The 447,277-nt window shown below is 70.3% G+C and carries 422 protein-coding genes, 3 tRNA genes, 1 rRNA gene, 4 pseudogenes and 1 riboswitch (1 of these 431 cut by a window edge); of the genes and pseudogenes, 235 read left to right on the forward strand and 195 right to left on the reverse strand.

Going from position 1 to position 447,277, the window contains the following annotated elements; translation table 11 throughout:
* Window positions 1-88, forward strand: a 5S ribosomal RNA gene (rrf, locus tag ACFY1L_RS22465); the annotation flags it as partial.
* A gap of 70 nt (window positions 89-158) precedes the next feature.
* A complete protein-coding gene (locus ACFY1L_RS22470; RefSeq protein ID WP_388826953.1) occupies window positions 159-710 on the forward strand; it encodes a GNAT family N-acetyltransferase in 552 nt (183 codons plus the stop codon).
* Between the two features lie 4 nt (window positions 711-714).
* Here the strand turns inward: ACFY1L_RS22470 and ACFY1L_RS22475 are convergent, their stop codons facing one another.
* The 8 genes from ACFY1L_RS22475 to ACFY1L_RS22510 form a co-directional block, all read right to left on the reverse strand.
* Window positions 715-2,196: a type VI secretion protein gene (locus ACFY1L_RS22475; RefSeq protein ID WP_388828364.1), complete on the reverse strand. Its 1,482-nt coding sequence runs from the start codon at window positions 2,194-2,196 to the stop codon at window positions 715-717.
* Between the two features lie 15 nt (window positions 2,197-2,211).
* Window positions 2,212-3,639: an ATP-binding protein gene (locus tag ACFY1L_RS22480; protein ID WP_388826956.1), complete on the reverse strand. Its 1,428-nt coding sequence runs from the start codon at window positions 3,637-3,639 to the stop codon at window positions 2,212-2,214.
* 13 nt (window positions 3,640-3,652) lie between these two features.
* Complete coding sequence (locus ACFY1L_RS22485; protein ID WP_388826959.1) at window positions 3,653-5,212, reverse strand: SCO6880 family protein; 1,560 nt, start codon at window positions 5,210-5,212, stop codon at window positions 3,653-3,655.
* Window positions 5,209-6,558 (reverse strand): hypothetical protein, encoded by a 1,350-nt coding sequence (locus ACFY1L_RS22490; protein ID WP_388826962.1) that lies wholly within the window; start codon window positions 6,556-6,558, stop codon window positions 5,209-5,211. The genes ACFY1L_RS22485 and ACFY1L_RS22490 overlap by 4 nt, the downstream gene beginning before the upstream one ends.
* On the reverse strand, window positions 6,548-7,378 hold the full coding sequence (locus ACFY1L_RS22495) for a hypothetical protein (RefSeq protein WP_388826965.1): 831 nt from the start codon (window positions 7,376-7,378) through the stop codon (window positions 6,548-6,550). The genes ACFY1L_RS22490 and ACFY1L_RS22495 overlap by 11 nt, the downstream gene beginning before the upstream one ends.
* A gap of 141 nt (window positions 7,379-7,519) precedes the next feature.
* On the reverse strand, window positions 7,520-7,828 hold the full coding sequence (locus ACFY1L_RS22500) for a hypothetical protein (protein ID WP_014673544.1): 309 nt from the start codon (window positions 7,826-7,828) through the stop codon (window positions 7,520-7,522).
* Window positions 7,829-8,190: 362 nt separating this feature from the next.
* Complete coding sequence (locus ACFY1L_RS22505) at window positions 8,191-9,504, reverse strand: peptidase S8 (RefSeq protein WP_388826968.1); 1,314 nt, start codon at window positions 9,502-9,504, stop codon at window positions 8,191-8,193.
* A gap of 302 nt (window positions 9,505-9,806) precedes the next feature.
* Window positions 9,807-11,171: a peptidase S8 gene (locus ACFY1L_RS22510; RefSeq protein ID WP_388826972.1), complete on the reverse strand. Its 1,365-nt coding sequence runs from the start codon at window positions 11,169-11,171 to the stop codon at window positions 9,807-9,809.
* A 431-nt stretch (window positions 11,172-11,602) separates the two neighbouring features.
* On the opposite strand from ACFY1L_RS22510, the gene ACFY1L_RS22515 reads away from it, so the two are divergent.
* The 3 genes from ACFY1L_RS22515 (at window position 11,603) to ACFY1L_RS22525 (ending at window position 14,438) form a co-directional block, all read left to right on the forward strand.
* Entirely contained in the window at window positions 11,603-12,379 is a 777-nt protein-coding gene (locus ACFY1L_RS22515; protein ID WP_388826975.1) for a trypsin-like peptidase domain-containing protein, read from the forward strand.
* Window positions 12,380-12,504: 125 nt separating this feature from the next.
* The gene (locus tag ACFY1L_RS22520; RefSeq protein ID WP_388826978.1) at window positions 12,505-13,512 is read left to right on the forward strand and encodes an NlpC/P60 family protein; all 1,008 of its coding nucleotides are present in this window, start codon (window positions 12,505-12,507) and stop codon (window positions 13,510-13,512) included.
* 221 nt (window positions 13,513-13,733) lie between these two features.
* Window positions 13,734-14,438 (forward strand): phosphatase PAP2 family protein, encoded by a 705-nt coding sequence (locus ACFY1L_RS22525; RefSeq protein WP_388826981.1) that lies wholly within the window; start codon window positions 13,734-13,736, stop codon window positions 14,436-14,438.
* A 5-nt stretch (window positions 14,439-14,443) separates the two neighbouring features.
* On the opposite strand, the gene ACFY1L_RS22530 is transcribed toward ACFY1L_RS22525, so the two are convergent.
* Complete coding sequence (locus ACFY1L_RS22530) at window positions 14,444-15,988, reverse strand: FAD-binding oxidoreductase (RefSeq protein WP_388826984.1); 1,545 nt, start codon at window positions 15,986-15,988, stop codon at window positions 14,444-14,446.
* Window positions 15,989-16,354: 366 nt separating this feature from the next.
* Between ACFY1L_RS22530 and pstS the strand changes: the two genes are divergently transcribed.
* The 4 genes from pstS to pstB all read left to right on the forward strand — a co-directional run bounded on the left by pstS (window position 16,355) and on the right by pstB (window position 20,512).
* Window positions 16,355-17,482: a phosphate ABC transporter substrate-binding protein PstS gene (gene pstS, locus ACFY1L_RS22535; protein ID WP_388826987.1), complete on the forward strand. Its 1,128-nt coding sequence runs from the start codon at window positions 16,355-16,357 to the stop codon at window positions 17,480-17,482.
* A gap of 138 nt (window positions 17,483-17,620) precedes the next feature.
* The gene (gene pstC / locus ACFY1L_RS22540) at window positions 17,621-18,628 is read left to right on the forward strand and encodes a phosphate ABC transporter permease subunit PstC (protein ID WP_388826990.1); all 1,008 of its coding nucleotides are present in this window, start codon (window positions 17,621-17,623) and stop codon (window positions 18,626-18,628) included.
* A complete protein-coding gene (pstA, locus tag ACFY1L_RS22545) occupies window positions 18,625-19,686 on the forward strand; it encodes a phosphate ABC transporter permease PstA (RefSeq protein ID WP_388826993.1) in 1,062 nt (353 codons plus the stop codon). Before pstC ends, pstA begins: the two co-directional genes overlap by 4 nt.
* A gap of 49 nt (window positions 19,687-19,735) precedes the next feature.
* Window positions 19,736-20,512 (forward strand): phosphate ABC transporter ATP-binding protein PstB, encoded by a 777-nt coding sequence (gene pstB / locus ACFY1L_RS22550; protein ID WP_388826996.1) that lies wholly within the window; start codon window positions 19,736-19,738, stop codon window positions 20,510-20,512.
* Between the two features lie 107 nt (window positions 20,513-20,619).
* Here the strand turns inward: pstB and ACFY1L_RS22555 are convergent, their stop codons facing one another.
* Window positions 20,620-21,618 (reverse strand): anion permease, encoded by a 999-nt coding sequence (locus ACFY1L_RS22555; RefSeq protein WP_388826999.1) that lies wholly within the window; start codon window positions 21,616-21,618, stop codon window positions 20,620-20,622.
* 7 nt (window positions 21,619-21,625) lie between these two features.
* Window positions 21,626-22,246 (reverse strand): DUF47 domain-containing protein, encoded by a 621-nt coding sequence (locus ACFY1L_RS22560; protein WP_388827002.1) that lies wholly within the window; start codon window positions 22,244-22,246, stop codon window positions 21,626-21,628.
* A gap of 218 nt (window positions 22,247-22,464) precedes the next feature.
* Between ACFY1L_RS22560 and ACFY1L_RS22565 the strand changes: the two genes are divergently transcribed.
* Window positions 22,465-22,791 (forward strand): metal-sensitive transcriptional regulator, encoded by a 327-nt coding sequence (locus ACFY1L_RS22565; RefSeq protein ID WP_388827005.1) that lies wholly within the window; start codon window positions 22,465-22,467, stop codon window positions 22,789-22,791.
* A gap of 42 nt (window positions 22,792-22,833) precedes the next feature.
* Here the strand turns inward: ACFY1L_RS22565 and ACFY1L_RS22570 are convergent, their stop codons facing one another.
* The 10 genes from ACFY1L_RS22570 to ACFY1L_RS22615 all read right to left on the reverse strand — a co-directional run bounded on the left by ACFY1L_RS22570 (window position 22,834) and on the right by ACFY1L_RS22615 (window position 32,103).
* A complete protein-coding gene (locus ACFY1L_RS22570) occupies window positions 22,834-23,010 on the reverse strand; it encodes a hypothetical protein (RefSeq protein ID WP_388827008.1) in 177 nt (58 codons plus the stop codon).
* A 112-nt stretch (window positions 23,011-23,122) separates the two neighbouring features.
* The gene (locus tag ACFY1L_RS22575) at window positions 23,123-23,947 is read right to left on the reverse strand and encodes a hypothetical protein (RefSeq protein WP_388827011.1); all 825 of its coding nucleotides are present in this window, start codon (window positions 23,945-23,947) and stop codon (window positions 23,123-23,125) included.
* A gap of 258 nt (window positions 23,948-24,205) precedes the next feature.
* Entirely contained in the window at window positions 24,206-24,637 is a 432-nt protein-coding gene (locus ACFY1L_RS22580) for an NUDIX hydrolase (protein ID WP_388827014.1), read from the reverse strand.
* Window positions 24,634-25,704: a CHAD domain-containing protein gene (locus ACFY1L_RS22585; protein WP_388827017.1), complete on the reverse strand. Its 1,071-nt coding sequence runs from the start codon at window positions 25,702-25,704 to the stop codon at window positions 24,634-24,636. The genes ACFY1L_RS22580 and ACFY1L_RS22585 overlap by 4 nt, the downstream gene beginning before the upstream one ends.
* The gene (locus tag ACFY1L_RS22590; RefSeq protein WP_388827020.1) at window positions 25,685-27,919 is read right to left on the reverse strand and encodes an RNA degradosome polyphosphate kinase; all 2,235 of its coding nucleotides are present in this window, start codon (window positions 27,917-27,919) and stop codon (window positions 25,685-25,687) included. Before ACFY1L_RS22590 ends, ACFY1L_RS22585 begins: the two co-directional genes overlap by 20 nt.
* Window positions 27,920-28,234: 315 nt before the next feature.
* Window positions 28,235-29,032: an ABC transporter permease gene (locus ACFY1L_RS22595; protein WP_388827023.1), complete on the reverse strand. Its 798-nt coding sequence runs from the start codon at window positions 29,030-29,032 to the stop codon at window positions 28,235-28,237.
* Complete coding sequence (locus ACFY1L_RS22600) at window positions 29,029-29,847, reverse strand: hypothetical protein (RefSeq protein ID WP_388827026.1); 819 nt, start codon at window positions 29,845-29,847, stop codon at window positions 29,029-29,031. The genes ACFY1L_RS22595 and ACFY1L_RS22600 overlap by 4 nt, the downstream gene beginning before the upstream one ends.
* The gene (locus ACFY1L_RS22605; RefSeq protein ID WP_388827029.1) at window positions 29,844-30,809 is read right to left on the reverse strand and encodes a hypothetical protein; all 966 of its coding nucleotides are present in this window, start codon (window positions 30,807-30,809) and stop codon (window positions 29,844-29,846) included. Before ACFY1L_RS22605 ends, ACFY1L_RS22600 begins: the two co-directional genes overlap by 4 nt.
* Window positions 30,806-31,708, reverse strand: a complete 903-nt coding sequence (locus tag ACFY1L_RS22610; RefSeq protein WP_388827032.1) for an ABC transporter ATP-binding protein — start codon at window positions 31,706-31,708, stop codon at window positions 30,806-30,808. Before ACFY1L_RS22610 ends, ACFY1L_RS22605 begins: the two co-directional genes overlap by 4 nt.
* A complete protein-coding gene (locus ACFY1L_RS22615; protein ID WP_361274404.1) occupies window positions 31,705-32,103 on the reverse strand; it encodes a GntR family transcriptional regulator in 399 nt (132 codons plus the stop codon). Before ACFY1L_RS22615 ends, ACFY1L_RS22610 begins: the two co-directional genes overlap by 4 nt.
* A 124-nt stretch (window positions 32,104-32,227) precedes the next feature.
* On the opposite strand from ACFY1L_RS22615, the gene ACFY1L_RS22620 reads away from it, so the two are divergent.
* The 5 genes from ACFY1L_RS22620 to ACFY1L_RS22640 are packed head-to-tail and all read left to right on the forward strand — an operon-like array spanning window position 32,228 to window position 36,606.
* Window positions 32,228-32,767, forward strand: coding sequence for an RNA polymerase sigma factor (locus tag ACFY1L_RS22620; protein ID WP_388827036.1), 540 nt, complete (start codon window positions 32,228-32,230; stop codon window positions 32,765-32,767).
* A complete protein-coding gene (locus ACFY1L_RS22625) occupies window positions 32,764-33,585 on the forward strand; it encodes a zf-HC2 domain-containing protein (RefSeq protein WP_388827039.1) in 822 nt (273 codons plus the stop codon). The genes ACFY1L_RS22620 and ACFY1L_RS22625 overlap by 4 nt, the downstream gene beginning before the upstream one ends.
* Window positions 33,582-34,445 (forward strand): ABC transporter ATP-binding protein, encoded by an 864-nt coding sequence (locus ACFY1L_RS22630; RefSeq protein WP_388827042.1) that lies wholly within the window; start codon window positions 33,582-33,584, stop codon window positions 34,443-34,445. Before ACFY1L_RS22625 ends, ACFY1L_RS22630 begins: the two co-directional genes overlap by 4 nt.
* Window positions 34,442-35,977 carry an ABC transporter permease gene (locus ACFY1L_RS22635; protein ID WP_388827045.1) on the forward strand — a complete coding sequence of 512 codons (1,536 nt, stop codon included), beginning with the start codon at window positions 34,442-34,444 and terminating at the stop codon, window positions 35,975-35,977. Before ACFY1L_RS22630 ends, ACFY1L_RS22635 begins: the two co-directional genes overlap by 4 nt.
* Complete coding sequence (locus ACFY1L_RS22640) at window positions 35,965-36,606, forward strand: ABC transporter (protein WP_388827048.1); 642 nt, start codon at window positions 35,965-35,967, stop codon at window positions 36,604-36,606. The genes ACFY1L_RS22635 and ACFY1L_RS22640 overlap by 13 nt, the downstream gene beginning before the upstream one ends.
* Before the next feature lie 96 nt (window positions 36,607-36,702).
* Here ACFY1L_RS22640 and mshD read toward each other — a convergent pair whose 3' ends face one another.
* Complete coding sequence (mshD, locus tag ACFY1L_RS22645) at window positions 36,703-37,629, reverse strand: mycothiol synthase (protein WP_388827051.1); 927 nt, start codon at window positions 37,627-37,629, stop codon at window positions 36,703-36,705.
* A 181-nt stretch (window positions 37,630-37,810) separates the two neighbouring features.
* Here mshD and ACFY1L_RS22650 point away from each other — a divergent pair, with 181 nt between their 5' ends.
* From ACFY1L_RS22650 to ACFY1L_RS22665, 4 genes are all read left to right on the forward strand, one after another.
* On the forward strand, window positions 37,811-39,610 hold the full coding sequence (locus ACFY1L_RS22650) for a bifunctional metallophosphatase/5'-nucleotidase (protein WP_388827054.1): 1,800 nt from the start codon (window positions 37,811-37,813) through the stop codon (window positions 39,608-39,610).
* Window positions 39,611-39,668: 58 nt separating this feature from the next.
* Window positions 39,669-40,844, forward strand: a complete 1,176-nt coding sequence (locus tag ACFY1L_RS22655; protein WP_388827057.1) for a DUF2993 domain-containing protein — start codon at window positions 39,669-39,671, stop codon at window positions 40,842-40,844.
* Window positions 40,845-41,276: 432 nt separating this feature from the next.
* Window positions 41,277-41,402, forward strand: a complete 126-nt coding sequence (locus ACFY1L_RS22660; protein ID WP_388827060.1) for a hypothetical protein — start codon at window positions 41,277-41,279, stop codon at window positions 41,400-41,402.
* A gap of 99 nt (window positions 41,403-41,501) precedes the next feature.
* Window positions 41,502-43,286 (forward strand): ABC transporter ATP-binding protein, encoded by a 1,785-nt coding sequence (locus ACFY1L_RS22665; protein WP_388827063.1) that lies wholly within the window; start codon window positions 41,502-41,504, stop codon window positions 43,284-43,286.
* Here ACFY1L_RS22665 and ACFY1L_RS22670 read toward each other — a convergent pair.
* The 9 genes from ACFY1L_RS22670 to ACFY1L_RS22710 all read right to left on the reverse strand — a co-directional run bounded on the left by ACFY1L_RS22670 (window position 43,276) and on the right by ACFY1L_RS22710 (window position 52,800).
* On the reverse strand, window positions 43,276-43,986 hold the full coding sequence (locus ACFY1L_RS22670) for a response regulator transcription factor (RefSeq protein ID WP_388827066.1): 711 nt from the start codon (window positions 43,984-43,986) through the stop codon (window positions 43,276-43,278). The two genes, ACFY1L_RS22665 and ACFY1L_RS22670, sit on opposite strands and share 11 nt — an antisense overlap.
* 55 nt (window positions 43,987-44,041) lie before the next feature.
* Window positions 44,042-44,782 carry a PH domain-containing protein gene (locus ACFY1L_RS22675; RefSeq protein WP_388827069.1) on the reverse strand — a complete coding sequence of 247 codons (741 nt, stop codon included), beginning with the start codon at window positions 44,780-44,782 and terminating at the stop codon, window positions 44,042-44,044.
* 84 nt (window positions 44,783-44,866) lie between these two features.
* On the reverse strand, window positions 44,867-46,921 hold the full coding sequence (locus tag ACFY1L_RS22680; RefSeq protein WP_388827072.1) for a pectinesterase family protein: 2,055 nt from the start codon (window positions 46,919-46,921) through the stop codon (window positions 44,867-44,869).
* Between the two features lie 158 nt (window positions 46,922-47,079).
* Window positions 47,080-48,528, reverse strand: a complete 1,449-nt coding sequence (locus tag ACFY1L_RS22685) for an ATP-binding protein (protein WP_388827075.1) — start codon at window positions 48,526-48,528, stop codon at window positions 47,080-47,082.
* Complete coding sequence (locus tag ACFY1L_RS22690; protein WP_361274443.1) at window positions 48,525-49,262, reverse strand: response regulator transcription factor; 738 nt, start codon at window positions 49,260-49,262, stop codon at window positions 48,525-48,527. The genes ACFY1L_RS22685 and ACFY1L_RS22690 overlap by 4 nt, the downstream gene beginning before the upstream one ends.
* Before the next feature lie 139 nt (window positions 49,263-49,401).
* A complete protein-coding gene (locus ACFY1L_RS22695; RefSeq protein WP_388827078.1) occupies window positions 49,402-49,602 on the reverse strand; it encodes a hypothetical protein in 201 nt (66 codons plus the stop codon).
* Between the two features lie 29 nt (window positions 49,603-49,631).
* A complete protein-coding gene (locus ACFY1L_RS22700) occupies window positions 49,632-50,753 on the reverse strand; it encodes a S1C family serine protease (protein WP_388827081.1) in 1,122 nt (373 codons plus the stop codon).
* A 147-nt stretch (window positions 50,754-50,900) separates the two neighbouring features.
* Window positions 50,901-51,923 carry a LacI family DNA-binding transcriptional regulator gene (locus ACFY1L_RS22705; RefSeq protein WP_388827084.1) on the reverse strand — a complete coding sequence of 341 codons (1,023 nt, stop codon included), beginning with the start codon at window positions 51,921-51,923 and terminating at the stop codon, window positions 50,901-50,903.
* Between the two features lie 97 nt (window positions 51,924-52,020).
* Window positions 52,021-52,800 carry a winged-helix domain-containing protein gene (locus tag ACFY1L_RS22710; protein WP_388827087.1) on the reverse strand — a complete coding sequence of 260 codons (780 nt, stop codon included), beginning with the start codon at window positions 52,798-52,800 and terminating at the stop codon, window positions 52,021-52,023.
* Between the two features lie 171 nt (window positions 52,801-52,971).
* Here ACFY1L_RS22710 and ACFY1L_RS22715 point away from each other — a divergent pair, with 171 nt between their 5' ends.
* The 3 genes from ACFY1L_RS22715 (at window position 52,972) to ACFY1L_RS22725 (ending at window position 55,278) form a co-directional block, all read left to right on the forward strand.
* The gene (locus tag ACFY1L_RS22715; protein ID WP_388827090.1) at window positions 52,972-53,856 is read left to right on the forward strand and encodes an alpha/beta hydrolase; all 885 of its coding nucleotides are present in this window, start codon (window positions 52,972-52,974) and stop codon (window positions 53,854-53,856) included.
* Between the two features lie 67 nt (window positions 53,857-53,923).
* Complete coding sequence (locus tag ACFY1L_RS22720) at window positions 53,924-54,178, forward strand: MoaD/ThiS family protein (RefSeq protein ID WP_058924521.1); 255 nt, start codon at window positions 53,924-53,926, stop codon at window positions 54,176-54,178.
* Between the two features lie 2 nt (window positions 54,179-54,180).
* The gene (locus tag ACFY1L_RS22725) at window positions 54,181-55,278 is read left to right on the forward strand and encodes a hypothetical protein (RefSeq protein ID WP_388827094.1); all 1,098 of its coding nucleotides are present in this window, start codon (window positions 54,181-54,183) and stop codon (window positions 55,276-55,278) included.
* A gap of 17 nt (window positions 55,279-55,295) precedes the next feature.
* Here ACFY1L_RS22725 and ACFY1L_RS22730 read toward each other — a convergent pair whose 3' ends face one another.
* The 6 genes from ACFY1L_RS22730 to ACFY1L_RS22755 form a co-directional block, all read right to left on the reverse strand.
* The gene (locus ACFY1L_RS22730; RefSeq protein WP_388827097.1) at window positions 55,296-55,556 is read right to left on the reverse strand and encodes a DUF3099 domain-containing protein; all 261 of its coding nucleotides are present in this window, start codon (window positions 55,554-55,556) and stop codon (window positions 55,296-55,298) included.
* Between the two features lie 74 nt (window positions 55,557-55,630).
* On the reverse strand, window positions 55,631-55,918 hold the full coding sequence (locus ACFY1L_RS22735; RefSeq protein WP_003991226.1) for a DUF1416 domain-containing protein: 288 nt from the start codon (window positions 55,916-55,918) through the stop codon (window positions 55,631-55,633).
* A gap of 73 nt (window positions 55,919-55,991) precedes the next feature.
* On the reverse strand, window positions 55,992-56,831 hold the full coding sequence (locus ACFY1L_RS22740; RefSeq protein ID WP_388827100.1) for a sulfurtransferase: 840 nt from the start codon (window positions 56,829-56,831) through the stop codon (window positions 55,992-55,994).
* A gap of 124 nt (window positions 56,832-56,955) precedes the next feature.
* Window positions 56,956-57,036 (reverse strand): Ms5788A family Cys-rich leader peptide, encoded by an 81-nt coding sequence (locus ACFY1L_RS22745; RefSeq protein ID WP_350751515.1) that lies wholly within the window; start codon window positions 57,034-57,036, stop codon window positions 56,956-56,958.
* Between the two features lie 198 nt (window positions 57,037-57,234).
* Window positions 57,235-57,981 (reverse strand): DUF2993 domain-containing protein, encoded by a 747-nt coding sequence (locus ACFY1L_RS22750; protein WP_388827103.1) that lies wholly within the window; start codon window positions 57,979-57,981, stop codon window positions 57,235-57,237.
* 166 nt (window positions 57,982-58,147) lie between these two features.
* Window positions 58,148-58,510, reverse strand: coding sequence for a DsrE family protein (locus ACFY1L_RS22755; protein WP_388827106.1), 363 nt, complete (start codon window positions 58,508-58,510; stop codon window positions 58,148-58,150).
* A 102-nt stretch (window positions 58,511-58,612) separates the two neighbouring features.
* Between ACFY1L_RS22755 and ACFY1L_RS22760 the strand changes: the two genes are divergently transcribed.
* From ACFY1L_RS22760 to ACFY1L_RS22785, 6 genes are all read left to right on the forward strand, one after another.
* Complete coding sequence (locus tag ACFY1L_RS22760) at window positions 58,613-59,407, forward strand: hypothetical protein (RefSeq protein WP_388827109.1); 795 nt, start codon at window positions 58,613-58,615, stop codon at window positions 59,405-59,407.
* 98 nt (window positions 59,408-59,505) lie between these two features.
* On the forward strand, window positions 59,506-60,300 hold the full coding sequence (locus ACFY1L_RS22765) for a hypothetical protein (protein WP_388828366.1): 795 nt from the start codon (window positions 59,506-59,508) through the stop codon (window positions 60,298-60,300).
* On the forward strand, window positions 60,297-61,136 hold the full coding sequence (locus tag ACFY1L_RS22770) for a hypothetical protein (RefSeq protein WP_388827112.1): 840 nt from the start codon (window positions 60,297-60,299) through the stop codon (window positions 61,134-61,136). The genes ACFY1L_RS22765 and ACFY1L_RS22770 overlap by 4 nt, the downstream gene beginning before the upstream one ends.
* 227 nt (window positions 61,137-61,363) lie before the next feature.
* Window positions 61,364-61,939, forward strand: a complete 576-nt coding sequence (locus tag ACFY1L_RS22775) for an FABP family protein (protein WP_388827115.1) — start codon at window positions 61,364-61,366, stop codon at window positions 61,937-61,939.
* Between the two features lie 53 nt (window positions 61,940-61,992).
* Window positions 61,993-62,442, forward strand: a complete 450-nt coding sequence (locus tag ACFY1L_RS22780) for a Fur family transcriptional regulator (RefSeq protein ID WP_388827117.1) — start codon at window positions 61,993-61,995, stop codon at window positions 62,440-62,442.
* A 9-nt stretch (window positions 62,443-62,451) separates the two neighbouring features.
* A complete protein-coding gene (locus ACFY1L_RS22785) occupies window positions 62,452-63,417 on the forward strand; it encodes a YgfZ/GcvT domain-containing protein (RefSeq protein WP_388827120.1) in 966 nt (321 codons plus the stop codon).
* Between the two features lie 20 nt (window positions 63,418-63,437).
* Here ACFY1L_RS22785 and dtd read toward each other — a convergent pair whose 3' ends face one another.
* Window positions 63,438-63,863 (reverse strand): D-aminoacyl-tRNA deacylase, encoded by a 426-nt coding sequence (gene dtd, locus ACFY1L_RS22790; protein ID WP_388827123.1) that lies wholly within the window; start codon window positions 63,861-63,863, stop codon window positions 63,438-63,440.
* Between the two features lie 178 nt (window positions 63,864-64,041).
* Here dtd and ACFY1L_RS22795 point away from each other — a divergent pair, with 178 nt between their 5' ends.
* The 3 genes from ACFY1L_RS22795 to ACFY1L_RS22805 all read left to right on the forward strand — a co-directional run bounded on the left by ACFY1L_RS22795 (window position 64,042) and on the right by ACFY1L_RS22805 (window position 67,043).
* Window positions 64,042-64,653 (forward strand): aerial mycelium formation protein, encoded by a 612-nt coding sequence (locus ACFY1L_RS22795; protein WP_388827126.1) that lies wholly within the window; start codon window positions 64,042-64,044, stop codon window positions 64,651-64,653.
* Window positions 64,654-64,689: 36 nt separating this feature from the next.
* Window positions 64,690-65,643 carry an asparaginase gene (locus ACFY1L_RS22800; protein ID WP_388827128.1) on the forward strand — a complete coding sequence of 318 codons (954 nt, stop codon included), beginning with the start codon at window positions 64,690-64,692 and terminating at the stop codon, window positions 65,641-65,643.
* 143 nt (window positions 65,644-65,786) lie between these two features.
* The gene (locus ACFY1L_RS22805) at window positions 65,787-67,043 is read left to right on the forward strand and encodes a GNAT family N-acetyltransferase (RefSeq protein WP_388827131.1); all 1,257 of its coding nucleotides are present in this window, start codon (window positions 65,787-65,789) and stop codon (window positions 67,041-67,043) included.
* 147 nt (window positions 67,044-67,190) lie between these two features.
* On the opposite strand, the gene ACFY1L_RS22810 is transcribed toward ACFY1L_RS22805, so the two are convergent.
* Window positions 67,191-67,376, reverse strand: a complete 186-nt coding sequence (locus ACFY1L_RS22810; protein ID WP_388827134.1) for a hypothetical protein — start codon at window positions 67,374-67,376, stop codon at window positions 67,191-67,193.
* Window positions 67,377-67,548: 172 nt separating this feature from the next.
* Here ACFY1L_RS22810 and ACFY1L_RS22815 point away from each other — a divergent pair, with 172 nt between their 5' ends.
* Window positions 67,549-68,463, forward strand: coding sequence for a winged helix-turn-helix domain-containing protein (locus ACFY1L_RS22815; protein WP_388827137.1), 915 nt, complete (start codon window positions 67,549-67,551; stop codon window positions 68,461-68,463).
* A 35-nt stretch (window positions 68,464-68,498) separates the two neighbouring features.
* Here ACFY1L_RS22815 and ACFY1L_RS22820 read toward each other — a convergent pair whose 3' ends face one another.
* Window positions 68,499-68,687: a hypothetical protein gene (locus ACFY1L_RS22820; RefSeq protein WP_388827140.1), complete on the reverse strand. Its 189-nt coding sequence runs from the start codon at window positions 68,685-68,687 to the stop codon at window positions 68,499-68,501.
* A 169-nt stretch (window positions 68,688-68,856) separates the two neighbouring features.
* On the opposite strand from ACFY1L_RS22820, the gene ACFY1L_RS22825 reads away from it, so the two are divergent.
* Together ACFY1L_RS22825 and ACFY1L_RS22830 are read left to right on the forward strand one after the other, a co-directional pair.
* Window positions 68,857-69,759 carry a winged helix-turn-helix domain-containing protein gene (locus ACFY1L_RS22825; RefSeq protein WP_388827143.1) on the forward strand — a complete coding sequence of 301 codons (903 nt, stop codon included), beginning with the start codon at window positions 68,857-68,859 and terminating at the stop codon, window positions 69,757-69,759.
* Window positions 69,759-70,496 (forward strand): HAD family hydrolase, encoded by a 738-nt coding sequence (locus ACFY1L_RS22830; RefSeq protein ID WP_388827146.1) that lies wholly within the window; start codon window positions 69,759-69,761, stop codon window positions 70,494-70,496. The genes ACFY1L_RS22825 and ACFY1L_RS22830 overlap by 1 nt, the downstream gene beginning before the upstream one ends.
* Here the strand turns inward: ACFY1L_RS22830 and ACFY1L_RS22835 are convergent.
* Window positions 70,487-70,711: a hypothetical protein gene (locus ACFY1L_RS22835; protein WP_388827149.1), complete on the reverse strand. Its 225-nt coding sequence runs from the start codon at window positions 70,709-70,711 to the stop codon at window positions 70,487-70,489. The two genes, ACFY1L_RS22830 and ACFY1L_RS22835, sit on opposite strands and share 10 nt — an antisense overlap.
* A gap of 192 nt (window positions 70,712-70,903) precedes the next feature.
* On the opposite strand from ACFY1L_RS22835, the gene ACFY1L_RS22840 reads away from it, so the two are divergent.
* The 3 genes from ACFY1L_RS22840 (at window position 70,904) to ACFY1L_RS22850 (ending at window position 75,127) form a co-directional block, all read left to right on the forward strand.
* On the forward strand, window positions 70,904-71,803 hold the full coding sequence (locus tag ACFY1L_RS22840; RefSeq protein WP_388827152.1) for a GntR family transcriptional regulator: 900 nt from the start codon (window positions 70,904-70,906) through the stop codon (window positions 71,801-71,803).
* A 291-nt stretch (window positions 71,804-72,094) separates the two neighbouring features.
* Window positions 72,095-74,200, forward strand: a complete 2,106-nt coding sequence (locus ACFY1L_RS22845; protein ID WP_388828369.1) for an aminoglycoside phosphotransferase family protein — start codon at window positions 72,095-72,097, stop codon at window positions 74,198-74,200.
* 39 nt (window positions 74,201-74,239) lie between these two features.
* Window positions 74,240-75,127, forward strand: a complete 888-nt coding sequence (locus ACFY1L_RS22850; protein WP_388827155.1) for a hypothetical protein — start codon at window positions 74,240-74,242, stop codon at window positions 75,125-75,127.
* Window positions 75,128-75,133: 6 nt separating this feature from the next.
* Here ACFY1L_RS22850 and ACFY1L_RS22855 read toward each other — a convergent pair whose 3' ends face one another.
* Window positions 75,134-76,096, reverse strand: coding sequence for a zinc-binding dehydrogenase (locus tag ACFY1L_RS22855; RefSeq protein WP_388827158.1), 963 nt, complete (start codon window positions 76,094-76,096; stop codon window positions 75,134-75,136).
* Between the two features lie 92 nt (window positions 76,097-76,188).
* Between ACFY1L_RS22855 and ACFY1L_RS22860 the strand changes: the two genes are divergently transcribed.
* The gene (locus ACFY1L_RS22860) at window positions 76,189-76,794 is read left to right on the forward strand and encodes a TetR family transcriptional regulator (protein ID WP_388827160.1); all 606 of its coding nucleotides are present in this window, start codon (window positions 76,189-76,191) and stop codon (window positions 76,792-76,794) included.
* Window positions 76,795-76,899: 105 nt separating this feature from the next.
* On the forward strand, window positions 76,900-78,945 hold the full coding sequence (locus ACFY1L_RS22865; protein ID WP_388827163.1) for a HelD family protein: 2,046 nt from the start codon (window positions 76,900-76,902) through the stop codon (window positions 78,943-78,945).
* A 44-nt stretch (window positions 78,946-78,989) separates the two neighbouring features.
* Here the strand turns inward: ACFY1L_RS22865 and ACFY1L_RS22870 are convergent, their stop codons facing one another.
* Window positions 78,990-79,853, reverse strand: a complete 864-nt coding sequence (locus ACFY1L_RS22870) for a nitroreductase/quinone reductase family protein (protein WP_388827166.1) — start codon at window positions 79,851-79,853, stop codon at window positions 78,990-78,992.
* Between the two features lie 171 nt (window positions 79,854-80,024).
* Between ACFY1L_RS22870 and ACFY1L_RS22875 the strand changes: the two genes are divergently transcribed.
* Window positions 80,025-80,648 (forward strand): RraA family protein, encoded by a 624-nt coding sequence (locus ACFY1L_RS22875; RefSeq protein WP_388827169.1) that lies wholly within the window; start codon window positions 80,025-80,027, stop codon window positions 80,646-80,648.
* Between the two features lie 11 nt (window positions 80,649-80,659).
* Window positions 80,660-81,154 carry an HAD domain-containing protein gene (locus tag ACFY1L_RS22880; protein ID WP_388827172.1) on the forward strand — a complete coding sequence of 165 codons (495 nt, stop codon included), beginning with the start codon at window positions 80,660-80,662 and terminating at the stop codon, window positions 81,152-81,154.
* Here ACFY1L_RS22880 and ACFY1L_RS22885 read toward each other — a convergent pair.
* Window positions 81,129-81,716, reverse strand: a complete 588-nt coding sequence (locus tag ACFY1L_RS22885; protein ID WP_388827175.1) for a TetR/AcrR family transcriptional regulator — start codon at window positions 81,714-81,716, stop codon at window positions 81,129-81,131. The genes ACFY1L_RS22880 and ACFY1L_RS22885 overlap by 26 nt on opposite strands.
* Window positions 81,717-81,803: 87 nt before the next feature.
* Between ACFY1L_RS22885 and ACFY1L_RS22890 the strand changes: the two genes are divergently transcribed.
* From ACFY1L_RS22890 to ACFY1L_RS22900, 3 genes are all read left to right on the forward strand, one after another.
* Entirely contained in the window at window positions 81,804-82,625 is an 822-nt protein-coding gene (locus ACFY1L_RS22890) for an SDR family oxidoreductase (protein WP_388827178.1), read from the forward strand.
* Between the two features lie 91 nt (window positions 82,626-82,716).
* Window positions 82,717-83,298, forward strand: coding sequence for a carboxymuconolactone decarboxylase family protein (locus tag ACFY1L_RS22895; protein ID WP_388827181.1), 582 nt, complete (start codon window positions 82,717-82,719; stop codon window positions 83,296-83,298).
* Window positions 83,295-84,161, forward strand: a complete 867-nt coding sequence (locus ACFY1L_RS22900) for an RNA polymerase sigma-70 factor (RefSeq protein ID WP_388827184.1) — start codon at window positions 83,295-83,297, stop codon at window positions 84,159-84,161. Before ACFY1L_RS22895 ends, ACFY1L_RS22900 begins: the two co-directional genes overlap by 4 nt.
* Here ACFY1L_RS22900 and ACFY1L_RS22905 read toward each other — a convergent pair.
* Both ACFY1L_RS22905 and ACFY1L_RS22910 read right to left on the reverse strand, forming a co-directional pair.
* Window positions 84,151-84,678 (reverse strand): ATP-binding protein, encoded by a 528-nt coding sequence (locus ACFY1L_RS22905; protein ID WP_388827186.1) that lies wholly within the window; start codon window positions 84,676-84,678, stop codon window positions 84,151-84,153. The two genes, ACFY1L_RS22900 and ACFY1L_RS22905, sit on opposite strands and share 11 nt — an antisense overlap.
* A 26-nt stretch (window positions 84,679-84,704) precedes the next feature.
* The gene (locus ACFY1L_RS22910; protein WP_388827189.1) at window positions 84,705-85,397 is read right to left on the reverse strand and encodes a TetR/AcrR family transcriptional regulator; all 693 of its coding nucleotides are present in this window, start codon (window positions 85,395-85,397) and stop codon (window positions 84,705-84,707) included.
* A gap of 53 nt (window positions 85,398-85,450) precedes the next feature.
* Between ACFY1L_RS22910 and ACFY1L_RS22915 the strand changes: the two genes are divergently transcribed.
* The 4 genes from ACFY1L_RS22915 (at window position 85,451) to ACFY1L_RS22930 (ending at window position 88,466) form a co-directional block, all read left to right on the forward strand.
* Window positions 85,451-86,569: an FAD-dependent oxidoreductase gene (locus ACFY1L_RS22915; RefSeq protein WP_388827192.1), complete on the forward strand. Its 1,119-nt coding sequence runs from the start codon at window positions 85,451-85,453 to the stop codon at window positions 86,567-86,569.
* Between the two features lie 91 nt (window positions 86,570-86,660).
* Window positions 86,661-87,284: a helix-turn-helix domain-containing protein gene (locus ACFY1L_RS22920; protein ID WP_388827195.1), complete on the forward strand. Its 624-nt coding sequence runs from the start codon at window positions 86,661-86,663 to the stop codon at window positions 87,282-87,284.
* A gap of 59 nt (window positions 87,285-87,343) precedes the next feature.
* A complete protein-coding gene (locus tag ACFY1L_RS22925; protein ID WP_388827198.1) occupies window positions 87,344-87,991 on the forward strand; it encodes a hypothetical protein in 648 nt (215 codons plus the stop codon).
* Window positions 87,992-88,133: 142 nt separating this feature from the next.
* Window positions 88,134-88,466 carry a DUF2516 family protein gene (locus ACFY1L_RS22930; protein WP_388827201.1) on the forward strand — a complete coding sequence of 111 codons (333 nt, stop codon included), beginning with the start codon at window positions 88,134-88,136 and terminating at the stop codon, window positions 88,464-88,466.
* Window positions 88,467-88,493: 27 nt separating this feature from the next.
* Here the strand turns inward: ACFY1L_RS22930 and ACFY1L_RS22935 are convergent, their stop codons facing one another.
* The 3 genes from ACFY1L_RS22935 to ACFY1L_RS22945 form a co-directional block, all read right to left on the reverse strand.
* A complete protein-coding gene (locus ACFY1L_RS22935; RefSeq protein ID WP_388827204.1) occupies window positions 88,494-89,795 on the reverse strand; it encodes a PP2C family protein-serine/threonine phosphatase in 1,302 nt (433 codons plus the stop codon).
* Between the two features lie 251 nt (window positions 89,796-90,046).
* Window positions 90,047-91,120, reverse strand: a complete 1,074-nt coding sequence (locus ACFY1L_RS22940; protein WP_388827207.1) for an NlpC/P60 family protein — start codon at window positions 91,118-91,120, stop codon at window positions 90,047-90,049.
* A gap of 189 nt (window positions 91,121-91,309) precedes the next feature.
* On the reverse strand, window positions 91,310-92,128 hold the full coding sequence (locus ACFY1L_RS22945; protein ID WP_388827210.1) for a class I SAM-dependent methyltransferase: 819 nt from the start codon (window positions 92,126-92,128) through the stop codon (window positions 91,310-91,312).
* A 383-nt stretch (window positions 92,129-92,511) separates the two neighbouring features.
* Between ACFY1L_RS22945 and mshA the strand changes: the two genes are divergently transcribed.
* The 3 genes from mshA to ACFY1L_RS22960 all read left to right on the forward strand — a co-directional run bounded on the left by mshA (window position 92,512) and on the right by ACFY1L_RS22960 (window position 96,140).
* On the forward strand, window positions 92,512-93,849 hold the full coding sequence (gene mshA / locus ACFY1L_RS22950) for a D-inositol-3-phosphate glycosyltransferase (protein ID WP_388827212.1): 1,338 nt from the start codon (window positions 92,512-92,514) through the stop codon (window positions 93,847-93,849).
* On the forward strand, window positions 93,842-94,342 hold the full coding sequence (locus tag ACFY1L_RS22955) for a YbjN domain-containing protein (RefSeq protein WP_388827215.1): 501 nt from the start codon (window positions 93,842-93,844) through the stop codon (window positions 94,340-94,342). The genes mshA and ACFY1L_RS22955 overlap by 8 nt, the downstream gene beginning before the upstream one ends.
* Window positions 94,343-94,484: 142 nt before the next feature.
* On the forward strand, window positions 94,485-96,140 hold the full coding sequence (locus ACFY1L_RS22960) for a glycosyl hydrolase family 28-related protein (protein ID WP_388827218.1): 1,656 nt from the start codon (window positions 94,485-94,487) through the stop codon (window positions 96,138-96,140).
* A 1-nt stretch (window position 96,141) separates the two neighbouring features.
* Here ACFY1L_RS22960 and ACFY1L_RS22965 read toward each other — a convergent pair whose 3' ends face one another.
* Both ACFY1L_RS22965 and ACFY1L_RS22970 read right to left on the reverse strand, forming a co-directional pair.
* The gene (locus tag ACFY1L_RS22965) at window positions 96,142-96,786 is read right to left on the reverse strand and encodes a methyltransferase domain-containing protein (protein WP_388827221.1); all 645 of its coding nucleotides are present in this window, start codon (window positions 96,784-96,786) and stop codon (window positions 96,142-96,144) included.
* Between the two features lie 42 nt (window positions 96,787-96,828).
* The gene (locus ACFY1L_RS22970) at window positions 96,829-97,632 is read right to left on the reverse strand and encodes an AraC family transcriptional regulator (RefSeq protein WP_388827224.1); all 804 of its coding nucleotides are present in this window, start codon (window positions 97,630-97,632) and stop codon (window positions 96,829-96,831) included.
* Window positions 97,633-97,681: 49 nt separating this feature from the next.
* Here ACFY1L_RS22970 and ACFY1L_RS22975 point away from each other — a divergent pair, with 49 nt between their 5' ends.
* Window positions 97,682-98,116, forward strand: coding sequence for a DUF2000 family protein (locus ACFY1L_RS22975; protein WP_388827227.1), 435 nt, complete (start codon window positions 97,682-97,684; stop codon window positions 98,114-98,116).
* A gap of 309 nt (window positions 98,117-98,425) precedes the next feature.
* The gene (locus ACFY1L_RS22980; RefSeq protein ID WP_388828372.1) at window positions 98,426-98,650 is read left to right on the forward strand and encodes a hypothetical protein; all 225 of its coding nucleotides are present in this window, start codon (window positions 98,426-98,428) and stop codon (window positions 98,648-98,650) included.
* 69 nt (window positions 98,651-98,719) lie between these two features.
* Here ACFY1L_RS22980 and ACFY1L_RS22985 read toward each other — a convergent pair whose 3' ends face one another.
* Window positions 98,720-99,976: an MDR family MFS transporter gene (locus ACFY1L_RS22985; protein WP_388827230.1), complete on the reverse strand. Its 1,257-nt coding sequence runs from the start codon at window positions 99,974-99,976 to the stop codon at window positions 98,720-98,722.
* 187 nt (window positions 99,977-100,163) lie between these two features.
* On the opposite strand from ACFY1L_RS22985, the gene ACFY1L_RS22990 reads away from it, so the two are divergent.
* Window positions 100,164-100,925: a phosphoglyceromutase gene (locus ACFY1L_RS22990; protein WP_388827233.1), complete on the forward strand. Its 762-nt coding sequence runs from the start codon at window positions 100,164-100,166 to the stop codon at window positions 100,923-100,925.
* Between the two features lie 89 nt (window positions 100,926-101,014).
* Here ACFY1L_RS22990 and ACFY1L_RS22995 read toward each other — a convergent pair whose 3' ends face one another.
* On the reverse strand, window positions 101,015-101,467 hold the full coding sequence (locus ACFY1L_RS22995) for a VOC family protein (protein WP_388827236.1): 453 nt from the start codon (window positions 101,465-101,467) through the stop codon (window positions 101,015-101,017).
* Window positions 101,468-101,649: 182 nt separating this feature from the next.
* On the opposite strand from ACFY1L_RS22995, the gene ACFY1L_RS23000 reads away from it, so the two are divergent.
* Window positions 101,650-102,075 carry a hypothetical protein gene (locus ACFY1L_RS23000; RefSeq protein ID WP_388827239.1) on the forward strand — a complete coding sequence of 142 codons (426 nt, stop codon included), beginning with the start codon at window positions 101,650-101,652 and terminating at the stop codon, window positions 102,073-102,075.
* Window positions 102,076-102,080: 5 nt separating this feature from the next.
* Here the strand turns inward: ACFY1L_RS23000 and ACFY1L_RS23005 are convergent, their stop codons facing one another.
* The 3 genes from ACFY1L_RS23005 to phoU form a co-directional block, all read right to left on the reverse strand.
* Window positions 102,081-102,329 (reverse strand): SCO4226 family nickel-binding protein, encoded by a 249-nt coding sequence (locus tag ACFY1L_RS23005; RefSeq protein ID WP_388827242.1) that lies wholly within the window; start codon window positions 102,327-102,329, stop codon window positions 102,081-102,083.
* 178 nt (window positions 102,330-102,507) lie between these two features.
* A complete protein-coding gene (locus ACFY1L_RS23010) occupies window positions 102,508-102,660 on the reverse strand; it encodes a hypothetical protein (RefSeq protein ID WP_266682052.1) in 153 nt (50 codons plus the stop codon).
* A 106-nt stretch (window positions 102,661-102,766) separates the two neighbouring features.
* The gene (gene phoU, locus ACFY1L_RS23015; RefSeq protein WP_388827245.1) at window positions 102,767-103,468 is read right to left on the reverse strand and encodes a phosphate signaling complex protein PhoU; all 702 of its coding nucleotides are present in this window, start codon (window positions 103,466-103,468) and stop codon (window positions 102,767-102,769) included.
* A gap of 224 nt (window positions 103,469-103,692) precedes the next feature.
* Here phoU and ACFY1L_RS23020 point away from each other — a divergent pair, with 224 nt between their 5' ends.
* A complete protein-coding gene (locus ACFY1L_RS23020) occupies window positions 103,693-104,958 on the forward strand; it encodes an ATP-binding protein (protein WP_361274589.1) in 1,266 nt (421 codons plus the stop codon).
* Entirely contained in the window at window positions 104,955-105,635 is a 681-nt protein-coding gene (locus tag ACFY1L_RS23025) for a response regulator transcription factor (protein WP_015659563.1), read from the forward strand. Before ACFY1L_RS23020 ends, ACFY1L_RS23025 begins: the two co-directional genes overlap by 4 nt.
* A gap of 86 nt (window positions 105,636-105,721) precedes the next feature.
* Here the strand turns inward: ACFY1L_RS23025 and ACFY1L_RS23030 are convergent, their stop codons facing one another.
* Window positions 105,722-106,372, reverse strand: a complete 651-nt coding sequence (locus ACFY1L_RS23030; protein ID WP_388827248.1) for a DUF461 domain-containing protein — start codon at window positions 106,370-106,372, stop codon at window positions 105,722-105,724.
* Window positions 106,373-106,972: 600 nt separating this feature from the next.
* Between ACFY1L_RS23030 and ACFY1L_RS23035 the strand changes: the two genes are divergently transcribed.
* From ACFY1L_RS23035 to ACFY1L_RS23060, 6 genes are all read left to right on the forward strand, one after another.
* A complete protein-coding gene (locus ACFY1L_RS23035) occupies window positions 106,973-107,455 on the forward strand; it encodes a CarD family transcriptional regulator (RefSeq protein WP_003953493.1) in 483 nt (160 codons plus the stop codon).
* 281 nt (window positions 107,456-107,736) lie between these two features.
* The gene (gene ispD / locus ACFY1L_RS23040) at window positions 107,737-108,501 is read left to right on the forward strand and encodes a 2-C-methyl-D-erythritol 4-phosphate cytidylyltransferase (protein ID WP_388827251.1); all 765 of its coding nucleotides are present in this window, start codon (window positions 107,737-107,739) and stop codon (window positions 108,499-108,501) included.
* Window positions 108,491-108,994, forward strand: coding sequence for a 2-C-methyl-D-erythritol 2,4-cyclodiphosphate synthase (gene ispF, locus ACFY1L_RS23045; RefSeq protein WP_388827254.1), 504 nt, complete (start codon window positions 108,491-108,493; stop codon window positions 108,992-108,994). Before ispD ends, ispF begins: the two co-directional genes overlap by 11 nt.
* Before the next feature lie 70 nt (window positions 108,995-109,064).
* Window positions 109,065-110,462: a cysteine--tRNA ligase gene (gene cysS, locus ACFY1L_RS23050; RefSeq protein WP_388827257.1), complete on the forward strand. Its 1,398-nt coding sequence runs from the start codon at window positions 109,065-109,067 to the stop codon at window positions 110,460-110,462.
* A gap of 110 nt (window positions 110,463-110,572) precedes the next feature.
* A complete protein-coding gene (rlmB, locus tag ACFY1L_RS23055) occupies window positions 110,573-111,514 on the forward strand; it encodes a 23S rRNA (guanosine(2251)-2'-O)-methyltransferase RlmB (RefSeq protein ID WP_388827259.1) in 942 nt (313 codons plus the stop codon).
* A gap of 117 nt (window positions 111,515-111,631) precedes the next feature.
* The gene (locus ACFY1L_RS23060) at window positions 111,632-113,248 is read left to right on the forward strand and encodes a DoxX family membrane protein (RefSeq protein ID WP_388827262.1); all 1,617 of its coding nucleotides are present in this window, start codon (window positions 111,632-111,634) and stop codon (window positions 113,246-113,248) included.
* 163 nt (window positions 113,249-113,411) lie between these two features.
* Here the strand turns inward: ACFY1L_RS23060 and ACFY1L_RS23065 are convergent, their stop codons facing one another.
* The 3 genes from ACFY1L_RS23065 to ACFY1L_RS23075 all read right to left on the reverse strand — a co-directional run bounded on the left by ACFY1L_RS23065 (window position 113,412) and on the right by ACFY1L_RS23075 (window position 116,075).
* Entirely contained in the window at window positions 113,412-114,143 is a 732-nt protein-coding gene (locus ACFY1L_RS23065; RefSeq protein ID WP_388827265.1) for an NDP-sugar synthase, read from the reverse strand.
* Between the two features lie 106 nt (window positions 114,144-114,249).
* Entirely contained in the window at window positions 114,250-114,705 is a 456-nt protein-coding gene (locus tag ACFY1L_RS23070) for a hypothetical protein (RefSeq protein ID WP_388827268.1), read from the reverse strand.
* Window positions 114,706-114,938: 233 nt separating this feature from the next.
* Window positions 114,939-116,075 carry an ABC transporter ATP-binding protein gene (locus ACFY1L_RS23075; RefSeq protein WP_388827270.1) on the reverse strand — a complete coding sequence of 379 codons (1,137 nt, stop codon included), beginning with the start codon at window positions 116,073-116,075 and terminating at the stop codon, window positions 114,939-114,941.
* A 217-nt stretch (window positions 116,076-116,292) separates the two neighbouring features.
* On the opposite strand from ACFY1L_RS23075, the gene ACFY1L_RS23080 reads away from it, so the two are divergent.
* Window positions 116,293-116,369, forward strand: a tRNA-Thr gene (locus tag ACFY1L_RS23080).
* A 52-nt stretch (window positions 116,370-116,421) separates the two neighbouring features.
* On the opposite strand, the gene ACFY1L_RS23085 is transcribed toward ACFY1L_RS23080, so the two are convergent.
* On the reverse strand, window positions 116,422-117,849 hold the full coding sequence (locus ACFY1L_RS23085; protein WP_388827273.1) for a condensation domain-containing protein: 1,428 nt from the start codon (window positions 117,847-117,849) through the stop codon (window positions 116,422-116,424).
* A gap of 421 nt (window positions 117,850-118,270) precedes the next feature.
* Between ACFY1L_RS23085 and ACFY1L_RS23090 the strand changes: the two genes are divergently transcribed.
* From ACFY1L_RS23090 to ACFY1L_RS23105, 4 genes are all read left to right on the forward strand, one after another.
* Window positions 118,271-118,528, forward strand: a complete 258-nt coding sequence (locus tag ACFY1L_RS23090; protein WP_361274614.1) for a hypothetical protein — start codon at window positions 118,271-118,273, stop codon at window positions 118,526-118,528.
* 194 nt (window positions 118,529-118,722) lie between these two features.
* Entirely contained in the window at window positions 118,723-119,091 is a 369-nt protein-coding gene (locus tag ACFY1L_RS23095; protein ID WP_388827276.1) for a hypothetical protein, read from the forward strand.
* A 372-nt stretch (window positions 119,092-119,463) separates the two neighbouring features.
* Window positions 119,464-119,823 (forward strand): hypothetical protein, encoded by a 360-nt coding sequence (locus ACFY1L_RS23100; RefSeq protein WP_388827279.1) that lies wholly within the window; start codon window positions 119,464-119,466, stop codon window positions 119,821-119,823.
* 169 nt (window positions 119,824-119,992) lie between these two features.
* Complete coding sequence (locus ACFY1L_RS23105) at window positions 119,993-120,373, forward strand: hypothetical protein (RefSeq protein ID WP_388827282.1); 381 nt, start codon at window positions 119,993-119,995, stop codon at window positions 120,371-120,373.
* Between the two features lie 125 nt (window positions 120,374-120,498).
* Here ACFY1L_RS23105 and ACFY1L_RS23110 read toward each other — a convergent pair whose 3' ends face one another.
* From ACFY1L_RS23110 to ACFY1L_RS23120, 3 genes are all read right to left on the reverse strand, one after another.
* A complete protein-coding gene (locus tag ACFY1L_RS23110; RefSeq protein WP_388827285.1) occupies window positions 120,499-120,789 on the reverse strand; it encodes a hypothetical protein in 291 nt (96 codons plus the stop codon).
* Window positions 120,790-121,021: 232 nt separating this feature from the next.
* Window positions 121,022-121,300, reverse strand: coding sequence for a hypothetical protein (locus ACFY1L_RS23115; RefSeq protein ID WP_361274626.1), 279 nt, complete (start codon window positions 121,298-121,300; stop codon window positions 121,022-121,024).
* Between the two features lie 224 nt (window positions 121,301-121,524).
* Window positions 121,525-121,980: a hypothetical protein gene (locus ACFY1L_RS23120; protein ID WP_388827288.1), complete on the reverse strand. Its 456-nt coding sequence runs from the start codon at window positions 121,978-121,980 to the stop codon at window positions 121,525-121,527.
* 447 nt (window positions 121,981-122,427) lie between these two features.
* Between ACFY1L_RS23120 and ACFY1L_RS23125 the strand changes: the two genes are divergently transcribed.
* Together ACFY1L_RS23125 and ACFY1L_RS23130 are read left to right on the forward strand one after the other, a co-directional pair.
* A complete protein-coding gene (locus ACFY1L_RS23125) occupies window positions 122,428-123,204 on the forward strand; it encodes a hypothetical protein (RefSeq protein ID WP_388827291.1) in 777 nt (258 codons plus the stop codon).
* A gap of 73 nt (window positions 123,205-123,277) precedes the next feature.
* Window positions 123,278-123,556 (forward strand): hypothetical protein, encoded by a 279-nt coding sequence (locus ACFY1L_RS23130; protein ID WP_361274634.1) that lies wholly within the window; start codon window positions 123,278-123,280, stop codon window positions 123,554-123,556.
* Window positions 123,557-123,602: 46 nt separating this feature from the next.
* Here ACFY1L_RS23130 and ACFY1L_RS23135 read toward each other — a convergent pair whose 3' ends face one another.
* The 3 genes from ACFY1L_RS23135 to ACFY1L_RS23145 all read right to left on the reverse strand — a co-directional run bounded on the left by ACFY1L_RS23135 (window position 123,603) and on the right by ACFY1L_RS23145 (window position 126,139).
* Window positions 123,603-124,619 (reverse strand): DUF4037 domain-containing protein, encoded by a 1,017-nt coding sequence (locus ACFY1L_RS23135; protein ID WP_388828375.1) that lies wholly within the window; start codon window positions 124,617-124,619, stop codon window positions 123,603-123,605.
* A 104-nt stretch (window positions 124,620-124,723) separates the two neighbouring features.
* Window positions 124,724-125,206 carry a GNAT family N-acetyltransferase gene (locus ACFY1L_RS23140; RefSeq protein WP_388827294.1) on the reverse strand — a complete coding sequence of 161 codons (483 nt, stop codon included), beginning with the start codon at window positions 125,204-125,206 and terminating at the stop codon, window positions 124,724-124,726.
* A 9-nt stretch (window positions 125,207-125,215) separates the two neighbouring features.
* Window positions 125,216-126,139 (reverse strand): aminoglycoside phosphotransferase family protein, encoded by a 924-nt coding sequence (locus tag ACFY1L_RS23145; protein WP_388827296.1) that lies wholly within the window; start codon window positions 126,137-126,139, stop codon window positions 125,216-125,218.
* Between ACFY1L_RS23145 and ACFY1L_RS23150 the strand changes: the two genes are divergently transcribed.
* The 3 genes from ACFY1L_RS23150 (at window position 126,138) to ACFY1L_RS23160 (ending at window position 130,995) form a co-directional block, all read left to right on the forward strand.
* The gene (locus ACFY1L_RS23150; RefSeq protein ID WP_388827298.1) at window positions 126,138-126,794 is read left to right on the forward strand and encodes a rhomboid-like protein; all 657 of its coding nucleotides are present in this window, start codon (window positions 126,138-126,140) and stop codon (window positions 126,792-126,794) included. The genes ACFY1L_RS23145 and ACFY1L_RS23150 overlap by 2 nt on opposite strands.
* Window positions 126,795-126,804: 10 nt before the next feature.
* Window positions 126,805-128,211, forward strand: a complete 1,407-nt coding sequence (locus ACFY1L_RS23155) for an NAD(P)/FAD-dependent oxidoreductase (protein ID WP_388827301.1) — start codon at window positions 126,805-126,807, stop codon at window positions 128,209-128,211.
* 144 nt (window positions 128,212-128,355) lie between these two features.
* Complete coding sequence (locus tag ACFY1L_RS23160) at window positions 128,356-130,995, forward strand: glycosyl hydrolase (protein WP_388827303.1); 2,640 nt, start codon at window positions 128,356-128,358, stop codon at window positions 130,993-130,995.
* Window positions 130,996-131,065: 70 nt separating this feature from the next.
* Here ACFY1L_RS23160 and ACFY1L_RS23165 read toward each other — a convergent pair whose 3' ends face one another.
* The 3 genes from ACFY1L_RS23165 to ACFY1L_RS23175 all read right to left on the reverse strand — a co-directional run bounded on the left by ACFY1L_RS23165 (window position 131,066) and on the right by ACFY1L_RS23175 (window position 134,867).
* Entirely contained in the window at window positions 131,066-132,532 is a 1,467-nt protein-coding gene (locus ACFY1L_RS23165; protein WP_388827306.1) for an MFS transporter, read from the reverse strand.
* Window positions 132,533-132,618: 86 nt separating this feature from the next.
* Window positions 132,619-133,599: a zinc-binding dehydrogenase gene (locus ACFY1L_RS23170; RefSeq protein WP_388827309.1), complete on the reverse strand. Its 981-nt coding sequence runs from the start codon at window positions 133,597-133,599 to the stop codon at window positions 132,619-132,621.
* An 86-nt stretch (window positions 133,600-133,685) separates the two neighbouring features.
* On the reverse strand, window positions 133,686-134,867 hold the full coding sequence (locus ACFY1L_RS23175; RefSeq protein ID WP_388827312.1) for an NAD(P)-binding protein: 1,182 nt from the start codon (window positions 134,865-134,867) through the stop codon (window positions 133,686-133,688).
* A gap of 158 nt (window positions 134,868-135,025) precedes the next feature.
* Between ACFY1L_RS23175 and ACFY1L_RS23180 the strand changes: the two genes are divergently transcribed.
* Window positions 135,026-135,721: a pentapeptide repeat-containing protein gene (locus tag ACFY1L_RS23180; RefSeq protein ID WP_388827315.1), complete on the forward strand. Its 696-nt coding sequence runs from the start codon at window positions 135,026-135,028 to the stop codon at window positions 135,719-135,721.
* A gap of 18 nt (window positions 135,722-135,739) precedes the next feature.
* Here the strand turns inward: ACFY1L_RS23180 and ACFY1L_RS23185 are convergent, their stop codons facing one another.
* Window positions 135,740-136,258: a GNAT family N-acetyltransferase gene (locus tag ACFY1L_RS23185; RefSeq protein ID WP_388827318.1), complete on the reverse strand. Its 519-nt coding sequence runs from the start codon at window positions 136,256-136,258 to the stop codon at window positions 135,740-135,742.
* Window positions 136,259-136,281: 23 nt separating this feature from the next.
* Window positions 136,282-136,782 carry a hypothetical protein gene (locus ACFY1L_RS23190; RefSeq protein WP_388827321.1) on the reverse strand — a complete coding sequence of 167 codons (501 nt, stop codon included), beginning with the start codon at window positions 136,780-136,782 and terminating at the stop codon, window positions 136,282-136,284.
* A 64-nt stretch (window positions 136,783-136,846) separates the two neighbouring features.
* Between ACFY1L_RS23190 and ACFY1L_RS23195 the strand changes: the two genes are divergently transcribed.
* A complete protein-coding gene (locus ACFY1L_RS23195) occupies window positions 136,847-138,247 on the forward strand; it encodes a M1 family metallopeptidase (RefSeq protein WP_388827324.1) in 1,401 nt (466 codons plus the stop codon).
* Window positions 138,248-138,284: 37 nt separating this feature from the next.
* Here the strand turns inward: ACFY1L_RS23195 and ACFY1L_RS23200 are convergent, their stop codons facing one another.
* From ACFY1L_RS23200 to ACFY1L_RS23210, 3 genes are all read right to left on the reverse strand, one after another.
* Window positions 138,285-139,844 (reverse strand): M4 family metallopeptidase, encoded by a 1,560-nt coding sequence (locus ACFY1L_RS23200; protein ID WP_388828378.1) that lies wholly within the window; start codon window positions 139,842-139,844, stop codon window positions 138,285-138,287.
* A 304-nt stretch (window positions 139,845-140,148) separates the two neighbouring features.
* Complete coding sequence (locus ACFY1L_RS23205; protein ID WP_388827327.1) at window positions 140,149-140,616, reverse strand: hypothetical protein; 468 nt, start codon at window positions 140,614-140,616, stop codon at window positions 140,149-140,151.
* 29 nt (window positions 140,617-140,645) lie between these two features.
* A complete protein-coding gene (locus tag ACFY1L_RS23210; protein ID WP_388827330.1) occupies window positions 140,646-141,170 on the reverse strand; it encodes a GNAT family N-acetyltransferase in 525 nt (174 codons plus the stop codon).
* A 95-nt stretch (window positions 141,171-141,265) separates the two neighbouring features.
* On the opposite strand from ACFY1L_RS23210, the gene ACFY1L_RS23215 reads away from it, so the two are divergent.
* Window positions 141,266-141,676: a hypothetical protein gene (locus ACFY1L_RS23215; RefSeq protein ID WP_388827333.1), complete on the forward strand. Its 411-nt coding sequence runs from the start codon at window positions 141,266-141,268 to the stop codon at window positions 141,674-141,676.
* A gap of 128 nt (window positions 141,677-141,804) precedes the next feature.
* Entirely contained in the window at window positions 141,805-142,089 is a 285-nt protein-coding gene (locus ACFY1L_RS23220) for a hypothetical protein (RefSeq protein WP_388827336.1), read from the forward strand.
* Between the two features lie 59 nt (window positions 142,090-142,148).
* On the opposite strand, the gene ACFY1L_RS23225 is transcribed toward ACFY1L_RS23220, so the two are convergent.
* Window positions 142,149-142,724 carry a TerD family protein gene (locus ACFY1L_RS23225; RefSeq protein ID WP_133929079.1) on the reverse strand — a complete coding sequence of 192 codons (576 nt, stop codon included), beginning with the start codon at window positions 142,722-142,724 and terminating at the stop codon, window positions 142,149-142,151.
* A gap of 186 nt (window positions 142,725-142,910) precedes the next feature.
* On the opposite strand from ACFY1L_RS23225, the gene arfB reads away from it, so the two are divergent.
* Window positions 142,911-143,348: an alternative ribosome rescue aminoacyl-tRNA hydrolase ArfB gene (arfB, locus tag ACFY1L_RS23230; protein WP_388827339.1), complete on the forward strand. Its 438-nt coding sequence runs from the start codon at window positions 142,911-142,913 to the stop codon at window positions 143,346-143,348.
* A 111-nt stretch (window positions 143,349-143,459) separates the two neighbouring features.
* Window positions 143,460-144,317, forward strand: coding sequence for a sigma-70 family RNA polymerase sigma factor (locus ACFY1L_RS23235; RefSeq protein ID WP_388827342.1), 858 nt, complete (start codon window positions 143,460-143,462; stop codon window positions 144,315-144,317).
* Here ACFY1L_RS23235 and ACFY1L_RS23240 read toward each other — a convergent pair.
* Both ACFY1L_RS23240 and ACFY1L_RS23245 read right to left on the reverse strand, forming a co-directional pair.
* Window positions 144,314-144,781, reverse strand: coding sequence for a GNAT family N-acetyltransferase (locus tag ACFY1L_RS23240; protein ID WP_388827345.1), 468 nt, complete (start codon window positions 144,779-144,781; stop codon window positions 144,314-144,316). The genes ACFY1L_RS23235 and ACFY1L_RS23240 overlap by 4 nt on opposite strands.
* Window positions 144,782-144,857: 76 nt before the next feature.
* The gene (locus tag ACFY1L_RS23245; RefSeq protein ID WP_388827348.1) at window positions 144,858-145,442 is read right to left on the reverse strand and encodes a flavin reductase family protein; all 585 of its coding nucleotides are present in this window, start codon (window positions 145,440-145,442) and stop codon (window positions 144,858-144,860) included.
* Between the two features lie 350 nt (window positions 145,443-145,792).
* Here ACFY1L_RS23245 and cdgB point away from each other — a divergent pair, with 350 nt between their 5' ends.
* A complete protein-coding gene (gene cdgB, locus ACFY1L_RS23250) occupies window positions 145,793-147,451 on the forward strand; it encodes a diguanylate cyclase CdgB (RefSeq protein WP_388827351.1) in 1,659 nt (552 codons plus the stop codon).
* 132 nt (window positions 147,452-147,583) lie between these two features.
* Complete coding sequence (locus ACFY1L_RS23255) at window positions 147,584-148,507, forward strand: CBM35 domain-containing protein (RefSeq protein ID WP_388827354.1); 924 nt, start codon at window positions 147,584-147,586, stop codon at window positions 148,505-148,507.
* A gap of 150 nt (window positions 148,508-148,657) precedes the next feature.
* Here the strand turns inward: ACFY1L_RS23255 and ACFY1L_RS23260 are convergent, their stop codons facing one another.
* The 3 genes from ACFY1L_RS23260 to ACFY1L_RS23270 all read right to left on the reverse strand — a co-directional run bounded on the left by ACFY1L_RS23260 (window position 148,658) and on the right by ACFY1L_RS23270 (window position 151,833).
* Window positions 148,658-149,578 (reverse strand): 1-phosphofructokinase family hexose kinase, encoded by a 921-nt coding sequence (locus tag ACFY1L_RS23260; protein ID WP_388827357.1) that lies wholly within the window; start codon window positions 149,576-149,578, stop codon window positions 148,658-148,660.
* Window positions 149,579-149,680: 102 nt separating this feature from the next.
* Entirely contained in the window at window positions 149,681-150,892 is a 1,212-nt protein-coding gene (gene nagA / locus ACFY1L_RS23265; RefSeq protein ID WP_388827360.1) for an N-acetylglucosamine-6-phosphate deacetylase, read from the reverse strand.
* Window positions 150,892-151,833 (reverse strand): ROK family protein, encoded by a 942-nt coding sequence (locus tag ACFY1L_RS23270; RefSeq protein WP_388827363.1) that lies wholly within the window; start codon window positions 151,831-151,833, stop codon window positions 150,892-150,894. The genes nagA and ACFY1L_RS23270 overlap by 1 nt, the downstream gene beginning before the upstream one ends.
* A gap of 167 nt (window positions 151,834-152,000) precedes the next feature.
* Between ACFY1L_RS23270 and ACFY1L_RS23275 the strand changes: the two genes are divergently transcribed.
* From ACFY1L_RS23275 to otsB, 3 genes are read left to right on the forward strand one after another with little or no spacing between them, the layout of a single operon-like run.
* Window positions 152,001-153,218, forward strand: coding sequence for an extracellular solute-binding protein (locus tag ACFY1L_RS23275; protein WP_388828381.1), 1,218 nt, complete (start codon window positions 152,001-152,003; stop codon window positions 153,216-153,218).
* 51 nt (window positions 153,219-153,269) lie between these two features.
* The gene (locus ACFY1L_RS23280; protein WP_388827366.1) at window positions 153,270-153,503 is read left to right on the forward strand and encodes a DUF3263 domain-containing protein; all 234 of its coding nucleotides are present in this window, start codon (window positions 153,270-153,272) and stop codon (window positions 153,501-153,503) included.
* Window positions 153,504-153,562: 59 nt separating this feature from the next.
* A complete protein-coding gene (gene otsB, locus ACFY1L_RS23285; protein ID WP_388827369.1) occupies window positions 153,563-154,432 on the forward strand; it encodes a trehalose-phosphatase in 870 nt (289 codons plus the stop codon).
* Here otsB and ACFY1L_RS23290 read toward each other — a convergent pair.
* Together ACFY1L_RS23290 and ACFY1L_RS23295 are read right to left on the reverse strand one after the other, a co-directional pair.
* Window positions 154,420-155,895: a trehalose-6-phosphate synthase gene (locus tag ACFY1L_RS23290; RefSeq protein ID WP_388827372.1), complete on the reverse strand. Its 1,476-nt coding sequence runs from the start codon at window positions 155,893-155,895 to the stop codon at window positions 154,420-154,422. The two genes, otsB and ACFY1L_RS23290, sit on opposite strands and share 13 nt — an antisense overlap.
* Before the next feature lie 86 nt (window positions 155,896-155,981).
* Window positions 155,982-156,926 (reverse strand): glucosyl-3-phosphoglycerate synthase, encoded by a 945-nt coding sequence (locus ACFY1L_RS23295; protein WP_388827375.1) that lies wholly within the window; start codon window positions 156,924-156,926, stop codon window positions 155,982-155,984.
* A gap of 160 nt (window positions 156,927-157,086) precedes the next feature.
* Window positions 157,087-157,242: riboswitch (SAM riboswitch) on the forward strand.
* Window positions 157,243-157,260: 18 nt separating this feature from the next.
* Here ACFY1L_RS23295 and thrC point away from each other — a divergent pair.
* From thrC to ACFY1L_RS23335, 8 genes are all read left to right on the forward strand, one after another.
* Window positions 157,261-158,550 carry a threonine synthase gene (gene thrC / locus ACFY1L_RS23300; protein WP_388827378.1) on the forward strand — a complete coding sequence of 430 codons (1,290 nt, stop codon included), beginning with the start codon at window positions 157,261-157,263 and terminating at the stop codon, window positions 158,548-158,550.
* A gap of 90 nt (window positions 158,551-158,640) precedes the next feature.
* Complete coding sequence (locus ACFY1L_RS23305) at window positions 158,641-158,916, forward strand: ubiquitin-like small modifier protein 1 (protein ID WP_128432056.1); 276 nt, start codon at window positions 158,641-158,643, stop codon at window positions 158,914-158,916.
* 451 nt (window positions 158,917-159,367) lie between these two features.
* On the forward strand, window positions 159,368-159,574 hold the full coding sequence (locus ACFY1L_RS23310; RefSeq protein ID WP_019057200.1) for a cold-shock protein: 207 nt from the start codon (window positions 159,368-159,370) through the stop codon (window positions 159,572-159,574).
* 321 nt (window positions 159,575-159,895) lie between these two features.
* On the forward strand, window positions 159,896-161,518 hold the full coding sequence (gene groL / locus ACFY1L_RS23315) for a chaperonin GroEL (RefSeq protein ID WP_388827382.1): 1,623 nt from the start codon (window positions 159,896-159,898) through the stop codon (window positions 161,516-161,518).
* A 224-nt stretch (window positions 161,519-161,742) separates the two neighbouring features.
* Window positions 161,743-162,867, forward strand: coding sequence for an NADH:flavin oxidoreductase (locus ACFY1L_RS23320; RefSeq protein ID WP_388827385.1), 1,125 nt, complete (start codon window positions 161,743-161,745; stop codon window positions 162,865-162,867).
* Between the two features lie 232 nt (window positions 162,868-163,099).
* A complete protein-coding gene (locus ACFY1L_RS23325) occupies window positions 163,100-163,702 on the forward strand; it encodes a GNAT family N-acetyltransferase (RefSeq protein WP_388827388.1) in 603 nt (200 codons plus the stop codon).
* Between the two features lies 1 nt (window position 163,703).
* A complete protein-coding gene (locus ACFY1L_RS23330; RefSeq protein ID WP_388827391.1) occupies window positions 163,704-164,576 on the forward strand; it encodes a metallophosphoesterase family protein in 873 nt (290 codons plus the stop codon).
* Window positions 164,573-166,099 carry a carboxylesterase/lipase family protein gene (locus tag ACFY1L_RS23335; protein WP_388827394.1) on the forward strand — a complete coding sequence of 509 codons (1,527 nt, stop codon included), beginning with the start codon at window positions 164,573-164,575 and terminating at the stop codon, window positions 166,097-166,099. The genes ACFY1L_RS23330 and ACFY1L_RS23335 overlap by 4 nt, the downstream gene beginning before the upstream one ends.
* A 3-nt stretch (window positions 166,100-166,102) precedes the next feature.
* On the opposite strand, the gene ACFY1L_RS23340 is transcribed toward ACFY1L_RS23335, so the two are convergent.
* From ACFY1L_RS23340 to ACFY1L_RS23350, 3 genes are all read right to left on the reverse strand, one after another.
* Entirely contained in the window at window positions 166,103-166,672 is a 570-nt protein-coding gene (locus ACFY1L_RS23340; RefSeq protein WP_388827397.1) for a hypothetical protein, read from the reverse strand.
* 155 nt (window positions 166,673-166,827) lie between these two features.
* Window positions 166,828-167,043 (reverse strand): DUF397 domain-containing protein, encoded by a 216-nt coding sequence (locus ACFY1L_RS23345; RefSeq protein WP_388827400.1) that lies wholly within the window; start codon window positions 167,041-167,043, stop codon window positions 166,828-166,830.
* The gene (locus tag ACFY1L_RS23350) at window positions 167,027-167,866 is read right to left on the reverse strand and encodes a Scr1 family TA system antitoxin-like transcriptional regulator (protein ID WP_388827403.1); all 840 of its coding nucleotides are present in this window, start codon (window positions 167,864-167,866) and stop codon (window positions 167,027-167,029) included. The genes ACFY1L_RS23345 and ACFY1L_RS23350 overlap by 17 nt, the downstream gene beginning before the upstream one ends.
* 115 nt (window positions 167,867-167,981) lie before the next feature.
* Here ACFY1L_RS23350 and ACFY1L_RS23355 point away from each other — a divergent pair, with 115 nt between their 5' ends.
* A complete protein-coding gene (locus tag ACFY1L_RS23355; protein WP_388827406.1) occupies window positions 167,982-168,401 on the forward strand; it encodes a hypothetical protein in 420 nt (139 codons plus the stop codon).
* A 39-nt stretch (window positions 168,402-168,440) separates the two neighbouring features.
* Here the strand turns inward: ACFY1L_RS23355 and murQ are convergent, their stop codons facing one another.
* Together murQ and ACFY1L_RS23365 are read right to left on the reverse strand one after the other, a co-directional pair.
* Window positions 168,441-169,373, reverse strand: coding sequence for an N-acetylmuramic acid 6-phosphate etherase (gene murQ, locus ACFY1L_RS23360; RefSeq protein WP_388827409.1), 933 nt, complete (start codon window positions 169,371-169,373; stop codon window positions 168,441-168,443).
* 41 nt (window positions 169,374-169,414) lie between these two features.
* Window positions 169,415-170,338, reverse strand: a complete 924-nt coding sequence (locus ACFY1L_RS23365; protein ID WP_388827412.1) for a MurR/RpiR family transcriptional regulator — start codon at window positions 170,336-170,338, stop codon at window positions 169,415-169,417.
* A gap of 55 nt (window positions 170,339-170,393) precedes the next feature.
* On the opposite strand from ACFY1L_RS23365, the gene ACFY1L_RS23370 reads away from it, so the two are divergent.
* Both ACFY1L_RS23370 and ACFY1L_RS23375 read left to right on the forward strand, forming a co-directional pair.
* Window positions 170,394-170,777: a hypothetical protein gene (locus tag ACFY1L_RS23370; protein ID WP_388827415.1), complete on the forward strand. Its 384-nt coding sequence runs from the start codon at window positions 170,394-170,396 to the stop codon at window positions 170,775-170,777.
* Window positions 170,774-171,046 (forward strand): DUF4031 domain-containing protein, encoded by a 273-nt coding sequence (locus ACFY1L_RS23375; RefSeq protein ID WP_388827418.1) that lies wholly within the window; start codon window positions 170,774-170,776, stop codon window positions 171,044-171,046. Before ACFY1L_RS23370 ends, ACFY1L_RS23375 begins: the two co-directional genes overlap by 4 nt.
* Before the next feature lie 23 nt (window positions 171,047-171,069).
* Here ACFY1L_RS23375 and ACFY1L_RS23380 read toward each other — a convergent pair whose 3' ends face one another.
* Together ACFY1L_RS23380 and ACFY1L_RS23385 are read right to left on the reverse strand one after the other, a co-directional pair.
* Window positions 171,070-172,164 carry a GNAT family N-acetyltransferase gene (locus ACFY1L_RS23380; protein ID WP_388827421.1) on the reverse strand — a complete coding sequence of 365 codons (1,095 nt, stop codon included), beginning with the start codon at window positions 172,162-172,164 and terminating at the stop codon, window positions 171,070-171,072.
* Window positions 172,165-172,174: 10 nt separating this feature from the next.
* Window positions 172,175-172,837 (reverse strand): hypothetical protein, encoded by a 663-nt coding sequence (locus ACFY1L_RS23385; RefSeq protein WP_388827424.1) that lies wholly within the window; start codon window positions 172,835-172,837, stop codon window positions 172,175-172,177.
* Window positions 172,838-172,883: 46 nt separating this feature from the next.
* Between ACFY1L_RS23385 and ACFY1L_RS23390 the strand changes: the two genes are divergently transcribed.
* Both ACFY1L_RS23390 and ACFY1L_RS23395 read left to right on the forward strand, forming a co-directional pair.
* Window positions 172,884-173,561: a maleylpyruvate isomerase family mycothiol-dependent enzyme gene (locus tag ACFY1L_RS23390; protein ID WP_388827427.1), complete on the forward strand. Its 678-nt coding sequence runs from the start codon at window positions 172,884-172,886 to the stop codon at window positions 173,559-173,561.
* 87 nt (window positions 173,562-173,648) lie between these two features.
* Window positions 173,649-174,341, forward strand: coding sequence for a copper homeostasis protein CutC (locus ACFY1L_RS23395; RefSeq protein WP_388827430.1), 693 nt, complete (start codon window positions 173,649-173,651; stop codon window positions 174,339-174,341).
* 28 nt (window positions 174,342-174,369) lie between these two features.
* Here ACFY1L_RS23395 and ACFY1L_RS23400 read toward each other — a convergent pair whose 3' ends face one another.
* A complete protein-coding gene (locus ACFY1L_RS23400; RefSeq protein ID WP_388827434.1) occupies window positions 174,370-176,427 on the reverse strand; it encodes a HelD family protein in 2,058 nt (685 codons plus the stop codon).
* Window positions 176,428-176,741: 314 nt separating this feature from the next.
* On the opposite strand from ACFY1L_RS23400, the gene ACFY1L_RS23405 reads away from it, so the two are divergent.
* Window positions 176,742-176,927 carry a hypothetical protein gene (locus ACFY1L_RS23405; protein WP_388827437.1) on the forward strand — a complete coding sequence of 62 codons (186 nt, stop codon included), beginning with the start codon at window positions 176,742-176,744 and terminating at the stop codon, window positions 176,925-176,927.
* A gap of 33 nt (window positions 176,928-176,960) precedes the next feature.
* Here the strand turns inward: ACFY1L_RS23405 and ACFY1L_RS23410 are convergent, their stop codons facing one another.
* From ACFY1L_RS23410 to ACFY1L_RS23420, 3 genes are all read right to left on the reverse strand, one after another.
* Window positions 176,961-178,604: a DNA repair helicase XPB gene (locus ACFY1L_RS23410; protein WP_388828384.1), complete on the reverse strand. Its 1,644-nt coding sequence runs from the start codon at window positions 178,602-178,604 to the stop codon at window positions 176,961-176,963.
* Window positions 178,605-178,714: 110 nt separating this feature from the next.
* Window positions 178,715-179,614, reverse strand: a complete 900-nt coding sequence (locus ACFY1L_RS23415; protein ID WP_388827440.1) for a UTP--glucose-1-phosphate uridylyltransferase — start codon at window positions 179,612-179,614, stop codon at window positions 178,715-178,717.
* Between the two features lie 131 nt (window positions 179,615-179,745).
* Complete coding sequence (locus ACFY1L_RS23420) at window positions 179,746-182,271, reverse strand: helicase-associated domain-containing protein (protein ID WP_388827443.1); 2,526 nt, start codon at window positions 182,269-182,271, stop codon at window positions 179,746-179,748.
* A gap of 203 nt (window positions 182,272-182,474) precedes the next feature.
* Here ACFY1L_RS23420 and ACFY1L_RS23425 point away from each other — a divergent pair, with 203 nt between their 5' ends.
* Together ACFY1L_RS23425 and ACFY1L_RS23430 are read left to right on the forward strand one after the other, a co-directional pair.
* On the forward strand, window positions 182,475-183,455 hold the full coding sequence (locus tag ACFY1L_RS23425) for a hypothetical protein (protein ID WP_388827446.1): 981 nt from the start codon (window positions 182,475-182,477) through the stop codon (window positions 183,453-183,455).
* A 65-nt stretch (window positions 183,456-183,520) separates the two neighbouring features.
* On the forward strand, window positions 183,521-184,162 hold the full coding sequence (locus ACFY1L_RS23430) for an HAD family hydrolase (protein ID WP_388827449.1): 642 nt from the start codon (window positions 183,521-183,523) through the stop codon (window positions 184,160-184,162).
* Here ACFY1L_RS23430 and ACFY1L_RS23435 read toward each other — a convergent pair.
* Window positions 184,141-184,389 carry a hypothetical protein gene (locus ACFY1L_RS23435; protein ID WP_388827452.1) on the reverse strand — a complete coding sequence of 83 codons (249 nt, stop codon included), beginning with the start codon at window positions 184,387-184,389 and terminating at the stop codon, window positions 184,141-184,143. The two genes, ACFY1L_RS23430 and ACFY1L_RS23435, sit on opposite strands and share 22 nt — an antisense overlap.
* A gap of 164 nt (window positions 184,390-184,553) precedes the next feature.
* On the opposite strand from ACFY1L_RS23435, the gene ACFY1L_RS23440 reads away from it, so the two are divergent.
* Entirely contained in the window at window positions 184,554-184,937 is a 384-nt protein-coding gene (locus ACFY1L_RS23440; RefSeq protein WP_126393065.1) for a cold-shock protein, read from the forward strand.
* 18 nt (window positions 184,938-184,955) lie between these two features.
* Complete coding sequence (locus ACFY1L_RS23445; protein WP_388827455.1) at window positions 184,956-185,450, forward strand: hypothetical protein; 495 nt, start codon at window positions 184,956-184,958, stop codon at window positions 185,448-185,450.
* Between the two features lie 19 nt (window positions 185,451-185,469).
* On the opposite strand, the gene ACFY1L_RS23450 is transcribed toward ACFY1L_RS23445, so the two are convergent.
* From ACFY1L_RS23450 to ACFY1L_RS23465, 4 genes are all read right to left on the reverse strand, one after another.
* The gene (locus ACFY1L_RS23450; protein WP_388827458.1) at window positions 185,470-186,318 is read right to left on the reverse strand and encodes a 1,4-dihydroxy-6-naphthoate synthase; all 849 of its coding nucleotides are present in this window, start codon (window positions 186,316-186,318) and stop codon (window positions 185,470-185,472) included.
* A complete protein-coding gene (locus ACFY1L_RS23455; RefSeq protein ID WP_388827464.1) occupies window positions 186,308-187,009 on the reverse strand; it encodes a futalosine hydrolase in 702 nt (233 codons plus the stop codon). Before ACFY1L_RS23455 ends, ACFY1L_RS23450 begins: the two co-directional genes overlap by 11 nt.
* Window positions 186,979-187,467 (reverse strand): DUF2771 domain-containing protein, encoded by a 489-nt coding sequence (locus tag ACFY1L_RS23460; protein WP_388827467.1) that lies wholly within the window; start codon window positions 187,465-187,467, stop codon window positions 186,979-186,981. The genes ACFY1L_RS23455 and ACFY1L_RS23460 overlap by 31 nt, the downstream gene beginning before the upstream one ends.
* Before the next feature lie 61 nt (window positions 187,468-187,528).
* A complete protein-coding gene (locus ACFY1L_RS23465; protein ID WP_388827470.1) occupies window positions 187,529-188,953 on the reverse strand; it encodes an MFS transporter in 1,425 nt (474 codons plus the stop codon).
* Between the two features lie 323 nt (window positions 188,954-189,276).
* Between ACFY1L_RS23465 and ACFY1L_RS23470 the strand changes: the two genes are divergently transcribed.
* From ACFY1L_RS23470 to ACFY1L_RS23485, 4 genes are all read left to right on the forward strand, one after another.
* Window positions 189,277-190,203 carry a DUF3027 domain-containing protein gene (locus ACFY1L_RS23470; RefSeq protein ID WP_388827473.1) on the forward strand — a complete coding sequence of 309 codons (927 nt, stop codon included), beginning with the start codon at window positions 189,277-189,279 and terminating at the stop codon, window positions 190,201-190,203.
* A 263-nt stretch (window positions 190,204-190,466) separates the two neighbouring features.
* Window positions 190,467-193,589: a sacsin N-terminal ATP-binding-like domain-containing protein gene (locus ACFY1L_RS23475; protein WP_388827476.1), complete on the forward strand. Its 3,123-nt coding sequence runs from the start codon at window positions 190,467-190,469 to the stop codon at window positions 193,587-193,589.
* A gap of 192 nt (window positions 193,590-193,781) precedes the next feature.
* Window positions 193,782-194,693: a hypothetical protein gene (locus ACFY1L_RS23480; RefSeq protein ID WP_388827479.1), complete on the forward strand. Its 912-nt coding sequence runs from the start codon at window positions 193,782-193,784 to the stop codon at window positions 194,691-194,693.
* Between the two features lie 184 nt (window positions 194,694-194,877).
* A complete protein-coding gene (locus ACFY1L_RS23485; RefSeq protein WP_388827482.1) occupies window positions 194,878-195,747 on the forward strand; it encodes a hypothetical protein in 870 nt (289 codons plus the stop codon).
* Between the two features lie 24 nt (window positions 195,748-195,771).
* Here the strand turns inward: ACFY1L_RS23485 and ACFY1L_RS23490 are convergent, their stop codons facing one another.
* The gene (locus tag ACFY1L_RS23490) at window positions 195,772-198,165 is read right to left on the reverse strand and encodes a cation-translocating P-type ATPase (protein WP_388827485.1); all 2,394 of its coding nucleotides are present in this window, start codon (window positions 198,163-198,165) and stop codon (window positions 195,772-195,774) included.
* Window positions 198,166-198,260: 95 nt separating this feature from the next.
* A complete protein-coding gene (locus tag ACFY1L_RS23495) occupies window positions 198,261-198,527 on the reverse strand; it encodes a DUF2530 domain-containing protein (RefSeq protein WP_388827488.1) in 267 nt (88 codons plus the stop codon).
* A gap of 113 nt (window positions 198,528-198,640) precedes the next feature.
* Here ACFY1L_RS23495 and ACFY1L_RS23500 point away from each other — a divergent pair, with 113 nt between their 5' ends.
* On the forward strand, window positions 198,641-200,092 hold the full coding sequence (locus ACFY1L_RS23500; protein WP_388827491.1) for an NCS2 family permease: 1,452 nt from the start codon (window positions 198,641-198,643) through the stop codon (window positions 200,090-200,092).
* Here the strand turns inward: ACFY1L_RS23500 and ACFY1L_RS23505 are convergent.
* Entirely contained in the window at window positions 200,085-200,267 is a 183-nt protein-coding gene (locus tag ACFY1L_RS23505; RefSeq protein WP_355905866.1) for a ribbon-helix-helix protein, CopG family, read from the reverse strand. The genes ACFY1L_RS23500 and ACFY1L_RS23505 overlap by 8 nt on opposite strands.
* A 152-nt stretch (window positions 200,268-200,419) precedes the next feature.
* On the opposite strand from ACFY1L_RS23505, the gene ACFY1L_RS23510 reads away from it, so the two are divergent.
* Both ACFY1L_RS23510 and ACFY1L_RS23515 read left to right on the forward strand, forming a co-directional pair.
* The gene (locus ACFY1L_RS23510; protein WP_388827495.1) at window positions 200,420-200,857 is read left to right on the forward strand and encodes a MarR family winged helix-turn-helix transcriptional regulator; all 438 of its coding nucleotides are present in this window, start codon (window positions 200,420-200,422) and stop codon (window positions 200,855-200,857) included.
* Between the two features lie 33 nt (window positions 200,858-200,890).
* Complete coding sequence (locus ACFY1L_RS23515; protein WP_388827499.1) at window positions 200,891-202,255, forward strand: MFS transporter; 1,365 nt, start codon at window positions 200,891-200,893, stop codon at window positions 202,253-202,255.
* A gap of 20 nt (window positions 202,256-202,275) precedes the next feature.
* Here ACFY1L_RS23515 and ACFY1L_RS23520 read toward each other — a convergent pair whose 3' ends face one another.
* Complete coding sequence (locus ACFY1L_RS23520) at window positions 202,276-202,794, reverse strand: GNAT family N-acetyltransferase (RefSeq protein ID WP_388827502.1); 519 nt, start codon at window positions 202,792-202,794, stop codon at window positions 202,276-202,278.
* 26 nt (window positions 202,795-202,820) lie between these two features.
* Between ACFY1L_RS23520 and thpR the strand changes: the two genes are divergently transcribed.
* Window positions 202,821-203,393: an RNA 2',3'-cyclic phosphodiesterase gene (gene thpR / locus ACFY1L_RS23525; RefSeq protein ID WP_388827505.1), complete on the forward strand. Its 573-nt coding sequence runs from the start codon at window positions 202,821-202,823 to the stop codon at window positions 203,391-203,393.
* Window positions 203,394-203,534: 141 nt separating this feature from the next.
* On the opposite strand, the gene ACFY1L_RS23530 is transcribed toward thpR, so the two are convergent.
* Window positions 203,535-204,527 (reverse strand): aldo/keto reductase, encoded by a 993-nt coding sequence (locus ACFY1L_RS23530; RefSeq protein WP_388827508.1) that lies wholly within the window; start codon window positions 204,525-204,527, stop codon window positions 203,535-203,537.
* A gap of 124 nt (window positions 204,528-204,651) precedes the next feature.
* On the opposite strand from ACFY1L_RS23530, the gene ACFY1L_RS23535 reads away from it, so the two are divergent.
* Window positions 204,652-205,596, forward strand: coding sequence for a nuclear transport factor 2 family protein (locus tag ACFY1L_RS23535; protein ID WP_388827511.1), 945 nt, complete (start codon window positions 204,652-204,654; stop codon window positions 205,594-205,596).
* Between the two features lie 22 nt (window positions 205,597-205,618).
* Here ACFY1L_RS23535 and ACFY1L_RS23540 read toward each other — a convergent pair whose 3' ends face one another.
* Window positions 205,619-206,260 (reverse strand): 1,4-alpha-glucan branching protein, encoded by a 642-nt coding sequence (locus tag ACFY1L_RS23540; protein WP_388827514.1) that lies wholly within the window; start codon window positions 206,258-206,260, stop codon window positions 205,619-205,621.
* Window positions 206,261-206,415: 155 nt separating this feature from the next.
* Here ACFY1L_RS23540 and ACFY1L_RS23545 point away from each other — a divergent pair, with 155 nt between their 5' ends.
* Window positions 206,416-208,026: an amidase gene (locus ACFY1L_RS23545; RefSeq protein WP_388827517.1), complete on the forward strand. Its 1,611-nt coding sequence runs from the start codon at window positions 206,416-206,418 to the stop codon at window positions 208,024-208,026.
* Window positions 208,027-208,110: 84 nt separating this feature from the next.
* Here the strand turns inward: ACFY1L_RS23545 and ACFY1L_RS23550 are convergent, their stop codons facing one another.
* A complete protein-coding gene (locus ACFY1L_RS23550) occupies window positions 208,111-208,785 on the reverse strand; it encodes an SGNH/GDSL hydrolase family protein (protein ID WP_388827520.1) in 675 nt (224 codons plus the stop codon).
* A 195-nt stretch (window positions 208,786-208,980) separates the two neighbouring features.
* Between ACFY1L_RS23550 and ACFY1L_RS23555 the strand changes: the two genes are divergently transcribed.
* Both ACFY1L_RS23555 and ACFY1L_RS23560 read left to right on the forward strand, forming a co-directional pair.
* Window positions 208,981-209,952, forward strand: coding sequence for a WD40 repeat domain-containing protein (locus ACFY1L_RS23555; RefSeq protein WP_388827523.1), 972 nt, complete (start codon window positions 208,981-208,983; stop codon window positions 209,950-209,952).
* A 143-nt stretch (window positions 209,953-210,095) separates the two neighbouring features.
* Window positions 210,096-211,601 carry a cellulase family glycosylhydrolase gene (locus ACFY1L_RS23560; protein ID WP_388827526.1) on the forward strand — a complete coding sequence of 502 codons (1,506 nt, stop codon included), beginning with the start codon at window positions 210,096-210,098 and terminating at the stop codon, window positions 211,599-211,601.
* A gap of 52 nt (window positions 211,602-211,653) precedes the next feature.
* On the opposite strand, the gene serC is transcribed toward ACFY1L_RS23560, so the two are convergent.
* Window positions 211,654-212,772, reverse strand: coding sequence for a phosphoserine transaminase (gene serC, locus ACFY1L_RS23565; protein ID WP_388827529.1), 1,119 nt, complete (start codon window positions 212,770-212,772; stop codon window positions 211,654-211,656).
* A gap of 201 nt (window positions 212,773-212,973) precedes the next feature.
* Between serC and ACFY1L_RS23570 the strand changes: the two genes are divergently transcribed.
* The 5 genes from ACFY1L_RS23570 to ACFY1L_RS23590 all read left to right on the forward strand — a co-directional run bounded on the left by ACFY1L_RS23570 (window position 212,974) and on the right by ACFY1L_RS23590 (window position 220,809).
* Window positions 212,974-216,018, forward strand: a complete 3,045-nt coding sequence (locus tag ACFY1L_RS23570) for an FAD-binding and (Fe-S)-binding domain-containing protein (protein ID WP_388827532.1) — start codon at window positions 212,974-212,976, stop codon at window positions 216,016-216,018.
* 88 nt (window positions 216,019-216,106) lie between these two features.
* The gene (locus ACFY1L_RS23575; protein ID WP_388827535.1) at window positions 216,107-217,231 is read left to right on the forward strand and encodes a lipid II:glycine glycyltransferase FemX; all 1,125 of its coding nucleotides are present in this window, start codon (window positions 216,107-216,109) and stop codon (window positions 217,229-217,231) included.
* A 225-nt stretch (window positions 217,232-217,456) separates the two neighbouring features.
* On the forward strand, window positions 217,457-217,594 hold the full coding sequence (locus ACFY1L_RS23580; protein WP_361276889.1) for a hypothetical protein: 138 nt from the start codon (window positions 217,457-217,459) through the stop codon (window positions 217,592-217,594).
* A gap of 100 nt (window positions 217,595-217,694) precedes the next feature.
* Window positions 217,695-219,743: an ABC transporter ATP-binding protein gene (locus ACFY1L_RS23585; RefSeq protein WP_388827538.1), complete on the forward strand. Its 2,049-nt coding sequence runs from the start codon at window positions 217,695-217,697 to the stop codon at window positions 219,741-219,743.
* Between the two features lie 118 nt (window positions 219,744-219,861).
* A complete protein-coding gene (locus ACFY1L_RS23590; RefSeq protein ID WP_388827541.1) occupies window positions 219,862-220,809 on the forward strand; it encodes a DMT family transporter in 948 nt (315 codons plus the stop codon).
* 16 nt (window positions 220,810-220,825) lie between these two features.
* Here ACFY1L_RS23590 and ACFY1L_RS23595 read toward each other — a convergent pair whose 3' ends face one another.
* Entirely contained in the window at window positions 220,826-221,566 is a 741-nt protein-coding gene (locus tag ACFY1L_RS23595; protein WP_388827544.1) for a class I SAM-dependent DNA methyltransferase, read from the reverse strand.
* Between the two features lie 129 nt (window positions 221,567-221,695).
* On the opposite strand from ACFY1L_RS23595, the gene ACFY1L_RS23600 reads away from it, so the two are divergent.
* The 9 genes from ACFY1L_RS23600 (at window position 221,696) to ACFY1L_RS23640 (ending at window position 233,005) form a co-directional block, all read left to right on the forward strand.
* A complete protein-coding gene (locus ACFY1L_RS23600; protein ID WP_388827547.1) occupies window positions 221,696-222,490 on the forward strand; it encodes a TIGR03084 family metal-binding protein in 795 nt (264 codons plus the stop codon).
* Window positions 222,487-224,184 (forward strand): acyclic terpene utilization AtuA family protein, encoded by a 1,698-nt coding sequence (locus tag ACFY1L_RS23605; RefSeq protein WP_388827550.1) that lies wholly within the window; start codon window positions 222,487-222,489, stop codon window positions 224,182-224,184. Before ACFY1L_RS23600 ends, ACFY1L_RS23605 begins: the two co-directional genes overlap by 4 nt.
* Window positions 224,139-225,779 (forward strand): acyl-CoA carboxylase subunit beta, encoded by a 1,641-nt coding sequence (locus tag ACFY1L_RS23610; protein ID WP_388827553.1) that lies wholly within the window; start codon window positions 224,139-224,141, stop codon window positions 225,777-225,779. The genes ACFY1L_RS23605 and ACFY1L_RS23610 overlap by 46 nt, the downstream gene beginning before the upstream one ends.
* 8 nt (window positions 225,780-225,787) lie before the next feature.
* Window positions 225,788-227,635, forward strand: a complete 1,848-nt coding sequence (locus ACFY1L_RS23615) for a biotin carboxylase N-terminal domain-containing protein (RefSeq protein WP_388827556.1) — start codon at window positions 225,788-225,790, stop codon at window positions 227,633-227,635.
* 57 nt (window positions 227,636-227,692) lie between these two features.
* On the forward strand, window positions 227,693-228,829 hold the full coding sequence (locus ACFY1L_RS23620; protein ID WP_388827559.1) for an acyl-CoA dehydrogenase family protein: 1,137 nt from the start codon (window positions 227,693-227,695) through the stop codon (window positions 228,827-228,829).
* A gap of 26 nt (window positions 228,830-228,855) precedes the next feature.
* Window positions 228,856-230,424, forward strand: a complete 1,569-nt coding sequence (locus ACFY1L_RS23625) for a 4-coumarate--CoA ligase family protein (RefSeq protein ID WP_388827562.1) — start codon at window positions 228,856-228,858, stop codon at window positions 230,422-230,424.
* Window positions 230,421-231,155 (forward strand): enoyl-CoA hydratase family protein, encoded by a 735-nt coding sequence (locus ACFY1L_RS23630; protein ID WP_388827565.1) that lies wholly within the window; start codon window positions 230,421-230,423, stop codon window positions 231,153-231,155. Before ACFY1L_RS23625 ends, ACFY1L_RS23630 begins: the two co-directional genes overlap by 4 nt.
* Complete coding sequence (locus tag ACFY1L_RS23635) at window positions 231,143-231,754, forward strand: TetR/AcrR family transcriptional regulator (RefSeq protein WP_388827568.1); 612 nt, start codon at window positions 231,143-231,145, stop codon at window positions 231,752-231,754. Before ACFY1L_RS23630 ends, ACFY1L_RS23635 begins: the two co-directional genes overlap by 13 nt.
* Before the next feature lie 222 nt (window positions 231,755-231,976).
* Window positions 231,977-233,005, forward strand: coding sequence for an isopenicillin N synthase family dioxygenase (locus ACFY1L_RS23640; RefSeq protein WP_388827571.1), 1,029 nt, complete (start codon window positions 231,977-231,979; stop codon window positions 233,003-233,005).
* 105 nt (window positions 233,006-233,110) lie between these two features.
* On the opposite strand, the gene ACFY1L_RS23645 is transcribed toward ACFY1L_RS23640, so the two are convergent.
* Entirely contained in the window at window positions 233,111-234,211 is a 1,101-nt protein-coding gene (locus ACFY1L_RS23645; protein WP_388827574.1) for a citrate synthase 2, read from the reverse strand.
* A gap of 300 nt (window positions 234,212-234,511) precedes the next feature.
* Here ACFY1L_RS23645 and pdxH point away from each other — a divergent pair, with 300 nt between their 5' ends.
* The gene (gene pdxH, locus ACFY1L_RS23650; RefSeq protein WP_388828387.1) at window positions 234,512-235,141 is read left to right on the forward strand and encodes a pyridoxamine 5'-phosphate oxidase; all 630 of its coding nucleotides are present in this window, start codon (window positions 234,512-234,514) and stop codon (window positions 235,139-235,141) included.
* Window positions 235,142-235,419: 278 nt separating this feature from the next.
* On the opposite strand, the gene iscB is transcribed toward pdxH, so the two are convergent.
* Window positions 235,420-237,078: an RNA-guided endonuclease IscB gene (gene iscB, locus ACFY1L_RS23655; protein ID WP_388828390.1), complete on the reverse strand. Its 1,659-nt coding sequence runs from the start codon at window positions 237,076-237,078 to the stop codon at window positions 235,420-235,422.
* 268 nt (window positions 237,079-237,346) lie between these two features.
* On the opposite strand from iscB, the gene ACFY1L_RS23660 reads away from it, so the two are divergent.
* Window positions 237,347-238,174, forward strand: a complete 828-nt coding sequence (locus ACFY1L_RS23660; RefSeq protein ID WP_388827577.1) for a GNAT family N-acetyltransferase — start codon at window positions 237,347-237,349, stop codon at window positions 238,172-238,174.
* 149 nt (window positions 238,175-238,323) lie between these two features.
* Complete coding sequence (locus ACFY1L_RS23665) at window positions 238,324-239,730, forward strand: PAS domain-containing protein (protein ID WP_388827580.1); 1,407 nt, start codon at window positions 238,324-238,326, stop codon at window positions 239,728-239,730.
* A 57-nt stretch (window positions 239,731-239,787) separates the two neighbouring features.
* On the opposite strand, the gene ACFY1L_RS23670 is transcribed toward ACFY1L_RS23665, so the two are convergent.
* Entirely contained in the window at window positions 239,788-240,543 is a 756-nt protein-coding gene (locus ACFY1L_RS23670) for an SIS domain-containing protein (RefSeq protein ID WP_388827582.1), read from the reverse strand.
* Between the two features lie 272 nt (window positions 240,544-240,815).
* Between ACFY1L_RS23670 and ACFY1L_RS23675 the strand changes: the two genes are divergently transcribed.
* Both ACFY1L_RS23675 and ACFY1L_RS23680 read left to right on the forward strand, forming a co-directional pair.
* Window positions 240,816-241,508 (forward strand): metal-dependent transcriptional regulator, encoded by a 693-nt coding sequence (locus ACFY1L_RS23675; protein WP_004000347.1) that lies wholly within the window; start codon window positions 240,816-240,818, stop codon window positions 241,506-241,508.
* 585 nt (window positions 241,509-242,093) lie between these two features.
* Complete coding sequence (locus ACFY1L_RS23680) at window positions 242,094-243,020, forward strand: alpha/beta fold hydrolase (protein WP_388827586.1); 927 nt, start codon at window positions 242,094-242,096, stop codon at window positions 243,018-243,020.
* Window positions 243,021-243,144: 124 nt separating this feature from the next.
* Here the strand turns inward: ACFY1L_RS23680 and ACFY1L_RS23685 are convergent, their stop codons facing one another.
* Genes ACFY1L_RS23685 through ACFY1L_RS23695 form a run of 3 tightly spaced genes read right to left on the reverse strand, consistent with a single transcriptional unit; the run spans window position 243,145 to window position 246,219 of the window.
* Window positions 243,145-244,758, reverse strand: a complete 1,614-nt coding sequence (locus ACFY1L_RS23685) for a transporter (protein WP_388827589.1) — start codon at window positions 244,756-244,758, stop codon at window positions 243,145-243,147.
* Window positions 244,755-245,528, reverse strand: a complete 774-nt coding sequence (locus ACFY1L_RS23690) for an ABC transporter ATP-binding protein (RefSeq protein WP_388827592.1) — start codon at window positions 245,526-245,528, stop codon at window positions 244,755-244,757. Before ACFY1L_RS23690 ends, ACFY1L_RS23685 begins: the two co-directional genes overlap by 4 nt.
* Window positions 245,529-245,565: 37 nt before the next feature.
* A complete protein-coding gene (locus tag ACFY1L_RS23695; protein ID WP_388827595.1) occupies window positions 245,566-246,219 on the reverse strand; it encodes a bifunctional DNA primase/polymerase in 654 nt (217 codons plus the stop codon).
* 316 nt (window positions 246,220-246,535) lie between these two features.
* On the opposite strand from ACFY1L_RS23695, the gene ACFY1L_RS23700 reads away from it, so the two are divergent.
* A complete protein-coding gene (locus ACFY1L_RS23700) occupies window positions 246,536-247,921 on the forward strand; it encodes a transcriptional regulator (protein WP_388827598.1) in 1,386 nt (461 codons plus the stop codon).
* Between the two features lie 214 nt (window positions 247,922-248,135).
* The gene (locus ACFY1L_RS23705; protein ID WP_388827601.1) at window positions 248,136-249,773 is read left to right on the forward strand and encodes a hypothetical protein; all 1,638 of its coding nucleotides are present in this window, start codon (window positions 248,136-248,138) and stop codon (window positions 249,771-249,773) included.
* 60 nt (window positions 249,774-249,833) lie between these two features.
* On the opposite strand, the gene ACFY1L_RS23710 is transcribed toward ACFY1L_RS23705, so the two are convergent.
* Window positions 249,834-251,141, reverse strand: coding sequence for an ABC transporter substrate-binding protein (locus tag ACFY1L_RS23710; RefSeq protein ID WP_388827604.1), 1,308 nt, complete (start codon window positions 251,139-251,141; stop codon window positions 249,834-249,836).
* A 117-nt stretch (window positions 251,142-251,258) separates the two neighbouring features.
* On the opposite strand from ACFY1L_RS23710, the gene ACFY1L_RS23715 reads away from it, so the two are divergent.
* Both ACFY1L_RS23715 and purU read left to right on the forward strand, forming a co-directional pair.
* A complete protein-coding gene (locus ACFY1L_RS23715; protein ID WP_351330847.1) occupies window positions 251,259-251,759 on the forward strand; it encodes a hypothetical protein in 501 nt (166 codons plus the stop codon).
* 46 nt (window positions 251,760-251,805) lie between these two features.
* Entirely contained in the window at window positions 251,806-252,690 is an 885-nt protein-coding gene (gene purU, locus ACFY1L_RS23720) for a formyltetrahydrofolate deformylase (RefSeq protein ID WP_351330845.1), read from the forward strand.
* Between the two features lie 167 nt (window positions 252,691-252,857).
* Here purU and ACFY1L_RS23725 read toward each other — a convergent pair whose 3' ends face one another.
* Both ACFY1L_RS23725 and ACFY1L_RS23730 read right to left on the reverse strand, forming a co-directional pair.
* Window positions 252,858-254,261, reverse strand: coding sequence for a zf-HC2 domain-containing protein (locus ACFY1L_RS23725; protein ID WP_388827609.1), 1,404 nt, complete (start codon window positions 254,259-254,261; stop codon window positions 252,858-252,860).
* A complete protein-coding gene (locus ACFY1L_RS23730) occupies window positions 254,258-254,839 on the reverse strand; it encodes a sigma-70 family RNA polymerase sigma factor (RefSeq protein ID WP_388827612.1) in 582 nt (193 codons plus the stop codon). The genes ACFY1L_RS23725 and ACFY1L_RS23730 overlap by 4 nt, the downstream gene beginning before the upstream one ends.
* 314 nt (window positions 254,840-255,153) lie before the next feature.
* Between ACFY1L_RS23730 and ACFY1L_RS23735 the strand changes: the two genes are divergently transcribed.
* A complete protein-coding gene (locus ACFY1L_RS23735) occupies window positions 255,154-255,534 on the forward strand; it encodes an STAS domain-containing protein (protein ID WP_388827615.1) in 381 nt (126 codons plus the stop codon).
* Between the two features lie 168 nt (window positions 255,535-255,702).
* On the forward strand, window positions 255,703-256,215 hold the full coding sequence (locus ACFY1L_RS23740) for an EF-hand domain-containing protein (protein ID WP_388827618.1): 513 nt from the start codon (window positions 255,703-255,705) through the stop codon (window positions 256,213-256,215).
* On the opposite strand, the gene ACFY1L_RS23745 is transcribed toward ACFY1L_RS23740, so the two are convergent.
* On the reverse strand, window positions 256,199-257,722 hold the full coding sequence (locus ACFY1L_RS23745) for a class I adenylate-forming enzyme family protein (RefSeq protein ID WP_388827621.1): 1,524 nt from the start codon (window positions 257,720-257,722) through the stop codon (window positions 256,199-256,201). The two genes, ACFY1L_RS23740 and ACFY1L_RS23745, sit on opposite strands and share 17 nt — an antisense overlap.
* Window positions 257,723-257,873: 151 nt before the next feature.
* Between ACFY1L_RS23745 and ACFY1L_RS23750 the strand changes: the two genes are divergently transcribed.
* The 4 genes from ACFY1L_RS23750 to ACFY1L_RS23765 all read left to right on the forward strand — a co-directional run bounded on the left by ACFY1L_RS23750 (window position 257,874) and on the right by ACFY1L_RS23765 (window position 262,057).
* The gene (locus ACFY1L_RS23750) at window positions 257,874-259,067 is read left to right on the forward strand and encodes an amidohydrolase family protein (protein WP_388827624.1); all 1,194 of its coding nucleotides are present in this window, start codon (window positions 257,874-257,876) and stop codon (window positions 259,065-259,067) included.
* Window positions 259,067-260,200 (forward strand): acyl-CoA dehydrogenase, encoded by a 1,134-nt coding sequence (locus ACFY1L_RS23755; RefSeq protein WP_388827627.1) that lies wholly within the window; start codon window positions 259,067-259,069, stop codon window positions 260,198-260,200. The genes ACFY1L_RS23750 and ACFY1L_RS23755 overlap by 1 nt, the downstream gene beginning before the upstream one ends.
* 3 nt (window positions 260,201-260,203) lie before the next feature.
* Entirely contained in the window at window positions 260,204-261,109 is a 906-nt protein-coding gene (locus tag ACFY1L_RS23760; RefSeq protein WP_388827630.1) for an acyl-CoA dehydrogenase family protein, read from the forward strand.
* 486 nt (window positions 261,110-261,595) lie between these two features.
* Window positions 261,596-262,057, forward strand: coding sequence for an ATP-binding protein (locus tag ACFY1L_RS23765; protein WP_388828393.1), 462 nt, complete (start codon window positions 261,596-261,598; stop codon window positions 262,055-262,057).
* Between the two features lie 394 nt (window positions 262,058-262,451).
* On the opposite strand, the gene ACFY1L_RS23770 is transcribed toward ACFY1L_RS23765, so the two are convergent.
* Entirely contained in the window at window positions 262,452-263,387 is a 936-nt protein-coding gene (locus ACFY1L_RS23770) for a cyclase family protein (protein WP_388827633.1), read from the reverse strand.
* A gap of 84 nt (window positions 263,388-263,471) precedes the next feature.
* On the opposite strand from ACFY1L_RS23770, the gene ACFY1L_RS23775 reads away from it, so the two are divergent.
* From ACFY1L_RS23775 to ACFY1L_RS23785, 3 genes are all read left to right on the forward strand, one after another.
* On the forward strand, window positions 263,472-264,386 hold the full coding sequence (locus ACFY1L_RS23775; RefSeq protein WP_388827636.1) for an SDR family oxidoreductase: 915 nt from the start codon (window positions 263,472-263,474) through the stop codon (window positions 264,384-264,386).
* A gap of 131 nt (window positions 264,387-264,517) precedes the next feature.
* On the forward strand, window positions 264,518-265,666 hold the full coding sequence (locus ACFY1L_RS23780; RefSeq protein ID WP_388827639.1) for an acyl-CoA dehydrogenase family protein: 1,149 nt from the start codon (window positions 264,518-264,520) through the stop codon (window positions 265,664-265,666).
* Window positions 265,666-266,715, forward strand: coding sequence for a Zn-dependent alcohol dehydrogenase (locus ACFY1L_RS23785; protein WP_388827643.1), 1,050 nt, complete (start codon window positions 265,666-265,668; stop codon window positions 266,713-266,715). The genes ACFY1L_RS23780 and ACFY1L_RS23785 overlap by 1 nt, the downstream gene beginning before the upstream one ends.
* A 31-nt stretch (window positions 266,716-266,746) precedes the next feature.
* Here the strand turns inward: ACFY1L_RS23785 and ACFY1L_RS23790 are convergent, their stop codons facing one another.
* The gene (locus ACFY1L_RS23790; protein WP_388827647.1) at window positions 266,747-267,751 is read right to left on the reverse strand and encodes a GlxA family transcriptional regulator; all 1,005 of its coding nucleotides are present in this window, start codon (window positions 267,749-267,751) and stop codon (window positions 266,747-266,749) included.
* A 59-nt stretch (window positions 267,752-267,810) separates the two neighbouring features.
* Here ACFY1L_RS23790 and ACFY1L_RS23795 point away from each other — a divergent pair, with 59 nt between their 5' ends.
* The gene (locus tag ACFY1L_RS23795; RefSeq protein WP_388827650.1) at window positions 267,811-269,130 is read left to right on the forward strand and encodes an MFS transporter; all 1,320 of its coding nucleotides are present in this window, start codon (window positions 267,811-267,813) and stop codon (window positions 269,128-269,130) included.
* 13 nt (window positions 269,131-269,143) lie between these two features.
* Here the strand turns inward: ACFY1L_RS23795 and ACFY1L_RS23800 are convergent, their stop codons facing one another.
* Genes ACFY1L_RS23800 through ACFY1L_RS23810 form a run of 3 tightly spaced genes read right to left on the reverse strand, consistent with a single transcriptional unit; the run spans window position 269,144 to window position 272,804 of the window.
* A complete protein-coding gene (locus tag ACFY1L_RS23800) occupies window positions 269,144-269,755 on the reverse strand; it encodes a flavin reductase family protein (protein WP_388827652.1) in 612 nt (203 codons plus the stop codon).
* Window positions 269,756-269,796: 41 nt separating this feature from the next.
* The gene (locus ACFY1L_RS23805) at window positions 269,797-270,582 is read right to left on the reverse strand and encodes an enoyl-CoA hydratase/isomerase family protein (protein WP_388827654.1); all 786 of its coding nucleotides are present in this window, start codon (window positions 270,580-270,582) and stop codon (window positions 269,797-269,799) included.
* On the reverse strand, window positions 270,579-272,804 hold the full coding sequence (locus ACFY1L_RS23810) for an acetate--CoA ligase family protein (RefSeq protein WP_388827657.1): 2,226 nt from the start codon (window positions 272,802-272,804) through the stop codon (window positions 270,579-270,581). The genes ACFY1L_RS23805 and ACFY1L_RS23810 overlap by 4 nt, the downstream gene beginning before the upstream one ends.
* 188 nt (window positions 272,805-272,992) lie before the next feature.
* Here ACFY1L_RS23810 and ACFY1L_RS23815 point away from each other — a divergent pair, with 188 nt between their 5' ends.
* Window positions 272,993-274,819, forward strand: coding sequence for a hypothetical protein (locus ACFY1L_RS23815; protein ID WP_388827660.1), 1,827 nt, complete (start codon window positions 272,993-272,995; stop codon window positions 274,817-274,819).
* Window positions 274,820-274,896: 77 nt separating this feature from the next.
* Here ACFY1L_RS23815 and ACFY1L_RS23820 read toward each other — a convergent pair whose 3' ends face one another.
* The 3 genes from ACFY1L_RS23820 to ACFY1L_RS23830 form a co-directional block, all read right to left on the reverse strand.
* Window positions 274,897-276,402 carry a flavin monoamine oxidase family protein gene (locus tag ACFY1L_RS23820; RefSeq protein WP_388827663.1) on the reverse strand — a complete coding sequence of 502 codons (1,506 nt, stop codon included), beginning with the start codon at window positions 276,400-276,402 and terminating at the stop codon, window positions 274,897-274,899.
* 153 nt (window positions 276,403-276,555) lie between these two features.
* Window positions 276,556-277,743, reverse strand: a complete 1,188-nt coding sequence (locus ACFY1L_RS23825) for a flavin-containing monooxygenase (RefSeq protein ID WP_388827666.1) — start codon at window positions 277,741-277,743, stop codon at window positions 276,556-276,558.
* A 157-nt stretch (window positions 277,744-277,900) separates the two neighbouring features.
* Window positions 277,901-279,484: a subtype B tannase gene (locus ACFY1L_RS23830; protein WP_388828396.1), complete on the reverse strand. Its 1,584-nt coding sequence runs from the start codon at window positions 279,482-279,484 to the stop codon at window positions 277,901-277,903.
* Window positions 279,485-279,679: 195 nt separating this feature from the next.
* On the opposite strand from ACFY1L_RS23830, the gene ACFY1L_RS23835 reads away from it, so the two are divergent.
* Genes ACFY1L_RS23835 through ACFY1L_RS23855 form a run of 5 tightly spaced genes read left to right on the forward strand, consistent with a single transcriptional unit; the run spans window position 279,680 to window position 282,566 of the window.
* Window positions 279,680-280,132: a DoxX family protein gene (locus tag ACFY1L_RS23835; RefSeq protein ID WP_388827669.1), complete on the forward strand. Its 453-nt coding sequence runs from the start codon at window positions 279,680-279,682 to the stop codon at window positions 280,130-280,132.
* Complete coding sequence (locus tag ACFY1L_RS23840) at window positions 280,129-280,521, forward strand: Zn-ribbon domain-containing OB-fold protein (RefSeq protein ID WP_388827672.1); 393 nt, start codon at window positions 280,129-280,131, stop codon at window positions 280,519-280,521. The genes ACFY1L_RS23835 and ACFY1L_RS23840 overlap by 4 nt, the downstream gene beginning before the upstream one ends.
* Before the next feature lie 23 nt (window positions 280,522-280,544).
* Window positions 280,545-281,147 carry a GNAT family N-acetyltransferase gene (locus ACFY1L_RS23845; RefSeq protein WP_388827674.1) on the forward strand — a complete coding sequence of 201 codons (603 nt, stop codon included), beginning with the start codon at window positions 280,545-280,547 and terminating at the stop codon, window positions 281,145-281,147.
* A gap of 40 nt (window positions 281,148-281,187) precedes the next feature.
* Complete coding sequence (locus ACFY1L_RS23850) at window positions 281,188-282,060, forward strand: GNAT family N-acetyltransferase (RefSeq protein WP_388827677.1); 873 nt, start codon at window positions 281,188-281,190, stop codon at window positions 282,058-282,060.
* A gap of 56 nt (window positions 282,061-282,116) precedes the next feature.
* Window positions 282,117-282,566, forward strand: coding sequence for a hypothetical protein (locus tag ACFY1L_RS23855; protein WP_388827681.1), 450 nt, complete (start codon window positions 282,117-282,119; stop codon window positions 282,564-282,566).
* An 18-nt stretch (window positions 282,567-282,584) separates the two neighbouring features.
* Here ACFY1L_RS23855 and ACFY1L_RS23860 read toward each other — a convergent pair whose 3' ends face one another.
* Window positions 282,585-283,250 carry a pyridoxal 5'-phosphate synthase gene (locus ACFY1L_RS23860; protein ID WP_388827684.1) on the reverse strand — a complete coding sequence of 222 codons (666 nt, stop codon included), beginning with the start codon at window positions 283,248-283,250 and terminating at the stop codon, window positions 282,585-282,587.
* 91 nt (window positions 283,251-283,341) lie between these two features.
* Here ACFY1L_RS23860 and ACFY1L_RS23865 point away from each other — a divergent pair, with 91 nt between their 5' ends.
* Window positions 283,342-284,655, forward strand: coding sequence for a hypothetical protein (locus ACFY1L_RS23865; RefSeq protein WP_388827687.1), 1,314 nt, complete (start codon window positions 283,342-283,344; stop codon window positions 284,653-284,655).
* A gap of 7 nt (window positions 284,656-284,662) precedes the next feature.
* On the opposite strand, the gene ACFY1L_RS23870 is transcribed toward ACFY1L_RS23865, so the two are convergent.
* Window positions 284,663-285,835, reverse strand: coding sequence for an acetyl-CoA acetyltransferase (locus tag ACFY1L_RS23870; RefSeq protein ID WP_388828399.1), 1,173 nt, complete (start codon window positions 285,833-285,835; stop codon window positions 284,663-284,665).
* 93 nt (window positions 285,836-285,928) lie between these two features.
* On the opposite strand from ACFY1L_RS23870, the gene ACFY1L_RS23875 reads away from it, so the two are divergent.
* Entirely contained in the window at window positions 285,929-287,116 is a 1,188-nt protein-coding gene (locus tag ACFY1L_RS23875; RefSeq protein ID WP_388827690.1) for an acyl-CoA dehydrogenase family protein, read from the forward strand.
* Entirely contained in the window at window positions 287,113-287,583 is a 471-nt protein-coding gene (locus tag ACFY1L_RS23880; protein ID WP_388827693.1) for a nitroreductase/quinone reductase family protein, read from the forward strand. The genes ACFY1L_RS23875 and ACFY1L_RS23880 overlap by 4 nt, the downstream gene beginning before the upstream one ends.
* A gap of 9 nt (window positions 287,584-287,592) precedes the next feature.
* Here the strand turns inward: ACFY1L_RS23880 and ACFY1L_RS23885 are convergent, their stop codons facing one another.
* Together ACFY1L_RS23885 and ACFY1L_RS23890 are read right to left on the reverse strand one after the other, a co-directional pair.
* A complete protein-coding gene (locus ACFY1L_RS23885; RefSeq protein ID WP_388827696.1) occupies window positions 287,593-287,871 on the reverse strand; it encodes a hypothetical protein in 279 nt (92 codons plus the stop codon).
* Window positions 287,872-287,939: 68 nt separating this feature from the next.
* Complete coding sequence (locus tag ACFY1L_RS23890; protein ID WP_388827699.1) at window positions 287,940-288,563, reverse strand: LysE family translocator; 624 nt, start codon at window positions 288,561-288,563, stop codon at window positions 287,940-287,942.
* An 82-nt stretch (window positions 288,564-288,645) separates the two neighbouring features.
* Between ACFY1L_RS23890 and ACFY1L_RS23895 the strand changes: the two genes are divergently transcribed.
* Window positions 288,646-289,098 carry an Lrp/AsnC family transcriptional regulator gene (locus ACFY1L_RS23895; protein WP_388827702.1) on the forward strand — a complete coding sequence of 151 codons (453 nt, stop codon included), beginning with the start codon at window positions 288,646-288,648 and terminating at the stop codon, window positions 289,096-289,098.
* Window positions 289,099-289,159: 61 nt separating this feature from the next.
* Here the strand turns inward: ACFY1L_RS23895 and ACFY1L_RS23900 are convergent, their stop codons facing one another.
* Complete coding sequence (locus ACFY1L_RS23900; RefSeq protein ID WP_388827705.1) at window positions 289,160-289,807, reverse strand: TetR family transcriptional regulator; 648 nt, start codon at window positions 289,805-289,807, stop codon at window positions 289,160-289,162.
* 123 nt (window positions 289,808-289,930) lie between these two features.
* Between ACFY1L_RS23900 and ACFY1L_RS23905 the strand changes: the two genes are divergently transcribed.
* The 3 genes from ACFY1L_RS23905 (at window position 289,931) to ACFY1L_RS23915 (ending at window position 294,142) form a co-directional block, all read left to right on the forward strand.
* Entirely contained in the window at window positions 289,931-290,674 is a 744-nt protein-coding gene (locus ACFY1L_RS23905) for a VOC family protein (RefSeq protein WP_388827708.1), read from the forward strand.
* Window positions 290,675-290,844: 170 nt separating this feature from the next.
* Window positions 290,845-293,190 (forward strand): PQQ-binding-like beta-propeller repeat protein, encoded by a 2,346-nt coding sequence (locus ACFY1L_RS23910; protein ID WP_388827711.1) that lies wholly within the window; start codon window positions 290,845-290,847, stop codon window positions 293,188-293,190.
* 358 nt (window positions 293,191-293,548) lie between these two features.
* A complete protein-coding gene (locus ACFY1L_RS23915) occupies window positions 293,549-294,142 on the forward strand; it encodes a hypothetical protein (RefSeq protein ID WP_388827714.1) in 594 nt (197 codons plus the stop codon).
* Here the strand turns inward: ACFY1L_RS23915 and ACFY1L_RS23920 are convergent, their stop codons facing one another.
* Genes ACFY1L_RS23920 through ACFY1L_RS23930 form a run of 3 tightly spaced genes read right to left on the reverse strand, consistent with a single transcriptional unit; the run spans window position 294,143 to window position 296,490 of the window.
* Window positions 294,143-294,922, reverse strand: a complete 780-nt coding sequence (locus ACFY1L_RS23920) for an enoyl-CoA hydratase/isomerase family protein (protein WP_388827717.1) — start codon at window positions 294,920-294,922, stop codon at window positions 294,143-294,145.
* A complete protein-coding gene (locus ACFY1L_RS23925) occupies window positions 294,919-295,335 on the reverse strand; it encodes a Zn-ribbon domain-containing OB-fold protein (protein WP_388827720.1) in 417 nt (138 codons plus the stop codon). Before ACFY1L_RS23925 ends, ACFY1L_RS23920 begins: the two co-directional genes overlap by 4 nt.
* 6 nt (window positions 295,336-295,341) lie before the next feature.
* A complete protein-coding gene (locus ACFY1L_RS23930) occupies window positions 295,342-296,490 on the reverse strand; it encodes a lipid-transfer protein (RefSeq protein WP_388827723.1) in 1,149 nt (382 codons plus the stop codon).
* Window positions 296,491-296,583: 93 nt separating this feature from the next.
* Between ACFY1L_RS23930 and ACFY1L_RS23935 the strand changes: the two genes are divergently transcribed.
* Window positions 296,584-298,146, forward strand: coding sequence for a FadD3 family acyl-CoA ligase (locus tag ACFY1L_RS23935; RefSeq protein WP_388827726.1), 1,563 nt, complete (start codon window positions 296,584-296,586; stop codon window positions 298,144-298,146).
* Window positions 298,147-298,213: 67 nt separating this feature from the next.
* Here the strand turns inward: ACFY1L_RS23935 and ACFY1L_RS23940 are convergent, their stop codons facing one another.
* Window positions 298,214-298,402 carry a hypothetical protein gene (locus tag ACFY1L_RS23940; RefSeq protein ID WP_388827728.1) on the reverse strand — a complete coding sequence of 63 codons (189 nt, stop codon included), beginning with the start codon at window positions 298,400-298,402 and terminating at the stop codon, window positions 298,214-298,216.
* Window positions 298,403-298,604: 202 nt separating this feature from the next.
* On the reverse strand, window positions 298,605-301,556 hold the full coding sequence (locus ACFY1L_RS23945; protein ID WP_388827731.1) for a BTAD domain-containing putative transcriptional regulator: 2,952 nt from the start codon (window positions 301,554-301,556) through the stop codon (window positions 298,605-298,607).
* A 234-nt stretch (window positions 301,557-301,790) separates the two neighbouring features.
* Here ACFY1L_RS23945 and ACFY1L_RS23950 point away from each other — a divergent pair, with 234 nt between their 5' ends.
* The 6 genes from ACFY1L_RS23950 (at window position 301,791) to ACFY1L_RS23975 (ending at window position 309,204) form a co-directional block, all read left to right on the forward strand.
* Window positions 301,791-303,029, forward strand: coding sequence for an amidohydrolase family protein (locus tag ACFY1L_RS23950; RefSeq protein WP_388827734.1), 1,239 nt, complete (start codon window positions 301,791-301,793; stop codon window positions 303,027-303,029).
* Window positions 303,026-303,949 (forward strand): LLM class F420-dependent oxidoreductase, encoded by a 924-nt coding sequence (locus tag ACFY1L_RS23955; protein ID WP_388827737.1) that lies wholly within the window; start codon window positions 303,026-303,028, stop codon window positions 303,947-303,949. Before ACFY1L_RS23950 ends, ACFY1L_RS23955 begins: the two co-directional genes overlap by 4 nt.
* A gap of 11 nt (window positions 303,950-303,960) precedes the next feature.
* The gene (locus tag ACFY1L_RS23960) at window positions 303,961-304,731 is read left to right on the forward strand and encodes an SDR family NAD(P)-dependent oxidoreductase (protein ID WP_388827740.1); all 771 of its coding nucleotides are present in this window, start codon (window positions 303,961-303,963) and stop codon (window positions 304,729-304,731) included.
* Between the two features lie 124 nt (window positions 304,732-304,855).
* Entirely contained in the window at window positions 304,856-305,974 is a 1,119-nt protein-coding gene (locus tag ACFY1L_RS23965) for an LLM class flavin-dependent oxidoreductase (RefSeq protein ID WP_388827743.1), read from the forward strand.
* A 42-nt stretch (window positions 305,975-306,016) separates the two neighbouring features.
* Window positions 306,017-307,747, forward strand: a complete 1,731-nt coding sequence (locus ACFY1L_RS23970; protein ID WP_388827746.1) for an amidohydrolase family protein — start codon at window positions 306,017-306,019, stop codon at window positions 307,745-307,747.
* Window positions 307,744-309,204, forward strand: a complete 1,461-nt coding sequence (locus ACFY1L_RS23975) for an aldehyde dehydrogenase family protein (protein WP_388827749.1) — start codon at window positions 307,744-307,746, stop codon at window positions 309,202-309,204. Before ACFY1L_RS23970 ends, ACFY1L_RS23975 begins: the two co-directional genes overlap by 4 nt.
* A 7-nt stretch (window positions 309,205-309,211) precedes the next feature.
* Here ACFY1L_RS23975 and ACFY1L_RS23980 read toward each other — a convergent pair whose 3' ends face one another.
* Together ACFY1L_RS23980 and ACFY1L_RS23985 are read right to left on the reverse strand one after the other, a co-directional pair.
* Window positions 309,212-309,856: an SDR family NAD(P)-dependent oxidoreductase gene (locus tag ACFY1L_RS23980; protein WP_388827752.1), complete on the reverse strand. Its 645-nt coding sequence runs from the start codon at window positions 309,854-309,856 to the stop codon at window positions 309,212-309,214.
* 111 nt (window positions 309,857-309,967) lie between these two features.
* A complete protein-coding gene (locus ACFY1L_RS23985) occupies window positions 309,968-310,360 on the reverse strand; it encodes a nitroreductase/quinone reductase family protein (protein ID WP_388827755.1) in 393 nt (130 codons plus the stop codon).
* Window positions 310,361-310,440: 80 nt separating this feature from the next.
* Here ACFY1L_RS23985 and ACFY1L_RS23990 point away from each other — a divergent pair, with 80 nt between their 5' ends.
* Window positions 310,441-311,271: an endonuclease/exonuclease/phosphatase family protein gene (locus ACFY1L_RS23990; protein WP_388827758.1), complete on the forward strand. Its 831-nt coding sequence runs from the start codon at window positions 310,441-310,443 to the stop codon at window positions 311,269-311,271.
* A 49-nt stretch (window positions 311,272-311,320) separates the two neighbouring features.
* On the opposite strand, the gene ACFY1L_RS23995 is transcribed toward ACFY1L_RS23990, so the two are convergent.
* Window positions 311,321-312,715, reverse strand: a complete 1,395-nt coding sequence (locus tag ACFY1L_RS23995) for a CehA/McbA family metallohydrolase (protein ID WP_388827761.1) — start codon at window positions 312,713-312,715, stop codon at window positions 311,321-311,323.
* A 99-nt stretch (window positions 312,716-312,814) separates the two neighbouring features.
* Here ACFY1L_RS23995 and ACFY1L_RS24000 point away from each other — a divergent pair, with 99 nt between their 5' ends.
* The 3 genes from ACFY1L_RS24000 (at window position 312,815) to ACFY1L_RS24010 (ending at window position 316,980) form a co-directional block, all read left to right on the forward strand.
* Window positions 312,815-313,681 (forward strand): LLM class F420-dependent oxidoreductase, encoded by an 867-nt coding sequence (locus ACFY1L_RS24000; protein ID WP_388827765.1) that lies wholly within the window; start codon window positions 312,815-312,817, stop codon window positions 313,679-313,681.
* Between the two features lie 68 nt (window positions 313,682-313,749).
* On the forward strand, window positions 313,750-316,332 hold the full coding sequence (locus ACFY1L_RS24005) for a bifunctional FO biosynthesis protein CofGH (protein ID WP_388827768.1): 2,583 nt from the start codon (window positions 313,750-313,752) through the stop codon (window positions 316,330-316,332).
* Between the two features lie 84 nt (window positions 316,333-316,416).
* Complete coding sequence (locus ACFY1L_RS24010) at window positions 316,417-316,980, forward strand: hypothetical protein (RefSeq protein WP_388827770.1); 564 nt, start codon at window positions 316,417-316,419, stop codon at window positions 316,978-316,980.
* 13 nt (window positions 316,981-316,993) lie between these two features.
* Here ACFY1L_RS24010 and ACFY1L_RS24015 read toward each other — a convergent pair whose 3' ends face one another.
* Window positions 316,994-317,503 carry a DUF2165 domain-containing protein gene (locus ACFY1L_RS24015; protein WP_388827773.1) on the reverse strand — a complete coding sequence of 170 codons (510 nt, stop codon included), beginning with the start codon at window positions 317,501-317,503 and terminating at the stop codon, window positions 316,994-316,996.
* A gap of 92 nt (window positions 317,504-317,595) precedes the next feature.
* Between ACFY1L_RS24015 and ACFY1L_RS24020 the strand changes: the two genes are divergently transcribed.
* Entirely contained in the window at window positions 317,596-320,895 is a 3,300-nt protein-coding gene (locus tag ACFY1L_RS24020; RefSeq protein WP_388827776.1) for a tetratricopeptide repeat protein, read from the forward strand.
* A 9-nt stretch (window positions 320,896-320,904) separates the two neighbouring features.
* Here the strand turns inward: ACFY1L_RS24020 and ACFY1L_RS24025 are convergent, their stop codons facing one another.
* Entirely contained in the window at window positions 320,905-321,336 is a 432-nt protein-coding gene (locus ACFY1L_RS24025; RefSeq protein ID WP_388827779.1) for an SAM-dependent methyltransferase, read from the reverse strand.
* Between the two features lie 156 nt (window positions 321,337-321,492).
* On the opposite strand from ACFY1L_RS24025, the gene ACFY1L_RS24030 reads away from it, so the two are divergent.
* A complete protein-coding gene (locus tag ACFY1L_RS24030) occupies window positions 321,493-322,614 on the forward strand; it encodes an ADP-ribosylglycohydrolase family protein (protein ID WP_388827782.1) in 1,122 nt (373 codons plus the stop codon).
* 22 nt (window positions 322,615-322,636) lie between these two features.
* On the opposite strand, the gene ACFY1L_RS24035 is transcribed toward ACFY1L_RS24030, so the two are convergent.
* Entirely contained in the window at window positions 322,637-324,214 is a 1,578-nt protein-coding gene (locus ACFY1L_RS24035; protein WP_388827785.1) for a sodium:solute symporter family protein, read from the reverse strand.
* A 125-nt stretch (window positions 324,215-324,339) separates the two neighbouring features.
* Window positions 324,340-325,125 (reverse strand): SDR family oxidoreductase, encoded by a 786-nt coding sequence (locus ACFY1L_RS24040; RefSeq protein ID WP_388827788.1) that lies wholly within the window; start codon window positions 325,123-325,125, stop codon window positions 324,340-324,342.
* Window positions 325,126-325,205: 80 nt separating this feature from the next.
* Here ACFY1L_RS24040 and ACFY1L_RS24045 point away from each other — a divergent pair, with 80 nt between their 5' ends.
* A complete protein-coding gene (locus tag ACFY1L_RS24045; RefSeq protein WP_388827791.1) occupies window positions 325,206-326,045 on the forward strand; it encodes a hypothetical protein in 840 nt (279 codons plus the stop codon).
* A gap of 176 nt (window positions 326,046-326,221) precedes the next feature.
* Here the strand turns inward: ACFY1L_RS24045 and ACFY1L_RS24050 are convergent, their stop codons facing one another.
* From ACFY1L_RS24050 to ACFY1L_RS24060, 3 genes are all read right to left on the reverse strand, one after another.
* Window positions 326,222-326,413 (reverse strand): DUF397 domain-containing protein, encoded by a 192-nt coding sequence (locus tag ACFY1L_RS24050; RefSeq protein WP_388827794.1) that lies wholly within the window; start codon window positions 326,411-326,413, stop codon window positions 326,222-326,224.
* Between the two features lie 214 nt (window positions 326,414-326,627).
* Window positions 326,628-327,485 (reverse strand): helix-turn-helix transcriptional regulator, encoded by an 858-nt coding sequence (locus ACFY1L_RS24055; protein ID WP_361260094.1) that lies wholly within the window; start codon window positions 327,483-327,485, stop codon window positions 326,628-326,630.
* 289 nt (window positions 327,486-327,774) lie between these two features.
* Window positions 327,775-328,533 carry a GPP34 family phosphoprotein gene (locus ACFY1L_RS24060; RefSeq protein ID WP_361260096.1) on the reverse strand — a complete coding sequence of 253 codons (759 nt, stop codon included), beginning with the start codon at window positions 328,531-328,533 and terminating at the stop codon, window positions 327,775-327,777.
* 220 nt (window positions 328,534-328,753) lie between these two features.
* Here ACFY1L_RS24060 and ACFY1L_RS24065 point away from each other — a divergent pair, with 220 nt between their 5' ends.
* Both ACFY1L_RS24065 and ACFY1L_RS24070 read left to right on the forward strand, forming a co-directional pair.
* Entirely contained in the window at window positions 328,754-331,279 is a 2,526-nt protein-coding gene (locus ACFY1L_RS24065) for a D-alanyl-D-alanine carboxypeptidase (protein WP_388827797.1), read from the forward strand.
* Between the two features lie 214 nt (window positions 331,280-331,493).
* Window positions 331,494-333,353: an MFS transporter gene (locus ACFY1L_RS24070; RefSeq protein WP_388827799.1), complete on the forward strand. Its 1,860-nt coding sequence runs from the start codon at window positions 331,494-331,496 to the stop codon at window positions 333,351-333,353.
* Between the two features lie 4 nt (window positions 333,354-333,357).
* Here the strand turns inward: ACFY1L_RS24070 and ACFY1L_RS24075 are convergent, their stop codons facing one another.
* The 3 genes from ACFY1L_RS24075 to ACFY1L_RS24085 are packed head-to-tail and all read right to left on the reverse strand — an operon-like array spanning window position 333,358 to window position 335,782.
* Window positions 333,358-334,224, reverse strand: coding sequence for a MerR family transcriptional regulator (locus ACFY1L_RS24075; RefSeq protein ID WP_388827801.1), 867 nt, complete (start codon window positions 334,222-334,224; stop codon window positions 333,358-333,360).
* 57 nt (window positions 334,225-334,281) lie between these two features.
* Window positions 334,282-334,788, reverse strand: a complete 507-nt coding sequence (locus ACFY1L_RS24080; protein ID WP_388827804.1) for a glutathione peroxidase — start codon at window positions 334,786-334,788, stop codon at window positions 334,282-334,284.
* Between the two features lie 10 nt (window positions 334,789-334,798).
* A complete protein-coding gene (locus ACFY1L_RS24085) occupies window positions 334,799-335,782 on the reverse strand; it encodes an ArsR/SmtB family transcription factor (protein WP_388827807.1) in 984 nt (327 codons plus the stop codon).
* Between the two features lie 72 nt (window positions 335,783-335,854).
* Here ACFY1L_RS24085 and ACFY1L_RS24090 point away from each other — a divergent pair, with 72 nt between their 5' ends.
* On the forward strand, window positions 335,855-337,087 hold the full coding sequence (locus ACFY1L_RS24090; protein WP_388827810.1) for an MFS transporter: 1,233 nt from the start codon (window positions 335,855-335,857) through the stop codon (window positions 337,085-337,087).
* Here ACFY1L_RS24090 and ACFY1L_RS24095 read toward each other — a convergent pair.
* A complete protein-coding gene (locus ACFY1L_RS24095; protein ID WP_388827813.1) occupies window positions 336,990-337,916 on the reverse strand; it encodes a slipin family protein in 927 nt (308 codons plus the stop codon). The genes ACFY1L_RS24090 and ACFY1L_RS24095 overlap by 98 nt on opposite strands.
* A 123-nt stretch (window positions 337,917-338,039) precedes the next feature.
* On the opposite strand from ACFY1L_RS24095, the gene ACFY1L_RS24100 reads away from it, so the two are divergent.
* The 4 genes and pseudogenes from ACFY1L_RS24100 to ACFY1L_RS24115 all read left to right on the forward strand — a co-directional run bounded on the left by ACFY1L_RS24100 (window position 338,040) and on the right by ACFY1L_RS24115 (window position 341,735).
* The gene (locus ACFY1L_RS24100) at window positions 338,040-338,201 is read left to right on the forward strand and encodes a toxin-antitoxin system HicB family antitoxin (RefSeq protein ID WP_388827816.1); all 162 of its coding nucleotides are present in this window, start codon (window positions 338,040-338,042) and stop codon (window positions 338,199-338,201) included.
* Window positions 338,198-339,403 (forward strand): annotated as a pseudogene (locus ACFY1L_RS24105) (RNA-guided endonuclease InsQ/TnpB family protein); the annotation flags it as partial. The gene ACFY1L_RS24100 and the pseudogene ACFY1L_RS24105, both read left to right, overlap by 4 nt.
* Before the next feature lie 194 nt (window positions 339,404-339,597).
* On the forward strand, window positions 339,598-341,025 hold the full coding sequence (locus ACFY1L_RS24110) for a flavin-containing monooxygenase (RefSeq protein WP_388827819.1): 1,428 nt from the start codon (window positions 339,598-339,600) through the stop codon (window positions 341,023-341,025).
* Window positions 341,026-341,144: 119 nt separating this feature from the next.
* Entirely contained in the window at window positions 341,145-341,735 is a 591-nt protein-coding gene (locus tag ACFY1L_RS24115; protein WP_388827822.1) for a hypothetical protein, read from the forward strand.
* Window positions 341,736-341,770: 35 nt separating this feature from the next.
* On the opposite strand, the gene ACFY1L_RS24120 is transcribed toward ACFY1L_RS24115, so the two are convergent.
* From ACFY1L_RS24120 to ACFY1L_RS24135, 4 genes are all read right to left on the reverse strand, one after another.
* Window positions 341,771-342,943 (reverse strand): DUF2235 domain-containing protein, encoded by a 1,173-nt coding sequence (locus ACFY1L_RS24120; RefSeq protein WP_388827825.1) that lies wholly within the window; start codon window positions 342,941-342,943, stop codon window positions 341,771-341,773.
* A gap of 153 nt (window positions 342,944-343,096) precedes the next feature.
* Window positions 343,097-344,074, reverse strand: a complete 978-nt coding sequence (locus tag ACFY1L_RS24125; RefSeq protein WP_388827828.1) for an N-acetylmuramoyl-L-alanine amidase — start codon at window positions 344,072-344,074, stop codon at window positions 343,097-343,099.
* A 182-nt stretch (window positions 344,075-344,256) separates the two neighbouring features.
* Window positions 344,257-344,439, reverse strand: a complete 183-nt coding sequence (locus ACFY1L_RS24130) for an ester cyclase (protein WP_388827831.1) — start codon at window positions 344,437-344,439, stop codon at window positions 344,257-344,259.
* A complete protein-coding gene (locus tag ACFY1L_RS24135; RefSeq protein WP_388827834.1) occupies window positions 344,396-344,677 on the reverse strand; it encodes a hypothetical protein in 282 nt (93 codons plus the stop codon). The genes ACFY1L_RS24130 and ACFY1L_RS24135 overlap by 44 nt, the downstream gene beginning before the upstream one ends.
* Window positions 344,678-344,802: 125 nt before the next feature.
* Here ACFY1L_RS24135 and ACFY1L_RS24140 point away from each other — a divergent pair, with 125 nt between their 5' ends.
* Window positions 344,803-345,588 carry a calcium-binding protein gene (locus tag ACFY1L_RS24140; RefSeq protein WP_388827837.1) on the forward strand — a complete coding sequence of 262 codons (786 nt, stop codon included), beginning with the start codon at window positions 344,803-344,805 and terminating at the stop codon, window positions 345,586-345,588.
* A 24-nt stretch (window positions 345,589-345,612) separates the two neighbouring features.
* Here the strand turns inward: ACFY1L_RS24140 and ACFY1L_RS24145 are convergent.
* From ACFY1L_RS24145 to ACFY1L_RS24155, 3 genes and pseudogenes are all read right to left on the reverse strand, one after another.
* Window positions 345,613-346,155: pseudogene (locus tag ACFY1L_RS24145) on the reverse strand (LysR substrate-binding domain-containing protein); the annotation flags it as partial.
* A 199-nt stretch (window positions 346,156-346,354) separates the two neighbouring features.
* Entirely contained in the window at window positions 346,355-346,699 is a 345-nt protein-coding gene (locus ACFY1L_RS24150; protein WP_388827840.1) for a hypothetical protein, read from the reverse strand.
* Between the two features lie 370 nt (window positions 346,700-347,069).
* On the reverse strand, window positions 347,070-348,929 hold the full coding sequence (locus ACFY1L_RS24155) for an endo alpha-1,4 polygalactosaminidase (RefSeq protein WP_388827843.1): 1,860 nt from the start codon (window positions 348,927-348,929) through the stop codon (window positions 347,070-347,072).
* Between the two features lie 871 nt (window positions 348,930-349,800).
* Between ACFY1L_RS24155 and ACFY1L_RS24160 the strand changes: the two genes are divergently transcribed.
* Both ACFY1L_RS24160 and ACFY1L_RS24165 read left to right on the forward strand, forming a co-directional pair.
* The gene (locus tag ACFY1L_RS24160) at window positions 349,801-351,309 is read left to right on the forward strand and encodes a hypothetical protein (protein ID WP_388827847.1); all 1,509 of its coding nucleotides are present in this window, start codon (window positions 349,801-349,803) and stop codon (window positions 351,307-351,309) included.
* Window positions 351,290-351,859 (forward strand): hypothetical protein, encoded by a 570-nt coding sequence (locus ACFY1L_RS24165; protein WP_388827850.1) that lies wholly within the window; start codon window positions 351,290-351,292, stop codon window positions 351,857-351,859. Before ACFY1L_RS24160 ends, ACFY1L_RS24165 begins: the two co-directional genes overlap by 20 nt.
* Window positions 351,860-352,434: 575 nt before the next feature.
* On the opposite strand, the gene ACFY1L_RS24170 is transcribed toward ACFY1L_RS24165, so the two are convergent.
* Complete coding sequence (locus ACFY1L_RS24170) at window positions 352,435-354,795, reverse strand: arylsulfatase (protein ID WP_388827853.1); 2,361 nt, start codon at window positions 354,793-354,795, stop codon at window positions 352,435-352,437.
* Window positions 354,796-355,296: 501 nt separating this feature from the next.
* Here ACFY1L_RS24170 and ACFY1L_RS24175 point away from each other — a divergent pair.
* A complete protein-coding gene (locus tag ACFY1L_RS24175) occupies window positions 355,297-355,770 on the forward strand; it encodes a hypothetical protein (protein ID WP_388827856.1) in 474 nt (157 codons plus the stop codon).
* 54 nt (window positions 355,771-355,824) lie between these two features.
* Here ACFY1L_RS24175 and ACFY1L_RS24180 read toward each other — a convergent pair whose 3' ends face one another.
* Both ACFY1L_RS24180 and ACFY1L_RS24185 read right to left on the reverse strand, forming a co-directional pair.
* On the reverse strand, window positions 355,825-356,154 hold the full coding sequence (locus ACFY1L_RS24180; RefSeq protein ID WP_388827859.1) for a hypothetical protein: 330 nt from the start codon (window positions 356,152-356,154) through the stop codon (window positions 355,825-355,827).
* Window positions 356,155-356,386: 232 nt separating this feature from the next.
* Complete coding sequence (locus tag ACFY1L_RS24185) at window positions 356,387-357,241, reverse strand: tetratricopeptide repeat protein (RefSeq protein ID WP_388827862.1); 855 nt, start codon at window positions 357,239-357,241, stop codon at window positions 356,387-356,389.
* Window positions 357,242-357,669: 428 nt separating this feature from the next.
* On the opposite strand from ACFY1L_RS24185, the gene ACFY1L_RS24190 reads away from it, so the two are divergent.
* From ACFY1L_RS24190 to ACFY1L_RS24205, 4 genes and pseudogenes are all read left to right on the forward strand, one after another.
* Window positions 357,670-358,389, forward strand: a complete 720-nt coding sequence (locus tag ACFY1L_RS24190) for a DUF2637 domain-containing protein (protein ID WP_388827865.1) — start codon at window positions 357,670-357,672, stop codon at window positions 358,387-358,389.
* A 170-nt stretch (window positions 358,390-358,559) separates the two neighbouring features.
* A complete protein-coding gene (locus tag ACFY1L_RS24195) occupies window positions 358,560-358,751 on the forward strand; it encodes a mobile element transfer protein (protein ID WP_388827868.1) in 192 nt (63 codons plus the stop codon).
* 279 nt (window positions 358,752-359,030) lie between these two features.
* Window positions 359,031-359,471: pseudogene (locus ACFY1L_RS24200) on the forward strand (replication initiator); the annotation flags it as partial.
* A pseudogene (locus ACFY1L_RS24205) lies at window positions 359,456-359,650 on the forward strand (tyrosine-type recombinase/integrase); the annotation flags it as partial. The pseudogenes ACFY1L_RS24200 and ACFY1L_RS24205, both read left to right, overlap by 16 nt.
* Before the next feature lie 68 nt (window positions 359,651-359,718).
* Here ACFY1L_RS24205 and ACFY1L_RS24210 read toward each other — a convergent pair.
* The 4 genes from ACFY1L_RS24210 to ACFY1L_RS24225 all read right to left on the reverse strand — a co-directional run bounded on the left by ACFY1L_RS24210 (window position 359,719) and on the right by ACFY1L_RS24225 (window position 365,221).
* A tRNA-Arg gene (locus ACFY1L_RS24210) sits at window positions 359,719-359,794 on the reverse strand.
* Window positions 359,795-359,888: 94 nt separating this feature from the next.
* Entirely contained in the window at window positions 359,889-361,292 is a 1,404-nt protein-coding gene (gene lpdA, locus ACFY1L_RS24215) for a dihydrolipoyl dehydrogenase (protein WP_388827871.1), read from the reverse strand.
* 106 nt (window positions 361,293-361,398) lie between these two features.
* Window positions 361,399-363,063 (reverse strand): IclR family transcriptional regulator C-terminal domain-containing protein, encoded by a 1,665-nt coding sequence (locus ACFY1L_RS24220; protein ID WP_388827874.1) that lies wholly within the window; start codon window positions 363,061-363,063, stop codon window positions 361,399-361,401.
* An 880-nt stretch (window positions 363,064-363,943) separates the two neighbouring features.
* A complete protein-coding gene (locus ACFY1L_RS24225) occupies window positions 363,944-365,221 on the reverse strand; it encodes a M6 family metalloprotease domain-containing protein (protein ID WP_388827877.1) in 1,278 nt (425 codons plus the stop codon).
* Between the two features lie 265 nt (window positions 365,222-365,486).
* On the opposite strand from ACFY1L_RS24225, the gene ACFY1L_RS24230 reads away from it, so the two are divergent.
* Window positions 365,487-366,137, forward strand: coding sequence for a TetR/AcrR family transcriptional regulator (locus ACFY1L_RS24230; protein WP_388827880.1), 651 nt, complete (start codon window positions 365,487-365,489; stop codon window positions 366,135-366,137).
* A gap of 117 nt (window positions 366,138-366,254) precedes the next feature.
* On the forward strand, window positions 366,255-367,796 hold the full coding sequence (locus tag ACFY1L_RS24235) for an MFS transporter (protein WP_388827883.1): 1,542 nt from the start codon (window positions 366,255-366,257) through the stop codon (window positions 367,794-367,796).
* A gap of 106 nt (window positions 367,797-367,902) precedes the next feature.
* Here the strand turns inward: ACFY1L_RS24235 and ACFY1L_RS24240 are convergent, their stop codons facing one another.
* The gene (locus ACFY1L_RS24240; protein WP_388827887.1) at window positions 367,903-368,442 is read right to left on the reverse strand and encodes a MarR family winged helix-turn-helix transcriptional regulator; all 540 of its coding nucleotides are present in this window, start codon (window positions 368,440-368,442) and stop codon (window positions 367,903-367,905) included.
* A gap of 110 nt (window positions 368,443-368,552) precedes the next feature.
* Between ACFY1L_RS24240 and ACFY1L_RS24245 the strand changes: the two genes are divergently transcribed.
* Window positions 368,553-369,344 (forward strand): dioxygenase, encoded by a 792-nt coding sequence (locus ACFY1L_RS24245; protein ID WP_388827890.1) that lies wholly within the window; start codon window positions 368,553-368,555, stop codon window positions 369,342-369,344.
* Window positions 369,345-369,357: 13 nt separating this feature from the next.
* Here ACFY1L_RS24245 and ACFY1L_RS24250 read toward each other — a convergent pair whose 3' ends face one another.
* Window positions 369,358-369,876, reverse strand: a complete 519-nt coding sequence (locus ACFY1L_RS24250; RefSeq protein ID WP_388827893.1) for a GNAT family N-acetyltransferase — start codon at window positions 369,874-369,876, stop codon at window positions 369,358-369,360.
* Window positions 369,877-370,071: 195 nt separating this feature from the next.
* Between ACFY1L_RS24250 and ACFY1L_RS24255 the strand changes: the two genes are divergently transcribed.
* Window positions 370,072-371,070, forward strand: a complete 999-nt coding sequence (locus tag ACFY1L_RS24255) for an RNA polymerase sigma factor RpoD/SigA (RefSeq protein ID WP_388827896.1) — start codon at window positions 370,072-370,074, stop codon at window positions 371,068-371,070.
* Between the two features lie 436 nt (window positions 371,071-371,506).
* Here the strand turns inward: ACFY1L_RS24255 and ACFY1L_RS24260 are convergent, their stop codons facing one another.
* Window positions 371,507-372,472 carry a helix-turn-helix transcriptional regulator gene (locus ACFY1L_RS24260; RefSeq protein WP_388827898.1) on the reverse strand — a complete coding sequence of 322 codons (966 nt, stop codon included), beginning with the start codon at window positions 372,470-372,472 and terminating at the stop codon, window positions 371,507-371,509.
* A gap of 62 nt (window positions 372,473-372,534) precedes the next feature.
* Between ACFY1L_RS24260 and ACFY1L_RS24265 the strand changes: the two genes are divergently transcribed.
* The 5 genes from ACFY1L_RS24265 to ACFY1L_RS24285 all read left to right on the forward strand — a co-directional run bounded on the left by ACFY1L_RS24265 (window position 372,535) and on the right by ACFY1L_RS24285 (window position 378,791).
* Window positions 372,535-374,058, forward strand: a complete 1,524-nt coding sequence (locus ACFY1L_RS24265) for an MFS transporter (protein ID WP_388827901.1) — start codon at window positions 372,535-372,537, stop codon at window positions 374,056-374,058.
* Window positions 374,059-374,312: 254 nt separating this feature from the next.
* Window positions 374,313-375,074, forward strand: a complete 762-nt coding sequence (locus ACFY1L_RS24270; RefSeq protein ID WP_388827904.1) for a DeoR/GlpR family DNA-binding transcription regulator — start codon at window positions 374,313-374,315, stop codon at window positions 375,072-375,074.
* Entirely contained in the window at window positions 375,071-376,018 is a 948-nt protein-coding gene (gene pfkB, locus ACFY1L_RS24275) for a 1-phosphofructokinase (RefSeq protein WP_388827907.1), read from the forward strand. The genes ACFY1L_RS24270 and pfkB overlap by 4 nt, the downstream gene beginning before the upstream one ends.
* Before the next feature lie 238 nt (window positions 376,019-376,256).
* Window positions 376,257-378,332 carry a fructose-specific PTS transporter subunit EIIC gene (locus tag ACFY1L_RS24280; RefSeq protein ID WP_388827910.1) on the forward strand — a complete coding sequence of 692 codons (2,076 nt, stop codon included), beginning with the start codon at window positions 376,257-376,259 and terminating at the stop codon, window positions 378,330-378,332.
* Between the two features lie 201 nt (window positions 378,333-378,533).
* Window positions 378,534-378,791, forward strand: coding sequence for a hypothetical protein (locus ACFY1L_RS24285; protein ID WP_388827913.1), 258 nt, complete (start codon window positions 378,534-378,536; stop codon window positions 378,789-378,791).
* Window positions 378,792-378,821: 30 nt separating this feature from the next.
* On the opposite strand, the gene ACFY1L_RS24290 is transcribed toward ACFY1L_RS24285, so the two are convergent.
* The 4 genes from ACFY1L_RS24290 to ACFY1L_RS24305 all read right to left on the reverse strand — a co-directional run bounded on the left by ACFY1L_RS24290 (window position 378,822) and on the right by ACFY1L_RS24305 (window position 383,467).
* Complete coding sequence (locus ACFY1L_RS24290; protein ID WP_388827916.1) at window positions 378,822-379,568, reverse strand: DUF6227 family protein; 747 nt, start codon at window positions 379,566-379,568, stop codon at window positions 378,822-378,824.
* Window positions 379,569-379,745: 177 nt separating this feature from the next.
* Complete coding sequence (locus ACFY1L_RS24295; protein ID WP_388827919.1) at window positions 379,746-380,969, reverse strand: Ig-like domain-containing protein; 1,224 nt, start codon at window positions 380,967-380,969, stop codon at window positions 379,746-379,748.
* A 173-nt stretch (window positions 380,970-381,142) separates the two neighbouring features.
* On the reverse strand, window positions 381,143-382,171 hold the full coding sequence (locus tag ACFY1L_RS24300; protein ID WP_388827922.1) for a P1 family peptidase: 1,029 nt from the start codon (window positions 382,169-382,171) through the stop codon (window positions 381,143-381,145).
* Between the two features lie 39 nt (window positions 382,172-382,210).
* Window positions 382,211-383,467, reverse strand: coding sequence for a low temperature requirement protein A (locus ACFY1L_RS24305; protein ID WP_388827925.1), 1,257 nt, complete (start codon window positions 383,465-383,467; stop codon window positions 382,211-382,213).
* 161 nt (window positions 383,468-383,628) lie between these two features.
* Between ACFY1L_RS24305 and ACFY1L_RS24310 the strand changes: the two genes are divergently transcribed.
* Window positions 383,629-383,811 (forward strand): hypothetical protein, encoded by a 183-nt coding sequence (locus ACFY1L_RS24310; protein ID WP_361260175.1) that lies wholly within the window; start codon window positions 383,629-383,631, stop codon window positions 383,809-383,811.
* Between the two features lie 31 nt (window positions 383,812-383,842).
* Here ACFY1L_RS24310 and mscL read toward each other — a convergent pair whose 3' ends face one another.
* The 6 genes from mscL to ACFY1L_RS24340 form a co-directional block, all read right to left on the reverse strand.
* Entirely contained in the window at window positions 383,843-384,301 is a 459-nt protein-coding gene (gene mscL, locus ACFY1L_RS24315) for a large conductance mechanosensitive channel protein MscL (protein ID WP_388827928.1), read from the reverse strand.
* Between the two features lie 117 nt (window positions 384,302-384,418).
* A complete protein-coding gene (locus ACFY1L_RS24320) occupies window positions 384,419-384,964 on the reverse strand; it encodes a hypothetical protein (protein WP_388827931.1) in 546 nt (181 codons plus the stop codon).
* A 182-nt stretch (window positions 384,965-385,146) separates the two neighbouring features.
* Complete coding sequence (locus tag ACFY1L_RS24325) at window positions 385,147-385,980, reverse strand: S-methyl-5'-thioadenosine phosphorylase (RefSeq protein ID WP_388827934.1); 834 nt, start codon at window positions 385,978-385,980, stop codon at window positions 385,147-385,149.
* 97 nt (window positions 385,981-386,077) lie between these two features.
* A complete protein-coding gene (locus tag ACFY1L_RS24330; RefSeq protein ID WP_388827937.1) occupies window positions 386,078-386,392 on the reverse strand; it encodes an FmdB family zinc ribbon protein in 315 nt (104 codons plus the stop codon).
* A gap of 67 nt (window positions 386,393-386,459) precedes the next feature.
* Entirely contained in the window at window positions 386,460-387,728 is a 1,269-nt protein-coding gene (locus ACFY1L_RS24335) for an MFS transporter (protein WP_388827940.1), read from the reverse strand.
* Window positions 387,729-388,027: 299 nt separating this feature from the next.
* Entirely contained in the window at window positions 388,028-389,563 is a 1,536-nt protein-coding gene (locus ACFY1L_RS24340; protein ID WP_388828402.1) for a potassium/proton antiporter, read from the reverse strand.
* A gap of 229 nt (window positions 389,564-389,792) precedes the next feature.
* Between ACFY1L_RS24340 and ACFY1L_RS24345 the strand changes: the two genes are divergently transcribed.
* Window positions 389,793-392,549 carry a penicillin acylase family protein gene (locus ACFY1L_RS24345; protein ID WP_388827943.1) on the forward strand — a complete coding sequence of 919 codons (2,757 nt, stop codon included), beginning with the start codon at window positions 389,793-389,795 and terminating at the stop codon, window positions 392,547-392,549.
* Window positions 392,550-392,633: 84 nt separating this feature from the next.
* On the opposite strand, the gene ACFY1L_RS24350 is transcribed toward ACFY1L_RS24345, so the two are convergent.
* Complete coding sequence (locus ACFY1L_RS24350) at window positions 392,634-393,215, reverse strand: 5-formyltetrahydrofolate cyclo-ligase (RefSeq protein WP_388827946.1); 582 nt, start codon at window positions 393,213-393,215, stop codon at window positions 392,634-392,636.
* Window positions 393,216-393,348: 133 nt separating this feature from the next.
* On the opposite strand from ACFY1L_RS24350, the gene galU reads away from it, so the two are divergent.
* From galU to ACFY1L_RS24385, 7 genes are all read left to right on the forward strand, one after another.
* Window positions 393,349-394,251, forward strand: a complete 903-nt coding sequence (galU, locus tag ACFY1L_RS24355) for a UTP--glucose-1-phosphate uridylyltransferase GalU (protein WP_388827948.1) — start codon at window positions 393,349-393,351, stop codon at window positions 394,249-394,251.
* 5 nt (window positions 394,252-394,256) lie between these two features.
* A complete protein-coding gene (glp, locus tag ACFY1L_RS24360; RefSeq protein WP_388827951.1) occupies window positions 394,257-395,579 on the forward strand; it encodes a gephyrin-like molybdotransferase Glp in 1,323 nt (440 codons plus the stop codon).
* Between the two features lie 129 nt (window positions 395,580-395,708).
* The gene (moaC, locus tag ACFY1L_RS24365; RefSeq protein WP_388827954.1) at window positions 395,709-396,221 is read left to right on the forward strand and encodes a cyclic pyranopterin monophosphate synthase MoaC; all 513 of its coding nucleotides are present in this window, start codon (window positions 395,709-395,711) and stop codon (window positions 396,219-396,221) included.
* Window positions 396,218-396,760, forward strand: coding sequence for a molybdenum cofactor biosynthesis protein B (locus ACFY1L_RS24370; protein WP_388827957.1), 543 nt, complete (start codon window positions 396,218-396,220; stop codon window positions 396,758-396,760). The genes moaC and ACFY1L_RS24370 overlap by 4 nt, the downstream gene beginning before the upstream one ends.
* Before the next feature lie 20 nt (window positions 396,761-396,780).
* On the forward strand, window positions 396,781-397,413 hold the full coding sequence (locus ACFY1L_RS24375; RefSeq protein ID WP_361260199.1) for a GNAT family protein: 633 nt from the start codon (window positions 396,781-396,783) through the stop codon (window positions 397,411-397,413).
* A 172-nt stretch (window positions 397,414-397,585) separates the two neighbouring features.
* A complete protein-coding gene (gene glpR, locus ACFY1L_RS24380) occupies window positions 397,586-398,812 on the forward strand; it encodes a gephyrin-like molybdotransferase receptor GlpR (protein WP_388827961.1) in 1,227 nt (408 codons plus the stop codon).
* Between the two features lie 111 nt (window positions 398,813-398,923).
* Window positions 398,924-398,997 (forward strand) — tRNA-Ala (locus ACFY1L_RS24385).
* Window positions 398,998-399,102: 105 nt separating this feature from the next.
* On the opposite strand, the gene ACFY1L_RS24390 is transcribed toward ACFY1L_RS24385, so the two are convergent.
* Window positions 399,103-399,579 carry a GNAT family N-acetyltransferase gene (locus ACFY1L_RS24390; RefSeq protein ID WP_388827964.1) on the reverse strand — a complete coding sequence of 159 codons (477 nt, stop codon included), beginning with the start codon at window positions 399,577-399,579 and terminating at the stop codon, window positions 399,103-399,105.
* A 47-nt stretch (window positions 399,580-399,626) separates the two neighbouring features.
* Here ACFY1L_RS24390 and ACFY1L_RS24395 point away from each other — a divergent pair, with 47 nt between their 5' ends.
* Window positions 399,627-400,451 carry an exodeoxyribonuclease III gene (locus tag ACFY1L_RS24395; protein WP_388827967.1) on the forward strand — a complete coding sequence of 275 codons (825 nt, stop codon included), beginning with the start codon at window positions 399,627-399,629 and terminating at the stop codon, window positions 400,449-400,451.
* Window positions 400,452-400,464: 13 nt separating this feature from the next.
* Here the strand turns inward: ACFY1L_RS24395 and ACFY1L_RS24400 are convergent, their stop codons facing one another.
* Both ACFY1L_RS24400 and ACFY1L_RS24405 read right to left on the reverse strand, forming a co-directional pair.
* Complete coding sequence (locus ACFY1L_RS24400; RefSeq protein WP_388827970.1) at window positions 400,465-401,100, reverse strand: DUF6518 family protein; 636 nt, start codon at window positions 401,098-401,100, stop codon at window positions 400,465-400,467.
* Between the two features lie 102 nt (window positions 401,101-401,202).
* Window positions 401,203-401,844 (reverse strand): MerR family transcriptional regulator, encoded by a 642-nt coding sequence (locus ACFY1L_RS24405; protein ID WP_388827973.1) that lies wholly within the window; start codon window positions 401,842-401,844, stop codon window positions 401,203-401,205.
* 126 nt (window positions 401,845-401,970) lie between these two features.
* Here ACFY1L_RS24405 and ACFY1L_RS24410 point away from each other — a divergent pair, with 126 nt between their 5' ends.
* The 4 genes from ACFY1L_RS24410 (at window position 401,971) to ACFY1L_RS24425 (ending at window position 405,598) form a co-directional block, all read left to right on the forward strand.
* Window positions 401,971-403,470, forward strand: coding sequence for a flavin-containing monooxygenase (locus tag ACFY1L_RS24410; RefSeq protein ID WP_388827976.1), 1,500 nt, complete (start codon window positions 401,971-401,973; stop codon window positions 403,468-403,470).
* Window positions 403,467-404,384, forward strand: coding sequence for an alpha/beta fold hydrolase (locus ACFY1L_RS24415; protein WP_388827979.1), 918 nt, complete (start codon window positions 403,467-403,469; stop codon window positions 404,382-404,384). The genes ACFY1L_RS24410 and ACFY1L_RS24415 overlap by 4 nt, the downstream gene beginning before the upstream one ends.
* Window positions 404,381-405,265: an SDR family oxidoreductase gene (locus ACFY1L_RS24420; protein ID WP_388827982.1), complete on the forward strand. Its 885-nt coding sequence runs from the start codon at window positions 404,381-404,383 to the stop codon at window positions 405,263-405,265. The genes ACFY1L_RS24415 and ACFY1L_RS24420 overlap by 4 nt, the downstream gene beginning before the upstream one ends.
* Window positions 405,266-405,352: 87 nt before the next feature.
* On the forward strand, window positions 405,353-405,598 hold the full coding sequence (locus ACFY1L_RS24425; protein ID WP_388827985.1) for a hypothetical protein: 246 nt from the start codon (window positions 405,353-405,355) through the stop codon (window positions 405,596-405,598).
* 54 nt (window positions 405,599-405,652) lie between these two features.
* Here the strand turns inward: ACFY1L_RS24425 and ACFY1L_RS24430 are convergent, their stop codons facing one another.
* Window positions 405,653-408,880, reverse strand: a complete 3,228-nt coding sequence (locus ACFY1L_RS24430; RefSeq protein ID WP_388827988.1) for a S41 family peptidase — start codon at window positions 408,878-408,880, stop codon at window positions 405,653-405,655.
* A 166-nt stretch (window positions 408,881-409,046) separates the two neighbouring features.
* Here ACFY1L_RS24430 and ACFY1L_RS24435 point away from each other — a divergent pair, with 166 nt between their 5' ends.
* The 3 genes from ACFY1L_RS24435 to ACFY1L_RS24445 all read left to right on the forward strand — a co-directional run bounded on the left by ACFY1L_RS24435 (window position 409,047) and on the right by ACFY1L_RS24445 (window position 412,546).
* Window positions 409,047-409,640, forward strand: coding sequence for a TetR/AcrR family transcriptional regulator (locus ACFY1L_RS24435; protein WP_388827991.1), 594 nt, complete (start codon window positions 409,047-409,049; stop codon window positions 409,638-409,640).
* 128 nt (window positions 409,641-409,768) lie between these two features.
* A complete protein-coding gene (locus ACFY1L_RS24440) occupies window positions 409,769-411,982 on the forward strand; it encodes an MMPL family transporter (protein WP_388827994.1) in 2,214 nt (737 codons plus the stop codon).
* Window positions 411,983-412,150: 168 nt separating this feature from the next.
* Complete coding sequence (locus ACFY1L_RS24445) at window positions 412,151-412,546, forward strand: hypothetical protein (protein ID WP_388827997.1); 396 nt, start codon at window positions 412,151-412,153, stop codon at window positions 412,544-412,546.
* A gap of 7 nt (window positions 412,547-412,553) precedes the next feature.
* Here the strand turns inward: ACFY1L_RS24445 and ACFY1L_RS24450 are convergent, their stop codons facing one another.
* The gene (locus ACFY1L_RS24450; RefSeq protein ID WP_388828000.1) at window positions 412,554-412,985 is read right to left on the reverse strand and encodes an ATP-binding protein; all 432 of its coding nucleotides are present in this window, start codon (window positions 412,983-412,985) and stop codon (window positions 412,554-412,556) included.
* A 136-nt stretch (window positions 412,986-413,121) separates the two neighbouring features.
* Between ACFY1L_RS24450 and ACFY1L_RS24455 the strand changes: the two genes are divergently transcribed.
* The 4 genes from ACFY1L_RS24455 to ACFY1L_RS24470 are packed head-to-tail and all read left to right on the forward strand — an operon-like array spanning window position 413,122 to window position 415,505.
* A complete protein-coding gene (locus tag ACFY1L_RS24455) occupies window positions 413,122-413,967 on the forward strand; it encodes a helix-turn-helix transcriptional regulator (protein ID WP_388828003.1) in 846 nt (281 codons plus the stop codon).
* A complete protein-coding gene (locus ACFY1L_RS24460; RefSeq protein ID WP_388828005.1) occupies window positions 413,964-414,155 on the forward strand; it encodes a DUF397 domain-containing protein in 192 nt (63 codons plus the stop codon). The genes ACFY1L_RS24455 and ACFY1L_RS24460 overlap by 4 nt, the downstream gene beginning before the upstream one ends.
* Before the next feature lie 10 nt (window positions 414,156-414,165).
* Window positions 414,166-414,663: a YbaK/EbsC family protein gene (locus tag ACFY1L_RS24465; protein ID WP_388828008.1), complete on the forward strand. Its 498-nt coding sequence runs from the start codon at window positions 414,166-414,168 to the stop codon at window positions 414,661-414,663.
* The gene (locus ACFY1L_RS24470) at window positions 414,660-415,505 is read left to right on the forward strand and encodes an EamA family transporter (protein ID WP_388828011.1); all 846 of its coding nucleotides are present in this window, start codon (window positions 414,660-414,662) and stop codon (window positions 415,503-415,505) included. The genes ACFY1L_RS24465 and ACFY1L_RS24470 overlap by 4 nt, the downstream gene beginning before the upstream one ends.
* Before the next feature lie 3 nt (window positions 415,506-415,508).
* Here the strand turns inward: ACFY1L_RS24470 and ACFY1L_RS24475 are convergent, their stop codons facing one another.
* Window positions 415,509-415,913: a RidA family protein gene (locus ACFY1L_RS24475; RefSeq protein WP_388828014.1), complete on the reverse strand. Its 405-nt coding sequence runs from the start codon at window positions 415,911-415,913 to the stop codon at window positions 415,509-415,511.
* Between the two features lie 152 nt (window positions 415,914-416,065).
* Here ACFY1L_RS24475 and ACFY1L_RS24480 point away from each other — a divergent pair, with 152 nt between their 5' ends.
* Window positions 416,066-416,341, forward strand: a complete 276-nt coding sequence (locus ACFY1L_RS24480) for a DUF1876 domain-containing protein (RefSeq protein WP_388828017.1) — start codon at window positions 416,066-416,068, stop codon at window positions 416,339-416,341.
* A gap of 3 nt (window positions 416,342-416,344) precedes the next feature.
* On the opposite strand, the gene ACFY1L_RS24485 is transcribed toward ACFY1L_RS24480, so the two are convergent.
* The 6 genes from ACFY1L_RS24485 to ACFY1L_RS24510 all read right to left on the reverse strand — a co-directional run bounded on the left by ACFY1L_RS24485 (window position 416,345) and on the right by ACFY1L_RS24510 (window position 421,171).
* Window positions 416,345-417,508, reverse strand: a complete 1,164-nt coding sequence (locus ACFY1L_RS24485; protein WP_388828020.1) for a serine hydrolase domain-containing protein — start codon at window positions 417,506-417,508, stop codon at window positions 416,345-416,347.
* 74 nt (window positions 417,509-417,582) lie between these two features.
* A complete protein-coding gene (locus tag ACFY1L_RS24490; RefSeq protein ID WP_388828405.1) occupies window positions 417,583-418,029 on the reverse strand; it encodes an organic hydroperoxide resistance protein in 447 nt (148 codons plus the stop codon).
* A 116-nt stretch (window positions 418,030-418,145) separates the two neighbouring features.
* Window positions 418,146-418,616: a MarR family winged helix-turn-helix transcriptional regulator gene (locus tag ACFY1L_RS24495; RefSeq protein WP_388828023.1), complete on the reverse strand. Its 471-nt coding sequence runs from the start codon at window positions 418,614-418,616 to the stop codon at window positions 418,146-418,148.
* Complete coding sequence (locus tag ACFY1L_RS24500) at window positions 418,613-419,374, reverse strand: energy-coupling factor ABC transporter ATP-binding protein (protein ID WP_388828026.1); 762 nt, start codon at window positions 419,372-419,374, stop codon at window positions 418,613-418,615. Before ACFY1L_RS24500 ends, ACFY1L_RS24495 begins: the two co-directional genes overlap by 4 nt.
* A complete protein-coding gene (gene cbiQ / locus ACFY1L_RS24505; protein WP_388828029.1) occupies window positions 419,362-420,123 on the reverse strand; it encodes a cobalt ECF transporter T component CbiQ in 762 nt (253 codons plus the stop codon). Before cbiQ ends, ACFY1L_RS24500 begins: the two co-directional genes overlap by 13 nt.
* 1 nt (window position 420,124) lies before the next feature.
* Complete coding sequence (locus tag ACFY1L_RS24510; RefSeq protein ID WP_388828031.1) at window positions 420,125-421,171, reverse strand: energy-coupling factor ABC transporter permease; 1,047 nt, start codon at window positions 421,169-421,171, stop codon at window positions 420,125-420,127.
* Between the two features lie 183 nt (window positions 421,172-421,354).
* Between ACFY1L_RS24510 and ACFY1L_RS24515 the strand changes: the two genes are divergently transcribed.
* On the forward strand, window positions 421,355-421,720 hold the full coding sequence (locus tag ACFY1L_RS24515; RefSeq protein ID WP_388828034.1) for an SsgA family sporulation/cell division regulator: 366 nt from the start codon (window positions 421,355-421,357) through the stop codon (window positions 421,718-421,720).
* Here the strand turns inward: ACFY1L_RS24515 and ACFY1L_RS24520 are convergent, their stop codons facing one another.
* The 3 genes from ACFY1L_RS24520 to ACFY1L_RS24530 all read right to left on the reverse strand — a co-directional run bounded on the left by ACFY1L_RS24520 (window position 421,721) and on the right by ACFY1L_RS24530 (window position 427,022).
* On the reverse strand, window positions 421,721-423,394 hold the full coding sequence (locus tag ACFY1L_RS24520) for a penicillin-binding transpeptidase domain-containing protein (protein ID WP_388828037.1): 1,674 nt from the start codon (window positions 423,392-423,394) through the stop codon (window positions 421,721-421,723).
* A gap of 99 nt (window positions 423,395-423,493) precedes the next feature.
* Window positions 423,494-425,125, reverse strand: a complete 1,632-nt coding sequence (locus ACFY1L_RS24525) for a penicillin-binding transpeptidase domain-containing protein (RefSeq protein WP_388828040.1) — start codon at window positions 425,123-425,125, stop codon at window positions 423,494-423,496.
* Window positions 425,126-425,279: 154 nt separating this feature from the next.
* A complete protein-coding gene (locus tag ACFY1L_RS24530; RefSeq protein WP_388828042.1) occupies window positions 425,280-427,022 on the reverse strand; it encodes a dolichyl-phosphate-mannose--protein mannosyltransferase in 1,743 nt (580 codons plus the stop codon).
* A 97-nt stretch (window positions 427,023-427,119) separates the two neighbouring features.
* Between ACFY1L_RS24530 and rsmI the strand changes: the two genes are divergently transcribed.
* The 13 genes from rsmI to ACFY1L_RS24595 all read left to right on the forward strand — a co-directional run bounded on the left by rsmI (window position 427,120) and on the right by ACFY1L_RS24595 (window position 444,192).
* On the forward strand, window positions 427,120-427,980 hold the full coding sequence (gene rsmI, locus ACFY1L_RS24535; RefSeq protein WP_388828045.1) for a 16S rRNA (cytidine(1402)-2'-O)-methyltransferase: 861 nt from the start codon (window positions 427,120-427,122) through the stop codon (window positions 427,978-427,980).
* 246 nt (window positions 427,981-428,226) lie between these two features.
* Window positions 428,227-428,646, forward strand: a complete 420-nt coding sequence (locus tag ACFY1L_RS24540) for a hypothetical protein (RefSeq protein ID WP_388828047.1) — start codon at window positions 428,227-428,229, stop codon at window positions 428,644-428,646.
* Between the two features lie 45 nt (window positions 428,647-428,691).
* Window positions 428,692-429,573: a TatD family hydrolase gene (locus tag ACFY1L_RS24545; RefSeq protein WP_388828049.1), complete on the forward strand. Its 882-nt coding sequence runs from the start codon at window positions 428,692-428,694 to the stop codon at window positions 429,571-429,573.
* 165 nt (window positions 429,574-429,738) lie between these two features.
* On the forward strand, window positions 429,739-431,193 hold the full coding sequence (locus ACFY1L_RS24550; RefSeq protein ID WP_388828052.1) for a ubiquitin-like domain-containing protein: 1,455 nt from the start codon (window positions 429,739-429,741) through the stop codon (window positions 431,191-431,193).
* An 81-nt stretch (window positions 431,194-431,274) separates the two neighbouring features.
* The gene (rsmA, locus tag ACFY1L_RS24555) at window positions 431,275-432,150 is read left to right on the forward strand and encodes a 16S rRNA (adenine(1518)-N(6)/adenine(1519)-N(6))-dimethyltransferase RsmA (RefSeq protein WP_388828055.1); all 876 of its coding nucleotides are present in this window, start codon (window positions 431,275-431,277) and stop codon (window positions 432,148-432,150) included.
* On the forward strand, window positions 432,147-433,046 hold the full coding sequence (locus tag ACFY1L_RS24560) for a 4-(cytidine 5'-diphospho)-2-C-methyl-D-erythritol kinase (protein ID WP_388828058.1): 900 nt from the start codon (window positions 432,147-432,149) through the stop codon (window positions 433,044-433,046). The genes rsmA and ACFY1L_RS24560 overlap by 4 nt, the downstream gene beginning before the upstream one ends.
* 243 nt (window positions 433,047-433,289) lie before the next feature.
* Window positions 433,290-434,069, forward strand: a complete 780-nt coding sequence (locus ACFY1L_RS24565) for an MHYT domain-containing protein (protein ID WP_388828060.1) — start codon at window positions 433,290-433,292, stop codon at window positions 434,067-434,069.
* A 134-nt stretch (window positions 434,070-434,203) separates the two neighbouring features.
* Window positions 434,204-436,195 carry a nitrate- and nitrite sensing domain-containing protein gene (locus ACFY1L_RS24570; RefSeq protein WP_388828063.1) on the forward strand — a complete coding sequence of 664 codons (1,992 nt, stop codon included), beginning with the start codon at window positions 434,204-434,206 and terminating at the stop codon, window positions 436,193-436,195.
* Between the two features lie 145 nt (window positions 436,196-436,340).
* The gene (locus ACFY1L_RS24575) at window positions 436,341-437,447 is read left to right on the forward strand and encodes an N-acetylmuramoyl-L-alanine amidase (RefSeq protein WP_388828066.1); all 1,107 of its coding nucleotides are present in this window, start codon (window positions 436,341-436,343) and stop codon (window positions 437,445-437,447) included.
* Between the two features lie 95 nt (window positions 437,448-437,542).
* Window positions 437,543-439,345, forward strand: a complete 1,803-nt coding sequence (locus tag ACFY1L_RS24580) for an ABC-F family ATP-binding cassette domain-containing protein (RefSeq protein WP_388828068.1) — start codon at window positions 437,543-437,545, stop codon at window positions 439,343-439,345.
* Window positions 439,346-439,538: 193 nt separating this feature from the next.
* The gene (locus tag ACFY1L_RS24585) at window positions 439,539-441,329 is read left to right on the forward strand and encodes a PQQ-binding-like beta-propeller repeat protein (protein WP_388828071.1); all 1,791 of its coding nucleotides are present in this window, start codon (window positions 439,539-439,541) and stop codon (window positions 441,327-441,329) included.
* Window positions 441,330-441,381: 52 nt separating this feature from the next.
* Window positions 441,382-443,205, forward strand: a complete 1,824-nt coding sequence (locus ACFY1L_RS24590; RefSeq protein WP_388828073.1) for a PQQ-binding-like beta-propeller repeat protein — start codon at window positions 441,382-441,384, stop codon at window positions 443,203-443,205.
* Between the two features lie 288 nt (window positions 443,206-443,493).
* Window positions 443,494-444,192, forward strand: coding sequence for a LuxR C-terminal-related transcriptional regulator (locus ACFY1L_RS24595; protein ID WP_388828076.1), 699 nt, complete (start codon window positions 443,494-443,496; stop codon window positions 444,190-444,192).
* Here ACFY1L_RS24595 and ACFY1L_RS24600 read toward each other — a convergent pair.
* Together ACFY1L_RS24600 and ACFY1L_RS24605 are read right to left on the reverse strand one after the other, a co-directional pair.
* The gene (locus tag ACFY1L_RS24600; protein WP_388828077.1) at window positions 444,189-444,521 is read right to left on the reverse strand and encodes a hypothetical protein; all 333 of its coding nucleotides are present in this window, start codon (window positions 444,519-444,521) and stop codon (window positions 444,189-444,191) included. The genes ACFY1L_RS24595 and ACFY1L_RS24600 overlap by 4 nt on opposite strands.
* A gap of 27 nt (window positions 444,522-444,548) precedes the next feature.
* A complete protein-coding gene (locus ACFY1L_RS24605) occupies window positions 444,549-446,228 on the reverse strand; it encodes a sodium:solute symporter family protein (RefSeq protein ID WP_388828080.1) in 1,680 nt (559 codons plus the stop codon).
* A 149-nt stretch (window positions 446,229-446,377) separates the two neighbouring features.
* On the opposite strand from ACFY1L_RS24605, the gene galT reads away from it, so the two are divergent.
* Window positions 446,378-447,277 carry the 5' portion of a galactose-1-phosphate uridylyltransferase gene (gene galT / locus ACFY1L_RS24610; RefSeq protein ID WP_388828083.1) on the forward strand. 159 nt of this gene lie beyond the right edge of the window, so 900 of the gene's 1,059 nt are visible here — the first part of the coding sequence; it begins with the start codon at window positions 446,378-446,380; its stop codon lies off the right edge, out of view.

Raw genomic sequence — 447,277 nt, forward strand, 5'->3', positions numbered from 1 at the left:
CGGTTACATTCCGAACCCGGAAGCTAAGCCTTACAGCGCCGATGGTACTGCAGGGGGGACCCTGTGGGAGAGTAGGACGCCGCCGAACAAATTGTAAGAAAACCCCCGTACCAATAATCGGTACGGGGGTTTTCTGCGTTTCGGGTACGGTGACGGACATGAGCTACAAGATCCGTTCCATACGCGCCGACGAGTGGGCCGAGGCGAAGGCCTTGCGCCTGGTGTCCCTGCAGGACCCCGTGGCGCATCTGGCCTTCCTGGAGACCTACGAGGAGGCCTCGGCCCATCCGGACTCGTTCTGGCAGGAGCGCACTGCCGGCGGTGCCGAGGGAGCGCTCGGTGCGCAGCAGTTCGTGGCCGAGGGGCCGGACGGGGAGTGGGTCGGGACGCTGACCGTGCTCATCGAGGAGCCGGGAGGGACCGACTGGGCCGGCTTCCCGATCGAGCGGAAGCAGGGGCATGTCGTCGGGGTGTTCGTAAGGCCCGAGTACCGCGGGATCGGTCTCACGGAAGTGCTCTTCGACGCTGGCCTGGAGTGGGCGTGGGGCCGTGATGTCGAGCGGGTGCGGCTCATCGTGCACGAGGACAACGGGCGGGCGCAGGCCTTCTACCGCAGGGCGGGGTTCACGCCCACGGGAAGGGTCGTACCGCTCGCGAACAACCCGGAGGACACCGAGCTGGAGTACGTCCTGGAGCGGGACGGAAACTGAGCCGCTACACCGGCAGTTCGTCGTGCGGCCAGCGGGCGCGGCCCTGTTCGCGGGAGCGGAGCAGGGCCAGCGTGGGCAGGCCCCGGTCCGTCCCGGTGGCCAGCAGCTCCGGGAGGTGGGGAAGCGGAGCCACTGCTGCGACATCGTCCAGGACGAGTGTCAGTGGTGGGTCGAGGCGACCGGAGGATGACCGTTCGGCCATGCGCCGGCCACGCTCGACCACGCTCGAGACGAGGGCCGTCAGGAGGGGCATCGCGCCTGGATTGGTCCTGGGGTCCTCGATGGATTCCCCCACCACATAAAGCGTGCCCCCTTCGTCGACGAAGGAATCCAAGGCGAGCGCATCAGTTCGGTTTGGAGTGCAGGCCTCGCGGATGTTGACCGTGAAGAGGGCGGCGAGGGCTCGGCTCGTCAACTCCTGGGCGATGTCGCGGCGTTCGGGGTGGGCGGTGAGCGCGGCCTCGAGTTCGCCGCCGGAGCCGTGGGCCGCCTTCGGGTTCGTACGGAGAATGCGGACCGCGTCCTGGATCTGGGCGCCCTGGGACCAGCGGTGGACGTGACGGATGGTGCGGCCGTCGATGGCGGCGGCGTGCAGGTAGCTGCGCAGTAGCGTTTCCGCGGTGTCGCTGACCGCCTGGTCGAGCCGTGAGGTCGGCCGGACCGGGGTCAGTAGGGCGGCTGCCGTCGACGCTGCCGTCTGCTTGTTCTCGCAGCCCGTGGTGGGGGACCAGTGGACGCGGGCCGGGGTGTCGCAGGCGTGGGTGGGGTCATAGAGGTGGACCGGGCCCAGTTTGGCTCGGGCGTCCTTCGTCTCCTGCCAGAGGGAGGGGTTCGAGGTGACGACCAGGGCCGGGCCTTCCGCGTCGCGTACGGCCTGGGCCGCCGTGGTCTGGCGGCTTTCCCTCGGGGCTACGAGTATTTTCTCCCAGCCGCCGCCGACCGGTTTGGCGCCGAAGAGAGGGGCGGGCGTCTCGGCCGTGTCCACTGCTTGCTCGTGGAGTTCCGTCGGTTCGGGTTGGGGCGGTGCCGTCCTCGGTGTCGGAACCTCGTAGTGCTGGGGTGCCGGCTCACTAGTGGCGGTGGGCTCTTCGAACGGGGCTGCCCGCTCTGCCCGTCGCCGCAAGCGTCCCGCTCGCCAGCGTGCGACCGTGCCCATCACGAAAACGGTCAGTACGAACAGGATCATGAGCTGGCCGATGAACAGGCCCCAGAACAGGCCGTACCCGGAGAGCTGCGTTGCCGGTGTCTCCGGCCAGGCGCCGGCGATGTCGTGCGGTTCGCCGATGAGGTGGCGCATGGCGATGGGTGTGCGGGTGAAGGTGATGCCGTCCGGCCAGGAGTCCTTGGCGAACCAGCCGGCGAGGCCCGTGGCGGACCACACCAGCAGGGTCATGCCGAGGAGGAAGGCGAGTATGCCGATCAGTAGCCCGTCGGGGATGCCGCTCTGGCCCTCCCGAGCGTCCCGTCTCCGGTCGTCCGGTCTCACCACTTCCGCCTCCCGCTACGCCACCGTCGACTCGGACGAGCCGTCGAAGTCGCTGAGGTGCTGTTCCACGAAGGCCGCGGCCCGCTCCTCCGCCTCCAGCTCGGCGGCGTGCAGGGCGTCGTCGCTCAGTTCACGGTCGGCGGACGACTCCGTCATCGCGCGGTCGGTGAAGACCAGCGGGCGTTCCGTCTCCGTGATCAGGTGTTTGACGACCTGGACGTTGCCGTTGACGTCCCAGACCGCGATGCCCGGGGTGAGGGTCGGGATGATCTCCACCGCCCAGCGGGGCAGGCCCAGGACCCGGCCCGTCGCCCTTGCCTCGTCGGCCTTCTGGGCGTAGATCGTCCGCGTCGACGCCATCTTCAGGATCGCCGCCGCCTCCTTCGCCGCCGCTCCGTCCACCACGTCGGACAGGTGGTGGACGACCGCCACGAAGGACAGGCCCAGGCGTCGGCCGAACTTCAGCAGGCGCTGGAACAGCTGGGCCACGAACGGGCTGTTGATGATGTGCCAGGCCTCCTCGACCAGGAAGATGCGCTTCTTCCGGTCGGGGCGGATCCAGGTGTGCTCCAGCCAGACGCCGACGATCGCCATCAGGATCGGCATGGCGATGGAGTTGCGGTCGATGTGCGACAGGTCGAAGACGATTAGCGGGGCGTCGAGGTCGATGCCGACCGTCGTCGGGCCGTCGAACATGCCGCGCAGGTCACCGTCGACCAGACGGTCCAGTACCAGCGCCACGTCCAGACCCCATGCCCGTACGTCCTCTATGGCGACGTTCATCGCCTCGGCCGACTCCGGCTCGGGGTGCCGTAGCTGCTCGACGATGTCGGTGAGGACCGGCTGGCGTTCGACGATCGTCTCGTTGACGTAGGCGTGCGCGACCTTCAGGGCGAAGCCCGAGCGCTCGTCCAGCCCATGCCCCATTGCGACCTCGATGATCGTCCGGAGCAGGGCCAGCTGACCCGTGGTCGTGATCGCCGGGTCCAGCGGGTTGAGGCGGATGCCGTGGTCCAGGGCCGCCATCGGGTCCAGGCGGATGGGAGTTATCCCCAGCTCCTGCGCGATGAGGTTCCACTCGCCGACCCCGTCCTCGCCCTGGGCGTCGAGGACGACGACCTGGCGGTCGCGGAAGCGCAGTTGGCGCAGGACGTAGGTCTTCTCCAGGGCCGACTTGCCGTTGCCGGACTCGCCGAGGACCAGCCAGTGCGGGGCCGGGAGCTGCTGGCCGTAGAGCTGGAAGGGGTCGTAGATGTAGCCCTTTCCGGAATAGACCTCGCGGCCGATGATCACGCCCGAGTCGCCGAGGCCGGGGGCGGCCGTCGGCAGGTAGACGGCTTGGGCCTGGCCCGTGGACGTGCGGACCGGCAGCCGGGTCGTCTCGACCTTTCCGAAGAGGAAGGAGGTGAAGGCGTCGGTGAGGACGGACAGCGGGTCCCGCATCAGAACTCAGCCCCTACCTTCGGATGCCGGTGGCGAACGGAAGCGTGTTCACGAAGGCGCGATGGTGTTCCCGGTCGCACCACTCCAGCTTCAGGTACGACTTTCCGGCCGAGGCCCGGATGGTCCGCTTGTCGCGGGCGAGGGCCTCGGGGGAGCGGGAGGAGACGGTGATGTAGCCGACCAGGTTGACGCCTGCCGCTCCGCTCGCCAGGTCCTCGCCACGCTGGTCCAGGCGGTTGTGGGCGGCGACGTCACGGGGGTCGACAGTGCGGTTCATCTTGGCGGCGCGGGAGGCCTCGGCCTCGTCGTTGGTCTTCTCGGTCAGCATGCGTTCGATGGCTACCTCGGTGGGCTCGAGATCCATCGTCACTGCGACCGTTCGGATGACGTCCGGGGTGTGGACCAGCAGCGGCGCCAGGAAGTTGACGCCGACCGGGGTCATCGGCCACTCCTTCACCCAGGCGGTGGCGTGGCACCAGGGCGCGCGGGTGGAGGACTCCCGGGTCTTGGCCTGGAGGTACGTCGGCTCCATGGCGTCGAGCTCGGCCGGCCAGGCGTTGCGCTTGGTCATCGCCTGGATGTGGTCGATCGGGTGGTCGGGGTCGTACATGGAGTGGATGAGGGAGGCGAGCCGACCCTGGCCGAGCGGCTGCCGGACGCGGATGTCGGCCTCCTGCAGACGCGAGCAGATGTCCGTCAGCTCACGGGCCATGACGACCGCGAGTCCGGCGTCCCGGTCGACCTTGCGGCCGCTCTGGGGGCGGGCCGCGCGTGCCATCGTGTGTGCCTCGGCCGCGAGTTCGCGGGTGAAGTGCATGCAGGCGACGAGGTACGCACGGTGCTGCTCACTGCTGGTCGACACCATGGACTGCAGTTGGTCGTACGACGACTGCAGCCACGGCAGCGACTTCTCGTCCCCGCGCACGGCGACGTCCTTGGCGTGGGCGTCCGGGTCGGCGGGGAGGGTGCGGGCGAGCATCTGCAGGCGGGTGACGAAGCCGTCGCCGTTGGCCACGTGCTTGAGCAGCGTGCCGAAGCGGTCGACGAGGGCTTCCTGGTCCTCGGAGTCGCGCAGGCCCACGCCGGGACCCTCGATCTCGATGGCCGCGGTGACCGTCCTGCGGTCGGCGTGCAGGAGCACGGCGATCTCGTCGGGGCCGAAGGGGGCGGCCAGCCAGGTGATACGGCCGATGCCGGGCGGCGGGCCGATCTCGACCTCCCGCCCGTCGAGGTGGGTGCCGGCCTCGACGACGCCGCTGCGGTAGACGGTGCCCTGCTTCAGGGTGCGCTTGTAGCTGCGGTTGATCTCGAACCACTTGTAGAACGTGCGGTGCTTGTACGGCACGTAGACCGCCGCCAGGGCGACCAGCGGAAAGCCCATCAGCAGCACGATGCGCAGGGACAGCACCGGGACGAGGAGCCCGCACATCATGCCCAGGAAGGCGCCCCCGATGATGAGCGCGATCTCGCCGGACTCGCGGTTCCGGCCGACGATCGCGTTCGGCCGGGCGCGGCCGATGAGATATGTACGGCGGGGCGTGACCGGATGGGACAGGTGGGACTCGGTCGTCAACGCCCTTCACCTCCCGTGCGGTTGCTACTGCTGTTGCGGGTGTTGCTGGCGTGCGGGGTGTTCACCGGGCTCGACGAACGGGGTGCGGGTGCGGCGGAGGGGACACTTCCGCCGCCACCACCGTTCGAGGCGCGGGTGCTGTGGGCTGCGACGCCGCCGGAGACCGGGTTGGCCGGGCGGGCGCCGCCGTTGGAGGAGGACTGGCCGCCGCCTCCGTTGTCGTTCGCGCGGGCGCTGTGCGTCTTGATGCCCTGCGCGACCATGGTCGCCGGGGAGCTGATGACCGCGGCGGCCTTGCTCTCGGCGCCCTGCATGATGCGGTTGTTGCGGGAGCTGGCGATCTCGTCGCCGAAGCCGGGGACGAAGCGGTAGATCATCGCGCTGGCGAAGATGGCGAGCAGGATGATCGCGAGGCCGGAGACGACGGCGGAGAAGGCGTTGGGGCCGTTGTCGGAGGACAGTGCGCCCGCGAGGCCCAGCACGATCACGATCACCGGCTTCACCAGGATCACGGCGATCATGATGCCCGCCCAGCGGCGGACGTGGCCCCACAGGTTCTTGTCGACGAGGCCGGCGTAGACGACGGTGCCGAGGAGGGCGCCGACGTAGAGGAGGGCGGCGCGGATGACCAGCTCCAGCCACAGGACGCCTGCGGCCAGGATGCTGACCAGGGACACGACGATCAGCATGATCGGGCCGCCGCCGATGTTCTCGCCCTTGTCGAGTGCGCCGGAGAAGGTGCCGAAGAAGGTGTCCGTCTGGTCGCCGGTTGCCTTGGCGAGGACTTCTGTCACGCCGTCGGTCGCCGATACGACGGTGTAGAGGATGAGCGGTGTGAAGGCGGAGGCCAGGACGGTCAGCCAGAGGAAGCCGATCGCTTCGCTGATGGCCGTCGTGAGGGGGACACCTCGGACGGCCCGCTTGGCCACGGCCAGCAGCCACAGCAGGAGGGTGAGGATCGTGGACGCGGCGAAGACCACCGCGTACTGCTGAAGGAACTTGGTGTTGGTGAAGTCGACGTTGGCGGTCTCCTTCACGGCCTCACTGAGCTTGTCGATGGTCCAGGAGGCGGCGTCGGCACAGCCCTTGGCGAGGGAGGAGAGGGGGTCGAGGGTGGAGGTGGGGTCGAGGCCGCCTCCGGTGCCGGTCGTGCCCTTGTCGCCGTTGCCGCGTTCGCAGTACTGCTTCGCGGGGCCGACGATGAGGTCGCACTTGTCGTCCGAGGTCGTCGGCGACGGAGAGGGGGAGGGAGCTGCCGCGGCGCGGGTGGCCAGCAGTACGGCCGTGGCCTGTACGGCTGTGAGGACGGCGGCGACCTTGAGTGCGCGGCGCGGGCTACCGGGCATAGGTGAAGCCTCCGTACTCCTCGACGGCCTTGGACATGTCGTCGGCGCTGGATGCCTTGTCGTCCCCGGGGACGGGTGCGGGGCCGTCCTTCTGGGAGAAACTCTCGACCTTCCAGTCGCCGTCCACCCAGCGGAGCTCGAGCGCCATGGTGAACCAGTCGCTGGTGACCGGGTTGGTCGACTTTTCACCCGCCGTGCCGTACAGCCCGGTGCACCAGACCTCGATGGCGGCCGTGGTGTCCGAGTACGCCGTGGTCTTGGTGCCGATCGGCACGGTGCGCGAGACGTAGGTGCTGCCCGTAGCCGCGTTGCCGTTCTCGTCCAGGCCGATCTTGCTCAGGAAGTCCTTCGAGTAGGCCTTGTTCAGCTTGTCCAGTAGCTCGGCCTGCTTGTCGGCCACGAAGACCTGCTGCACGATCCCGGTTCGCTGGGCGGGCTTGAGAATGTCGGCCGAAACGAGCACCGTCGCATAGTTCGCCGCCGCGCTTTGTGCTCCCTGCATGTCATGCGCGAACCCCGTCGCGATCCCCCCAGCCTTCGACTGCACCGGCTTCGTCCCGCTGGCCGCCGTAGTCGACGACTCCGGCTTGTTTCCCGAGGTGTCCGTGGAGGAGGAATCGTCGCCTCCACGGTTCGCGAAGGCGATCGCGGCGATCAGGAGGACCACCACGCCCACCACCGTGACCAGGCTTCGGGACGACGAGCGGCCGCCCCGCCGTGCGCCCCCGTACACGTCGCCGCCGCCCTCGGGCAGCCGTGTGCGAGTCTGGCCCGTACCCCCGTAACCGCCGGAGGCATCCCGATCGTCTCCGAGACTCATGCCGCGTACGCCCTCTCCACCTCGTAGACATACGACGGTAGCCGTGCTGGTTCCCGCATGGGCGCGGTGTGGTGACTCGACATCAGGGAAACGCAACCTCAGCCGGTGGGCACGACGGGCGGGTGGGGTGAAGGGGGAGGGCTAGACGGCCATGCCGTACACGATGGTGAAGAGCGTGCCCAGGGAGCCGATGATGAATACCCCGGTCAGACCGGCGATGATGAGGCCCTTGCCTTGTTCCGCGCTGAAGGTGTCGCGGAGCGCGGTGGCGCCGATGCGCTGCTTCGCGGCGCCCCAGACGGCGATGCCGAGGCAGAGCAGGATGGCGACCGCCATCACGACCTCGATCATGACCTTGGCCTCGTTGCCCAGGCTGCCGAAGGGGCCCCAGTCCGGAGCGATCCCGCCGATGATGGTGTTGATGTCTCCCTTGTCGGCCGCAAAGAGCATGTAAGTCACCGCCCCTGGTGGGTAGTTCCGGTTCCGCAGCCCCCTGCGGGGTGCAGAGGTCAGGCTCATTCTCGCCGACAATGCTGCTGTCGTATGTCGACTTGGCGTCATTGCTTGGCGGGTTTCGTACGAAAAGCACGTACGGTCACTCTGTGTATCACGGCAGGTCACGCCGGGCAATGAGGCCTGGGCGGAACCTTCGTGTGGTTCCGTCGTTGACCCCTCTTGTGCCCCGGCCCGTTTCTGACGGTTTGTCGGGGTGAGCCGTCGTGCCGGTGTTCTCCGGGTGAAGGGTATCCCGCGCACGGCGAGCGGGCCGCGGCTGGTCGCCGTGGCCCGCTCGGTGACGGAGAGTCAGCCGGTCAGCCGGTGAACGCGGAGACTCCCTCCGGGGTGCCCCAACCCGTCGGGCCGTCGTATCCCGACTGGGCGGTGCACAGGTAGGTGGTGGAGCAGCTGCCGTTGTTGCCGCTGGTCACGTCGTTCAGCGCCGAGGTGCCCGCCGCCGCGTAGGGGAAGGATGCGGGGTACGAAGAGCTGGACGGGGTGCCTGCCAGGGCGTAGACGCCCGCGATGATCGGGGACGAGGCGCTCGTTCCGCCGAAGGTGTACCAGCCGGCGGTGATGCCGTAGGAGTCGTAGACCGAGACTCCGGTGGCGGGGTCGGCCACCGCGGAGACGTCCGAAATCGTGCGCTTGGTGCAGCCGGTGTCGGTCTGCCAGGAGGGTTTGGCGTCGTACGACGAGCAGCCGGAGCCTGTCGCCTCGGAGCTCGATGTCTTCCAGACGGTCTCCGTCCAGCCTCGGGTGGTGGAGGTCGCCTTGGAGAGGGCGGTGCCGCCCACCGACGTCACGTACCTGGACGCCGCCGGGTACTCGGCGCCGTAGCCGCTGTCGCCCGCGCTGACGGTGATGGCGACGCCCGCGTGGTTGAAGTAGGAGGAGTCGTACGTGGTGTCGGAGGAGGACTCCGAGCCGCCGTAGCTGTTCGACACGTACTTCGCGCCCAGGGTGACCGCCCTGTTCACCGCCGTGCCCAGGTTGGCCATCGTCGCGGAGGTCGCCTCGACCAGCAGGATGTTGCAGTTCGGGCAGATGGCGGAGGCCATGTCGAGGTCGAGGGAGATCTCCTCGGCCCAGCCCGTGTTCGCGGACGGGAGGGAGGTCGTGGAGCCGGTCTGGCTGACCTTCTTGAAGCAGCCGTTGGCGGTGGTGCAGGCGCTCAGGCCGTAGTACGAGCGGTAGGTGGCGAGGTCGGCCTCGGCGTTGGGGTCGTCGTAGGCGTCGACGATGGCGATGGTCTCGCCGGAGCCGTTGGAGGCGGCCGCGGAGGTCAGGCCGTAGGCGGACTGGAGGTCGGTGGGGCCGTAGCCGGAGGGGGTGGTGGCGTCGGCGGCCTTGGGGGTGACGCCGGTCTTCGCCGCCTGCTGCTTCTGGAAGGCGGTGAGGCCGCCGGTGACGCGGTAGGAGTTGCAGGCCAGTTCGCCCTTGTGCTGCGGGGTGGCGCAGGGGGTCGCGGTCCAGGTGACCTTGGTGGACGCGCTCTGCTGTGCCGCGTCGGCCTGGACGGCGGTGCCGAAGCCGGTGAGGAGGAGGGCGGTCGTGGCGGCCGCCGCCGTGCCGATACGGCGCCAACGGCGGTGGCCGGAAGGTCTGTTGGGGGGAGTGGAACGCATCGTGCAGCCTCCTGATGTTCCTGAGTGGGGTGGAACAGGGGCGGTGCGGGTGCGATGCCGACCATCTCTTGTTGAGTACGCGACAACAAGGGAGTACTGGAATCCTGACTTCCGGCTTACTGAACCAGATCCGGCGCTTTACTCAACTCACAGGTGCCTCAAGGGTGTTGTACGGGAAAACGGGCCGCGGCCGGCTGCCGTGACCCGTTTCCCTTTCCATGCCGCCGAGGAGTCCCCACGTACTCCTCACTCGGGCGGCGCCCCGTGACCCGACGGGGAGGTCTTGCTGAGTACTGCTGCGGTCAGCTCGCCGTGAAGGCGTCCAGGCCCTCCGGGGTGCCCCAGCCGGTCGGACCGTCGTAGCCCGACTTCGCGGTGCAGAAGTAGCTGGTGGAGCAGGTGCCGTTGCTGCCGCTGGTCACGTCGTTGAGGGCGGACGTGCCGGCCGCGTTGTACGGGTACTCGGCCGGGTAGTCGCTGCTGCCCGGGGTGCCGGCGAGGGCGTAGACCGACGCGATGATCGGGGACGAGGCGCTGGTGCCGCCGTAGGTGTTCCAGCCGGTGCCGTCGGAGCCGTAGGTGTCGTAGACGGAGACGCCGGTGGCGGGGTCGGCGACGGCGGAGACGTCACCGATCATGCGCTTGGTGCAGCCGGTGTCGGTCTGCCAGGACGGCTTGGCGTCGTAGGAGGAGCAGCCGGAGCCGGTGCCCTCGGTGCTGCTGGTGTTCCAGACGCTCTCGGTCCAGCCGCGGCTGTTGGAGGAGGTGGACAGCTTGGTGCCGCCGACCGCGGTCACGTACTTGGAGGCGGCCGGGTACTCGGCGCCGTAGCCGCTGTCGCCCGCGCTCGCGGTGATGGCGACGCCCGGGTGCTTGTAGTACGAGGAGTCGTACGTGGTGTCGGAGGAGGACTCCGAGCCGCCGTAGCTGTTGGAGACGAACTTCGCGCCGAGCTTGACGGCCTCGTTCACCGCCGTGCCCAGGTTGGCGTCGGACGCCGACTTGGCCTCGACGAGGAGGATGTTGCAGTTCGGGCAGGTCGCGCTGACCATGTCGAGGTCGAGCGAGATCTCACCGGCCCAGCCGCTGTCGGCGGAGGGGAGGGAGGTCGTGGAGCCGGTCTGGCTGACCTTGGAGAAGCAGCCGTTGTCGGTGGTGCAGTCGGACAGGCCGTAGTACGAGCGGTAGGTGGCCAGGTCCGCCTCGGCGTTGGGGTCGTCGTAGGCGTCGACGATGGCGACGGTCTCGCCGGAGCCGTTGGAGGAGGCGGCGTCTGCCAGGCCGTAGGCCGACTGGATGTCGCTCGGGCCGTAGCCGGTCGGGTCGTCCTGGGCGGCGTTCGGCCTGATGGTCTTGGGGGTGATGCCCTTGAGCGCAGCCTGCTTCTCCATGAAGGCGGTGGTGCCGCCGGTGACACGGAGGGCGTTACACGCGGCGTAACCCTTCTTCGGGGTCGCGGCGCAGGCATTCTCGTACCGGACGTGGGCCTTCGCCACCTGGGTGGCGATGGTCTTGGCGCTCACCTTGTGGGCGGAGGTGGTGGCCGCGTTCGCGTGGACCGCGGTGCCGAGGCCGGCGAACACGAGGGCCGCGGTGGCGGCGGCTGCCGAGCCGATGCGGCGCCATCTGCCGGATATGTGGGGGGAGTTGGGGGTGGACGTACTCAACGTACAGCCTCCTGGGAGTGGGTTGCAGAGGCCTGCGGGTGGGGGTCCACCGGTGAGGTTGCCGGTGGGGGCGGCGGCCCGCGACGACCATCGCTTGTTGAGTACGCGACAAACAAGACAGTTTCGGAATACTGACTTCCGCATTACTGAAGAGTGTTGGGGGGTTACCGGCCAATGGGCGGGTGATGGAGGGGGGTTGGCGGTGGCTTGACTTCGCGCACAGGTGGAGCACAGGAGAAGCACAGGTTTACGCGCGTGGACCGGGCGTGCGCCGCTCTGTCGGCCGGGGAGGCGGAGACGGCGCGCGCGTCGTACGGTGGTGGCATGTGCCTGTCGCCTGAGGTGCCCCAGTCGCAGAAGGGGCCGTTCACGGAGAGTTTTCAGTGAACGGCAGACCGTTTTCTCACCTTCGTCGGTCACAGTGGTTCCCGATGAAGCGCACCTCACGCATCAACAGCCGCGTCGCCATGCCCCTCTACGCCGCCGTCGTCCTGCTGGTGCCGGCCGTCACCTCGGCCTCCCTGGCATCGGCCGACGACGGTCCCGGGCCCTTCGGCGTGACCGCCGTCGCCGCCGTGACCGCGCAGAGCGCTCGGGTCGGGGCCCTCTTCGGGGCCGACCGGAGGTCCAGGCTCGCCGGCGGGCACTTCTGTACCGCCTCCGTCGTCCACAGCGCGCACCGGGACCTCATCGTCACCGCCGCGCACTGTCTGGACGGCGACAGCGGGGACCTCGTGTTCGTGCCCGGGTACCGGGACGGGCGGGCGCCCCATGGGGTGTGGGACGTGAAGAAGCGGTTCCTGCCCGACGGGTGGGCCAAGGGACAGGACGAGGACAGCGACGTCGCGTTCGCCGTCCTCGGCGACCGGGACGGCAAGGGAGTCGAGGACGTCGTCGGCGGGAACAGGTTCGCCACCGGGACCGCGACCGGGGCCACCGCGGTCACCGTCACCGGGTATCCCAACACCCGTGAAGTACCCGTCAGTTGCACCAACAAGCCGAGCGCTCACAGCCGTACCCAGCAGCGGATCGACTGTCCTGAGCTGAGCGGCGGGACCAGTGGCAGCCCCTGGGTCAACGGGGACCAGGAAGTCGTCGGGGTGCTCGGCGGGCACGAGGAGGGCGGGGCCACGGACGACATCTCCTACAGCGTGGTCCTCGGGGCGGAAGCCGCCGCGTTGTACCGGGACGCCGCCACGGATCCCTGATCCCCTGACCGCCCGATCCGCTCGCTCGCCCGGTTCGAGATGTACGGCCGGATTGATCACCCCGGAACCCAGCACGCGCCCCTACACTGACGTGGGCGAACGGACTCGTGGGCGGCGAGGGGCGGTTGACGGTGCGTAAGGCGTGGATCGTGGCGACCATTGCCGTCGGCTCGGCGCTGTCCTTCGTGATGCTGCTCGTCGTCGGGGTGTACGTCGTCGCCGGGAACCTCATCAACGGGGTGGGCGGAGGGACCAAGGCGCTGGCCAAGGGGTCCGTGCCCGCCGCGTACTCGGCCATCGTGCAGAAGTGGGGCAACCTCTGCTCGGCCATCAACCCGGCGCTGCTCGCCGCCCAGCTCTACCAGGAGAGCGGGTTCAACCCGAATGCGAAGAGCGCTGCCGCGGCCGAGGGGATAGCTCAGTTCATTCCGGGGACCTGGGCCACGCACGGGATCGACGGCAACGGGGACGGCGTCAAGAACGTCTGGGACCCGCAGGACGCGATTCCGTCCGCCGCGTCGTACGACTGCAAGCTCGCCTCGTACGTGAAGGACGTACCCGGGAATCTGACCGAAAACATGCTGGCCTCGTACAACGCCGGGGCCTACGCGGTGATCAAGTACGGGGGCGTGCCGCCGTACAAGGAGACCCGGAACTACGTCAAGACGATCACGACGCTCGAGGAGAGCTTCGCCGCGCCCACGACGCGGGTGGATCCGTCCAAGCAGGCCGCGGGGGCCATCTACTACGCGCAGAAGAAGCTCGGGACGCCCTATCTGTGGGGCGGCAACGGAACAGCCGCCGACGGCGGGCGTTTTGACTGCTCGGGGCTGACCAAGGCCGCGTACGAGAGTGTCGGGATCACCCTGCCGCGGGTGGCCAACGACCAGTACAACGCGGGGCCGCACCCGAAGCGGGACGAGCTGCTGCCCGGTGACCTCGTGTTCTTCTCGAAGGACCCGACCGACTCCCGGGCCATTCACCACGTGGGGATCTACGTCGGCGGTGGATACATGATCGACGCGCCGCGGACGGGTGCCGTGATCCGCTTCGACCCCATCGACATCTCCGAGTACTTCGGAGCGACGAGGGTCACCGAAGATGGCGCGAAAGCATTGCCCACCACGGTGTGAACCGAGCGTGAACCCACCCCCTGAGCTGCAGCGATGAGTCTCTCTTCGATAACGTCTGCGTGATCATTCGGTGGAGTGTGGAACGTAGTAACTGGGACCGTGCGTTCCTGTTCTCGTAGTCATCTGCGTAGTTGTCTACAACGTGATCTACAACCACGGGGGTGGGTAAGCGCGGCGCACGCGAGTGCGCCCGAGGCAGACGACGAAGGGGCCGCAGCACCATGGCTGGACTCGCCGAATCCGGGTCGAACCCCGACGTCGACCTGCTCTACGACATCAATGGCCTGGCCAAGGACGCGCCGCGCTGGTTCGACCGGGTCATGGAGTTCGTCGGGGAGTACGGGCTGCTGCTCGCCATGGTGCTGCTGGTGGTCTGGTGCTGGTGGTCCGTGCGCCGGCGCGGGGCCGAGGACGCCGCGACGTCCGTGGCCGCGCTGGTGTGGACGCCGCTGGCCGCCGCGCTCGCGGTGCTGGTGAACGTGCCGATAAGGGGCTTCGTCGAGCGGCCCCGGCCCTTTCGCGACCACCAGGGGCTCGACGTCCTGGTGTCCGGCAAGACCGACTACTCCTTCGTGAGCGACCACGCGACGATCACCATGGCCATGGCGGTCGGACTGTTCGTCGCCAACCGGAAGTTCGGGCTCTTGGGCATCGGGATCGCCCTGCTCGAAGGCTTCTGCCGGGTGTACATGGGCGTGCACTACCCGACAGACGTGGTCGGCGGGTTCGCGCTCGGCACGGCGGTCGCACTGCTGCTGTCACCGCTCGCCATGGCCCTGCTCACACCGCTGACGAAGGCGGTCGAGCGGTCGGCCTGGGGCGGATGGATCGTCCGGGCCCGGGGGCGGTCGGCCGTAGGGCAGGACGCCGTGATCCCCGGGGCCCGCAAGGACGTCGAGTCGGAGGAGCGGGACCTCGCGGCGTAACGCCCCTACAGAGCCTGGGGGTAGGTGAAGAAGCGGTTCGGGTCGTACTGCTTCTTCACGGTCGCCAGCTTTGCGGCCGCGTCGCCGTAGTACGCCTTCCGCCAGTCCGTCAGGGTCGGGTCCGTGTAGTTCTGGTACGCCGCTCCGGAGGCGTACGGCCGCATCGCGTCGTGGGTCTTCGTCAGCCAGGACTGGGGCGCCGTGCCCGTCGTGCCGGCGCGCCAGGATGCGATGTATTGGGCCAGCATCCGGGAGCGGCGGTGGACGAAGGCCGTCGCGGTGGGGGAGACGCGGTTGACCGCGCCGCCGAGGGCCGTCAGCGCGATGCTGCCCGCGCCGCCCGGAACCGAGCTGATGCGGGTGAGCAGGGTCTGGATGCCGGCCGCGGAGATCGAGCGGTCGAAGAAGTCCGAGCGGGCCGTGTAGGTCTCCCGGCCCAGGGCGCCCTGCGGGTTGCGGCCCGGGGTGGAGCCGGGCAGATGGCACTGGGCGTCGGTGGCGAAGGACGAGCAGCCCGCGTACGCCTCCATCGCGCCCTCGTAGGTGTGCCGCTTGAGCGTGGCGCTGCGGGCCGGCGAGCCGACCTTGGAGACCAGGCGGTCGATCGCGTTCTGCAGGTCGCCGTAGGTGCCGATGGAGAACGCCGCGACCGACACGGTGGGCGAGCCGCCGTTCTCCAGGTGGCAGGAGGACCAGATCTCGTCGGGCTGGTCGGGGCCCCACTCCTGCCAGGCCTTCACCACGGCGGCGGCCTTCGACCAGGGCCAGGTCACGTAGGCGGACACCGCCTGCGGTGCCGGGTGGGTCTTGAAGTGCAGTTCGGTGACGACGCCGAAGTTGCCGTTGCCCGCGCCGCGCAGAGCCCAGAACAGGTCCTTGTTCTCGCTCGCGTTGGCGGTCAGCCGCTTGCCGTCGGCGGTGATCAGCGTCGCCTGGGTGAGGCTGTCGCAGGTGAGGCCGTACGCCCGGGAGACGACGCCGTGGCCGCCGCCGAGGACCAGGCCGGAGACGCCGACCGTGGGGCAGGAGCCCGCGGGTATCGTCACGCCCTTCGCGGTGAGCGCACGGTAGACGTCGATCAGCTTGGAGCCGGCGCCGACGACCGCCTGGCCGCCGCTCACCCGGATCTGCTTCAGCTTCGAGACGTCGAGGATCAGCTTGCCGTTGCCGGAGGACCAACCCGCGTAGGAGTGGCCGCCGTTGCGGATCGCGACCTTGATGCCGTGCGCGTGGGCGTAGGCCAGCGTCGTACGGATGTCGTCGGCGTGGGCGACGTAGGCGACGGCCGCCGGCTTCAGGCCGTCGAAGCGCGTGTTGTACAGCTGGTGGGCCGCGGCCCAGTTCGCCTCGCCCGGGCGGATCAGGCTGCCGTCGAGGTCGCGGGCGAGGGCGGTCCAGTTCGCGGGAGCCGCGGCGGCGGACCTGATCGACGTACCGGAGGAGGACGACGAGCCGGTGGTGTCCGCGTCGGCGGACCCGCCCTTGCATGCGGCTGTGGCGACTGCTGCGATCGCGGCCGCGCCGCCGCCTATGAACGTACGCCGTTCCATGCTGTGCCTCCCGATTGCTCTCGGGGGATGAGATGGCTCGCCGATCTCGCGGGTTCCAGCGGAAGTGTCACTCCTGTGTCACCGTGGAGTCTGTGACCTGTGTCACCGCCTGCTCGTCCACCGGATCGGCCCGGCGTCGTGACCCGGGACCTTCACGTGCCCTCCCCGTGAGCATTCCGTGACCTAACCACAAAGTCTGCAGGGGTTCACCTCTCGTTCATTTGCGCCCATCGGCGCCTTCACCTGATCTGCCTAATTTCAGCCTCAACGCGATGTGGGCCGCAGCCGAGCAGTACGTGTCCCCATCACTCGGAACCTCGCACGCCGCCGGATTCAGGCCGACGGCTCCTGGAAGGAACTCCCTCAGTGAAGCTTCAGCGCATGAACCGGCGGGCCATCGCCCTCGGTGCCCTCGCCGCGTCCGGCGCCCTGGTCCTCACGGCGTGCGGCTCGGACGACACCAGCAGCAGCAGCGGCGGCAGCAGCGCTTCGGCGACGACGGGCGGCAGCTCGATCAAGTGTGACGACGCCAAGGGCCAGCTGCTGTCCGACGGCTCGTCTGCGCAGAAGAACGCGATCGACGCCTGGGTCGCGCAGTTCTCCAAGGCTTGTGGTGTGCAGATCAACTACAAGGCCGGCGGTTCCGGTGCGGGTGTCACCTCCTTCACCCAGGGCCAGCTCGCCTTCGCCGGTTCCGACTCCGCGCTGAAGCCCGAAGAGGTCACCGCCTCCAAGAAGGTCTGCTCCGGCGGCCAGGGCATCGACCTCCCGATGGTCGGTGGCCCGATCGCGGTGGGTTACAACGTGAGCGGCGTCGACAACCTGGTCCTGGACGCCCCGACCCTTGCGAAGATCTTCGACAGCAAGATCACCAAGTGGAACGACCCGGCGATCAAGAAGCTGAACCCGTCCGCCAAGCTGCCCGACCTCAAGATCCAGGCGTTCCACCGCTCGGACGAGTCCGGCACCACGGACAACTTCACCAAGTACCTGATCGCCTCCACCCCGGACAACTGGAAGTACTCCGGCGGCAAGGCCTGGCAGGCCAAGGGCGGCCAGTCCGCCGCGCAGTCCTCCGGTGTGGCCGCGCAGGTCAAGCAGACCAACGGTGCCATCGGTTACTTCGAGCTGTCCTACGTCGCCGACGGCGTGAAGGCCGTCAGCATCGACACGGGTGCCAGCGCCCCGGTCGCGCCCAGCAGCGACAGCGCCACCAAGGCGATCGCCGACGCCAAGGTCGTGGGCACGGGCACGGACCTGTCGCTCCAGCTGAACTACGCGACCAAGGCCGACGGTGCCTACCCGATCACCCTGGTCACCTACGAGATCGTGTGCGACAAGGGCAACAAGTCGGACACCCTCCCCGGCACCAAGGCGTTCCTGCGCTACATCGCCTCCGAGGACGGCCAGAAGGTTCTGCCCGACCTCAAGTACGCCCCCATCCCCGCCGACATCATCGCCAAGGTCCGCACCACCATCGAGGGCCTGAGCTGATCTGAGTGCGGCCCGGTCCCGGGCATCGAAACCCGGGACCGGGCCGCATCGTCCGGTGCACCGCCGCCACGAGCCGTACGTCGCGTACGGCTTCGCAGAGCCGCACAGCGCGTGCGGTTCCGCAGACCGGAGAACCCGATGGACACACCCACACAGATAACCGACGCACCGCCTCCCACCCCCCAGCCCTCCGCGGCCGATCAGAAGCGCACGGCCCGCGGAGCCACCCGACCCGGCGACCGGATCTTCCTCGGTCTGTCCCGTGGGTCGGGCATCCTGCTGCTGGTGATCATGGCCGCGATCGCGGTCTTCCTCACCTACCGCGCCACACTCGCGATCAGCAAGGACCACGGAAACTTCCTCACCACCTTCGAGTGGAACACCAGCCTCCAGCCGCCGTCCTTCGGTATCGCGGTCCTGGCCTACGGCACGGTGATCTCCTCGATCATCGCCATGGTCATCGCGGTCCCGATCGCGGTGGCCATCGCGCTGTTCCTCACGCACTACGCCCCGCGCCGGCTGAGCGGTCCCATCGCCTACGTGATCGACCTGCTCGCCGCCGTGCCGTCCATCGTGTACGGCCTCTGGGGCGCGCTGATCCTCGTGCCGCACATGAACGGCCTCTTCGGCTGGCTGAACGATTACTTCGGCTGGACCGGCCTGTTCTCCTGGGACGAGGGCGCCCCGCGCTCGATGCTCACCGTCGGCATCCTGCTCGCGATCATGATCCTGCCGGTCATCACCAACGTGAGCCGCGAGGTCTTCCGCCAGGCTCCGCAGATGATCGAAGAGGCTGCCCTCGCCCTCGGCGCCACGCGCTGGGAGGTCATCCGCATGGCCGTCCTGCCCTTCGGCCGCTCCGGCGTGATCTCCGCCTCGATGCTGGGCCTCGGCCGTGCGCTCGGCGAGACGATGGCCGTCGCGACCGTGCTCTCCCCGGACTTCCTGATCCACGCCAGCCTGCTCAACCCGGGCGGCGGCACCTTCGCCCAGAACATCGCCAGCAAGTTCGGCGAGGCGGACGAGTTCGGCCGTGACGCGCTGATCGCCTCCGGTCTGGTCCTGTTCGTCATCACCCTGTTGGTCAACGGCGCGGCTCGCATGATCATCGCCCGCCGTGCGGAGTACTCGGGGGCCAACGCATGAGCAACGCCGCCATCGCCGAAAAGCGCCCCAGCACCCTGCGCGGCGCCTCCCTGCCGAAGTGGTCGCCCTGGGCGATCGCCGCCGGCTCCGTGGCCTTGGCCGTCGGCATCGGCCTGGTAGCCGGCCTCGACAGCAAGGTGCAGTGGGGCCTGATCGCCGGTCTGCTCTTCCTCGTCGCCACGTACGGGATCGCCGCGGGCGTCGAGGGCCGTCGGCAGGCCAAGGACCGCATCGCGACCGCCCTGGTCTGGGTCGCCTTCCTGCTCGCCGTCGTGCCGCTGGTCTCCCTGGTGTGGACGACCGTCGCGCGCGGCGTGAAGGTCCTCGACATCTACTTCCTGACCCACTCGATGGGCATCGTCGCCGACTCCCAGCCGGGCGGCGGCATCTACCACGCCATCATCGGCAGCCTGGAGCAGGTCGGCCTCGCGACGCTCATCGCCGCGCCGATCGGTGTGCTCACGGCGATCTACCTGGTCGAGTACGGCCGCGGCAAGCTTTCCCGGGCCGTCACCTTCTTCGTCGACGTGATGACGGGTATCCCGTCGATCGTCGCGGGTCTGTTCATCCTGTCGCTGATGCTGATCTTCGACATGGAGCCGTTCGGCTTCGCCGGTTCGCTGGCCCTGGCCATCCTGATGATGCCGGTGGTCGTCCGCTCCACGGAGGAGATGCTCAAGCTCGTTCCGAACGAGCTGCGCGAGGCCTCGCTGGCGCTCGGTGTCCCGAAGTGGCGCACCATCCTGAAGGTGGTCCTGCCGACCTCCATCGGCGGCATCATGACCGGCGTCATGCTGGCGGTCGCCCGTATCGCCGGTGAGACCGCGCCGGTGCTGCTGCTGGTGTTCGGCAACCGCTTCATCAACAACAACCCCTTCGAGGGTGCGCAGCAGTCGCTTCCGCTGTACATCTATCAGCAGTACGCGAACAGCGCAGGCGCGAACGCGGCGTACGACCGAGCCTGGGCGGCGTCGCTCACGCTGATCGCCTTCGTGATGATCCTGAACCTGGTGGCCCGCGGCATCGCCCGCTGGAAGGCCCCGAAGTCCGGTCGCTGACGCGGCCATACAGCGACCAGTCTCCCCTCGAAAGAAGCAGTGATTTCCAATGGCCAAGCGAATTGACGTCAGCGGCCTCAGCGCCTATTACGGCTCGTTCCGTGCCATCGAGGACATCTCGATGAGCATCGAGCCCCGTACCGTCACGGCCTTCATCGGTCCCTCCGGCTGTGGCAAGTCCACGTTCCTGCGCACCCTCAACCGGATGCACGAGGTGACGTCGGGCGGCCGGGTCGAGGGCAAGGTCATGCTCGACGACGAGAACCTGTACGGCGCCGGGGTCGACCCGGTGGCGGTGCGGCGCGAGGTCGGCATGGTCTTCCAGCGTCCGAACCCCTTCCCGACGATGTCCGTGTTCGACAACGTCGCGGCGGGTCTGCGGCTCAACGGCTCGTACAAGAAGAGCGAGCTGAGCGACATCGTGGAGAGGTCGCTCAAGGGCGCGAACCTGTGGAACGAGGTCAAGGACCGTCTGAACAAGCCGGGTTCGGGTCTGTCCGGTGGTCAGCAGCAGCGCCTCTGCATTGCGCGCGCGATCGCGGTCGAGCCGAAGGTGCTGCTCATGGACGAGCCCTGCTCGGCGCTCGACCCGATCTCGACCCTCGCCATCGAGGACCTGATCGGTGAGCTGAAGGAGCGCTTCACGATCGTCATCGTGACGCACAACATGCAGCAGGCGGCGCGTGTCTCGGACCGCACGGCGTTCTTCAACCTGGCGGCGGTCGGGCAGCCCGGCAAGCTGATCGAGATCGACGACACGGAGCGGATCTTCTCCAACCCGTCGGTCCAGGCCACGGAGGACTACATCTCCGGCCGCTTCGGCTGAGCCGTCACGAACCCCTCGCGGTGCTGCATGGCGGTGCCACCGCGAGGACGATGAAGGGCCCGCCCCCGGCTCCCGGGGGCGGGCCCGTCGTCGTTGTGGGAAGAGCCCTACAGGAACGCCAGGTTCACGATCCCGAACGCGCCCGCCGCCACCAGTGCTGCTGCCGGCATCGTGATGAACCAGCCCAGGATGATGTTCTTGGCCACGCCCCAGCGGACCGCGTTCAGGCGCTTGGTGGCGCCGACGCCCATGATGGCCGACGTGATGACGTGGGTCGTCGAGATGGGGGCCTTGAAGATGTAGGCCGTGGTGAACATGATCGACGCGCCCGTCGTCTCGGCGGCGAAGCCCTGCGGCGGGTCCAGTTCGATGATCTTGCGGCCCAGGGTGCGCATGATGCGCCAGCCGCCGGCGTAGGTGCCCAGGGAGAGCATGACCGCGCAGACGATCTTCACCCAGACCGGGATCGGGTCGCTGAAGGTCTGGTGGCCGGAAATCACCAGGGCCATGACGACCACGCCCATCGTCTTCTGCGCGTCCTGGAGGCCATGGCCCAGCGCCATCCCCGCAGCGGAAACCGTCTGCGCGATGCGGAAGCCCCGCTTGGCCTTGTGCGGGTTGGCCTTGCGGAAGAGCCAGAGGATCGCGGTCATGACGAGGTAGCCGACGATCAGACCGACCACCGGCGACAGGAACATCGGGATGACGACCTTGTCCAGGACACCGTCCCAGTGCACCGTCGTGCTGCCGGCCAGTGCCGCGCCCACCAGGCCGCCGAACAGGGCGTGGGAGGACGACGACGGGAGGCCGTAGTACCAGGTGATCAGGTTCCAGACGATCGCGCCCGTCAGCGCCGCGAAGAGGATGCCCATCCCCTTCGCGCCCTCCGGCGTCGAGATCAGGCCCTCGCTTACGGTTTTCGCGACTCCGGAACCGAGGAACGCACCCGCGAGGTTCATCACCGCGGCCATCGCCAGGGCCGCTCGCGGGGTCAGTGCCCGCGTCGACACCGACGTCGCGATCGCGTTCGCCGAGTCGTGAAAGCCGTTGGTGTAGGTGAAGAAGAGCGCGACCGCGATGGTCACGATCAGAGCGAAGGTGTCCATGAAGGGGTCAGGACTCCTTGACGGCGATGGTCTCCACCGTGTTCGCCACGTGCTCGAAAGCGTCGGCGGCCTCTTCGAGCACGTCCACGATCTGCTTCAGCTTCAGCACCTCGATGGCTTCGTACTTGCCGTTGAAGAGATGAGCGAGCAGCTTGCGGTGGATCTGGTCGGCCTGGTTCTCGAGGCGGTTGACCTCGATCCAGTACTCGGTCAGGTTGTCCATCGTGCGGAGGTTCGGCATGGCCTCGGCCGTGAGCTCGGCGGCCCGTGCCAGGACCTCGATCTGCTGCTCGACGCCCTTGGGGAGCTCCTCGACGCTGTAGAGGACGACCAGGTCGACGGCCTCCTCCATGAAGTCCATGATGTCGTCGAGGGACGAGGCGAGGTTGTAGATGTCCTCGCGGTCGAAGGGCGTGATGAAGGAGGAGTTCAGCTGGTGGAAGATCGCGTGCGTGGCGTCGTCACCTGCGTGTTCAGCGGCCCGCATACGCTCTGCGATCTCGGCCCGGGCGGAAGCGTCCGCCCCGAGCAGTTCCATCAGGAGCTTCGAGCCCGTGACGATGTTGTCCGCGGATGCGGCGAACATGTCGTAGAAGCTCGTCTCCCTGGGGGTCAGACGAAAGCGCACAAGGGGTCCTCGGGGTGCATCGGTTTCGGTCAGGCTGATGCTAGGTGCATCATCCGGCCACGGCTAATGGGCCGTCCCCCAGTGTCGCCCATCGAGCAGAGTGATCAGCACGGGGGCGGTACGGGGCTCAGTTCCGGGCCTTGGCCAAGGGCCCTATACCCCGCAAAGTTCGTTACGATATACCCACTAGGGGTATATGTCTGGAGCTGGAGGACGCGATGACGACCACTGAGGCCGGCGCGGCCGCGCCCTCCGGGCACGAGACGCACGGCTACCACAAGCAGAAGGACGAGCACCTCAAGCGACTGCGCCGGATCGAGGGCCAGATCCGTGGCCTGCAGCGCATGGTCGAGGAGGACGTCTACTGCATCGACATACTCACGCAGGTGTCCGCCTCCACCAAGGCCCTGCAGTCCTTCGCCCTGCAGCTCCTGGAGGAGCACCTGCGTCACTGCGTCGCCGATGCCGCCGTCAAGGGCGGTGACGAGATCGACGCCAAGGTCGAGGAGGCGACGAAGGCGATCGCCCGCCTGCTGCGGACCTGAGCGGCCGCCGCGCCGCCGTGGCTTGATCGGGGTGCCTCCGGCTCAGTCGCCGGAGGCGTCCTCGCGTTCTTGGGCCACTTTCAGCACCTCGTCGATGCTCTCCAGGCTGAGCCGGTCCTCCGCGGCCGAGGCCGCGATGATGAGCTCTCCGCACAGCTCGATCTCGGCGAGGGCCACGTGGTCCTGAACTGCCGTACCGCCGACCGGAGCCACGTGCATCACCTCTTCTCTGCCGTTACCGACTTCCTAGAGTAGGGAGCGGCCTACACACCGCGCATGGCACGGAAGGGCTAGTTCTTGACGCCCGTCGGTCATCCGCGCGCAGGAGCCGTCACTCGGCGATCTTCCCGGCGTAGATGTCCTTCGAGGCCGGCAGGCGTACGTCGACGGGGGTCCCGAAGTCGTACAGCAGCGTCGTCGAGGCGACCGCGACGGTGGCCTTCTCGCGGCCGTTGACGAAGCTGAAGCGGTGGCGGATCTTACGGATGCGGCCCTGGTCGTCGAGGTACACGTCGAACGGGACCTTGGTCGTGGCGAACCCTTTCGCCGCCGCTGCCAGTGCCTCCCGGGTGCCCTTCGAGGCGCCCCTCGCGGCCAGGGCGAGGTCGGCGGTGCCGCGGTAGTGCCGCACCTTCGTGCCCGCGACCTCGGTCCGGCCGAGGTAGGTCGCCGTGCGGGTCCCGCGCAGCAGCTCGGCGGCGGTGAGCGGGTCGGTGGCGCCGCCGGTGACCAGGTTGCCGTCGGAGAGTGTGGCCGTGTCGACGCGCACCCACTTGTCGGCGGGAACGCCCGCGCCCCGGTTCTTCATGAACAGGGCGCCGGGCGCGAGGAGTTCGGTGATCGGGCGGTGCTCGGCGGCGCCCGCCGGGTCCATCGGGGGCTGGACCTGCAGCCGGCCGAGCTGCTCGGAGTAGTCGTAGACGCCCTCGCCGCGGATGGTGACGCGGGTGCCGCCGGTGGCCATCTCCATCGACGTACGGGCCTTGGAGCTGCCCGCGTCGAGGAGGGTGTCGGCGGCGCGCTGCAGGGTGTGGACGGGGTCGGCGGCGCGGGCGTCCTCCGCGGCGGCGCCGCTGCCGGAGCACCCACTGGCCCCGAGACAGACGACGAACCCCGCGACAACCGCTCCGCCGACCCTGCGCTGCCGCTCTGCCATCGCCTGCCAACCCCCAGCCGGTACGTCCGTCACGGGCCCCCTGTCGTTCCGCTTAACGACGGGTGGGTGGGGCCGTCACGCGCATACCCGCCCTTTACTCGACGTGGGTAACGTTGTCGGCGTGGCTCAACAGGAACATCGCACGACGACGGTCGAACAGGGCCGTTTCTGTTTTGCCCGGTGCAGTTGCGGATGGCGGGGGCCTGCCCGCAGAGCGCGCAGCCAGGCCCGGACGGACGCCGCGGGGCACGTCAGCCTTCAGGCGTGACGCAGGGTGGTGAGCAGTTCGTCGACCAGCGTGCGGTCCCGGAGCTGGGTCAGGCGGCTGCGGGCGGCGGCGGGGGAGAGCCACAGGATGCGGTCCACCTCCGTGGTGGGGGCGAAGCCGCCCGAGGTCGCCTCGGCCGCCCAGTAGCGGACCTGTTTGGGCCGGTTCTGGGCGAAGTAGCGGAGGGACGACAGCTCGGCTCCCGGTTCCGCCGTGTAGCCCGTCTCCTCGGCCACCTCGCGCAGGGCGGCCGCGAGGTGTTCCTCGCCGCGCTTGAGCTTGCCCTTGGGGTGGGACCAGTCGTCGTACTTCGGCCGGTGGACGAGGCAGACCTCCAGGTCGCCGTCGACCGGGGAGCGGCGCCACAGGACGCAGCCGGCCGCCTGGATGAGGGTGTCGTTGCTGTCGGGGCTGTGCGTCACGTACTCACCACCTGCTTCTGCCAGGACTGTTGGAACGCGAAGCGGGCTGCCTCCACTTCGTGGCGCTGGTCGGCGTGGAGCACGCCGAGGGCGTACGCCGTGGCGGGGGCGATGCGCGGAGTGCGAGCCGCGGAGGCCGCGGCGGCCGCCGCCTCCGAGGCGTCGCGATGGCGGTCGAGGGCCTGACCCGCGGTCAGCAGGCGGACGTCGATCGGGCCGCCCGTGCCGTAGAGGGCCTCGCGGGCGTAGCGGTGCAGGCGCAGGAGCAGGCGGACCTGGTGCCAGGGGGCGTCCTGCGGGTGCGGGGCCGGGTCCGGGGAGAGGCCGTGGATCAGGGCCTCCGCGTTGTAGGGGCTGCCGGCGGTGACGAGCGGCAGCGCGGTCACCGCGTCCGTGAGGCGTTCCTCGGCGGCGGCGGCGAGGGGGCGGAGGTCCGTGGTGGGGGCGGTGGCGGTGGCGGTGAGGGGGACCTCGCTGGCCAGGACGGCGACCTTGTCCGCGACGGCGTGGAAGCGGGAGGAACCGAGGGCCTGGAGGGCGGTGCTGTGGGCCCGGGTGCGGGCGAGGGTGAGCTGGCGTTCCAGCAGGGCGCCCGCCTTGGCCGCGCCAACTGTGAGGTTTCCGCGGTCTGTTGGGGGCGGGACGGGCGGGCCGGCAGCCCCGGCCGGGGAGACGGCCGCGGCCACGCCCGTCTGCGTCGGGAAGACCGCCCCCGACAGCCTGTGCAGCGCCAGCAACAGGCGCTCCAGGCGGCACGCGTACGCGTTCTCCATCGACAACGTCCCCGAAAGCCAAGCCAGTTCGGGGCGCAGGCCCTCCGACCAGTCGGCCTCCAGGAGCGGGCGGAACGTGTGCATGCTGCCGCTGATGCGGCGGACCGAGCGGCGCAGGGCGCGCGCCGCGTCGACAGACTCCTCCGTGCCGTTGGACGCGGCCGGGCCGGTTTCCCGGTGCAGCCGCAGGGCACGGAGGAACTCCGTGGCCTGGGCCCGCAGGTAGCCCGCGAGGGCTTCGCCTGCCACGGGCCCGGCCGTGGGGTCCGTCGGGTCAAGGTGTTGCTGTGCCACGCCGGCGCCTCCGGGCGTCTATGAGCATCTCCTGAACGTTGCGCAGGGGCTGGCCGTCCGCGTCGGTGGCGTGCCGGGTCCACTCGCCGTCCGGGCCGAGGTGCCAGGAGGAGGTGGTGTCGGACATGCCGGTCTCCAACAGCCGGTTCAGGGCTGCGCGGTGGGCCGGGTCGGTAACCCTGACCAGGGCCTCGATACGGCGGTCGAGGTTGCGGTGCATCATGTCGGCGCTGCCGAGCCACACCTCCGGTTCGCCGCCGTTGCCGAAGGCGAAGACACGGGAGTGCTCGAGGAAGCGGCCGAGGATCGAGCGGACGCGGATGTTCTCCGACAGGCCCGTGACGCCGGGGCGGATCGCGCAGATGCCGCGCACCCAGACGTCGACCGGCACGCCGGCCTGGGACGCGCGGTAGAGGGCGTCGATGAGTGCCTCGTCCACCATCGAGTTGACCTTGATGCGGATGAACGCCGGGCGGCCCGCACGGTGGTGCTGGGCCTCCTTGTTGATCCGTGCGATCAGGCCGTCGCGAAGGGACTTGGGGGCGACGAGCAGACGGCGGTACGTCTCGCGGCGCGAGTAGCCGGAGAGGCGGTTGAAGAGGTCCGAGAGGTCGGCGCCCACCTGCGGGTCGGCGGTGAGCAGGCCGAGGTCCTCGTACAGCCGGGCCGTCTTGGGGTGGTAGTTGCCCGTGCCGACGTGGCTGTAGCGCCGTAGCGTGTCGCCTTCCTGACGGACCACCAGGGACAGCTTGCAGTGGGTCTTCAGGCCGACCAGGCCGTAGACCACGTGGCAGCCGGCCTCCTCCAGCTTGCGCGCCCACTTGATGTTGGCGTGCTCGTCGAAGCGGGCCTTGATCTCGACCAGGACGAGGACCTGCTTGCCGGCCTCGGCGGCGTCGATGAGCGCGTTGACTATGGGGGAGTCGCCGGAGGTCCGGTACAGGGTCTGCTTGATCGCGAGGACGTCGTCGTCCTCGGCCGCCTGCTCCAGGAACGCCTGCACCGACGTCGAGAAGGAGTCGTACGGGTGGTGCAGCAGCACGTCCCGGCTGCGCAGGGCGGCGAAGATGTCGGGCGCGGACGCCGACTCGACCTCGGCCAGGTCGCGGTGGACGCCGGCGATGAACTTCTTGTACTTGAGCTCGGGGCGGTCGAGGCCCGCGATGCGGAAGAGGCCCGTGAGGTCCAGCGGGCCGGGCAGGGGGTACACCTCGGCCTCGGAGATCTTCAGCTCGCGCACCAGCAGGTCCAGGACCTCGCGGTCGATGGACTCCTCGACCTCCAGGCGCACCGGCGGCCCGAAGCGGCGCCGCATGAGCTCCTTCTCCAGGGCCTGGAGGAGGTTCTCGGCGTCGTCCTCCTCGACCTCGAGGTCCTCGTTGCGGGTGAGCCGGAAGGCGTGGTGCTCCAGGACCTCCATGCCCGGGAACAGCTCCTCCAGGTGGGCGGCGATGACGTCCTCGATGGGGACGTAGCGGCCCGGGGAGCTCTCCAGGAAGCGGGACAGCAGCGGCGGCACCTTGACGCGCGCGAAGTGGCGGTGGCCGCTGACCGGGTTGCGCACGATGACGGCCAGGTTCAGGGACAGGCCGGAGATGTAAGGGAACGGGTGCGCCGGGTCGACCGCCAGCGGGGTCAGGACCGGGAAGATCTGGTGCCGGAAGAGCGTGAAGAGGCGGGCCTGCTCCTTCTCCGTCAGCTCGGCCCAGCGGACCAGGTGGATGCCCTCCTCCGCGAGCGCGGGGGCGACGTCCTCGTGGTAGCAGGCGGCGTGCCGGGCCATGAGCTCGCGGGAGCGGGCCCAGATCATCTCCAGCACCTCGCGCGGCTGCAGGCCGGACGCGGAACGGGTGGCGACACCGGTGGCGATACGGCGCTTCAGACCGGCCACCCGGACCATGAAGAACTCGTCCAGGTTGCTGGCGAAGATCGCGAGGAAGTTGGCGCGCTCCAGCAGCGGGGTGTTCGGGTCCTCGGCGAGTTCGAGGACCCGCTCGTTGAACGCCAGCCAGCTTCGCTCCCGGTCGAGGAAGCGGCCCTGCGGCAGCTGGGGCCCGTCGTACGGTGCCTCCTCGTACGCATCGAGGTCGGCGTCGATGTCGGGTTCCAGGTCGGAGACCGCGGCCGACACGGTGTGCGGACGGTGCGCGGCTATGGAGCCCACGGAGGGCTGCGCGTGCTGGACCTGTGCCTGGGCGGTGTCTGGCTGACTCATGAACCCATTCTTCCGCGTTCCGAGCGATACGGGCGCGTCGGAAGCAGCGGGCGGGAGCGTGAATACGGAGCGGCGGGCGTCCCCGTTCTCCGCGGTCCCCTCGGGGGGCGGCGAAGGTTCCGGCACGGCGGGCGTCATTGGCCGAGCGTCGCAAGCTCGTCTGAACCGTTGGTTACGGGGACATGGCGTGCGGGATATCTGGGGGCGGCTCCCGGGCGTCCACGTCGGCGGGACCGACGTAACAGCCTGCTGGGAGCCGCCCCGAGAATACGTACGTCCATCCCCCCGTGGAAGGACGTACGCGCATCGGATGCCTCACACGGCGCTGCGGCGCAGCAGCCGGAAGGCGATCACCACGGCCGCGGCCGCGACGACGGCGGCGAGGGCGAGGCGGGTCTCAACGAGCCCGAGCGGCCAGAAGTGGGACTCGGGGTACTCGTAGCGGAGGTAGCCGGGCGTGACGAGGACGGCTTCCGTACCCGCGACGGCGGCGAACAGCGCGGGCAGGGACCGGCCGAGGAGCAGCCCCGCGAGGGCGCCGACGGTGAGGCCGAGGAGGGGGTGTGCCAGAGCGAGGGCGCCGTCGAGCGGGAAGTCCGTGGCGTCGCGCCATTGCCAGTCGTACGGGAACGGCGTCGCCGTGGCCATCAGATGGTGCAGCAGGACGAGGACCGCGCTGCCGACGGTGATCAGCGCGGCGGGCAGCGCGAGCTTGGCGGTGAGCCAGCGGGCGGGCGAGACGCTCTGGGTCCAGGCGAGGCGTGCGGTGCCGGACTCCAGTTCGCGGCCGGTCAGTGCGGCGCCCGCCCAGGCGGCGATCGGCAGCGGGAGCACCGCGATGACGGCCTCGGCGAGGGTGCGGGCCCGGTAGTAGTCCACGATCGGGCTGCTCCACGTGCAGGGCACCCCCGGGCCGCAGGTCCGCAGCCACTCGGCGTGCGCCGCGTCGTCGCCCGGGCCGTGGGCCCACAGCAGGAGGGCCGAGGTCAGGGCGACCAGGACGGCCCAGGTGATCAGGGCCGGGCGGTGCAGCCGGAGGAGGACGGCCGGGAGGCCACGGCTTCCCCCGGCGACCGGTGCCATGGCCGGCGCCTTGATGCCTAGCGCGGTCATGCGAGCGACTCCTTGCGGGGCGTGCGGGCGGTGCGGTGCCCGAGGACGAGGAAGGCGGCGGTGGTCGCGAGGGCGGCGATGGTGAGGAGGATGCCGGTCTCCACGAGGTTCATGGGCCAGAAGTGGGACTGCGGGTGGTGGTTGGCGTACTGGCCGTTGCCGTCCGTCGGCCAGAGGTCCTCGCGGTGCGGCTCCATGTACTGGTTCAGCGCGATCATCAGGGCGACGGCGACAGCGAGCGCGGGCAGTGAGCGGCTCAGTACGACGGCGGCGAGCGCGCCGACCGCGAGGGCGCACAGGGACCACGCCACCACGGCCGGGCCGCGGGCGGCGAAGACGTCGTTGAAGGTCCAGTCGTCGCCCATCAGGTCCCGGTTCGCCGACCAGGCCCAGCGGAAGACTGGGACGAACAGCGCGCCGCCGAGGACGAGCACCAGCGCGGGCACGGCGAGCTTCGTGGCCAGCCAGCGGGCCGGGCTCACGCCCTGGGTCCAGGCCAGGCGCGCGGTGCCGTTCTCCAGTTCGCGGCCGATCAGCGCGGAGCCCGCCCAGGCGGCGACGGCCCAGAAGCTGTAGTAGACGACCGTGCTGATCCAGCCCATGGGCTCGGTGTAGTCGCGGGTCGCCAGGAAAGCCGAGCAGAAGCCCGTGTCGGGCTTGCAGGTGGCCGCCTGCGCACGCGCGTCGGGTGCGGTGACCTTGTTCAGCCACACCAGATACGCGACGGCGCCCACGATGAACGCGGCCCACACGATCAGCGCCGTGCGGTGCACCCGCACGACGGCGCGCGCGGTGCCGGTGGCGAGGGCGGTCATGCGGCGGACTCCGTGCGGGCTGCCCGGGTGCGGCGGGGCAGGAGGCGGAAGGCGAGGACCGTCGCGAGGGCGGCCACGGCCAGGACGATGCCGGTCTCCACGAGGTGCAGGGGCCAGTAGTGGGACTGGGGGTGGTAGACGGAGTAGTAGCCGGTGATGTCCAGGTCGGCGGCGCACCGCTTGACCTGGGCGGGCTGGCCCTCGCACGGCGAGCTGCCGTTGTAGGCGACGCGGTGGCCGTTCTGGATGGTGCCGTTCTCCACCTGCCATGCGTGCCTGGGCCACAGGAGTTCGTTCGCCGAGACTCGGGTCACCGACGGCCAGAGGCGTGCGCGGTAGTTCTGCAGGACGACGCTCAGCACCCCCATCGCGGCGAGGGAGACGCCCAGGGCGGGCAGTGCGCGGCGCAGCAGGAGCGCGGTGAGGGTGCCGACGGCGAGGGCGCACAGGGCGTAGGCGACCGTTGCCGGGCCGCGGGCCACGAAGGTGGCGGCGGAGGTCCAGTCGCCGTCGCGCATGGCGGGGTGTGCGCTCCAGCCCCGGCGGTAGGCCAGGACCAGCGCGGTGGAGCCGAGCGTGACCAGCAGCGCGGGCACCGCGAGCTTGGCGGTCAGCCAGCGGGCGGGTGAGACGCTCTGCGTCCACGCCAACTGCGCCGTACCGGACTCCAGTTCGCGGCCGACCAGCGAGGCGCCCGCCCAGGCGGCCACGCCGAGGAAGCTGTAGCTGACGAGCACGGCGACCCATGCCGTGCGCTGGCTGTAGTGCAGCATGCTCAGGAGGTTGCAGGTCTCGTGATGGTCGCAGTAGGCCCGCTCCTTCTCGCCCGCGCTCGACGTCACCGTGTTCAGCCAGACCAGCCAGCCGATCACGGCGGCGACGAACACACCCCACACGATCAGCGCCGGGCGGTGCAGCCGCAGGACCGTCCGGGGCAGCCCCGGCAGCGGGAGCGCGCTCACAGCGCGGCCTTCTCGTGCTCGGCCGGGGTCGTGCCCGGGGCCTCGGGGTTGCGCAGGTAGGACAGGACGAGCTCCTCCAGGGAGGGGCTGCTCGTGCGCAGGCCGTCCGGGAGCGGGCCGGAGGGGCGGATCAGGGCGGACAGCTGGCGACCGGTCGTACGGGACTCGACGACGGTGTGCGGTTCGAGGGAGGTCTGCGCGAGGCCGGACACGCGTACGTGGGCCGCGAGCAGGTCGTCGATCTCGCCGGCGAGGCGGACGCGGCCGCCGCCTATCAGCAGCAAGTGGTCGCAGGAGCCCTCGAGTTCGGCGACCACGTGCGAGGACATCACGATCGTCGTGCCGTACTGCGCGGCCTGCGCCATCAGCACGCCCATCAGCTCGTGCCGGGCCAGCGGGTCGAGGTCGGCCATCGGCTCGTCCAGGAGCAGCAGTTCGGGCCGCTTGGCGAGGGCGAGGGCGAGCGCGACGCGGGTGCGCTGGCCACCGGAGAGGGCGCGGATCCTCGACTTGGGGTCGAGGCCGCCGTCGGCCACGATCCGCTCGGCGACGGCCGCGTCCCAGCGGCCGGGGTTGAGGTCGGCGCCCATGTGCAAGGTCGCGGCGACCGTGAGCTGTGGGTACAGCGGCTTGTCCTGTGCGACGAAGCCGACGCGGGGGCGGGCCGAGGCCGGGTCCGTGCCGAGGACGGTGACCTTGCCCTCGGTCGGCACCAGCAGTCCGGCGGCGAGGGCGAGCAGCGTGGACTTGCCCGCGCCGTTCGGGCCGACGACGGCGCACACGCGGCCCGCGGGCAGCCGGAAGGCGCAGTCGCGCAGCGCCCAGCGGGACCTCCGCAGCCCGCCGAAGCGCTTGCCCACAGCGGCCGCCTCCAGGGCGAGGCCGGCGGTGTCCGTCATGAGGGGTCCCCCTGGCTGTGCTTGTCAAAGTGCTTCTCGAGTACGGCGGTGAAGAGTGCGGCCACGTCGTCCCGGTCCAGGCCGGCCTCGCGGGCCCGCGCGGCCCAGGCGTCCAGCTCGCCGTGGAGCGGGGACTCGGCCGGGGCGGTGCCCAGGGAGCGCCGGACGAAGGTGCCCAGGCCCCGGCGGGCCTCGACCAGGCCCTCGCGTTCCAGCTCCCGGTAGGCCTTCAGGACGGTGTTCGGGTTGATGGCGGTCGCCTCGACCACCTCGCGGGCTGTGGGCAGCTTGTCTCCCGGCTCCAGGAGGCCCAGACGGAGGGCCTGCTTGGTCTGCTGCACGATCTGGACGTAGGTGGCGACGCCGGAGCGCCGGTCGATGCGGTACTCGACCACGCCTGCAACCACCCTTTCACTAATTGAGTAGTGAAAGGGTGGTTGAAGAGGCCTGAGAAAGTCAAGAGCGAAAGTCGCGAGAGATCGTGTGAACCGATCCGTGGGGCCGGTCCGATGAGGAGACGTGAGCGAAACGAGAAGCGACGGTGAGCTGCTGCGGGCCGCCGCGGACGGGGACCGGCGCGCCTTCGAGGAGCTGTACCGGCGGTACGCGCCGTGGCTGACCGCCCGGCTGCGCGGCCGGTGCGCCGACGCCGGTGTGGTCGACGACGTCGTACAGGAGACGTTCCTCGCGATCTGGCGGGGCAAGGCCCGCTATCACGAGGACGGGGATGTGGCCGGGTGGCTGTGGCGCATCGGCTCGCGGCGGCTGATCGACGCGCTGCGCGGCGACGGGGCACGGGGGCGGCTGCGGCAGACGCTGGCGCGGCTGCGGCACCGGGACGAGGTGTCCGCGGAGGAGCGTGTGCTCGCGGGGGTGGAGCACGGGGACCTCGCGGGCGCCCTCGTCCGGCTGTCACCGGAGCTGCGCGCGGTGCTGCAGGCCACGGTCATCGACGGGCTGACCACCCGGGAGGCGGCCGTCCTGCTCGGGATACCGCCGGGGACGGTCAAGACGCGGGCGATGCGGGCCCGCAAGCAACTGCGGGAGGCGCTGGCATGACTTGGCATGTCGACACGGAAGATCTACGGGCCTACGCCCAGGGCGAGTTGGCGCCACCCATGCTGTGGTCGGCCGACACGCACCTCACCGCGTGTGCACGGTGCCGGGGTGTGCTCGCCGAGGTCGGCGACCCCGTCTCCCTCGACGCCGGCTGGGAACGGCTGGACGCCGAACTCGACGCCCCCCGGCCGGGGTTGTTCGAGCGGCTGCTGCTGCGGATCGGCGTCGCCGACCACATCGCGCGGCTGCTGTCGGCCACGCCCGTGCTGCGCCGCTCCTGGCTGGGCGCGGTCGTCGCGGTGCTGGTCATGTCCGTCCTGGCCGCCCAGATCGCGGACTCGCCCGCGCTCTTCCTCGCCCTCGCGCCGCTGCTGCCCCTCGCCGGGGTCGCGCTCTCGTACGGGCCCGCGCTGGACCCGACGTACGAGATGGCGGTCGTCGCCCCCGTGCACGGGTTCAAGCTGCTGATGATCCGCACGGTCGCCGTCCTCGCCGCCGGGCTGGGCCTCGACGGCCTCGCGACCCTCGCCCTGCCCGGCTTCGGCCTGCGCGCCCTGGCCTGGCTGCTGCCCGCGCTCGCGCTCACCTCGACCGGCCTCGCTCTCACCGCGCGGCTCGGCCCGGTGCTCGCGCCGTCGCTGGTCGGCGGGGCGTGGGTGGCGCTGCTGCTGGCGGCCCACGCCCACGACGCCACGGCGACGCTCGTGCCGTTCACCGCGGCCGGCCAGGGGGTGGCGGCGGGGGTCGCCGCGCTCGCGGGCGGGCTGCTCTTCCTCGTACGTGACCGATTCGACCGCTTCCAGGGGACCGCCGTATGACTCCCACCGTTTCCGCCTCCGGGCTCAGCCTCCGCTACGGCGGGACCCGTGCCCTCGACGACGTGTCGCTGCGGCTGACCCAGGGCGTCACCGGGCTGCTCGGGCCCAACGGGGCCGGAAAGACCACCCTGTTGAGGGTGCTGGCCACCGCCGTGCCCGCGGACCGGGGTGCCTTCACCGTGCTCGGACACGACCCCGGCACGACGGCCGGCCGGCAGGAGGTGCGGCGCCGGCTCGGCTATCTGCCGCAGACGCCCGGCTTCCACCCGGACTTCACGGCCTTCGAGTTCGTCGACTACGTGGCGATCCTGAAGGAGCTGACCGATCGGGGCGCACGTCATCGCGAGGTGCGGCGCGTGCTGGACGAGGTCGCCCTCGCCGACGTACGCGCAAAGCGCATCAAGAAGCTGTCCGGCGGGATGCGGCAGCGGGTCGCGCTCGCGGCCGCGCTGGTCGGCGACCCGGGGTTCCTGGTCCTCGACGAGCCGACGGTCGGCCTCGACCCCGAACAGCGCATGCGCTTCCGGGAGTTGATCGCGCAGGCGGGAGAGGGCCGGACGGTTCTGCTCTCCACCCACCAGACCGAGGACGTGGCGATGCTCTGCCACCGCGTGCTGGTGATGGCCGGCGGCAGCATCCGCTTCGACGGCACACCCGCCGAGCTGACCGAGCGGGCAGCCGGCCGGGTGTGGAGCAGCACGGAACGCGACCCCGACGCGAAGGCGGGCTGGCGCACCGGCACCGGCTCCTTCCGCAACGTCGGCAATCCGCCGGACGGCGCCGACCTGCTCGAACCCACCCTGGAGGACGGCTACTTGCTCACCCTCGACGACGCCGGGGCGGAGGTGGCGGCGGTATGAGCGCGGTACTGGAGACGACGGCCCCGCCCGTCGCACGGGACGAGCAGCGCAGGCCGTGGGCGGCCGTGATCGCGCTCGCCCGCTTCGAGGCACGCCAACAGCTGTGGTTCTTCCCGGTGTTCGCGACCCTGCTGCTCTACATCGGCTACACCGTCTGGCAGTTGGGCTTCCCGAACGACGGCATGGACGCCTTCCCGGCCCTCCAGGACGCCGACCGGGCGACCCAGTCCGGGCCGATGCTGCTGGGCGTCGCGCTGTTCGTCTGCGTCAACCGGGCCGCGCTGCGCGACCGCCGGCGGGGCACCGACCGGCAGTTCGACGTGCTTCCGATGGAGCTGTGGCGGCGCACCCTCGCGCACGTCCTGTCCGTCGTCCCGTATGCGGCGCTCACCGCGCTGATCGTGCTCGGCGAGTTCACCTGGCAGGCGCTCAGGCCGGGCGCGGTGGGCCACGGCTCGCCGGCCGAACTGGCCGTCGGCCCCCTGTACGTGCTGCTGTCCGGCACCCTCGGCGTCCTGGCCGCCCGGCTGGTCCCGTCCTCCTTCGCGGCCCCGCTGCTCGTCCTCGCCCTCTTCACCGGCAGCGTCCTCGTCTCGGCGGGCACGGGGGGCGCGGAGTGGTCCCGCTGGCTGTCGCCGATCGTGAGCGAGATCAGCCACGACACCCTCCCCTCGGACCTGATCGGACGGCCCGCCGCCTGGCACGCGCTCTACCTGACCGGGCTGGTCCTCCTGGTGGCCGTCGGCGCCGTGCTGGCGGGCGGCGGACGGACCCGGGTCCTGACGGCGGGCCTCGCGGGCGCGCTGGCGCTCACACTGGCCGGTGCGGTGGGCCAGTCGGGCGGTGTCTCGCCGGAGTTGACGGCCGCCCGGGAGCGGGCCTCGTTCAGCCCGGAGAAGGAGCAGACCTGTGTGCGCGAGGGCGGGTCGACGTACTGCGCCTTCCCCGAGTGGACGGTGCGCACGGGCACATGGGCGGGGGTCGTGCACGAGGTGCAGTCGCTGTCCGGCGGCACCGCGCACACCCAGCCCCTCCTCGTACGGCAGCGCATCGAGGCCCGCTACGGCCTGGACGGCGACGCCGCGATCGCCCCGTCGACCACCCCGCACCAGGTGACCGTCGGCCCCGCATGGGGCGGCAACCGCGTCCCCGAGTTCTCGGCCGCCGTCGCCTCCGTGCTGGTCGCGGGCAACGAGAAGGCGGCGGGCGAACTGTGCGACGGCCGCATGGTGACCGTCATGTGGCTCGCCCTGTCCTGGCAGGACCACCCGATGCAGTCCCTGCGCAACGTCCGCCTCGACGACAGCGTCACCGGCTCGGCGATCGTCCTGGCACCGACGGACCCGCTGAGCATGACGGCGGCCCAGACGGATGTCGTACGGCAGTTGCTGGGCAAGGGACGTGACGAGGTCGGGGCACGGGTGAAGGCGCACTGGGCCGAGCTCACGGCGCCGAAGCTGACGACGGCACGGGCGGCGGAGCTGCTGGGGGTCCCGGTGCCGAAGGGAGCGATGGACAAGTGCGAGGCGTGATACGGGAGTTGACGCCCCCGGTCTGCCGCACCCTGCCCTGGCGGGCGTTGGCCGTCGGCAGCGGCCTGGGTCTGCTGCTCGCCGCGATGCCCCGTCTGTCGGACAGTGCCCTCGCAGGCTGGCCGCCCCTCACCCTCCTCCGCACCGCCGCCCTCGCCCACGCCCTGTCCCTCACGTTCCTCCTGGACGACCCGGCCCGGCACACCACCGCGGCGGTGCCGACCCGGCGGGCGCTGCGCACCGGCATCCGGCTCGCGCTCGTCGTCCCGCTCACCGCGCTGTGGTGGACGGCCGCACTCCTCCTCGTCCCGTCGGACACACGGCCCCCGACGTTGGGCATCACCCTGGAGGCGGCGGCGACGTGCGCGCTGGCGCTGGCTGCGGGGGCGGCCGCGATCCGCCTGACGGACGAGCCCCGGCCGGGCCCCTCGGTGGCGGCGGCCCTGCTCTTCACGGCCATCATGGCCCCGCTGCTCCTGCCGGAGCGGTGGCAGCTGTTCGTCTGGCCGCAGGACAAGCGATGGGAGGCGGCGCACGAGAGGTGGGCGTGGCTGCTGGCGGGGGCGGTGGTGGCGCTGGGGGTGTGCTTGCCGGAGCCGGTGCGGCGCTTTCAGCCCGTCCGGCGTTAGAGGACGAGGCCGCAGGCCGATGGGGGTCTGGGGGTGTAGCCCCAGGGACGCGCACCCCCACGCACCCGCACAGAATCCCGCCCGACCGCCGGAGGCTCACGTCTCCGTGCGGTACATCAGATCCGTCTCGTACGTCGTGAACCCGAGCCGCTCGTAGACCGACACCGCCGCCTTGTTGTCGGCGTCGACGTACAGCATCGCCGTGGGCAGGCCCTGGGCCTCCAGGTGGCGCAGCCCGATCGTGGTGAGGGCCTTGCCCAGCCCCCCGCCCTGCGCGCCCGGCCGCACGCCGAGGACGTACACCTCGCCCAGCCGCTCGGCCGCGTGGACCTTCGTCCAGTGGAAGCCGACGAGTTCGGCGCCGCGGAAGGCGAGGAAGAAGCCCGCCGGGTCGAACCACGGTTCGGCCTTGCGGTCGTCGAGGTCGCGTTGGGTGAGGGAGCCCTGCTCGGGGTGGTGGGCGAAGGCCGCGGCGTTCACGGCGAGCCAGGCGGTGTCGTCCTGACCGGGGACGAAGGTGCGGACGGTGACGTCCAGGGGGAGCACCGGCTCCGGCAGGTTCAGGTCCGCCAACGGGCGCCGCATCTGCCGCAGTTCGCGGAACAGGGTCAGGCCCAGAACCTGCGCGAGGTGCCGCGCCGCCGAGTGGCCCCCGTGCGCCCACACCCGCAGCCGCTTGCCGGACGCCGCGAGCAGGGCCGAGCCCAGCGCCCGCCCGTGACCGTGGCCCCGGTGCGCCGGGTGGACGACCAGCTCGGCGGCCGGCGCCTCCACCGGGTCGGTGTCCTCCAGCTGCGCGTAGCCGACGAGTTCGTCGCCGACGCTGAGGAGGAGATGCGAGACGCCCTCGCGTTCTCCGCCGCGCAGCTGCAGCCGGCCTTGCTCGGACACCGCCTGCTGCCCGTCGCTGAGGGCGGCGTCCCCCAGCAGTGCGAGCACGGCCTCGGTCTGCTCGGGGGCGAGCGCGGAGTAGGTCTCGATGGAGCGGGTCCGTCCCGCGTGTGCGGTGTCGTCGCTGGTCATGCGTACGAGGGTAAGGGGCGCGCCCGGCAAAGTGGGGGCACGGGGCGAACGGAACAGAAAGGCAAAGCGGAGGGCAAAGGGAAACCGGGATGTAACCAAGAAACCCCTGTTGTGCTACGCGCGTTGACCCTAGGCTGCGCCGGACGGGGCCATGACATTCAGCAGACCCACAGGGGGGCGCATGCCAGCCACTTCCCAGCCGTATCCGCGCCGCAGACGGACCTACCGTCTCATCGCCGCAGCCGCCGGTCTCGCCACCGCCGGCGCCCTCGCCGCCGCGCTTCCCGCGGACGCGCACGAGAGCAAGCCGGGGGGCCACCTCCCGAGCCGCTACCAGGACGTACAGCTGCTGTCCTTCAACGACCTGCACGGCAACCTCGAACCGCCGTCGGGCTCGTCCGGCCGCGTCACCGAACTGCAGGCCGACGGCACGACGAAGACGATCGACGCCGGTGGTGTCGAGTACCTCGCGACCCATCTGCGCGAGGCCCGCAAGGGCAAGGCGTACTCCATCACCGCGGCCGGCGGCGACATGGTCGGCGCCTCCCCGCTGATCTCGGGCCTCTTCCACGACGAGCCCACCATCGAGGCGCTGAACAAGCTCGACCTGGACGTCACGTCCGTCGGCAACCACGAGTTCGACGAGGGCGCCAAGGAGCTGGCCCGCCTGCAGAACGGCGGCTGCCACCCGACGGACGGCTGCTACACGGACGAGGAGTTCGAGGGCGCCGACTTCCCGTACCTGGCCGCCAACGTCCTCGACGAGAAGACGAACAAGCCGATCCTCAAGCCGTACTGGGTCTGGAAGAAGAAGGACGTCAGGATCGGCTTCATCGGCGTGACGCTCGAGGACACCCCGGGTGTCGTCTCCGCCGACGGCGTCAAGGGCCTGAAGTTCAAGGACGAGGTCGAGACGATCAACAAGTACGCCAAGGTGCTGCGCGCGCAGGGCGTGAACTCGATCGTGGCGCTGATCCACGAGGGCGGGCTGCCGGCCTCGGGCTCGTACAACTACAACTGCGACTCCCCGGGCGCCGGTGACGGCATATCCGGCCCGATCGTCGACATCGCGAAGAACATCACGCCGTCGGTGGACGCGCTGGTGACGGGCCACACACACGCGGCCTACGTCTGTACCATCCCCGACCCGTCGGGCAAGCCCCGCATGGTCACCTCGGCCGCGTCCTTCGGCCGCCTCTACACGGACACCACGCTGACGTACGACCGCTTCACCGGCGACATCGCCCGTACGTCAGTGAAGTCGGCGAACCACGTGGTCACCCGGACCGTCGCCAAGGCGCCGGACATGACCGAGCTGATCGGCAAGTGGAACACCCTCGCGGCGCCCGTCGGCAACCGCGCGATCGGCTACATCTCGGCGGACATCGCCAACACCGGCACCGAGTCCCCGATGGGCGACCTGATCGCCGACGCGCAGCTGGCGTACGGCAAGGAGCTGGACCCCGAGACCGACCTGGCGCTGATGAACCCAGGCGGTGTGCGGGCCGGACTGACGTACGCGGCCAAGGGCAGTGAGGGCGACGGGGTCGTCACCTACGCCGAGGGCTTCACCGTCCAGCCGTTCTCCAACACGGTGAACCTGCAGGACTTCACGGGCGCTCAGCTGATCCAGGTGCTGAAGGAGCAGGTGAGCGGCACGAACGCCGCCTCGCCGAAGGTCCTGCAGCCGTCCTCGGGTCTGACGTACACCCTGGACCTGACGAAGACCGGGGCGGACCGCGTGGTCACGGACTCCGTCAAGCTCAACGGCACGGCCATCGACCCGGCGGCCACCTACCGCGTCGCGACCAACAGCTTCCTCGCGGGCGGCGGCGACGGTTTCGCCACGCTGGGCCAGGGCACGAACGACCTGGTCGGGTCCGACGACCTGGCGGCGCTGGCGAAGTACCTGACGGCCAACTCCTCGGCCACCAGCCCGATTTCACCGCCGGTGGCGAACCGGATCACGATCGTGAGCTAGATCGCATACCGGAGGTAGAGGTTGCGGGTGGGGGGCGTTCGCATGGTCGGATGGATCGATGCGTGCCCCCCACCACATAACGACGCATCCTGGTACAAACATCAACGACTTCGTTGCGAGTGTCTTTGTCGCAAGTGAGGTCGAGGAAGAAGACGAGCCCTGGGCCCCGCCCAACCACCGCCGCGGCGGCCGCCGCCGCAGGCGAAGCCGCTTCGCGGGCCTCCCGCTCGCGCTGAAGGCGGTGGTGGGCGTCGTCGTCCTCGCCGCCTTCCTCACCCTCGCCGACCGCTGGGCGCTGCTGTACGCCGAGCGCCGGGCCGCCGATGCGCTCAAGGACCGGATGCACCTGAGCGCGGCGCCCGAAGTGGAGATCGACGGCTTCCCCTTCCTCACCCAACTCGCCGACGGCCGACTGAAGTCGGTGAAGGTGACCGTCCCGGACGTCGCGGCCGACCGGGTCTCGCTGGCCCGGGTGACGGCGACCGCGCACGACGTACGGCTGAACGCCCCCGACGGACCGACCTCCGTACGCGGCGCCGGAATTCCCCGCCTCGACGGCGACGTCCTGCTCTCCTTCGACGACCTGAACCGCGAACTCGGCGCGTCCCAGGTGTCGTTCACCGGACACGGCCATGACCGCGTCCTGGCCCGCGGCACGCTCCCCGTGGCCGGACACGACCTGCGGCTGCGCGCCGACGCCCGGATCCGCCGCGACGGCGACCGCGCCATCGCCACGCAGATCGGCGGGATGCGGCTGGACATAGGGGACCTGGCGACCTACCGGCCCGGCGTGCGCGCCTCCGAGGGCCTCCATCTCACCCGCGCCTCCGCCGCGCGGCTCGCGCACGAGACCGGCAAGGCCAAGGCGCTGTTCGCCGTTCCGTCGGTCGTACGGCGGCTCGGTGTGCCCGACTCCGCCGTGCGCGAGGCACTGCGCTCCGATGCGAAGCTGGCGCGGGTGACCGGCTCGCCGCGCTTCGTCCACCGGGCCATGCGGCTCAACCTGATCGACCTGGCCCTGGAACACCCGGCACTGCTGAAGCGGCTCGGCTTCGACCCGGCCCTCCTGGACGCCCTGCCCCGGCTCACCCGCCCCGTCCTCGCCGACCAGCTGTCCCTGGGCTTCCGGCTGCCCAAGCCGCAGCGCGGGGAACTGCGTCTGCGGGACGTGCGGGTGCAGAAGGACGGGATCAGGGTGCGGATCGAGGGCTCGGGGCTGGCCGTCGGTCGCTAAAACCTGTGTAAGCGCGGGTTCGGTTCCGGGATTCGCATGAGAGTTTATTTTCAGAGGCAACTCACATCGATCCTTATTGAGGTCTAAGGCGAAAAGGCTTTTTTGCCTGCGGGAATGCCGTAGTGTTTTCCATGTCGAAAGCGAATGACGCGAACGGCAACCAACGACGCGAAAGCGAAGGAGAACACGATGAGCTTCCACAAGATCGCCCCGGTGAAGAAGGCCCACAAGCCCGCCCCGGCCCCGAGGAAGAAGGCCCCGAAGAAGCCCCTTCCGGCCCCGAAGCGCCGCCCGGTCGGCCACAAGTAAGCCCGACGTAAAACCAGCCTGAGTCAAGAACAAGAATTCAGAGTTCACCGAAGTAAATCACAGGCAATTGCAGCAGATCGGTAGAAGGACTGTTGCAGAACCGCAGCAAAGAGGGACACAGACATGAGCTTCCACAAGATCGCCCCGGTCAAGAAGAGCAACTGCAAGAAGGCCGCCCCGGCCCCCAAGAAGAAGGCGCCGAAGAAGCCCGCCGCTCCGAAGCGCCGCCCCGTCGGCCACCAGGGCTGAGGCACGCCACGAGGCGGGGTCACCGGTTGGCCGAGCGAGCGCTCGCGCCGGTGGCCCCGCCTCGGCCATGTCCGGCGCCACCAAAGGGAGTTGTTGACCATGAGAGAGGTCCGCGAGGCCTTCCGCCGTTTCTGGCCGCTGACCCGCGGCGACCGCAAGTGGCTCGCGGCGATCGTCGCGTGCGTGGTGGTGTCCGCGCTCGCGGAGACCGCCTCGATCCTGCTGTTCGCCGAGCTCACCGACAACGCCCTGGCGGCCGGTTCGCTCTCCGCCTTCTGGGGCCCGGCCGGCGCCTGGCTGGGCGTCGCCGCGCTCGGCGCACTCGTCGGCTACCTCGGCAACTCGCTCGCCACCTGGACCGCGGAGAGATTCGTCCTGCGCCTGCGGGCAGGCGTCTTCCGGCACGTCCAGGGCCTGCCGCCGCACTTCTTCCAGAGGCACCGCCAGGGCGACCTGGTCGAACGCCTCACGGGTGACGTCGAGGCCATCGAGCAGATGGTGGTGTCCGGAGTCGTCGGCACGGTCGCCGCCGCCTTCTCCGCCGTCTTCTACTCCGCGGCCGCCCTCTACCTGCGCTGGGACCTGGCCCTGGCCACCTTCGTCCTCGCGCCCCTGTTCCTGCTCGCCGCCCGCCGCTTCTCCGGCCGTATCAGGACGGCTTCCCAGGACGAGCGGGTCGCCGACGGCGCGATCACCTCGGTGGTCGAGGAGTCGCTCGGCAACGTGGTGCTGACCCAGGCCTACAACCGCCGCGCGGACGAGGAGAAGCGGCTCGACGTCGAAGCCCGTGCCTGGATGAAGGCGAGCGTGCGCGGTGCCCGGCTCAGCGAGATGTACGAGCAGTTCGTCGAGGTCGTCGAGACACTGTGCGTGCTGGCCGTGATCGGCCTGGGCGTCTGGGAGATCTCCGCGGGCCGTATGACCCTCGGCCAGCTCCTCGCCTTCGCCGCCTTCATCGGCTACCTCTACCCGCCGGTCCGCAACCTCGGCCAGCTCGGGCTCACCCTCACCGCCGCCACGGCGGGAGCCCAGCGCCTGAACGAGATCCTGGACACCCGGCCCTCGGTCACCGATCCCGCCGAACCGGTCGCCGAATGGCCCGTGCGCGGCTGGCTCGGCCTGCACAACGTGTCCTTCCGCTACCCGGAGTCCCGCCGCGCATCCCTGCGCGACGTGTCCTTCACCGCGGGCCCCGGCGAACTCGTGATCGTCACCGGCCCGAGCGGCGCCGGCAAGTCGACCCTGTCGAAACTGCTCACCCGCTTCTACGACCCCGCCCAGGGCACGATCACCCTGGACGGCGTCCCGCTCACCGACGTACGGCTGGAGTTCCTGCGCGAGAACGTGGCGCTGCTGCCCCAGGAGACGCTGATCCTCAACGGCACCATCCGCGAGAACATCGAGTGCGGGCGCCCCGGCGCGAGCGACGAGGAGATCGAGCGGGCGGCGCAGGAAGCGGCCGCGCACAACTTCATCACCGCACTCCCCGAGGGCTACGACACCCACATCGCACCCGGCACGGCCGCCCTCTCCGGCGGCCAGCTGCAGCGCATCGCCATCGCCCGCGCGATGCGGCGCTCCGCACCGGTCCTCGTCCTGGACGAACCGACCGCGGGCCTGGACGCGGTGGCCGCCCGTCAGGTGGTGACCCCGTTGCGCAAGCTGATGGCGGGCCGTACGACGATCATGATCACGCACGACCTGAGCCTCGCGCCGGACGCGGACAAGATCCTCGTAGTGGACCGCGGACGCCTCGTGGAGGCGGGCACCCACAAGGAACTGGTCGCGCAGGGCGGCGCCTACGCGGCACTCGCCGAGCCGCTGCCGGACGCGGTGGCCGACGTACCGCAGGCGACGGACGAGACGATGATCCTCAGGTGGTAGCCCTGAGGGTGTAACCGAGCCCCCGCACGGTCTGGATGAGCCGCGGTTCGCCGCGGCTCTCCAGCTTTCGCCGCAGGTACATGACGTACACGTCGAGGGTGTTGGAGGCGGGCTCGAAGTCGAACCCCCAGACGTCATGCAGGATCTGCGTCCTGCTGAGCACCTTGGCCGGGTGCCGCATCAGGTACTCCAGCAGGCAGTACTCGGTCTTGGTGAGGTCGAGCGGCCGGCCGCGCCGGGTGACGACGCGGGTGCGCGGGTCCATCACGACGTCCTGGTAGGCGAGCCGGTCGTCGGCCCTGGGGGCCTCGGCGGTCGTCCGGGGCGCGCGCCGCAGCAGGGCCCGCACCCGGGCAAGCAGCTCCTCGATCGCGAAGGGCTTCATCAGGTAGTCGTCGGCGCCGTTGTCGAGGGCGACGATCCGGTCGCCGACCGCGTCCCGCCCGGTGATCATCAGGATCGGAACGGTGCACCCGGAGGCCCTGATCCGCCGCGTCGCCGCCAGCCCGTCGAGTCCGGGCATGGTGACGTCCATCAGCACGAGATCGGGGGCGTCCTCGGCCATTCCGACCAGGTCGATGACGGTACGTCCGTCCCCGGCGAGGAGGGTGTCGTACCCCTCGAACCGGAGCAGCCGCCCGACGCCTTCCCTCAGGTCCTCGTCGTCGTCGGCCAGCAGAACCGTTGTCTTCCGCGCCATGTGAACACGGTGTGGTGACGGGCTGTGCCGGAGCTGGCAGACGGATATGAGTGGACTACGGCTGCTGTGCGAGGGAGCGCGGGGGACGAGCGGTCCAGTACCGCTGGAGGCCGGTGCCGAAAACGCCGAAAAAGGCCAGCGGCACGCACACGAGCAGCAGGAACGGGTGCTCCGGCCGTCCGACCGCGACCTGCCAGAGATCGACCGCGTACATGGCGAACAGCACCGCGAGCGTGCTGTACGCGGCCCAGGTCCACGCCTTGCGCCCCGCGGCCCGCCGCACGATCCGCTCCTCGACCTGAGGACGCCGTTCCCAGGCGAGGCTGCGGTACGGGGCGGCGGCCAGGCACAGCGCCGAGACCTCCGCGAACGGGTCGTCCAGCTGCCAGTCGTCGAGGTGCGGGAGCCGGAAGCGGCGGCCCTCCATGTCGTAGAGATGAGTGAGCCACTGGGGGGCCAACCGGCCCGAGCCGCGCGGGGACGGCTGCACCCGGATGTCGTACACCTCGTGCCAGGCCCAGGTGTGTGACCGCAGGGGCCACTGTGCGGTGATGCCGACGGCCGTGACGCGGGTGTGCGCCCGGTACTGCTCCAGCGTGGCCCGGACCGCGGCCGCCACCACGAGCAGCGCGGTCGCCCCCGACGCCCAGATCTGCAGGCCGCCGTGGTCGCGACCGCTCTGGAGACGGCCGGTCTGGAGGAGGGCGTTCAGCATCACCGCGCCCAGCAGGAGCAGGTACGCCCGCGGCAGCTTGCGCCGCTTGCGGTACTCGCGCTCCACACCACCTACGTCCATCGACGGTTCCCCTCCCCAGGCGCACCGAACGGGCGCGCGGCTGGGGAGAGCGTAGAACCGCTCTCTGTGGGTCCTTCCGGCGGGTCAGGAAGCCGTCGGCGTCCAACCCCCCAGCCAGTCCGCGACCTCCTGGCCCGCGGCCTGCGCGTCGGTCAGCTGGGGCCGGTCGCTGCTCGCCGCGCCCGAACCCGCGCCGGTGTTCTTGTACTCGGCGAAACGGTCGTCCTTCCAGGAGAAGCCGCCCATGTCCGACCAGGGGGTGGACTTGATCGCGGCGCTCAGGCTGGTGCCCCGGACCGTGGTCTGCGGGTCGACCGTGGTGCTGCCGCCCGGGTGCCAGTTGCGGCCGAGGTAGAAGCTCCTCGCGTCCACGTCGCCGTTGACCGTCGAGCTGTTGATCAGGATGCCCTTGCGGTCGGCGGCGGTCGACGGAGCGGTGACATAACCGGCCGACGTACCGTTCCAGCGCTTCTTCAGCGTGATGACGGACTTGTCCACGACGGCCGTCGCCCGCCCGAAGACGAAGTCGACGTTGCCCGTGATGTAGGAGTTGGCGATGTACACCCGGCCGAGCTTGTCCGCGGCCGCGGTCTCCATCTCCAGCGTGTCCTGGTCGCCGTTGACGATGATCCCGTCGAGGAAGATCCGGTCCGCCTGCGTCAGCAGCGCCACCGCCTGGTTGGCGATGTCCTGGTGCGCGGCCTCGTCGAAGTCGTTGGTGACGGTCAGGTTGCGCAGCTGGGAGTCGTCGGACTGCACGGAGACCGTGGCGCTGCCGGGAGTGCCGTAGGTCGACCCGTCGGGCTTCTTCGTCCCCGCCGCGTTGTTGTAGGCGATCACCGTGTCCTTACGGCTGCTGCCCGCACCCTGGACGGTGACGTGCGGCTTGTTCGCCGGGACCTTGACGGTCTCGCGGTACGTGCCCGGCTTGACGGAGATGACGACACGCGAGGAGTTGTTCGCGGGTACGGCGTCCACGGCGGCCTGCACGGTCTTGTACTGCCCGCTGCCGTCCTTGGCGACGGTGAGCGTGGCCGCGGCCGCGGTGGTCGTGGCGGCCGTCGTACCGATCGAACTGCGCGGCCCCGCACCGGACTTGAGCAGACTCGGCACATCGGCGGCCTTGTCGAGCGTGTAGCTGTAGTAGCTCTTCGGATCCCAGGAGGCGCCGGAGCCCCCGCTCTCGTTCTTGCCCGTCGTACTGGAGAAGACGTTGCCGCGCTGGACGAGGGTGGCGGTGGAGTCCCGTACGACCGGGTTGTTGACGCCCTGGAAGTAGGAGTTCTCCAGCAGCATGTTGGTCTTGCCGCGGGAGTAGTTGCCGTAGGAGGACGTGATGTCCGTCCCCGCCACGTCCTCCAGGTAGTTGTTGTAGAGGTGCGCGTGGGCGACGTTGTCGGTCGACGGGTTGCGCTGCTCGGTCTCGCGGATCCAGTTGTGGTGGATCGTGATGTTCGCGGTGACGTTGTCGGTCCAGCCGATGCCGAAGGCCTTGTTGTCCTGGCTGAGCTTGTTCCAGGAGACGGTCAGGTAGCTGGTGTCCTTGCGGCTGTCGATGAGGCCGTCGGCCATGTGCCGGATGTCGTTGTGGTCGATCCAGACGTGATGGGCGCCGTCCATCTGGATGCCGTCGTAGTCGTGGTCCTTGTCGTTCCAAGTGCCCTGGTACGTATCCCGGATGGTGAGGTTCCGGATGATCACGTTGTGGACACCGGAGCCCAGGAAGAAACCACCGCCGACGATCTGCCCGGCCGTCCCCGACCCGACGATGGTCTTGTTGCTCTGGACCTTGATCTCTTTCCCGACCGGATCGATGTTGATCGCCGCGGCCACGACGATGACGTACGGATCGGCGGACGTCGCGTACTTCTCCAGGTCCGCGGCCGTCTTCACGGTGACGGTGTTGCCGTCCCGGCCTCCGTAAGTGCCGTTCTGCCCAAGGGCGTTGACGGAGGCGAAGCCGTCGGCGATGGCGGGGGCGGCGGTCGCGGCGGACGCCGTGTGCTGCGCGTCCGCGCCGAAGAAGCCGAGGTCCGTGCCGTAGGCGAAGGCACCGGCGGCGGTCAGTGCGAGGGGAGCACCGAGGACCAGGGCGGTTCCGCGCCGGCGGTGGCGAGCCTTGCGGGTGCTGTCACTCATGCGGGTTCCGTTCCGTGCGGGGGATGGGCCGCTGAGCAGTCGTCACCCTGCAGGGAAAGGTTGCCGCCCGGAATGAACCGGTGCCGCTCCTCAACTCTCGCGGGTCCCGGCACTCCCGCACCTCGGCCGAACGGCCGACCCCGGCGGCTACGCCTAGGTCACGGCACCTCGGGCGGAGCCGTCGGGGCCCCCGGCAGTCGTACGGTCGCCACCGTGCCGCCGCCGTCCGCGCGGGCCAGGGTGACCTCGCCGCCGGCCTGTTCCACCGTGCGGGCGACGATCGACAGACCCAGGCCCGAGCCGGGGAGGGCGCGGGCGCTCGGGGAGCGCCAGAAGCGGTCGAAGACGTAGGGGAGTTCTTCCTCGGGGATGCCGGGGCCGTGGTCCCGGACGGTCAGGATGCCGCTGCCGAGCTCCACCTCGATCGTGCCGCCCTCCGGGCTGAACTTCACCGCGTTGTCGAGGATGTTGACGATCGCGCGCTCCAGGGCGGAGGGCTCCGCGCGGACGTACCAGGGCTGGAGGTCGGCGTTGATGGTGAGCTCCGGCCCGCGGAGCCGCGCCCGACGCAGGGCCGCCTCGACCGCGTCCTGGAAGGACACCACCTGCACGCGTTCGCCCCGCTGCCCCTCCGACCGCGACAGCTCCTGCAAGTCGCCGATCAGGGAAGCCAGTTCGGTCATCTGCGCCTTGACGGAGGCGAGCAGGGCCTTGCGGTCCTCCGGGGGGATCGGGCGGCCGGTCTCCTCGCTGCGGGTGAGGAGTTCGATGTTGGTGCGGAGGGAGGTCAGGGGGGTGCGCAGTTCGTGACCGGCGTCCGCGATGAGCTGCTGCTGCAAGTCGCGGGAGCTGGCCAGGGACGACGTCATCGAGTTGAAGGAGCGGGAGAGGCGGGCGACCTCGTCCTCGGCGTCGTCCTCGACCGGGATACGGATGCTCAAGTCCTCGGTGCGGGCCACGTGTTCGACGGCCTCGGTGAGCTCGTCGACCGGGCGCAGACCGGCACGGGCGACCGCGAGACCGGCGGCTCCTGCGCCGATTACTCCGATGCCGGAGACGAGGAGGAGGATCAGCGCGAGGTCGTTCAGGGTCTTCTGGGTGCTCTTCAGGGGGACGGCGACGACGATTCCGATGTCGGGGCCGGCCTCCCCTGCGGAGTTGGTGGTGGGGGCCAGGTAACGCGTCATCACGCGCACTTCGGTGCCGTCGTCGGCGGTGCCGTTGCGGAAGTAGAGCTCGCGGACGTTCGCCTTCTTGATCACATCCTTGTCGGCCTGGGTGATTTTGACCGTGCCGACGGAGTCATCGGTGATGCAGACCTTCCCGTTCTCCGTGACCACCTGGGAGTAGGTGTTCCGGAAGAAGCCGGCGGTGTTCTGCGGGTTCTTGGTGCAGTTGATGATGGCGATCTGGGCCTGTTGGATCTGCCCCCCGGGTCCCTTCCCCTTCTGCAGGTCACTGTCGAGCTGCTGGTACAACTTCCCCTGCACGATGAACCAGCAGGTCACCGAAACCGCCGCCACCCCGAACGCCACAGCCGCCGCGACCAGCATCGCGAGCCGCGAGCGGATCGGCAGGGTGCGGAACCGGCGCAGAAGCCTCTTCACTCCGCCCCACCCTGCCGCAACACATACCCCACACCCCGAACCGTGTGCACGAGCCGCGGCTCACCGCCCGCCTCGGTCTTCCGGCGCAGGTACATGACGTACACATCAAGGGAGTTGGACGACGGCTCGAAGTCGAAGCCCCACACCGCCTTCAGGATCTGCTCACGCGTGAGCACCTGGCGCGGATGGGCCATGAACATCTCGAGCAACGTGAACTCGGTACGGGTGAGCTCCACCGGCCGCCCACCCCGCGTCACTTCCCGCGTCGCCAGATCCATCCGCAGGTCGGCGAAGGTCAGCGCCTCGTCCTCCTGAGCCGTACCGGCGACCGCAGCCGCCGCATACGAGCTGCGCCGCAGCAAGGCACGCACGCGCGCGAACAGCTCGTCCAGCTCGAACGGCTTGACCAGGTAGTCGTCCGCGCCGGCGTCCAGCCCCGTCACCCGGTCACCGACCGTGTCCCGCGCCGTCAGCATCAGGATCGGCGTCGTCGTGCCCGCCCCGCGCATACGGCGGGCGGCGGTCAGGCCGTCCATGCGCGGCATCTGGATGTCGAGGACGACCAGGTCGGGCTGGTACGCCGTGGTCTTCTCCAGGGCGTCCGCGCCGTCCACGGCGACTTCGGTGTCGTACCCCTCGAAGGCGAGGCTGCGCTGGAGTGCTTCGCGCACGGCCGGCTCGTCGTCGACGATCAGGATGCGCTGGGGGTCACGGTCGCCATCGGCGGGGCTCATGGGCTTCGGATTCCTCGGGTGCGGTGGGACGACAGGGGGGCCGGCAGTGCGGAACGACCCGGACGTGCCGGACGTACCGACGGCTTTCAGCCTCGCATGTTTCCCTGCGGGCGCGTAAAGAGCGGAGCGCTGAGTGCGATCAGGCGCGCATCGCCGCGACCCGGTTCAACGGCACCTTGCGGCGGTGCGGGCGGGCGGCCGTGGTGCGCAGGCCCATCATCTGCGGGGCCAGCTCCGGCGCCCGGGCCGCCGGGGCGTGCAGTTCGTACGCCACCTCGAGGGCCAGGGCGAGGCCCGCCGGATCGATGCCGGCGACGGTGTGGGAAACCTGCTTGATCATGACGTACTCCCTGCTGGTGAGGTGCGGGGTCAGTTGGTGGAACCGGACCGGAGCGTGGCCAGGTCGGACTTGACGGTGTTGATCGGGATGGCGAAGCCGAGGCCGACGCTGCCGGCGTCCGAGGAGCCCGAGGACGAGGACGAACTGGCCGAGTACATCGCGGAGTTGATGCCGATGATGTTGCCCGCGGCGTCGATCAGCGCGCCGCCGGAGTTGCCCGGGTTGAGGGAGGCGTCCGTCTGGATCGCCTTGTACGTCGTCGTGGACGAACCGGTGTCGCCGTTGAACTGCTGGCCGCCGAAGGAGAACGGCCACTGGCCGTTTCCGCCGCCCTGACCCTGGTCCTGGCTCTGGCCCTCGTCGGTCGCGACGGTCACGTCGCGGTTGAGGGCCGAGACGATGCCGCTGGTGACAGTGCCGCTCAGGCCCTCGGGGGAGCCGATCGCCACGACCGTGTCGCCGACCTGGACGCCGTCGGAGTTGCCGAGGGTCGCCGCCTTCAGGCCGGAGGCGTTCTCCAGCTTGATCAGGGCGAGGTCCTTCTTGCTGTCGGTGCCGACGACCTTCGCGGTGTAGCTCTTGCCGCTGCTGGTCGTCACCTTGATCGACGAGGCGCCGGAGATCACGTGGTTGTTGGTGACGATCTCGCCGTCGCTGGTGATGATCACGCCGGAGCCGGTCGACGAGCCGTTGCTCAGCGTGGCGCTGATCTCCACGACGCTCGGGCTGACGGCCGCGGCGATGGTGGCGACGTCGCCCTTCTTGCTGGACGGCACCACGTTGGTGCTGGTGCTGCTGGAGGCGACGGTGTCGTTGCCGGTCAGCTCCTGTATGCCGTACGCGGTACCGCCACCGATGGCCGCGGCGACGATCGCCACGGCGGCGAGGAGGGCGAGGGGCCCGCGGGTCCGCTTCTTCGGAGCGGGCGCCGGGGCCGCGGGCTCCGCGGGGAGGGCGGGGAGGAGAGCCGTACCGCCGCCGCTGCCGTCACCGCCGTATCCGGAACCCTCGACGGTGACCGGCTGCACGGGCGGCTGCGCCGGCGGGGGCGGCCACGCGGGGTTCACGGGGGCGGAGGCGTGCTGCTGGGCGCCCTGGTACGGGTTCTCGTAGCTCTCGTACTCGCCGCTGCGGCGGAAGCTCTCGGTCATGACAACGAGCTTGTCGCGCAACCATGAGAGCTTCCTGAGCGCCCGCTGAGAAGCCCGGCAGAACCTCGTATGCCCGATATAAAGGCAGTACTCGCAGCTGGGCGGGGCCTCTCAGACAAGGTTCATGGAAGCGTCCCGTCAGGGGCGCTACTCGCAGCCGCAGGACCGACGCACCACCAGCCGGGAAGGAAACGTCTTCAACCGCTCCCGCCGAGCCCCGGCGACCCGCAGCCCGTCGTCCAGCACAAGGTCCACCGCAGCCCGAGCCATCGCCGAGCGGTCCGACGCAACCGTCGTCATCGGAGGATCCGCAAGCGCCGCCTCCTTGATGTCGTCGAACCCGACGACCGCCAGCTCCCCCGGCACATCGATGCGCAGCTCGCGCGCGGCCCGCAGCACACCGATCGCCTGGTCGTCGGTGGAGCAGAAGATCGCGGGCGGCCGCCGCGGCCCGGAGAGAATCTCCAGCCCCACCTGGTACGCGTCATACCGGTTGTACGGCGCCTCGAAGAGCCGCCCCTCCGTGGAGATCCCGGCCTCGTCCATCGCCTGCCGCCAGCCCTCGACGTGGTCGGAGACGGGGTCGCCGACGGCGGGGGTCTCGGCCGTACCGCCCATACAGGCGACGTACTCGTAGCCGTGCTCGATCAGGTGCTGTACGGCGAGCCGGGCGCCGCCCAGGTCGTCCGTGACGACGGCGACGTCGTCTATGGCCTCGGGCCGCTCGTGCAGCAGCACCACCCGGGCGTCCCACGCCTCGATCTCCGCGGCGGCGAGGTCGTTGAGCGCATGGCTGACGAGGATCAGGCCGGAGACCCGCATGCCGAGGAAGGCGCGCAGGTAGTGGACCTCGCGCTCGCCCACGTAGTCGGAGTTGCCGACCAACACCATCTTTCCGCGCTCGGAGGCGGCCTGCTCGACCGCGTGCGCCATCTCCCCGAAGAAGGGCTGGCGCGCGTCCGGCACGATCAGGCCTATGAGGTCGGTGCGCCTTGACGCCATCGCCTGGGCGACCCGGTCCGGCCGGTACCCCAGTTCCTTGATGGCGGCGAGGACACGCTCGCGCGTGGCCGGGGCGACCGGCCGGGGTCCGTTGTTGATGACATAGCTGACGACGGCGGTGGAAGTTCCCGCCAGCCGCGCCACATCATCCCGAGTCACCTTGGCCACGCGCGGAGTCTACGCGGATATACCCGCTCTGGGCAGGGCGAGAAGGAGCTTCACTCGACGCTCCCTGTGCGGAAGCAATGCCCTGCCCGGGCGGCCGCTATGCCTCCGCCGGTACCTCGGCGGCGTCCAGGGCGGCCGTCTCGTCCGCATCCTCCGGCTTTGCGGCGACAGCCTTGGCCTTCGCCTCGTCCGAAGTGCGGTCGGCCTTCTCGGGAGTAACGAATCGATAACCGACGTTCCGGACGGTCCCGATCAGCGACTCGTGCTCGGGTCCGAGCTTGGCGCGCAGGCGCCGTACGTGGACGTCGACGGTGCGGGTGCCGCCGAAGTAGTCGTATCCCCAGACCTCCTGCAGCAGCTGTGCGCGCGTGAACACACGGCCCGGGTGCTGCGCGAGGTACTTCAGGAGCTCGAACTCCTTGAAGGTGAGGTCGAGGACGCGCCCCTTGAGCTTGGCGCTGTAGGTGGCCTCGTCGACGGACAGGTCGCCGTTGCGGATCTCCATCGGGGAGTCGTCGTTGACGATCTGCTGCCGGCCCATGGCCAGGCGCAGACGGGCCTCGACCTCCGCCGGGCCGGCGGTGTCGAGGAGGACGTCGTCGATGCCCCAGTCGGCGGTGACGGCGGCGAGGCCGCCCTCGGTGACGACGAGGATGAGCGGACAGCCAGGGCCGGTGGAGCGCAGCAGCTGGCAGAGGCTGCGGACCTGCGGCAGGTCACGGCGCCCGTCGATGAGGATGACGTCGGCGCCCGGGGTGTCGACGAGGGCGGGGCCTTCGGCGGGAGCCACGCGCACGTTGTGCAGCAGCAGGCCAAGGGCCGGGAGCACCTCCGTCGACGGCTGGAGGGCATTGGTCAGGAGCAGCAGAGAACTCATACGTCTGGTTCCTCCTCGGTCCCTGCGAGGACGTTGTGCGGTGCGGCACTGCTCTGCGATCCCGAAGGCCCGTACACCTGCGGTTTCCCGCGTCGTATACAACGCTTCCGAAAGCACAAAAGGACCCGGGGGCTACGCTGCCCGAGTCCTCTGCCCAGCAGAATAGCCCACATGAGCACTACTCCGGCAGGTCATGTGGCGCGATCCACCGTTCGTCCGAACTCCGAGACGAGCAGACGCACACCTTTACGGACGTTTCTACACACGGACGACGGCGTGACGATCGATTCCGTATACGACCCGGGTCGGGCCGTATACGACGCCTCCGCGCCACCTGCCGTTGATCTCGTGTTCGTCGTCGCCCACGGCTTCACCGGCGACGTGGACAGACCGCACGTACGGCGGGTGGTCGAGGCGTTCACGCAGTACGGGGCCGTGGTCACGTTCTCCTTCCGCGGCCACGGGGCCTCGGGCGGGCGCTCGACGGTCGGCGACAAGGAGGTGCTGGACCTGGCGGCCGCGGTGCGGTGGGCGCGCTCGCTCGGGCACACGCGCGTGGCGACCGTCGGCTTCTCCATGGGCGGCTCGGTGGTGCTCAGGCACGCGGCGCTGTACGGCACCGACGGGGGGCGGCACGAAGGGAAGCGCGAGGGGCGCACGGAAGCGGCGACGGACGCCGTGGTTTCGGTGAGCGCTCCCGCCCGCTGGTATTACCGGGGAACGGCCCCTATGCGGAAGCTCCACTGGCTGGTAACGCGTCCGGAGGGCCGCCTTGTGGGCCGACACGTCTTCCGTACGAGGATCCACCACCGGGAGTGGGACCCGGTGCCGCTGTCTCCCGTGGAGGCGGTGCCGGGCATCGCGCCGACCCCGCTGCTGATCGTGCACGGCGACCGGGACGGATACTTCCCCGTCGACCACCCCCGCATGCTGGCCGCCGCGGCGGGCGACCACGGCGAACTGTGGCTGGAAGGCGGCATGGGCCATGCCGAACATGCGGCCACGGACGACCTGCTGGCCCGCATCGGGGACTGGGCTGTCGCTCGCGCGGGCTAGCCTGACGGAGTACACAGCCGGATACACAGCAGACCGACTGCCTACTGATCATCGATTGAGGAACCGGATGCCAAAGGTCACGGTGCGCTACTGGGCCGCCGCGAAGGCCGCGGCCGGGGTCGCCGAGGAGCCGTACGACGCGGCCACCCTCGCCGAGGCGCTCGACGCCGTGCGCGAGCGACACCCCGGGGAACTCGCGCGCGTGCTGCAGCGATGCTCGTTCCTCATCGACGGTGACCCCGTGGGCACCCGCGGACATGAGACGGTACGGCTGGCCGACGGCGGCACGGTCGAGGTGCTCCCGCCGTTCGCAGGAGGGTGAGGATGACCGACCAGCCGTACGACCCCCGGTACCAGGGGTACGACCCGTATCAGCAGCAGCCGCAGCAGGTGTGGCCGGGCCGGCAGGGGCACGAGGACCCGCAGGCGGCCCAGCAGTACACACAGCAGTGGCAGGGGCAGACCTGGGAGACGCAGCTGCACCAGCCGGTGTCGGGCACGGAGACGGCGTACCTGCCGCCGCAGGCACCGACCGATCCGTCGGCCTACGGGACCCAGGCCCAGGCCTGGAACCAGCAGCAGCCCCCGCAGGCACCGGCGCCCGAGCAACCCGGGGAGGTGCCCGGGACCGCCTACGGTCCGGCCACCCTGGGCGGCAACTCCCGCATCACCGACGCCCAGCGGGCCCGCCTGGAGGGCCGCTCCCCGATCATCGAACCGGGCATGCAGCCGGCCGCGCTCACGGCGCTGCTGGGCCTGCTCCTGTCCGGTACGGCGGCACTCGGCTCGTACGCCCTGCTGGCGCCGCTCGTCGTCCTCCAGGCGGTCACCGCGGCGGGCTGGTTCCGGCTGAACGGCATGTGGCCGGCCCGGCAGGGCATCGCGCTGGCGTTCCTGGGCGCGCTGGTGGCGGACGCGGCACTGCTGACGGCGGGCCGCGAACAGGGCCCGGAGGCGATCCTGGGCACCCTGGGCGTCTGGGTCCTGCTGTCCCTGGTCCTCCAACTGCGCTCCCACGCTGACCCGGACGAGCGGATGTACGGCCTGATGGCGTCGGTGGCCTCGGCGGCGCTGTCGATCGTGGCGGCGGGTTATCTCGCGGCGGCCGGGGAGGCGGTGTCGGTGGGCGCGGCGGCGGTCGCGGTGGCCCTCCTGGCCCGCGCCCTCCCGCTGCCCACCCCGGCCTCGATCGTGGTCTCCCTGCTCGCGGCGGCGGGCGCAGGCATCGCGGTCGGCGCCACGACGGACTTCGGCCCGAGCGGCGCCCTCCTGGGCGCGGCCGCAGCGGCCTGCGCCCTGATCGGCCACCGTGTGGCGAGCTACGACTACCCGTCCCGCTTCGTCCACTTCACAGCGGGCGTGGCCCTACCACTGACCGCTGCGGCGCCGGTGGTCTACGTATTGGGCCGGGCGCTGGGCTGACGCCCCTGGTCGGCAGGTCACCGTGGTCGTTTCTTGCCGTCCAGTTCGTCCCACCACTCGTCGGACTTGGGGTCGCCGGACGGGTCGTCCCACCAGCGGTCGTCGGGGCCCCGTCGGTTGGCGACCATCGCGGCGACCGGGGGGATGACCATCGCCACGACGCACATGGCGACGGCCGCCGGGATCGACCAGAGGCGTACGACTCCCCAGGCCAGGACGAACAGCGTGATGCAGGTGCCCATCATGGCGAAATACGCGTGACGCCGACGTGCCAGCATGCCTCCAGGGTAGAACCGGGGACGCCGAAGGGCCGTACCACAAAAGGTACGGCCCTTCGTTCGTGCTGGTGCCGTCAGACGGCGATCGCGACCTCCGCGAGGCCGCCCTGCTGGGCGACGACCGTGCGGTCGGCGGTGGCGCCGGGGACCAGGGCCCGGACGGTCCACGTGCCCTCGGCCGCGTAGAAGCGGAACTGCCCGGTGGCGGAGGTCGGGACCTCCGCGGTGAACTCGCCGGTCGAGTCCAGCAGGCGGACGTAGCCGACCACGGGCTCGCCGTCCTTCGTCACCTGGCCCTGGATCGTGGTCTCACCGGGCTTGATCGTCGAGGCGTCCGGGCCGCCGGCCTTCGCTCCACACATGTCTTTCTCCAAGAGGGGTCTGACCGGAGGAAGGCCGGTCGGGATTTGCGGGTTTGTTCGCTTGCTGCCGGTCTTACTTGTTGGCGCCGAGCTCGATCGGCACGCCGACGAGGCTGCCGTACTCGGTCCAGGAGCCGTCGTAGTTCTTGACGTTCTCGACACCGAGCAGCTCGTGCAGGACGAACCAGGTCAGGGCCGAGCGCTCACCGATGCGGCAGTAGGCGATCGTGTCCTTGGCCAGGTCGACGTTCTCCTCGGCGTAGAGCTCCTTGAGCTCCTCGTCCGACTTGAACGTGCCGTCGTCGTTGGCGTTCTTCGACCACGGGATGTTGCGGGCGCTCGGGACGTGACCCGGACGCTGCGACTGCTCCTGCGGCAGGTGCGCGGGGGCGAGCAGCTTGCCCGAGAACTCGTCGGGCGAGCGGACGTCGACCAGGTTCTGCGAACCGATGGCCGCCACCACGTCGTCGCGGAAGGCGCGGATCGACTTGTCCTGCGGCTTGGCGGTGTAGGAGGTCTCGGCGCGCTCGGGGACCTCCTCGACCAGCTCGCGGGCGTCCAGCTCCCACTTCTTGCGGCCGCCGTCGAGAAGCTTGACGCTGTCGTGGCCGTAGAGCTTGAAGTACCAGTAGGCGTACGACGCGAACCAGTTGTTGTTGCCGCCGTAGAGGATCACCAGCGTGTCGTTGGCGATGCCCTTCGACGAGAGGAGCTTCTCGAAGCCCTCCTGGTCGATGAAGTCGCGGCGGACCGGGTCCTGCAGGTCCTTGGTCCAGTCGATGCGGATCGCGTTCTTGATGTGGTTCTTCTCGTAGGCGGACGTGTCCTCGTCCACCTCTACGATCGCGATGTTCGGGTTGTCCAGGTTGTCCTGGACCCAGTCGGCGTCAACGAGGACGTCGCTGCGGCTCATGCTCTTTCTCCTCCGGGGCAGTTGCGGCGGGGCGTGCGAGTGCGAGGGGTGCGCGCGCTCGTGCGAGGGCAGCACACGGGTGCCCTGGTCAGGGCGAGGGGGATGCGGAGCTCTGCGCTTCCGCTCAGAAGGGGCGACAGAGCATGGCGGCGACGCGGCACAGGTCGACTGCCCGCCGCTTCGTGAGATCCGCCTGTCGCTTCATGGGCTCGATCGTAGGGACGGACAGCCTGGCGTGTCACCGGTGTGTCGTATTTTGAGACGCGATCGTCCGGGATATGAGAAACGATCAGTGCCCGTGCCGTCTCGGTACGGCTTCCGGGCGCATGTATCCGTCGTCACAGCTGTGGTGCGGACGATGCCGTCTCACCTTTCGGACTCTGTCGTTCCACCGAACGTCGTCCTACCCGGCCAGCTTGACGTTCGAACCCTTCACCGTGATCTCCACACCGTTCTGCGCAGCCTGCACACTGTCCAGCTGTACACCGCCCGGCAGCTCGTCGATCTTCTGCTGGAAGTCGGTGATCGACCGGATCCGGGACTCTGCGAGGTCGACGACCAGCTTGGGCAGGTTGTCGGCGTGCACCTTCACGGTGTCGCCGTCGACGGTGACCGTGCTGAGCACCGGGTACGTCTGCGAGGCGCCGGCGACCGAGACCTTCACGTCGACCTTGATCTTGCCGTTGCCGCCGTCGGAGAGGCCGACGACCTGGGCGGTGACCCCGGAGATGATGTCCGTCGGCTGGGACTTGGCCGCCTTGAGCAGCTCGTCGTAGGCGATGGTCGCGGTGCCCGTCGCGGTGGACGCGGTGGCGGAGCTGTAGTCGCCGGAGAACTTGACGCCCTTCATGTCGGCCTTGAGGTCGTCGATCCGGATGCTCTTCGGACCGCCGTTGCCCGACGTGGCGGTGCCCGTGTCGGCCTCGTAGTCCTTGATGTCGACCTCGACGTCGTCCAGCTCGCCGGAGGCGACCTGGGTGAGGAAGGGGAAGCCCTTGATGGACACGTCCGGGGTGGAGGCCAGGTTCTCGGTGGTCTTCAGCTTGTCCGCCGCCTCGTTCTCGGCGAAGTGGACCGCCACGCGGTCGGCGATCACGAAGAGGCCGCCCAGGATCACGACGACGATCAGAAGTATTCGCAGGGCGCGCATTCGGTGTTTCCCCCACCTGGCCGGACGACAACGACGACGGTCACGACGACCGGGTGGCCGTCTGGCGCGAGACTAACCCCACGGCGAGCTGCGGCCCGGGGATTGTCGATCACCTGTGACAGGAGATGCGGCCGACAGGAGATACGGCCGGGGAAGGCATCCCGGCTCAGTACACCAGCGCCTGCGTCTCGTCCCCCAGCGCCTCCTGGACGAAGACCTGCGCCCCGGCGATCCGTACCCCCTCGATGACGTCCTTCTCCGTGATGTCCCGGCGGGCCGCGCACTGGGTGCACAGCGTGACGTGGCCGGCCGCGAGGATCGAGTCGAGCAGGTCGGGCAGCGGGGCCGCGTGCGGCAGCTCGAACTCGGCGGCCCGGCCCGGCAGCGCGAACCACGCGGACTCGCCGGTCAGCCACAGGGAGACGTCGACACCGCTGGCCACGGCCACCGCCGCCACCGTGAACGCCTGTGAGCACCGCTCGGGCGCATCGGCCCCCGCCGTCACCTTGATCACGAGCTTTTTCGCCATGGCCGAATCGTAATCAACTCGCTTACAACTCCGGCCCCCGGCAGTGAGTCTTCTGTGAGCGCGCATATGGAATGCACGCTTCACGTTCTGTGGGGGGACGTCTTGGAAGTACCCGAAGAGGTGGCCGACGCACCGGTTGTGCCGGTTGTTCCGGCCGACGTACCGGTTGTTCCGGCCACTGAGCCGCACCGGCCCCGGCGCCGTGGCCGCACCACCCTGCTCATCGCCGGCGCCGCGGTCCTCGGCGTCGTCGCCGGCACCTGTGTCGGCTACGTCGTCCAGGCCGACCGCGAGCCGACCAAGTTGCCGTCGCTGTCCCAGCCGAAGCTGGCCCAGAGCAAGGGCAACGGCCCCGAACCGCTGTCGGCCGCGCAGGACCGCCGCGTGAAGACCGACGGCGACCTGCGCAGGCTGCTGCTCAAGAAGCCGGGCGGCACGAAGAACGCCGACTGGCTGACCAGCTCCGACGGCTGGATGGACCTGGCCGGTTACGCGGAGACGTACACCAAGCCGGCCGGCATGTTCGGCGACCTCGTCGGCAGCGAGTTCCGCCGGGCCGCCGTCACCGGCTGGGAGACCGGCAACTACGACGTGGAGATCCGCCTGATCCAGTACCGGCAGGAGGAGGGCCGCGAGGCTGCCGACGCCAACGACAACAACCTGTACTGGGCGGACGCCAAGGCCGGCACCGACAACTGGTCGATCCCCGGCACCGGGGACGGCGAGGCCTATGTGCACTCCCGGCCCCGCACCGAGGCCGGCTATCTGCCGCAGTACAGCGCGGAGGCCTTCGCCTGGCGCGGCGACATCTCCGTGGAGATCTTCGTCTGGGACACCAAGCCCGTCCCCAAGGCCAAGATCATGGACCTGGCAAAGCGGCAGATGGAGCGGCTGTGAGCGAGAACCAGAACGAGCAGCCGGTGAATGACGAGCAGTCTGTCGGCGACCAGCAGCTGGTGGGTGCGGTCGGCCCGGTCGAGTTCGTGACGCCCGACATGGCCGCCGGCTTCGCCGCGGCGCCCGTCGCCGTGCCCGCCAAGCCGCCCGTCCGCCTCGGCCGCGTCGCCGCCGTCGCCGGGTCCGTCCTGCTCGCCGTGGCCGTCGTCGTCGGCGTCGTCACCACCGTCGTCACCGTGAACGGCGCCGACCGCGACGCGGGCGCTCCGGTGTGGAAATTCCCCGTGGACAAGGCCAAGGACGCGAAGGCGGCCGCCCCGAAGGGGCTCGCCGCGATGCTCGTGCCGTACGGCGCCGACGGCTGGACCCGCGGGCCCGACATCGCGGAGTTCGGCTCGGACGCGCAGCTCAGCGGCGCCGAGGCCACGGCGCTGCGCAAGCAGTCGCTGAGCGACCTGCCCCGTTCGCAGCGCAAGCGGCTGGAGAAGCAGATCGACAAGGAGCGCATCAAGGGCATGGCGATGCGCAGCTACGTCAGCACGGACGAGACCTCCTCCGTCTACACGAACAAGGCCTCCACCGTCTCCGTCCAGCTGGCCCAGATGGACAACAAGGCGGCCGTGCGGAACCTCTCGGAGTTCCAGAACGAGTTCCTCGACGCCCTCGGCGTCTTCCGTGACGGCCCGCGGATCGAGGGCCACAAGAACGCCCGGTGCTTCCTGCCGCCCGCGGACGACAAAGAGAAGCTCGACGCGATGTACTGCTCCGCCTACCAGGGCGACGTCCTGGTCACCCTCACGGCCAGCAGCGCCAAGCCGCTGCAGAAGACAGGAATCGCGATGCTGCTGAAGGAACAGCTCGACCGCATCGCCGAGCCGGGGGAGGCGGTATGACCGAGCAGCAGCACACCGAGGTGCCCCCGATGCCGGACGCCGCACCCCTCGTACCGCAGCCCGCGCCGAAGAAGGACCGCCGGGTCCTGCGTGCCGTGCTGCGCTGGACCGCCGCCGTCGTGGTGTTCGCGGCGGCCGGGGCGGGAACGGCGTACGGGATCACGGGCATGGAGCGGACGGACGTACCGGGTCTGAAGACCGAGTCGGACGGGCGCTGGGACTACCCGACGCTCGTCAAGCCGCCGCTGCCCTCCGGCAGTCCCGGGCCCTTCGCCGAGGACAACAAGGCCGGCGCCCACTACGCCGACCTGCGCGCCCTCGTCCTGCCCGCACCCAAGGGGGCGACCGAGGACAAGGCCCTGAGCGGCAAGGACGGCTGGCTGGCGACGAAGGACTTCCTGGCGGAGTACGCGCAGAAGGACGACCGCGAGACGCTGCGGCAGAAGTTCGTCGACAACGGTCTGCGGCACATCGCGGCCCGCGGCTGGACCACCCCCGACGGCACGCACACCCGCATCTACCTGCTGCACTTCGACACCGCGGCGGTCGTGGACGACATGTTCTCCTCCGACATCGCGCCCTACAGCAGCCCCGGCTACCAGCTGCGCGGCGTCGGTTCCTCCGTCAACGACGAGGGCTTCGCGCCGCAGGCCCGGGTCGAGGAGGTCCCGTACTCCGCATACGTCGAGACCAAGCCGTACGGCGCCGAGATGGTCCGGCAGGCGTACCTGTCCGCCGGTGACGTTCTCGGGGTGATCGTGCAGTCCCGGAAGGGCACCGCGCAGCCCGTCCCCTTCCGGCAGACGGTGATCCTGCAGAGCCAGCTGTTGGGGTGACCCCCGTAGGGCCTACCTCACGCGGAGAGCCGGGCCCCACCCGACTAGAGTGGGGCCCGGCTCTTGTGTACAGCCAACCCTCGCTCAACCAAGGAGCACCCCGTGCTTGAGGCATTCTTCGAAGCCCTGCTGGTCCTGGTCTGCGTCGGCGTCCTCGCCTTCGCCGGGCTGACCGTGAAGAAGCTGTACCAGGGCCAGCGCTGACCCCCGTCTAGGAACCGCCACTCATGATCGAGATCCCGTCCGACCTCCACAAGGACCTCGTCCCGCTCGCCTTCCTGCTCGGCAACTGGGCCGGCGCGGGCGTCCACGACTTCCCCGGCTCCGAGAAGTGCAACTTCGGGCAGGAGGTCACCTTCACCCACGACGGCCGGGACTTCCTGGAGTACCACTCCCACACCTGGGTCCTGGACAACGACGGGAACAAGGTCCGTCCCCTGGAGTCCGAGTCCGGTTTCTGGCGCATCGACGCCGACCGCAAGGTCGAGGTCACCATGGTGCGCAACGACGGGGTCGTCGAGGTCTGGTACGGCGAGCTCGCCGACAAGAAGCCGCAGATCGACCTGGTCACGGACGCGGTGGCGCGCACGGCCGCCTCCGGCCCGTACACCGGCGGCAAGCGCCTGTACGGCTACGTCAAGAGCGATCTGATGTGGGTCGGCGAGAAGCAGACCCCCGAGGTCGAGCTGCGCCCCTACATGTCGGCCCACCTGAAGAAGGTCGTCACCCCGGAGGACGTCGAGCGCTGGGCCAAGGCCCTGCCGGACGACATGCCGGACGACGGGATCGCCTTCTTCAAGTAGGCGTTCGTCTTCTTCAAGCAGGCCTTCGTCCGAGTGGGCCTAGACTCGTCGGTGTGGTGAGCACCGACTGGAAGAGCGACCTCAGGCAGCGCGGCTACCGGCTGACGCCGCAGCGCCAGCTTGTCCTCGAAGCCGTGGACACCCTCGAGCACGCGACCCCCGACGACATCCTCACGGAAGTGAAGAAGACGGCGTCGGGGGTCAACATTTCCACCGTGTACCGCACGCTGGAGCTCCTGGAGGAGCTCGGGCTGGTCAGCCACGCCCACCTGGGGCACGGCGCGCCGACCTACCACCTCGCGGACCGGCACCACCACATCCACCTCGTCTGCCGCGACTGCACGAACGTGATCGAGGCGGACGTGAGCGTGGCCGCCGAGTTCACCGCGAAGCTGCGGAAGGAGTTCGGCTTCGACACGGACATGAAGCACTTCGCGATCTTCGGCCGGTGCAAGGATTGTGCTGAGAAGACTTCGCTGAAGAGTTCAACTACCGAGTCGTAGGCTGTGTGTATGAAAAGCCCTCTGCTGTCCCTGCCCGGCGCCGTCCCCGCCGAGGGCGTGGACGAAGGCGTCGCCGCCCACTACGGAGAACTGTTCCGCGAGCAGCGCGCCCTCGCCGACGGCACCGGCTTCGTCGACCTCTCGCACCGCGGTGTCGTCACCGTCTCCGGCGAGGACCGTCTGAGCTGGCTGCACCTGCTGCTCACCCAGCACGTCAGCGATCTCCCGACCGGTCAGGCCACCGAGGCGCTGATCCTCTCCGCGCACGGCCACATCGAGCACGCGCTCTACCTGGTCGACGACGGCGAGACGGTCTGGGCGCACGTGGAGCCGGGGACCCAGGAGGCGCTGATCGCGTACCTGGAGTCGATGAAGTTCTTCTACAAGGTCGAAGTCGCCGACCGGACGGCCGAGTTCGCGGTCGTGCACCTGCCGGCCGGTTCGATCGCCGAGGTCCCGGAGGGCGTCGCCGTTCGCGAGACCGCGTACGGCCGCGATCTGTTCCTGCCGCGGGCGGACCTGGAGTCGTACGCCGAGAAGGCCGGACCGCCGGCCGGGATCCTGGCGTACGAGGCGCTGCGGGTGGAGAACCACCGCCCGCGCCTGGGCTTCGAGACCGATCACCGCACCATCCCGCACGAGTTGGGCTGGATCGGCTCGGCGGTGCATCTGCAGAAGGGGTGCTATCGGGGGCAGGAGACGGTGGCCCGCGTCCAGAACCTGGGCAAGCCGCCCCGCCGCCTCGTCTTCCTCCACCTGGACGGCAGCGAGGTCCATCTCCCCACCCCCGGCACGGAGATCCGCCTCGCCGACGAGGACCCCGACGGCCGCAAGATCGGCTTCATCACCACGTCCGTACGCCACCACGAGCTGGGCCCGGTCGCCCTCGCCCTGGTGAAGCGGAACGTGCCGCTGGACGCGCGGCTGGTGGCGGGCGACACCGCGGCCGCCCAGGAAGTCGTCGTGGAACCCTAGGGGTTCGGATCTCCCGCGGTTCAGATCTCCACGAGCACGGTGAACGGACCGTCGTTCGTCAGTGACACCCGCATCTGCGCGCCGAAGCGGCCCGTCGCCACCGTCGCGCCGAGCCCCCGCAGCTGGGCGACGACCTCGTCGACGAGGGGCTCGGCGACATCGCCGGGGGCGGCGGCGTTCCAGGTGGGGCGGCGGCCCTTGCGTGCATCCCCGTAGAGCGTGAACTGACTGATCACGAGCAGCGGGGCGTCGATGTCGCTGCACGACTTCTCGTCGTGCAGCATGCGGATCGACCAGAGTTTGCGGGCCAGTTGGGCCGCCTTCTCCTTGGTGTCCTCGTGGGTCACGCCGACGAGGACGCACAGGCCCTCGCCGATGATCTCCCCGACCGTCTCGCCGTCCACGACGACGCTCGCGCCGTCCACCCTCTGCACCACTGCTCGCATACGACCATCATGCCGGGCTGTCCGCGGGAGACCGCACGGGGCTTCGTGGAGACCGCACGAGGCTTCTTATTGATCCTTAACCCCCCATCTGGGGCCGATCGGGGGCACTCGGTCACATAGCGGCCACTTGGGGTGGCACGATGCTTCCACACGCCGGTCGAGGGGACGGTAGAGGCACATGAGCACACCGAGTACCGGGCGGCTGGAGACATGCCGGCCGCCCGTTCAGCGCACGGACAGCGAGGCCGGCCCGCAGCCGCCCGCCGATCCGCCCGAGCACGACCTGACGGTGCTCAGCCTGACCGAGCTGCGCACCCTGCGCCGGGACGCCCAGCGCGACGAGGCCGATCTCAGTTATGTACGGCGGCTGCTGCAGGGCCGCATCGACATCCTGCGCGCGGAGCTGGCGCGACGCCGACCGGCGTCCGTGGTGGACGCGGGGGCCCCTGACCAGGGCCTCGGCGAGGTGTCGGTGGTCGACCGGCTCCCGGAGATCCTGACGGACGCCCCGGCCCGGCACCGTTCCTCGGCCCGCCATGTGACGCTGGGCACCCCGCACAGCGAGGAGTACCGGCGGCTGGCCGCTGAGATGCTCGCCGAGGTCGAGCTCTCCGACCTGGACGCCCGCACCGACCTGGAGCTGAACACGGCGATGGGCCGGCTCGTGCGGTACGAGCAGCAGGTCTCCCGGTGCCGGCAGCGGCTGCAGCGCACGACGGACGACTGCAGCGGGGAGATCGCCCGGCGCTACCGTGAGGGGGAGGCACAGGTCGACGACCTGCTGACCTGACCCAGCCGTCGCGACGCCTCCGGAGGACCGCCGCCGATGTCCCAGCCCGCCATACCGCCGGTCCTCTGCGAAGTCGTACGTTCCGGGTTCGTCGAGGGCCGGCATCGGGGCAGTCTGGTGGTGCTGGGCGCCGACGGGGCGGTGGAGCTGGCCCTCGGGGACGTGACCTCGCCCGTCTTCCCGCGCTCCTCCAACAAGCCGATGCAGGCGGCGGGCGCGCTGCGGGCGGGGCTGGAACTGGCGGGGGAGCGGCTGGCGCTGGCCGCGGCGAGCCACTCGGGGGAGCTCTTCCACCGTGACCTGGTACGGAAGATGCTCGCCGAGCACGGTCTGGACGAGGGGTATCTGCAGTGCCCGCCCGCCCTGCCGCTGGACGCGCAGGAGCAGGAGGCGTACCTGGCCTCGGGCGAGACGCGTTCCCGTGTCGCCATGAACTGCTCCGGCAAGCACACGGCGATGCTTGCGGCCTCGGCGCACCGGGGCTGGCCGCTGGAGACCTACCTGGACCCCGGCCACCCGCTCCAGCAGCTCATCCACAGGGCTGTGGAGGAAGCGGCGGGCGAGCGGGTCGCCGCCGTCGGTACGGACGGGTGCGGTGCCCCGCTGTTGGCGATCAGCCTCACCGGCCTCGCCCGCGCCTACCGCTCCTTCGTGCTCGCGGCCCCCGGTTCGCCGGAGCGCCGCGTCGCCGACGCCATGCGCGCGCATCCCGAGTACGTGGCCGGCACCCGGCGGCCCGACACCTGGGTCATGCGCGGGCTGCCGGGTGCCCTGTCGAAGATGGGCGCGGAGGCGGTCCAGGCGGTGGCCCTGCCGGACGGCAGGGCGATCGCGTTCAAGGTGGAGGACGGGGCGGGGCGGGCGCTGGGACCGGTGCTGGGGCGGGTGCTGGAGCTGCTGGGCGTCGATGCGCCGGTGGTGGAGCGGATCGGGAGGGTGCCGGTGCTCGGGGGCGGGCGGGAGGTGGGGGAGATCCGGGCGGTGTTCTGATCTTCGGGTACGTCCGACGCGGTGATCGGCGGCTTCGGGTGATCGGCCGGTTCGGGTGAACGGCGGCTTCGGGTGAACGGTGGCTTCGGAGGGCGGGAAAAATCCCCGCGACACCCCATACGCCGTACACCTACCGTGATCCCATGACCCGCGCGCACTCCGACATAGACGTCCGCCCGATCACCGAGGCAGAGCTCCCCGAGTGGCTCCGCGCAGTGCACACCGGATTCCTGCGTGAGCCCAGCGTCTCCGACGAGGAAGTCGAGGCCCGCAGCACCCAGTTCGAACCCGGCCGTTATCTCGGCGCCTTCGACGGAGCCCGCTGCGTGGCGACGTTCCGGTCCTTCGCCCAGGAGGTCACCGCGGTCGGCGGCGAGCTCGTCTCCGCCGACGCGATCTCCGGCGTCACCGTCACCGCCACGCACCGCCGCCGCGGCCTGCTCACCCGCATGATGAACCGGGACCTCGAGGCGGCCCGCGACCGCGGGGACGCCGTGGCCACGCTGATCGCCGCCGAGTACCCGATCTACGGCCGCTACGGCTTCGGCGCCGCCACCTCGGCCACCGAGTGGACCGTCGAAGTCCCGCGCGCCGGCCTCGACCCCCGCTGGTCCGGCCCGGACGACGGCGGCCGTATCGACATCGTGGACGCAGAGGACGTACGCAAACTCGGCCCCGAACTCCACGACCGCGTCCGCCGCACCACCCCCGGCGTCGTCAGCCGCGACGACTGGTGGTGGCAGCTCAACACCGGTGCCGTGCGCGTCTTCCCGAAGTGGACCGAGCCGTACTTCGCCCTGTACCGCGCGGCGGACGGCACGGTCGAGGGCCTCGTGGCGTACGAGGTGGACGACAAGTGGGTCAACGACAAGCAGCCATTGGGCACGGCGAGTGTGCAGGGGCTGATCGCGGCGACCCCGGCCGCCGAGCGCGCTCTGTGGCTCTACCTCTGCTCGATCGACTGGGTCACGCAGGTCAAGAGCGGCCCTCGCGCCCCGGACGACCTGCTCCCGCTGTTCCTGCCGGACCCGAGGGCCGCCCGCATCACCACGCAGTCGGACTGGCTGTGGGTGCGGATCCTGGATGTCATACGGGCGCTGGAATCGCGGACCTACGAGGGCGCGGGTTCGCTGGTGCTGGAGGTCGCCGACCGTGCCGGGTTCGCGGACGGCCGCTACCGGCTGGAGGCTTCGGCGCAGGGTGCGTCCTGCACGCCGACGACCGAGAGCGCCGAACTCGCGCTGGATGTCGTCGAGTTGGCGCGGCTGTGGCTGGGTGACGAGTCGGCGGTGCGGCTGGCGGCGCTGGGACTGGTGCGGGAAGAACGAGCGGGCGCCGCCCGAGTGGCCGACGCCCTGCTGCGTACGTCCAGGCGGCCTTGGTGCCCGGACATGTTCTGAAGCCCCTTCCTGTAGACGGCGGTTGATGACTCATCCGTAGCTGTGCTCTTCAGTTGTCGGTGTTGAGTTGTGGCTGTGCGTTTGGTGCAGACTGGCCAGGCTCCCGGCTCCCCTCCGGAAGGGAGCCCGGCCAGCCGGATCCTGGGTTCAGTTCGACTGGGCGAGCAGCATCACGAGGATGACCGCTCCGAGCCCGCTGATCATGGTGTTCTTGGCCTTGAGCCCGATGGTGAGCGCGATGAAGGCGATGATGCCCATCGGCCCGTACTTCCACTGGATGAGCTGCTCGAATCCGATGGCGAGGGCGGCTACTACGAGGGCGACGAGCGGCATGACGGTCCCTCCTTCGGGACGGGGAGGCGGACCCCTGGTTGCGGCCAACCCTCCGGAAGTTTGACCATGTTGCTCAAGTTGGCGACCAACTTCACTCTGCTTATCTCCGCTTGGAAGCGGCTTATAACCACCTTCCCGAGAACTGCCCAAAGATGGCGGGAAGTTGTAGTGTTTGGTCGTGGACCCGAAACACGCCTCCGTCAATGGACGGAAGAGGTCACAGCGGCCACAGACGTCACATCGAGAGGTGGCCGACGAGCTGCGCGCCCGCATTCGCTCGGGTGCGCTGCGCCCGGGTCAGCGCATGCCCACGCAGGCCAAACTGGCCGACGAGTTCGGCGTCGAGCGCGGCGCCGTACGCCAGGCCCTGCGCATCCTGCAGTCGGAGCACCTGCTGACCAACGTGTCGAAGGGCGCCCCCGCGACCGTCGCCTCCGACCTGGGTCTGGCCAAGGCCCTGACCGGCCCCGCGGCCCCGCCGCTGCCCACCATGGTGGCCCTGGCCCCGCGCATAGCGGACGCCTTCGCGGCCCCGCACGTCGAGATCGACGCCCTCTGCCTGACCTCGGTCTCGCTGACCCTCGCCATCGGCGAACCACTGCGCCAGATCCACGCCGGACAGCTGAAACCGGCCAAGGTCGACGTCCGGGTGATGCTGCCGAGCCGTGACATCGACCTCGCCTTCCCGACCCCGGTGGAGAGTTCGACGGACGGGCGGCTGCAGCGCCGCTGGCTGGCCCACCGCAACGCGCAGGGGCAGGTGCTCCAGCACAACCTGCTGGCCCTGCGCGCCACGCACGGCATCGACGTCAACGTCACCTTCCGCGCGCTGCCCTTCACACCGCCGGTGAAGCTGTACCTGCTCAACGGCATGGAGGCGCTCTTCGCGTACTACACGCTCACGCGGCGCAAGGAGGAGATCGACCACGAGCACCTGGAGATGTACGACGCCACGGGCACCCAGTCGATGCTGTTCGCCTTCGAGCAGGGCGCCGGCCTGCGCGACACGACGTTCGTGGAGCAGTCCCACCTGTGGTTCAACGCACTGTGGGAGACGATCAGTTCGGAGCTGACGCTCACGGGCTGATCGTCTCCCACAGTCACCGACCAGGGGGTTTGCGCTCATAGAGCGGGCCCCGCGACCAGCAGGGCGAGCACCACGGCCCCTATGGAGCTGACGGCCGGGTTCTTGGCCTTGATGCCTATGGTGAGGAGCAGCAGGCCGATGATGCCGGTGGCGCCGTACTTCCACTGAAGGGTCTGCTCGATGCCGACGACGAAGACGGCGGAGAGGAGGGCGAGGGCAGGCATGGTGTTCCCCCTTCGTGCTTCGTGCTCGTGGGCGGGACGGGGCGGTGGGGGTGAGGTGGTTCCAAGGAAGCAAACCTTCCGCCAACTCGGTCGAGTTGGCAACCAACTCCAACTAAGTTGTCCCCACTTGGCCCCCACCTATAAACAAGTAACAAACAACTCCCCGTAGATGGATCTGAGTTGTAGCGTTTTGGTCGTGACCCAGGAGAACGTGGCAGTGAACGGCAGCAGAAGGCTCTCCCCCCAGGAGATCGCCGACATCCTGCGGGACCGTATCCGCAGCGGCGACCTCAAGGCGGGGGACCGCCTGCCCACACAGGCCGAGCTGGCAGACGAGTTCGGCGTCGAACGCGGCACCGTCCGCCAGGCCTTGCGCGCGCTCCAGGAAGACGGATTGCTCAGCAACGTCAGCAAGGGAAGCCCCCCACGCATCGCGGCACCGCCGGCTCCCGCCGCGGGGGAACCACAGCCGACCATGGTGGGGCTGGCACCACGGTTGACGGAGGCGTTCGCGGAGCCGCACGCGCGCGTGGACGTCGTATGCCACACGGCGGAGACCCTGATGCTGGCCCTCAGCGAACCGGTCCGGCAGATCCACGAGGGGAGCATTCGGCCCGAGTCGATCGACGTGCGCATCCTGGTGCCTTCTCGGGAGATCAACCTCGCCTTCCCGCGCCTGGTCGAGATCGGTGGCGAGGACGACCCGGTCCATCAGCGGTGGCTGGCGATGCGCAACGCACAGATCCACGTCTTGAGGCACAACCTGCTTGCCCTGCGCTCCACTCACGGTATCGACGTCCACGTCACCTTTCGCGCACTACCCTTCACCCCGCCGATCAAGCTGTACGTCCTGAACAGGGAGGAAGTCCTGCTCGGCTACTACGTCCTGGCCGAACGGGAGGAGGAGTACGAGAGCCAGACCTTGGAGATGTACGACGCCCTGGGCTCCCAGTCCCTGCTCTTCTCTTTCGAGAAGAGGGCCAGCCAGCGCGACGCCGCGTTCGTGGAGGAATCCCAGAAGTGGTTCGACGCCCTCTGGGAAACCATCACGACGGACCTGACACTCTCCTAGTGACTAGTGATACGACGCAGACTGAACCGGTGACAGTAGAGACAGGGAACCTGCGAGAACTGATCACCAACGCCCGCTTCGTGCTCTTCGACTTCGACGGCCCGATCTGCCGGCTGTTCGCGGGGCACAAGGCGGAGCAGGTGGCGAGCGAGCTCGTCGCCTGGCTGGAGCAGCAGGGACTGCGTGGCTTGCTGACCGATGAGGAACGGTCCCACCCGGACCCGATGGTCGTGCTCTATGCCATCAACAGAGAGCATCCGCGCAGCGACCTCGTGGCAGAGCTGGAGGAGCGACTCACCCAGCAGGAGCGCAGGGCGGTCCCCAGCGCCATGCCGACGGCCTACGCGGACCCGCTGATACGCACCTGGAGTGCCGTGGGCAGCCGGCTGGCGGTCGCCACCAACAACTCGCCCCGCACAGTCTCCGACTACCTATCCAGGCGCGGCCTGGCCGACTGTTTCGCCCCGCATGTCTACGGCCGCACCAGCGAACTCGATCTGCTGAAGCCGAACCCGCACTGCCTCAAGCAGGCGCTGAACGCCATGGGTTCCGCTCCCTCCGCAGCCCTGATGATCGGCGACGCTCCCACGGACCTGTGGGCCGCGGAGAGTGCCGGTGTGCCATTCCTGGGCTACGCGCGTAACGAGTACAAGTACAAGCAGCTGAGGGATGCGGGTGCGCAGACAATCGTCGGTTCGCTCCTGCCGGTGCTGCAGCTGCTACGGGATCAGCCCTGAACGCACAGTGCGAGAAGGGCGACCAGGAGGCCGAAGGCCCACCACTGCGGGTGGCTGTGGATGGTTCGCAGCAGCCACACCGCCAAGCTTCGTATGAGCACCGGGGCTAGGGCGAGCAGGAGCGCTCCTCCCAGGCCGACGAGCCCGAGTCGTGTCTGCGCCAGTCGGCCGATCCCGAACTGGAGGATCGCCCCCATCACTTGGAAGAAGATCACGTTCCCCACCCCGTCCACTTCAGCGAATCGATCAACTACCGGTCCAATTGGACTGGTTGCCTTGAATAGGTTGTGCCCTGCCTGCTTGATCCCTTAACTGGCCGAGTATTGCCGGATGTGTGGACCGGCAAATCGGCCACCAATATGGCTGGAAGCGGTTTGTCGGTGTTTGATGCGCGGTACGGTCGCGTTGTGAGCGAAGAGCGCAGCGACGGAGGCGGCCCGGAGTTCGAGCGTGTCCTGGAAGCGCTGCGTACCCGCATAGCCGACGGCACGTACGCGGTCGGCTTCCTACTGCCCCCACAGCGTGAACTTGCCGACGAGTTCGGAGTGTCGCGCGACACCGTGCAGCGCGTCATGCGCGAACTGAAGGACGACGGTTGGATCGAGTCCCGCCAGGGCAGCGGGTCCCGGGTCCTGAGGGCGTTGATACATTCGACGACTCAACCGCTGGAGGCCCCGCGTCTGCGGGCGACGCTGGGGCCCTTCATCGCCAGGGCCTTCGCTCAACGGACAGTCCAATTGGATGTCTTCACCCTCACTTCGGAGAGCCTGGACGCCCACATCCGGCTGCAGGCCGAGCGGATCCGCCTGGGGGAGATCCACCCGGAGACCATCAGACTGAGACTGCTCCTGCCCGACGAGTCGGTGAAGTCGCCATACCCACAGGCGAATCGGTCGACCGAAGGAGGGCAGGACTTGGCGGACCTCGACCGACGACTCCAGGAAAGGCTGCATGGAATCACCCGGCGGCACACCTCCTCACTTCGCGCCGCCCTGCGGGACCTGAAGACGGAGGGTCTGGTGCCGGTGGTGGAGGTGGAGGTCCGGACGATAGCGCTGGCCCCGCCGTTCAAGCTCTACCTTCTTCGTGACACCGAAGCTTTGCTCGGGCCGTACGAAGTGGTCGAGCGCTCGATCCTGCTCGACGACAAGACGGAGATCGACGCCGTGGACGTCCTGGGCCTGGGCTCGACGCTGACCCGGCACGTCAACGACGTAGGCGACCCCAATGCAACTGGATCCGTATTCATGGAGAGCTGGCAGACCGCGTTCGATTCCTGGTGGGACCATCTCGCCAAGGCGTCCTGAAGCACGGCGTCCACGTGCGGGAATTCGATCAGCGCGAAACTGACGTCCGATCGCGTCATCGCCAAGTGCGCCACTCTTTGGCGACGTTGGCCATGCGTGCGTGTGCAGGGCACTAGAGTGTGCCCACTCTTCATGGCGCATGAAGATCGGCGGTCCCTCATAGTTACTCAGGAGTGCCCCTTGGGTGGTCCAACCGTGTCCGTGGCCCGGCGGCGGACTGCGTACGACGACTTCGTCCGTTACGCCAGGACAGTGGGGGAGTTCGGCCGAGGACATCACAACCTCAACTACATGGCGCGGCCGCTGACGGACGTCGACCGTTGGCTCGTCGGCTGCGAGGACGGGGAACTGGTCACGGTGCGGGAGCGGATCCGCTCCGCCCTGCCCGTGGTCATCAGGACCTGGCAGAGCGAGGCCGAGATCCTCCACGCCATCAGCAAGGTCCTGCCCCATGTGCCGCGCTGTCTGGTCCAGCTCCGCGACGTGAACATCCTGAGCTACGTCGAGGGCGTGCCCCTGTCCAGCATCTGCCCCAACGGAAAGCCGGTCGACTCCGGCCTGATCTCCGCCCTGGCCGGCCTGCTGGCCGACATGATCCAGGTGGGCAGAAAGGATCTGCCTCAGCTGCCTCCGTCCTGGCCCCGCTCCAGCCGGGACAGCCGCGCCTTCCTGCGGACCCTCGCCCAGGCGGCGGAGGAGCAGATCAGGCAGCGCAACTGGGCGAGGTTCGGCGGGCTGTTCGCGATGCTGGGCATTCCCGAGGACGCGATGGTGCGGTTCGCCGAGAGCGTGCCCGCGATGAGCACCCGTCCCTTCAGCCTGCTCCACACGGATCTGCACCGAGACAACGTGATCGTGTCGTACCACGGCGATCCGCCGCTGATCTGCGTCGACTGGGAGCTGGCGAGTTACGGCGATCCGTTGCACGACCTCGCAACGCATCTGGTGCGCATGCAGTACCCGGACCACCAGTGGCTGGAGGTGGTGCATGCGTGGAGCGAGAGCATGGGGAAGCGGCGCAGCAAGGCGGTCTTCGGTGTCGAGCGGGACCTGAAGCACTACGTCGCCTTCGAACGCGCCCAGTCCGTCTACCCGGACGTGATGCGTGCCGCGACCTCCCTCGGTGACAACTACGACCAGCGCGAGCTGGAAGAGGCCTCTCGCACGGTCCACCGGGCTCTGCAGGCGGCCGAGAAGCCGCTGAAGCTCCAGAGCGTGCCGGACGAGAAGGCGATCGAGCACATCCTGTATCGCTGGAACCAGTCGCATGGCAAACGGCACAGCCGCGACCGGACGGCCTCCTCGATCGCATGGGTGCCCGACGACAAGGTGCAGCACCCGCTGTTTCCTCCGTCGAGGGTGCAGGAGGCGCTGTTCCAGGAGGGCGCGGCCTCGGCGGACCGGGTGTTCAAGGGGACGGCGCACCTGAGCACGGCGGTGCGGGTGAAGGGTTACCCGGAACTGGTCATGGTGCGACGGAAGGTGGGTGCCGCCAGCCCCAGGGAGCGGCGGTATCTCTTTGAGCATGCCGTCCTCGGAGCCATCGAGGCGTCAGGAGTGGTGGTGCGGGCACCGAAGGTGCTGGCACTGGGCAGCAGCGGGCTGGGGGACCAGTTCACCATCCACTCCTACGAGGGCCCGAAGGGAGGGATGCGCCACCCCGAGCATCCGGCCGACGGTCTGCTGCCGCACGAGGCGGACGACCTCGTCACCCAACTCAACGCGTTGACCTTCGTCGACTGCGAGAAGGTGACCGAGCAAGTCCCGTACGCGGAGGACTTCTACAGCCGTCTCTGCGATGACCTGATCCGCATGGTCTCGGACCTCCCCAAGATGACCACCGGTCTGGTTCGCGAGCTTGGACTGCCCTCCAGCAACCGGCTCGGGGAGCTCCTCGGGCGGCACATAGTGACGGCACGCCGGCCCGTGCTCCTGCACGGTGACTTGAACCCGTGGAACCTCGTGCGGCGCGAGGACGGCAGCGGGCTGACCCTCATCGACTGGGAAATGGCGATGGTGGGCGACCCTCTCTACGACCTCGTCCGGCACATGCACCTGACGCCGACTCGGCCGGAGATCCGCGATCGTCTGTTTGCGCGCTGGTCCAGCCTGCTGCCGGAGGACTGCACGACGGGCTGGGAGAAGGACTGGCGTGTGTACCGCTGGATCGAGACCGTCCGCTCGGCCTATGTGGACCTCGACCGGCTCGTGATGGGTGACAGCCTGGAAGCACCCAACGTCCGCCGAGCGGTGGAGCGGTATGCCATGACCTTGAACGAGGCCACCGCGAACCTGGGCCTCCAGGTCAGATCCACCGCCAACCCCTATCTTGCCCGCGCCCTGCCGCACGGAGACCATGGGAATCCGTCGGCAGAGGGGGACCCCGAAGTCATGTGACGCGAGTCCGGGGGGTCTCGTACGGGGGAAGGGGCGCGCATGTCCGGTGGTTGGCGCAGGCTGCCCGAGGAGACGGTGGGTGAGCGTCTGAAGCGCTTCCAGGCGCGCTATGAGCCTGTCGCCACTCGCCTGTTGCTTCTGGGCATCTTCGTGACGGGTCTGATCGCGCAATTCGTGAAGCCTGTGGGCGACGCCCTGGAGGGCAAGGCGTTCCTCGGGAGCTCACTGCTCAGCCTGGTGGCCTACATGCTGTACGACACGGTGAAGGACTTGGCCGCCTCGCTGCGTGCTCCGACGCGCGCGCAAGTGCAATCGCGGGATCTGGGCAGCTTCGTGACCGAGGCGTTCCGGGTGCGGAACGTGGAGATCAGCTTCCTCGGCTACACGGGCGAGACGCTCTACAACGCCCTGTACCACCGTCTGGAGGGCTTCCTCGACGACCCGGGCCCGACGAGGCGGGTATCCATCCGGTTTTTGGTCCCTGACTTCCGGCAGCCCATGAGCGTCCCCTCCCGGGTGGGCCCGGACGGCGCGCCCGAGGACGACGAGGAGTTCCGTAAGCGAGTGGAGCTGAAGTGCCAGGAGTACGACCTGACGCTGTCGGCGATCGCGCATCGGCTGACCCTGGCGGGTCGGGTGACGGCCGAGTGCGAGTACCGCTTCTACCCGGGCATACCGCGGGACAAGGTCTGCATCTTCAACCGCGAGCTGGTTCTTCACGGTCTCTACGACCTCGTCGCCCGAACCATGGGACTGGGCGCGCAACCCGAGTACTACGACCCCAAGGGCTACCGGACCGACCTCAACGTCTGGTCGCGTGAGGACAGCGACGACGCCAAGGCTGCCGTCGCGACCTGGAACAAGCACTTCGACGACCTGTGGGGTCTCGCCGACAAGCCACCCTGGCACCGCAGCGCGGCGGCCTGAGCACGTTCAGCACTCCAACAGCACCTTCCCCACCAACCGCCGACTCTCCACGGCCGCATGCGCCCGTCCCGCCCGCTCCAGCGCGAACACCTCACCGACGACCGCCCGCAGATTCCCCGCCGCCGCTTCTTCGAGGGCGTACGACGCCAGCCGCCGCCGTTCCGCCGCGTCGAACTGCACGTCCCCGATGCCGAAAACCCTGATCCCCCGCCGCTCGGCCTCCCGACCGTCGAGCGCGGCGAAGCCCCCCGTGGGCGCCCCGTGCGCCGAAAACCGCCCCCCGTCCGCCGTCAACGCAAAGGCGGCAGCCCCGAGTTCACCCCCGACCCCGTCCAGCACCACGTCCGCAGCCCCGCCCAGCGCTTCCCGTGCCCGCGCCACCCAGTCGGCATCGGAGGCGTCCACCACGGCCGACGCGCCCAACTCCCGTACCAGCGTGAGCTTTTCCGCTCCCCGGGCCACCCCCACCACCCGGGCTCCCCGTCCCCGTGCCAATTGGACCAGCAGCGTCCCCATACCTCCCGACGCCCCCAGAACCAGCACCCGCTCCCCGGCCGCCACCCCCGTCAGCTCCATCAACCCCGCAGCCGTCACCCCGTCGTGCACCAAAGCCGCCGCCGTCAACAGATCCAGGTCCTCCGGTACGGCTGTCAGGCCCGAGACCCCCGCCACCGCCCGCGACGCATAGCTGCCCTGCACGAAGGACGTGACCCGGCGGCCCAGCCAGTGCTCCGGGACCTCGGGGCCGACGGCGGTGACCGTTCCGGACACTCCGCCCCCAGGAACGTACGGAGGCGTCACCGGGAAGTAGTCGCGGCCCCAGCCCGACCGCACCTGGGTCTCCACGAAGATCGTGTCGGCGTAGGCGACGTCGATCAGTACCTCGCCCGGGCCCGGTACCGGGTCCGGGAGCTCTGCCGGGACCAGGACCTCCGGGCCGCCGAACTCCTTCACCTGCGCTGCTCGCATCACATGCCCCCAGTCGTCGTACGGACTCGTCGGCAGTCTTCGGCCTCAACCGCGCTTGAGGTCAAGCGGCGGCCGGCGCGTAGGCTCACGCCATGGCTGAGATCGGTCTGCGTGAGCGCAAGAGGCAGCGGATGTACCAGGACGTCTCGGACATCGCCGTCCGGCTGTTCATGGAGCGGGGGTTCGACGCCGTGTCGGTCGCGGAGGTCGCCGCCGCGGCCGCGATCTCCAAACCGACCCTCTTCCGGTACTTCCCCGCCAAGGAGGACCTCGTCCTGCACCGCTTCGCCGATCACGAGGACGAGGCCGCCCGGGTGGTGGCGGACGAGGCGAAGCCCCTCGCCGCGCTGCGGCGGCACTTCCTCGACGGGCTGGAGCGGTGCGATCCCATCACCGGGCTGAACGACCACCCCCAGGTGCTCGCCTTCCACACGCTCCTCTACGGGACTCCCGCCCTGGTCGCCCGGCTGTACGGCTACCTCGAGCGGTCCGAGGCCGCGCTCGCCGAGGCTCTCGGCGGCGGGCTGGACGCACGACTCGCCGCCGGGCAGATCGTCGCCGTGCAGCGCATCCTCGCGCAGGACAACTTCCGGCGGATCGTGGAGGGGGAGCCGGTGGAGGAGGTGCGGCCGGACGCGGTGGCCGCGGCAGAGCGGGCCTTCGAGCTGCTGGCGGCCGGGATGCCCCACTTCGCCTAGACGTCGGTTAGACGTCGGTCATCGCCGGCCGTACTCGACAAGCCACAGCTCTGAGACTCGGTAAAAGATTTAACCTGGTTACGTTATGTCGGTATGCTCGTCGGCATGACGTCAGCCGACCCCGCCCTGACCGAGTCCCTCCGCACCTCCCTCCATCACGAGCGCACCCACCACGACCGCTGCCGCACCGCCCTCGCCGCCATGGTCGACGGCGCCCAGGAGCAGGTCGTCGTAGGCGAGGACGTCTCCGCCTCCGGGGCCGATGCCGAAGTGCTCGGGTACCAGCTGCGCAGCCAGGCCAAGCACATGCGCGAACTGCCCGAAGGGCCCCTGTTCTTCGGGCGGTTGGACTTCGGGCCGGGCGCCGGCGACCACTCCGGGCAGAGCTACCACATCGGGCGGCTGCGGATCAGCGAGCACCCCGCCGCCCCGCCCCTCGTCGTCGACTGGCGCGCCCCCGTCTCCCGCGCCTTCTACCAGGCGAGCGCCCGCGACCCGCAGGGCGTCAGCGTCCGCCGAAGGTTCGGCTGGGCGGCGGGCAGCCGCGGCCACTCAGCCGATCTCACCGGACTTGAGGACGAGCACCTGGAGAGCGGAGAGTCGCAGGTCAGCGATATCGTCGCGCGCGAGATCGAGCGACCCCGGGTCGGGCCGATGCGGGACATCGCGGCGACCATCCAGCCAGAGCAGGACGATCTCGTACGAGGGGATCTCGGTGTTTCCGTGTGCGTTCAAGGTGCTCCTGGCACCGGCAAGACCGCCGTGGGCCTGCACCGCGCCGCCTTCATCCTCTACACCCACCCGCAGCGCATCAGGCGCGGCGGTCTGCTGATCCTCGGGCCCAACCGGACCTTCCTCTCCTACATCTCCCAGGTGCTCCCGGCCCTCGGCGAGACCGGCGTACGGCAGTCGACCCTGCAGGAGGAGATCGCCGCGCACCCGGTCAGGGGGGTCGACGGGGAGCGGGCCGCCGCGGTCAAGCACGACGCGCGGATGGCGGAGGTGCTGCGCCGTGCGCTGTACGCGCGGGTGTCCGGCAGCGGGGTCGAGGCCGTCGTGGTGCCGGACGATTCGTACCGGTGGCGGGTGGGGGCCGGGGAGCTCCTGCGGATCGTCGAGGGCGTACGGCGTGAGGAGCCGCCGTACGGGATCGGGCGGGAGCGGGTGCGGATGCGGGTCGTGCGGCGCATCCAGGAGCAGGCCGAGCGGCGGGCCGGGACGCAGACGAACGCCTGGGTGCAGAGGATCTCGCGGGCGCGGCCGGTCAGCGCGTACGTCGACGCGGTGTGGCCCCGGGTGCGGCCCGAGGAGGTCGTGTCCCAACTCCTCACCGATTCCGCTGTGTTGGCGGCGGCCGCGGACGGACTGCTGGACGAGGACGAGCAGCGGGCGCTGCTGTGGGCGAAGCCGCCGCGGTCGTGGAAGTCGGCGCGCTGGTCGGCCGCCGATCTGGTGCTCCTCGACGAGGTCGGCGGGTTGATCGAGCACCCCGAGGGGTACGGCCATGTCGTCGTCGACGAGGCGCAGGACCTCTCCCCGATGGAGTGCCGGGCCATCGCCCGCCGGGCGTCCTTCGGCTCGCTCACCGTCCTCGGCGACCTGGCCCAGGGGACCACGCCCTGGGCGGCGCGCTCGTGGGACACGGTCCTGCGGCACCTGGGGAAACCGGACGCGGCCGTCGTGCCGCTGACGACCGGGTTCCGGGTGCCGGAGGCCGTCGTCACGCTCGCCAACCGGCTGCTGGACCGCCTCGACGTCGACGTCCCGGCGGGCCATTCCCTGCGCAGGGACGGGGAGTTGAGGGTGCGCGAGGCGGGAGCCGATCTGCCGGGCGCGGTCGTGGACGCCGTACGCGATGCGCTCGGACGTGAGGGGTCGGTCGGGGTCGTCGCCGCCGATGCCGACGTCGCCGGGGTGGCGGAGGCGCTCGGCGCGGCCGGCATCGCTACCGCCGGACCGGACGACCTGGGCGCCCGCGTGACCTTGGTGCCGGCGACCCTCGTCAAGGGCCTCGAGTACGACCATGTCGTCGCCGTCGAGCCGGCGGCGATCGCGGAGGCGGAGGAGCGCGGGCTGCACCGGCTGTACGTCGTGCTGACCCGGGCGGTGTCGCGGCTGGACGTGGTGCACGGGCGGCCGTTGCCGTTCTAGACCGGCGAACCAGGTCCGGCGACGGCCGCCCGCGGATCAGACGGTCAGGCGGTGGCGTCGAGGAGGGGGATCAACTTCTCCTCCTCGTACGTCAGATGGGCTTCGAGGTCGAGCGTGAGGCGCTCCACCTCGGCGCGTGCCGCGGCCGGGTCCGCGTGCTCGCCGGCCAGCGTGCGGCGCAGTTCCGCCACGAGCCCGGCGATCTCCTCGTGCTCCTCGCTCAGCCGCTTCAGCACCGGAGCCGCCTCGGGGTGACGGTCGGTGAGGAACGGGAACATCATCGTGTCCTCGCCGGTGTGGTGGTTGTGCAACCCCTGGCAGAAGGTGAGGCAGTTGACGCGCAGCTGCGCGCCCAGCGTGCCGTTCCCGGCCGCCATCTCCTTGCGGATCAGGGCGAGTTCGCGGCGGAAGGCGTCGTGGACGACCTTGATCGCCTCGCCCGGCGAGGAGGCGTTGATGTGCCCCGGGCCGCCCTGCGTGCTGTTGTACAGCGCGACCACCGGGATGACCCGCTCGGTCTTCTTCTGGTAGGCCGCCCAGCCCGGCTCGGCCTCCACCGCTCGCGCCCAGGCCTGCTCCCGCTCCTCGCCCTCCAGTACCTCGGCCCGCGCCTGGTATGTGAACACACCGTCCTCGACGGTGACTTGGGGGTGGGCGAGGAGGTTGCCGTACCAGTGGGGGTGCTTGGGTGCGCCGCCCGCCGAGGCGATGACGAGGACGCGGTCGGCGCCGTCGGGGAGGTAGCCGACCGGGGTGGTGTGCGGGGTGCCGGTGCGGGCGCCGGTGGTGGTCAGCAGGAGCAGCCGGCCACCCTCGAAGGGGCCGCCCACGCGGCCGTGGTTGGCGCGGAACTCGTCGATGACCTGTTGGTTGAAGTCGATGAACTTCTGCTTGTCGTCGTTGGGCATTCTCTGCTTTCTCTGTCGCTGGTTTCCGTCGATCCGGAAGTGGATGTGGAAGGCGCAGAGAAAGTGGCGGACCTCTTGCCCACCGCGACCTCACTCAGAGGCCGGGCACCCAACTCGCTCACGGCACAAGGCCGACCCGGCAGTCATGGAAGGGACGGTAGCGTCCGGCGCATGACTGACACCATCGAATTCCAGGCCGTCCCGACCACCACCCTCGCCGACCTCCTCGGCCGCGGGCAGGTCATGGACATCGGAATCCGCCCGCTGTGGGGGCCGTCCGAACGGGTCGCCGGTCCCGCCTTCACCGTGCGGTGCCCTCCCGGCGACAACCTCATGCTCCACGCCGCCATCCACCGCGCCGAGCCCGGCTCGGTCGTCGTCGTGGAGTCGGGAGACCTGGACTGGGCGCTGGCGGGCGGCAACGTCTGCGCGGTCGCCCAGCGCCGCGGCGTCGCCGCCTTCGTCCTGGACGGGCTGATCCGCGACCTCGCCGAGGTGCGGGAGCTGCGCTTCCCGGTGTTCGCCCGCGGGGTCATCCCGATCCCGGGCGCCAAGTCGGCCGCAGCACCGCTGGGTGAGCCCGTGACCTGCGGTGGCGTACGGGTCGAGGCCGGTGACATCGTCGTGGCCGACGAGGAGGGCGTCGTCGCCGTGCCCGCCGCCCGCCGCGCCGAGGTGCTCACGGCGGCCCGGGCCAGGCTCGCGAAGGAGGCCGCCGATTCGCTGGACGCGTGGGAGGAGGCGCACCGGGCGCGCATCGACAGGATCCTGGCGGAGCAGGGGTATAAGGGCTGATCCTGTCCCTGATGCTTCTCTTCCTCGACGTCGACGGAACGCTGCTCCCCTTCGGGGCGGCGCGTCCGTACGCGTCGTACGAGGCACGTTTCGCGTTGCCGGAGGCGGCCGCCGACCATCCGCTGCTGAGCCGGGTCGATCCCGAGCTCGGCGGGCGGCTCACGGAGCTGGGCTGCGAGCTGGTGTGGGCGACGACCTGGATGGACGACGCGAACGCGTGCCTCGCGCCCTGGCTCGGGCTGCCCTCGCTGCCGCTGGTGGACTGGCCGGACGAGGACGAACTGCCGGCGCCGCTGCACTGGAAGACCCGGCCGCTCGTGGCGTGGGCGGACAGGCGCCCGTTCGTCTGGGTCGACGACGAGATCACCGGCGCCGACCGCACCTGGGTCGCCGCGCACCATCCGGCGCCCGCGCTGCTGCACCGCGTCGACCACCGGTACGGGCTCACCGAGCGGGACTTCTCGGTCGTGGCGCAGTGGCTCAGAGAGAGTCGAGCCACGCGGTGAGGCGGGCGCCCTCGCGGACCGTCACATCCGGGTCGCGCAGGGCGTTGGTGAGCAGCGACATGCCCTGGTACGCGCCCACCAGCGTCAGCGCGAGGCCGTCCGGCTCGGGCAGGCCCAGCTCGCGGAACTGGCCTTCCACCCACTCCAGCAGCAGGCGGATCACCTTGCCGGCCTCCGCGTCGAGGCCGCCGTCTGCCGAGCGCTTGCCGAGTTCGGCGGCGAGGGTGCCGGTCGGACAGCCGTAGCGCGCGGCGAGATCGCGCTGCTCGACCCAGCCGCGCACCAGGGCCTTCAGGCGCTCGCGCGGGTCCGGGAGCCGGTCCAACTCGGCGGTGATCCGCTCCAGTTGGCCCGTGTGCTCGGCGAGCGCGGCCGCGACCAGGTCGTCCTTGGTCTTGAAGTAGTAGTAGACGTTCCCGGTGGGGACGCTGGCCGCCCGCGCTATGTCGGCGATGGTGGTGCGCTCGACGCCCTGCCGGTGCACGACGTCGGCGGCCGCGCTCATCAGGCGCCGCCGCTTGTCCCCGGCGCTCCTGGCTCTCGCACTCTGTGAGTCAGTCACCCGACTCACTATACGGCTGACCAAGCGACGCGGCCCGTGCTAGCGTACTATTTAGTTAGTCAACTGACTCACAACTGGGAGTACGTCATGTTCGTCGTCACGGGTGCCACGGGAAACGTCGGCCGGACCGTCGTACGACTGCTGACCGGGGCCGGTGTAGGGGTCACCGCGGTGGCCCGGCGGATCACCGAGGCGGATGTCCCGGCCGGTGTGCGGGCGGTCGCGGCCGATCTGGGGGACGCCGAGAGCCTGCGGCCCGCCTTCGAGGGGGCGCGGGCGGTGTTCCTGCTGGTCGCCGGGGAAGATCCGCACGGGATCGTCGGGGCGGCCAAGGCGGCCGGAGTCCGCAGGCTCGTGCTGCTGTCCAGCCAGGGCGCCGGGACCCGGCCGGAGGCCTATCGGCACGCGGGGGAGTTCGAGGCGGCCGTACGGGGATCGGGCCTGGAGTGGACCGTCCTGCGCTCCGGCGGCCTCGCCTCCAACGCCTTCGCCTGGGCCGAGCCGATCCGCCTCCACCGCACCGCCGCCGCGCCCTTCGCGGACGTACCCCTGCCCTTCGTCGACCCGGACGACGTGGCCGCGGTGGGCGCCGCCGTCCTGCGCGAACCGGGGCACACCGGCGTGACGTACACGCTGACGGGTCCGGCCCCGACCACCCCGCGCGAGCGGGCGGACGCCATCGGCGATGCCCTGGGCGAACGGATCCGCTTCGTCGAACAGACCCGCGCGGAGGCCCACGCCCAGATGTCCGGCTTCATGCCCCTCCCGGTCGTCGAGGGCACCCTCTCGGTCCTGGGCGAGCCGACGGCCGAGGAGCGGCGCGTCAGTCCCGACGTGGCACACGTCCTGGGCCGCGCACCCCATGCCTTCGCCGAGTGGGCCGCACGGAATGCCGAGACGTTCCGGTGAGCCGACGGCGAGTGGCGGGGCCGGGTGTCACATCCGCGGGGCGGCCGGTGTCTTCATGGCACACACTCGGACAGCCAAGGAGAAGGACATCATGGCGCTACGTGTTCCGAAGGCCGAGCTCCCCGCCGAGCTCCGCGACCTCATGACCAAGCAGCTCGGTGCCGTGCCCGAGCCCGTCGAAGTGCTGTGGAACAACCCCCGACTGGCGGTGGCCAACCAGGAGTTCTCGGCCAGGGCGGCCGAGTGGGACGCGGCCGACGCGAGCCTGAAGACGTTCGCGCACATGGCCGTCGCGGCCCGGATCGGCTGCAGCTGGTGCCTCGACATCAACTACTTCCTCGCCCTGAACCAGAACCTGGACCCGGCCAGGGCGAGCCAGGTGCCGCGCTGGCGGCAGTCGGAGGTGTTCACGCCGCTGGAGCGGGACGTCCTCGAGTACGCCGAGGCCATGACCGACACCCCGACGACCGTCACCGACGAACTGTCCGCGCGTCTGCTCGACGAGCTCGGCCCCGCGGCACTCGTCGAACTCACCGTGTACATAGGCCTCGCCAACCTGGCGGCCAGGTGCAACACGGCCCACGGCATCACCTCGCAGGGCTACTCCGACGCCTGCGAGATCCCGCTGGCGGCGCGCCCCGAGGCCCCCGGCGTCGGGTCGTCGGCGGCATGACCGAGGACCCGTTCGTCGCCCATCGCAGCCTGCTGTTCACGGTCGCCTACGAGATGCTCGGCTCGGCGGCCGACGCGGAGGACGTACTGCAGGAGTCCTGGCTGCGATGGGCCGACGTCGACCGCGCCCAGGTGCGCGACCCGCGGGCGTATCTCGTACGGCTCGTCACCCGGCAGGCGCTCAACCGCCTGCGCACGCTGTCGCGCCGCCGTGAGGAGTACGTCGGCGAGTGGCTCCCGGAACCCCTGCTGACCAGCCCTGATGTCGCCGAGGACGTCGAACTGGCGGAGAGCGTCTCGATCGCGATGCTGACCGTGCTGGAAACGCTCGGGCCGACGGAGCGGGCGGTGTTCGTACTCCGCGAGGTCTTCGAGATGCCGTACGGCGACATCGCCGAGGCGACGGGGAAGCCCGCGGCCACGGTGCGGCAGATCGCCCGCCGGGCCCGCGAGCACGTGGCGGCCCGGCGGCCGCGGGTGCGGGTGAGCCGGTCGGAGCAGCAGGCCGTGGTGGAGCGCTTCCTGCTGGCGCTGCGCACCGGGCGGTTGCAGGAGCTGATGGAGGTCATGGCACCGGACGTGGTCCTGATCACCGACGGCGGCGGCATCGTGACCGCGGCTCTGGCGCCGATCCACGGGGCCGACGTGGTGGCGGAGATCCTCGCCCGCGCGAACCGCGTGGTGACCGACCTCGAGACGACCGCCGTATGGCTCAACGGCGAGCCCGCGGGCCGTATCGACATGGACGGCGAGCCGGCCGCGGTGAGCCTCGTCGTGGACGGCGGGCGGGTCACCCGCATCTACGTGGTGAGGAACCCCCGGAAACTGACGCGACTGGAGGAACCGGCGGAACTCAGGCGGTAGTTCCGACGGCCTCCGCGATCTGCAGGGCGGCCTGGGCGGGCGTGAGGTGCGTGGTGTCGACGACCTCGGCCTCGCCGTGCAGCCAGGTGCGGGCCGCCTCGGCGTAGGGCTCGAGGTATTTGAGGCGGAACGGGGAGGGGCCAAGAACCGTGTCCCCCTCGATGCGCCCGCGGAGGGTGTCCTGGTCGGCGTGGAGGACGAAGTGCCGTACCGGAATGGCATGTTGGGCAAGGCCCGTGCTGATCTCGCGCCAGTACTGCTCGACCAGGACAGTCATGGGGATCACCAGCGTGCCGCCGGTGTAGTCGAGCACATGGCGGGCGGTCTCGACGACCAGCGGCCGCCACGGCGGCCAGTGCTGGAAGTTGTCCGTCCCGGGCAGCCCCGGCGTGATGTCCTTGAGCGTCTCGCCGACCTTCTCGGCGTCGAACACCCGTGAGTCCGGGATCAGTTGCTGCACGAGTGGACTGGTCGTCGTCTTGCCTGCGCCGTGGGTGCCGTTGATCCATACGATCATGGGACCCAACGCTAGCGGCGTGAGCGTCACGCCGGCGGTCGGGTGAGTTTGGCGGCCACGGCGTCGAGGACCCAGTCAAGGCCGGTTGCGAAGGATGTCTCGGCGTCCACGTCCGTGCCGTCGTACACGGCCTTGGCCAGCGCCGGGAAGCGGCCCGTGGCCAACATGCTCGTCACATGCGGGCCGTGGGCGCGCTGCCAGTCGTGCTTGGACAGGCCCGTGGCGCGCTCGGCCCGCACGTTCGCGATCTCACGCCTGATCGCGCCGATGAAGTAGGCGCTGACGGTCTCCACGGCACGCATGACGGTGTCGACATCGGCGAGGTCGTCGAGGGCGGACAGCGTGGCCTCGGTCAACGCGAGGCCGTTCGGGCCCAGGGCCGGGCGGCCGCCGAGCAGGTCGGCGAGCCATTCGTGACGGAGAGCGGCCTGTCTGGTGCGATGGGCGAGGGCGCGCAGCGCCTCCCGCCAGTCACCGGGCTGCTCCTCGGGGAGGATCTCGGCCTGGACCTCGTCCACCATGAGGTCGAACAGCTCCTCCTTGGTGGAGATGTATCTGTACAGCCGCATCGGGCCGGCATCCAGGCGGGCGGCGACCTTGCGCACGGACACCGCCTCCAGCCCGCCCTCGTCGGCCAGCGCGATGGCGGCGGCGACGATCCGCTCCCGGTCGAGCGGCACGGGTTGAGTCGGCGGCTCCGGCCGGTCCCACACAGTCATGGTCACACCGTACCGTTGCGATGCATCGCACTGAGTCAATACAGTGTATCGACATGAGACATCGCATCGCAGTGGTCGGGAGCGGCCCTGCGGGCCTTACCTTCGCCCGCGTCCTGCACCGCCATGATCACCCCGTCACCGTCCTCGAACGCGATCCCGCCCCCGACGCCCGCCCCCCGGGCGGCACGCTGGACCTGCACGAGGGGCTGGGCCAGCTCGCACTGGACAAGGCGGGGCTGCTGGCGGAGTTCCAGGCGTTGTCCCGTCCCGAGGGGCAGGCCATGCGCATCCTGGACACGGACGGCACCGTCCTGCGCGACTGGCGACCCCGTCCAGATGACCGGGCCAATCCCGAGATCGACCGCAGGCAACTCCGTGACCTGCTGCTCGGCCCTCTCGACGTCCGGTGGGGCCGGGGCGTGACGCAGGTGGAGCCGGGGACCCGGGATGGCGTACGGGTCCATTTCGCGGACGGGCGACAGGAGACGTTCGACCTCGTGGTCGGCGCGGACGGCGCCTGGTCCCGGGTCCGCCCGGCAGTCTCGTCGGTGACGCCGCACTACACCGGCGTCACCTCGATCGAGACCTCCCTCGACGACGTCGACACCCGCCACCCCGACCTCGCCCGGTTGATCGGCGACGGTTCCATGGCTGTGTACGGCGTGAACCGAAGCCTCGTCGCCCAGCGCAACAGCGGCGGCCACGTGAAGGTGTACACCAAATTCCGCGCGCCGCTGGACTGGCACACGAACCTGGACCTGGCCGACGTAGCGGCCGTGCGATCGAGTCTGTCGGCGCTGTTCGACGGCTGGGCCGCTCCCGTCCTCGACCTTCTGCGGCACGGCACCGCTTTCGTCCACCGCCCCTTCTACGTCCTGCCCGTGTCCCACACCTGGACCCATGTCTTCGGGGTGACGCTGCTGGGCGACGCCGCCCATCTGATGCCCCCGTTGGGGGCGGGCGCGAACCTCGCGATGCTGGATGGCGCCGAACTCGCCGAGTCCATCGCCACCGGCCATGGAGATCCGGACGAGGCCGTCCGCGCCTTCGAGGAACGGATGTGGGCGCGGGCGGGCAGGTGGGCGAAGATCACGACGGCCGGTCTGGAACGCCTCGTGAGCCCGGACCCCGCCGAAGCCCTCGCCCTCTTCGACCAGGTCCAGCCAAGCTGACTGCCAAGTGTCCGCACCCGTCCGAGTGGCGTGGCGCACTTTTGCAAGCGGGTGCTTGCAATAGTTAGCGGGGGTGGTGCAAGGTGGAGGCATGGCATCGCTCAACGTCGGCAATCTCGGCGAGTACCTGCGTGAACAGCGGCGCACCGCGCAGCTGTCGCTCAGGCAGCTCGCCGACGCCGCCGGGGTGTCCAATCCGTATCTGAGCCAGATCGAGCGCGGGCTGCGCAAGCCGAGCGCGGAGGTGCTGCAGCAGGTCGCCAAGGCGCTGCGGATCTCCGCCGAGACGCTGTACGTGCGCGCCGGCATCCTCGACGCCGAGCGGGACCGGGACGAGGTGGAGACGCGCGCCGTCATCCTCGCCGATCCCACGCTGAACGAGCGGCAGAAGCAGGTGCTGCTCCAGATCTACGAGTCCTTCCGCAAGGAGAACGGATTCGGGATCGCCACGGCGGACGAGGCGACCGACCTGGCCCCGGAGGACGGCGAGGTGGTCCTGACCGCCGAGCCCAGCCCGGGCGCGACGGATGCGCAGGACGAGCCGGACACCGACACCGCGATACGCCGCACCCGCAAGGGCGACGGCGAGCAGACCGGCGAGCGCCGAACCCGCAAGACCCGCACGGCCGGCGGACGCAAGTCCGCCACGCGCCGCACCCGCACGTCCGACGGCAGTGACGCCGAACCGCACGACCCGCAGCAGCCCGCCAGTTGACCGGGCCGTCCGCGGTAACCAAAACCCTCAGCTGCAAGCGATCCGGGAGGACCATCACCATGGCCATCACCGACGACCTCCGCAAGACCCTCAGCGACCCGACGCCGCTCTACTTCGCCGCCGGCACCGCCGACCTGGCCTTCCAGCAGGCCAAGAAGGTGCCCGGCATCGTGGAGCAGCTGCGCGCCGAGGCCCCGGCCCGTATCGAGGCCGTCCGCAACACCGACCCGAAGTCCGTCCAGGAGAAGGCTCAGGCCCGCGCCAAGGAGGCTCAGGCCCGCGTCAAGGAGACGCAGGAGTCCCTCCAGGCCAAGGTCACCGAGTTCCTGGCGACCGTCGACGGTGACATCAAGAAGCTCGGCGCCACCATCGACGCCGACCTGAAGAAGTTCGGCGAGTCCGCCCAGGACTTCGCGCTGCGCGGTGTCGGCGTCGCCGCCGAGTACGCCGTCAAGGCCCGTGAGACCTACGAGAAGGTCGCCGAGCACGGCGAGCAGGCCGTGAAGACCTGGCGCGGCGAGGCCGCCGAGGAGATCGAGGAGCTCGCCGTCGCCGTCGAGCCCAAGGCCGAGCCGGTCGAGGTCAAGGAGGAGGCCAAGCCCGCCGAGGCCAAGGCCGAGCCCGCCCCGGCGAAGAAGACCGCCGCCAAGAAGGCGCCGGCCCGCAAGACCACCACCGCCAAGAAGACGACGCCGCCCGCCAAGTGACACGGAAGTGACACGAACGGGTGATCGGTAACGGGTCGGGCACTCCTTGGGTGCCCGGCCCGTTCTCCGTGTAGCGGTCCGGCCGGAACGGGTACGGTGACCGCGTAAGGACAAGCCGAGTCTGGTGGTGGACGTTGTGCTGATGCAGGGGTTCGCAGGGTTCATGTGGCTGCTGAGTGTGGCCCTGATCCTTTTCAGCGGCTTCGCGTTGATCGACGCCGCCACACGTCACGAGGACGCCTACCGCGCGGCCAGCAAGCAGACCAAGCCCTTCTGGCTGATCATCCTCGGCATCGCCTTCGTGGTGAACCTGATCTTCAACATCCTGTCGTTCCTGCCGGTCATCGGCCTGGTCGCAACCATCGTGTACATGGTCGACGTACGACCCGCATTGCGAGGCCTGCCCGGCGGCGGCCGCAGCCGCAGAGGTTCGAGCAGCGACGGTCCTTACGGCCCGTACAACGGAGGGCGCTGACGAGCGCCCCTTTCCCGGCCGCGGGCGTTACGTCACCCGATCCAGCAACAGCACCGCAACGTCATCCGTCAGCTCGCCCCCATTGAGCTGACGGACCTCGTTCACCGCAGCCCGCAGCAGAGCCTCCCCCTGCAACCCCTCGGACAGCTGCCGCCGCACCAGCTCCACCATGCCGTCCTGCCCGAGCCGCTCCAGCCCCGCACCGATGCGCCCCTCGATCAGCCCGTCGGTGTAGAGCATCAGACTCCACTCCCGCCCCAGCTCCACCTGCATCCGAGGCCATCGGGCCCCCGGCAGCAGCCCGAGGGCGGGCCCGTTGTTGTCGTACGGCAGCAACTCCGCCGTCCGACCGGGCCGGGCGACCAGCGGCGACGGATGCCCGGCAAGACAAAGGCCCGCTCGGCGGCCGTCCGGCGAGATGTCCACCGTGCACAAGGTCGCGAAGATCTCGTCGTCGGCCCGCTCATGCTCCAGCACCTGCTGCAGCGTCCCGAGCAGCTCGTCCCCGCACAGCCCCGCGAGCGTCAGCGCCCGCCAGGCGATCCGCAGTTCCACACCCAGCGCGGCCTCATCCGGGCCGTGCCCGCAGACGTCACCGATCATGGCGTGCACGGTCCCGTCCGGGGTCCGTACGACGTCGTAGAAGTCACCGCCGAGCAGCGCACGCGACCGCCCCGGCCGGTACCGCGCGGCGAACCGCAGCGACGACCCCTCCAGCAGTGGCGTCGGCAGGAGCCCCCGCTCCAGTCGGCGGTTCTCCTGCGCCAGCACCCGCCCCTCGGCAAGCCGCCGTTCCGCCGTGTCGGAACGTTTCCTCTCCACGGCGTAGCGGATCGCACGGCTCAGCAACCGCCCGTCCAGCTCGTCCCGGAAGAGATAGTCCTGGGCGCCCACACGCACCGCTTCGGCACCGCGCTCGGCGTCCCCGGACGGGGCGAGCGCGAGCACGGCGTGCCGCGGCGCGAGCTCCAGTACGTGCTTCAGTACGGCGAGCTCGTCCTCGTCGTCCGACCGGCCGGGCGCGGGCAGCGCCAGGTCCAGCAGGATGCAGTGGACGTCGTCGGTCAGCAGCCGCGCGGCCTCGGTGAGGTTGCGGGCGGTGCGGACGCGGATCGGCTTGCCGGCCGAGTCCTGCAGTTCGGGCACGACCGTCGAGCCACCCGGATCGTCCTCGATCAGGAGCAGCGTCAGGTTGGTGGCGGCGTTGTTGTCGACCTTGGCTTCCTTGCTCGGGGTCGCTTCCTTGGAGGTGCCGCCTCGGTGCGCGGCCGGCGCCTGACCACTCTCCGCGGCCGGGATCGCTCGTTGCCGCGGTATGGGTACGGGCATCGTGTTGAGTTCCTTCCCTCCCCCCGAGGGCGCGGTGGAGCAAGGGCCTCGATCCACCGACGGGGACCATAGCGGGTGCCGGTGCCGTAAAGGAATGGTGTGAGACACGCTGCTTGGTGACGCGCCAGAGTCATATGCCGCGATCTGTACCGCAGTTGGACACCTGGGGCCCCTGGTGGGAATGACGAACATCACGTCAGCCGGACGTTTGCCGAACTCCCCGGCGTGCAGTGGGTCACGTGACCGGAGTCTCAGGCATCCGGCCGTACGACCCCGAGGATCGGCATGGACCCCGCACCCGTGATGGTCACCGTCCGCCCAGGTCGCGGGGCATGAACGATCGCACCGTCGCCGATGTACATCCCGACATGGCTGGCGTCGTCGAAGTAAATGATCAGGTCGCCGGGCCGCATGTCCTTGATGTCGACGTGCTTCAGCTGCTTCCACTGCTCCTGCGAGGTACGCGGAATGCCGTGCCCGGCGTTCAGCCAGGCCTGTGAGGTCAGCCCCGAGCAGTCGAACGTGTCAGGCCCCTCGGCCCCCCACTCATAAGCCTTGCCGATCTGCTTCGTGGCGAACTCGACGGCCTTCTTGCCCTGTTCAGAAGCCTTTGCGCTGATTTCGTCCAGTATCCCGGAGTCGAGCCAGGCGGTCTGCGCCTTGAGCGCGGCCTCCTGCTCCAGCTTGGCGAGGCGCTCCTTCTCCTCTTTCTCCAGCTGGGACTCGAGCTTCTCGGCCGCCGCGATCTGCTTCTTGATCTTCTTGCGAGCCGCTTCCTTGGCCTTGCGATTGGCCTCCAGCTTCTGCCACTGGTCGGAGGCATCGGCGGCGTATTGCTTCAAGTCCTCCTGGGTGCGGGTCATTTCCGCGATCAGACCCTTGGTGGCCCGCTGCCCCTGCAGCACCCGCCCCGCCCCGTTGAGAAACTCCTGCGGATCGTCGCTCAGCAGCAACTGAGCCTCGTCCGGCAGCCCGCCACTCCGATACTGGGCAGCAGCAGCCGCACCGGCCCGATCCTTCAACTCATCGAGCTTCTTCTGCCCCTTGACGATCTTCTTGGCCAGATCGACGATCGCGGCGGACTGCTTCTCGGCCTTCTCCTCGGCGGCGTTGTAAGAATCAGTGGCCACCGCGGCATCGTGATAGAGCTCGTCGAGCTTCTCGCGAACGGCCTCAAGGTCCTTGCCGGATCCGCCGGTCGGGGAAGCGCTCGCGGACGGAGTGGGATCCGGACTCGCAAAGGCCGTGCCAGGGGCCGCCAGTACGGTAACCGCGCAGACCACGGTCACGGCCGTAGCGATCAGGCCGCGCTTGCCCGCACCCATGCCACTTCCCCCAAACCTGATTTACCGTCAGTAACTTACGACGCCTGGGGGATCGTGCCACGTCGACGCGCAAAGCAACAGAGGCAGTGCCAGAGGCACCGCAACCCCGTCCTTCCCCCTTTTCCCTCCCCGCCATGACGATCTCCCCGCCTTTGTGACGAACGACTCGCGGCGTTCGTTCCCCGCAGGTCAGAAGAGGGGACGCGGCGCCAACGCCTCCCACGCCACGGTCACTTCACCCTGCCGCCACCGCTCCACCCCGTCCACCACGGGCCAGTCGACAGCCAGATCCCGCACCGCACGAATCCAACGCTGCCGGGCGCCATAAGAGGCATAGGGCGCGGCGGCGGCCCAGGCCCGATCGAAGTCACGCAAAAAGGCATGCACAGGTTCACCCGGAACATTCCGATGAATGAGCGCCTTCGGCAGCCGCTCGGCAAGATCCGAAGGCCGCTCCAACGACCCGAGCCGCGCAGCAAAAGTGACGGTCCGCGCCCCCTCCGGCCCCAGCGCAACCCACACATGCCGCCGCCCGACCTCATCACAGGTCCCCTCGACCAGCAGCCCACCCCGGGAGCACTCACTCGCAGGCGCCAACCGCGCACACAGCCGCTCCCACACAGCGGCAACCTCGGACTCGTCGTACTGACGCAGAACATTGGCCGCACGAACGAGGTACGGCCGCTCAGGAATCGGAATCTCGAACCCACCGTGCCGAAAGACAAGCCCATCGCACTCGTACGGCTTCGCGGCGGAAACCCTGGCCGGTTCGATCTCGACCCCGACCACACGCACAAGCGGCGCTGCCGTACGAAGCCGCCCAAGCAGTTCAACGGCAGTCCAGGGCGCGGCCCCGTACCCGAGATCGACGGCGACAGGATCAACAGCACGGCGCAACTCGGCGCCATGCACGGCAGCGATCCACCGATCCATGCGGCGCAGGCGGTTGGGATTAGTGGTGCCCCGCGTAACCGTGCCCACAGGACGGGAGGCAGCGCGGGAGGTCATGCCTACGAGGGTATGCGCCGCACGACCCGCACCCGCCCACGGCGGAAAGGGGACGTGCCGGGGGGTGTCCGCCCGCAGCGGCGGGCGTCCACCGCCGAGCACAGCCCCACCACACAGCAACCGCCCGACCGAGGACGGACACCCCCCGGCGCGGCCCCGACCCCAGACGCACGGGCAGGCGCTACACGCACCCCCACCGAACCCGCAGATGCGCCGCAGGCATCCACAACGCACCCACGGCCCGAACAGTTGACCGAGAATCGGTAATGCCTGGGCAAAATCCCCCACCCCCGGAATGGGAACCCCATCCTCCGGCGTTGCACCCCCTTGGAGGCCGCCCCACACCCTCCGCCCAGGCATGCCCGCACAAGGAGGAACGCCACGTGAGCCAGTACGTCAGCAGGCTCGGGCGTCGCTCCCAGGCGGCACCCACGAGGCTCAGGCTCCACCGCCGCCCCCGCCGCGTAGCCATGCTCTCCGTACACACCTCCCCGCTCCACCAGCCCGGCACCGGCGACGCAGGCGGCATGAACGTCTACATCGTTGAGCTGGCGCAGCGCCTCGCCGCGATCAACATCGAGGTCGAGATCTTCACGCGCGCGACCACGGCGGCACTCCCACCCACCGTAGAACTGGCCCCCGGCGTCCTCGTCCGCCACGTGGACGCAGGCCCCTACGAGGGCCTGGCCAAGGAGGACCTCCCCGCCCAGCTCTGCGCCTTCACCCACGGCGTGATGCAGGCCTGGGCAGGCCACCGCCCCGGCTACTACGACCTGGTCCACTCCCACTACTGGCTCTCCGGCCACGTCGGCTGGCTGGCAGCCCAACGCTGGGGCGCCCCCCTGGTGCACGCCATGCACACCATGGCGAAGGTCAAGAACGCCAACCTCGCCGACGGCGACACCCCGGAACCCGCAGCCCGAGTCATCGGCGAGACCCAGATCGTCGCAGCAGCGGACCGCCTCATCGCCAACACCTCCGAAGAGGCCGACGAACTCGTACGGCACTACAGCGCCGACCCCGACAAGGTCGCAGTAGTCCACCCCGGCGTAAACCTCGACCGCTTCCGCCCGGCAGACGGCCGCGCAGCAGCCCGCGCCCGCCTGGACCTCCCGCAGGACGCCCTGGTCCCGCTCTTCGCCGGCCGCATCCAGCCCCTCAAGGCCCCGGACATCCTCCTGCGCGCGGTGGCCGTCCTCCTGGACACCCGCCCCGAACTCCGCTCCCGCATCGTCGTCCCGATCGTCGGCGGCCCCAGCGGCAGCGGCCTGGCAAAACCGGAAGGCCTCCAGAAACTGGCCGCCCGCCTGGGCATCGCAGACGTGGTCCGCTTCCACCCACCGGTGGACCAGAACCAACTGGCGGACTGGTTCCGAGCAGCCTCCCTCCTCGTCATGCCCTCGTACAGCGAGTCCTTCGGCCTGGTCGCCATAGAGGCACAAGCAGCCGGCACCCCCGTCCTCGCGGCAGCGGTAGGCGGCCTCCCCGTGGCCGTACGCGAAGGCCGGACAGGTTTCCTCGTACGTGGCCACAACCCGGCCGACTACGCGCGCGTACTCAGCGATTTCGCCGACGACAACACGCTCCCGTCCAGCATGGGCGCGGCAGCCGCCCGCCACGCGCAGTCCTTCGGCTGGGACACCGCGGCCGCCGCGACGGCGGACGTCTACACGGCAGCGATGCAGTCGTATCGCCGTCGCGTACGCTCCCACCATGGGTGACGCAGACAAGACAGCGCAGGTGATCGAGGCCGCCCTCAAGGACGCGGAGCTCGAGTGGGAGAGCCCCGCACCTGGCAACTACGTGGTGAAACTCCCCGGCACGCGCAAACTCTCGACGACGGTGTCACTCCTCGTCGGCCGCCACTCCCTCTCGCTCAACGCCTTCGTCATCCGCCACCCCGACGAGAACGAGCCCGGTGTCCACCGCTGGCTCCTGGAACGCAACCTCAAGCTGTACGGCGTGAGTTACGCGGTCGACCAGCTCGGCGACATCTACGTCACCGGCAAGCTCCCGTTGTCCGCCGTGACCCCCGACGAGATCGACCGCATCCTCGGCCAGGTCCTGGAGGCGGCGGACGGCAGCTTCAACACGCTCCTGGAGCTGGGCTTCGCGTCCGCGATCCGCAAGGAGTACGAGTGGCGCACGGCCCGCGGCGAATCCACTCGAAACCTCGATGCGTTCATGCATCTGATCCAGCGCCCCGCAAACTGAACCGAGCCACAACCCAAACCCACCCCTGACCAACCCCTGCGCGAACCCTTCCCGCATCGGGATTCCCGTGGCATGCTCACGCCCGACGCAGATCTGAACGTCGTTCACATCCATGAAAGTCGCCATGGAAGGACGCACGTACATGAGCAACGCGCACCACGACCTCACCAGACGCACCCTGCTCGCCGGAGCCACGGCCGTCGCACTCGGCGCGGCGACGGGTACGGCACGCGCGACCACCTCCGAAGTCCCGTCCCTCTGGCGGGAGTTCACCCGCACCCCCTTCACCCACCCCCAGATCCCGTACGTCGGCCGAGCCGGCTGCCGCCGCGGGGCGGCGCGCTTCCCCCGCCGCCCCGTAGTGGCCGACGTACGGGACTACGGCGCCGTGGCGGACGGCACGACCGACTGCGCCCCCGCGATCAACCGTGCCGTCGCTGCCGCCGGAAGGGCCGGCGGCGGCACGGTCACCATCCCGCCCGGCACCTTCCGCATCGAGGGCCTGATCCACATTGGCCACGACGGCGTAGTGCTGCGCGGCGCCGGCAGCGGCCGTACGACGCTGTATGCGACGAAGAGCCTCACCGAACTGATCGGCGTGTACGGCTCCCGCTACGGCGGCACGAAATCGGCCTGGTCCTGGGCCGGCGGCCTCATCTGGCTGGCACCGAAGGCCCGTTGGGACTCACTCGTCGCAGCCATCAAGGCGCAGACGTGGCCCTTCGAGGGCTGGACGGGCAACAAGCGGGACGAGTGGGAGCTCCTGACGGCCGTCGAACCGGCCCGACAGGGCTCATGGACGGTGACGGTCGCCGACACGACCCACCTGACCCCCGGCCGCCTTGTCCTCCTCCGCATCGCGGACGACCCGTCCCACACCCTCCTCCAGCACATGTCCGGCGGCGGCCCGGGCCCGGCGTCGTACCACTGGGAGGACAAGACCAAGCTGCTGAGCTACGTCCCCTACGAATGGCCCGTCCGCATCGCCCACGTCCGCGGCCGCAGAGTCACCCTGGAACGCCCGCTCCCACTGGACCTGCGCCCCGAATGGAACGCTCAATTCACCACGCACGTAAGGGAGTTGACAGGGGCAGGCGTAGAAGGCCTCACCCTGGAAGTGATGGAGACCCCCCAGTCCCCGCACCTCCTCGACAAGGGCTACAACGGCGTCGTACTCCAATGCACCTACGACTGCTGGGCGGACGACGTGACGGTCCGCAACGTCGACAACGGCTTCGGTCTGGTCGCCGCGTCGTCCTGCACCCTGCGCCGCACCCGGGTCGGCGGCCGCGGCGAGCACCATCCCTACTTCTGCCGCGAGGGATCGCACGACAACCTGATCGAGGACTTCACGATCGAACAGCGCACGGTCCCGGCCCCCGCCGACACCCAACTCCACGGCATCAACGTCGAAGGGCTCTCCTCCCACAACGTCTGGTCACGCGGCGAGATGCAGATGGGCACCTTCGACAGCCACCGCGGCCTGCCCTTCGCCAACGTACGCACCGACATCACGGTCAACAACAACGGCCGCCACGGCGGCGACGCGAACGCCGGCCCGCTCTTCGGCGCCCGTTTCACGCACTGGAACGTCCGCGTGACCAACGGCAGGGCGGGCCTGATGAAGCTCGACGGCCTCGCCCCGTACTCCGCGACGGTCGGCCTCAACACCGTCACGGAGTTCGACCAGACCGACGTCCCCGACTTCACCGGCGACCTGCACACACGCCTCGAGCTGTATCCCACGACGGATGCGGTACGGCCGCGGAACCTGTACGAGGCGCAACGGGAGCTGTGACTCAGGAGCGGCGCAGGGTGTCGTAGCCGATGAAGTCGAACATGCGCTCACCGAGCGGGAGTTGGCGGGGTTCCCCGGTGTACCGGTGGGCGCCGACCGCCTGGACGAGTCCGGGATCGGACACCCACAGCCGCTCGAACCCGCGCTCCTCCAGCCAGGCGCAGACCTGTGGGACGAGGTCGGGGGCCTTGCGGTTGCGGGTCCACACCACTGTGCCGCCCGTCCGGCACAGCTGCGTGCAGTGGTCGAGGACGCGTTCGACGTCGGTATCGGTGATGTTGCCGAGGACACCGCAGAGCAGCACGAGGTCGGCGGGCGTCAGGTCCAGGTAGTGGTCGGTCGATGCGGCGTCTCCGGCGACGACCTCGACGCCCGGGAGCCCGGCGGCCTCGGCCGCGCGCCGGGCCGCCGCGACGTTCCGCTCGTCCAGTTCCACCAACCGTGCCCGCACGTCGTGCCGCCGCGGGTGCCCGGTGAGTGCGCCGATCAGGTCGTGTCCCTGCCCGGCACAGACACTCACCGCGGTGAGCGGGCCCGCGGGCGCGTGGTCGAGGGCGTCACGAATCCGGCCCTGGACGGTCGCCAGCCGCCGAACGAGCGGGGAGTCCGCTCTGTCGTACGTGTCGTGCCACTCGTACCAGTCCATGATCCGGACGATACGGCCACCGCCGCCCCGAGGCCGTCCTTGTCACACGCTCTTCGCATACCGCCCCGGCGTGACCCCCACCAACTTCCGGAACTGCCGGGTCAGATGGGACTGGTCGAAGAACCCGGTGGCGGAGGCGACCTCGCCCGGCGGCCGGCCGTCGAGGAGGAGCCGGCGGGCGCGGTCGACGCGGCGGGAGTTGAGGTACTGGTGCGGTGCGATGCCGTACGCGGTGCTGAACGCCCGTACGAGATGCGCGGGATGGGCGTGCACCAGCGCCGCGGCCCGGTCGAGGGTGAGACCGTCGACGACGTGCTCGTCCAGGAGTTCGCGCAGCCGGCGGGCGAGGGCGGGATCGGGCCGGGCGACCTCGGCGGTGAGGCTCGGCCGCAGATGGGCGCGCAGCCGCTCGCCGATGAACGTCAGCCTGCTCTCGGCCTCCAGCTCGTCCCCGGCACGCTCGAGCGCGGTGTGCAACTGCCCGACCCGCAACCGCAGTACGGGATCCCGGAGGTCCGGCTGATCGACGGCGGCCCCGATGAGACCGTCGGGCAGATGCGTGCCGTCGAGATAGAGGACGCGCTTGCGGAAGCCGTGCGGGGTGGCGGGGGAGCCGTTGTGCGGGACGTGCGGGGGGAGCAGGGACACCGTGTCGTGCGGGGTGCCGTGCTCGTGCCGGTCGAGGTCGTACCGTACGGCGCCGTCGTCCACGATGAGCAGCGTCCACGCCTCGTGGACGTGCATCGGGTAGGCGTACTCGGTGAAGTGCGCGTGGAAGACCTCCACGACACCGGGGATGCGGGGCCGCCAGGCCGAGACTTCCGGCCGAGAACGCTGCGGGGCCATGCAAAGAACGTACAAGACGATGTCGTACGACGCCCGGCAGTCTCGATGCATGAGCAGCACGAGTACTGAACCCGTCCGTTTCGACACCAAGATCGCCGTCCTGCTGCGGGAGGACCTGGAGCCCTGGCAGCGGCTGAATGTCACCGCGTTCCTGGTCAGCGGCCTCGGCGCGGAGATCCCCGAGGTGATCGGGGAGCCGTACGAGGACGCCGACGGCGTGGGCTACCTCCCGATGTTCCGCCAGCCGGTGCTGGTCTTCGAGGGCACCAAGGAGACGCTGAAGGCGGCGCACGCACGCGTGCTGTCCCGGGCGCTCCCGCGGGCGGTCTTCACCTCCGACCTCTTCGCGACCGGCAACGACCGGGACAACCGGGCGGCGGTGCGGGCCGTGCGGACGGAGGAGCTGGACGTCGTGGGGCTGGCGGTGTACGGGCCCAGGAACGCGGTGGACAAGGTGCTGAAGGGCGCCCGGATGCATCCGTGACGGAATCTGCACAGTGATTGCGCAACCGTGGTGCGGGCGGGTTCCGTTGGTGCGGAGTTGTCCTGTTCGCGGCAGCCGGGGCAATAGCTGTCGGCCCGCTGTGACCCGCCTGCTGTAGAGAAGCTGCCCCCAATTGGTGTGGGTGCGCACACGGTTCGGTCGCGTGGTCGTTCAACTGCCCTGTCACGAGCGGCTTTGCACTGGATGCCGGGCACGCTCCGTGGTTTGATCCTGCGCACCGCGCCCCGCTTTCTGTCCCCCGCGGGCCGCTCCCCCCATGTGCACCCCCATGTGAAGGGCAGTTTCCTCATGAACTCCGCTCCCCAGGTTCAGACCGCCGAGATCTCCGACGCCGAGCTCGACACCGTCTCCGGCGGCCTGAGCCCGCAGATCTCCGTCACCGCGGGCGACACGACGCTCAGCAGCTCGGACCTCCTGGCCCAGTTCGGCTCGCTCCAGGGGCAGGTCCTGGGCACCGCCGTCGGCACCCTCGGCGCGCTTCCCCACCAGGTCGGCGTGAACGCCAGCCTCTGATCGACGAGCACGGCAGCGCGACAAGCCCCCTACCGCCGGAGAAGTGCGGGCAGGGGGCTTGTCGCCGTTTCAGGCCGTGCTGACCTCGGGCCTCGCCGTGGCGGGCGGCTCGGTGGCGGCCGGCTCCTCCGCCGGCAGCCGCCGCATCAGGACCGCGTATCCGAGCCCGGCCGCCGTACCGACGACCGCGCACAGCCCCCACAGCCACTGAGCGCCGAACCGGTCGATGACGAGGCCGGACATCAGCGGGGCGACGAGCGCGGCGAGGGACCAGGACAGGGTGTACATGCCCTGGTAGCGGCCGCGGCCGTGGACGGGGGAGAGGCGTACGACGAGGCCCGTCTGCGTCGGCGCGTTGACGATCTCGGCGAGGGTCCAGACGCACACGGTGAGCGCGAAGACGCCGACCGACCCGGCGAAGGCGGTGAGCCCGAAGCCGTACCCGGCCAGCAGCGACGAGGCCACGAGCAGCCGCCTCGGGTCCCGGGTCTCGATGAACCGCGTGACCGGGATCTGCAGCGCGACGATCAGGACACCGTTGACGGCGATCGCCATGCCGTACTCGGCGGGTGTGAACCCTGCCTCGCCCATCGCGACCGGCAGCCCGACCGATCCCTGCTGGAAGACGAGGGCGACGAGGAAGGACAGCCCGACCACGCCCATGTAGCGCCGGTCGCGCAGGACGGTCCGGAGACCGATCTGGTCCGCCGCCTTCTCGACGGAGGTGCGTTCCGGCCGGGACTCGGGCAGCTTCAGGAACACGACCACCGCGCAGACGGCCGTCATGCCCGCCTCGATCAGGAAGCCGGCGAGATAGCTGAACTCGGCGATGAAACCGGCCGCCATCGAGGAGACGGCGAAACCGAGGTTGATCGCCCAGTAGTTGAGCGAGAAGGCCCGCACCCGGTCCTCGGGCCGCACGATGTCGGCCATCATCGCCTGGACGGCGGGCCGCGAGGCGTTGGACGCCATACCGACGAGGAAGGCGACCGCGGCGATGGAGACGGGGTCGTGCACGAAGCCGAGCAGCGCGACGGAGGCGGCGGTGGAGGCCTGCGCGACGAGCAGGGTGGGTCGCCGCCCGAGCCGGTCGGTCATCACACCGGCGCCGACGGAGGAGACGACTCCGCCCAGCCCGTGCAGAGACGCGACGAGACCCGCGTACGAAGCGGAGTAGCCGCGATCCAGCGTCAGATACAGCGCCATGAACGTGGCGACGAAGGCCCCGAGCCGATTGACGAGGGTGCTGGTCCACAGCCACCAGAACTCGCGGGGCAGTCCAGAGACGGTTTCCCGGGCGGCACGTCTGAGACTGGCGACTGACACAGGAATCCCCCACGGATGGCTGGCCATGGAACTGGCGCGGCTGTAAGCGGCTCAAGCGGTGATCACAACTTACAAACGCGCGGCTGTCCGTGGCCACTCAATTAACGGATCCCGTCAACTGTCCGGCGACTGTCCGCCTGCTGGGCGGGCCTCCTGGGGGCCGAACACGTGGATTACGCTCTGAGGCATGGCCGACGCACCGTACAAGCTGATCCTCCTCCGCCACGGCGAGAGCGAGTGGAACGCGAAGAACCTGTTCACCGGCTGGGTGGACGTCAACCTGAACGAGAAGGGCGAGAAGGAGGCAGTCCGCGGTGGCGAGCTCCTGAAGGACGCCGACCTTCTTCCCGACGTGGTCCACACCTCGCTCCAGAAGCGCGCGATCCGCACGGCGCAGCTGGCGCTGGAGTCGGCGGACCGTCACTGGATCCCGGTCCACCGCAGCTGGCGCCTGAACGAGCGCCACTACGGCGCCCTCCAGGGCAAGGACAAGGCGCAGACCCTCGCGGAGTTCGGCGAGGAGCAGTTCATGCTGTGGCGCCGCTCCTACGACACCCCGCCCCCGGCGCTCGAGGACGGCACGGAGTTCTCCCAGTCGGACGACCCGCGCTACGCGTCGATCCCCCCGGAGCTGCGCCCGAGGACGGAGTGCCTCAAGGACGTCGTGGTCCGCATGCTCCCGTACTGGTACGACGGCATCGTCCCCGACCTCCTGGCGGGCCGCACGGTCCTGGTGGCAGCCCACGGCAACAGCCTCCGCGCCCTGGTCAAGCACCTGGACGGCATCTCGGACGCGGACATCGCCGGCCTGAACATCCCGACGGGCATCCCGCTCTACTACGAACTCGACGCCGACTTCAAGCCGGTGACGAAGGGCGGCAAGTACCTCGACCCCGAGGCGGCAGCGGCAGCGATCGAGGCGGTCAAGAACCAGGGCAAGAAGAAGTAGGTTTGGTGATCATGCCCCTGACCTGCGCGGGAAGCGCGGATCGGGGGCAATTTCACGTCCTGGTCCCGCTGTGGGTCCTCAGCCCCCGATCACGCTCTCGCGGGCGTGGAGGAAGTCGAGCTGTCCGAGGTGCTCGACGGATCCATCCACATGACCTGCCACCCGTGGCCGTCGAGGTCGAAGAAGCTGCGTGAGTACATGAAGCCGTGGTCCTCGGGGCCGTCCGCCTCGGAGCCGCCCGCGGCGAGCGCGGCCTCAGCGACCCTGTCAACCTCGTCGCGGGCCGACACGCTGAAGCAGTAGAGCGCCAGCGTGTGCGTGGTGGGATCGGCCATCGGCAGCTTCGCGAACTGCGCGAACGTCTCGTGGCTGAGCAGCATGACGGAGGCCTGCTCGCCGACCAGCATGCAGGCGGCGGTCTCTCCGGTGAACATCGGGTTGTAGCTGAATCCGAGCTGCGCGAAGAACGCCTTGCTGCGCCCGACGTCCGCCACGGGGATGTTCACGAACAGCATGCGACCGGCGTGTGCGGGAGTGGTCATGGTGGGTCTCCAGTCCGACGTTCGATGGTGTACGACGGAGTGGACCGGCCCAGCCTGCAAAACTCATCGGTGGATGGGCGCCCGGCCGACGAGGACCTTGTTCGAGTTGTGCCGGATGCCGTTCCACTCCACCCCCGGCCATGCCATGGTGGCGCGATCAGTTCCGAGGGGGGCGGGTATTCATGGAGCGGCAGCTCGTGTCGGTGTGGTGGGTGGGGTTCGCGCTCGCCGTTGTCGTGCTCGGCGTCGTGTGGGCGGTGGCCGGGTACGGGGGCGGGGTCGTGGCCGTCGTGTTCCTGGCGGGTCTGGTGAGCGGCGTCGGGGTCGTGCCCGCGCGGGTGCTTGCGCTTCGGTGGGTCGGGAGGCTCGGGCGGAGGTCTCGCGCACCGGAGTGGGTTGTTCATCTGGGGGCTGCTGTTGTCTGGTCCTGTCTGCTGTCCCTGCTGTCCTCCGCCGTACTCATCGGGCTGCCGCACGGCTGGGACACAGCCACCTCACCGGACGACGTCCTCCTCCGCACCGTCCGGATCGTCGACGTCCTCGTCCCCGTCGCCCTCGGCACGCACCTCGTGATCCGCCTCCGGGGACGCCGTCGCGCCGCGCACTGATGTCGTCAGACCGTCAGCGGTACCGGGACGATCTCGTCGGCCTTGTGGCCCGCCCGCTCGTGGATCCGCTGGACCGCTTCGGCCGAGGGCGCCTCGGAGAGGCAGTAGACCGTGCCGGACTCGGGGTCCGCCCAGGCCTTCTCGAAGTGGACGGACTCGTCCTTCTCTATGGCGAGGTCGGCATTGTGGGCCTGCCGCAGCTGCTCCGCCGTGATGCCCTTCATCCCGTGGTGTACGTCCATGTACTTGGCCATGACACCGCGCCTCCTTCCGATCTTCGGCTTCGCCCCCCATTCCTCTCCTCTTCCATGCTGCGCCCGCACGGCCGTCGGTGCGAGCGCATGACGAAGGGCCCCGGTGCACGTGGTCACCGAGGCCCTTCACCGTCGTACGAGAAGAGTCACCGTCGTACAGGAAGAGCGGTCTGCGCACTCAGCCGCACTGGCAGGGATTGCCCGACTGGCACCCGCAGCCGCAGCCCGAGCCGCAGCCGCACGCGCCGAAGAGCGGGAGGCTTCTGATCTCGGCGGGCTGGTCCGTCTCGCGCTCCTGCGTCGGGTCGGGCGTGGTGGGGGCTTCGGCCATGGGTCCTCCTGGAGGCCTAGAGGCTGGTGCCTGTGCCCATTGGATGCCCGTTCCGCTGGGCGCATCAACGGCGCACTGTGGCGCCCGCACACCCTGCCCCTCCGGTTTACGCCCCCTCGACCCCCGCCACCGGCTGGATCTCCGGCTGGATGTCGGCCTGCAGCTCGTCCGCGTGCTCACCCGTCACCAGGAACACCACGCGCTTGGCCACCGACACCGCGTGGTCGGCGAACCGCTCGTAGTAGCGGCCGAGGAGGGTGACGTCCACCGCCGTCTCGATGCCGTGCTGCCAGCGGTCGTCCAGCAGGTGCTGGAACAGCGTGCGGTGCAGCAGGTCCATCTCGTCGTCGTCCTGCTCCAGCTGGAGCGCCAGGTCGACGTCCTTCGTGATGATCACCTCGGCCGCCTTCGCCATGAGGCGCTGCGCGAGCTGGCCCATCTCCAGGATCGTCGCGTGCAGGTCGTGAGGGATCGCGCGCTCCGGGAAGCGGAGGCGGGCGAGCTTCGCCACGTGCTGGGCCAGGTCGCCCGAACGCTCCAGGTCGGCCGACATACGGAGCGAGGTGACGACGATACGGAGATCCGTGGCCACCGGCTGCTGCCGGGCCAGCAGCGCTATGGCCCGGGCCTCCAGGTCGTGCTGGAGGTCGTCGACCTTCTTGTCGGCCTCGATGACGTTTTCGGCCAGCTTCAGGTCGGAGTCGAGGATGGCGGTCGTGGCGCGTCCGATCGCCGACCCGACCAGCCGGGCCATCTCCACCAGACCGTCGCCGATCGAATCCAGTTCCTCGTGGTACGCGTCCCGCATCAGGGGTCCCTCTCTTACGTATGCCTCAAGGCTTCCGGGGGTCGGAAACCAGCCGCGAAAACCGGCCCTGTGACCCCACGCTCCCACGATCCGGCTCGTACGCGTCGGTTTCCGTCACCCCAAATGAACCATCCCTAGCTCCTAGGTGAACTCTGGGCGACGAGTGTTCGAGGTCGCACCTCGACGGCTGTGGGGATGTCGTACCCCATGCCTAACCTGTTTGCATGGACGTGAACGCGGCGGTCGCCGCAGCGGCAGCGATCGCCGGGGTGCTCACCGGCGTGATCGCCATGCTGGCGTTCCGCTGGAGCGAGCGGGAGCAGAAGCGCCCGACCCGCACCTCCCTGCACACGGACCCGGTGCTTCCGCCGGGCGTGGACACCGTCCTCTCCGTGCTCCGCTCCTCGGCCGTCGTCCTGGACGAGGCCGACGCGGTCGTCAAGGCCAGCTCGGCGGCGTACGCCCTGGGCCTGGTCCGCGGCGGCCGGCTCTCCGTCGAGCCGATGCTGAAGATGGCCAGGGACACCCGGCGGGACGGGGAGATACGCCAGGTGGAGCTGGACCTGCCGCGGCGGGGGACAGGGCGGGGCGAGGCTCTCGCCGTCTCCGCGCGCGTGGCCCCGCTCGGCTCCCGGCTGGTGCTCCTGCTGGTCGAGGACCTCACCGAGGCCCGCCGTATCGAAGCGGTGCGCCGCGACTTCGTCGCGAACGTGAGCCATGAGCTGAAGACGCCCGTCGGCGCGCTCTCCCTCCTGTCCGAGGCCGTCATGGACGCCTCCGACGACCCGGAGGCGGTGGAGCGCTTCGCCGGCCGTATGCAGATCGAGGCCACCCGGCTCACCAACCTGGTGCAGGAGCTCATCGACCTCTCGAGGGTGCAGAACGACGACCCCCTCGAGGACGCCGAGCCCGTCCGCGTGGACGAACTCGTCGCCGAGGCCATCGACCGCTGCCGGCACCAGGCCGGCACCAAGCAGATCACCATGGCCGCGGGCGGCACCGCCGACCTGCACGTCTGGGGCAACCGCGGTCAGCTCGCCGCCGCCCTGGGCAACCTTGTGGAGAACGCCGTCAACTACTCGCCGGCCCGCACCCGAGTGGGCATAGCCGCCCGCCGGGTGACCGTGCCCGGCGGAGACCTGATCGAGGTCGCCGTGACCGACCAGGGCATCGGCATCTCCGACAAGGACAAGGAGCGTATCTTCGAGCGCTTCTACCGCGTCGACCCCGCCCGCTCCCGTGCCACCGGCGGTACGGGCCTGGGGCTGGCGATCGTCAAGCACGTGGCCGCCTCGCACGGCGGGGAGGTCACGGTGTGGAGCTCAGAGGGTCAGGGCTCCACGTTCACCCTGAGGCTGCCGGAGGCGGGGGCTGCCCGCGACCGCGCGCACCAACACCCCGACCCGGACGATCTCGACGACGAGGCCGGCCGAACCACCCCCCAGTCATCCCCGTACGAACCGCTTCCCGCCCCGGAGGTCCTTCCGTGACCCGTGTGCTCGTCGTCGAGGACGAGGAGTCCTTCTCCGACGCCCTGTCATACATGCTCCGCAAAGAGGGCTTCGAGGTCGCCGTCGCGACCACCGGGCCCGACGGACTCGACGAGTTCGAGCGCAACGGCGCCGACCTCGTCCTCCTCGACCTGATGCTGCCCGGCCTGCCGGGCACCGAGGTGTGCCGCCAGCTGCGCGGCCGCTCCAATGTCCCCGTCATCATGGTGACCGCCAAGGACAGCGAGATCGACAAGGTCGTCGGCCTGGAAATAGGAGCCGATGACTATGTCACCAAGCCGTTCTCCTCGCGCGAGCTGGTCGCCCGCATCCGCGCCGTCCTGCGCCGCCGCGGCGAGCCCGAGGAGGTCACCCCGGCCGCGCTGGAGGCCGGTCCGGTCCGCATGGACGTGGACCGCCATGTGGTCACGGTCTCCGGCTCCAAGGTCGACCTGCCCCTCAAGGAGTTCGACCTGCTCGAGATGCTGCTGCGCAACGCCGGCCGCGTGCTGACCCGTATGCAGCTCATCGACCGCGTCTGGGGCGCCGACTACGTGGGCGACACCAAGACCCTCGACGTCCACGTCAAGCGCCTGCGCGCCAAGATCGAGCCGGACCCGGGTGCGCCCAGGTACCTGGTCACGGTCCGCGGCCTCGGCTACAAGTTCGAGCCGTAAACCGCGCGCACCTACGCAGAAGGGCGGGACCTCCCGAAGAGGTCCCGCCCTTTTCGTCTACGACGACACCGACGCCGTACGACCGCTCACTGAGCGGTCGCGCTCGCGGAGGCCGCGTCGGTCGGGGTGGGCGACGTCGACGTGGCCGCGGAGTTCGTCGGGGTCGGGGACCCCGTCGCGGTGTTGGTCGGCTTGGGGCTGGTGGAGGGGGCGACCGTCGGGATGTTGGTCGGACCCCACTTCTTGAAGTAGCTGTCGGCCGGGACCACGAACGCGCGCAGGCTCACGTCGCCGGTCTTGCTGAACGTGAAGGTGATCTTGCGGACGCTGCCGTCCTGGACCGCCTCACGGCCGTTGGGCAGCACGGCGCTGGCATTGCCCTTGCCGCCGATGACCACGGAGCCGTGCGCCGGGACGACGAGCTTGCCGCTGCCCTTGGCCGGCTTGACCTGGGCGGTCGCGTTGACGTTCGGGAGGGTGATCGAGTCCACGGTCTGCGCGGTGTCACCGTTGTTGAAGAGGGTCGCCGAGACCACGGCCGGACCGACCGCCTCGATCTTCGGCTGGGTGATGATCAGCGCGTTCTGCACCTTGATGTCGCCGACCTTGGTCTCCGCGTTGTCCGGCTTGACCTCCAGCGTCTGGGCGTCGCCGCCCGCACCGCACGCGGCGAGCGAGGCGATCGAGAACGCGATGGCGGCGGCGGCGAGGGAGCCGCGTCGAAGGCTGCTGCTCACGGCGGCGGCAACTCCTTGACTCGAGCGTGGCGACCGATAAAGCCGCCCTAAGTGTCTGTCAGCGGCCTTAGGTTACCGAGCCGTTCCCGAGGGGCCGCACCCGACCCTCCCCAAGCGCTCCGCTTCCCTCGGCAGGAGGTAGCGGAGGGGGGCTCGTCCGGCATTCACATAAGTCCCTTCGGCATACCGGAGCGGCGTCGCGCAAAATTTCCGTGAAGGAATGCGCGGCCGCCCCGGAATTGATCATCCGATGGAACAACCGAGGAACAAGCGACCACGCGGGCGGGTGTCTGTGATCAATTCCGGAATCGACGGGGAAGCACTCCCGGCACCGAACGGAGTAGCGGAAGTCGCACATCTGGAACCAGACATATGCGGACGTTCGTCCTCTCGTGGAGGGCTCCGGATGTGTGTAACGTACGCGTTTCACCTCCCCCGAAGAGCTGCTCCGACCTGCGAATACCTTCTTCCGCTCGGCCCGCGAAGCACGTTCCTGTTGCTGTTGTCAAGCCCCGAGATATGCCCTGACCTGCGAAAACGCCATTCAGAACCCGCGGTTTCCGTGTTACCCTGGATAGCCACGGAAGGGGTACCTGTCACATGACGTTCAAGGTTGGCGACACCGTGGTCTATCCCCATCACGGGGCCGCGCTGATCGAGGCCATCGAAACTCGCCAGATCAAAGGCGTGGACAAGACCTACTTGGTGCTGAAGGTCGCCCAGGGTGACCTGACGGTGCGTGTGCCAGCGGACAATGCGGAGTTCGTCGGCGTGCGTGATGTGGTCGGTCAGGACGGGCTGGACCGGGTCTTCGAGGTGCTGCGCGCTCCGTACGCCGAGGAGCCCACGAACTGGTCGCGTCGTTACAAGGCAAATCTGGAGAAGCTCGCCTCCGGCGATGTCATCAAGGTCGCGGAAGTGGTGCGTGACCTGTGGCGTCGTGAGCGTGAGCGCGGACTGTCCGCCGGTGAGAAGCGGATGCTCGCCAAGGCCCGCCAGATCCTGGTGAGCGAGCTCGCCCTCGCGGAGAACACGAACGAGGACAAGGCCGAGGCCCTGCTCGACGAGGTTCTCGCGTCCTGAACCTGACGCAGGCGAAAGGCCCGCTTCAGCACTCAGTACATCGAAATGCCGCGGTGCCCGATGACAGCTCCACTGTCGCCGGGCGCTGCGGCATGTTCGCACTCGGACGTCGTACGCACGTCTTGAGTACGTCTTCTTCGGGGCAGGCACCCGATACTTGGCGTGCCGGGCCCGGGCAGCTGGCTCGACCGATGTCACGGAAGGGTCCGGTCAAGGCGTCGCGCCCGGCACTCCCCAGGCCATACCCACCAAGGCCGAGCACACAAACCTGACAGGAACCGATGTCTGACGATTCGCGCCCTTCGCCCGTCGGGGACCGTACAAGTGTCCGTACGGCCGCCGTGATCCCGGCCGCAGGCCGGGGCGTACGCCTCGGTCCAGGCGCCCCCAAGGCGCTCCGTGCGCTGGGCGGCACTCCCATGCTGATCCACGCGGTGCGCGCGATGGCCGCGTCCCGCTCCGTCTCCCTGGTCGTCGTCGTGGCGCCGCCCGACGGCGCGCCCGAGGTGAAGTCCCTTCTCGACGCACACGCCCTGCCCGAGCGGACCGACTTCCTCGTCGTCCCCGGCGGCGACTCGCGTCAGGAGTCAGTGAAGCTCGGCCTCGACGCACTGCCGCCCGACTACGACATCGTGTTGGTCCACGACGCGGCCCGGCCGCTGGTCCCGGTGGACACGGTGGACGCGGTGATCGAGGCGGTACGGGAGGGAGCGCCGGCCGTGGTGCCCGCGCTGCCCCTCGCCGACACGGTGAAGGAGGTCGAGCCGACGGGCGGGACGGGCGAGCCGGAGCCGGTGGTGGCCACCCCGGACCGGGCCCGCCTCCGAGCGGTACAGACTCCGCAGGGCTTCGACCGGGCCACGCTGATCCACGCCCACGAGACGGTGACCGACGACGTCACCGACGACGCGAGCATGATCGAGCAGCTGGGCCTGCGGGTCGTGGTCGTACCCGGCCACGAGGAGGCCTTCAAGGTCACGCGCCCGCTGGACCTGGTCCTGGCGGAGGCGGTCCTGGCCCGCAGGAGGCTGAACGATGGCTTCTGAGACGTATCCGCCGCTTCCCCAGGTCGGCATCGGCACCGACATCCACGCCTTCGAGGAGGGCCGCGAGCTGTGGTGCGCCGGCCTGAAGTGGGAGGGCGAGGGCCCGGGACTGGCCGGCCACTCGGACGCGGACGTCGTCGCACACGCTGCCTGCAACGCGCTCTTCTCGGCCGCGGGCCTCGGTGACCTGGGTCAACACTTCGGCACCGGCCGCCCCGAATGGTCGGGCGCATCCGGCGTCACGCTCCTCACGGAGGCAGCCCGCATCGTCCGCGAGGCGGGCTTCCGCATCGGCAACATCGCCGTCCAGGTCGTGGGCCCTCGCCCGAAGATCGGCAAGCGTCGCGACGAGGCCCAGAAGCTGCTGTCCGAGGCGGCCGGAGCGCCGGTGTCGGTGTCGGGCGCGACGACGGACGGGCTCGGGTTCCCGGGCCGCGACGAGGGCCTGATGGCGGTCGCGACGGCGCTGGTGGTGCGGGCCGACCGAGGGTGAACGTCACGAAACCGTCCCCCTTGAGTGGAAGGGGCGCAAGGCACTGCCTTACGCCCACTACCCTGGAGTGGTGACTATTCGGCTGTACGACACCAGCGCCCGGCAGATCCGTGATTTCACCCCGCTCAAGCCGGGTTGTGTCTCGATCTACCTGTGTGGCGCCACCGTGCAGTCCGCACCGCACATCGGGCACATCCGCTCGGGCCTCAACTTCGACATCATGCGCCGCTGGTTCGAGTACCGCGGCTATGACGTGACCTTCATCAGGAACGTCACGGACATCGACGACAAGATCATCGCCAAGGCGGCCGAGCAGAACCGCCCGTGGTGGTCGATCGGCTACGAGAACGAGCGCGCGTTCAACGACGGTTACACCGCGCTCGGCTGCCTCCCGCCCACCTACGAGCCGCGCGCCACCGGGCACGTGACCGAGATGGTCGAGATGATGCAGGGCCTGATCGAGCGCGGTCACGCGTACGAGGCCGACGGCAACGTCTACTTCGACGTGCGCTCCTTCCCGGGCTACCTGGAGCTTTCGCGCCAGGAGCTCGACAACCTGCAGCAGCCCTCGGGCGTCGGCGAGACGGGCAAGCGGGACCCGCGCGACTTCGCCATGTGGAAGTCCGCCAAGCCCGGCGAGCCGACCTGGGCCACCCCGTGGGGCCGCGGGCGCCCCGGCTGGCACCTGGAGTGCTCGGCCATGGCGCACAAGTACCTCGGTACCGCCTTCGACATCCACGGCGGCGGCCTCGACCTGATCTTCCCGCACCACGAGAACGAGATCGCCCAGGCCAAGGCCTACGGCGACGACTTCGCCCAGTACTGGGTGCACAACGCCTGGGTGACCATGGCGGGCGACAAGATGTCGAAGTCGCTCGGCAACAGCGTGCTCGTGAGCGAGATGGTCAAGACGTGGCGGCCCATCGTGCTGCGCTACTACCTCGGCACCCCGCACTACCGCTCGATGATCGAGTACAGCGAGGAGTCGCTGCGCGAGGCCGAGTCGGCGTTCGCGCGCATCGAGGGCTTCGTGCAGCGCGTCGTGGAGAAGGCGGGCGTCGTCGAGCCGTCCGCCGAGGTGCCGCCCGCCTTCGCCGAGGCGATGGACGACGACCTGGGCGTGCCCCAGGCCCTCGCGATCGTGCACACGACGGTCCGGCAGGGGAACTCCGCCCTCGCCGCCGACGACAAGGAAGCCGCCGTCGCCCGCCTCGCCGAGGTGCGCGCCATGCTCGGCGTCCTCGGACTCGACCCCCTCGATCCGCACTGGGCCGGCGAGGCCGACCGCGGCGAGGATCTGCACGGCGTCGTCGACAGCCTCGTACGTCTGGTCCTCGACCAGCGCGAGGCCGCCCGCGCCCGCAAGGACTGGGCCACCGCGGACGCCATCCGCGACCAGCTCAACCAGTCGGGCCTGGCCATCGAGGACGGCCCCCAGGGCCCGCGCTGGAGCCTCGGCCCGCGCTGAGCTCCGGCCGCTGAACAGAAGATCGATTGTGCCGCTCGGTCCTCCGGGCGGCACACTTCATAGACGTACGAACACACGCTTCACTTCTTCAGAGAGCAGACGGGTAGGTCATGGCAGCCAACAACCGCCGCATGTCCGGCAAGAAGGGCGCGCAGGTCGGCAGCGGCGGCCAGCGGCGCAAGGGCCTGGAGGGCAAGGGCCCGACCCCGCCCGCCGAGATGCGCAAGGGCCACAAGAAGAACCGCATCGCCAATTCCAAGGCGAAGCAGGTCGTACGCCGTCCCGCGCCACGTGGCCGCGGCGGCAAGTCGTCCTCCGAACTGGTCGTCGGCCGTAACCCGGTGGTCGAGGCGCTGCGCGAGGGCGTGCCCGCGTCCACCCTCTACGTGCAGCAGTTCATCGACAACGACGAGCGCGTCCGCGAGGCCCTCCAGCTCGCCTCCGAGCGCGGCGGCATCAACCTCATGGAGGCCCCCCGCCCCGAGCTCGACCGCATGACGAACGGCCTCAACCACCAGGGGCTCGTCCTCCAGGTCCCGCCGTACGAGTACGCGCACCCCGAGGACCTGGCGAGCGCCGCCTACGACGACGGCGAGGACCCGCTGATCGTCGCCCTCGACGGCGTGACCGACCCGCGCAACCTCGGTGCCGTCGTCCGCTCCGTCGCGGCCTTCGGCGGCCACGGTGTCGTCGTACCCGAGCGCCGCGCGGCCGGCATGACCGCCGGCGCCTGGAAGACGTCGGCCGGTACGGCGGCCCGCACCCCCGTCGCCCGCGCGACGAACCTCACCCGCGCCCTGGAGGCGTACAAGAAGGCGGGCATCGTGGTCGTCGGCCTGGCAGCCGACGGTGAGCACGAGATCGGCGAGCTGGAGGCCCTGGAGGGCCCGGTGGTCATCGTCGTCGGCAGCGAGGGCAAGGGCCTGTCCCGCCTGGTCGGCGAGACGTGCGACTTCCGCGTGCGGATCCCGATGCCCGGTGGCGCTGAGTCGCTCAACGCCGGTGTGGCCGCGGGGATCGTGCTGTACGAGGCCGTACGTCGGCGCGTGTGAACACGCGTCCATAGCCTCACCCGTGCGGGTCGTTCTGGGCGTTCAGGACAAGCTTGACGGGGTCCGGACACTTCCGGCGGGTCAAAGCAGTGTCCTAACGACACGTCACTCGGTTAGATGAGTGTGGACACCAGAACACCCCGCACACCCACGGGGGTCGGCCCGTCGGGATACGACGACGCTCCCGCGCTGACCATGGTGAAGGTGCCGAGCGATCCGGCGCAGGTCGTCGTCAATCACGCCAGTTTCCGCGTGCAGCTGAGCGCCTCGCCACGCACCCAATCGCCGCGGATCGCACGGCTGTTGAGCGCCGCCGAAGCCGCCCGCATGCCCGTCGTCGGCACCGCGGCGGGCCGGGCGGGAGGCGCCCGGCGCCGCCCCGTCGTCTGGAGCGGCAGGTCCGCCCCCGACGACACCGGCGCGCACCGTCTGCTCCAGGCCGTACGGGGAGGCAGCGTCCGGCACGGCGAGGACTCGTCGGCCGACGCCGGAGCCACCCAGGTCATCCCGCGCGTCGACGTCGGCGGCTACGACGAGGTCTACGACGAGCTGGAACAGACCGTCGAAACACCGATCGTCGGCGCCCAGCGCACCCACAGCGACGACCTCGGCGGCACCCGCCTCCTCCCCGACATGCGCACCTTCGGCAGCGCATACGACGAGGAACAGGCCTATGGCGCCGAGGAGTTCGAGGACTTCGAAGACTCCGACGAGGCGGACGGCACCGGCCGCTCGGCGGGGCGCCACGGCGACGATCCGGCCCGGCACGCCTACTACCCCGGCCGCCGGATGAACCTCGGCGTCGTCCTGCTCCCCCTCCGCATCTTCCTCGGCTTCATCTCCATCTACGCCGGCATGGGCAAGCTGTGCGACCCCGTCTACTTCGACGGCGGCAAGCGTGGCTCCATGGTCAAGTGGCTCAACACCCTGCACCCCTGGGAAGTCGCCGAGCCACTGCGCCAGTTCGCCCTCCAGCACCCCGTCGGCTCCGGCCTCGTCATCGCCTTCGCACAGGTCGTCGTAGGCGTCCTCACGGTCCTCGGCTGCTGGCAGCGCGTCGCCGCCGTCTTCGGCGCCCTGCTCTCCGCCGCGCTCATCGTCACCGTCAGCTGGAAGACGGTCCCTGCCTACGACGCCCCCGACATCATCTACCTGGCCGCCTGGTCCCCGCTGATCATCGCCGGCGCCCCCGTCTACTCCGTCGACGGCCGCCTCGCAGGAAGCGCCTGGCGGCGCCTCGGACCCGCCTCCGACATCTGGGAGCTGCGCAGCTACGTCCTGCGCCGCGGCGCCCTCGTCACGGCGATCGCGACCGGCATCACGCTGCTCGTCGGCTCGCTGCTCGGCGGCGCGGTCCGCGACGCCGACCGCGTGGTCGTCCCCGGCCCCGGCGAGGCCCCGCGCAACGAGCTGCCGGGTTCCCCGCTCCCGCAGGAGCCCGGCAAGCGGCACAGCCACTCGCCGTCGGCCTCGAACACGCCCACCCAGGGCGCCACCGCCGGCTCCACCCCGTCCGGCACGGCGACCACCCCGGGCGCCACCGCAACCGGCGGCGCCCCCAGCCAGACCCAGGGCACGGGCCAGTCCCCGTCCCAGCAGTCCCCGTCCGGCGGCGCCCCCAGCACCAGCTCGGGCCCGACCTCCGGCGGTACCACAGGCACCCCGAGCGGCGGCACCGGCTCCGGAGGCTCCTCGTCCGGGGAATCGGGTCTGGTGGGCGGCCTCTTGGGCTAGCGCACTCGGCTCTGAGCCACCGAGCCCGTACGAAAGAGTCCCGCACATGCAACGTGCGGGACTCTTTCAACGTACGGTCACGGCACCATGCTCAGGGGCGCGGGGAACTGCGCGACCAGCCCCCACCAACCCGCAGTCGAAATCCAACGGGCCCCCCGAGCTCTCACCGCCCCAGAGCGGCCAGCTCCTTCGCAGCCTCGGTCAGATCCTTCGCCGTATCGATCGCACGCCAATACGCCCCCTGAGGAATCGGAAACCCGGCCAGCCGCCGCTCCCGCGCGAGATGGGGAAACGTCGTACGTTCGTGATCCCCCCGCTCGGGAAGCAACCCGGCGAATTCGGGAGAGAAGACGTACACACCCGCGTTGATCTCGAACGTCGACGGCGGCGCCTCGATGAAGTCGGTGATGTGCCCGAACCCGTCGGTCTTCACCGCACCCCAGGGAATACGGGGCCGAGCCAGCGCCAGAGTCGCGACGGCGTCCCGCTCGGTGTGGAAGTCCGCCATGTCCCGTAGCGAGAACCGGGTCCAGATGTCGCCGTTGGTGGCGTACCAGGCCCGGTCCGGGTGGGGGAGGTGCGCGGCGGCGTACTTGAGGCCGCCGCCGCGGCCCAGCGGCTCGGTCTCCACGACCGTCTTCACCCGCACCGGCAGATCGGCCGTCTCGAGCCACTTCTCCAGGACGTCGGCGAGATGGCCGCAGCTGATCACCACGTCCGTCACACCCTCCTCGGCCAGCCAGACAAGCTGATGGCCGATGATCGGAGTCCCCGTACCGGGGATCTCGACCATCGGCTTGGGCCGGTCGTCGGTGTAGGGGCGCAGCCGGGAGCCCTGGCCCCCGGCCAGGACGACGGCTTGAACGGGGCGGGACGCGGCGTTCGGATCGGTCATGACCGAACTGTACGGCGCGTCCCACCCCCGGCCGGAGTCGGCAACCCATCCTTAATCAGCCGTTACCCTCCTCCGAACTGTCCGCGGTGATGGCAGGGGGACGGGCTCAGACGTGCGAGGCCGCGACCCCCGAGGCGAAGGACGTGTCGCAGACGGGTCGGGCGTACGACTGCGCACGCGTCGGCCCGTACACGCGCACCGCGGCGCGACCCAGGGCCCGGGCGATGGCCACGCAGTGCTTGGCGAGCGACGGGCGCTCGTTCACGGCCTGCTGGAGGTGCGTGAGCGCCACGCCGGGGTTCTTCTCCTGGAGCTCGGCCAGGAGCTGGTCGCGCAGCACGTCCTGCGGGGCGCGGTGGACCGCCACGGCGCTCTTGCCGTCTTCGATCGCGTCGGCCGCGGCGAGGACCGAGTTCGAGGGGTTCCCCGTCCAGTTGACTCGCGTGACCGCGAGGGTCCCGGAAAGCACCAGGACGACGGGCAGGACGAGGGCGAGCGTGCGGCCGATACGGCGGGCGGGGCCCCGACCGCGTCGCGTCTGTTGGTTAGTGGAGTGCTTCACGCGAGTGAGGGTAGCGCGGGGTGATGATTTGGCGACATTTAGTCACCGGTTCGGGGGATGAAGAACTGCCTCGGATTGGGTACGGGGTTGACGCACACTGATCGAAATGACCGGTCTGCTGGGGTATTTGTCGACAACGAGAGGGGCCCCGCAGCAGGCTGCGGGGCCCCATTCGTCAACCTGGGTGAATTCACCCCGGTTGGTGGTTTTGCGAGTCGGGCGACTCGGACGGTTCAGTCGGTGAGGCGCTCGCCCGTGGAGGTCGAGAACACGTGGGTCTCGCCCGGCCGCGGCACGACGTGCAGCGTGGAGCCCTTCTCCGGCACCCGGCGGCCCTCGACACGCACGACCAGGTCCTTGGTCTCGCCGCCGACCTCGGCGGTGCCGTAGACGTAGCCATCGGCGCCGAGCTCCTCGACGACGTTGACGGAGACCGCGAGACCGGCCGGGGCGTCCTCGGTGTCCTTCGTCAGGGAGCTCGCGGCGCCGCCGTTCTCCTCGACGATGTCGAAGTGCTCGGGACGGACACCGACGGTGACGGTGCGGTCACCCTTGTCGGCGGCGGCCTTGAGCGCGTCACGGTTGACCGGGACGACGCTGTTGCCGAACTTCACACCGCCGTCGGTGATCGGGACCTCGACCAGGTTCATGGCCGGGGAGCCGATGAAGCCGGCGACGAAGAGGTTGGCCGGGCGGTCGTACATGTTGCGCGGGGAGTCGACCTGCTGGAGCAGACCGTCCTTGAGCACGGCCACGCGGTCGCCCATCGTCATGGCCTCGACCTGGTCGTGGGTGACGTAGACGGTGGTGATGCCGAGACGGCGCTGCAGCGACGCGATCTGCGTACGGGTGGACACACGGAGCTTGGCGTCCAGGTTGGACAGCGGCTCGTCCATGAGGAACACCTGCGGCTCACGCACGATGGCGCGACCCATGGCGACACGCTGGCGCTGACCACCGGACAGGGCCTTCGGCTTGCGGTCCAGGTAGTCGGAGAGGTCGAGGATCTTCGCCGCCTCCTCGACCTTCTTGCGGATCTCCGCCTTGTTGACGCCGGCGATCTTGAGCGCGAAGCCCATGTTGTCGGCGACGGTCATGTGCGGGTACAGCGCGTAGTTCTGGAACACCATGGCGATGTCCCGGTCCTTCGGCGGCAGGTGCGTGACGTCGCGCTCACCGATGCGGATGGCGCCGGCGTTGACGTCCTCGAGCCCCGCGAGCATCCGGAGCGAGGTGGACTTGCCGCAGCCGGACGGACCGACGAGGACGAGGAACTCGCCGTCCCCGACCTCGATCTCCAGACCATCGACGGCGGGCTTCTCGGTGCCCGGGTAGATCCGGGTCGCCTTGTCGAACGTAACAGTGGCCATGGTGAATGGGCCCCCTTCTACCGGCAGGAACGTGCCGGACGATCCGTTGTAGGAAGGTGGTTGGTGTAGTCCACATGAGCGAACTGGGTCAGGACGCTACCTGGCGTTTCCCGCTCTGTCAGTACCTGGAGGCATGTGAACTTCGCGGAAATTTTCGACAGGGCCCGGCCTGGACCTGGGTACACTGCACGGGCGCGTACGGCACGTACGCGTGCAGGCCTCCTTAGCTCAGATGGCCAGAGCAACGCACTTGTAATGCGTAGGTCGTCGGTTCGAATCCGACAGGGGGCTCCATGACAGTGCCCCCGACGACACCGTCGGGGGCACTGTCCGTACAGATCCTGGTTCACCCGACAAGATCGCGCTGTGCGAGTTCGCCGGCCAGTTGGCGCTCGCGGGCCACGGTGAGGATCACGTCCCGCAGCCGCTCGATGTACAGCCGCATGTTCTTGTACGCGACGTCGGTGTCGGGGTAGCGGCAGGTGAACCACAGACCCTCGTGGAGCCGGTTGAGCCAGATGCACACCTGGTCGCCGTACGACACCCGGACGAGCCCGTAGGCCGCCAGTTCGTCCCAGCGCTCCGAGCCGGGGATGCCCCGCCCGTCGACGAACGAGACGATCGAGTACAGGTCGGGCGAGGTCGGGCGGAAGTCCGAGCCGAGCAGGCGCAGCACCCGGGCCAGCGGCATGCGTGCCAGCGACCTGTTGGCCTGCAGCTCGGCGCGTACGGCTTTCAGGGCGCTCGGGAGGTCGGGTGCCTGGTCCATCGGGACCTCGATCGGCGCACCGCCGACGTACCAGCCCACGGAGTTGGACCACTTGGACTTCACCCGGGTGTGGAACGGCACGACCGAGCGGTAGACGGGCTGTCCGCCGATCTCGTGGACGATGAGGCTGGTCGCGGCCAGCACGCCGACGAGGCTGCCGCCGAAGGGCCGGCAGTACGACTCGAACGCCGCGGCGGCATCAGCGTCGACGAGCATCTCGCGCATGAGCTTCTGCCTGGGCAGGTCGCCGCCGGGCTCAAGTCCCAGGTCGACGGGGAAGTTGGGCAGCTTCCCCTGGCACCGCCGGATGAACTCCCGCCAGCGGCCGACGATCTCGTGGGTGCCGTCGATCCGGTCCGCGTCCGCCCGCTCGATCTCGCAGAAGTCGACGTAGCTGCCGACCGGCGACTCCTCCACGGGACGGCCCTCGACGGCTGCCGCGTAGAGCTCGTGGATCTCGGCGGGCATGCGCTGGATGGAGTAGGAGTCGACATTGCTGTGGTCGAACGCAATGTACACGCCGGTGGCGTCGTCCCTGATGACCGCCGCGTAGAGGAAGTTGGGCCAGCGCAGCGCGTTCGCGACGGCGTCGAAGCGGTCCTGGAGGTGCTGGACGAGCTGCCCCGCGTCGGGGAAGTCGCCGACGTCCTCGCGTTGCAGAGACACGTCCTCGGCGTCGAGCGTGAACCGGCGCATCTCGTCGCCCTCCCAGCGGAATCCGCTGCGCAGCGTCTCGTGCCGGAGTGTCCAGCCCCGCAACGCCTCCTGCAGCGCGTCGAGATCGACCTTGCCCGGGATGTCGAACGCCGTACCGATCCAGGTCGGCACGAACAGACCGTCCTCGTGGACCGTTCGGGCGGTCCTGATGTGCGACTCCTGGAGGTACGCGGGCGGCCGGGGGTCCTCCGGAAGGCCCGCCGCTGCGGTGACGGTCGCCGGACTGAGCGCCCACTCGACGAGCCGTCCGGGCCGGACCTCGCAGCGCTGGATGTCGGTGATTCGCACGGGCGTCTCCGTTCGCAGTTGGAGCCCGGATCGGGCGGACCCGATCAAGGGAATGCCGCGACCGTGAAAGGAGACACTCGGAACATGACGTGTTCCCACTTTTGAGTGGATTGAGTGATCGGCGGATGTGAGCCAATCGGTCTGCCGAGCGCCGGCGAAGTCGACACCGGTCTTTTCAACATACGAGCATTTCCCGCTGGAGAGCGCCGAGTTCTACGAACCTGGACCGCGCTCTCCCGCCGTTCCGGGTATGGCTCGCCGAATGGCACTGTGGCGCGGGCGAGTTGGGATTCCCGAGAAGGAATCCCGATCGGACACGGGATATCCGACGGTGCGGAATAACCCTTGATTACTGCTAGTGTTCGTCCAGTCACAGTAGGCAATCTGCCTCGACAACAGGCAGTGAAGGACCGAGGGTTCCATGCGTAAGCTTCAGCAGGCCATGATCGCAGCGGCAGTGGCGGCCGGCGGTCTGTCCGCCATCGGTGCCGGCGCCGGTACCGCCTACGCCCACGGCCACGGCCACGACAGTGCGCCGAAGGTGGCCGAGCACTACCGCCCGTACCAGGAGTGCAGTCCGCAGACGGTCGCCGAGAACGACATCCCGATCGGCGTGCTCGGTCTCTCCGAGACCTTCGACACCACCTGCGGCCAGTTCAACAACGCCTTCTCTGGCTGAACGCCGCCGGCCAACCGTGCAGGACGCTTTCCGCGAGCCCCTCGGGGTCACCCCCCGAAGGGGCCCGTTCATGTGCGGCCACCGGAGCGCGAGGCAACTGTGCCTTCAGTAGGTCAGCCCGTCACTTCGTAAGCCCGGCGCGGCCGGTCCGCGGCGTACAGCGCTCGGGCGCCCTCACCAAGGAGACGCATCACATGTTCAGCAGAAAGAAGATCGCGGCCGTCTCGGGGATTCTTTGCGGCCTCGCCGTGGCCTGTACGGGGGCAGCCCAGGCGCATGCCGCAGCCGGCCCGGGCACCTGCACCGTCAACAACCAGGGTGACATCGTCTGCATCCAGCGCATCGTCGCCGACATGCCCGGCGACGGGATCGACCGTCAGACGACCAGCTGCGTGCCGGTGGAGCCCCTGACCCTGCCCGTCGTCGGAGTTCTGAACAGCGGGACCACGAAGATCGGCCCCGAGGTGACCTGCGCCCCCGACAATCCGGTGTTCAAGAAGGCACCAGGGTCGGCCGACAGGGCCGACAACGGTCTGGAGCTGCCCGGCCTGTTGGGCGGCTGAGCCCCGAGCGGAACCTTCCGACCCCTTCGTCGCCTTTCCTTCAGCGGATGGCCGGACCAGGACAACTGGACCGGCCATCCGCTGTTTTGCGTGTCCGCAAGCGCAGGCGGGCAAACGGGTGACCGCTGCGCGCCGCCCGTGACTCGGCCCCGGGGGAGCGTCGTTTCAAAGGAAAACGGTGCGTGTACGACCGCCGTAATGCCAACTCTCTTATCCCTTTCAGGTCCACGACTCGGGCGGAAGGGCGCCTCGCCATAAGCCGACACGGTGCATAGAAGGGCCCAAGATCCCAAATGACTACGTTTCGTGTGTATATGCTCACATTAAGTAGTCAAGCCAGGGCTTCGTGCCCAGCTAGGAAAGGGTCAAATCATGCGCAAGTTTCAGCGCGCCGCTGTCGTAGTTGCCGCTGTCGCGGGGCTGTCCGCCTTCGGTGTCGGCGTCAGCTCCGCCCACGACAACGGTGGCTTCGACGGGGTCACCGCGGTGGCCTCCTCGCAGGCCAACGCTGTGGCGTACGGCGGCGGCGGGTGGGGTCACCCGCAGTCGGCTCCGTACTTCGCGCCGGAGAACGGTCTCAACTACGCGCCCACGTACGGTTACGCCCCCCAGGCTGCCCCGCAGGCCGCTCCCCAGGCTGCCCCCCAGGCCGCTCCGCAGGCCGCCCCGCAGGCTCAGTACATCCCGCAGACCCAGTACGCCACGCCGCAGGTCGCCGGCTACGGCCAGTAGTTCGCTCCGTACGCCCGGAGATCCGTCGCCTCGCGAGACATCGCGTCGCACATCACCTCGGAGCACCACTGAGTAACACCCTTACGGCAAAGGCAGCCCGGACGCGCAGCAGACCCATCAGGGTGCGCGTTCGGGCTGCAGCCTTCTCCAAGCAAAGGAAACACAGCGCATGTTCAGTCGGCAGAAGATCGCAACCGTCTCGGGGCTCATCGGAAGTCTTGCCGTGATCTACGTCGGTGCCGCCGTGCAGGCGCACGCCGACGGAAACCCGGGCAACTGCAAGACGAACGCCCAGGGCGAGACCACCTGCATCAAGAAGAGCGAGACCGTCCGCAAGGACAAGGGCGGCACGTATGTCGTCAAGCAGACGCAGGACTGCTCGACGACCTACCGGCCGCACCTGGTGCTGCCCGAGGACGGCTGGCTGAACAACGGGTCCTCGAAGGTCGGGCCGACCGTGGACTGCTCCAACACCTCGCCGCTGCCCAAGGGATTCAAGCGGCCCACCTTCAAGCGGCCTCACTTCGAGCGGCCCAAGATCGATTTCTGAGACGCAGTCCCTGAAGCGAAATCGGCGAATGCCGGACCGGGAATCACCCCGGTCCGGCATTCGCCGATTTCGCTGAAAAGGCTCGGTGCCCCTGCCTGTGGCAGGGGCACCGAGAAACGTTCGACTTACTTGCCGCCGACGCTGTTGCTGCAGCCCATGCTCGAGCCGATGGAGGTCTCCTGCGCGCCCGGGTTGCCCTCGCCGTTCAGGAGGTTGCCGCCGAGGCCGTTGAGGATGCCGACCTGGCCGAGGACGTCGACGTTGGTGTCGTGCGACCTGCAGTTGGAGCTCTGCAGAACGCTGAAACGGCCGCCGTCATCGCCCTTGCCCCCTCCAGCGTGGGCGGCGCCGGCGCTCAGGAGTCCGACGCTGCTGAGAGCAGCCACCAGGACCGCAGCGTTGCGAAGCTTGTGCATGTCATCTCCGTGCAGTGAGTGGATCGCGATCTGTGACAGATCGACTTCGTTCGGTTACTGAGGCTAATACGAAATATCGGTAGAACATCCGACGGCACGCCGAATTCAGGGGACGCTCACCACGTTGGTCCATTGCGGGAAATGCATAAAAAAAGGGGCCCCGGCGTCGAGCCTGGAGCTCGGCGCCGGGACCTGCTTCCCGTCATCGGTCGTCTAGGCGACCGTCACGCGCTCAGAAAGCGCTGTTGTTGCAGCCCATGGTCGAGCCGATGTGCGTGTCCTGCGCACCCGGGTTGCCCTCGCCGTTGAGCGCGTTGCCCAGCAGGCCGTTGAGCAGGCCGACCTGGCCGAGGACGTCGAGGTTCAGGTCGTGCGACTTGCAGTTGGAGCTCTGCAGGACGCTCGTTCCGCCCTTGCCGCCCCCGTCGTGCGCCTGGGCGGTGCCCGCGCTCAGAAGTCCGACGCTGCTGAGAGCGGCAACCAGGACGGCAGCCGTGCGAAGCTTTTGCATGTCATCTCCGGTGGAGTGAGTGGATACGATCCGTAACGGATCGACTTCTTACGGTTACGGAGATTAATACGAAATATGCCCAAAATGTCCCGCGACGCGCCGTGTTGCGTGATCTTGTTGCGGAAGCATCCGGAAGCCGCAACGGCTACGAGCGGGCCCTTCGGAGCGATCCCCGAGGGGCCCGTACTGGTGTTGGTGTCCGGCAGTCGGGCCGGTCGTCGGCCCTAGTGGGCCTTGGCGAGGGCGTTCGCCTGGCTGTTGGCCTGGGTGCAGCTGACGCCTCGGGTCTCGGCGCCGGCGAGAACGGCGACCGGGAGGTTCGCGGCAAGCAGGTTCTGCGGGCTGCACTCCTGGTACGGGCGGAAGAGGTTGGTCTGGTCCGTCGGACCGCTGCTCATCGGGGCTGCCTGGGGGGAGACCTGCGGGGAGATCTTCGGGCTCAGCGTCGGGTTGACCTGCGGGGTGACTTCAGCGCCCCGGTACGGGGCCGCCTGCTGACGCGGGGCCGAGCCGTAAGTCTGAGCCGTGGCCTGGGAGTTGGTCCACGAGGTGGCCTGGGCATCCTGCCGCGGAGCGGGGGGTGGGGCGACGGTGGCGTCGGCGGAGCTGGGGCCGACACCGATGGCTGACAGACCGCCGGCCGCTGCTACGACGAGCGCGACCTGCTGAAACTTGCGCATGGAACCCTCGGCCCTTCATTGACCTGTGCAAGGAACGTATGGAAATGCAGATGAGCCAGTCCGGCTGATGCTGTTTGGGAACGAGGCAAGTGCGGGGCCAGTCACGGCAGTCGGGGCGTGGTCACCCGTTTGCCAGAGGGCGGGAATCGAGCACTCGATCGCTCTCGGGGGCTGCGGGCCGGTAATCCGACCGACGGCAAATGGGTGACGGAATATCGCATGCCGTGACCGGGCCGGAGGAAAAGTCGTTGCCAACTGGGAGAGGACAGCGACCATGGACCAGCGAGAGGGGCAACGGGATCTGCTGTCGGCTCCGGCGTGAAGTCCACATGACAGCCCAGGATTTACCCCTGTTAAGGCGCAGTACGAACATCAGACTGAGCGCCCGCAAGACTGCACTGAATACAACGGATTTCCCTGTACAGGTATTGAAGGGCCGAGGGTTCCATGCGAAAGCTTCACAAGGCCGCGCTCGTCGTAGCAGCGGCCGGCGGTCTGTCCGCCATCGGCGCCGGCGTCAGTCACGCCGACGCTCAAGTCGGGTACACCGGTGGTGCTCCCGCGCCGTACTACCCAGCGCCCCAGGCCGCAGCCCCCGCGCCTGCCCCCCAGTACTACGCGGCGCCCCAGCCTGCTCCGCAGTACTACGCGGCGCCCCAGCCCGCCCCGCAGTACTACCCGGCGCCCGCGCCCCAGTACTCGGCGCCCCAGCAGAGTGCCCCGCAGGCCACGGCGATGACCAGCTCGGCGGGCACCGCGCAGACCGGCGGCCCGCAGTCGTACTCCCAGCCGGTGCAGGCCCCCGCTCCCGCTGCCGCCCCGGCCCCGGTTCAGCAGCAGAGCGGTTACGCCTCCGCCTCGGCCTCGTCCGGTGGCGCCGCGCAGGCCTCCAACAACGCCCCGTCGTACGGCCCGTCGTACGCTCCGCAGGCCGCCCCGGCGCCCGCCCCTGCGCCCGCTCCGCAGGTCGTGCCGCAGGTCACCCCGCAGACGGCTCCGCAGGTCATGCCGCAGGTCGCCCCGCAGGTCGCCGTACCGCAGGCGTTCAACCCGGAGCCCCCGCCGCATGTCGCCCCCCAGGTGAACCCGACGGTGAACCCCGAGGTGAACCCGCTCGTCAACCCGCTGGTTGCGCCCGTCGGCGCGCCGAACGTGCCCGGGCTCGGTCTCGGGAACGTCGCGGCGCCGCCCGTGGGCCAGTTGGGACTGCCGCACCTCAGCTGAGGTCTCCCCGTAGTTGTCATTCGTCCCGACTCGATCTGCTGCAGATCACATCCGCTCGATCAATGGAGAAGAAATGCGCAAGCTTCAGAAGGTTGCCATCGTGGGTGCCGCCGTTCTCGGCAGCATTGGCTCCTTCGGTGCCGGCCCCGCCTTCGCTCACGGTGAGCCGGGGCACGACCTCGACATCACGCAGGGCATCGAGTGTCGCTCGCACGACATGAACATCGACGTGCTCGGCAACGTCGGTGCCATCAACGGCCTCCTGGGCAACGCGCTCAACGGCGAGGGCAACCCGGGTTCGCAGCCCAGCGACCTCGGTTCGGACATGGGCTGCAACAGCAAGGCGCTCTGAGTCTCCGCGTTTCTCCCGCCCGGCACGCCGGGTTCGAACGCCCAGGTCAGGAGTGATCCGGCCTGGGCTTTCGCACGTCCTGGTAGAGGGCGCGCGCCAGTTGGGGGCGGGTCAGGACGTCCGGAGCGTCGACGAACTGGTCGACGGCGCCGACGATCGGCAGCTCCTTGATCGTCGGGTCGGAGATGCGGGCGGTCAGCGCGTCGGTGAATCGTTCCGGCCGTGCGGTCGGGTTCACCCGGTCCGTCAGGCCGAGTTGGTTGTGCTCGTCCGCGACGGACTCGTAGGCCTGGTTGAGGTGTTTGTCGCGGGTGCGCCAGTCCGTGGCCGTGAGGGTGGCGGTGAGGACCGGGGTGAGGTGGTGGCCCGCGGAGGTGCGGGCGAAGGCGCTGCCGAGCCATTTGTCGTACGGCGGGTAGCGGCGGTCCATGAGGAGGCACAGGCGCATCAGGTCGCGTACGAGACGGGCGGCGGCGATGGTGGAGCCGAGCTCGTCGCCCACCTCTCCGCAGCGGGTGACGTAGGGCGCTGCCCAGGAGATGCGCTTCCACTGGCAGGCCAGGACGTGAAGCCAGATGTCGTGGGGGTACCAACGGAGGGTGTGGCGCAGGGGGGTGAGTTCGCGCAGGCCGTCGTGGAAGACGGCGCCCGCGGTGACTTCGGCGAGGAGTTGGGCGGGGGCGGCGAGCCAGTCCGTCGGGGTGATCTCCGGGGAGGGGGTGAAGCCGAGCGTTGCGGTGAACCACGCGGAGATGTGGGTGACTTCGACCTGGTGGCGGACGGGGTGGCCGTGGAAGGTCTTCGGGAGGTGCTCGGCGAGGATGTGTCTGATGCGTCCCGCGTGGCGGGAGACGTCCCGGCGGTGCAGGAAGAGCTGGAGGCGCGGGCCCCGGGTGCGGTCGGCCGGGCGCGGGGTGTCGAAGCCGAGGACTTCGGAGCCGCTGCCCAGGTGGGCGGCCGAGTGCGGGATGTCGGGGGCGGCCTCCTCGAGTAAGGAGCGGACGGCTTCGGTGTAGAAGCGGCGGGAGAGTTCCAGGCCGGGGACGAAGATCGGCATATTCATGGTGCTCATGCCAGTGAGCCGTGCCCATTCGGTGAGGGGTCATGCGGGGTGTCTTCACACCTTCACGACGTCATCCGCTTTGCGCCGTTTTCCGCTTCACAACTTCATGTGGTCTGTCCAGCAAGGGAGTTGAGCGGGCCGTCCGTCAGCCGGTACACCGTCCACTCGTCCTGCGGGCGGGCGCCGAGGGACTCGTAGAAGGCGATGGTCGGGGCGTTCCAGTTCAGGACGGCCCATTCGAGGCGCTCGTAGCCCCGGTCCACGCAGATGCGGGCGAGTTCGGTGAGGAGGGCCTTGCCGTGGCCCGCGCCTCGGGCGGTGGGGCGGACGTAGAGGTCCTCGAGGTAGATGCCGTGGACGCCGCGCCAGGTGGAGAAGTTCAGGAACCAGAGGGCGAAGCCGACCGGGGTGCCGGTGGCGTCGTCGGCCGCGATGTGGGCGTAGGCGGCGGGGCGGTCGCCGAAGAGGGCCTCGTGGAGTTGGGCCTCGGTGGCCTTTGCCTCGTGCGGGACCTTTTCGTAGTCGGCGAGTTCGCGGATCAGGGTGTGGATGACGGGGATGTCGGCCGGGGTCGCGGTGCGGATCATAAGGGGAGGCTAGCTGGCGGGGTTGCGCAGGCGGCGGGCGATTTCGAGTTGGCGGGGCTCCGGCGGGCGGCCGTCCGCCACGTCCCAGAGGGTGTTCTGCAGGAGGCGGCCAAGGGTCCAGGCACGCGCGCGTGCGCGGTCCAGGGCGAGTACGTCCGTCATGGCGTCGAAGCGCCAGCGGATCTCGTCGGCGTCGAAGCGGTTGTCGATCGCCGGCCAGAGCTCGAAGCCCGGGTCGCCGGCCAGGGGTTTGGGGTCGATGGCGAGCCAGGGGGCGCGGCCTGCGGCGAGGACGTTCTCGTCGTGCAGGTCCCAGTGCAGGAGGCGGTCGCCGGGTTCGTCCACGACCTCTCGTACGGCGGCCGCGCAGTCCGCGACCAGGCGACGGGTCTCGGGGTCCGGGATGCGCTGCAGGGCCTGGGGCGTCCGGTCCAGCATGGCCTGTGCGATGTCGCCCAGGCGGCGCATGCCCTCGGGGGCCGGGGTGGAGGTCAGGTGGGCGAGGAGGCCGGCGATGACCAGGACGGACTCGCGGGTGTCCGCCAGGTGGGAGAGCATGCGGGTCTCGTCGAGGCGTTCCAGGAGCATGGTGTGGGTCGGCTCGTCGTGGGCGAGGAGGCGGACCGCGCCGTCGCCGTTCCAGGTGCGAAGGGCGACCGGTTCGCCCTCGCTCTCCTCGTCCAGCAGCTGCAGCTTCAGTGCGGCCGGGGTGCCGTCGGGGCGGACGACGGGCAGGACGAGGGCGGTGACTCCGTGCATGGGGCGCCCGTCCGGCCGTAGCTCCCAGCGGTTGAGGAACTCCTCCGCCAGGTGCGGCAGGCCTGCGATGAACGCGCGGCCCGCCTCGCCGTTGAACTTCTCCTGTGCCGCCGCCAGCTCGCCCGGAATGTCGATCACACGGGCGACGATACTTGCGTGCGTGAATCGCTTCATGCGAATTCACCGGGGGCTCGGCGAGAGGGTGTCGGCGTACGTCCGCAGTGCGCCAGGCACGTACGTATGGCTGGCCATTCTGTTCGTCACGACCGTCGCCCTGCACCACATGTCGCCGGAGTTCGAGCAGGAGTTCCTGAGGCAGCGGTCCACGAACATCCATGAGCTGACGAACGATCCCGTACGGGTGCTGGTGCAGAGCGCGATGTGGATCGACGGGGGGCACTGGGTGCCGTACGTCCTGCTCTACAGCGTGTTCCATGCGCAGGCCGAGCGGTGGCTGGGGACGGTGCGGTGGCTGATGGTGTGTGTGGCCGCGCATGTGCTCGCCACGCTGATCAGCGAAGGGGCGCTGCTCAAGGCCGTGCGGGACGGGATCGTGCCGCACTCGGCGGTCGACTCCCTTGACATCGGGGTGAGTTATGCGCTGGCGGGGGTGATGGCGGTGCTGGCGTACCGGATCGCGGTGCCCTGGCGGTTTGTGTATCTGGGGGGCGTGTTCGTCGTGTACGCGGCTCCGCTCGCGTCCTCGCCGACCTTCACCGATCTCGGGCACTTCGTCTCCGTACTGATCGGGCTCGCCTGTTATCCGCTGGTCAGAGGACGTGGAGAAGCATGGAATCCGAAGGAGACAGTGACTGCCCCGAGGGGTTAGCTTTCCGGCCATGAGCAGCTCGGCAAGCAGTGTCGTGAACGGCGGAATCTCCTTCTGGTACGCGGACGACGGCCTCCCGGCGGTGCGGGAGCCGCTCGGCGGTGACGCGTCCGCGGACGTCGTCATCGTCGGGGGCGGGTACACGGGACTGTGGACCGCGTACTACCTGAAGAAGGCGGCGCCCTTCCTCCGGATCACCGTCCTGGAGCAGAAGTTCTGCGGGTACGGAGGCTCGGGGCGCAACGGCGGGTGGCTGTACAACGGGATCGCGGGGCGCGACCGGTACGCGAGGCTGCACGGGCACGAGGCCGCCGTACGGCTGCAGAAGGCCATGAACGAGACCGTCGACGAGGTCGTCCGGGCGGCGCGGGAAGAGGGCATCGAGGCCGATCTGCACAAGGGCGGGGTGCTTGAAGTCGCCACCACACCGGCGCAGTTGGCGCGGTTGAAGGCCTTCCACGAGCACGAGTTGTCCTACGACGAGACGGACCGTGAGCTGTACGGCGCCGGTGAGACCGCCGAGCGGATCCGGGTCGCCGATGCCGTCGGGTCGACCTGGACTCCACACGGGGCGCGGCTGCATCCGGTGAAGCTGGTGAAGGGGCTGGCGGCCGTCGTCGAGGGCCTCGGGGTGACGATCTACGAGTCGACGCCGGTGACCGAGATCCGGCCGAACCATGCGGTGACGCCTTACGGGACGGTGCGGGCGCCCTATGTGCTGCGCTGTACGGAGGGGTTCACCGCGAACCTGAAGGGGCAGCGGCGGACCTGGCTGCCCATGAACTCCTCGATGATCGCGACCGAGCCGCTCACCGACGAGCAGTGGGAGTCGGTGGGGTGGGACGGGCTGGAGGCGCTGGGGGACATGGCGCACGCGTACATGTACGCGCAGCGGACCGCGGACGGGCGGATCGCGCTCGGGGGGCGCGGGGCGCCGTATCGCTTCGGGTCGAGGACCGACAACGACGGGCGGACGCAGGAGGCGACGATCGGGGCCCTGCGGGAGATTCTTGTGCGGTTCTTTCCCTCGCTGGCGGGTGTTGGGATCGAGCATGCCTGGTCCGGGGTGCTCGGGGTGCCTCGGGACTGGTGCGCGACGGTGACCCTGGATCGGTCGACCGGGCTCGGGTGGGCGGGTGGTTATGTCGGGTCCGGGGTGGCCACGACGAATCTCGCGGCGCGGACGCTCAGGGATCTCGTGCAGCTCGACTCGGGGCAGGGCGGACGGACCGAGCTGACCGATCTGCCGTGGGTCGGGCACAAGGTGCGCAAGTGGGAGCCGGAGCCGTTGCGGTGGCTGGGGGTGCAGGGGATGTACGCCACGTATCGGGCTGCGGACCGGCGGGAGCGGAGCACCCACAGCGCTCAGTCGTCGCGGCTGGCGCAGGTTGCGGATCGGGTGGCCGGGCGGCACTGAACGCTCCGCGGGCGCGCCGCTGAACCGGTGGCCGGAAATTTGCTGTCTCATTGCCGTCCCGGATACCTCTCCTGACTGCCTTCTCCTCAAAGCTGGTCCACAGTTCCGTGTCATGTACGCCACGGCCTCAGGGGAGGGCATTTCATGGCAGCCAACGGCTGGCGAAGACAACGGATTTGGGCGGTGCTCGCGACCACCGCCGCGCTGGGGCTGACGGTCACTCAGGCTCAGGCGGCGGGCGGGGCAAGTGACCCCTTCGGTGTACGCGAACTTCGTGAACAGGCCCTTCTGCATCAGCAGCAGAAGGGCCTGTCGGCTTTCGCGGAGGCGGGGGACGACGACGATGACGGGGGTGAGGCGCAGGAGGAGGCCGAGCAGGCCGACCAGTACGCCGAGGCGCGGACCTCGCCGGGGATCGTGGCGCCGGGGGCGTACGGTGCGGCGTACGACGAGTTGACCGATCTGCCGCACACCAAGGGGAGTTGGAGCGATCTGACCCGGCTGCCCTACGACTCCGACGATCCGCGGTACCGGGACATCAACTCCAACTCCAGTGGTGGGGCCGGGAAGGTGACGGGCCGGGTGACCGGGCTCGCGGCCGACAGCCACGGGTATGTGTACGCCGGTTCGGCCAACGGCGGTGTCTTCCGGTCGCGTTCCGGTGGCGGTCACTGGACGAACATCTCCGACGAGCTGCCCGCGCTGTCCACGGGGGATCTGCAGCTCGACGGTCGGGGGCGGCTCTGGTACGCCACCGGGGAGGCCAACACCAGTGCCACCTCCTTCCTCGGTACGGGTGTCTATGTGCTCGACGATCCGCGGCACGGCAGCTTCGGCCGGCGGGACCGGGTCGGCGGTGACGAGCTGGAGTCGACCTCGATCAACGCGCTGCGGTTCGCCGGGGACAAGGTGTGGGCGGCGACCACCGAGGGTGTGTGGAGCCACAGCACGAAGACGCTGAAGGGCCACTGGAAGCTGGAGTTCGCGCCCAACCCGGACTATCTGCCGGGTGGTTCGAAGGCGAGCGATCCCAACGCCCCGTACAAGAACATCACCAGTGACATCGCCGTCGATCCGAAGGATCCGAAGAAGGTCGTGCTGGCGGTCGGCTGGCGTGGTGGGGACACCTACAACGGCTTCTACGCGAAGTCCGGTGGCAGTTGGCAGCGGCTGACCGGGCTCGGTGATCTGCCGAGCAACGCCGAGGACGTCGGGAACGTGACCTTCGCGCGGAGTGCGGACGGGTCGCGGTACTACGCCATCGACCAGTCGCCGGAGCAGACCGCGGAGAACCCGGACAGTGGGCTCGAGGGCATCTTCGTGTCCAAGTCCGGTTCGCCGACCGGGCCTTGGACGCGGATTGCCACGTATCAGCAGCTGCGGGACTCGGGATCCGCGCTCACCGGTGCCGGGTACCAGCCGGGCATCCAGGCCTGGTACAACCAGTTCCTCACCGTCGATCCGAAGAACCCGGACCATGTGTACGCCGGTCTGGAAGAGGTCTTCGAGACCAAGGACGGCGGCAAGTCCTGGTCCGTGCCCGGGCCTTACTGGAACTTCGGCTTCCCGTGCTGGTCCATCGACCCGAGCAAGCAGACCGGCGACTGCCACCAGACCGTCCACGCCGACCAGCACTCCGTGGCGATCGGCAGCAACGGGGGAGCGCCGTACGTCGTCGTCGGCGACGACGGCGGGATGTTCCGGCGGCCGCTGAACGGCAGCGCGGACGCCTCCGGTCACGCCACCGACTGGACGTCCCTGAACGACGGCACGATGGACGCCCTGCAGTACTACTCGGTGGGTGTGGGTGCCGATCCGGCCGGGAGGGGGCTCGCCGTCACCGGTGGCCTCCAGGACAACGGGCAGTCGGAGCTTCGGTCCGGCGACCGGGTGATGGGGTCCAACTTCGGCGGTGACGGCGGCGACACGATCACCGATCCCGCGAACGGCTGCAACATCGCCCAGGAGTACGTCTACCTGGCGGTGTCCGTGACCAACAACTGCGCGGTGAACGACGGCAGTTGGGTCACCGACCCGTCCAAGGCGACGTCGTACTCCGTCGCCCCGCCCGACAACGCGACCGGCGAGGCGCGCTTCATCGCCCCGCTGAACGCCGACATCAAGGACCCGAAGGTCTGGGTCGCGGGCGGCCGGCATGTGTGGATCAACACCAAGGGGTACGCGATCCGCAGCGGCAGCGAGTGGTTCGGCGCCTTCGATCTCGGCGAGGGGCACACGGCCACGGCTGTGGCCTCCTCCGGCGGCAAGGTGTACGCCGCCTGGTGCGGGCCCTGCAACAACCAGGGCTTCACCCGCGGCATCGCGGTCGGCAACGCCGACGGCACGGGCTGGCACCAGCTCACGCTGCCGGTGGACGGGACGGTGCCCAACCGCTACCTCTCGGGCCTCGCGATCGACCCGGCCAACTCCGACCACGTCCTGCTCGCCGTCAACGGCTTCTCGCGGAAGTGGACGGAGGGTCCGGGCGCGGGCGTCGGGCACCTCTTCGAGACCCGGGACGGCGGGGTCACCTGGACCGACATCTCCGGGAACCTGCCCGACGTACCGGCGAACTCGGTGGCCCTGCTGAAGGGCGGGACGATCGCGCTGGGCACGGATCTCGGGGTGCTGGTGCGGACGCCGGGTTCGGCCGGGTGGAAGGTGGCGGGGGACAACCTGCCGACCACCGCGGTGCTGCAGCTGCGGACCGGCCCGGACGGGCGGCTGTATGCGGCCACGCACGGGCGGGGGATCTGGGCGATCGACGTACGACGTCTGAGGTGATCGCCGACTGAGGAGAGGGCGGGGAGGGGTCCGCGGTCCGATCGGCCCCTCCCCGCGTTCTCGCGCCCCCTCAGGCCACCGGTTCCGGCACCGGTGCCTCTGTCGGCGCCCCGTGCTTCGGGGCCTTCGCCGTCACCATCAGGCCCGCGACCAGGCCGGCCAGGAGCATGATGCCGGCGGCCCACCAGATGGCGACCGTGTAGCCGTGGACGACGCCTTCCCTGGCGACCAGGGCCTTCTGGGACGGGTCGTGGAGGTGGGCGGCGATGTACGTCGCGCTGCTGCTGGTGGCGATCGTGTTGAGCAGGGCGGTACCGATCGAACCGCCCACCTGCTGCGAGGTGTTGACGGTCGCCGAGGTCACGCCGGAGTCCTGCGGGGCGACGCCCGCGGTGGCGGTGGCGAAGACCGGCATGAAGGTCAGGCCCATGCCGAGGCCCATGAGGATCAGGGCGGGCAGGATCTCGGTGGCGTACGACGACTCGACCGTCATCTGTGTGAGGATCACCATGCCGCTCGCCGCGAGGACCATGCCGGGGACCATCAGCATGCGCGGAGGCACGTGGTTCATCAGCCGGGCGGAGATCTGGGTGGAGCCGGTGATGATCGCCGCCGTGAGGGGCAGGAAGGCCAGGCCCGTCTTCACCGGCGAGTAGCCGAGGGCGACCTGCAGGTAGTAGGTCATGAACAGGAACAGGCCGAACATGCCGATGACCGCGAGCGCCATGGTCAGGAAGCAGCCGGCGCGGTTGCGGTCCTTGACGATGTGCAGGGGGAGCAGGGGCATGGGGGCCCTCTTCTGCCACCACACGAAGGTCGCGAGCAGTACGACACCTGCCGCGAACAGCGTCAGCACCAGCGGGTCGGTCCAGCCGCGCGGTTCGGCCTCGCTGAAGCCGTAGACGATCGCGACCAGGCCGCCGCAGCCGAGCACTGCGCCGGGCACGTCGAGGCGGGCGCCCGCGTGGCCGGGGCGGTCGTGCAGGAGGGCGAAGGCGCCGAAGACCGCGATGATCGCGATGGGCACGTTGACGTAGAGGCACCAGCGCCAGTTCAGGTACTCGGTGAGCAGGCCGCCGACGATGAAGCCGATCGCGGAACCGCTGCCCGCGAGGGCGCCGTAGATGCCGAAGGCCTTTCCGCGTTCCTTCGGGTCGGTGAAGGTCGTGGTGAGCAGGGACAGGGCGGAGGGGGCCAGGACGGCCGCGAAGGCGCCCTGCAGCGCGCGGGCGCCGAAGAGCATGCCCGAGCTGGTGGCGGCGCCGCCGAGTGCGGAGGCGGCGGCGAAGCCGATCAGACCGAAGATGAACGTCCGCTTGCGGCCCACCAGATCGGCGATGCGGCCGCCGAGCAGGAGCAGTCCGCCGAAGGCCAGCGTGTAGGCGGTGATCACCCACTGGCGGTTGCCGTCGGACATGCCCAGGTCGCGCTGTGCGGAGGGGAGCGCGATGTTCACGATCGTCGCGTCCAGGACCACCATGAGCTGCGCGAGCGCGATGATCACCAGGCCCCACCAGCGGCGGGGGTCGGCAGCCATGGGAGGTTCACCTGTTCGGGTGGCGCTCACCCGGTCAGAAGACCATGAATCGGGGCGTATCGCATCTGCGGGGCCCTTGTTGCTGGTCATGGCTCCAGTACCACCTTTCCGATCGTTCCGCGCGTTTCCAGAGCGCGGTGGGCCGCTGCGGCTTCGGTGAGCGGGAAGCGCTGCACCGCCGGGGTCAGCCGGCCGGCGGCCGCCTCGGCCAGAGCGCGCAGTTCGAGGGCGCGTACGGGGTTGGGGCCGCCGGCCTTCTGCATCATCACGGGGCCCAGGACCCGCTCGGAGACGCCGTCGACGAGGTAGGGCTCGCCGCCGCGGATGCCCTCGGCCGACCAGCCGAAGACGATGTGCCTGCCGCCGGGGCCGAGCAGGTCGACGGCCTTGCGGGCGACCTCGCCGCCCACGCCGTCGAAGACGACCGTCGCAGGGCGTCCGCCCAGGTAGGCGCGGACCTTGTCCGGCCATGCGGGGTCCTTGTAGTCGGCGGCGAGGTCGGCGCCGTTCGCCTGCACCCGTGCCGTCTTCTCGGGGCCGCCGGCGAGACCGACGACCACGGCGCCGGCGTGTTTCGCGTACTGCACGAGGAGGGTGCCGATGCCGCCCGCGGCGGCCGGGATCACGGCCACGGTGTCCGGGCCGAGCTCGGCGAACTGCAGGATCCCCATCGCCGTACGGCCTGTCCCGATCATGGCGACGGCCTGGGCGGAGTCCAGGTTGCCGGGGATCTCGTGCACGCGGTCGACATCCGTGACGGCGAGTTCCGCGTAGCCTCCCGGGGCGAAGCCGAGGTGGGCGGTCACGCGCTTGCCGAGCCACAGTGCGGCGACGCCCTCGCCGAGGGACTCGACGACGCCGGCGACCTCGCGGCCGGGGATCGTGGGCAGCCGCGGCGGCTCGGGCAGCGGGCCCTGCTCGCCCTCGCGCAGGGCGGTGTCGAGCAGGTGCACTCCGGCCGCTTCTACGGCGATACGGACCTGGCCAGGGCCCGGGAGCGGGTTCTCGACCTCCTCGTATCGGAGGTTCTCGGCCGGACCGAAGGCGTGCAGACGGATGGCGTGCATGGGAGGTCCCCCATCGGATGTGCCTGTGCTGGGAAGGTGTCGGAAGCCCACCCCGTCGCCGGAGGCGACTCATCGATGCTGCAACCTCAAGCTTGCTTGAGGTCAAGGGAGTCGAGGGTGCGGCGGCCGAGCGCCAGCGACACCGCGGCGAGGGCGCTGTTGAAGGACACCTCGGACAGGACGCCGGGAGCCGCGACCTGGTCGCCGGCGAGGTAGACGCCGTCGCCGCGATCGACGGCGGGGCGGTCGCGCCAGCTGGTGCCGGGCAGGTCCACGGCGCCGGTACGGCCGGTCGCGACGGTCTCGCGCCGCCAGGTGACGCGCTCGCGCCAGCCGTCGAAGGCCAGGTCGAGGAGCTGCTCGGCACGGGCGATGCCGGCGGCCTTGTGCTCGTGCGGGGCGAGCGGGATCTGCCCCTGGATCAGCTGCTCGCCGGCCGGGGCGAGGGAACGGTCCTGCGCGGTGAACCGTTCCAGCCAGCCGGGAGCGTCGAGGTCGGAGACGGCGAAGGCGTCGCCGCGCCGTGTCCGCAGGGCGAGGTCGATGAGCGTCGTACGGCCGCTGGTCCAGGTCAGGGAGTCGTCGCCGAGCAGTCGGCGGGCGGCGTCGAGGGAGGTGGCGACGACGACGGGGCCGCCGGCGGCCGGGAGGCTGTCGAGGGTGTGGACACGGGACAGGGTCTCCATCCGCACGCCGAGGTTCCACGCCCGGGCGGCCATCCGGTCGATGACGTTCGCCCAGCCGCCGCGCGGATAGTGCGCCTCGGGCGGCAGCTTGGTGGCACGGCGCAGCCGCTCCTGTACGAACGCGGCGGACAGTGCGCCGGGGTCGTGGTGGAAGAGGGCGACGGCGGAGTAGTGCGCGGCGGCCCGGGCGGCCTCCTCGCCCGCGATGTCGGTGGCCCAGGTCATGAAGTCGGCGTCGACGGGCGCCTGTTGGAGGCCGGGGCGCAGCAGCTTGAGCATCGCGAAGGGCGGGGTGCGGCGCAGGACGCCGTGGTGGCGGAGCCGCAGCCGAGCCGCTTCCAGGGGTGGGATCGGGGCGAGCGGGCCGATGAGGTCGCGTTGCTTCAGCCAGGTCCAGTGCGGGCCGCCGCTGTAGAGGGCGTGCGGACCGTCGTTGGTCCGGTACGGCCCCTCGGCGGTCCGCGCACGCCCGCCGAGGGTGTGGTGGGCTTCGTACACGGTGACCTTGGAGCCCGCCTCGGCAGCGGTGATGGCCGCGGTCAGTCCGGCGAGTCCGCCGCCGATGACGGTGATGCGTTGCATGGGTCGGGATCTCCCTCGGGTCGTCCGGGCTGTCGGGGTCGGGCTTGGGTCGGGGCGCCTTCCTGTGAGTACGACGGATCTGAGGTGCCGGAATGTGACATGGGACGGTGTTTTGGCTGGTCAGGGGGATTGTCAGTGGTGGGGTGCAGCATGGGGGCATGGCGAGGAGAGCGATGGGTGGGACGGGCGGTTCCGGTGGTGCGGCGGTGAAGGCGGCGCAGCGGCCGGAGGTGCGGCTTCCGGCGCTGGAGGCGTTCGGGGGAGGTGAGTTGGAGCCGGACGGGGACTACGACGGGCTGGAGTTCCGGGAGCTGGACTTCGTGGGGCAGGACGGCGGGGGCGCCCGGTTCATGGACTGTGCGCTGACGGGGTGCGCGGTGGACGAGACGCGGCTGCACCACGCCCGCGTGCTCGACTCGGTGCTGACGGGGATACGGGGGGTGGGGACCGACCTCGCGGAGTCGACGTTCCGTGATGTGGAGCTGGTCGACGCGCGGCTCGGCGGGGTGCAGCTGCACGGTGCGGTCCTGGAGCGGGTCGTCGTCCGGGGCGGCAAGATCGACTACCTGAACCTGCGCACGGCGAAGCTGAAGGACGTCGTCTTCGAGGGCTGCGTGCTGGTGGAGCCGGACTTCGCGGGTGCCCGGCTGGAGCGCGTGGAGTTCGTGGACTGCGTGCTGAAGGGGGCGGACCTCACGTCGGCGGTTCTGAAGGACGTGGATCTGAGAGGCGCGGTCGAGCTGGGCATCGCGCGCGGGGTGGACCGCTTGTCCGGGGCGGTGATCAGTTCCGTGCAGCTGATGGATCTGGCGCCGGTGCTGGCGGTGGAGATGGGGATCAGGGTGGAGGACTGAGCGGTATGGAGGGAGATGTCAGGACGGTGGCGTGAGGGGCATGACGAGGGTCTGGACGAAGTCGACGGCCCCTTCGCGGCGGTAGAAGCGCAGGGCGCCCTCGTTGCCGGCGATGACGGAGATCTTCATGATCTTCAGGCCGTGCCGGTCGAGGTGGCGGCGGGCCGCGTCGAGCAGTGCCTGGCCGACACCGGCGCCGCGTGCGTCGTCGTGCACGACGAGGGTCTCCAGGACGCCGACGCGATCACCGGGCTCCGCGCCCCACTGCCACGAGCCGGGCCGGTCGACGACAACACGCACCATGGCGTAGCCCAGGAGGCCGTGCGGACCGCGCGCGGTGAGGGCGGCCGTGTCCGGAGAGGAGAGCCACTCCAGGTAGAGCTCGCGGCGCAGTCGCCAGGAGGACTCGGGGGAGCGAACCGGTGCCAACTCCTCCAGGTGGGGCGCCTGTTGGGAGTGGTGCGCGAGGAGCTGCTTCCACAGGGGGCCGAGTTCGTCGATGTCGGCGGAGGGAAGCTGCTTGATCGCGAAGTCCATGCCGGGCAGGGTAGCGCCGGCGCTCACGACACCCTGGGGAAGCGGGCCTGCAGGGTCCAGATCGCCGGGTTCTCGCCCAGGTCGTCATGAAGGTCGACCAGGTCGGCGATCAGGTCGTGCAGGAAGTCCCGGGCCTCACGGCGGAGTTCGGTGTGCGAGAAGGTGAGCGGCGGCTCCTCCGCGGGCATCCAGTCGGCCTCGATGTCCACCCAGCCGAAGCGGCGCTCGAAGAGCATGCGGTCGGTCGACTCGGTGAAGTCCAGTTCGGCGTGCTGGGGGCGGGAGGCACGGGAGCCCGCCGGGTCGCGGTCGATGCGCTCGGCGATGTCGCACAGCGCCCACGCGAAGTCGAGCACCGGCACCCATCCCCAGGCTGTGGACAGCTCCCGGTCCGCCTTGGTGTCGGCGAGGTAGACGTCGCCGCAGAACAGGTCGTGGCGCAGGGCGTGGACGTCCGCGCGGCGGTAGTCCGTCTGCGGGGGGTCCGGGAAGCGGTTGGAGAGGGCGTAGCCGATGTCGAGCACGTACGAGATGGTGTCACGTCGGTGCCGCGTCCTCGGCGGGCCCGGTCGTCCTAGGATCACTGACATGTCCAGATCCGCGCGCGTTGTCCCGGCCGTCACGTCCGCCTTGGTCGCCCTCGCCCTCACCGCGTGCGGCGGCGTCCACGGCACCCCGGGCGGCTCCGGAGTGCACGACCCGTACTTCCCGAAGTCGGGCAACGGCGGATACGACGTCAGCCACTACGACCTGAAGCTCGACTACACGCCGGGTGACCGCCCCCGCCTCACCGGCACCGCGACCCTGACCGCCCGCGCCACCAAGGACCTTTCCGCCTTCGACCTCGACCTGGAGGGGCTGGACGTCGACGAGGTCACGGTCGAGGGCAAGCGCGCCCGCTTCAACCGCGCCGGCCAGGAGCTCACCGTCCGCCCCCACGACGACCTCGACGAGGACGAGACCTTCCGCGTCACCGTCCGCTACTCCGGCACACCGAAGACCATCACCGACCCCGACGGCTCCAAGGAGGGCTGGCTGCGCACCGCCGACGGCGCGCTCGCGCTCGGCGAGCCGACCGGCTCCATGGCGTGGTTCCCCGGTAACAACCACCCCTCCGACAAGGCGTCGTACGACATCACGGTCACCGTGCCGAAGGGCCTGCAGGCCGTGTCCAACGGGGAGTTGACCGGCGAGAGGAGCAGCGGCGGCCGTACGACGTTCTCCTGGCACACCGCCGAGCCCATGGCGAGTTACGTCGCCACCGTCGCCGTGGGGCACTACGACATCAGCCGCTCCATCGTCGGCAAGGACCGCCTGCCGGTGTACGTCGCCGTCGACCCGACGCAGGTGAAGGCCGGCCGGAAGGTGCTCGCGAAGATCCCCGAGATCATGGACTGGGAGGAGTACAACTTCGGGCCGTACCCCTTCTCCTCCACCGGCGCGATCGTGGACCGGCCGGAGGACGCCGAGTACGCCCTGGAGACCCAGACCCGGCCCGTCTTCCCCGGCGCCCCGGACACCGAGACGCTCGTCCATGAGCTCGCCCACCAGTGGTACGGCGACTCCGTGACGCCGAAGACCTGGCGGGACATGTGGCTCAACGAGGGGTTCGCGACGTACGCGGAGTGGCTGTGGGACGAGGACCACGACGGCGACACCGCCCAGCAGACCTTCGACGACCTCTACCGCCACGGCGAGGACGACCACGAGGACCTGTGGGCCTTCCCGCCGGCGAGACCGAGCAGCGCCGCGCACATCTCCGACGAACCGGTCTACCTGCGCGGTGCGATGGTCCTCCAGAAGATCCGCCAGACCGTCGGTGACGACACCTTCTACGACATCATCCAGGGCTGGGCGGCGGCCCACCGCCACGGGAACGCGGACACCGACGAGTTCACGGCGTACGTGGAGAAGATGGCGCCGCAGAAGGATTTCGACGGGATCTGGAAGGACTGGCTGTACGGGGAGGGGAAGCCGGACCACCCGTGAGGAGCGGCCCGGCTTCCCAAACCCCTTGCTGCGGAAGTCAGTTGACGTTGACGGCCTTCCAGGCGGCCGCCACCGCGTTGTACTCCGCGCTGCCCGCCCCGTACAGGTCGCTCGCCGCCTGGAGGGTGCCGGTGCGGGCGCCCGCGTAGTTGGTCGAGGACGTGAAGTACGTGGTCAGGGCCCGGTACCAGATCTGGTCGGCCTTGGCGCGGCCGATGCCGGTGACCGTGGAGCCGTCGTAGGTCGGGGAGTTGTAGCTGACGCCGTTGATGGTCTTCGCGCCGCTGCCCTCGCTCAGCAGGTAGAAGAAGTGGTTCGCGACGCCCGAGGAGTAGTGGACGTCGAGGCGGCCGACGTTGCGCGACCAGTAGTCGGCCGAGCCGCCGTCCTTGCTGGGCTTGTCCATGTAGCGCAGCGGGGTGCCGTCGCCGTTGATGTCGATCTTCTCGCCGATGAGGTAGTCGCCGACGTCGGAGGAGTTGTTCGCGAAGAACTCCACCGAGGTGCCGAAGATGTCGGAGGTGGCCTCGTTCAGACCGCCCGACTCACGGCTGTACTTGAGGCCCGCCGTGGCCGCGGTCAGCCCGTGGCTCATCTCGTGGCCGGCCACGTCGAGCGAGGTCAGCGGGTGGGTGTTGCCCGAGCCGTCGCCGTACGTCATGCAGAAGCAGCTGTCGTTCCAGAACGCGTTGACGTACGCGTTGCCGTAGTGGACGCGGGAGTAGGCGGCCTTTCCGTCGCCCGCGATGCCGTTGCGGTTGAACGCGGACTTGTAGAAGTCCCAGGTGACGGCGGCGCCGTAGGCCGCGTCGACGGCGGCGGTCTGGCGGTTCGCCGGGGTGCCGTCGCCCCACGTGTCGTCGGCGTCGTGGAAGAGGGTGCCGGTGCCGTTCGTGCCGCCGTTCAGGTCGTACGTCTTGTGGCCGCCGCGGCCGGAGTCGATCAGGTCGTAGCCGCCGGAGGCGGAGGCGGTGGTGCCCAGGGTCACCGTGCCGCTGTACTCGCTGGTGCCCGTGCCGGTGTCGACGGCCTCGTAGGAGTAGATCTTCTTGCCGGTGGTGGCGTCCGTGACGACGTGCAGCTCGCTCGGGGTGCCGTCGTCCTGCAGGCCCTTGACGACGGACTCGTAGGCGAGGACGGGCTTGGCGCCGACGGCCCAGATCACCTTGCGGGAGGTGGCGGAGGTGGCCTTGGAGGAACCGGCGGCGGCCTTGAGCGCGCTCTTCTTCGCGGTGGCGGTGGATATGGAGGCATCCGTGGACGCCACGGATATCCGCGACTTGGTCGCCTTGCTGACGCCCTTGAGCGTGCCGCTCTTCGTCACATGCGTGACCAGGTCGCCGCCGAGGACGGGCAGGCCGGCGTAGGTGCGCTGGTAGCGGGTGTGGACGGTGCCGTTCGCGTCCTTGAGCACGTCCTGGACGACGAGCTTCTCCTGGCCGCCGAGCCCGAGCTCGCGGGCCGTCGAACCGGCCGCCTCCTGGGCCGACTCGAGGGCGGCGGCACGGGCCGAGGCGGTGAGGGGGAGGGCGCCGGCGCCGCTGGTGTGCGTGGGGGCCGCGGTGGCGGCGCCGTTCTGCAGGGCGAGCACGACCATCGCGGCGGAGCCGATCAGGGCGGTGGTACGGAGGGCGGTTTTGCGGGTGGTCCGGGTGCCGTGGGAACGCTGTCTCACTCGGTCTCCTTCGGGCCGGCCTCATGGTTGAGGCACAGAGATGGCACAGGTGGGGCACAGAGTTGCGGCGAGCGAGGAGAGGGTGACACCGGGAACTGCCTGTTTGACAGGGTGCGGTCAAGATTTTACGTGTTCGTATCCGAAAGTCGGGGTGGCGGATCCGTTATACGGACAGGTGAGGGGCGGTCAACTCCACGTTCATGGAGCGCAGTTGGGGGTCGAAACGTCACACCCGACGTTCGAGGTCGCGCCGCATCGCGGCGCGTGCCGTCCAGACCGCCTGCCCGTGCCTGAGGCGGTGTTCCTGGAAGTCGGGCGAGTCGAGGGGCGGGTCGCCGGCGGCGAACACCTCCAGCAGTTCGCGCAGGGTGGTGTAGACGTCCTCGAGCACGTCCGACAGCTCCTGCGGTGCGCAGATCAGGGCCGACTCCCGGACCTCGTCGCAGCCGGACGCCCGGAACGCCTCTCGTACGGCCGTGTCCAGCGTGTCCTGGCCCCGGTTGGCGCCGGCCGCCGTGTGCATGGCCTCGTACGCCTGCCGGTACTTCGTCAGGCAGGTCACGTAAATGTCCCTGCGCTCCCGGTGGTTGCGCTCGGCCGCGTCCCGCCGCCAGCGCACCCGGTCGGCGAGCAGGGTCGAGCCCACGCCGATCACTGCTCCGATTCCCGTGCCTGCCAAGGTCGTCCACTCCACCTCGGCATAGTGCACCGGTGCATCGCTGCTCACGCGGGCGGGTCGGGCAGCGGCTTCCGCAACACCGTGCACGGACGGCCGAGTCGGCGGTCCGGGCGGTGGCCGATCACCTCGTAGCCGAGGGCGGTCCAGAAGGCGAGCCCCTTCGGATTGTTCTCGAGTACCGCGAGCCGTACGGCGTCCCGGCCCGCCGCGCGGAAGCGGTCCTCGACGAGCGTGGCGAACCGGCGCCCGTAGCCGCGCCCGTGCTCGCGCGCGTCCACCATCAGCAGGCCGATCCACGGGTCCGGATCGGCCGGGTCGGGGTGGTGGGCGAGCGTGACGGCGACCCCGACGAGCCGCCCCTCGCTGCGGGCGAGCAGCACCTCGATGTCCGGATTCACCAACTCGTCGGCCAGCGCGGCCGCGACCTGCTCCGGCCGGATGTCGTCCGGGTCGGGGAAGTCGCCGCTGAGGGCGTGGAACTCGCGGTTGGAGGTGTAGAGGGCGGTGAGCTCGGTGAGGAGCTCGCCGGGGAGGGCACCGTCGGTCGGCACGAGCCGTTCGAGGAACATGGCAGGACGGTATCCGCTGACCTGAGCGCAGGCCCGTCACCGCAGGCCGGGTACATTTTCCGCGGCTCCACACCACTTTCGGGGGACGGAAGACGATGACCACCCAGCCACCGCCGTACGGCAACCAGCCCGCGTACGGCCAACAGCCCCCGCCGCCGCAGGGCTTCGGCCCGCCGCCGCCCCAGTACGCCTACGCCCCGACGCCACCCCAACCACCGGCCGGCGGACCGGAGTTCATGGCGGTCGACCGCCACAACTCGATCGTGGTCGACACGGAGGGCGTGGCCTTCGAGATCCACGGCCAGTCCCTCGAGTTCCCCTGGCAGCAGATCCGCAGCGCCCACTTCAAGGCGAGCCCGAACGGCAAGGCCCTGATGATGGCGGTGATCCACCTGAACGGCATGTTCTACGAGTGCGTGGTGGAGGCCAGGCCGAGGACGAAGCTGGCGGAGTGGTTCGCCGAGCTGGCGGCGGTGCTGAGCTATTACCGGCCGGTGGGCTCGTAGCGGGCCCGGCCGGAACGCAGTCCGCCGTTCGCGGTGATCGTATGGAGATGTGCCGGACCCTTCCGGCGAAGCTCGCTCGGGGCTGCGCGCGAAGTGAGACTTGGGAGGCAGCGCCCAAGGGGGTAGTCATGAGATCGCACCTGCAGTGGACTCACGGCCGCGGCGAGCACGCCGTCGTCGAACGCAAGCAGACGTACACCGAGATCCTGGTCAAATTCCTTGTCCTGGTCGGCCTGCTGTACATGCCGGTTCTCATCTTCCAATGGGGTCACTGGATCCCGTTCGCCGGAGCCGGCGTCTACCTGCTCTGGGAACTCGGCCGCATCAACAGCGCACTCGGCGAGCTCGCCGACCTCTGGAACGAGCAGCACCAGCAGCGGCCGGTATCGGCTCGGGACGACTCCCTCCAGTGACACCGGAGCCCCCGGCCGCGGCGCACCGCAGCCAGGGGCTCACGCTCGGCGCACTGGCGTCAGACGTTCACACCGAAGTCCTGGGCGATGCCCACCAGGCCCGAGGCGTAGCCCTGGCCGACCGCGCGGAACTTCCACTCCGCGCCGTTGCGGTAGAGCTCGCCGAAGACCATCGCCGTCTCCGTGGCCGCGTCCTCGGAGAGGTCGTAGCGGGCGATCTCGGCGCCGCCGGCCTGGTTGATGATGCGGATGTAGGCGTTGCGGACCTGGCCGAAGTTCTGCGAGCGGTTCTCCGCGTCGTAGATGGAGACCGGGAAGACGATCTTGTCGATGTCGGCCGGGAGGGCCGCCAGGTTGACGTTGATCGCCTCGTCGTCGCCCGCGCCCTCGCCCGTGCGGTTGTCGCCGGTGTGGACGATCGAGTTGTCCGGGGTGTTCTTGTTGTTGAAGAAGACGAAGTGGGCGTCCGAGTAGACCTTGCCCTGCGGGTTGACCGCGATCGCGGAGGCGTCGAGGTCGAAGTCCGTGCCGGTGGTGGTGCGGACGTCCCAGCCGAGGCCCACGGTGACGGCGGTCAGGCCCGGAGCCTCCTTGGTGAGCGAGACGTTGCCACCCTTGGACAGGCTTACAGCCATGGTTTGGGAGTCCTTTCCCTCGTTTTGCGTACGGCAGTGCGGCCGGTACGGGTCGTACGGGCACGAAGCTACAGCTACCCCTACCAACGCCAAGAGGGGTACCGAAGGTTCCAGGTGTCTTTACTTTCTTTACCGAACGGTGGATGAACGATATTCGCGTGACGTGTGCCGGTCAGCCGCGCGACCATGGGGGGCATGTCCGGTCCCTACTTCATCCGTGGCTCCGTCTCGCTCCCCGAGGCCGAGCTCATGTGGCGTTTCTCGCGGTCGTCGGGGCCCGGCGGGCAGCACGTCAACACCAGTGACTCCCAGGTGGAGCTGCGCTTCGACCTGGCCAAGACCGAGGCGCTGCCCGAGGTCTGGAAGGCGCGGGCGCTCGAGCGGCTGGGCGGTCGGCTCGTCGACGGCGTCGTCGTCGTGCGCGCCTCCGAGCACCGGTCCCAGTGGCGCAACCGGGAGACCGCCGCCGTACGTCTCGCCGCGCTTCTCGCCGAGGCCACCGCGCCGCCGCCCAAGCCGCGCCGGCCGACCCGCATTCCGCGCGGGATCAATGAGCGGCGGCTGCGGGAGAAGAAGCAGCGCTCCGACACGAAGCGGGGGCGGTCGGGCCGGGACTGGTCCTGACGCCGGGCACGCGGCCATATTCGTACAACGTCCGCTGTCACATCTCCCGTTTTCCCTCCGTCATGTCAGCGAGAGAACTGACAACGGACCTCGGTGCGGGGAGCTATGGCGATGAATGACAGCGAATTTCTTGCCCGGCGATTCGAATCGCATCGAACTCATCTGCGCGCCGTCGCCTACCGAATGCTCGGTTCGGCCACCGAGGCCGACGACGCGGTGCAGGAGGCGTGGTTCCGGCTGAGCCGTTCCGACACCCGGCAGGTGGACAACCTCGGGGGATGGCTGACGACCGTCGTCGGGCGGGTGTGCCTGGACATGCTGCGGTCGCGCAAGTCGCGCGCGGAGGAGCCGCTGGAGCCGTTCGAGACCACCGCGCGCGTGGCGGGCGTCCTGGCCGACGCAGACCCCGAGCAGGACGCGGTGCTCGCCGACTCGGTGGGCGTCGCGCTGCTCGTCGTACTCGAGACGCTGACGCCCGCCGAGCGGCTGGCGTTCGTGCTGCACGACCTGTTCGCGGTGCCGTACGAGGAGGTCGGGGACATCGTGGGGCGCAGCCCCGTGGCGGCCCGGCAGCTGGCCAGCCGGGCGCGGCGGCGGGTGCAGGGGGCCGAGGTGCACGATGCCGATCTGGTGCGGCAGCGGGAGGTCGTCGACGCGTTTCTGGCGGCCGCGCGGGAGGGCGACTTCGACGCGCTGGTCGAGGTGCTCGATCCGGACGTTGTCGCGCGTACCGAGGTCGGTGTGACCACGGGGGCGTCGGCGGTGGCCAAGGGCGCGTCGAGCTTCAAGCACTTCGCGCACGTGGCGCGGCCCGCGATGGTCGACGGGCGCACCGGTCTGGCGGTCTTCCTCGGCGAACACCTCGACCGTGCGCTGGCCTTCACGTTCGTACGGGACCGGATCGCCGTCATCGACATCGTCACCGACCCCGAACGAGTGGCCGGCCTGGACATCAGCCTCGTCGATTAGCCGAGGTCCAGCACCCCGACCGGCTGGTCGCCGCTCGTCTCCCCGGTCGTACGGAAGCCGAGGCCCAGGTAGAAGCCCTCGGGGCCGTCCGGGCCGGGGTGCCAGGTGACGTAGAGCTGTTTGCCGTCGCGACGGCGGATCTCGGCGGCCACGGACTCGACCGCGAACCGGCCGTAGCCGCGGCCCTGTTCCTCGGCCGCGATGTTCAGGCGCCACAGGCCGGAACGGAAGTCGGTGCCGTCCTGGTTCCAGTCGATGTCGAGGAAGGCCATCAGGAAGCCGACGGGTCGTCCCTCGTCGACGATCAGGCGCGGCCACGCGATACCCGGGGGACGCACGTACGCCTCGGCCAGCGAGTGCGCGACCGGCTCGACCGCGTGTTCCTGGTCGGGGCGGATGCGGATGCCGAGGGCGGCGTCGAGATTGCGGGTGGTGATCTCTTCGAGGCGGGGACCGGTCGTCATGCGCGCACCCTAGGAGGCAACACGCGCGCGTGCCACGGAATTGGCGCCCGCGCGCGCGTGCACTGCAATCGCCGGCTCACCCCAACTGCCGGTACCGGCCCCGGAAATACGTCAGCGGCCCCCCGTCCGCGCTCGGTACCCCCGCCGTCAGGACCCGGCCGATCACCAGGGTGTGGTCGCCGGACGTCACGCGCTGCTCCGTGCGGCACTCCAGGGTGGCCAGGGCGCCGCCCACCAGGGGAGCGCCGGTCACTTCGCCGCGGACGTACGGGATGTCCTCGAAGAGCAGACGGTCGCTGATGCGGCCCTTCATCGCGAAGCGGCCGGCGATGTGGCGCTGGCTCTCGGACAGGACCGAGACCGCCCACAGGGGCTGTTCGGCGAGCAGGTCGTCCATGCGGGAGCCCTCGCGCAGGCTCACCAGGACCAGGGGCGGGTCCAGGGACACCGACATGAAGGACGTGGCCGTCATGCCGACGTCCTCGCCGCCCGGCGCGGACGGGTCGTCCGGGTCGAGCGGCGGTTCCTTTGCGGTCACCAGGACCACGCCCGCGGCCAGCCGGGACATGGCGGCACGGAACTCGTCGTTGCTCACCCCCTCAGCATGCCGGGCGGCGGGCACGGGGACGGTGGGGGACGTGGCGGCGGGAGTGTTCAGCACGCCCGAAACGCTAGTGTCCGGTCCGCACGGGGCGCATCGGGCATCGGGCCGAGGCCCGACCTAGGACCACCGACCGAGTTTCTCGACGTATTCTTCTCGGCCCCCGACGTACCCTTGTGCGGCATCTCCACATACCCACAAAGTTTGCGTTCAGCAAACGCACAGGGAAACCGCAGAAACACCACTCAAATGTTCATCTTTCGCTGTGACTTGAGTCACAAGGGCCATTAATTGTTGACCCTGTGTACCGAGTGGGCAGCGCGCTGTGATTCAGTGGCGGGGAAGCTGCTAGTGACGATACGCCGATGAGAACCCTTGATTCACTGCGAGGTCTCGGGGGGAGGGCGAGCATGGAGACCGAGTCGGAGCCCTACGTCCGTCTTGCGACCCTGCGGCAACTGCACCAGGTCATGGCTGACATGAACACGGCCCGCAGCCTGGCGGACACACTGCAGACCGTCGCCGACGGCGTGGTCAACGGTCTCGGGTACGAGCTGGCGTGCGTCAACCTGGTCCGCCCCGACGGCGACCTGGTCGTCGCCGCGTTCGCCGGCAACCCCGCTGCCGAGGCGCTCATCACCGGCCGGGTCGGCTCCCGCGAGTCCTGGGAGCGCCGGCTGAGCATGGGCGAGCACTGGGGCGACCTGGTGTTCATACCGCACACCGAGGGCTGGATCCTCGACGACGACGACGTCCCGCAGTGGTACACCGACGGGCCGGCGCCCCGCTTCGAGGACGAGTGGCACCCCTCCGACCGGCTCTTCGCGCCGATGTACACCCCCGGCAACCCGGGCGGCTCCTGCGGCGAGCTGATCGGCGTGCTGTCCGTGGACCGGCCGCGCAACGGCCGCCGACCGGGCGCATGGGGTCGCGAGGCGCTCCAGATGTACGCGTTCCAGGCCGCGATCGCGATCAGCAACGCGCGTCTACGTGCCAACATGCAGCGCGCACTGGTCAGGCTCGAAAGGGAGCAGCAGGCCCTGCGGGCGAGTGAGGAAAGCTTCAGGCAGGCCTTCGAGTACGCCCCCTCCGGCATGGCCATCGCCGAGATGGGCGGCGACCAGCACGGCCGGATCCTCAGGACCAACGACGCCCTGTGCCGCCTGCTCGGCCGCCCCGCCTCCGCGATGCGCCGCTACTCCTTCTCCGACCTCGTCCACCCCGAGGACATCGGCACACTGCTGCGTACGTCCGCCGAGGGCGGCCGCGCCGAGCTGCGCCTGGGGCGGCGTGACGGCACATACGTCTGGGTCAGCCTGCGCAACTCCGTCGTCGCGGACGCCGCCGACGGCCCGCGCTTCCTGCTCACCCATGTCGAGGACATCGAGGACCGCAAGCGCCGCGAGCTGCAGCTTGCCCACCGCGCCTCCCACGACTCGCTCACCGGGCTGCCGAACTCCGCGGAGCTGCGCTCCCGGCTCTCCTCCCGGCTCTGTCAGCGGCAGACGCACCCCGGTGCCCTCGAGTCGCTCGACGCGGCCTACGGCCACCCCGCCTACGACGCCAACGGGCACGGCTTCGACTTCCGGCCGGGCGGCGGCGTCGAGGTGTTCGACGGCTTCGATCACCATGTGCACACCGTCGCCCCCGAGAACGAGCGCGACGACGGCACCAAGGGGCTCGCGGTGCTCTTCTGCGACCTCGACGGCTTCAAGTCGATCAACGACCGGTTCGGGCACAACGCCGGTGACGCGGTCCTCATCGAGGTCGCCCGGCGGCTGTCCCGCGCCGTGCGCGACGGCGACACGGTCGCCCGGCTCGGCGGCGACGAGTTCGTGATCCTCGCCGACGGCCTGGGCCGGGCCGACGCCGCGGACCTCGCGGTACGTCTGCGCAACGAGATCATCCAGCCGATCCGGGCCGAGGGACGGGCCGTCCGCGTGGGCGCCAGCTTCGGCATCGGGTGGGCACACTGCGGCATGACTGCGGACGAAGTGTTGAAGTCCGCCGACGAGCGCATGTACGTAGAGAAACGATCTCGTCCCAAACAGCACAGACGCGCGGGCTGATTCCCAGGTCAGGCGCCGGGGTGGCGGAACGATGCGATCCGAGTCACCCGTTTGGGGCAGCAGGAGCGGGTAGGCTCGCCATTCTGACCCCAGGTATCGCAATCGACCCGCACCGCTGAGGAGTACCAAGGGATGACGTCCGGCAACAACGGCGCCAGCACGCCCGAGGACGACGACCCGTTCGGCTACCTCTACGCCGACGGGCAGGCCAACGGCGCCCAGCCTCCGTCCGGCGGCTACGGCTACCCGAACTCCGTCAACCGGGTGCGCGCGGTCGGCCAGCGGCAGTACGGCCAGCCCGCCCAGCCTCAGCAGACGGCCGCCTACGGCCAGGTCCCGCAGCAGCAGGGCACGTACGGTCAGCCGAACGCCAACTACGCCGCGCCGGAGACGTTTCCCGGCGCTGCTCCCACGGCTCCGCAGCAGCCGGCGTACGGCGGTGGTGGTGGTCGTCGCGGTCCGAACACCAAGGGGCTGCTGATCGGTGCGATCGCGGTGGTCGCCGCGGTCGTCATAGGCATCGGCGTGGCGATGCTGGGCGGCGACTCGTCGGACGACAAGGCGGACGGCGGCGCCTCGACGAGCCCGTCGTCCGCGGCGCAGAGCTCGAAGCCGAGCCAGTCGGCCAGTGCCAGCGCTGCGGCGGACCTGCCGAAGACCGACGCGAAGGACCTCCAGCTGGGCGGCGGCGCCGCTACGGCGTCGGACGTCGACGGGGCGAAGGGGGACGGCGGGGTCTATGTGACCGGGTTCAACAACGTCGGCGCTTCGATCACCTGGACCGTTGACATCCAGAAGGCCGGCTCCTACCGCCTGTACGTGCAATACAGCATTCCCGCAGTGGATGCCAACGCGACGCTGACGGTCAACGGCAAACCCAACCAGCAGCCGCTGGGCATGAAGAACTTCATCAAGTCGTCGAACCCCGACCTCGCGAAGAACTGGCAGTCCACCTGGGCTCCGGTGAAGCTGAGCAAGGGCAGCAACACGCTGACGCTCTCCTGCGGCCAGGGGAATCAGTGCAATGCCCTCGTGGACCAACTGTGGCTGCAGTAGAGGGCGGATAACCGAACGGTCCGCTCTTGGAACGCCGCGAATAGCCGGCCAGAAAGGCAATTCACGCCCACGGCCATCCCCCGGAAAAGACAAGCGACACGGCGCGGCAAATCGGGTTGTCGAACTTGTCTCCATCCAGTCGGCTGAGCGTCAGGCCGACGCTCTCATGTCGACCTGAGGCAGTAGCTCCTCGTACGCCGCACGCCTGAACTCCCCGGCCACCGGCGCCAGTACGGTCGCCGCGGACAGGGCCACCGCTCGGGCCAGGCGGTCCGGCCAGGGCAGGTTTTCGACCAGGCCCGACAGCAGGCCCGCGACCGCCGAGTCGCCCGCGCCCGTCGGGTTGCCGTGGACGCGGGTGGGTGGGGTGGCGCGCCAGCGGCCCTCGGGGGTTACTGCCAGGAGGCCGTCCGTGCCGAGGGAGGCGACGACCGTGCGGGCGCCGCGGCGGCGGGCGTCCTGTGTGGCGCGCAAGGGCTCGTGGGAGCCGGTGAGTTCGGCCAGTTCGTCGGCGTTCGGCTTGATGATGTCCGGGCGGGCGGCCACTCCGCGGCGCAGCGGTTCGCCGCTCGTGTCGAGGAGTACGGGGACCCCGGCCGCCCTCGCCGTGCGCACCAGCCCGGCGTACGCGCCGACCGGCACGCCCGGCGGCAGGCTGCCGCACAGGGCCACCGCGGCGGCCGACGGGAGCAGGTCCTCGTAGGCCTCCTGGAAGGCGGACCACTCGGCGGGGGTGATGGCCGGGCCGGGCTCGTTGAGCTGGGTCGTGTCGCCGGTCTGCGCGTCCACGATCGCGATCGTGCGTCGGCTGGCGCCGGTGACGGGGACCAGGGCGTCCACGATCTCCGGGACGGCGGCGAGTTGTTCCTGTACGGCGCGTCCGGTGGCGCCGCCCGTGAAGCCGGTGACCGTCACCTGGTGGCCGAGGGCCGCGAGGACGCGGGCCACGTTCAGGCCCTTGCCGCCCGGCCGTTCCGTCACCTCGGTCACCCGGTGGGTGGTGTGGGGCCTGAGCGCTGCGACGCGGTAGGTGATGTCGAGAGCGGTGTTCAGCGTGACCGTGAGGATCACCTGGGCCGGCCTCCCCCGAAGACGAATGCGGAACGCGCGCCGAAACGGACGGCGGCCGTCCCAATTTTGCAGGACAACCGCCGCCCTCAACAGCCGGACACATCACCCCAGTTGGGGATCGACCACCCATTCACCCCGGCGCATCACGCCCTTGAGGTCGAATTGATGGTCAAGAAGCACCAGGTCGGCGTCCTTTCCGGGCTCCAGGGAGCCGATCCGGTCGTACATGCCGAGCAGCTTGGCAGGGTTGGCCGAGATGGCCGCGACCACGTCCTCCACCGGCAGCCGGTCGATCGTCACCGCCCGCTTGAACGCACGGTCCAGCGTGAGCGTCGAGCCCGCGATGGAGCCGCCCTCCACCAGGCGGGCGACGCCCTCGCTGACCTCCACCTCCAGCGGTCCGAGCAGATAGCGCCCGTCGCCCACTCCGGCCGCGTCCATCGCGTCGGTGATCAACGCGACGCGTGAAGCACCCGCGTGATGGAACGCCAGCTGGAGGGAGGCGGGGTGCAGGTGTGTGCCGTCGTTGATCAGCTCTACGGTGATGCGGTCGTCCTCCAGGAGGGCGGTGATCGGGCCCGGGGCGCGGTGGCCTATCTGCGGCATCGCGTTGAACAGGTGGGTGGCGACCGTCGCGCCCGCGTCGATCGCCTCCACCGTCTGCTCGTACGTCGCGTCCGTGTGCCCGATCGCCGCGATGACGCCGTGCTCGGCGAGCAGCCGTACGGAGTCGATGCCGCCGGGGAGTTCGGTCGCGAGCGTGATCATCTTCGCCTTGCCGCGGGCCGCGTCGATCAGTCTGCGGACCTCCGAGGGGTCCGGATCGCGCAGCAACTCCTCGGAGTGCGCGCCCTTGCGGCACGGCGAGATGAAGGGTCCCTCGAAGTGGATGCCGGCGAGGTCTCCCTGCTCGGCCAGCTCCGACAGCAGGCCGGCCTGCTTGACCAGGAAGTCCATGTCGTCGGTGACGGTCGAGGCGACGAGGGTGGTGGTGCCGTGGGTGCGGTGGGTGTTGATGGCGGTGAGTACGTCCTCGACCGAGCCGGAGAAGGAGGCTCCGCCGCCGCCGTGGTTGTGGATGTCGACGAAGCCGGGCACCACGTAGTGGCCGCTGACGTCGATGACCTCGGCGTTCTCGGGAGCCGCGCCGGCGATTCGGGTGCCGTCGACGATGACGCGGCCGTCGTTCACCGTGCCGGTGGGCAGTGCCACCCGGCCGCCGGTGAGGACCTGGGGGTGCGTCGTGGCTGGTCGCGCCCACGCGGCGGTAGCCGCGGATTCAACAGGGACCTGCGCCCCTGGGGCAGCTGCCATCAGGTGGTTACCTCCGTGCGGTCGGTTGTGGTGAGGAGGTCCCAGGCCATGAGGCCGGCACCGAGACAACCCGCCGTGTCCCCCAGTGCCGCGGGGACGATCGACGGCAGCTTCTGGAAGGTGACCCGGCGGTGGACGGCCTCCCTCAGCGGTGTGAACAAGGTTTCCCCCGCCTCCGCCAGGCCGCCACCGATGATCAGGGTGCGCGGGTCCAGCAGGGTGAGGGCGGTGACCAGGCCGTCGGCCAGGGCGTCCACCGCCTCCTGCCAGACCCGGACGGCGTTCGGGTCGCCGGACGCCACGGCCTTCGCGCAGTCGGCAGCGTCGGCGTCCGGGTCGCCGGAGGCCGACGCCCATGCCTCGCTGACGGCGGCCGCGGAGGCGTACCGCTCCAGACAGCCGACCTGGCCGCACGGACAAGGGGTTCCCCCGGGCCGTACGACGATGTGGCCGATCTCTCCCGCGAAGCCGTGCGCGCCCGCCTCCACCCGGCCCGCGATGCCGATGGCGCCCGCGATCCCGGTACCGAGGGGGACGAACAGGAAGCGGTCGGCGCCCCGGCCGGCGCCGATCCGGCCCTCCGCGAGTCCGCCGGTGCGCACGTCGTGGCCGAGGGCGACGGGGGCGTCCAGTACCGAACCCAGCAGGTCGCGCAGGGGTACGTCGCGCCAGCCCAGGTTGGCCGAGTAGGCGGCGATGCCGCGCTCCTCGTCCACGATGCCGGGGACCGCGACGCCGGCGGCGGATGCGGGCTCGCCGAAGCGCTCGGCGCCGTACGCGCGCAGTTCGGCGGCGAAGTCGAGGATGCCCTCGACGACCGCGTCCGGTCCGCGCTCGCGCCCGGTCGCACGGCGGGACTGGTGCAGCAGCTCGCCGTCGGCCGCGACCAGCGCGGCCTTCATCCCGGTGCCGCCCACATCGAGGGCGATGACATGTCTCACGAGTGACAGTGTGACCCGAGGACCCGCGAGAGGTCTAGTCCACTTACGTGGTGTAGACCTATGCTGTCCACATATTGAACGGCGAGACAGCAAGGGTTGGGGCAGCAGCGGTGCAGCGGTGGCAGCGGCGTAGGACAGGAACGATCGCGGGAGTGTCCGTACTGGGCATGACGGCGGTCCTCGGCGGCTGCGGCCTCACCGGCAGTTCGGGAGACGTCACCCTGAAGCTGGTCGCGGCGGACTACGGCGACTCGGCCGCCAACAGCTCCCAGAAGTACTGGGACAAGCTGGTCGAGGAGTACGAGGGCAAGCACCCCGGCGTGAAGGTCGAGGTCAGCGTCTACTCCTGGAACGACGTCGACCGCAAGGTCAAGGAGCTGGTCGACGCCGGCAAGGCGCCCGACATGGCGCAGATCGGCGCCTACTCCGACTACGCGGCCAAGGGGCTGCTCTACTCGGCCGACGACCTGCTCTCCATCACCACGCAGGCCGACTTCGCCTCCCAGCTGGTGACCGCGGGGCAGGTCAAGGACGTGCAGTACGGGCTGCCGTTCGCCGCCTCCACGCGGCTGCTCTTCTACAACAAGACCCTCTTCAAGGCGGCCGGTCTCACCCCGCCGAAGACCTGGAACGAGCTCGCCGCCGACGCCAAGGCGCTCAAGGCGCGGGGCGTGAAGTACCCGTATGCGCTGCCGCTCGGGCCGGAGGAGGCGCAGGCCGAGACGATGCAGTGGCTGCTGAGCGGCGGGGGCGGCTACACCGACACCGTCGGCACCTACGGCATCGACTCCGCGCAGAACGTCGCCACCTTCAGCTGGCTCAAGGACGACCTGGTCGGCAAGGGCCTGACCGGACCCGTCGCACCCGGCAAGCTGAACCGGGCCGCCGCCTTCGCGGCCTTCGCCAAGGGCGATGTCGGCATGCTCAACGGGCACCCCTCGCTGATGAAGATCGCCGCGAAGAAGGGCGTGAAGTTCGGCATGGTGCCGATGCCCGGTGTGGACGGCGAGACCAAGAACTCCATGGGCGTCGCCGACTGGATGATGGCCTTCAAGAAGAACGGCCACGCCGAGCAGGTCGGCGACTTCCTCGACTTCGTCTACGACGAGAAGAACGTGCTCGCCTTCTCCCACGAGTACGACCTGCTGCCCGTCACCAACTCCGCCTCCCAGGCCATGACCGACGACAAGCAGGACGCCGACCTCAAGCCGTTCCTCGAGGAGCTGCCGGTCTCCGAGCTCTACCCGGTCGGCGAGACCTCCTGGGCCGCGGTCAGCGCGGCCGTCAAGAAGCGCATAGGCCAGGCCGTCGCCCCCTCCGGCAGCCCCGCGGCCGTCCTCGCGCAGCTGCAGGCGACGGCCTCCACGGCGCAGAACGCGCAGTAGCCGCCCGGCGGTCGACGGCCGTTGTCAGTGCCGGGAGCTACGGTTCGGAACATGGACCAGGAGCAGTTGGGCGACCGCGAGCAGGCCATCCTCGCCCTCGAGCGCCGGGGCTTTGTGGGCCCCGGCGCCAAGGAGCGCGCGATACGCGAGGAGCTGGGCCTGGCCCCCGTGCGCTACTACCAGCTCCTGAACGCCCTGCTGGACGACGAGCGGGCCCTCGCCCACGACCCGGTGACGGTGAACAGACTCCGCAGGGTGCGGGAGACCCGCCGGGCGGAACGCTGACCGGCCTGTGCCCCGATGAGCCATGGGTGCGCCCGGCCTCCCGCGGTTAAGGTCGCCGTATGGGCACCCATACCGACACGGACTCGACGCACTCCATGGACCCCCTGCCGACGCCCGCCACACAGGCCGGCCGTGACGGGCTCGCCGCGATCCTCGCGCACCCCGGGAAGACGGTGATCGGCCTCGACTTCGACGGCACCCTCGCCCCGATCGTCCCGGACCCCGAGCAGGCCCGCGCCCACCCGGCCGCGGTCCCGGCGCTCGCCGCCCTCGCCCCGAAGGTCGCCTCCGTCGCGGTGGTCACCGGCCGCCCGGCCGGCGTCGCCGTGCGGCACGGGGGCTTCGCGGGCGTCCCCGGCCTGGAGCACCTCGTCGTCCTCGGCCACTACGGCGCCGAGCGCTGGGACGCGGTCAGCGGCGACGTCAGCGCGCCCGCCCCGCACCCGGGCGTTGCCGCCGTTCGCGCCGAACTGCCCGGTTTCCTCGACCGGATCGGCGCCTGGCAGGGCACCTGGATCGAGGAGAAGGGCCGCGCCGTCGCCGTGCACACCCGCAGGGCGGCCGACCCCCAGGCCGCGTTCGAGGCCCTGCGCGAGCCCCTCACCGACCTCGCCACCCGGCACGGCCTGATCGTCGAGCCGGGCCGCATGGTCCTGGAACTGCGCCCTCCGGGCATGGACAAGGGCGTGGCCCTGCTCGAGTACGTCCGCGAGATCTCCGCCGAGGCCGTCCTGTACGCCGGCGACGACCTCGGCGACCTGCCCGCCTTCGCCGCCGTGGACAAACTCCGCTCGGACGGCGTACCGGGCCTGCTGGTGTGCAGCGGCAGCGACGAGGTGACGGAACTGCGGGAACGGGCGGACGTCGTGGTGGACGGCCCGGAAGGAGTCGTACGACTGCTGCGGGGACTGGCGGCTCAGGCGGGCTGATCGGTCAGCTCGCGCAGGGCCTGCAACTGGTCCAGGAACCACTGCGCCGGCGGCAGCGCGGTCGCCGCTGCCGCCAGCTGCTTCGTCCGCTCCGCCCGCTCCTCCGCAGGCATGGTCAGCGCCTCGTGCAGCGCGCGGGCCGTGCCGACCACGTCGTAGGGGTTCACGGCGATCGCGTCCTTGCCCAGCTCCTGGTACGCCCCCGCCTCCCGCGACAGCACCAGAACGCACCCGTGGTCGGAGACGACCGGCACCTCCTTCGCGACGAGGTTCATGCCGTCCCGGATGGGATTGACCAGGGCCACGTCGGCGAGCCGGTACGCGGCCAGGGACCGCGCGAAGTCGTCCTTGACGTGCAGCACCACCGGGGTCCAACCCGGCGTCCCGTACTGGGAGTTGATCTCCTGCGCCAGTCGCTGCACCTCGGCCGTGTAGTCCCGGTAGACGGCGAGGTCCTGGCGGGAGGGGTAGGCGAAGGCGACGTGCACGACGCGCTCGCGCCACTCGGGGTGGTCGTCGAGGAGCTGCCGGTACGCCAGCAGACCGCGCACGATGTTCTTCGACAGCTCGGTCCGGTCGACCCGGACGACGGTCTTCCGTCCCGCGCCGATCTCCTCGCGCAGTGCCGCCATGCGCTCCTCGACGTCCGCCTCGTGCGAACGGGCCTGCAGGAACTCGGCGTCGGCGCCGAGGCCGTGGACGCCGATGTACGTCCTGCAGTCGATCCGCTCGTCCCGCAGGTGCTCGATCGACCTGGGGGCGCCGGTGGGCCACGCGCCGATCCAGCGGTCGGGGTCCACCTGCTCCGCGCACTTCTGGAACGCCGTCGCCCACGGCCAGGTCAGAAAGGCCACCCGGTCGGCCCCGAGCATGCCTTCCATCAGCCGCACCCGGATGTCGTCCGGCAGCATCGCGAAGTACTCCGGCGGCGCCCACGGCGTGTGTGAGAAGTGCCCGATCTTCAGATCCGGCCGCAGCTCCCGCAGCATCCCCGGAACCAGACACAGGTGGTAGTCCTGTACGAGGACCGCGGCACCCTCGGCCGCCTCCTCCGCCAGCGCCTCGGCGAAGGCCTGGTTGTAGGTCTCGTACGACGCCCACTGGCGCCGGAACTCCGCGTCGAAGACCGGCTCCAGCGGCGTCTGGTACAGCATGTGGTGGACGAACCAGAGGACCGAGTTCGCGATGCCGTTGTACGCGTCCGCGTGCACGTCGGCAGGGACGTCCAGCATCCGCACACCGTCCTCGCCCACCCCGCGCCGCACGGCCTCGCGGTCGCCGTCGGACAGCGCCGAGCACACCCACAGGGCGCCCGCGTCGGGCCCGATCGCGGACAGACCGGAGACCAGCCCGCCGCCGCCGCGCTTGGCGGCCAGCGAGCCGTTCTCCTGCACTTCGTACGAGACCGGGCCGCGATTGGACGCGACCAGGACCTGATGAGCAGCGCCGTGCGTGGAAGCCATACGCCTCAACCTAGCCCGGCCCGGAAACGCTCAAACGTACGGTCGCCCTCGGCGGATGCACCGTATACGGCACGTAACGTGCGCCGTCAGGCGACCTTCCGAGAGGCGTACTCCGCGATCTCCGCCATCGGCGGCCGCTCCTCCGTGTCCACCGAGTAGGTGCGCGGCTCGAATCCGTCCTCGCCCCGTTCGAACTGGGTGAGGGAGGGGCGGATGAGGTGTCCGCGGGCCAGCCGGAGCTGGGCCGTACGGTAGATCGCCGCCGCCATCCGGCCGAGCGCCTGCCCGTCCTGATGACGGTGCTTGCGCACACCGACGTCGACCTGGGCGAGGGCGTCCAGGCCCACCAGGTGCAGCGCGTCGATCAGCATGCCGAGCTCCACGCCGTACCCGACCGGGAACGGCAGCTGCTCCAGCAGGCTGCGCCGGGCCGCGTACTCGCCGCCGAGCGGCTGCACGAAGCCGGCCAGCTGCGGCCAGTGCATGTTCAGCAGCGGGCGCGCCATGAGCTCGGTGACCCGGCCACCCTGGCCCGCGGCGCCGGCCAGCGGGCGGTCGTACATGCCCTTGACCAGATCGACCCCGGGGTCGGTGAGCAGCGGGCCCACGATCCCGGACACGAAGTCCGACGAGAATTCCTTCAGGTCGGCGTCGATGAAGCAGACGATGTCCCCGCTCGTGACGAGCAGGGAGCGCCACAGGACCTCGCCCTTGCCGGGGACGGTCGGGATGCGGGGCAGGATGTCGTCGCGGTGGACGACCCTGGCCCCGGCCGCCGCGGCGACCTCGGACGTACGGTCGGTGGATCCGGAGTCGACGACGACGATCTCGTCGACCAGCGGGACCTGCTGCATGAGGTCGTGACGGATGATCGCGACGATGTCGCCGACCGTCTCCTCCTCGTTGAGCGCGGGCAGCACGACACTGACCGACTGGCCCGTGCGCTGCTTTGCGGCCAGGATCTTGTGCAGCGGGCGATCGGTCAGGGACCAGGAGCGGGTGCTCAGCCAGCGCTCGACTTCTTCCAGCACGTAGGCGGCTCCTCTGCGTTCTCTCGGCGAGAGGGGATCATCTGTGATCCATCTCGCGGTTCGGACGGCTATCTCAACTGTCCTGGCCTTCGGTTACAGTCTTGAACAACGCTGGTGACCATCGCATGTCGGGGGTCGCCCCGTGTTTACAACCGAATACCGCTCATCCAGAGGGGCAGAGGGAAACGGCCCGATGAAGCCCCGGCAACCCTCCAGCCGGCTCTCGTAGATCAACGTTGATCATTCCGCGAGGCTCCCGGCTAGGGAAGGTGCCAAATCCGTCTCACGGCGAGATGCGTCGTGAGGAAGATGAGGAGAAAGGGCCTCGCCTCACATGGCTGCGCAGACTGTTGCAAGCACCACCGACTCCACGACGACCGTAGACCTGGGTCCCGCCGCGGCGCTCTCCTGCCGCGAATGCGGTCACCGGGTACCCCTCGGACCGGTCTTCGCCTGCGAGGAGTGTTTCGGCCCGCTCGAGATCGCGTACGACTTCTCGGCCTACGACACCGAGGAGCTCCGCAAGCAGATCGAGGCGGGACCCGCGAACATCTGGCGTTACGCGCCGCTGCTGCCCGTCCCGGCGGACGTGGCCGACAAGCCGAACATCAACCCCGGCTGGACCAAGCTGGTCAAGGCCGACAACCTGGCGCGCGAGCTCGGTGTCACCGGCGGTTTGTATGTGAAGGACGACTCCGGTAACCCGACGCACTCCTTCAAGGACCGTGTCGTCGCCCAGGCGCTGGAGGCCGCGCGGGCCTTCGGCTTCACCACTCTCTCCTGCTCCTCCACCGGCAACCTGGCCGGTGCGGTGGGCGCCGCGGCGGCCCGCGCCGGCTTCCGCTCCTGCGTGTTCATCCCGCACGACCTCGAGCAGGGCAAGGTCGTCATGGCCGCGGTCTACGGCGGCGAGCTCGTCGGCATCGAGGGCAACTACGACGACGTGAACCGCTTCTGCTCCGAGCTGATCGGCGACCCGGCCGGCGAGGGCTGGGGCTTCGTCAACGTCAACCTGCGGCCGTACTACGCCGAGGGCTCCAAGACCCTGGCGTACGAGATCTGCGAGCAACTCGGCTGGCAGCTCCCCGACCAGCTCGTGGTGCCCATCGCCTCCGGCTCGCAGCTCACGAAGATCGACAAGGGGCTGCAGGAGCTGATCAAGCTCGGGCTCGTCGAGGACAAGCCGTACAAGATCTTCGGCGCACAGGCGGAGGGCTGCTCGCCGGTGTCGGTCGCGTACAAGGCGGGCCTTGACGTCGTACGGCCGCAGAAGCCGAACACGATCGCCAAGTCGCTGGCGATCGGGAACCCGGCGGACGGTCCCTACGTGCTCGACATCGCGCGTCGCACCGGGGGAGCGGTGGAGGACGTGAACGACGAGCAGGTGGTGGACGCCATCAAGCTGCTGGCCCGCACGGAGGGCATCTTCGCGGAGACCGCCGGTGGGGTGACCGTTGGTGTGGCGAAGAAGCTGATCGAGAACGGTCTGCTGGACCCGAGCCTCACCACGGTCGTGCTCAACACCGGTGACGGGCTCAAGACGCTGGATGCGGTGGCGGGTACGGGTCTTACGGCGACGATTCGCCCCAACCTTGAGTCGTTCCGTGAGGCCGGGCTCGGCTAAGAGGTAGTTGTTCGTCTGCGGGACTGTGGGGGCTTGTCGCGCAGTTCCCCGCGCCCCTGAAGGGGCGCTACCCGACCGGAGGTCATAAGCATGAGCGTCAACGTCCGCATCCCTACCATCCTGCGCACCTACACCGGCGGGCAGGCCGAGGTCGCCGCCGAAGGTGCGACCCTCGGCGAGGTCATCGCCGATCTGGAGAAGAACCACACGGGTATCGCCGCCCGCGTCCTCGACGACCAGGGCAAGCTGCGCCGCTTCGTCAATGTGTACGTGAACGACGACGACGTGCGGTTCGAGCAGGGGCTGGAGACGGCGACTCCGGACGGTGCGGGCGTCTCGATCATCCCGGCCGTCGCCGGAGGCTGACGGAGCGTACCGGCCGACCCGATTATTACCGTCGGTAACGCCGGTTACCAAGAGTTCACCGAATTGCCCCCTCCGTGAGAGAAGCGGAGGGGGCAATTCTGCATGGTTGAGCACGGTACAGTTGGGGAACCTGCTGCTTTCTGCATGCCGGATGCATATGAGTAGTGGCTCCGGATGCGACGAGAAGCAGCCAAAGTGTGCAGGTCTTTTGCGTCTTATGCTCCTTTTATGGGGCCCGACTTGCCCTGAATTCAGGCGAATTCTCCGTAAATTCCCGACCGGTCTTGCCCGGAATTCTCGTCCGATTGACCTGTTGCAGACGGCAGTTGGGCAGATACATTCAGCCGCGGTCGACGCGTTCCGGCGCACGCCCCCAACCGTGGGGGGTGAGGTCTGACCCGGATCCGCGAAGTGTGGATCTGTGCAAGGGCCAGTAATAGGGGAGTTAGGCATGGCTCAGGGCACCGTCAAGTGGTTCAACGCGGAGAAGGGGTACGGCTTCATCGCGGTCGACGGTGGTGCGGATGTTTTCGTCCACTACAGCGCGATTCAGATGGACGGCTACCGCACCCTGGAAGAGGGTCAGCGGGTCGATTTCGAGATCTCGCAGGGCCAGAAGGGGCCGCAGGCGGACATGGTCCGTCTGGCGACCAGCTGAAGCACGCGCCGGGTTAACTGCAGCGACGTTCTTCTTCGAGGGGTCCGCACCAGCAGGTGCGGGCCCCTCGGCATGTCCGGGGACGGGCCGTGGGACGGGGGTCCGGGGGTGGGCTCGGACCGTGAGAGGCGCTTGCACTCGAAGGGGGCGAGTGCTAATCATTGGCGTTAGCACTCTGAAGGTGAGAGTGACAAAGAAGGACCGGGTCGGTGAGGCCCGCAGGCCGGGTGGGGCAAGGAACCACGAGGTGTGCGAGCCGTCCGTCGCGGGCGCGGGCGCGGTCCGAAGGAATCACCCCCAGTCCTGGAGGGACCACTTCACATGGCCAAGATCATCGCGTTCGACGAGGAGGCGCGGCGCGGCCTCGAGCGCGGCATGAACCAGCTCGCGGACGCCGTGAAGGTGACGCTCGGCCCCAAGGGCCGCAACGTCGTCCTCGAGAAGAAGTGGGGCGCCCCCACGATCACCAACGATGGTGTCTCCATCGCCAAGGAGATCGAGCTCGAGGACCCGTACGAGAAGATCGGCGCCGAGCTGGTCAAGGAAGTCGCCAAGAAGACGGACGACGTCGCCGGTGACGGTACGACCACCGCGACCGTTCTCGCCCAGGCCCTGGTCAAGGAGGGTCTGCGCAACGTAGCCGCCGGCGCCAACCCGATGGCCCTGAAGCGCGGTATCGAGAAGGCCGTCGAGGCCGTCTCCGGTGCCCTGCTCGAGCAGGCGAAGGATGTCGAGACCAAGGAGCAGATCGCTTCGACGGCCTCCATCTCCGCCGCCGACACCCAGATCGGCGAGCTCATCGCCGAGGCCATGGACAAGGTCGGCAAGGAAGGCGTCATCACCGTCGAGGAGTCCCAGACCTTCGGTCTGGAGCTGGAGCTCACCGAGGGTATGCGCTTCGACAAGGGCTACATCTCGGCGTACTTCGCCACCGACATGGAGCGTATGGAGGCCGTCCTCGACGACCCGTACATCCTGATCGCCAACTCCAAGATCTCCTCGGTCAAGGACCTGCTCCCGCTCCTGGAGAAGGTCATGCAGTCGGGCAAGCCGCTGCTGATCATCGCCGAGGACGTCGAGGGCGAGGCCCTGTCGACCCTGGTCGTCAACAAGATCCGCGGCACCTTCAAGTCCGTCGCCGTCAAGGCCCCGGGCTTCGGCGACCGCCGCAAGGCCATGCTCAACGACATCGCCATCCTCACCGGCGGCGAGGTCATCTCCGAGGAGGTCGGTCTCAAGCTCGAGAACACCTCCCTGGACCTCCTGGGCAAGGCCCGCAAGGTCGTCATCACCAAGGACGAGACCACCATCGTCGACGGCTCCGGTTCCTCGGACCAGGTCGCGGGTCGCGTGAACCAGATCCGTGCCGAGATCGAGAACAGCGACTCGGACTACGACCGCGAGAAGCTGCAGGAGCGCCTGGCGAAGCTCGCCGGCGGTGTCGCGGTCATCAAGGCCGGTGCCGCCACCGAGGTGGAGCTCAAGGAGCGCAAGCACCGCATCGAGGACGCCGTGCGCAACGCGAAGGCGGCCGTCGAGGAGGGCATCGTCGCCGGTGGTGGCGTGGCGCTCATCCAGGCGACCTCCGTCTTCGAGAAGCTGGACCTGGAGGGTGACGAGGCGACCGGCGCCAACGCCGTGAAGCTCGCGCTCGAGGCCCCGCTGAAGCAGATCGCCGTCAACGCCGGCCTCGAGGGCGGCGTCGTGGTGGAGAAGGTCCGCAACCTGACCCCGGGCCACGGCCTGAACGCCGCGACCGGCGAGTACGTCGACCTGGTCAAGGAAGGCATCATCGACCCGGCGAAGGTGACCCGCTCTGCCCTGCAGAACGCCGCCTCCATCGCCGCGCTCTTCCTCACCACCGAGGCCGTCATCGCCGACAAGCCGGAGAAGGCCGCCGCGCCCGCCGGTGGCGGTATGCCGGGCGGTGACATGGACTTCTGATCCTCCCGAGGATCGCGAGTCCATCGCCGTACGCATTCGTACGAGACCGAGGGCGGCACTCCCTGTTCCGACAGGGAGTGCCGCCCTCGGGCGTGTTCTGGATCACATAGGGACTTCGCGTGGACCGGAATGTGGGGCAGCACATAGGTGGTTGCTTAAGGGGGTGCAACAATGCGTGTGCACATACCGACCGGTTAACACTGCCTTCACGAGGAGTCCCCCAGGTGACCGTCACCACGCCCGCCTCCCGAGCGGCCCAGATCCTGTCCCGTCCGATCTCGCTCGGCGGTCTCACCGTCCCGAACCGGATCGTGATGGCGCCGATGACCCGGATGTTCTCCCCGGGCGGCATCCCCGGCGAGGACGTCCGCTCCTACTACGCGCGCCGTGCGGCCGCCGGTGTGGGGCTGATCGTCACCGAGGGGACGTACGTCGGCCACGACTCGGCCGGCAACAGCGACCGCGTACCGCGCTTCCACGGTGAGGAGCAGCTCGCGGGCTGGGCCAAGGTCGCCGAGGACGTGCATGCGGCCGGCGGCACGATCGTCCCGCAGCTGTGGCACATCGGCATGGTGCGCGAGCAGGGACAGGCTCCTTACGCCGACGCCCCCGCCGTCGGCCCCTCCGGCCTGGTGAACGCGGGCGCCGAGCCGACCGGCAGGGCGATGACCCAGCAGGACGTGGACGACGTCATCGGCGCGTTCGCGGAGGCCGCTGCCGCCGCCGAGCGCATCGGCTTCGACGGCGTGGAGCTGCACGGCGCCCACGGCTACCTCCTCGACCAGTTCCTGTGGGCGGGCACGAATCGCCGTACGGATGCGTACGGCGGTGACGCCGTCGGCCGTGTCACCTTCGCGGCCGAGATCGTCGCGGCGGTTCGCGAGGCGGTGTCCCCCGAGTTCCCGATCATCTTCCGTTACTCGCAGTGGAAGCAGCAGGAGTACACCGCGCGGCTCGCCGAGACCCCGGAGGAGCTGGAGGCGATCCTCACGCCGCTGGCCGCCGCCGGTGTCGACGTCTTCCACGCCTCCACCCGCCGTTACTGGCTGCCGGAGTTCGACGGCTCGGACCTGAACCTGGCCGGCTGGACGAAGAAGCTCACCGGCAAGCCGGTCATCACCGTTGGCTCGGTCGGCCTCGACGGTGACTTCCTCAAGGGCTTCCAGGGCGAAGGGGCGCCGGTCAAGGGCATCGACAACCTTCTCGACCGGCTGGAGGCCGAGGAGTTCGACATGGTCGCGGTCGGGCGGGCGCTGCTGCAGGATCCGGAGTGGGCGGCGAAGGTTCTTGCGGGGCGGGTGGATGAGCTGGCGCCGTACGACGCGGGTTCGCTGCGCTCGCTGAGCTGAAAACCGTGCGGGGTGGTGGGGGTTGCTGTCCCTGGGGGCTGCGCCCCCAGACCCCCATCGGCCCAAGGGCCTCGTCCTCAAACGCCGGACGGGCTGGAATTGGCTGTGCTGGTCTCGTCCGTGTACGCCGGACGGGCTGGAATTGGCTGTGCTGGTCTCGTCCGTGTACGCCGGACGGGCTGGAAATGGCTGAGCTGGTCTCGTCCGTGTACGCGGGCTGAAGATGGTGGGTATGACGAAGGGTTTCGCTCGCATCGCCACCGCCGCCGACATCGACGCCATCGTTGCCACCTTCACTTCCGCGTTCTTCCACGATCCGGTGTGGGGCCCGGCCTTCCCGGACAAGTTGCGGCGTGCCGCCCAGGCAGCTGTCATGTGGCGGGTCTATGTCACCTCTGCCCTCCGCTACCCGTGGACTCTGGTGACACCCGGCGCCGAAGCCGCAGCGATCTGGATCCCGCCGGGCGGTATCGAGCTGACCGAGTCAGAGATGGGCGGGCTCGAGGAGCGGCTGGCGGAGGCCGCCGGCCCCGACACAGCCCGAGCCGTCATGGCCGTCGGGGAGCAGTTCGAGGCGGTCCATCCCGCCGAGCCCTTCTTCTACCTCACCATCCTCGGCACTCACGCGGACCACCGCGGCAAGGGGCTCGGCATGGGGCTGCTGGCCGAGAGTCTTGCGCGTATCGATGAGCTCGGTGCGCCCGCCTATCTGGAGTCGACCAACCCCGCCAATCTCAAGCGGTACGAGAGCGTGGGCTTCGCCGTCCGCGATGAGATCCTCCTCCCCACGGGGCAGGTGGTGACGACGATGTGGCGGGCGGCTAGCGTTTCGTGACATGCGGATCCTGCATCTGTCAGACACCCACATAGAGCGCACCGACGCCCCCAACAAGCACGGCGTCAACGCGACCGACTCGCTCCGGCTCATGCTCCACGAACTGCGGTACCAGCGCGGCGTGGACGCGATCGTCGTCACCGGGGATCTCGCCAACGACGGGGCGGTGGAGGCGTATTCGACCGTGCGCGAGCTGATCGGCGAGTTCGCGGGGCGTATGGACGCGCCCGTCTTCTACACCACCGGCAACCACGACGAGCGTGAGGCCTTCGCCAAGGTGCTCGGCAGTGGGCATCTCGCCGTCGACGGCAGCGACCGTGCGCACACCACCGGCGCCGAGCGGTGTGCGGTGAGCACGGTGGGCGGGTGGCGGTTCGTGACGCTGGACTCGCTTGTGCCGGGGGAGGTGTACGGGCACTTGGGTGCGGCCCAACTGGACTGGTTGCGGGGTGTGTTGAGTGTTCCCGCCGAGCGGGGCACCGTCCTTGCCTTTCACCATCCGCCGATCGCCCTCGACATCTCGGCGACCCAGCAGGTCTTCGGGCTGCGTGATCCGGGCGGGTTGGCGGAGGCGGTCCGGGGGAGTGACGTACGGGTCGTGCTCACCGGGCACTACCACCTCCAGCTCTTCGGGCTGTTGGAGTCGGTGCCGGTGTGGGTCACGCCGGGGATCGTCAACCGCATCGACCTGACCACCGCGCCCGGGACCGAGCGTGCGGTGCGCGGGGCGTCCGCCTCGCTGGTGGAGCTGGGCGGAGCGACGGGGCCGATGTTCCACACCTTCCACGCGCGTGATCCGCGGGCCCACGAGACGGTGTACGAACTGGACGAGGAACGGACGCGGGAGCTGATCGAGAGGCATGGTGACCGATGACGACAGTTGAAGGCCCGGTCGTGCGTACCGCCACCGGAGCGGTCTGCGGGCGCAGGGAGGGCGGGCTCACGGTCTTCCGCGGAATACCGTTCGCCGAACCGCCGGTCGGGGAGGCCAGGTTCGCGGCGCCGCGGCCCGTACGGGCCTGGGAGGGGACTCGGGAGGCGTACGCCTTCGGCCCGCCGCCTCCGCAGGAGTCCGCCTTCATGGGCAGGACGGGCGTGCTGGACGTGCCCGAGGGCGACGACTGGCTGACCGTCAACGTCTGGACCCCGGAAGCCGATTCGGCGTCGCTCCGCCCGGTGATGGTGTGGATCTACGGCGGCGCCTACAAGCTGGGCCACTCCGGCAGCCCCGGCTATGACGCCCAACGCATAGCCCGAGACGGCGACTTGGTCGTCGTCACCCTCAACTACCGGGTGGGCGTCGAAGGATTCGCGCGTATCGAAGGGGCGCCCGCCAACCGGGGGCTGCTGGACCAGGTCGCCGCGCTGGAATGGGTGCGGGACAACATCACCGCGTTCGGTGGCGACCCCGGGCAGGTGACGGTTTTCGGGGAGTCGGCGGGCGCGGGGTCGGTGGCCTCGCTGCTGGCGATGCCGAGCGCGCGGGGGCTGTTCCGGCGGGCGATCGCGCAGAGTGTGCCGGGCACGTACTTCTCCGACGAACTGGCCCGGGACATCGCCCGGGCGATCGCCGTGGAGGCCGGTCTGTCGCCGACCGCGGCCGACCTGGCCACCGTCGATCCGCGCCGACTCACGGCGGCGGGCGAGGCGGTGGGGGCGAACATGCGGGCGTACGCGGACCGTTGGGGGCAGGTGGCGCCCACGGCCACGCCCTTCTCGCCCGTGGTGGACGGCGAGGTGCTGCCGGCTCCTCCGTGGCAGGCGGTGGCGGCGGGCGCGGCGCGGGACGTGGAGTTGCTGGTCGGGCACAACCGCGACGAGTTCCGGCTGTTCCTCGCCATGGGCGGGCAGCTCGGGAAGATCGGGGAGGAACAGGCGGCCTGGGCGCTGCGGACGTTCGCGCCCGGAGGCGTGGAGGGGGAGCGGTCGTATCGTGCCGCTTTCCCCGAGGCGACGCCCGGTGAGCTGTTCGAACGGGTGCAGACGGACTGGCTCTTCGGGATGCCGTCGCTCCGGCTGGCCGAGGCGCAGATCGCGGCCGGTGGTCGCGCGCACGTCTATGAGCTGACCTGGCCGGCGCCGGGGAGCGGCGGGGTCCTCGGGGCGTGCCACGCGCTGGACGTCCCCTTGCTCTTCGGCACGTTCGAGGCGGATCTGGGGCTTCTGCTGTTCGCCGGGAGCGGGGTTCCGGCGGAGGCGGAGGAGCTGTCGGCGCGCTTTAGGGCGTCGTGGACGGCGTTCGCGCGGACCGGGGAGCCGGGCTGGCCCGCGTACGGGAACGAGGAGCGGCTGGTCCAGGTGCTGGATGCGAAGCCCGAGGTCAGGCCTTATCCGGAGGAGGCGTCGCGGCGGCTGTGGGAGGGGTACGAGTTCGGTGAGCTGCCGTTGCTGAAGTAGCCGCTAGAGATTGCCGAGCGGCTCGATGTCGACCTTCACCGGCGTACCCCAGACGCGCAGCACCTCGTAGTCGGTGAACTCATGGACGAGCCGGTACGCCATCGCCGGCCTCGGTCCGCGCCTCTGCGCGGCGAGATAGATCTCGGCCTCGCGCCGGTCGCGGCGCGGGGTGCCGCACAGCTGCCACGCCTGGCCGTTCCACGCCTCCGGCAGCCAGCGCTGCTGGGGCTGGGGGCGGTCGGCGCTGACGCCGTAGCGGGAGGGGACGGTCTCGGTGGCGTGCGGGGGGACGGGGCCGCCGTTGTACTCGGCGCGGCGGGCCGCGCGGCGGCGGGTCTCGCAGAGCAGGCAGAGGTCGTGGGCGTTCTCGTCGACCGGGCCGTTCGGGTGCTCGGGGCAGCGGGTGGCGGGCGCGGCGCCGGTGACGCTCTCGTCCAGCAGGTCCAGGGCGCGACGGAGATCGGCCTTGACCTCGTGGAGCCTGGCGTCCGGAGTGTCGGCGGTGAGGGCCTCGCCGTGCTCGCCCAGGAGGCGGAGGGCGCGGCCCAGGGCGGTCAGCTGGGCGTGGTTCATAGGTATCAGTGTGCGCAATGCCCGAGCTTCTCGGTGCTCAGGGTGACGTTCACGGGGGAGATGCCGTTGGATCGCCTCTTCGATCTCGATGGTCAAGCCCCCGCAGGTGTCGGAGCACCTGGCGGGGGCTGTTCAGTCGCTGCCGGCGGTCCGGTTCAGGCCCCGGCTCCCCTCTGCACGCCCGCAACGAACGCGGACCAGGCTTCCGCCCGGAACGCGAGCTTCGGGCCGTGGGGGTTCTTGGAGTCGCGGACGGGGACGAGGGTGGGGTGGCCGGCGGCTACTTCCAGGCAGTTGTTTCCGCCGCCTCCGCTGTAGCTCGACTTGTACCAGGTGGCCGTGCTCAGGTCGTCCTCAGAGATGTTCCTCATGGGCGTAATCCTGCGCCAACGCCTCGATGAGAGCCAGGGACTTCTCCCGTGAGAGTGCGGAGGCCACGAGGAGATCGAACCTGAACCGCAGTCGGGTGACTGTGGCCGGGTCGTCCTCCAGCCGTCCGGTGCCGACGCCCTCGAAGTAGACCAGTGGAGGGGCTTCCTCGAACTCCATGAGTTTCAGGGCGCCCTCCATCGCCGCGTGCGCTCCCGCGCTGAGTGGCAGCACCTGCACGATGACCCGGCTCCGGCGGGCCAGACCGGCGATGTGACGCAGAGCCTCCGCCATCACCGCTCGGCCACCGGTCTCCCGACACAACGCAGCCTCGTCAAGCACCATCCACAGCAGCGGCTTTGTTGGATGGTCCAGAAGGCGAGTCCGCTCCCTGCGGCCTTCCACCCACTCGTCGATTGTCTCCTCCAGGGCCGTCGGATCGTACGCGCGGTTCACGGCCCTTGCGTATGCGGGTGTCTGGAGCAGTCCTGGGATCAGGAGCGGTGCGTACTCCCTGATCGTCGTGGCTTGGGCCTCTGCCTCCGCCGCCTCCGCGAAATCCTCGTGGTACTTGGACTTGTTGGCCGCGGCACAGTTCCGCTCGAAGAAGCCGTCCGTGCCGAGCGCCCTGTCGAGCATTGGAGCCATGTCCGGCTGCAGGCGCCGTGTCCCGGCCTCCAACTGGCCGATGAACGTACCGCTCACGAACACCTGCGAGCCCAAGGCCTCCTGGCTGAGTCCCTTCTTCTCGCGCGCATGGCGCAACTCCGCCCCCAGCAGCGCACGCGGCGATGACGACGGGTCGAGGTCCTTCGGTCCTGGCATGTGCAACTCCCGGTCGAACAGCAGGCGTTGTTGGGCAGCCCCTTATGGCCAGGTTAGACACGCAACCGACACGCTGTGTTGCAAATAGCAAACTCAGCGTGGAGGTACGAGCAACGTGCGGTCGACCGAAGAAGTCGTCGAAACCCTGCGAGAGGCCCTCGTGGGCGTCGGCGTCGTCCTGCCCTCCCTCACCGTCGACCCCGTCACCGGCGCGAGCGACGAACCCTTCGCCCTCGTCGACCTCGGCCGCTGCAACACCCGCACCGCCGAACGCCTCGCCTCCGTCCTGCGCGGCGAACGGCCCGCCGTCGGGGAGCACGTGACCGACGTACGGGACGGCCGGATCGGCGAGGTCATGGGCCATGTCGGCGGCAGAGTGCAGTTGCGTCCCGTCGGTGGCGGACGGGAGTGGGACTGCCCGCCGGGGTCGGTCGGACCGGCGCCGCCGGAGGAGGTGTTGCGGGCGAGGGTTCGGGAGGTCAACCGGCAGCGGCGGCTGCCGGTCATGGCGCCGACCAGGACCCGGGCGACTTGATCAAGTGGATCGCCGCGGTGAGCGGCTACGAGAGGTAGGTCATCGGGCCGCCGCCAGCGCGGCGCGTAGGTGGCCGCCGGAGTCCTCCAGGAGGCGGGCCGCCGTGGGGCCGTCGACACCGGCCAGGAGGGCGAGGATCGCGTTCTTGACCTCTCCGTCGGTGGCCGCGAGGGCCCGCTCGATCTCGTCGTCCGACGCTCCCGTGGCGAGCGCGACGATACGGCGGGAACGGGCCCGTAGCTTCTCGTTCGAGGCGCGTACGTCGACCATCAGGTTCCCGTACGTCTTGCCGAGCCGGATCATCGTGATCGTCGAGAGCATGTTGAGGACGAGCTTCTGGGCGGTGCCCGCCTTGAGGCGGGTCGAGCCGGTCAACAGCTCCGGGCCGACGACGATCTCGATGCCGTGATCGGCGGCCGCGGCCAGCGCGCTGTCGGCGTTGCAGGCCAGGCCGACGGTCAACGCGCCCTGCTCGCGGGCGTGTTCCACGGCTGCGATCGCGTACGGCGTGCGGCCGGAGGCGGAGATGCCGACCACCGTGTCGGCGGCGATGAGGCGCAGGGCGTCGAGGTCGCTCCGGGCGAGTTCCGCGGAGTCCTCGGCGCCCTCGACCGAGGTGACCATGGCATCGGGGCCGCCCGCGATCAGGCCGACGACCTGCTCCGGGTCCGTGTTGAAGGTCGGCGGGCACTCGGAGGCGTCCAGCACCCCGAGCCGCCCGGCGGTCCCGGCCCCGGCGTAGATCAACCGCCCGCCCCGGGCCATGCGTTCGGCCACGGCGTCGATGGCGGCGGCGATCTCGGGCAGCCGCCGGGCGACGGCGGCCGGGACGGACGCGTCCTCCGTGTTCATGAGCCGGGCGATCTCGAGGGTGGGGAGCTGATCGATGTCGGCGAGGTCCTGACGAAACGCCTCGGTGGTCAGGGATTCCAACTCGGCGCGGAGATCACGGGGGTTGGAGGTGGAGGTCATGGGGGGCGGCTCTTTCAGGTGTGCGGTTCCGGTGGATGCTTCTAACGGCGGTGCCGATGCGCCAGCGCTTCGTACGACGCGGCCAGCGCGGGCGCAGCCGTTTCGTACGTCTTCTGTGCCACTCCCACGAACAGGCAGTCCACAACCAGGAGTTGGCTGGTCCTGGACGACATCGCCGCAGGCCGCAGCTCGCTCTCCCGCGCCGTGGACGTCGTCAGCACATGGTCGGCGTACTGGGTCACCGCCCCGTCCGGCCGCCCGGTGATCGCCACCGTCGTCGCCCCGTGCTCGAAGGCCACCCGCAACGGCTCGATGACATCGCCGGTCGACCCGGAGTGGGTGATCGCGATCGCGACGTCGCCGGCGCGCAGCTGCACCGCGTTCGTGACGGCGAGGTGCGGATCGCTGTGCGCCTGGGCTATCAGGCCTATTCGCAGCAGCTTCTGCGTCAGGTCCTGCGCGACCAACCCGGACGCCCCCACCCCGTACACGTCGATGCGCCGTGCCACCGCAGCCGCGGCCACCGCCGCCCCCAGCTGCACCGTGTCGAGCCCGGCCGCCGTGTCGGCGAGCGTCTGCTGCTCGTCGTACGCCAGCTTCGTCACGACGTCGGCGATCGGGTCGTCGACCGCGATGTCGGTGGTGATGGCGGGCGCGCGGCCCGACTGCTGCTGGGCGGCGAGTCCCGCGAGGGCGAGCCGCAGGTCCCGGTAGCCGGGGTAGCCGAGGATCCGGGCGGTCCGTACGACCGTCGCCTCGCTGGTGCCGGTGAGTTCGGCGAGCCCGGTGACCGTGAGGGCGGCGCAGCCGGCCGGATCGCCCGCGACGGCCTCGGCGACCCGCTGCATGGAGCGGGTCATGGAAGGGGCGAGGGTGCGCACCTTGGCGGCGAGCGCGGCGGGCGCGGGGGGTGCGGCCGCCCGGCTCCCCGGCGCTGCGAAAATTTCCTTCACGTCCTGGGTCACGTATGAAAGATATTTTCGGCTCGGTGTCCTGGTCAAGAGTGCGCACAATGGGGGCATGCACCCCATCAGCCCCCTGGAGCAGGCGTTGCACGCGGCGCGCGCCCTCGTGCTCGCCGACCTGGCCGCCGGCGAGGTCGCCGCCGCCGACGTGGTGTCCATGGTCGAGGAGGCCGTGGTGCAGCGGCGCTGGTGGGTGGAGCAGTGGCCGGAGGGCGCGGAGTACGTGGCCGGGCTGGTCGCGCAGGACGTCCAGGACGCGCTGCTGGAGGCGTACGGCCGCTGGCCGCTGTGCCCGGTCTGCGGCTCCGGCGACCCGCACGCCCTGGACGTCGAACCGGAGCTGGGCCCCGACCCGCATTGGGTCTGCCACAAGGCGGGCGTGAAGGTCGCGGCGGTGGGGGCGCTGCGGTCGGCCACCGGCGGGACGTCCTCGTCGTGACGGTGTACATCGACCCGCCGAACTGGCCCGGGCACGGGCGGATGTGGTCGCACCTGATCAGCGACGTCTCGTACGACGAACTACGGCTGTTCGCCGACGGGTTGGGCGTGCCCCGACGCGCCTTCGAGCGCGACCACTACGACATTCCGTCGCATCGGTACGCGGATGCGGTGCGGGCGGGGGCGGTGGAGGTCAGCAGTCGCGAGGTGGTGCGGTTGCTGACGGGGGCGGGGCTGCGCAGGCCGAAAGGGCGCCCTGCGCAGTCGTAGGGCTGAAGTGGGCTTCCGGTTCCTCAGCCCTTGAGCACGTACAGCCGGAGGTCCGTCTCCAACTCCCCGTGCGACTTCTCCTCCTCGACCGTCGCGCGGGTGAAGCCGGCCCGTGCGACCACGCGTTGCGAGGCGGCGTTCTCGTGGTCGATCGTCGCGAAGAGCGTGTGTACGTCGTCCCGGGCGAGTGCCCAGTCCGCCAGTGCGCGCAGGGCCTCGGTCGCGTAGCCGTTGCCGCGGGCGGGCTCGGCGAGGTCGTAGCCGATCTCGACCCGGCCCTCCTGGTCGGGGACGCCGTGGAAGCCCATGCCGCCGATCGCGCGGCCGTCTTCCTTGCGTACGAGGGCGAACACGCCGAACTCCGGGCGGTGGACGCCTCCTTCGTACGCCTTGAGCATGAAGCCCGAGGCCTCGCGCGTGCCCTCGAACGGGCCGCCCTCGATCCACTCGAAGCCGCCGTCGCCGCCCGCCACCAGGTCGCGCGCGGCCGCGGGCGTGATGCCCTCGAGGGTGAGGCGGTCGGCGGGCAGGGCGAGGTTGTTGTTCCAGCGCCACTCGGTGAGGCGGGCGCGGCCGGGGAGTTCACCGCGGCCGGTGGCCCACAGGAACGTGCGCCAGTGGTCGGGGCCCGGCTGCACATGCGGGAAGATCCGGGTCAGGACGGACTCCGCGAGCGCGGACGGGGGTTCGTACTCCAGGCCCAGGCCGCCCGCGATGTCGTGGGTGTGGGCGAGGACCTCGGCGATGCCCATCGCGGCGAAGCCCTCGCGGTTCGCGCTGCGGAAGGGGTACGGGTGGAAGCCGCGGACCTCGCGCGGTGCGGTGCGGACGGCGGCGGCGAGCAGGGCGCCGGTCGTCTCGATGACATGGAGCAGGTCGGCGTTGCCGGTGCCCTCGTCGAGGGTGATCTCGAAGGGGACGTACGCGTTCTGCGCGCGCCCGGCCAGGTTCGCGGCGTACGCGATGAGGTCCTCGGCGATGTGGAACGCCGTCTGGTGGCAGCTCCACTCCAGCCCGGCCGCGTTCACCGCCGCCCAGTCCCGGTCCACCGCCGGCCGCAGCGCCGCCACACAGCCCGCCACGGCCTCTTCCACCTGGTCCCCGCCCCATGCATGCATGGGGCGCAGACTATGCGGCCGGGTCCGTGGGCGGCGACAGCATTTCCAGCTCGGCGCCGAGGTTGTAGCGCGCCGTCGCCTCCCACTTCTCCTGGCCGTACGGCGTCCTGAACAGCCTAGGGAGATCCAGGAGTTGGCGCAGGATCGCGGCGCGGCCCGCGCGGAAGGCGTCGCTCGGGACGAAGTGGTACTCCTCGCGGACGGCCGCCGTGTACGCGGCGTACGCGGACGGGGGCGAGGCCAGGATCGCGAGGTCGGCGTCGCACAGGACCTGGCCGTTGCGGTCGTCGTCGGCCGGGTCGTGGGTGACGGTGAGGCGGACCAGGCGGGCGACCTCGGCGGTCCTGTCCCCGGGGACCCCGGCCTCGGGGAGGGCGCGTTCGGCGAGGTGGGCGGAGCGTTCCTCGTTCTCGGAGCGGTCGGGCAGGTACACGGCGTCGTGGAACCAGGCCGCGAGGCGTACGGCGTCGGGATCGTCCGCGTGCTTCTCCAGTACGTCGATGTGGTCCAGGACCGCCGTGAGGTGCGCGAGCGTGTGGTACCGGCGCTGCGGCTCCTGCCAGCGGGCCAGCAGGTTGTCGGCGTACGGGGCCGGGTCGGGGCCGGCGCCGGGGGAGCGGGCTCCTTCCAGGGCGCGGGTCCAGCGGGTGCGCAGGGCGTCGAGATCGGCCATGTCCACATTCTCCCGCCGATCACCGGGCGCCCATAGCGTGGAGCCCATGACGACTGGAGATCTGCACGACGTACGCGACCCCGAACTGCCCGGCCGGCTCCTGACCACCGAACGCGATGCCCTGATCCCTCTCCTTCGCTCCCGTCCCGACGCCGACTTCGCGCTCGCGACCGCCGCGTGTCCCGGCTGGAGCGTGCGGGACGTGCTCGCGCACTGTTCGTCCGCGCTGATCCGGGTGGTGGAGAGCCGCTTCGAGAAGGGAGTCTTCTCGCCCGAGTCGAACGACCGGGACATCGCCGACCGCGCCGACAGGACGAACGCGCAGGTCGTCGACGAGCTGGAGCGCGGGATGACCGAGGCCGGGCCGCTGATCGCCAAGGCGGGCGGGGTGCTGGACGTGATCGCGCTGGGCGAGTGGGTGCACGCGGGCGATGTGCGGGAGGTGTTCGGGGAGCCGGGCGCGTACGCGGGCGCGGGGCTGCCGGACGCGCTCACCCTCCTCGCCCGGCTCACCCGGGAGAAGGGGCACGTGCCGCTGCACGCCGACCTCGACGACGTGGACGAGCCGCTGCGGCTGGGCGAGGTGAGCGGGGAGCGGACGCCGGCCCGGTTCATCGGGGACGCCGCCACGCTCGTACGGCTGTATGCGGGGCGGCCGGTGGCGCAGGGGACGTCGTACGAGCTGGCGGGGGTGGAGGCGGGGGAGCTGAACATCTTCGGCTGAGTGGTGGGCCCCTTGCGTGGCGCGTACAGGCGTAGTCTTGAATTGGACTAGACCTGTACCGCCCGCCGAGCCGATGAATGGGGTCCCATGAGCAAGCGTGCAGTCCTGGAGGTGATCGCCCTCGACGTCGAGGACGCGGTCGCCGCCCAGGCCGGAGGCGCGGACCGCCTCGAACTGGTCACCGACATGGCGGCCGACGGGCTCACCCCGTCGGCCGCCACCTTCGCCGGGATCCGCGCCGCCGTCGACATCTCGCTGCGGGTGATGCTGCGGCTGGCGGACGGGTTCGCGGCGGGGGACGTCGGGCGGCTGGTACGCGTTGCCCGGGAGCTGCGGGACGCCGGGGCCGAGGAGTTCGTGCTGGGGTTCCTGGACGCGGACGGGGGTGTCGATCTGGGGACCGTGGAGCGGGTCGTGGGGGAGCTGGACGGGTGCCGGTGGACCTTCCATCGGGCGATCGACCATGCCGCCGACCGGGATGCGCTGCGCAAGCAGTTGGACGGGGTGCCGGGACTCGACACGTTCCTGACGGCCGGTTCCGCCGCGGGGGTCGACGACGGGCTCCGCACGCTGCTCGCCGAGGCGTCGAGGGGTGGCGAGCCCGGGTACGAGCAGCAGCTCCTGGTGGGCGGCGGGCTGCGGCTCGACCATGTGCCGACGCTGCTCGCCGCCGGGGTGGACGCGTTTCACATCGGCGGGGCCGCGCGGCCGGGAGGCTGGGCGGGGCCGGTTTCGGTGGAGGCGGTACGGCAGTGGCGGCAGGTCCTGGACGGACGCTGACCGGGCCCACCGCCGTCTCGCTTCCGGATCAGCCGAGTTGGGGCGGCAGCGGCGCCGCGTGTGTGACGATCAGGCCCGAGACGGCTCGGGTCAGGGCCACGTACAGGCGCCGCAACCCGGTCCGCTCGTCCGGTTCGCCGTCGACCACCGCCTGCGGCTCGTCGAGGACCACGTAGTCGTACTCCAGGCCCTTGGCGAGTGACGCCGGGACCAGGGTGAGGCGGGTCTCGGTCGTCGTCTCCTCGCCGGGGGCGAGATAACTGATGCCCGCCGCCGTCAGGGCCTCCGCCAGGTCCGGGATGCGGGCGTCCGCCGCGATCAGGCCCGTGGAGCCCTCGTTGCGCAGCAACTCCTCGCAGGCGGCGACCACTTCGGTGGTGGCGGTGGTCGGGCGGAGGGCGAAGAAGCCGGGGTTCTCGCGGACCGACGCGACCGGGGTGAGGCCCGGGGCGATGTGCGGGAGGAGCCGGGAGGCGTAGGTGATGACGTCCGTCGGGACGCGGAAACCGGCCGTCAGCTCCTCGATGACGCCGTCCGCCTTGCCGAGGTGGGTGAGCGCCTCGTCCCAACTCCTCGTCGCCCAGGGCGTGGTGCCCTGCGCCAGGTCGCCGAGGACGGTCGCGCTGCCGGTGGTGCAGCGGCGGCCGACCGCGCGGTACTGCATGGGGGAGAGGTCCTGCGCCTCGTCCAGGACGACATGGCCGAGGGAGTGCGTGCGCTGCACGACGTCCGTGGCCTCGTCGATCAACACGGCGTCCGCTGCGGACCACTTGGCGGACTTCACCGATCGGACCGGCTTCGCCCAAAGGATCGTCTTCTGCTCGTCCTCGTCGAGGATCCCCTCCGCGTGTACGGCGAGGAAGTCCGCGTCCGTGAGCAGGCGCAGGACGAGTTTCGCCGGGTCCACCAGCGGCCAGACCTGCTTCACCGCCGCCTTGACCGCGGCGTTGCGGGCCACCGCGTCCTGCACCCGGTCGTCCGGCGCCTCGCCCGACCGCTCCATCTGCACCAGCACGGCGTGCGCGATGCGCTGCGGCAGGGCCTCGCGGGCGGCGCCGTAGCGGATGTCGCGGCCCTGCAACTCCCGGACGATGTCCCCGAGTTCGTACGCCGGAACCCGCCAGCGACGCGAACCGCGCACCACGACCACCGGCTCGGTCGGCATGGTGACGTGCGAGTAGACGGCGCGGCGCAGCACCTCCGCCATCCTTGCGTCACCCTTGATGATCGCGGCCGCCGCGTCGTCGACGCCCCTGACCTCGACATGGCCCACCAGGTCGTCGACCGTGGCCTGTCTGACGGTCAACTCGCCCAGTGCGGGCAGCACTTGCTCGATGTAGTGCAGGAAGGACCTGTTCGGCCCGATGACGAGCGTGCCGGTGCGGGCGAGACGGTCGCGGTGGGCGTACAACAAGTACGCGACCCGGTGCAGGCCGACGGCCGTCTTCCCGGTCCCCGGGCCGCCCTGCACGCACACCGTTCCGCCCAGCCCGCTCCGTACGATCTCGTCCTGCTCGGGCTGGATGGTCGCCACGATGTCGCGCATCGGGCCCACGCGCGGACGCTCGATCTCCTGCTGGAGCAGCTTGCTGGTACGGGCCGCCTCGGCTGGGTCGGAGAGGTGCTCGTCCTCGTACGCCGTGATGTCGCCGCGGGTGTACCCGAAGCGGCGGCGCAGCGCGACGTCCAGCGGGTCCTTCTTGGACGCCCGGTAGAACGGCTGCGAGACCGGCGCCCGCCAGTCGATCACCATCGGGTCGCCGTCGTGGTCGTGCACGTGCCGGCGTCCGATGTAGAAGCGCTCGCCGTCCGCGCCCTCGGCCTGGTCGGCGCCCGGAGCGTGCAGGTAGTCGAGGCGGCCGAAGAACAGCGGGGTGTCGCTGAGGTCGGCCAGCGCCTTGATCCGCTCGTCGATCTGGCGGGCCAGGACCTCGGCGTTGACCCAGTTCGCGGTGACGTCGCGGATGTCGAGCGACTCGACGTCCTCGCGCATGGCGCGGAGCGCGGCGCGGGAGTCGGCGAGGTGGGTGCGCTCGCGGGAGAGGGGGTCGTCGAGAGGGGCGGGGTCGTCGACGGGCGTGGACAAGGGGGTGCCTCCGGAGACCTGCTGGGTGGGTGATCGTGCGTGATCTGTCGGTGCCGACCGGTTTCCGTCCGGTCGGCGGCACTCCGGGGAGGGAGGCGGGCAAGAGCGGAGATTCTAGGCCGGCGGGGGAGGCGGAGGCCAACGGTTTTGGCCGCCCTGTCTGCTCCCCCGCGGCCCCTCCGGTTCCTCCCCCTAGGGGACGGCCCCCTAGTCCCCGGGAGGGACGGACTCTGCCCGTAGTCGTACACGGCGACGACGGAGGTTCGGCCCGGAGGCCGATGCCCCCTTTATGGCTCGCGATCCACCATGGATACATGAGCGCAGCAACCTTCACCCCGGCCCCCGGCAGCTCGCGCCCGCCCGGCGCCACTCCCGTCCTCGGCAGCCACCGCCACCGCCTCGGCGACGCCCTGCGCGCCGTGAAGGTGTTCGCGGGCGCGGCGTTCGACGTGATCGTCCTCGGCGAGTACGGCGAGGAATCGGGCGTACGCCGCAAGTAACGGCACGGACGCCTTCTTGGGCGGCCCCGCTTCTCAGTCCTCTGCCAGCAGTTCGTCCGCGTCCACGATCCGGTACGCGTACCCCTGCTCCGCCAGGAAGCGCTGGCGATGGGCGGCGAAGTCCTGGTCGATGGTGTCTCGGGCGACGACGGAGTAGAAGTGCGCCTGGTGACCGTCGGCCTTGGGACGCAGCACCCGTCCGAGCCGCTGGGCCTCCTCCTGGCGTGAGCCGAAGGTGCCCGACACCTGGATCGCGACCGTCGCCTCCGGCAGGTCGATCGAGAAGTTCGCGACCTTGGACACGACCAGGACGCTGATCTCGCCCTCCCGGAAGGCGCCGAAGAGCTTCTCACGCTGGGCGTTGGACGTCTCGCCCTTGATCACGGGGGCGTTCAAGTGCTCGCCCAGCTCGTCGAGTTGGTCGATGTACTGCCCGATGACGAGGATCTGCTGCCCGGCGAAGCGGCGGACGAGCGCCTCCGTGACCTTGCGCTTGGTCGCCGTGGTCGCACAGAAGCGGTACTTCTCCTCCTGCTCGGCGGTGGCGTACGCGAGCCGCTCGGAGTCGGTGAGGTTGACCCGTACCTCCACGCAGTCGGCGGGCGCGATGTACCCCTGCGCCTCGATCTCCTTCCACGGCGCGTCGAACCGCTTGGGCCCGATGAGCGAGAAGACGTCGGACTCCCGCCCGTCCTCGCGCACGAGGGTCGCCGTCAGCCCGAGCCGCCGCCGGGCCTGCAGATCGGCGGTGAACTTGAAGACCGGCGCGGGCAGCAGGTGCACCTCGTCGTAGAGGATGAGCCCCCAGTCCCGGGAGTCGAAGAGCTCCAGGTGCGGATAGACGCCCTTCCGCTTCGTCGTCAGCACCTGGTACGTGGCGATGGTGACCGGCCGGATCTCCTTCTTCGTCCCGCTGTACTCACCGATCTCGTCCTCGGTCAGCGAGGTCCGCTTCACCAGCTCGTGCTTCCACTGCCGGGCGGAGACGGTGTTGGTGACGAGGATGAGCGTGGTCGACTTGGCCTGCGCCATGGACCCGGCACCGACGAGCGTCTTACCGGCACCACAGGGCAGCACGACGACCCCGCTGCCGCCGTGCCAGAAGTTCTCCACGGCCTGCTTCTGATACGGCCTGAGCGCCCACCCGTCCTCGACGAGCTCGATAGCGTGCGCCTCGCCGTCGACGTAACCGGCGAGGTCCTCGGCGGGCCACCCCAGCTTGAGCAGCGTCTGCTTGATCTGCCCGCGCTCGGAGGGGTGGACGATCACTGTGTCCGGGTCGATCCGGGCCCCGACCAGCGGCGCGATCCGCTTGGACCGCAGCACCTCCTCGAGCACGGGCCGGTCGGTGGTCGTCAGGACGAGCCCGTGCGCGGGGTGCTTGCTCAGCGTCAGCCGCCCGTACCGGTCCATGGTCTCGGCGACGTCGACGAGCAGCGCGTGCGGCACCGGATACCGGCTGAACTGCACGAGCGCGTCCACGACCTGCTCGGCGTCGTGCCCGGCCGCGCGCGCGTTCCACAGCCCGAGCGGCGTCACCCGGTAGGTGTGGATGTGCTCCGGCGCCCGCTCCAGCTCGGCGAACGGCGCGATGGCCCGACGGCACTCGTCGGCCTGCTCGTGGTCGACCTCGAGGAGCAGGGTCTTGTCCGACTGCACGATCAGCGGTCCGTTCACGTACGTCCATCCCTTCCGCACGGCCAAACGTCAAGTGTGCCTCATGTGCAAGTGATCAAGCGGGCCGTGCGACGGCGCCGTACCGCTTCCGCTCCCTGTCGACCAGGGCGTCAGGGCCGGCCCTCGGTGAGCTCGGCCAGGCGGCGCAGATGCGGTCCGTACTCCGGGTCGGCGAGGGCGGCCGCGAACTGGGCGGTCAGGTAGGCCAGCGGGTTGCCGGTGTCGTACCAGCGGCCCTGGATGACCTGGCCGTACACCGCCTTGGTGGCGGCGTAGGCGTTGATGGCGTCGGTCAGGTAGATCTCGCCGGTCCGGTGCTCGTACCAGGCCTTGGTCTGCTTCCGCAGTTCCTCGACGATCCCCGGCGTGATGACGTAGCCGCCGATGGCCGCGTACGCGGAGGGCGCGTCCCGGGGCTCGGGCTTCTCGACCAGGCCGGTGATGCGGAGGAGGCCGTCGCCGAGGTCCTCCTTGACCCGGGGGACGCCGTAGCGCTGTGAGTCGGCCGGGTCCATCGGGAGGAGGGCGAGGACCGGGCAGCTGGTCGCCTCGTAGGCGCGGATCAGCTGCTGGGCGCGGGGGACCTCGGCGACGAAGACGTCGTCCGGCCACAGCACCAGGATCGGCTCGTCGCCGACGTTGCGGGCGGCGTTCAGGACCGGGGTGCCGTTGCCGTACGGGCCGTGCTGGTCGAGGTAGGTGATGTGGCCGAGCCGGGAGAGCTCGCCGACCTCCTCCACCGCGTCCGCGTAGGCCGTCTTGCCGTCCGCCCGCAGCTGGGCGACGAGCGCCGGATTCGGCCGGAAATGGTCCTGGATCAGTCCCTTCCCGCCGGACACGACGATCGTGATGTCGGTGATCCCGGATGCCACGAGCTCGCGGACGGTGTGCTCGACGACGGGCCTGTCACCGACGGGCAGCATCTCCTTCGGGATCGCCTTGGTGAGGGGGAGGAGCCGGGAGCCCAGCCCGGCGGCTGGGATGACTGCGCGGCGGATCGTCGTGGCCATGAGGCCCCCTTCGTCGAAATGCCGGTCCAGGTTCCGGTCCCGTTCAGGAAACGCTGCCCACGGGCCTGCACCGGAAGCCCGGGGTGAACAGTGCCAGAAGCCCCGGTGGAGCGGTCACGAAGAGCATGGGTTCACGCCTCGTCCGCCAGCTCCGCGACCCCCGTGACCCGGTGCAGCGGATACGTCCGTACCTCGTCCGCCGTGTGGTCGTACGCCGTGACGAAGCCGCCCTCCACGCGGATCGGGGCGATGACGCGCTGGCTGGCGGAGCCCTCGGCGTTGACGTAGCCGATCCACAGGGCCTCGCCGGTGAGGACGGCGGCCTGCATGGTGGCGAGGGTCTCGGCGGAGCTGGTGCGGGGGAGGCCGCCGGGTGCCGGCGGGGTGGTCGTGTCGGTCGGTTTGCGTGGGGTCGTCGAGGCCAGGTCGCCCGCCCTGATGGCGCGGATCGCGGCCGCGAGGAGCGTCGCGTCGGGGGTCGGGGGGCCGTCCGGGACCGGCTCGGGGGCGGTGCGGGGCGGGGTGCGGTGGGCGTCGATGCGGGTGATCAGGACGTCGCCCTCCGCGGATTCGGCGGCCGGCGCGAAGCCCATCGCGCGCAGACCGTCGAGGAGGGTCGCCGGGTCGGCCTGGGTGGCGAGCACGGTGGGCGCGAGGCGCCGCAGCCGCAGGCCCGCGGCGCGCTTGTCGGCGAGGATCTCGTTCAGCAGGGCGTCGTCGTCGCAGCGCACGTACGCCGAAGCCGCCCCGACCCGCAGATGGCCGTGCTTGCGGGCCACGTCGTCGATCAGATACGCCAGCGGCTGCGGCACCGGGGTGCGGGAGTGGGTGGCGAGGAAGGCCTGCAGGTCGGAGGCGGTGCGGCCGGCGTCCAGGGCCCGCCGTACCGAACCGGGCGTGAAGCGGTACACCGTCGCCCCGCCCTTCGACTCCACGTCCGCCAGCACCCCCAGCATGTCGGCCAGCGGCCGCTGGAGGGGGCCGGGTGCGACCGCCGTCAGGTCCGCCTGGAGCAGGACGTGGTCCAGGGGTTCGGGGAGGAGCGGGGTGAGGAGGCGGGTGGCCGCGGCCGAGGCGGTGGCCTGTTCCGCGGGGGAGAGGGGCTCCAGGACGACCGGTACGTGGTGGACGGGGAGCTTGTCGCCGGGGCCCTCCTTCGTGTGCGCGGGCTTCGCCGGCGCCGGTGCCCCCAGCAGCGCCCGCCCGTGCGCGGACAGGGCGCCCCGCCCCGTCACGCCCAGCATCTCCGCCTCCGACAGCGCCCACTTGGCGAGCCGTCCGCGCAGATCGTCGTCCTGCTGAGGTCCCCGCAGCGGCCGCTCCCACTTCAGCCGTGCCAGCACCGACTCGGCGGACGGCGACGCCCCCTCGGACAGCCCGGCCAGCAGCGTCAGCACCCGATGCCGTATCTCCGGCGCCGCGCTGCGGTCGAGACCCGGCCCGAGCGCCGACAGCGTCCGGTCCTTCGCGTCCCGCCCGCCGACCACCCCCGCCGTGCGCGTCGCCGTCAGCCAGGCCTCCGCCAGCTGCGTCCAGCGCTCGGCGGCGGGCCGCTCCAGCCACTCGTCGTAGGCCGGGGTCGCCGCGTACCGCTCGTCGGCCTCCCCGTCGGAGGCCAGCAGCCCCGCCGCGTAGGCGAGTTCGACCCAGAAGGCGGCGACGGGCTCGGACACGTCGAGCGCAACCGCGGTCCGCTTAAGGTCCCGCACGCTCAGCCCGCCGGCCCGCAGCACGGTCGGCCCGCCCTCGTCCCAGTCCTTCAGCAGCTCCTCGACGGTCGCCAGCGCGGTGTACGCCTGCCCGGCCGCCGTCGCGTCCACAACCTGTGGACGGTGCACGGCCGTCGGCTCCAGCGCGGGCGGCATCGGCTCGGTGGCCCGGTGCGCACGGCCGCCGCGCAGGTGCAGCGCCACCTCACGCGGGAGTACGACGGTCCCGGGCGCCGTCGGCAGCAGCAGCCCCCGGTCCAGCAGCCAGCGCAGCCGGGGCGCCGGATCGGCCGTGACCTGGCCGTACGGCGGCCCCCACACCAGTCGCTCCAGCACCTCCCGCGACTCCGCGGACGCCTCGGCGAGCAGCGCGCCCATCCGCCTGCGGTCGGCGAACAGGCCGGTCAGCGCGGCCACGGCGGACACGGAGTCATGCGTCGAGGGCAGCCCGGCGGCGCCGACGATCTCCTGGATACGGCCCGGCGACATACCCGCGGTCGCCTCCTGCACGCTCTGCCCGAGCCCTGTCGGTGACGGGTGCTGCGGCGACGGCGCGAGCAGCTCCCGGGCGGTGCGCACCAGCCGCAGCCGGTCGTCACCACCCCACACGAGGGCCTGCTCACGCAGCGTGCCCAGGGCCCGGGGGAGCGCCGTGACGACCGCCGGATCGCCCTCGTCCCCGCTCATCAGCCCGAGCAGCTCGTCGTACGACGCCGGGTCCGCCGCCACCGCCAGCGCTTCCGCCGTCTGCAGCGCGAAACGGTCCAGCCGCTCGAGGGCGCGGACCACCGAGGCGCGGGTGCCGGCGCGGGTGGCCAGCTGGGTGAGGTCGGTGGGGACCGGGGTGATGAGATCGGGACGGCTGCGCAGCAGCGCGGCCAGCGAGGCGTCGTCCCTGGCGCGGAGGGCTTCCGCGAGGGAGCGGGGCGTTGTCGCCGGGGTGCTCATCTGACTCACGGTAGCGGGTGCCTCCGGCGGTTGAGCCGACTAGCTGCGGGTGGGCGGGGGTACGCGTCCCTGGGGGCTGCGCCCCCAGACCCCCGTCGGCCCTGAAGGGCCTCGTCCTCAATCGCCGGACGGGCTGGTTGTTGCTGACCTGCGCTACCTTCGTCCCGCGGGGTTTTCAACAGCCCGACCCCGGAGGGGACTTCGTGGGTATCGAGAGCGACAAGGTCGTCTACGAGTATCTGAGCCGCGTCGGCGACGTGGCGCAGCAACGGCAGCTGCCGTCGGCCGCGCGCATGCGCCTGGTGTCGGAGCTGCGCAACGAGATCGACCGCCGCCGGGCCAAGGCGACCGTCGACAGTCCCGCCGCCGTCCGCCGCATCCTCTCCCGGCTCGGCACTCCCGACGAGGTCGTCGCCGCAGCGGGAGGCACCGCCGGTACCCCGCGGGCGACGCCCACCCACGTGCCCGTACAGCGCGACGACGAGCCGGACGACGGCAAGCGGCTGCCGAAGAGCCTGCGCAAGGTGGTACCCCGCCCGCGCCCCGCCCAGCCCGAGCGGCCCGCCCCCTCCGACGCCCCTTCCCCACCGCACCTCGCCAGCGCCGCGGAACTCGGCGACAGCGCCACCCGGCCCGACTGGTGGCGGGTGGACAGCACCCCGTTCGGGGAGAGCGTCCCGGGATTCACCGGCGGTGTGGAGATCCCGGAGCTCCTCAGGCCGCCCCGCCCGAAGGAACCGGAGGAGGAGAAGCAGCCACCGGCCACCGAGAAGGCCGTGGAGGCCGAGGAAGAGGTCGTGGCCGAGGCACCGGCCAAGGAGCGCCGCCGCCTCGCCCTGCCCGCCGGCGGCTGGAGCAACCCGCTCCTCCTGATCGCCGCCGGGCTGCTCGTCGTCGGCGCGGTCCTCGGCAACTGGTTCGCCCTGCTGCTGGGTTGGCTCATCGCCTACGCCTCGCGCCGGCTGACCCAGAACGAGTCGAAATGGGCGGTCATCGGCATGCCGAGCGTGGCCGTCGCGGCCGGAATCGTGTGGCTGTGGGGCAGGAACGAGGGCCGGTGGGGCGACCCCATCGCCCAGGGCCACATGAACGACGCCGTCGCCCAGACCTGGCCGTGGGTGGTGCGGGGCGCGGCGGTGCTGTCGGCGCTGTTCGTCGTATGGCGGTCGCAGAGGAAGCTGTAGGTCGCCGACGAGGAAGATGTAGCTCACACCGGTCGGGCGACTTCCCGCCGCAGGGCATGGGCACAATGGCCCATATGGCCTCCACGACTGCGCCCGCCCTGACCGTCGGCTTCGATCTCGACATGACCCTCATCGACTCCCGGCCCGGCATCCGCGCCTGCTACCAGGCGCTGTCCGAGCGGACGGGGACGTACATCGACGCCGACCTCGCGGTCACCCGGCTCGGGCCGCCGCTCGCCGAGGAGCTGATCAACTGGTTCCCCGAGGAGCAGATCAGGGTCATGGCCGATCTGTACCGGTCGATGTACCCGACGATCGCCATCGCCGCGACGCCCGCGATGACCGGCGCCCGCGAGGCGATCGACGCCGTGCAGGCGGCCGGCGGGCGGGCGATCGTGGTCACCGCGAAGTACGAGCCGAATGCCAAGCTGCACCTGGAGCACCTCGGCATCCAGCCCGACGAGGTCGTCGGCGACCTGTGGGCCGAGCAGAAGGCGGAGGCACTGCGCGAGCACGCGGCCGGGGTCTACGTCGGCGACCACGTCGGGGATGTGCGCGGTGCGCGCAAGGCCGATGCGCTGTCCGTCGCCGTGGCGACCGGTCCGTGCAGCGTCGAGGAGCTGAGCACGGCCGGTGCGGACGTGGTGCTCGGAGACCTCACGGAGTTCCCGGGCTGGCTGGCGGACTACCGCCCGGCGCGCGCCTGACGGCGGCCCGCCGCAATCGAACGCAGCACTCCGGCAGCGGCGATCAGGAAGCCGACTCCCATGAGCATGCTCAGTCCGAACATGTAGGTCGGAAAAGGCTTCGCGTGGAGGAACAGCGGAGCCACTGTGACGAGTGTGGCCAGGGCACCGAGGAAGAACACGATGGCTCCGGCACGGATCAGTCGGTCACCGGGCTCGGCGGAATTCGTTTGGGTTTTGTCACGCACCGGACCAGGGTAGTTCCCAGCCCGAAGGAACAACCCGGCGACGTCTTGTCACCCGCCTGAAGACCATTAGCCTTGGTACCGGCGGGTCCGCGACGACCCGCCCCAGTGCTATCAAGAGCCGTTTCCGAAGCAGTTTTCCGACGAGTACGAGGACGAGGACAGACGTGCCTACCGGCAAGGTCAAGTGGTTCAACAGCGAGAAGGGCTTCGGCTTTCTCTCCCGTGACGACGGCGGTGACGTCTTCGTCCATTCCTCGGTCCTCCCCGCCGGAGTCGAGACGCTCAAGCCGGGCCAGCGCGTGGAGTTCGGCGTCGTCGCCGGACAGCGCGGCGACCAGGCGCTCTCGGTCACCGTCCTGGATCCGACGCCGTCGGTCGCGGCGGCCACCCGTAAGAAGCCGGACGAACTGGCTTCCATCGTCCAGGATCTGACGACTCTCCTCGAGAACATCACGCCGATGCTCGAGAAGGGCCGCTACCCCGACAAGGCCTCCGGCAAGAAGATCGCCGGCCTGCTCCGCGCCGTCGCCGACCAGCTCGACGTGTAACTCCTCGAAACAGCCGACGTGACCGACATACGTACCGACCCCGGGGACGGGGCCATGAACAAGGCCCCGTCCACCGAACTGCTGGAGCGGATCCGGCGGCAGCGTCGGCACACCCTGGAACTGCTCACCGTCTCCGCCGTGGGCCTGGTCCCGTGGACGGTCCTGCTGTGGTTCACGCTGCCCAGCGGCTACACGGTCCGCCAGTGGCGCACGGCCTGGGTAGGCTTCGACGCCCTGCTCGTGCTCGCGATGGCGTGCACCGCCCTGCTCGGCTGGCGCCGCCACCGCGCCGTCGCCGTGGCGGCCGCCGCGACGGCGGCGCTGCTGATCTGCGACGCGTGGTTCGACGTCTCGCTCGCCCTCGGCACCCCGGACGTGTGGCTGTCCGCGGTGCTCGCGGTGGCCGTCGAACTCCCGCTGGCCTGGTTCCTCATCCGCAAGGTCCTGGGCATGCTGTCCCTGGCCCACTGGCCGCCCCGCACACCCCTGGCCGACGGCGACGAGGACTGCTGACCCGACCGGAGCACCCGGCTCAGGGGAAGGCGAGCGCGTCCGGCCCGAGCGCCGGCACCAGCCCTTCCGCCGCCGCCCGGGTCAACAACCCCCGGATCGCCGCGTACCCGTCGTCCCCCAGATCCGCGGTGAACTCGTTGACGTACAGCCCGATGTGCTGGTCGGCGACGGCCGGATCCATCTCCTGCGCGTGCTCCATGACGTACGGCCGGGAGACCTCGGGGTCGTCCCAGGCGGCGCGCACGGAGGTGCGGATGGAGTCGGCCAGCCCCGTCAGGGCCTCCGCGCCCAGCGACCGCTTGGCGATGATCGCGCCCAGCGGGATGGGGAGGCCGGTGGTGTCCTCCCAGTGCTCGCCCATGTCCGCGAGCTTGTGCAGGCCGTAGTTCTGGTACGTGAAGCGCGCCTCGTGGATGACGAGTCCCGCGTCGACCTTCCCGTCCCGCACGGCGGGCATGATCTCGTGGAAGGGCATCACCACGATCTCGCCGACCCCGCCGGGGACCGTGTCCGCCGCCCACAGCCGGAACAACAGATACGCCGTCGACCTCTCGCTCGGCACGGCGACGGTACGACCCGTCAGATCTCCGGGTCCCCGGGTGAGCACCAGCGGCCCGCAGCCCCGCCCCAGCGCGCCCCCGCAGGGCAGCAGCGTGTACTCGCCGAGAACGTACGGCAGCACCGCGTACGACACCTTCAGCACGTCGAACTCGCCGCGCTCGGCCATGCCGTTGGTGATGTCGATGTCCGCGAACGTCACGTCGAGCGCGGGCGCACCCGGGACGCGGCCGTGTGCGAGGGCGTCGAAGACGAAGGTGTCGTTCGGGCAGGGCGAGTACGCGATCTGCAGCGGCTGCTCACTGGTCATGGCTGTTCCAACTCTCCAGTACGGGCGCGAGCTTCCCGAAGGCCTCCGTCAGGGCCGCGAGCGCGTCGCCGATGCGCCACGCGGCGCGGTCGCGCGGGCCGACGGGGTTGGAGACCGCGCGTATCTCCAGCACGGGCACGTCATGTGCGGCGGCCGCCTCGGCGACCCCGAAGCCCTCCATCGCCTCGGCGAGAGCACGGGGGTGGCGGGCGCGGAGCTCCGCGGCGCGCTCGGCGGTGCCGGTCACCGTGGAGACGGTCAGTACGACGCCGGGGCGAGCTCCGGTGGCGGCCACGAGGTCTCGTACGAGTGCATTCGGCGGACGGTGGGTGACGGTCCCGAAGCCGAGTTCGGTGACCGGTACGAACCCCTCGGCGGTCTCGGCGCCCAGATCGGCCGCGGTGATCTCGTCGGCGACGACGAGCGAGCCGACGGGCGCCTCGGGCTGGAAGCCGCCGGCGATCCCGGCGGAGACGACGAGACCGTACGGCACGCCCTGCAGGGCGGCGGTGGTGAGGGCGGTCGCGGTGGAGGCGGCGGCGAGGGCGGGGCCCACACCGGCGGCGATCACCGTGATGTCGTCGCCGGTGAACGCCCTTGCCACCGCGTCCCGTTCGGCGGGAACCGCGGTGGCTACCAGGACACGTACGGAAGACGTGGTCAGTCGTCCTTCTTGAGCTTGAAGGACCACAGGCCGGTCGCGGCACTGCTGCTCTTCTTGCCGTCGCCCGCCTTGATGGTGACCAGGGTGGAGTTGCCCTGGGCGCCGTACTGGGCGTTGAAGAAGACGCTGCCCGGGATGGTGCGGTAGGTCTTGTCGCTGTCCTCGACGAGCGGCTGACCGTTCATCAGGATCGTCCACCGCTTGTCGGCGATCTCGGGGTCGACGCCGAAGCGGACGGTCTCGTCGGGGTCGACCTTGATGGACTTGATGTCGTTGTCCTTCAGGCACTTCGCGAGGTCCGCGGTCTGCAGGGTCTTGCCCTCGCCGCCGCAGGTGGCCTCCGAGCTGACCGAGGAGCGGCCGACCGTGATCGTGGACAGCGGCGTCGGCTTGTCACACGCCGACAGGACGAGCAGTCCGGCGGAAACGGCGCCGGCGGCGGCGACGGCGCGGCGGCGTCGCACAGCGGATTGCATCGAGGTCATGGCCGAAGGCTATAGGGCGCGTCAGGAGCTCTCTCTACGTGGGGTACGGCGTGCCCGTGTGTTACGCCACGCGAGGCTTCACGCCGCCCCCGCGGTGGGCGGAGCTCAGCAGGCCGCGGACCGTGGTGACCCAGCCGAGGGCGATGACCGCGGCGGCCACGCACAGGCCCGCCGTGCCGTTCAGGGGCATCACGATGCCGATCGCGCCGCCCAGCACCCACGCCATCTGCAGCATGGTCTCGGAGCGTGCGAACGCCGACGGGCGCACCGTCTCGGGCACGTCCCGCTGGATCAGCGCGTCCAGGGACAGCTTGGCCAGCGCCTGCGAGAACCCGGCGAACGCGGCCAGGCACGCCACGAGGAACGCGCCGAAGAAGATCGCGGCCGTGATCGCCACGCCGAGCACGATCGGCAGGACCGTCACGATGATGATCTCCGGCGCCCGCTGCCGCAGCCCCGCCCCGACTGCCGTACCGAGCGCGTTGCCCACACCCGCCGCGACGGCCACTATCCCCAGCGAGACGGCCGCGCTGGAACCGGTCAGGGGATGCTCGCGCAGCAGGAAGGCGAGGAAGAAGGTCAGGAAACCGGACAGCCAGCGCAGGGCCGCGTTCGCGCCGAGCGCGTGGGTGACCGCGATGCCGACCGTCCTGAGACCCGGCCGCTTGACCGGTTTGAGGTGCGGCCCGTGCAGATGCTCGGCGTCCGCCGCGAGCAGTGCAGTGTCCTCGCCCTTGGCCGAGTCGACCTTCGGGGCCAGGGTGAAGGACAGGAACATGCCCCAGATGTAGATCACGAAGGCGCCGTAGAGCGGCCAGCGCGGCCCGATCGAGTGCAGGCCCGCGCCGATCGGCGCGGCGACACCGGTGGCGAGGAGCCCGCCGAGCGTGACCCGCGAGTTGGCCTTGACGAGGGAGAACTTGGGCGGGAGCAGCCGGGGCACGACGGCACTTCTCACCACGCCGTACGCCTTCGACGCGACCAGCACGCCCAGCGCGGCCGGATACAGCTGCAGGCTGCCGGTGCTGACGGCGCCGGCGATGATCAGCGCGAGCAGTGCCCGGGCGAGCATCGAGCCCGCCATCGCGGCGCGGCGGCCGTGCGGGAGCCGGTCGAGGAGCGGCCCGATGACGGGGGCGAGGACGGTGAAGGGCGCCATGGTGATGGCGAGATAGAGCGCGACGCGCCCCCGCGCCTCGTCCGTCGGCACGGAGAAGAAGACGGTCGAGGCGAGCGCGACGGTGATCATGACGTCGCCGGCGCCGTTGACCGCATGCAGTTCGATCAGCTTGCCGAGGCCGGACTCGCCGGCCCCGTGCGCATGCGTGGCCTTCCTGATGCCGCGGGCGGTTCCGGTCACCGGGAAGTGCAGGGCACGGCCGACCGCGCGGACGGACCCGCCGAACCGGCCCGAACCGCCACCACGACTGCTGCCCTTGACCCCACCGACCCCGGTGGCTCCTTGGGGTGTCCTTGCGGCTGCCACTCCGCCATAGTGCCCCGAGAAAGCTGTGTGTAGTGCGGTTACCGCGCGTATGGGCGCGTACTTGGCGAGTCGATCGCCCTGAGGTGATGGGGAAACGTCCCGTCGGTGTAGGCCGAGCGGTCGCGAGAAGGTAGCGTGCGTAGCGCGCCGTGGCGAACGTTCTCGGCCGCGCGCCTCACGAACATCCCGCAGAATGGATGTATGAGGTGCGCCCGAGCGCGATCGGGCGCGGACGTCGACGCGGTCCTTCGGTCCGCTCCGTCCGCACCCACCGCCTTCAGGCCGGCGCACCCGAGTGACGGCGTAGGAGAGAAGCGATACCTGTGAGCGCAGCGACAACGCGAAGCCGCACCCCCGACCGCCTGTGTGCCGAGGCCGTCGACCTCGCCCGCGCCGCAGCCGAGGAGGCCGCCGCGCCCGGCGTGGTCGGCGAGCACGCGGGGCACGCGTCCGAGGGCGACCGCGTTGTCACGCACTTCTTCGAGTGCAAGGAGCTCGGGTACCGGGGCTGGCGCTGGGCGGTCACCGTGGCCCGCGCCTCCCGTGCCAAGGTCGTCACGCTGGACGAGGTGGTCCTCCTCCCCGGCCCGGACGCGCTGCTCGCGCCTGAGTGGGTGCCGTGGAGCGAGCGCCTACGCCCCGGCGACATGGGCCCCGGCGACCTGCTGCCCACCGATGCCGAGGATCTGCGCCTGGAGCCCGGCTACTCCGGCGAGGACGAGCCGCCCCCGGCCTCTCCCGTCTCGGAGGAGATGGCGGAACTGGTGGAGGCGGAGGACGCGGAGGTCACGGCGGGTGCCCCCGCGAACCTTCCCGTCGTGCCGATCCGCGGCTCGATCGCGTCGGTCGCCGAGGAACTGGGCATGCGCAGGGCCCGTGTTCTGTCGCGCTACGGCCTGCATGTCGCCGCGGACCGCTGGGAGGAGTCGTACGGCTCGAAGACGCCGATGGCGCAGGCGGCGCCCGCATCCTGCGTGAGCTGCGGCTTCCTGCAGCCGATCGGCGGTTCCCTGGGCCAGGCCTTCGGCGTCTGCGCGAACGAGTTCTCACCGGCCGACGGTCGTGTGGTCTCCCTTGCCTACGGCTGCGGGGGCCACTCCGAGGCCGCGATCATGCCGAAGCCGCCCCAGCCGGCTGCGCCGGTGATCGACGAGACGAAGGTGGACCCCTTCCCGCTGCGGCCGGCGGCGGACTCGGGTTCGGTGTCGGCGGTCCCGGACGAGGCGTCGGCGGAACTGGGCCACTCGTAACCCTGCGGCACTCTCAGCCCGTTCGGCGTTGAGGACGAGGCCGTTCAGGCCGATCGGGGTCCGGGGCGGAGCCCCGGGGAGGGGTGCAGGGGACGCAGTCCCGGGGAGGGGTGCAGGGGACGCAGTCCCCGCCGGGGGTCAGGGGGCGGAGCCCTCTGGCGGGGTCGAAGGGGCGAAGCCCCTGGGGACGGGACGGGTAGGGGCGGCGGGGGCGAAGAACATCTCGCGGTACCTTCGTGCTCACGCCGATGAGGAGAGTCAACGTGAGCAAGTTCGTGCGGCCGGCCCCCGAAGGTGCGGACCCGTTCGGCACCGCCCGCCTGCGCCGCGGAGTGCTGGACGCGTGGGCCACCAGCCCCGCCCGCTTCCGCGAGGACGCCAACGCCGAGGAGGACCTCGTCCTCGGCGGCTACCGCGACCGCCTCGTCGTAGAGCTCGCCCAGAACGCCGCCGACGCGGCCGCCCGCGCCGGCGTCCCCGGCCGCCTCCGCCTCACCCTCCGCGACGGCGTCCTCGTCGCCGCCAACACCGGCGCCCCGCTCGACGCGACCGGCGTCGAGTCCCTCGCCACCCTCCGTGCCTCCGCCAAGCGGGGCGCCGACGACACGTCCGTCGGACGCTTCGGCGTCGGCTTCTCCGCCGTACTCGCCGTCACCGACGAGCCCGCCGTCGTCGGCCGCCACGGCGGCGTCCGCTGGTCCCTCGCCGAGGCCCGGGCGCTGGCCGCCGACACCGCCCGGCACAGTCCGGGACTGGGGGACGAGATCCGGCGGCGGGACGGGCATGTACCGCTTCTGCGCCTCCCCTTCGCCGCCGAGGGCACCGCCCCCGACCCCTACGACACGGCCGTCATCCTCCCGCTGCGCGACACCGCCGCCGCCGACCTCGCCGAACGCCTCCTCGACGCCGTCGACGACGCCCTCCTGCTCGCACTCCCGGGCCTGGAGGAGGTGGTCGTGGAGACCGACACCGTCCGCACCCTCCGCCGCACCGCCGACGGCCCCCTCACCGTCGTGGAGGACTCCCTCGAGGGCACCACCCGCTGGCGCACCGTCTCCGCGCACGGCCCGCTCACCGCGGAGCTCCTCGCCGACCGGCCCGTGGAGGAGCGGCTGCGGCCCCACTGGTCCGTGACCTGGGCGGTGCCGGTCGACTCCGACGGCGGCGGTCCGGCCCGCCCCCGGACCAGCCCGTACGTCCACGCCCCCACCCCCAGCGACGAGCCCCTCGGCGTCCCCGCCCTGCTCATCGCCTCCTTCCCGCTCGACACCACCCGCCGGCACGCGGCCCCCGGTCCGCTCACCGACTTCCTGGTGCAGCGCGCGGCGGACGCGTACGCCGAACTCCTCGCCGAGTGGCGGCCGGTGGGCGACGGGATCATCGGTCTCGTGCCCGGGCCGCTGGGCAAGGGGGAGTTGGACGGAGCCCTGCGGCAGGCGATCCTCGAGCGGCTGCCCCGCACCTCCTTCCTGCCGCCGGCCGCCGAGCCCCACGGGGACGACGACGAGCTGCCCGAGTCCCTGCGGCCGCGGGATGCCGAGGTCGTCGAGGGCGCGGGCGCCGACACCGTGCGGGTCCTCGCCGAGGTGCTGCCCACCCTGCTCCCCGCCGGCCTCGAACGGCGCGTGGAGCTCAGGACGTTGGGCGTCGCCCGGGTCCCGCTCACCGACGCCGTGGACCGGCTAGCGGGGCTGGAGAAGGAGCCCGGCTGGTGGCGGCGGCTCTACGACAGCCTGGCGGGAGTGGACCCGGACCGGCTCTCGGGCCTCCCGGTCCCGCTCGCCGACGGGCGTACGACCATCGGGCCCCGGCAGGTCCTGCTGCCGACCGCGGATGCCGCCCGCATCGACCCCGAGGTGCTCGCCCGACTGGGCCTCAAGGTCGCCCACCCGGACGCCGCCCACCCCCTCCTGGAGAAGCTCGGCGCCCTCCCGGCGACACCCCGCGCCGTCCTCACCACCCCGCAGGTGCGCGCCGCCGTCGCCGCCTCCCTCGACGAGGAGGGCGGGCTCGACTGGGAGCAGGACGCGCCCGACGCCGAGGAGCTGGCCGACACGGTCCTCGCGCTCGTAAGGGATGCGGGTCTGGAGCCCGGTGACGAGCCGTGGCTCGGCGCCCTGGCCCTTCCCGACGAGGACGGGGAGCTCGCCCCGGCCGGCGAACTCGTCCTCCCCGGCAGTCCCTTCCACCAGGTCATGCGGGAAGAGGAACTCGCCACCGTCGACGGCGAGTTGGCCGACAAGTGGGGTCAGCAGCCGCTGGCCGCCTGTGGTGTGCTCGCCAACTTCGCCCTCGTCCGGGCCACCGACGTCGTCCTCGACCCCGACGAACTGGAGCCCCGCGAGGGCGACTACGCCGAGCCCGACGACGCCGGACTGCTGGACGCCGTGGACGTGTGGAGCGAGGACGTCCTCGACCGCTTCCCGGACACGCCCGTACCGCCGGTCGCCACCGAGCTGATCGCCGTACGGGACCTGGACCTGGTGGACGACGACAAGTGGCCGCAGGCCCTCGCCCTGCTCGCCCAGCCGCCCCTGCGCGACGCCCTCACCCAGCCGGTACGGATCCTGCTGCCCGACGGCACGCACGAAGTCGTACGGCCCTACACGGCATGGTGGCTGCGCGGGCACCCGGTGCTCGACGGCCGCCGCCCCGCCGGGCTGCTGGCCTCCGGCGGCGATCCGCTCCTGCGCGGTCTGTACGACGAGGCCGACGCGACCGGGTTCGACGACGAGCAGGTGCTGCGGGCGCTCGGCGTGCGGACGTCCGTGGCCGCGCTGCTCGACGAGCCCGGCGGGGCCGCCGAGCTGCTCGACCGCCTCGCCGACCCGGACCGTGAGGTCACCGGCGCCCAACTGCACGCCCTCTACGGCTCTTTGGCCGACCTCGATCCCGACCAGGTGACCCTGCCGGACGAGCTGCGTGCCGTCGTCGACGGGCGGGTCGAGGTCGTGGACGCCGCCGACGCCGTGGTCGTCGACTCGCCCGACCTGCTGCCCTTCACCGAGGGCGTCCCGCTGCTGCCGGTGCGGCCCGCGCGGGCCGCCGAGCTGGCCGAGCTGTTCCAGGTGCGGCGGCTGAGCGAGTCCGTCACCGGTGAGGTGGACTCCGAGGGCGCCGAGCACGCCGTACCGGATTCGGTACGGGGCCTGCTCGGGGCGCGCACCCCGTCGACGTATGTCGAACACGAGGAACTCGTCGTCGACGGCGTGGAGCTGGACTGGCGGCTGACCTCCGACGGTGTGCTGCACGCCGCCACCGTGGAGGGCGTCGCCGCGGGGCTCGCCTGGGCGGCGGGGCAGTGGCCGCGGCGGTTCGAGGTGGCGGCCCTGCTGGAGGACCCGTCGCGGACGGAGGAGCTGGCGCGGGACCGGTGGTTCGACTGACGGCTGACGTGCGGGTTCCTTGATCTCAAAATTTCCCGCACAAATTGTTTACCTGCCGTACAACCATTCCCATCCGTCACGGATCTGATCACGTGAGCCAACAGGCTCACCGATCACTTGGGCCCCGACGGGACGACGTGCCGTTGGGGGGACGATCACCTTCGGGGCCCCTTTCTCCATACGGGGATACACATGCGCATACGTGCCACCGTGGCCGCCGTCTCCGGTGCCCTGGCCCTGTCCGCCCTCGCCGCGCCGGCCGCGCTCGCCGCCGACTCGCCGAAGGTTCCGGCGGATGTCGCGGCCGCCGTCGAGGCCGTCCACGTCGGCTCCGGCAAGACCGCGTTCGCCGCCGACGCGACCGGCACGCCGTACGAGCTGAACGCCTCCTTCTCCAACGTGAAGGTCAACAAGGGCAAGAACATCGCCGTCGGCACCACCAACGTGGTGAAGGTGCCGGTCACCTTCACGCTGACGCACGGCGAGGAAGTGGACATCCACGCCCCGGACTTCGTCGCCGGCATCGAGCTGTACCGCGGCACGGACTTCACCGCCGAGGAGTGGTGGTTCGACAGCGACGTCGCGTCCTGCACCGACTCCTCCACCACCGTCGCCTCCTGCACCGCCACCGTCGCCATCGACCCGGCGGAGCTGCTGAACGAGGACGCCGGTGCGTGGAAGGCGGCCGGCTTCGCGGTCGCGTTCAACGGCGAGGACCAGGAGAACCCGAACCTGGACAACGTCGGCGTCGCCGTGACCGACAAGGTCGCCGCCTACAACCTGCAGCGCTACTCCAAGCTGACGGTCAACGCCGCGCCGGAGCCGGTCAAGAAGGGCAAGACCGTCACGGTCACCGGCAAGCTGTCCCGCGCCAACTGGGACGACGGCAAGTACCACGGCTACACCAACCAGTCGGTGAAGCTGCAGTTCCGCAAGAAGAGCTCCAGCACCTACACCACGCTGAAGACCATCAAGTCGAACTCGACGGGTGACCTGAAGACGACGACCACCGCCACGGTCGACGGCTACTACCGCTACTCCTTCGCGGGCACCACGACCACCCCGGCCGTCAGCGCCACGGGTGACTACGTCGACGTGCAGTAAGCACCTGTAGTGAGCAGCGGCCGCCCCCGACGGGGACCCGGGGGCGGCCGTTCCTCCGCAGATCGCAACGGCTTCGTAATCTGCGCACAAAATCCGTATCGGCCGTACAACCAGTCACAACCGTCACGGATCTGATCCGGTGAGCCAACAGGCTCCACGATCACTTTCTCCACTTGGGGAACACATGCGCATACGTGCCACCGTGGCCGCCCTCTCCGGCGCCCTGGCCCTCTCCGCCTTCGCGATGCCGGCCGCCCACGCCGCCGACTCCTCCTCCTGGGAGGCGGCCTCCGCGAAGGCCCTTGCCGCGCACTCCGGCAAGACCGCGTTCAGCAGCGACGCCGCTGCCGCGGATCTCGGCGTCACCTTCTCCGACCTCAAGATCGCCAAGGCGATCAAGGTCGGCACCACCGCTCACGTCTCCACCACGGTCACCTACACGCTGACCCACGGTGCGAACTACGACATCTCGTCGGACGACTTCGACAGCGGCCCGGTCATCTACAAGGGCTCGTCGATCACCACCCCGGACAACCTGCTCGGCGGCGAGGCGCCTGCCACCTGCACCAAGGTCACGGACACCACCGCCACCTGCACCGGCAAGATCGACATCTACCCGGGCGAGGGCGACCTGCTCAACTCCGACGCGGGCAAGTGGTCGGCCGGCGCGCTCGCGCTGCAGTACAGCACGGGGGACTACTCCCTGCAGGGCGACCTCGGCTCCACGCTCGTGCAGCGCTACTCCAAGCTGACGGTCAACGCCTCGCCGGAGCCGGTGAAGAAGGGCAAGACCATCACGGTCGTGGGCAAGCTCTCCCGCGCGAACTGGGAGGACAACAAGTACCACGGCTACACGAACCAGCCGGTGAAGCTGCAGTTCCGCAAGAAGGGGACCAGCACCTACACCACCCTCAAGGGCATCTACTCGAACTCGACGGGTGACCTGAAGACGACGACCACCGCCACGGTCGACGGCTACTACCGCTTCTCCTTCGCGGGCACCACGACGACCCCGGCGGTCAGCGCCACGGGCGACTACGTCGACGTGCAGTAAGCCTTGTCGGTCCTTGCCTAGCAGCTAGGCGGGAACGCGGCGGTCGACCCATTTCCAGATCAGCTCCAGGGCGACCGCCGCCACCGCCGAGATGCCGACCGCGATCCACGGCATCGTCACGCCGACCAGCTTCAGTGCGAAGAAGTGCTGCAGCCACGGCACGATCAGTACGAACAGGAACGCCACGCCCATCGAGGCCACCAGGGCGATCCGCCACCAGGTGTAGGGCCGGGCGATGATCGCCAGCACCCACATCGAGATCAGGAACAGCGTCAGGGTCGCCGCACTGGTCTCCGCGTCCAACTGCCCCGGCCCGGTGTAGTAGTGACGGGCCATCAGATACGTCACGAAGGTCGCCACCGCGGCCACCACCCCGCCCGGGACCGAGTACCGCATCACCCGCCGTACGAAGTGGGGTTTCGCGCGTTCCTTGTTGGGTGCCAGGGCGAGGAAGAAGGCCGGGATGCCGATCGTCAGGGTGGACAGAAGCGTCAAGTGCCGTGGCAGGAAGGGGTATTCGACCTGCCAGCACACCACCAGCACCGCCAGCAGCACCGAGTAGACCGTCTTCACCAGGAACAGCGTCGCCACCCGAGTGATGTTGCCGATGACCCGCCGGCCCTCCGCGACCACCGAGGGCAGCGTCGCGAAGCTGTTGTTGAGCAGCACGATCTGCGCGACCGCGCGCGTGGCCTCCGAACCCGAGCCCATGGACACGCCGATGTCGGCGTCCTTCAGGGCGAGGACGTCGTTCACGCCGTCGCCGGTCATCGCGACCGTGTGCCCGCGCGACTGCAGCGCGCCCACCATGTCCCGCTTCTGCTGCGGGGTGACCCGACCGAACACCGTGCCCTCGTCGAGGGCCTGCGCCATCCCGTCCTGCTCGGCGGGCAGCCGGCGTGCGTCGACGGTCGTCCCGGTGAGGCCCAGCTTCCCGGCCACCGCGCCCACGGACACCGCGTTGTCGCCGGAGATGACCTTGGCGCGGACGTCCTGCTCGGCGAAGTAGCGCAGGGTGTCGGCCGCGTCGGGCCGCAGCCGCTGCTCCAGTACGACGAGGGCGGTGGGCCTGGCCCCCTTCGAGGGCTCGGAGTCGTCGAGGTCGCGGCCGGCCCGGGCGAGCAGCAGGACACGCAGACCCTGCTCGTTCAGCCGTCCGGTCTCCGCGAGGGCCGGGTCGCCGTCGGTCAGCAGCACGTCGGGCGCCCCCAGCAGCCACGTACTGGACTCGCCGTTGCCCTCGCTGAAGGTGGCGCCGCTGTACTTGCGGGCGGAGGAGAAGGGCAGGGACTCGGTGCAGCGCCAGTCCTCGACGTCCGGGTAGGCGTCGATGATCGCCTGGAGGGAGGCGTTCGGCCGCGGGTCGGACTCGCCGAGGGCGCCCAGCACCTTGCGTACGTACGACTCGTCCGCGCCCTGCAGCGGCCTGAGCTCGGTGACGTCCATGCCGCCCTCGGTGAGGGTGCCGGTCTTGTCGAGGCAGACGGTGTCGATGCGGGCGAGGCCCTCGATGGCGGGGAGTTCCTGGACGAGGCACTGTTTCCGGCCAAGTCGGATGACGCCTATGGCGAAGGCGACCGAGGTGAGGAGCACCAGCCCCTCCGGGACCATGGGCACGATTCCGCCGACGGTCCGCGCGACCGAGTCCTTGAAGCCGTGCTCCTTGACGACCAGTTGGCTGATGACCAGGCCGATCGCGGTCGGGATCATCATCCAGGTGACGTACTTGAGGATCGTCGAGATACCCGTGCGCAGCTCGGAGTGGACGAGGGTGAAGCGGGAGGCCTCTTCGGCCAGTTGGGCGGCGTAGGCCTCGCGGCCGACCTTGGTGGCCTTGAACGCGCCGCCGCCGGCGACGACGAAGCTGCCCGACATGACCTGGTCCCCGGGCTTCTTGACGACCGGGTCGGCCTCGCCGGTGAGCAGTGACTCGTCGATCTCCAGCCCGTCGGCCTCGACGCACACCCCGTCGACGACGGCCTTATCCCCCGGCCCGATCTCGATCAGGTCGTCCAGCACGATGTCCGACGTACCGACCGCGGCGGCGACCCCGTCCCGCCGCACGGTGGGCCGCGCCTCCCCGATCACGGCGAGGGAGTCCAGGGTCTTCTTCGCCCGCCACTCCTGGATGATGCCGATACCGGTGTTGGCGAGGATGACGTAGCCGAACAGGCTGTCCTGGACCGGCGCGACGGCCAGCATGATCACCCAGAGCACGCCGATGATCGCGTTGAACCGGGTGAAGACGTTCGCCCGGACGATCTCGCCCATCGACCGGCTGCTGCGCACCGGTACGTCGTTGACCTGCCCGCGCGCGACCCGTTCGGCGACCTCGGCCGCGGTCAACCCGCGCGCAGTCGTCGGAACGGGTACGGGGTGCACAGGGTCGAGCTCGGCGCCCGCGTCGATGTGCGTCATGCATTCGACGGTACGTGCGGATTTGCGGCTTCACCCGCCGAGTGACCGGAAGATCCGACCTGGGGAGGAGTCGACTCGTGCGGTGGTTGTACGGCCTACTCGGTCGACCCCGACTTCAGTGCCGCGTCCCGCTTGATCGCCGCGTCCCGCTTCCGGACGAACCAGACGCCGTACAGCCCCAGCACCCCTCCGGCCAGACAGGTCCACAGCCACCACGTGTGCCCGTGGTCGTCGAACCAGCCGTAGAAGGGCAGCTGCACCAGGAAGAGGACGAACCACAGGATCGTGCCGCCGGTGATGGTGGCGACCACGGGGCCCTCAAGGGGCTCCGGCGCCTCGTGCTTGGGGGTCCACTTCGCCATGAGGGACAGCTTACGAGGCGATCATATCTACGCGCGGAGATAGCGCCCGCAGGATTCATATGTTCATACTGAAACCGTTTGCGCCTGTCCACTTCTGCTCGTAGGAACACCCAATGTCCACCTCGGCCCCCGCCAAGGTCCCCGCCCCCGATCAGCAGGGGAACGCGCCCGTGACCGGCGCACTCGACCGCTACTTCAAGATCTCCGAGCGCGGCAGCACGCTCGCGCGCGAGATCCGCGGCGGCTTCGCCACCTTCTTTGCGATGGCCTACATCATCGTGCTGAACCCGATCATCCTGGGCAGCGCGAAGGACATGTACGGGCACCAGCTCGACAACGGCCAGCTGGTGACCGCGACCGCCGTGACGGCCGCCTTCACCACCCTCCTCATGGGTGTCATCGGCAACGTCCCGATCGCGCTGGCCGCCGGCCTCGGCGTGAACTCGGTCGTCGCGCTCCAGCTCGCGCCCCGGATGTCCTGGCCGGACGCCATGGGCATGGTCGTCCTGGCCGGCTCCGTCGTGATGCTGCTGGTGGCCACCGGGCTGCGTGAGCGCGTCATGAACGCCGTGCCCTACAGCCTGCGCAAGGCGATCTCCATCGGTATCGGCCTGTTCATCATGCTGATCGGCCTGGTCGACTCCGGCTTCGTCTCCCGCATCCCGGACGCCGCCCAGACCACCGTCCCGCTCCAGCTCGGCGCCGACGGCCACCTCAACGGTTGGCCGGTCCTGGTCTTCATCCTGGGCGCACTACTCACGCTCGCGCTGATCGTCCGCAAGGTCTCCGGCGCGATCCTGATCTCGATCGTCACGATGACGGTCCTCGCGGTGATCATCGACGCCGTCGCGAAGATCCCGACCTGGGGCCTTACGACGCCCAAGTGGCCCGGCAACCCGGTCGCCACCCCGGACTTCGGCCTGATCGGGAAGGTCAGCCTGTTCGGCGGCTTCTCCCACGTCGGCGTGCTGACCGGCGTCCTCTTCGTCTTCACGGTCCTGCTGTCGTGCTTCTTCGACGCGATGGGCACGATCATGGGCGTCAGCGACGAGGCCAAGCTGACCAACGCCAAGGGCGAGATGCCCGGCATCAACAAGGTCCTCTTCGTCGACGGCATCGCGGTCGCCGCGGGCGGCGCCAGCTCCTCCTCGGCCACCACCTGCTTCGTGGAGTCCACCGCCGGTGTCGGCGAGGGCGCGCGCACCGGCTTCGCGAACGTCGTCACCGGCGGGCTGTTCGCCGTGGCGCTGTTCCTGACGCCGATCGCCACGATGGTCCCGTCCCAGGCGGCCACTCCGGCACTGCTCGCGGTCGGCTTCCTGATCCTGGCCGGCTCGGTCAAGGAGATCGACTGGGCCGACTACACCGTCGCCGTACCCGCCTTCGTGACGATGGTGATGATGCCGTTCACCTACTCGATCACCAACGGCATCGGCATGGGCTTCATCACCTTCGCGGTGCTGCGCCTGGCCGCCGGACGGGGCCGGGAGGTCCCGGTGGCGATGTACGTCGTGGCGGCGGTCTTCGGCTTCTACTACCTGATGCCGGCGCTGGGTCTCACGTGACGCCGTAGAACTTCTCGGTCTCCTCCACGGCGGACTGGAAGCGCTCGTCGAAGTCATCCCGAATGAGCGTCCGGACGACATAGTCCTGGACGCTCATTCCTCTTTTGGCGGCGTGGTGCCGGAGCCGTTCGAGCAGCTCTCCGTCTATCCGCAGGCTGAGCACACTGGTCCCCATGCCTACGAGGGTCGCGGCACCCTTCGGCGCGGTGTGTCACGTTCCGCATCTCGATCACCCATATGAGTGATGTTCCGATTCAGTGGCCCGGGTCACGGGAATCCCGGCGCATTCCAGCTTGTTTAGCGAGAGTAATGAGTTACCCTAAAGAGATGTCGGACCTCAGCCATGGCGACGACGCTGCCGCCGTGAACTCCCTGCGATCAGCTGTCATGCGGCTGTCCCGTCGGCTCAAGCACCAGCGCGTCGACGAGTCGCTCAGCCCCACCGAGATGTCGGTGCTGGGCACCCTCTCCCTCTGCGGGAAGGCCACCCCGGGCGAACTCGCCCGCAAGGAGCACGTGCAGCCGCCGTCGATGACCCGCATCGTCGCCCTGCTCGAGGCCAAGGGACTGGTCCGGCTGGAGCCGCACCCCGAGGACCGGCGCCAGAAGGTCGTCACCAAGACCGAGCAGGCCGAGGCCATGCTCGAGGAGAGCCGCGCCAAGCGGAACGCGTTCCTGGCCAACCTGGTCGAGGGCCTGGACGAGGACGAGTGGGTAAAACTGCGCGCCGCCGCCCCCGTGCTGGAGAAGCTCGCACACCTGTAAGCAGCAGCCGCAGTCGCAAGGAGGCGAACCCTTTTGAGTACGGGATCCGGAGCAGAATCCGCCCCCGCACCTAAGACCACCCACGACTCCCCGCCCTCCCCCGGACCCACTCGCAAGTCCTCGATGTTCAGCTCGCTGAAGGTCCGGAACTACCGGCTCTTCTTCGCCGGCCAGGTCGTCTCCAACATCGGCACCTGGATGCAGCGCATCGCCCAGGACTGGCTGGTCCTCAGCCTCACCGGCTCCGCGACCGCCGTCGGTGTGACGACGGCACTGCAGTTCCTGCCGATGCTGCTCTTCGGTCTCTACGGCGGCGTCCTCGTCGACCGTCTGTCCAAGCGCCGCACGCTGCTGTTCACCCAGTTCTCGATGGCCCTCACCGGTATCGCGCTCGCGGTGCTCACGCTCTCCGGCCACGTCCAGGTCTGGCACGTCTACCTGGCCGCCTTCGCCGTCGGTCTCGCCACGGTCGTCGACAACCCGGCCCGGCAGTCCTTCGTCAGCGAGATGGTCGGCCCGGACCAGCTGCAGAACGCGGTCAGCCTGAACTCCGCGAACTTCCAGTCCGCCCGCCTGGTCGGCCCCGCCGTCGCGGGCCTGATGATCACCGGTGTCGGCACGGGCTGGGCGTTCCTCTTCAACGGCCTGTCCTTCGTCGCGCCGATCGCCGGCCTGCTGCTGATGCGTGCGCGTGAGCTGTACGTCGTCGAGCGCGCGCCGCGTGGCAAGGGCCAGTTGAGGGAGGGGCTCCACTACGTCGCCGGGCGGCCGGACCTGATCTGGACGATCGTCCTGGTCGGCTTCATCGGCACCTTCGGCTTCAACTTCCCGGTCTACCTCTCGGCCTTCGCGGACGACGTCTTCCACGCGGGCGCCGGCTCCTACAGCCTCTTCAACACGCTGATGGCGGTCGGTTCGCTGGCCGGTGCGCTGCTCGCGGCCCGCCGGGGAACGGCCAGGATGCGCGTGATGATCGGCGCGGCGGCGGCCTTCGGCGCCCTGGAGCTGGTGGCCTCGACCGCCCCCTCGCTCTGGCTGTTCGCCCTGCTCATGGTCCCGATCGGCATGTTCGGCATGACGATCAACGTCACCGCGAACACCAGCATCCAGATGGGCACGGACCCGGCCATGCGCGGCCGGGTCATGGCCCTCTACATGATGGTGTTCCTCGGCGGCTCTCCGGTGGGCGCGCCCATCGCGGGCTGGATCACGGATGCGTACGGCGTCCGAGCGGGTCTCGCGGTCGGCGGCACGATCGCCGCGGCGGCCGCCGTCACCGTCGGCCTGGTCCTGGCCCGGGTCGGCGGACTGCGCCTGTCGGTCGGCTGGAACCGCGGCCACCCGCACGTCCGGTTCGTGCCGCGGGAGCGGCAGGAGGAGCTGGCCGCGGCGGCGTGACAGCTGTGCCGGCCCGGGGGTCACACCCGCCGGGCCAGCACCTGCCCCGGCCAGTCGTTGGTGCCGACGTAGGCCTCCGTGCGGGCGAAGCCGTTGCTCTCGTAGTAGCGGACGAGCTTGCCGTCGTCGCCGGCGTAGCAGTCGACCCGCAGCAGGGAGATGCCCGCGAGGCGGGTCTCCTTGGCGGCGTGCGAGAGCAGGGCGCTGCCCACGCCGTGGCCCTTGAAGCGGCGGTCGGAGGCGAGCCAGTGGATGTACCGCTCCGGCTCGCCCACCGGAGGAAGGTGGGACAGGTAGGCGCCGGGCGAGTCGGTGAGGGTGAGGGTGGCGGCCGGTACGCCGTCGGCCTCGGCGATGTACGTGTCGCCCTCGTCCAGGTAGCGGGTGACCGACTCGACCGTCCCGGGGCTCTGAGACAGGGGCTTCGCCCCCCACTGTCCGGTCCGCCCCTGCGCGACCAGCCACTCCACGCAGCTGTCGAGCATGCCGAGTATCACGGGAACGTCGTCGGGTCCGCCTTCTCTGATGGTGATCTCCATCCCCCCATGGTGGCAGGGTGGGGCACATGAGACTCTTCGCCGCCGTGCTTCCGCCGGAGGATGTCGTCGCCGAACTCGCCGCGGAAGTGGCCGAGTTGAGGAAACTGCCGGGCGCGGAGGCGCTCCGCTGGACCGGGCGCCCCGGTTGGCACTTCACGCTCGCTTTCTACGGCGAGGTCGACGACGGCGTCGTAGCGGATCTGTCGGCGCGGCTGGAGCGGGCGGCGCGGCGGACCGGGCCTTTCGAGTTGGCCGTGCGCGGAGGGGGCCAGTTCGGGCACGGGCGAGCGCTGTGGGCGGGGGCCGAGGGCGATGTGCAGGCGCTGCGGCTGCTCGCCGACCGCTCGGAGGCGGCGGCGCGGAAGGCGGGGGTGCCGATGGGGGAGCACCGGCGCTACAAGGCGCATCTGACGGTGGCGCGCAGCCGGGACGCGGTGGATGCGCGGCCGTATGTGGAGGCGCTCGGGGGGTTCGCGAGCCGGACGTGGACGGTGGCGGAGCTGGTGCTCGTGCAGAGCAACCTGCCGAAGTCCGGGGTGCCGGGGGAGCAGCCGCGGTACGAGGCGGTCGCTCGTTGGCCGCTCGGGGGCGCCGGTTAGGCTCGGGTACGTGGACCCGAAGACCCGCAACCGGATCATGGCCGGTGTACTTGTGCTGTTGTTCGTGGTGGTGGCGTTGGCGGCGGCGCTCGGCAAGTAGCCGACCGCCGCCACCGCTGGACAGGCCCTGGGCCGCCGGCTCTACCAGGCGAAAGCCTCCGGGGAGGGCCCCGGGCCCGGGAAGATCTCGTCCAGGCCGGACAGGAGCTCCTCGCTCAGCTCCAGCTCCACCGCCCTGAGCGCCGACTCGAGCTGTTCGGCCGTGCGCGGGCCGACGATCGGGCCGGTGACGCCGGGGCGGGTGAGGAGCCAGGCCAGGGCGGCCTCGCCGGGCTCGACGCCGTGCTTGTCGAGCAGGTCCTCGTACGCCTGGATCTGGGCGCGGATCGTGGTGTTGGCGAGGGAGTCCGCGGCCCGGCCGCTCGCCCGGCGACCGCCCTCGACCTCCTTCTTGATGACGCCGCCGAGCAGTCCGCCGTGCAGCGGCGACCAGGGAATGACCCCGAGGCCGTACTCCTCCGCGGCCGGGATGACCTCCATCTCGGCGCGACGCTCGGCGAGGTTGTAGAGGCACTGCTCGCTGACGAGGCCGATGGTCCCGCCGCGACGGGCGGCGATCTCGTTGGCCTGGGCGATCTTGTACCCGGGGAAGTTGGAGGACCCGACGTAAAGGATCTTCCCCTGCTGCACCAGCACGTCGATGGCCTGCCAGATCTCCTCGAAGGGAGTGCGGCGGTCGACGTGGTGGAACTGGTAGACGTCGATGTAGTCGGTCTGCAGCCGCTTCAGGCTGGCGTCGACCGCGCGCCGGATGTTCAGCGCGGAGAGCTTGTCGTGGTTCGGCCAGGCGTCGCCGTCGGCGGCCATGTTGCCGTACACCTTGGTGGCGAGGACGACCTTGTCGCGGTGGGTCGCGCTCTTGGCGAACCAGTTCCCGATGATCTCCTCGGTACGGCCCTTGTTCTCGCCCCAGCCGTACACGTTGGCGGTGTCGAAGAAGTTGATGCCGGCGTCCAGCGCTGCGTCCATGATCGCGTGGCTGGCGGCTTCGTCGGTCTGCGGTCCGAAGTTCATCGTGCCGAGGACCAGCCGGCTGACCTTGAGTCCTGTGCGTCCGAGCTGCGTGTACCTCATGACCACCTAGCCAACGGCGTGGAGTGCGCTCTAGGCAAGGGAGATCTTGACGCTAACTGATGGTTAGTGCTTTCCTGTGGGAAGCGTGAGCTTGAACTTTCAATATCTATTTCCGGAGAGCCCCATGCCCCCCACCACCTCTGTCCGCAGGGCGCTCGTCGCCTTCGCTGCCGCCGCCTCCGCCGTCTTGCTGGGCGCCGCCGCCGTCCCGGCCGTCGCGGCGCCGCACAGCGCTTCCGCGGGTTACGCCGGTTACGGCGGTTACGGGGATTCCGCCCGCCTCGGCTATCAGAAGGCCGTTGCCGCCGGTGTCCTCAAGGGGGTGTTCGAGCGCGGTGACACCGAGGTCGTGGACCGGTTCGTACGGCCGGACTACATCCAGCACAACCCGCTGGCGCCGGACGGGGCGGAGACGCTGAAGAACCTGGCGGTCTCGGTGCACAAGCAGTTCCCCGACGCCGAGTACGACATCAAGCGGGTGATCTCCGAGGGCGACCTCGTCCTGGTGCACTCCAACGTCGTGCTGACGCCGGGCACGCGGGGCTCCGCGGTGTTCGACATCTTCCGCTTCCAGGGCGGGAAGATCGCCGAGCACTGGGACGTGGGGCAGACGGTGCCGGAGAAGTCCGCCAACGGCAACGACATGTTCTCGACGGTGAGTTGGCCGCGGACGGAGCAGCCGGGGCCGGGCTTTCTCACCGCGTACAACAAGAAGCTGGTGACGGCGGCGTTCGACCAACTGCTGGTGAAGAAGGACCTGTCGGCGATCGACCGGTACTGGGGCGCCGAGTACCACCAGCACAACCCGAACATCGCGGACGGTGTGGAGGGCGTGAAGTCAGGGCTGGGCGAGTACTTCAAGCAGTTCCCGCAGCTGACGGTCACGCCGAAGCGGGTCATCGCCGAGGGTGACCTGGTGGCGGTGCACAGCCACTACGTGAACGCGCCGGGGGAGCGGGGGCAGGCGATCGTGGATCTGTTCCGGGTGCGGGGCGGGAAGATCGTGGAGCACTGGGACGTGATCCAGGACGTGCCGGCGACTTCGGCGAACGGCAACGGGATGTTCTAGAGGTTGTTGGCGGACGCGGTCGTCAGTTGTGCAGGGTGACGAACACGGCCCTGGCGCGGGTGTCGACCGTCGCCTGCCACGCACCCGTGACGTGGCCGAGCACGCCCTCCGGAGGGAGCGGCGTCGGGCTCAGGACGCGGTGCACGCGCAGCAACTTGCCGTCGGCGGTGTGGAGTTCGGTGCTCTCGGCGGTGTCGGTGGGCGTGGAGAGGGGGGTCTCGATCGTTGAGGTGGCGGCCGTGTAGGAGCGGGTGACCTCGTGGTCGGGGATGTCGGTGATGCTCTGGGCCATGGCCTGGGCCCGGCCCTCGAACAGGGCCAGGAGCTCGGCCAGGAGTACCGGGTCGTGGCAGCCGTCGTAGGCCCAGCGCTTGCCCAGCACGCCGTGTTCCATGGTGCCGACGAGGGCGTGTTCCGCGCCGTCGAGCGGGGCGCCGCGGTAGGTCAGCGGGACCAGGTAGGCGGCCGGGGCGGGGCCCGACGCGTCGGTGGCGACCATGAACTCGATGCCGACCTCGCCCTCCGGGTCGTCCAGCCGGAAACCGCCGGCCTTGGTCAACTCCGGTGTGGCCGGGCCGTCTTGGTACCAGGGGCGGGTGGGCAGCCACGTGGTGAGCAGTTCCAGCTTGGTGGGCTTGAGGGTGGTGTGGTGGATGAGGGCCATGGGACCGGATTCTGTCAGTTGACGCGTGTCGCAGCGGGGGATTTTCCGGGCCGTCCTCCGGCTGTCCCCCGGCGCCGTGCGGGGGGTGTCTCCCCTGGTGAACAGGGGGACAGCCGGGGCGAGTCACGGCCGTCGGATCTATAGCGTCGACATACATGGAGGACACGGAGCGGATTCACACCACCCGCCGCAGCGTGCTCGCGCTCGGCACCGCGGCGGCGGCCACGGCAGGGCTCGGATCGGTCCCCGCCGAAGCCCGGGCTCACGACACCGCCCCCGGCGAACTCGACGAGCTCGGCATCGCGGAGCTGCGCGACCTGATGGCCGAAGGGCGGCTCGACGCCGTACGCCTCACCCGCTACTACCTGGAGCGGATCGAGCGCATCGACCCGCTCCTGCGCTCGGTGATCGAGGTCAACCCCGACGCCCTGCGCGAGGCCCGGCGGCTGGATGCCGAGCGGCGTCCCCGGGGGCCGCTGCACGGCATGCCCGTTGTGCTGAAGGACCTGGTGGAGACCGCGGACCGGATGCACACGACGGCCGGTTCGCTCGCCCTGGAGGGGCTTCGGCCTGCGCAGGACGCGACGGTCGCCGCGCGGCTGCGCGCCGCCGGTGCCGTCGTCCTCGGCAAGACCAACCTGAGCGAGTGGGCGGGCGGCATGTCGCTCACCCACCACGCCGGGTGGAGTGCGCGCGGCGGTCAGACCCGCAACCCGTACAAGCTGGACCGGTCGCCGAACGAGTCCAGTTCCGGTACGGGGGCCGCAGTCGCCGCCAATCTGTGCGTCGCCGGGATCGGTACCGAGACCAACGGCTCGATCATCGACCCGGCCTCGGCGAACTGCGTCGTCGGGGTCAAGCCGACCGTCGGACTGGTGGGACGGGGTGGGGTGATCCCCGGTGTGCCGAGCCAGGACAGCGTCGGTCCGTTGGCGCGTACGGTGCGCGATGCCGCGATCCTGCTCGGCACGCTCGTGGGGGTCGACGAGCGTGATCCGGCGACCGGGGCGAGCCGTGGCCGCTTCCACCGCGACTACACCCGCTTCCTGGACGCCGACGGACTGCGCGGCGCACGTATCGGCGTACCGCGCACCGTCTACTTCGGCTACGACGCCCACGCCGACGAGATCGCGGAACGGGCGATCGCCGTGATGCGCGAGGCCGGTGCGACCGTCGTCGACCCGGCGGACATCCCGACCGCCGAGCGGCTGGAGGACCTGCCCAGCTCCATGGTCGTCCAGGCCTACGAGTTCAAGCGGGCCCTGAACGCCTACCTGGCCGCCGCCCCCGGCGACCACCCCCGCAGCCTGGCGGAGCTGATCGCCTTCAACCGCGCGCACGCCGACCGCGAGCTGCGCTACGTCCGGCAGGACGGGCTGGAGGCGGTGCAGCAACTGGACTTCACCGAGCGCGAGTACCGCGAGGCGCTGGCCACCAACCACCGGCTGTCGCGCGCCGAGGGCATCGACGCGGTGCTGCGCCGACACCGCCTGGACGCCCTGGTCATGCCGACCACCGGCCCCCCGGCCAAGATCGACCTGATCCGCGGCGACACCTACGGCGGCGGCGCCTCCACCCCGGCCGCCCTCGCCGGCTACCCCGCGATCAGCGTCCCGGCGGGCTTCGCCTTCGGCCTCCCGGTCGGCCTGACCTTCATGGGTACGGCGTGGAGCGAGCCGGTGCTGCTGCGGCTGGCGTACGCCTACGAGCGTGCGAGCCGGGTGCGCCGGCCGCCGACGTATCGGCCGGCGGACGTGGGGTTCTGAGGGGGCGTTGTTCCTCCCCGGCTGCCCCATGCACGAGCACAGCCGCGCAGTACAACGATACGCACGGTGACCAGGACGCGCGGGTCACTCCCCGTAGGGTTCCCCCACGTCCCACGCCTGGTGCATGGCGTCCGCGTAGGCCGCCGCGATCTTGTGCTCACCGCTCGCGTTCGGGTGCGTGCCGTCGTACGTGTCGAGGTGGATGTCGTACGAGGGCGGGGGTGAGGCAAGGAGCAGGGGCGAGCGAGGTTCGTCCAGGTCTGCCACCGCCTTTGCCAACAGTTCGTTGAAGCGGGTCACTTGGGCCGCGAAGGGGGCGTCGTCGGAAGCGCGGACGTTCGGGATCACCGGCAGTACCACCATGCGGATGCGTGCGTTGGCCGACCGCGCCTCCGCCACGAATCGGCGCGCGTTCTCCGCCGTCTGCTCCGCGTTCGTGTAGAAGCCCAGGTCGATCAGGCCCAGCGAGACCAGCAGGACGTCCGCCCGGTGCGCGCGCACCGCCTCGCCGATCAGCGGTGCCATGTGCAGCCAGCCCTCGCCCCAGCCGGCCAGGTGGGCGCGGGGGAAGTCAGGGTCGGCGTACTCGTACGACGTCGGTGAGTCCGTCGCCTTGTCGTACAGCGTCTCGCGCGGGCCGACGAGCGCGAACGGGCCGCCGTACGTCTCGCGCAGGTGCTCCCACATCCGGTAGCGCCATGTGTGTTCGCCTGCGCTGCCGATGGTCATGGAGTCGCCGACGGGCATGAACCTGAGCATCCGCTCATCATGGACGACCATTACCGGCCGGTAGGAGGGGAGTCGTCCACGGGTGCTGTGAGCATCACCACGTCGGCGGGTCTTCGGGGCGTTATCCGTACATTTGGAGTCGTTGGTCCGCCCCGTGAGCACTTGTGCCGAGCCTGTGACCGGTTGCGTCGGCTTTGGTGCGGAGCCAATGGCAGGCTTGGCGGCATGCGCCGACCGTTCGCCGTTCTCGCCGGGATCCTGCTCATGGGTGCCTTCGCCGCACCCGCCTCCGCCGCCGACGGCGACGAGGGCTTCACGATCAAGGACCCGCGGATCACCGAGTCCAGCGGGCTCGCCGCCTCCCACCTCCACCCCGGCATCTACTGGACCCACAACGACAGCAACGACGGCCCGTACATCTACGCCGTCGACAGCAGCTCGGGGAAGACCGTCGCCCGCATCACGCTGAGCGGCGTCGGTTCGCCCCGCGACGTCGAGGCCATCTCCATCGGCCCCGACAACCAGATCTACGTCGGCGACATCGGCGACAACCTCGGCGGCAAGTGGCCGTACGTCTGGATCTACCAGCTGCCCGAGCCGAAGAAGCTCGTCGACCAGACGATCCGGGCCACGCAGTACGTCGTGAAGTACTCGGACGGGGCCCGCAACGCCGAGTCGCTCGTCGTCGATCCGAAGACCGGGCGCGCGTACATCATCGACAAGAACGAGGACGGCGGGCATCTCTACGAGGGCCCCGCCAAGCTCTCCGCCTCCGGGACGAACATCTTCAAGCCCATCGCAGCCGTCGACCTCTGGGTCACCGACGCCGCCATCTCCCCGGACGACGAACAGCTCGCCGTGCGCGGCTACTTCGGCGGGATCTACTACGACTGGAACGGCGGCAGGATCAAGCGCAAGGGGCGCCTCAACGTCCCCCTGCAGGGGCAGGGCGAGTCCGTCACCTACTCCGCCGACGGGACCACGCTCATGTACGGCAGCGAGGGCAACGGCAGCTCCGTGCAGGCGGAGAGCGTGCCCGGGGGCGGCGGCTCCAAGTCGCCTTCTGCGGGCGGGAGTTCGGCGGCTTCGGGCGACGGCGGTACCGGCTCCGGCGGCAACCTCAAGGTCGGCGCGCTCGCCGTCGCCGTGGCGGCAGCAGCGGTGTTCGGTTTCCGGCTGCTGCGGCGGCGCGGCTAGCCGCCTGTCGCCGCTTCACCCGTCTCCCTCGCCGCTCCTTCTATTGACGAGGTCATGTCGCATCTGTTTCCTGGGTGGTGCGTGGTGCGGTGGGAGCGCTCCCACTCGTTCCGGGCCCGCGCCTCCCGAGAGGAAGCAGCGACATGTTCCGCAGCCTGCGAAGAGCGCTGTGCGCTGTTGCCGCGGCGCTTCTGTTACCGCTGGCGGGTGTCCACACGGCGCACGCCGCCGACGCCGCCGGGGCCGGTTACTGGCACACCAGCGGCCGTCAGATCCTGGACGCGGCCGGGCAGCCGGTCCGGATCGCCGGCATCAACTGGTTCGGCTTCGAGACCGGCAACCACGTCGTCCACGGCCTGTGGTCCCGCGACTACAAGTCCATGATCGACCAGATGAAGTCCCTGGGCTACAACACCATCCGGCTGCCCTACAGCGACGACATCCTCAAGTCCTCGACCGTCCCCAACAGCATCGACTTCAGCAGCGGCAAGAACGCCGACCTGCAGGGGCTCAACTCCCTCCAGATCATGGACAAGTTGGTGGCCTACGCCGGTCAGGACGGCCTCAAGGTCATCCTGGACCGGCACCGCCCCGACGCGGGCGGGCAGTCGGCGCTCTGGTACACCGCCGCCGTCCCCGAGTCGACCTGGATCGCCGACCTCAAGGCGCTGGCGGCCCGTTACAAGGGCCAGGACACGGTCGTAGGCATCGATCTCCACAACGAGCCGCACGATCCCGCCTGTTGGGGCTGCGGCGACACGGCGACCGACTGGCGGCTGGCCGCGCAGCGGGCCGGGAACGCGGTGCTCTCCGTCAACCCGGACCTGCTGATCTTCGTGGAGGGCGTGCAGACGTACGGCGGTGTGTCCGGGTGGTGGGGCGGCAACCTGATGGGTGTGGCCCAGTACCCGGTGCAGTTGGATGTCGCGGGCCGGGTCGTGTACTCCGCCCACGACTACGCGACCAGCGTGGCCCAGCAGCCCTGGTTCAGCGATCCGTCCTTCCCCGACAACATGCCGGGTGTCTGGGACAGGTACTGGGGTTACATCTTCAAGCAGAACATCGCGCCCGTGTGGGTGGGCGAGTTCGGTACGACGCTTGCCTCGACCGTGGACCAGAAGTGGCTGGCGGCGCTGGTGAGTTACCTGCGCCCCACGTCGACGTACGGCGCGGACTCCTTCCACTGGACCTACTGGTCCTGGAACCCCAACTCCGGTGACACCGGCGGGATTCTGAAGGACGACTGGGCGACCGTGGACACCGTGAAGGACGGGTATCTGGCGAGCGTCAAGGCGCCGTTGTTTCCGAGTACGGGCGGGGGAAGCGGTGGTGGCGGTGGTGGGAGTACCGCTTCCTGCTCGGCCGCCTACACCGTCAGCAGCGACTGGGGGAGCGGGTTCAACGCCGATGTGAAGGTGACCAACTCGGGCAGTACGGCGATCAGTTCGTGGAAGGTGACGTGGACCTGGAGCGGTTCGCAGCAGGTCACGTCCATGTGGAACGCGTCGTACACCCAGAGCGGGGCCACCGTGACGGCGGTGAACGCCTCGCACAACGGGAGTGTGCCGGTGGGTGGTTCGGCGAGCTTCGGGTTCGGGGGTGCGCCCGGCGGTGGGGGAGTGCCGAGCGTGAGCTGCACCGCGGCATGAGAAAGGGCGCCCGGTGGTCGCCGGGCGCCCTTCACCGTCGTACCGGATACGACTACAGCTTCTCGATCACGTAGTCGACGCACTTCGTCAGTGCCTCGACGTCCGCCGGGTCGATCGCCGGGAACATCGCGACGCGCAGCTGGTTGCGGCCGAGCTTTCGGTACGGCTCGGTGTCGACGATGCCGTTGGCGCGCAGGACCTTGGCGACGGCGGCCGCGTCGACCTCGTCGGTGAAGTCGATCGTGCCGATGACCTGGGAACGCTTGGCCGGGTCGGCGACGAACGGGTTCGCGTACTTGATGTCCTCGGCCCAGCCGTAGAGCGTGCGCGAGGAGGTCGCCGTGCGGCGGACCGACCAGTCCAGGCCGCCCTGGCCGTTGAGCCACTCCAGCTGCTGGTTCAGCAGGAAGAGGGTGGCCAGGGCCGGGGTGTTGTACGTCTGGTTCTTGCGGGAGTTGTCGATCGCCGTCGGCAGGCTGAAGAACTCCGGGACGTGGCGGCCGGACGCGTGGATGCGCTCGGCGCGCTCGATCGCGGCCGGGGAGAAGACGCCGATCCACAGGCCGCCGTCGGAGGCGAAGGACTTCTGCGGGGCGAAGTAGTAGACGTCGGTCTCGGCGATGTCGACCGGGAGGCCGCCGGCGCCGGACGTGGCGTCGACCAGGACCAGGGCGCCCTCGTCGGCGCCGGCCACGCGCTTGATCGGCATGGCGACACCGGTCGAGGTCTCGTTGTGCGTGAAGGCGTACACGTCGACGCCCGCCTCGGCCTCCGGCTGCGGGTGCGTGCCGGGGTCGCTCGCGATGACGGTGGGCTCGGCCAGCCAGGGGGCCAGCTTGGACGCCTTGGCGAACTTCGAGCTGAACTCACCGAAGCTGAGGTGCTGCGACTTGTTCTCGATCAGGCCGTGGGTCGCGACGTCCCAGAAGGCCGTGGAGCCGCCGTTGCCGAGGATGACCTCGTAGCCCTCGGGGAGGGAGAACAGCTCGGAGATGCCCTCGCGCACCTTGCCGACCAGGTTCTTGACCGGGGCCTGGCGGTGGGAGGTGCCGAGGAGGGAGGTTCCGGTGGCGGCCAGCGCGTCCAGCGCTTCCGTCCGCACCTTGGAGGGGCCCGCGCCGAAACGTCCGTCGGCGGGCTTGATGTCAGCGGGAATCTGGATCTCAGCCACGCAGTGAGGTTAGCCGGTGGAGGAAACGTGGGTGAAACCTCGTCCGTCGGCTGAGACGCGTGTCTCGGTGGCCGTCCCTGGGGGCTGCCGCCCCCAGACCCCCGTTTCGGCCTGAAGGGCCTCGTCCTCAAACGCCGGACGGGCTGGATGGTGCCGGGCGTGGTCTGGATGATGGCGATCGTGGGCTGATTTGCTGTCCCCATGGCGGATCTCGAGGCACGTTTGCGCGAGGTTGTCCGGGGTGATGTGCGGTTTGACCTCACTGCCCGGGCGTTGATGACCATGGACGCGTCCAACTATCGGCGGGTCCCGCTGGGCGTCGTCGCGCCGCGGGACGGCGATGATGTCGCCGCGGTGCTGGCCGTGTGTCGGGAGGGCGGGGTGCCCGTCGTGGCCCGTGGCGGTGGTACGTCCATCGCGGGGCAGGCCACCGGGACCGGGGTCGTACTGGACTTCACCCGGTATATGAACCGGCTCGTGTCCCTCGACGTGGACGCGCGTACCGCCGTCGTCCAGCCGGGGCTCGTCCTCGACCGGCTGCAGGAGGCCGCCGCATCGCACGGGCTCCGGTTCGGGCCCGATCCCTCCACGCACAGTCGGTGCACGCTCGGCGGGATGGTCGGGAACAACTCGTGCGGCTCGCACTCGGTGGCGTGGGGGACGACCGCGGACAGTGTGCGGGAGCTGGACGTGGTCACCGCGCGGGGCGAGCGGCTGCGGCTCGGGCAGGGGTGGGCCGGGGCGCCCGAGGGGCTGCGGGGGCTGGTGGAGGGGGAGTTGGCGCGGCTGCGGACCGGGTTTCCGGAGCTGCCCCGCCGTATCTCCGGATATGCGGTGGATGCGCTGCTGCCGGAGAAGGGGGCCGATGTCGCCCGGTCCTTCTGCGGGAGCGAGGGCACGCTGGGGGTGCTGACGGAAGCCGTCGTACGGCTCGTCGAGGCGCCGCGCGCGCGTGCGCTCGCCGTGCTGGCGTACGCCGACGAGAGCGCCGCGGCGGAGGCGGCGGCCGGGTTGCTGCCGTACGGGCCGTTGACGGTGGAGGGGATGGCGGCCGATCTCGTGCCCGCGGCGGCGATCAGTGTCTTGCCGCGGGGTGGGGCCTGGCTGTTCGTGGAGACCGGCGGGGAGTCGGCCGCGGAGGCAAGCGCGCGTGCGGAGGCGATCGTGCGTGCCGCGGATGTCGTGGACTCGCTCGTGGTGACCGGAGCGGGTGAGCAGCGGGCTCTGTGGCGGATCCGGGAGGACGCGAGCGGTACGGCGACCCGGATGCCGGACGGGTCCGAGGCCTGGCCCGGCTGGGAGGACTGCGCGGTGCCGCCGGCCCGACTCGGCGCGTATCTGCGGGACTTCAGGGGGCTGCTCACACAGCACGGGCTGCGCGGAACGCCGTACGGGCATTTCGGGGACGGCTGCATCCATGTGCGGATCGACTTCGATCTGCTGACCGCGTCGGGCATCGGGCGGTTCCGGCGGTTCTCGGAGGAGCTCGCCGAGGTGGTCGTGGCGCATGGCGGGTCGCTCTCCGGGGAGCACGGGGACGGGCAGGCGCGGGCCGAACTGCTGCCGAAAATGTACGGCGAGGAGATGGTCGCCCTCTTCGAGCGGGTGAAGGGCGTCTGGGACCCGGACGACCTGCTCAACCCCGGGATGCTGGTGCGCCCCGCGCCCCTGGACGCCAACCTCCGCTTCTCCGTGCTGCCCCGCAGACCGGTGGACGTGGCCTTCGGCTACCCGGCGGACGGCGGCGAGTTCTCGGCGGCGGTGCGGCGGTGCGTGGGGGTCGCGAAGTGCCGTACGACAGCGGCGTCCGGGGCGTCCGTCATGTGCCCCTCCTTCCGGGCGACCGGCGAGGAGGAGCACTCCACGCGCGGGCGTGCCCGGCTGCTGCACGAGATGCTCGCGGGCGAGCTGGTGACCGACGGCTGGCGTTCGACGGAGGTCCGGGACGCGCTGGATCTGTGCCTGTCCTGCAAGGGCTGCCGCTCCGACTGCCCGGTCGAGGTCGACATGGCCACGTACAAGGCGGAGTTCCTGCACCACCACTACGAGGGGCGGCGCCGCCCGGCCGCGCACTACAGCATGGGGTGGCTGCCGGTGTGGCTGCGCTGGGTGACACGTACGCGAACGGCGTGGCTGGTCAACTCCCTCGCGTCCGTACGCCCGTTGACGGCGGTCGCCAAGCGGCTGGGCGGGATCGCGCCCGAGCGGGAGCTTCCTCGGGTGGCGTCCGAGACGTTCAGCCGGTGGTGGCGGCGCAGGACGGCGGCGCAGGCGCGGCGGCTGCTGGACGAGTTGAAGAAGGAGGGGCAGCTGGGCCGCCGTCCGTGGTTCGGCGTTGCGGCGGACGAGGACGAGGCCATGGAAGCCCTGCCCGAGGGCGGGATCGAGGACGAGGAGGACGACACCGAAACCGGCGGCTTCCCGCCCTCCGTCGCCCTGTGGCCCGACACCTTCACCGAGTACTTCGCACCGGACGTCGGCAAGGCGGCCCTGCGGGTGCTGGAGGCGGCCGGGATGTCGGTGATGCCGACGCCGTGGATGAAGTGGAAGGCGGAGCACTCTCCCGACGACGGGTCGTGGGGGTACAGCGTGAATCCCTTGACGTCCCGCCGTGCCCGCGTCTGCTGCGGGCTGACGTACATCTCGACGGGCCAACTCGACCGTGCCCGCAAGGTGTTGCGCCGCACCCTCGACCTGCTGGACCTGTTCCTGGACCCCGGGCTGGGCGAGGACGCCCCGGCCTTCGTCGTCCTGGAGCCCAGCTGCGCCGCGGCCCTGCGCACGGACCTGCCGGAGCTGCTGCACGACGACCCGCGCGCGAAGCGTCTCGCCGGCCTGGTCCTGACCTTCGCGGAGGCGCTGGACCGGTACGCCCCCGACTGGACCCCGCCGCGCCTCGACCGCCCGGTCACCGGCCAGACCCACTGCCACCAGCACGCGGTGCTCGGCGACACCGCCGACCGCCGGCTGCGCGAGGCCGCGGGCCTGACCGGTGAGCTGTCCGGCGGCTGCTGCGGCCTGGCGGGCAACTTCGGCTTCGAGAAAGGCCACTTCGAGGTGTCGGCGGCGTGCGCGGAGGACCAGCTCCTGCCGGCGGTGCGGGAGGCCCCGGAGGGGGTGGTGGTCCTGGCGGACGGGTTCTCCTGCCGGACGCAGTTGGAGCAGCTGGGCGGGGTGCGCGGAAGGCACCTGGCGGAGGTGCTGGCGGAGGCGCTGGAGTCCGGGGGAGACGGACGGAACGCATGAGCCCGCCCGTGTCACCGCCGGGCGCGGGAACCGGCGCACGCACGGGCGAGCTCATTAGATGGCAGGACCAGCCACCCGAAGGAGCCCCATGCCCCTCCATCTCCGCCCCCTCACCCGCGCCGAGCACCTCGCCTTCGTCGCGGACCGCCCCTCCGCCAGCCATATGCAGGTCCCCTCCTGGGGCGAGGTGAAGCCGGACTGGCGGGCGGAGAGCCTGGGATGGTTCGAGGCGGACGGGCGGCTCGTCGGGGCGGGGCTCGTGCTGTACCGGCCGTTGCCCAAGCTGAAGAAGTACCTCGCCTATCTCCCCGAGGGGCCGTTGATCGACTGGTCCGCGGCCGACCTCCGCGAGCGCTGGCTGGAGCCGATGCTCGCGTACCTCAAGAAGCAAGGCGCGTTCTCCGTGAAGATGGGGCCGCCCGTCGTCGTACGGCGTTGGAGCGCGGACGCGGTCAAGGCGGCGATCGCCGATCCGGCGGCCCGGCGGCTGCGGGACGCCGAGGCGACCTCGACCGAACCGGGCGCGCTCGACGTGGCCGACCGGCTGCGCGCGGCCGGGTGGAAGCAGACGGAGCCCGGCGGCGAGGAGGGCTTCGCGGCCGGGCAGCCGCGGTACGTGTTCCAGGTCCCGTTCGCCGGGCGGTCGTTGGACGACATCCAGCGCGGCCTCAACCAGCAGTGGCGGCGCAACATCAAGAAGGCGGAGAAGGCCGGCGTCGAGATCGTCCGCGGCGGCTACGACGATCTGCCCGCCTTCTACGTCCTGTACACCGAGACCGCCGAGCGCGACCGCTTCCTCCCGCGCCCCCTGCCCTACTTCCAGCGCATGTGGACCGCCCTCACCGCCGAGGACCCCGACCGTATGCGCCTCTACCTCGCCCGCCACGACGGCGACGTCCTCGCCGCGGCCACGATGCTGACGGTCGGCGAGCACGTCTGGTACTCCTACGGCGCCTCCACCGCCCGCAGGCGCGAGGTCCAGCCCAACAACGCCATGCAGTGGCGCATGATGTGCGACGCCCATCAACTCGGCGCTGCCGTATACGACTTCAGGGGCATCACGGACACCCTGGAGGAGTCGAACCATCTGCTGGGGCTGCTGCGCTTCAAGGCCGGGGCCGGCGGAGAGGCCGTCGAGTACCTCGGGGAGTGGGACTTCCCGCTCAACCGGCTGCTGCACAAGGCGCTCGACCTCTACATGGCACGTCGATGAACACCGCCGGTTTCATCAGCTGACTCTCAGGTTCATAAGAGAACTCTCAGGTTCGGCGGCCTCACTCAGGTTTCACCCAGGTATTCACAGCGCTTGTTTGCCGTTAGGTCGCCGACTTTGCCGTTCCTTGAGTTCCGGGCCGTGTACGTTCTTCGATGTCGGGTTCCGGACGCGGAATTCAGCAGAACCGGCATCACAAGTACAGTGCGAACCAAGGAGTCGGAAATGAGCCTCAAGAAGCTCGCCCCGCTGCCCCCGAAGCCCAAGTCGAAGCAGCTGCCTCCCCCGCCGCCGCCGAAGCCGAAGAAGAAGCACCACCCCAAGCCCCCGGCTCCGAAGCCGATCCCCGGCGCGGACAGCTGAGACAGCCGACAGAGGGTCGACGGCATGCCGTCGACCCTCTTCCTTCGTGGAATTCTTGGTATTCGCGAATTCCGGTGACGGTTGGTGGAGGGAATGCGAGATGGAAGTGGACGAGGATGACGAGTTCGAATACGAGGAAACTCCCACCATTCCGGCCCGCACCGCTTTCCGCCGCTTCTGGCCGCTGACCAAAGGCCTCCGGAAATGGCTGATACTCGTCTGGGTGTGCACGGTCCTCGCCGCGCTCGCCGAGACCGAGGCCATCCTGGTCTTCAGCGACCTCACCGACAACGCCCTGCAGAAGGGGTCCCTGGCCGCGTTCTGGACCCCGGCCGTGAAGTGGCTGGCCGTGGCGGTCGTCGGCGCGATCGTCGCGTACGCCGGGAACTCCCTTGCCGCCTGGGTCACCGAACGCTTCGTGATGAGACTGCGCGAGCATGTCTTCGACCACGTACAGCAGTTGCCCCCGCACTTCTTCCAACGCCACCGCCAGGGCGACCTGTTGTCCCGGCTGACAAGTGATGTCGAGGCCATCGAGACGATGGTCGTGTCCGGCCTGGTCGGCGCGGCCTCCGCCGCCTTCTCCGCGCTCTTCTACGCGGCCGCCGCCTTCTGGCTGCGCTGGGACCTGGCCGCCGCCACCTTCGTCCTCGCCCCTCTCTTCTGGCTGGCCGCCCGCCGCTTCTCCGGCTCCATCAAGGACGTCTCGCGCGAGGGCCGGGTCGCGGACGGCGCCATCACCTCCGTCGTGGAGGAGTCGCTCGGCAACATCGTGCTCACCCAGGCCTACGACCGCCGGGACGCCGAGCGCCGCCGTCTGAACGAGGAGGCGAGCGCCTGGTTCCGCGCCTCCGTCCGCTCGACCCGTCTCAACGAGGCCTACGAGCAGCTCGTGCAGGTCATCGAGACGGTGTGCGTGCTCGCGGTGATCGGCATCGGCGCCTGGGAGATCTCCACCGGCCGGATGACCCTCGGCCAGCTCCTCGCCTTCGCCGCCTTCCTCGGCTACCTCTACCCGCCGGTCCGCGGCCTGGCCCAGCTCGGCCTCACGGTCACCGCGGCTACGGCCGGCGCGGAACGGCTCATCGAGGTCCTCGACGTCGAACCGTCCGTCGCCGACCCCCGGCGCGGCGCCGACGTGGGCCGCCCCGACGGCACGGTCGAGGTCCGCGCCGTCTCCTTCAGCTACCCGGGCGCCGACACCGCCGCCCTGCAGAACCTGTCCTTCACGGTCAGCCCCGGCGAGCTGGTGATCGTCACCGGCCCGAGCGGCGCAGGCAAGTCGACGGTCTCCAAGCTGCTGCTGCGCTTCTACGACCCGGACGCGGGCGAGCTGCTGCTCGACGGTGTCCCGCTGCGCGACTTCCCGCTCGCCCGCCTGCGCGGATACGTGACGCTGCTCCCGCAGGAGACCCTCGTCCTGCACGACACGGTCCGCGCGAACATCGCCTGCGGCCGCCCCGGCGCCAGCGACCAGGCCATCGAGGACGCGGCGCGGGCGGCCGACGCGCACGACTTCATCATGCGACTACCAGAGGGCTACGACACCAGGGTCGACCCCAACTCGGCCCGTCTGTCCGGCGGCCAGCTCCAGCGCCTCGCCATCGCCCGCGCCATCCTGCGCGACGCACCCGTACTGGTCCTCGACGAGCCGACGACCGGCCTCGACGCGATGGCCGCCCGCCGGGTCGTCAAGCCCCTGCGGCGCCTGATGACCGGCCGTACCACCATCATGATCACCCACGACCTCAACCTCGCCCCCGACGCCGACCGCATCCTCGTCGTCGACCGCGGCCGCATCGTCGAGACGGGCCGGCACGAGGAGCTGCTGGCGCGCGGCGGGGCGTACTCGCGACTGCACCGCTCGCAGAACAACGCCGTGATGGACACCGGCGAGCTGCGGCTGCCGCTGTTCGTGGAGGCGGCGACGGAAGCGGCGCCCCAGCCCGTGCAGGGATACGAGGCATACGACGCGGCGGCGTACGGGACCTGGCAGGCGCAGGCACCGGCGTACACCTACGACTACGGCGCCTACGACCAGTACACCCACGACCAGTACGCCCAGGCAGCCCATGTGGCGACGGTCCCCACCACGCTCCCCGACGGGCGCCCCCTCTTCCGCGACGAGGAGCCCTGGCCCGGTATCTGAGTCCACGATTCGGGACAGCTGCATAACGGGTTTACGCGCCTGTCCGAGTCCATTACCGTGGACTCGTCAGTGCATCACGATGAACGAACCCGAACCCCGAGCCGAACCTGGACCGCCCGTGACCACGCCCAGCACGACCACGACCGCCTCGCCCTCGGCGGTGCACACCTCTGTGGCGCCAGGCCGTTGGGGTTCCCTCGGCCCGACCGGACTGGTCCTGGCCGGCGGTGTCTCGGTGCAGTTCGGCGCGGCGCTGGCGGTGAGCCTGATGCCGCGGGCCGGCGCGTTGGGCGTCGTGACGCTCCGCCTGTTCGCGGCGGCCGTCGTCCTGCTGGTGTTCTGCCGCCCCCGGCTGCGCGGCCACTCGCGCACCGACTGGGGCACAGTGACCGTCTTCGGCCTCACCATGGCCGGGATGAACGGCCTCTTCTACCAGTCCGTCGACCGCATCCCCCTCGGTGCCGCCGTCACCCTGGAGGTCCTCGGCCCGCTCGCGCTCTCCGTCCTCGCCTCCCGGCGCGCGGTCAACGCCGTCTGGGCCGCGCTCGCCCTCGCCGGCGTCTTCCTCCTCGGCGGCGGGGGCTTCGGCGACCTCGACCCGCTGGGCGTCGCCTTCGCCCTGGCCGCGGGCGCCATGTGGGCGGCGTACATCGTCTTCAGTGCGCGTACGGGCCGACGGTTCCCGCAGGCCGACGGGCTGGCGCTGGCCATGGCGATCGGTGCGGTGGCGTTTCTCCCGCTCGGTGTCGCGGAGTCCGGCAGCAAGCTTCTCGACCCGGTGACCGTGGGCCTGGGGGCGGCGGTGGCGGTCCTGTCCTCGGTCCTCCCCTACACCCTCGAACTCCTCGCCCTGCGTCGCCTGCCCGCCTCCACCTTCGCGATCATGATGAGCCTGGAACCGGCCCTCGCCGCGACGGCCGGTTTCCTGATCCTCGACCAGGCCCTGTCCGCCGTCCAGGCGGCCGCGATCGCCCTGGTCATCGCGGCGAGCATGGGGGCGGTACGGACGCAGGTGGGGCGGAGGAAGGCGGCGGAGCCGGGGGCGGCGGGTTCCGGGAACGCCTGACCGCCGGGAGAGCCGCTCAGCCGGCCGTCTTCTCCCATACGGACACATGCGACCGGCTCTCGCCGGTGAACGGCTCCCGCGTCCAGCCCGCCCACCGGTCACGCAGCCGCATCCCGGCCAGCCGGGCCATCAGGTCCAGCTCCGCGGGCCACACGTACCGGAACGGCACGGACCAGAACGAGCCGCGGCCGTCCTCGACCTTCACGTGGTGCGAGCTCATCGCCTGCGTGGTGAGGTCGTACGTGTCGAAACCGATCCGCGTCTCGCCGACATGGAACGGCACCGTGTTCTGCCCCGGCGGCAGCCTGCGCAGGTCGGGGACCATGACCTCGACGACGAAGTGTCCGCCGGGCTCGAGATGGGCCGCGGCGTTGAGGAAGCAGTCGACCTGGGCGTCCTGCGTGGTCAGGTTCATGATCGTGTTGAAGACCAGGTAGGCGAGCGAGAAGCCGCCGTCCACCCGGGTCGACGCGAAGTCCCCGATCGTCACCCCGATCGCGTCACCGCCGGGCTTCGCGCGCAACCGCTCCACCATCGCCCGGGACAGATCGATGCCGTGCACCTCCACCCCGCGCCGCGCCAGCGGCAACGCGATGCGCCCGGTCCCGACGCCCAACTCCAGGGCCCGCCCGGCCCCGGCCAGCTCCGCCAGGAGGTCGACGGCGGGTTCCACCGCGTCCGACGTGAACATCTCCGACGACGACTCGTCGTACGCCGCCGCAATGGACTCTCCGAAGTAACCGTCCTCATCCAGCATCGGCCGAACGTACTGCGAGTGGAGTGACCGGTGCGCGTGAATTTCCGCCCCCACAGATGCTCGCGGTCCTTCCCACAAATTAATGCAAGCACGCTTGCTTGTTTCTGGTACCGCTGCCATGCTCGCCCCATGGCTGACCCGACGCCCGTCATCGACGATCTGTGCGCGGAGAGCGAGGAACTCGACCTGCTCGTGGCCGAGTTGAGCCCCGAGCAGTGGGCGCTCGCGACCCCGGCGCCCGGCTGGACCGTCGCCCACCAGATCGCGCACCTCGCCTGGACCGACCACTCCTCGTTGCTGGCGGTGACCGATCAGGACGCCTTCTCCCGCGAGGTCGAGAAGGCCCTGGCCCAGCCCGGCAACTTCGTGGACAACGGCGCGGAGGAGGGCGCCCGGAAGCCGCCCGCGCAACTGCTCGCGGACTGGCGGGCCGGGCGCAGGGCGCTGGCCGACGCGCTGCGAGCCGCACCCGACGGCGCCCGTTTCCCCTGGTACGGCCCGCCCATGGCCACCGCTTCCATGGCCACCGCCCGCCTCATGGAGACCTGGGCCCACGGCCTGGACGTGGCGGACGCGCTCGGCGTGGCCCGCACCCCCACCGACCGGCTCCGGCACATCGTCCGCCTCGGCGTCCGCACCCGCGACTTCGCCTTCGGTGTGCACGGACTGCCCACGCCGTTCGAGGAATTCCGCGTCGAACTGACCGCTCCTTCCGGCGAGTTGTGGGTCTACGGGCCCGAGGACGCCGACGACCGCGTCACCGGCACCGCCCTCGACTTCTGCCTCCTGGTCACCCAGCGTGCGCATCGAGAGGACCTCGCCCTGCAGGCGACGGGCCCCGACGCCGACCGCTGGCTGGACATCGCCCAGGCCTTCGCCGGACCTCCGGGCGACGGCCGCCCGCCGAAGGGAGCCGCCGGATGACGACTCTCCGTATCGGCAACGCCTCCGGCTTCTACGGCGACCGGTTCGACGCCATGCGCGAGATGCTCACCGGCGGCGAGCTCGACGTCCTGACCGGCGACTACCTCGCCGAGCTGACCATGCTGATCCTGGGCCGGGACCGACTGAAGGACCCCTCCGCCGGATACGCCCGCACCTTCCTCCGTCAGCTGGAGGAGTGCCTCGGCCTCGCCCACGAGCGCGGGGTTCGCATCGTCACCAACGCCGGTGGCCTCAACCCGGCCGGACTCGCCGACGCCGTACGGAACTTGGCCGACCGGCTCGGCATCCCCGTCCGCGTCGCCCATGTCGAGGGCGACGACCTCACCGCCGCCCACCCGGGCAGTCTCGCGGCCCACGCCTACCTCGGCGGTTTCGGTATCGCGGCCTGTCTGCGCGAGGGCGCGGACGTCGTCGTCACCGGGCGGGTGACGGACGCGGCGCTGGTCACCGGGCCCGCCGCCGCCCACTTCGGCTGGCAGCCGGGGGAGTACGACCGGCTCGCGGGTGCCGTCGTCGCCGGGCATGTGCTGGAGTGCGGGGCGCAGGCCACCGGCGGCAACTACGCGTTCTTCGCCGAACGAGGCCGTGACATCCGGCGGCCCGGCTTCCCGCTCGCCGAGCTGCACGAGGACGGCACCGCGGTCATCACCAAACACCCCGGCACCGGCGGCTTCGTCGACGTCGGCACGGTGACCGCACAGCTCCTGTACGAGACGGGCGGCGCCCGGTACGCGGGCCCCGACGTCACCGCCCGCCTCGACACGATCCGTCTCACCCAGGACGGCCCCGACCGCGTCCGCGTCGAGGGCGTCCGCGGCGAGGCCCCGCCCCCGACCCTCAAGGTCGGACTCAACCGGCTCGGCGGCTTCCGCAACGAGGTCGCCTTCGTCCTGACCGGCCTCGACATCGAGGCCAAGGCCGCGCTGGTGCGGGAACAGATGGACGCCGCTTTCCGGGAGGCCAAGTCCGCGCCCGCCGACGTCCGTTGGGACCTCGTCCGCACCGACCGGCCCGACGCCCCGACCGAGGAGACGGCGAGCGCACTGCTGCGGCTCGTCGTACGGGACCGGGACGAGGCCGTCGTGGGGCGGGCGCTGAGCGGGGCCGCCGTCGAGCTGGCGCTGGCCAGCTACCCGGGCTTCCATGTGCTCGCGCCACCTGGAAAGGGCGCGCCCTATGGGGTCTTCGAGGATGTGTACGTCCCCCATGGCGCCGTAGACCATGTGGCCGTCCTCCACGACGGACGCCGGATCCCCGTGCCGCCGGCCCACGAGACCCTCGTACTCGACGATCTTCCGGAACCGCCGCTGCCGGAGCCGCTGCCCGCCGGGCCGCTCAAGCGCGCTCCTCTCGGCCTGGTCGCCGGGGCCCGCAGCGGTGACAAGGGCGGGAACGCCAACGTGGGGGTGTGGGTGCGGTCGTCCGCGGGAGACGCAGCCTGGCGGTGGCTCGCGCACGAGCTGACGGCGGACCGGTTCCGCGAGTTGATCCCCGAGAGCCGCGAGCTCCCCGTCACCCGGCACCTCCTGCCGAACCTCCGCGCCCTGAACTTCGTCGTCGAGGGCATCCTCGGCGAGGGCGTCGCCGCCCACCACCGCTTCGACCCGCAGGCCAAGGCCCTCGGCGAATGGCTGCGCTCCCGCCACCTGGACATCCCGGAGGCCCTCCTGTGACCGTCATCGACTCCGGCCTGGACCGGGCGGGTTCCGACTACCGGGCCAACCGCGAGGCCATGCTCGACAAGCTGGACCAGCTGACCGCCGAGCACGCGAAGGCGCTTGCGGGCGGCGGCGAGAAGTACGTCGAACGGCACCGGAAGCGCGGCAAGCTGCTCGCCCGCGAGCGCATCGAGCTGCTCCTCGACCCGGACACCCCCTTCCTGGAACTGTCGCCGCTCGCCGCCTGGGGCAGCGATTACACGGTGGGCGCCTCGCTCGTCACCGGCATCGGGGTCGTCGAGGGCGTGGAGTGCCTGATCACCGCCAACGACCCGACCGTCCGCGGCGGCGCCAGCAACCCCTGGTCGCTGAAGAAGGCCCTGCGGGCGAACGACATCGCCCTCGCCAACCGGCTGCCCTGCATCAGCCTGGTGGAGTCGGGCGGCGCCGATCTGCCGTCCCAGAAGGAGATCTTCATCCCCGGGGGCGCGATCTTCCGCGACCTGACGCGACTGTCGGCGGCCGGCATCCCGACCATCGCCGTCGTCTTCGGGAACTCGACGGCCGGCGGCGCGTACATCCCCGGCATGTCCGACCACGTGATCATGGTCAAGGAGCGCGCCAAGGTCTTCCTCGGCGGTCCGCCCCTGGTCAAGATGGCCACCGGCGAGGAGAGCGACGACGAGTCGCTCGGCGGCGCCGAGATGCACGCGCGCGTGTCGGGCCTCGCGGACTACTTCGCCGTCGACGAGCCGGACGCGCTGCGACAGGCCCGGCGCGTGGTCGCCCGGCTCAACCACCGCAAGGCGTACGAGGATCCGGGCCCGGCGGCACCGCCCAAGTACGACGAGGACGAGCTGCTGGGCATCGTCCCGGAGGACCTCAAGACCCCCTTCGACCCGCGCGAGGTCATCGCCCGGATCGTCGACGCCTCCGACTTCGACGAGTTCAAGCCGCTGTACGGGACGAGCCTCACGACCGGCTGGGCGACGCTGCACGGCTATCCCGTCGGCATCCTCGCGAACGCCCAAGGGGTCCTCTTCTCCGAGGAGTCCCAAAAGGCGGCCCAGTTCATCCAGCTGGCCAACCAGCGCGACATCCCGCTCCTCTTCCTGCACAACACCACCGGCTACATGGTCGGCAAGGAGTACGAGCAGGGCGGGATCATCAAGCACGGCGCGATGATGATCAACGCCGTGTCCAACTCGAAGGTCCCGCACCTGTCGGTGCTGATGGGCGCTTCCTACGGCGCCGGTCACTACGGCATGTGCGGGCGGGCGTACGACCCGCGCTTCCTCTTCGCCTGGCCGAGCGCCAAGTCCGCCGTCATGGGCCCGCAGCAGCTCGCCGGAGTCCTGTCGATCGTCGCCCGGCAGTCGGCCGCCGCGAAGGGACAGCCGTACGACGAGGACGCGGACGCCGCGCTGCGCGCCATGGTGGAGCAGCAGATCGAGTCCGAGTCCCTGCCGATGTTCCTGTCCGGGCGGCTCTACGACGACGGCGTCATCGACCCGCGCGACACCCGCACGGTCCTGGGCCTGTGCCTGTCGGCCATCCATACGGCGCCGTACGAGGGTGCGCGCGGCGGCTTCGGCGTCTTCCGGATGTGAGGGATCCAGTGATTGCTTCTGTCCTCGTGGCCAACCGGGGCGAGATCGCCTGCCGGATCTTCCGCACCTGCCGTGAGTTGGGAATCCGGACGGTCGCCGTGCACTCCGACGCCGACGAAAACGCCCTCCACGCGCGCGTGGCCGACACGGCGGTACGGCTGCCGGGAGCGGCGCCCGCTCGGACGTATCTGCGCGGCGACCTGATCGTGAAGGCGGCGGTCGCGTCCGGCGCGGACGCCGTGCACCCCGGCTACGGCTTCCTCTCGGAGAACGCCGACTTCGCGCGCGCGGTCATCGATGCGGGCCTGGTGTGGATCGGGCCGCCCCCGGAGGCGATCGAGGCGATGGCGTCCAAGACGCGCGCCAAGGAGCTGATGGGGATCGCGACCCTGGCCGAGGTGGGCGAGGCCGACCTTCCGGTGCTGGTGAAGGCGGCCGCGGGCGGCGGCGGGCGCGGCATGCGCATCGTGCGCCGCCTCGCCGAGCTGAACGCCGCCCTGGAGGGCGCACGCGCCGAGGCCGCCAGTGCCTTCGGCGACGGCGAGGTCTTCGTCGAGCCGTACGTGGAGGGCGGCCGCCACGTCGAGGTGCAGATCCTCGCGGACACGCACGGCACGGTGTGGGCGCTGGGCACGCGTGACTGCTCACTCCAGCGCCGCCACCAGAAGGTGATCGAGGAAGCCCCCGCACCGGGTTTGACTTCCGGACTGACCGACTCCCTCCACGAGATGGCCGTACGTGCCGCCAAGGCGGTCGACTACGTGGGCGCCGGCACGGTGGAGTTCCTGGTGGCGGGCGACAAGGCCCACTTCCTGGAGATGAACACCCGCCTCCAGGTCGAACACCCGGTGACGGAGGCCGTGTTCGACATCGACCTGGTGGCCCTGCAGATCCGGGTCGCCGAGGGCCACGCACTGGAGGAAGAACCCCCACGCGCGCGCGGCCACGCCGTCGAGGCCCGCCTCTACGCCGAGGACCCGGCGAGCGAATGGGCCCCGCAGACGGGCCACCTGCACCGCCTCTCCGTCCCGGACTCCGTCCGCCTGGACACGGGCTACGAGGACGGCGACGACATCGGCGTCCACTACGACCCCATGCTCGCGAAGGCCGTCGCCCACGCCCCCACACGCGCGGAGGCGATCCGCAAACTCGCGGGCGCCCTGGAACGCGCCACGATCCACGGCTCGACGACCAACCGCGACCTCCTCCTGCGCTCCCTGCGGCACAAGGAGTTCACCACCGGCCGCATGGACACGGGCTTCTACGACCGCCACCTCGACGAGCTGACGACCACGACCTCCGACCCGCACGCCCCCTTGGCCGCAGCCCTCGCCGAGGCCGCCCAGGGCCGCTCCCGCTTCGGCGGCTTCCGCAACCTGCCCTCCCAGCCGCAGACCAAGCGGTACGAGACGGCGGCGGGCGAGGAACACGAGGTCCGCTACCGGCACACACGCGCGGGCCTGGAGGCGGACGGGGTCCGGGTCGTGCACGCCGCGGCCGATCTCGTCGTACTCGAAGTGGACGGCGTACAGCGGAAGTTCAAGGTGGCGAGGTACGGCGACCGGGTGTTCGTGAACGCGACCGCCCTGACCGCACTACCCCGCTTCCCGGACCCCACGGCCCAGCACGCACCGGGCTCCCTCCTGGCCCCCATGCCGGGGACGGTCGTAAAGGTGGCCGAGGGCCTGGCCGTCGGAGCCGCCGTAAAGGCCGGAGAGCCGTTGCTCTGGCTGGAGGCGATGAAGATGCAGCACAAGGTCTCGGCGCCCGTCACAGGGACGCTGAGCGCCTTGCACGTGGTACCCGGCCGGCAGGTGACGGTCGGCTCATTGCTGGCAGTAGTGGAGGAGACCTAAGGGGCGCGGGGAACTGCGCGACCAGCCACGGACAACCCGCAGCCCGAAGGAGACCAGATGGCCCTCATCGAATCCGAAGAACACAAGGCCCTACGATCCGCAGTGGCCGCCCTCGGCAACCGCCACGGCCGCGACTTCGACCGGGAGCAACTCTGGTCCGAGGCAGCAAAGCTGGGCTACCTCGGCGTCAACCTGCCGGAGGCATACGGAGGTGGAGGCGGCGGAATAGCCGAACTCTCCATCGTCCTCGAAGAACTGGGCGCCGCAGGCTGCCCCCTGCTCATGATGGTCGTCTCCCCGGCCATCTGCGGCACTGTCATCGCCCGCTTCGGCACGGACGCCCAGAAACAGGAGTGGCTCCCCGCCCTGGCGGACGGCACCCGCACCATGGCCTTCGGCATCACCGAACCCGACGCCGGCTCCAACAGCCACCGCATCACCACCACCGCCCGCCGCGACCCGGACACCGGCGACTGGCTCCTCACCGGCCGCAAGGTCTTCATCTCCGGCGTCGACATCGCGGACGCCACCCTCATCGTCGGCCGCACCGAAGACGCACGCACAGGCACCCTCAAGCCCTGCCTGTTCATGGTCCCGCGAGACGCCGAAGGCTTCACGCGCCGCCAGATCGACATGGAACTCCACGCCAAGGAGAAGCAGTTCGAGCTGACCCTCGACGACGTACGACTGCCGTCCGACGCCCTGGTGGGCGACGAGGACGCCGGCCTCCTCCAGCTCTTCGCCGGCCTCAACCCCGAACGCATCATGACGGCCGCCTTCGCGATCGGCATGGGCCGCTACGCCCTCGCGCAGGCGATCACCTACGCACGGGAACGCACCGTCTGGAAGACCCCCATCGGCGCCCACCAGGCCATCGCCCACCCCCTCGCCCAGGCCCACATCGACCTCGAACTCGCCCGCCTGATGATGCAGAAGGCGGCATACCTCTACGACTCCGGGGACGACGCAGGCGCAGGCGAGGCCGCCAACATGGCCAAGTACGCGGCGGGCGAGGCCTGCGTCCGGGCCGTCGACCAGGCCGTGCACACCCTCGGCGGCAACGGCCTCACCCGCGAATTCGGGCTCGCCTCGTTGATAACGGCCGCACGCGTGGCTCGTATTGCTCCGGTGAGCCGGGAGATGATTCTCAACTACGTCTCCCACCAGACTCTGGGCCTTCCCAAGTCGTACTAGACCGTCGTGGCCGCCTTGGAGGAACCGTGTTCCGCAGCGAGTACGCAGACGTCCAGCCCGTAGAACTCCCCATCCATGACGCGGTGTTGGGCCGGGCCGCCGAGTTCGGTGACGCACCCGCCCTGATCGACGGCACCGACGGCACCACCCTGTCGTACGAACAACTGGACCGCTTCCACCGCCGCATCGCGGCCGCGCTCGCCGAGGCGGGCGTGCGCAAGGGCGACGTGCTCGCGCTGCACAGCCCGAACACCATCGCCTTCCCGACCGCCTTCTACGCGGCCACGCGCGCGGGTGCCTCCGTCACCACCGTGCACCCGCTGGCCACGGCGGAGGAGTTCGCCAAGCAGCTCAAGGACTCGGCGGCCCGCTGGATCGTCACCGTGGGTCCGCTGCTGGAGACCGCGCGCAGGGCGGCCGAACTCGCCGGCGGAGTCGAGGAGATCTTCGTCTGCGACAGCGCGCCGGGGCATCGGTCACTGATCGACATGCTGGCCTCCGCCGCCCCCGAGCCGGTCGTCGACATCGACCCGGCGGAGGACGTCGCAGCCCTCCCGTACTCCTCGGGCACCACGGGCATCCCCAAGGGCGTCATGCTCACGCACCGCCAGATCGCCACCAACCTCGCCCAGCTCGAACCCGTCATGCCGGCCGGCCCCGGCGACCGCATCCTCGCCGTCCTGCCCTTCTTCCACATCTACGGCCTCACCGCCCTGATGAACGCGCCCCTGAGGCTCGGCGCCACGGTCGTCGTACTTCCCCGCTTCGAGCTCGACACCTTCCTCGCGGCCATCCAGAACCACCGCATCACCGGCCTCTACGTCGCCCCGCCGATCGTCCTGGCCCTCGCCAAGCACCCGGCGGTCGCGAACTACGACCTGTCGTCCCTGCAGTACATCCTCAGCGCGGCCGCCCCCCTGGACGCCAAACTCGCCGCCGCCTGCTCCCAGCGCCTCGGCCTGCCACCGGTCGCCCAGGCCTACGGCATGACGGAACTCTCCCCCGGCACCCACGTCGTACCGCGAGACGCCATGCACGACGCCCCTCCCGGCACCGTCGGCAGGCTCATCGCCGGCACCGAGATGCGCATCGTCTCCCTCGACGACCCCGACAAGGACCTCGGCGCCGGCGAGTCCGGCGAGATCCTCATCCGCGGCCCCCAGGTCATGAAGGGCTACCTCGGCCGCCCCGACGCCACCGCCGCGATGATCGACAAGGACGGCTGGCTGCACACCGGGGACGTCGGCCATGTGGACGCCGACGGCTGGCTGTTCGTGGTCGACCGCGTCAAGGAACTCATCAAGTACAAGGGCTTCCAGGTGGCCCCCGCCGAACTCGAGGCCCTCCTCCTCACCCACCCGGGCATCGCGGACGCGGCCGTCATCGGCGTCTACAACGAGGACAACAACGAAGTCCCGCACGCCTACGTCGTCCGCCAGCCGACCGCAACGGACCTCTCCGAAGGCGAGGTCATGATGTACGTCGCCGAACGCGTCTCCCCCTACAAACGCGTCCGCCAGGTCACCTTCATCGACGGCGTCCCCCGGGCCGCCTCCGGCAAGATCCTCCGCCGGGAACTGAGGGAGCGCACATGACGTTGATCGGACGTACGCGCGCGCGTGGCGTCGAAACCCTCAGCCTCGACTCCCCGGCCAACCGCAACGCACTCTCGGCAGCACTCGTCGGCGAGCTCGCCGACGCGCTCACGGACTGCGCCAAGGACACCGACGTACGCGCCATCGTCCTCACCCACACCGGCAACACCTTCTGCGCCGGCGCCGACCTCCGCGACCCACCCCACCCCGACGCACTCGTCGGGGTGCTGCGGCAGATCGTCGAACTGCGCAAACCGCTCCTGGCACGCGTGACGGGCCACGTCCGGGCGGGCGGCCTGGGCCTGCTGGCCGCCTGCGACATCGCGGCGGCCTCGACCGAGTCCACCTTCGCGTTCACAGAAGTACGGATCGGAGTGGCCCCCGCGGTCATCTCCCTGCCGCTGCTGCCCCGCACGGATCCCCGCGCCCTCGCCCGCTACTACCTCACCGGCGAACGCTTCGAGGCACCCGAGGCGGCCCGCATCGGCCTCCTGACGGTGGCGGGCGACGACGTCGACGCCGTACTGTCACCCATCCTCGACGGCCTCCGCCGAGCCGCCCCCCAGGGCCTGGCCGAGACGAAAGCGCTGCTCACAGCTAAGGTGCTGGAAACATTCGACCGGGACGCGGCCGACCTCACCGCGCTCTCGGCCCGACTGTTCGCCTCCGCGCAGGCCCGCGAGGGGATGACGGCCTTCCTGGAACGACGGGATCCCACATGGGTGCTGTGACCGCAGACGACCGCGTCGACCGCGTGCCCAAACAGGACCGCAGCCGGGCCACCCGGCAGCGACTCCTGGAAGCCGCCGTGTCCTGCCTCGCCGAACACGGCTGGGCGGGCTCCACGGTCTCCGTCGTCGCCGAACGCGCCGGCGTCTCCCGCGGCGCTGCCCAGCACCACTTCCCGACCCGCGAGGACCTCTTCACGGCAGCCGTCGAATACGTCGCCGAGGAACGCTCCACAGCGATACGCGCCCTCTTCCCGCAAGGCGCGGCAGGCGACCGCCGAGCCGTGGTCTCCGCCCTCGTCGACCTCTACACGGGCCCCCTGTTCCGGGCGGCCCTGCACCTGTGGGTCGCCGCCTCCAACGAGGACCAGCTCCGCCCACGCGTCACCGAACTGGAGGCCCGCGTCGGCCGCGAGACCCACCGCATCGCCGTCGACCTGCTCTCCGCCGACGAATCCCGCCCGGGCGTCCGCGAAACCGTCCAGGGCCTGCTGGACATGGCCCGTGGCCTGGGCCTGGCGAACCTGCTCACGGACGACGGGGGGCGGCGGGAGCGGGTGGTGGCGCAGTGGGCGGCACTGCTGGACGAGACGCTGGGCTGAAGGTGCGGGCCTGAAGAGCGTTACCCTTTCCCCCATGCTTCTGATGCTCGTCCGACGCCGCCACGTGGACTACGTGCGCGTGACGAGCATGGGCTGTCGGCGCTCCGCCTGACCCAGCCCCCTCTGCCGTACTTCGGTACTTCCTTTCTTCCTTCCGGCACCCGGGGCCCCGCCCCACCCCCGGCGGCCGCCCCTGCCCCGTACACCCTGCGGACGCACCTCATGACGCACACTTCGACGACCCCGTCGTACGACCTGCTCCCGATCATCGACCTCTCCGCCGCCGACCGCGGCCCCCAGGCCCGTGCACTGCTCCACTCCCAGCTGCACAGCGCCGCCCACGACGTGGGCTTCTTCCAGCTCGTCGGGCACGGCGTGAGCCAGGCCGAGACCGAGCGGCTCGTGCAGGCCATGCATGCTTTCTTCCGGCTGCCCGAGGCCGACCGGCTCGCCCTCGACAACGTCAACTCGCCCCATTTCCGCGGCTACACACGCACCGGCGACGAGCGCACGGGCGGAAGCAGGGACTGGCGCGACCAGCTCGACATCGGCGCCGAGCGGCCGGCGCGGACACCCGGTCCCGGCGAGCCCGCCTACTGGTGGCTGGAGGGCCCCAACCAGTGGCCCGCCGCCCTCCCCGAACTGCGCACCGCCGCGCTCGCCTGGATCGACCGGCTGAGCGCGGTCGCCCAGCGGCTCCTGCACGAGCTGCTCACCGCCATCGGCGCACCCGCCGACTTCTACGACGGGATCTTCGGCGCCCACGCCCACCCGCACCTGAAGCTCGTGCGCTACCCGGGAACTGCCGCTGACGGCGCCGACCAGGGCGTCGGCGCCCACAAGGACTACGGCTTCCTGACCCTCCTGCTGCAGGACCGGGTCGGCGGCCTGCAGGTGGAGCGCGAGGACGGCCGGTTCCATGACGTGCCGCCACTGGAGGGCGCCTTCGTCGTCAACCTCGGCGAGCTGCTGGAGGTGGCGACCAACGGCTACCTGGTCGCCACCAGCCACCGAGTGGTGTCCCCGCCCGGCGCCACAGAGCGCTTCTCCGTGCCCTTCTTCTACAACCCGCGGCTGGACGCGAAGGTCGAGCCCCTGCAGTTCCCGCACGCGACAACGGCCCCCGGAGTCACCGACGACCCGGCCAACCCCCTGTTCGCCGAATACGGCTACAACGAGCTGAAGGGCAAACTGAGGGCCCACCCGCCAGTGGCCGAGCGACACCACGGGAACCTGCTCACCCCGGCGTGATCAACGCCATGCCAGGCGCGCGGGGCTGCATCGATTTGCGGCTCCGCCGCCTGGGCGCGACCAGCCACAACAGCCCGCAGTCGCCCGCGCTCCTGCCGTCACCCCTCAGTGGGCGATGTCCCCGTACCCCTCGATCTCCTGAGGCGACCGAGACCCCGGCCCCACATACCGCGCAGACGGCCGGACAAGCCGCCCCGTCCGCTTCTGCTCCAGAATGTGCGCCGACCACCCCGCCGTACGGGCACACGTGAACATCGACGTGAACATGTGCGCAGGGACCTCGGCGAAGTCGAGAACGATCGCCGCCCAGAACTCCACGTTCGTCGCGAGCACCCGATCCGGCCGCCGCGCATGCAGCTCCGCCAGGGCGGCCTTCTCCAGCGCCTCCGCCACCTCGAACCGCGGAGCGCCCAGCTCACGAGCCGTACGCCGCAGCACGCGCGCGCGTGGGTCCTCGGCCCGGTACACCCGGTGCCCGAAGCCCATCAGCCGCTCCCCCTTGTCGAGGGCCTGCTTGACGTACGCCTCCGCGTCCCCCGTCCGCTCGATCTCCTCGATCATGCCGAGCACACGGGACGGGGCACCGCCGTGCAGCGGACCGGACATGGCTCCTACGGCACCGGAGAGCGCCGCGGCCACATCCGCACCGGTGGAGGCGATGACGCGGGCGGTGAAGGTGGACGCGTTCATGCCGTGCTCGGCGGCCGAGGTCCAGTAGGCGTCTACGGCCGCGACATGCTTCGGGTCCGGCTCGCCGCGCCAGCGGATCATGAAGCGCTCGGTGATCGACTGCGCCTTGTCGATCTCGCGCTGCGGAACCATGGGCCGCCCCTGACCGCGGGCGGACTGGGCGACGTAGGAGAGCGCCATGACGGCCGCCCGGGCCAGGTCCGCGCGCGCCTGCTCGGCGTCGATGTCCAGCAGCGGTTTCAGGCCCCATACGGGCGCCAGCATGGCCAGGGCCGACTGGACGTCCACCCGGATGTCGCCGGAGTGCACGGGGATCGGGAACGGTTCGGCGGGCGGCAGACCGGGGTTGAAGGCGCCGTCGACCAGCAGCCCCCACACGTTTCCGAACGAGACGTGACCGACCAGGTCCTCGATGTCGACGCCCCGGTACCGAAGGGCGCCGCCCTCCTTGTCCGGTTCGGCGATCTCCGTCTCGAACGCGACGACTCCCTCGAGTCCGGGTACGAAGTCGGACATCAGGCGGCTCCTCGTGATGTGTACGACAGAAGTGGCTGGCGGCTCGGCCGCTGGATCCCCGGTCGGTCGTGCGACTCGCGGTCCTGGGTGGCCACCCTGGTGATGCCCCGTACGGCTGCTCACTCAACCGGAACGGCATCAGCACGATATCCCCGAGTGCCACATTTGGGGAGAGTGCGCGGCACTCAGTGCCACATCCGGCTCTTCGATGATGACCGACATCATGCCGAACGGCACCTGCACATACGGCAAGATGACCGCGTGAACGATCGAGACGCCCACCCCCTCGACCCCGCCGCCATGCGCAAGCAGTACCGGGCCGAGGGTCTCGCCGAGTCCGATCTGGCCGCCACTCCGGTGGCGCAGTTCGCGCACTGGTTCGAACAGGCGGCGACGGAGGCCCACCTCTTCGAGCCGAACGCCATGGTCGTCTCCACGGCGAACGCCGAGGGCCGGTCCAGCTCCCGCACGGTGCTGCTCAAGCAGTTCGACGAGCAGGGCTTCGTCTTCTACACCAACTACGACTCCCGCAAGGCCCGCGACCTCGCGGAGAACCCGTACGTCTCGCTGCTCTTCCCCTGGCACCCGATGGCACGCCAGGTCATCGTCTCGGGCATCGCGCGCCGCACCGGCCGCGACGAGACCGCCGCCTACTTCCGCACCCGCCCGCACGGCTCCCAGCTGGGCGCCTGGGCCAGCGCCCAGTCCACGGTCATCCCCTCACGCGCCGAACTCGACGCCTCGTACGCCGAACTCGAGGCCCGCTACCCGGAGGGCGAACAGGTCCCGGTCCCCCCGAACTGGGGCGGCTTCCGGGTGGCCCCGCAGACGGTGGAGTTCTGGCAGGGCCGCGAGAACCGGCTGCACGACCGGTTGCGGTACCTGGCGGAGACGGACGGGGGCTGGCGGGTGGAGCGGCTGAGTCCCTGAGGGCCCGCTGGAAATCCCCGAGAACGCAGACGACCCGCGAGCTCGGGTTCCTCCGCCTCAGCGGAGGAGCCGGCCGGACGTACCGGCGAGCTCGCGGGTCGGGTGACTGCGTTGGATTGGGCCGGCTGCGTGTATCTCGCACACGCTGGTCCGGCGCCGAACCGAGTACGACGGCGGGCCACTAGCCCGCAGCCACCTCTTCCGTCCGGTATGCATACATCTGCCGAACCACCCCCTCTCTGAAGTAACAGCAACACTAGGAAGCCGTAGGGCACGGATCAACCGGTTTTTCGAGATGTTGACGGAGCTCCTTCCGGCCGGAAGGAGTATCCGTATCCGTCGCCCCGCTGGAGGAGCCGCAGATTCCGGTGGCGGACGTTGAACCGGCCTTCCGGTGTGGTGAGGCTGTGCTGCCCGTTGGCTCGGACGGAGATGCGCCCAGTCCACGTGCCCGCCCACCTGCCGATCGGGACCGTGGCTCGTACGAGGTCACCGGTGACGTATCCGAAGTGCTGCTTGGTCCGAGCTCGCTGGAGGCGAGGGAAGCCGAAGCGGTCCGGGGTCGTGCGGGCGTACGAGCCACGCCCTGTCGCCTTGACTACGAGCACCTGGCGAGGCAATCGGACGATCGCGTCGCCGTTCTCGTAGTCCAGGGATCCGACGGATAAAGCGTCGAGGGTGTGCGTCTTTCCCAGTCCCATGGCAGTGCGGTTTTCCTTGGTGCGCACGCCGGGCCAGGTGTGTACGGGGCTGCTGAGGGTAGAGAGCGCGTCCTTGAGCTGCCAGCGGGTCGCGTTCATGACGGCGGCGTCATGGAGTGGCGCCATCATGTGCTGGAGGATCTTCGCGAGGAGGTCGGGGCGATCAGCGAGAAAGACCTCGACGGGGGTGCTGCCTTTTGCTTCGTTGCACGGGACGCAGGCGAGGACGAGGTTGGAGATGCGGCTTGAACCACCTCGGCTGCGGGGTCTGACGTGCTCGATGTTCAGGCGTACTCCAGCGGCGCCACAGTAGGCGCACGCGCTGTTCCACTTGGCGTGCAGGTAGGCGCGCACGTCGGTTCCGGCGAGTGTTCCTTGCGTGTATTCGGCACCGGTGAGAGGTCTGCCCGTGCTCATCGCGTGGGTGTCGAAGGCGACGCTTTCCACGTGGATTTCGGTGACGGGTGCATATCGGCAGAGGCTGGCTGCCTGGGAGTGGGTCGTGTCGACGCGGTGGCGAAGTGAGGGTGGCAGCCATCCCGCGGCGCGCGGTCGGTTGTGTGAACGAGGCGCCCGATAACGGCAGTTGGCCGAGCGTCGCCTTTGTCGGTAGCCAGCGCGTTGTTGCATGCACTTACGGATCTGGTCGCCGCGGTGCTGGAGTTCGACCGAGACGAGGCCGCGTCGGACGGTGACGGTGGCGCCGTGTTCGTTGACTTCCTTCTTCTCGTCGGTGAGGGCGAGTCCGGTGCCTTTGGAGCCGGGATCGATGCGCAGTTGCACGCCTTCGACTTCTGATTCGGCGAGAGTGCGGTCCTTCAGGCGGATGGTGAACGGCACCTGTCGAGCGACTACTGCCCGTCCCTTGCCCAACAGTTCGCGGGCTCGAGCGGGGTGGCACGGCATGAGCGGCCGGCCGTCCTTGGAGAGGACGAAGACCCTGCTCGCGCCGACACCGCCTGTGTACGACTGCTTGTACGTGGGAGCGTCACCGCTCCCATTCTCTGCCGCCTCCGCTGCCGGAGCAGCGTTCTTGGCGTGACGCCGACGGGCTCTGGTGCCGCGCCCGCCGGTCTCCCCTCGCCCATGTTCCCTGCCGGTGTCCCGCACGGTGGCGGGGTGTCCATAGGCCGTTTCGTCCCTGCTCCCAGGGGTGTCTGCTCCCACGGATTCCAGAGCAGGCTGCTGAGGAAGCACAGCCTGGTGGGTCTGCTCGCCTGCAGGAAACGTAGTCATCGGTGCACCTCCCTGATCTCTCTGATCGTGATGACTTGGGCTGGTCACTCGACCCGGCTTCCTTAAGAAGGCAGGCCCCGATTCGCGATCGGTGAAGCGAGTGACCTCCTTTCAGCACGTGAAGGAAACGCTAGTGATCAACATGGTCCGCGCAAGGTCGAATCGACAGATGGCGCTCATTCGTGCGAAGAATCCCAAATCCTCGAACGCGTACCCGATCTTGCTGCTAGACGGGTGATCGTCCGGGACCTCCGTTAGCGTTCCGCGCATGACGGAGCGGCGTGCGATTCTCAGTGGTTCGGTGTTCGAGGAGCAGATCGGGTATGCCCGGGCCGTGGTCGACGGGGACTGGGTGCATGTGTCGGGGACGACGGGGTTCGACTACGGGGCCATGACGATCTCCGACGACGTGGTGGAGCAGGCCGAGCAGTGTCTGCGGAATGTCGGGGCGGCGCTCGCGGAGGCGGGGTGTGGGTTCTCCGATGTGGTGCGGGTGCGGTATCTGCTGCCTGAGAGGGCGGACTTCGAGCCTTGTTGGCCGGTGTTGCGGCGGGCGTTCGGGGAGGTGCGGCCTGCGGCGACGATGCTGGTGTGTGGGCTGGCTGATCCTCGTATGAAGATCGAGATCGAGGTGTATGCGCGGCGGCGGGGGCTGCGGATCGAGGCCGTGCACGGGGAGGGCATGTTGGAGGAGTGGCGGTACGTGCACAACGCCGTTGTGCCGCCTGCCGCGATGTCGCTGGGCGAGGCGCGGGAGCGGCTCGGGCGGTATCGGCTGGAGAACGCGTACCTCGGGGACGTACTCGTCGGGTGTTCCACTGTGCGGCCGCCCGCGGGGGAGGACGCCGTGGCGACCGTTATTGCGCGCGTGCTGCCCGAGTACCGGAGGCGGGGGTTCGGGGCGGCCCTGTACGAGCGGGGGCTCGCCCACGCGCGTGTGCTGGGTGCGCGGGTCGTTGAGACGTGTGTGCTGGCCGCAAATGAGGACGGGCTGCTCTTCGCCCGGAAGCACGGCTTCGACGAGGTCGAGCGGTATGTGCTGGACGGGGTAAGCGATCTGTGGATTGATCTTCGGCTGTCCGCGGGCGGATCATAGGAGAGAGAGCAGGACACAGGTGCACGGCGTACAACGATTCCTTCAATCTTGGGGAACTCGGTGTGTGCTGCGTCACGTTCCAGTTAGATGATTGCGAGTGAGCGAACCGACGCGCCGTACGTGCGGACGCAGCTTGGCAGGGGGTCCAGGTGAGTGCTTCCCGGCGTAGTGGGACCACCGACGAGCTGGGGCCCGATGAGCCCGAGCGGGTCGGCCCGGTGGGTCCTGACGGCTCCGATCTGCTGGCCGCGCTGCTCGACGGGATGGACGCGGCGCTGTGTGCGTTCGATGCGGACGGGGTCGTGACCCATTGGAACCGTGAGGCGGAGCGGATTCTGGGGTGGACCGCTGCCGAGGCGGTGGGGCGGCACGGGTTCGCCGGGTGGGCCGTGCGGGAGGCCGACGCCGAGGAGGTCGAGGGGCGGCTGATGTCCGCCATGGAGTCGCCCGGGCGGCAGGTGCATGAGTTCGCGTTGCTGACCAAGGACGGCGGGCGGGTGCTCGTCAGGACGCAGTCTGCGGCCGTGCGTGGGCCCGAGGGGAAGCCTGCCGGGCTGTACTGCGCCTTCAGCGAGGTGCATGCGCAGATCGATCTGGAGCGGTCCATTGCCCTGAGCGAGGCGTTGTTCGAGGACGCGAGCTGGGGCGTGGTGCTTGTCGATGCCGATCTGCGGCCTGCTGTGGTGAATGCTCATGCGGCGCGTTCGCTCGGGATCGGGCGTACGTCGGCGCTGGGGCGGCCGCTCGGGGAGTTGCTGGCCCAGGGTGTGGAGGAGCTGGAGAGCGCGCTCACGCATGTGCTGGCGGAGGGGGCGCCGCCTGCGCCGGCCGAGATCTGGGTCAGTGTGCGTACGCCGGAGGGCGAGCAGCGGCGGTGCTGGCGGTGCGGGTTCGTGCGGCTGGCTTCACCGCTTGCGGAGGAGCCGGTGCCGTTGGGTGTGGGCTGGCTCTTCCAGGACGTGACCGAGGGCAAGCAGGGGGAGCAGGAGGCGGCGCTGCTGCGCTTCCGGACGAACCAGTTGCACCGGGCGGCTCGGGCGGCGGCCGAGTGTGAGGATCCGCGGGAGGCTGCGACGGTTCATCTGGACTTCGCGCTCGCCGGGTTCGCCGATCATGCGTTGATCGACCGGGTGGCGGGCGGTGCGGTGGCCGACGGGGAGGCGGAGGGGCCGGTACGGCTGGTGCGGGTCGCCGCGACGCCTTCCGGGGCGCCGGGGCCGAGTCTGCTGACCGGGCAGGCGGGGTTGCCGGTGCGGTACGGGCAGGGGCATCCGGCGTTGCAGTGCGTGGAGCGGACGGGGTCCGTGCGGGCGAGTGTCGGGTCTGTGCCGGCCGATCAGGCGCGGGAGTGGGCGCGGGCTCGGCAGTGGCCGTCGGATGCGGTGCATGCGTTGTGTGCGGTGTTGCGGAGCCGGGGGCGGACTTTGGGGGTTGTGACGTTTTTGCGTGGGGCTGGGCGGAGTCAGTTCGAGCGGGTGGATGCGGCGTACGCGGAGGATGTCGCGGTGAGGATCGCGGCGGCGTTGGATCTGTCGGGGGTCGTGGGGCGGGAATAGCGGGCCCTGCCGCCCTCCGCCACCGCCGCTGGGAGATCCGGTCCCTGTCGCCCTTCGCTACCGCCGGTAGAAGATCCGGTCCCCGTACTCCTCCATCACGCGGCCGTTCCACTCGTGGCCGCCGTCCACGTTGCCCGAGCGCAGGAGCGGTGGTTCGATGCCGCGTTCCGCGAGGGTGCCGGCTGCTGTGGCCATGACTGCCTGGAGGAGGGCGCTGGTGACGACCGTCGAGGCGGGGGCGAAGGGGGCCTGGATGGTGTCGAGGGTGAGGGTCGCGTCGCCGAGGGCGATCTTGGAGTCGAGGACGATGTCGCAGTGGTCCTTCAGGTACGTGCCCGAGACGTGGCGGGAACGTGTTTCCGTCGCGTACGCCACCGAGGTGACGCCGATGACCCGTACGCCGAGTGCGCGGGCGTTCATGGCCATCTCGACGGGGAGGGCGTTACGGCCGGAGAGGGAGATGATCACCAGGACGTCGCCCGCGCGCAGCGGGGAGGTGTCCAGCACCGCGCTGGCGAGTCCGTCGACCCGCTCCAGGGCGGAGCCCAGTGTGGCCGGCATCACGTCGACGCCGACGACGCCGGGTACGGCGAGCAGGTTCATCAGGGCGAGGCCGCCCGCGCGGTAGACGACGTCCTGGGCGGCGAGGGAGGAGTGTCCGGCGCCGAATGCGAAGAGGCGGCCCCCGTCGGCGACGGTGTCGGCGATCAGGGTGCCGGCCGCGGCGATGCTGTCGGCCTCCTCGTCGCGGACCCGTTGCAGGAGGTCGATCGCGGCGTCGAAGAACTGGCCGGCCAGTTTGCCCTCGCTCATGCGGGTCCTTCCGGGGGCGGCGTCGGTGTCGGTGTCTGTGCTGTGTCGCGGATCACCGTGCGGTCTGGACCAGTGCGCTGTCAATACGGGCGTCCGGCCGGGCCCGCACACCTGCTCGGATACGGCCGAATACTCGCGGGTACACCCGCGTAACCCCCTGGTTCCAACGGCGCGGCACGGTTGTCAGTGGTATGCGTCAGAATTGAATCCAGGGCCAGCGCACGCGCCGGGAAGCCGTTCGTGCTTCCGGCAGATCTCATCGAGGGGCACGTATGTCCGGACTGATCGACACCACGGAGATGTATCTCCGCACCATCCTCGAGCTGGAGGAGGAAGGTGTGGTCCCCATGCGCGCCCGGATCGCCGAGCGGCTCGACCAGAGCGGGCCGACCGTCAGCCAGACGGTGGCGCGGATGGAGCGCGACGGCCTGGTGTCCGTCGCCAGCGACCGCCACCTGGAGCTCACGGACGAGGGCCGCCGGCTCGCCACGCGCGTGATGCGCAAGCACCGGCTCGCGGAGTGTCTGCTCGTCGACGTGATCGGTCTGGAGTGGGAGCAGGTGCACGCGGAGGCGTGTCGCTGGGAGCACGTGATGAGCGAGGCCGTGGAGCGGCGCGTGCTCGAGCTGCTGCGGCACCCGACCGAGTCGCCGTACGGCAACCCGATCCCGGGTCTGGAGGAGCTGGGCGAGAAGGACGGCGCGGACCCGTTCCTGGACGAGGGCATGGTGTCGCTGGCCGACCTCGACCCGGGCGTGGAGGGCAAGACGGTCGTCGTGCGCCGTATCGGCGAGCCGATCCAGACGGACGCGCAGCTGATGTACACCCTGCGCCGGGCGGGTGTGCAGCCCGGTTCGGTGGTGAGCGTGACGGAGTCGGCGGGCGGTGTGCTGGTCGGCAGCGGCGGCGAGGCCGCCGAGCTGGAGGCGGACGTCGCCTCTCACGTGTTCGTCGCCAAGCGCTGAGCCGTCGACTTCGAGCCGTCAACTTCCGGGACGTGGGGGGCAGTTGGGGTGTCCCGCCGGTTTTCTGCACGGCGGGGCGGGGGCGGGCCGGGGTGAGAATTCTGTGCGGCGAAATCGGAGCGCTCGGACGGTTCGCGTGCGAGGCTGTCGCGTGAGGCATATGACCGGAGGGGGCGGGAGGATGTGCCGCAGACGTGTGGAGGGCCCCGGCGCCGTGTGGCGCCGGGGCCTGTCCTCCCCTGTGCTGACCCGGAGCCCCGAGCTCTCAGGGTCATCCCCTTCGGACCGTTTTCCCCGAGCGGTCCGCCTCCCGCTGAAGATCTCCCCTCGGCGGCGGCGATCATTCCTTGAGCGAGGTCACTCGTACGAGGGGTGTTGCCCGCACAAACAGCATTCTCGAATACCCATTCGATAGTCTCCGGGTGACGAGTCACGCGGAATGTGCGCTTCAGGAGTGAGTACACAGGGCTTCAGGTGAGTGCCCAGCACAGGCAGCTGCACGGCAACGGCAGGACACGGTTCACAGGACCGGCCGGCTCGAGCGGGAGCGAGCGGTCCGAGCGGAGCTAGGGGGGTGCCAGGACCATGGCGCGACGCATCGACGTGACCGGGGCGGGCGGCGTACGACTTGCGGCGTGGGAGTTCGGCGACCCTCCCAAGACCGACCCGGCGATCAGCGTGGCGGAGCCCGCGATTCCGTCGCAGTTCACGGGTGAGCGGGCCGCCCCGCCCGGCCACCAGGACCACGCTCCCGGCGTGCTGTTACTGCACGGCCTGATGGGCCGCGCCTCGCACTGGGCGTCCACCGCCCGCTGGCTCTCCGAGCGGCATCGCGCCGTCGCACTCGACCAGCGCGGCCACGGCCAGAGCGGCAAGCCCCCGCAGGCCTCCTTCACCCGCGAGGCGTATGTCGAGGACGCGGAGGCCGCTCTCGAACAGCTCGGCCTCGCACCGGCCGTCCTCATCGGCCATGCGATGGGTGCGCTGACCGCCTGGCAGCTCGCCGCGAAGCGGCCCGACCTGGTTCGGGGCGTGATCATCTGCGACATGCGGGCCTCCGCGCTGGGTGCCGCCTCGCAGCGGGAGTGGGCGGACTGGTTCAAGGCCTGGCCCGTTCCCTTCGCCACGCTCGCCGACGTACGGAAGTGGTTCGGTGAGGACGATCCCTGGGTGGAGCGGCCGAATGCGGCGCGGGGGGAGTTCTACGCCGAGGTGATGCATGAGTCTCCCGACGGGTGGCGGCCCGTTTTCGATCCCGAGCAGATGCTGAAGTCCCGGGAGACGTGGGTGTACGACGCGCACTGGGAGGAGCTGGCGCAGGTCAGGTGTCCGGCGTTGGTGGTGCGGGGGTTGGACGGGGAGTTGGGGCGGGCGGAGGCGCAGGAGATGGTGCGGGTGCTGCCCCGGGGGGAGTACGCGGAGGTGGCTGATGCGGGGCATCTTGTGCACTATGACCAGCCGGAGGCGTGGAGGGCGGCTATTGAGCCGTTTCTTGACGGCGTGATGGTGTGAGTTGTGCGCCTGTTCGCTCGGGGGGTTCTGTTGTGTGGCGGGTGCGGGTTGTGTGTGGCTTGTCGCGCAGTTCCCCGCGCCCCTGAGGGCGCGTTGCAGGTGTCCCCGCGTCATGAGGGGAGCGTCAGCCCTTGCTCACGGCCATCAGGATCTCCGGCAGGCGGGCTGCCGTTCGTGGTGCTGCCAGGCGTAGGCCCGCCAGTGTGATGGCCGCTCCGTATGCCGCGCCTGCCGGGAGCAGTAGCCAGCCCCAGTCGTCGCCGTTCTTTGCCACGTTCGCCCAGATCGTTGCCGTGATGATCGGAGCGGACAGGAGGGCTGCCGAGACCATGCCGCCGAAGATGGAGATCCAGGCGAGGCCGGTCTGGCCGGGGGCGACGTTCTTGTAGCCCTCCTGGGGGATGGAGTACGGGAAGCGGGCGGAGGTCCAGGCGCCGGTCGCGAGCATCGCGCCGAGGAGGGCGAAGGAGAGGCCGAGGACCTCGGGGAGGCGGGGCCAGTCGCCGAGCATCGCGGTCGTCAGGACGGTCACGAGGGTGGCGTACGGCAGGGTGATCACCAGCAGTGCGAGGGCCCGGCCGCGCAGTTCGACGTAGGCGTCGTGAGCGGACGAGATGGTCGTGGCGACCATCCAGAACGCGGAAGTGTCCTGCCCGAACTGGTTGTACATCTGGATGCCGAGCATCCCCGCGGCGAAGCACGCGAAGTAGACCGAGCCGGTGCCCTGCAGGGCGTTGAACACCGGCACGATCAGGCCGATGGCCAGCGAAGTCACCCAGGCCGCCTTGGTCTTGGGGTCGCGCCACACATAGCGCAGGCTGCGTTCCATGACCGTGCCGGTGCGGCCGGCGGGCAGGAGGCGGGCGAGGCCGGAGGAGGAGGTCCGCTCGCGGGCGCCCGGTTCGGTGGCGGCCTGGAGGGTGGAGCCGTCGGGCGAGGTCATGAGCTTGGTCAGGTGGCGCGACCACACGGCGATCAGGGCCACCAACGCGCCTGCGCTCAGCGCCAGTTGGGCGACCGCGACGCCGTAGGAGCCCTTGCTCACGGAGTGCACCGCGGCGATCGCCGAGGCGGGCGGCACCCACTGGAACACGTCGCCGACCGGGTCGAGTTGTGCCAGCCCGCTCGAACCCAGGTGCTGTGCCCCGAAGTTGACCAGCTGTGCCCCGATCGCGATGACCAGGCCGCTCAGCACCGCGAGGTCGCGGCCCTTGCGGCTGGTCAGCAGGCGGATGTTGGCGGCGGCGACGGCGCGCGCCAGGGCCACGCACACCAGCAGCGCGAGGACGACGGCGACGACACCGACGGCGAACGCCGCCCCGCCGTGCGCGAGAGTGACCACCGAGCCGGTCAGCAGGAGCAGGGTGAACAGCGGTCCGATGCCGACGAGTGAGGCCGCCAGCAACGCCCGTACCAGAGGCTGTGGTTGGAGCGGCAGCATGACCAGGCGGGTCGGGTCGAGGGTCTCGTCCCCGCCGGGGAAGAACAGCGGCATCACCGCCCAGCCGAGCGCCAGCACGGCGACCAGCAGCACGACCACCGCCTCGGCGTGCGCGTGCCCGCGCAGCGCGATCAGGCCGAGCAGCTGCAGCGCCCCGAAGAGCAGCACGACGGCGGCCGACACGACGTAGGCGGCCCGCCGCCCGCCCGACTGCTTCAGGCCGTTCTTCAGCAGCGACAGTTTCAGCCGTACGACGACGGGGGTGATGTTGCGCACGGGGCCGGCGTCGCCCGTCATCGGGCCCCGCCGCCCAGCCAGTCGAGGTCGGAGCCGGTGTTCCGGGCGCCCGCGCCGACGAGTTGGAGGAACGCCTCCTGCAGTGAGCGGGCCTCGCCGCGGACCTCGGCGAGCGTGCCGTGGGCGCGGATGCGGCCGGCGGCCATGACGGCGACCCAGTCGCACAGCGACTCGACGAGTTCCATGACGTGGGAGGAGAAGACGACGGTGGCGCCGGAGGCCGTGTACCGCTCGAGGACGCCCCGGATGGTCTGCGCGGAGACGGGGTCGACCCCCTCGAACGGCTCGTCCAGGAACAGGACTTCGGGATTGTGCAGCAGCGCGGCCGCGAGGCCGATCTTCTTGCGCATGCCGGTCGAGTAGTCGACGACGAGCTTGTGCTGGGCGCCGGCCAGGTCGAGCACGTCGAGCAGCTGCGTGGCCCGCTTGTCGACCTCGGCGCCGGGCAGGCCGCGCAACCGGCCGCTGTAGCCGAGCAGTTCACGCCCCGACAGCCGCTCGAACAGCCGCAGCCCCTCCGGCAGCACCCCGATCCGCGCCTTCACCGCCGCCGGGTCCCGCCACACGTCGTGCCCGACGACCTCGACGCTCCCCTGATCGGGCCGCAGCAGCCCGGTGACCATGGAGAGGGTGGTGGTCTTCCCGGCACCGTTCGGTCCGACCAGCCCGATGAACTTCCCCGCGGGCAGTTCCAGATCGATTCCGGCGACGGCAACTTGCTGCCCGAACCGTTTCCACAGGCCTTGTACACGTACGGCGGCTGACGTCATGCGAAAACACTAAGGGGCCGGGCTGCCGAGAGCAGGATCAGCGGTCCCGTCCGCAGGCGTAGGCAAGCGGCGAGATCAACTCCTCCGCATCCGGCAGCCACCGGTTCGCCGGCGTCGGACGGCACGCCCACTGGACGGCACCTCGCGACCCGAAGCGCGTGGGAGGCGCGGCCACGTACGAGCCCTCGCCCAGCGCGACCAGACTCAGCGACGACAGCGACCAGCCCAACTTGCGCACCAGCTCAGGTACCTTCACCGACGCACCGGGCAACACGAAGAAGTGCATCCGCCGGTCCGGCGTCAAAGTCACGGGACCGAGCGTCAACTCCATGCGCTCCATGCGCGCCAGCGCGAGGAACCCCGCGGTCTCCGGCACCTCGATCGCGTCGAACGTCAGGCCCGTCGGCAGCAGAATCGACGCCGTCGGCTGCTTCTGCCACATCCGCCGTGCGACCGTCGCACTGCCGGTGGCCTGCGTCGCCCAGTCCTCCCGCGCCGGATGCGCGCCTGGCGCGGCGCACGCGGCATCGCCGCAGGAGCAGCACTGCACCCCGTCGACGGCTTCCAGCCAGGTGCCGGGGAAGACGTCCCAGTGGCGCTCCTCGGCGTAGCGTACGGCGGTCTCCAGCAGCGATTCGCCGCGCTGCTTCGGAATCTGAGCGGCTTCGGTGCCCGCGATCGTCTCTTCCACGGTGAACTCAACTCCCGCATCCACCTCGGGTTACGGGGGTAACGCGCGCGGGGGAGGGGCATCGATTCCGTATCTGGGGCGCATGGATGCATCTGTGGGGGCGCGCGGGAGGAACCTCGGCCCGGACTGGGTAGCCACGCTTGGGGTCGGCTTCCGCCTTTACCCCGGCAATCCTCGCATGCCTCGCATTTTCGGTATGTCCGCGGGGCATTGATCTTCGAGGCCGATCTTTTCGCTCGGAGGAGCAGGGCGTTCGGTCACGTAAGGCACGCCAACTCGGTGCGTGGGCAGGCACCGCAGCCACAGGGGGTACGCCATGGCCGCAAGGCCTCTCGTCGCGCGGCAGCCGAACGAACGGCTGCAGGCGCTCATCCAGGAGGCGGGGTGCTCGAACGCCGGGCTCGCCCGCCGGGTCAACATGTGCGGCGCCGAGCACGGCCTCGACCTGCGCTACGACAAGACGTCCGTGGCCCGCTGGCTGCGCGGCCAGCAGCCGCGGGGCCGGGCGCCCGCGATCATCGCGGAGGCGCTGGGCCGCAAGCTCGGCCGTACGGTCACGATCGACGAGATCGGCATGGCCAACGGCAAAAACCTTGCTTCGGGTGTCGGTCTCCAGTTCTCGCCGACGGTGCTGGGGGCCATCGAGCAGGTCTGCGAGCTGTGGCGCAGCGACGTGGGCCGGCGGGACTTCCTGTCCGGCTCGTCCGTCGCCGCGTCCGCGCTCGTCGAGCCGAGCCGCGACTGGCTGATCTCCTCGCCGGACTCGCAGGTGGCGCGCTCGGCGGGCCCGCGGGTCGGGCAGTCCGACGTGGCGGCGGTGCGGGCGATGACCCAGGCGCTCGTGGACCTGGACCACCAGTACGGCAGCGGGCATGTGCGGCCGGTCGTCGTGCACTACCTCAACAGCGTCGTCTCGGGGCTGCTGGCGGGGTCGTACCGGGAGGCCGTCGGGCGCGATCTCTTCGCCGCGGTGGCCCGACTGACCGAGCTCGCGGGCTACATGGCCGTCGACACCGGTCAACCGGGCCTGGCCCAGCGGTACTACATCCAGGCGCTGCGGCTCGCACAGGCCGCCGGCGACCGTGGTTACGGCGGCTATGTGCTCGCCGCCTCCATGAGCCACCTCGCCGCACAGCTCGGAAACCCGCGCGAGATCGCCCAGTTGGCGCGGGCGGCGCAGGAGGGGGCGCGTGGGCGCGTGACACCGCGCGCGGAGGCGATGTTCTATGCCGCGGAGGCACGCGGGCACGCGTTGATGGGCGACGCGCGGGCGGCCCAGGTGGCGTCCGGGCGGTCGGTGACCGCGCTGGAGTCGGCCGACGCCTCGTCCGGGGACGACCCGGCGTGGATCACGCACTTCGACGAGGCGTATCTGGCGGACGAGTTGGCGCACTGCCACCGGGACCTCGGACAGGCCGAGGCGGCGGCGCGATGCGCGCAGGAGTCCCTGACCGGGCTGCCCGAGACGAAGGCGCGCAGGCGGGCCATCGGCTATGTGCTGCTGGCCAGCGCGCAGGTGCAGCAGCGGGAGATCGAGCAGGCCTGCAACACGGGCCTGAAGGCCGTGGAGCTGCTCGAGTCCCTACGCTCCAACCGGGGCGCCGAGTATCTGGAGGACTTCCAGCAGCGGCTGGAGCCGTTCCGGGACGAGCCGGTGGTGCGGGAGTTCGGGGCGCGGGTGGAGCTGCAGGCGGCGGCGTGAAACGGGCGACCGGCCGTTGCGTGAAGCTGCGGGAAACGGCCGGTTGCCGCGCAGAAACGGTCGGGAAGGGTGACATATACAGCGGTCTGTAGAGCGGTTCTGTTACCGCTGTCACAGGTAGGGAGGTTGCGGCCTGAGCTGCGTGGCACCCGGCTCGGGGGACCCGGTAGCGTGAGCCGACGATTCACAAGGTCCCCCATTAGTAGGAGTCCCGGTGACGCAGAGTGGACAGGGCGAGGAGCCCTCGCAGCGCCAGGCGCGCGAAGGCATCGTGCTGCCCTCGGACGGCGGCGAGCCCTTGCTGCCGGGCATGCTGGGCGGACAGACCGGCCACCAGGCCGGCCCGTACGCCGGCCAGCAGAGCGGCCCCTACAACGGTCAGCAGAGCGGTCCGTACGGCGGGGCGCAGAGCGGCACGTACGGCGGCCAGCAGACCGGCGCCTCGGCCCCGCCCGAGGGCCAGGCCTGGGGCACGCCGTGGGGTCCCGAACAGCAGCAGTACCAGCCCCAGAGCCCGGCCCCGCAGCCGGGCCAGGGCTGGCCCGCGCCGCCGGACCAGTCGTGGGGAGCACCCGAGCCGTCCCAGCCGCTGCCCCCGGAGGGCACCCCGGCGCAGCCGTACGGGGGCCCGCCCCGGATATCGCAGCCGGCGGCGAACATGCCGCTGCCGCCCGCCGCTGCCGACGGCGGCCAGAGCCTGCCGCTGCCCCCGGCCGTCGACGAGGGCGCCACCCAGTACATACCGCCGGTCGCCGGCCCCGGGGGAGCCGGGCAGTATCTGCCGCCCGTCGCCGCGGCGGCGGACGAGCAGGCGACGCAGTACATACCGCCCGTCGCGCCCGGCGCGCTGCCGCCCGAGGTGCAGGGCGGTGAGTCCGTCTCCGAGGCGACGCAGTTCCTGGGGCGCGCGCCGTACGCCGGTGCCGGTCCGCTGCCGCCGGCTTCCGGACCCGACGCCGAGGCCACTCAGTACATCCCGCCCGTGACCGGCGCCGGGGCGCCGTACGGCATGCCGCAGGGCGGGGACCGGCAGCCGCCAGCGGAGTTCGACAACCTCTTCCGCAGCGGGCCGGGCGGCGAGAGCCCGGCCGCGGCCACGCAGTATCTGCCGCGCTTCGAGCAGCCCGAGGCCGCCCCCTACGGCCAGCCCGCCCCGCAGGCCTCGTACGCCCAGCCCGGCCCCTCCTACGCCCCGCCGGGCGACGGCGGCCGCGGCGGCCGGCCCCGGTCGCGGGTGCCGCTCATCGCAGCCGTCGGCATCGGCATCGTCGTCCTCGGTGTCGGCGCCGGTGCGCTGCTCGCCGGCGGCGGGGGCGACGACGGCGGTGACAAGAACCAGCCGGTGTCCGCCACGGCCCCCGCGACCGACGGCTCCGCCTCGCCGTCCGCCGACCCGGCGAAGCAGCAGGCGGTCGCCCTGGACAAGCTGCTGGCCGACAGCGGTGACAGCCGGGCCTCGGTGATCCGCGCGGTGGCGAACGTGAAGGGGTGCAACAACCTGGACACGGCCGCCTCCGACCTGCGCGACGCGGCCAAGCAGCGCAACCAGCTGGTCACCCGGCTGTCCGGGCTGTCCGTCGACAAGCTGCCGAACAACGCCGCGCTGACCGACGCCCTCACCAAGGCGTGGCAGGCGTCCGCGTCGGCCGACAACCACTACGCGGCCTGGGCCGACCAGGTCGCCGGCAACAAGAAGAGCTGCAGGAAGGGCCAGGCCCGCGGCACCGGCCAGACCCAGGCCGGCAACCGGGCGAGCGGCACCGCGAGCCAGCAGAAGGTCAAGGCCGCACAGCTGTGGAACGCGATCGCGAAGACGTACGGCCTGACCCAGCGCCAGCCGGTCCAGCTGTGACCCGCGACTGAGCCGCGGACGTGAGCGCGGGCGTGGGCCTCGGTCCGCGTCCGCGCTCTGTCAGTTCACGTCCGCGCTCTCCAGCGTCTTCGTCATGTCGACGAACCCCTCCTGCGCCGCCACGAGTTGACCCTGCCGTACGACCTGGAGGGTCACGTCGGCGTTGACCAGGCGGGAGAAGCCGATGCCGGCCAGCCGGCCCTCGGAACCCCAATGCAGCGTCGGCGTGAGTCCGCCCGTGTCGACCTTCAGCCCGTCGTCGAGGGCCTTGCGCACGGTCTGGGAGGTGACCTCGCCGCCGCCCAGCGAATCGACGACGGCCTTGAACACGGTGTAGGCGATCCAGGTCGTCTGCACTCCGGCGTCCGCGGCGTCGATGCGGTTGTCGCCGAAGGCCTGCTGCTGGATCACCTTCTTCATGCCGTCCCAGCGCGCATCGCTCGCGGGCGGGTACCAGCCGGTGATGTACGAGCCCTCGTACGGCCCCGACTGCCCGCCGGACTCGTTGATCACCGTCTGGTCGACGCTGTCGAGGGTGGCCGCGGTGCGCACCGTCGGGTAGTCCTCGCGGGCGCGCCGGAAGGAGTCCATGAAGGTGTCGGTGCGGTCCCCGAGCGCGGGAATCACGCACCCCTTCTTCGCCGGGTTGCCGGTCGCTGCCCCGAGGGCCCTCTGCGACGGCGCCGAGTACTCGGTGGTGTCGTCCGCCGCCCGCTGGTCGACCGCGTCCGCGTGCCCGCCCGCCTTCAGACCGGAGTCCAGCATGGGCGGCAGTTCGTCGCCCGCGATGCTGTCGGGCCGGATCAGCGCGACGGGGCCGCAACTGCCGGCGAGTTCCTTGCCGAGGCCGGCCAGCAGGGCGGGCTGGCCGCCGTTGACCGGGTAGGACAGCGGGCTGGTGAACTCGGAGTTGGTGACGCCGTAGCCGCCTATGAAGGGGATGCCGGCGCCTTCCAGCTCGGGCAGGTAGGAGTCGCCGTACTGGCTGTAGGAGCCGACGACCGCGACGACGTTCTCCTTGACGGCGTACGTGGCGCACTTCGCGGCGGCCACGCTGTCGTTGTGGTCGTTGCAGGTCAGGACCTTCAGCTTGCGGCTGTTGATGCCGCCGCGGGAGTTGATCCAGCGGGCGTAGGCCTTCGCGAAGGCGGGCATGCCGGGCTTGTTGGTCGCGTTGGTCTCTTCCGGCGCCCAGGTCATGACGGTGATCGAGTCATCCCCGGAGCCCCCCGTGGCACCGGGGATGACCCCGCAACCGGCGGCGAGCGACGCACAGACGGCCAGTGCCCCCGCCGAGAGGGCGGTGGCTCTGACGGGCCGGGTGCGTGTGGGGAGGAAGGTGCTGCGGATGCGTCGCCTGCCGGTCATGGACACACACGCTTCCGCCACATCGCCAACCCGGGGGTGACCTTTGGTTATGGAGCGGTGACGTAAAGGTGAATTGCGGGGGTCGGTGAGACGGAGGAGAGGGAGAACGTACGATCGATGACCGTGCAAGGTTCGGAGAACTCTTCCCGTCGCGGCCGTCGCTCATCCACCATGGGCGGCATGCCCCTGAACGACATGCCATGGTGGCGCTGGCGCAGCAACGTGCGCTCCGCGCTGCACATGCTCTCCGATCCGGCGTTCCAGCGCGACGTCTGGCTGGCCGGTGTCGACGGGTACGGGGACGTCACCGACGCCGTGTACCGCCTGGTCGAGGACACCTGGCTGGACAACTGGTCCGCCGAGAAGTACGTCGGCACGATCTTCCGGGACTCCCAGGAGGCGGCCCTCGTGGACACCGCCGTGCTGCGGGTGCTGCGGATCATGCACACGGTCGGGCCCGACGCCCCGGTCTCCGCGTATCTGGAGAACCAGGCCTGGCCGGAGGCGGTGCGGGCGGCGCGGGACGCGCACGTGCGGATGGCCGCGGCCGACGGGGAGGACCCGGACACACCGCCGCGCACCCTCGAGGTGCTGCGGATCATGACCCGGTCCGCTTGACGGACGCCGGTCCGCGCGGGCTGCCGTATATGGGACGCTGTCCTGCATGAATGAGCAGTCCGGCCGAGCCGCGTCGGCCCCCGCCGATCAGTACGTCCTCACTCTGTCCTGCCCCGACAAGCAGGGCATCGTGCACGCCGTGTCGAGCTATCTCTTCATGACCGGCTGCAACATCGAGGACAGCCAGCAGTTCGGCGACCACGACACGGGTCTGTTCTTCATGCGCGTCCACTTCTCCGCCGAGGCGCCGGTGACGGTGGACAAGCTGCGGGCGAGCTTCGCGGCGATCGGTGACTCCTTCCACATGGACTGGCAGATCAACCGGGCCGAGGACAAGATGCGGGTCGTGCTGATGGTCAGCAAGTTCGGGCACTGCCTGAACGACCTGCTGTTCCGGGCGCGGATCGGGGCGCTGCCGGTGGAGATCGCGGCCGTGGTGTCCAACCACACGGACTTTGCCGAGCTGGTGGGGTCGTACGGGATTCCCTTCCGCCATATTCCGGTGACGAAGGACACGAAGGCGGATGCGGAGGCGCAGCTGCTGGAGATTGTCCGCGAGAACGATGTCGAGCTGGTGGTGCTGGCTCGGTACATGCAGGTGCTGTCCGACGATCTGTGCAAGCAGTTGAGCGGGCGGATCATCAATATCCATCACTCGTTCCTGCCGAGCTTCAAGGGTGCGAAGCCGTATCACCAGGCTCATGCGCGGGGTGTGAAGCTGATCGGGGCTACGGCGCACTATGTGACCGCCGACCTTGATGAGGGGCCGATCATCGAGCAGGAGGTCGAGCGGGTCGGGCACGATGTCACGCCGGATCAGCTTGTTGCGATCGGGCGGGATGTGGAGTGCCAGGCGCTGGCGCGGGCGGTCAAGTGGCATGCCGAGCGTCGTATTTTGCTCAATGGGCGACGGACGGTTGTGTTCGCCTAGGAGCTCGGGTTCTTCAGTCGTCGGGCGGGTGCGGGTTGTCTGTGGCTGGTCGCGCAGTTCCCCGCGCCCCTAAAAGCCTGCAGCGAGCCCGGCTTTTTTAGGGGCGCGGGGAACTGCGCGAGCAACCCCCACACACCCGCGCTCGCCGACGAATCCGAAACCCACCCCTACATCCGGCTCAACGACGCCGCCGCGAACAGTACGTCCCTGATCGCCTCGCGGTCGCCCACCTGCCCCGCTGCCGCTTCCGCAGGAGACACGTGGCCGGCTGCCAGGCGGCAGAACTCCACGCCGTCCAGGGCCACGTGGGCCACCTCCCGGTCCGCCGAGCCCAGGGCCGCGGGGGAGTCCAGGGGGATCAGCCACTCGCCGCCGCCGAGGCCTTCGATCTCCAGGCGGAGGCTGCGGCCGGGCTCGCCGGCAGGGACGAGGTGGTGGTGGGGCGGGGCCGCCAGGCCGGCCTGGCGGCGGGCGGCGAGTACGTTCGGCAGGACGCGGGCCGCCAGGTCGATCATGCGGTGCAGGTGGCGGGGGGACGGCGGCCCGTACGGGTAGTCGACCGCCTCGGCGATGTCCTCCGCGTGCACCCAGCACTCGAAGGCCCGGTCCAGCATCGCGTCGCGCAGCGGCAGTTCGAAGTCGCCGTACGAGACCGCGGGGCGTGCCGAGCCGGAGCCGCCGCCCGTGAAGGACACCGTGCGCACGAGGTCGTGGCTCTGCTCGCGCCACGGCCCCCGGACCCCGCGGGTCGGCGGGAAGTACGAGGCGCGCCAGTACGCCTCGGTGCGGGCCTCGGGCGTGGGGTGCTCCGCGGCGGCCTTGCCCAGCGGGTCGTCCAGGCCGAGGGCCACCGCGACCAGCCCGTCGACGGTGAGCAGGTGGGCGATGACGCCGGCGACGGTCGTACGACGGCTCGTCGGGCCCTCGCCCTCGAACCAGCGCAGCCGCACGGGCGCGTGCCACTCGGCGTCCCCGATGTCCTGCAGCAGGGCGTCCAGCCGCGCGGTCTCCGCGTCGTACGGAGCCGCCCAGTCGGGCACCGGGATGCGCGGCGGGCGTCGGCCGAGGCAGCCGTCGAGGACACGGGTGCGCAGCGCCGGGTCCAGGTCGAGGCTCTCCTGCGGGTGCAGCAGGCCCACGGCGTCGCGCAGCCGCAGGGCCTCGTCGGCGCAGGAGCCGCAGTCACCGAGGTGCTCCTCGACGGCCGTCGCCTCCTCGGGCGAGCAGGCGGCGAGCGCCCACGCGCCGAGAAGCGACTTGAGGACCCGGTGCTCCAGGACGAGCGGGGCCGGCCGGGGCGTCAGGTGCCCCAGGTCCTCCAGCGCGGGCAGTGGCCGTCCGCCGTCCTCCACGGAGGCGCGGGGCATCGGTATGCGGGGCGATCGGTCGGGGTCCTGGCCCTTGCCATTGCCGTCGCCGTTCTCGGGACCGCCGGGACCGGAAAGGCCGGGACCACCGGGGCCCGACGGTCCGCCCGGGGCGCCGTATCCCTCCTGCTGCTCTTCCTTGTCTTCTTTCTGCTCGTCCTCGCCCTCGAATCCCCCGTGGTCGAAGCGGTCCGCGTCGCTCACGCCGCACCCCCGTAGCCGGGCGGTGCCCCGGGTGCGCCGGCGTCGTGGGCGGTGGACAGCAGCTGCAGGCCGAGGCGGAGCCGGCGGCGGGCCTCGTCCTCGGTGACGCCGAGGTCGGCCGCGGTCTGGCGGTAGTCGCGGCGCTGGAAGTAGGCGAGCTCCAGGGCGGCGCGCAGCGGGACGGGCATGGACTGGACGATGTAGTCGGCGCGGGCGGCGACCGAGGCGCGGCGGACCTTGCGCTCGAGCTCCTCGGCGGAGCCGCCGGAGCCCTGGGCCAGGGCGGCGGTCTCGGTGGCGCGCAGCCGCTGCACGGCCAGGCGGTGGGTCAGCGTGGCGACCCAGGAGCGCAGCGGACCCTGCTTGGGGTCGTACGCCTCGGGGTGCTCCCAGACATGGACGAAGACGTCGCGGGTGATGCCGTCGGCGGCGCGCTCGTCGCCGAGGACGCGGTGGGCCAGGCCGTGCACGAGCGAGGCGAACCGGTCGTAGAGCTCGCCGAGGGCGGCCGCCTCACCGCGTGCAAGTCGCTGCTGCATCTTGCGGTCCCAGCGGGGCGGTGCGTCCTTCTTCGCCATACGGCCCCCTCACCCCTGCCTCTGCGCGTGCCCTGACCAGCCTGCGTCCACCGTCTCCTCGAATGTAGTCGGCACCTGCGACAGCGCACGCCCCTTTGTGGCAATGCGCGCCCCCGGCCGATCCGCAGGTGATAGTGGACCTTCGCCTACCCGGTTCAGATCTGATCGAACAGGATCGAAGGCGACTAAAACAAGCCTCTTCTGATCGGTTTCCGTTTCTGTCGCCGTGTTTCAGGGAACGGCCGCTGGGCAGCCGCGCTGCAAGGAAGCGTAGGGATGACTTCCGTTTGCGGGGGGTCCGGCGAGCGAAGGGCATGGTGGTGGCGTTCAAGGTGACCTGCGTGGAGCAGGGTGAGTGGGACGTTCTCCGGGTGTCGGGCGAACTGGATCTGGTGACGTCGCCGACGCTGCGGCAACGAGTGCACGACGTGGTGGCGGAGGGCGGCCACTGCCTCGTGCTGGACCTCTCCGAGGTCTTCTTCTGCGACTCCAGCGGCGTCGGCGTGCTGATAGCGGCCCGCCGGCTGATCCGCTCCTGCCAGGGCCGGCTGCGCCTGATACTCCCGGCCCGGGGCGCGGTCGAGGGCTCGCACGTCAACCGCGTGCTGGGCGCTCTCGGTGTCCGCCGCCTGTTCGACGTGTACGCCGACCTGGAGGCGGCCGTCGCGGAGGAGGCCGACCCGCTGTCGGCCTGACCTGGGCTGCAGCTACCGGAGAGTTACAGATCGCTCCTGTGTGCCACACCGTTGTCCCGAAATTCCCCCGGTCTTGGCACAAGCGTCGCTTTCCCGCGCCCGGAGGCCCCCTCGCGTCGTACGCTCCGACGAGACGCACCCGAGATGACGTAAGGCGGCCCGAAAGACATGGTCAGCAGCGAGTACGAGCGCCGGATCGCGGCCCGGTTCGCCACCTTCGACCAGGACGGCAACGGCTACATCGACCGCGAGGACTTCAGCGGGGCGGCCAAGGCGCTGCTCACCGAGTTCGGCGTCGCGGCCCGCTCCGACAAGGGCCAGGCGCTGTACGCCGGCGCCGAGGCGTTCTGGCAGGGTATGGCCGGGATAGCGGACCGGGACGGCGACCAGCGCATCAACCGCGACGAGTTCGTGAACGGCGCGGTCAAGCGCCTGCGCGACAACCCCGACCGGTTCGCCGAGATCGCCCGCCCCTTCCTGCACGCGGCCATCGCCCTCGCGGACACCGGCGGCGACGGAACGGCCACCGTCGAGGACACCGCGCGCGTACTGCGCATTCTCGGAGCGGACGACGAGATCGCCAAGGCGGCCGCCGCCGCGCTGGATGCGGACGGCGACGGCAGGATCGGCGAGGCGGAGATCGTGCCCGCCTTCGCCCGCTACTTCACGGTCCCTGAGTAGCGCTCCCCGAATACCGCTCGCGCAGCTTGTACTTGAGCACCTTCCGCAGCGTCTCATTGCGCGGAAGGGCGTCCACCACCTCCAGCTGCTCCGGCAGCTTGTGCACGGACAGCCCTTCCGCCCGCAGATACGAAGTCACCGCGCCCAAGGTCAACTCCTCGGCCCCCTCCGGCTGTTCCACCACCGCGCACACCCGCTCCCCGCGCTCGGTGTCCGGCAGCCCGATCACCGCCACGTCCCCGACGGCCGGGTGCGCGGCCAGCAGGTCCTCGATCTCCTTCGCCGAGATGTTCTCGCCCTTGCGGATGATCACGTCCTTGAGCCGCCCGGTGAGCACCAGATGCCCGCTGCCGGTCAGCTGCCCCAGGTCGCCGGTGCGCAGGAACCCCACCTCGTCGAAGGCCTCCGCGGTCTGCGCCGGATCCAGGTACCCCTGGCACACGGCCTCCCCACGCAGTCGCACCTCCCCGTCCACGATCCGTATCTCCATCCCCTCCGGCGGCCGCCCCTCGGTCGTCGCGAGGTTCTCCACGGTGTCGTCCGGCGACCCCATGGTGATCATCGGCACCTCGGTCATGCCGTACCCGTGCGTGAGCTGCACCCCCATCTCGCGTACGACGGCGTGGTACACCTCCGGCGGCTTCGGCGCCCCACCGCCCGCGAGCAGTCGTAGCGAAGGAATGACCTTCTGCCCGGGCTGCTTGCGCTGTTCCGCCAGGAACATCGAGTAGAACGCCGTCGACCCGCCCGCGACCGTGACGCCGTGCTTGCGGTAGCCCTCCAGCGCGTCCGGCAGTGCGAACTGCTCGAACATCACCGCCGGGAAGCCGTACAGCAGCAGCATCACCGTGTAGTCGGGCCCGGCGATGTGGGCGTACGGGAAGGCCATCGAGCCCACGTCGTCCGCCGACAGGTGCAGCGCATGAGCGAGGCACGAGCCGCCCGCGATCAGCGAACGGTCCGTGTGCAGTACGCCCTTGGGGTCGGAGGTGGTGCCCGAGGTCCAGTAGATCCAGCGGACGGCGGTGCCGTCGGCGGGCGGGGCCGGCAGCACGCCCGGATCACCGTCGGGCAGGTCGGCGCCGTCGTACGCCTCGAAGATCCCCTTCGCCCCGAGCCGCCGCGCCATCCCCGTGTGGTCGAAGCCCCGCCACCGCCCGGGTACGGCGAAGTACTCGGCCTTCGACTCCCGGAGCGCGAAGCCGACTTCGCGGTCCCGGTAGAACGGGATGACCGGCGTCTGTACGGCGCCCAGGCGGGCCAGTGCGAAGGACAGCAGGGCCGTCTCGATACGGGTGGGCAGCTGCCAGGCGACCACCGTCCCGGGGCGTACGCCCATGTCGTACAGGCCCGCCGCCACCCGCTCGGCACGCGCGCGCAGCTCGCCGAAGCTCAGGGAGCGGTCGTCCTGGAGCAGGACCGGGCGGTCGGGGGTGAGGTCGGCGCGGCGGGAGACCAGGTCCCAGAGGGTGCGGGACGAGCTGAGCGCGCGGGCGGTGTCGTTCACGGCGGCGCCTCCTGAAGCTGACGGACAGTCAGATCGTGGGCAGAGCGTAGGGCCCGGCGCCTTGTCGGTCCAGAGGCTCGGAGCTAGCCTGCTAGGCACAATCGTAATCTGACGACCCATCAGATAACGGCCAGTGCCGGCGGAGGGGACCATGACCGAACTGCCCCGCATCATCAGCGTCGACGACCATGTGATCGAGCCCGCGCACCTCTTCGAGACCTGGCTGCCGGCGAAGTACCGGGACCGCGGCCCGCAGCCGCTCACCGCCGGGATCGGCGAGCTCGCCTACGTCGCCGGCAAGTACCAGATCACGATGGACCCGGCGGGCCCGCCGACCGACTGGTGGATCTACGAGGACCTCAAGTTCCCGTACAAGCGCAACATCGCCGCCGTCGGCTTCGACCGCGACGAGATGACCCTGGAGGGGATCACCCGGGAGCAGATGCGGCGCGGGTGCTGGGATCCGAAGGCCCGGCTGGAGGACATGGACCTCAACCATGTCGAAGCCAGCCTCTGCTTCCCGTCCTTCCCGCGCTTCTGCGGGCAGACCTTCGCCGAGGCGCACGACAAGGAGGTCGCGCTGGCCTGTGTGCGCGCCTACAACGACTGGATGGTGGAGGAGTGGTGCGGGGACAGCGAGGGCCGGCTGATCCCGCTGTGCCTGATCCCGCTGTGGGACGTCGACCTCGCGGTCGCGGAGATCCGGCGCAACGCCGCGCGCGGGGTGAAGGCGGTGACCTTCTCCGAGATCCCCACCTACCTGGGCCTGCCCTCCATCCATTCCGGTTACTGGGACCCGTTCTTCGCGGTCTGCCAGGAGACCGGCACGGTCGTCAACATGCACATCGGCAGCAGCTCGCAGATGCCGGCCGCGTCGCCCGACGCACCGCCCGCGGTGCAGGCCTCGCTGAGCTTCAACAACGCCATGGCCTCGATGATGGACTACCTGTTCAGCGGGGTCCTGGTGAAGTTCCCGCGCCTCAAACTCGCCTACTCCGAGGGGCAGATGGGCTGGATCCCGTACGCCCTGGAGCGCGCCGACGACGTCTGGGAGGAACACCGCGCGTGGGGCGGCGTACGGGACCTGATCCCGGAGCCGCCGTCGACGTACTACTACCGGCAGATGTTCTGCTGCTTCTTCCGCGACAAGCACGGCGTCGCCTCGCTGGACGTGGTGGGCCGCGACAACGCCACCTTCGAGACCGATTACCCGCACGTCGACTCGACCTTCCCGCACACCAAGGAGGTCGCCCTCGACCATGTGAAGGGCCTCGACGACGAGACGGTCTACAAGCTGATGCGGGGGAACGCGATCCGCATGCTGGACCTGGAGTTCGACCGCTGATGGACCTGTCGTACTCGCCCGAGGAGGAGGAGTTCCGGGCGCGGCTGCGGGAGTGGCTCGGCAAGGTGCTGCCGACCCTGCCGCCGAAACCGTCCCCGGACGACTGGCCGGGGCGCAGGGCGTACGACCTCGGCTGGCAGCGGATGCTGTACGACGCCGGGTACGCCGACGTCCACTGGGACGCCTCCCCGACCACCAGGCTGATCTTCCTGGAGGAGACCGAGAAGGCCGGCGCGCCCTACGTGGGCGCGAACTTCGTCGGCCTGCTGCACGCCGGGCCGACGATCGCCGCCGAGGGGAGCGCCGAGCAGCGGGCGCGCTGGCTGCCGCCGATCCTGCGCGGCGAGGAGGTGTGGTGCCAGGGCTTCAGCGAACCGGACGCCGGGTCCGACCTCGCGGCGTTGCGCACGCGCGCGCGTAGGGACGGCGACGACTATGTGGTGAGCGGGTCCAAGATCTGGACCTCCCATGCCGAAGTGGCCGACTGGTGCGAGCTGTTGGTCCGCACGGACCCCGACGCGCCGAAGCACAAGGGCATCACCTGGCTCGCCATGCCGATGGACGCCCCGGGGATCACGGTGCGGCCGCTGCGAACCCTTGCCGGATCGGCCGAGTTCGCCGAGGTGTTCCTCGACGACGTGCGTGTGCCGGTCGCGAACCGGGTCGGGGACGAGAACGACGGCTGGCGCGTGACGATGGTGACGCTGTCCTTCGAGCGCGGTACGGCGTTCGTCGGCGAGGTGGTCGCCTGTCGGCGCGTGCTGGGCGAACTCGCCGCCGAGGCGCGGAGGAACGGGCGCTGGGACGACCCCGTGCTCCGGCGGCGGCTGGGCAGGCTGAACGCCGAGTTCCGGGCGCTGTGGCGGCTGACGCAGTGGAACGTGAGCGAGGCGGAGGCCGGCGGCGGCGTTCCTGGGGTGGGCGGTTCGGTTTTCAAACTGCGGTATTCGCATGCGCGGCAGGAGTTGTACGACGCCGCGGCGGAGGTCTTGGGGCCGGGATCCCTGGACCTGGACGCGCCCTGGACGCTCGATCGGCTGTCGTCGCTGTCGTACACCATCGCGGCCGGTACCTCGCAGATTCAGCGGAACATCGTGGCCGAGCGGATTCTCGGGCTGCCCAAGGGGAGGTGAGCGGTGCGGTTTCAATTGACCGAGGAGCAGCGGGCGTTGCGGGGTGCTGTGCGGGATGTGGTCGGTCGTCGGTCGGCTGCGGCGCCGTCGTGGCTGGTCGCGCAGTTCCCCGCGCCCCTTACCGGCAGTGTGCAGCCCGGCGGTTCTCAGTTCGGTCTTGATCGGGGCTTGTGGCGGGATCTCGGGGACCTCGGGTTCTTCTCCCTGCGGCTGCCCGAAGCCGACGGCGGGGCCGGACTCGGGCTTCCGGAAGCCGTGTTGGCGTTCGAGGAGGCGGGGCGGGCGCTCGTGCCGGGGCCGCTCGTGGCGACGCATCTCGCTGCCGGGGAAGTGCCCGGTGCGGCCACCGGGGAGGTCGTCGTGGCCGCCGTGGACGGACGGCTCGTGGAGTGGCTGGCGGAGGCCGACGTCGTACGGCCGGGCGCCGAGGGGGCCGTACCGCTGCGGTCGGTGGACCCGCTCACGCCGCTGCATCGGGTGCCGGCGCCGGGCCGCACCGACCCCGTGGCCGTGCTCCTCACCGCGGCCGAGCAGCTCGGCACGGCCGCGCGCGCGTGCGAGCTGGCCGTGCAACACGCCCGGACGCGTGAGCAGTTCGGGCAGCCGATCGGGGCCTTCCAGGCGGTCAAGCATCTGTGCGCGCAGCTGCTGGTGCGCGTCGAGGTGGCCCGTGCCGCGGTCTACGCGGCTGCTGTCACCGCCGACCGGGCCGACATCGCCGCGGCCCGGCTGCTCGCCGACGAGGCCGCCGTGCGCGGCGCCCGGGACTGCCTTCAGGTGCACGGCGGTATGGGCTTCACCTGGGAGAGCGAGGTGCATCTGCTGCTGAAGCGGGCCTGGGTGCGAGCGCAACGTGGCGGCGCCAACACGGAGAGTGAGGAGCTGCTCGCTGCCGATCTGGTCGCCTGAGAGCGTCGGCCTGCGGTGTTGCGGAGGCCGCTCTCGCAGATGTCGCGGATTGTGGCATACCGGAATTACGGAGCGTTGATATCGGGTTGTGTCCTACGCGTGACCCGTCACGTCCTGGAGTCGGCGTCCCGCTCCGGTACCTTCTGTGGGATGCGAGTGGTTCCGAGCACGAGCCGTGCCGGTGTTGCCCCCGGGGTGATGCCGGAACTGGCCTGTTCGAGTCCCCGCAATGAGCGTCGCACAGTATGCCGCACGGGTACTCCTTCGCGCTGGAATATGCCCGAAGCGCTTGTTGGGGTGACTGTACGTCAACCATGCTGTCTCTTAAGGGATTCACGTTCCGTGACCCTGGCTCTGGGCTCTGCACTGGCTGTTGTTCTGGTCATGCAGAAAATGGCTACGATCGTGGCCCTCGTTGCGGTGCGCGCGTGGCGCGAGGTCATGTGTCGGCCGGTTCGGATGGTGTGAGCGGTGCAGGTGCTTCAGGTGCAGCTGGAAGTGCGGCCCGACCCCGCGGAGGTGGGGCGAGCCCGGAGGTGGGCCCGTTCGCGCCTCGCCGGGTCCGGGATAGAGGCCGACGAGCCGCTCGCCGAGACGCTGATCCTGCTCGTCTCCGAACTGGTCACCAACGCCGTGGTGCACACCGGCTGTCCGGCCGTGCTGCGTCTGTCCCTGCCCGGAGTGGCGGGCGAGTCGGCCACCGTCCGCCTCGAGGTGGCCGACTCCAGTGACCGCGCCCCGGTGCCGCGTTGTGTGGACGGCGACGCGACCGGCGGTCGCGGCCTCGCACTTGTCGACGGTCTCGCCGACCGCTGGGGCTGGAGCCCCGAAGGAGCGGGCAAGCGCATCTGGTGCGAACTCGACCGCATCGACGGGTCCGGAGCGGCCGCGGAGGCGTGTGTCGCCGGTGCTTCGGCGTACGAGGGGCTGGCGTTCGAGGCGGTGTGACCGGCGCGCGGGTTCGGGGCCTGCCGGAAAGCCCGTCAGCTCCGGTGCATGGGTGCAGAAACCGCTGTCATGTCCTGCCTGGCAAGGTGCGATGCGCCCGGGTGTGCTTCCGTGCGCACCCATGGAAAATAGGGCGTAAGTAATAAATCCCCGTACAGGTGTTGACGCGCCGTGCCCGTTTGATCACGCTTGTGGGCAGCGATTCGCCGCGAGGGGACGACGAGGGCTTCGGTGACGGGAGCCCTCGACGAGTGTGGGTCGTGATTCGGCGTCGGCTCCCTCAGGGCCGGGAGGAGTCGGGGCGGGAGCGCCGAGTCGGTCGGCGGTGCGTGGTGCCGTGCTCGGGGCGGGAGCGGCGCGCCGCCGGCCGACACACTTCACACAACGGCGACTCTCACAGAACGGCCACGGGAGCCACCGGAGTTCCCGTCGCGCCGACGAAGGGTTCGGGCATCGCGGACAGCAGGAATGCATACCGGCCGGTTTCTCCACAGGCTGTGGACAACTCTTCGAGATTCCAGTTCTGGCCCTGCAGCATCCCCATCTCCACCAGGTCGAGCGCGTGCACCGGCAGCCACAGATCCTCGATCTCGGGCGGGAAGATCTCGAACGTGAGGGTGTCGTTGGCGACGGCGGCGACATCGCGCGCGTGGAACCACTCCGGGGCGCGGATCGACAGGCCCGGGGAGGGGTAGCCGTACGCGTGCTTGTCCCCGGCGAGACAGACCTGGATCTGCCCGGTCCGTACGAGCACGATGTCGCCGGCACGCACGCGCGTACCCGCCAACTCCTCGGCCGCCTCCAGGTCCTCGGGGGTGACCGCGTGGCCGCCCTCCAGTCGGTCGACGCCGTGCGCGCGTGCGATGTCGAGCAGCACCCCGCGCGAGACGACGTGCCGCGCCTTGTCGATGCCGCTGAACCCGGCGCCGCCGTGCGGGGTGATGGTGTCCGCGGGGCGGCCGTTGTAGAGCCTGCCGGAGTGCGAGACGTGGGTGAGCGCGTCCCAATGGGTGGCCGCCTGCAGGCCCATGGTCACCGCGTCGTCGCTGCACGCCACGGTTCCCGGGCCGAACAGCTCCTGGTTGATCTGCACCATGACGTGCAGTGGGTTGACCCGGCCCGGGATCATCCCGGTCTGGACGCCGTCCTGCTGCAGGGGGAGGGCGAGGGGGATGCGGCGGCCGCTGCGGACGGTCGCGGCGGCCTCGCGGACGACCTCGTCCGTGATCAGGTTGAGCGTGCCGATCTCGTCGTCCGCGCCCCAACGGCCCCAGTTGTTCACGCGCTTGGCGATCTCGTCGAACTCCGGATGAAGCGTCGGCAGTGACATCGGCCCTCCCCGGGGCTTGTCTCCGAGTATCTGACGGGTCATAAAATCTAACGGTCCGTCAGAAACCGCGGGAAGGGGCCGGGCGTGGGGAACTTCTTGGCAGGCAAGGTCGTCGCCGTGACCGGTGCGGGGCGGGGGATCGGGCGGGCGGTGGCCTTGGCGGCGGCGGGGGAGGGAGCGCGGGTCGTCGTCAACGACTACGGGGTGTCGGTGGACGGTGCGTCCCCGACGAGTGAGGTCGCGGAGGGCGTCGTCAAGGAGATCGAGGCGGCGGGCGGGGACGCGGTTGCCGTGGCCGACGATGTGTCGACGATGGCGGGCGGGCAGCGGGTTGTCGACGTCGCGTTGTCCTCGTACGGGCGGCTGGACGGTGTCGTCTGCGTTGCCGGGATTCTGCGGGAGCGGATGCTGTTCAACATGTCCGAAGACGAGTGGGATCCGGTCGTGGCCACTCATCTGAAGGGCACGTTCACTGTCTTTCGGGCGGCTTCCGCGGTGATGCGGCAGCAGCGGGCGGGGACGTTGATCGGGTTCACGAGCGGGAACCATCAGGGGTCGGTCTCGCAGGCCAATTACAGCGCGGCGAAGGGCGGGATCATCTCGCTGGTGCGGAGCGCTGCGCTGGGGTTGAACAAGTACGGGGTGAGCGCCAATGCGGTGGCGCCTGTTGCTCGTACGCGGATGTCGGCGAACGTGCCGACGGAGTTGGCGGAGATCGGGGAGCCGGAGGATGTGGCTGCGCTGGTCGTCTATCTGCTGTCCGACAAGGCTCGGGAGCAGGGGATCACCGGGCAGGTCTACACGATCGCGGGGCCCAAGCTGGCGGTTTGGGCTCAGCCGCGGGAGCTGCGGGCGGCGTATGCCTCCGGCGGGTGGACGCCGGAGACGATTGCGGAGTTCTTGCCGGGGTCGGTGGGGGTGGATCCGATGCCGATGCTGTCGCGGCTGGAGGCCATGGAGAGGGCGGCGCGAGCGGGGGAGCGACCGAACGCCCAGTAGCTCGCGGGGTTCTGTCGTGTGGCGGGTGCGGGTTTGTTGTGGCTGGTCGCGCCCACGCGGCGGAGCCGCAAATCGATACAGCCCCGCGCCCCTAAAAGCCGTTGCGATAACCGGTGTTGAGAGGAGATCCCGTGGACTTCGCGTTCACCGCAGAAGACGAGGCGTTTCGTGGTGAGGCTCGGAGCTGGCTCGCGGCGCACGTTTCGGAGGCGACGGACCGTCGTAGCTGGGAACGCACCCTCGGGAAAGACGGCTGGATCGGGCTCGGGTGGAGCGAAGGCGGATACGGCAATCGGATCGCCACGCTCACCCAACAGGTCGCCTGGGCCGAGGAGTACGCGCGGTCGGGGGCGCCTCCGCGCTCGGGCCACATCGGGGAGAACCTGCTTGCCCCCACCCTCCTCGCGCATGGGACGGAGGAGCAGAGGGCCCGCTTCCTTCCGCCGATCGTCGCCGGGGACGAGTTGTGGTGTCAGGGATACAGCGAGCCCGATGCCGGGTCCGACCTCGCCGGTGTGCGCACCATGGCTGTACGCGAGGGGGCGTACTACCGGATCTCCGGGCAGAAGGTCTGGACGTCGCTGGCTCATGAAGCCGACTGGTGTTTTGTGCTTGCTCGGACGGAGTCCGGGTCGCGGCGTCATCACGGGCTGAGCTTCCTTCTCGTTCCGATGGACCAACCGGGGCGGATCGAGGTGCGGCCCATCCGGCAGATGACCGGCACGAGTGAGTTCAACGAGGTGTTCTTCGACGGGGCGCGGGCGCGTGTGGAGCATGTCGTCGGTGCGGAGGGGCAGGGCTGGCGGGTTGCGATGAGCCTGTTGGGCTTCGAGCGCGGGGTGTCGACGCTGGCCCAACAGATCGGTTTCGCACAGGAGCTGACGCAGGTGGTCCGGACGGCCGTGGAGACCGGCGCCGCCGCCGACCCGGTCGTACGTGCCCGGCTCGTCCGCCAGTGGGCCGAGCTGCGCACCATGCGCTGGAACGCCCTGCGCACGCTGGGGGGCTCCGGTGACGCGGGCGCGCCGAGCGTGGCCAAGCTGCTGTGGGCGAACTGGCACCAGCGGCTGGGGGAGTTGGCGGTTCTCGTCCGGGGCGCGGGCGCCTCCGTCGGCCCCGGGGACTGGTCGCCCTCGGCACCGTACGAACTCGACCGTGACCAGCACCTGTTCCTCTTCTCCCGGGCCGACACGATCTACGGCGGTTCGGACCAGGTTCAGCGCACGATCATCGCCGAGCGTGTGCTCGGCCTGCCGAGGGAGCCCAAGGGGGTCGTCTGATGCGCGGAGTGGTGTTCGACGGGAAGCGGGTCGAGGTCGTGGACGACCTCGAGGTGCGGGATCCGGGGCCCGGGGAGGTGCAAGTCGCGGTTTCCGCGGCCGGGTTGTGTCACAGCGATCTGGCCGTGGTGGACGGGACCATACCTTTCTCCGTTCCTGTGGTGCTGGGGCATGAGGGGGCGGGGGTGGTGGAGGCCGTGGGGGCCGGTGTCACGCATGTCGCGGTCGGGGATCACGTGTCGCTGTCCACGCTGGCCAACTGCGGTACGTGCGCGGAGTGCGACCGGGGGCGGCCGACGATGTGCCGGCAGGCGATCGGGCGGCCGGGGCGGCCGTTCACGCAGGGCGGGCGGCCTGTCTACCAGTTCGCTTCCAACTCCGCTTTTGCGGAGCGGACCGTGGTGAAGGCCGTTCAGGCTGTGCGGATTCCGAAGGACATTCCCATGCCTTCCGCCGCGCTCATCGGGTGCGGGGTGCTGACCGGGGTGGGGGCCGTGCTCAACCGGGCGCGTGTGGACCGGGGGGACAGCGTGCTGGTCATCGGGACCGGGGGCATCGGGCTCAACGTCATTCAGGGCGCCCGGATCGCGGGAGCGACGCGGATCGTGGCGGTGGACGCGAACCCGGCGAAGGAGGCGGTGGCCCGGCAGTTCGGGGCGACCGACTTCCTGGGCTCCACGGAAGGGGTGCGGGACCTGCTGCCCACGGGGGTCGACCATGCCTTCGAGTGCGTGGGGCGGGTCGAACTCGTCCGGCAGGCGATCGACTTGCTGGATCGCCATGGGCAGGCGGTTCTGCTCGGTACGGCGCCGGCCACCGCGGAGGCGTCCTTCCTCGTCTCGTCGATGTTCCTGGACAAGTCGATTCTCGGGTGCCGGTACGGGTCTTCGCGGCCGCAGCGGGACATCCCGCTGTACGCGGAGCTGTATCGCCAAGGGCAGCTGTTCCTCGACGAGTTGGTGACCGAGACCTACCCGGTCGAGGACTTCGAGAAGGCGGTGGGGGACGCGGAGGCGGGGCGGGTGGCGCGCGGGGTGCTCACGTTCTGAGGGCGCCTTCCAAGGGCCACGTACCGGCGGCTCAGGCTTTCACGCCGGTCCGGAACGTCCGCCGGTACGCCGTCGGCGTGACCCCGAGCGCCGTCTGCAGGTGTTGCCGCATCGACTGCGCCGTACCGAACCCCGCGTCCTGCGCCACCTGGTCGACCGACAGGTCCGTCGACTCCAGCAGATGCCGGGCCCGTTCCACTCGCTGCTGGGTGAGCCACTGGCCGGGGCTGACGCCGACCTCCTCGCGGAAGCGGCGGGTGAAGGTGCGTACGGACATGGACTCCTGGGCGGCCATGTCCCGCAGCTGGATCGGCTCGTGCAGACGGCCCAGGGTCCAGGCGCGGGCTCCTCGCGTGGTAGCCAGCTGGGCCTCGGGGACCGGGCGTTGGATGTACTGCGCCTGGCCGCCGTCGCGGTGCGGCGGTACGACCGTGAGGCGGGCGATGTCGTTGGCGACGGCGGTGCCGTGGTCGCGGCGCACCATGTGCAGGCACAGGTCGATACCGGCCGCGACGCCGGCCGAGGTCAGGAGGTCGCCGTCGTCGATGAACAGGACGTTCGGGTCGACGTCGATCTGCGGGAAGAGCGCCTGGAACTGCTCGGCGTCGGCCCAGTGCGTGGTCGCCGGGCGGCCGTCCAGGTAGCCGGCGGCGGCGAGGACGTACACGCCCGTGCAGATGGAGGTGAGCCGGGTGCCGGGGCGGATGTGCGCGAGGGCGGCGGCGAGCTCGTCGGTCAGGACGCCCTCCTCGAAGAGCGGGCCGGACTCGTACAGCGCCGGGACGATGACCGTGTCCGCCGTGGCCAGGGCCTCCGGGCCGTGCTCGACGGTGATCGCGAAGTCGGCATCCGTCTGCACCGGGCCGGGTGGCCTGATCGAGCAGGTGACCACCTCGTACAGATGCCGGCCCGCGGCGTCCCTGGGGCGGCCGAAGATGCGGTGCGGGATGCCCAGCTCGAAGGGGAGCAGGCCGTCGAGGGCGAGGACGACGACGCGGTGCGGGCGGAACTCCGGGCCACCTGGCTCACTGGTCATGGCCCGATCCTAACGAATGCTGTCCTTCGGGCCACTCGTTCGCGGAATTCGCTCATCGGATGCTCTATGTCGTGACCCAGACAACCGAGGCCGCAGCCACCGCACAGGAAACCCAGCCGGGCAAGAGACACCGCATCCACCGTGCGTGGTTCGTCGCCGCCGTCACCTTCGTGACGATCATCGGTGCCGCCGCCTTCCGTTCCCTGCCCGGACTGCTCATCGACCCGCTGCACGAGGACTTCGGCTGGTCACGCGGCACGATCGGCGCCGCGGTCTCCATCAACCTCGCGCTCTACGGCCTCACCGCCCCCTTCGCGGCGGCGCTGATGGACCGCTTCGGCATCCGGCGGGTGGTGGCGGTCGCGCTGACCGTGATCGCGCTCGGCTCCGGCATCACGGTGTGGATGACGGCGGCCTGGCAGCTGCTGCTGTGCTGGGGCCTGCTGGTCGGCCTGGGCTCGGGCTCGATGGCGCTGGCCTTCGCGGCGACGGTCACCAACCGGTGGTTCACCGAGCGCCGCGGCCTGGTGACGGGCATCCTCACCGCCGCCTCCGCCTCGGGCCAGCTGATCTTCCTCCCGCTCCTGTCCTGGATCGTCGAGAAGCACAGCTGGCGCCCGGCGGCCGTCACGGTGGCCCTCGCCGCCCTCGCGGTCGTCCCCTTCGTATGGCTGCTGCTGCGCGACCATCCGGCGGACGTGGGCCTGAAGCCGTACGGCGCGAAGGAGTTCGTACCGAAGCCGGAGCCCGCGACCGGCGCCGCCCGCCGCACGCTCAAGGTCCTGGCGTCGGCGTCCCGCACCGGCACCTTCTGGTTGCTGGCCGGCACCTTCGCGATCTGCGGTGCCTCCACCAACGGCCTGATCCAGACGCACTTCGTGCCCGCCGCCCACGACCACGGCATGCCCATCCAGGCGGCGGCCTCGCTGCTCGCGGTCATCGGCGTCTTCGACGTGGTCGGCACGATCGCCTCCGGCTGGTTCACCGACCGCTTCGAACCGCGCCGCCTGCTCGCCGTCTACTACGCCCTGCGCGGCATCTCGCTCCTGTTCCTGCCGATGCTGCTGGCCCCGTCGGTGCACCCGCCGATGCTGTTCTTCATCGTCTTCTACGGCCTCGACTGGGTCGCCACCGTCCCGCCCACCGTCGCCCTGTGCCGGGAGCAGTACGGCGACGACAGCGCGATCGTCTTCGGCTGGGTCCTCGCCTCCCACCAGGTCGGCGCGGCACTGGTGGCCTTCCTCGGCGGTGTCGCCCGGGACGTCTTCGGCTCGTACGACATGGTCTGGTACGCGTCGGGCGCGCTGTGCGCGGCGGCGGCGCTGATGGCGCTGGTGATCCGGCGGAAGCCGGCGGCTCCCGCCTTGGCCGTGTCCTGAACCCCGTCGGGCGTCAGCCTCCGCCGAGTTGCGCGAACCGCCCCCGATGGAAGACCAGCGGCCCGTCGGGGGCATCGCCCGCCCCCAGGGCGTCCACCCGGCCGACCACGATGAGGTGGTCGCCGCCGGTGTGGACGGCGTGGATCGTGCAGTCGATCCAGGCCGCCGCGCCCGCCAGCCGCGGGGAGCCGGAGACCGGCGCCGTGTCGTACGCGACCCCCGCGAACTTGTCCGCGCCGCTCACCGCGAAGCCCCGGCACAACTCGCCCTGCCCGGCGCCCAGGACGTTGACGCAGAAGACGCCGGCGCGGGCGATGCGCGGCCACGTCGTCGACGTACGGCCGACCATGAAGGCGACCAGGGGCGGGTCGAGGGAGAGGGACGAGAAGGACTGGCAGGCGAAGCCGGCGGGGGTCGGGGAGTCGTCGGTGGGGGGTGCGGTGATGACGGTGACGCCCGTCGCGAAGTTGCCCAGCACCCGCCGGAACTCGCCCTGGTCGACGGGAGCGCGCTCGTCCTCGCCGACGCACCGCAACTCCGGCCGCGGCAGCGCCTCTACGGGGCCCGGGGTCCCGGCCGACCTGAGGTAGCGGACGGCGGCGGCGGCCGCCCCTGCGTGTCCCATCACGTTCTCCATTGAAGCTGACGGTATGTCAGATTGGAAGGTCAGCGGCCCTTGTATTCGGGGCTTCTGCGCTCGACGAAGCTCCGTACGCCCTCCTGCGCGTCCTCGGTCGTCATGTTGATCTCCTGCGCGGCGGCTTCGGCGGCGAAGGCCGTCGCGCGGTCCGAGTCGAGGGAGGCGTTGACGAGTTGCTTGGTGAGGGCGAGGGCGCGGGTGGGCCCGGCGGCCAGGCGCTGCGCCCACTCGCGGGCCGTCTTGTCCAACTCGGCGTCCGGGGCGACCCGGTTGACCAGGCCGAGGCGTTCGGCGTCGGAGGCGGACAGTGCGTCGCCGAAGAACATGAGCTCCTTCGCGCGCTGTGGGCCCACCAGGCGGGGGAGCAGATACGCCCCACCGCCGTCCGGGACCAGCCCTCGTCGCACGAACACCTCGATGAACTTCGCGGACTCCGCGGCCAGTACGAGATCGCAGGCCAGGGCGAGATGCGCGCCGAGGCCCGCCGCCGTGCCGTTCACCGCAGCGATCACCGGCTTCTCGCAGTCCAGGACGGCCGCGGTCAGACGCTGCGCGCCGAGCCGGAGCATGCGGGCCACATCACCGGCGGCCCGCTCACCGCCGCCCGAGCCGCCCCGCAGGTCGGCTCCCGCGCAGAAACCGCGCCCCGTTCCGGTGAGGACGACGGCCCGCACGCCCGGGTCCGCGGATGCCTCGGCGAGCAACCGGATGACGTACTCCCGCTGCTCGGGCGTGATCGCGTTGAGCGCTTCCGGCCGGTTGAGGGTGATGTACGAGACCTGGCCGTCGGCCGTGTGCAGCACCTCGGTCATCGGCAGACCGCCAACGCGTCCAGCGCCACCGCTCCCTGCCCCCTGGGCAGCACCATCAGCGGGTTGATGTCGAGCTCCGCGAGGTCGTCCCCGAGCTCCAGTGCCATCCGCTGCACCCGCAGGACGACCTCGACGAGCGCGTCGAGGTCGGCCGGGGGGCGCCCCCGGACCCCGTCGAGCAGGGCCCGTCCGCGCAGGTCCAGGAGCATGTCCCGCGCCTGGTCCTCGCCGAAGGGCGGCACGCGTACGGCGACGTCGTGCAGGACCTCGACCAGCACCCCGCCGAGCCCGACGGTCACGGTCGGCCCGAAGAGCTCGTCGTGGGTGACGCCCACCACCATCTCGACGCCCCGCTCGACCATCTGGCAGACGAGGACGCCGTCCAGAGTGACCCCTTCGTAGCGGGCGATGTCCGTCAACTCCCGGTAGGCATCCCGGACTTGACTGGCGGACGTCAGGCCGATCTTCACCAGCCCCAGCTCGGTCTTGTGGGCGATCTGTGCGCCGGACGCCTTCATCACGACCGGGTAGCCGACCAGACCCGCCGCGCGTACGGCGGCCGCCGCGCTGGTCACCAGCTGCTCGCGCGGCACGCGGATGCCGTACGCCCGCAGCAGCTGCTTCGCCGCGTGTTCGCTGAGCTGTTGGCCCGGGCGCATCAGTGCCTGGGCCTTGCGGAAGGAGGGCGAGGTGGTGCGCGGGGCCTCGTCGAAGGGGGAGCGGTAGTGGGCGACGAAGCGGTGGTGGTCGAGGTAGGCGCGGACGGCGGTGATGCAGTTCGCGACGGTGCGGAAGGTGGCGACGCGGGAGGAGCCGAGGAGGACCTCGCGGTAGGCGGGCTCGGTGCCGACGGGGGAGCCCCAGACCACGCAGACCAGCTTGTCCGTCCGCTCGGCCGCGTCCACCAGGTCCTGGACGAGCTTGTCGCTGAGGGGCGGGAAGGGGCCGGTGATCGGGCAGATCAGCACGCCCACCGCCGGGTCGTCGAGGATGGCGTCGATGATCTTCCGGCCGCGGTGGTCGCCGACCGGGTGCCCGCCGTTGTCGACGGGGTTGGCCACGCTCAGGTACTCCGGTATCCACTGGTGCAGCTCGGCCTGTTTGGTCTCCGAGAGGACCGGGAGGGTGAGCCCCGCCTCCGTCGCCAGGTCGGCGAAGTGGGCGCCCGTGCCGCCCGAGATCGAGTAGACGACCACGCCGTCGGCGCGCGGCGGCCGGGCGCGGGCCAACAGGGCTGCGGTGTCCTGGAGTTCGTCGAGCCCGTCCACCCGGATCACGCCGAACTGCCGCATCGCCGCGTCCACCACCGTGTCCGCGCCGGTCAGTTTGCCGGTGTGCGAGGCGGCCGTACGGGCGCCGGTCTCGGTGCGGCCGACCTTCACGGCGACGACCGGGACCTTGCGGCGGGCGGCCCGGTCGGCGGCGAGCAGGAAGGAGCGGCCGTCCTTGAGCCCCTCGACGTAGCAGGCGATGGCGCCGACCTCGGGCTGCTCGGCGAAGTAGGAGAGGAAGTCGGCGGTCTCCAGGTCGGCCTCGTTGCCGGTGGGTGCCCAGTGCGAGAGGCGGATGCCGAGTTCCTGGAGGGAGAAGACGGGGCGGCCCTGGTGGCCGGACTGGGTGATGAGGGCGATGGCCGGTCCGTCGAGGTCGTCCCGGAAGCGCTCGAAGGCGTTGAGGTTGGTGTTGGGGCCGAGCAGGCGCATCCCGGAGCGGGCGACGGCGGCGGCGAGGCGCTCCTGCGCGGCCGCGCCCTCCTGACCCGTCTCGGCGAACCCGGAGGCGAAGACGACCGCGAACTTCACCTTGGCCTCGGCCAGTTCCTCGATCAGGGGGAGTGGGTCGGCCAGCAGGAGTACGGCCAGATCGACCTGCTCGGGCAGGTCGGCGACGGAGGGGGCGCAGGGTATGCCGAAGACGGACGGGCGGGTGGGGTGCACGGGGTGCAGACGTGCCCCCACGCGCTCGGCCCAGGCCACCAGTTGGCGGGTGATACCGGTGTTGGGCCGCCCCTCGGCGTCCGAGGCGCCGACCACGGCGACGGACTCGGGGCGGAAGAACCGGTCCAGATCGGGTACGTCGGCGTAGAGCGGCCGACCGCTGACGTCGAGGTCGTCGACCTCGGCCGGCCTGCCGTGTACGGCGGGGCCGGGCTGCTCGCCGCAGGCGATGACCCTGGCCCGGCGGGAGTCGGTGGTGAGGGTGCCGTGGGTTGATCCAAGCATCGTCCGCCCGCTCCTGTGAGACAGCCAATAACTGACGCACTGTCAGATTACTGAACTGACGCGGTGTCAGGAACTGGTCGGAACTTAAATCACTTGCCTCACTGGACTTGAATGTATAGATCAGTCACTCTGGTCACTGTTTTTGCAAGCTCCAGGGGGGAGCTTGACCCGGGTGGGGGGATCAATAAATGAATCAGGGTTCTGCCGTGCTGCGCCGGAACAGACGGCGGCAGGCCGCCGCCGTCGTGGCCGCCGCCACGCTGAGCGCCGGCTTCGGGCTCGCGGGCATGCCGTCCGCGGCCGCCGTCGGCAGTGCGGCCTCGGCCGACGGCGAGGCGTGCACGCCGACGGCGGGCTTCGAGAGCTGCCGGCTGTTCGTCTCGACGAAGGCCGCGCAGGAGTTCACGGTGCCGGGCGGCGTGACGAAGCTGGACGTTCGCGCGTGGGGGCAGGGCGGGGCCGGCAACTCCATGGTGACCGGCGGCGCGGGCGCCTTCGCCGCCGGCACGGTGAAGGTCACCCCGGGCGAGACGCTGACCCTCAAGGTCGGCGGCGCCTACGGCGGTGACGCGCTCGGCGGCGCGGGCGGGGGCGGTTTCGCCGAGGCCGGCGGCAACAGCACCGGTATCCGTACCAGTTCCGGAAAGGCACTGCTCATCGCCGCCGGCGGTGGCGGTGCGGGCGGCGACACGGTGACCGCGCACGCGGGCTCCGGCGGCGCCGAGAACGGGCAGGACGCCTCCGAGAAGGACCTCGGCGGCAAGGGCGCGAAGGGCGACAAGGGCGGCGCGGCGGGCACCGGTGCCGAGGCGGGCGCCGACCAGTCCGCGGGCGGCGCGGGCGGAGACGGCGTCAAGGCGAGCATCGGAGGCGGTGGCGGCGGTGCCGGTTACGCGGGCGGCGGCGGTGGCGCCGGTGCGGACAAGTCGGCCGGCCCCAGCACCGGCGTCTCCGGCAGCGGCGGAGGCGGCAGCAGCCACGTCGACGCCGACCGGGTGAGCGGCGCGCGCCTCGTGGGCAGCGACAGCTACAAGGCGCCCGAGAAGACGGACCCGTTCTGGGCCCCCGCGGGAGACCCGGTCAACTCCGGAGTGGCCGAGGGCGGCGTCAACGCGCCCGGCGGTGACGGCCGCGTCGTCATCCAGTGGGACGCCCCCGCGGTCGCCGACCTGACCCAGGTCGCCGGTTCCGACCAGACCGTCGCGCCCCTCTACGAGTTCGTACCGATGGCCGTGGCGGTCAAGGACAAGGACGGCAACCCGATCGAGGACGTCAGCGTGACGTTCACGATCGACGACCCGGACAAGCTCGGCGTCGAGTTCGAGAAGGCGTACCACCAGAAGCAGGTCGTGGTCGCCACCGACGCCAAGGGGCGCGCCGAGACGCCGTACATCTCCGGGTCCTCCAAGGAGGGCAAGTTCACCGTCCGTGCGGAGACCGAGGGCGCCTCGACCGTCTTCACCGCGCAGGTGAAGAAGACGGGATACCAGGTCGAGACCGCCGCGGGCGACGGCCAGCAGGCCGGGCAGGGCGAGTCCTTCGAGGACGCGCTGCAGGCCCTGGTGACCGCGGACGGCAAGCCCGCCGCCGTCAAGGACGTCGAGTTCAAGGTCGAGGACGGCGACGAGGACGCCCCGCGCTTCGACGGCGAGGACCAGACCGTCCACATCACGACCGACTCCGACGGCAAGGCCACCGCGCCGACGCTGATCGCGGGCCAGGGCAAGGGCACCTACACGGTCACCGCCACCTCTGCGGGCGCCACGGCCACCTTCACGGTCGAGGTCGTCGCCGCGGACGCGTCGGCCTCGCCGTCGCCGTCCCCGTCGGAGAGCTCGGACGGCACCGGCACGAGCGGGGACGACTCGGGCACCTCGACCGACGGCGGCATCCTGGCCTCCACGGGCGCGGGCGGCATGGGCATGCTGCTGGCGTTCGCGGCCGGTCTGGGGGCCGTGGGTGTGGCGGCGGTGCGGTTCGCTCCGCGGCTGCGGGCACGGTTCCAGCGCGACTGACGTACTCGGTAACTGACGTACCCGGTAAGGCAGATGACGAAGGCCCGGTTCCGCTCGGAACCGGGCCTTCGCCATGCTCACAGGGCTGCGATGACTTCCTTCGCCACCCGCTCCCCCGACCGCACCGCCCCGTCCATGAACCCGTTCCAGTACGTCGAAGTCTCCGTTCCCGCCCAGTGGATGCCGCCCGCCGGCTTGCGCAGGGCGGCTCCGTACTCGGTGAGGACGCCCGGCGGGGCGTAGGCGACCGGGCCGCCGCGGGAGAAGCCCTCGTTGTCCCAGCGCTGCAGGACGAAGGAGGTGGGCGACTTGGCCTTGTCGCCGAAGTAGTTGGCGTAGTCCTTGAGGACGGCCGCCTTCACCTCGTCGACGCTCGAGGCGTCGTACGCCCGCATCTCGTCGGCCTCGATGAAGCCCATCAGGGCACCGTAGGAGGCGTCCGGCGGGGAGTTGTCGAAGGTCGAGCGGACGACGCCGGAGTCGCTGACGACCTGGCCGTTCAGGCCGTCGGCGCGCCAGAACGGGGTGCTGTAGACGGCGATCGCCTTGCCGATCGACCCCATCGGGAGGCGCTGGCTGAGCTGGTCGCGGGAGGCCGGGAGCAGCGGGTCGAAGACGATGCGCGCGGCCAGCGGGGGCGGTACGGCGACGACGACCTTCTTCGCGGTCACCGTGATGCCGTCGGCCGTCACGACGTACTTGCTGCCCGACTGCACGACCGAGCGCACCGGCGCGCTCAGCACCACCTTGTCGCCGAGCTTGGCGGCCAGCTTGATCGGTACCTGCTGGGAGCCGCCGACGAAACGGGACTCCTGGGCGCCGTTCGCGGTGTCGGTGAGGCGTTCCAGGGTGCCGACGTTGGACTCGTTGCCCGCGGCGGCGATGTAGAAGAGGACGAAGAGCAGGGAGAGTTCACGGGGCTGCGCCGAGAAGATCGACGTACAGGCCACATCCAGCAGGAACTTGGCCGACGGGATCACCGCGTTGGCGTTCAGCCAGCTCTCGAACGTCTGCTTGTCCCACTCGGCGGCCTTCGCGGCCGTCCAGGGCGCGTCGACCGGGATCGTCTTGGCCATGTCGTCCAGCGAGGCCTGCACGATCGCGGCGTTGGCGAGACCGGCCACGTCGATCGGCGGGACCGAGCCGAGGATGCCGTCGGTGGCGTACGGGGTCTTGGTGCCGTCCTTGTAGAGCAGGTTCTTGCCGGTGTTGTACGTCGTGAAGGTGGCGACGCCGAGCGAGTCCGCGAGGGCCTTGATGCGGTCCTGGGTGGGGCCGATGAACTCGCCGCCGCCCTCGGTGACACCGCCGTTGGCCAGGGCGAGGTTGACCACCCGGCCGCCGACGCGGTCGCGGGCCTCCAGGACGGCGACGGTCTTGCCGCCGGCCACCAGGTCGCGGGCCGCGGTGAGTCCGGCGAGACCGCCACCGACGATCGCGACGTCCACGTCACGCGTGGATGCCGCGGCCGCGGTGCCGGCCGCGGTGGTGGTGAGGGTTACGGCGCCTGCGGCTGCGGCGGCACCGCCGAGCAGGGAGCGTCGGGAGAGCGTGCGGGGGTGGGGCTGTCTTTCGCGTGCCACGTGCATCCTCCGTCGGGGGAGAGAAGTCGGTGGAGCCAGAAAGGTGAGCAGGTTTCACATTCTGGCCCCGTGCGAGGGCACGCTTCAACGCTCCTGCCACATCTGACTCAGGAGTAAAAGGAGGTGTACTGCAGGGAGTTGAGGACTTCTACGTCAGCCGGGGAGCCGCGAGAGGGCGCTTCCGCCGTTCTTCTCGACGGACTTCGCGATCTTCTCGGCGTCGATTGCCATTTCGCGGAGATTTCCGCTGATTGGGTTGGTGTAGCCCTGGAAGTAGAGGCCGTGCGCGTGCTCCGAGGTGTGGACGCCGCGGACGACCGGTCTGCCCGAGGCGTCCAGTACGTTGAGATGGCCGACGAGGCCTTCGAGCCCACGGACGTACCCGGTGGCGGCGATGACGGCGTCCGTCGAGATGCGGTTGCCGTCGGCGAGGATCACCTTGCCGTCCTCGAAGCCGTCGACGGCGGCCACCACCTCGACCCGGCCCTTGCGTACGGCGTCGATGAGTCCGACGTCGAGGACCGGGATCGCCCCCTCCTTGACCCGGCTGTACAGACCGGTGTCAGGGCGCGGCAGCCCCTGGGCCGACAGGTCCGGCACGCTGAGCTTCGCCATGGGCCTGGCGAGTCGGTCGACCAGCCCGACCGGCAGCCGCCGTACCAGGACACTCGTGAACTGTGCGGGCCATCCCGCGGTGGATCTGCGCACGATGTGCGGAACTGTGCGAACCGACAGGCGGACCCGCGAGGCGCCGCCCTCCACCAGGTCCACGGCGATCTCGGCGCCGGTGTTGCCGACGCCGACGACGAGGACGTCACGGCCGGCATAGGGCGCCGGGGCGCGGTAGTCGCCGGCGTGGACGAAGTCGCCGGAGTACTTCTCGAGCCCGGCCCAGTCGGGCACGTACGGCGTGTGGTTGTACCCGGTGGCCACGACGACCGCGGCGCCGGTCAGTTCGCGGCCGCCGGTGGCGTGCAGCAGCCAGCCGGTGCCGTCGGGGGTGCGCTCGACGCGGGAGACCTCGACGCCGGTGACGATCTCCAGCTCGTGGACCTCGGCGTACTTCTCCAGGTAGCGCACCACGTCGTCCCGGGAGACCCAGCGCCCGAAGCGGCGCGGCATCGGCAGGCCGGGCAGGGCCGACAGCCGGCGGGTGGTGTGCAGGTGGAGGCGGTCGTAGTGGCCGCGCCAGGCCGCGCCGACCTGGTCGGACTTCTCCAGTACGACGGCGCGTATGCCCCGGGCGCGCAGCGCGTACGCGACGGAGAGCCCGCCCGGACCGCCGCCGATCACGTAGACGGGGCGCTCCGGGGGGCTCGCTGACGATGTGGAGTCGGCCATGTGCGCGAGCGTAATCACGCACCGGGTTGATGGGTCTCGGTCAAGAGGGGAATTGGTTTCGGATTGATCACGCGTGTAGGAGGAGTGGGTGGGGCTTGTGACGTAGGCCACCTGGTTGTGGTGATACGGCGATCAGTCCCACCCCACCCTCCCGGCCCTACTTCTTGGCCTTGTGGCCCGTCACCTTGGCGATCCACTTGATGAAGTCGCCGGGGTCGGTGTTCGCGCCGTGGCCCTGGTCCCAGTAGTAGAGGTGGTCGACCTCGTCGCCGAGGCCGGACGCGGCGGCGGCGAGGTTGGCGGAGACGACGTGCGAGGTGTCGGAGTCGTTGGTGCCGAGGCGGATCCACCAGTGCTTCGAGCGGCGGCCGTTGACCTTGTCCACCAGGTGGAACATCGGGTTCATCAGGTGCAGCTTCTCGGGTATGTCGCTCGCGACCCGCTTGCTGCTGAGCCCGGTGGTGTCGTTCTTGGCGCTGTACGCCGTGAAGTGGCGGTTCGCGGTGGTGCCCGCGCCGAACTCGTTGTTCTCGCCCGCCGACAGGTCGAAGGCGTCGAAGGCCGGGGTGGTCTTCTTGCGGGCGCCGACGTGGGTGAGGAAGTCGTCCCAGGTGAAGGTGGCCTTGCCGGCGGACCAGGTGATGAAGGTGTTCTTCGCCAGGTATGTCTCGCGCTCTGAGTCGGAGAGGTCGGTGAGGTACTTGGTCGCCGACGGCTCCAGGTACTGCCTGACCAGGTACTCGTCGTAGTTGCGGGCGGTCAGCGCCCCGAAGCGGTTCAGGCCCCGCAGCTTCAACGACGCCTGGTACTCGGCGAATTGGGCCTGCAGTTCCTTCGACACCGTCTGGTCGACGACCTTGCCGGTGGACTGTGTGACGTTGGAGCCCCAGTTCCACTCGTAGGCGCCGTCGGCGTGCTCGAGGTCGGTGATCGGGCACCAGGCGCCGACCGCGAAGATCGCGTCGGAGGCTTCGGCGGCGCCGAGTTCCTTGAGGTACTTGTCGTAGATCGGGCTGTCACCGGAGGCGCCGAGCAGGGAGGACAGCGCGCCGCCGGCACTGGTGCCCGCGGAGACGATCCGGTCGACGTTCCCGGGGATGCGCCCCTTGTTGGCCTTCACGTACCGCACCGCCGCCTTGAGGTCGACGATCGCGGCCGGGGCGGTGCCGTAGTACTCGCCGGAGGAGTTCTTGAGGGTACGGCCGCGGGCGCCGGGCTCGACGACGACGTAGCCGGCGGCCAGGGCGAGGAGCTGGTTGGAGGCCGTGGCACCGCCGGTGGCGTTGGTGTTGCCGTTCGCGTTGGAGGCCGAGGCGCTGGGCGCGGCGCTGCCGGTGGGGGCGCCGCCGGGGGCACCGCCGCCGGACATGCCACCGGCGCCCACACCGGTCGCATCCGCGACGGAGGAGGGCATGTAACCGCCGACGGAGTTCGCGAACAGGATCGGTGCGTTCGTCGGGTCGACCGTCTCGCCGTCGATCTCGACCGGGGCGCTGACGATGAGCGACTGGTACGTCTCGTCCACCGGGTTGGCGACGTAGGTGATCGCCTTCCAGAAGTGGTACGTCACGGAGTGGTCGTCGCCGTCGGTGTCGGTGACCGTGGTCGTCAGCTTGGTGTAGCCGTCCGGGTCGAAGACCAGCGAGTCGGAGTCCGTGGAGGACGACGAGTCGCTGGACGCCTGCGCGCTGAGAGCGATGCCGCCGACTGCCGCGACACCGGCGGTGGCGCCCATGCCCATCACTACGGTCCTGCGCTTGACTGCCCTGTGCTTCACGGTTCGGCTCCCTCGGGTTATGGGCTTGCGTCTGCGAAGGTAGCGATGTTGCAGACAAAATTGCCAACAATCCGCGGGATTCACGGGGGATGCACAGCTTCATGGGTGGCGCACAGCTCGGGGTTCCCGGATGCCGTCATCTGACGTACCGTCAGATTCATGGACTCGATCTGGCTCAGTGGCGCTGAGTGGCTGGCCGTGCTGCGCATAGGCCTCGGGTTGTGGTGGCTGGAGAGCTGGCGGCACAAGGACCGCAAGGCCTGGTTCGAGCGCGGCACCGGGATCACGTGGGCTGCCTCGATCGCGGCGAAGCACCGCTGGAACGCCGTGCGGTCCGGCTTCGAGGTCATGGTGGCGCCGCGGCCGCGGACGATGGCGTACGTGGTGGTGTACGCGGAGCTGGCGGTCGGCCTCGGCCTGATCGCCGGGTTCCTGACCCCGATCGCCCTGGTCGGAGGCCTGCTCCTGAACGTCCTCTACTTCACGCTCATGATCCACGAGGTGGCCGAGCAGGGCCAGAACTCGATGATGGCGCTGATGTCGGTGGTCGCGCTGTTCGGCATGTCGTGGCAGGTGTGGTCGCTGGACGCCGCGGTGGGATGGTTCGGATGACCGCGCGCCACGACGTCCCCGAGACCGACGCCTTCACCCGGACCTACTGGGACGCCGCCGCCGAGGGCCGGCTGCTGATCCGCCGCTGCGGGGCGTGCGGGCGGGCGCACCACTACCCGCGTGAGTTCTGCCCGCATTGCTGGAGCGAGGACGTGGAGTGGGAGCGGGCGAGCGGGCGGGCCGTGCTCTACACCTGGTCGGTCGTGCACCGCAACGACCTGCCGCCCTTCGGGGAGCGGACACCGTACGTCGCCGCCGTGGTCGACCTCGCGGAGGGGCCGCGGATGATGACCGAGGTCGTGGAGTGCGGGGAGGGGGAGCTGCGGGCGGGGATGGAGCTGGACGTCGTGTTCCGGGAGGGGACGCCGGTGTTCCGGCCGCGGCGGTGAGCCGTACGGGTTTGAATGGTCTGATGGCCTCTGTCGACGAGCAGCATCTCCCTTCCCCCTTCCCCGAGTTGTACGGCCACGGCGTCCGGCTGCGGCTGTGGGACGCGGACTCCGATGCGGATGTCGCGACCTGGCTGCGCGGGCTCACGGACCCGGAGTTCCGGCTCTGGAACACACCGCTCAGGCCGGTCGCGGATGTCGGGACGGCGCGGGAGTCGTTGCGGTCGAAGGTGCGGGGCGCGGTGGAGGGGACGGCGGCCTCGTACTGCGTGACCGATGCGGTGAGCGGGGTGGCGCTGGGGCACATGGGCGTCAACCTGATCAACTTCGTGCTGAGCAGTGCGCGGGTGGGGTACTGGGTGCTGCCCGAGGCGCGCGGGCGAGGGGTTGCCACCCGGGCGCTGGCGGTGGCGTCGCGGTGGGCGCTGGGGGAGTTGGGGCTGCACCGGCTCGAGCTCGACCATGCGGTGGGGCATGACGCCTCGTGCCGGATCGCGGAGCGGTGCGGGTTCCGGTACGAGGGGACGCTGCGGGGCGCGATGTTCGAGGCGGGGCGGCACGACGCGTTCCGGGACATGCATCTGCACGGGCGGTTGGGGACGGACCCGGAGCCGAAGCTCTCGTAAATCCGGCGGCGTCCGGACCGGGCGCGCGGGATCATGGAGCATGCACCCCGGAGACTGGCACCGCATCGACGACCTCGACCTCTTCCTCTCCCGCGCCGGGGCCTTCCTGCATGCTCAACCCGCCCTGCACACCGTGCCGTTGACGGTGACCGAGGCGATACGGACGCGCGGTCCGCATACGTACGGTGACTCGGCGCCCGTCTTCGGTGTGCTGGAGCGGGAGGGTGAGGTGCGCGCGGCCTACTTCCGCACCCCGCCGTTCCGTCTGTACCTCACCCGCCTCACCCCGGAGGAGGCCTACGCCCTGGCCGTCCACCTGGCCGCCGTCGACCACTCCCTGCCCGGCGTCACCGGCGAGCACGCCACGGCCGCCGCCTTCGCCGAGGCCTGGCAGCAGTACACCGGGGCGACGGCGGGACTGCACGAGCGCCAGCGGCTGTACCGGCTGGGCACGCTGACGATTCCGGGCCCCGTTCCCGAGGGGCGGCCGAGGGTCGTGGGGGAGCGGGACCGCGCCCAACTGGTCCGCTGGAAGGACGAGTTCTCGGTGGCGGTCGGCGGGACGGCGGACTCTCGTGCGGACGAGTGGGCCGACTCGCGCATCGCCTACGGCGGGATCACGTTCTGGGAGGACGCCGATGGCAGCCCGGTCTCCATGGCCGGGGCGACACCGATGGTCGCCGGTCAGGTGCGGGTCGCGCCCGTCTACACCCCGTCCCACCTGCGCGGCCGCGGATACGCCGGCGCGGTGACGGCCGAGGTCAGCAGGGCCGCGCTCGCCTCCGGCGCCGACGAGGTACTGCTGTTCACCGACCTCGCCAACCCGACCAGCAACGCGCTGTACCAGCGGATCGGGTATCGGGCGGTGGCGGATTTCGCGGTGTACGACTTTGCGGACGGCGCGGGTTCCTAGAGACCAGGGCGGGGCGGAGCCGAGTATTCCAGGGGTGGTCCGGGCAAGACGTGTGCATGACGCGACGGGCAGGTGATCCTGCGGCGCTCCAGCAGACGGCCGCGCAAGCCCGCCTGTGGGAGTACTACCTCCACGAGGACAGCATGATCATGCAGCGCGGAAATCTGTTTCTCGTGGCCCAGTCGCTCCAACTCGTCGCCTACACCGCGATCCTGTCCGTCGGGCGCACGGGAGCCATGGGAGACCGGACCACGGACAGCAGCCTCCTCACCGCCCGCGTGATAGGCGCGTTCGGCATCACGCTGGCTGTCATCTGGTTCTACGTGGGCCATCGCCAGATCCGGTACACCGGCAACCTGCGAAGTCGGCTGACGGCCCAGGTGCCGGACTACGCCGACACACTGGCGGCCGTGCGTCTGCGCGGGCCCAGGTCGGCGGTGTTCATCGCCTACGGCATCCCCCTGCTCGGGGCCGTCCTGTGGTCCCTGCTTCTTGCGGTGAGCTGACCAGCCGGCCTAGGGCGACTAGGGCCACAGCAGCTGCTTGACCCAACCCCCGTTCTCCCGCCAGTAGTTCAGCCGTACGTGCCGTCGGCGTTCGTCGCCCTGGAAGAACTCGACCTCGTCCGGCTGGAGGTGGTAGCGGGTCCAGGTGGGGACCGGGGCGTCCGGTTCGCGTTGGGCGTGTTCCCAGGCCGCCTCCGATGTGCGCGCCAACTCCTCCAGCGAGCCCAGGACTTCGCTCTGGTGGCCGGTCAGGGCGGCGGCCAGCGCGCCGGTCGAGCGGGCGTGCAGGTCGCCCTGGGAGTCGGCGGCCGGGGCCGCGGTGACCGGGCCACGGACGCGGACCTGGCGGCCCAGGACCGGCCAGTAGAAGCCGAGGGCCGCGTACGGGCGGGCCGCCAGCTGGGTGCCCTTGCGGCTGGTCGCGTGCGTCGCGAAGGACCAGCCGTCGGCGTCGGCGCCGTGCAGCATCACGATCCGTACGTCGGGCAGGCCCGCCTCGTCCGAGGTGGCCAGCGACATGGTGTGCGGCTCGGTCTGGCCGGCCGCCACCGCTTCCGCGAACCACGTGGTGAAGAGGGCGAGCGGTTCGGCGGGGGCGCTCGCCGGGTCGAAGGGCGGCAGTTCGGTGACCGCCGGGTCCCACACGCGCAGTGACCTCAGCAGGTCGTGGAGATCGGTTCCCATGCCCCGAATTGTCACTCACCGTTCGTGGCGAGGCGGGACGGGAGTAGGTTGGCGAGTCCCTGACGATCGTCGAGACGAAGGAGGCGGCAGTGTGAGGCGCCCACCCGTCCTCCTCGCCGCCCTCCTGCTGGGCGGTGGCGTCCTCACCGCCTGCACCAGCGAGGAGCCCACCTCCCTCTCCGCGCCCGAGGTGTACTACCTCCCGCCGGACGGCAAGAAGACCGCCGTCGAGAACAAGCCGGAGTTCCAGGTCCGCGTCGACGGCGATGAGCCCTACCCCCGTACCGGAACCCGGCGGGTCACCGTGGACGTGGTGGGCGGGTCGGTGGACGTCGTCTGGTTGCGCTGGAGCGGACCGGACTGCAAGGGCGGTGCCGCGCACGTCACTTGTGACATCTCGGGCATCTTCATCAATGGCGGCGGGTCGCAACGTGTCGTCCCGGTCGCCGCGAAGGGCGCCAAGGCCGGTGACTCGGCGGTCGTGCGCTTCACGTACGCCACGAAGGACGGCAAGAAGCTCACTGCCCGTACGAAGGTCGTCGTCGGTGAGCCGGTCGTGGAGGTGGCCGCGCCCAAGGTGTTCAAGGACGTCCGCCCCGGCGCCGAGGTGACCGAACCGCTCGTCGTACGGAACACCGGGACCGTGCCCGTGCGGGGGCTGGGCATCGAACTCGGCGTCGGAGCGGCCGAGTTCGTCGAGCGGTACGACAACTGCCGTTACCCCGACCCGAAGCTCTACCACGGCAACATCGCCGTCTGCCGCATCCCGGACGTGCGGATCGCGCCGGGGGAGTCCGTCGCTCTGAAGGGCGGGGTGCGGGTGCGGGCCTCAAAGACGGTGATGCACGGGGCGGTCGTGTCGCAGGTCTGGCCGCTCGACACCAAGCCGGAGTCCAAGAACGGCGACCTCGGAGACGGGCCGTCCCTGGAGGCCGAGGCCCGGCCCGCGGCGCGCGGCACCTTCGCGGCCGGTGGCAGCGAGACCCGCCTCACCCTCGACACCCGCGCCGACTACGAGGTCACCGGCATCGACCTGCACGGCGACCCCGGCGACGTCCGCAAGCTCCGCCTCACGGTCCGCAACAACGGCCCCGGCGATCCGGGCGACGTCGCGGAGCTGGTCTTCAACCAGCCCTACGACAGCGGCGTCCTGAAGCAGCCCATGACGGAGATCGACGACGGCGAGTACGGCCCCTACTGCGAGAACGGCATCCTCACCTACGTCTGCCCCATCGAGGACCTCGCACCCGGCCAGACCCGCACCTTCGAGTTCACCCTGCGCCTCGGCGAACCCGGAACGGGCAGCGTGAGCGTCCAGGACACGGAGGCGGCGACGAAGGCGGGCACGGTCCGCCGCGACCCCCGTCCCGCCAACGACGAAGCCGTGATCACGATCGGCAAGTGAGGCCGGTTCAGCCCCGGCCCAGCACCACCGTCCCCGACGAACAGAACCAGCCGCCGGTGCCGGACGCCACCCCCAGCCGCGGCAACTCACCATCCGCGGCCCGGACTTGCCGCGTCCCCGCCTCTCCCCGCAACTGCCGCACCGCCTCCACGAGCAGGAACAGCCCCCGCATCCCGGGATGCTGGGCCGACAGCCCACCCCCGTCCGTGTTCACCGGCAGCTCCCCGCCCTCCACCCGCAACCGCCCCTTCTCCACGAACGCCCCGCCCTCCCCCTTCCCGCAGAACCCCAGGTCCTCCAGGGTCACCAGCGTCATGTACGTGAACGCGTCGTAGATCTGCGCGAAGTCCATCTCCGCGGGCCCGACCCCGGCCCGCTCGAACGCCAGCCGCCCGCTCACCGCCGCCGGCGACACCGTGAAGTCCTCCCACTCCGACATCGCGGAATGCGAGACGTGCTCCCCGGTCCCGAGCACCCACACCGGAGCCGTACGGCAGTCCCGTACGTACTCCTCGGCGGCCAGCAGCACCGCCGCCCCGCCGTCGGAACGAATGCAGCAGTGCAGCTTCGTGAACGGGTCCGCGATCATCGGCCCGTCGAGCACGTCGTCCACCGTGATCGGGTCGCGGAACATGGCCTCGGGGTTGAGCGTTGCGTTCGCCCTGGCCTGCACGGCCACGGACGCCAACTGCTCGATCGTCGTGCCGTGTTCGATCATGTGGCGGCGGGCCGCCATCGCGTACTTGGCGATGAGCGTGTGGCCGTACGGCACCTCGAACTGGAGCGGGCCGCGGGAGCCGAAGGAGAGGTTGCCCGTGCGCCGGCCCGCCTTGATGTCCGCACGGGCCGTGGAGCCGTACACCAGCAGGACCGCGTTCGCATGCCCGGCGGCGATCGCGTCCGCCGCGTGCGCCGCCATCACCTCCCATGTCGAGCCGCCTACCGCCGTGGAGTCGACCCAGGTCGGGCGCAGGCCCAGGTACTCGGCCACCTCGACCGGCGGGAGCGTGCCGAGGCCGGCCGAGGCGAAGCCGTCCACCACCTCGCGGCCGAGCCCCGCGTCGGCCAGCGCGCGGCGGGCCGCCTGGGCGTGCAGTGTGTACGGCGTCGCGTGGTCCACCCGGCCGCAGTCGGAGAGGGACACACCGACCACGGCGACTTTCCGGCCCCGGGGAGCCATGGGAGTCATGAGAGGCCTCCTGCCCCTGTGCATCTCGTTCCGGCGCTCCTAATATGACGGACCGTCAGATCCGGAGGGAAGAGGGGGACAGCCATGGACGCCGGCTTCACCGCCGAGCAGGACGAGATCCGTCGCACCCTGCGCGAACTGCTCCGCAAGCACTGCGGCCCCGAGGAGCTGCGCACCGCCCTCGACGCCCCCGCCGGACACGACCCGGCCCTGTGGACCGCCCTCGCGGACCGGCTCGGCCTGCCCGGACTCGCCCTCCCGGAGGCGTACGGCGGCGTCGGCTGCTCGATCACCGAACTCGCCCTCGCCGCCGAGGAGTCGGGCAGAGTCCTCGCCCCCTCCCCGCTCCTCGCGACCTGCGTCCTCGCCGCCCCCCTGATCCTCGCCCTCGGCACCGAAGCCCAGCGCAGCGCCCTGCTCCCCCGCCTCGCCTCCGGTGCACTCACCGCCGCCCTCGCGGTCCCAGGCACCGCACTCGCCACCGCCCTCGCGCTGACCGGCGACAACGGCGGGGAGTGGGCGGGCGGCGGTCGCGCGGGTGGCGTGCAGGCCAGGCGCGTGGGGGAGGGGTGGCGGCTGTACGGGGAGGCCGGGCAGGTGCTCGACGGGCACAGTGCGGGGCTGCTGGTGGTCGCCGCGCACACCGGGGGGTTCGCGCGGTCGCGGACGCTGCTGTTCCTCGTGCCGGGGGACGCGGCGGGGGTGGTGCGGGTACGGCAGACCGCCCTTGACGCCACCCGGCCGCAAGCCCGCCTCCAACTCCGCGATGTCGGGGCCGAGTTGCTCGGTGACGATGACGGTGACGTCCTCGGTGCCCTCTGCTCCCTCGGTGACACCGCCGCCGCCGTGCTGGCCTGTGAGGCCGTCGGGGCCGCCGATCGGGTGCTGGAGCGGACCGTCGAGTACGTGAAGCAGCGGGAGCAGTTCGGGCGGGCGATCGGGTCCTTCCAGGCGGTCAAGCACCGGCTGGCCGATGTGTACGTCCAGGTGCAGGCGGCGCGTTCGGCCGCGTACTACGCGGCCTGGGCTGCGGTGAGCGGCGAGCGCGTCGGCGGGCTCGCCCTCGCGCAGGCACTGGAGGCCCTGCGCGGGGCCGCCGCCGAGGGGATCCAGCTGCACGGCGGCATCGGTTTCACCTGGGAACACGAGGCGCATCTCTACTTCAAGCGCGCCTCCGGCGACGAGCTGCTCTTCGGGCCGGTGCACCGGCTGCGGGCGCACGCCGCCGACGCGGCGCGGCTCTTCGGACCGGGCCTGGAGGTGACGGTGTGATCGGCGCACGGCTGGTGCAGAAGGTCTCGTCGACGCGGGGGTTCGTGAAGGTCGCCCCGCATGTCGTGCCCGCGCTGGACCGGGCCGTCCATCGGCTCACCCGCGGAAAGGTCCTGCTCAGCGCCCAGATGCTGCCGGGCGTGATCCTCACGTCCACCGGCGCACGGAGCGGACTGTCCCGCCGTACGCCACTCGCCTGCATGCCCGAGGACGACGGGCGCAGCTGGATCCTCATCGGCTCCAACTTCGGCCGTACGGACCACCCGGCCTGGACCCACAACCTCCTCGCCCACCCCGACGCCGAGGTCAGCTGGAAGGGTGCGGACATTCCGGTGCGGGCCCGGCTGCTGGAGGGGGAGGAGCGGGCGGCGGCCTGGAAGACGGCGCTGGCCTTCTGGCCGCCGTACGCGACGTATCAGGCTCGGGTGGAGCGGGAGATACGGCTCTTCAGGATCGTACGGAGATGAAGTGGGGTGTCAGTGCGCCGAGACCTTCTCGCAGGCCACGTCGTACTGCGACACCGAGTGCGTGTTGTTGGAGTTCTGCGGCTGCTCGCCGGCGTAGTGCTGACCGGCGACACCGCCTTCGTGGAAGGCCGAGCCGGGGGCGGACGACGCGTGTCCCGGGCTGTTGGGGAATTCGTCGCATTCCACGCCGGGCTGGGCTGCGAGGGCCGGGGCGGCGGCGAGGCCCGCGGCACCGAACATCAGGGCGACCGTCACCAGGGCCGGGGCCGCACGCTTCAGGAGGTTCATGATCGCCTCTCCTTTCGCGGAGTACCTGCCCATACATACGCAAAGGGTGCGGCAGTCGTTCAACACGCCTACAGCGTCGCCAAGCGCTGGACCAGCAGAAACGCGCCGATGCCCAGCATCGCCGCCCCCGACGTGCGCGTCACCGCGCGGGCCGCGGACGGGCGGGTGCCCAGTACGGCCCGGGCTCCCAGGCCGACTGTGAGGTAGACGGCCGCGCAGCACGCCATGTGGAGCACTCCGAGGGCGGCGGTCTGGACGGGGACCGGGAGCGCGCCGTGGGTGGTCAGGAACTGCGGCAGGACCGACAGGTAGAGCAGCAGGCCCTTGGGGTTCAGGCCGCTGATCGTCGCGCCGCGCAGGAAGACCCGGGCACGCGACGCCTCCTCCACGGGCTGTTCGGCCGCCCCCGGCACGCCCGGCCGGCGCAGCACGCCCCACCCCAGCCACACCAGGTATCCGGCTCCCGCGACCGTCAGTGCCGTCAGCAGCCGCGGCTCCCCGGCCACCAGCACCGCGAGGCCCGCCACCGCCAGTGCCGTGTGCAGCGCGTATCCGGCGACCAGGCCGCCCACCGCCCACGCCACCGAACGTCCGCGCAGACCGGCCGAGATCGCGTACGCCCAGTCGGCGCCCGGCACACAGACCAGCAGGAGGTCGAGGGTCAGGAAGGAAAGCAGCAGTGCGGTGTCCATGTGGGGGACATTAGGCGTGAATGGCCCGAAAATGTTGTCGAAGTTTGCTCGTGATCGCTGGTTCTGAGCAAATATCTTCTTCATGGACGACGTGGACCGGAAAATTCTTGCCGAGCTGCAGCAGGACGGGCGGCTGACCGTGACCGAGCTGGCCGCGCGGGTGCGGCTGAGCGTCTCGCCGTGCCACCGGCGGCTGCGGGAGCTGGAGCGGTCGGGGGCGATCAGCGGCTACCGGGCGGTGGTGGAGCCGGCCGCCGTGGGGCTGACCTTCGAGGCGCTGGTCTTCGTGTCGATGCGGCAGGAGGACCGGGACACGGTCGCGGAGTTCGAGCGGGCGCTGGCGGAGATTCCCCATGTGCTGGACGCGCAACGGCTGTTCGGCGAACCCGACTACCTGCTGCGCGTGGCGACGGCCGACCTCGCGGCCTTCCAGCGGCTGTACGACGAGCGGTTGGCGACGCTGCCCGGCGTGCAACGGCTGACCTCGACGCTTGTGATGAAGCACGTGGTGCGGGACCGGCCGCTGCCCGCATAGAGCGGCAGGCGGCGGCTCACGTCGGATGAGCCGCCGCCTGCCAGACAGGACTGGCGCCGGATTACTTGGTCGGCTTCTTGCCGGTCACACCCAGGTGCACCAACAGCGCCAGATTGGGCTTGAGTTCGGCCTGCTTGACGCCCCACGTCTGGAAGCCCTTCTGGTGCGAGGCGACCGCGGCGAGCATCGCGACCAGCGAACCGGCGACCGCCGCCGGGTTCACGTCCTTGTCGACCCTGCCCTTGGCCTGCAGCTCGGTGATCGAGTCCGTGAGGGAGTTGTTCACCGAGTTGAGGATCTTCATGCGAATTTTGTAGAAGCGCTTGTCGCCCTCGGCCGCGCCGAGGTCGACGACGCGCAGGATGGCGTCGTTCTTGCGCCAGAACTCCAGGAAACCGTCCACGAGTTCCTGCGCGGTCTGCCAGCCGGCCTTGCCGACCCATGACCGGCCCTCGAGCAGTGCGGTCAACTGCCCGCCCTCGGTGGCCATTTGCTCGGCGATCTCCAGGACGGCGCCCTCGACGTCCGGGAAGTACTGGTAGAAGGTCGCGGGTGAAGTACCCGCTTTCCGGGCGACATCGATGACTTTGACGTCCCGATAGGGGGAGGAGCTGAGCATCTCGCTGAGGCAGTCGAGCAGCTTCTGCCGGGTCGCCTGCCCACGCCGACCGGCCACGCGGCCGTCGACGGTACGCACTTGTCCTGTCATGCCGTCAGCTTACCGAGGGGTGATCGGAGCGCGATTCGGCCGACTGCAAATGGGGTGCATGAGTGAGGAGGGGCGGGTGTGCCTGGTCCTGCGGGGTGCGTGAGTCGCCGTTAGTTTGGCGGTATGGCCGAAAACAGGGCATCCGCATACGGAGAGGGCGTCCCCTGCTGGGTGGACGCGCAGCTTCCCGATGTGGAGGCGGGCAAGCGGTTCTACGGCGAGCTCTTCGGGTGGACCTTCGAGGACGCCTACGGCGGCTCCGTGTGGGCGCATCGCGAGGGGGAGCCCGTCGCCGCGCTGGCGCGCAAGACGGACGGGCGGCTGCCCACGGTATGGACGGTGTACTTCGCGACGCCGGACGTGGAGGCGCTGGCCGACCGGGTCTGGGCGGCCGGCGGCCAGGTCGTCACGGCACCCGTACCGGTCGGCGACCTGGGCCTGGCCGCGCTGGTCACCGACCCAGAGGGCGCCGTCTTCGGTCTCTGGGAGCCGGGCAGCCACCCCGGCTTCGGCAAGCGGCACGAGATCGGCACCTTCGGCTGGGCCGAGCTGTACGCCCGTGACACCGAGACCGCCAACACCTTCTACGGCGACCTCTTCCACGACGCCCTGTTCGGGCCGGACGCCAGGCCCGACTTCGGCCGCGCGGCGGTCTCGGACGTCTTCCCGGCCGAAATGCCGCCCCACTTCCTCGTCCACTTCGCGGTCGAGGAGTGTGAGACCGCCCTCAGGACGGTGAACCGGCTCGGCGGGCGCGTCCAGGCACCACCATTCGAGACGTCGTACGGAAAGGTGGCGGTCGTCACGGACAATCAAGGGGCGTCGTTCGCCGTACTGGAGCGGGTCAGGTGGGCGGTCGAGCGGTGAAACATCCGTTTTTGGCATGAGACACCCTGATTCGCCCCCGGGTTCGCAACCAGTGCCCGGGACAGGAAGAATCGGGGTGCGTGCCGCCATGGCGGTGCGGTGGTGAGACGCTGCACGGGGTCGCGTACATATGTGGAATGGCGCGGCTTGTACGGGGAGGTGGCAGGCAAGTGGTGGATCAGCTGACGCAGCACGATCCGCGGCGTATCGGGCCGTTCGAGGTGCTGGGACGGCTGGGTGCCGGCGGCATGGGGCTGGTCTATCTCGCGCGCTCGGCGTCCGGCCGGCGCGTGGCGATCAAGACTGTCCGGACCGAGCTCGCCGAGGACCAGCTCTTCCGCGTCCGCTTCACGCGCGAGGTGGAGGCGGCCCGCGCCGTCTCCGGCTTCTACACGGCGGCCGTCGTGGACGCCGACCCGCGTGCGGCCGTGCCGTGGCTGGCCACCGCGTACGTCCCCGCGCCCTCCCTCGAGGAGATAGTGAACGAGTGCGGGCCGCTCCCGGCCCAGGCGGTGCGCTGGCTCGCGGCGGGTGTCGCGGAGGCGCTGCAGTCCATCCACGGCGCCGGACTCGTCCACCGCGACCTCAAGCCGTCCAACGTCCTCGTGGTGGAGGACGGCCCCCGGGTGATCGACTTCGGTATCGCGTCCGGCGTCTCGAACACCCGTTTGACGATGACGAACGTCGCCGTCGGTACGCCCGCCTACATGTCGCCGGAGCAGGCCAAGGACTCCCGGAGCGTGACCGGCGCGAGCGACGTCTTCTCGCTCGGCTCGATGCTCGTCTTCGCCGCCACCGGGCATCCGCCCTTCCACGGCGCCAACCCGGTCGAGACCGTCTTCATGCTGCTGCGCGAGGGCCCGGACCTGGAGGGCCTCCCGGACGAGCTGCGCCCGCTGATCGAGTCCCTGATGCAGATGGAGGCGACGGGCCGCCCCAACCCCGCCGACCTCCAGGCCCAGCTGGCCCCCCACCTCTTCGGCTCCGGCTCCGACGACAGCGGTACGGCGTCGGCGTGGCTGCCCGAGAAGGCGGTCGGCCTCATCGAGTCGCGCCGCAACGGCCGCCCTGCGGCCAAGCCCGGCCAGGGCGGCGGCCGCAGCGGCGGCGGTGCCCGCCCCGCTCCGGTGCCGCCCCCGCCCTCGCACGACCCGGTCGTCCCGGCGCCCGTCCCCGTCGGCGGCCCCGACTCCGGCCCGGTCCGGCTGGCCGGCGCCCAGGTGCCCATCGGCCCCGGCCCCCGCGTCTCCGACGTCCGGGCCGCCGCGGTCAAGGCGCCGCCGCCGGAGGCCGCCCTGGCCGCCTCCTGGTCCAAGCCGCGCCCCGGTGTCAACGGCACCGACGCCGTCGCACCGTCGCCGTCGCCCGTGCCCCCGGAGACGGCGAGCGGCTGGCGCCCGTGGCGTTTTCGCATGTCGAACGACGTGTGGGGTACGCCTTCCGTCGCCGGCGACCTCGTCTACGTCACCTCCTTCGAGGTGCACGCCCTGGACGTCGGCACCGGCCGCCGGCGCTTCAAGACGCGGGACGTGGCCTGGTCGATGGCGGTCGCGGACGGCCGTATCCACGCCTCGGACGGGCCGACGCTGTTCGCGCTGGACTGCCGTGAGGGCGCGGACCTGTGGCGGTTGTCCACGGACGCGTGGGTGTACTCGCTCCAGGCCGACCGCGGCACGGTCGTCACCGGCACGCGCGGCGGCGGTGTCCAGGCCTGGGAGGCCTCGAACGGCCAGAAGCTGTGGGAGCTCACCGGCGCCCAGACCGACTTCGAGTCCCCGGAGGCCGGGCCCGCCGTCCACGAGGGCACGGTGTACGTCTGGCAGGACGCCCGCCTGCGCGCCCTGGACGCCCGCACGGGCGACGAGCGCTGGTCCTACCCGATCGGCGACGCGGCTTCCTGCGGCGGCGTTCCGGTACGGGTGTCGCCCGCGCCGGACGGCTATGTGTACGTGTCGGCGGGCACCCGGGTCCTGGCCCTGGACATCGCGAGCGGCCATGTGAAGTGGCACTTCGAGGCCCCGGCGGTCTTTCTCTCCCCGCCCGCCTTCGCCCCCGGCCCCGCGGTCACCGGCGGCGGCATCTACCTCGCCGACTACCTCGGCACGGTCTACGCCCTCGACGCCACCGACGGCCGCGACCGCTGGCGCATCGCGACGGAGTCCCGGTCGTCCATCGACCCCGTCCTGGTCGCCGCGGGACATGTGCACGTGGGCAGCGGCAAGGGGCTGTACACCCTGGACGCGGTCACGGGCACGCCCAAGTGGCGCTTCCAGGCGGGCGGCGACATCGTGGGCGCGCCCGCGGTGGCAGAGGGCCGCATCCACTTCGGCTCGACGGACCACCTGCTGTACACGCTGAAGGCCGACGACGGCCGACTGCGCTGGAAGCTCGCGACCGGCGGCGAGATCACCGGGGCGCCGGTGGTCAAGGACGGCGTCGTGTACGCGTGCAGCAAGGACCGCTGCGTGTACGCGCTGGACGCGGAGAAGGGGACGGGAACCGCCCGGACCGCCTAGGGCCTGGCCGCTGGTGACGGCCGTCGTACCAAGTGCACGGAAGGGTGCGGACGGCGGCCGCCCACCCCGACGCTACGCCGGGGGCGCGGTGGTCGCCATGCGGTGACATGGCCGTGACAGGTGATGGCTAGGGCCTGTCCGGCGGATCAGGTCGGCTTGCAGGAGACAGTGCCTCTCGACCGCCCCGAGCGGGGTCTGGTGCGTGCAGCTGCAAGGCGGAGGAGGGCGTCGACGCGGAGCGTCGGCGACTGACGACAACGCGGCTGGGGGTCCCCCCACGCCTTTAGGGCAGTGGGGGAGTGCGTGCCAGGGCCCGCGACGCCGACATGATCCGCCGGACAGGGCCTAGGGTTGCGGCATGATCGCACGGGGGCGCAGTCTCAAGTTCACAGCTGTCATCGCGTTGGTGGTCCTGGCTCTGACCGGGTTCTCGAAGGGGCGGCACCACAGCAGCAGCCGGCACGGGAGCGGCGGTGGGGGCGGGTGCAGCAGTTCCAGCCAGGATCACGACAGTTCCTCGTCGTCGACGTCCGGGGGCGGGTCGTACGACAGCTCCTACGACGACGATGACGACGACAGCTACGGCAGCAGCGGCAGCAGTGGCAGCAGCAGCGGCGGGAGTTCGTACACCCGCCGGCCCACGTACCGTTCCACGCCCACTTCGTCCAGTACGGGAAACAGCAGCACGCTGGACGGCACGGCGAAGCTGTTGAGTTGCGCGACCGAGAAGAAGCCCTACGCGACGGTCGAGGTCAGCAACCCGAACGGCCGCGAGGTCGACTACTGGGTCGACGTCACCTTCAAGGACGCCCAGAACAACGAGCTCGTCCAGAAGACCGCCGACGTCGAGGTGCCCGCCAAGGGGAGGGCGACCGTCAAGGTCCACCTCTACTCCAGCCTCATCGACCAGGTCGACCACTGCGAGGTCGATCCCGAGGTGTACGGCTCGTAGTCATCGCACCCGGAACTCCCCGGCCCGCCGCCCGTTGAAAAGCTCCGCCTGCCGTCCGGCCGGCAGATTGCCCAGGGAGACCAGGTGCGGTGCCTGGGCGAACCCGGCGGCCAGGGCGGCCTCCTTCGCCGCCCACAGGGCGCGGACGGTGCCCTGGACGCCCTCGGGCGGGTAACCGGCGATGACGGTCGCGCACTCGGTCGCCGCGGCCAACGCTCCGCCGGGCTCGGTGAGTTCGGAGACCAGGCCGATGTCGTGGGCGCGCCCGGCGGAGAGCCGTTCCGCCGTGCCCATGAGCATCATCCTCGCGACCTCGCCGTACGGCATCCGCTGGGCCATCAGCACGGACTCGTACGCGCTGACCATGCCGTAGGAGGTGTGCGGGTCGAAGAAGACGGCGGTGGTGTCGGCGACGAGGAAGTCGGACTCGCCGAGGAGGTAGAAGGCGCCTCCGCAGGCCATGCCCCGCACGGCGGCGATCACCGGTTTCCAGAGGTCGTTGGACTTCGGGCCGACGCGCAGGAGCGGATCGTCCGCCATATAGGGGGAGTTGGGCTGAGGCACTACCGAGTCCCGGTCGAGGCCCGTGCTGAACGCTCGCTCTCCGGCGCCGGTGAGGACGACGGCTCGTACGGTGTCGTCGAACCGCAACTCCCGCCAGATTTCGCAGAGTTCGTCGCGCATCGTGAGGTCGATCGCGTTGAGGCGTTCGGGCCGGTCGAGGGTGACGGTCGCGACGCCGGTGTCCTTGTCGGCGGTGAGGTCCACGGTGGTCGTCACGGTCGCTCCAGGACCCACTGGGGGAGACCGTCGCCGCTGAACACGACCTGCACCTTCGCGCCGATCCGGATGCGTTCCGGCGGGACGGAGTCGAGGCGTGCGCCGGCCTCGGCGACCAGGTTGCCGACGAGCCGGATGCGGGGGGCGTCGGCGAGTTCGACGACGACCACGTTGTACGGGGCCTGCTCGGCGTAGGCGGGGAGCAGGGGCGGGTGGGGGACGACGTAGGACCAGATGCGGCCGTGGCCGGAGACCGGGCGCCACTCGCTCTCGAAGGACTGGCAGTGTGGGCAGCAGGGCCGTGGCGGGAAACGGAGCTCGCCGCAGTCGGCGCAGGCCTGGACGCGGAGTTCGCCCTGGCGGGCGTAGCCCCAGAAGGGGGCGCCGTCGGTGTCGGTGACGGGGGTCAGCATCGTCGCTCAACTCCTCAGCAGGAGGGCGGAGGTGGGGACCCCTTCACCGGCGGTGACGAGGCAGGTGGCGGCGCCCGGGACCTGGGCGGTGCTGGTGCCGCGCAACTGTTTGACGCCCTCGTTGATGAGGTTGAAGCCGTGGACGTAGGCCTCGCTGAGTCCGCCGCCGCTGGTGTTCATCGGCAGTCGGCCGCCGATCTCCAGCGCCCCTTGCTCGGTGAACGCCCCGCCCTCGCCGCGACCGCAGAAGCCGTAGCCCTCCAGGGAGAGCGGGATGAGGGCGGTGAAGGCGTCGTAGATCTGGGCCACGTCGACGTCCTGGGGCGTGAAGTCCGCGTGTTTCCACAGGTGTCGGGCGGCGGTCCAGGCGGGGCCGGTGAGCGGGTCGTCGTTCCAGTAGTTGACCATGCCGTGGTGCTGGGCGGGGAGCCCTTGCGCGGCGGAGTGGACATAGACGGGCGACTGTCTGCAGTCCCGCGCGCGCTCCCTGCTGACCACCACGCAGGCCAACGCCCCGTCCGTCTCCAGGCAGTTGTCGAAGAGGCAGAGGGGCTCGCTGATCCAGCGGGAGGTCATGTACATCTCGCGGGTCAGGGGGCGCTCGTACATCACCGCGGCCGGGTTCTGGTTGGCGCGGTTGCGGCAGGCGAGGGCGACGTTGAAGAGGTGGTCGCGGGTGGCGCCGTACTCGTGCATGTAGCGGCGGGTGAGCATGGCGATCTCGTCGGCGGGGCGGAGCAGGCCGAAGGGGCGGGTCCACTGGGCCGGGGTGGGGAGCTGGACGGTGGTGTTGGTCCAGGGGCGGGGGCCGCTGCCGCGCTTGCGGGAGCGCCAGGCGACACCGACCGTGGCCTGGCCGGCGGCGATGGCGGCGGCCAGATGCGCGACGGTGGCGCAGGAACCGCCGCCGCCGTAGCCGACCTTGCTGAAGAAGGTCAGGTCGCCGAAGCCGACCGCCTTCGCCAGCTCCACCTCGTCCGTCTCCTCCATGGTGTAAGAGGCGAGCGCGTCGACCTCGCCGGGTGCGATGCCGGCGTCGTCGAGGGCGGCGAGGACGGCGCGGCAGGCGAGGGTCTTCTCGTCCTCGGGGAGGTGCTTGGCGAAAGGGGTCCGGCCTATGCCGACTATCGCGGTGGCGTCCTTGATCGCGGCCATGCGCACACCTCCACGCTGCTGAAGGGCTGCTGACAGGCCGTCAGGGTACAGCTAATCTGACGGGTAGTCAGCTCCGGGGTTGGGAGGCGTGCTGTGCGCGGTGATCTGGAGTGGGGCAGCATTCCGGGACTGGTCCGGTCGGCGGTCGAGCGGTACCCGGACGTCGAGGCGGTGGTGGAGGGCCGTACCCGGATCTCGTACGCCGAACTCGGCGCCCGCGTCGAGCGGTCGGCGGCGGCGTGCATGGCGAACGGCATCGCGCCGGGCGACCGGGTCGGGATCTGGGCCCCGAACACGCTGGACTGGATCGTGTCCGCGCTGGGCGCGGTCTCGGCGGGGGCGGTGCTGGTCCCGCTCAACACCCGCTTCAAGGGCACGGAGGCGGCCGACGTGCTGCGCCGCAGCGGGGCCCGGCTGCTGTTCGTGACCGGCACCTTCCTGGGCACCTCGTACGTGGCCTCGCTGCGCCGCGCGGTCGCGGAGGGGCCGGGGCTGCCGGACCTGGAGCAGGTGGTCGTGCTGTCGGACGACGCACCCGCCGACTACCGCACCTGGAAGGACTTCCTGGCGAGCGGGGACGGGGTCGGGGAGGCGGCGGTCCGGGCGCGGGCCTCGGCGGTGCAGGGCTCCTGGCCGTCGGACATCGTCTTCACGTCCGGTACGACGGGCCGTCCCAAGGGCGCGGTGATCACCCACGCGCAGACGCTGCGGGCGTACGAAGTCTGGTGCGACCTGGCCGGGTTGAGGCAGGGCGACCGCTATCTCATCGTGAACCCCTTCTTCCACACCTTCGGCTACAAGGCCGGGGTGATCGCCTGTCTGATGCGCGGCGCGACGATGATCCCGCAGCCGGTGTTCAACGTCGGCACGGCGATCGCGAACATCGCGGCGGAACGGGTGTCGGTGCTGCCGGGCCCGCCCACCCTGCACCAGTCACTGCTGGACCACCCGGCGCGGGACACGCACGATCTGTCGGCCCTGCGGCTGGTGGTGACGGGCGCGGCGGTGGTGCCGCTCAGGCTGGTGGAGCAGTTGCGCGGGGAGCTGGGCGTGGAGACGGTGCTGACCGCGTACGGCCTCTCGGAGGCGAGCGGCATCGTGACGATGTGCCGGCGCGGAGACCCGCTGCCGGTGATCGCGTCGACGTCCGGGCGGGCGATCCCCGGCACGGAGGTCCGGGTCGAGGCGCCGGCCGGCGAGCCGGGCGAGGTCCTGGTGCGCGGCTTCAACGTCATGCGGGGCTACTACGAGGACGCGGCGGCCACCGCGGACGTGCTGACGGAGGACGGCTGGCTGCGCACCGGGGACGTGGGTGTGCTGGACGAGTCCGGGAACCTGCGGATCACCGACCGCATCAAGGACATGTACATCGTCGGCGGCTTCAACGCCTACCCGGCGGAGATAGAGCAACTCCTGGGCCTGCACCCGGACGTGGCCGACGTCGCGGTCATCGGCGTACCGGATGCGCGGCTGGGCGAGGTCGGCAAGGCGTACGTGGTGCGCCGGGCGGATTCGTCCATGACCTCGGACGACCTGATCGCCTGGGCCCGGCGGGAGATGGCCAACTACAAGGTGCCGAGAGAGGTGGAGTTCGTGGGGGAGCTGCCGCGGAACGCGAGCGGGAAGGTGGTCAAGGGGGAGTTGCGGGGCTCCTGAGACACGGCGGCCACGGTGGCTCCCCCTCCGAGCCACCGCGGCCGATCCCCGTCTGGAGGTGGTCCGATCAGGCGGGTTCGTCCGTGACGTGGATGTTGTCCGTGGTCACCTTGCCGGTGTCCTTGGCCGTCACCGTGAGCGGCTCGTCCGTGACGTGGATGTTGTCCGTCGTGACCGTGCCGGTGTCCTCGGTGGCCGCCGCCGTGAGCGGCTCGTCCGTGACGTGGATGTTGTCGGTGCTGTTCTGGTCGCTCATCTCGCGGTCTCCCCTGAAGTCGTGCCCTGGATGGCAAGACCCGCCCGGCAACTCCCCCGAGGGTTGCCGGACGGATCCTGAGGCCGGTTCACCTTACGGCGCGGCCACCTGCCGTTCCGTCTGCCCCCCGACGCGACGGCCCGGCACGGAAAACAATGCCTGGCCGCGATAAACGAACGATGAACGTGTCCGCCCGGGCGGCTCAGGCGACCGCCTGCGGCTTGAGCAGGCTCCGCACTTCGTCCGCCTCCGGCGCCCCGAGCGTCTCGAAGATGTCCAGCGCCTCACGCCAGCACACCTGGGCCCGGTCGAGGTGGCCGATGCCGTTGAGGGCGCGCCCGAGGACGGTGAGGACGTTGCCGCGCCGCCACTCGCCGCCGATACCGCGCAACAGCGTCAGCGCCGTCTCGGCGTTCGGCGCCGCCTGGGCGGGGCGTCCGGCCGCGAGGTCGAGCTCGGCGAGGCGGAAGAGGGTCATCCCCTCCCACAGGCGCTGCCGGCTCTCCTGGAACACCCGCAGGGCCTGCTGCAGGCACTCGGTCGCCTCGGCCAGCTTCCCGCTGCTGGTGAGCGCGAGGCCCAGTGCATACCGGCCGTTGGCGCCCTTCAGGTCGTGCCCCATGTCGTCGTACATCGCGGTGCCCTGCTCGGCCAGGGCCACCGCGCTCTCGGTGCGGTCGGTCGCCAGGTGCGTGCGCGAGAGGTTGCACAGGGCGCTCGCCTCTCCCGAACGGTCCCCCACCGCACGGAAGCTCTCCACGGCGCGGGTGAAGTGCAGCTCGCTGTCCTCATAGCGGCTCTGGTACATCGCGATCACGCCGAGGATGTTCGACGACCAGCAGTCGGCCAGCCGATCTTGGGAGCCGGTGGCCAGTTCGTGGGCCTGGGCGGCCCCCTCGTCGGCGGAGTCGAAACGGCCCGTGAGGCTGTGGGCGTAGGCGAGGGTGATCAGCGCCCGGGCCTGGGCGCGCGGCTCCTGGGCCTCGCGCGCCACCTCCCGCAGTCGTTCGGCGACCGCCTCGTACTCCCTGGAGTTGGCGCCCGACTCCGCCAGGTCGACCGCAGCCCACAGGACGTCGACGGCGCGCCGGATCGTCTCGGGCCGCGCCGACTGGCGTACGCACGCGAGCAGGGAGACGGCCTCGGAGTACAGCCAGTCCTGGGCCGCGTGCCGGTCGGAGAAGGTCAGTCCCGGGTACTCGGCGCGCTCCAGATGGTCCACCAGCCGGTCCCCCGGCCGTTCGATCAGGTAGACCCCCGCCGCCGTCGCCAGATAGAAGTCCAGCAGCCGCGACATCGCCGCGTCCCGCCCGCTCGGCGGCCACTCGTCCCGCTCGGCGCACGCACGCGCGTAGAGCCGTACGAGGTCGTGGTACCGGTAGCGGCCGGGCGCCGCCGACTCCAGCAGGGAGGTGTCGACGAGGGACTCCAGCAGGTCCTCGGTCTCCTCCACCGGGAGGTCCAGGACCGCGGCGGCCGCCGCGAGCGAGATGTCCGGGCCGTCCGCCAGGCCCAGCAGGCGGAAGGCGCGGGCCTGGGCGGGCTCCAACTGGCCGTAGCCCAGCTCGAAGGTGGCCTTGACCGCCAGGTCGCCGGCCTGCAGTTCGTCCAGGCGCCGGCGCTCGTCCGCGAGCTTGGCCGCGAGCACCGAGACCGTCCAGGTGCGGCGGGCCGCCAGGCGGGACGCGGCGATCCGGATGGCCAGCGGCAGGAAGCCGCACGCCGCGACCACGTCCAGGGCGGCCTCGCGCTCGCTCGCCACCCGCTCCTCGCCCACGATCTTCGTGAAGAGGGACAGGGCCTCGTCCGGGGACATCACGTCCAGGTCCACCAGATGCGCACCGGCGAGATCGAGCATGCGGACGCGGGAGGTCACCAGGGCCGCGCAGCCCTCGGTGCCCGGCAGCAGCGGACGAACCTGCGCCGCGTCCTTCGCGTTGTCCAGCAGCACCAGGACCCGGCGGCCGTCCAGCACCGAGCGGTACAGCGCGGCCCGTTCCTCCAGGGAGTCGGGGATCGCCGAGTCGGCCGTACCCAGGGCTCTCAGGAAGGAGCCCAGTACCGTCTCCGGCTCCGCCGCCCGCGATCCCGCGCCCTGCAGGTCGACGTACAACTGGCCGTCCGGGAAGGACGTCCGGGCCTGGTGGGCCACGTGCACGGCCAGGGTCGTCTTGCCGACGCCGCCGATGCCCGCGAGCGCCGACACCGCCATCACACGGCCCTCGGCGGTGGCGAGCACCTCGCTGAGTTCCTTGACGAAGGCCTTGCGGCCCGTGAAGTCCGGCACGGTGGCCGGGAGTTGGGCCGGGCGGACGGGGGCGGCGGCCGGTTCGGCCTGCGGGGCGGAGGGCTCCGCGAGACCCGGGTCGGCCTGCAGGATCCGCTGCTGCAGCTCCCTGAGCCCCGGCCGCGGGTCCACACCCAGCTCCTCCGCCAGCAGCCGGCGCGTGTCCGCGTACACCGCGAGCGCCTCCGCCTGGCGGCCGCTGCGGTACAGGGCGAGCATGAGCAGTTCGCGCAGCCGCTCGCGCAGCGGGTGGGCCGCGGTGAGCGCGGTCAGCTCCGAGACCGCCTCCGCATGGCAGCCCTGCTCCAGGTCCATGTCCAGGCGGGACTCCAGGAGTTGGAGCCGCCACTCCTCCAGGCGGACCCGCTGTGCCTCCGCGTACGGCCCCGGTACGCCGGCCAGCACCTCCCCGTCCCACAGCGCCAGCGCGCGGCCGAGCACCTCGCGGGCGTGGCACAGGTCTCCGGCGCCCCGGGCCTTCTCCGCCTCGGCGGCGAGCTCCTGCGCGACCGCCAGGTCCAGGGCCCCCTCGGCCAGACCCCGCACCGCGTACCCGCCCGACTCGCTCACCAGGACGCCGGGGTCCAGTACCTTCCGCAGCCGCGAGGCGTACGTCCGCACCGCCGCCAGCGCCTGCGAGGGCGGCTCCTCGCCCCACAGGGCGTCGATCAGCTCGGCCGCGGTCGCCATCCGGCCCTCGCGCAGCAGCAGGGCGGCGAGCAGCGCACGTTGCATCGGGGAGCCCATGCTGAGCTGCTCCTCGCCCCGCCGGGCACGCACCGGACCGAGCACACCGAAGCGCAGCGCCTCCGACTCCGCAGAGGAGTCAGGACGCTGCCTCTGTTCCGGCACTCGCGGTACGTCCATCGCCGTCCCCTTTAGACACAGTGAGCAACTCCGTCAGTCTGCCTTGTCGACGGCCGATGCGTCAGCTGTGGAGGGCACGGTCACAGGCAGGCGCGCGGGATATCACAAGGCCCTCACGTGGTCTTCGCACCCCGCGGCGGAGCCGCTGATGGCTGCAGCCGCACAGACCCGAGCAGAAAGAAGCCCGCATCCGCATAGCTGACGGACCGTCAGATCGGCGCTACCGTGGCCGCCATGGACACCCAGACGACAGTGCAGACCGAGTTCCCACTGATCATCTCCGTCGACGACCACACGGTGGAGCCCGCCGACGTCTGGCAGAGCCGCCTGCCGAAGAAGTACCTCGACACCGGCCCACGCGTGGTCCGAGCCCCGCTGAAGGAGATCTCCTTCCTCGGCGGCCGCTTCCGCCCCGTGATGGGTGCCCCCGGCGACGAAGGACCGCTGGGCGACTGGTGGTTGTACGAGGAGCTCCAGCGGCCCCTCACCCGCCTGGACACCGCCGTGGGCTACAGCAGGGACGAGATAAAACTCGAGGTCATCACCTACGAGCAGATGCGCCCGGGCTCCTACGACGTCCCGCAGCGCCTGGCCGACATGGACGTCAACCACGTTCAGTCCGCCGTCTGCTTCCCGACCTTCCCGCGCTTCTGCGGCCAGACCTTCACCGAGGCCAAGGACCACGAACTGGGCCTGCTCTGCGTCCAGGCCTACAACGACTGGATGGTGGAGGAGTGGTGCGGCCCGGACGCGCAGGGTCGGCTGATACCCCTCACCCTCATCCCCCTCTGGGACGCCGAACTCGCGGCCGCGGAGGTACGGCGCAACGCCGCCCGCGGGGTCCGCGCCGTCGCCTTCTCCGAGATACCCCCGCACCTCGGCCTCCCCTCCGTCCACTCGGACGACTGGGACCCCTTCCTCGCCGCCTGCGACGAGACCGGCACGGTCGTCGCGATGCACATCGGCTCCAGCAGCAGGATGCCGTCCACCTCCAAGGACGCCCCGCCCGCGGTCGGTTCGACGATCACCTTCGCCAACTGCTGCTTCTCGATGGTCGACTGGCTGATGAGCGGCAAGTTCGAGCGCTTCCCGAACCTCAAGGTGATGTACGCGGAAGGCCAGATCGGCTGGATCCCGTACATCCTCGAGCGCGCCGACGTGGTGTGGGAGGAGAACCGCGGCTGGGGCGGCGTCGCCGACAAGGTCCACCGCCCGCCGTCCGAGATCTTCGCCGAGCACGTCTACGGCTGCTTCTTCGACGACGCCTTCGGGCTGAAAAACCTCGACGCGATCGGCCTCGGCAACGTCCTCTACGAGACCGACTACCCCCACTCCGACTCCACCTGGCCCAAGTCCCGCGAGGTCGGCGAGGCGCAGATGGGCCACCTGGACCCGGAGGTCGTGGAGCGGATCGTGCGCGGCAACGCCATCGACCTGCTGGGGCTCACCCCCGAAGGGCTCTGGCGGCCATGACCGCCCTGACGTACGGCATACAACTGCCCGTCCAGTCCCAGAGCACGATCTACGCCGAGCCCTGGGAGGCGACGGCCGGCCCGGACGACCTCGCCGAGATCGCCCGCACCGCCGACCGCGCCGGCTTCGACTACGTCGCGAGCTGCGACCACGTCGCCGTCCCGCGCCGCCTGGCCGCCGCGATGAGCACGGTCTGGTACGACCCCGTGGCCACCCTCGCCTTCCTGGCGGGCGTGACGGAGCGCGTCCGGCTGCTCAGCCATGTGGCCGTCGTGGGCCTGCGGCACCCGCTCGTCACCGCCAAGCAGTACGCCACCCTCGATCACCTCAGCGGAGGGCGGCTGATCCTCGGCGTCGGGGCCGGGCACGTACAGGAGGAGTTCGAGGCGCTCGGGGTGGACTTCGAGCGGCGCGGGGCCGTGCTGGACGAGTGCATCGACGCGCTGCGGGCCGCCCTCGGCCCGGAGGAGTTCCCCGAACACCACGGCAAGCTCTACGACTTCGAGGGCCTGGGGCAGCGGCCGAGGCCCGCCCAGGAGCACGTCCCCCTGTGGGTCGGCGGCTCCTCGCCGGCCGCCGTGCGCCGGGCCGCGCTGAAGGCGGACGGGTGGCTGCCGCAGGGGGATCCGCGGGATCGGTTGCCCGATCAGATCGCCAGGCTGAAACGGCTCCGTGCCGAGGCCGGCATCGATGACCCGCCGACCATCGGCGCCATCACCGAACCCCTCTACCTCGGCGCGCCCACGTGGGACGTCGGCCGCCGCACCCTCACCGGCGGTCCGGAGCAACTCGCCGAGTCCCTGCGGGCGTACGGGGAGATGGGCGTGCACCAGATCCAGGTGCGGTTCCGCTGCCGGAGCCGGACCGAGCTCACCGACCAGATGGCGGCCTTCGGGGCGGAAGTGGCCCCCGACCTCTGAGGAGTTACGGCATGGGCAAGCTGGACGGACGCGTCGTCCTCGTCACCGGAGCGGCGCGCGGACAGGGGGAGCAGGAGGCCCGCCTGTTCAGAGCGGAAGGGGCCGAGGTCGTGGTCGCCGACGTCCTCGACGACCAGGGCGAGGCCCTCGCACACGACATCGGCGGCCGCTACGTCCACCTCGACGTCGGCGAGGAGGGCCAGTGGCGGTCCGCGGTGAGCACCGTGAAGAACGCGTACGGCCGCATCGACGGCCTCGTCAACAACGCCGGCATCCTGCGCTTCAACTCCCTCGTCGACACGCCTCTGGACGAGTTCATGCAGGTCGTACGGGTCAACCAGGTCGGCTGCTTCCTGGGCATCAAGACCGTCGCGCCGGTCATGGAGGACGGCGGCACGATCGTCAACACCGCCTCCTACACGGCCGTGACGGGCATGGCGGCCGTCGGCACGTACGCCGCCACCAAGCACGCCATCCTCGGCCTCACCCGCGTCGCCGCGCTGGAACTGGCCGACCGACGCATCAGGGTCAACGCCATGTGCCCCGGCGCGATCGACACCGCGATGTCCAACCCGGCCCAGCTGGACCCGAGGGCGGACGCCGAGGAGACGGGCCGGGCGCTGGACGAGCTGTACCGCAAGCTCGTGCCGCTCGGGCGGATCGGGAGGCCGGAGGAGGTGGCCCGGCTCGCGCTGTTCCTGACCTCCGACGACTCGTCCTACATCACCGGGCAGCCGTTCGTGATCGACGGCGGGTGGCTGGCGGGGGTCAGCGTCTTCTGAACACGGACGACGACATATCTGACTGCCCATCAGCTATTGACCCGCCAAGCGGGTGGTGCGACAGTCTGGCCATCGAAACTGACGGAGCGTCAGAAACCATCGGAACCGGGGACGGTGAACGGTCTTGGAATTCGGGCTCTTTGTACAGGGATACGTGGGCAAGCGCGCCGAGACCGACCCGCTCGCCGAGCACAAGGCGCTGATGGAGGAGACCGAGTACGTCATCCAGGCGGACAGGTCGGGCTTCAAGTACGCGTGGGCTTCCGAGCACCACTTCCTGGAGGAGTACTCGCATCTCTCCGCCAACGATGTGTTCCTCGGGTACCTCGCCCACGCGACGGAGCGCATTCACCTGGGGTCGGGCATCTTCAACCCCCTCGCCCAGGTCAACCACCCGGTGAAGGTGGCCGAGAAGGTCGCGATGCTCGACCACCTGTCCGGGAACCGGTTCGAGTTCGGCAGCGGGCGGGGTGCCGGCTCGCACGAGATCCTCGGGTTCCTTCCCGGCATCACCGACATGAACTACACGAAGGAGATCTGGGAGGAGACGATCGCCGAGTTCCCGAAGATGTGGATGCAGGACGAGTACGTCGGCTTCAAGGGCAAGCACTGGCAGCTGCCGCCGCGGAAGGTCCTGCCGAAGCCGTACGGGAAGTCGCATCCGGCGATGTGGTACGCGGCGGGGTCGCCGCCCTCGTACGCCATGGCCGCCCGGAAGGGGCTCGGGGTGCTCGGGTTCAGCATCCAGAAGGTGTCCGACATGGAGTGGGTGCTGGAGCAGTACAAGACGGCGGTCGTGAACGCGGAGCCGGTCGGGGAGTTCGTCAACGACAACGTGATGGTGACGACGACGGCGATCTGTGCGCCCACTCATGCCGAGGCGATCGAGATCGCCGTCAACGGCGGCCTGCACTACCTGCCGTCACTCGTCTTCCGGTACCACGACACGTTCCCGCGGCCCGAGGGGTTCCCTGTCTGGCCGGAGACGCTGCCCGAGTACACCGCCGAGTTCGTCGAACTCCTCATTGAAGAGGAGCTGTTGATCTGCGGGGATCCGGACGAGGTGTTCCAGCAGTGCAAGCGGTGGGAGCAGGCCGGGGCGGATCAGTTGAGCTTCGGGTTGCCGGTGGGGGTGCCGAAGGAGGAGACGCTGCAGACGATCCGGCTGATCGGGGAGCACGTGATTCCGAAGATCGACACGGATCCTGTTCACCGGACGAGCCGGTTCCGGGCTGCTGCTTGATCGCCGTTGCGGGGACATCCCCCGGAGTCAGGAGGTCACCCCATGCTTGATCACCTCATCAAGGGCGCCACCGTTGTCGATGGGACCGGCGCGCCCGCCTACACCGCCGACGTCGGCATCCGGGACGGCCGTATCGCCGCCATCGGGATCGTCACCGAGGAGGCCCGGACGAGGGAGGATGCCGCCGGGCTCGTCCTCGCCCCCGGTTTCGTCGATCCGCACACGCACTACGACGCCCAGTTGTTCTGGGACCCGTACGCGACGCCCTCCCTCAACCACGGGGTCACCACGGTCGCGGCCGGGAACTGCGGGTTCACGCTCGCGCCCCTGAATCCGTCCCGTCCCGACGACGCCGACTACACGCGGCGCATGATGTCCAAGGTCGAGGGCATGTCGCTGGTCGCCCTCGAGGAAGGCGCGCCCTGGAGCTGGAGTTCGTTCCGGGAGTATCTGGACGCCCTTGAGGGGCGGATCGCCGTCAACGCCGGGTTCATGGTCGGGCACTGTGCGCTTCGGCGGTATGTGATGGGGGCCGATGCCGTCGGTGGGCAGCCCACTGAAGAGCAACTGGCCGCGATCGTACGGCTGTTGCACGAGGCCATGGATGCCGGGGCCTGGGGGTTCTCCACCACCCAGTCGTCGACCCACTCCGACGGCGACGGGAAGCCGGTCGCCTCGCGGCACGCGCAGCCGGCGGAGCTGCTGGCCATGTCCCGGGCCGTCGGTGAGCACGAGGGGACGCAGATCGAGGCGATCGTCGCGGGTTGTCTGGATCAGTTCAGTGACGCCGAGATCGATCTGTTCGTGGAGATGAGCGCGGCGGCCGGGCGTCCCCTGAACTGGAACGTGCTGACCATCGACGCGGCCGTCCCCGAGCGCGTGCCCCGGCAGTTGTTCGCGAGCGAGCAGGCGCGGAAGGCCGGCGGGCGGGTCGTCGCGCTGACCATGCCGATCCTCACTCCGATGAACATGTCCCTCGGCACCTTCTGCGCGCTGAACCTGATACCGGGCTGGGGGCCGATCCTGGGACTCCCCGTGCCGGAGCGGATCGCCCGGCTGCGCGACCCGGACGTACGGGCGGAGATGCTGCGCCGCGCCGAGTCGAAGGAGGCCGGTGTCTTCCGGCGGCTCGTGAACTTCGGGCGGTACGTCATCGGGGACACGTACAGCGAGGCGAACGCCGGGCTCACGGGCCGGGTGGTACGTGACATAGCACAGGAGCGCGGGCAGGACCCCTTCCACTGCCTGGTCGAGATCTGCGCGGCCGACGAACTCCGTACGGTCCTGTGGCCCATGCCCACCGACAACGACCCCGCGTCCTGGGCCCTGCGCGCCGAGACCTGGCAGCACGAGGACGTGATGCTGGGCGGGTCGGACGCCGGGGCGCATCTGGACCGCATGTGCGGGGCGCCGTACACGACTCGCTTCCTCGGTGACTGTCTGCGCGGGCGGAAGCTGGTCGGTCTCGAGCAGGCCGTGAAGATGCTGACCGACGACCCGGCGCGGCTGTTCGGGCTGCGGGAGCGGGGCCGGGTGGAGGAGGGGTTCCATGCGGACCTGGTGCTCTTCGACCCGGAACGGATCGACGCGGCCTCGGCCACTCTGGTGCACGACCTGCCGGGTGACAGTCCGCGACTCGACGCCAAGGCGGTCGGGGTGCGGGCGGTCTGGGTCAACGGGGTGGAGGCGATCCGGGACGACGTGGTGAGCGGGGCCGTACCGGGGAAGGTGCTGCGCTCCGGGCGGGACACGAGGACGGTGAGCACCAGGTGAGCCAAGTGGCCGACGGTCAGCGGCTGTTCGTCGGCGGTTCGTGGGTCGAGCCGGACGGTGGCCGCTACGCCGTCGTCGACCCGGCGACCGAGGAGACCGTCGGGTGGGCACCGGAGGCCTCGCGGGATCAGGTGCACGCGGCCTGTGCCGCGGCCCGCGAGGCCTTCGGGCCGTGGTCGAGGACCTCGCCCGAGGAACGGACGGCGGTGCTGGGGCGCGCAGCGGAGATCATCGGCAGCCGTTTCGTGCCGTACGCCGAACTCGCCCAGGCGGAGACCGGGGCGACGACCGGGACGGCTCGGGCGATGCAGGTCGGGGTGGGCGTGGCCCGTTTCCGGCGGTACGCGCGCGTGGAGCCCGCGGAGTGGGCGATCCCGCCGCAGATCAACGAGGCCGGGCCGATGGGCAGGGCGGGCGTGATGGGCGCGTTGGCCGTGCGGCAGCCGGTCGGGGTCGTCACCTGCATCACGTCGTACAACAACCCGTGGGCGAACCCGGCCGGCAAGATCGCTCCCGCCCTCGCCATGGGCAACACGGTGGTCGTGAAACCGGCCCCGCAGGACCCGCTGTCCGTCTACCGCATGGCGGAGGCCCTGGAGGCGGCGGGCGCACCGCCGGGCGTGGTGAACGTCGTCACCGGAGGCTCGACCGCCGTGGGCGAGGCGGCCGTGGATTCCCCCGACGTCGACATGGTGAGCTTCACCGGCTCCACGGCGGTCGGGCTGCGGATCGGCGAGGTGTGCGGGCGGTCCATGAAACGCCAGTTGATGGAGCTGGGCGGGAAGGGGGCGGCGGTCGTCTTCGACGACGCGGACGTGGGGTCCGCGGTGGCGGGGATCGGCACCACCTTCTCCTTCTACAGCGGCCAGATCTGTACGGCGCCGACGCGGGTGCTGGCGCAGAGGGGTGTGTACGACCGACTTGTCGAGCAACTGGCGGCATACGCGGGCCGTTTGAAGATCGGCGACCCGAGGCGACCGGACACGGTCGTCGGCCCGGTGATCTCGGCGGCCCACCGGGAGCGCGTGGAGTCGTACGTCGAACTGGGCCGCAAGGAAGGCGCGGTGCTGGTCACGGGCGGCGAACGCCCGCCGCACGACCGGGGTTTCTACGTCGCCCCGACCCTCCTCGCCGACTGCACCAACGACATGCGCGTGGCCCGCGAGGAGATCTTCGGACCGGTCGTGGTCGTCATCCCCTTCGACGAGGAGGACGAGGGGATCGCCCTGGCGAACGACAGCGACTACGGGCTCATCGACTACGTCTGGTCGGGCGACGTGGCCCGCGCCTTCCGCGTGGCGCGGCAGTTGCGGGCCGGCGGGGTCGGGGTGAACACGGTCGGCCGCAACATGGAGGCGCCGTTCGGGGGGTTCAGGAAGAGCGGGGTGGGGCGGGACGTGGGGTCGTACGCGCTGCATGCGTACAGCGAGGTGCAGGCGATCGTGTGGCCGGGCTGACCGGCCGTCAGTGCAGCACCTCGCGCTCCCACTCCGTGCGCGGCTGGGTGTGCAGGCGCCAGTAGCGGTCGGCGATGTCGTCGGGGTCCCAGGCCGTGCCCGGGGCCACCGCTCCCGTCACGGTGACCGTGGCCACGTGGACTCCGGACGGGCCGTACTCCAGGTCGAGCAGGGAAACCAGGGACCGTACGCCGGCCTTGCCCAGCGACAGGCTCACGTACGCCGGATCCGGTTCGGGCATGCCGCCCGTGACGAGGAACGTGCCCGCGCCACGCGCGGCCATCGCGGGCGCGGTGTGGGCGGCGGCGGTCAGGGCGCCCAGGACGTTGACGGCGTAGGTGTGCAGATGGTCGGGGAGGGGGAGCTCGCCGACGGTGTCGGGGCGGATGACGGCGGCGTTGTAGACGAGGACGTCCGGCACGCCGAACTCCGCCGCCGCGGTGTCGAGGGCGGCGCACAGGGCGGCCTCGTCGCTGCTGTCCGCGGTCAGGGGGAGCGCGGGGACACCGAGGGGACGTACCGCCTCCGCCGCCGACTCGACCGTCTCCTGGGTACGGGCCAGCAGTGCGACGGGCAGACCCTCGCGCGCGAACCGCCGCGCCACCGCCAGGCCGATGCCCGGGCCGGCTCCGATGATCACTGCTCCCGCCATCAGCTGCTCCCGTTCGTCGCGTGTGCTTTCTTGAAGGCCGACTCCAGGGTGCGGTGTCTTCTTCCGGATCGCCTGCTTTCCGCCGGTTGCCGGAAGGCGTTCGAGGGAACGTCAGTCCTCCAGGTCCACCCGCACCGTCAGCAGCCCCGCCCCGATCGCCCGTACCGCCACGCTGTTCATCGAGCGCAGTGCCCGCAGACGGGCGATCGGGTCGTCGTCCGGCAGGAGATGGGCCGTGCCGGTGTGCCAGCGGCCCCGGAGCCGGACCCGTACCCGCGGGTCGGCCTTGATGTTGCGGACGTACTGGGACCGCTCCCCGAACTCGGAGACCAGCCAGAAGGAGTCACCGACCCGGCGCCCGCCGACCGGCGTCCGACGGGGCAGTCCCGAGCTGCGACCCGTCGTCTCCAGCACGGTCTGGAGCGGCAGACGGCGCATGACGGGGTTGAGGCGGCGCTGGAACGCGGTGGCGAAGCGGTACTTGGTCTCCGAGTGGCGGGGCATGGTGACGTAGCTCCTGTTCTTCGGCGGTGACGGTGCTCTTCAATGTCTCGCACGTTCCCCCGAGGAGAGACGGTGGGCCCATGCGGGTCGTGACCTGGAACCTGTGGTGGCGGTTCGGGCCGTGGCAGGAGCGGCAGAAGGCGATCCTCGCCGCGCTGCGCGACCTGCGGCCCGATGTCGTGGGTCTGCAGGAGGTGTGGGCCGCCGACGGCGAGAACCTCGCCGAATGGCTGGCCGGTGAACTCGGCCTGCACTGGACATGGGCCGCCTCCCACGCCTCCGAGCGATGGCAGCGGCGGATCGGGGAGCCCGGGGTCGAGGTGGGCAACGCCGTGCTGAGCCGCTGGCCCGTCGCCGAGCAGGAGGTGCTGCGGCTGCCCGCCCCCGCCGACCTCGACGACGGACGGCTCGCCCTTTACGCCCGCCTCGACGCCCCCGGTCACCAAGTGCCCTTCTTCACCGTCCACTTGACCTCCCCCCTGCACGCCTCGGCCGTCCGCCGCGCACAGGTCACCGCCCTCGCCGAGTTCGTCGCCGCCCACCGCCACGGCACCGACTTCCCGCCCGTCGTCACCGGCGACTTCAACGCCCCACCCGATGCGGACGAGATCCGGCTGTTCGGGGGGACCCGGACGGCGCCCGTCGTACCCGGGCAGGCGTTCTTCGACGCGTGGGACTACGCCGATCCGGCGGCCCCGTCGGCCACTTGGGACCACACGAACCCGTATGTGCATCCGGGCCTGGGGCCGAGCAGTCGTATCGACTACATCCATGTGGGCGGTCCGGCCGGGCCCGACGGCATCGGTACGGTGCGGGGCGTACGGCGGGCCGGGGACGGGCCGGTGGACGGGGTCTGGCCGTCCGACCACGCGGCGGTCGTAGCCGATCTGGAATTCCCTCAATTGCCTTGACGCCGGCGTGAGTCGGACATCACCTACGAACTCTCGGGAGCCCGCAGCGTCATGGCCCCAGGAAGACCGGATTGGTGAACGCCGCCATACTCCCCGGCACCGGCCCCATCGCCGTCTCGTGCCGTACCTCCGCCCGCACATAGGCCGCGTACGAGGCCGTCGTACGCCACTCCACCGTCCCCGCACCCGTCACCGGCAGCGGCTCGCCGGCGAACAGCACCCCCTGGTCGGTCACGAACCGCACCACGCAGCGCGGGGCGCCCGTGACCTCGGCGCGCACGGTGACCGGCGTCTCGGCGTCCTCGACCGCCAACCGCTCCCCGATACCGGCGAGTTCACCGCCCTCCGTGCTCACCGTGAAGGACAGCGACACGTTCTTCGACTCGGCGACGTACGACCGCCCCGCCCGGATGCCGGCCAGGATCGCCTCCCGGGTCAGCTCCTCGGCGAACACGACGGTCTGCGGCAGCCCCACCGCGTCCGGGGGCCGGTGCGCGTCGCTGTTGCCCATCGCCGGGAGCCACTCCCGGTCGCCGTCCCGCACGGCCGCCACCAGCGCGCCGTCCCACGCCGCGAGCGCCACCTCGTCGTCGGGCGTCCAGGGACCGTTCCACACCTCCACGGCGTCCGCCTCGCCGAACCCGAACTTCCAGGCGCAGCCGATGCACGTGGCGTACGGATGGGCGGGGACGACCAGGCCGCCGGCCCGCCGGATCCCCCGCGCGAAGTGCCCGAACCGGCCGTCCCGGGCCCGGTAGCGCCAGTCCACGAAGGTGCCGGGGTCCGTGCCCAGCGCCAGCACGTGCCCGTTGCGGGTCGTGACCTCCTCGCCGAGCAGGATCAGCAGGTCGTCGCCCGCCTCGGGGGCCCAATGGGCGTGCGATGCCTGTGTGTTGTGGTCCGACGAGTTGATGAAGTCCAGGCCCGCCGACCGGGCGAGCGCCGCGATCTCGGCCGGCGTCCGGCGGCCGTCCGAGTGCCAGGAGTGCAGGTGACAGTCGCCCCGGTACCAGGCCCGCCCCCGGCCCGCCGCCCGCGAGGGCGGATACACCGGCGCGGGCGTCTCGCCGGGCTCACCCTGCGTCAGCGTGACCGTGATCTCGTACGACAGCCCCTGCGGAGCGACCGTGTACGGGCCCAGCGCGATGTGCCAGGTGCCCTCCCGCACCGGCCCGGGGACGTACCCCGGCGTGGCCTCTTCGGCGCGGATGAAGAACTCCGAGCGCGCCCCGCCCGACCAGCCCCGGAACCCCTCGCCGCCCAGCTCCGTGCCGCGCTCGTCGAAGACGCCGATGTCGAGCGCGTTGCCCGGGGTGCCGGGCGGGACGGACGGCTTGTCGTAGGTGTAGGAGACCTTCAACTCGCGGACGCCGGAGGGAACTTCGAAGGGTACGTACACGTAGTCCGGGGAGCCGGGAAGCAGAGTGCCGCGCAACGTCGTCACCCCCTCAACGTAGACCGCACCAAGGGGTGCGGGGAACCGACAAAGGACAACCAACCGGTTGGTATGGACATCTCGCCCTCCCGCCGGTACAGATGAGACATGCGAATCGCCGTAACGATCTTCCTCACCGACGAGACCATCGCCCCCGTCCGGCTCGCCCGTGAGCTGGAGTCGCGCGGTTTCGCCGGCCTCTACCTGCCCGAGCACACGCACATCCCGGTGGAGCGTGCTACCCCGTACCCGGCGGGCGGCGACCTGCCGCCCGAGTACGGCCGCACCCTCGACCCCTTCGTCGCGCTCGGCCAGGCCGCCGCGGTGACCGAGCGCCTGGGCCTCGGCACCGGCATCACGCTGGTCGCCCAGCACGACCCGATCGACCTCGCCAAGCAGATCGCGACCCTCGACCACCTCTCCGCCGGCCGTTTCACCCTCGGCCTCGGCTTCGGCTGGAACGTCGAGGAGGCCGACGACCACGGCGTCGAGTGGCGTACGCGGCGGGAGCTGGTACGGGACCGCATGGCACTGATGCGTGCGCTGTGGAGCGACGAACCCACCGCGTACGAGGGGGAGTTCGGCGGGGTACGGGCCTCGTACGCCCACCCGAAGCCGGTGCAGAAGGCGCGCGGCCCGGTCGTCGGCCCGCGCACGCTCGTCGGCGGGGCGGCCGGCCCGAAGCTCTTCGCCCACATCTGCGAGTACGCCGACGGCTGGATGCCCATCGGTGGCCGCGGCCTGACGGAGTCGCTGCCGGTGCTGCGCGCGGCCTGGACCGACGCGGGCCGCGACCCGTCCGCCCTCCAGATCGTCCCGTACGCCGTCTTCCCGACTCCCGGCAAGCTCGCGCACTACGCGGAGCTGGGCATCGAGGAGGTCGTCGTCCAACTGCCGCCGGCGGGGGAGACGGAGGTGCTGCGGGTGCTGGACGAGTACGGGACCTTCCTGACCGATTCCAGTGACACCGTGTGACGAATGGGGTTCCGGTGGATGAGCCGGTGCCCTCTTTGGCCTGATCAACCCGAACGTATGCTCAAAGAATGACGACTTCCGCGACCGGAACCGGCCCCACCGAGAACTCCATGCGTCGCGCCCTCAAACGCGCCCGGGACGGCGTCGCCCTCGATGTCACCGAGGCGGCCGTCCTGCTCCAGGCCCGCGGCGAGGCCCTCGAGGACCTCGCCGCGTCCGCCGCCCGGGTGCGCGACGCGGGCCTCGAGGCGGCCGGCCGCCCCGGCGTCATCACGTACTCGAAGAGCGTCTTCATCCCCCTCACCCGGCTGTGCCGGGACAAATGCCACTACTGCACCTTCGTCACCGTCCCCGGCAAGCTGCGCCGCGCCGGGCACGGGATGTTCATGTCGCCGGACGAGGTCCTCGACATCGCCCGCAAGGGCGCCGCGCTCGGCTGCAAGGAAGCCCTGATCACCCTCGGCGACAAGCCGGAGGAGCGGTGGCCGGAGGCCCGGGAGTGGCTCGACGCGCACGGGTACGACGACACCATCGCGTATGTCCGTGCCATCTCCATCCGGATCCTGGAGGAGACGGGGCTGCTGCCCCACCTCAACCCCGGGGTCATGTCCTGGACCGACTTCCAGCGTCTCAAGCCGGTCGCCCCGAGCATGGGCATGATGCTGGAGACGACGGCGACCCGCCTCTGGTCCGAGCCCGGCGGCCCGCACTACGGCTCTCCCGACAAGGAGCCCGCCGTACGGCTGCGGGTGCTGGAGGACGCCGGCCGTTCCTCCGTCCCCTTCACGTCCGGGATCCTGATCGGCATCGGCGAGACGTACGAGGAGCGCGCGGAGTCCCTCTTCGCGCTGCGGCGCGTGTCGCGGTCGTACCACGGCATCCAGGAGCTGATCATCCAGAACTTCCGCGCCAAGCCGGACACCGCGATGCGCGGCATGCCGGACGCGGAGCTGGACGAGCTGGTCGCGACGGTGGCGGTGGCACGGCTCATCATGGGCCCGGCGGCCTGTCTGCAGGCCCCGCCCAACCTGGTCGACAGCGAGTACGAGCGGCTGATCGGAGCCGGCATCGACGACTGGGGCGGCGTCTCCCCGCTGACGATCGACCATGTGAACCCCGAGCGCCCCTGGCCGCAGATCGAGGAGCTCACCGAGCGCTCGCGCGCCGCCGGCTTCGAGCTGCGCGAACGGCTCTGCGTGTACCCGGAGTTCGTGCAGCGCGGCGAGCCCTGGCTGGACCCGCGGCTGCGCCCGCACGTACGCGCACTGGCGGACCCGGAGACCGGCCTTGCGCGACCGGACGCGACCGTCGAGGGCCACCCGTGGCAGGAGCCCGAGGAGGCGTTCGTCTCCTCCGGCCGTACGGATCTGCACACCACCATCGACACCGAGGGCCGTACGTCCGACCGCCGCGACGACTTCGACGAGGTGTACGGCGACTGGGCCGCCCTGCGCGAGGCGGCCGCGCCCGGCATGGTGCCCGAGCGCATCGACACGGACGTACGGGCGGCGCTGGCGACGGCGGCCGACGACCCGACGAAGCTGACCGACGACGAGGCCCTCGCCCTGCTGCACGCGGACGGCCCGGCGCTGGACGCGCTGACCCGGATAGCGGACGACGTGCGCAGGTCGGCGGTCGGCGACGACGTGACGTACATCGTCACCCGGAACATCAACTTCACCAACGTCTGCTACACGGGCTGCCGCTTCTGTGCCTTCGCGCAGCGCCGCACGGACGCCGACGCGTACACGCTCTCCCTGGAGCAGGTCGCCGACCGCGCCCAGCAGGCCTGGGACCTGGGCGCGGTGGAGGTCTGCATGCAGGGCGGCATCCACCCCGACCTGCCGGGTACGGCGTACTTCGACATCGCGAAGGCGGTGAAGTCCCGGGTCCCCGGCATGCACGTCCACGCCTTCTCGCCGATGGAGGTCGTGAACGGCGCGACCCGCACCGGCATGTCCATCCGCGAGTGGCTGAGCGCGGCGAAGGAGGCCGGGCTGGACTCCATCCCCGGCACGGCGGCGGAGATCCTCGACGACGAGGTCCGGTGGGTCCTCACCAAGGGCAAGCTGCCGACGGCGACCTGGATCGAGGTCGTCACGACCGCGCACGAGCTGGGCATCCGGTCTTCGTCGACGATGATGTACGGCCACGTGGACCAGCCGAGGCACTGGCTCGGGCACCTGCGCACGCTGGCCGGGATCCAGCAACGCACGGGCGGCTTCACGGAGTTCGTGACGCTCCCCTTCATCCACACCAACGCCCCGGTGTACCTGGCGGGCATCTCCCGCCCGGGCCCGACGACCCGCGACAACCGCGCGGTGACGGCGATGGCGCGGCTGCTGCTCCACCCCTGGATCCCCAACATCCAGACCAGCTGGGTGAAGCTCGGCACGGAGGGCGCGGCGGAGATGCTCCGCTCCGGCGCGAACGACCTGGGCGGCACGCTGATGGAGGAGACGATCTCCCGGATGGCCGGCTCCTCCTACGGCTCGTACAAGTCGGTCAAGGACCTGATCGCGGTGGCGGACGCGGCGGGCCGCCCGGCGAAGCCGCGCACGACGCTGTACGGCGAGGTGCCCCAGGAGCGGCAGCGGGCGGCGTCGGTGTCGGACGGGCACCTGCCGGAGCTGCTGCCGGTGCTGGACTGAGAGCCGGCCTGAGGGGAAGGGCGTCGAGACGGGGGCCGGTACGATGATCGGGCCCCCGTTCGGCGGGGACCCTTAGCTGAGGAGATGCGTGCCGTGCCAGCCCCGAAGGTCTGGGTGACCGGTCTCACGGTGGGAGCGATCGCCGCTGTCGTCGTCCTGGCCGTGCAGGCCGACAAGGGAACGAAGCCCCACGCGGTCGCCGCCCGGCCGGGCTCGTCGGCGTCGCCGGGCGCGCATCCCACGCCCACGAAGACCGCGCCGCCGGCGGCGGTGCCGGACGGCTCCGGCACCGGCCGCCGCATCGTCTACTCCCTGGGGAAGAAGACCGTGTGGCTGGTCGACGGGAGCGACGCGGCCCGCCGTACGTTCGCGGTGTGGCCGGGGACGGTGAGCCCGGAACCGGGCACGTACACGGTCGGCACGCGCGCCGAGGGCCCGCTGACCGGCTCGGACGGCGTGAAGATCGAGCACATCGTGTACTTCTCGGCCAAGTCCGGCGTCAACATCGCCTTCTCCAACGCGGTCGACGGCTCGTCCCCGCCGCCCGCGTCCGGTACGCAGACGGGCGGCATCCGGATGCGGACGGCGGACGGGGCGGCCGTGTGGACGTTCGGGACGGCGGGCACGAAGGTGGCAGTGGTCAAGTAGCCGCCACAGGCGGTCAGTTGCTGTCCGTCCGCCGGTCGCTCAGCAGCACCACGAGCAGCGAGATCCCGCTGAACACGAACACCCGCAGTGCGGCGTCGAGCCCGTTCCAGGTCTTCGACTGCCACATGGAGAACCACTCCCCGCCGATGGCGATGAACCCGGCACCGAAGAGCAGCAACAGCATCAGCAGCCCGTAGGTGGAGATGCTGCGGGCACGGGCGTAGTCGCGCCGGGCCCAGAGCCAGGTGCCGTACATGAGGACGAGCGCGGCGAGGGTCTCCCAGGCGATGATGGCGATGTAAGCGGCGTTCTGCAGACCCTTGTTGGTGATCGCTCTCCACATCAGGTCGTCGTCCTTGAACGTGGTGTCCATGGCCAGGACATGCTGGACGAACGCCTGGTTCGTCCCGAAGTCGGTGATGTTCCCGAAGGCGACGAGCGCTATGTAGAGCGCGACGCCGGCGGTGAGGAGCGCGGCTGTGAGGGTGAGTGCGCGCGTGGGGGGAGTTGCGTTGGTGGACATGACAGCAATCTTCCCCTTGGTGATCAGTGCGGCGGCGCATATTGAGCCAGAATGGTGCGCGGACGGGCCGGGACGAGGGGACGGACGTACACATGGCGCAGGCGGATCCGTCGATGCAGGAGCTGGACCGGCGGAGCACACGGGCCGGGTTCGTCGGCCGGGAGGCCGAATGTGCCGCGTTCCTGCGCAACTTCGACATCCCGCTCGACGACGGCCGCCATCGCTTCCGCTTCCATGTGCACGGTCCCGCCGGGGTCGGGAAGACCTCCCTGGTCCGGGAGTGGAGGCATCTGGCGCGTGAGCGCGGGGCGTTGACGGTGTACGTCGGCGACGGCGCCGGAAGCGTGCCCGGAGCCCTGGAAGTGATGTGCCGTCAGTTCGCCGGTCAGGGGCGGCGGTTGAAGGCGCTGGAGCGGAGGCTCGCCACCTACCGTGACCGGCGGCGCGAGGCGGAGGCGGCCGCTCTCGCCGCGTCGTCCCCCGAGCCGCAGACACCGTCGGCGGGCAGCATGGCCGCGGTGGAGTTGGGCATCGGGGTGCTGGACGCGACCGTGCCGTTCGCCGGCATGGTCACCAGGGCCGTCCCCGCGGACCGGCTCGCCCAGGGCGCGGACCGGCTGCGGGCCGGGCTCGGCGCACGCTTCCGCAACCAGGACGACGCGGACCTGGTGGTGACACCGGAGAAGGTGCTCACCCCGCTCCTGCTCCGTGAACTGCGGGACGCCGCCTCCGCGGCCCCGTGGATCGTCCTGTTCTTCGACACGTACGAGCGCACCGGACCGTATCTCGAGCCGTGGCTGCACGAGATGCTCATGGCGGACGAGGCGGACCGGCGGCTGCCCGCCACCCTCGTCGTGGTCACCGCCGGGCAGCGCCCCCTGGACCCCGTGCGCGGAGGCGGCCTGCACTCCGTGGCGGATGTGCCGCTGGAGCCGTTCACCGAGGCGGAGGCGCGGCGGCTGCTCGCCGGGCGCGGGGTCGTGGCCGAGCCGGTCGTCGAGGAGGTCCTGCGGCTCACCGGCGGCCTGCCGGTGCTCGTGTCGACGCTCGCGGAGAACCGCCCCGGCGGCCCGGACAACGTACGCGACCCGAGCACCACCGCCGTCGGCCGGTTCCTGGACCGGGAGCCGAAGGTCCGCCGTGACGTCGCCACGCTCTGCGCACTGCCCCGGTGGCTGGACGCGGACGTGTTCCGGGTCCTGGTCGACCGCCCCGACGACGAACGGGACGAGCTGTACGAGTGGTTGACGGGGCTGCCCTTCGTCGACCAGGGCGGGGAGCGGACGCAGTACCACGACGTCGTACGGGCGCAGATGCTGCGGCTGGAGCGACGCCAGTCCCCGCGCACCTGGGCGCCGCGGCACCGGAAGCTCGCGGAGGCCTATGGCGAGTGGCGCGCCGACGCCGAGGCCGGCCGGGAGGAGGAGAGCCTGTGGTCGGACGAGGAGTGGCGCACACTCCTGCTGGAGGAGACGTACCACCTGCTCTGTGCCCGCCCGCCCGCGGCGCTCGCCGACGCGCTGCGGCGGTTCGTCGAGGCCTGCCATGACGCGGACGAGGTCGTCTGCCGCGGCTGGGCGCGGATGCTGGAGGACGCGGGCGCCGCGACGGAGCACCAGGTCCTGCTCGCATGGGGCCGGGAACTGGGCGAGGCGCTCGCGGACGACGAGTCCGGGCCGACCAGGGCGATGGACCTGCTTCTGGCCCGTCCGGGACTCGATGCCGACGGCCGGGCGCTGGCGCACGTGCTGCGGGCCAGGGAACTGCGCCGAGGCCGGGAGTACGCACGGGCCCTGGCGGAGCTGGATCACGCGATCGAGCTCGATCCGCAGCAGCACCTGGTCCACTACGGCCGCGGTCTCACCCTCCAGCTGATGGACGACTTCCCGGCGGCGCTGGCCGCCTTCGACCGGGCGGCCGAACTGGCCCCCGACACCGGGTGGATCCTCGCCGAGCGGGCGGAGACCTATCGGCTGGCGGCCCGCTTCGAGGAGGCCCTCGCCGACTTCGACCGGGCCATCGCCCTCGACCCGACCGACGCCGCTGCGCTGACCGGGCGAGCCGTGTGCCGGCACACTCTCGGGCAGTACGACGCCTCGCTCGCCGACTTCGACCGGGCGCTGAGCATCGACGGGGACGACCTGTGGACGCTGGTGCGCCGGGCCCGCCTGCGCCGTTCCCGGGGCGAACTGGACCAGGCGTTCGCCGAGTTCGACCGGGTGGTCGCGCAGGCACCGGACGTGGCGTGGATCGCGTCGGAACGGGGCGACGTCTACCGCCTCGCGGGCCGGTTCGAGGACGCCGTCGCGGAGCTGGGCCGGGCCGTCGCGCTCGAGCCCGACTACCCCTCGGCCCTCGCGAGCAGGGGAGCGGCCCTCCACGAACTGGGCCGGGACGAGGAGGCGTCGGCCGACCTCGACCGTGCCGTCGAGCTGAAGCCCGACTACGCCTGGGCCGTGTGGATGCGGTCCCGCGTGCGCGGCCGGCTGGGCGACCGGGAGGGCATGTTCGAGGACCTGCACCGGGCGGTCGGCCTGGCTCCCGATGTGGAGTCCTTCAGCCACGACCTGGGGGAGGAGTACCGGATCGAGGACCGGTACGAGGACGCGATCGCCGTCTTCCGCCGCGTCCTGGAACGGAATCCCGACTACGAACCCGCGTTGGCCAGTCTCGGAGCGGTCCACCGCGAACGGAAGGAGAACCAGGAGGCTCTCCGGTGTCTGGACCGGGCCGTGGAGCTGGATCCGGAGTACGGGTGGGCCTACCACCGGCGGGCGGAAGTCCTGGTGGCCATCGGGCGGAGCGAGCAGGCGGTGGCCGATCTGGACCGGTGCGTCGCCCTGGACGAATCGCCGGTCTGGGCGCGCCGAAGGGCCGTGGAGGTGCTGATCCTGTCCGGCCGCTGGGACGAGGCGACGACCCGGCTCGCCGAGGCGGAACGGGCGGCGAGGCCCGAGGACGACCTGGACGACCTCCGCGCCGAAGTGCACCGCCACAGCGGGCAGTGGGCACAGGCCCGACGGATCGCCGAGGCACTGTGCGAGTCCCATCCGCCCTTCGGGGCCCTCCAACTGGCGCTCACCATCGGCCGTTCCGAGGGACTACGGGCCGCGGTACCGCAGTGGCGGGAGCTGCTCCGGCTCGTGCGCGAGGGCGGTGAACTGAGCGAGCTGGAGCGTGCGGAGGGCCGATGCTTCATCGCCTGTGCCCTCGGCGACTGGGCGGAGGCCGACCAGGGCCTGGCGGAGTTCCTGGCCCTGGCCCCCGACTGGGACGAGCTCGCGGAGCTCGCAGGCATCCTCACCGAACTCCTCCAGAGCCCCGAGGCCGACGGAACCCGCCTCACCCCCTACCTGACGACGGTCACCCAGGCCCGGGACGCCGTCCAGTAGAGCCGCATGTCAGCGTGGCAGTCGGAGCTCGGCCATGGCCGCCCCGTCCCCGACCATCAGCCGTCCCGCAGGCGTGAGGGCGGCCGCGATCCGGGACAGGGCCCGGCGGCCGGCTTCGGGATGGCGGCCGTCCAGGGCTCCCACCCTGACCGCGAAGGCCAGGTCGAACGGGGGCCGGCCCGCCGGGAGCGTGAAGTCCTCCGCGGCCACCTGCTCGAAGGCCAGACGGCCGCTTGAGATCTCGGCCGCGGATCCCGCTACGGCCTGTGCGATCGCGCGGGGCGAACGGTCGATGGCGTGGACGTGGCCGTCCCCGATCCTGCGGACGACCTCACGGGCCGCGGCGCCGGGCCCGCAGCCGATCTCCAGGACCCGCATCCCCGCGCGCAGCGGCAGCGCATCGACGACGGCGCGGAGCCGGTCGGACAGATCCCGCGTCATTTCTTCAGGGTACGAGCCGGACATCCGTCGACAACCGACCACTCGTGATCACTCCGGCCACATGCCCCATACCAAATCGCCCCCTGAACGGACCGTTCCTGTTCGATTACAGTGCTGAGCTGTCATGAGTCGGGCGGTGCCATCGGGGAGGTCTTGGTGAGTGCGACAACCGGGGCCATATGGGGCCGTGTCGAACAGCAGGACTTCCGTAGCCGAGTGCGCGGGACCCTGCTCGGCGCTGCCGTCGGGGACGCGCTGGGGGCGCCCGTCGACGGGCTCGACCTCGACGGGATCCGGGAGGCGTACGGCGCCGAGGGCGTCGTGGACCTCGCCTTCGCGTACGGCAGACGCGGCGCCGTCACCCATCTCACGCAGCTCACCCTCTTCTCCGTCGACGGGCTGATACGCGCCCAGGTGAGACGGGACACGGGGGCCTGGCATCCGCCCACCGATCTGCACCGGGCGTATCTGCGCTGGGCGGCCACGCAGCGCGACTGGGGGCCCGACGAGCGCCGTAAGGACGACGGGTGGCTCGCCCGGGAGGAGTGGCTGTACGCCCGCCGGGACCCGACCCGCCCGCTGCTCCTCGGGTTCGGGGACGAGAACATGGGCACCCTGGACGCGCCCAAGAACCCCACCGAGGTCGGGCCCGAGGCGGCCGCCCGGTCCGCGCCCTTCGGGCTGCTGGTCGGCTGGGAGCCGCAGCTGGTCATGCAGCTGGCGGTGGAGTGCGCGGCGCAGTCCCACGGGCACCCGATGGCCTACCTGTCGGCGGGCGCGTACGCCGTCGTCGTGCACGGGCTGGCCCGCGGCGAGAGCCTCGACGGCGCCGTCCAGCGGGCCCTCGCGCTGCTCGCCGCGCGGCCGGTGCACCAGTCGGTCTCGGACGCGCTGCAGCACGCACTGGGTGCGGTACGGCAGGGCATGCCGACGCCGGTCCGGGTGGCCGAACTCGCGGGGGACGGTACGGCGGAGGGGGTGCTGGCGGCCGCCGTGTACTGCGCGCTGGTCGGCGAGGACGTCCGGCACGGGCTGTGCCTCGCCGTGAACCACGACGGCCCCTCCGGCGCCACGGGCGCCCTGACCGGCGGCCTGCTCGGCGCCCTGCACGGCGAAACGGCCCTCCCGCCGGCCTGGCTGGCCGAACTGGAGGGCCGCCCGACCCTGCTGGAACTGGCCGACGACTTCGCCATGGAGATGACCCAGGGCCCGGCCCTGCACGGCCCCGCGGGCTCCTCACCGGGCTGGCTGGCGAGGTATCCGCGGGGCCAGGGCTAGCACCGCCCGGGCGTCGGCCCGGTCAGTCCTTCACCGGTGTCCGGCCCACCGCGTCCTCCACGTCCTGAGCCGGAGTCGGGATCGCGGCCGCCGCCGTGCCGTCGTCGTCCGTGTTGACGCGGTCGATGATCGCGAGGCGGTCCGGGGTGTCCTCGGGCTTGAGGTAGCCGATGAGGATGTAGAGGATCAAGGAGACGGCCAGCGGGACCGAGACCTGGTACTGCAGCGGGACACCGCCCTTGACGTTCCAGTTGATCGGGTAGTTGACCAGCCAGAAGGCCAGCAGACCCATCGACCAGCTGGTCAGCGCCGCCGTCGGGCCGGAGCGGCGGAACGGGCGCAGCAGGCCCAGCATCATCGGGATCGCGATCGGGCCCATCAGACCCGCGACCCACTTGATGACCACCGTGATGATGTCCTTGAAGGTCGGCGAGTTGACCTGCGTCGCCACCGACATCGACAGACCGAGGAAGATCACGGTCGTGACGCGGGCGGCGATCAGACCGGACCGCTGACCCCACTCCCGGGCCCGCTGCGAGATCACCGGCGCCACGTCCCGGGTGAAGACGGCCGCGATCGCGTTGGCGTCGGAGGAGCACATGGCCATCGTGTGCGAGAAGAAGCCGACGATGACCAGGCCCAACAGGCCGTGCGGGATGAGCTGTTCGGTCATCAGGCCGTAGGAGTCGGAGCCGTCCGGCTTCTGGGCGTGGACCAGCAGCGGGGACATCCACATCGGGAAGAACAGGACCACGGGCCAGACCAGCCACAGGATCGCGGAGAGACGGGCCGAGCGCTCGGCCTCCCGCGGGCTGCCCGTCGCCATGTAGCGCTGGGCCTGGTTGAGCATGCCGCCGTTGTACTCGAAGAGCTTGATGAAGAGGAAGGCGAGCAGGAAGACCGTGCCGTAGGGCCCGACCAGCGGCTTGCCGTGGCCGTGCAGGGCCGGCTCGTCCCAGGCGCCGAAGAAGCCGATGCCCTTGTCGTTCAGCTTCAGGACGACGGCGACGAACATCGTGACGCCCGCCAGCAACTGGATGACGAACTGGCCGAGTTCGGTCAGTGCGTCCGCCCACAGGCCGCCGATCGTGCAGTACACCGCGGTGATGGCGCCGGTGATGAGGATGCCCTGGTTGAGGGAGAGGCCGGTGAACACCGACAGCAGCGTTGCGATGGCTGCCCACTTAGCGCCCACGTCGACGATCTTCAGCAGCATGCCGGACCAGACGAGGGCCTGCTGGGTCTTCAGGTCGTAACGGTTCTTCAAGTACTCGAGGGGCGAGGCCACATGGAGCCGCGAGCGCAGCCGGTTGATGCGCGGCGCGAACAGCTTCGAGCCGATGGCGATGCCCAGCGCGATCGGGAAGGACCACGTCACGAAGGACGTCACGCCGTAGGTGTAGGCGATGCCCGCGTAGCCCGTGAACATCACCGCGCTGTAGCCCGACATGTGGTGCGAGATGCCGGACAGCCACCAGGGCATCTTGCCGCCGGCCGTGAAGAAGTCGCTGACGTCGTCCACCCGCTTGTGCGACCAGACGCCGATCGCCACCATCACGCCGAAATAGCCGATGAGCACGGCCCAGTCGAGACCGTTCATGTACGCCTCCCAAGGGTCAGCCCGGCGCTCATCGTGTGCGTTGCCGCGTGAACACGACAAGTGAGCGGAAGGTCAAAGGGAGGTAAAAGTATTCGGATTGATGGTTCTGGTTCACCTATGTGAACTCATCGCATCAGCTCCCCGGCGTTGACCAGCAAGGACTGTCCGGTGATCGCCCGTGCCCGATCCGACGCCAAGAACACCGCCGCGTCCGCGACATCCCCGTCCGTGGCGAGAACGGGCAGCGCCATGCGAGAGGTCAGCCGCTTCAGTACGTCGGCTTCCGGCACCTTCTCCGTCTGCGCCGTGAACTGGACGTACGCCTGCACCGGCGGTCCCCACATCCAGCCCGGCAGCACGGTGTTGACCCTGATCCGGTGCGGGCCGAGCTCCCGGGCGAGGGAGTACATCGCGCTCGTCAGTGCCCCCTTCGAGGCCGCGTACGCCGCCTGGCGCACCTGGGAGGGGGCGGCGACGGCGGACTGCGTACCGATGAACACCACCGAGCCGCCGCACACTTTCAGCGCCGGCAGACACGCCCGCGTCATCCGCAGCGAACCCAGCAGGTTCACGTCGATCACCGACTGCCAGGTGGTGAAGTCCGCGTCTTCCACGCCGCCGAAGTAGCTGTCCCAGGCGGCGACCTGGACGACCGCGTCGATCCGGCCGAAGCGCTCCTGTGCAAGCGCCGCGAGCGCCTCGCACTGCGCCTCGTCCGTGATGTCGGTCGGGCGGTACGCCGTGTGCGCCCCGTCCGGATCGATCTCGGCGGCGCTCTTGGCGAGATGCGCCTCCGTGCGCGCCCCGAGCACCGCGTTGCCCCCGTCGCGCACGACCGCCGCCGCGACCTGATGACCGAGCCCGGCGCCGACTCCCGAGACGACGACGGTCTTGCCCGCGAGCAGTGACATCCGAGCCTCCGGGGGTATGGCCAATTATCTGACGGGGCGTCAGAGTATGGGCGACCGACGGAGGACGGAAGGGGAACGACGTGAGTGAGGAAACCCGCAGCGACGTGTACGCCGAGCTGGCCGCCGTCGGGCCCTACGGAGTCCGCCCCGGCCATGCCCTGATCACCATGGTCGAGCCGCACCCGGGCCACGAGTACGCCTACAACCGCTGGTACGAGGACGACCACTACTACGCCGGCGCGATGGCCATGCCCTGGATGTACGCCGGGCGCCGCTGGGTGGCCACCCGCGATCTCCAACTCCTGCGCTACCCCGAGAAGTCGGCGATCGCCCAGCCGGTCACCGCCGGCTGCTACATCTCGACGTACTGGATCACGGACGGCCGCTACGACGACCACATGAAGTGGACCGTCGCGATCAACAAGCGGCTCAACCGCGATGCGCGGGTCTACCAGGACCGTACGCACGTCTTCACGGCGTTCCAGGACCACGAGGGGACGGTGTACCGCGACGGGGCCGCCGGGCCCCGCGACTTCCATGCCCTCGACCATCCCTACGCCGGCCTCGTCGTCGAGGTGATCGACGCCGAATCGGCCGAGCAGCGCGCCGAGTTGCTGGAATGGCTGCGATCGCGCCATCTGCCGAAGCGGGTGGCGGGCTCACCGGCCGCGATGGTGACCGTCTTCCGGCCGACCCCGCTGCCGGGCGACCGCATGACGTACGTGAAGCAGGTCGAGGGCGTGGACACGAGGCTGACGCTGCTGTGGTTCCTGGAGGCGGATCCGCGGGAGTGCTGGGAGGCGTACTACGCGGACCTGGACGCGCCGGTGCGGGAGGCGGGGCTGGGGAGGGTGGAGCTGGTGGCGCCGTTCGTACCGACCGTGCCGGGGACGGACAAGTACGTCGACCGGTTGCGGTAGGGCGCTTCATGGCGCTTCAGGGCGTTTGGGTCCGGGTCAGGGGCTTCGACGTCCGGGCACAAGCCGAGCCCCCTCGGCAAGGACGGCGAACTGGACGAGAGGGCTCTTCCTGTGCTGCTTGTGAAGTTGTCGTTGTGGTCGGTGAACGCGGCCGAGGATCAGGAAGGACCCTCCCCCTACGCCTTGATCGAGCCGACGAAGGTGTTCCACGCGTCGGCGGGGAAAGCCAGTACGGGACCCTCGGGGACCTTGGAGTCCCGGACGGCCATCGCCGTGCGAACCGGTGACTTGATCTCGACGCACGCGCCGTTGCCCGTGGAGTACGAGGACTTGGTCCACGTGTCCGTGGCGCCCTGACGAATTGCCATTTTTGCTCCGGAATGCCAGTTGTTGAGTTGCTGTCACCGCACGACGCGTTCGACTCCGAACCCACAGCGCGGTTTGCGCCAACCTTTGGTGTGTGGTGGCGTGATCGACGCTACTCGCCAACCTCGGCGTACGAAGTGACCATTCACTCGACCGGGTGGCATATTCCAGGTGAGTCTTCCAGTCCACCCCCGGGAAGGTGTACGGTACGGCGCTTCAGCGGGCGTACTCCTTCGCGATGTCCGCGATGAACTGCCGTGACTGGTCCGGGTTGAGGGCCTGCGCCCTCAGGTGCTCGTACATCACGCTGTACTTCTGGACGTCGTTGGCCTTCTCCAGGTACAGGTCGCTGGTGACGCCCTCGATGTAGACGACGCTGGAGTCGGCCGCGTCGGGGAACTCCAGGATCGCGTACTGGCCGTTGAGGCCCGGGTGGGCGCCCATCTCGAAGGGGATCACCTGCACGGTGACGTGCGGCAGTTGGGACTGCTCGACGAGGTGCTCGAGCTGGTCGCGCATGAGGGAGCGGTTGCCCACCACGCGCTTCAGGGCCGCCTCGTCCATCACCGTCCACAGCCGGAGCGGGCTCTCCGGGGCGGTGATTCGTTCCTGCCGGCGCAGACGCACCTGGACACGCTTCTCGACGTCGGCGGCGGCCGTCTCCGGCAGGGCGCCCGCGATGAGGGCCTCGGCGTACTGCCGGGTCTGGAGCAGGCCGGGAACGACCTGCGGATCGTAGACCCGCAGACTCGCCGCGTCGGTCTCCAGGCCGATGTAGACGCTGTACGGGATGTCCCCGAAGGAATGCCACCACCCTTGCTGGCGGCTGTCCTTGGCCATCTGCATCAGCGAGTCCACGATGCGGTGGTCCTCGACCTCGTACACCCCGCACAGATCCCGCACATCGCGCTGGCTGATGCTCCGCCGTCCGTTCTCCAGCCGGCTGATCTTCGACTGCGACACCAGCAGCCGCTCGGCGACCTCTTCGGCCGTCATGCCCTTGAGCTCACGGAGCCGGCGCAGCTCCTGGCCCAGCCGGCGTCGCCTGACGGTGGGATTGACATTGGACGCCACGGGAACGTGCACCTCCGGCTGCGTGCCTGGACTGGCTGTACTTTGCCACTTTGCGTATCTGCTGTTGAGCAGACTGCCACCAAGGGGCTTACTACCGCTGGGAAACGGTGGATATGCGCTGCATGCGCGCCGGATCGCGGTGTGCGGGGGAAAACGGGCCACGAAAAGCGGCCCGCGCGGGGCGGCGGAACCGTTACGGCATCCGTAAGGACGGACGACGTACGGTCCCGTCACCCCGCGCGGGCCAGCGGCTCCCGTACCGGGTCTCGGGACGTCGTGGGACTGCGGCTCAGTGGGCCACGACGCGCGCCATGGATCCTCGGCGCGGCTGCATCGGAACACCACGAGCGGGTTCCGGTGCGGACCTGGCTGGTCCGGCGGCGGCCTGTCGGCCGGCCGGGGCCGGGCTGCGGCGCGGCTGGGCGGCCACACCGTTCTGGACGTCCATCACGGCGTGCGCGACGAGACCGCCCATGGGGTCGTGCCTGATCAGGTCCCGCAGCCGGGACCGGGACGACCGTCCCTCGTTCCCCGGATACAGGTGCTTGCCGAGGCCGACCGCGTGTGCCAGTGCGGCGAGCGCAGCGGTCCGCGGGTCCGGCGGTACGCCGGTGCGGATCGCGGAGTCCAGCCGGGCCCTGATCTCCCGGCTGATCTCGGTGTCCGTCGCCTGGTAGCGAGTCGTCGGCAGCACTCCGCACATCTGGCCCGCCACGGCATGCACCATGCCGCACCGCTCCAGATGCGAGAGGTAGGTCTGGCGCAGCCCGAGACGCGGCCCGCCAATCCAGTTCACTGCCCGCACGGGAGCGCCACGCCTTCGCAGCAACTCCAACGCGCAGTCCAATGTTGGATCTCCAGTCGGCCGTGGGGCTACCACGGCGATACGATCCCCGTCTGGGGCTATCCGTCCGGCCAGCGCCAGCTCCACTAGCTGCGCTCCGGCCAGACCGAGGTCGAGCGACTGCGGCTGTGCAGTGGTACCCGTGGCCGGGTCCAATGCCAGCAGCAGAAGCTCCTCCGGAAGTGTTCTGCGGCTCCTGCCCATCCATGCCTCCCCGCGTGGATGAAAGACAGGGTGACCCCTCTCACATTGGTCTGTCGAGGGTGCGTGACCTGTTTGTGAGGGAACCGGTAGGTATGTCGTTCTCGTCTACCGCAGGGGTTAAGCCCGCACACAGGACACTGGTACATGGTTCGGACAGCGCGATTCAGCGGTGTTGCGGGCGTCGGTTCACGGTTCGGTAGCCGCACGGACGACGTGCGGCATGGAGGAGGCATCGGTGGCGGGCGAGTCCCCCGACAGGTCGAAGCAGCGCGAGTCGTCGGCAGAACCGACGTCGGGGAGCAAGGGCGCGGTTCCCGAATCCGGCGCGCAGGAACGTGCAGCGAGCGATCCTCGCCTGGCGGTGGCCCGGGAGTCCGAGTCCCGGGGCGGCGTGGACACGGCGACGCGGGTGTTCTCGGTACGGGATCTGAAGACCGAGGCCGAGGAATCCGAGACGGAGGGTTCCTCGGCGACTGCGGGTGACGATGCGGTGGCTGAGGGTGCGGAGCCGGCCGACGACGCGGAATCGACCGAGGACGCGACTGCGACCGACGACGCGGATACGGCCGAGGGCGACGAGACCGGTGACGCGCGGCTCCGGGCGGCTGTGGCGGCGTGGGTCCGCTCGGGCGACTCCAAGGGCGCCGAGGACGCGGAGACGGCCGCTGAGGGCGACGAGGAGGCTGCCGCGGAGGCGGGGACCGACGCCGACGGTGACGCCGAGGACGAGCCCGCTGCGGGGGCCGGCGACGACGAGACGAAGGCCGAGGCTGAGCCCGACGCCGAGCCGGAGTCCGACACGGCCGCCGAGGCCGAGGTGGACGAGGCCCCCGAGGACACAGCCGCGGACACGGACGCCGACGAGGCTGCCGCCTCTGGGCCGGGTGCCGACGGCGAGGCTGCCGCCTCTGGGCCGGGTGCCGACGAGGAGTCTGCCGCCTCCGGCCTGGATGCCGAACACGAGCCTGGCGACCCCGGGCCGGGCGCCAACGACAAGGCCGCCGCCTCCGGGCCGGACGTCGACGACGAGGCTGTCGACCCCAAGGTGGACGCCGACGACGACTCTGCCGACCCCAAGGCGGACGCCGATGAGGAAGCGGGCGATCCCGAAGCGGACGCGTCCCCCGAATCCGACGACGAACCCGCAGCCGCCGACGGTGAGGAAGCCCCGAAGGGGCCACCCGCACCCGGCGACGAAAGCGGCACGGGTGGTGCGGGTGGGAACAAGAAGGCCGAAGGCGAAGCCAAGGCCGTCGACCAGCCCACCGCCATCTTCAAGCGCCCCACCAAGCCCCAGGTCGACCAGCCCACGACCATGCTCAAGCTCGGCGGTACCAAGCCCGCCGAGCCCTCCGCAGCCGAGCCCTCCGCAGCCGAGCGCACCAGCAAATTCGTAGCGCTCAAGCCGGACGTCACGGCCCCCGTCCCCCAGCTCGGCCCGGAGCGCACCGCCCAGCAGCCCCTCCCGCCCAAGCCCCCGCTGGACCTGCTCGCCGAGCTGACGAACACGCCTCCGCCCCCGGAGACCCCGGTCCGCACGATCGTCCGGCGGGTCAAGATCTGGACCCCGCTGGTCCTCCTCCTCGCGGTCGTCTTTGCGATCGTGCAGGCCGTACGCCCGCTCCCGACCCCCACCCTCGCGCTCACCGCCGACGACACGTACTCCTTCGACGGCACCAAGGCCGACCTTCCGTGGCCGAGCGAGGGCCAGGGCTGGATGGACGTCAACGGCATCGGCACGATGGGGAACTTCGGCAAGCAGACCTCCGTCCCCATCGGCTCCGTCGCCAAGGCCATGACCGCGTACATCGTCCTCAAGGACCACCCGCTGAAGTCGGGCCAGGAGGGCGAGAAGATCACGGTCGACGCCCTGGCGGAGAAGGAGGGCGGCTACGACAAGGACAACGAGTCCACCCTCAACACCGTCAAGAAGGGCGACGTCCTCACCGAGAAGCAGGCGCTGTCGGCTGTCATGATCCCGTCCGCGAACAACATTGCGCGTCTGCTGGCCCGTTGGGACGCGGGCTCCGAGGCGGCGTTCATCAAGAAGATGAACGACACCGCCAAGGAACTCGGGATGAAGAACACGACCTACACCGACGCCTCCGGTCTCAAGGAGTCCACCGTCTCCACCGCCGAGGACCAGGTGAAGCTCGGCAACGAGCTGGTGAAGATCCCGGCCCTGATGGACATCACGAAGCTGCCCAACTGGGTGGACCCGTCCGGCCAGAAGTGGCGCAACTACAACTCCCTCGTCCCCTACGACGGCGCCATCGGCATCAAGACGGGCACGACCAGCAAGGCCGGCGGCAACCTCCTCTTCGCCGCCACCAAGGAGGTCGGCGGCGAGACCGTCACCGTGGTCGGCGCGATCCTCGGCCAGCACACGGCGCCGATCATCGACACGGTGAACGCGGTCAGCAAGACCGCGATGCTCGCCGCACAGGACGCGCTGAAGTCGGCGAAGATCCTGAAGAAGGGCGACGTCGTCGGGTACGTGGACGACCAGCTCGGCGGCCACACCCCGATCGTGCTCACCAAGGACGTCACGGCGGTCGGCTGGGCCGGCTTCAAGGTGAAGCTGAACTTCGTCGCCGACGACGTACCGCACACCGCGAAGGCCGGCACCCGGGTGGGCACGCTCACCGTGGGCGACGGCACGAGCGGCGCCGTCAAGGTCCCCGTCGCGCTGCAGAAGGACCTGGCCGAACCGGGCTTCACGGCCAAGCTGAAGCGCCTCGGCTGATACCGGCCGAGTACCGGACGAGTACGACACCACCGCACCCCGTCGGCGTGCCCACCAGGGCGCTCACCGGCGGGGTGCGTGCTAGCGTCACGAAACGGGGCAGGCCGTCGCGCACGGGACGCGGGCGGGAAATCCCCGGGGACGTGGCGGCAACGGGCGGCCAACGGGACGCGTCCTAGAACAAAAGACGGGACAGCACGGGGAGTGCCTTCAGGTGGCCACTGCGGAGCCGACACGCGCCGACGACGCCGATCCGGGCAGGGGAGCCGGCCCGCGAATACGCGTGCCCGCACCCCGAGAGGAGAGCCGCGACAGCGGTCGTACGATTCCGCATCCGGAGCGTGCGGCTACGCGCGTCGTGCTCGCTCTGCGTGAGCGTCTCCTGCGGCACCCGGTGCTCTCGATGACCGCCCTGTCCGGCGCACTCCACATCGTGTGGTTCTTCACGTTCGCGAACAGCGGCGGCGACCTGGCGGCACAGGACGCGTGGGCCGAGTTCGTCGGCCGGCACCCGGACTCGGCGTACAACCTGGCCTGGTACGGCGGTATGCACCCGGTGTCGTACAGCGTGGTGTCGCCGTATCTGATGTCGGTGCTCGGGGTCCGTACGACGATGATGATCGCGGGGACGGTCTCGGCCGGTCTGCTGACGATGATCCTCATCCGCAGCCGGGCGGTGAAGAACCCGCTCTGGGCGTCGCTGGCGGGCCTGTTCGCGTTCCTGTGCAACGCGGCCTCGGGGCGGGTGACCTTCGGTCTCGGCACGATGTTCGCGCTGGCCGCGGTCGCCGTCGTCTTCTGCTGGCCCTACCGGTGGCGGTACAAGCGCTGGGCCAAGGCGCTGTGCGCGGCGCCGCTCGCCGCGCTCGCGACCATGTCGTCGCCGGTGGCGGGGCTGTTCGTCGGTCTGGTGGCCGTCGCGATGTTCCTGCAGAGACGCCGGCCCGGCGCCTGGGCCCTGGGCCTCGCCCCCGCCGCGGTCGTGGCGGTCTCGGCCTGGCTGTTCCCCTTCTCGGGCACCCAGCCGATGGTGATCGGTTCCGTCATCCTCCCGCTCCTGTACGCCGTCCTCGTCTTCGCGCTCGTCCCGAAGGACTGGACGACGGTCCGCCTGACGTCCGCGGTGTACGGCCTCTCGGTCGTCGGCGTCTGGCTGGTCAGCTCGCAGATCGGCTCCAACATCTCGCGGCTGGCGATGCTGTTCGCCGGTGTGGCGCTGATCGCGGCGCTTCCGTTCACGGTCCCCCGCTCCCGGAAGTGGTACGTGACGGTGCTGGCCTTCCTCGGCTTCGCCGGCTGGATCGGCTTCAAGTCGGTCGACGACATCCTCCACACCACGCCCGCGGCGGCCTGGGCGCGCGAACTCGCGCCGCTCGTCAACGAACTCCAGGACGTCGGCGCCGAGAAGGGCCGCGTCGAGGTCGTGCCGGCCCGCTCCCACATCGAAGCCTCCGCGCTCGCGCCGTACGTGAACCTGGCCCGCGGCTGGAACCGCCAGGCCGACATGGAGCGCAACCCCCTCTTCTACGACGACACGCTCAACTCGGCGAACTACCACGAGTGGCTGCAGCGCTGGGCGGTCCACTACGTCGTCCTGCCGAAGGACGAGCCGGACGGTGACGGCGGCGAGCGCGAGCGGCAGCTCGTCCAGCGGGGGATGCCGTATCTGAAGCAGATCTGGGGCGACGCCAGCTGGCAGCTGTTCAAGGTCACCGACCCGGCGCCGCTCGCCGAGCCCAACGCCGTGGTCGAGCGGGCCGAGCAGGGCGAGATGACGATGCGGGTCAAGGCGGCCGGCCGCGTCCTCATCCGCATCCCGTACTCGCCGTGGCTGAGCATCGTCGACGCCGAGGGCAAGAAGCTCAAGTCGCCCCAGGAGACCGAGGAGTCCAAGCATCGCGCCGAGGACACCCCGAAGACGTACGACAACCCCAACGGCTGCCTGATGGAGACGGAGAAGGACGCGAACGGCGACCAATGGACGATGCTCATCGCGCCGAAGGCGGGGACCTACCGGCTGGCGGCGCCCTACACGCTGCCGCGGGGCACGCCGTGCCCGGACGAGCTGAAGTGAGGCCTCACGTCACCGGAAACGCCACGTCGCACACCGCGTCCTCCGGGCCCGCCGCATCCCAGTCGGCGAAGTAGATCTCCCGGCACGGTCCCGCCTGCTTCAGCCCCTGGGCCGCGATCCACTGCTCCACCGCCTCGAAGGCGGCTCCGATCTGCGGGGCGGCCACCTGGGCCTTGGTGATTCGGGTGTACGCCAGCCGATGGGCCGGCTCGACCCGCACGGTGGTCTCCCAGGCCCTCCCGTGCTGCTCGGCCCACGCCTGCGCAGCCACCTCGTCCGCGACCGGCACGCAGGACTCGGCGGGCCCGTCGCTCTCCATGGACACCTCGGCGTAGTAGACGACGAAGGGCGCTCCCACGGCACCTCCGCAGGCGCCCGCCGCCTCCTCGAGGCGATCCAGCGACGCCCCGATCCAGGCGGGCAGCTCGTCCTGCAGCGTGTGCCGGGACTGGGTGATCACCACCTGCTCGGCCACGTCCACCGTCTCGACCACGAACTTCCCGTACATCTCGGAGCTCCTCCCCGACAGTCGTCCACGGAGGTACTCGGCCAGCGTCCGCTGTCCCGCGATGCGGGTCTCGACGTCCGACCAGTAGGCGGCGAGCAGGTCGGCGGCTGCCTCCCCGTCCGTCTCGACCACCTCGGCGATCCGGGCGAGCGGCATGTCGAGCTGCCGTAGCAGAGCGACCAGCCGGGCCCGTTCCACCTGGTCCGCGCGGTAGTAGCGGTAACCGCTGGCCCCGTCGACGTGTGCCGGTGCGAGCAGGCCCAGGCGGTCGTACAGCCGCAGTGCCTTCGGCGAGAGCCGGGCCCGTGCGGCGAACGCGCCGATGGTGAGCAGTTCGTCGTCCACGCGGACATCCTCCGTCACCGGGCGGGTCCTTTCCGCCCGGTGACGAGGAGGCTCAGCCCTGCCCCAGGGGCAAGGTCAAACGGCCAGCTGTGCCTCGAGCGCGGCGACCAGCTCGGCCGACTCCGGCTCGGTCTGCGGCGAGAAGCGCGCGACGACGGTGCCGTCCCGGCCGATCAGGAACTTCTCGAAGTTCCAGCGGATGTCGCCGCTGTGCCCCTCGGCATCGGCGAAGCCGACCAGACGGTCGTAGAGGGTGTGCCGGCCCTCGCCGTTCACCTCGACCTTCTCGGTCAGCGGGAAGGTCACGCCGTACGTCGCCGAGCAGAACTCGGCGATCTCCTCGGCGCTGCCGGGCTCCTGCCCGAGGAACTGGTTGCAGGGCACGCCGAGGACGGTGAAGCCCTTGTCCGCGTACTGCTTCTGGAGGTTCTCCAGACCCGTGTACTGCGGGGTCAGCCCGCACTTGGAGGCCACGTTCACGATGAGCACGGCCTTGCCCGCGTACTGCGAGAGGTCGGCGGAGCCGCCCTGGAGGGAGTCGATGTCGACGGCGAGGGGGGAGTTGCTGTCAGTGGTCGTCATGAAACGGATGCTAACTCCGGTATGTGTCGGGCCGTTGCTGGGCCTCCACGAGTACGTCTCCCGCCGCCGTCCGCCCGTACAGCACCGACCGCCCCGCCCGCCGCCGCTCCACCAGCCCGGCGTCCAGCAGCACGCGCAGATGCCGGCCGACCGAGCCGAGGGCCTGGCCGGTCACGGCGACCAACTGGCTGGTGCTCATCGGTGAGTCGAGCAGGACGAGCACCACGGCCCGCGCGGCGCCGAGCAGCGCGCCGAGGCTCGCGGGCACGCTCCGGGCGCCCGGGTCGGCGAGGGCGCCGGTGCAGCCGTAGACGATGGCGTACCGCGTCGGTTCCTCCCATGTCACCCAGCCGCGCCCCGGGGTGACCGGGACGAAGACGAGTTCGGCGCCGGAGATCTCGCGGGGCGGGCGCTCGAGCCGGTTCACCTGGAGCCGGTTGTCGCCGAGCCAGCGCGTCTGCCCCGGCGTCAGGGAGTCCAGGACGGCCGCCCAGCCGCCCCGGCTGACCTGTGCGGTCCGGGCGACCACGTCCGCCTCCAGGATGCGCCGCCGACGGTCCCAGTACGGCCGTACGGTCCGGGTCCAGACATGGGCCAGGAGCGCGGCCGCCCGCTCGGGGAGGTCGTCCCGCTCCAGAGCGGAGGGGAGCGGGCCGCGGAGGGAGACGCCGACATCGGCGCGGGCCCCGGCGGGGTCGGTCGCCCGGATCCGGGCCAGCGTCTCCTCGAGGGGCGCCCCGTCGCGCGGCAGCGGCGCGAGGAAGTCGGCGATCCAGGACGTGCCGACCGCGGAACGCACCAGCAGCCCGGTCACCGGGTCGGCCGCGAGGAGTGCGCGGTAGCCGGGCAGATGGGCGCGCAGCCAGGCCTCCTCGCCCGGATGGGCGGCGGTGCCCTTGTGCAGCAGCCGCAGGCTCGCGAAGGTCTCGGTGAACGGGCAGATCATGAACCGGCTGCGGACGAGGGTGTCGGCGTTCAGCTGCCACCAGCCCATCAACACCCCCGATGTTTCGCCGACGCGCGAAACAATAACGGCGTTCTCCCGGCCGCTCCGAGACTCCCCTTCATGCGCAGCTACCGACAGCTCTTCCGCACCCCGGAGTACACCCCGTTCCTCCTCTCCTTCGCCGCCCACGGCGCGGCCCAGACGATCAGCGGCCTCGCGCTCGCCACGCTGGTCCACCGGGCCACCGACTCGCCGCTGCTGACGGCGCTGAGCATGTTCGGTCCGCAGCTCGCGCAGGTGCTGGGTGCGACCTTCCTGCTGTCGGGCTCCGACCGGCTGCCGCCTCGCTCGACGCTCTTCGGGATGGAGCTCGCCTTCGCGGCGGCCACTGCGGTGATGGCCCTGCCCGGATTACCGGTCGGGGCGGTCTTCGGCGTCGTACTCCTGCAGGGGCTGATCGCCTCGCTGGGCGGTGGGGTGCGCGGCGGCCTGATGAACGAGATCCTCTCCAAGGAGGGCTATGTACTGGGGCGTTCGATGTTCAACATGCTCTGGGGGCTCATCCAGATCAGCGGCTTCGCGATCGGCGGCGTCCTGCTGACCGTCCTGTCCCCGCGCACCTGCCTGCTGCTGGCGGCGGCGCTCTACGCCGCCTCGGCCCTCGTCACCCGCCTCGGCCTGACCGCCCGGCCGCCGCGCTCCTCGGGCCGCCCGTCCGTCGCCGCGACCTGGCGCACCAACGCCCTGCTGTGGTCCTCGCGTCCCCGCCGGATGGCCTATCTGGGCCTGTGGGTCCCCAACGGCCTCGTCGTCGGCTGCGACTCCCTGTTCGTCTCCTACGACCCGCGCCACGCCGGTGCGCTGTTCGCGTGCGGGGCGGTGGGCATGTTCGCCGGTGACCTGGCCGTGGGTCGTCTCGTACCGCCGGCCCTGCGTCCCCGTCTGGACATCCCGCTGCGCCTGCTGCTGGCGGCGCCGTATCTGTTCTTCTTCCTGCGGCCGGGAGCGGTCCTGGCGGCCGTCGCGTCGGCCGTGGCCTCCGTGGGGTTCGCCGCGAGCCTGGTGCTGCAGGAACGCCTGATGTCCCACACCCCCGACGAACTCGCGGGCCAGGCCCTCGGGTTGAACTCCGCCGGGATGCTCACGATGCAGGGCCTGAGCGCGACCGTGGCGGGTTCGGTGGCCCAACTCACCTCACCCGCCACGGCGATGACGGTCATGGCGGCCGCCTCGGCCGTCGTGACGCTCGCGCTGGCTACGGCTGCTCGACGGCCGTCGTCCGCGGGTCGGGTACCGGGGTCGGAGCCGGAACCGCCGGCGCCGGCGGAACAACCGGCGCAAGGGCAGGCGTAGCAGCCGGTTCGACGGCAGGCGCCGGAGCCGCCGGCGGGGCCGCCGGAATCGGGGCCTCACCGGCCGACATCTTCTGCGCCGCCTTGTCGAAGTACCGCAGCATCTCCACCGGGAACGGCATCACGAGCGTCGAGTTCTTCTCGGCGGCGACCTCCACGACCGTCTGGAGGAGCCGGAGCTGCATGGCCTCCGGGGTGTCCGACATGATCTTCGAGGCGTTGGCGAGCTGCTGCGCGGCCTGGAACTCGCCGTCCGCGGTGATGACCCGGGCCCGGCGCTCGCGCTCGGCCTCGGCCTGCCGGGACATGGACCGCTTCAGCGACTCCGGCAGCTGTACGTCCTTGATCTCGACGCGGTCGATGTGGACGCCCCACTGGGCGGCCGGGCTGTCGATCATCAGCGCCAGCCCCTCGTGCAGCCGCTCACGGTCGGTGAGCAGGTCGTCCAGGTCGCTCTTGCCGATGATGGACCGCAGGGAGGACTGGGCGACCTGGCCGACGGCGAAGACGTAGTCCTGCACTTCGATGGCGGCCCGCAGCGGGTCGGTCACCCGGAAGTAGACGACGGCGTCGACCTTGACCGAGACGTTGTCCTTGGTGATGCCCTCCTGGGTGGGCACCGGCATGGTCACGACCTGCGTGTTCACCTTGCGCATGCGGTCGACGAACGGGATCAGGAACGTCACTCCCGGCTGCCGGTACTCCGGCAGCGCCTTGCCCATCCGGAACACGACCCCGCGCTCGATCTGGTTGACGACCCGCATTCCACTGCGCAGCACGAGCAGGGCCGCAACGGCCACCAGCACGACCGCGACGACGGTGCCTTCCATAAGGATCTCCTTCAAGGGGACCACCAGTTTCAGCCGGTGGGGGAATGGAAGCTGCGGGCTACAGAGCAGCACAGCAGCCGGTCTTGAACATGAGCCACTGTCAAAAGTGGTAGCATTTTGGTTGTGGCTAGAGGTGATCGCCGGGAGTCGCTGAATCTTCGCGTGCCCCCGGATCTGAAGCGGCAAGTCGAGGAGCACGCCGACCAGGCGGGCATCTCGATCAACGCTGCCGCGTGCATCCTCCTGGCCGAAGGCCTCCGCGCGGAGCGGAGGCGGAAGCGGTGATCCGTGCCTACAAGTTCCTCCTGCGCCCCACGGCCCGTCAGACGGCCGCGCTGCGCCAGATGCTGGCCGACCAGTGCGCTCTGTACAACGGCGCGTTGCGGGAACGCCGGGACGCCTGGCGGCACAGCTCCAAGACGAGCATCAAATATGGGGACCAGTCCGCCCAGCTGAAGGAGATCCGGGCGTTCGACCCGCAGCGGCAGGGCCGCTGGTCGTTCTCCTCCCAGCAGGCCACCCTGCGCCGCCTGGACAAGGCGTTCCAGGCGTTCTTCCGCCGGGTTAAGAACGGTGAGAAGCCCGGCTACCCGCGCTTCAAGGGCGTGGGACACTTCGACACCGTGGTGTTCCCGAAGGACGGCGACGGCTGCCGTTGGGACTCCATGCCGCACGACCGACGTACCCGTGTGCGGCTCCAGGGGGTCGGGCACGTCCGGGTGCACCAGCACCGGCCTGTACGGGGCCGGGTGAAGACGATCAGCGTCAAGCGCGAGGGGAACCGCTGGTACGTGGTCCTCTCCTGTGACGACGTCACCGCCGAGCCGCTCCCGCCCACCGGCGCGGTGGTCGGCATCGACATGGGCACCGCGCACTTTCTGACCACCTCGGAGGGCGAACACATCGCCAACCCGAGATTCTTCGACACGGCGGCCGCCGAGCTGGCCGACGCGCAGCGGCACTTGGCGACGTTCCCCAAGCACACCCGGCAGCGCACCAAGAAACACCGCGCCGCGGCCCGCAAGGTCGCCAAGCTGCACGCGAAGATCCGCCGTCGGCGCCTCGACTTCCACCACAAGACCGCGCTCGCCCTGGTCCGCGACCACGACGCGATCGCGCATGAGCAGCTGAACACCGCGGGCATGACCCGCGCACCCAAGCCCAAGCCCGCCCCCGAGGCGCCCGGTGCCTTCCTGCCGAACGGCGCCGCCGCGAAGGCCGGGCTCAACCGCGTGATTCTCGACGCGGGTTGGGCGCAGTTCCTCGGAATCCTGGCGAACAAGGCTGAGAGCGCCGGTCGCCTCGTGATCCCGGTGAACCCGCGCAACACCTCCCGCACGTGCCCCGCCTGCGGGCACGTCGCGAAGGAGAACCGCGCCACCCAAGCCAGGTTCGAATGCGTCACGTGTGGGTTCACAGCGAACGCCGACCACGTCGGCGCGACGAACGTCCTCAACAGGGCCGGGCTGGTCCTCTGCGACGTGGCCCAGCCACCGACGCAGGAAGCCCGCGCGCTTTCGCGTGGGAGGAGTCACGGCACTCCATTCCTCGAAGAAAAAAGCAAAAGAGGATTGAGACAAGGAAGAAGACACCGGACGGAGTTGGCCGGATGCGCTCGCAGGCGTCAGGAGATCGTCAAGAAAGCCGCCAAGAAAACGGCCCCGCACCGAGGGTCGTCGTCGTGGGCGCGGGCTTCGGCGGGATCGCCGTCGCAGCCGAACTGCTGCGGCACGGCATGGACGACGTGACCCTGCTGGAGGCGGCACCGGAGCCCGGCGGCACCTGGCACCACAACCGCTACCCGGGCGCCGCCTGTGACGTGCCGAGCCACCTGTACTCGTACTCCTTCGCCCAACGGGCCTCCTGGGCCCATGTGTTCTCCCACCAGGACGAGATCCTCCGGTACGCGCGCGAGACCGCGGACGCCCTCGGGATCACCCCGCGGATCGTCACGGACACGACGGTAACCTCGTGCACCTGGGACGACAGCACCCGGACATGGACGGTGCGCGGATCGGGGCGTGAGTGGGTCGCGGACGCCGTCGTCCTCGCCACCGGACAGCTCGACAAACCGGCCTACCCGGCCGTGGCGGGGCTGTCCGAGTTCGCCGGGCGCAGCTTCCACTCCGCCCGCTGGGACCACGACTACGACCTGCGCGGCAAGCGAGTGGCGGTCATCGGGACGGGAGCGAGCGCGACCCAGCTGGTCCCCGAAATCGCCCCGCTGGTCGGTCACTTGACGGTCTTTCAGCGCACCGGCAACTGGTTCCTGCCGCGCAAGGACCGCCCGACGCCGGCCGCCCTGGATCGTCTCCTACGACGCCCGTGGGCACGCCGGGCCTGGCGCAGACTCCTCTACCACGGCATCGAGTTGATCACTCTCTGCGTACGGCACCCCCGAACCGCCGGCCGCGTGGGCGCCCTGCTCTCCGCCGCGCACATGCGGCGCCAGCTGCCCGACCGCGAACTGCGCCGCAGGGCCTGGCCGGACTATCCCTTCGGCTGCAAACGGGTGCTCCTCAGCTCCGACTTCCTGCCGGCCCTGCGCCGCCCGAACGTGCAGCTGGTGACGGAGCGGATCGCCCGTATGACCCCCGAGGGCCCGCTGACCGAGGACGGCCGGCTGCACGAGGTCGACTGCGTGATCCACGCGACCGGCTTCCGCACGAACACCTTCATGCTGCCGATGAGCGTGACCGGCCGCGACGGCCGCACGATCGAGGAGGACTGGACGCAGGGCCCCCGGGCACACCTCGGCATCATGGTCTCCGGATTCCCGTCGCTGTTCCTGATGTACGGCCCGAACACCAACACCTCCGGCGGCTCGATCCTGTTCTTCCTGGAGGCCCAGGCCGCGTACGTCCGCCGGGCGCTGCAGCTGGCCCGCCGCAGCGGGGCGGCTGCTCTGGACGTCCGTCCGGAGGTCCAGGAGGCGGGGCTGGACGCCCTGCGGGCGCGTTTCGAGGGCACGGCGTGGATGTCCTGCTCCTCGTGGTACCGCACCTCCGACGGCCGCAACGTCGCCAACTGGCCCGGCTACATGGGGGAGTACGCGGACCGCACGCGTCGGCCGGCCGCTTCAGAGTTCAGGTTCATTCCGTCCACCTAGAAGTCCCGCACGGCGGGCGGCCCCCATCAAGGTCGCGTCAAATCGGGGGCCCGGCTCTGGAGCCGCCGGGGCGGGCGGCCGCACACTGCGCTGCCGAGACGTATCGAGGGGGGCGCGTGATGTACGGGTTGCTGGCGGAGAGAGCCACCGACGAGAACGGCGGGTCGGGTCTGTACACCCTGGCCGCGGGTGCCTTGTTCGCGACGGCGGGCGGGCTCACGGTCACCAACTTCCGCGGATTCGCAGACCGTTTCGTGACGCGGGGGTCGGGGCAGCGCCCCGCCGGGCCCGCGTTGGCCCGGCTGCTGGGCGGCGTGTTCGCGGTGGTGGGCGCGGCGACCATGGTCATGGGCGTCGTGCAGGTGGCACGGGGCGAGATCGGCTCGTTCCACCGGAACGAGGTCATGCCCCTGCCTGTCGCGGTCTTCGCGCTGATCGTCATGACCCTGGCCATGGCCCGGGTGTGGCGCAAGGACGACCGCTTGCGCCGCGCCTGGACGGCCGGCGGGCTGCGCCGCGTCTGCGCCGTCCTCCTCACCCTCTCCGTGCTCGGCTTCGTGGCGTGCACGGTGCTGGGGTACGCCGGAGCGGGCTATGTGTTCTGGGGCACGGGGGGCTTCGCGGGCATCACGCTCCACGTGAAGGACGTGAACGACGCGAAGGACATGAACGACGCCAAGGGCGCAGAGGAGCAGCGCAAGCCGTCGTAGCGCGCCCGATCCGCGGCGTCACCGGGGCAACTCCCTTACTGGACGGGCAGTTCGGTGCGCTCTCCCTCGGACGAGCGAGGCGTGGGCGCCAGGCCCGCCTCTGCGGTGGTCAGCGGGACGCGTGCGAGGTCGAGGGGCGTCCCGGCGGTGAGGTACCGGCCGAGTTCCGGTGACTGCTCCCGGTACGTCGGGTCGGCGTCGTAGCGCTTGCGGGCGGTCTCGGACACGAACTGCCTGTCCTGCTCGTGGCCGATGGGCCGGTGCAGGGGCTTGAACAGGCGCCACAGCGCCGTGCGCGATTCGTGCCGTTTGCCCATGGGGTTCGCGTCCACCCGGAACTCGCTGCTGCGCTCCGGGGTCATCACCTCCGGTCCGTGCTCGCTGAACGCCTCGGCGTCGAACTCCAGCCCGTGCCGCGCGGCTTGCTCGACCATCCACAGGAGGGTGATGTCGGACAGGCCCGTCTGCGGGTAGCCGCCGCCGACGTCGCAGTGCACGCCGGTGAACCAGATCTGCTCCAGCGTCTGGCCCGCCGCGGCGGCTGCGGGCTTCTGGTGCCACAGCGTCGGCGGGAAGGCCTCGCGCTGCTCGTCGATCGCCAGCGCGTGGCGGGCCGTCCTGATGTGGGGTCCGAGGTCGGTGTCGTGAAACGCCCAGCGGCGGTTGACCAGGTTCACGGCGGGCCCGAGCCACCGGGGACCGGGAACGGGGATGCCGAGGGCGCCGACCGTGTCCCACACCCCGATGAAGTGGATGTCCGCCTCGTGCGCGTACGCCCGGCGGAAGAGGGTGGAGGCCGCGCCGTTCGGCTTCTCGATCCGGCTGCGGTACAGCGCCCACGCCTCCTTGATCCGGTCGGCGTTGCGCTGGCGCAGGATGCCGCTGTTGTTGATCAGCCCGGCCAGGCTGCGGGCGGTGAACGCGCCCCGGCTGAAGCCGAACAGGTACAGCTCGTCCCCGGGCTCGTAGTTCTCGGCGAGGAAGCGGTAGGCGGCCAGGACGTTCCGGGACAGGCCCACGCCGAACGCCCCGCCGCCGAGGCGTTCCCATCGGCGGGTGCCGACACCGCTGTGGTAGTACACGCGCTGTTCCGTCCCGTCGGCGGACCGCGGCAGCACGGACAGGGCGACCTTGGTGACATTGGTCTTGCTGGGCTGGTCGGCGAGATTCCAGGTCCCGTCGCAGCAGACGACCAGACGCTTGGTCATGGCATGCCTCCTCCCTGGCGCCTCAGGCGACACAGGGGCACCTATTCGATTCATACGGCACAGGGGCACCTCATTTGATGGTCGCACCGCCCCGCCGACCTCGCAGATGCACTGCGCGCGTGGTCGGCGGAGGCGGTGACTGTGTGCGACGGCTCAGGCGACCACGGTGAACAGGCCGGTCGTGTCGCCGAGTTTGCCGAGGGAGATCTTGCCGGGGGTGCCGTCGGCCTCGGTGCCCGTGTAGCCGAGGTGACGCTGCCACTTGGCGTAGGCGGCGATGGTGGTGGTCCCGAAGGAGCCGTCGCCGGCGTACGTCTTGGCGAGGTAACCCAGCTTGACCAGGGCGGCCTCGGTGAGGTTGGTGCCGGCCATGTAGGAGACGTGGCCCTGCTTGGCACCGGGGTCGGTCTTGGCGGCCTTGACGAGACGGGACAGGTCGACGCGGGGCTTGCTCGCCTTGCCGGTGGTGGGCTTGGTCGGAGTCGGCTTGGTGGGCGTGGGCTTGGTGGGCGTGGGCTTGGTCGGGGCGGTCTTGCCCACCGTGAGGTCGAGCTGCTTCTTCACCTCCGCCCGGAAGTCGTCCATGTCGAAGCTGGGGTCGATCTTGCCGGGCTGGACCTCCTTGTGCCCGGCGACGGACTTCTCCGACCAGCCGTGCGCCCGGCACAGGGCCGCGGCCCACAGCACGGCCTGGCGGTACTGCGCGTCCGGGTAGGGGTCGTCGCTCTTGCCGGTGTTCTCGATCTCCAGGCCGTAGAGGCAGTCGTTGCCGTCGGCGTCGGCCTGGTTGTCGAGGGGGAGCGGGGACTTCTCCTCGCGCAGTGCATTGAGTACGTCGAGGTCGACGGCGCCGGCGTGGTTGGTGCGGCCGTGGCCGATCATCCACAGTCCGTCGGTCTTGCCGAGCCAGGAGTGGCAGAGCGGGCCGGGGAGGTCCGATCTCCCCTTGAAGCAGAGCTCCTTGTCGTTGTGTCCGGCCGTGTGGTGGATCAGCACACCGATCACGGGACCGAAGCTCTTGCCGGTCGCCGCGTCGCGGTTGTGGGTCGCCCAGCCGGCGTGCTCGTGCACGGTGAGGCCCTCGGCCTGCAGCGCGGCGAGCGTTTCTTCGGCGGACAGGGGTGTAGCCATCGGGTTGCGTCCCTTCGGAGCGGCGCGGTAAGTGGTCGTGGCGCAATGGAAGTTGTGGAGCCCGGGGAACGGCTGCTCGAAATGGGCAACCGCTTTCGAACTGGTTCAAGGTCGTACCAATTCAGGCGTGCGAAAGCCACGCGCCGCGCGGGGTGAAACAGAGCCGTTTCCCACGGGTTCCGTCACTTGAGCAACAGCGCACCGATCCGGGCGAGTTGGCCCAGCTGGTCGGCGACGACCCACACCTCGGTGATCCTGCCGTCGGCGACCGTGAGGATGTCGATGGTGAGGACCTCCACCTCGCGTCCCGTCGGTGCCACGTCACCCAGCGGGGTGCTCAGCGGACCGGTGTGCCTGCCGTGCATCCGGAAGGCGACGACCAGCGTGCCGGGTACGTCCAACCTCTTTGACCAGCTCGTGCCGAAGGCCGTCGTACGCCCTGTGCAGGGCCCGGGCGCGGGCCAGCAGATCGGCCGCGGACATCGGCTCGCCGTTGACCGGGACGGGGTCGGCGTACAGCTCCCGGAAGGCGGCGACCGCGGCCTCGTCGTCGACGGGCGGATCCATCCACAACCGCATGATCCGGTCCAGAAGGTCGGCCATACGAGAAGTCTGGCCCCGGCTCGCGACCGGCTCAAGCGGACGTGTCGTAATAACAACGTGGTGAACCGTTGGCCAACGCCGTACGCTCCCTCTGATCAATCAAGGACTCCACGGGGGGAACATTCATGCGCGCAACCACGCGCCTTGCCCTGCTCGGCACCGGCCTCGCGCTGGTCGCCACCGCGATCGGTGCCACCGCCGCCCAGGCGGAGGACGGCGGCTCGGGCGACATCACGATCGACAAGGTCGTCGTCAACGGCGGCAAGCCGGTCGTGGTCGGTACCACCAAGGCGGTGTCCGCCAAGGTCACCGTGACCGCGTCGGACGACTCGGGCATCGCCGAGACCACGTACATCAGCGCATACGGCCCGAACCCGAACTACGCCCAGATCTGGTACGACGACGGCGAGATCACGTGCGTCAAGGCGAGCGCCACCACGTCGACCTGCACGGGCACGCTGACCTTCGACCCGATGACGTCGACCGGCGTCGTCTACAACAGCGCGGCGGCCACCTGGGACCTGAGCACGCTGGTCTCCGCCAACGACCTCGACTACATCCACCGGGACGCGGCCACCACGTTCAAGGTGCAGCGCGCCTCGCAGCTGACGGTCAACGCCTCGCCGGAGCCGGTGAAGAAGGGCAAGACCATCACGGTCACCGGCAAGCTCTCCCGCGCCAACTGGGAGGACAACAAGTACCACGGCTACACCAACCAGCCGGTGAAGCTGCAGTTCCGCAAGAAGGGCAGCAGCACCTACACCACGGTGAAGACGATCAGGTCCGACTCGACGGGCAGCCTCAAGGCGACCGTCACCGCTTCCACCGACGGCTACTTCCGCTACAGCTTCGCGGGCACGACGACGACTCCGGCGGTCAACGCGACCGGCGACTTCGTGGACGTCCAGTAGCCACGTACGCAGCGCGGCCGCGGGTCAGGACGCTGTTGACGGCGGTCCCACCTCGAGGACGTCGAGCATCGCCCGGGTTGCCGGGCTGGGCTTGAACCGGCTCCACACCAGGTACTCGATCCGCCGCGGTCCGCCGACCACCGGGACCGGCGCCAGCTCGGCGTCGTCGGCGGCCCGCGGCCGGATGAACGCCGACGGCAGCAGCGCGACGCCGAGCCCGCGCGCGATCAGCCGGGTGATCAGCTCCACGCCGCCGGCTTCGTGGGCGACGTCGCGGACCAGGCCCGCGGCGGCGAACGCCTGATCGGACTGGGCCCGGGCCGGCGTCCCGCTCACGAAGTCCACGAACGTCTCTTCGGCGATCTCCCGCAGCGTGACCCGGGAGACGCCCGCCAGCCGGTGCCCGGCCGACACCACCAGCACATGCTCGTCGCGATCGAGAACAACGCTCTCCACACCGGACGGCGGCTCGCTCTCCGGTACGTCGACGGCAGCCGTCGTCATGATCACGCCGACGGCGAGCCGGCCCCGTATCACGCCGGTCGCGGCGGCGGCATCGGCAGCCGCGCCTCCTGTCCTGGATCAGCACCGAGGACCTGACCGTCGCCGTGCTCGACGAACTCGAGACCCCTGGTTCCGACCACGTCATCACGGTGGTCCACCACGACGAACCCCCATCGGCGTGAGCCGGTCCCCGGCAAGGGGCACCCCCCGGGGGCCGGGCCCCGGCGCCGGCCGTGTGGCTCGGCACCGGGACCCGAGTGGGCTACTTGCCGAGGACGAGGGTGTTGTCGCACCCCAGGTGTGAGCCGATGTTGGTGGTCTGCGGGCCGAGTGAGACCTCGCCGTTGGACCAGTTGCCGGACGCGGTCTGGCCCTGTACGTCGGTGTTCTCGTCGGTCGTGCTGCACGTGGTGCTCTGGGTGATGACGATCGTCTTGGTCTCCCCGCCGCGGTGCTTGTGCCCCTTGCCGTGCCCCTTCCCGTGCCCGTGACCGTGCCCCTTGTCGTGCCCGTTCCCGTTCTCGTGGGCGTAGGCGGTGCCGGTGCCGAGGAGGCAGACGGTGCCGAGGAGGACGGCTACGACAGCCGTCTTGCGAGTCTTGCGCATGTCTTCTCCGAGCGTTGAAGCGGACGCGTGGGCGATCCGCCACGTCATAAGGTGACGAGAGGTTAATGTGCAAATGCCTGATATCTGCTCGTTGGCACGCCGGATCGTCCGATGAACGAGTGCCTGCGTCGGCTCGGCGGCCGCCTCAACTTCCCTGTGCGGTCAAGGCATTACGAGGCCGAACGCGGGCGTAGGTTCTCCGCGCAGGACCACCCGTGTGGCCGCGCCGCGAGCGCGAGGCGGCGTGGGCCATTCGCCACAGAACCAGGGGCACCGACGAAACTCCCGGGCAGTGTCGGCGAGTTCGCCTCCCTCGCGAAGTTCACGAACGCCTCTTCGGCGATCTCCCGCGGCGTGACCTGGGAAACGATCAGCAGGTCTTGCGGAGGTAGCCGCTTGCGCCCTTGGGTGTGACGTCCTGGTCGCGGCGGACAATGCTCAGTTGGCTGCTCCAGTTGGAGCATGCCTTCGACATGCCCTTCGCCGTGTACTCGACCACGAACACGTTGTTGTCGAACGCCTCCGCGAACTCGCCGCACTCGTCCCACTGGCCGCAGTCCTCCACCACGGCGAAGTCCAGGCCCACTGATGCTCGGTCGCGCAAGAGTTCCGCGGTGTTTTTCTGGGCGACGGCCAGACCCTTCGCGTGGGCGTGTGCCACCAGCAGCTTCATGAGCGCCTCGGCCTGGTCGGCTTTGAGGTACTTCGGGAAGCGGGTGAAGGAGTCGTAGTTGTCCGGCTCGACGGCCTTGTACCCGTTGGCCGCGCACTCGTCGATCCACGTGTTCAGCTTGGCGGCGATGCGCTGCCGCTTGGCGTCCGTGCGGATGTCGAGGACCGCCTCGCCCCAGTCCTTGTCGTAGACGACATCCCCGTTGGCATCGCGCAGCAGCAGGTCGGAATCCCAGTCACCCTCCGCGTGCTCCTGCGCCTGAAAGGCGTTGATGTTGCAGATGTTGTAGGCACGCGGGGCAGCCGCATCCTCGTGGCTGCGACCGACCACCCGCACTCCGGTCGGCAGGGGGTACGCGCCGCTGATCTGGTAGTCCCACGGCACGTGCTTCGGCGGCAGGGCCACCGCGGTGGCGGGCGCGGGCGTGGATGCGTGGGCGGAGGGCGACTGAGAGCCGGCGGACTCGTGCGACCCGATTCTTACGGCCGCGATGCTCAACCCGGTGACGACCACGGCTGCGGCGAGGGCGACGAGCACGCGCCGCCCCCGGCGTCTGTTTCCGGTGCGGGCCCTGTTCGTTCGCCTCCTCCCCACGGCGGTGGCCGGGTCTCGGGGATCGGAGGGCGTACGGGAAATCCGGTGGTGGGTTTCCGCTGCGTCGACCACTCCGGGCGCGACGGCCGCGTTCGGCACGACTGGCACGACGGGCGGGTTCGGTGCGACCGACGCGACCGCTGCGACCGGCGCGGCAGAATCCCGCAACGCCCGAAGCATCCGCTGCAGTTCGGCGAGTTCGGGACGGGCGGCCGGGTCCTTGTCCAGGCAGCGTTCGGCGATGCTCCGGAGCGGTTCGGCGACTCCGTCCAGGTACGGCGTCTCGTACATCACCTGATAGCCCGTCAGATATGGGCTGCTTCCGTCGAACGGACGGTTGCCGGTGGCCGCGTACACCAGGAGCGACCCCAGCGAGAAGACGTCCGAGGCTGTGGTGACGTCCCGCGGTGTGGCGAACTGCTCCGGGGACATGAAGGGCGGGGTGCCGATCAGCCGCCCGGTCACCGTGAGGGCCTCGTTGTCGACGGCGTGCGAGATGCCGAAGTCGATGACACGGGGTCCGTCCTCGGCCATCAGGACGTTGCTGGGCTTCAGGTCACGATGCACGACACCCACCCGGTGGATGTCCCGCAGCGCCTCTACCAGGCCCAGCGCGAGTGTGCGCAGCTCGCGTCCGCGCAGTGGGCCGTCCTTGGCCACGATGTCCGACAGCGTGCGGCCCGGCACATACAGCGTCGCCATCCACGGCTGTACGGCGTCGGGATCGGCGTCCACCACCGGGGCCGTGAACGCCCCGCTCACCCGGCGGACCGCCGCGACCTCCTGCCTGAAACGCGTCCGGAACTCCTCGTCCTGCGCGTACTGCGCGTGCACGACCTTGACCGCGACCCGCCGCCCCGATTCCGAGTGGCCCAGATAGACGACACCCATCCCGCCGCTACCGAGCCGGTCGACGACCGCATAGCCACCTATGGACTCCGGATCGCCGGGGCTCAGCGACATCACCGGTCACCTTTCGCATGCGCCGTGCTTCGAAAAGCCGTTAGAGGGTGATCAGAGTAGTACGGGGTCTTTTCGTCGAGATGACCTGGGCGAGTTGTGCTGATCTTCCATTGCGGGATGAAACGGGCGAATATCCCGGCCTCCGACAGAGTCGTAGCCTCGAACACGACAAAGGGCCAGCCCGAGAGGAAACCCATCCAGGGCCGGCCCTTCTCTCTGTGCTCTCGGCGGGGTTCTCACGCTTTCCGCGGTGGTCCCGTTGGAGCGTCGGAGTTGCAAGGGTGATGGGTCCTGGTGAGCGGGGCGGTGGCGCGGCGAGGACGACGGCGATCGGGGTGTTGGCGATCCTCTGGTGGAGCGTGCTTGGTGGGTGGATGCCCGGCATCGGGAGTTGCGAGTTCTCCACCGCCGCCCAGCTGGTCACCACCGGACGACGCCGCATCCTCCGCCTCGCGCAGCACTGGCCCTTCGCACGACGCGATAGCCGGGTCCGCAGTCTGCCCGCCACCACCCCAACACGCCGAAACGGTCCGCCAGTTGAACTGACGAGCCGTCACGAAATGCCGAGGCCAGTGAAGCCGGGCACGACTTGAGCATTATTTGAGCTCTACGGCAAAGCGAGTTGAGTTCGATGGCAAAGCGATTCCAAAGATCATTGACCTTTCAAGTTTCGCCGCGCTAGCTTCCAGTCACGCCGCAAACGGCCAGACCAAGCCGGATCAGCGCGGCGCAAGGCGGGGGCGAAAATCAACGGCGACCGGCCATTCCCGCCGAATTCCACAGCCGTACTTCATGCGGCTTCAATTGACCCATCGGGCGACCCGGAAGAGCGGGGAACGCCGGTGAAATCGGGGAATCGGGGATTTCCTTCATGACCAGAATATCTGGCAGACGTCTGACTCTGGCCACCGCGTTGAGCGTCGTCGCCACCTCCGCAGTGATCGGCCTGGGACTGTCGTCACCTGCCAGCGCCGCCTGCACGCAAGCTACGGACTCACCGGGCTGCGGCAGCACCAGCAGCCCGACTCCCACGCCCACGGCGACCGACGTCAAGCCCACGGACTCCGGGGCGCTGCCCTCCAGCGGACCGACGATCACCGCGGCACCCAGCCCCGGCACCCCGACTCCTGTGTCCGGCGCCGCCACGGTCAAGGGTGTCTTCACCCTGGGCAACGGCTCACCGCTGGCCGGCGCGACCGTGACCCTGACGCCGGTGGATGAGGTGCCGGAGGACGGCAGCGACATCACGCCGACGGTCGTGGGCACGGCGACGACGGCATCGGACGGCAGCTGGTCGTTCACGCTGCCCTCGACCCTGCCGAGCAAGCTGCAGACCTACGCGGACGCCAACGGAGGCGTGCTGTCGCTGGAGGCGTCCTTCGACGGACTGGCTCCGGACGGCACGCTGCTGACCGGTAGCGACTACGTGGACGCCGGAGTGGCCACCGGCTCCGCGACGACGGAGGGATCGGTTGCGGCCCGCGCCGAGACGCCGAACACCGTGGCGATACACCCCGACGTGGACGAGGCTCAGGTGACGCCCGCGGACTCGACCCTGGTCGACACCGCGGACAGCACCTCGGACGCCGCCGCTGACACGTCTTCCGACGCTTCTTCCGACAGTTCGGCGAACACCTGGCAGTCCGTGGACGGCGCGTCCACCACCGGTTTTCGTCCCGACACGGTCAACGGGGTCGACTACAGCGCTGTGAAGCCGGACCTCGGCGGCGGTTGCCTCGTCAAGAAGCACGTCATCAAGCAGCACGACTACTACACGACCATCGGTGAGGCACACGCCTATTACGACACCACCGCCGCCTTCGAGTACAACAACACGCTGTCCAGCACCTGGGGTATCGCGACCAGCGTCGACGGAGAGCACTGGTCGATCACCGGAAAGATTTCCCGCAAGAACAGCACCGGCCACGCGGTCGGCTTCTCGAATCAAGGGCCTCGCTGGGCGAAGCGCTTCCAGGTTCCCATCGAATACCAGGACGTCGACAAGCGGACCACCTGCATCGGCGTAAAGACCAAGCACTCGTACTCCATCATTCCGGTGAAGTACGACATTCCCTCGGGGGGCGCCGTGGCACGGTATGGCGCCGACGTCAGCTCCAAGGACGGACTGACTGCCTACCGGAATTCAAAGCCGGCCTATCGCGCGGTCCTCGGCAAGAAGCAGTACGCGACCATCACCTCCGGAACCTCGATCACCTACGGCGTGGCCGCCAAGGTGTTCGGCGTGACGGTCAGCCTCGACACGGAGTACGGCGCCTCGCACTACCAGAAGATCAGCGCGGGGTCAGGCGGTGCGGAGCACGACATCTGGGGCGCCAAGGGCAAGATCTCGGGGAACCCCGGTGTCATCTACTCGTACTAGCGGCCGCGTCCGTGCCCGGGCGCTCGCCGTCGCGGCCCTGCTGGCCCTTGCGACGGGTTGCGCGGGCGAGACGGGCGGCGGGGTCGCCGCGGGGACGGCGCTGCAGGCGGAGGGGCCGGGAACGACCGGCGCCCTCGGCTTCTCGGACGTGAAGGTCGGTGACGTCTACCGCATGGCCTTCCCCCTCACCAGGAACACGTCCAAGCAGCCGGTCTCCGTCACCGGGGTCAAGCTCCTCGACATCCCGGCGGGTGCCAAGGTCCTCGGCTACGGCGTCTACTCGGTGAAGGACACGCCCGGCTACCGCCTGGGCTACCAGGAGACCGCACATCCGACCGCCGGTGACGTGGACCTCGACAAGTACCCCGACTACGCCGGACACCCGTACACCATCAAGCCGGGGGTGCTCAGCGACAAGTACGCGGTGGTACGGCTCAGGGTCACCGGAAGGGTGACCAAGCCCATCACGGGCTGCGAGGCGGACTACACCCAGGCCGGGCAGACCTACCATCAGACCCTGAACTGCAAGTTCGGACTCGACATGGCCTGAACGCGCGTGACGCCCTGTCCCGACTGCCGGGGCAGGGTGTCACGTGTTCCCAACCCTGTGGTCCCGTTGGAGCCTCGGCGTCGCACGGGCGGTGAGTCTCGGCGATCAGGCGGCCGTCCCGATCTCGATGGCTGTCTGCGACGTGGTTGCGCACTCGTTGTTGCGGGGGCGGCGGCTTATGACTCGTATGTCCACCGACGTCCGTTCGGGTGGTCGGAGCCGTGCCGTGAAGACCACAGGCTGCGGCGCTGCCTCAACGCATGGCTTGCGATCCGCTTGTGGCCGCGGCAACATCCGTGGACTCGATCGAGGCTGGGCCGCTCTGCTGATCGTGGCCCTGGTCTTCGCGCTCTGGAACCACCCGACGGCTCTTACCATCCTGCTGCCGGTCATTGTCCTGCTGGACGTGCTCGCACTGCTCGCCCTCCTCGCCGCCAACGGCCGCGCCACCAACGATGCCGAGCGGATGGCACAACGGCCGGAGGCCGGCGAGGGACGTCCTGTCACCCGAGTCACCCGCCCTTCAGGGCGTCCCCAGGACAGAGCAGATCCGCAGCCCATGCGTGGGGGGACGGCTACTGGCGGGCCATGTGCATGCGCATCTCGCTGGGGGCGTCGACGATGAGGTCGCCGGACAGATCGACGGTGACGGTGTGAAGGGTGCCGGTGAAGCGGAACGGTGCCCGGTAGTCGGGGGTGATGGCCGATCCGGGGTTGGTCCCGCAGGCCATGCCACCTGGGTTGAAGGCGATCGGGGTGGTGACCGGCATGTCGGTCTCGCCGACGAGGCGCCCGTTGATGTACAGCTGGGCCCGGCCGGGTGCGCCCTTGCCGTGGGCGATGTCCGGCGCGCCGGTGGGCTCGAACTCGAAGCGCAGGGTGTGCTGCCCCTCGAGCACGCTCTCGCTGGAGGCCACGTGGTGCAGAGTCCGCTGGACGTAGTTGTGGGCGTAGTGGAGGTGGCCGTCCTTGAGGTAGAGGGACCAGCCGCCGGCGGTGGTGCCCTGGCAGAGCAGGACGCCCTCCGCGCCGCCGGGCGGGATCTCGACCTCCGCGGTGACGCTGTACGGGCGGTTGAGGACCCGGGGCGCGACCGCGGCCGGCAGGGTCTGCGTGCCGGGCCGGAAGGTGTAGCTGGTGCGGGCCTCGGTGATCTGCGGGCGCTCGGTCATGATGCGCTGCAGGACGCTGCCGTCGATCGGCAGCACGTTGTACCTGCCGGCTTCCACGTACCACAGGGCGATCATCTCGATCAGTTTGCCGCGGTGTTCCTGGGCAAGGTTCCTGGTCTCGGCGATGTCCTCGTCGACGTGGTAGAGCTCCCAGTGGTGGGCGTCGAGGTCGTCGAGGTCTGCCATGGTGATCGGGGTGCCGAAGGCCCGCTCGGCCTCCTCGAAGGAGGGGCCGGGCCAGGGGCAGACCGCCCGCCAACCGTCGTGGTCGATCGCCCGGTGCCCGAGCATCTCGTAGTACTGGGTGCGGTGAAGGGACGCCGCACCGGCGTCGTCGAAGGTGTGGGCGAAGCTGACCCCGTGCAGGGGCGACTGGGTGACGCCCCGGATGGTCGGGGGCGGCTCGATGCCGAGCACGTCCAGGACGGTGGGGACCATGTCGATGATGTGCGCGAACTGGTTGCGGACCTGACCGCGGGCCCGGATGCCGGCGGGCCAGTGGACGAGGAAGGGGTCGCTGACCCCGCCGCGGTAGGTCTCCCGCTTCCACCGCCGGAAGGGGGTGTTGCCCGCCCATGTCCAGCCCCACGGATAGTGGTTGAACGTGGCCGGGCCGCCGATCTCGTCGATCCGCGCCAGGCTCTCCTCCAGCGTCTCGGGCGCGTTGTTGAAGAACTGCAGCTCGTTGGTGGTGCCGGTCACCCCGCCCTCGGCGCTCGCCCCGTTGTCGGACACCACCATGATCAGCGTGTTGTCGAATGCGCCGGTTTCCTTCAGGAAGTCCAGCAGCCGCCCGAGGTGGTGGTCGGTATGGGAGAGGAACCCGGCGTAGACCTCCATCATCCGCGCGGCCAGCCGCCGAGCCTCGGGAGACAGTGACTCCCACGCGAGCACGTCCGGATCGTGCGGGGACAGCTGCGCGTCCGCGGGCACCACACCGAGCTCCTTCTGCCGGGCGAAGGTGCGCTCGCGGTAAGCGTCCCAGCCGTCGTCGAACCGGCCCCGGTAGCGGTCCGCCCACTCCTTCGGCACGTGGTGCGGGGCATGGGTGGCGCCGGGGCACAGGTTCAGGAAGAACGGCTTGTCCGGGGCGACCTGCTTGGCGTCGGCGATGAACGACATCGCCCGCTCGACCAGATCCTCCGTCAGGTGATAGCCCTCCTCCGGCGTGGCCGGCGGCTCGACCTGGTGGTTGTCGTACACCAGGTCCGGATACCACTGGCTGGTGTCGCCGCCCAGGAACCCGTAGAACCGCTCGAAACCCCGCCCCAGCGGCCACCGGTCGTACGGGCCCGCCGCCGACTCCTGCTCCGAGGGCATCAGGTGCCACTTGCCGACCATGTACGTGTTGTAGCCGTGCTGCAGCAGCATCTCGGAGAGGAACCCGTTCTCGAACGGGATCTGCCCGTTGTAGCCCGGGTAGCCGGTGGCCAGCTCCGTGATCGCCGCCATGCCGTTGGCGTGGTGGTTGCGGCCCGTCATGATGCAGGACCGCGACGGCGAGCACAGCGCGGTGGTGTGCATGTTGCTGTACAGCAGCCCGCCCGCGGCCAGCGCATCCAGGTTCGGTGTCTCGATCGGGCTCCCGTAACAGCCGAACTGCCCGAACCCGGTGTCGTCCAACACGATCAGCAGCACGTTCGGTGTGCCCGGCACCGCTCGTACCGGCTGCGGCCACGCCGGGCTCGACTCGTCCGTCGTCCGCCCCACCACCCCCGGGAACGCCTGCCCCGGCCTGTACTCATTCCACGATGCCTGCGACATTCCGGCCTCCGTCCCACCAGCCGGCGCGAGAACCGGTGATGTGTGTGCAGGCGCCTGTTACAACAGAGCCCTGTCGCCGACATGCGATCCCGATCGGATGGCCGGGCAAAAATCCCTTTGGTCACCCGTCGGCTGGGGTGCGCCCCGCGCACTTCCACGCTAGGTCGCCACCGTCACCACGGCGACCGGGGGCGCGGTGTCCGGTCCTCGCCGTGAGCGAGAACCAGTACCAGGGCGTGCTCGGGCAGCCGGCCGGCGGCTTGTCGCGGTGATGTGCTCCTCCGCGGGTAGCCGGTCCGCTTGCACGGCGTCGACCAGGGCCTGGTGGTGGTGGTCGCGTTCGTTCTGATCGGCGTAGGCCTCGGCGATTGCGGCGAGTGCTCGGTCGAACGAGTCGCCGCTTCCCAGTTAGGACTTGTCCGGGCGATCTCTGACGCAACGGCGCCTGACACTCGTAAATCTCGTTGTCGAAGCTCTCGCCGAGTGAGGTAGAAGGGCGGCATGGATGCTGCCGTGCTTGAACAGATGCTGGATGGGACCTTCGATCACGCTGTCGTGCACCACGGATACACCAACTACATGCGCGACTACGAGGTCATCGTCTACGCAACGGCTGATCCCCGTACCGGCATCACGCCGTCCCACCTGCGGTATCTGTTCAGGTACTGCGTTGAGGCGAGGTGCGAGACGTCAGTGCTGGCGGAGACCTGGCGGGTCTCTTTGGACGACCGGCTCATCGACCACGAAACTGGTGCAGACCTCGACGGGTACGTCTGGGGCGTGAAGTGGCACTGCCTTTACCCGGGAGCCAAGCTTCTCCCCGAGTCGGAGGCCACGCGACGCTGGTCGAACGCCCTCGGCATCGACTTCCACGAGGTACGCATCGAGACCAACGCGCACAACCTGACCTTGCTCTTCTCCGACCTTCAGGTGAGCGAGGTCCCGGTTGGATATGCACCGTTCGTCACGGAGTAGGGGTCAGCGTTCGTGTGATCTTGTGGCCAGCGTGTGTCCGGGTCGTTCTTCCTGTCATGGGCGGGGTGATCTGAGTGATGCGGAGTGGGAACGGCTGCGGCCGTTCCCGCCCTGGCCTGGTGCCGTCGACTCGCCGGCTCCGCCGTACAGATCGGCGCGGAGACGCCCCTTGGCCGCTTCAAGACGCGGGCCGTAGTCGGGCATGAAGATCTCGCTCAGCGTCTTGTCCAGCGTTCCGGAGATCGCGTAGATCGGCGACCAGACGGCTCGGTCGTGCACGATCCTCTCAAGGTCGTCGGACTGGAACATGACTTGGTAGAGCCAGTCCGACAGCACGAACGCTTGATCGCGCGTGAGCCTGATGGTGATCGCTTCCTCGTCCATGCCCTCAACGTAGCTGCTTGGACTGGCGGTGTATTGGGCCCTAGCTTCCGTGCTGACCAACACGCTTTCCAACTGTGTTGGTGGGGTGATGGGCTGTGTACGGGGGCGTTCACCTGCGTTCATCGGCGGCTCGTCACCAGGCTGGGATCGGCTCCGGGTCTTGGCTGAACGCAGGTGAACCGGGCTGAATGAGACGGAAACCGAGACGGGCAGCGGCGGCGTCGGTGGACGCTCACCAGCCGCGCTCGCGGGCCATGGTGATGAGCGTTTCGGCCTCGGAGGACCGGTCGGCCAGCTCGCCGGCGCTGCGGATCTGCTCTTCGGTCATGCCGTGCTTCACCAGCTGGATGGCTTCGTGGATCCCGTCTCCGTTGCCGCGGTCGAGCATGGCCAGGAACCACCGCACGGCTTGGACCGGGTCCGGTGCTGTGCCCAGGCCGTCGCGGTACCAGCAAGCGGCGGCGAACATCGCACCCGCGTGGCCGCGCTCCGCGGCATGCAGGTACCAGCTCAGCGCTTCGGTGTCCTCGTCGATCGCGGCGAGGCGATCACCGAGTACGGCAGCGGCCTGTGTCACGCCCCCTTCGACTGCTTGGCGCAGCAGACGCAGGCACTCGTCGTGGTCTCTCACCCGGGCATCGCCGTTGATGTGCATGCCCGCCAAGTTGAAAGCGGCATATGCGTCGCCGGCCTTCGCGGCTGCTGTGAAGAGGGCCTCGGCCTGGAATCTGTCTGCCTGCACTCCGCGGCCGGTGCGGTACAGGAAGCCCAAAGTGCGCTGGGCCGCCGGATGCCCGGCCCGTGCCGCGGCTGTTGCGTAGGTAAGCACCATCGGCAGAGCCGAATCGTCCACGAAGTCGAGCAGCGCTCCGGCCACCAGGGCCTGCGCGTCGACGTCCCCGGCATCGGCCAGAGCCTTCAGAGGCGCGATCCCCGTGAGCACCAGGTTCGCTGACTCCACACTGCCGGCATTGGAACCAGCGATCCAGGCAGTGACGGCGGCCTTCCAATCCTCCCTGGCAGCGGCTTGCCGACCTCGCTCGATGAACTCGGCGGCTCTATCGGGAGGGACAGGAACATCGCTCATAGCTAGACATCCTGCCGCACGCCATGTCAGCACGGACCACGAGGACGGTGCAGGGTGGCAGACCGGTGGCAGGCGCGTTTCTCTCCCCCCGAAACCTGAGCTTGGGAAGCTAAGGTGATCTAGGGTCGGTTGTGGATCTGACCTGCGGTGGAGCGGTGTCGGCGCCCCGTGGGCGGACGACTGGTTCCCCGGTGTTCCCCGTGGATCCCCGCATAAGGCCCTGATGCGCACTCGCTGCGCTGACTTCGCCCGAACCGTCGTGATGCTCGGCCAACTCGCCCTCTACGCCTCCACCTTGGCGCTGATGAGGACTTCATCGAGGTCGCGGGCCGGTCCCTGGCTGCCTCGCTGCCGGACCCGCCGCCCGGTCTTTTCCCGTCCGGTTGCGACCCCAACGCCGGTACCCGCTACCCGGGCGGAGGCTCCTGATGGACCGCTCGCCCCTCCGTGTCGACGCCATCCTGGTCCAGGCCGTCATCGCCGGAGCACTGTCCTTCGCCCACCTCCACGACATCGCGTCGGCGGCCGGACAGGACGGTTGGAAAGCATGGGTCTACCCGATCAGCGTCGACCTGCTGCTGGTCGCGGCCTGGCGCCGATTGCGCTCCGGAACGGCGAAAGCTGCCGCGTGGTGCTGGTTCGTCATCACCCTGACCGCGTCCCTCGGTGCCAACGTCGCCACCGCCGGACTGCTCGACATGACCCAGGTGCTGGCCTATCTGCGCATCCTCGTCGCGGGTTGGCCCGCCGTCGCCTTCCTCGGCGGAACCCTCCTCGCCCACACCACCCCCACTACACCGGACAAGGCAGCCGACGTCATCGAGGACCAGAAGGAGACGCCCGAACCCACCCCCGAGCCGCCTGCCCAACCACCCATCGAGGCAACGCCCGAGCGGCCCGCCGTGTCGGTCCCGGCCGCTCTGGTCGACCACGCCCGCAAGGTCGCTGCCGAACACCACACCCGCACCGGAACCCCGATCGACACCCCAACCCTCCGCGCCCGCCTGGGAGTTCCCGCACCCATGGCCGAAGCCATCGCCGCCCAACTCCGAAGGCCGGATTTCACCGGGAGGCGCTACCTCTTCCGCCGACTCGCTGAATTCCTGCGGTGGCGAAAAGGAGCAGCACGGAAAAACAGACCATCGTGATCACGGTGGCCCAGGACTCGCCCAGCCACCACCGTCCCCCTGCGGCCGCGAGCCCAAGTATCAATGCGATCCCGCCGAAGGCGATGAGCCCCCGTGTTCTTCGTGACATGCCGCCTGTCTACATGCCATCGCGCCCCTCAGGTGAGTGATCAACGAAAAGGAGATCATCCGTGACCGCCAACCGCCGCTTCCGCAGCGTCATCCGTATCGGCCCCGTCCAGGTCGCCACCGCCTACGACGACCGGGACCGCGAGAAGCACACCGCCGCCTACACCGCCCCGCGCTGCGGCTTCTCCGCCGACTACGACAGCCGCGCCGCCGCTGAACTGGCCGCCCGCACCCACCGCTGCCCTGTCCGCTGAAAGGACCCACCGCCCCGTGACCGTCAGCCTCCCGCTGGTCTTCGTCCTCGGCTTCTTCGCTTGGGGTACGGCCATCTCGGTAGCCGTGGCCGCCGTCGTCCTGCGCTCCATGCTGCGCGACCACAACAGGCGCTGCTGAACCGACCCCGGCCGCCGGGGCGGCGGCACACGACCAAGCAGACGCCGCCCCGGGGCCTGTCCCTCCCGACCGAGCCAGTCAGAAGGAGAAACGCCATCTTCACCCGCACCACTCCGGCCCCACTCCCGGAACTCGCGAACCTGGCCTCGCAGGGCACGCTCCCGGGTATCCTCCGCCAACTCTCCACTCTCGGCGGCTGCACCCACCCGATCCGCCTGGACGGCCACCGCACCGAGTACGACGTCGACACCACCACCGGCGAGATCGGCAACGTCCTCCACCACCTGGACTCGACCAGCCTCCCGGCCGGCCAACTCCTCGTCCGCTGCAACAACCGCCGCACCACTCGCTGCCCGGCCTGCGCCGAGGTCTACCGCCGCGACACCTTCCAGCTGATCACCTCCGGCCTGCGCGGCGGCAACGGCATCCCGGAACACGTCGCCGCCCACCCGCGCGTGTTCGGCACCCTCACCGCCCCGAGCTTCGGCCCGGTCCGCAACCGCCCCTCCAGCGGCCGTCCTTGCCGCTGCGGCGTGCACCACGACCAGGACGATGAGGCACTTGGCACGCCAATCGACCCGGCACGGCCACCCTCCTCACAGCGGCCGGAGTCGCGCCCCGCGTAGTGATGGAGATCCTCGGGCACTCCCAGATCAGCATCACCATGGATGTCTACACGCACGTCGTCCAGGACACCCAGCGCGAGGCCATGAGCCACATGGACCGGCTCCTCAGGAAGAGGCGCCCCGGTCGTCAGTGACCGCCCCCGTTGATGTCAGAAGTAGATGTCAAAGGCCCCGGACCATGATCGGTCCGGGGCCTTTTCGCTGGTGCCCCCGGCAGGATTCGAACCTGCGACACCCGCTTTAGGAGAGCGGTGCTCTATCCCCTGAGCTACGAAGGCGGGATGGTCGTCAGTGTAGCGGGTGACCGTTCAAGGGGTGACGGCTTGGTGGGGGTGGGGCGAGGTCTCGTCTCGTCCCACCCGCTCACTCGTCTCAGAAGTTGATCATGTGGCCCGCCAGCCCGTGCACCGCCTCCTTCACCGCCTCCCCCAGCGTCGGGTGCGCATGGACGTTGCGGGCGACCTCGTGGACCGTCAGGTCCCACTGCTGGGCCAGGGTCAGTTCCGGGAGGAGTTCTGTCACGTCCGGGCCGATCAGGTGGCCGCCGAGGAGTTCGCCGTACTTGGCGTCGCTGATCAGTTTCACGAAGCCCGTGGAGTCGCCCAGGCCGTGGGCCTTGCCGTTGGCCGTGAAGGGGAACTTGGCGACCTTGACGTCGAAGCCCTGTTCGCGGGCCTGGGCCTCGGTCCAGCCGAAGCTGGCGATCTGCGGCTGGCAGTAGGTGGCCCGCGGGATCATGACGTACTCGAGCTCCATGGTCTCCGCGTCGGCGATCGTCTCGGCGGCGACCACGCCCATCGCCTCGGCGGCGTGCGCGAGCATCAGCTTCGCGGTGACGTCCCCGATGGCGTAGATGTGGGGGACAGAGGTGCGGCAGCGGCCGTCGACGTCGATCGCGCCCCGTTCGGTGACCGTCACGCCGGTGTTCTCCAGGCCGTAGCCCGTGACGTTCGGGGCGAAGCCGATGGCCTGCAGGACCTTGTCCGCCTCCAGTACCTGCTGGGTGCCGTCCTTGCCGGTGACCGTGACGCGTACCTGCGGGCCCGACTCGTCGATCGCGTCGACCCGGGTCGAGGTGAGCACGTCGATGCCGAGCTTGCGGTACTGCTTGGCGAGCTCCGCGGAGACCTCCGCGTCCTCCAGCGGCGCGATGCGGTCGAGGAACTCCACGACGGTGACCTTCACGCCGTAGTTGTGCAGGACGTACGCGAACTCGATGCCGATGGCGCCCGCGCCGGCGATGACGATCGAGGCCGGCAGGTCCTCGGCGAGGATCTGCTCCTCGAAGGTGACCACGCGCTCGCTTCGGCGGGTGCCCGGCAGCAGCTTCGGGGTGGCGCCGGTGGCGATGATGCAGTTGTCGAAGCCGATGGTGCGGGTCGTGCCGTCGCTCAGCGCGACCTGCAGCGAGTTGGCGTCCAGGAACGTGCCCCGGCCGTCGAACTCGGTGATCTTGTTCTTCTTCATCAGGTAGTGAACGCCCTTGACCCGGCCGTCCGCGACCCGGCGGCTGCGCCGGTACGCCTCGCCGTAGTCGAAGGTGACCTGCCCCTCGGCCTTGATGCCGAAGGTCTTGGCCTCGCGGGTGAAGATGTGGGCGAGTTCCGCGTTGCGCAGGAGCGCCTTGGTCGGGATGCACCCGACGTTCAGACAGACCCCGCCCCAGTACTTCTCCTCCACCACCGCGACCCGCTTGCCCAGCTGGGCGGCGCGGATGGCGGCGACGTAGCCACCGGGGCCTGCGCCTAGTACGACGACGTCGAAGCGGTCATCCATGAGGGTTTTGCCTGCCTCTCCACGTTCGTAATGACTGCTCCGATCATGCGCCGTCACCGAGCGCGACGCGAAGCCGGGGGCACCTCGGGACATCCTGGGCACGTGCTCACGACACCGGCACCCGCGTGAACCTCCCCGCCACCTGCAGCTCCCCCTCGATCGCGTCCGCCGTCGCCCGCAGCGCCGGCAGGATCTCCCGTACGCACTCCTCGACCGTGTGCCGGGCCGCGTGCATGGCCACGTTCAGGGCGGCGACCGCGCGGCCGGTGCGGTCGCGGACCGGGACCGCGATCGAGCGCAGGCCCTCCTCCAGCTCCTCGTCGACCAGGGCGTGGCCCTGCGTCCGTACGTCGTCCAGGAGGCCGGCCAGGGTCTCCGGGTCCGTGAGGGTGTGCGGGGTGAGGGCCCGGAGGGGGAGCGGGAGGCGGCGGTCGGACGGGGGCAGGTCCGCCAGCAGCACGCGGCCCATCGACGTCGCGTACGCCGGCAGTCGCGTCCCCACCGCGACGTTGACGCTCATGACGCGGCTCGTGGCGACCCGCGCCGTGTACTGGATGTCGTCCCCCGACAGCACGGCCAGGGACGTCGACTCGTGGACGCGGCGGGCGAGTTCGGCCATGTGCGGGGCGGCGATCTCGGGCAGGGACACCCGTGACAGGGGCGGAAAGCCCAGCGCCAGGACGCGCGGCGTCAGTTCGAAGACGCGGTCCCGGGCGCGTACGAGGCCGAGGTGCTCGTACGTGATCAGTGCCCTGCGTGCCGTGGCCCGGGCGAGGCCCGTCGCCTTCGCCACCTCCGTCAGCGTCAGCTCCGCGCGGCCCTCGCCGAAGGCGGTCAGTACCGTCAGGCCGCGGGCCAGGGACTCGACGAACTCCCTGCCCAGTTCCTGCTTCGAGGCGCCGGTCCAGGTCGCCAGGCCCGAGGGGGACGCCCCGGGCTCCGCGGGCGCCGTGGTGCGCAGGTCGTCCTCCATCGCCCGCACCGCCGCCCGCAGCCGCGGCAGCAGCGAATCGCGCAGATCGGCTGCCGTGTGCCGGCTGGTGTGGCTGACCACGTTCGCCGCGCACGCGATCCTGCCGGTACGTGGATCCCGTACCGGAACGGAGACCGCGACCAGGCCCGGTTCGATCAGCTGGTCGTCCAACGCCCAGCCGTCCGCCGCGGATTGGGCCGCGGATCGTTCGAAGTCCTCATCCGGGTAAGGGGATTGACGAGGTGGTACGGCGGGGAAGCCGTGGTCCTCCGGGTCCGCCGCCCGGCGTTCCCGCCACGCCTGCCACTGCTCCTTCGTCCACTCCGTCGCGAACAGCGGTCCGGGGGCGGTGCGTTCGGCCGGGAGCAGGTCGCCGATGCGGAAGCTGAGGGACATGGCGCGGCGGCGGGTGGCCTGGTGGATGAAGCGGATGCCGTCGCGGTCGGCGACCGCCAGCGACACGGACTCGTCGAGTTCGTCGGCGAGCGCGTCGGCCCTCGCGTCCAGCAGGGCGGGCAGGCGCAGGGCGGCCAGGTAGGCGTTGCCCAGTTCCATCAGCCGGGGGGTGAGGACCGCGTCCCGGCCGTCGAGGCGGACGTATCCCATACGGGCCAGCGTCGAGGTGACGCGGTCGACCGTGGAGCGGGCCAGGCCAGTGGCGCGCTCCAGGGCGCTCAGGCTGAGGGTGCCGTCCGCCTCCGTCAGCCGGTGCAGCACGGCGACCCCGCGGATCAGCGGCGTGACCGCCTCCGCCGGTACGGCGGGCGAGGCGGCGTCGAGAGCGGGGTTCGCGGGCATCGGTTCTCCGGTACGGCGGTCACGGCAGCCCTACGGTAATGCGACGACCGTCCCGCGATGTGCCTCCCGCCCGCGCAGCGCCTCGTCACCGGCTCCCGGTCGCCGCCGTTGCCCCAAGCCCGGCCGCAGCCGCGTCGTCGCCGCCAGGTCGCCACAGCGTCCCCAGTCCCGTGACCGCCGTGCCATCGGCCCCGCCCGCCGCCGTGCCATCGGCACCCGGCCGCGACGGTGTCCTCAGTCCCCGGTCGTCGTGTCTTCGGCGCCCAGTCGCCAGCGCCAGGCCTCGTCGCCGCGGTCCCCGGCACTCAATTCACCGCCGCGCCCTCCGCCTCCGATCACGACCGCGCCACCTGGCCCCGCCCGCCGCCGTGTCCCCGGTCGTCTCCGCGTCGTGGCCGCCAGGTCGCCGCCGCGTCCCGAGCCTCCAATTCACCGCCGAGCCCCCCGCCTCCGGGCTCCGCCGCGTCGCTCGCACCTGGGTCCTCGCCTTGTCACCGGCCTCCATACATCGCCGTGCCCCCCGCCCCACCCGCTACCGCGTCGCTCGCACCTAGGTCCTCGCCCTGTCGTCGGCCTCCAATACATCGCCGCGCCGTCCGCCTCCGGTCGCTGCTGCGTCGCTCGCACCTGGGTCCTCGCCTTGTCACCGGCCTCCGATACATCGCCGCGCCCCCACCCCGCCCGCTACCGCGTTACTCGCACCTGGGTCCTCGCCCTGTCGTCGGCCTCCAATTCACCGCCGAGCCCCCCGCCTCCGGTTGCTGCTGCGTCGCTCGCACCTGGGTCCTCGCCTTGTCACCGGCCCCCAATTCACCGCCGAGCCACCCTGCCGCTTCACCGCCGAGCCACCCACTCCACCACCCCGTCACCCGCCCCCGCCTCACCGCCGAGTAACCCGCACCCGGTAATCCCCCGACAGATCCGCCCCCGCCACCGCGATCCGGACCCCCCTCTTCGGGTCCTTGAAGACCTCGCCGGGGGCGAAGGGGGCGTCCGAGAGTTCTGCCTGGACGTTGGGGCTGCGGGTGCAGCCGCCGCTGTCGCGGTGGGAGTCGTAGACCTTCACCGGGCCCATGCCGGTGTCCACGTCCGCGTCCACCTTGTAGATCAGTACGCCCGGGCGGCAGACCGCCTCGTCGTTGCCCTCGTGGGTGCGCAGTTCGACGGCGTATCCGGTGCGGGCGCCGAGCGGGACGAAGACCAGCTTGGGGCCGCCCGCGCGCTCCAGCGGCGTCAGCCTGTACTCCGTGGTGCCGTGCAGCGCCGCGCAGCTGACCTGGGAGGCGTCCAGCCAGCCCAGCTTCCACTTGTGCCAGCCGAGCAGGTCGTTGTTGGCCCCCCAGTCCTCGCTCATGATGTCCCAGTGGCCGACCGAGCCCCCGCCCTCCTGGGTGTAGAGGTCCGGCAGGCCGAAGACATGGCCGTTCTCGTGCGGAAGGACCCGGTAGCCGGTCTGCGCGTAGGAGCCGGAGCCGTCGTCCTGGCGGGAGTAGACGAAGGACGCGTTGGCGACCGGGACGCCGTCCGCCACGGGGGCCTCCGTGTTGCCGGCAAAGGTCACCGACAGGACCGTGTCCAGGGCGGAGGGGCCCGCGTTCGGGGTCATCAGCACGTTCAGGAAGTCGTAGTCGCGGAAGTCGACCTTGGGATCGGCCGCGCTCACGATGTCCTGGACCAGGTTGCGGTAGCCGGAGTCGAAGGGGGCGCCGCGCTCTATGCCGTACGCCTTGAACGCCTTCGGCATCCGCAGCCAGTGCGGGACGGGGATCTCGGGGCGGTAGTCCAGGCGGCCGTAGGAGGCGGTGCGGAACCACTGGCGGGTCTTCGGGAAGAACTCGTGGAAGCGGTCGAGGGCGTTGCCGGGGCCGGGTGCGTCGGAGAAGTCGACCATCAGGGTCAGGGCGTGGACGGTGCCCGTGGAGCGGGAGTAGCCGGCCGGGGTGGGGACCCCCTCCGACATCTGGACCGCACGGTTTCCGTTGATCATGCACGGGCCGAGCGCCGCGGTGTGGGCCGGGGCGATGGGATTCGCCCCGGCCGCCGTGGAGGCCGCCCTCTGGCGCCCGGTGCCTGCCGACGTACTGACCGCCAGGGTCAGGGCGGTCACGACGGCAAGGGCGGCCCCGCGGCGGGCGCGTATCCGGTGACGGAGCGGCATGCACGGTCCTTCGTCCATGGCAGCCGCCGGTCGTCTCTGGCTGCGCCCTTTCGATCACCCTGTGTGTGCGGATGCGCGGGCGCGCGCTGGAGGAGTCCGAACGTGGGTTTCGGTGGCAGGAGGGTGTGACTCGGGTCACATGAAAACTTCCCGTCAACCTGAAATAAGCGGGGAGCGTCTCCCCGTTTAGTCAGGTGTCCGAGCGAAACGGGGACCGGCTCCCCGGATCGCGACATCACAGCCAACGGAGGGCACCGTGACCGCCATGACGACCGCGAACCCCGCGCAGCGCAAGGTGACCCGGCCGCGCGCCGACGCCCTGCGCAACCGGGAGCGGATCGTCACCGCCGCCCGGGAGATGTTCACCGAGCACGGCCCGTACGTGCCGCTCGACGACATCGCGCGCCGGGCAGGCGTCGGAAACGCCACGGTGTACCGCAACTTCCCCGACCGCGACGCGCTCGTCCGCGAGGTCGTCTGCTCCGTCATGGACCGGACGTCGGAGGCGGCCGAGCAGGCGCTCGCGCAGAGTGGGGACGCCTTCGAGGCGCTGGAGCGCTTCGTGCACACCGCCGCCGACGAGCGGATCAGCGCGCTGTGCCCGATGGTCTCCAGCACCTTCGACCAGAACCACCCCGATCTCGAAGCGGCGCGCGAGCGTCTGGAGCGAACCGTCGAGGAGTTCATGGACCGCGCCAAGGAGGCCGGCCAGCTCCGCCCCGACGTCGGCGTCGGCGACCTGATGGTCGTCGTGGCCCAGCTCAGCCGGCCCCCGGCCGGCACCGACTGCCTCGTCAACGACCGCTTCGTCCACCGTCATCTGCAGCTGTTCCTGGACGGACTGCGGGCCCCGGCCCGCTCGGTCCTGCCGGGCACGGCCGTCACCGTGGAGGATCTGCGCCGGCCCTGCGATTAGTTCCGCACTCCAAGCCAGTCACTACACCGACTCACCGGCCGTCGCCGTAGACGCGTAGGCGAGCCGTCCCCGTAAGACACGTTTTTTCCGTCACGAAGTCCCGAAGTGGGTATCCCCATGTCTGAAACAGCCTCAAAGGCTCCAGGCGCCGTCGACAACAGCGGCGACGCCAACCGCTGGAAAGCGCTCGTCTTCATAGCGCTCGCCCAGCTGATGGTCGTGCTCGACGCGACCATCGTGAACATCGCGCTGCCCTCCGCCCAGCAGGACCTGGGCATCTCGGACGGCAACCGGCAGTGGGTCGTCACGGCCTACGCCCTCGCGTTCGGTGGTCTGCTGCTCTTCGGCGGCCGGATCGCCGACCTGTGGGGCCGCAAGCGCGCCTTCGTCGTCGGCCTGGGCGGCTTCGCCGCCGCCTCCGCGCTGGGCGGTGCGGCCACCAACGAGGCCATGATGTTCGGCGCCCGTGCCCTCCAGGGCGTCTTCGGCGCCCTGCTCGCGCCCGCCGCGCTCTCCCTGCTCGCCGTGATGTTCACGGACGCCAAGGAGCGCGCCAAGGCCTTCGGCATCTACGGCGCGATCGCCGGTGGCGGCGGCGCCGTCGGCTTCATCCTCGGCGGTGTGCTGACCGAGTACATGGACTGGCGCTGGACGTTCTTCGTCAACATTCCGTTCGCGATCGTCGCGGCGCTCGGCGCGTACTTCGTCATCCGTGAGCCCGAGGGCGGCCGCAACCGCAACCCGCTCGACATCCCGGGCGTGCTGCTGTCCACCCTCGGCCTGGTCTCGCTCGTCTACGGCTTCACCCGCGCCGAGTCCGACGGCTGGGGCGACTCCATGACGATCGGCCTGTTCGTTGCGTCGGCCGTCCTGCTGCTGGCCTTCGTCGTCACCGAGGCCAAGGTCAAGGCCCCGCTGCTGCCCCTGCGCGTGGTCACCGACCGCAACCGCGGCGGCATCTACCTCTCGCTCGGCATCGCCATCATCGCGATGTTCGGCACGTTCCTCTTCCTGACCTACTACCTGCAGGTCGTGAAGGGCTTCTCGCCGATCAAGACCGGCTTCGCGTTCCTGCCGATGATCGCGGGCATGATGGTCGGCTCCACCCAGATCGGTACCCGCCTGATGACCCGGGTCCCGGCCCGGCTGCTGATGGGTCCCGGCTTCCTGGTCGCCGCGGTCGGCATGCTCCTGATGACCCAGCTGGAGATCGGGTCTTCGTACGCCTCGACGATCCTGCCGGCGATGGTGCTGCTCGGTCTCGGTATGGGTACGGCGTTCATGCCGGCCATGTCCCTGGCCACCCTGGGCGTCGAGCCCCGGGACGCCGGTGTCGCCTCCGCGATGGTCAACACCTCGCAGCAGGTGGGCGGCGCGATCGGCACGGCTCTGCTGAACACGATCGCCGCCTCCGCGACGACGTCGTACATCAAGGACCACATCGCCGGCGCGACCTCCAAGTCGCAGGCCCAGCTGGTCCAGCTGCAGGGCCAGGTGCACGGCTACACCAACGCGATCTGGTTCGCCGTCGGCATGCTGGTGCTCGCCGCCGTGATCGTCGTGGCCCTCGTCAACGCCGGCCGCCCCGGCTCGACCACCGTGGCCGGGTCCGAAGACGGTATCGAGGACGAGCTGGCCGTCCCGGTGGTCGCCCACTGACGGCGACCGTCCGGTCGTACCCCTTCGGAACCATCCGTACGTAGGAGGAAGGGGACGCCTCCCGCGTACGACCCCAGGACCTGCCCTGGCCCCCTGAGTGAGCGGCTCAGCGGAGCCAGGGCAGGTCCGCACCCGCATCGCTCGGCTGGAGTCCCTCGGCGACGATCTGCATGATCTCGCCGAGGGACTCCTGCTGTTCCGGAGTGAGCCGCTCGAACACCGCCTGCCGTACGGCCGTCACATGGCCCGGCGCGGTCCGCTTCAGGACGTCGTGACCCTGGTCGGTCAGCACCGCGAACTGGCCCCGCTTGTCGGAGGGGCAGTCCTCGCGACGCACCCAGCCGTTCTTCTCCAGGCGCGCGATCGCGTGCGAGAGACGGGAACGGGTGATCTTCGCCTTCATGGCCAGCTCGGTCATCCGCAGCCGACGGCGCGGGGCCTCGGCGAGGCCGACGAGGAGGCCGTAGTAGATGTGCGGCATGCCCGCGTCCCGCTGCAGCTGGCGGTCGAGATGGTCCTCGAGGAGAGTGGTGGCGTGCACGTAGGAGCGCCAGATGCGCTGCTCGTCGTCGTCGAGCCAGCGGGTTCGGGCAACGGATGGCTCTGCCTCTGGTGCTTCTTCGGCGGATGCGGATGCAGTGTTCATGCATCCATCGTACGAGAGCTCTCCTTGAAAATTAAACAAACGCGGCGTATGCTCCGAACCTGGGAGAGTTTGAGAGTTCAAGCATTGTTCTAGCTTTGGGAGTCACCGCCATGTCCGCCGCCACCCAGGAGCGCATGCCCGCCCTCTACCTCAGCCACGGCGCCCCGCCGCTCGCGGACGACCCGATCTGGCCCGGCGAACTCGCCGCCTGGTCCGCCGACCTGCCGCGCCCCAAGGCGATCCTCATGGTCTCCGCCCACTGGGAGGAGGCCCCGCTCGCCATCGGCGCGGTGGACACGATCCCGCTCGTCTACGACTTCTGGGGCTTCCCCGAGCACTACTACCGGGTGAAGTACGAGGCCCCCGGCGCCCCCGAACTGGCCGAGTCCGTACGGAAGCTGCTGCGCGCGCCCGGCACCCCCGTGCAGGACATCCCGGACCGCGGTCTCGACCACGGTGCCTACGTCCCGCTCGTCGAGATGTTCCCGGCCGCCGACATCCCGGTCCTGCAGATCTCCATGCCGACCCTCGACCCGGTCAGGCTCATGGAGATCGGCCGCAAGCTGGCGCCACTGCGCGACGAGGGTGTGCTGATCGTCGGCTCCGGCTTCTTCACCCACAACCTGGCCGCGCTGCGGCACACGGGCGGGGGAGTGCCCACCTGGTCGTCCGAGTTCGACGACTGGGGCAGGCGTGCCCTCGAGGCCCGGGACTGGGACGGCCTGCTGGACTTCCTCGCCAAGGCCCCGGCCGGCCGCTACGCCCACCCGCGCACCGAGCACTTCGCCCCGCTGTTCGTCACCATGGGTGCGGCGGAGATCGCCGGCGAGCTGGACGCGCAGCAGTCGGTGATCGACGGCTTCTGGATGGGGATGGCGAAGCGGTCGGTGCAGTTCGGCTGAGGCCTGTCGGGCGCTACAGCTCCTTCTCGTACCAGGCCACGTCCCAGTAGCGGCCGAACTTCCGGCCCACCTCCCGGTACGTGCCGACGTACCGGAACCCGAAGCGCTCATGCAGCCGCGTGGACGCTTCGTTGGGTTGCGCGATGCCCGCGTAGGCGCGGTGCAGGTCCTCGTCGGCCAGGGCCTCGAAGAGGGCCTTGTAGAGGAGTGTGCCGATGCCGCGGCGGCCGGCGTGCGGAGCGAGGTAGACCGTCACCTCGACCGAGGTCCCGTAGGCCGGTTTCGCGCGGTAAGGGCTGGATGTGGCGTAGCCCAGAATTTCCTGTGTGTCCGCATCCGCGGCAACCATCAGGCGGTACGGGCCGTCTTCAGGGTGGGAGAGCAGCCAAGGGTGGCGCTCTTCCGGAGTGAAGACCGCGGTATCGAATGTGATGGGCGTCTCACGTACATAGTGGTTGTAGATGTCGGTGAGGGCTTCGAGGTCCCCCTCGACTCCCGACCTGACCTGCACCTCTGTACGTTCCGACGGCATCGGTCCTCCTCGCGTGGCCGGACAGGGTACTGCATGATCAGAAAAATCGGGGGGCGGGTTGGGAATTCTGTCCGGATTCCAGTCGTTGTTTCCATCGGATGCAGGGCACCCGACCAAGGTGCTGAGCGGTACTCGAAGCCGAGTGCCGGGCGTCTGAAGGACCACCCGCCAGCCCACCATCGCAAGGGAGCACGCATGGCAACCCGTGCCGTCGCCCGTCGTAAGTCCGCCACCGGCGAGACGGCCGACGCGGCAAGCAGTGTTCGCGCCCACGCCGGCGAGATCGCCGACCGTGACCTGGTCGGCATGTACCTCGACGAGATCGCGCGCACACCGCTGCTCGACGCCGCCAAGGAGGTCGAGCTGTCCCAGATCATTGAGGCGGGTGTGTTCGCGCGACAAGTTCTCGAAGGGCATGAGGAGGCCAGGGCCGACGCCACCCGCGAGGAGCTGCAGGCCCTGGTCGACGAGGGCGAGCGGGCCAAGGAGATCTTCATCCGCTCCAACCTCCGCCTGGTCGTGGCCGTGGCGCGGCGCTACCCCCGTAGCGGTCTGCCCCTGCTCGACCTGATCCAGGAGGGCAACGCCGGTCTGGTGCGCGCGGTCGAGAAGTTCGACTACCGCAAGGGCTTCAAGTTCTCGACGTACGCGACCTGGTGGATCCGTCAGGCCATCACCCGCTCGATAGCGGACCAGTCGCGCACCATCCGCCTGCCCGTCCACCTGGTGGAGGAGCTGGGCCGGATCCGGCGCGTGCAGCGCGAGTTCAACCGTGAGCACGGCCGCGACCCGGAGCCCGCGGAGATCGCCGCCGAGCTCGGCTCGAACGCGGACCGTGTGGTCGACGTCCTGGACTGGGCCCGCGACCCGGTCTCGCTGAACATGGCGGTGGACGACGAGGGCGAGACCCAGTTCGGCGACCTGCTCGAGGACACCTCGGCCGTGTCGCCCGAGCAGTCGGTGCTCACGCTCCTGCGCAGCGAGGAACTCGACCACCTCATCGGCCGCCTCGACCCGCGCACGGCCTCCATCATCAAGATGCGCTACGGCATCGAGGACGGCCGCGAGCGCACGCTGACCGAGGTCGGCAAGGAGCACGGCCTGACGCGCGAGCGCATCCGCCAGATCGAGAAGCACGCGCTGCTGGAGCTGAAGAAGCTGGCCCGCCAGACCGGCTTCGAGGCGGCGGCGTAAGCCAGGGGCGTACGCCGGGTGGCGAAAGACCGCGCAAACATGGCCATGTAACGCCGCTTCAACTGTCAATGCCACGGGAACAAGACTTCAGGGCACGGGAGTTCGGATCCCTCCCGGGCCCTGAAGCAGGTCCCGCTCCACCCTTGAGCCAAGTCCCGACGCACATCCCCCCCGGCGCCGGGACTCTCCCTGAGCCGGGCTTCGGCGCCCCTCCCCCCGGGTGCCGGGGCCCGGCTCTCACTTCTGTCCTGACGCGGGCATGCTGAATGGCGGGGCACCCCGGACCTGAACCCCGGGGTGGCCCGCCGGATGGCAGATTGTGCCACAGGGACACGGCCTGCTGACTCTTCGTGAAACAGGGTCTGGACCAGGACGGATGCCGACAACGTTGGCATCCCTTCCGCCGCGACCGTCGAGCCGCACTTCACCGCCGCCGTCACCCGCCCCCGGCCCGGGTCAACCGCGCACCCAACTCCCTTACGTGATCCACGAGTTCCGCCGGTTCCAGGGCCGTGAACTCGAACCCCAGCAGCGCGAGCCGCACCGCCAGCCACTCCGCCGAGTCCCCGACCGTGGCCCGCAGCCGGCAGGAGTCCGCGTCGATCGGCTCCGGCACCCCCAGCCAGGCCGGAACCCGCGCCGCCACCGCCTCCGCGGGCGCGGCGAAGGTGACCTCGAAGTCGTACGACTCCTGATGGCGCTGCATCGACCGCCGCAGATACTCCGCCGCATCCCCCGTCGGCAGCTCCCGCGGAGCGAACCGCGCACCGGTCGCGAAGGGCTCGCTCACGCGGTCGACGCGGAAGGTGCGCCAGGCGGCGCGGTCGAGGTCGTAGGCGACGAGGTACCAGCGGCGCCCGGTCGAGACGAGGCGGTGCGGCTCCGTCACACGGCGCGACTCGGTGCCGTCGCCGGCGCGGTAGGCGAAGCGCAGCCGCTCGTGGCCGGCCACCGTGGAGGCCATGACGGTCAGTGTCTCCGGTGCGATGCTCGCGCCGTCCCCGCTGGTCAGCGGTGTGGTCGCGGCCTGGAGCGTGGAGACGCGGTGGCGCAGGCGGGAGGGCAGCACCTGCTCCAGCTTGGCGAGGGCGCGTACGGACGCCTCGTCCACGCCTTCCAGCGCGTGCCCGGCGCCCGCGCGCAGGCCGACCGCGATGGCCACCGCCTCCTCGTCGTCGAGCACCAGCGGGGGCATCGCCTTGCCCGCGACCAGCCGGTAGCCGCCGTCGGCGCCCATGGTGGCCTGCACGGGATAGCCGAGCTCGCGCAGCCGGTCGATGTCGCGCCGGACGGTGCGGCGGGAGACCCCGAGGCGCTCGGCGAGCTCGCCGCCGGGCCATTCGCGGGGCGTCTGGAGGAGGGAGAGGAGCGTCAGCAGCCGTGCCGGGGTGTCCGTCGTCATGAGTTCGAGGATGCCGTACAACTAGGACACGATCTGACCTACAGGAGTCGTAGCTTCAAGACATGACCTCCACCGAAACCCTCGTCGACAGCCCGGCCGGACCGGCCGCCACCGCGGACCGGCGCCGCTGGTTCGCTCTCGCGATCGTGATGACGGCGGCCTTCATGGACCTCGTCGACGTCACGATCGTCAATATCGCCATCCCCTCGATCCAGCGGGAAGCGGGCGCGTCCTACAGCCAGATCCAGTGGATAGCGGCCGGTTACGCGCTCGCCTTCGCCGCCGGTCTGATCACCGGCGGGCGGCTCGGCGACATCCACGGCCGCAAGCGGCTGTTCCTCGTGGGCATCGGCGGCTTCACGCTCGCATCTGCGCTGTGCGGCTTCGCCGCGAACCCGGAGATGCTGGTCGCCTCGCGCATCCTCCAGGGCGGTATGGCGGCGATGATGGTGCCGCAGGTGCTGTCGATCGTGCACGCCACGTTCCCGGCGCACGAGCGGGGCAAGGTGTTCGGGCTCTTCGGCGCGATCGTGGGGCTCGGCGCGGTGTCCGGGCCGCTGCTGGGCGCGCTGTTGACGGAGTGGAACCTGTTCGGGCTGGAGTGGCGGCCCATCTTCCTCATCAACCTGCCGGTCGGCGTCGCGGGCCTGATCCTGGGCAGCCGCTTCATCACCGAGTCGAAGGCACCGAAGGCGCTGAAGCTGGACCTGGTGGGCGTGGCGCTGGTGACGCTGGGTCTGCTGATGCTGCTCTACCCGCTGACCCGTGGGCGTGAGCTGGGCTGGCCGGTGTGGGGGTATGCGTCGATGGCCGGTGCGCTCGTCGTCTTCGCGGCGCTGGTGGCGTACGAGAAGCGGAAGACCGCGCGGGACGGTTCCCCGCTGGTCGAGCTGTCGCTGTTCAAGGTGAAGAGCTTCGCGGCCGGCATCGCGGTGCAGACCGTGTTCGGGGTCGGGCTCGGTGTCTTCTTCCTGGTCTGGACGCTGTACATGCAGTTCGGCCTGGGCTGGAGCCCGCTGCGGGCGGGGCTGACCGGCGTCCCCTTCTCGATCGCCGTCTCGACGGCCGCCGGAATGTCCGTGCAGAAGCTGGTGCCGCGGTTCGGCCGGAAGGTGCTGCAGGCCGGCGCGCTGGTCATGGCGGCGGGCGTGCTGCTCTACATCTGGGAGTCCGAGCGCTACGGCATGGGGATCGCCTCCTGGCAGATGGTGCTTCCGCTGGTCGTGATGGGCGTCGGCATGGGCCTGATCTTCGCCCCGCTGACGGACGCGGTGCTGTCGGAGGTGCCGCGCGAGCACGCCGGGTCGGCGTCGGGCCTCATCAACACCGTGCAGCAGATGGGCAACGCGCTCGGGCTCGGGCTGGTGTCGGTCGTGTTCTTCGGCGAGATCGCCGACCGGCTGCGCCCGGCGCAGGTGGGTCCGGCGTTCGTGAACGCCTTCCAGCACGCGCTGTGGTGGGTCGCCGCAGTCATGGCCGTCATCTTCCTGCTGATGTTCGCGCTGCCGAAGCGGTCGGCGCAGCACGTGGAGGAGGCCGATGCGGAGGCTCCGGTGGCGGACAAGGAGCCCGAGCTCGTCGGCTGAACCAGGCAGCCGGCGCGGCGACGGTCCGTCGACAACAGGGGAGAAGAAGGGCCCGGCACCCAGGTGCCGGGCCCTTCTTCGTGCTGTGGCGGCCCGGTCAGCGCTTGTGGAAGACGGGCAGGAAGTCCGTTCATGCCCAGGTCGGACGCCCGTTCATGCCCGATCGTGCCCGAACCTGTTTACTTTCCGGAAATCCGGGCGTAGCCTCCCGATCTGAAACCACAAGTTCGGGCACAGGTCGGAGGCGAACGGACATGTACGCACCGGAGCGGCAGCAGGAGATCCTCCGGCTCGCCCGTGACGGCGGCCGGGTGGACGTCGTGTCGCTGGCCGAGGAGTTCCAGGTGACCGCGGAGACGATCCGCCGGGACCTGAAGGCCCTCGACCGCGCGGGCCTCGTCCGCAGGGTGCACGGCGGTGCGATTCCCGTCGGGCGCCTCGACTTCGAGCCGGACCTCGCCGAGCGCGAGTCCACCTCCGCGGACGAGAAGGACCGCATCGCCAAGGCGGCCCTCACGGAACTGCCGGGCGAGGGCACGATGATCCTCGACGCCGGCACGACCGTCGCCCGTCTCGCCGCCGCACTGCCCCTGGAGACCTCGCTCACCGTCGTCACGCACAGCCTGCCGATCGCGGCCCGCCTCGCGGACCACCCCGGCATCCAGCTCCACCTCGTCGGAGGGCGCGTACGGCACCGTACGCGCGCCGCCGTGGACGCCTGGGCGCTGCGTGCGTACGGCGAGATCCGGGCGGACGTCCTGTTCGTGGCGGCCAACGGCTTCTCCGCCGACCACGGGCTGACCACCCCCGACCTCGCCGAGGCCGCGGTCAAGCGCGCGGCGGTCGCCGCGGCCCGCCGTGTCGTGCTGCTCGCCGACTCCTCCAAGCACGGCCAGGAGCACTTCGCCCGCTTCGGAGACCTGAGCGACGTGGACCTGCTGATCACCGACAGCGGGCTGAGCCCAGAAGACGCCACCGCCATCGAGCGCGGCGGCACGGAAGTAGTGCGCGCATGATCCTCACCGTCACCCCGAACCCGTCCCTGGACCGTACGTACGAGATCCCGTCGCTGGAGCGCGGCGAGGTCATCCGGGCCACCGGCGAACGCATGGACCCGGGCGGCAAGGGCGTCAACGTCTCGCGGGCCGTCACGGCCGCCGGGCAGCGCACGGTCGCGGTTCTGCCCCTCGGTGGTGCGCCGGGCGCGCTCGTCGCCGACCTGCTCGACGCGCAGGGCATCGAGGTCGCGCCGGTCCCGGTCGCCGGGGCCACCCGCTCGAACATCGCGCTCGCGGAGGCGGACGGGGTGCTCACGAAGATCAACGCGCCGGGTCCCGAACTGTCGGCGGCGGAACAGGAGTTGCTCCTGGAGACGGTGCGCAAGCACTCGCGCGACGCGTCCTGGATCGCCTGCTGTGGCAGCCTGCCGCGGGGCCTCGCACCGGCCTGGTACGCCGACCTGGTCGCGCGGGCGCACGCCGCCGGCGCCCGGATCGCGCTGGACACCTCCGGGCCCGCACTGCTCGAGGCGCTGCGCGAGCGGCCCGACGTGGTGAAGCCGAACGCCGAGGAGCTCGCGGAGGCCGTCGGGCGCCCCCTGTTCACCGTGGGCGACGCCGTGAAGGCCGCCGAGGAGCTGCGCGAGATGGGTGCGCGCGCCGTGCTCGCGAGCCTGGGCGCCGACGGGCAGCTGCTCGTGGACGACGCGGGCGCCTGGTTCGGCAGCGCGCGCGTGGATGTCGTACGCAGCAATGTGGGCGCCGGCGACTCCTCGCTCGCCGGTTTCCTGATCGCGGGAGGCACCGGACCTGAGGCGCTGGCCTCCGCGGTCGCGCACGGCGCGGCGGCCGTCCAGCTGCCCGGCAGCGTGATGCCGACCCCGGGCGACCTGGACCCGGCGGCGGTGACCGTGACCAGCGAGGTGCCGGTGGACCGCGTACTCGAGGAGCCGGTTTCATGACGTATCCCGTATTGTCCGGTCTCGTGCTGTCAGGGCCGGGCCCGAAGCGGCGAGGCTCCCCGTTACTCGCCGCCGCCGACGGGAGGCAGGGCCACCTGAGCCGCCCTGCCGCCCTCGGGAGGCGGGGTTTCCCCGGCCCCGCCTCCTCCGGCACCGAAGTCCCCACCCCCCACTGCACCCCCGTCCCCACCCCCGCCCACCCCACGCCCCGGGCGATACGCGTGCGAAGGAGCCCGCGATGAGCGACATGATCACCGCGGACCTGGTCGATCTCGACCTGTCCGCCGAAACCAAAGAGGCGGCGGCGCGCGCCCTCGCCGAGCGCATGGTGGCCCTGGGCCGGGTGACCGACCTGGACGGCTTCCTGGCCGACGTGGCCGCGCGTGAGGCACAGATGCCCACCGGCCTCGACGGCGGCATCGGCATCCCGCACTGCCGCAGCGAGCACGTCACCGAGCCGACGCTCGCCTTCGGGCGCAGCTCCGCCGGGATCGACTTCGGCGCGGCGGACGGCCCCGCCGACCTGATCTTCCTGATCGCCGCGCCCGCCGGCGCCGACGACGCCCACCTGACGATCCTTTCGTCGCTGGCCCGGCAGCTCATGAACGCCGAGTTCACCGACGCGCTGCGCTCGGTCGGCGACACGGCGGCCGCGGCCGCGCTGATCCGCGGCGACGAGCCGGCGGCCGGCACTGAAGACTCCGCTGCGGCTTCGGAGGCGGCCTCCTCCGAAGCCGCAGCGGGCAGCGCGGCCCCGGCGCCGGACGCATCCGCCCCGGCGCCGGGCGCCCCCTCCTCCACCGAGCGCCCCTTCCGTATCGTCGCCGTCACCTCCTGTCCGACCGGTATCGCCCACACGTACATGGCGGCCGAGTCGCTGGAGAACGCCGGCCGCGAGGCGGGCGTCGAGGTCGTCGTCGAGCCCCAGGGCTCGGCCGGCTTCACCCGGCTCGACCCGGCGGTCATCGCCGCGGCGGACGGCGTGATCTTCGCGCACGACGTCCCCGTACGGGAGAAGGACCGCTTCGCCGGCAAGCCGACCGTCGACGTCGGCGTGAAGGCGGGCATCAACCGGCCCGGCGAGCTGATCACCGAGGTGCGCGGCAAGGCCGAGCGCGGTGAGGTGACCTCGGGCGCCCCCTCGGGCGCGGGGACGCCGGTCGAGCGCGCCGGTGAGTCCGGCGAGGGCTACGGCACCAAGCTGCGCAAGTGGCTGATGTCCGGCGTGAGTTACATGGTCCCGTTCGTCGCGGCCGGCGGTCTGCTGATCGCCCTCGGCTTCGCGATCGGCGGCTACAAGATCAACAAGGCGCCGTCGGTCATGGACCACTTCGTGTGGAGCCAGGGCGACAGCTGGGCCGCGCTGCTCTTCCAGATCGGCGTCGTCTCCTTCGGCTTCCTCGTCCCGGTCCTGGCCGGCTACATCGCCTACGGCATGGCGGACCGGCCCGGTCTCGTCCCCGGCTTCGTCGGCGGCTCGATCGCCCTCACCATCAACGCGGGCTTCCTCGGCGGCCTGGTCGCCGGTCTGCTCGCCGGTGGCGTGGTGATGGCCATCCAGAAGGTGAAGATCCCACCGGCGGTGCGCGGCATCATGCCCGTGGTGGTGATCCCGCTGATCTCCGCGGCGGTCGTCGGATTCCTGATGTTCGTCGTGGTCGGCAAGCCCATCGCCTCCGCGCAGAAGGGCCTGACCGACTGGCTGAACGGCCTGACCGGCTCCAACGCGATCCTGCTCGGCGCCCTGCTCGGCCTGATGATGTGCTTCGACCTCGGCGGCCCCGTCAACAAGGTCGCGTACACCTTCGCCACCGCCGGCATCGCGGTCTCCAACCCGAGCGACTCCGCGATGAAGATCATGGCCGCGGTCATGGCCGCCGGCATGGTCCCGCCGCTGGCGATGGCGCTGGCCACCACGGTCCGCGGCAAGCTGTTCACGCAGACCGAGCGCGAGAACGGCAAGGCCGCCTGGGTCCTCGGCGCCTCCTTCATCTCCGAGGGCGCGATCCCGTTCGCGGCGGCCGACCCGCTGCGCGTCATCCCCTCCTCGATGGTGGGCGGCGCGATCACCGGCGCCCTGTCGATGGCCTTCGGCGCCACCCTGCGCGCTCCGCACGGCGGCATCTTCGTGGTCCCGCTGATCGGCAACCCCTTCCTCTACCTGATCGCCATCGCGGTCGGCGTGTGCGCCACCACCGCCCTGGTGGTCGTCCTGAAGGGCATGCGCAAGCCGGCCCCGGGCGCCGTCAGCCCCGGTGCGGAGGACGGCACGGCCGCGGCGACGGCCGAGGCGAAGCAGCCGGTGGCGGCGTGACCGGCGTAACGGTGTAACGCACCGCATGCCGCACTACGGTCGGCCGTGGTCCCGCGGGAGGGGCCACGGCCGTCGGCATGTCCCTTTGGGGTGCTGTGAGTTGATCACGGCATGTACGGGGCAAGTGCCGCACCTGTGCCGACTGCGAGATACGTCACGATCCGGGACCAAAGTCCCGGACCGTGGTGTCTACTGGAGCGCATGCCTGATGAGCACGTCTCGGTCTTCCAGTCGCTGGGCGTGGTGATCCTCGCCCTCACCGCCGTCGTCTGGGTGTTCGGCCTGATCAGTCTCGCGCGCCGCGGCCACTTCGGGTTGGTCCTGTGGCCGAACGGCCGTCCCCTGAGCGCCCTCCCGCGCCAGCGCCGGTCCGCGCCTCCACTGGAGTCCGTCGAGCTGACCCCGGCGGAGCGGGACGCGTTCGCGGGTCTTGTACGACAGCTCAGCGGCGGCCGCTGAGAAACCGCGCGACGGAGGTGCTCAGGCGTCTCAGGAAACCTGTGCCGCCCGGCGCTCCATCGCGTCCCGGGCCGCGTCCTCGCTGACGTACACCTCGCACATGTGCCGGCCGTCCGGCGTCGCCGTGTGCTCGACCTCCCAGAGGGAGACCTCCTCGCCGTCGCGCATCAGGAACGCGTGCTCGTAGAGCGAGAAGCACAGCCCGGCGCGGCCCGCGCGGCAGGGGCGGCCGAAGGCCTGCGTGATCTGGTGCGCGAACGCCGTCGCCAGCAGCGCGGCGGTCTCCGCGCCCGGCCGGTCCGGGTTCTCCGCGCGGCGCAGCAGCCGGCGCGCGTGGTCCGCCGAGTCGTCCGGCACATACGCGTGCCGCGGCGTGGGGATCGGCGACAGCTGCACCGTCACCGGCAGCTCGAAGTCCGGCGCGTCCGGCGGCAGGGGCAGGCGCGCGGTGGCGGCGCGCAGCTCCTCCTCGTCGACGTACACCTCGTGCTGGGCGGCGCTGCCCGGCGCGGTGTTGTGCACGAGCTCCCACAGTGTGAGCGCCGAGCCGTCCGCGAGCAGCCAGGTGTGCCGGTACGTCTCGCGGTGCATCCCCGCGCTGTGGTGCGCGGAGTGAAGTGAGCTGTCGTGCGCCAGCGCGCAGTCCAGCCGCCGTATGGTCTCGTCCGGCAGCTCGAAGGAGTTCAGGGCACGGCCAAGGAGCCGCGCGAGGTGCTCCTCCGGAGACTCGGGCGACTCGGGTGGTTCGTACGCTGCCGTCTCGTACGGAACGCTCAAGGTTTCTCCCGGCGTTGCTGCATGTCACCTTGTGGGTGCATACCGTAGCCCCTCGGTCGGACATCATGTCCGGGAACCGAGAAAACGTACGCACAGAAAACGAGCGGGCCGTGTGAGATGTTCCCACACGGCCCGACGAACTGTCAGAACTGGCTGTTCACGCAGCCCTTGAGACGATCAGGCGGCGCTGCCCGCCGTCCACTCGCTCCACGACATGTTCCAGCCGTTCAGGCCGTTGTCGGGGGAGACCGTCTTGTCGGGGGAGTTCTTCACGATCACGACGTCGCCGATGAGCGAGTTGTCGTAGAACCACTTGGCGTTGGTGGCGCCCTGTGCACCCTGGACGTCTGCGAGGCCCACGCAGCCGTGGCTGGTGCCGGTGCGACCGAAGGGCGGATTGCCCTTGTTGTACCAGTAGTTGCCGTGGAGGAAGGTGCCCGAGGTCGTCAGGCGCATCGCGTGCGGCACGTCCGGGATGTCGTACTCGCCGCCCAGGCCGACCGTCCGGCTGTTCATGCGCGTCTGCACGAACTTCTCGGAGATCACCATCTGCCCGTTGTACGTCGTGTGGTCCGGTGCGCCCGAGGAGATCGGCAGCGACTTGAAGGTCTTGCCGTCCCGCACGACCGTCATGGTCTGCGTGTTCACGTCGACCGTGGAGACCTGCGAGCGGCCGATGGTGAACGTGACGGTCTTCTTCTGCACGCCGTAGACGCCGTTCGCGCCCTGGACGCCGTCCAGGGCGATGTTCATCGTGACCTTGGAGCCGGCCTTCCAGTACTCCTCGGGCCGGAAGTCCAGCCGCTGCGAGCCGAACCAGTGCCCGACCACCTTCTGGCCGCTGCTGGAGGTGACGGTGATGTGCGACTGCACGGCCTTCTTGTCGCTGATGACCTTGTCGAAGTTGAACGACACCGGCATCCCGACGCCGACCGTGGTGCCGTTGTCGGGCGTGTACGTCCCGATGAAGCTGTTGGCCGAAGTGACGGTCGTGAAGATCGAGTTGGCGGCGGCGGTCTTGCCGTTCGCGTCCTTCGCGGTCGCCGAGATCTGGTACTTCGTCCCGCGCTCCAGCTGCTCCTTCGGCTTCCAGACACCGCCGTTCGCCGATATCGAGCCCGGTACGGCCTGTCCCGTCCCCGCCACGGTCATCTTCACGTCGGTCAGCTTGCCGTCGCTGACCTTCACGCCGGTCGTGTTGATCGACGCGGCGGTCGAGCCGTCCTTCGCCGAAATGACGATCTTCGCCGTGGACGTCTTGGCCGAGCCCTTGCCGCCCTTGCCGTCGGTGGTGGAGTCGGCGTTGGCGTTGCCACCGCAGGCGGTCAGGGTGAGGGCGCCGACCATCAGGGCGGCACAGGCCCCCAGTGCGCGCCGCGCTGCTATGTCCGGCGTTGTCACGTGCTGCTCCAGGTTCGTGTGATGTGCGTGGTCCGTTCCAGTGCGTGGGGAAAGAGGGACGGGACGGCCCGCGAGGTTCCCTGCGTCCCTCATGAACGCGATCACGTGACAGAACCGGGACAATCGTCCACGGATGCAGCTCGGTTGTTACCTGGGCCAGTACAACTCCTCTGTCACCTGCGCCCGTACATCTCCTCGTACGACGGCCACGCCCCGCCCGGCCCGTCCACCGGCTCGGCGGCGCGCACCGCGCGCACGATCGCGCGGGTCACCAGGTCCGCGCCCGCCTCGAGGATCTCGTTCAGTGCGAGGGGGTGCTCGGCGTCGAGCTGCCGTGCTCCGGTGGCCAGCGCGAACACCGTGTCGCCGTCGTTGAGCATGTGCACCGGCCGCACGGCGCGCGCGATGCCGTCGTGCGCCGTACCGGCCACCTTCTGCGCCTGTGCCTTCGACAGGTCCGCGTCGGTGGCGACCACGGCGAGCGTGGTGTTCAGCAGCGGGCGCGTGTTCTTCGCCGCGGTCTCGGTGAGGCGCCGGCGAGCGGCCTCGTGCACCTGCGCCTCCGGGTATGTCACCCGCCCTTGGAACAACTCCCCGTACAGAGCCCCCGTTTCCGGATCCATCACCGACCCCACCCCGTTGGCCACCACCAGCGCGGCCACCGTGATCCCCGAGTCGAGAACCGTGCTCGCGGTGCCGACTCCGCCCTTCATCGGCCCCACAGCGGCTCCCGTGCCGGCGCCCACGCAGCCCTCCCGCACCCGTGCCCCGACCGCGCTCGCCGCGGCCGCCTCGACCGCGGCCCGGCCGGTGGCCGCATCGGGCCGTGCCCGGAAGTCACCGCCCCGCCCGAGGTCGAAGACGCAGGCGGCGGGCACCACCGGCACGACGTGCGTCGGGTCCTGACCGACGCGCACCCCGCGCCCCTGCTCCTCCAGCCAGGCCATCACCCCGGACGCCGCGTCGAGCCCGTACGCGCTGCCGCCGGTCAGCACGATCGCCTCGACCTTCTGCACGAGGTTGCGCGGGTCCAGGGCGTCGGTCTCCTTGGTGCCGGGACCGCCGCCGCGCACATCCACGGCGGCGACGGCGCCGCCTTCCGGTGCGAGGACGACCGTGGTGCCGGTGAGCCAGCCGCTGCCGGTGCGCGTCGCGTGCCCCACCCGCACTCCGGTGACGTCGGTCAATGCGTCAGTTGTCATGCCCCCAGTCTCGCCCGGCCCGCCGCGCGAGCGCCTCGGTCAGGCGACCGGACTCGTCGCGCGCTCCCCGCTCGACCCGCTCGCCCCGCGCTCCCGGGCGACCATGCGCGCCGTCAGTGTCGTGCCCGTCGCCACCGCCAGCGCCGACACGATGCCCGCCGCGAACACCGCCCAGTCGCCGAGGAACGTGCAGACGATCACCAGCAACGCCGTGGTCGGCAGCACCAGTTGCTGAGCGATGCCCACCTTGTAGAAGCGGGAGTGCAGCACCCAGACCGTGAGCAGGAACAGTGCCGTAGGCAGGGTCACCGCGGCCGACGCGGCCAGCGTGGAGATGTGCGCCTTGCCGACCGCCTGCTCCACGGCCACCTCCAGCCCCGCCCCGATCGCGGCCGCCGAGGCGAAGATCAGGTAGTGGCCGTAACCCCACAGGAAGGCCTGCCGGTTGGAGCGCAGATGGCCGTGGATCGGCACCACGAAATAGATCCACCAGGCGGCGAAGATGATCAGCAGCCCACCCGCCGCGATCGGCAGCAGGTCGCCCAGGGCGTCGTTCTCGTCGACGCCCGACTTCACGGCGACGGTGGCCGCCGCGATGGTCTCGCCGAGCACGATGATCGTGAACAGCCCGTACCGCTCGGAGATGTGGTGCGGGTGCCAGGAGGTGGGATGGTCCTTCTCCGCGTACGGCGGTACGCACATCTCCAGGACCGCCATCACCAGGAAGACCCACGGCCGGGCGCCCTCCGGCAGCAGCACAAGCCCCAGCCAGCCGACCATGCACAGTGACACGCCTGCTGCGTACCGCAGCGCCATCGTTCTCTCGGCGCCCTCGGTCGACCGTGCCGCGCGCAGCCACTGCGCCGTCATGGCGACCCGCATGATCACGTAGCCCAGCCAGACGACCAGGAAGTCGTGCTCGTCGAACGCCTGCGAGATCCCGGCCGCCAGCACGAGCACCCCGGCGATCTGGACCAGCGTGACGACCCGGTAGAGCACGTCGTCGTTGTCGTACGCCGAGGCGAACCAGGTGAAGTTCATCCACGCCCACCAGATGGAGAAGAACACCATCCCGTAGTTGAGGATCCCCGTGCCGGCGTGCCCCTCGGCGACGGCGTGCACCAGCTGGACGCCCGCCTGGGCGATGGCCACGACGAAGCACAGGTCGAAGAAGAGCTCGAGCGGCGAGGCGACACGGTGCGCCTCGTCGCGGCCCCGGGCCGTGAGCCTGCGCAGCGGTCTTTGGCCCGCCGGTCTGCCGGAGGACGCGGGAGGCGGAGTCGAGCTGGTCGTCATGGATCCAAGAACAGCAGATAACCCGCGGGAATTCTTTTGCAGGCGACAACAGGTCTCTTGCAGACACCCACGCTCCGCTCTCGCGGCGCACCGCCTGCATGCGGTGCGAGTCACCGGCGCGACCCGCCTGCCCCGCACCCCCCTGGCCGTACCCTGGACGCATGACCTCCGCCCCCGCCCCCGAGCCGCGCGCCCCGAAGCCCGCGCTGATCTTCGACGACCCGCTGGACCAGCAGACCTCGGACGACACCGACCGCGGCTGGGGCGAGCGACCGGGCTCCGACGGCGACTCCGCGGCCGACCTGAAGCGCTTCCTCGACGAGAAGCCGCCCCACCACCTCTGAACCGCCGGCCCGACGCAGCGGACGGCGACCGCTACCGCTCGTCGTGCCCGGACCCGCGCTGCGCCACGAGGGCGTCGCGGATCTCCTTGAGCACCTCCAGCTCCGTCACCTCGATCACCTCGTGCGTGCTCTCCCGCGCCTTCCGGCGGGCCTCCTGGCGCGCCAGGTACTTCGACATGGGCAGCACCATCAGGAAGTAGACGACGGCTGCGGTGATCACGAAGGTGAGGGTGGCGCCGAGGACCGAGCCCCACAGGAGCTGAATCCCGTGGTCGCCCTTGCACGTCTCGCTCAGGCACGAGCTGTACTGGTCGAGGTTCTGGGTACCGATCGCCCCGACCAGCGGGTTGATGATCCCCTTCACCAGCGAGTTCACGATGTTGGTGAAGGCGGCGCCGATGACCACCGCCACCGCCAGATCGACGACGTTGCCGCGCATCAGGAAGGCCTTGAAGCCCTGCCAGATACTCGGTTCCTTCTTCTCGCTCACCTCGGGGCCTCTTCTCGCACGCACAGGTTGTGGAACAAACAGCTCCGCAACCTACGTCAACACGAGCCTGCTCTGTCCAATTGGGGAGCACGAACGGGGAACTTGACGGTACGAGGCTCAGCAAAGCGTCACCGCCAACCGTGCCGTCGCGCCCGCGCCGGCCAGCCGCGCCGCAGCCGTACGAGGCACCGAGAGCACCACCAGCGCCCCGCTGTCGGCCGCACTCTCCAATGGTTCCGGCACCTTCGTCACCCGCGCCCCGTGCGCGACCACGCGGGCATCGCCTCCCGTCGCCGTCTCCTGGGCGGCGATGACGTCCACCCGGTCACCGGGCCTCAGCAGCCGTACCGTGGCCCCGTCGGCGATCCGCACCGGCGCGGACACCAGCTCGACGGCACGGTGCTTTCGTACCGGATCCGCCACCGGATGCCCCCGCGCCCGGTCGGCGTCCCGGGGGCCCGCCGCCACCAGCGCGGCCGCGGTCACAGCGAGACCGACCGCCAGGGCCCGCCTCCGGTGCCGTACGAGCCGCTGCAGTTGAAAGCGCCCGCCGCGCACCCGCACCGGCGCGAAGTGCGGGACCTCGCACGGGGCGGGGGCATCGGTGCGGGGCGGGCGCGGAGAAGAAGGGGAGGGGAACAGCGGCGGAGCGGACAGGGACATGCGGATCACCACCTGCGACGAGGAGACGGGCTGTCGGCCCGCAAGCCCACGACGGGCTCGCAAGGCCACGATGAGGCTTTTCGCCGCAGCCCGCCGAGGCCGGTGGATGACGGACGGGTTGTGGACAACTCCCTCACCCGAACGGGAAGTTCCGCCCCCTCGGCATCCGTCCCGTCACCACGTCACGGCAGCTTGAACCCCGGATCCATCCCGCCCAGCGCCTTCGTGCACAGGCAGTCCCTGTCCTCGTTCGCCGGCAGCGCGGCCACCGCGTCGAACAGCACGCCCCGCAGCCGGTCCACGTTCGCCGCGAACACCTGCAGCACGTCGTCGTGCGAGACGCCCTCGCCGGTCTCGGCGCCCGCGTCGAGGTCGGTGACCAGGGTCAACGACGCGTAGCAGAGCTCCAGTTCACGGGCGAGCGCCGCCTCCGGGTGGCCGGTCATGCCGACCACCGACCAGCCCTGCGCCTGGTGCCACAACGATTCCGCACGGGTCGAGAAGCGGGGCCCCTCGACCACGACCAGCGTGCCGCCGTCCACCGGCTCCCAGTCCCGGCCGCGCGCGGCCTTCAGCGCGGCCGCCCGCCCGACGGGGCAGTAGGGGTCGGCCAGGGACACATGCACCACGTTGGGGATGTTCCCGCCGGGCAGCGGCAGCCCGTCGAAGTACGTCCCCACCCGGGACTTCGTACGGTCGACGAGCTGGTCCGGCACGAGCAGCGTGCCCGGCCCGTACTCGGGACGCAGACCGCCCACCGCGCACGGGCCGAGCACCTGGCGTACGCCGACCGACCGCAGCGCCCACAGATTGGCCCGGTAGTTGATCCGGTGCGGCGGCAGATGGTGGCCGCGTCCGTGGCGGGGCAGGAAGGCGACCCGCCGTCCCGCGATCTCGCCGAAGAACAGGGAGTCGCTGGGCGGGCCGTACGGGGTGTCCACCTGGACCTCGGTCACGTCCTGGAGGAACGAGTAGAAGCCCGAGCCGCCGATTACACCGATCTCTGCGTTCGCCATGGCCGCACAGTATCCGGCCCCGGCAGCGCGCCGAGAGGGGCTCCGGAAACACCGAAGACCCTGCCGTCGTACGACGACAGGGTCCCGTGAGCGAGTCCTACGCGGCGGAGCTGCTGCTGGAGGAGGTGCCGGTGCTCGACGACTTCGAGTCCGAGGACTTCGAAGACGACGAGGAGTCCGACGAGGTGGACGTCGACGACTTCGACGACGACGCCGGCGAGCTGCTCGAAGAGGAGCCGCGGCTGTCGTTGCGGTAGAAGCCGGAGCCCTTGAAGACAATGCCGACCGCGGAGAACACCTTCTTCAGGCGGCCACCGCAGTTGGGGCACTCGGTCAGGGCGTCGTCGGTGAACTTCTGCACCGCCTCGAGGCCCTCGCCGCACTCGGTGCACTGGTACTGGTAGGTGGGCACTGTCTTCCTCCTGGCACTCTCACTCAATGAGTGCTAACGATGGTCCATAGTGACGTATTCCCGAGGATCAGTCCACCGTCACCGGCACTCGGTGACCGACGCCACGTGCGACGGTCCTGCTGCGCGGCCGTGCCACCAGGCGTGAACGGAGTGCCACCAGGGTCACCGCGGCGAGCACCGTGCCGCCCATCGGCACCAGGAATCCGGCGCCGCCCCAGAAGCGGTCCTCGAGCTGTCCGGCGATGGTGACGGCGGCCGCCTGGCCCAGCGCCACCGCGCCGGTCAGCCAGGTGAAGGCCTCGGTGCGGGCGCCGGCCGGGACCAGGCTCTCGACCAGCGTGTAGCCGGTGATCAGTGCGGGCGCGATGCACATGCCGACGAGGAGGCCGAGACCGGCCAGGACGAGCACCGAGTGCGCGGCCCACAGTCCGGAGGCCACCAGTGCGAGCGCGCCGTAGCCCACGACCAGGCGCCGCTGCGGTGCCGTCTTCCATGCGACGGCGCCGAAGACGATCCCGGAGAGCATGTTGCCCGCGGCGAAGACGCCGTAGAGGACACCGTTCAGGCCGGGCTCGCCGATCGACTCGGTGAACGCGGCCAGCGACACCTGCATGCCGCCGAAGACGGAGCCGATGCCGAGGAAGGCCACGATCAGCACGCGCACACCGGGGACGTGAAGAGCGGAAGCGCGCTCCACGCGTGCGTGCCCGGCGACGGCGACGGCGATCGCGGGCTGCGTGCTCTTCTGCGCCGCGAACAGCAGTCCGCCGAGCAGGGTGAGCGCGGCCTCCGTGAGCAGGCCCGCGGCCGGGGCGACCGTCGTGCACAGGGCGGTGGCCAGCAGCGGGCCGAAGACGAAGGTCAGCTCGTCGGTGACGGACTCGAAGGCGGCAGCGGTGGTCATCAGGGGCGAGCCCTGGAGCTTCACGCCCCAGCGGGCGCGCACCATGGGCCCTACCTGCGGCACCGAGGCGCCGGTCGGCACGGCCGCCGCGAACAGTGCCCACAGGGGTGCGTGGGCCAACGCGAGCGAAGTCAGGGTCAGGCCCGACAGGGTGTGCAACAGCACGCCGGGGATCAGGACCGCGCGCTGCCCGTAGCGGTCGGCGAGACGGCCGCTGTAGGGCGCGAACAGCGCCATGGAGACGCCGGTGACGGCCGCCGCGGCGCCCGCCGCGCCGTATGAGCCGGTGGTGTGCTGCACCAGCAGCACGATGGAGATGGTGAGCATCGCGAACGGCTGGCGTGCCGCGAAGCCGGGGAGTAGGAACGTCCAGGCGCCGCGCGTGCGCAGCAGCTGTCCGTAACCCGGGCGGGAGGTGACCGTGGATGCCACGGCCCGTGCCTTTCTGCCGCCTGGTAGCGCGCCCGTGCGGGGGCGCCGAGAGCTGTCCTCTTGCGCGGAACTGCGGTAGATACCGGGGCCCACTGCGAAGGACGTTCCGGCCGCCATGCGGTCGCGCCAGCTCTGCGTCAGGCAGAGTTGGTTCGATCTAGGTGCGCCTTCATCGTACAGGGATCAACACCCGATGCGCCTGTGAAAACGAGCACCATGAGGTGCGTTCACCTGTGATTGCTAAAGGTGTGAAGCGTACGAAACCTGCTGTTAACGCCCACTGCCGAGCGCCGCACCCCTCAGAGCCCCGCGCCCGCCCCGTTCGTCCCGAGCCACCCGGCCAGCTTGCCTCCGTGGCCCACCGCGCGCAGCCGCTTCTCCGCGGCGTCCCGCACCGGATCCGTGGCGACGACGAGCAGTTCGTCGCTGTGTCGCAGCACCGTGGTGGGCAGCGGAACAAACGATTTTCCGTCGCGCACGACCAGGGTGACGGCGGCGCCGGCCGGCAGCCGCAGCTCGTTGACCTCGACGCCGTGCATCTTCGAGCCCTCGGGGATCGCGACGGACAGCAGGTGTCCGCGCAGCCGCTCCAGCGGGGCGGACTCGATGCCGAGGTCGGCGGCCTCGGCGTCCTCGCCCAGGCGCAGCATGCGGGCGAGCCACGGCAGCGTCGGTCCCTGGATCAGGGTGTAGACGACGACCAGGACGAAGACGATGTTGAAGATGCGGCGGCTGGCGTCGACGCCCTCCACCATCGGGATGGTCGCCAGGATGATGGGGACCGCGCCGCGCAGCCCGGCCCAGGACATCAGGGTCTGCTCCTGCCACGGGACCCGGAACGGCACCAGGCACAGCACCACGCTCAGCGGGCGCGCCACCATGGTGAGCGCCAGGCCGATGACGAGCGCGGGCCACACGTCGTCGCCGAGCTCGTGCGGGGTGACCAGCAGGCCGAGCAGGACGAACATGCCGATCTGGGCGATCCAGCCGAGCCCGTCGGCGAACCCGCGCGTGGCGGGCCAGTGCGGGAGCTTGGCGTTGCCCATCACCATCGAGGCGAGGTAGACGCCCAGGAAGCCACTGCCGTGCGCCAGCGCGCCCCCCGCGTACGCCGTGAGGGCGATGGCCATGACGGCGATCGGATAGAGGCCGGAGGCGGGCAGCGCCACGTGCCTGAGGCCCCAGGAGCCGAGCCAGCCCACCGCGAGACCGATGGCCGCGCCGATGGCGAGCTCCAGGGCTATCTCGCCCAGCAGCGCATACCAGTGCTCGACGGGACCGGCCGTGGAGAAGGCGACCACCAGGATGACCACGGGGGCGTCGTTGAAGCCGGACTCGGCCTCCAAAGTGCCCGTCACGCGCGCGGGGAGGGGGATTTTCCGCAGTACCGAGAAGACCGCCGCCGCGTCCGTCGAGGAGACGACCGCCCCGACGATCAGCGCCTGCCGCCACTCCAGCCCGATCAGAAAGTGCGCGGCCGACGCCGTGACCCCGACGCTCACCGCGACGCCGACCGTCGCCAGCGCGGAGGCGGCCGGCAGGGCCGGCCTGATCTCCTTCCACTTCGTGCCGAGGCCACCTTCGGCCAGGATCACGACCAGGGCCGCGTATCCGATGACCTGGGTCATCTCGGCGTTGTTGAAGTGGATGTTGCCGATCCCGTCCTGGCCCATGAGGACCCCGATCCCCAGGTACACGAGCAGGCTGGGGAGCCCGCTGCGCGAGGAGATCCGGACCGCTGCCACGGCGACGAGCAGGACGATCGAGCAGACGAGCAGAAGCTGGTTGAGATGGTGGACAGTCAGCGGCCGTTCCCTTCCCTGGCTCACACGCATCCCGCGCGGGAGCTCACGTACATAGGACACGAAGTCATGGAACTCCGCACCCAAGTACTTCGTTACCTTACCTAACTCTTGACGATTTCTTGACGCTTCGGGAGGCAAGATCGAACGCCCGTCCGCGCTGGTTCCCGACTCCGCGTCAAGGCCCTCCAGGCCCTGCGCCTATGGTTGCTCCAGCACTCCAGGACCGCCTGCCGCTCGCGTTAGGACAGCAAGGACAGCGATGCCCCCCAACACCACCGCCACAACGGGTGACAAGCCCGGCAAGTCCGGCAGGAAGAAGGGGCGCAAAGCCCGATTGGTCGTGCTGGTACTGGTCCTGGCCATCATCGGCGGCATCGCCTACGGGGCGTACTGGTCCATCAGCACCGTCCGTGCCTCGTTCCCGCAGACGAAGGGCTCGATCACCCTCGACGGCCTGTCAGGACCCGTCGACGTCAAGCGCGACGGCTACGGCATCCCGCAGATCTACGCCTCCTCCGACGAGGACCTGTTCATGGCGCAGGGCTACGTCCAGGCACAGGACCGGTTCTACGAGATGGACGTGCGCCGGCACATGACCTCCGGGCGCCTGTCGGAGATGTTCGGCAAGGGCCAGGTCAAGAACGACGAGTTCCTGCGCACCCTGGGCTGGGACCGCGTCGCCGAGAAGGAGTACGACACCAAGTTGTCGGCCTCCACCAAGAAGTACCTCCAGGCGTACGCCAAGGGAGTCAACGCCTACCTGCAGGGCAAGGGCGGCAAGGACATCTCCCTGGAGTACGCCGCCCTGGGCTTCGTCAACGACTACAAGCCCGCGAAGTGGACCCCGGTCGACTCGGTCTCGTGGCTGAAGGCGATGGCCTGGGACCTGCGCGGCAACATGCAGGACGAGATCGACCGTGCCCTGATGACCAGCCGTCTCGGGCCAAAGCAGATCGCCGACCTGTACCCGGACTACCCGTACAGCCGCAACAAGACGATCGTCCAGGAGGGCCAGTACAACGAGCTCACCAAGACGTTCGAGCAGAACGGCAATACGTCCACCGGCGGCACGTCCACAAGCTCCTCCACGGGCACGTCGACGTCGTCGGCGAGCTCGGCCCTGCAGAGCCAGCTGTCGGGCCTCTACAAGGTCCTGGACAACGTCCCGACGGCCGTCGGCGTGAACGGCCAGGGCATCGGGTCCAACTCCTGGGTGGTCGCGGGAAGCCACACCATCACCGGCCACCCGCTGCTGGCCAACGACCCGCACCTGTCGGCCTCGCTGCCGTCCGTCTGGTACCAGATGGGCCTGCACTGCCGCACCGTCTCCAGCAAGTGCCAGTACGACGTCACCGGTTACACCTTCGCGGGCATGCCCGGCGTGGTCATCGGCCACAACCAGAACATCGCCTGGGGCATGACCAACTCCGGCGTCGACGTCACCGACCTCTACCTGGAGAAGCTCAGCGGCGACGGCTACCTGTACGACGGCACGGTGAAGCCCTTCAAGACCCGCGAGGAGACCATCAAGGTCGCCGGCGGCGCGTCCAAGAAGATCGTCGTCCGCCAGACCGCCGACGGGATGCCCCTGCTGTCCGACCGCGACGACGAGCTGGTGAAGGTCGGCAAGAAGGCCACCGTCGACACCGCCGCCCCCGACCGCGGCGACGGCTACGGCATCGCGCTGCGCTGGACCGCACTCGACCCCGGCACCTCCATGGACGCCGTCTTCGCCATGGACCGGGCCTCGAACTGGAGCGACTTCCGCTCCGCGGCCACCCTGTTCGACGTCCCCTCGCAGAACCTGGTCTACGCCGACAAGACCAACATCGGCTACACGCTGCCCGGGAAGATCCCCACGCGCGCGAAGAAGGACAACGGCTCGATCCCCGCGCCGGGCTGGGACTCCAGCTACAAGTGGACCGGATACATCCCCAAGGGCGCACTGCCCTACGAGTACAACCCGGAGCGCGGCTACATCGTCACCGCCAACCAGGCCGTGGTCGACAAGGACTACCCCTACACGCTCACCACGGACTGGGCTTACGGCACCCGCAGCCAGCGCATCACCGACCTGATCGAGTCGAAGATCAAGGGCGGCGGCAAGGTCTCCACGGACGACATGCGCCAGATGCAGCTGGACAACAGCAGCGAGATCGCCAAGCTGCTCGTGCCCAAGCTGCTGAAGATCGACATCAAGGACGAGGACGTCCGCGAGGCGCAGGAGCTCCTGGAGGGCTGGGACTACACCCAGGACGCCGACTCGGCCGCGGCCGCCTACTTCAACGCGGTCTGGCGCAACATCCTCAAGCTCGCCTTCGGCAACAAGCTGCCCAAGGAGCTGCGCGTCAAGGGCCAGTGCCTGTGGGTCGACCCCGTCACCACCACCGGGCCCGCGGACGCGACCAACAAGGTCCGCGAGTGCGGTGAGCGCGACGCCGACCAGGCGCAGCCGGACGGCGGCGACCGCTGGTTCGAGGTCGTGCGCAACCTCATGGACGACCCGAAGAGCGACTGGTGGACCACGCCCAAGTCGCTCACCCGGCCGGGCGCGAGCGACAACCGCGACGACCTGTTCCTGCGCGCCATGATCGACGCCCGTTGGGAGCTGACGGCCAAGCTCGGCAAGGACATCGACACCTGGAGCTGGGGCCGGCTGCACCGCCTGTTCCTGAAGAACCAGACCCTCGGCACCGACGGCCCGGCCATCGTGAAGTACGTCCTCAACCGCGGCCCCTGGAAGCTCAGCGGCGGCGAGGCGACGGTCAACGCCACGGGCTGGAACGCCGCCGGCGGCTACGGCGTCGTATGGGTGCCGTCGATGCGGATGGTGGTCAACCTCGACGATCTCGACAAGTCGAAGTGGATCAACCTCACCGGAGCCTCCGGGCACGCCTACAGCGCCCACTACACCGACCAGACGGGCAAGTGGGCCAAGGGCGAACTGCTCGACTGGAGCTTCTCGGACAAGGCCGTCGACAAGAACACGAGCGACACGCTGGTGCTCAAGCCCTGAGCCGCTGAGGCGAGTTGACGAAAGTGCCCTCCACGCACGCGTGGAGGGCACTTTTCCATGCGAGCGACCTCAGGGAGAGGGGCCTCAGGCTCCCTCGAAGCGGCGCACGCCCGACGGCGTCACCACCGCGTGCACCGGCCGGTCGTGCGTCTCCTCCGGGACGCGCTCGACGACCTCCGAGTCGTACAGCAGCACCACCAGCGCGGGATGTACTTCCGCACGCTCCAGACGCGCCAGGACGCGGTCGTACGACCCTCCGCCCCGCCCCAGCCGCATCCCGCGCGCGTCGACCGCCAGCCCGGGCAGCAGCACGACGTCGGCCCCGGTCACGGCGTCCGGGCCGAGGCGCTCGCCGGACGGCTCGAACAGCGCCATTTTTCCGCCGTGTTGGACGCGCGCGAGGGAGCCCTCACCGGCGTAGGCGCCCCAGTCCAGGTCGTTGTCGGGCAGCAGAGCCGGGAGCAGTACCCGCACGCCCCGCGCACGCAGCGCGTCCAGCAGCGCGAGCGTCCCGGGCTCGCTCCCCACGGAGACGTACGCCGCCACCGTGCGCGCATGCGCCAGTTCGGGCAGCTCCAGCGCGCGCCCGGCCAGCGCGGAGGCGGCTTCCCGCACGTCATCCGCCGTCAATCTGTTTCTCACCGCGAGGAACTCTCGCCGCAACATTCGCTTGTCAGGCTCGGCCTCACGTCCGATGTGACTCACTGGTCGCACCCGTACCCTTCCTAATGTGCTCATATGAGAGCCAATTAACCGGAGCCACAGATTCCTTGCAAAGGCACCGGATAAGGTTGCGGCCATGACTCAGTCTCACCCCAGGATCAGCAAGGCTGTCATTCCCGCAGCCGGCCTCGGCACCCGGTTCCTGCCGGCCACCAAAGCCACTCCCAAGGAGATGCTGCCGGTCGTCGACAAGCCGGCGATCCAGTACGTGGTCGAGGAGGCCGTGTCCGCGGGTCTCGACGACGTCCTCATGATCACGGGTCGCAACAAGCGCCCTCTCGAGGACCACTTCGACCGCAACTACGAGCTTGAGTCGGCCCTGCAGAAGAAGGGCGACGCCGGCCGCCTCGCCAAGGTCCAGGAGTCCAGCGACCTCGCCACCATGCACTACGTGCGCCAGGGCGACCCCAGGGGCCTCGGCCACGCGGTGCTGTGCGCGGCCCCGCACGTGGGCAACGAGCCCTTCGCCGTCCTGCTCGGCGACGACCTGATCGACCCGCGCGACCCGCTGCTCGCGCGCATGGTCGAGGTCCAGGAGCAGCGCGGCGGCAGCGTCATCGCGCTCATGGAGGTCGCGCCGGAGCAGATCCACCTCTACGGCTGCGCGGCGGTCGACCCCACCGAGGACAGCGACGTCGTCAAGGTGCACGACCTGGTCGAGAAGCCGGCCGCGGCGGACGCCCCGTCGAACTACGCGATCATCGGCCGCTACGTCCTCGACCCGCACATCTTCGAGATACTGCGCAAGACCGAGCCGGGCCGCGGCAACGAGATCCAGCTGACCGACGCCCTCCAGCAGCTCTCGCAGGACGAGAAGGTCGGCGGCCCGGTGCACGGCGTCGTCTTCAAGGGCCGCCGCTATGACACCGGCGACCGCGGCGACTATCTGCGTGCCATTGTCAGACTCGCGTGCGAACGTGAAGACCTGGGCCCGGACTTCCGGACCTGGCTTCGCAGTTACGTAGCCGAGGAGATGTAGCAACGTTGAGCAGCGCCGCGCCCCGCACCACCGGCCAGGACCACCTCTGGTCGGTGGACGAACACCTGGAGGACATCCTCACGACCGTCCGCCCCCTGGAACCCATCGAGCTGCAGCTCCTCGACGCACAGGGCTGTGTCCTGGTCGAGGACGTCACGGTGCCGGTGTCGCTGCCGCCCTTCGACAACAGCTCCATGGACGGGTACGCGGTACGGGTCGCGGATGTCGCGGGCGCGAGCGAGGAGTTCCCCGCCGTCCTGGACGTCGTCGGGGACGTCGCGGCGGGCCAGGCCGACCTGCTCCACGTGGGCCCCGGCCAGGCCGCCCGCATCATGACCGGCGCCCCGCTGCCGCCCGGCGCCGAGACCGTCGTCCCCGTCGAGTGGACCGACGGAGGCCTCGGCGAGGGCCCGGCGACCGGGATGCGCGCCCGGGCCCTGGCCCCCGAGGGCGCCGAGGGGCACGTGCACGTGTACCGCCCGGCGGAGGCACGCGCGCACGTACGCGCGAAGGGCAGCGACGTGAAGGCCGGGGACCGCGCCCTCGAGGCCGGCACGGTCCTCGGACCGCCGCAGATCGCCCTGCTCGCCGCGATCGGCCGCGGCACGGTACGGGTACGCCCGCGCCCGCGCGTGGTCGTCATGTCCACCGGCAGCGAACTCGTCCAGCCCGACGAGGAACTGCGCAGCGGCCAGATCTACGACTCCAACAGCTTCGCCCTCACCGCCGCCGCCCGCGACGCAGGCGCCATCGCCTACCGCGTGGGCGCCGTCGCCGACGACGCCGAGACCCTCCGCAACACCATCGAGGACCAGCTCGTCCGCGCCGACCTCATGGTCACCACCGGCGGTGTGAGCGTCGGGGCGTACGACGTCGTCAAGGAGGCCCTCTCGCACGTCGGCGACGAGGACGAGGCGGGCAGCGGCATCGATTTCCGCAAGCTCGCCATGCAGCCCGGCAAGCCCCAGGGCTTCGGCTCCATCGGCCCCGACCACACCCCGCTGCTCGCGCTCCCGGGCAACCCGGTGTCGTCGTACGTCTCCTTCGAGCTGTTCGTCCGCCCCGCGATCCGCACCCTCATGGGACTCGACGACGTCCACCGGCCGCGCACGCGCGCGACCCTCACCGCGAGCAAGGCGCTGACCTCGCCGAAGGGCCGCAGACAGTTCCTGCGGGGGTCGTACGCCGACGGTTCGGTGACCCCGGTCGGGGGCGCCGGATCGCACCTGGTCGCGGCCCTCGCACAGGCCGACGCGCTGATCGTCGTGCCCGAGGACGTGGAGTCCGTCGAGCCCGGCACCGAGGTCGAGGTCGTCCTGCTCGGCTGAGTCACGCGCCCGTGCCGGTCCATGGGGCAGTCCTGGTCCGCTGTTTGCGCCGACTTGGCGGTACCGTGTCGCGCACAACAGGCCCACGCGCCGCACCGCGACGGGCCCGGACCGGGAGCGCCACACAGCATGACTGTTCCTTCCCGGGGGAAGACCCCCGGACCCCCTGCGCAGGACCGACTGACGCACATCGACGAAGCGGGCGCGGCCCGCATGGTCGACGTCTCCGAGAAGGACGTGACCGCGCGCACCGCCCGCGCCAGCGGCCGCGTTCTCGTCTCGCCGCGCGTGGTCGAGCTGCTGCGCGGCGAGGGGGTCCCGAAGGGCGACGCCCTCGCCACCGCGCGCATCGCGGGCATCATGGGCGCCAAGCGCACCCCGGACCTCATCCCGCTCTGTCACCCGTTGTCGGTGTCCGGTGTGAAACTGGATCTGGCGGTCGCGGACGACGCGGTGGAGATCCTCGCCACCGTGAAGACCACGGACCGCACGGGCGTCGAGATGGAGGCCCTCACCGCGGTCTCCGTCGCCGCGCTCACCGTGATCGACATGGTCAAGGCGGTCGACAAGGGAGCGGTCATCACGGACGTACGCGTGGAGGAGAAGACGGGCGGCAAGTCGGGCGACTGGAGTCGGGCATGACACTCGACGCGTCCATCGGCGGTGCGCTGCTCGCGCCGTACAGCGCGCTGGTCGTGACCGCCTCCAACCGCGCCGCCGCCGGGGTCTACGAGGACAAGGGCGGCCCCTTGATCGCCGCCGGCCTCGAAGGCTTCGGGTTCGCCGTCGACGGGCCGCAGGTCGTACCCGACGGCGACCCCGTGGAGGCCGTACTGCGGGCGGGTGCCGAGGCGGGCTTCGACGTCATCGTCACGACCGGCGGCACCGGCATCTCGCCCACCGACCGTACGCCCGAGGCCACGCGCAAGGTGATCGACTACGAAGTGCCGGGCATTGCGGAGGCCATCAGGGCGTTCGGACGGGAGAAGGTGCCGACCGCCGCGCTCTCCCGGGGCCTGGCCGGAGTGGCGGGGGGCACGCTGATCGTCAACCTGCCGGGTTCCACGGGCGGGGTGAAGGACGGACTGGCCGTCCTGGAACCCCTCCTGGTCCACGCCGTCGACCAGATCCGCGGCGGCGACCACCCCAGACCCGGCGCCACCAGTGGGGGTGCGAGCTGAACAGCCCATCCTGGCCCGTCGTGCTGGCGGACGGCGATGTCGTCCTCCGGCCGATAAAGCTGCGCGACCAGCGGGCCTGGCGCGAGGTCAACCGGCGCAACCGGGACTGGCTGCGCCCCTGGGAGGCGACCATTCCGCCGCCCACGCCCAGCGGGCCGATCGCGCACCGGCCGACCTACCGCCAGATGGTCCGGCATCTTCGGTCCGAGGCGAACTCGGGCCGGATGCTGCCCTTCGTCATCGAGTACCAGGGGCGTCTGGTCGGGCAGTTGACGGTCGCCGGGATCACCTGGGGCTCCATGTGTTCGGGGCACATCGGCTACTGGGTGGACGAGTCGGTGGCCGGCCGCGGCGTGATGCCGACATCCGTGGCGCTCGTCGTGGACCACTGTTTCCGCACCGTCGGTCTGCACCGCATCGAGGTCTGCATTCGTCCCGAGAACGGGCCCAGCCGCCGGGTCGTGGAGAAACTCGGATTCCGCGAGGAGGGCCTTCGGCCGCGTTATCTCCACATCGACGGCGCCTGGCGCGACCACCTCGTCTTCGCACTCACCGCGGAAGAGGTTCCCGACGGGTTGCTGAGCCGCTGGCAGCGGGCACGCTCCCAGAAGACGCCGCACACACCCGGGAATCCCGGAAGCCTGGGGAATTGAATAAGTGTTCGAAATTGATCGGCTCATGACCGGCTCGGGGCTTTAAATTCCCGCCCAGGGCGGCCTGCTGATCGCATCGGTCACAAAAAAAGTTCGAAATATCAGCCAGATCGTGCGACACACCGGCTCAATTGGCAGATGGCCTCACGCAAACCCCTCTACCGTGTGAGGCGTGAGCAGCAGCGGCCTCATCTACGCAGTCATTGTCGGGGCCTGGGCCGCCTACTTGGTGCCGATGTGGCTCCGTAGGCAGGACGAGCTGAACGAGGCCCGTCCGACGGAACGCTTCAGCACCGCCATCCGGCTGCTGTCCGGACGGGCGGGTATGGAGCGCCGGTACGCCAAGGACCTGCGGGCGCGCTCCACCGAAGAGGGGGAGTCCAGCGCCGATGTGCCGGACGCCGTCACCGACTCGGTGGACGTCCGGGCCTTCGCCATGCCTCCGGCCCGCCCGCAGGCGCGCGCCGAGGTCCAGGCGCAGGCAACCAGGCGGGCGCAACCGGAGCGAGAGCAGAAGCGGGAACAGAAGCGGGAACAGAAGCGCGAACAGCCGGAGGCGCCGGCGCCCGCGTCGGGCTCCGCTCCGGCGCGCAAGCGGGTGCCGGCCGCCCGGCGCTCGCCCGCGGAGGAAGCGGCCGCGGCTCGCGCCCGGCGTACGAAGGTGCTCGCGCGCCGTCGGCGTACGACCGTGATGCTCTTCGTCGCCTTCACGCTCGGCGCGATCGTCGCCGCTGTCGGCGGGCTCGCGTTCCTGTGGGCACCCGGCGTGCCCGCCGTGCTGCTCAGCGGCTACATCGCCTATCTGCGCTCCCAGGAACGCCGCCGCTTCGCCGTCCAGATGGACCGGCGCCGCGCCGAGGCCGCCGCGCAACGGCTGCAGGAGCGCGCCCGCCAGCCGCGCCGGCGCACGGCCACCGACGAGGTGGGCGCCGACGAAGCGGACGAGGGACCAGAGCGCCAGGCCGACCCCGGCCTGTCCGCGCTCGCCGCCGACCGGCGCGCCCTGGTCGAGCAGACCGACCACGCCGAGTGGGTCGACCAGCAGCGCGAGCGGCAGCGGCGGCCCGGGCACGGCGACAGCTGGGACCCGGTGCCGGTGCCGTTGCCGACGTACGTGACCGCGCCGGTCGCTCCGCGGGCCACCTCGGACGTCGACCTCGGGGCGCCGGACGCATGGAGCTCGGCGCGCTCGAGCTCCGTCGCCCGAGACCAGGAGGCGCAGGCCGGCTCCGGCGCCGAGTCGGGCGAGGCCGACCCCGCCGAGGACAGGGCGGCGGACGACGACGGGCGCAGTGACGCCCGCCGGGCGGCTTCCGCACGGCGGGCGCGGGAGCGGGGGCGGACGCCGCTGTTCGACCAGTACGACGACGGCGGACGGCCACGGGCCGCCAACGAGTAGGGCGCCGCCCCGGCCGCGCCCACCCGTCCCACCTGTGCGGCTGCCCTCGGCCGGGGCCGGAACGGATTTCCAAGCACGCGGATCGGGGTGCTAGAGTTTCACTCGTTGCAAGGGCCTGTGGCGCAGTCCGGTAGCGCACCTCGTTCGCATCGAGGGGGCCAGGGGTTCAAATCCCCTCAGGTCCACCGCAACAACTGGTCAGGGAAACCTGGGGCAGTTGATGAGATCCCGTCCGATCGGAAGATCGGGCGGGATCTTTGTTTTGCCTGACGTTCTGTCAGGCGGGCCCGTCACAGTTCCTTCGCGAAGCAGCGGCTTTCCTCGTAGTGCCGGTAGTAGCCGAACTTCTCGCAGGGCTCGTAGCCGCTGGACGTGTACAGGGCGATCGCCTCGGGCTGTTTCGTGCCCGTCTCCAGGACCATGCGGAGCCGGCCGGCCGTGCGGGCGTCGTCCTCAAGGGCGGTCAGGATGCGCCGCGCGAGGCCGCGCCCCCTCATCGCGTCCACGACGTACATCCGCTTGAGCTCGGCGTCGCCGTCGCGGTTGCCCTCGCCGTTGGTGTCCTGGGCGCGCCAGCCGCCCGTGGCGACCGGGCTTTCGTTCTCGTCGTACACGATGAAGTACACGCCGTTCGGCGGTTCGAAGTCCGCCGGGTTCAGGGGTGTCGCGTCTCCGCCGTCGCCGTAGCGGACGTGGTATTCGGCCTGGACCTGGTCGTTCAGCTTCACGGCGTCCGGGTGGTCGAAAGAGACGCGGCGTATATTCATGTCGAAGATCGTACACCTATGCATGAGTCGAATCTGGACTCCGTCCAGTGTGCCGGTATCGTTCCCGCGTGCTCACTGTGACCTCCGTCAATGTCAATGGACTGCGCGCCGCCGCGAAGAAGGGCTTCGTGGAGTGGCTCGCCGGCACCTCAGCCGATGTGCTCTGTCTGCAGGAGGTGCGCGCGGAGCCGCAGCAGCTGCCCGAGCACGTGCGCACGCCCGACGGCTGGCATGTCGTGCACGCGCCCGCCGCCGCCAAGGGCCGCGCCGGCGTCTCCCTCTACACCCGCCGCGAGCCCGACCGCATCCAGGTGGGCTTCGGGTCGGCCGAGTTCGAGACCAGCGGGCGCTACGTCGAGGTCGACCTGCCGGGTGTCACGGTCGCGTCCCTCTACCTGCCCTCCGGCGAGGTCGGCACCGAGCGGCAGGACGAGAAGGTCCGGTTCATGGGCGAGTTCCTCGCCTACCTCAAGGCGCTGCGGGAGCGGGCCGCCGCCGACGGGCGCGAGGTGGTCGTCTGCGGCGACTGGAACATCGCCCACCAGCAGGCGGACCTCAAGAACTGGCGCGGCAACACCAAGAACTCCGGCTTCCTGCCGGAGGAGCGGGAGTGGCTGGGGCGGGTCTTCGATGCCGGAGACGGGGGGTACGTCGATGTCGTACGCGCCCTGCATCCGGACGTGGAGGGGCCGTACACCTGGTGGTCGTACCGGGGGCGGGCCTTCGACAACGACAGCGGCTGGCGCATCGACTACCAGGTCGCGACGCCCGGGCTCGCCGCCCGCGCCGTCAAGGCGGCCGTGGAGCGGGCGGCCACTCATGAGGAGCGGTGGTCGGACCATGCTCCGGTGACGGTGACCTTCGAGATGTGAGGCCCCGGCGGCCTTACGCCGATACGTGCTGCAGGGGCAGTTCGATGACGGCGTAGGCGATCACCGAGAAGGCCAGTGCGGTGAGCAGCGTCAGGGCCCGTTCCTTGTGCCGACGTGCCATCAGTAGCGGGATCGCGACCAGGAGCGCCGCACAGGTCCAGGCCTGCGGGGTGTAGTGGAGCACCCACGTGTACTGGATGGACTCCATTCCGAACACGCCCGCCAGCGCGGCCAGTCCGACGACACGGCGGCGTGCGGTGTGCCCGCGCCGCCACCATGCTCCCGCGGCACCGAACAGCGGGCCGCTGACCAGCGCCATCGCCAGCCACACCAACGGCCAGAACGGACTGCCCATGCCGTCGCGGCCGAACTCCGCGTAGCCGTAGTAGCCGACGACCAGGCCGATCGTCGTGCACAGGCCGGCGAGCACCGACTTGCGCAGGGCCATGTGCGCGGCGGCCGCCAGCGCGCCGGTGGTGAACGCCGGAACGCACCACACCGCGCCGGAGTTGGCGATCTGGTTCGAGGCGCCGGAGAGCCCGCCCTGGGCGAGGTTGGTGAGAACGCCGAGCGCGATTCCCGCCGCCGGCGCGGATATCCACCACCGGTTGAGCCCCGTGACCGGGCGGAGGGCTGTGCTGATCGTCATGCCCGCGACTATACACACCGGCTATACACACTTGCTATACATGTCGTGTATAGCTACAGGTGAGGGTGAGTGGAGGAAGTGCAACGGGAAGGTCCCGCCCTGCTACCCCTGCTTCCGCAACCGCCGGTCCAGCGCCAGCGAAAGTTCCGCCTCCACCACGCTCCGGGCCAGTGGCCGCAGGCGTTGCAGGTCCTCCTCGCCGGTGTGGCGGAGGACCAGTTCGGCGAACATCTCCGCCAGGTCGTCCACGTGTTCCCGGACGCGCTTGCCGGCCGCCAGGACCTCGGCCAGCGGGATGCCCTCGCGGACCAGGGCCGAGGAGACGTCCAGGAGGCGGCGGCTGATGTGGACGATCTCGTCGCCGTCGGTGCCGAGGTAGCCGAGGTCCAGGGCGGCCGCGAGGTTCTCCGGGGTGACCTGGCCCTCGAAGCGGGCGGCGAGTTCCTCGGGGGTGAGGCGGACCGGTTCCTCCTCCGTCGGCTCGACGCCGAGCACGGCGGCGACGTCGCGGCCGTGGTCGAGGGCCTCGGCCAGTTCCGCGATGCCGCTCAGGGTGTGGCCGCGTTCCAGGAGCGCCGCGATCGTGCGCAGCCGGGCCAGGTGGTGGTCGTCGTACCAGGCGATACGGCCCTCGCGGCGCGGTGGCGGGATCAGCTTGCGTTCGCGGTAGAAGCGCAGGGTGCGGACCGTGATGCCGGCCAGTTCGGCCAGCTCCTCCATGCGGTATTCACGCTTCTCCGTCACGTCGGCAGCCTATGTTGTACTGCCGGTAACTTTCCCGGGCCCGCCCCCTACCGATCGGTACGGACCTGCTCTACCCTCCCATTGCGCCAGTGTTTACTGGCACGGTCGCGCAGGAAGGGCGTCGGCATGGCTGAACGGGAGCATGTGCGGGTGGCGGTGATCGGGTCCGGGTTCGGCGGGCTCGGGGCCGCCGTGCGGCTGCGGCGCGAGGGCGTCACCGACTTCGTCGTACTCGAACGGGCCGACAGCGTGGGCGGCACCTGGCGTGACAACAGCTACCCGGGGTGCGCCTGTGACGTGCCCTCGCACCTGTACTCGTTCTCCTTCGCGCCCAATCCCGACTGGCCGCGCACCTTCTCCGGACAGGAGCACATCCGTGCCTATCTGGAGCATGTGACGGACGTCTTCCGGCTGCGCCCGCACATCCGCTTCAACTCCGAAGTGAAGATGATGACCTGGGACGGCGAGAAGCTGCGGTGGGAGATCGAGACCAGCAGTGGGAGGCTCTCGGCCGACATTGTCGTGTCCGCCACCGGGCCGCTGTCCGATCCCAAGATCCCCGAGGTCCCCGGGCTCGACTCCTTTCCCGGCAAGGTCTTCCACTCCGCCCGCTGGGACCACGACTACGACCTGCGCGGCAAGCGCGTCGCGATGGTGGGGACGGGGGCCTCTGCCATTCAGATCGTGCCCGCCATCCAGCCGCAGGTCGGGCGACTCACCCTCTTCCAGCGGACTCCGCCCTGGGTCATGCCCCGCGTCGACCGTGCCATCACCGGCGCCGAGCGGGCGCTGCACCGGGCGCTGCCCTTCACGACGCAGGCCCGGCGCGGACTGCTGTGGGGGCTCCGGGAGTTGCAGGTCCAGGCGTTCACCAAGCACCCGGGCGAGCTCGGTTTCATCGAGAAGCTGGCCAAGCAGAACATGGCCCGGGCCATCAAGGACCCGGCCCTGCGCGCCAAGCTCACCCCCGACTACCGCATCGGCTGCAAGCGGATCCTGCTGAGCAGCGAGTACTACCCGGCGATCGCCCGGCCCAACGTGGATGTCGTCGCCAGTGGGTTGAGCGAGATCCGCGGGTCCACCGTCGTCGCCGCCGACGGGAGCGAGGCCGAGGTCGACGCGATCGTCTTCGGTACGGGCTTCCACGTCACCGACATGCCGATCGCCGACCGGGTCGTGGGCGCGGACGGCAAGACGCTCGCCGAGGCCTGGAAGGGCGGGATGGAGGCGCTGCGGGGTGCGTCCGCGGCCGGGTTCCCCAACTGGATGACGATCATCGGGCCCAACACCGGGCTCGGGAACTCGTCGATGATCCTGATGATCGAGTCGCAGCTCAACTACATGGCCGATTTCGTACGGCAGTTGGACGTCCTCGGTGGCCGCGCCGCCCTCGACGCCCGGCCGGGCGCCGTCGCCGCCTGGAACACGCGTGTGCAGGAGCGTATGAAGCGGACGGTGTGGAACACCGGCGGCTGCACCAGCTGGTACCTCGACGCGAGCGGTCGCAACACCACCATCTGGCCGGGTACGACGTCCGAGTTCCGGCGGGCGACGCGGCGGGTGGATCTCGCGGAGTACGAACTCCTTCGTGCCCCGGTCAAGTCCCGTACGGAGGTGGACGCGTGAGCCGGCTCATGCACGTCAGGACCGGGCCCTACGCCCCGCCCGTCCCCGTCCGCGAGCTCGTCGCCGTCTCCGCCGACGGCGCCCGGCTGCACGTGGAGGTGCACGGTCCGCAGGACGCGCCCGCCGTCGTCCTCGCGCACGGCTGGACCTGCTCCACCGCCTTCTGGGCCGCGCAGATACGGGACCTCGCCGTCGACCACCGGGTCATCGCCTACGACCAGCGCGGCCACGGACGCAGTCCGGCGAGCCCGGCGTGCAGTACGGAGGCGCTCGCCGACGACCTCGAAGCCGTACTGGAAGCGACCCTCGCGACCGGTGAGAAGGCCGTGGTCGTCGGGCACTCCATGGGCGGCATGACGGTGATGGCGGCTGCCTTGAGGCCCGGCTTCCGGGAGCACGCGGCCGCCGTACTGCTGTGCAGCACGGGGTCTTCGCGGCTGGTCGCCGAGTCGACCGTCGTACCCCTCCGCCCCGGGCGGCTCAGGACCTGGCTGACCAAGCACATCCTGGGGTCAAGGGCGCCGCTCGGGCCGGTCACGCCGATCGCGCGGCGGATCCTGAAGTACGGGACGATGGGGCCGGGTTCGGCGCCGCACATGGTGGAGGCGTGCGCGCGGATCGTGCACGCGTGTCCGCGCAAGGTGCGGTACGCCTGGTCGCAGGTGCTCGATCTGCTCGATCTCGACCACGGCGTACGGGAGTTGAGGGTGCCGACGGCTGTCGTCGCCGGTACGGCGGACCGGCTCACGCCGCCCGTGCACGCGCGGGCACTGGTCGCCGCGCTGCCGAACTGCGTGGGCAACACCGAGTTGCCGGGCGTCGGCCACATGAGCCCGGTGGAGGCGCCCGAGCTGGTCAGCGGCCGGATCCGGGAGCTCGCCACGACGTACGCAACGATCAAGGAGGGCGCATGAGCAGGGTCAGCCTCGAAGGACAGGTCGCCGTCGTCACGGGCGCCGCGCGCGGCGTGGGCGAGCTGCTCGCGCGGAAGTTGTCGGCGCGCGGGGCCAAGGTGGCACTGGTCGGGCTGGAGCCGGACGCCCTCAAGCAGGTCTCCGAGCGGCTGCACAGCGAAAGCGACCACTGGTATGCCGACGTGACGGATCACGAGGCCATGACCCTGGTCGCCGCCGAGGTCAAGGAGCGGTTCGGGAAGGTCGACATCGTGGTCGCCAATGCGGGTGTGGCGACCGGTGGGCCTTTTGTGGACTCCGATCCGGAAGCCTGGCGGCGCGTGATCGAGGTGAACCTGATCGGGTCGGCCGTAACTGCCCGTGCTTTTCTGCCCGTTCTGATGGAGAGCCGCGGCTATCTGCTGCAGATCGCGTCCCTCGCCGCCATCACTCCGGCGCCGATGATGACCGCGTACTGCGCGTCCAAGTCCGGTGTGGAGGCGTACGCGCACAGTCTGCGGGCCGAGGTCGGGTACAAGGGCGTACGGGTCGGGGTCGGTTATCTGTCGTGGACCGACACGGACATGGTGCGCGGGGCCGACCAGGACGAGGTCATGCGGGAGCTCAGGCAGCGGCTGCCGTGGCCGTCCAACAAGACGTATCCGCTGGGGCCGGCGGTGGACCGGATCGTGGCCGGGATCGAGCGGCGGTCGAGCCATGTGTACGGGCAGTGGTGGCTGCGCGGGATGCAGGGCGTGCGCGGGTATCTGCCGGGGCTCATCGGGACGGTCGGGCAGCGGGAGATGCGGCGGTTCGGGGACCGGCTGGAGGGCATCCGGTCGGGGCTCGTCGGTGCAGGTGGGGCGGCGGACGAGGCGGCTCGCGCTACGCACCGTAACTGATCGAAATGCGCGCGTTGTTCCGGCATGTGAATCTGGTCGAGGCCCGATCAAGGGCCTTTCCCCCACCCACTACGGGAGTGAACCCACATGGGTATGAAGGACAAGTTCCAGGACCAGTCGGAGCAGTGGCAGCAGCAGGCCAAGCAGAAGGCCCAGCAGGCCCGGGAGCAGGGTCAGCAGCGCAGCCGCCAGGGCGGCCAGACGCAGGGTCAGGGCCAGGGCCGGCCGCAGCACCAGGGTCAGGGCCAGGGCCGCGACCGCATGCGCGACGAGGAGACGGAGCGGCTCCAGCGCGAGGAGCAGGACCGCTTCGACCAGGACTATGACGCCTGACGTCGACGTCCTGCGCTGACTGGGAAGGGTGCCCCTGACGAGGGGCACCCTTTCTCATGTACGAGGCGGCAGCTTCGGCCTCGACCGGTTCGGGACGTGGGAGTAATCCGGCGGCGTTGCCGGGGGATTGGTCTCCAGCAGGTCCACCGCCAGCTGTACCGCGTCGTCGAGTTGGGCGTGGCGGCCCTCCGCCCAGTCCAGGGGGGTGCGGAGGATCTCCAGGTCCGGGGTCACACCACGGTTTTCGACGCCCCAGCCGTACGCGTCGAACCATGCCGCGTTCATCGGGACCGTGATCACCGTGCCGTCGCCGAGGCGGTGGCGTCCGGTCATGCCGACCACTCCGCCCCAGGTGCGCTGGCCGATCACCGGGCCCAGTTTCAGAAGCTTGAAGGCTGCCGTGATCATGTCGCCGTCGGAGGATGTCGCCTCGTCGGCCAACGCAACCACCGGGCCTCGCGGGGCGTTTGAGGCGTACGACACCGGCTGGGCGTTACGGGTGAGGTCCCAGCCCAGGATCGTGCGGGTCAGTTTCTCCACCACCAGTTCGCTGATGTGGCCGCCGGCGTTGCCTCGTACGTCCACGATCAGTGCGGGCCTGGACACCTCCATCCGCAGGTCCCTGTTGAACTGGGCCCAGCCCGAGCCGCCCATGTCCGGGATGTGCAGATAGCCGCAGCGGCCGCCGCTCAACTCCCGTACCACGGCTCGGCGTTTGGCCACCCAGTCCTGGTAGCGGAGGGGGCGTTCGTCGATCAGGGGGACCACGGCGACCCGGCGCGCGCGGCCTGCCACGCCCTCCGCCGGGGTGAAGGTGAGCTCGACCGTCGTGCCGCCCGCTCCCGCCAGCAGCGGGTACGGTCCCGTCAACGGGTCCACCGGGCGGCCGTCGACATGGGTCAGTACCGCGCCCTCGCGGATGCCCGTACCCGCCAGCGGTGAGCGCGCCTTCGAGTCCGACGATTCGCCGGGCAGGATCCGCTTGACCACCCAACCCTCGTCCCTGCGTACGAAGTTGGCGCCCAGCAGGCCCTGCAGACGCTGGTAGTGCGGCGGGCCCTCGTTGCGGCGGGCGGCGCTGACGTAGGCGTGCGAGGTGCCCAGTTCGCCGAGCACCTCGCGCAGGAGGTCCGCGAACTCGTCGGGGGACGCGACCCGTTCGACCAGCGGGCGGTACTGGTCGAGCACCGCGTCCCAGTCGACTCCGCACATCCCCGGGTCCCAGAAGTAGGCCCGGATCAGCCGGCCGGCCTCCTCGTACGACTGGCGCCACTCCGCCGCCGGGTCGACCTGGTGCAGGATGCGGCGCAGGTCGATCCAGACGGTCGTGTCGCCGTCGCCGGACTCGGACGAGGGGACCGCCCGCAGCTCGCCCTCGTCCACCACGACCAGCCGGCTGCCGTCGCCGCTGACCGCGAACCAGTCCAGGTGCTCGACGAGTTCGGACTTCTTGGCCTTGCTGATGTTGAAGTACTCCAGGGTCGGACGGCCGGTCATGTCGTCCGGGTTGGCGAACGTCTCGCCCAGCGCCCCCGAGATCGGCCAGCGCAGCCAGACCAGTCCACCGCCCGCGACCGGGTACAACGCCGAGTACTTGGAGGCGGTGACCGGGAAGGGGGTGACCCGGTTCTCCAGCCCTTCGATCTCGACGGTCACTGCTCCGTCGCCCTCTTCCTCCTCTACGGGGTCGAGGCCCCCGGCGGCCGGCCGGCCCTCCGGGTTCAGCGCGAAGGGGGAGGGGGTCGCGGAGGACAACGGCACCAGATAGGGGCGGCAGCCCAGCGGGAAGGACAGGTCGCCGGTGTGGACGTCGTACACCGGGTCGAAGCCCCGCCAGGAAAGGAAGGCGAGGTAGCGGCCGTCCCGTGTGAACACCGGGTTCTCGTCCTCGAAGCGGCCATCGGTCACGTCGACGATCAGGCGGTCCTTTATGCGGGCCATCTTGATCTGGCGGAGCGTGCGGCCGATCCCCGGGTGCGACCACGTCAGCCACGCGCCGTCCGGTGAGAACGCCAGGTCCCGCACCGGCCCGTTGACCGACTGGATCAGCTCGGTGACCTCTGCGTTGGAGCCTTCGGTCGCGTCCAGCAGAAGTAGCCGTCCATCGTGCGAGGCGATGGCGAGGCGCTCGCCCTGCGGGTCGGCGACCAGCTCCAGCACCCTGCCCAGCGCTCCCGAGGCGAGCCGGCGGGGCTCGCGGTCCCCCGTCGCCCGCGGCAGATAGGCGATCTCGATCGCGTCCTCGCCCTCCGCGTCCGTGACATACGCGACCTGGCCGACCGAGCCGAGCATCTCCGGGAGCCGGACCCGTACACCCGGAGTGTCGGTGATCGTGCGGGCGGGCCCGTCGCGGTGGGTCAGCCAGTACAGGCTGCCGCGTACGACGACTGCACTCGCGCGGCCCGTCTCGTCGACCGAGATGCCGTCCACGTGCTGGGCCGCCGGGACCTGGTACGTACGGCGGCCCGCGCGCGGCCCGCTCAGCCGTACGTCCAGGCGGCGCGGCTCGGAGTCGGCGGCCAGGTCGTCGACGATCCACAGGTCCCCGGCGCACTGGTACACCACCCGGGTGCCGTCGCTGGATGCGTGCCGGGCGTAGAAGGCGTCGTGGTCGGTGTGGCGGCGCAGGTCGGAGCCGTCGTAGGCGCAGGAGTAGAGGTTGCCGATGCCCTCGTGGTCGGAGAGGAAGGCGATCCGGCCGCCGACGAACATGGGGGAGTGGAGATGGCCCTCGAGGTCGGCGAGGAGCCGTTCGCCGTGCAGCCAGAGACGCCCCGTCGCCCCGCCCCGGTACCGCTTCCAGGCGGCCGGTTCGTGCGGCGGGGTGCCGGTGAGCAGGAGCGTTCTGCGCTCGCCGTCGATCTCGGCGACCTGGATGTCGGAGACCGGGCCCCAGGGGAGCTTGCGGCCGGGGGCGCCGTCGGTGGAGACCTTGTAGGCCCAGGTGAAGTAGGAGAAGGGCTCGCCGTGGGAGGCGACGGCGAGGATGGTTCCCTGGGGCGTCCAGCCGCACACCTGGGTGTCGGCCGACCCCCAGTGGGTGAGCTGTCTGCCCGGGCCGCCGTCCACCGGCACCACATGGATCTCGGGGACCAGACTCCGCCAGCTCGTGTACGCGATCGTGCGGCCGTCCGGCGAGAAACGGGGATGGCCCACTTTCGTACGGTCGACGGTCAGGCGCCAGGCGCGGCCCGGGCCGTCGAGAGGGGCCAGCCACAGGTCGTCCTCGGCCACGAAGCACAACAGATCGCCGCTCAGATGCGGCAGGCGCAGATAGCTCACCTCCCCATGCTTTTCCGGGGAATGGGGCGGAGCAACTTATGTTCCGTTCACCTTCGTGAGCCAGCACACGTACGAAACGGTTTCGTTTCGCTCGTGTTCAGGGTATCTTCATGAACGTACGAAGAAGGCGCGCTGACGGCGCATCCCGAGCGGGAAGGTGAGTGGCATGACTGAGGTCGCAACGGCGCGTCGCAGTCGGATCACGCCCGAGCGTGAGGCCGAGTTGTACGAGGCCGTGCTCGACCTGCTCAGGGAGGTCGGCTACGACGCACTCACCATGGACGCCGTGGCGGCCCGCACCAAGTCCAGCAAGGCGACGCTCTACCGCCAGTGGGGCGGCAAGGCCGAGCTGGTCGCGAAGGCGGTGCGGCACAACAAGCCGGGACCGTCGTTCGACGACATCGACACCGGCTCGCTCAAGGGCGACCTGCATGCCCTCACTCTGCGGTCGGACGACTGCGAGATGGAGGCGAACTCCGCGCTGATGCGGGGTCTGGCCATGGCGATCCACGGCAACCCGGACCTCCTCAAGGCGTTCCGGGAGCACCTGATCGAACCGGAGATGGCGGAGTTCCGCCGTGTGCTGCAGCGGGCGATCGACCGCGGTGAGGTCCGTGCGGACAACCCCGCGATCGACTACATGATCCACATGATGATCGGCGGGTTCGCCGCCCGCAGCATCATCGACGAGCAGCCGCCGAACCAGGCCTTCCTTCTCTCGTACATCGACGCGGTGGTCCTCCCCGCCCTCCGCGCCTGACACCTCCCCACCCCTCCCCAGCACCTGACGTCACCGCTCAAGTCGTCGGGACGGTCACCCCTGCCTTCCCCACCGGGTGATCACCCCTGCCCTGCACCATCACACGACCTGACCGGGAGTACGCCTCCGTGGCCACGTTCCTCTACCGGCTCGGCCGGTTCGCCTTCAGGCGACGCCATTTCGTCGCCCTGTTCTGGGTGGCGCTGCTGACCCTCGCCGGAGTCGGCGCGGCCTCCGCGCCCGCCGCCGGATCCACCTCCTTCTCGATCCCCGGCACGGAAGCGCAGAAAGCTTTCGACCTGCTGGAACAGCGCTTCCCCGGCATGAGTGCCGACGGTGCGACAGGCCGTGTCGTCTTCAAGGCGCCGGCCGGCGAGAAGATGACCGACGCCGACAACAAGGCCACCGTCGAGAAGACGGTGAAGGAGCTGGCCGACGGCTCCGAGGTCACCTCCGTCGCCGACCCCTACAAGGCGAACGCCGTCAGCAAGAACGGCACGGTCGCCTATGTGTCCGTGAAGTACGACGTCTCCGGCATGGAGCTCAAGGACGCCTCCCGGGACGCCCTGGAGAATGCCGCGAAGGACGCGCGGAACGCGGGGCTGACCGTCGAGATCGGCGGTGACGCGCTGCAGGCCGGGGCCGAACCCGGGGCGGCCGGTGAGATCGTCGGTCTGGCCATCGCCGCCGTCGTCCTCGTCATCACCCTGGGCTCCCTGGTCGCGGCCGGGCTGCCGCTGCTGACGGCGATCATCGGCGTCGGCATCGGCGTCTCCACCATCACCGTGCTGGCCAAGACGCTCGACCTCGGTGACACGACGTCCACGCTGGCGCTGATGATCGGCCTCGCGGTCGGCATCGACTACGCGCTGTTCATCGTCTCCCGCTACCGCGGCGAGCTGGCCGAGGGCCGGTCCCGCGAGGAGGCGGTCGGCCGGGCCGCCGGTACGGCAGGTTCGGCGGTGGTCTTCGCGGGCCTCACGGTGGTGATCGCACTGGCGGGCCTCGCGGTCGTCAACGTGCCGATGCTGACGAAGATGGGCCTCGCGGCGGCGGGCACGGTCGTGGTGGCCGTCCTCATCGCGCTGACCATGATCCCGGCGCTGCTCGGATACGCGGGCAAGAAGGTCAAGCCGGCGGGCGAGAAGCGCCGGAAGGCCAAGCAGGGCGCCGCCGGGAAGCCCGGACTGGGCGAGCGCTGGGCGAGCTTCGTCGTCCGCCGTCCGGCCGCGGTACTGCTGCTCGGCGTGGTCGGCCTGGGTGCGGTCGCCGTCCCGGCCACCCAGCTGGAGCTGGGCCTGCCCGACGACGGCTCGCAGCCCACCTCCACGACACAGCGCAGGGCGTACGACTTGCTGTCGGAGGGCTTCGGCCCCGGCTTCAACGGCCCCCTGATGATCGTCGTCGACGCCAAGGACAGCGCCGATCCGAAGGCGGCGGTCACCGCGGTGTCCGACGACATCAAGGGCCTCAAGGACGTCGTGACGGTGACCCCGGCGGTGTTCAACAAGGCCGGCGACACCGCGACGATCACCGTGATACCGGCGTCCAAGCCGTCCTCGACGCAGACCGAGGACCTGGTGCACGCCATTCGCGACAAGGGCGCGGACGTCAGGGCCGACACGGACGCCAAGGTCCTGGTCACCGGCACCACCGCGATGAACATCGACTTCTCGCAGAAGCTGAATGACGCGCTGATCCCGTACCTGGCCCTGGTGGTGGGCCTCGCCTTCCTCCTGCTGATCGCGGTCTTCCGCTCCATCCTGGTCCCGCTGAAGGCGGCCCTCGGCTTCCTGCTCAGCGTGCTCGCCGCGCTCGGTGCCGTGGTCGCGGTCTTCCAGTGGGGCTGGCTCGGCGGACTGCTGGGCGTGGAGCAGACCGGCCCGATCATGTCGATGATGCCGATCTTCATGGTGGGTGTGGTCTTCGGTCTCGCGATGGACTACGAGGTGTTCCTCGTGACCCGTATGCGGGAGGCGTACGTCCACGGGGAGACGCCAGGCCAGGCCATCGTGACCGGCTTCCGGCACAGCGCCCGGGTCGTGGGCGCCGCCGCGGTCATCATGATCGCCGTCTTCGGTGGCTTCATCAGCTCCAGCGAGTCGATGATCAAGATGATCGGCTTCGGGCTCGCGATCGCCGTCTTCTTCGACGCGTTCGTCGTCCGCATGGCGATCGTGCCGGCGGTCCTCGCCCTGCTCGGCAAGAAGGCCTGGTGGCTGCCGAAGTGGCTGGACCGGGCGCTGCCGAACGTGGACGTCGAGGGCGAGGGCCTGAAGAACCTGGACGACGACACGAAGGGTACGGACGCGGACGAGGACCGGGAGCTGGTGCGGGCCTGACGCTTCGCGGCGCCGGATTGGGGCGGCCTCCCGAGCTGCATGGTGTAGTGCGCTACACCATCGCTTCGGGAGGCCGCTCTCTCGTTGCGCAGGGCGCCGGACGGGATCGTTGAGGACGGGTCGAAAAGACCCCGAATCCCCGAATCCCAGTCCCGGAAGGGCTCTGCCATGTCTGCCGTCGCCGCCGTCAAGAAGTTCGTCACCGACCTCGTCCTGTGGACCTGCTTCGCCGGCGGTCTCGCCGTGAGCGCGGGCGCGGGTGCCGTGGTCGACGACAGCACCCAGAAGAACATCGCCACCGGCGTCGGAACGGTCGTCGCGCTGCTCGCGGGCACGCGGATCGCGAAGAAGCCGAAGATCAAGGCGTTCCTGGGCCGCCCGGGCACGCTCTGGTTCCTGTTCCTCTTCAACGGCGCCACGGCCGCGGCCATGTACTTCACGATGGACGGCATCAAGGGCATCGTCGCCGCCGCGATGATGGGCCTGGTCTCCCTGGGCGCGGCGGGCGGTCTCGTGGCGGGGCGGAGGCAGCGGGCGCAGGCGTGGCTCCCACGCGCAGAGTGAGGTCCCCTCAAGGAGAACGCACCGTCAGCTCCGCCCACACCGTCTTGCGTGGATACGGCCCCGCCGCCACGCCCCACCGGTCCGCGAGGGCGTCCACCAGGAGCAGGCCGCGGCCCGACTCGGCGTCCGGGGCGGCCGGTGTGAGGCGGGGGAGGTGGTCGCCCCGGGTGTCGGTCACCTCGATGCGGAGGGTGTCGGCGACGACGTAGAGGGTCACGCGGAAGTCCCTTCCCGGTACCCGCCCGTGCGTCGCCGCGTTGGCCGCCAGCTCGGCCACGATCTGTGTTGCCTTCTCCAACGGCAGTTCCCAGGTGCGGAGTTGCTCCGCGGCGAGGAGGTGGGCGAGGCGGGCGCCGCGGGGTGTGGGGGACAGGAGGACCGTGAAGTTGCGGATGGGGTTCTCGAGTTGGCGGTGGATCTCGGTGGTTCCTTGATTCATGTCACTCAGAGTGGCGGGTTCTGGTTCTCTGGGTGAGTGATCGCCCTTGTACGTAGCGTGACTGTCCCGGCTTTGTCCTGCGCTGTCTCGGCTGTCTCGGGGGTTGTACGGGTACGACAGCGCGTTGGAGGTGGGCATGAACGAGGTTGCGGACGAGGCCGGTTGGGATGTCGAGCCCGGGGATGAGATTGCGCCGTTGGTCCAGGCCGTGGGCCGGCTGCTGAGGGTGTGCCGCGAGGCGAAGGAGATGAGGGTCGCCGAGCTCGCTGAAATCATGGGCTACGGCGAGGACATGATCCGCAAGATCGAGCGCGGGGTGCGGATTCCGCGACCCGAGTTCCTGGACCGGGCGGATCGGGTCCTCAATGCGCAAGGGCACCTCACGTCGTTCGGCGAGGACATGCGCAAGGCCCGCTACCCGAAGAAGGTGCGGGAGTTGGCGGATCTGGAGGAGCGGGCGGTCGAGGTGCTCCTCTACCGCAACCACAACATCCACGGCCTGTTGCAGACGCCGGAGTACGCGAAGGCGCTGTTCGAGACGCACCAGCCGGCGCTGTCGTCCGCCGTGGTCGAACGCGAAACGGCGGCCCGCATGTCTCGTAAGGCGATCTTCGAACGGGACCCGGCCCCGACGCTCGGCTTTGTCCAGGAACAGGTGACGCTGGAGCGGCCGATCGGCGGGAAGATGGTGTTGCGCCGACAGCTCGAACATCTGCTGGAGGTGGCGCAGTTGAGGAACGTCACGTTCCAGGTCATGCCGACCGAGCGCGAGGACCACGCAGGCATGCAGGGGCTGATCGACGTGCTGAAGTTCGGTGACGGCACGTCGATCGGGCGTTCCGACGGCGCGTTCAACGGGCGTCCGGTCTCAGGCCCGCGTGATCTTCAGATCCTCGAATTGCGCTATGGGATGATCCGGGCGCAGGCTCTCACGCCGAGGGAGTCGCAAGCCTTCGTCGAGCAAGTGCTGGGGAGATTATGAGCACCACGGAACTCCGCTGGTTCAAGAGCAGCTACAGCGACAGCAGCGAGCCCGGCGACTGCGTCGAGGTTGCGGTAGCCCCCACCACCATCCACATCCGCGACTCCAAGACGGCCCCCCAAACCCCCCACCTCACCGTCACCCCCACCACCTGGAATTCGTTCGTGACGTTTGTATCCGGCAGCTAACCTGCCGGGCATGACGCCTGCTGACTCCGGAGCCCACCCCCGTTTCGCCGACGCCCTGCGGGAGCTGGGCCTCGGTGAGCTGAACGACCGTATCCGCCGATTCCCGGACGCGACCCGCACCGCCGTCGAGGCCGCCGCCGCGATCGGGTGCGAACTGAGTCAGATCTGCAAGTCGCTGATCTTCGCGGCCGACGGCGTCCCGGTGTTGGTGCTCATGGACGGGGCGTCCCGCGTGGACGTCGAGCGGGTCCGGCAGGAACTCGGCGCCGAGAAGGTGACGCGGGCCAAGGCGGACGTCGTACGGGAGACGACCGGGTACGCCATCGGAGGTGTGCCGCCCTTCGGGCACCGTACGAAAACCCGGGTCCTCGCGGACCGTTCGCTGCTCGAGCACGACGTCGTGTGGGCCGCGGCCGGGCACCCGCACGCCGTGTTCCCCATGGAGCCCAAGGACCTCGTCGCCCACGCCGGTGCCGCCCTCGTCGACGTGCGCGAGCACACCTCGTGACGCCGCTGGTCGCCGCCGCCGTCCTGTTCGCCGCGGTCACGCACGCCAGCTGGAACGCGATCGCCCACCAGATCACGGACAAGCTGGTCGGCTTCACCCTGATCGCCGGCGGCGGCATGCTCATCGGGCTGGCCATGGTGCCGTTCGTGGCGTTCCCGGCGGCCGCCGCGTGGCCGTATCTCATCGGCTCCGCCCTCATCCACGTCGCGTACTACGTACTGCTCATGCGGTCGTTCCGGCTCGGCGACTTCGGCCAGGCGTACCCGATCGCCCGCGGCACCGCGCCTCTGGTGGTCACCCTCCTCGCCGCCCTCTTCGCTCACGAGGTGCCGGACGGCTGGGCCGCGGCGGGCATCGCGGTGTCCTGCGCGGGACTGACCGGCGTCGCGCTGTGGGGGCTGCGCGGCAGCCGCCCGAACTGGGCCGCGATCGGCGCGGCCCTGGCCACCGGGCTGACGATCGCCGGGTACACGGTCGTCGACGGGCTGGGCGTACGCGCCTCCGGCTCGTCCCTCGGCTATATCGCCTGGCTGATGGCGGTGGAGGGCGTGGCGATCCCGGCGTTCGCGGCCTACCGGTGGCGCGGCCAACTGGTGCCTACGCTGAGGCCGTTCGCGGCCCTGGGGCTCCTGGGCGCCGCGCTGTCCGTGCTGGCGTACGGCCTGGTCCTCTGGGCCCAGACGAAAGCGGAGCTCGCCCCGATCGCGGCCCTGCGCGAGTCGTCGATCATCGTGGGCGCGGCGATAGGCGCCGTCTTCTTCAAGGAACGGTTCGGAGCACCGAGGATCGCCGCGGCGGGGCTGCTGGTGGTCGGCATCGGGCTGATGCTGCACGCCGGGTAGGCGCTACGGCCGTACCGCCACCGCGTCCACCTCGAACAGCATCCCCGGCAGCGCGAGCGAGGCGACGCCGCTCAGCGTCTGCGCCGGCAGGCGGTCCCCGAAGCGGGCGTGCAGTGCCTTGCCGAGGACCTCCAGCTTGGCGAGGTCGTGGTCCACGATGAACGTGCCCAGCCGTACGACGTGCTCGTAGCCGAGGCCCACCCCCTCCAGCGCCTGCCGCAGCCGGTCGAAGGCCAGGTCCACCTGCGCGGCGAAGTCGCCCGGCACGGGCGCGCCCGTCGCGTCGGAGGCGTACTGGCCGCCGATGAAGACGAGTTGGCCGGGCGCCGAGACGGCGTGGCTGTAGCCGAACGGCGTCGGGTCGTGGAGGGCGGGCGGGTTGGTAATGGTGCGCTGGTCGGGCGTCATGAACCGTCGAACGTCCCGGCCCGCCCCGTCCATTCCGCCGTCCATTCCGCCGTTCATTCCGTCGTGCGTTCCACCGGCCACTGCGCCGTCCAGTGGTGCGTTCGCGTCCTTCGAGGAGCACCCTGGAAGCAGGTGTTCCGGAGGTGATCGTCATGACGAAGACCGTCGTGGGATGGCACGTTGAGATGGAGTTCCAGGAGGACGAAACGCACACGCGGGCGGTCGCGATGGTGCGCCTGTCCGACGGGACCGAGGTACGGGCCCACGGGCACGCCAGCCGCCACCACACCGACTCCAATCAGCCGAGGGTGGGCGAGGAGATCGCCGGCGCACGGGCGCTGAACGAACTCGCCATGCAGCTGCTCACCAAGGCGCACGGCGAGATCGACTCGGCCTCCGGCCGGACCTCGCACCCGATCAACGTATGAGCGTCACCTGACGGATGTGCTTACGGCCCGCACCAGCGCCTGCGCCCGCGGATCCGCCGTCACGCTCTTGCGGAAGCCGTTCGTCACATAGCCGAAGGCGATGCCGGAGTCGGGGTCGGCGAAGCCGAGGGCGCCGCCGCGGCCCGGGTGGCCGAAGGAGGTGGGGGACAGGAGCGGGGAGGCCGCTCCGTGCAGCATGTAGCCGAGGCCGAACCGTGTGTTCACCACCAGCACGCGGTCCGGTCCCGCGCTGCGCTCGGCGCGGGCCAGCTCCATCGTCTCCGGCGTGAACAGGCGTGTCCCGCCGTCCACTTCGCCGATCAGCGATGCGTAGAAGCGGGCGAGTCCCTCGGCTGTCGCGATGCCGTTGGAGGCGGGGAGGGCGGCGGCGCGGTAGGCCGGGTCGTTCTCGTCGGGCAGCGGCGTGATCGCGGCGAAGGCGCGGCGGGTGAGGGAGGCGGGATCGGCGTAGGCCTCGGAGACCGCCCGCTTGGGGCGGGTGCGGAGGCCGTGGGGGTCCACCGGGGGGTCGTCGAGCTGGGCGACCCGGCCGACGCGCGCCTGCTCGGCGTACGGCAGCCCTAGCCGGAAGTCGGCCCCGACCGGACCGGCGATCTCGTCGGCGATCCACTCACCGATACCGCGCCCGGTGATCCGCCGCACCAGCTCGCCGGTCAGCCAGCTGTACGTCTGCGCGTGGTACCCGTGGTCCGTGCCCGGCTCCCACACCGGCGCCTGCGCCGCGACCGCCGCGGCACCGAGGTCGGGGTCCGCGGCCTCGGCGGGCGTGAGGGGGCGGTCCAGCACGGGCACGCCGGTGCGGTGCGCGAGCAGATGCCACACCCGCGTCCGCTCCTTGCCGGCCGCCTTGAACTCCGGCCAGTAGTCCCCGACCGGTGCGTCCAGGTCCAGCTCCCCGCGCTGGCTCAGCAGCAGGAGTACGGCGGCTGCGACGCCCTTGGTCGCCGAGCGCACGATCTGGGCGGTGCCGTGCTGCCAGGGCTCGGTGCCGTCGACGTCCTGCGCACCGCCCCACAGGTCCACGACCTTGCGCCCGTCCCGGTAGACGGCGACGGCCGCCCCCCGGTCCCCGAGCACCTCGAAGTTCCGCACGAACGCTTCCCTGACCGGCTCGAAGCCGTCGGCGACTGCGCCGTTCACGTCCACGCCCGCACTTCCCTCCGGTACACCTGCGACTGTGGGGGCAACACCCCCGTACAGCCTGCGATTCCCGGGTGTCGCTACCCCAACAGGATCGTTACGTCGATGTTGCCGCGGGTCGCGTTCGAGTACGGGCAGACCTCGTGGGCGGCGTCCACCAGCTTCGCCGCGATGTCCGGGTCGAGGACGGGGAGGGAGACACTGAGGGCGACCGCGAGGCCGTAGCCGCGCTGCTTGTTGGGGCCGATGCCGACCTTCGCGGAGACCGTGGAGCCGGTGAGGTCGAAGCCGGCCCGGCGGCCGACCAGCACCAGGGCGTTGTGGAAGCAGGAGCTGTAGCCCGCCGCGAAGAGCTGCTCGGGATTGGTGCCGTTGCCGTCGCCGCCGAGCTCCGGCGGCATCGCGACCTGCAGCTCGATCTGCCCGTCCTGACTGGTGACATAGCCGTCCCGGCCGCCGTGTGCGGTCGCCTCGGCGACGTACATGATCTTCGACGGTCGGGTGTCGACGGCGGTGTCGTCGCTCATGGCGCTCATGGCTGGCTGCCCCCCAAAACGAATGCGCACAAGTACATCGTGCACAAGGTACTGGCCGGTAGGTCAGCAGCTGTTACCAGGGGGTAGCGACCGCGGGTAACCCGAGATCAGCGGGTCCGGTCGGCCGCGGCTTCCGCCTTTCGCGTCAGCCGCCACAACTCCTCGCGCAACCGGACCACCTCCGGCTCCGCGAGTTCCGCCGCCGCAAGCAGCGAGGCCGGTACGCACTGAGCGCGTTCCCGCAGCTTCTCCCCGCGCCCGGTGACCGCGACGAGCACCGAGCGCTCGTCCCGCGCCGACCGCTCCCGCCGCACCAGTCCCGCCGCCTCCAGCCGCTTCAGCAGCGGGGAGACGGTGCCGTAGTCGAGCCGCAGGGCGGCTGCCAGCTCCTTGACCGTCGTCTCGCCGCGCTCCCAGAGCACCAGCAGGACGAGGTACTGGGGGTAGGTGAGGCCCAGCTCGTCGAGAAGCGGGCGGTATGCGGCCGTCACCGCGCGCTGGGCGGCGTACAGCGCGAAGCACAGCTGCTGGTCCAGCAGCAGCGAGGCACTGTCGTCCGCGGGCTTCTCGTTCGTCACGCGCCCATTGTCACGGAACGCGGATCGAAGCCGAACGGCAGCTCCAGGCGGTGGGCGCGCATCATCGCTTCGTCGGAGAGAAGTTCGCCCGTCTTGCCGTCCGCCGCGATCACGCCCTCGCTCAGGATGAGCGAGCGCGGGCACAGCTCCAGGGCGTACGGCAGGTCGTGCGTGACCATCAGGACGGTGACGTCCAACGAGCGCAGGATGTCGGCCAGTTCACGACGGGAGGCCGGGTCGAGGTTGGAGGAGGGCTCGTCCAGGACGAGGATCTCCGGTTCCATGGCGAGGACGGTCGCGACGGCGACCCGGCGGCGCTGGCCGAAGGAGAGGTGGTGCGGGGGGCGTTCCTTGAACTCCGCCATACCGACCTGCGCCAGCGCCCGGTCGACCCGAGCCTCCAGCTCCGGGCCCTTCAGCCCGGCCGCCGCCGGTCCGAACGCCACGTCCTCGCGGACCGTCGGCATGAACAGCTGGTCGTCCGGGTCCTGGAAGACGATGCCGACCTTGCGCCGGATCTCCGCCATGTGCCGCTTGCCGACGGGCAGTCCGGCGACCGTGACGGTGCCCGCGCCGCCGGTCAGGATGCCGTTGAGGTGCAGGACCAGGGTCGTCTTGCCGGCGCCGTTCGGGCCGAGCAGCGCGACCCGTTCACCGCGCCCGATCGTGAAGTCGACGCCGAACAGGGCCTGGTGGCCGTCGGGGTAGGCGAAGGCGAGGCCGGAGACCTCGAGCGAAGCAGTACTCACAGGGTCCATCCCAGCAGGCAGACGACGAGGGCGGCGACGGGCAGCGCGAGGGCGTACGACCACTGCGCCCGGGACGCGGTCACCTCGTCGATCACCGGCATCGAACCGGCGTAACCACGGCTGACCATGGCCAGATGCACGCGCTCCCCGCGCTCGTAGGAGCGGATGAAGAGGGCCCCGGCGGACTTCGCGAGCACACCCCAGTGCCTGACGCCCCGCGCCTCGAAGCCCCGGGACTCCCGCGCGATCCGCATCCGCCGCATCTCGTCCGTGATGACATCGCCGTAGCGGATCATGAAGGACGCGATCTGGACGAGCAGCGGCGGGAGCTTCAACCGCTGCAGCCCCAGCAGGAGTTCGCGCAGTTCGGTGGTAGAGGCGAGCAGCACCGACGCGGCGACGCCCAGCGTGCCCTTCGCGAGGACGTTCCACGCGCCCCACAGGCCGTTCACGCTCAGCGACAGGCCCAGGACGTCCACCCGCTCGCCCTCCGCCACGAACGGCATCAGCACCGCGAACGCGACGAACGGCACCTCGATCAGCAGCCGCTTCAGCAGGAAACCGGCGGGCACGCGCGCGACATACGCGACGACGCCCAGCAGCACGGCGTACAGGCCGAACGCCCACATCGCCTCCCGCGGCGTCGACACCACGACCACCACGAAGCCGAACGCGGCGGCGAGCTTGGTGTGCGGCGGCAGGGCGTGCACGGGCGAGTGCCCGTGCCGGTACAGCCTGTGCGCGTGCCCGGCCCCCATGTCAGACCGCGCTCGTGTTCGCGGGCGACACTTCGGTCGTACGACGCCTGCGCACCGCCCAGAACACCGTGCTGCCCGCGACGACGGTCACGCCGACGCCGATCACGCCCGCCAGCCCCCCGGACAGGCGGGCGTTCTCGACGTCCTTGACCCCGTAGTCGGCGAGCGGGGAGTCGGCCGAGGCGTGCTTCTCCACATTGCGGTCGATGCCCTTGTCGCGGGCGACCTTCTCCAGGCCGTCGGGGTTCGAGGAGGCGTAGAAGCTGACGAACCCGGCGAGGACGACGGAGGTCACGAGGCCGGTGATCCACAGGCCGCGGCGGGAGGTGCGTGCCGCGACGGGCGCGGGCGCCGACGGCACGTCGACGAGCTCGCCGTTCACCCGCAGCTTGAGCTTCTGCTCCAGGCCCCGCGCGCCGTACACGAGATCCGGGCGTACGGCGATGACCGCGCCGACCGTCAGTGCGGTGATCGCCGCCTCGCCGATGCCGATCAGGACGTGCACGCCGATCATCGCGGTGGCGACCTTGCCGATGGCGATGTCGGTGGTGCCGCCTACGGCGTAGAGGAAGGTGAACGCGACCGCGGCGGCCGGGACGGAGACGAGCGCGGCCACGAAGGAGGCGACCGTCACGGAGCGGTGCCTCCGCGGGAGCACCTTCACCAGGCCACGGAAGACCGCGTACCCGACGACCGTCGTGACGATCGCCATGTCGGTGATGTTCACGCCGAGCGCGGTCAGCCCGCCGTCCGCGAACAGAATCCCCTGCATGAGCAGGACCACGGACACGCACAGGACCCCGGTGCAAGGGCCGACAAGGATCGCCGCCAGCGCCCCGCCCAGCAGATGTCCGCTGGTCCCCGCCGCGACGGGGAAGTTCAGCATCTGCACGGCGAAGATGAACGCCGCCACCAGGCCGGCCAGCGGCGCGGTGCGTTCGTCCAGCTCGCGGCGGGCGCCGCGCAGGCTCACGGCGATGGCACCCGCGGCGACGACTCCGGTCACGGCGGAGGCGGGAGCGTTGATGAATCCGTCAGGCACATGCACCGTTCGATGATAGAGGCTTGTTGCGAACTCTTTGCAAGAGCCAGGGCCTCGTGCACCGTGCACAGTTCGTCGCGGATGTGAGTTGTCCTACGCCAGGGGGCGTGATCCGGAAAATATGGGACATTGGAGAGGGGTGGACGCACAGCTTCCACACAGATGACGCAGCGTGAGAGGTCCGTCACGATGTATTCAGTCGAACAGTACGCACGAGCCCACATCGTCACGGACGCCGACATCCCCGAGGACGAGACCATACCCGTGGTTCTGCGCTACGACCCCGAGGCCGACCCCCGCTCGGTGCGGGTCGGACTTCCCGGGACGCAGACGCACGACGGGATGCACGAGTGGACGTTCTCGCGATCACTCCTCGAGCAGGGCCTGCGCGCTCCGGCCGGCACCGGTGAGGTCCGCGTCTGGCCGTGCGGGCGGGTGCAGGCCGTCGTCGAGTTCCACTCGGCCCAGGGCGTCTCGGTGGTGCAGTTCGAGAGCAAGGCCCTGCTGCGGTTCCTGCGCCGCACCTACATGGCGACGGCGCCGGTCGGCCGCTGATCAGCCCATCTTCAGCAGTGCCGCCACGATCGGGCCCGCCGTGTCGCCGCCGTGGCCGCCCGCCTGGACGACGCCCGCGGCCGCGAGGTCGCCGCGGTAGGCGGTGAACCAGCCGTTCGGCTTCTTCTGGCCGTCGACCTCCGCGGAGCCGGTCTTGGCGCCGACGTCGCCGTAGACCCCGGACATCGCCTTGGACGCCGTGCCGTAGCCCGCCGTGTACCGCATGACCTCCTTCAGCCAGCCCTGCGTCTGCGCCGACATGGTGCGCGAGGCCTTCGCCAGCGTGCGGTGGTCCACGTCGGGGGAGACCAGGTACGGCTGGCGGAAGACGCCCGACTCGACGGTCGCCGACACCGAGGCCATGTTCAGCGGGTTCATGCGCACCCCGCCCTGCCCGATCAGCGAGGCGCCCATCTGCGCGCCGCTCTGCACCGGGATCGAGCCGTCGAAGGTCGGGACGCCGATGGCCCAGTTGTTGAGGCCGAGGCCGTAGACCTGCTGGGCCTCCTTCGTCAGGTCGCTGTTGGACAGCTTCGGCGCGAAGTTGATGAAGGCGTTGTTGCAGGAGGCCCCGAAGGCCAGCTTGAACGAGCCCTGCTTGATCTCGGAGTCGTCGTCGTTGTGGAACGTCCAGCCCGCGAGCTTGTACGTCTTGGGGCAGGGGTGCGACTGGTCCGGTTTGACGAGCCCCTTCTCGAACAGCATCGTCGACGTCACGACCTTCATCGTGGAGCCGGGGGCCAGGGAGCCCTGGAACGCCACGTTGAAGCTGCGGCTGTTGTTCGCCACGGCCAGGATCTCGCCGGTCGACGGACGGATCACGACGACCGAGGACCGTGCCTTCGCGGCGACCTGCCGCTCGGCCGCGGCCTGGAACGTCGGGCTCAGCGTCGTCTTCACCTTGCCCGGCGTGCCCTTGCTCATCGTGAGCAGTGTCTTGTCGGACAGCTTCGCCTTCTGGGAGGCCTTGCCCCGCACCACCTGGAGCTCGATGCCCGCCTTGCCGCCTGCGGTCTTGCCGTACTTCTCGCGCAGGCCGTCGAGGACCGGGCCCAGCGAGGCGTACTTCGCGGTGGTCAGCTCGCCGCCGTCACGGTCGTACGCCTTGACCGGCGGGGTGCCGGACTCGCCGGTGACCAGGGTGTCGCCGTCCTTGAGGTCGGGGTGGACGACCGAGGAGTGCCAGTCGACCTGCGGCTTTCCGGTCTCCTTGTTCCGCACGACCGTCAGCGAACTCTCGTACGCGAGCGGCTTGGTGGTGCCCTTGTAGGAGACGGTGCCCTTGACGGAGAAGGGGACCTTGTCGCCGGTGCGGGTGCCGGCGGTGAGCGTGACGTCCTTGATGTGGGCGTCCTTGGTGTAGCCGGTGAGCAGGGCGGTGGCCGCCGTCGAGTCGCTCGTGACGGCGGCCGCCTGCGTCACCTTGCCCGTCTGCCAGGACGTGAGGAACGTCGTGGACGCCGACTGGACCTCTTTCGCCGACAGCGGCCCGGTCTTGACCTTGGGCTTGTTGTCACCGGACGAGGACGTGGCCGACGTCCGGTCGTCGGCCGCCGAGCCGCCGGTCAGCGCGTAGACGCCGAAGCCCGCGCCGACGACCACCACGGCGATCATCCCGCCGACCACGGCGGGCCTGGTCTTCCGTCGCTCGGCGACGCGCCTTCTGTTGCCCACAGTTCCCGTTCCTTCGCGGTGTCCCCAGGGTCCCCGTTGCCCTCATGCATCCCAATCAACGACGGCAACAGCCTAGAGTCCCGTCCTCAACGGGTGACTTCAGCCTCCTGTTCGTAGCACAGCTGCGACAATCGGGCCGGCCGCGTCAATGCCGTGGCCGCCGTCCTGGGTCATGGCCGCCGCCGCGATGTCGTTGCGGTAACCCGTGAACCAGCTGTTGGACTTGGACTGCCCGTCGACCTCGGCGGAACCGGTCTTCGCGCCGATGCTGCCGCCGAGGCCCCTCATCACGCCGGCCGCGGTGCCACTGGTCGCGGTGCGGTTCATCATCGCGCGCAGCTGCGCGACCGTACTCGCGGACAGGCCCTCGGCGGTGGCGAGTTCGCGGTCGTCCAGCTTGGGCGAGACGATGACCGGCTGCCGGAAGCGGCCCGTCATCGCGGTCGCCGTGACCGACGCCATGTTCAGCGGGCTCATCTGCACCTCGCCCTGGCCGATCAGGTTCGCCGCCGTGTCCGGGCCGCCGGAGGCCGGGACCGAGCCGTCGAAGGACGGGATGCCGGTCTTCCAGTTGTCCTGCCCGAGCCCGAAGTGGTCCTCGGCCTCCTTGGTGAGGGAGTCGACCTTCACCTCGTCCGCGTACTTCACGAAGGCCGTGTTGCAGGAGCGGGCGAAGCTGTCGGCGAGGGTGGCCTTCTCGTTCGGGGGCATGTTCTTGAGGTTGTGGAAGGTCTGGCTCTGCCACACCGCCTCGTTCGGGCAGGGCGCCGGGCCGTTCATGCTCGTGATCTTGTTGTCGATGAGCGTGGCCGCGCTGAGGATCTTCATCGTGGAGCCGGGCGCGAGCTTGCCCAGGAACGCCGCGTTGAAGGCGTCGTCGCGGTGGTTGGCGACCGCCAGCACCTCACCGGTGCTCGGCTTCACGGCCACCACGGACGACTCGGCGTACTTCTTCACCGCGGTCTCGGCCGCCGCCTGCACGCTCGCGCTGAGCGTGGTGCGCAGCCTGCCGGCCTTGCCCTTGGCGAGCGTCAGCAGCGAGGTGTCGGCCGAGCCCTCGGCCTGGTGCCGGATCGACAGCTCGATGCCGGGGGTGCCGCCCGCGGTGTCGCCGTACTTGGCCCGCAGCTCGTCCAGGATCGGCCCGAGCGAGGGGTACTTCGCCTTGGTCAGCACGACGTCATTGCGGTCCACGGCCTCGATCGGCGGATCCGCCGCCTCGCCGGTGACGAGCGTGTCGCCCTTCTGCAGCTGCGGATGGACGACGGACGGCTGCCAGTCGACCAGCGCCCGCCCGGTGGTCTTCCCGCGCACGATCGTCAACTTGCTCTCGTATGCGAGGGGCTTGGACTTCCCCTCGTACGACACCGTTGCCTTCACCGTGAACGGAATCGTCGCGCCGCTCGCCGCACCCGGCGTGATCTTCACGCCCTTTATGTGCGCGGCCTCGCCGTAGGCCGTGAGCAGCGGTTCGGCCGCCCCGTCGTTGTTCGTGTACGTCGCCGCGGTCGCCGCCTGCCCCTTCTCCCAGGCCGCGAAGAACTTGGCCGACGTCTCCTTGATCTCGTCCTTGCTCGGCGGCCCGGTCTTCACGGACGCCGACCCGGCCGCCCCCGAACCCCCGCCGTCGTCGTTGAGCGCGGACACGATGTTGTACGCCCCGTATCCGGCGCCGCCCACCATCACGGCGAAAACGCTGCCGATGACGGTGGCCTTGACCCCCTTGCCCATCCTGCGAACCCCTCCCGTGAGCCTTCCACGCGTCTTCTGAACGCGTTCAGAAAAGCCGTTCGTGCTTCGCACTGTATGCGGGATGAGGGCTCTCTGTGACGGGAGTTTCCGTTTGTTGTCCGAAGAGAGACGAGCAGCGGGAGCTTCCGCCGGACTAGACCCAGGTGTCCAGCCACATGCGTGAGCGCCAGTCGTCGATCGGGATCGCCGTGCCGGTGTACAGGGGCCAGAAGTAGATGAAGTTCCAGGCGATCAGCAGGACCAGGACGCCCGCGCCGGTCGCGCCGGCCACGCGGCGGGTGTCGCTCGACCCCGGTGGCCCGATGATCGCGCCGAGCATCATCGCCACGGCCAGGCACAGGAACGGCACGAAGACGACGGCGTAGAAGAAGAAGATCGTGCGTTCCTGGTACATGAACCAGGGGAGGTAGCCGGCCGCGATGGCGCAGGCGATGGCGCCCGCGCGCCAGTCGCGGCGGAACAGCCAGCGCCACAGGACGTAGAGGATCGCGAAGCCGGCCGCCCACCACAGCAGCGGGGTGCCGATGGCGAGGACCTCGCGGGCGCACTTCTGGCCCGCGTCGACGGGGCAGCCGTCCGTGCCGGGCGAGGGGGACTCGTAGAAGAACGAGACCGGGCGGCCGTCGACGATCCAGCTCCAGGGGTTGGACATGTACGTGTGCGGCGAGTGCAGGCCGACGTGGAACTTGTAGACCTCGTGCTCGTAGTGCCACAGGCTGCGCCACCAGTCGGGGAACAGCCAGGTCCAGCTGCCGCCCTTGCCGTCGGTGGCGGCCCAGTTGCGGAAGTAGCCGCCGGAGCCGTTGGTGGGGGAGAGGATCCAGCCGGTCCAGGAGGCGAGGTAGGTGACGACCGCGACCGGGACGGTGGCCAGGAACGTGATGCCCGTGTCGCGCCTGAGGACCGCCGCGTACGGGTTGTGGGCGCCCGCGACCTTGCGCGAGCCGATGTCCCAGAACAGCGCCATCACGCAGAACGCGGCCAGGATGTACAGGCCGTTCCACTTGGTGCCGATCGCGAGGCCGAGCATCAGGCCCGCGAGCCAGCGCCAGGGGCGCCATCCGAAGCGGGTCGTCTCCGCCGCGTGCACGTCCGGGCGGGCCCGGCCGTCCGAGTCGACGGGCAGCGCGGCCGCGAGTTTCTCGCGTGTCCTGTCCCGGTCGATCACCAGGCAGCCGAACGCGGCCAGCACGAAGAACATCAGTACGCCGTCGAGCAGCGAGGTGCGGCTCATGACGAAGTGCAGGCCGTCCACCGCCATCAGCGCGCCCGCCAGGCAGCCGAGGAAGGCGGAGCGGAACAGGCGGCGGCCGATACGGCACAGCATCAGGACGGAGAGCGTGCCGAGCAGTGCCGTCATGAACCGCCAGCCGAACGGGTTGAACCCGAACATCAGCTCGCCGAGCCCGATGACGTACTTGCCGACCGGCGGATGCACGACGTACGCCGCGTCCGCCGGGATCGTGACGTGACCGTGCGTCTGCAGGATCAGGTCGTTGGCGTTCTTGTCCCAGTTGACCTCGAAGCCGCGGTGGACGAGCGCCCAGGCGTCCTTGGCGTAGTACGTCTCGTCGAATATCACCGACCTCGGGCTGCCCAGGTTCCAGAACCGCATGACGCCCGCCATCAGCGTGATCAGCAGCGGACCGACCCAGGCCGACCAGCGCGTGATCCGGTCGGCGAGCACCGGCGGCACCCCGAGCACCTGCCACAACCGTGTGCTGGGCCGGACATACGGCGGCACCAGGCGCTCGCGGACGTCGCTTCTCGGCTCCGCCGTGTATCCGAAACGGCGCAGCCGCTGCTGCCACGACGGCCGCTGGTCCTGCATGCTCTGGCCTTGCCGGGTGTCCGGGGAGGACGCGGTACTGGTCACCGCGCCATCGTAGGGAACCGTTCTGTGTGAGTCCCGTGCATGGGCGGTAAGGGTTCGGATGCGTTCCCTTCCGACGGCCCCTGGGAGGATGGGGGGCGTGACCGGAACCCTCGTACTCGCAGGCACCCCCATCGGCGACATCGCGGACGCGCCCCCTCGGCTGGCGGAGGAGCTGGCCGGGGCGGATGTCGTGGCCGCCGAGGACACGCGCAGGCTGCGGCGCCTGACGCAGGCGCTGGGCGTGACGCCCAAGGGGCGGGTGGTGTCGTACTTCGAAGGGAACGAGTCGGCCCGTACGCCCGAACTGGTCGAGGAGCTCGTCGGCGGTGCGCGTGTGCTGCTCGTCACCGATGCCGGGATGCCGTCGGTGTCGGACCCCGGGTACCGGCTGGTCGCCGCCGCCGTGGAGAAGGACGTCCGCGTCACCGCCGTGCCCGGCCCGTCCGCCGTGCTCACCGCGCTCGCGCTGTCCGGGCTGCCCGTGGACCGGTTCTGCTTCGAGGGGTTCCTGCCGCGCAAGGCGGGGGAGCGGCTGACGCGCCTGAGGGAGGTCGCCGGGGAGCGCCGGACCCTCGTCTACTTCGAGGCCCCGCACCGGCTCGACGACACCCTCGCCGCCATGGCCGAGGTGTTCGGCGCCGACCGGCGGGCCGCCGTCTGCCGGGAGCTGACCAAGACCTACGAGGAGGTCAAGCGGGGCGGGCTCGGTGAGCTGGCCGCCTGGGCCGCCGAGGGTGTGCGCGGTGAGATCACCGTCGTCGTCGAGGGGGCGCCCGAGAAGGGACCCGATGAGCTCGACGCCGCCGAACTGGTACGGCGGGTGCGTGTGCGCGAGGAGGCGGGGGAGCGGCGCAAGGAGGCCATTGCGGCGGTTGCGGCGGAGGCCGGGCTGCCAAAGAGGGAGGTCTTCGACGCGGTTGTGGCCGCGAAGAACGCCGCTTCTGCGGGTGGTTCGTGAGGCTTTCGTGAAGTGGGCCACACCCCCTCTGAGCAGGGCGCATCTCTCCTGAGCATGCGCCCCACGGGGAGGCAAAGGGCTGTCGTGCAAAGCAAAGCGAACAGCCCGCCTGCGGGGGTGGTATGGCAAGGAAAGTCCAAAACGACTCCAACAGTCGACAGGCCTGATGCATTCGCTCCGGCGCAGGCGTCCACTGGTTGAAGGGACGCACCCGTCCCTTTGTCCAGCAGATCAAGAGGAGCTGGCATGAGCGAGATCGCAGGGCAGACCGGGCCCCGTGGCGCGGCGACCGCAGTCGTGCACGAGTCGTATTCCTTCGCCTGCATGCGTTGCGGCAGCGGCTGGGAGCAGTCGTACGAGATAGAGCACCACCACGACGCCGAGGGCCACGAGTTCGTCATGTATGTGGCGGACGGCCAGGTCGTTCCGTCTCCGCTGTCCAGGCCGACCTGCCAGAACTGCGACAGCCACGTCGTACGGATCATGCGGCCGGGGCAGGTCTCGTCGGTGCGCGACGCGGCCCACAGGTCCCAGCACCGGACGCCGGCGCAGGGCGGGCCGGTCGACGCGCCCGAGTCGGGCGCCGAGGTCACCGGGGCCAAGGACGGCCACCACCACTGGCATCTGTCCGATCTGCTGCATCCGTTCCAGCGCAAGGCGAGCTGACAGCTCCCGAATCCGCGGGGCATGCCCCTTTCGTAGGATCGGGGCATGCCTTCGAACGAGCCCGCCAAGAACGCGGCGCCGCCGCTCCCGGAACCCCTCCGGGTGCCCGTCGCCGACTCCCACACCCACCTCGACATGCAGTCCGGCACGGTGCAGGAGGGGCTCGCGAAGGCCGCCTCGGTGGGCGTGACGACGGTCGTGCAGGTCGGCTGTGACGTGAGGGGATCGCAGTGGGCCGCCGAGACGGCGGGACTGTACGACGCCGTCCACGCGACCGTCGCCCTCCACCCCAACGAGGCGCCGCGCATCGTGCACGGCGACCCCGACGGCTGGTCGCGGCAGGGGGCGCGCGAGCCGGGGGGCACGGCGGCGCTCGACGAGGCGCTCGACGAGATCGACCGCCTGGCCGCGCTTGCCCAGGTCAAGGGCGTCGGCGAGACGGGCCTGGACTACTTCCGCACCGGCCCCGAGGGCAAGGAGGCGCAGGAGGCCTCCTTCCGCGCCCACATCGAGATCGCCAAGCGGCACGGCAAGGCCCTGGTCATCCACGACCGCGACGCCCACGCGGACGTGCTGCGCGTGCTGAAGGAGGAGGGCGCCCCCGAGCGCACCGTCTTCCACTGCTACTCCGGGGACGCCGAGATGGCGGAGATCTGCGCCCGCGCCGGATACTTCATGTCCTTCGCCGGCAACGTCACCTTCAAGAACGCCCAGAACCTGCGGGACGCGCTCGCCGTGGCACCTCTGGAACTGGTCCTCGTGGAGACCGACGCGCCCTTCCTGACACCGGCGCCGTACCGCGGACGGCCCAACGCCCCGTATCTCATTCCGGTCACGGTGCGCGCGATGGCCGCCGTGCGCGGCATCGACGAGGACGCGCTGGCGACGGCCCTCGCGGCGAACACGGCCCGCGCCTTCGGCTACTGAGAGTGCGTCGTTCATAAACGACCGATAACGCTCGCCGGGGTCCATCTCGGGCCCGGTCGCGACTGTGCGTAGCCGTGCCGCTTTGGAGAGTGATACGCGCTCCGCTAGGTTCTGGTGGCCCGATCCGGACCCCGTTGGACCCCTCGGCCCCTGGAGCGTGTCGGCGTGAGCAACTCGCAGTACGAGACGTATGAGGCGTACGAGGAGTACGAGCCGTACGGCCCGGCCCACCGGCCACCGGCGTACGACGGCTTCGACGTGCACACCGCGCACACGCTGGCGTACGGCGTGCCCGCGTCGCCCGTGCCGTACGAGGACACGTACCGGCCCGCTTACGAGACCTCCGTGGGGCCCGTGGTGTCCGTGGCCACCGGCGCTTCCGAGACCTCCGAGGTACGCGAACCCGTGCTCCCGCGGCAGGCCGGTAGTGCGGAGGAGGCGGGCGCGGTGGCGCCCGCGGACGGGGCGCGCGCCGGAGCGGGGCGGCGGGGCGCGCGTCGTCGCCGGGCCCGGGCCGCCGAGCGTTCCGACGGTTCCGTGCGCCGGCTGCTGCCGCAGGCGCTGGTCGTGGCGTTCCTCGCGGGCGGCACCACCGCGTTCGTCGCCAAGGACAAGGCGGTCGAGCTGAACGTCGACGGCAAGCCGCGCACCCTGCACACCTTCGCGGACGACGTGACCGAGCTGCTCGCGCAGGAGGGCGTGGAGGTGGGGCGGCACGACGTGGTGGCGCCCGCCCGCGACATGGCGCTCGCCAGCGGCGACGAGGTCGCGGTCCGCTACGGCCGCCCCGTGCGGCTCACGCTCGACGGGCACCCGCGCGAGGTGTGGACGACGGCGCACACCGTGCAGGGGGCGCTCGAACAGCTGGGGGTGCGTGCCGAGGGCGCGTACCTGTCGACCTCGCGCTCGCAGCCCATCGGACGCGCCGGACTCGCGCTCGACGTCCGCACCGAACGCTCGGTGACGGTCATGGCCGACGGCCGCTCGCGCAGGGTCCGCACCAATGCGGCCACCGTGCGCGAGGTCGTCGAGGAGGCCGGCGTCATCCTGCGCGGCGAGGACACCACCTCCGTCCCCCCGGACAGCTTCCCGCGCGACGGCCAGACGGTCACCGTGCTGCGGGTCACCGGCAGCAGGGAGGTCCGTGAGGAGGTGATCCCGTTCGAGGTGGAACGGACGAAGGACGACTCGCTGTTCGAGGGGATGGAGGTGGTCGAGCGGGCCGGACAGGCGGGGCTGCGGCGGGTCACGTTCTCCCTGCGCACCGTCAACGGCGTCAAGCAGAAGCCGCGCCTGACCGACGACGAGGTGGTGCGCGAGCCGCAGAGCGAGATCGTGAAGGTCGGCACCAAGCCGGTGCCGCCGTCCACGCACGACGCCGACGGCCTCAACTGGAAGGGCCTCGCGGCCTGCGAGTCGGGCGGGCGCCCGGGCGCCGTCGACGCGTCCGGCACCTACGGCGGGCTGTACCAGTTCGACACCCGCACCTGGCAGAGCCTCGGCGGCAGCGGCCGCCCGCAGGACGCACCGGCCGCCGAGCAGACGAAGCGCGCGAAGAAGCTCTACGTCCGCCGGGGCACCAGCCCCTGGCCGCACTGCGGGGCCCGGCTGCACAAGTGAGCAGGACGGTGCCGCAGACACCCGATGCATATCGCGGCGCATCCGGCGGAGCACTTCGCGGCGCCCCGTACCCTTGTCGCCGTGAGCAGCAGCCCCGCCCCAGACGCCCTCCTAGGGCCCGCCGACGTCCGTGAACTCGCGGCGGCCCTCGGTGTGCGTCCCACCAAGCAGCGCGGTCAGAACTTCGTGATCGACGCGAACACCGTCCGCCGTATCGTCCGCACCGCCGACGTCCGCCCGGACGACGTGGTGGTCGAGGTCGGCCCGGGGCTCGGCTCTCTCACGCTGGCGCTGCTGGAGGTCGCCGACCGCGTCACCGCCGTCGAGATCGACGACGTGCTCGCGGGGGCGCTGCCCGCCACGATCGCCGCCCGCATGCCCGAGCGCGCCGACCGCTTCGCGCTGGTCCACTCCGACGCGATGCACGTCGCCGAACTGCCGGGCCCGGCCCCGACCGCACTGGTGGCGAACCTGCCGTACAACGTCGCCGTGCCCGTCCTGCTGCACATGCTCGAGACCTTCCCGAGCATCGAGCGCACCCTGGTCATGGTCCAGGCGGAGGTCGCCGACCGCCTCGCTGCCGCGCCCGGTTCGAAGGTGTACGGCGTCCCGTCCGTGAAGGCCAATTGGTACGCCGAGGTCAAGCGGGCCGGCGCCATCGGCCGCACCGTCTTCTGGCCCGCACCGAACGTCGACAGCGGGCTCGTCTCGCTGGTCCGCAGGGCCGAGCCGCTCAAGACGACCGCCTCCAGGCGCGAGGTGTTCGCCGTGGTCGACGCGGCCTTCGCCCAGCGCCGCAAGACGTTGCGGGCCGCGCTCGCCGGGTGGGCCGGGTCGGCGGCCGCCGCGGAGGCCGCCCTGGTAGCCGCCGGGGTGTCACCGCAGGCCCGCGGCGAAGCGCTGACCGTCGAGGAGTTCGCCCGCATCGCCGAGAACAAGGAGCCGGGTCAGCAGTGAGCGTCACCGTCCGCGTCCCCGCCAAGGTCAACGTCCAGCTCGCGGTGGGCGCCGCCCGGCCCGACGGGTTCCACGACCTGGCCAACGTCTTCCTCGCGGTCGGCCTCTACGACGAGGTGACCGTGACGCCGGCCGACGAACTGCGGGTCACCTGCGAGGGTTCGGACGCCGACCAGGTGCCCCTGGACCGTACGAACCTGGCGGTGCGGGCGGCCGTGGCGCTCGCCGAGCGGCGGGGCATCGAGCCCGCCGTGCACATCCACATCACCAAGGACATCCCGGTCGCCGGCGGCATGGCGGGCGGCAGCGCGGACGGCGCTGGTGCGCTGCTGGCCTGCAACACCCTGTGGGGGGCGGGCGCCTCGAGGGCCGAACTCCTCGCCATCTGCGCCGAGTTGGGCAGCGACGTGCCGTTCAGCCTGGTGGGCGGGGCGGCCCTGGGTACCGGACGCGGTGAGCAGCTGCGCACGCTGGAGGTCGGCGGCACCTTCCACTGGGTGTTCGCGATGGCCGGGCGCGGGCTGTCGACGCCGGCCGTGTTCCGGGAGTTCGACCGGCTCGCCGAGGGCCTCGACGTCCCCGAGCCGGTCGCCTCCGAGAAACTCCTCGACGCCCTCGCGACGGGCGACCCGGACGCGCTCGCCGCCGCCGTCTCCAACGACCTGCAGCCCGCCGCCCTTTCGCTCTTCCCGGAGCTCGCGGACACCCTCGCCGCGGGCCGTGACGTCGGCGCCCTGGCCGCGCTGGTCTCCGGTTCGGGCCCGACAACCGCTTTCCTCGCCCGGGACGCCGAGTCGGCGGCCAAGGTGGCCGAGGCGCTGCGGACTTCGGGTACCTGCCGGACGGTGCGCACGGCACTGGGCCCGGCGCCGGGCGCGACGGTGATCGGCGGCTAGAAAGAGCCCCCCGGTCAACTCGCCCATGGCGGGGGCCACTTGACCCACAAGTGGTGCCCGCCTCCTCCTGGCGTCCGCCTGACCTGCATGAATGTGCGGTCGAGGTGTTACCTACGCCACAGTAATTTAATGTTCAGCAATCACCCTGTTGGTGTTTTTCATCCCCGATGTCCCAGAGAAACGGCTGTCATTATCAGCCGACCCCGGCCTCGTTACCGGTGGTACTCCCGAGAGGAATCTCCCATGGGACACATGAATCACTTCAGTGCCGGATGGGTCACCCCCGTCCTGTCCTATGCGATGGCCTGCGTCGGTTCGGCGCTCGGACTGCGCTGCACCGTCAGGGCGTTGGAGGCGGACGGCACCTCCAAACGGAACTGGCTGGTCCTCGCCTCCGTCGCCATCGGCTCCGGCATCTGGACCATGCACTTCATCGCGATGCTGGGCTTCGGCGTCGAGGGCACCCCGATCCGCTACGACGTCCCGCTCACCGTGCTCAGCCTGCTGATGTCCATCGGCGTGGTCGCGGCCGGCGTCTTCACCGCCGGGTACGGGCGTTCGCGCGTGATGTCGGTCGTGTTCGGCGGACTCGGCACCGGCGTCGGTGTGGCTGCCATGCACTACACCGGCATGGCCGCGCTCAATCTCCACGGCCAGGTCGACTACGACCCTGCGCTCGTGATCGCATCCGTGGCGATCGCGGTCGTCGCCGCGACCGCCGCGTTGGCGCTGACGCTGGTCGTTCGGGGACCTGTGCTCGCCGGTCTTGCCGCGCTGGTCATGGGGCTCGCGGTGAGCAGCATGCACTACACCGCGATGTATGCCGTGAGTATCGATCTGGCCCCGAGCAGTGCGGGGTTGCCCGGGGCTACGCCGACCGAGTTCATCTTTCCGCTGGCCGTGGTGCTGGGTTCGTTCCTCTTCCTGGCCTCGGCGTACGTTGCGCTGTCGCCGACCGGGAAGCGTCATGAGAACTCTGCTGCCGCGGAGCTGCTGCGTGAGGTCGAGCTCACTACGGCGTAGGTGGTGCCGCGGTCGGCTGATAGCCGTCTGCGGGTTGTGCGTGGCTGGTCGCGCCCACGCGGCGGTAGCCGCAAATTCCATACCGCCCCGCGCCCCTTGGGGCGTTGCAGTCTCCCTTTGAACGAGGTCCCCCCATGCGTCTTCTCCGCGCGTCCGGCCGGCTGCGTCCCAGATCGGTCAGAGCGAAGATCGTCTCCCTGCTCATGCTGCCCATCGTGTCCCTCATGGCACTGTGGGGCTTCGCCGCCGTGACCACCGCGTCCAGCATCGGCGACACCGAGCGGGCCAAGGACGTCAACTCCGAACTCCTCGCCCCCGTCGGCGACTTCGTCACCGCCATGCAGGCCGAGCGGGCCGCCGCCCTGCGTCACTCCGCCGCGCCGGCCGCCTATGAAGCGGCGGGCAAGGCCACCGACAAGGCCGCCACCGCCCTGCTCGACGGCATCAACTCCTCCAGCTCCGACGCCGAACTCCTCAACGCGAGCCTGCCGGCGCGCATCGACCGCCTGAAAGAGGACGCCGGCCGGCTGGCGAAGCTGCGCCTGGAGGCGACCGCGAAGGGCGCGTCGCCCTCGACGACGTACACGGACTACTCCGCGGTCATCGAGCACGGCTTCCTCGTCACCGGCGCGCTCACCGGGGACCGCAGCACCGGCGCCGCCTCCGAGGCGCGTGTGGTGCTCGAACTCGCCCGCGCGCGTGAGGCCGTGGCCCAGGAGCAGGCGTTGCTCGGCGCGGCGAAGGTGCGCGGCATCCTGACGCAGGCTCAGTACGCGCAGTTCGTCGGCGCCGTGGCCACCCGGCGAGAGCTGCTCCAGCCGGCGGTCGCCGATCTGAAGGCCGCGCACCGGGCGGCGTACCAGAAGGTCCTCGGCGGCGACGGATACGCGCAGCTGCAGGCAGTGGAGAACCGAGTGCAGAGCGCCGGGCCGGGAGCCACGGCGGTGTCGGCCGGGTTCCTCAAGGGCTGGGACTCGGCGGCGTCCGGGGTCCTGAAGGGTCTTACGGCGGCCGAGACGAAGGCCGGTACGGGGGCCACGGCGAAGGCGGACCCGTTCGGCTGGGACACGCTCGGTGCGTCCGGTGTCGCGGTGGTCCTGGGTCTCGTCGGCGTGCTGCTGTCGCTGCTGGTCTCGGTCCTGGTCGGCCGTGGCCTCATCGTCGAACTCCTCGACCTGCGCAACGACGCCCTCGAGGTGGCCGGGCGCAGGCTCCCGCAGGCCATGCGCAAGCTGCACGCCGGGCAGGGCGTCGACATCGACGCCGAGGCCCCCATGCGCCGCCTGGTCGGTGACGAACTCGCCCAGGTGGGAACGGCGTTGACAGCCGTGCAGCGGGCCGCGCTGAAGGCCGCCTCCGAGCGGGCCGAGCTGCTCAGCGGCATCTCCGGGGTATACGTCAGCCTCGCGCGCCGCAGTCAGGTGCTGCTGCACCGCCAGCTGGACCTGCTGGAGGGCCTGGAGCGGCGCCGGCAGGACCCGGCGGAACTCCAGGACCTGTACCGCGTCGACTACTTGGCGACCCGTATGCGCCGCCACTCCGAGAGCCTGCTGATCCTCTCCGGCATCGCACCCGGCCGCGGCTGGCGGGACCCGATCCCGCTGGCGGACGTGCTGCGGGCGGCGGTCGCCGAGATCGAGAACTCGCCCCGGGTGCAGATCTGGGCCGTGCCGAAGGTGTCCGTGGTCGGCGGTTCGGTCGCCGACGTGATCCACCTCCTCGCCGAACTGGTCGAGAACGCGGCCGCGTTCTCCCCGCCGAGCACCAAGGTGCAGCTGCGGGCGGCCAGGATGCGCGACGGCGTGCTCATCGAGGTCGAGGACAGCGGCTTCGGCATGAACGAGGAGGCCCTCGCCGAGGCCAACCGCAAGATCCAGTCCGACCGGGTCGACCTCCTCGACGCCAAGCAGATCGGCCTGTTCGTGGTGAACCGGCTGCGCGAGCGGCAGGGCCTGCGGGTGGAGGTGCGGTCCTCGCCGGGCGGCGGTGTGACCGCGGCCGTGTTCATCCCGGAGAACCTGACGCGCGACGACATGCCGGTCGGCGAAACCGCGGCCGGCGGGCGGGGGTTGGCGCCCGCGGCGGCACTGATTCCGCACCAGCGGTTCAACGGGGCGGGTGCGTGACAGCGTTGGTGATCTTCACCTGATTTCCACCCGAAAGTACTGCAGGCGCAGTACTGGTGGGGCGAGTGAGGCGGATAGGGTCATTGACATTTCAAGTGCCTGGTGTGGCACCTGTACGTCTCTGCACAGCCGAAGGGTCCCCCCTGTGTCCGAATCCCCCACTCCCCCCACCCACCGTCGCAAGCGCTCTCTGTCCCGTCGCGGCGCGATCGGGGCCGCCGCGGCGGTGGCCGGCGCAGCTGCCGTGACCCCGGCGGTCTTCGCGGCCACCGGCTCCGGTGACTCCACCGGCTCCGCCGCCGCCGGCAGCTCCGGCACCAAGCCGGAGAAGTTCCCCGCCACCCGGACCGAGGCCGCCACCGGCACCGGCGAGGCCAACACCGCCTTCGCCGCCTCCTACGTCGGTCTGCGCTGGTCCGGCGCGAAGGAGGGCGCCGTCATCCGGCTCGCGGACGGCGACTGGCAGACCCTGGCGAGCGGCTGCGCGGCCGTCGAGGACGGCGGCACGGCCCTGGTCGCCGCCCAGAGCGCCACCGCGTACGAGGTGAAGGCCCCGAGTGACATCAACGGTGTGCGCTCGCTGGCGATCGACACCACCAGCGGCCCCGCCCGCACCTTCAAGGTGCCGAGCGAGCCCACACGCGTGCGTGGCGTGGGCTACCTCTCGCGCCCGGCCTGGGGCGCCGACGAGTCCAAGCGTTACAAGGACGGCAAGGTCAACTCGCCCGAGACGTACTACCCGTTGCAGATCATCACGGTCCACCACACCGCGACGCCGAACGACGATCCCGACCCGGCCGCGACGGTGCGCGCGATCTACGAGTACCACGCGATCACCAACGACTGGGGCGACATCGGCTACCACTTCCTCATCGACGAGGCGGGCACCGTCTACGAGGGCCGTTACTCCGGCGACGACGGCATCCCGGCCTTCAACACGGACGGCGACCTCGTCACCGGCTTCCACTCCGTGGGCTACAACTCGGGTGCTCTCGGGATCGCCCTGATCGGCACACTCCAGGAGAAGGGCCCCACGGACGCGGCCAAGGCGTCCCTGATCCGGCTGATCAAGGTGATCTCCCGCTTCAAGGGCCTGGACCCGCAGGCGCAGGTGACGTACGTCAACCCCGTCAACGGCGTGCAGAAGGACACGCACACGGTCGGCGGCCACCGCGACTACTTCGCCACCGAGTGCCCCGGCCAGGTCATGTACGACCTCCTGACCGAGGTCCGCGCGGCCGCGGCCCGCTGATCGGCGGGTGATCTACGGCTGACCTGCGAGGGGATCGGTCGACCACCGGCGCGCATTAGGCTGGGAGGCTGATCGATCCCCCGGGCAGGAGAAAAATGGCCGTCAATCTGGTCAATGTCGAGAACGTCAGCAAGGTGTACGGCACTCGTGCCCTCCTCGACGGCGTCTCCCTCGGCGTCTCCGAAGGCGACCGGATCGGGGTCGTCGGGCGCAACGGCGACGGCAAGACGACGCTGATCCGCATGCTGGCCAAGCTGGAGGAGGCCGACACCGGGCGCGTCACCCACTCCGGCGGGCTGCGCCTCGGCGTGCTCACCCAGCACGACTCCCTCGACCCGGAGGCCACCGTCCGGCACGAGGTCATCCGGGACCTGGCCGACCACGAGTGGGCGGGCAACTCCAAGATCCGGGACGTACTGACGGGGTTGTTCGGCGGGCTCGACCTGCCCGGCTTCCCGCAGGGCCTCGACACCGTCATCGGCCCGCTCTCCGGCGGCGAGCGCCGCCGTATCGCCCTGGCCAAGCTGCTCATCGACGAACAGGACCTGATCGTCCTCGACGAGCCGACCAACCACCTCGACGTCGAGGGCATCGCCTGGCTCGCCCGGCATCTGCGCGAGCGCCGCTCAGCGCTCGTCTGCGTCACGCACGACCGCTGGTTCCTCGACCAGGTGTGCACGCGCATGTGGGATGTGCAGAAGGGCGACGTCTACGAGTACGAGGGCGGCTACTCCGACTACGTCTTCGCCCGTGCCGAGCGCGAGCGCATCGCCGCCACCGAGGAGGTCAAGCGGCAGAACCTCGTCCGCAAGGAGCTCGCCTGGCTGCGCCGCGGCGCCCCGGCCCGTACGTCGAAGCCGCGCTTCCGCGTCGAGGCCGCCAACGAGCTCATCAAGGACGTGCCGCCGCCCCGGGACACCTCCGAGCTGATGAAGTTCGCGTCCTCCCGGCTGGGCAAGACGGTGTTCGACCTGGAGGACGTGACCGTCCAGGCCGGTCCCAAGGTCCTTCTCAAGCACGTCACCTGGCAGCTCGGCCCCGGCGACCGCATCGGCCTGGTCGGCGTCAACGGCGCCGGCAAGACCTCGCTGCTGCGGGCGATGGCGGAGGCGGCCCGCACCGAGGGCGAGAAGCAGCCCGTCGGCGGGCGCGTCACCGTCGGCAGGACCGTCAAGCTCGCCTACCTCTCCCAGGAGGTCGCCGAGCTCAACCCCAACACCCGGGTCCTGGAAGCCGTGCAGCAGGTGCGCGAGCGCGTCGACCTCGGCAAGGGGCGGGAGATGACCGCCGGGCAGCTGTGCGAGACGTTCGGCTTCAACAAGGAGAAGCAGTGGACGCCGGTCGGGGACCTGTCCGGTGGTGAGCGGCGGCGACTGCAGCTGCTGCGCCTGCTCATGGACGAGCCCAACGTCCTCTTCCTCGACGAGCCCACCAACGACCTCGACATCGAGACCCTGACCCAGCTGGAGGACGTCCTCGACGGCTGGCCCGGCTCGATGATCGTCATCTCCCACGACCGGTTCTTCGTCGAGCGGACCACGGACCGGGTGTTCGCACTGCTCGGCGACGCCACCCTGCGGATGCTGCCGCGCGGCATCGACGAGTACCTGGAGCGGCGCCGGCGGATGGAGGAGGCGGTCGCCGCTGCGGCGCCGGTCGCGGTGAAGGCCGTCCCCGAGAAGAGCGCCGCCGACCAGCGCGCCGCCAAGAAGGAACTCCAGAAGATCGAGCGGCAGCTCGACAAGGTCTCCGAGCGGGAGTCCAAGCTCCACACCCAAATCGCGGACAACGCAACCGACTTCGCGAAAGTGGCCGAACTCGACGCGGAATTGAGGAACTTGACCGCCGAGCGCGAGGAACTGGAAATGCGTTGGCTGGAGCTTGCCGAGGACGCGTGAAGGGTGCGTGAAGGCGCATAACGACGGCATCACGGGCCGGTCCTCCCTTGGGAACAGGGGATGAACCGGCCCGGTGCGTTGTCGGTCCCGAGTGATAGAAAGGGCCGCCTGAGAACTTTCTGAGTACGACTCTGGGTCCATCACGTACCTCAGGGCGTGGCTAAAAATCAGTGAACGAGGGGGAGACGCGCTGATGACTCAGCCGCCCAACCAGCCGCCGCAACCGCCGCAGCAGCCACCGGGAGGCTTCGGCGCTCCGCAGACCCCGCCGCCGCCCCAGGGCCCGCCGCAGACCCCGCCGTCCGGTGCCCCCCAGCCCGGCTACGGCTACCCGCAGGCACCGCAGGCCCCCCAGCAGCCGGGGCCGTACGGCCAGCCGTCCGGCCCGTACGCGCAGCCCGGCCCCTACGGTCAGCCGGCCCCCGGCCCCTACGGTCAGCCCGGACCTTACGGCCAGCCCCAGCAGCCGGGCCCCTACGGACAGCAGCCCGGTTACGGCTACCCGCAGCCCCAGTACCCCGGCGGGCCCGGCACCCCGCCGCCCGGCTCCGGCTCCGGCAACCCCTTCAAGGGCAAGCCCGCGCTGGTGATCGGCGCGGTGGTCGTCACGCTGGCCGTCATCGGCGGCATCGTCTTCGCCGTGACCAGCGGGGGCGACGACAAGGACAAGAAGCCGGTCGCCGGCAAGAGCGACGACCCGAAGGCGTCCCAGTCCGCCCCGGTCAACCCCGGTGACGGCAGCGGCGACGGCGGCGCGGACCCCGAGAACCTCAACGAGGGCCGCCAGGCCGGCGAGGCGAAGGTCCTCTGGTACAAGGAGGCGCCCGACGCGCCCGGTTCCGGCGCCGACGCCCCCGGCATGTGGATCACCGACAAGACGGCGGTGAAGGCGGCGTACAAGCAGGTCTTCGCCTTCAACGTGGGCGACGGAAAGCCCACTTGGGACCCGATCACCTTCCCGCAGAAGGTCTGCGCGGTCACCCCGCAGAAGTCCGCCGACGACAAGGTCGTCGTGGCGTACGAGAGCGGCAGCAGCGACCGCGCCAAGTGCAACAAGCTCCAGCAACTCGACCTGAACACCGGCGAGAAGGGCTGGAGCGGCACGCTCGCCGACGGCGCGCTGTTCGACAGCACCATCACCATCGACCTGTCCATCACGGGCAAGACACTGATGGTGGGCCGCTCGCAGTCCGGGGTGGCGTACAACGTCGAGACCGGCAAGAAGCTCTTCGACAAGAAGAAGTACGGCGACTCGTGCTTCCCGACCGCGTTCGCGGGCGGCAGCAAGCTGATCGCCGTCGCCTCCTGCGACGCCACCGGGTCGAACGAGCACGACGAGGTCCAGGAGCTGGACCCGACGACCGGCAAGGCCAAGTGGACCCAGAAGTTCGACAAGGGCTGGACGGTCGCGCGGACGTACTCGGTCGACCCGCTCGTCGTCTACAGCACCAACCAGGACAAGAAGGCGTGGAACATCTCCACGTTCAACGCCAATGGCACCTTCCGCTCGCAGGTCGACTTCGACGAGAACTTCGCCCCCGAGTGCGGCTGGGCGATCATCGACCGTGAGCTGCAGGGCTGCCAGGGCGTCGCCGCCGACTCCACCACGCTGTACCTGCCGACCGAGGCGACCAGCGGGCCGAACGAGGTCGTCGCGATCAACCTCGCCAACGGCAAGGAGAAGTGGCGCGTCAAGTCCCCGGCGGACGAGTCGATGATGCCGATCAGGATCGAGGGCGGCAAGCTCGTCGCGTACGTCGAGCCGGGGTACGACTCGGGCGGCCAGGTCGTGTCGATCCCGATCAGCGGCTCGAGCCACAAGCCGGTGAAGCTGCTGCAGAACCCGCAGAGCACCGCGGACATCGAGGACGGCTTCTACTCCAAGGCCTTCGACTGGGTCGATGGACGCTTCTACCTCTCGACCACCCGGCTGACCGGCAATGACGACGCGAAGGAGAAGTTGATGCTCGCCTACGGCAAGTGACTCTTCCCTCCCCTCTGCCGTCCCCGCCGCTCGCTCTCGAGGTACTCACGTCATGACCCAGCCACCGCCCCCACCGCCCAACCAGCCCCCGCAGCAGGGCGGTTTCGGCCCGCCGCAGGACCAGCCGCCGCAGCAGCCCGGCTTCGGCGCCCCGCAGCAGCCGGGCTACGGCTACCCGCAGGCGCCGGGGGCCCCGCAGACCCCGCCTCCGCCGCCCCCGCAGCAGCCCGGGTACGGCTACCCCCAGGCCCCGCCGCAGGGCCAGCCGCCCCAGGCGCCGCCGACCCCGCCGGGCTACGGCTACCCCGGGCAGCAGCCCAACCCGTACGGCCAGCAGCCGCCCAACCCCTATGGCCAGCAGCCCGGTTACGGCTACCAGCAGCCGACCGTGCCGCTGCAGCCGCAGGCCGGGCAGCCGGCCGGCGGGCGGAAGATGAACGCACAGCTCGTCATCATCGTCGCGGCGGTCGTTGCGATTGCGCTGATCGTCGGCGGCGGCATCTGGTACGCCTCCTCCGGCAAGGGCGACGACAAGAAGGACCCGGAGCTGAGCTCCGCCGGCCCCACGGGCGGCGGGGACGACAAGAGCGACACCGGCGGCACCTCGAGCAAGGGCGAGGAGAAGGTGCCCGCCAACACCAGCTCCGAGGTGCTGTTCCAGGTCCCGGAGCCCAAGGTCGACGACAGCACCGTGGTGTCCGGTTCGTGGCTGACCGACAAGGCGTACGTCAAGAGCGGCGTGGCCGAGATCAACGGCTACGACCCCGACAAGGGCACCAAGCTGTGGACGATCAAGCTGCCCGGCCCGGTGTGCGAGGCCAGTGACCACACCACCGCGGACAACAGGACGGCCATCGTCTTCCAGCCCAAGATGCCGCCGAAGAACAGCTCGGCGGGGTGCAGCCAGGTCGCGGCGATCGACCTGGACGCGGGCAAGAAGCTGTGGACCAAGACCGTCAACTCCGGTGACCGGCCGATCGGCCTGGACAACGTGACGGTCAGCGGGGACACCGTCGCGGTGGGCAGCACCAGCGGCGGCGCCGCCTGGGACATCACCTCCGGCAAGTCTCTGTGGGCGCCGAAGCCGACGGACACCTGCTACGACGCCGGGTACGGCGGCGGCGAGAAGCTGGTCGCGGTGCGCAAGTGCGGCTCGTACGACCAGCGGCAGCTGCACATCCAGACCATCGACCCGAAGACCGGGAAGGTGATCTCCGAGTACAAGATGACCTCGGGCATCGAGTACGCCTCCGTGGTGTCGACGAACCCGCTGGTGGTGGCCGCCGACGTCGGCGACAGCGCGGGCGACGGCAGCGGCATCTCGGACTTCTTCTCCATCGACAACAAGACCGGCAAGCTGATCACCCGTATCTCGGCGCCGGGCGACCAGTACGCGGCCCGCTGCGACGGCATCACCCGGATCGAGGCGTGCAACGGCCTCGCGGTCGGCAACGGCAAGCTCTACATCCCGACCGAGGAGCACGACGGCACGGGTCAGTACAGCCGGACCAACGAGATCGTCGCGTTCGACCTGGCCACGGGCAAGCAGACCGGCCAGCGCGCCGACGCGGGCGACGGCTACACGATCACCCCGCTGCGCATGGACGGCGGCAACGTGCTCGCCTACAAGCGTCCGCCGTACGACAAGGGTGGCCAGATCGTCACCATCGACGGCGGCTCCTTCAAGGAGACCAAGCTGCTGGAGAACCCGGCGACGGAGTCGGTCCGCGACGCCGAGTCGAGCATGTCGCCGGACTACTCCGAGATCCTCTACTCGCAGGGCCACCTGTACATGTCCGGGGTCTACGCCGACAAGTCGTCGTCGAGTTCCTCGGACAAGGAGTATCTGGCGCTCGCTTTCGGCACCAGCGGCTGAACCACTCGTCCGCGTCGACGGCCCCGTCCCTGCTCAGGGGCGGGGCCGTGCGCGTACCGCCCATCACCCTCGAATGCCAGAAATTCCGTCGATCCGGGGCAGTTCTCACCAGTAGGGGGAGCGCAACGTCGAACAAGCGTGTAGCTTCCGGGGGCATGAAGAGCGGGGGAGCCGGGAGGGGGCTTCTGTCCGCGCGGACCAGTGGGCACCCATGGTGGGGCACCCATAGCGGGGCATCCATAGGGATCCATTGGGGGGACTGGGGGGTTGGTCGTGGGAGTGCGGCTCATGGTGGTCGACGACCACCGACTGCTCGCCGAGGCACTGGCCTCGGCGTTGAAGCTGCGGGGGCACCGGGTGCTCGCCGCGGCGGCGCCTGCCGCGGGCGCGGCGGAGCTGGTGATCACCCGTGCGCCGGAGGTGTGCCTGCTGGGCACGGCGACACCGGCGGAGCCGGGCATTTTCGACCCGGTGGTGAAGATCAAACGGGAGCGTCCGCAGGTGGCGGTCCTGGTACTGGGCCCGGTACCCAGCCCGCGCGGCATAGCGGCGGCCTTCGCCGCGGGCGCCTCGGGCTACGTACGCCATGACGAGCGCATAGAGGGCGTGGAGCGGGCGATCATGAAGGCGAGGGCGGGCGAGGCGGCGGTCGCGCCGCAGCTCCTCCAGGGTGCCTTCAGCGAGCTCCTGAACCCCGCCGCCCAGCCGGACGACGAGGGGCAGCGCCTGCTCCAGATGCTCACCCCGAGGGAGGTCGAGGTCCTGGTCAGGGTCGCCGACGGCGAGGACACCCGCCTGATCGCGGCCGGCATGGGCATCGCCCCGTCCACGGCCCGCACCCACGTCCAACGGGTCCTGATGAAGCTGGGCGTGGGCTCCCGCCTGGAGGCGGCGGCCCTGGCGGCACGGACGGGCCTGCTGGACAGAGCGGGCCCGGTTCCGCACTCGCCGCCTCCGGAGACGGGAGTGGGGCCGGAGGCCTCCTAGGGCCTGTCCGCCTCGTCTGCCTCCACTGCCTCCGGGAGCGGAGGGGGCGTGGGGCGCAGTTTCAGCCACACCAGGAAGAACACGCCGAGGATCAGCATCCCGATCCCGGTCCACAGGTTGATGTTGACGCCCTGCGCCTTGTCGATCGCTGCCTGGTCGTCGGTGATCCCGACGATCGTGAGCATGACGCCGTACAGCACGAACAGGGCGCCGATGATCCGCCGCAGGTCGAAGATGCGGGCGGCGGTCGCGGACTTGCCCTCCAGCTCGGTGACCTCGCGCTGGACGTCCTTCTCGGAGTAACCGGAGAACCCGGACTGATCGGACATGGTCTCTCCCTCTTGTCGGAAGGCGTCTCAGAACGAGAACGGGATGTAGCAGGCGGCGGCCAGGACGACGGCACCCCAGCCCAGCAGGGCCGGCTTGCGGTACCAGGCGTCGTCACCGGCCGCGGGCGGCTCGGCCATGCCGGGCGACCGGGTGCCGTAGACCAGGCCCTCCAGTTCCTCGGCCGGCTTCGGACGGGTGAACAGCGACACGACGACCATCACCACCGCGCCGGCGACGAAGCCGGCGATCGCGGAGACGAAGTTGGCTCCCTGGTCGGTGGGGATGGAGATGATGTCCCGCTTGTAGAAGACGAAGTAGTTCACCATCGCCGTCACGGTGCCCGCGAGCAGCCCCCAGAAGCCGGACTTCGCGGACGCCCGCTTCCAGAACATGCCGACGATGAAGACGACGAACATCGGCACGTTGAAGAAGGAGAACAGCGTCTGCAGGTAGCTCATGATGTTCGAGAAGGACGAGGCGAGGAACGCCGTTCCCACCGACGCGCAGACACCGATCACCGTGATCAGGCGGCCGAAGCGCACGTAGTACTCGTCCTCGCGGCCCCTGACCACGTACCGCGCCCAGATGTCGTTGGTGAACACCGTGTTGAAGGACGACACATTGGCCGCCATGCCCGCCATGAACGCCGCCAGCAGCCCGGTCACGGCGATGCCGAGCACGCCGTTGGGCAGCAGCTGTGACATCAGGTACGGGATGGCGTCGTTGTACTGCAGATCCGAGCCGGAGGTACCGATCTTCGGGACCAGCACCGCGGCCACCAGGCCCGGGATCATCACCAGGAAGACGATGAAGATCTTCGGGTATGCGGCGATCAGGGGCGTACGCTGGGCCGCGCTGAGGTTCTTGGCCGACAGCGCGCGCTGCACCTCGGCGAAGTTCGTCGTCCAGTAGCCGAAGGACAACACGAAGCCCAGGCCCAGGACGATCGTCAGCCAGTTGGCGCCGAGCGGGTTGGCGCTGCCGATGCCGGTGCCGCCCCACGCGGTGGTGAAGTCCGCGCCGTGCGTCTTGGTGAGGGAGTCGGTCAGGCCGTCCCAGCCGCCGACCCTCTTCAGGCCCAGCACGCAGAGCGGGATGAGGGCCGCGAGGATCACGAAGAACTGCAGCACCTCGTTGTAGATCGCCGACGACAGACCGCCCAGCGTGATGTACGCCAGCACGAACGCCCCGGCGACCACGATCGCCACCCACTGCGGCCAGCCCAGCAGCGCCTCGACGACGATCGCGAGGGCGTAGAGGTTCACGCCCGCGATCAGGATGGCCGCGAAGGCGAACAGGGCCGAACTCAGCAGGTGTGCCCACTTGTCGAAGCGCAGCAGCAGCATCTCGGGGACCGAGCGGACCTTGCTTCCGTAGTAGAAGGGCATCATCACCAGGCCCAGGAAGACCATGGCCGGGATGGCGCCGATCCAGTACCAGTGCACGGTGTACGCGCCGTACTGCGCACTGTTGGCGGCCATGCCCAGGATCTCGGTGGCGGCCAGATTGGCCGAGATGAACGCGAGACCGGTGATCCAGGCGGGCAGGGAGCGCCCGGAGAGGAAGAAGTCGAGGCTGGTCTTGACCGATCTGCGCGCGGCGAAGCCGATGCCCAGGACGACGGCGAAGTAGATGCCGAGGATCGTGTAGTCGAGCCCGTTCGTGGGGAGCCGGAGCTCTGCAGCCAGATAGGTGGGGTTCTGCATGCACGTATCTATGCCCCTCACACGAAACATACGCCTGCTCACACCGCGCGACTTCTCCGGTTGCGGGCCCTCACCCATTGACGTCGCTGTTGCCTTGTGGTTTGTTATGTTTAGTTATGTTGAGGGTTGCGTGTGTAAGGAGCAGAGGCGTGAAGAAGACCTCGACCTCGTTGGCCGACGGTCGCGAGCTCATCTATTACGACCTGCGCGACGACACCGTGCGGGACGCGGTGGACAGGCGTCCGCTGGAGCGCACCGTCACGACCTCCGAGATCCGCCGCGACCCGCTGCTCGGCGACGCGATCGCCGTCGCCTCGCACCGCCAGGGCCGCACCTACCACCCGCCGGCCGACGAGTGCCCCCTGTGCCCCTCGCAGGGCGACCGCCTGAGCGAGATCCCGGACTCGTCGTACGACGTCGTGGTCTTCGAGAACCGCTTCCCCTCGCTGGCCGGCGACTCGGGCCGCTGCGAGGTCGTCTGCTTCACCTCCGACCACAACGCCTCCTTCGCCGACCTGAGCGAGGAGCAGGCGGCCCTGGTCCTGGAGGCCTGGACGGACCGTACGTCGGAGCTGTCGCATCTGCCCTCCGTGGAGCAGGTGTTCTGCTTCGAGAACCGCGGCGCGGAGATCGGCGTGACGCTCGGCCATCCGCACGGCCAGATCTACGCGTACCCGTTCACGACCCCGCGCACCGCGCTGATGCTGCGCTCGCTCGCGGCCCACAAGGAGGCGACGGGCGGTGAGAACCTCTTCGACACCGTCGTGGCGAGCGAACTCGCCGGCCAGCGGGTCGTCCTCGAGGGTGAACACTGGGTGGCGTTCGTGCCGTACGCCGCGCACTGGCCGTACGAGGTCCACCTGTACCCGAAGCGCCGGGTGCCGGACCTGCTCGCGCTGGATGAAGGCGCGCGCACAGAGTTCCCCAAGGTCTATCTGGAACTCTTGAGGCGCTTCGACCGGATCTTCGGCGAAGGTGAACCGCCCACGCCCTACATCTCGGCCTGGCACCAGGCCCCGTTCGGCGCGCTGGAGGAGTTCGAGGGCGTC

This window comes from Streptomyces sp. NPDC001663, from assembly GCF_042893105.1.
Taxonomy (GTDB): domain Bacteria; phylum Actinomycetota; class Actinomycetes; order Streptomycetales; family Streptomycetaceae; genus Streptomyces.

Bases quoted from the DNA above. Each gene is read 5' to 3' on its own strand.
- ACFY1L_RS23010 (WP_266682052.1), bottom strand. From the start codon at position 102,660: ATGGCCGAAGCCCCCACCACGCCCGACCCGACGCAGGAGCGCGAGACG.
- ACFY1L_RS24595 (WP_388828076.1), top strand. From the start codon at position 443,494: ATGGTGGTCGACGACCACCGACTGCTCGCCGAGGCACTGGCCTCGGCG.
- ACFY1L_RS24445 (WP_388827997.1), top strand. From the start codon at position 412,151: ATGTCTGCCGTCGCCGCCGTCAAGAAGTTCGTCACCGACCTCGTCCTG.
- ACFY1L_RS22980 (WP_388828372.1), top strand. From the start codon at position 98,426: ATGAACTCCGCTCCCCAGGTTCAGACCGCCGAGATCTCCGACGCCGAG.
- ACFY1L_RS24450 (WP_388828000.1), bottom strand. From the start codon at position 412,985: ATGAATCAAGGAACCACCGAGATCCACCGCCAACTCGAGAACCCCATC.
- ACFY1L_RS22995 (WP_388827236.1), bottom strand. From the start codon at position 101,467: ATGACCACTCCCGCACACGCCGGTCGCATGCTGTTCGTGAACATCCCC.
- ACFY1L_RS23785 (WP_388827643.1), top strand. From the start codon at position 265,666: ATGCGCGGAGTGGTGTTCGACGGGAAGCGGGTCGAGGTCGTGGACGAC.
- ACFY1L_RS23330 (WP_388827391.1), top strand. From the start codon at position 163,704: ATGCGGATCCTGCATCTGTCAGACACCCACATAGAGCGCACCGACGCC.
- ACFY1L_RS23490 (WP_388827485.1), bottom strand. From the start codon at position 198,165: ATGACGCACATCGACGCGGGCGCCGAGCTCGACCCTGTGCACCCCGTA.
- ACFY1L_RS23550 (WP_388827520.1), bottom strand. From the start codon at position 208,785: ATGCTCAGGTTCATGCCCGTCGGCGACTCCATGACCATCGGCAGCGCA.
- ACFY1L_RS22855 (WP_388827158.1), bottom strand. From the start codon at position 76,096: ATGCGAGCAGCGCAGGTGAAGGAGTTCGGCGGCCCGGAGGTCCTGGTC.
- purU (WP_351330845.1), top strand. From the start codon at position 251,806: ATGAATGAGCAGTCCGGCCGAGCCGCGTCGGCCCCCGCCGATCAGTAC.
- ACFY1L_RS24180 (WP_388827859.1), bottom strand. From the start codon at position 356,154: ATGGACGAGGAAGCGATCACCATCAGGCTCACGCGCGATCAAGCGTTC.
- ACFY1L_RS24480 (WP_388828017.1), top strand. From the start codon at position 416,066: ATGACGAAGACCGTCGTGGGATGGCACGTTGAGATGGAGTTCCAGGAG.
- ACFY1L_RS23750 (WP_388827624.1), top strand. From the start codon at position 257,874: ATGACCGAACTGCCCCGCATCATCAGCGTCGACGACCATGTGATCGAG.
- ACFY1L_RS24230 (WP_388827880.1), top strand. From the start codon at position 365,487: ATGACGACCGCGAACCCCGCGCAGCGCAAGGTGACCCGGCCGCGCGCC.
- ACFY1L_RS22740 (WP_388827100.1), bottom strand. From the start codon at position 56,831: ATGAGCCGCAGCGACGTCCTCGTTGACGCCGACTGGGTCCAGGACAAC.
- ACFY1L_RS22630 (WP_388827042.1), top strand. From the start codon at position 33,582: ATGACTCCCACCGTTTCCGCCTCCGGGCTCAGCCTCCGCTACGGCGGG.
- ACFY1L_RS22715 (WP_388827090.1), top strand. From the start codon at position 52,972: ATGAGCACTACTCCGGCAGGTCATGTGGCGCGATCCACCGTTCGTCCG.
- ACFY1L_RS24305 (WP_388827925.1), bottom strand. From the start codon at position 383,467: ATGACGACCAGCTCGACTCCGCCTCCCGCGTCCTCCGGCAGACCGGCG.
- ACFY1L_RS23945 (WP_388827731.1), bottom strand. From the start codon at position 301,556: ATGGACGTACCGCGAGTGCCGGAACAGAGGCAGCGTCCTGACTCCTCT.
- ACFY1L_RS22880 (WP_388827172.1), top strand. From the start codon at position 80,660: ATGCTTCTCTTCCTCGACGTCGACGGAACGCTGCTCCCCTTCGGGGCG.
- ACFY1L_RS23310 (WP_019057200.1), top strand. From the start codon at position 159,368: ATGGCTCAGGGCACCGTCAAGTGGTTCAACGCGGAGAAGGGGTACGGC.
- ACFY1L_RS23090 (WP_361274614.1), top strand. From the start codon at position 118,271: ATGCGTAAGCTTCAGCAGGCCATGATCGCAGCGGCAGTGGCGGCCGGC.
- ACFY1L_RS23215 (WP_388827333.1), top strand. From the start codon at position 141,266: ATGACCACCCAGCCACCGCCGTACGGCAACCAGCCCGCGTACGGCCAA.
- ACFY1L_RS24425 (WP_388827985.1), top strand. From the start codon at position 405,353: ATGGGTATGAAGGACAAGTTCCAGGACCAGTCGGAGCAGTGGCAGCAG.
- ACFY1L_RS23065 (WP_388827265.1), bottom strand. From the start codon at position 114,143: ATGACCGATCCGAACGCCGCGTCCCGCCCCGTTCAAGCCGTCGTCCTG.
- ACFY1L_RS23305 (WP_128432056.1), top strand. From the start codon at position 158,641: ATGAGCGTCAACGTCCGCATCCCTACCATCCTGCGCACCTACACCGGC.
- ACFY1L_RS23555 (WP_388827523.1), top strand. From the start codon at position 208,981: ATGCGCCGACCGTTCGCCGTTCTCGCCGGGATCCTGCTCATGGGTGCC.
- ACFY1L_RS23220 (WP_388827336.1), top strand. From the start codon at position 141,805: ATGAGATCGCACCTGCAGTGGACTCACGGCCGCGGCGAGCACGCCGTC.
- ACFY1L_RS23890 (WP_388827699.1), bottom strand. From the start codon at position 288,563: ATGGACACCGCACTGCTGCTTTCCTTCCTGACCCTCGACCTCCTGCTG.
- ACFY1L_RS23345 (WP_388827400.1), bottom strand. From the start codon at position 167,043: ATGAGGAACATCTCTGAGGACGACCTGAGCACGGCCACCTGGTACAAG.
- ACFY1L_RS24540 (WP_388828047.1), top strand. From the start codon at position 428,227: ATGAGCGAGATCGCAGGGCAGACCGGGCCCCGTGGCGCGGCGACCGCA.
- ACFY1L_RS23340 (WP_388827397.1), bottom strand. From the start codon at position 166,672: ATGAACCACGCCCAGCTGACCGCCCTGGGCCGCGCCCTCCGCCTCCTG.
- ACFY1L_RS24515 (WP_388828034.1), top strand. From the start codon at position 421,355: ATGTATTCAGTCGAACAGTACGCACGAGCCCACATCGTCACGGACGCC.
- ACFY1L_RS24175 (WP_388827856.1), top strand. From the start codon at position 355,297: ATGGATGCTGCCGTGCTTGAACAGATGCTGGATGGGACCTTCGATCAC.
- ACFY1L_RS24140 (WP_388827837.1), top strand. From the start codon at position 344,803: ATGCGCGCAACCACGCGCCTTGCCCTGCTCGGCACCGGCCTCGCGCTG.
- ACFY1L_RS23280 (WP_388827366.1), top strand. From the start codon at position 153,270: ATGGACCAGGAGCAGTTGGGCGACCGCGAGCAGGCCATCCTCGCCCTC.
- ACFY1L_RS24130 (WP_388827831.1), bottom strand. From the start codon at position 344,439: ATGCACGGCAGGCACACCGGTCCGCTGAGCACCCCGCTGGGTGACGTG.
- ACFY1L_RS24245 (WP_388827890.1), top strand. From the start codon at position 368,553: ATGTCCGCCGCCACCCAGGAGCGCATGCCCGCCCTCTACCTCAGCCAC.
- ACFY1L_RS23960 (WP_388827740.1), top strand. From the start codon at position 303,961: ATGGGCAAGCTGGACGGACGCGTCGTCCTCGTCACCGGAGCGGCGCGC.
- ACFY1L_RS23185 (WP_388827318.1), bottom strand. From the start codon at position 136,258: ATGGACTTCGCGATCAAGCAGCTTCCCTCCGCCGACATCGACGAACTC.
- ACFY1L_RS23850 (WP_388827677.1), top strand. From the start codon at position 281,188: ATGCACCCCGGAGACTGGCACCGCATCGACGACCTCGACCTCTTCCTC.
- ACFY1L_RS22940 (WP_388827207.1), bottom strand. From the start codon at position 91,120: ATGGGTGCGGGCAAGCGCGGCCTGATCGCTACGGCCGTGACCGTGGTC.
- ACFY1L_RS23825 (WP_388827666.1), bottom strand. From the start codon at position 277,743: ATGGCCGACTCCACATCGTCAGCGAGCCCCCCGGAGCGCCCCGTCTAC.
- ACFY1L_RS24220 (WP_388827874.1), bottom strand. From the start codon at position 363,063: ATGCCCGCGAACCCCGCTCTCGACGCCGCCTCGCCCGCCGTACCGGCG.
- ACFY1L_RS23200 (WP_388828378.1), bottom strand. From the start codon at position 139,844: ATGGTCGTGCTCGCCCTGCAGAACGGCGCCGCCACCGCGGCCCCCACG.
- ACFY1L_RS23800 (WP_388827652.1), bottom strand. From the start codon at position 269,755: ATGGGACACGCAGGGGCGGCCGCCGCCGCCGTCCGCTACCTCAGGTCG.
- ACFY1L_RS24115 (WP_388827822.1), top strand. From the start codon at position 341,145: ATGTACGGGTTGCTGGCGGAGAGAGCCACCGACGAGAACGGCGGGTCG.
- ACFY1L_RS23730 (WP_388827612.1), bottom strand. From the start codon at position 254,839: ATGGCGAAGAAGGACGCACCGCCCCGCTGGGACCGCAAGATGCAGCAG.
- ACFY1L_RS23575 (WP_388827535.1), top strand. From the start codon at position 216,107: ATGCCCCTCCATCTCCGCCCCCTCACCCGCGCCGAGCACCTCGCCTTC.
- ACFY1L_RS24185 (WP_388827862.1), bottom strand. From the start codon at position 357,241: ATGAGCGATGTTCCTGTCCCTCCCGATAGAGCCGCCGAGTTCATCGAG.
- ACFY1L_RS24240 (WP_388827887.1), bottom strand. From the start codon at position 368,442: ATGAACACTGCATCCGCATCCGCCGAAGAAGCACCAGAGGCAGAGCCA.
- ACFY1L_RS24565 (WP_388828060.1), top strand. From the start codon at position 433,290: ATGGGACACATGAATCACTTCAGTGCCGGATGGGTCACCCCCGTCCTG.
- ACFY1L_RS22925 (WP_388827198.1), top strand. From the start codon at position 87,344: ATGGCCATCACCGACGACCTCCGCAAGACCCTCAGCGACCCGACGCCG.
- ACFY1L_RS23830 (WP_388828396.1), bottom strand. From the start codon at position 279,484: ATGGGCATGGGCGCCACCGCCGGTGTCGCGGCAGTCGGCGGCATCGCT.
- ACFY1L_RS23000 (WP_388827239.1), top strand. From the start codon at position 101,650: ATGGAGCGGCAGCTCGTGTCGGTGTGGTGGGTGGGGTTCGCGCTCGCC.
- ACFY1L_RS24465 (WP_388828008.1), top strand. From the start codon at position 414,166: ATGACGCCTGCTGACTCCGGAGCCCACCCCCGTTTCGCCGACGCCCTG.
- ACFY1L_RS23290 (WP_388827372.1), bottom strand. From the start codon at position 155,895: ATGGCTTCCACGCACGGCGCTGCTCATCAGGTCCTGGTCGCGTCCAAT.
- ACFY1L_RS24270 (WP_388827904.1), top strand. From the start codon at position 374,313: ATGTACGCACCGGAGCGGCAGCAGGAGATCCTCCGGCTCGCCCGTGAC.
- ACFY1L_RS23715 (WP_351330847.1), top strand. From the start codon at position 251,259: ATGACCGTGCAAGGTTCGGAGAACTCTTCCCGTCGCGGCCGTCGCTCA.
- ACFY1L_RS24235 (WP_388827883.1), top strand. From the start codon at position 366,255: ATGTCTGAAACAGCCTCAAAGGCTCCAGGCGCCGTCGACAACAGCGGC.
- ACFY1L_RS22865 (WP_388827163.1), top strand. From the start codon at position 76,900: ATGACGTCAGCCGACCCCGCCCTGACCGAGTCCCTCCGCACCTCCCTC.
- ACFY1L_RS24345 (WP_388827943.1), top strand. From the start codon at position 389,793: ATGCCCCCCAACACCACCGCCACAACGGGTGACAAGCCCGGCAAGTCC.
- ACFY1L_RS23165 (WP_388827306.1), bottom strand. From the start codon at position 132,532: ATGGCTGCCGACCCCCGCCGCTGGTGGGGCCTGGTGATCATCGCGCTC.
- pdxH (WP_388828387.1), top strand. From the start codon at position 234,512: ATGCGCAAGCAGTACCGGGCCGAGGGTCTCGCCGAGTCCGATCTGGCC.
- ACFY1L_RS23660 (WP_388827577.1), top strand. From the start codon at position 237,347: ATGACGGAGCGGCGTGCGATTCTCAGTGGTTCGGTGTTCGAGGAGCAG.
- pstA (WP_388826993.1), top strand. From the start codon at position 18,625: ATGAGCAACGCCGCCATCGCCGAAAAGCGCCCCAGCACCCTGCGCGGC.
- ACFY1L_RS23845 (WP_388827674.1), top strand. From the start codon at position 280,545: ATGGCCTCTGTCGACGAGCAGCATCTCCCTTCCCCCTTCCCCGAGTTG.
- ACFY1L_RS23635 (WP_388827568.1), top strand. From the start codon at position 231,143: ATGGGTGCTGTGACCGCAGACGACCGCGTCGACCGCGTGCCCAAACAG.
- ACFY1L_RS23135 (WP_388828375.1), bottom strand. From the start codon at position 124,619: ATGAATATGCCGATCTTCGTCCCCGGCCTGGAACTCTCCCGCCGCTTC.
- ACFY1L_RS23450 (WP_388827458.1), bottom strand. From the start codon at position 186,318: ATGACCAGTGAGCAGCCGCTGCAGATCGCGTACTCGCCCTGCCCGAAC.
- ACFY1L_RS23990 (WP_388827758.1), top strand. From the start codon at position 310,441: ATGCGGGTCGTGACCTGGAACCTGTGGTGGCGGTTCGGGCCGTGGCAG.
- ACFY1L_RS23505 (WP_355905866.1), bottom strand. From the start codon at position 200,267: ATGGGGACCAGTGTGCTCAGCCTGCGGATAGACGGAGAGCTGCTCGAA.
- ACFY1L_RS23140 (WP_388827294.1), bottom strand. From the start codon at position 125,206: ATGATCCGCACCGCGACCCCGGCCGACATCCCCGTCATCCACACCCTG.
- ACFY1L_RS23640 (WP_388827571.1), top strand. From the start codon at position 231,977: ATGACGCACACTTCGACGACCCCGTCGTACGACCTGCTCCCGATCATC.
- phoU (WP_388827245.1), bottom strand. From the start codon at position 103,468: ATGCGGGACGCGTACCACGAGGAACTGGATTCGATCGGCGACGGTCTG.
- ACFY1L_RS23560 (WP_388827526.1), top strand. From the start codon at position 210,096: ATGTTCCGCAGCCTGCGAAGAGCGCTGTGCGCTGTTGCCGCGGCGCTT.
- ACFY1L_RS22495 (WP_388826965.1), bottom strand. From the start codon at position 7,378: ATGAGTCTCGGAGACGATCGGGATGCCTCCGGCGGTTACGGGGGTACG.
- ACFY1L_RS24600 (WP_388828077.1), bottom strand. From the start codon at position 444,521: ATGTCCGATCAGTCCGGGTTCTCCGGTTACTCCGAGAAGGACGTCCAG.
- ACFY1L_RS23530 (WP_388827508.1), bottom strand. From the start codon at position 204,527: ATGAGGTACACGCAGCTCGGACGCACAGGACTCAAGGTCAGCCGGCTG.
- ACFY1L_RS22895 (WP_388827181.1), top strand. From the start codon at position 82,717: ATGGCGCTACGTGTTCCGAAGGCCGAGCTCCCCGCCGAGCTCCGCGAC.
- ACFY1L_RS22650 (WP_388827054.1), top strand. From the start codon at position 37,811: ATGCCAGCCACTTCCCAGCCGTATCCGCGCCGCAGACGGACCTACCGT.
- ACFY1L_RS23620 (WP_388827559.1), top strand. From the start codon at position 227,693: ATGGCCCTCATCGAATCCGAAGAACACAAGGCCCTACGATCCGCAGTG.
- ACFY1L_RS24040 (WP_388827788.1), bottom strand. From the start codon at position 325,125: ATGTCACTGCTCGCGGGCAAGACCGTCGTCGTCTCGGGAGTCGGCGCC.
- ACFY1L_RS23580 (WP_361276889.1), top strand. From the start codon at position 217,457: ATGAGCCTCAAGAAGCTCGCCCCGCTGCCCCCGAAGCCCAAGTCGAAG.
- ACFY1L_RS24580 (WP_388828068.1), top strand. From the start codon at position 437,543: ATGGCCGTCAATCTGGTCAATGTCGAGAACGTCAGCAAGGTGTACGGC.
- ACFY1L_RS22680 (WP_388827072.1), bottom strand. From the start codon at position 46,921: ATGAGTGACAGCACCCGCAAGGCTCGCCACCGCCGGCGCGGAACCGCC.
- rlmB (WP_388827259.1), top strand. From the start codon at position 110,573: ATGGCAGCCAACAACCGCCGCATGTCCGGCAAGAAGGGCGCGCAGGTC.
- ACFY1L_RS23815 (WP_388827660.1), top strand. From the start codon at position 272,993: ATGAATCAGGGTTCTGCCGTGCTGCGCCGGAACAGACGGCGGCAGGCC.
- ACFY1L_RS22960 (WP_388827218.1), top strand. From the start codon at position 94,485: ATGAGCAACGCGCACCACGACCTCACCAGACGCACCCTGCTCGCCGGA.
- ACFY1L_RS24340 (WP_388828402.1), bottom strand. From the start codon at position 389,563: ATGCGTGTGAGCCAGGGAAGGGAACGGCCGCTGACTGTCCACCATCTC.
- ACFY1L_RS23370 (WP_388827415.1), top strand. From the start codon at position 170,394: ATGCACCCCATCAGCCCCCTGGAGCAGGCGTTGCACGCGGCGCGCGCC.
- ACFY1L_RS23870 (WP_388828399.1), bottom strand. From the start codon at position 285,835: ATGGCTCCCCGGGGCCGGAAAGTCGCCGTGGTCGGTGTGTCCCTCTCC.
- ACFY1L_RS22505 (WP_388826968.1), bottom strand. From the start codon at position 9,504: ATGCGTTCCACTCCCCCCAACAGACCTTCCGGCCACCGCCGTTGGCGC.
- ACFY1L_RS23810 (WP_388827657.1), bottom strand. From the start codon at position 272,804: ATGCTTGGATCAACCCACGGCACCCTCACCACCGACTCCCGCCGGGCC.
- ACFY1L_RS22530 (WP_388826984.1), bottom strand. From the start codon at position 15,988: ATGGAACGGCGTACGTTCATAGGCGGCGGCGCGGCCGCGATCGCAGCA.
- ACFY1L_RS22745 (WP_350751515.1), bottom strand. From the start codon at position 57,036: ATGAAGCGACAGGCGGATCTCACGAAGCGGCGGGCAGTCGACCTGTGC.
- ACFY1L_RS22555 (WP_388826999.1), bottom strand. From the start codon at position 21,618: ATGGACACCTTCGCTCTGATCGTGACCATCGCGGTCGCGCTCTTCTTC.
- ACFY1L_RS23105 (WP_388827282.1), top strand. From the start codon at position 119,993: ATGTTCAGTCGGCAGAAGATCGCAACCGTCTCGGGGCTCATCGGAAGT.
- ACFY1L_RS22525 (WP_388826981.1), top strand. From the start codon at position 13,734: ATGGCTGGACTCGCCGAATCCGGGTCGAACCCCGACGTCGACCTGCTC.
- ACFY1L_RS24585 (WP_388828071.1), top strand. From the start codon at position 439,539: ATGACTCAGCCGCCCAACCAGCCGCCGCAACCGCCGCAGCAGCCACCG.
- ACFY1L_RS23380 (WP_388827421.1), bottom strand. From the start codon at position 172,164: ATGCATGCATGGGGCGGGGACCAGGTGGAAGAGGCCGTGGCGGGCTGT.
- lpdA (WP_388827871.1), bottom strand. From the start codon at position 361,292: ATGGATGACCGCTTCGACGTCGTCGTACTAGGCGCAGGCCCCGGTGGC.
- ACFY1L_RS22875 (WP_388827169.1), top strand. From the start codon at position 80,025: ATGACTGACACCATCGAATTCCAGGCCGTCCCGACCACCACCCTCGCC.
- ACFY1L_RS24050 (WP_388827794.1), bottom strand. From the start codon at position 326,413: ATGGCAATTCGTCAGGGCGCCACGGACACGTGGACCAAGTCCTCGTAC.
- pfkB (WP_388827907.1), top strand. From the start codon at position 375,071: ATGATCCTCACCGTCACCCCGAACCCGTCCCTGGACCGTACGTACGAG.
- ACFY1L_RS23670 (WP_388827582.1), bottom strand. From the start codon at position 240,543: ATGAGCGAGGGCAAACTGGCCGGCCAGTTCTTCGACGCCGCGATCGAC.
- ACFY1L_RS22750 (WP_388827103.1), bottom strand. From the start codon at position 57,981: ATGCGCGCCCTGCGAATACTTCTGATCGTCGTCGTGATCCTGGGCGGC.
- ACFY1L_RS23075 (WP_388827270.1), bottom strand. From the start codon at position 116,075: ATGGCCACTGTTACGTTCGACAAGGCGACCCGGATCTACCCGGGCACC.
- ACFY1L_RS24225 (WP_388827877.1), bottom strand. From the start codon at position 365,221: ATGCCGCTCCGTCACCGGATACGCGCCCGCCGCGGGGCCGCCCTTGCC.
- ACFY1L_RS23805 (WP_388827654.1), bottom strand. From the start codon at position 270,582: ATGACCGAGGTGCTGCACACGGCCGACGGCCAGGTCTCGTACATCACC.
- ACFY1L_RS23545 (WP_388827517.1), top strand. From the start codon at position 206,416: ATGGAGGACACGGAGCGGATTCACACCACCCGCCGCAGCGTGCTCGCG.
- ACFY1L_RS24025 (WP_388827779.1), bottom strand. From the start codon at position 321,336: ATGACGCGGGATCTGTCCGACCGGCTCCGCGCCGTCGTCGATGCGCTG.
- ACFY1L_RS23950 (WP_388827734.1), top strand. From the start codon at position 301,791: ATGGACACCCAGACGACAGTGCAGACCGAGTTCCCACTGATCATCTCC.
- ACFY1L_RS24350 (WP_388827946.1), bottom strand. From the start codon at position 393,215: ATGTTGCGGCGAGAGTTCCTCGCGGTGAGAAACAGATTGACGGCGGAT.
- ACFY1L_RS23700 (WP_388827598.1), top strand. From the start codon at position 246,536: ATGGCCGCAAGGCCTCTCGTCGCGCGGCAGCCGAACGAACGGCTGCAG.
- thrC (WP_388827378.1), top strand. From the start codon at position 157,261: ATGGCTGCGCAGACTGTTGCAAGCACCACCGACTCCACGACGACCGTA.
- ACFY1L_RS24255 (WP_388827896.1), top strand. From the start codon at position 370,072: ATGGCAACCCGTGCCGTCGCCCGTCGTAAGTCCGCCACCGGCGAGACG.
- ACFY1L_RS23875 (WP_388827690.1), top strand. From the start codon at position 285,929: ATGGACGCCGGCTTCACCGCCGAGCAGGACGAGATCCGTCGCACCCTG.
- ACFY1L_RS22755 (WP_388827106.1), bottom strand. From the start codon at position 58,510: ATGGCGAAAAAGCTCGTGATCAAGGTGACGGCGGGGGCCGATGCGCCC.
- ACFY1L_RS24285 (WP_388827913.1), top strand. From the start codon at position 378,534: ATGCCTGATGAGCACGTCTCGGTCTTCCAGTCGCTGGGCGTGGTGATC.
- ACFY1L_RS23940 (WP_388827728.1), bottom strand. From the start codon at position 298,402: ATGAGCGACCAGAACAGCACCGACAACATCCACGTCACGGACGAGCCG.
- ACFY1L_RS23180 (WP_388827315.1), top strand. From the start codon at position 135,026: ATGGCGAGGAGAGCGATGGGTGGGACGGGCGGTTCCGGTGGTGCGGCG.
- ACFY1L_RS22635 (WP_388827045.1), top strand. From the start codon at position 34,442: ATGAGCGCGGTACTGGAGACGACGGCCCCGCCCGTCGCACGGGACGAG.
- ACFY1L_RS22655 (WP_388827057.1), top strand. From the start codon at position 39,669: ATGCGTGCCCCCCACCACATAACGACGCATCCTGGTACAAACATCAAC.
- ACFY1L_RS23855 (WP_388827681.1), top strand. From the start codon at position 282,117: ATGACGCGACGGGCAGGTGATCCTGCGGCGCTCCAGCAGACGGCCGCG.
- ACFY1L_RS24060 (WP_361260096.1), bottom strand. From the start codon at position 328,533: ATGGGCAGGAGCCGCAGAACACTTCCGGAGGAGCTTCTGCTGCTGGCA.
- ACFY1L_RS24260 (WP_388827898.1), bottom strand. From the start codon at position 372,472: ATGACGACGGACACCCCGGCACGGCTGCTGACGCTCCTCTCCCTCCTC.
- ACFY1L_RS22695 (WP_388827078.1), bottom strand. From the start codon at position 49,602: ATGATCAAGCAGGTTTCCCACACCGTCGCCGGCATCGATCCGGCGGGC.
- ACFY1L_RS24160 (WP_388827847.1), top strand. From the start codon at position 349,801: ATGACCAGAATATCTGGCAGACGTCTGACTCTGGCCACCGCGTTGAGC.
- ACFY1L_RS23095 (WP_388827276.1), top strand. From the start codon at position 118,723: ATGTTCAGCAGAAAGAAGATCGCGGCCGTCTCGGGGATTCTTTGCGGC.
- ACFY1L_RS22565 (WP_388827005.1), top strand. From the start codon at position 22,465: ATGACGACCACTGAGGCCGGCGCGGCCGCGCCCTCCGGGCACGAGACG.
- ACFY1L_RS22725 (WP_388827094.1), top strand. From the start codon at position 54,181: ATGACCGACCAGCCGTACGACCCCCGGTACCAGGGGTACGACCCGTAT.
- ACFY1L_RS23835 (WP_388827669.1), top strand. From the start codon at position 279,680: ATGGACTCGATCTGGCTCAGTGGCGCTGAGTGGCTGGCCGTGCTGCGC.
- ACFY1L_RS23385 (WP_388827424.1), bottom strand. From the start codon at position 172,837: ATGGCCGATCTCGACGCCCTGCGCACCCGCTGGACCCGCGCCCTGGAA.
- ACFY1L_RS23600 (WP_388827547.1), top strand. From the start codon at position 221,696: ATGGCTGACCCGACGCCCGTCATCGACGATCTGTGCGCGGAGAGCGAG.
- ACFY1L_RS23595 (WP_388827544.1), bottom strand. From the start codon at position 221,566: ATGCTGGATGAGGACGGTTACTTCGGAGAGTCCATTGCGGCGGCGTAC.
- ACFY1L_RS23100 (WP_388827279.1), top strand. From the start codon at position 119,464: ATGCGCAAGTTTCAGCGCGCCGCTGTCGTAGTTGCCGCTGTCGCGGGG.
- ACFY1L_RS23210 (WP_388827330.1), bottom strand. From the start codon at position 141,170: ATGTTCCTCGAACGGCTCGTGCCGACCGACGGTGCCCTCCCCGGCGAG.
- ACFY1L_RS22590 (WP_388827020.1), bottom strand. From the start codon at position 27,919: ATGAGTCAGCCAGACACCGCCCAGGCACAGGTCCAGCACGCGCAGCCC.
- ACFY1L_RS22675 (WP_388827069.1), bottom strand. From the start codon at position 44,782: ATGGACGTAGGTGGTGTGGAGCGCGAGTACCGCAAGCGGCGCAAGCTG.
- thpR (WP_388827505.1), top strand. From the start codon at position 202,821: ATGAGACTCTTCGCCGCCGTGCTTCCGCCGGAGGATGTCGTCGCCGAA.
- ACFY1L_RS24475 (WP_388828014.1), bottom strand. From the start codon at position 415,913: ATGACGCCCGACCAGCGCACCATTACCAACCCGCCCGCCCTCCACGAC.
- ACFY1L_RS23175 (WP_388827312.1), bottom strand. From the start codon at position 134,867: ATGCAACGCATCACCGTCATCGGCGGCGGACTCGCCGGACTGACCGCG.
- groL (WP_388827382.1), top strand. From the start codon at position 159,896: ATGGCCAAGATCATCGCGTTCGACGAGGAGGCGCGGCGCGGCCTCGAG.
- ACFY1L_RS24120 (WP_388827825.1), bottom strand. From the start codon at position 342,943: ATGACCAAGCGTCTGGTCGTCTGCTGCGACGGGACCTGGAATCTCGCC.
- murQ (WP_388827409.1), bottom strand. From the start codon at position 169,373: ATGACCTCCACCTCCAACCCCCGTGATCTCCGCGCCGAGTTGGAATCC.
- ACFY1L_RS23895 (WP_388827702.1), top strand. From the start codon at position 288,646: ATGGACGACGTGGACCGGAAAATTCTTGCCGAGCTGCAGCAGGACGGG.
- ACFY1L_RS24500 (WP_388828026.1), bottom strand. From the start codon at position 419,374: ATGGACCCTGTGAGTACTGCTTCGCTCGAGGTCTCCGGCCTCGCCTTC.
- ACFY1L_RS22870 (WP_388827166.1), bottom strand. From the start codon at position 79,853: ATGCCCAACGACGACAAGCAGAAGTTCATCGACTTCAACCAACAGGTC.
- ACFY1L_RS24320 (WP_388827931.1), bottom strand. From the start codon at position 384,964: ATGTCCCTGTCCGCTCCGCCGCTGTTCCCCTCCCCTTCTTCTCCGCGC.
- ACFY1L_RS23980 (WP_388827752.1), bottom strand. From the start codon at position 309,856: ATGGCGGGAGCAGTGATCATCGGAGCCGGCCCGGGCATCGGCCTGGCG.
- ACFY1L_RS22800 (WP_388827128.1), top strand. From the start codon at position 64,690: ATGTCCCAGCCCGCCATACCGCCGGTCCTCTGCGAAGTCGTACGTTCC.
- ACFY1L_RS22795 (WP_388827126.1), top strand. From the start codon at position 64,042: ATGAGCACACCGAGTACCGGGCGGCTGGAGACATGCCGGCCGCCCGTT.
- ACFY1L_RS22850 (WP_388827155.1), top strand. From the start codon at position 74,240: ATGTCCGGTGGTTGGCGCAGGCTGCCCGAGGAGACGGTGGGTGAGCGT.
- ACFY1L_RS22625 (WP_388827039.1), top strand. From the start codon at position 32,764: ATGACTTGGCATGTCGACACGGAAGATCTACGGGCCTACGCCCAGGGC.
- ACFY1L_RS23985 (WP_388827755.1), bottom strand. From the start codon at position 310,360: ATGCCCCGCCACTCGGAGACCAAGTACCGCTTCGCCACCGCGTTCCAG.
- ACFY1L_RS24300 (WP_388827922.1), bottom strand. From the start codon at position 382,171: ATGACAACTGACGCATTGACCGACGTCACCGGAGTGCGGGTGGGGCAC.
- ACFY1L_RS23930 (WP_388827723.1), bottom strand. From the start codon at position 296,490: ATGGCCGCGATCAAGGACGCCACCGCGATAGTCGGCATAGGCCGGACC.
- ACFY1L_RS23020 (WP_361274589.1), top strand. From the start codon at position 103,693: ATGGACGTGAACGCGGCGGTCGCCGCAGCGGCAGCGATCGCCGGGGTG.
- ACFY1L_RS24190 (WP_388827865.1), top strand. From the start codon at position 357,670: ATGGACCGCTCGCCCCTCCGTGTCGACGCCATCCTGGTCCAGGCCGTC.
- ACFY1L_RS23225 (WP_133929079.1), bottom strand. From the start codon at position 142,724: ATGGCTGTAAGCCTGTCCAAGGGTGGCAACGTCTCGCTCACCAAGGAG.
- ACFY1L_RS23610 (WP_388827553.1), top strand. From the start codon at position 224,139: ATGGCTGCGCTCCCGCCACCTGGACATCCCGGAGGCCCTCCTGTGACC.
- ACFY1L_RS23905 (WP_388827708.1), top strand. From the start codon at position 289,931: ATGGCCGAAAACAGGGCATCCGCATACGGAGAGGGCGTCCCCTGCTGG.
- ACFY1L_RS23735 (WP_388827615.1), top strand. From the start codon at position 255,154: ATGGTGGTGGCGTTCAAGGTGACCTGCGTGGAGCAGGGTGAGTGGGAC.
- ACFY1L_RS22990 (WP_388827233.1), top strand. From the start codon at position 100,164: ATGGCCGACGCACCGTACAAGCTGATCCTCCTCCGCCACGGCGAGAGC.
- ACFY1L_RS23740 (WP_388827618.1), top strand. From the start codon at position 255,703: ATGGTCAGCAGCGAGTACGAGCGCCGGATCGCGGCCCGGTTCGCCACC.
- ACFY1L_RS24410 (WP_388827976.1), top strand. From the start codon at position 401,971: ATGGCTGAACGGGAGCATGTGCGGGTGGCGGTGATCGGGTCCGGGTTC.
- ACFY1L_RS23955 (WP_388827737.1), top strand. From the start codon at position 303,026: ATGACCGCCCTGACGTACGGCATACAACTGCCCGTCCAGTCCCAGAGC.
- ACFY1L_RS24525 (WP_388828040.1), bottom strand. From the start codon at position 425,125: ATGGGCAAGGGGGTCAAGGCCACCGTCATCGGCAGCGTTTTCGCCGTG.
- ACFY1L_RS22665 (WP_388827063.1), top strand. From the start codon at position 41,502: ATGAGAGAGGTCCGCGAGGCCTTCCGCCGTTTCTGGCCGCTGACCCGC.
- ACFY1L_RS23900 (WP_388827705.1), bottom strand. From the start codon at position 289,807: ATGACAGGACAAGTGCGTACCGTCGACGGCCGCGTGGCCGGTCGGCGT.
- galU (WP_388827948.1), top strand. From the start codon at position 393,349: ATGACTCAGTCTCACCCCAGGATCAGCAAGGCTGTCATTCCCGCAGCC.
- ACFY1L_RS24010 (WP_388827770.1), top strand. From the start codon at position 316,417: ATGCGTGCCGTGCCAGCCCCGAAGGTCTGGGTGACCGGTCTCACGGTG.
- ACFY1L_RS24080 (WP_388827804.1), bottom strand. From the start codon at position 334,788: ATGACGACCACTGACAGCAACTCCCCCCTCGCCGTCGACATCGACTCC.
- ACFY1L_RS23915 (WP_388827714.1), top strand. From the start codon at position 293,549: ATGATCGCACGGGGGCGCAGTCTCAAGTTCACAGCTGTCATCGCGTTG.
- ACFY1L_RS22700 (WP_388827081.1), bottom strand. From the start codon at position 50,753: ATGACCGAGAGCTTCCGCCGCAGCGGCGAGTACGAGAGCTACGAGAAC.
- ACFY1L_RS23125 (WP_388827291.1), top strand. From the start codon at position 122,428: ATGCGAAAGCTTCACAAGGCCGCGCTCGTCGTAGCAGCGGCCGGCGGT.
- ACFY1L_RS22595 (WP_388827023.1), bottom strand. From the start codon at position 29,032: ATGACCGCGCTAGGCATCAAGGCGCCGGCCATGGCACCGGTCGCCGGG.
- ACFY1L_RS23645 (WP_388827574.1), bottom strand. From the start codon at position 234,211: ATGTCCGACTTCGTACCCGGACTCGAGGGAGTCGTCGCGTTCGAGACG.
- iscB (WP_388828390.1), bottom strand. From the start codon at position 237,078: ATGACTACGTTTCCTGCAGGCGAGCAGACCCACCAGGCTGTGCTTCCT.
- cbiQ (WP_388828029.1), bottom strand. From the start codon at position 420,123: ATGGGGGCCGGGCACGCGCACAGGCTGTACCGGCACGGGCACTCGCCC.
- ACFY1L_RS24570 (WP_388828063.1), top strand. From the start codon at position 434,204: ATGCGTCTTCTCCGCGCGTCCGGCCGGCTGCGTCCCAGATCGGTCAGA.
- ACFY1L_RS22920 (WP_388827195.1), top strand. From the start codon at position 86,661: ATGGCATCGCTCAACGTCGGCAATCTCGGCGAGTACCTGCGTGAACAG.
- ACFY1L_RS23240 (WP_388827345.1), bottom strand. From the start codon at position 144,781: ATGACGACCGGTCCCCGCCTCGAAGAGATCACCACCCGCAATCTCGAC.
- ACFY1L_RS23335 (WP_388827394.1), top strand. From the start codon at position 164,573: ATGACGACAGTTGAAGGCCCGGTCGTGCGTACCGCCACCGGAGCGGTC.
- ACFY1L_RS23680 (WP_388827586.1), top strand. From the start codon at position 242,094: ATGGCGCGACGCATCGACGTGACCGGGGCGGGCGGCGTACGACTTGCG.
- ACFY1L_RS23035 (WP_003953493.1), top strand. From the start codon at position 106,973: ATGACGTTCAAGGTTGGCGACACCGTGGTCTATCCCCATCACGGGGCC.
- ACFY1L_RS24090 (WP_388827810.1), top strand. From the start codon at position 335,855: ATGCGCAGCTACCGACAGCTCTTCCGCACCCCGGAGTACACCCCGTTC.
- ACFY1L_RS24035 (WP_388827785.1), bottom strand. From the start codon at position 324,214: ATGAACGGTCTCGACTGGGCCGTGCTCATCGGCTATTTCGGCGTGATG.
- ACFY1L_RS23605 (WP_388827550.1), top strand. From the start codon at position 222,487: ATGACGACTCTCCGTATCGGCAACGCCTCCGGCTTCTACGGCGACCGG.
- ACFY1L_RS24065 (WP_388827797.1), top strand. From the start codon at position 328,754: ATGGAGGAGGCATCGGTGGCGGGCGAGTCCCCCGACAGGTCGAAGCAG.
- ACFY1L_RS24590 (WP_388828073.1), top strand. From the start codon at position 441,382: ATGACCCAGCCACCGCCCCCACCGCCCAACCAGCCCCCGCAGCAGGGC.
- ACFY1L_RS24265 (WP_388827901.1), top strand. From the start codon at position 372,535: ATGACCTCCACCGAAACCCTCGTCGACAGCCCGGCCGGACCGGCCGCC.
- ACFY1L_RS23060 (WP_388827262.1), top strand. From the start codon at position 111,632: ATGAGTGTGGACACCAGAACACCCCGCACACCCACGGGGGTCGGCCCG.
- ACFY1L_RS22890 (WP_388827178.1), top strand. From the start codon at position 81,804: ATGTTCGTCGTCACGGGTGCCACGGGAAACGTCGGCCGGACCGTCGTA.
- ACFY1L_RS22610 (WP_388827032.1), bottom strand. From the start codon at position 31,708: ATGACGGACACCGCCGGCCTCGCCCTGGAGGCGGCCGCTGTGGGCAAG.
- ACFY1L_RS23885 (WP_388827696.1), bottom strand. From the start codon at position 287,871: ATGAACCTCCTGAAGCGTGCGGCCCCGGCCCTGGTGACGGTCGCCCTG.
- ACFY1L_RS23120 (WP_388827288.1), bottom strand. From the start codon at position 121,980: ATGCGCAAGTTTCAGCAGGTCGCGCTCGTCGTAGCAGCGGCCGGCGGT.
- ACFY1L_RS24435 (WP_388827991.1), top strand. From the start codon at position 409,047: ATGACTGAGGTCGCAACGGCGCGTCGCAGTCGGATCACGCCCGAGCGT.
- ACFY1L_RS22515 (WP_388826975.1), top strand. From the start codon at position 11,603: ATGAAGCGCACCTCACGCATCAACAGCCGCGTCGCCATGCCCCTCTAC.
- ACFY1L_RS23395 (WP_388827430.1), top strand. From the start codon at position 173,649: ATGAGCAAGCGTGCAGTCCTGGAGGTGATCGCCCTCGACGTCGAGGAC.
- ACFY1L_RS23170 (WP_388827309.1), bottom strand. From the start codon at position 133,599: ATGCACGCCATCCGTCTGCACGCCTTCGGTCCGGCCGAGAACCTCCGA.
- ACFY1L_RS23510 (WP_388827495.1), top strand. From the start codon at position 200,420: ATGTCGGACCTCAGCCATGGCGACGACGCTGCCGCCGTGAACTCCCTG.
- ACFY1L_RS23520 (WP_388827502.1), bottom strand. From the start codon at position 202,794: ATGGAGATCACCATCAGAGAAGGCGGACCCGACGACGTTCCCGTGATA.
- ACFY1L_RS22690 (WP_361274443.1), bottom strand. From the start codon at position 49,262: ATGAGCCCCGCCGATGGCGACCGTGACCCCCAGCGCATCCTGATCGTC.
- ACFY1L_RS22915 (WP_388827192.1), top strand. From the start codon at position 85,451: ATGAGACATCGCATCGCAGTGGTCGGGAGCGGCCCTGCGGGCCTTACC.
- ACFY1L_RS23770 (WP_388827633.1), bottom strand. From the start codon at position 263,387: ATGTCACTGCCGACGCTTCATCCGGAGTTCGACGAGATCGCCAAGCGC.
- ACFY1L_RS22970 (WP_388827224.1), bottom strand. From the start codon at position 97,632: ATGGCCCCGCAGCGTTCTCGGCCGGAAGTCTCGGCCTGGCGGCCCCGC.
- ACFY1L_RS22905 (WP_388827186.1), bottom strand. From the start codon at position 84,678: ATGATCGTATGGATCAACGGCACCCACGGCGCAGGCAAGACGACGACC.
- ACFY1L_RS23535 (WP_388827511.1), top strand. From the start codon at position 204,652: ATGCCCCCCACCACCTCTGTCCGCAGGGCGCTCGTCGCCTTCGCTGCC.
- ACFY1L_RS24370 (WP_388827957.1), top strand. From the start codon at position 396,218: ATGACACTCGACGCGTCCATCGGCGGTGCGCTGCTCGCGCCGTACAGC.
- ACFY1L_RS24310 (WP_361260175.1), top strand. From the start codon at position 383,629: ATGACCTCCGCCCCCGCCCCCGAGCCGCGCGCCCCGAAGCCCGCGCTG.
- ACFY1L_RS22500 (WP_014673544.1), bottom strand. From the start codon at position 7,828: ATGCTCTTTGCGGCCGACAAGGGAGACATCAACACCATCATCGGCGGG.
- ACFY1L_RS22720 (WP_058924521.1), top strand. From the start codon at position 53,924: ATGCCAAAGGTCACGGTGCGCTACTGGGCCGCCGCGAAGGCCGCGGCC.
- ACFY1L_RS23500 (WP_388827491.1), top strand. From the start codon at position 198,641: ATGTCCACCTCGGCCCCCGCCAAGGTCCCCGCCCCCGATCAGCAGGGG.
- ACFY1L_RS24250 (WP_388827893.1), bottom strand. From the start codon at position 369,876: ATGCCGTCGGAACGTACAGAGGTGCAGGTCAGGTCGGGAGTCGAGGGG.
- ACFY1L_RS23110 (WP_388827285.1), bottom strand. From the start codon at position 120,789: ATGCACAAGCTTCGCAACGCTGCGGTCCTGGTGGCTGCTCTCAGCAGC.
- ACFY1L_RS22775 (WP_388827115.1), top strand. From the start codon at position 61,364: ATGATCGAGATCCCGTCCGACCTCCACAAGGACCTCGTCCCGCTCGCC.
- ACFY1L_RS22945 (WP_388827210.1), bottom strand. From the start codon at position 92,128: ATGACCTCCCGCGCTGCCTCCCGTCCTGTGGGCACGGTTACGCGGGGC.
- ACFY1L_RS24420 (WP_388827982.1), top strand. From the start codon at position 404,381: ATGAGCAGGGTCAGCCTCGAAGGACAGGTCGCCGTCGTCACGGGCGCC.
- ACFY1L_RS22825 (WP_388827143.1), top strand. From the start codon at position 68,857: ATGGATCTGAGTTGTAGCGTTTTGGTCGTGACCCAGGAGAACGTGGCA.
- ACFY1L_RS22480 (WP_388826956.1), bottom strand. From the start codon at position 3,639: ATGCGGGACCCGCTGTCCGTCCTCACCGACGCCTTCACCTCCTTCCTC.
- ACFY1L_RS23460 (WP_388827467.1), bottom strand. From the start codon at position 187,467: ATGACCTCGATGCAATCCGCTGTGCGACGCCGCCGCGCCGTCGCCGCC.
- ACFY1L_RS23430 (WP_388827449.1), top strand. From the start codon at position 183,521: ATGGCCCATATGGCCTCCACGACTGCGCCCGCCCTGACCGTCGGCTTC.
- ACFY1L_RS23155 (WP_388827301.1), top strand. From the start codon at position 126,805: ATGAGCAGCTCGGCAAGCAGTGTCGTGAACGGCGGAATCTCCTTCTGG.
- ACFY1L_RS23325 (WP_388827388.1), top strand. From the start codon at position 163,100: ATGACGAAGGGTTTCGCTCGCATCGCCACCGCCGCCGACATCGACGCC.
- ACFY1L_RS22470 (WP_388826953.1), top strand. From the start codon at position 159: ATGAGCTACAAGATCCGTTCCATACGCGCCGACGAGTGGGCCGAGGCG.
- ACFY1L_RS22735 (WP_003991226.1), bottom strand. From the start codon at position 55,918: ATGTGTGGAGCGAAGGCCGGCGGCCCGGACGCCTCGACGATCAAGCCC.
- ACFY1L_RS22785 (WP_388827120.1), top strand. From the start codon at position 62,452: ATGAAAAGCCCTCTGCTGTCCCTGCCCGGCGCCGTCCCCGCCGAGGGC.
- ACFY1L_RS23675 (WP_004000347.1), top strand. From the start codon at position 240,816: ATGTCCGGACTGATCGACACCACGGAGATGTATCTCCGCACCATCCTC.
- otsB (WP_388827369.1), top strand. From the start codon at position 153,563: ATGGGCACCCATACCGACACGGACTCGACGCACTCCATGGACCCCCTG.
- ACFY1L_RS23415 (WP_388827440.1), bottom strand. From the start codon at position 179,614: ATGGCCACGACGATCCGCCGCGCAGTCATCCCAGCCGCCGGGCTGGGC.
- ACFY1L_RS23840 (WP_388827672.1), top strand. From the start codon at position 280,129: ATGACCGCGCGCCACGACGTCCCCGAGACCGACGCCTTCACCCGGACC.
- ACFY1L_RS24400 (WP_388827970.1), bottom strand. From the start codon at position 401,100: ATGACGATCAGCACAGCCCTCCGCCCGGTCACGGGGCTCAACCGGTGG.
- ACFY1L_RS23690 (WP_388827592.1), bottom strand. From the start codon at position 245,528: ATGACGTCAGCCGCCGTACGTGTACAAGGCCTGTGGAAACGGTTCGGG.
- cdgB (WP_388827351.1), top strand. From the start codon at position 145,793: ATGGAGACCGAGTCGGAGCCCTACGTCCGTCTTGCGACCCTGCGGCAA.
- pstB (WP_388826996.1), top strand. From the start codon at position 19,736: ATGGCCAAGCGAATTGACGTCAGCGGCCTCAGCGCCTATTACGGCTCG.
- ispF (WP_388827254.1), top strand. From the start codon at position 108,491: ATGGCTTCTGAGACGTATCCGCCGCTTCCCCAGGTCGGCATCGGCACC.
- ACFY1L_RS24490 (WP_388828405.1), bottom strand. From the start codon at position 418,029: ATGAGCGACGACACCGCCGTCGACACCCGACCGTCGAAGATCATGTAC.
- ACFY1L_RS23630 (WP_388827565.1), top strand. From the start codon at position 230,421: ATGACGTTGATCGGACGTACGCGCGCGCGTGGCGTCGAAACCCTCAGC.
- ACFY1L_RS22490 (WP_388826962.1), bottom strand. From the start codon at position 6,558: ATGCCCGGTAGCCCGCGCCGCGCACTCAAGGTCGCCGCCGTCCTCACA.
- ispD (WP_388827251.1), top strand. From the start codon at position 107,737: ATGTCTGACGATTCGCGCCCTTCGCCCGTCGGGGACCGTACAAGTGTC.
- ACFY1L_RS24020 (WP_388827776.1), top strand. From the start codon at position 317,596: ATGGCGCAGGCGGATCCGTCGATGCAGGAGCTGGACCGGCGGAGCACA.
- ACFY1L_RS22670 (WP_388827066.1), bottom strand. From the start codon at position 43,986: ATGGCGCGGAAGACAACGGTTCTGCTGGCCGACGACGACGAGGACCTG.
- ACFY1L_RS23585 (WP_388827538.1), top strand. From the start codon at position 217,695: ATGGAAGTGGACGAGGATGACGAGTTCGAATACGAGGAAACTCCCACC.
- ACFY1L_RS22935 (WP_388827204.1), bottom strand. From the start codon at position 89,795: ATGCCCGTACCCATACCGCGGCAACGAGCGATCCCGGCCGCGGAGAGT.
- ACFY1L_RS22730 (WP_388827097.1), bottom strand. From the start codon at position 55,556: ATGCTGGCACGTCGGCGTCACGCGTATTTCGCCATGATGGGCACCTGC.
- ACFY1L_RS23925 (WP_388827720.1), bottom strand. From the start codon at position 295,335: ATGCTGACCCCCGTCACCGACACCGACGGCGCCCCCTTCTGGGGCTAC.
- ACFY1L_RS23540 (WP_388827514.1), bottom strand. From the start codon at position 206,260: ATGGCCCTCATCCACCACACCACCCTCAAGCCCACCAAGCTGGAACTG.
- ACFY1L_RS24390 (WP_388827964.1), bottom strand. From the start codon at position 399,579: ATGAATATACGCCGCGTCTCTTTCGACCACCCGGACGCCGTGAAGCTG.
- arfB (WP_388827339.1), top strand. From the start codon at position 142,911: ATGGGGGGCATGTCCGGTCCCTACTTCATCCGTGGCTCCGTCTCGCTC.
- ACFY1L_RS23790 (WP_388827647.1), bottom strand. From the start codon at position 267,751: ATGACCAGTGAGCCAGGTGGCCCGGAGTTCCGCCCGCACCGCGTCGTC.
- ACFY1L_RS24125 (WP_388827828.1), bottom strand. From the start codon at position 344,074: ATGGCTACACCCCTGTCCGCCGAAGAAACGCTCGCCGCGCTGCAGGCC.
- ACFY1L_RS23150 (WP_388827298.1), top strand. From the start codon at position 126,138: ATGCGAATTCACCGGGGGCTCGGCGAGAGGGTGTCGGCGTACGTCCGC.
- ACFY1L_RS22930 (WP_388827201.1), top strand. From the start codon at position 88,134: ATGCAGGGGTTCGCAGGGTTCATGTGGCTGCTGAGTGTGGCCCTGATC.
- ACFY1L_RS23390 (WP_388827427.1), top strand. From the start codon at position 172,884: ATGACGACTGGAGATCTGCACGACGTACGCGACCCCGAACTGCCCGGC.
- pstC (WP_388826990.1), top strand. From the start codon at position 17,621: ATGGACACACCCACACAGATAACCGACGCACCGCCTCCCACCCCCCAG.
- ACFY1L_RS23685 (WP_388827589.1), bottom strand. From the start codon at position 244,758: ATGACGGGCGACGCCGGCCCCGTGCGCAACATCACCCCCGTCGTCGTA.
- ACFY1L_RS22600 (WP_388827026.1), bottom strand. From the start codon at position 29,847: ATGACCGCCCTCGCCACCGGCACCGCGCGCGCCGTCGTGCGGGTGCAC.
- ACFY1L_RS22910 (WP_388827189.1), bottom strand. From the start codon at position 85,397: ATGACTGTGTGGGACCGGCCGGAGCCGCCGACTCAACCCGTGCCGCTC.
- ACFY1L_RS22660 (WP_388827060.1), top strand. From the start codon at position 41,277: ATGAGCTTCCACAAGATCGCCCCGGTCAAGAAGAGCAACTGCAAGAAG.
- ACFY1L_RS23495 (WP_388827488.1), bottom strand. From the start codon at position 198,527: ATGGCGAAGTGGACCCCCAAGCACGAGGCGCCGGAGCCCCTTGAGGGC.
- ACFY1L_RS23570 (WP_388827532.1), top strand. From the start codon at position 212,974: ATGGCGGATCTCGAGGCACGTTTGCGCGAGGTTGTCCGGGGTGATGTG.
- ACFY1L_RS24545 (WP_388828049.1), top strand. From the start codon at position 428,692: ATGCCTTCGAACGAGCCCGCCAAGAACGCGGCGCCGCCGCTCCCGGAA.
- ACFY1L_RS22575 (WP_388827011.1), bottom strand. From the start codon at position 23,947: ATGGCAGAGCGGCAGCGCAGGGTCGGCGGAGCGGTTGTCGCGGGGTTC.
- ACFY1L_RS24325 (WP_388827934.1), bottom strand. From the start codon at position 385,980: ATGGCGAACGCAGAGATCGGTGTAATCGGCGGCTCGGGCTTCTACTCG.
- ACFY1L_RS24460 (WP_388828005.1), top strand. From the start codon at position 413,964: ATGAGCACCACGGAACTCCGCTGGTTCAAGAGCAGCTACAGCGACAGC.
- ACFY1L_RS23710 (WP_388827604.1), bottom strand. From the start codon at position 251,141: ATGACCGGCAGGCGACGCATCCGCAGCACCTTCCTCCCCACACGCACC.
- ACFY1L_RS24085 (WP_388827807.1), bottom strand. From the start codon at position 335,782: ATGGGCTGGTGGCAGCTGAACGCCGACACCCTCGTCCGCAGCCGGTTC.
- ACFY1L_RS23275 (WP_388828381.1), top strand. From the start codon at position 152,001: ATGACGGCGGTCCTCGGCGGCTGCGGCCTCACCGGCAGTTCGGGAGAC.
- ACFY1L_RS24455 (WP_388828003.1), top strand. From the start codon at position 413,122: ATGAACGAGGTTGCGGACGAGGCCGGTTGGGATGTCGAGCCCGGGGAT.
- ACFY1L_RS24280 (WP_388827910.1), top strand. From the start codon at position 376,257: ATGAGCGACATGATCACCGCGGACCTGGTCGATCTCGACCTGTCCGCC.
- ACFY1L_RS24005 (WP_388827768.1), top strand. From the start codon at position 313,750: ATGACGACTTCCGCGACCGGAACCGGCCCCACCGAGAACTCCATGCGT.
- ACFY1L_RS22805 (WP_388827131.1), top strand. From the start codon at position 65,787: ATGACCCGCGCGCACTCCGACATAGACGTCCGCCCGATCACCGAGGCA.
- ACFY1L_RS23195 (WP_388827324.1), top strand. From the start codon at position 136,847: ATGTCCAGATCCGCGCGCGTTGTCCCGGCCGTCACGTCCGCCTTGGTC.
- ACFY1L_RS23255 (WP_388827354.1), top strand. From the start codon at position 147,584: ATGACGTCCGGCAACAACGGCGCCAGCACGCCCGAGGACGACGACCCG.
- mshD (WP_388827051.1), bottom strand. From the start codon at position 37,629: ATGACCAGCGACGACACCGCACACGCGGGACGGACCCGCTCCATCGAG.
- ACFY1L_RS24170 (WP_388827853.1), bottom strand. From the start codon at position 354,795: ATGTCGCAGGCATCGTGGAATGAGTACAGGCCGGGGCAGGCGTTCCCG.
- dtd (WP_388827123.1), bottom strand. From the start codon at position 63,863: ATGCGAGCAGTGGTGCAGAGGGTGGACGGCGCGAGCGTCGTCGTGGAC.
- ACFY1L_RS23160 (WP_388827303.1), top strand. From the start codon at position 128,356: ATGGCAGCCAACGGCTGGCGAAGACAACGGATTTGGGCGGTGCTCGCG.
- ACFY1L_RS24015 (WP_388827773.1), bottom strand. From the start codon at position 317,503: ATGTCCACCAACGCAACTCCCCCCACGCGCGCACTCACCCTCACAGCC.
- ACFY1L_RS23005 (WP_388827242.1), bottom strand. From the start codon at position 102,329: ATGGCCAAGTACATGGACGTACACCACGGGATGAAGGGCATCACGGCG.
- moaC (WP_388827954.1), top strand. From the start codon at position 395,709: ATGACTGTTCCTTCCCGGGGGAAGACCCCCGGACCCCCTGCGCAGGAC.
- ACFY1L_RS24135 (WP_388827834.1), bottom strand. From the start codon at position 344,677: ATGGCCGACCTTCTGGACCGGATCATGCGGTTGTGGATGGATCCGCCC.
- ACFY1L_RS23145 (WP_388827296.1), bottom strand. From the start codon at position 126,139: ATGAAGCGATTCACGCACGCAAGTATCGTCGCCCGTGTGATCGACATT.
- ACFY1L_RS22710 (WP_388827087.1), bottom strand. From the start codon at position 52,800: ATGAGTTCTCTGCTGCTCCTGACCAATGCCCTCCAGCCGTCGACGGAG.
- ACFY1L_RS24150 (WP_388827840.1), bottom strand. From the start codon at position 346,699: ATGCGCAAGACTCGCAAGACGGCTGTCGTAGCCGTCCTCCTCGGCACC.
- ACFY1L_RS23480 (WP_388827479.1), top strand. From the start codon at position 193,782: ATGCGCATACGTGCCACCGTGGCCGCCGTCTCCGGTGCCCTGGCCCTG.
- ACFY1L_RS22845 (WP_388828369.1), top strand. From the start codon at position 72,095: ATGGCGCGGCCGCTGACGGACGTCGACCGTTGGCTCGTCGGCTGCGAG.
- ACFY1L_RS24000 (WP_388827765.1), top strand. From the start codon at position 312,815: ATGCGAATCGCCGTAACGATCTTCCTCACCGACGAGACCATCGCCCCC.
- ACFY1L_RS22810 (WP_388827134.1), bottom strand. From the start codon at position 67,376: ATGCCGCTCGTCGCCCTCGTAGTAGCCGCCCTCGCCATCGGATTCGAG.
- ACFY1L_RS23970 (WP_388827746.1), top strand. From the start codon at position 306,017: ATGCTTGATCACCTCATCAAGGGCGCCACCGTTGTCGATGGGACCGGC.
- ACFY1L_RS24095 (WP_388827813.1), bottom strand. From the start codon at position 337,916: ATGGAAGGCACCGTCGTCGCGGTCGTGCTGGTGGCCGTTGCGGCCCTG.
- ACFY1L_RS22820 (WP_388827140.1), bottom strand. From the start codon at position 68,687: ATGCCTGCCCTCGCCCTCCTCTCCGCCGTCTTCGTCGTCGGCATCGAG.
- ACFY1L_RS22770 (WP_388827112.1), top strand. From the start codon at position 60,297: ATGACCGAGCAGCAGCACACCGAGGTGCCCCCGATGCCGGACGCCGCA.
- ACFY1L_RS22570 (WP_388827008.1), bottom strand. From the start codon at position 23,010: ATGCACGTGGCTCCGGTCGGCGGTACGGCAGTTCAGGACCACGTGGCC.
- nagA (WP_388827360.1), bottom strand. From the start codon at position 150,892: ATGGCAGCTGCCCCAGGGGCGCAGGTCCCTGTTGAATCCGCGGCTACC.
- ACFY1L_RS22965 (WP_388827221.1), bottom strand. From the start codon at position 96,786: ATGGACTGGTACGAGTGGCACGACACGTACGACAGAGCGGACTCCCCG.
- ACFY1L_RS22900 (WP_388827184.1), top strand. From the start codon at position 83,295: ATGACCGAGGACCCGTTCGTCGCCCATCGCAGCCTGCTGTTCACGGTC.
- ACFY1L_RS23860 (WP_388827684.1), bottom strand. From the start codon at position 283,250: ATGGGAACCGATCTCCACGACCTGCTGAGGTCACTGCGCGTGTGGGAC.
- ACFY1L_RS22860 (WP_388827160.1), top strand. From the start codon at position 76,189: ATGGCTGAGATCGGTCTGCGTGAGCGCAAGAGGCAGCGGATGTACCAG.
- ACFY1L_RS24605 (WP_388828080.1), bottom strand. From the start codon at position 446,228: ATGCAGAACCCCACCTATCTGGCTGCAGAGCTCCGGCTCCCCACGAAC.
- ACFY1L_RS23755 (WP_388827627.1), top strand. From the start codon at position 259,067: ATGGACCTGTCGTACTCGCCCGAGGAGGAGGAGTTCCGGGCGCGGCTG.
- ACFY1L_RS23130 (WP_361274634.1), top strand. From the start codon at position 123,278: ATGCGCAAGCTTCAGAAGGTTGCCATCGTGGGTGCCGCCGTTCTCGGC.
- ACFY1L_RS22955 (WP_388827215.1), top strand. From the start codon at position 93,842: ATGGGTGACGCAGACAAGACAGCGCAGGTGATCGAGGCCGCCCTCAAG.
- ACFY1L_RS23485 (WP_388827482.1), top strand. From the start codon at position 194,878: ATGCGCATACGTGCCACCGTGGCCGCCCTCTCCGGCGCCCTGGCCCTC.
- ACFY1L_RS23350 (WP_388827403.1), bottom strand. From the start codon at position 167,866: ATGCCAGGACCGAAGGACCTCGACCCGTCGTCATCGCCGCGTGCGCTG.
- ACFY1L_RS23405 (WP_388827437.1), top strand. From the start codon at position 176,742: ATGAGCGCAGCAACCTTCACCCCGGCCCCCGGCAGCTCGCGCCCGCCC.
- ACFY1L_RS22765 (WP_388828366.1), top strand. From the start codon at position 59,506: ATGGCCGCCGGCTTCGCCGCGGCGCCCGTCGCCGTGCCCGCCAAGCCG.
- ACFY1L_RS23115 (WP_361274626.1), bottom strand. From the start codon at position 121,300: ATGCAAAAGCTTCGCACGGCTGCCGTCCTGGTTGCCGCTCTCAGCAGC.
- ACFY1L_RS23420 (WP_388827443.1), bottom strand. From the start codon at position 182,271: ATGAGCACCCCGGCGACAACGCCCCGCTCCCTCGCGGAAGCCCTCCGC.
- ACFY1L_RS23795 (WP_388827650.1), top strand. From the start codon at position 267,811: ATGCTCTATGTCGTGACCCAGACAACCGAGGCCGCAGCCACCGCACAG.
- ACFY1L_RS22975 (WP_388827227.1), top strand. From the start codon at position 97,682: ATGAGCAGCACGAGTACTGAACCCGTCCGTTTCGACACCAAGATCGCC.
- ACFY1L_RS24155 (WP_388827843.1), bottom strand. From the start codon at position 348,929: ATGTCGCTGAGCCCCGGCGATCCGGAGTCCATAGGTGGCTATGCGGTC.
- ACFY1L_RS23235 (WP_388827342.1), top strand. From the start codon at position 143,460: ATGAATGACAGCGAATTTCTTGCCCGGCGATTCGAATCGCATCGAACT.